Here is a 434,456-nt window from a genome sequence, read left to right on the forward strand (position 1 = left end):
GCAGCTGGTAGCGCACTTCCATGGCATGGAAGGGGTCTGGGGTTCGAATCCCCATAGCTCCACAAACACCTCAAGGGCGGTCGATCGACCGCCCTTTTGTCGTCGGCCGCACACGTTCATAGAGCTGTTCTGATGCGATCGCGCTCGTCCGTCAGGGCACGCCGAGGAGGCGGAGGACCGCCGTGGTGGCGGCGGCCAGGACGACGATCAGGGGGAACGGCGCTTTCCGCAGCGTGAGGATCCCGGCGATGAGCACTCCGGCGGGCCTGGCCCATCCGGCGAAGCCGTGCCCCTCGGTGAGGGCCGAGGTGGCCACCAGGGCGATGAGCAGCACGGTCGCGGCGAGGGACAGCAGGTGGCGCAGGCGGCCGGGCAGCCGGAGCCGGTGACGCAGCACCGGCCCGGCCAGGCGGAACGCGTAGGTGCCGGCGGCGAGCGCGACGACGGCGAGCAGGGGCATCAGGGGACCTCCCGGTCGGGCGGCGGCGCCGGTGCGCGCATGGCGAGCACCAGGCCGGTCAGGGCGAGCAGCACCGGCAGGCCTGCGGGCAGGAACGGCGTGGCCGCCACCGCGACGGCCGCGCCTGACGCGCAGGCCCGGCGCAGTGCGGCGGTCCGGACGTTCCGTTCGGCGAGCGAGGGCAGCACGAGGGCGAGCAGCACCGCGGGGAAGGCCGCATCGAGCCCCAGGGCGGCGGTGTCGCCGATGCCGCGCCCGGCCAGCGCGCCGAGCACGACGCCCGCGTTCCAGCTCGCGAACAGGCCGAGCCCGCAGGCCCAGAACGCGGCGTGCCGTCGGCGGGGATCGCCGTCGCGCAGCACGAAGGCCACCGCCTCGTCCGTCATGAGGTGCGCGCCGGTGAGGCGTGTCCACCACCGGCCGCCGAGGACGTCGCCGATCGCGAAGCCGAACGGCAGCAGGCGCGCGTTCAGCACCAGACCGGCGGCGACGGCGGCGATCGGGGCGCCGCCGGACAGCACCACGCCGACCGCGGCGAACTGCGCTCCTCCGGCGAACACCAGCAGGGACATGACGACCGGCACCCACAGGGGCAGGCCGCCGGACACGGCGATCGCGCCGAACGCTGCGCCCACCATGGCGTCGGCGAGGCACACCAGGGCGATGTCGCGGAGGGTGCCGCGATCGAGTGTTCGCCAAAGCGAATGCATGTCCAGTAGAGTGAACAACGACGATGGTGTTCGTCAAGTCGAACAAACGGACGTGTGGAGCGAACGCGTGGCTGAGAGGCCGTCCTTCGACCTGATCACGCTCATCGCCGCGTCGATCCGCAGGGAGCGCGAGCGTGCCGGCCTGTCGCTGACCGAACTGGCCAAGCGCGCGGGCATCGCCAAGTCCACGCTCTCCCAGCTGGAGTCGGGCGCCGGCAACCCGAGCGTGGAGACGCTGTGGGCGCTCGGGGTCGCGCTCGGCGTGCCGTTCAGCCGCCTCGTGGACCCACCCCGGCCGGCCGTACGGGTGATCCGGGCCGGGGAGGGGCCCGCGACCTACTCCGAGCAGGCCAGTTACGCGGCCACCCTGCTGGCGTCGTGCCCGCCGCACGCGCGGCGCGACCTGTACCGGATCTCGGCCCAGCTGGGCCCGCCGCGCACGTCCGACCCGCACATGGCCGGCACCATCGAGCACCTCCTGATCGGCGCGGGACGCGCGCTGGCCGGGCCCGCGCAGGAGCCGGTCGAGCTCGGGCCGGGCGACTACGTCGCCTACCCCGGCGACGTCCCCCACGTCTTCGAGGCCCTGGAGCCCGACACGACCGCGGTCATCGTCATGGAGCACATTTAGCGCGCCCGCGGCTCCCCGCGGCGGGCGACGGTCGCGTGGGCGGCGACGCCCGCCACGGTCGCGGTGGCGCAGGCCGCGAGCGCCAGGGGCGGCACCAGCGGCGTGAGGGCCCCGAGGGCGGCGAGGACGAGCACCCCCGCCAGATGCGACCTCGGGACGCGCCCCCAGACGGCCCGCTTGAACAGCGCGTGCCCGGTGAGGAAGAGCGCGGGGCCGCCCAGCACGGCGATCGCCGTCCCGGGCGCGGTGTGCCCGCCCGGGTGGTGGATCACGAGTTCGTCGGCCACCGCCGACACGACGACGCCCGCGACCATCGGCAGGTGGAGGAAGGTGTAGGCCGAACGGGCGAGCCGGCCCGGGTCGTCCGCCGCGGCGATCACCCGGCTGCCCGCCTCGGCGCTGCTGCCGAAGTAGGTCCACCACAGGCCGACGCTCGCGCCGAACGCGGTGAGCAGGGCCGCGCCGGCCACGGGCGACGGATGCGCGGCGAAGGTCGCCCCGGTGACCAGGATCGACTCGCCGAAGGCGATGATCAGGAAGAGCTGGCAGCGCTCGGCCAGGTGGGCGCCGTCGATCGACCAGTCCGTCGTCGCCGACCTGCCGAGGCCCGGGGTGACGAACCCGACCCAGGGGACCAGCAGGTCGGCCCCCACCGCCGCCGCCCAGAGCAGTTCCCTGGACAGACCGTGCGCGAGGCCCCCTGCGATCCAGAACACCCCCGACAGCACCGCCCAGGCGAGCACGCGCGTCAGGTTGCGCCGCAGCGGACCCCGAGGCGCGGCGGCCACCGAGCACGCCGTACGGACGACCTGGACGGCCACGTACGCCCCGGCGAACATCAGGCCGTGCTCGCCGAAGGCCCGGGGGAGGGCCGCCGACATGACCAGGCTCGCGAGCATGACGGCGACCAGCACGATCCGCACCGAAGGGCGGTCGGGGTCGAACCAGTTCGTATGCCAGGCGGTGTAGATCCAGGCCCACCAGACGGCGAGCAGCAGCAACAGGGTCTGCGCCGCGCCCCGCCCCGACAGGTGGCCGAGCAGCAGATGGGAGAGCTGAGTGATCGCGAACACGTACACGAGGTCGAAGAACAGCTCGGTGAACGTGACCCGCTGCTCTCCGCCGCGCGGGCGGAGCGTGCCCGTGTGCATCGTCACGGCGGCCCACGCTAGGGATCTTTCCTCCGAAATGGAAGGAGATATTTTGATATACCGGGATCTGCTGGCATGCGTTCGGGCGAATGAGAGCCCGGCGGAGCGGCCGACCCGCCGCCACATCGAGCGCTCGGTCGCCCCCGTGGCCCAAAAAACGGAGCTCAGGCCAGTGCGCAGTGTGTCCGAAACTCTCCGCCGCCGGGGCCGGCTGGTTCTGTTCATCGGCGGGCGTACGGCCTCACGGCCCTCGTCGATCATCTCTGGCATATCGGTGTGCCGGCCATGAGTTGACAACGATCTTTGACACAATTGTTGGCCGAAATGCCTATTTAGCCACGCAATGGCTTGACTTGTCCGGGTGTGGTCCCCTATCTAGAAGGAGGCAAAAGACGGCTGATCACCAACGGCGGCGACCATGACAATCGAATCAGGACCGGACAATCCGCGTCAGGAGTACCGGGCCATCCAGGCCGAGGCGTTCAATCGCATCGGCGGCCGGTACGACGAGGCGTTTCCGCACAAGGAAGGCCAGGTGGCCGCCGGTGAGTGGATGATCAAGCAGCTCAAGCCGGGGGCGCGCGTCCTCGACGTCGGCTGCGGCACGGGCTCGCCCACGGCACAGCAGTTCGCCGAGGCGGGCTGCGAGGTGACCGGCATCGACATCTCCCCGGTCATGCTGGACTTGGCGCGTAAAAACGTGCCGACCGGGACGTTCGTCGAACGCGACGTGCTCGACCTCGACGGCTCGCTCGGCGCGTTCGACGCCGTGACGGCCTTCTTCAGTCTGCTCATGCTGCCGCGGGCCGAGATCGAGCAGGCGCTGCGCGCGATCCACGCCGTGCTCGCCCCCGGCGGCCTGTTCTCACTGAGCATGGTGGAAATCGACCTCGACGACGTGCCCTTCCAGTTTCTCGGCGCTCCGGTGCGGGTGACCGGATATCTGCGTGACGAGTTGCGCGAGGTCATCGAAGCCGCCGGTTTCAGCGTGTTGTCGGAGAACCACCTTTCGTACGCTCCGGCGACCACGCAGGCGCCGCCGGAAATCCAGCTCTTCGTCAACTGCCGGCGTGACCGAGTCTGAGCGGCCGCACCCGTGTCGCGAGACGGGGAACCGTTCTCTGTGCTGAGTCACGTCAGCGGGGTCGTCCGGGCCATGGGCGAGAGCCGTGGCCCGGAGGAGGCGACGAGGGTCCTGTGTGAGGCGGTGGTGCCGAAGCTGGCCGACGCCGCCGCGGTCTATGTGGACGGCGCCGCCTGGCATCGGGTCGATCCCGATGGGCGGCTGCCGCCGCGCTGGGCCGACGACGGGATCGGTGAGGCGACCCTGCTCGACGGGCACCTGCTCGCCGTGCCTCTCAGGGCGTACGGCACGCCCGTCGGCTGCGCGCTGCTGGCGCGCGACGCCCGTCGGCCGCCCTTCGGGAAGGCGCACGTGCTCGCCGCGGAACAGCTCGCCGTGCCCGCCGCGCTCACGATCCATCACGGGCGGCGGGACCGCCGGCACAACGAGACCCTGGAGACCCTTCAGCGCGGGATGCGGCCGGGCGACCCGCCCGACCTGCCGGGGCTGGAGATCGCCTACCGCTACAAGCCCATGGCCGACCGGGTGGGCGGCGACTGGTACGACGTCATCCCGCTGCCGGGCAGCAGGGTGGCCCTGGTCGTCGGCGACGTGATGGGACACGGGCTGGCCGCCGCCGCGGTGATGGGCCAGCTCCGCACGGCCGTGCAGACCCTGGCCTCGCTCGACCTGCCGGCCGAGCAGGTGCTCCACTCGCTCGACGAGATGGCGCAGCGGCTTGCCGCGCAGACGCTTACCACCTGCGTCTACTGCGTGTACGACCCGGTGCTGCGCAGGTGCACGATCGCGAGCGCCGGGCACCTGCCGCCGATCCTGCTCGGAGCGGACGGCAAGGCGGAGGTGCTGTCGCCGCCCCGGTGCCCGCCGATCGGGCTGGGCCGTACGCCGTTCGAGACGATGGAGATCGCGGCGGAGGACGGCAGCATGCTCGTCCTCTACACCGACGGCCTCGTGGAGGAGCGCGGACAGGACATCGGGCTGAGCGTGGAGTCGCTGCGCCGCAAGCTCGCCGACGGCACCTCGATCGAGGCGCTGAGCGACGAGGTGCTGTCCGTCGAGAGGACCGACGACGTCACCGTGCTGGCCATCCGGTTCCGCGGCATCCCCAGCGGACACGTCGCCCAGTGGCTGCTGGAGCCTCAGCCGACGGCGCCGTCGCGCGTACGCGGCCTGGTCCGGCGGACGCTCGGCTCGTGGGGCCTCACGCCCATGATCCCGGCGGCCGAGCTGCTCGCCGGGGAGCTCGTCACCAACGCCGTGCAGCACACCCAGCGGCCTATCACCATCAGGCTGCTGCGCACCGACCACCTGCTGTGCGAGGTCAGCGACGACGACCACCGGCTCCCGGTGGTGCGCGAGCCCGGCCCGCTCGACGAGGACGGCAGGGGGCTGTACCTCGTCAGCCAGCTCGCGGAGCACTGGGGGACCAGCCGGGTGGCCGGAGGCAAGACCGTCTGGTTCTCGCTGGCGATCACCGATCCGCCGGACGCGACCTGACACCGGAACGCCGTGCGGCGCGCCGGCGGCGACGTACGTCGTGGGCTTCGCGGTCGTGGAGCCCTCCGGGGGCGCGCGCCGGGCGGGCCGAACCGCTCGCCGCGCCCGCGGGAGCCGCCTGCGCCTGCCGAGGTCTTCTCGGTTACACCCACACCGCGGAAGTCCTATACACTGGCAAGGCGCCGCGGACGCGGTGTGGCAAGGGGCTATAGCGCAGCTGGTAGCGCACTTCCATGGCATGGAAGGGGTCTGGGGTTCGAATCCCCATAGCTCCACAATGACCGAACCATCCCGAGAGCCGTCCTCCATCCGGAGGGCGGCTCTCGGCGTTCTGATGGACGCTGAAGCGGTCTGCGGCATCTACGACTATCTCGCCGAACGCGGAGTGAGGATCTGGATCGACGGCGGCTGGTGCGTCGACGCCCTCCTCGGTAGGCAGACGAGGCAGCACCCTGACCTCGACGTGGCGGTCGACCACAAGGACGAAGTGGAATTCGCCGCACTCATGCAAGGTCTCGGGGACAAGGATCGCGAGGACGTCCACGCGCTGGGGGAGAAGTTCGGCTTCGAGATCCCGCCGTCCCGCCGCTGATCACCGGCCCACGAGGCGCCGAGTCGCACTGCTCACGCATGACGAGTGCCGGGTGACTGCACGGCGGCTCAGGCGGCTCAGGCCGCTCTCCCGCCGTCGTCCGGCCGGTCGGTGGCCGTGCGTACGAGGGCGACCGCGTCCAGCGGGACGGCGCGCCCCTCGGGGTCGGTGAACGACACGTCCAGCCGCGCCCCGGTCCGCCGATCGCGGCGTTCGACCGTCGGTCCCGCGAGCCGGGGCGCGTGGCGGTCCCCCCACTGCTGCAGCGCTCCGAGGATCACGAGGGCGTCGCGGCCCGAATCGGTCAGGTGGTACTCGTAGCGGGTGCGGGCCCCGGAGTCGCGGTAGGGCCGCTTCTCGACGACGCCCGCACCGACGAGCGTCGCCAGCCGGGTGGTCAGCAGATTCGTGGCGATCCCCAGGCGCTGCTGGATGTCGGCGAAGCGGACGGCTCCGTCGTGCAGCTCCCGCAGTATCAGCGGCGTCCACCGCTCTCCGAGGAAGGTCACCGCCCGCTCGATGGAGCACGTCATCGAGTCGGGGAGTTCGGTGGTCGTCATTCACACGCCTCGCTCGCTCGTCGCCGGTGGGATCCAGGCTAGCTCGAAGAAGCTGGCTTGCAACTTTAAAGTCAGGTCTCTAGTGTGGACGCGAAGCCGTCAAGGGATGGAGAAACAATGAAGATCGAGGGATCGATCGCGCTGGTCACGGGCGCGAACCGCGGGCTGGGACGGTCTTTCGCAGCCGCGCTGCTGGACCGTGGCGCCGCCAAGGTGTACGCGGCGGCGCGCAGGCCGGAGACGGTCGACCTGCCGGGCGTGGTGCCGCTCGCCCTGGACATCACCGACCCCGCGTCCGTCCGGGCCGCCGCCGAGCGGGCCCGCGACGTGGACCTCCTGATCAACAACGCCGGGATCTCCACGGGCGCATCGTTCCTCGCCGGTACGCTCGACGACATCCGCCTGGAGATGGAGACGCACTACTTCGGCACGCTCGCCATGGCTCGTGCGTTCGCCCCGGTCCTGGGCCGCAACGGGGGCGGCGCGATCCTCAACGTGCTGTCGGTGCTGTCGTGGTTCACCGCCCCGCAGGTGGCCGGCTACTCCGCGGCCAAGGCCGCCGCGCTGCAGCTCACCAACAGCCTTCGCCTCGAACTGAAGGAGCAGGGCACGCTCGTCACGGCGCTGCACGTCGGATACATGGACACCGACATGGCCGCCCACGTCGACGGCCCGAAGGCCGCCCCGGCGGAGGTCGCCGCCCAGGCCCTGTGGGGGATCGAGCAGGGGAGTTTCGAGGTGGTCGCCGACGACGTGAGCCGCGGGGTGCGGGCCAGGCTGTCCGGCGACGTGGCAGACCTGTATCCGCAGCTGGCATCCTGACCGGCGGGCACATGACCACGTCCGTGCCGGGTAGGGGCGGATGTCATGAAGAGGATCCTGCAGCTCGTCTTCACCCGCTGGCTGGCGCGCACGCCGCTCGGGATGGTCCTGCTCGGCCTCGGCTGGCTGTTCATGCGCAGGCGGCGGACCCGCAAGCAGCAGCGGCCCGCGGGCTCGCCGCCGCTGCGCGAGCCCGGACGCCGGTCGGGCAACCCGTCCGCCTGGCGGGGACCCGCCGCGGGCAACCGCCGCTGACACCGGCCGCTGACACCTGCCGCTGACACCGGCCGCCCGGCCGACGCTGAGGCAGGCCTGATCAGCCGACGCCGGCGGGAGTGCGGAACGTCTGGCGGTAGACCAGGGGGGACACCCCGACGGCGGCGTGGAGGTGCTGGCGGAGCGAGACCGCGCTGCCGAACCCGGCCTTTCCGGCGATAGCCCCGACCGGCAGGTCAGTGGTCTCCAGCAGGTGCCGGGCGTGCGCGATCCGCTGCCCGGCGAGCCACCTGGCCGGGCTGAGGCCGGTCTCCTCCCGGAACCTGCGGGTGAACGTCCGCACGCTCATGCGGGCGTGCACGGCCAGGGCGGCCAGGTTGACCGGCTCCTCCAGGTGCTCGAGCATCCACGCCCGGGTGGGCGCGGTGGAGGTCGCGGCGGGATCGGGGAGCGGGCGCTCGATGTACTGGGCCTGTCCGCCCTCCCGGAACGGCGGGGTGACGCACCGGCGGGCGGTGCGGTTGGCCACGTCGCTGCCGTGGTCGCGCCGGATGACGTGCAGGCACAGATCGATGCCCGCCGCCACGCCGGCCGAGGTGAGCACGTCGCCGTCGTCGATGAACAGCACGTCGGGATCGAGCCGTACGCGGGGGAACAGCGCACGGAAGTCCGCGGCGTCGCGCCAGTGGGTGGTCGCCGGCCGCCCGTCCAGCAGTCCCGCGGCGGCCAGCACGAAGGCCCCGGTGCAGATCGAGATGAGCCGGGCGCGTCCCGCGACGCCCCGCAGCGCCGCGCGCACCTCCTCGTCGATCGTGCCGTTCTCCAGCGGGGTGCCGCTGTGGATGCCCGGCACCACCACCGTGTCGGCCGTCGCGAGCACGCTGAGGTCGTGGTCGGGGAGGACGCTGTAGCCCGCCTGGCTCCGCACCGGGCGGCCGCCCGGGCTGCAGGTGACGACCTCGTACAGCGGGCCGTGGTCGTGGGCGGCCCAGAACACCTGCCCCGGGACGCCCAGATCGAGTGTGGAGAAGTCGTCCAGGGCCAGTACGGCGACGCGGTGCATGGCCCGATCCTTTCACATGTTGACCTCCCGGCCACTGTCCCTCAAGGCGGGCACAACGGAGGATGCTCGCCATGAAGTCGCTGCATCGTGCGTGGATCGTCGCCGCCGTCGCCTTCGTCGCGATCCTCGGGGCGGCCGGATTCCGCGCCACGCCGGGCGTGCTGATCACGCCGCTGGAGGACGCGTTCGGCTGGTCGAGGGGCACGATCTCGCTCGCGGTCTCGGTGAACCTCATGCTCTACGGGCTGTGCGCGCCGTTCGCGGCCGCGCTCATGGACCGCTTAGGCATGCGGCGCGTCGTCGCCTGCGCCCTGCTGCTGGTGGCGATCGGCAGCGGCCTGACCGTGTTCATGACCGCGAGCTGGCAGCTCATCGCGCTGTGGGGCGTCCTGGTCGGGCTCGGCACCGGCTCGATGGCGCTCGTCTTCGCCGCCACGCTGACCGACCGCTGGTTCGTACGGCACCGCGGCCTGGTCACCGGCGTGCTGACGGCCGGCGGCGCGACCGGGCAGCTGATCTTCCTGCCGGTGCTCGCGCATCTGACGCAGACGCAGGGCTGGAGGTGGGCCTCGGTCACGGTGGCGGCGGCCGCGCTCGCCGTCGTCCCCCTCGTGTGGTTCCTGCTCAGGGACACCCCCGAGGAGATCGGCCTGACCGCGTTGGGCGCGACCGAGCCGGTCGTCCGCACGCCGGCCGAGGGCGCCGCCGCGCGGGCCGTCCGGGTGCTGCGGGACGCCGCCCGCACCCGGCCCTTCTGGTATCTCGCCGTCGGCTTCGCCATCTGCGGGGCGAGCACGAACGGCCTGGTCGGCACCCACTTCATCCCGGCCGCCCACGACCACGGCATGCCCGAGACCACGGCCGCCTCGCTGCTCGCCGTGATCGGGGTCTTCGACATCGCCGGCACCGTCGTGTCGGGCTGGCTGAGCGACCGGGTGGACCCGCGGCTCCTGCTCGTCGTCTACTACGGGCTGCGCGGGCTGTCGCTGCTGGTCCTGCCGCGGCTGTTCGCCGCCACGACCGAGCCGAGCATGCTGGTCTTTATCGTCTTCTACGGCCTCGACTGGGTGGCCACCGTGCCGCCGACCGTCGCGCTGTGCCGCAGGATCTTCGGCGCGGACGGCGCGGTGGTGTTCGGCTGGGTCTTCGCCTCCCACCAGGTCGGCGCGGCCGTCGTCGCCACCGTGGCCGGGGTCACCCGCGACCACCTGGGGAACTACGACCTGGCGTGGTACGGCGCGGGCGTGCTGTGCCTGTTCGCCGCGCTCATGTCGTCCCGTATCGTCACGCGTGTCCGGGATCGCCGCGAAGCTGGGATCCTTGTCGGGTGACCGAACGCGTTCTTCCCCTGGTCGTGCGCATCGAGCGGTCCGCGCCGCCGCAGCGCACCGACGCGCTGGAGGCGGCGGCGACGGCCGTGGTGCGCCTGCTCGACCGTGCTCAGGATCGTGCCCAGGATCATGCCGAGGACGGTGCCCAGGATCATGCCGAGGGCCGTGCCGGGGACCGTGCCGAGGACGACGGAGGCGAGTGGTCCGACGAGGTCGCCGAGTGGCAGGACGGGCGGATCAGGAAGGTGGTCAGGCGGGCACGCGGCGCCGAGTGGCGGCGGGCGCTCGCCCTGCCCGGCATCACCGTCACCGTGCGCACGGCCGAGGTGCGGGTGCATCCTCCCGTGCCGCTCGACGACTGGCCGCGTGACCTCGCCCGGCTCCAGGTCTCGGGCACGGACCTCTCCGACGACGCCACCCCGCCGGAGGCGGGTCCCGGCGACGTGGTGCTCTGGATCAACCCCGGTCTGGAGATGACCGCGGGCAAGGCGATGGCCCAGGCGGGCCACGGCGCCCAGTTCGCCTGGTGGGGCGCGGGCGAGGCGGACAGGGCGGCCTGGCGCGAGCGCGGCTTCGCCGTACGGGTCAGGACGGCCGATCCGGCCGGGTGGGACGCGCTCGCCGCGAGCGGGCTGCCGGTGGTCAGGGACGCCGGGTTCACCGAGATCGCCCCGAACTCCGCGACGGTTGTGGCCGACGCGCCGTGGCTGCGGGTCGGCGTTCCCGAAGTGTGATGGGGAAGGCGCCCGAAATAGCGGGATATGCCGTACGCTCCCGATCGTGTCACCTGGGGACTATGGGACGAAGGCCGTTCCTTCTTATCTAGCGGCCGAGGCCGAGACCACGCCACTACCGAAGATCACGGTCCCTGCGGCGGCGCCACCGGCGAGCTCGTCCAAGGGCCTCGGAGACCTGCCGATGCGCGTGGTCTACCGGATGATCGCGGTCGCCACGGGAGTCGTGGTCCTGGGGGCGGGCGTGACCGTCGTGCTGTTGAACCGGAGCGACTCCGCCACCACGACCGCCGCGCCGCGGAACTCCGCGGACGCCGTAGTCCCCTCGGTCGTGTCGGCCTCGTCCGCGTCGGGCGCCGCCGCACCGGCCGCGGGCGCGGTGGCCACGCCCGGTCTCAGCCCACTGTCCAGCACGCCGCCCAGCCCGCTGTCCAGCCCGCTGTCCAGCACCGGGACGAGCGCCACGCCCAGCGCGGACGCCAGCCCCGCGGACAACGCGGACGCGGTCGATCCCGCGCTGGCGGCGGCCCTCAAGGACCCCCGGGTGCCCGCGCTGCCGAAGGACGTCCGCCGGCTCCGCAGCCTGCCCGGCCGGGCGGCCGCCACCCACAGCCTGATCAAGGACAGGCGCTCCGGCGTCGCCCTGCCCCGCTTCGCCAAGGCATGGGCGCTGGCCAAGCCCGCGCCGTTCGCTTCTCGCCAGTTGCTGCCCATGGCGAAGGGCGCGTCGTACCGCGGGATGCTGGTCTCCTGCCCGGTGCCGATCCCCGAGCAGAAGACGCTGCGCGACACCGCCTTCCTGGCCGCCCGATGGACGCTCAACCACCACCCGTCGGGCGCGACGATCACCTGGACCGCCTCGCAGCCCATCAAGGCGGGCAAGCGGAAGGGCTGGCTGCTCGGTTACACCGTGCACTACTCGCTCAAGGGCAGGAAACGGGTCTCCGCCGCGGCGCTGGCCCTCGTGGACACGCCGGAGACGAAGCCCGCCGTCGTGTTCGTCACGATCCCCGACAGCCAGAAGAAGCGCTGGCACGACATCAACAAGGTGATGTCCTCCGTCAAGGCGCTCTAGCAGGAGCGTGGGCGCCGCCACAGGCGGCGGGCCGGCAGCACGGCATTGCCGGCGCCGGGTCCCACCTGACGTCCGTCTTCGCCGAGCTCCGCGCAACCCGGCTTCACGCGACCGAGTGAGTCGTCGGGGCGACCGGGCTCACCGCTCGGCGAGGACGATCACGCAGTCACCGGGAGTGAGCGTCACGGACCGTGACCGGTCCGGGTTGAGCACGATGCCGTAGTGGGGCGGTTTGCCGGACTTCGCCGCCAGGCGGTAACCGATCGCGGTCTCGCCACGCCGCAGCGCCGACTCCATGATCGTGCGGAAGGCGACGGGCACCCCGGTGGTCACGTAGTCCTCCACGGCCCGGGGGTAGACCTCCGAGCCGGTGGAGTCGAAGAGGTGGCCGAAGACCTCGGCGAGGTGCGGGTTCTCGGCGAGCTGGGCGAGCAGCAGGCCGATGACGGTGTCGCTGATCACGATGTCGTCGGCCTCGGTGACCTCCGCGAGCGCCCGGTTGTTCTCGTCGTGCATCTCGCTCACGATCGAATACTTCTCCCCGAGGGTCGCCTGCATGTCGCGCAGCTGCAGCAGGGTCATCAGCGTCCGGGTGTCGGCGTGGCGCGGATCGCACCGGTCGTCGGAGAGCACGATGACGTGCTGGTAGACGCCGACACCGAGGGACTCCAGGGCGTACCTGTCGGTGCCGTCGCACTCCTTGACGTTCACCGTCAGGTTGCGCAGGTCCGCCAGGCCGGCGCCGGCGCCGGGGTGGTCGCCGGCGACGTCGAGCACCGACCCGGGGGTCACGTAGCCGTCCAGGTAGTGGATGATCCGTGCGGCCCGGCCGTTCCAGCCGAGCATCAGGGTCCGCTCGGGGGCCGGAGGCGGGGCCGTCGCGGGGACGATGTGCCGTTCGTCCGCGGGAGCCGTTCCGCTCTCCCGGCGGATGAGCGAGTCGTCCTGGGCGAGCACGACGATCTCGTCGGACGTCCCGATCACCGTGTCCGGTGGCGGGTTGAGCACCACGCCGCCGGGTGCGCGCAGGCCGAGGACGGTCGCGGTCGCGTAGGCGTCGAGGGCCTCGCCGTACGACCTGCCCGCCAAGGAGGGGTCGCGGCGCAGGTAGATCTCGTCGCCGTCGAAGTTCAGCAGGTCCATGCAGACGACGGACATGCCGGACTGCCGGGACGACTGCACGATCAGCCGGGCGGCGATGTCGTCGCTGTCGACCAGGTGGACGCCGGGCCCTCCGGCCAGCCGGGCGGCCGCCATGTTGCGCGAGGAGGCGATGGCGGCGACCACCGGAGGATGGTCCCCGGCGCGCTTGCCCAGCGCGAGGAGGGTCTTGATGACGTGCGCGTCCGGGTCGTCCTGCTCGGGGGAGAGCACGACGATCGTCCGCGCGCTGCTCAGGCTCAACAGGTCGAGGTCGGCCGGCTCGGTGGGCCGGCCGGTGCGGCACACCAGGCGCGTCTTGCCCGTGTCACCCACCCGGGCCCGGATGGCATCCTCCATGGCCGGCTTGTCCCTTTCGGCCATGATCGCGATGACCGACCCGTGCTGGCTGGCGTGCGCCTTCGCCAGCTCGGAGACGATCGTGAAGAGCTGCTCGGACCAGCCGAGGATGACGGTGTGGCCGCTCTCGATGACGCGCGAGCGGCCCTTGCGCAGCTCCTCCAGCTTGCCGCGCAGGCCGGCGGAGAGCACGCCCACGAGGATGCTGACGATGAAGATGCCGCCGAGGGACGCGCCCAGCATGATGGCGAGGAAGGGTGCCGTTCCGGCGTCCCCGGCGATCTTTCCCGGGCTGAGCGCGTGCATGAGCGACAGCCACAGCACGCCCGGCCAGCCCTGGTGCCGGAGCGCCTCGTCCGGGGTCAGCCACATCGTCAGCGCGCTGACCACCACGATGAGCCCCAGCGACACCAGGGCCAGCCAGCCGATCAGGGCGGCCGTGCCCCTGGCCATCGTGTTGTCGAACCAGTAGCGCGCGCGCTCTTTGACCGTGGCCTTTGACACCGGCATCCCCCACAATGATCAGCAAATGCCACACATAGTAGAAGCGACTAGGCTTCGCCGTGTGACGGAACTGGTGCTCGCTTCGGCCTCGCCCGCCCGCCTCGGTGTGCTGAGGGCTGCCGGGCTCGATCCCAAGGTGATCGTCAGCGGCGTCGACGAGGACGCGATCACGGCTGGCACCCCCGAGGAGCTGTGCCTGAAGCTGGCCGTGGCCAAGGCGGACGCCGTCTCCCGGACGCTCGGCGACGGCATCGTGATCGGCTGCGACTCGGTGCTCGAACTCGACGGCGTCGCGTACGGCAAGCCGGGAACGCCGGAGAACGCGAAGGACCGCTGGCACGCGATGCGGGGCAGGACCGGCAGGCTGCTGACCGGGCACTGCGTGGTCGACGTGCCGGCGGGCCGCAGGGTGTCGGAGGTGGCGGCGACCGTGGTGCGGTTCGGCACGCCGTCGGACGAGGAGATCGAGGCGTACGTCGCGAGCGGGGAGCCGCTGCGCGTGGCGGGCGCGTTCACGCTCGACGGCCTGGGTGGCTGGTTCGTGGAGGGCATCGAGGGCGACCACGGCAACGTGCTCGGCATCTCGCTGCCGCTGCTTCGCCGCCTTTTCGCCGATCTGGGCGTGCCTGTGACGGCCTTGTGGCGCTAGCCTGCCCGCCATGAGTGGCATCGGGCGGCCCGCCGGACGGCGCGGCGTCGGCGGCTTCGCCGAGGGAGTCGGTTTCTGCTTCCGGGGTCTCGGATGGACCTGCCGGCATCCTCGCTGGTGGTTGTTCGGGCTGATCCCGGCCCTGATCGCCCTGGTTCTCTACGCCCTGGCGCTGGTCTGGCTGGGCACGCACGCGACCGACGTGGCGGCCTGGGCGACGCCGTTCGCGGACGACTGGGGCTGGCGCGACGGGTTCCGCACGCTGGTCGGTGTGATGATCTTCGTGGTGGGTCTCGCGCTCGCCGTGCTGACGTTCACCGCCGTCACGCTCGTGATCGGCGACCCGTTCTACGAGAAGCTGTCGGAGCGGGTCGAGGAGGACCTCGGCGGGCTTCCCGGCGGGGGCGACCTGCCCTTCTGGTCGTCCCTGTTCCGGTCGATCCGCGACAGCCTCGTCACGCTCTGGTGGGTCCTGCTGTTCTCCGTGCCGTTGTTCGCGCTCGGCTTCGTGCCGGTCGTCGGGCAGACCGTGGTGCCCGTGGTGGGGGCGTTGGTCTCCGGGTTCTTCCTCACGGTCGAGCTGACCGCCCTGGCGATGGAACGCCGGGGTCTGCGGCGCAAGGAGCGCTTCGCGCTGCTCCGGTCGAACCTGTCGGTCTCGCTCGGGTTCGGGGTGCCGCTCTTCCTCGCGTTCATGGTGCCGCTCGTCAGCGTCGTCGCGATGCCCGGCGCGGTCGCCGGCGCCGCCATGCTCGTCCGCATGCGGCTGGCGCCGGCGGCCGTACCGGGACAGCGGGCACCGGACGGTCAGGCTCCGGGAGATCAGGCCAGGGACACGAGACCGGCGTAACCGGAGTTCCACATGTCCTCGGTCCCGTCCGGCAACAGCAGGACGCGGTCGGGGCGAAGGGCCTCCACGGCCTTCTCGTCGTGCGTGACCATCACCACCGCGCCCTGATAGGAGGAGACCGCGGCCAGCGCCTCGTCCCGTGACGCCGGGTCGAGGTTGTTGGTGGGCTCGTCAAGCAGCAGCACGTTGGCCTGCGAGCCGACGAGGGTGGCCAGTGCCAGACGGGTCTCCTCGCCGCCGGACAGCACGCCCGCGGGCTTGCCCGCGTCGTCCCCCGCGAACAGGAACGAGCCGACAGAGTGCCGACCGGCCGGGTCGTGACCCGGTCGGGCAGGCCGAGCCCGGCGGCGATGCGGGCGGCCTCGGCCTGCGCGGCGTACCCGCCGCGGGCCTCGAACTCCGCCTCGGCCCGGACGTACCGCCGCATCGCCCGCTCCTGCTCGGCGGGGTCGGAGGGCCCGGCCCGGTGCCAACGGGTTTCCGGCCCGCCGGGTTGTCCACAGGGGGACGGCTGTCCCCAGAACGCGCTTCGGCCGTCGTGCGGCTCGGCCGCCCCGGCGAGGCTTGCGGCCATGACGATCCCGAAGCTCGTGCTCTCCTCACCGGCGGACATCCTCGCCGCCGTGCCCTACCTCGTCGGGTTCCACCCCACCGACAGCCTCGTCGTGGCGGGCGTCGCCGGCCCGCAGGTGCGGCTGACGACGCGCTGGGACCTCCCGGTCGCCTCCGAGGACCTCGACCTGCTGGTCGCGCTGCTGCGCCGCGAGGCGGTGACCGAAGTCTTCGTCGTCGGGTACGGCCCCGGCGCCCTGGTGACCCCCGCCGCCGACACGGTGACCCGGCTGCTGCGCGCCGGAGGCATCCGGGTAGCGGAGAGCCTCCGGGCCGAAGGGGGGCGCTACTGGTCCTACTCCTGCGACAGCGCGACCTGCTGTCCCGCGGAGGGCACGCCCTACGACACCGAGCGCAGCCACGTCGCCGCCGAGGCCGTGATGCACGGGCTGGTGGCCCTGCCCGACCGGGGCAGTCTGCGGCGCTCCGTCCAGCGGTGCGGCGGGGCGGCGATGCGGCAGGCGACCTCCCGCGTCATGGCCGATCTGCGGGCGATGCCCGAGCCCGGGGGACCGGGCGCGGACGAACTGGCCGCGCGCTTCGTGGCCGAGGGGCTGGCGCGGGTGCGCAGGGCCGTCGGCCTGTATGACTCGGGAGGCCGGCTGGACGACGAGGGCGCTGCCAGGCTCGGGCTCGACCTCGCCGTGGTGAGGGTGCGCGACGAGGCATGGGCGCTGATCGACGACCGTGACGCGCACGTCGCGCTGTGGCGCGACCTCACCCGCCGGCTGGAGCCGGGCCATGTCGCGCCCGCGGCCTCACTGCTGGCGGCCGCCGCCTGGCATCGGGGGGAGTGCGCGCTGGCCGGGATGGCGCTGGAACGGGCGCTCGCCGCCGACCCCGGCTATTCGATGGCGCTCCTTCTGCGGCAGGCACTGGCGCACATGATGTCCCCCGCCATGCTCCGCGACCGCATGCCGACACCTGCGGAACTCGACGACGAGATGGGGCCCGCCCGGGCGATCTGGCTCGCGCCGCTGCGCGCACTGCTGACCCGGGACGTGCCCGGTCCGGCCTCCGCATCGGCCCCCGGCAGCCGTCAGATCAGGTCGCCGTCCTGAGCCTGACGCCGGCGTTCGTTGTAGGCCCGCATCCGGCCGGGATAACCGGTGAGCTGCACGTCGTACACCGGGAGGGCGAGATCTCTGGCGACCTTGGCGATCACGGCGGGAGCTCCGACACGGCGACGGGTCCACTCCCCGTCGTGGGCCACGGCCACCGCGGTGGTGTCGGTCGCGAAGGTCTCCGGCTCGACGTAGAACTCGACTCCACGGCGGGTCTTGGCGAATTCGATGAGGGCCTCGATGTCGGTGTCGGTCGCCTCGCGGTCGAATTTGGCCACGCGGGCACCCCGGCGCCGCCGGAGCCCGTAGCGATCTCGCCATCTCATAGTGCTTGTATACATCGCCGCGGATCACGATGGCGTTAAGGAAGCGGTCTCGGGGCGATGTCGGGGATGTCCCTGATGCGGGCGGGCGCGTACGCGGCACAAGATGGATGCAGACTCGAAGAGAGCCGAGCAAGTCGATCGACGGAAGGCGATGCTGTGATGCCCGCGGCAGCGACACCATCGTGGCCGGGCCATGCCCCCATGCCACACCCTCAGTTGCGTGTGACCAACCAGGACCGTGAACAGGTGGTCGAGCACGTCAAGGCGGCCTACGCCGAGGGCCGGCTCGACAAGCACGAGATGGACGAGCGCCTGCACCTGGCGATGACCGCGCGCACGCACGCCGATCTCGTGCCCATCATGAACGACCTGTACGGCACCCGCCCGGCGTACGTTCCCCGGCCGCCCGCGTACCGGCCCGCCGCCGTCCCGGCCGGGGGAGACCGGGTCGGGGCGGCGTCCTCGCACCTGTTCGCGTTGCTGGGGTTGTTCGTCATCGGCCCGCTGCTGATGATGGTGACGGCGGGCCGGACGTCCCCATACATCCGGAAGCATGCGGTGGAGGCGCTCAACTTCCACCTCACCGTGCTGGGAGCGACGGTGCTGCTGCCGTTCACCGTCGTCGGCTTCGTCCTGCTGCCGGTCATCTGGGTCGTCGGACTGGTCCTGTGCGTGGTCGGCGGGGTGTCGGCGCTCGCCTGCACCGAATTCCGCTACCCGTTGACCATCCGCCTGGTCAAGTAACCCGTAAGCGGCTCCCGGGTCAGGGCATGAGCGCGCGGACCGCGGCCACGGTGTCGGCCTCCTCCGGCCGCTTGTCGGGCCGGTAGCGCAGGACCCGGGCGAACCGCAGCGCCATGCCGCCGGGATAACGGGTCGACCGCTGCACGCCGTCGAAGGCGATCTCCACGACCATCGCGGGCTTGAGCGTGACGACGTAGTCGTCCGCCGGCCCCTCCGCCAGCCGCAGGAACTGCTCGGTCTGCCAGGTCAGCAGTTCGTCGGTGAGGCCCTTGAACGTCTTGCCGAGCATCACGAAACCGCCGGTCTCCGGGTCGTGGGCGCCGAGGTGCAGGTTGGACAGCCAGCCCCGGCGCCGTCCGCTGCCCCACTCGGCCGCCAGCACGACCAGGTCGAGCGTGTGCCGCGGCTTCACCTTGATCCAGCCCGCCCCCCGCCGCCCGGCGGCGTACGGCGTGCGCAGCGACTTCACCACCACACCCTCATGGCCCCGGCGTACGGCGTCGCCGAAGAACGCCTCGGCCTCCTCGGCGTCCGCCGTGACCAGCCGAGGGGTGATCAGCTCGGCCGGGACCGCGGCCTCCAGAGCGGCGTGCCGCTCCTCGTCCGGCAGGTCGAGCAGGTCGGCGCCGCCCACGCGCAGGGCGTCGAAGAAGAAGACGGTCAGCGGCACGGTCGCCCGCAGCGACGCGACGTCGGTCCTGCTGGCCACCCGGCCCGAGGTGACCTGGAACGGCTCGGGGCGGCCGTCCGGGCGCAGCGCGATGACCTCGCCGTCGAGCACGAGATCGGTCCCGGGCAGGCCGAGCACGGCCTCGACCAGCTCGGGGACCTGCGCGGTGATGTCGTCGAGCGTGCGGGTGAAGACGGCGACACCGTCCCCCGACCGGTGGGCCTGGACCCGCACGCCGTCGAGCTTCCACTCCACGGCGGCGGGGGCGCCGGCCTTCTCCAGGGCGGCGGTCACGCTGGGCGCGCTCTGCGCGAGCATCGGCGCCACCGCCTGCCCGACCTCCAGGCGGAACGCCTTCAGCTCCGCGACGCCGCCGCGCAGCGCGGCCGCGCCGACGGCGGGCAGCGAACCGCGCAGGGTCAGGGCGCGGCGCACCTCGGCCGCGGGCACGTCGGCGGCCATGGCGACCGCCTCGATCATCACCCCGTTGAGCGCCCCCTGGCGCAGCTCGCCCGTCAGCAGCCGGTGCAGGAACGACTGCTCCTGGCGGGTGAGGGCGCCGAACAGCTCGCCGAGCACCTCACGGCGCGCGGTCTGCGATCCGGCGCCGGACTGCGACTTGATGCGTTCGAGCAGCGCGTCGACCTGCGTCAGGGTCGCCGTGGCGATCTGACGCGGCTCGGGGAGGTCGGACAGGCCCCGCCAGCCCACCCCGATCTGGCGCTGCGGCAGCTCGCCCGACAGGTAGGCGATGGCGATCCCGGCCTCGTCCGGTCCCACCCTGCCGAGCAGCTCGGCGAGGTGCCTGATCTTGGCGAGCCGCGCCGAGTCCGCGGCGACGGCCGCGGAGGTCCTGGCAAGGTCGATCAGCAACACACCGTAATCCTGCCTTACCACAGGGGTAGGTGCCCAGGCCGGGGGTGAGACGCGGCCAGGGAGTGCCGGACAGATGCTGCCCGCCGCGAGCGTGACACGACTCAGCTGTAGTGGCGCATGCGCGGCCACAGCTCGCGCCAGGGCTGGACGGGGTCGTGGCAGACCGTGATCGGCACGCCCTGCTCCTCGCCCGGCATCCCGCTCAGCGTGCCCGCCGGGGCGCAGCGGGCGAAGACGGTGGCGAGTCCGGCGGGCGGATAGCCGACGGACACGACCACCCGCGTCCCCTCCGGCGGCGGTCCCCACCACCACAGCTCGTTGTGGCCGCTGTAGACCGCGGGCAGCCCGAACTCGCCCGCCCAGCGGTGCAGCGCGCCGGCCTCGCCGTAGTTCGCCGCGAGTAGCACCGCACCGGCGCGCTCGGCGGCGGGCAGGCCGTTCACGACCCGGGCCGTCTGCGCCGCGACATCGCGCATGCCCACCGACTCGCTGGCCACCTCGTTCATGGCGGCGACCGGCGTTCCCCCGAGCGACGCCGCGGGGATGACCGGCAGCGCCACGACCACCGCCACCACGGCGTTGACCGCCAGCGCCGCGATCAACGCTCGCCTCCACCGCCATCCAGCCGCGCTGACGCAGCCGGCCGCGAACAGGTAGAGCAGGAACCCGCCGGCGTAGTCGGGGCGGCCTCCGGTGTAGAGGATCAGCGCACAGGCCACGGGGTAGGCGATGGCGAGGGAGCGGACGCGCCGGTTCCGCCACAGCCGCAGCCAGCCGGCCACGCAGATCACCGCCTGCACGGGCCCGAGCAGCACGATCTGAAGGGGGAGGAAGGACACGCGGTTGTCCGCACCCTCGTCGATCCTCAGCGCGTCGGCCATCTGGAACTGTGGCCAGTCGTGCGTCACCTGATAGAGCAGGTTGGGTGAGGCGATCACCAGCGCCAGGAGGGCGCCGGCCCACAGCCGCCGGTCACGCAGCACCTCGCGCGGGCCGGCCACGAGGACGCCCAGCCCGACGCAGCCCAGCAGCACCACGATCAGATCGCGGTTGTACGCCGCGATCCCGCACAGCGCTCCCGTCCAGAGCCAGTAACGCCCGTCGCCCCTGAGCAGCACCCGGAGCAGGCACAGCGTGATGGCGCTCCACAACACGAGGTCGGGAGTGAGGGTCAGCAGCGAATGACCGGCCAGCAGGGGCAGCACCGAGGTGGCCGTCCCGGCCGCGGCGAGGATCTGGGCCGCCCGGCCGCCGCTCAGTTCGCGGGCGGCCAGCGCGACGAGCACGACCAGAGCCCCGGCGCACAGGGCGGGCACGATCCGCAACGCGACGACCGTGTCACCGAAGATCGCCGTGGACACCCGGGCGATCATCGGCGTCAGCGGCGGCGTGTCGAAGTATCCGAGCCGCGGCCGCTCGCCCAGCATGCGGAAATACAGCTCGTCGCGGTGGTAGCCGTACCACGGGCTCACCGCGAGCAGCACGGCCACGGTCGCGGCGGCGATCGCGACCACGGCCCGGGGCTGCCTGGTGAGCGGAGCGCCCGTACGGACGTCTCCGCCGGGGGACGCCCCTCCGGCGCCGTCGTGCGCCGCCGGCGCGCCGCCGGTGACCTCGTTGTCCGCGATCACGCCGGCCTCCCGGAAGCCGGCGTTCGCAGTCGGTCGTCCTGCGGGCGGCCGTGAAGGGAAGGACCCCGATCGAGGGGGTTTATGCGGCGGTGGTTCGGGGGGGCGTCGTCCACGCGACCATCATCCTCGAACCGCTCCGGCCTTCCTACCCCAGAAATCGAAACGCCGCCGTCGCGGCACCGATGTCCCGGTCAGCCGACGCCGAGCAGGTCGACGACGAAGATGAGCGTCTCGCCGGGCTTGATGAGGGCGCCCGCACCGCGGTTGCCGTACCCGAGGTGCGCGGGGATCGTCAGACGACGCCGTCCGCCGACCTTCATGCCGGCCACGCCCCGGTCCCATCCGGCGATGACCTGGCCGCCGCCGAGCGGGAACTGGAACGGCTGGCCGCGGTTCCAGGAGGCGTCGAACTCCTCACCCGTGGAGAACGCGACCCCGACATAGTGGACGGTCACGTTCTGCCCGGGCCTGGCCTCCGGCCCGTCACCCTCGACGAGGTCGACGATCTCCAGGTCCGCGGGCGGCGCGCCCTCGGGATAGTCGATCTCCGGCTTCTCCAGTGCCACGTGGGTCTCCTGTTCTTTGTGTGCCCCAAGCGCTTCCCGCGCCCGGAGTTGCGGCAGGCTGACGACTCTACCGGGGACGGCCGACACGAGAACGCCTTCCCCGCGCGGGGCGGGGAAGGCGTCGCGACTCCAGAGCCGGCAGGGGGTTACGGGCGACGGCCTCTCGACAGGCCCGCCCTGTCGTCGGCACGGGCCTCCTCCGCCCGTGCCTCCTCAACCCGTGCCTCCTCAACCTGTGCCTCGTCGGCATGGGTCCTCTCGGCACGGGCCTCCTCCGCCGGGGTCTCCGCCCACGTTTCCGCACGGGTCTCCGCACGCGCCTCCGCAGGGGTTTCCGCACGCGCTTCGGCCCGGTCCTCGGTCAGCGGGTAGCCGGCGGCCTGCGGAGCGGTGTCAACCGCCGCGGCGGACGGCGTCGTGACTGGCCCAGTGGACGGCGTCGTGACCGGCCCGGCCGACGGCGGACGCTGAACCACGACGGTGTCGGCCGGCTGCACGCCGCCCTGCAGCAGCGCCTGGGCCTGGTCGAGCATGGGAGGGGCCACCAGCACGTCGTAGCGCCCGGCGACGATCGAGCTCCTGGAGGAGAAGTCGCGCGTCCCGCCGGTGAAGGCGTGGCTGGTGAAGCCGAAGGCCGCGCCGGCGATGGCGCCCCAGAGGATCGACCACAGCACCAGCCCGAAGAACGACGTCGTGGCCGAGGTGAACAGCCCGAGGAACAGGCCGACGATGAGCCCGAACACCGCACCGGTGATCAGGCCGGACAGCGCGGCCCTGCCGTTGGTGAGCCGCCCGGTGACGGTCTCCTCCAGACGCAGGTCGCTGCCGACGATCGCGGTGTTCTCCACCGGGAACCCTGCGTCCGAGAGGATGTCGACGGCGCGCTGCGCCGCCGTGTAGTTGTCGTAGCTGACCAGCAGCCGTCTGTCGGCCGCCGGACTGACCGGCCCTCCGGCCGGGGAGTACTGCATGATCGCCTCCGCGGGATAGTGCGGTCGGTACACGAACGCACTACCCCCGGAGAGCCCGATATTCCTCTACGGAATCGCGGGAGTCACCAGCTCTGGTGCAGTGGCATGCCCTCGCTGTATCCGGAGGCGCTCTGCACGCCGACCACCGCCCGCTCGTGGAACTCCTCCAGCGTGGTGGCGCCCGCGTACGTGCAGGAGGAACGCAGGCCGGCCACGATGGCGTCGATCTGGTCCTCCACGCCGGGCCGCGCCGGGTCGAGGTACATCCGCGAGGTCGAGATGCCCTCCTCGAACAGCGCCTTGCGGGCCCGCTCGAACGGCGAGTCCTCGGCCGTGCGCAGCCGTACGGCACGGGCCGAGGCCATGCCGAAGTTCTCCTTGTACTTGCGCCCGTCGGGGGCGGTGCGGGTGTCGCCGGGCGACTCGTACGTGCCGGCGAACCACGAGCCGATCATGACGTTGGAGGCTCCCGCGGCGAGCGCCAGCGCGACGTCGCGGGGGTGGCGCACGCCGCCGTCGGCCCACACGTGCCGGCCCAGGCGGCGGGCCTCGGCCGCGCACTCCAGCACGGCGGAGAACTGCGGCCGTCCCACGCCGGTCATCATCCGGGTCGTGCACATCGCGCCCGGGCCCACACCGACCTTCACGATGTCGGCGCCGGCCGCGACGAGGTCGCGCACACCCTCCGCGGTGACGACGTTGCCCGCCGCGACCGGCACGGAGGGCTCCAGCGCCCGCACGGCCCGCAGCGCCGAGATCATCTTCTCCTGGTGGCCGTGTGCCGTGTCGACCACGAGCACGTCGACGCCGGCGTCGAGCAGTTCCTTGGACTTGGCGGCCACGTCGCCGTTCACCCCGACAGCCGCCGCGACGCGCAGGCGGCCGCTCGCGTCCACGGCGGGCTCGTAGAGGGTGGAGCGCAGTGCCCCGGTGCGGGTGAGGACGCCGACCAGGCGGCCGTCCTCGTCCACCACGGGAGCCAGCCGGTGCCGGCCCTCGTACAGCGCCTCGAACGCGGTCTGCGGATCGACACCGCGCGGCAGCGTCTGCGGCGACTCGGTCATGATCTGGGAGAGCTGGGTGAACATGTCGACGCCGTGGCAGTCGGCCTCGGTCACCACGCCGACCGGGCGGTTGTCCCAGTCGACGACGATGACCGCGCCGTGCGCCCGCTTCGGCAGCAGGGTGAGCGCCTCGCCCACGGTGTCGTGGGAGGTGAGTGTGATGGCCGTGTCGTGGACGAGGTCACGGCTCTTCACCCATTCGATGACGTCGGCCACCACGTCGATCGGGATGTCCTGGGGGATGACGGTGATGCCGCCGCGCCGGGCGACGGTCTCGGCCATGCGGCGGCCCGCGACGGCCGTCATGTTGGCGACGACGAGGGGGATCGTGGTGCCGGTTCCGTCGCCGGCGGACAGGTCCACGGCGAGGCGCGACCCGACCGAGGAACGAGACGGCACCATGAAGACATCGCTGTACGTGAGATCGTAGGGCGGCGTCACATCATTGAGGAATCGCACGTTGGTCCAGCCTACGTTGTGAGCGGGTCATATCCGGCATTCCCGGCCGACGCCGGAGCAGACCCGGACACGGGATACATTGACCTCGCCTGAAAGGAGAGCATGTGATCATCGTTGACCGTCCGGAGACGCTCGTCGTCGGCTATGCCGTGCGGACGACCAACGCGGCGGAGGCGGATCCGGCCCGCGCCCGGTTGCCGGTCCTGTGGGGCCGCGCCGGAGCGCCCGGGGCCTTCGCGCACGTGCCCGGCCGGGTCGACGAGAACCTGTACGCCGTGCTGACCGACTACGAGAGCGACCACAACGGCGCCTACACGCAGATCGTCGGCGTGGCCGTCCGCACGGCGGCGCGACTGCCCGAGGGCATGGTCGCCGTACGGGTGCCCGGCGTGCCGGCGCTGCTGTTCGAGGCGCGGGGGCCGATGCCCGGGGTGCTTGCCGACACCTGGCAGCAGGTGTGGAAGCACACCGAGTCGGGCGCCGCCCCGGCCCGTGCCTTCACCACCGACATGGAGGTCCACCACCCCGGAGGCGTCGACCTCTTCGTCGCCACGCTGCCGTCGTTCGGCGAGCCCTCCGGACCTCCGGCGCAGGTTCAGGCGACGCCGGCCTGATCGCCGGCCTGGTGGTCGTCGTCGTCGTCCGGCGGCGGGTCGGGCAGCCGCCACCCGGCGACCAGCAACGGCAGCACGAGATGCGTCAGCCACACCGCGATGAGGCCGAGGGCGATGGCGGCACCCGGCACCCGGGCCGCGGGGCCGTCTCCCCACATCGAGGCGAGGACCAAGGCCACGACGAGCGTGAGGATCAGCCGCATCAGCGTGTTGGCCACCGTGTAGGCGCGCAGCCGTTCCGCGACCTGCCGCTCGTCCAGGCGGCGTTCCGGCAGCGACGCCAGTCCGCGCGTGGCGGCGTTCAGCGTCGTCACGGAGGGCAGATAGCACACGAGCGCGACGGCCAGCAGCACGAAGTTGACCGTCACAGCCGTGTCGCTCGGCGCGATGTACCAGGACACGACCGCGTCGGCCCACATCACCAGCAGGCCGGTCGCGCCCGTGGCGACCAGCAGGCGGCGCCGGGCGCGGGTGCGGTACAGCGGCACGAACATCGCGTGCTCCATGCTGCGGGCGGTGTGCGCGTGCCATCTTTCGCGCCAGCTCACAGTGTGCTCCCCAGCTTGGGGAAAGGCTTGAGGGAGAAGACGACCTCCACCGGCACCTCGAAGAACTCGGCGATCCGCAGGGCCAGGTGGAGGCTGGGGCTGTACTCGCCGCGCTCCAGGTAGCCCACCGTCTGGTAGTGCACCCCGAGCGCGGCGGCCAGATCCCGGCGCGAGACGCCGCGGTCGGCCCTCAGCACCGCGATGCGGTTGAACACCGGCTCCTCGGCCACGTCTCACCTCCGTCGGCTCTTCGCCGGCCGTCACCAGCCCCGCGGGTCCGCTCACCTTCCGCGGACCCGGCGCAGCAACCAGGGGGCTAGCACCATACCGCCGACCGCCCACGCGCCCAGAACGGCCGCCGCCCGGCCGAGCGGCCAGCTGTGCCCGAGCTCGGCGGCGAGGACGGAGTCGGGCAGGAAGACCGCGCGCAGCCCGAGGCCCTGCCAGTAGAGCGGGAAGACCTGGGCGATGCCGCGCACCACCCCGGGCATCGACTCCAGCGGGAACATCACCCCGGAGATGAGCATCAGGAGCATCGCCGGCAGGGCCAGCATCGCCGCGGCCGCCTTGGGGCCGGACACCAGGCTGCCGATCATCGCGCCGATGGGCACGACGGCCAGCGCGCCCAGCACCAGGACCCAGACGAGCGTGAACCACCGCGCGGGCGTCGCCGGCGCGCCCACTCCGGCGAGCGGTACGGCGACCAGCAGGACGAGCGCGGCGTTGAGCACGATCGTCAGCAGCGTCGTGACGGCCCGCCCGGTCAGGTAGACGCGGATGCCCCCGGGCAGCGTGCGGGCTCGCATGAGCGTGCCCTCCTCGCGGTCCGCGGCGATCAACATGGGCAGCGCCGTGAGCCCGGTCGCGAACACCGCGAACGCCAGGAACCCCGGCGTCATGAACGCCGCCATGGACACGGACGTGCCGGGCACGTTGGCGCTCCCGATGAACAGGACGAGTATCACGTAGGTGCCGACGGTCCCGGCGAGGGCGTTCAGCAGCTCCTTGCGGTCGCTCCAGAGGTTGAGCTGCTCGGTCCAGCCCCGCCGCAGTCCCAGGGTCGTCGTGTTCATCGGGTCCCTCCCACGGTCGCCGTCTCGCGCGCCGCACGCGTCTCCTCGATCAGATCCAGGTAGCTCTCCTCCAGAGTCGGCCGCCTGATCTCCAGCCCGGGGACCGGGCCGCCGTACCGCTGGTGCAGGTCCCAGGCCACGCCGGAGGGGTCGGCGGTCTCCACTTCGCCGTCCTCCCAGCGCACCAGCGACGGGACCTGCACGGCCCGCGCCAGCTCGGCCGGGCTGCCGCAGGTGACCATCCGCCCGGCCACGAGCACGGCGATCCGCTCGGACAGCCGCTCCGCCTCGGCCAGGTCGTGCGTGGTGAGCAGCACGGTCAGGCCCTCCTCGCCGGCCAGCCGCTCGATCAGCAGGTGGAACTCGCGCCGGGCCTCGGGGTCGAATCCGGTCGTGGGCTCGTCGAGGAAGAGCACTTCGGGGCGGCCGACGATGCCGAGCGCGACGTCCAGCCGGCGGCGCTGGCCCCCGGACAGCACCCCCGCCCGGTTGCGCGCCGCCTCGGTCAGGCCGAGCGCGGCGAGCAGTTCGTCCACGTCGTGGGGATCGTCGTAGTGCGCCGCGACGTGCGCCACCAGGTCGCGCACCCGCCACCGGGGGTGGTCGCGCCACGACTGCATGACCACGCCGAGTCGTGCCCGCCAGGCGTCCCCGGCGCGTGCCGGGTTCTCGCCGAGCACCTCGACCTCGCCGGACCAGCCGGTGCGGAACCCTTCGAGGATCTCCACCAGCGTGGTCTTGCCGGCGCCGTTGGGCCCCAGCAGTGTGAACACCTCGCCTCTGCGCAGGTCGAGGTCGACGCCGTTCAGAACCTGAACGGGCCCATACGCCATGCGGAGTCCGCGTACGCGGACGGCGGCGTCATGCATGCGCCCTCCAATGAAGTAGCCGTGCTCTCGAATATAGTAGGTGTACTACATTTGGTTCAAGACCTGCTTCATCGAAGGGCGGTCAGCATGATCGACTCAGGGCGTCCAGAGGGGGTCGGGGATCTCGAAACCGACCGGTTCCCCCCACTGGTTGCGGTAGGCGACCTCATGGGCGGGCCGGCGCGGGGCCACCCCCCAGCGGCCGGTCGGGTAGCCGAAGGTGACCATGCACGCCACCTGCCAGCCCTTGTCCTCGGGCACGCCGAGGATCCGCATCGTCTCCGCGCCGTGGAACAGCCCCAGCACGGACGTCAGCGCGCTGCCCACGCCGAAGGCGCGGGCGGCCAGCTGGGCGCTCCACACCGAGGGGTAGATGGAACCGCCGCTCGCGTCGTTGCGGGTGAACGCGAACATCAGCAGGGGGTAGGCCTCGAAGTGGTCGGCGAGGTGCTGGGCCGACCGCAGCACGCTGAGCGTGCGGGTGTCCCCGGTCGCCTCGGCCCGCTCGCGCATGGGCTTGTAGTGCCCCTCGAAAAGCCTGCCGAGCGCCTCCCGGTACAGCGGCCCCAGCTGGGACTTCACCTCGGGGTCGTCCACCAGCAGGAACCGCCAGCCCTGGGTGTTGCCGGCGCTGGGGGCGCGGACGGCGGCGTCCAGGATGCGTTCCTGGACCTCCATCGGGATCGGGTCGGGCTTGACCCGCCGCATGGCGCGGGTCGTGTAGAGGGCCTCGAAAAGGTCCATGAGCGGGGGACTCCTCGATTGTCGGGGAAAGGGGGAGCGGGGTCGGGGGAGCGGGGTCGGGGCAGCGCGATCGGACAGGCACGATCAGCCCGGCACGATCGGCCCCGCGAGCAAACCGGCACGATCAGCCCGGCACGATCAAACGGCCCGCTCGGCCGGAACCGTCAGGCCAGGACGGTCAAACCAGGACGGTCAAACCAGGACGGTCAAACCAGGACGGTCAGGCCAGGAGGGTCAGGCCAGGACGCCGGCGGCGCGCAGGGCCTTCGCCTCGCCGCCGGGCAGGCCCCAGGAGCTCAGGTCGTGCAGCCGGGTGGCGGGGGACAGGTCGCCGCGCGGCACGCCGGCCAGCCGGGGCGCGGGCGCGACCTGCGGCAGCCCGCCGACCTCCACGAAGGTGCCACGGGCCTGGTTGTGCGGATGCCGGACGGCTTCGCGCGGGTCGAGCACGGGGGAGACGCAGGCGTCGGAGCCCTCGAAGACCGCCTCCCACTCGGCCCGCGTGCGCGACCGGAACGCCTCGGTCAGCCGCTCCCTGATGGCCGGCCAGTTCGCCCGGTCGTCGCGGCCGGGCATGTCGTCGATGCCCATCCGGGCGAGCATCTCCGCCCAGAACTGCGGCTCCAGCGCGCCCACGGCCAGGAACCCGCCGTCGGCCGTCTCATACGTGTCGTACATGGGGGCGCCCGTGTCGAGGAGGTTGGTGCCGCGCGGGCCCCAGTGGCCGCCGTGCACCGCGCCGTAGAACATCGACAGCAGCAGCGCCGCGCCGTCCACCATCGCGGCGTCCACCACCCGGCCGCGTCCGGTGCGCTCGCGCTCCAGCAGGGCCAGCAGCACGCCGTACGCCAGCATGAGCCCGCCGCCGGCGAAGTCGCCGAGGATGTTGATCGGCGGGGTGGGCTTACCGCCCTCGCGGCCCAGCATCGACAGCACCCCCGCGATCGCGATGTAGTCGATGTCGTGCCCGGCGGTGGAGGCGAGCGGGCCGTCCTGGCCCCAGCCGGTCATGCGGCCGTAGACCAGCCGTTCGTTCACCGCGTGGAGGTCGGCGGGCCCGATGCCCAGCCGTTCCGCGACCCCGGGCCGGAACACCTCGATCACCACGTCGGCCCGCCCGGCGAGCAGCTTGAAGGCGGCGACGCCCTCGGGCGACTTCAGGTCGAGGCCGATGGTGCGCTTGCCGCGGTCCATCACGTCGCGGCGCGGGGTGTCGCTCACGGCCTTCACCCGGTCGATCCGCAGCACCTCGGCACCGTGATCGGCGAGCATCATCCCGGCGAACGGCCCGGGCGCGAGTCCGGCCAGCTCCAGCACCCGGATCCCCGCCAGCGGTCCTCGCGACTCCTCCACCGAACCCTCCTCGCAGGGGCGTCATCTCACGCGACTAGTAGAACATGTTTCTGTAGGCGTGCGAGACTGCGCCCGTGACGTGGAATGTTCTCGCGCTGCCACCGCTCCCGGAGGACGCGGTGCGCGGCCTGTTCGCCGACCTCGACGGACGCGCCGAGGTGCGCGTCCCCGCCCGGCGCGACCGCGCGGGGCTGCTGGACGCGCTGCCCGAGGCCGAGATCGTCGTCGGCGACTGGAGCGGGGCCCTGGCCCTCGACGCGGAGGCCGTACGGCTGGCGCCGCGCCTGGCGTTCGTGCAGCAGCCGGCGGTCGGCGTGGACGGGCACGACGCGGAGGCGCTGGCCCGCGCCGGGGTGCCCCTCGCCAACACCGCGGGGGTGAACGCCGCCGCGGTGGCCGAATGGTGCCTGGCCGCCGCGCTGGCGCTGCTGCGTCACCTCGCGGACGGCGACAGGGACATGCGGGCGGGGGAGTGGCCGCAGTTCGCCTACCAGCGCCGCGAGCTCGCCGGATGCCGTGTGGGAGTGATCGGCTTCGGGCCGATCGGTGCGGCCTGCGCCCGCCTGTTCGGCGCGCTCGGCTGCCGGGTCTCCTACTGGTCGCGCACGCCCAGGCTCGAGTCGTACGGCGCGGCCTACCAGGACATCGACACACTGGTGACGGGAAGTGACGTGCTCGTCCTGGCCGTGCCGCTCGCGCCGGAGACCCGCGGGCTGATCGGCGCGGAGAGGTTCGCCCGCATGCCCACGGGGTCGGTGCTGGTCAACGCGGCCCGGGGCGGGGTGGTCGACCAGGCGGCGCTGCTGGCCGCGCTGGAGTCCGGCCGTCTCGCCGGCGCGGCGCTGGACGTGTACGACAGCGAGCCCCCGGCGCCGGACGACCCGCTGCGCTCCTGCCCGGGGGTCCTGCTGTCGCCGCACGCGGCCGGGGTCACGCCCGAGGCGACGGCCCGGCTGATCCGGTGCGTGCTGGACAACCTCGCCGCGGCGATGGAGGGCCGCCCCGTGGTCAACGTGGTCAACGGCGCCGACCCGCTCGTCCGCCGGCGTCCGCCCAGGTCCTGACGGTTTCCACAGTTACACCAGGGGCGGCGGAGGCGATGAAAACTCGCAGGGTACGATCTACGCCGGTGGGCCGCCGTGAGAACACCGGATAGTTTTCGCGGGCGTAACGTGTCTACTCTGGTCTGCGCTCCCCTCCGGGGATAGCGTGCCAAGAAAGCGATCTCTACGATCCATGGGGGTGGTGTCATGCCAGAGCGCACGGCCAGTATGACCGCCCATAGCAAGGCCGTCGAGCAGATCAGGGACTCCTACGCGGCCATTCCCGAGGACTCCGCTCCCCGGCTGGCCAAGGCGACGACGAACCTGTTCCGCTTCCGCGCGCCGGTCAAGACGGCGGCGCTGTCCGCCCGCGATCTGGACCAGGTCATCCACGTGGACCCGGTGACCATGACGGCCGAGGTCCAGGGCATGACGACGTACGAGAACCTGGTGGACGCCACGTTGCCGTACGGGCTCATGCCGTATGTCGTGCCGCAGCTCAAGACGATCACCCTGGGCGGAGCGGTCACGGGCCTCGGCATCGAGTCGACGAGCTTCAAGGACGGGCTGCCGCACGAGTCGGTCGAGGAACTGGAGATCCTCACCGGCGACGGGCGGATCGTGGTGGCCCGGCCCGACAACGAGCACGCGGAGCTGTTCCACGCGTTCCCCAACTCCTACGGCACGCTCGGCTACGCCCTGCGGATCCGCATCAAGCTGGCCCGGGTGAAGCCGTACGTCAAGCTGACGCACATCCGCTTCAGCGACGCCGACAAGTGCATGCTCGCCATGCAGGAGATCTGCGAGAGCCGCGAGCACGACGGCGAGAAGGTGGACTTCGTCGACGGCACGTTCTTCGGTCCCGGAGAGCTGTACGTCACGGTCGGCTCGTTCTCCGACCGGGCGCCCTACACGTCCGACTACACCGGCATGCGGATCTACTACCAGTCGATCCGCAGCCGCGTCCGCGACTGGCTGACCGTGCGCGACTACCTGTGGCGCTGGGACACCGACTGGTTCTGGTGTTCGCGCGCCTTCGGCGTGCAGCAGCCGCTGGTCCGTTCGCTCCTCCCGCGGCGCTATCTGCGGTCGGACGTTTATCGCAAGCTCGTCGGCCTCGATCAGAGGTACGGCGTGACCGCCCGGATCGACCGCTGGCGGAACAACCCCGTGCACGAGTCGGTCATCCAGGATGTCGAGGTGCCGATCGAACGCGGCGCCGAGTTCCTGGAGGTCTTCCACGACAAGGTCGGAATGGCCCCGGTGTGGATGTGCCCGCTCAAGGCGACCGGTCAGTGGGCGCTCTACCCGCTGGAGCCCGGCCGCCTGTACGTGAACTTCGGTTTCTGGGGCATGGTTCCGCTGCCGCGCGGCCAGTACGACGGTTACTACAACCGGTTGATCGAGCGGGCAGTGCATTCGCTCGACGGCCACAAGTCGCTGTACTCCACCTCTTTCTATGAGCGGGAGGAGTTCTGGCGGCTCTACAACGGAGACGCCTACTGGCCGGTCAAAAGCGCCTACGACCCGGGCGGCCGGCTGCTGGACCTCTATGACAAGTGCGTCAGAGGCCGGTAGGCGTCGTTACGTCGGGAGAGGTGCAATGACTCTTGCGAAGATCTTCGAGAAGATCGTCGGCCCTGACGCGGGCGTCGAGTTCGTCGCCTACGACGGCAGCAAGGCCGGGTCCTCGGGGGCGGACCTCCGCATTGAGGTGAAGTCGCCGGCCGCGGTGGCCTATCTCGCGCAGGCGCCGGGAGAGCTCGGCCTCGCCCGCGCGTACATTTCCGGGCACCTCGATGTGCACGGGGACATGTACAGCCTGCTGGACCGGATGTGGTCGTTGACGATCAACGACCTGGCGCTCGGTGAGAAGGTCGCGGCGATCCGCGCGCTCGGAATCAAGCCGCTGCTGATGCGCGTCCAGCCGCCGCCGCAGGAGGCGCGGCAGAGCACGCTGGCGAAGCTGGGCAGCCGGCATGCCAAGCAGCGTGACGCCGAAGTGATCCACCATCACTACGACGTGTCCAACCGCTTCTACGAGTGGGTGCTCGGTCCCTCCATGGCGTACACCTGCGCGGTGTTCCCCGCGCCGGACGCGACACTGGAGGAGGCGCAGTACGCGAAGTTCGACCTGGTCGCCAAGAAGCTCGACCTCAAGCCCGGGATGCGGCTGCTCGACGTCGGCTGCGGCTGGGGCGGCATGGTCATGCACGCGGCCAGGGAATACGGCGTGAAGGGCCTCGGCGTCACGCTGTCGCGCCAGCAGGCCGAATGGGCGCAGAAGGCCATCGCGGAGGCCGGGCTGTCGGAGCTCGCCGAGGTCCGTTACATGGATTACCGTGACGTCCCCGAAACCGGTTTCGACCGGGTCAGCTCGATCGGCCTGACCGAGCACATCGGCAAGGACAACCTGCCGTCGTACTTCTCCTTCCTGTACGGCAAGCTCAAGCCGGGCGGGCGCCTGCTCAACCACTGCATCACGCGCCCGACCAGCACCGAGAAGACCATCAACAAGGGCGGCTTCATCAACCGCTACGTCTTCCCGGACGGCGAGCTGGAGTCGGTGGGCCACCTGATCCGCCAGATGGAGGACACCGGTTTCGAGGTCCGCCACGAGGAGAACCTGCGTGAGCACTACGCGCTGACGCTGCGCGAGTGGTGCAAGAACCTCGACGCCCACTGGGAGGAGGCGGTCGAGGAGGTCGGCCAGGGCACCGCCCGGGTCTGGCGGCTCTACATGGCCGGCTGCGTCGTCGGGTTCGAGCGCAACAAGGTGCAGCTGCACCAGGTGCTCGGCGTCCGGCTCGACGAGGGACAGTCGCACGTCGCGCTGCGCCCGTCCCTCGACTGGCCGTAAGGGTCCGCGGTTCCCTACCGCAGCTCGCGCTTGAGGATCTTCCCGGTGGCGGTCATCGGCAGGGACTCGCGGAACTCCACGATCCGCGGGTACTTGTAGGCCGCCATCGTCTCCCGGCACCACGCCACCAGCTCCTCCTCGGTGGTCGTGGCGCCGGGCTTGCGGATGACGTACGCCTTGACCTCCTCGCCGTGGGAGTCGTGGGGCACCCCGACGACCGCGGCGAGCGAGACCGCGGGGTGGGTCATGAGGACCTCCTCGATCTCCCGTGGGTACACGTTGAAGCCGCCCCGGATGATCATGTCCTTGGCCCGGTCGACGATGAAGTAGTAGCCGTCCTCGTCGCGCCGGGCCACGTCACCGGTGCGGAACCAGCCGTCCTTCATGACCTGCGCCGTCGCCTCGGGCCTGTTGTAGTAGCCCTTCATGATGTTGTGGCCGCGGACGGCGATCTCGCCGATGTCGTCGGGCGTGTTCCAGTCGGCGTCGACCAGCTTCATCTCCACGCCCCAGATCGGCGTGCCGATCGAGCCGGCCTTCGCGGGCCTGCCCGGCTGGTTGAACGAGGCCACCGGCGACGTCTCCGACAGGCCGTATCCCTCCAGGACGGCCACGCCGAACGTCGCGCTGAAGTCCTTCAGGACCTCGACCGGCAGTGCCGATCCGCCGGAGGCCGCGGTGATCAGCGAGGGCGGCACCTCGGCCGCGCCGGCGTGCACGGCGGCGAGCATGGCCCAGTACATCGTCGGCACTCCCGCGAACAGCGTGACCTTCTCGCGCTTCATCAGCGTGAGGGCCTCGGCCGGCTCGAAGCGGGGCAGCAGCACGAGCGTGCCGCCGCGCCGGAACCCGGCGTTCATCAGCACCGTCTGGCCGAAGGAGTGGAACAGCGGCAGCGCGACGAGGTAGATGTCCTCCGGCTGCCGGGGGAACATCTCGTCGCTGACGACGGCGTTCATGACCATGTTCTGGTGGGTGAGCTCGGCGCCCTTCGGCTGGCCGGTGGTGCCGCTGGTGTAAAGGATCACCGCCGTGTCGTCGGCGGAGGTCTGCACGGTCTCGAACTCGCCGGACATCCCGTCGAGGGCCGCCCACAGCGTCTCGCCGAGCTCGGACTCGGTGGCGAACGGCGTGGCCGGCAGCACGAAGAAGTGCTCGACGCCCCCGGCGTCGGCGAAGCCGGCCCGGCCCCGCTCGCCCAGCGGCAGCTCCGGTGAGCCCTCGAAGCAGAAGAATGCCTTGGCGTCGGAGTCGTCCAGGTGATAGGCGATCTCCCTGGCCTGCAGCAGCACGTTCAGCGGGACGACGGTCGCGCCCGTCTTGAGGATGCCGTAGTAGACGAACGGGAAGTACGGCAGGTTGGGGCAGGCCAGCGCCACCTTGTCGCCCCTGCCGATGCCGCGCGAGACCAGCAGGTTGGCGACCTGGCCGGCGATGGTGTCCACGAGTGAGTACGGCAGGCGCATGTCGCCGAAGACGACCGCGGTGGCGTCGGGCTTCTCCCGTGCGCTGTCTTCCAGCACGACGGCCAGGTTGAGCATCTGCCGCTCCCTTTTCTGTTGGACTCCGTGGTCCATACCAACCGGTAGGTACCTCAGCGTAACGGCTCTGGGAGCGGATTTAGAGGGTCCGTTTGCACGGGCGTTCCCGGCCCTTGACGATGCCGTGCCCACGCACGAGAGTGGTCGGCATGGACACGGCTGCCGACCTGTCCCACATCCCGTTCTGGGGGCTGCCCCGGGCCGAGCGGCACGAGGCGTTCCGGCGCCTGCGTGCGCTCGACCAGCCCGTCTTCTTCCGCGAGAACAAGATCCCCTTCATCGGCCACGGCCCCGGCTACTACGCGCTCGTACGGCACGCCGACGTGACCGAGGCGAGCCGCGACCCCGCCGTCTTCAGCAGCGAGCCGACGGCAAACAGCATCCCCGACATGCCGCGCTGGCTGGCCGTCTACTTCGGTTCCATGATCAACATGGACGATCCCCGGCACGCCCGGCTGCGGCGGATCGTCTCGCGGGCGTTCACCCCGCGCATCCTGGCCAAGATGGAGGAGGACCTGGGCCGGGCCGCCCGGGAGATCGTCGACGGGGCCGTGCGGGAGGGGCCCGGCGACTTCGTGCCCCAGATCGCCGCCCGATTACCCGTACGGGTGATCTGCGACATGATGGGCATCCCGGCCGAACATCACGACCGGGTGCTCCGCCGTACGAACACGATCCTGGCCAACGCCGACTCCGAATATTCGGGCGTCGTCGTCGACCCGTCCCGGCCGGACGCCTCATTCGGCCGCTGGACGACGGCCCGCGGCCTGGTCGCGCTGCTGCGGGCCGGGCACGACCTGAACGGGCTGGCCCGTCGCCTGGCCGCGGAGCGCCGCCGGCGGCCCACCGGCGACCTGACCAGCATGCTCGTGCACGGCGAGGAACGCCTGACCGCCCAGGAGCTCGGCTCGTTCTTCATCCTGCTGGTCGTCGCGGGCAGCGAGACGACCCGCAACGCCATCGCCCACGGGCTCAAACTGCTCACCGATCACCCCGGCCAGCGCGCGCTGCTGCTGGAGGACTTCGACGGGCGCATCGCGGGCGCCGTGGAGGAGATCGTCCGCTGCTCCAGCCCGGTCATCCAGTTCCGGCGCACCGTGACACGGGCCCACACGATGAACGGCCACGACTACCGCGCGGGCGACAAGGTCCTGCTGTTCTACAACTCGGCGAATCGGGACGAGGCGGTCTTCCGTGATCCCGACGTCTTCGACATCACCCGCAGTCCCAACCCCCATGTCGGCTTCGGCGGCCACGGCCCGCACTACTGCCTGGGCGCCCACCTCGCCCGCCGGGAGATCACCGTGATGTTCCGGGAGCTGTTCGACCGGATGCCCGCCATCCGCTCCGTGGGCGAGCCGTCCTACCTGCTGTCCAACTTCATCAACGGCGTCAAGCACATGAGCTACCGCTTCTGAGCGCCGGCCTTTGGGGGCTGTCCTGGCGATCATGAGCGGAGCCAGATGACGAGTGCCAAGTGCGCGTTTCACGCGTTCGGGTCCCAGTCTGCGAGCCGCTCCATCGGCTCGGTGTCGCCGGTGGTCCCCAGGCTGTCGAGCGGGACGCGCTCGTAGAAGTAGAGGACCAGTTCACTCGCTGCGCCTCGCATCGCCATGTCGCCCGGCTCCGCGTCGGCGGCGAGGTCGTCGCAGCGGACGCCGTCGGCGTTGAGGGTCAGGCGCCAGGAGCGGCCCTCGGTCGTGTGCAGGTCGATGGTCGCCGGCTTGAACGGCCAGGGGACGGTCGTCGCCGAGACGGTCGTCAGGAACTCGTCGACGCCCTCGACCGCGACGTCCGTCGGCAGCGGCCGTGCGGCCCCCTGGGTGAGCTGGGCGTCGTAGGTGTGGACGGCGATCTCCTGGATCTGGTGCCGGGCCACGGCTCCGCTGGTCTGCGGGGCCTGCGAGCGGCCCCACCAGGTCCAGCAGCCGCGGTCCGGGCCGGCCTCGCGCATCGCGTCGAGCATGAGCTCGGTCGACTCGGCGAGCCAGGCGTCCAGGGCTTCGCGGTCGCGGGGCGCGGTCGGGGCGCCCTTCGGGTCCGTCCTCGCCGGGGGCTCAGCGCCCGGGCCCGCCGCGACGATGGCGGCCTGGCGGCGGCGGCCGTCACCGAGGTGCTGCGCCAGTTCGCGCAGCGTCCAGTCCGGGCAGGTCGGGACCTGGACGTCAAGGTCGGGGGCGGATGCGATCGCAGCGCGGAACGCGGCCGAGCGGTCTTCGATCAGCCGCAGGACCTCGGGGAACTCCAAGATGTTTTGCACGGCGGTTGTGTATCACGGCGTTCCGGCCGCCGGGTAGTGATTTGTCGGACGAACGCGTCGACGGCCGGGCGGCGCCGGCGGAGTGAAACGAGAGCTCTAGTGGGCGTACTCGTCGCGGCGCCGCAGCATGGCCGCCAGCATCAGCGGGAACATCGCGACGTTGGCCGCGACCATCAGGGCCATGCCGTCGATCAGGCCCAGCCACAGGAGCGGGAACAACGGCACGACCGGGACGAACATCGCCCCGCACATCTCCAGGATCGGAGCCCAGGCGTGTCCGCGCACGCGCATCCAGACGGCCATGCCGGCCGACATGTCGAACGCCATCAGCAGGTAGGCGAGTTCGGGATCGTGGGCGTACGAGGGCGCCACCCCTGCCGCAAACCACAGCAGGCCGAGTGCGAACATCCCCGCGAACATCGTCTGGCCCGTGTATGCGCCGAGGCCGCCGCCCACCTGCTCGTCTCCACGTCGCTGCCGATGGCCGCGATCGCGGCCCGCTGCGGCTTCGGGACGGCCGAGGCCCTCCGTCAGGCGTTCGTAGACCTGTACGGCATCCCGCCCTCGCGCTACCGCTCGACGCAGGCGACGGCGTTGCCGTCCTCCTTCGGCACCGATACGTGACGAATCCGCGGGTGCCGCCCGCGACAGTGGCGGTGTGGTCCACCTCGTCTACCGCGGCGTCCACCAGGGGCGGCCCGGCCGGCGCAGGCATGCCCGCCTGACCCACTGCGGCTGAACCGGCGGGTGTGGCAGACTGGCAACCGAATGTGGTTCTAGTCACTCGGAAGGGCCGGCCCCCACCATGACGACACAGCCGACGGACCCCGGGAAGCGCACGGCCATCACCTCGGCGGCGGACATCGACCTGAACGACTGGGACTTCTGGGGCCGCCCGGACGAGGAGCGGGAGCACGCCTTCCGGCTGCTGCGCGACCTGGACAAGCCGGCCTTCTTCCCGGAGCCCGAGTTCAGTCTGGGCGGCATCACGGGGCCGGGCTACCACGCGCTGGTCCGGCACGCCGACATCCTGGAGGCCAGCCGCAATCCCGAGGTCTTCTGCTCGGGCGACGGCGGGGCGACCAACATCCCGGACCTGCCGGCGGAGTTCGCCGAATACTTCGGCTCGATGATCAACATGGACGACCCGCGGCACGCGCGCCTGCGGCGGATCGTCTCGCGCGCCTTCACCCCGAAGATGATCAAGCAGTTCGAGTCCGACGTGGACGCCGCGGCCTCGCGCATCGTGGACGAGCTGCTGGAGACCGGCCCCGGCTGCGACTTCGTCACCGAGGTGGCCGCCAGGCTGCCCTTGAAGATCATCTGCGACATGATGGGCATCCCGGAGAAGGACTACCGGTTCGTCTTCGACCGCTCGAACATCGTCCTCGGGGCCACCGACCCCGAATACGTGAGCGAGCGTGCGGACATCGCCCACGCGCTGCTCACCGCGGGGATGGAGCTGCAGCAGCTCGTCCAGGACCTGGCCGCGCTGCGGATGGAGACGCCCACCGACGACCTCACCTCGTCCCTCGTCAACGCCAACATCGACGGGGAGCGGCTGACGGCCCAGGAGCTCGGCTCGTTCTTCATCCTGCTCGTCGTGGCCGGCAACGAGACCACCCGCAACGCCATCTCGCACGGTATGCGGCTGCTCACGGTCAACCCGGAGCAGCGGCGGCTGTGGCTGGAGGACTTCGAGGGCCGGGCGCCGCGCGCGATCGAGGAGATCGTCCGGCTGGCCGCGCCGGTCAACTACATGCGCCGCAAGGTCACCCGGGACCACGAGATGAACGGCAACCTCTACCGCAAGGGCGAGAAGGTCCTGCTGTACTACTGGGCGGCCAACCGCGACGAGCGGGTGTTCGACGACCCGCTGCGCTTCGACATCCGGCGCGACCCCAACCCGCACGTCGGCTTCGGCGGCCCGGGTCCCCACTTCTGCCTCGGCGCCCACCTGGCCCGCCGCGAGATCACCGCGATGTTCCGCGAGCTGCTGCGGCGGGTCCCGCAGATCGAGGCGGGCGAGCCGGAGCGCCTGCTGTCCAGCTTCATCAACGGCATCAAGCACATGACCTGCGAGTTCTGATCAGCTGACCACCGGCCGGCCGGTGGTCAGCCGAGGGGCTTGATCGACCGGAAGACCGTGTTGACGTCGGGGAGCAGGTCGTTCTTGAGCTCGGGCACGGCCATGTAGACGATCGTGGGAAGGTCGGCGCCGGTGTTCACGGCCGCGATCACGACCGTGGTGGCCGCGCCGTCGGCGGTCACCTTGTAGGCCGCCGCCAGCCCGGTGAGGTTGTTGCGCGTCAGGCGCTGCTGGGCGACCTTGGCGATCTTGTTGTCCTTGGGGAACTGCGTCTGCCGCGCCCGGTACATCACCGCGTTCACCACCGGTCCCAGGTTGCCGGGTGTGGTGTACTTCGCGGCCAGCGACTGCGACAGGGGGCCCGACATCACCACGGCGAACTCGCGCTTGCCCTTGGTCGTCATGCCGGCCGGCACGTACTGCCTGCTGGTGAAGCCGTACGTCGCCTTGGTCTGAGCCGGGTCGGCGTCCGCCTGCCAGGGGCCGCCGAGCTTGGGCAGCGTGATGCGGCCGGCGGTGTCGGTGAGCACGCCGTTCACGGGGGAGGCCGTGCCCCTGTAGACGGGCAGCCGTGACGACGTCTGGGTCTGCGGCTTGGTCGTGGCGTGGGAATTGGCGGGGGACGGCTTCGCGGACGTCGCCGCCTCGGCCGCGTCGCCGGAGCTGAGCGGCCCGGCGGCGAACGCCCACACGAGCACCCCGACGAGCGCCGCGACGACCGAGGCCACCAGCGCGTACAGCCAGACCGGACGGCCGGACTCGTCGTCCTCGTACTCGTCGATGGCCTGGTAGTTCTCCCCGAACACCGTGTTCCACAGCTCCTGCTGCCGGTGGGCGGGGGGCGTCTTCGGCCCGCTGATCTGTCCCGCCGTCACGAACGGCCGGTACGGATCCTCCGGCTGGGGCTGGGGCTGGGGCTGGGGCTGGGGCGGTGTGGCGGAGGCGGGCGGGGCGGACTCGGCGAACGAGCGGACCGAAGGGGTGAACGGCGCGGCGGGCCTGGGGCGGTCCGGGCCGCCCGGGAACGGGCCCGCGTGCGGGCCGGCCTGCCCCTGACCCTGCGCTTGGCCCAGGCCCTGTCCCTGGCTCAGGCCCTGCGCTTGGCCCTGGCCCTGGCCCTGACCCGGTCCCTGCCCTTGGTGCCGGCTCTGGTCCTGGTGGCCTTGGTCCTGACCAGGGTGTGCGGGGCCCGGCATGCCGTACGTCGGCGCGGGGCCGCCGAAGCCGTCCGCACCATTGAAGTTCTCCGCACCGCCGACGCCGCCTGCGCCATTGAAGCCGTCCGCGTTCCTGAAGCCGTCCGGCGGCGGGCCGAAGTGAGGAGTGGTCCGGGACCGGTCGGGCGCGCCGAAGGCGGTGAAGGGCTGCTGCGGAGCGGTGCCGGGAACCGGGCCCGCCATGGTCGCGGTCGCGTCCGCGGGCTGCTGCGGCGCCCCCTCGACGAAGGACCGGACGGTCGGGGTGAAGGACGAGGGCGGAGGCACCTCGGGCCAGGCCGGCGGGATCTCCGGCCACGCCGGCTCCCGCTGGTGTTCACTGCGGTCCGTGGGCACGGTACCTCCCGAGATCATGCCCGAATTGGGGGTGCCTGGCATGATCTCATGCGCGCCGGGGGCTGCCGCAGCGAAACCGCGGAATGCCTCGCGGAACTGCTCACCCGTGGGGTCGGTGGGCGGGTCCTGCATCGGCAAATCCTCGGGCGGGAATGAGTTGGCCACGGCAGCACAGTATTGGAAGGGACATAAGACCCCACAACGGATCTATCACCATCGGGTATCACGCTTTGACAGGCGGGGTCAGCCCACAAGATCAATCCGCGTCCCCGTTGCGGTCTGCGCTACGCTTGACACGCGTGCCGCCACCCTGCTGAGCGGGCAGCCGTCTCGGAGCGTGAGAGCGCGGAGACCGTGTGCCTCGGACCGCGAAGCAGGGACCCTGCCCCCGGCGGACGCCTTCATCTGTGTGATTCCAGCCGCCTGGCGAGGAGTGGAAGTGGACGAGCCGGTGTACGACCCGCAGGCGCTGCAGGCCAAGTGGCTGCCGCGGTGGGAGGAACTGAACCCCTTCGAGGCGGTCGAGGACCTCGCGGACACCAGGCCGCGCAAGTACATGCTCGACATGTTCCCCTACCCCTCCGGCGACCTCCACATGGGGCACGGCGAGGTCTTCGCGATCGGCGACGTCGTCGCGCGCTACTGGTTCCAGAAGGGCTACAACGTCCTGCACCCCATCGGGTGGGACTCCTTCGGCCTGCCCGCCGAGAACGCCGCGATCAAGCGCAACGCCCACCCCGCCGAGTGGACGTACAAGAACATCGAGACCCAGGCGAACTCGTTCAAGCGGTACGCCATCTCCTTCGACTGGTCGCGGCGCCTGCACACCAGCGACGCGGAGTACTTCCACTGGAACCAGTGGCTGTTCACCCGCTTCTACGAGCGGGGTCTGGCCTACCGCAAGGGCGGCCTGGTCAACTGGTGCCCGCAGGACCAGACCGTGCTCGCCAACGAGCAGGTGGTGGGCGGCAAGTGCGAGCGCTGTGGCGCCGACGTCGTCCGCCGCGAGCTGACCCAGTGGTACTTCAAGATCACTGACTACGCCGACCGGCTGCTCGACGACATGGCGCAGCTGGAGGGCGGCTGGCCGGATCGCGTGCTGACCATGCAGCGCAACTGGATCGGCCGCTCCACCGGAGCCGACGTCCAGTTCCGCATCGAGGGCCGGGACGAGCCCGTCACCGTCTACACCACGCGTCCCGACACCCTGTACGGCGCGACGTTCTTCGTGGTGGCCGCCGACGCCCCGCTGGCCGAGGAGATCGTCGCCCCCGACCGGCGTGAGGCGCTGGCCGCCTACCGCGCCGAGGTCGCCAAGCTCTCCGACATCGAGCGGCTGTCCACGGAGAAGGAGAAGACCGGCGTCTTCCTCGGCGTGTACGCGATCAACCCGGTCAACGGGGAGCGCGTCCCGGTCTGGGCGGCCGACTACGTGCTGTCCGACTACGGCCACGGCGCGATCATGGCGGTGCCCGCGCACGACCAGCGCGACCTCGACTTCGCGCGGAAGTTCGGCCTGCCGGTCAAGGTCGTCGTGCACACCGGCCTGGCCGACCCCGGCGAGACCGGCGTCGCCACCCCGGGCGAGGGCGCCCTGGTGAACTCCGGCCCGCTGGACGGCCTGACGAAGGCCGAGGCGATCCAGAAGATCATCGAGGTCCTGGAGGAGCGCGGCACCGGCAGGGCCGCGGTGAACTACCGGCTGCGGGACTGGCTGCTGTCGCGGCAGCGGTTCTGGGGCACGCCGATCCCGATCATCCACTGCCTGGACTGCGGCGAGGTCCCGGTCCCCGACGACCAGCTCCCGGTCACGCTGCCCGACCTGCGCGGCGCCGACCTCCAGCCCAAGGGCGTCTCGCCGCTGGCGAGCGCCGCCGACTGGGTCAACGTCGAATGTCCGAAGTGCGGCGGCCCCGCGCAACGGGACACCGACACGATGGACACCTTCGTCGACTCCTCGTGGTACTACCTGCGTTACTGCGACCCGCACTTCGACGGTGGGCCGTTCGACGTCGAGAAGGTCCGCAAGTGGGGGCCGATCGACCAGTACGTGGGCGGCGTGGAGCACGCGGTGCTCCACCTGCTGTACTCGCGGTTCTTCACCAAGGTCCTTTACGACATGGGCATGGTCGGCTTCACCGAGCCGTTCCTGCGCCTGCTCAACCAGGGCCAGGTGATCAACCAGGGCAAAGCGATGTCCAAGACGCTGGGCAACGGCGTGGACCTCGGCCAGCAGATCGACGCGTACGGCGTGGACGCCGTGCGGCTGACCATGGTCTTCGCCGGGCCGCCGGAGGACGACATCGACTGGGCCGACGTCTCACCGGCCGCGTCGCAGAAGTTCCTCGCCCGCGCGTTCCGCGTGATGGCCGAGGCCGGTGCGGCCTCCGCTCCGGGCGCCGACCTCTCCGGTGGCGACGTCGAACTGCGCAAGGTCACCCACCGGGCCATCGACGAGGTGACCAAGCTCGTCGAGAGCCACCGGTTCAACGTCGCGGTGGCCCGCATGATGGAGCTGACCACAGCCACCCGCCGGGCGATCGACACCGGGCCGGGCGCGGCCGACCCCGCCGTCCGCGAGGCCGCGCAGACCCTGGCGGTCATGCTGTCGCTGGTCGCGCCGTACGTCGCGGAGGAGGGCTGGGAGCGGCTTGGGCACGCGCCGTCGGTCGCCACGGCCGGCTGGCCCGAGGCGGATCCGGCGCTGCTGGTCCGGGAGTCTGTCACGGCCGTGGTCCAGGTGGCGGGCAAGGTCCGCGACCGGCTGGAGGTCTCCCCGGACATCTCCGAGACCGACCTGCAGGCCCTGGCCCTGGCGTCGGACAAGGTCCGGCCCTACCTGGACGGCGAGCCGCGCAAGGTGATCGTGCGGGTGCCGAAGCTCGTCAACATCGTTCCGTAGCCGGCTACTCCGGCTCCGCCTACCGTGAACGAACCTGTCCGGTACGGCGGAGCCGCCGCCACCCGGCATAGGGTGCACGTGTGGCGAACGGCGCGTACCTGAGATACCCCCACCTGAACGGTGACCTTCTGGCCTTCGTGGCGGATGACGACGTCTGGCTGGCGCCCACGAGCGGCGGCAGGGCGTGGCGCTTCACGGCCGACCGGGTGCCGGTCTCCCACCCCCGGTTCTCCTCCGACGGCGCGCGCATCGCGTGGACGAGCACCCGCGAGGGTGATCCCGAGGTGTTCGCCGCCGGTCTGGACGGCGCCGAGGGCGAGCGGCTCACGCACTGGGGCAACGGCATGACGGGCGTGCGCGGCTGGACCGAGGACGGGAACGTGCTGGCCGTCACCGCCGCGGGTCACGGCTCACGGTCCCGGCAGTGGGCCCACGCGGTGCCGCTGGACGGCGGCCCGGCGACGGCCCTGCCGTACGGCAGGGTCAGCGAGGTCGCGGTCAGCGGCGCCAAGGTGGCCGGCGTCTCGGCGGTATGGCGCGAGCCGTCGCAGTGGAAGCGATACCGGGGCGGCACCGCGGCCAAGATCTGGGTGGACGCCACGGGGGACGGCGAGTTCACCCGCCTGTTCCCCGGCAACCCCGCGCAGCACTGGTCGGTCATGTGGGTGGGGGAGCGCCTGGCCTTCCTCGCCGACACCGACGGCGACGGCAACCTCTACTCCTGCCTGCCCGACGGCTCCGACCTGCGGCAGCACACCGCGCACCGCGGCTTCTACGCGCGGCATGCCGCCTCGGACGGCTCCCGCGTCGTCTACAGCCTCGGCGGCGACCTGTGGCTGCTGGAGAGCCTGGACGCCGAGCCGTACAAGCTGGACGTCACCCTGAGCGGACCGCGCCCGGCCAGGGCCACGTACCCGGCGCCGAACGACGTCGGCGGCTTCGCGCCGGACCGCGTCGGGCGGGCCAGCGTGGTCGAGATCCGCGGCACCGCCCACTGGCTGACCCACCGCGACGGCCCCGCCGGCGTGCTGCGCGCCGAGCCCGGCGTCCGGGTACGGCTGCCGCGGCCCCTCGACTCCTCCTCGCATCCCGAGGCCGGCCGGGCCGTCTGGGTGTCGGACGCCTCCGGCGAGGACGCGCTGGAGATCGGCACGCCCGGCGGTGAGATCCGCACGCTGGCCGCCGGGCAGCTCGGCCGGGTGCTCGACCTGGCCGCCGCGCCGGACGGCGGACACGCCGCGGTCGCCACCCACGACGGGCGGCTGCTGGTGGTGGACCTCGACTCCGGGAACGTCCGCGAGGTGGACCGCACCACCCACGGCGACGTGCGGCACCTCACGTTCTCGCCGGACTCGGCCTGGCTCGCGTGGGCGCACGCCTACCAGCCCTGGCGCTGCCATCTGAAGCTCGCCCGGGTGGACGGCAGCACCGCGATCGAGGTCACCCCGCCGCGCTTCAACGACTACAGCCCGTCCTTCACGACGGACGGCAAGTACCTGGCCTTCCTGTCCGATCGCACGTTCAACCCGGTCTACGACAGTCACGTCTTCGACCTGTCGTTTCCCGCCAGTTGCCGGCCGTACCTGGTGCCGCTCAAGGCCACGACACCCTCGCCGTTCGATCCCTCACTGGCGGGCCGCGGCTTCGGCGGGGAGGACGACACCGGCCCCGACGCCAAGAACGACGCCAAGAACGACGCCAAGAGCGACGGAAAGAGCGACGGCAGGACCGGCCCGCCGCGTCCGACCGAGGTGGACGCCGACGGGCTGGCGGCGCGGATCGTGCCCGTGCCGGTGCCGGCCGGCATCTACTCCAACCTGCGTGCCGCCAAGGGCGGCCTGTTGTGGCTGCGCCATCCGCTCACCGGCGAGCTCGGCGACGGCACCGAGCCCGGCGAGCCGATCCTCGAACGCTACGACCTGGTCAAGCGCAAGGCCGGCGAGCTGGGCAGGGACTTCGGGGCCTTCGAGGTCAGCGGCGACGGCACGCGCCTGGTGGCCACAGGTGGCAACGGCCTGCAGACCCGCGCCACCGGAGACGACGACGAGGTCGTCACCATCGACCTGGACCGCGTGGCCGTGACCGTCGACCCGGTCGCCGAGTGGCGGCAGGCCTACAACGAGGCCGGGCGGCTCATGCGCGACCACTTCTGGCGGGCGGACATGAACGGCGTGGACTGGCCGGCCACGCTCGACCGCTACGCCCTCCTCGTGGAGCGGATCGGCGCCTACTCCGAGCTGATCGACCTGCTCTGGGAGGTCCAGGGCGAGCTGGCCACCTCCCACGCGTACGCGCGGCCGAGCGGAGGCGGCCACGATCCCCGGCGCCGTCAGGGCCTGCTCGGCGCCGACCTCGCCCGGGACGGGAACGGGGTGTGGCGGATCGGCCGCATCCTGCCGGGGGAGTCCTCCGACCATGAGGCCCGCTCGCCGCTGCTCGCGCCCGGCGTCGCCGTCCGGGAGGGCGATGCGATCGTCGCCGTGAGCGGGCGCCCGGTCGATCCGGTCCGTGGGCCGCTGGCACTGCTGTCCGGCACGGCGGGGCGGCCCGTGGAGCTGACCGTCCAGCCCGGTTCGGGCGGCGAGACCCGCCGGGTCGTCGTCACGCCCGTCGCGGACGAGACGCGGCTGCGGTACCACGACTGGGTGGTGGGACGGCGGGAGTTCGTGCGGGAGGCGTCGGGCGGGCGGCTCGGCTACCTGCACGTGCCGGACATGATGTCCACCGGGTGGGCGCAGTTCCACCGGGACCTGCGTGCCGAGATGGGCTTCGACGGGCTCGTCGTGGACATCCGCGACAACGGCGGCGGGCATGTCTCCGAGCTGGTGCTGGAGAAGCTCCAGCGGCGGGTGACCGGGTGGTCGCTGGCCCGGGGGTACGAGCCGGCGCGATACCCGGACGACGCGCCTCGCGGGCCGATCGTGGCGGTCACCGACGAGTTCGCCGGATCGGACGGGGACATCGTCAGTGCCGGAATCAAGAACCGCGGCATCGGACCGCTCGTGGGCACGCGGACCTGGGGCGGCGTGATCGGCATCGACTCCCGTTACTCGCTCGCGGACGGGACCGTCGTCACGCAGCCGCGGTACTCGTTCTGGCTCGAAGGCGAGGGGTGGGGCGTCGAGAACCACGGCGTCGACCCGGACGTCGAGGTCGTCGTGACGCCGCAGGACCTGGTCGCCGGGCGGGATCCGCAGTTGGCCCGGGCGGTGGAGCTGGCACTGGCGGCGCTGCGGGACAGGCATCCGGCCACCCCGCCGGAGTTGCCGCCGCTGGAGTGATCCCGGCGTCGAAACTCGTCGGCATCGTGCCGTGACGGGACGTTGACGATCGGCTGGCCTTCCGGACAAAATTACGCGCGAGCCACAAACTAGTCATATCGATGCAGGCGTGCGGTCAGGGCATGCCGCGACCACCACCGCTCCGGCGGTGGTCTGGGGTGCGCGCCTGACCGCATGGCTCGCCGTCGGCGTGCGTGCCCCACGTGGGAGGCACGTCTTGTACAGACGAATTCTCGGCGGGCTGGCAACGGCCGCCGCGATGGCGGCGACGGTTCTCGTCGTCACGGGGTCGCCGGCGAACGCCGCCGGCACGGGCACCGGCTACCTGCACACCAGCGGCAACAAGATCGTCGACAGCACCGGCGCCACGGTCCGGCTGACCGGCATCAACTGGTTCGGCATGGAGACCGACAACAAGACCTTCCACGGGCTGTGGGCGAACAACCCGTGGAAGAGCCAGCTCGACCTCATGGCGAACCTGGGCTACAACACCATCCGGGTGCCGTTCTCCGACGACGCGCTGAAGCCGGGCGCGCAGGCGACGAGCGTCAACACCTACTCCAACCCCGACCTGATCGGCCTGTCCCCGCTGCAGATCCTCGACAAGGTCGTGGACTACGCGGGCCAGAAGGGCATGCGGATCATCCTCGACCGGCACCGGCCGACCAGCGCGGGCCAGACGGCGCTGTGGTACACCTCGGGCGTCCCCGAGTCCACCTGGATCAACGACTGGAAGTCGCTGGCCCAGCACTACGCCGGCAACACCACCGTCATCGGGGCCGACCTGCACAACGAGCCGCACGCGGACGGCACCAACCCGAACGCGACCGGCTCCTGCTGGGGCTGTGGCGACGAGTCGCGCGACTGGCGCCTGGCGGCCGAGCGCGCGGGCAACGCCATCCTGTCCGTGCAGTCCAACTGGCTGATCTTCGTGGAGGGCGTGAGCTGCCCCAGCGGCGGCCTGTCCAACGTCTGGGACAACGACACCAGCAACGACGAGGACTGCGGCTGGTGGGGCGGCAACCTCACCAAGGCCGGGCAGTACCCGGTCCGGCTGAACGTGGCCAACCGGCTCGTCTACTCGCCCCACGAGTACGCCACCTCGGTCTTCCACCAGACCTGGTTCGACGACCCGTCGTACCCGGCCAACATGCCGGCCATCTGGGACAAGTACTGGGGCTACCTGTACAAGCAGAACATCGCGCCGATCATGGTGGGCGAGTTCGGCACCACGCTCGCCAGCAACATCGACAAGGTCTGGCTTCAGGAGCTCATGAAGTACATGGGCAGCGGGGTGAACGGCATGTCGTTCACCTACTGGTCGTGGAACCCCAACTCGGGGGACACGGGCGGCATCCTGAAGGACGACTGGGCGACGGTCGACCAGGCCAAGCAGAGCATCATCTCGCCCTACCTGATCCCGCCGACCGGTGGCGTCAACCCGTCGCCGCCGGTGTCGCCGTCGGCCTCGCCCTCGCCGAGGGTCTCCCCGTCGGTTTCACCGTCTCCCTCTCCGTCGGCCTCGCCCTCGCCGAGGGTGTCGCCGTCGCCCTCTCCCTCCGCGTCGCCGTCGGCGTCTCCTTCGTCGCCGGGCGGGAAGACCTGCACCGCCACCTACAAGGTCGCCAACCAGTACCCCGGCGGCTTCCAGGGTGAGGTCACGGTCAACGCGGGTTCCTCGGCCATCTCGGGCTGGACCGTGAAGTGGGCCTTCCCGAACGGCCAGAGCATCAGCCAGCTCTGGAACGGCACGCTCAGCGCGAGCGGGTCGAACGTCACGGTGACGAACATGTCCTACAACGGCACGCTGGCCGCCGGGGCCTCGACCATGTTCGGCTTCAACGGCAGCTGGTCCGGCAGCAACGGCGTTCCGTCCACGGTGACCTGCACGGCGAGCTGAGCGGGCGCGTCACGTCAGTGCGGCGGCGATCCTGGACAGGATCTCCTCCAGGATCGCCGCCGAGGTCGCGAAGTTGAGGCGGGCGAAGGTGTCGCCGCCTCCGTAGTTCGGGCCCGGGTTGAGCTTGACCCGGGCCTCCCGTTCGAGGAAGTGCGCCGCGCCGGGCACGCCGAAGTCGAGCCACGCGAGATAGGTGGCCTCGGGCATGCGGTACCCCACCGACGGGAGCCGCTCGGCGATGCGCCTGCGGTTGCGGTCCAGGATCGCCAGCACCTCCTCCAGCCACGCGTCGCCGTGCCGCCACGCCGCGACTGTGGCCTCCACGCCGAGAACGCTGGGCGCCCCGTAGATGTGGGCGGGCTGGCGGCCGAGCGCGTCCCTGGCGTCCTTCGCGCCGATGTGGGCGACCGAGCAGTGCAGTCCGCCCATGTTGAAGGCCTTGCTGGCGGAGGTCAGCGTGACCGTGCGCTCGGGCAGGATCGTGGCGAACGGGATGTGCCGGGCAGGGGCGTACGTCAGGTCGGCGTGGATCTCGTCGGAGATCACCAGCGTGCCGTGCCGGTCGGCGTACGCCGCGACCGCATCGAGCTCCTCACGGGTGAACGAGCGGCCCGACGGGTTCTGCGGGTTGACCAGCAGGAGCACCCGGACGGGCGCACCGGGCACCTCGAACCTGCCGTCGGCCGTCAGCGGCATGGGCACCAGGCGGCGGTTCATCGCGGTGATCGTGGTGAGGAAGGGGTCGTAGGCCGGAACGTGCAGCGCCACCGCGTCGCCGGGGTCGGTCATGACGTGCAGCAGCACCTGGAGGGCCTGGTTGAGGTCGGTGTAGGACCGCACGTGCGCCGGATCGGCTCGCCAGCCGTACCGCGCCTCCATGCGCTCGGCGAACGCCTCCGCCAGGGGCCCGGCGGTGGGCTCCTCCAGCCAGGCGGGATAGCCGAGGTCCGTGGCGGCACGTCTCGCGATCGCTTCCGTGACCGCCTCGGGCACGGGGAAGTCCATGTCGGCGACCCAGGCGGGGATGACGCCGGATGCGGCGTGGGCCCATTTGATTCCGTCACGCCGGCGGGCCGCGTCCAGGGACAGTGAGTCAAGTTTCACCCGACTCACCCTAATTGCCGATAATTGACCGCCTGAAAGGCGGCCGCCGCGCCCCGCGGTGCGTTGTACCGCGGGGCGCCGGCGCGGCTACAGCTTGCGCAGGACGGCCGTGACCTTGCCGAGCACGGTGGCCTCGTCGCCCGGGATCGGCTCGTAGTTGGGGTTGTGCGGCACCAGCCACACGTGCCCGTCCTTGCGCTTGAACGTCTTCACGGTGGCCTCGCCGTCGATCATCGCGGCCACGATGTCGCCGTTGTCGGCGACCGGCTGCTGCCGCACCACGACCCAGTCGCCGTCGGCGATGGCGGCCTCGATCATCGAGTCGCCGGAGACCTGGAGCAGGAACAGCGTGCCCTCGCCCACGAGCTGCTTGGGCAGCGCGAACACGTCCTCGATGCTCTGCTCGGCGAGGATGGGCCCACCGGCCGCGATGCGGCCGACCAGCGGCACGTAGGCCGCGGTGGGCCGGTTGAACCCGGCCTCCTCCTCGGAGGTGGCGTCCGGGTCCACCCACAGCACCGGCTCGCCCGGCAGCCGGACCTCCAGGGCCCGGGGCCGATGGGGATCACGCCGGAGGTAGCCCTTACGCTGGAGCGCCGTGAGCTGGTGCGACACGCTGGAGGTGCTGGTCAGCTGGACCGCTTCCCCGATCTCCCGCATGGACGGCGGATAGCCGCGCTGCTGGACCGAGTCGCGGATCACCTCAAGGATCTTCCGCTGCCTGGGGGTGAGGCCAAGCGAGTCGCGCCTGCGAACCGCGAGGTCGCTGACGCCATCCGCTTGCTCACTTCGGTCACTCACGATGCCACCTCTCGATCCGTGTTCCTCATGTCGCACAGAGCGACCGTACCGCGATTCAAGATCGCCGTCAAACAATTGTTCGATATCCAGCGAAATCACCGATCTCGCCGTCCACCTCATCGTACGGGAGTTCGATCGATCCCGTGTTCGATTTACCCGATCTTCTCTGGCCGCAGTACGCCCAGGTCAGGGGCCGTGCGGAAATGGGCTGGGGAAAGGCGGGTAAAGGGCGTATTCCGCGCCGGTGGGGCAGGTGGTGCGGCCGTGACTGGAGGCGCGACACGCGCGCCGAACAGGAACTTCCATGGCCAACGCCGGTTCGACTTGCGTTCAAGGTCGGGCGCTCCTACGGTTGGACCACAACATCTAGTAGTCACACCGGTGTAAGTTCACCACACCTTGTGTTCAGGATGGGCGTTCAGGGAGGCGATGACGTGCACTGTCCGTTCTGTCGCCACCCGGACACCCGGGTCGTGGACAGCCGCGCGGCCGAGGACGGGGCGGCGATCCGTCGCCGGCGCACCTGTCCCGAGTGCGGGCGCAGGTTCACCACGCAGGAGACCGTACTGCTGATGGTGAGCAAGCGCAGCGGGGTCACCGAGCCGTTCTCCCGGGAGAAGGTCATCGCCGGCGTGCGGCGGGCCTGCCAGGGACGCCCGGTCGGCGAGGACTCCCTCGCCCAGCTCGGGCAGCGCGTCGAGGAGAGCATCCGGGGCACCGGCGCGGCCGAGATCGCCTCCCACGAGGTGGGCCTGGCCATCCTGGGCCCGCTCCGTGACCTCGACGAGGTGGCCTACCTGCGCTTCGCGTCGGTCTACCGCAGCTTCGAGACGCTTGCGGACTTCGAGGCGGAGATCGAGCGGCTCCGCGTGGCCCACGGCACGGCGGGCGAGGAGTAGGCGCCTTCCGGGGGACCGGGACGAGGCGGGCGGCGGCGCGCGACGGCGCGGCGCGACGATGTGGTTATAACGAGCGTGGTCCGGAGAAGGGGCTCCATCGGGCCCTGGGAGGGGGAAGTCATGACGGAGACCGTGAGCGGCACCGTATCGGGTGCGGGGGGTCGGCCGGGCAAGCGCCCGCGCAAGGGCCTGAAGATGAAGCGCATCTTCACCACCCCGGGTGTTCACCCGTACGACGAGGTCCGCTGGGAGCGGCGCGACGTCGTGATGACGAACTGGCGGGACGGCTCGGTCAACTTCGAGCAGCACGGCGTGGAGTTCCCGGACTCCTGGTCGGTCAACGCGGCCAACATCGTCACCACCAAGTACTTCCGCGGGGCGGTGGGCACCCCCCAGCGCGAGTCGAGCCTCAAGCAGCTCGTCGACCGGGTCGTGGGCGTCTACACCAGGACCGGCGTCGAGAACGGCTACTTCGCCTCCGACGAGGACGCGGAGATCTTCGACCACGAGCTCAAGCACGCGCTGATCCACCAGATCTTCAGCTTCAACTCCCCGGTGTGGTTCAACGTCGGCACCCTCTCCCCCCAGCAGGTGAGCGCGTGCTTCATCCTGGCCGTGGACGACACGATGGAGTCGATCCTCGACTGGTACAAGGAAGAGGGCGTGATCTTCAAGGGCGGTTCGGGCTCGGGGGTCAACCTCTCCCGCATCCGATCGTCCAAGGAGCTGCTGTCCAGTGGGGGCACGGCCAGCGGCCCGGTCTCCTTCATGCGCGGCGCCGACGCCTCCGCCGGCACCATCAAGTCGGGCGGCGCCACCCGCAGGGCGGCCAAGATGGTCGTGCTCGACGTGGACCACCCCGACATCGAGGAGTTCATCGAGACCAAGGCGCGCGAGGAGGACAAGGTCCGCGCGCTGCGCGACGCCGGGTTCGACATGGACCTCGGCGGCAAGGACATCGTGTCCGTCCAGTACCAGAACGCCAACAACTCGGTGCGGGTCTCCGACGAGTTCATGCGCGCCGTCGAGGCCGGCGGGAGCTTCGGCCTGCGGGCCCGGCTCACCGGAGAGGTCATCGAAGAGGTCGAGGCGCGGTCGCTGTTCCGCAAGATGGCCCAGGCCGCCTGGGAGTGCGCCGACCCCGGCCTGCAGTACGACGACACGATCAACGACTGGCACACCTGCCCGGAGACCGGGCGCATCACGGCCAGCAACCCCTGCTCGGAGTACGTCCACCTGGACAACTCCTCGTGCAACCTCGCGTCGATCAACCTGCTGAAGTTCCTGCGTGACGACGACTCCTTCGACGTCGGCGCCTTCGTGAAGATCACCGAGCTGATCATCACCGCGATGGACATCTCGATCACCTTCGCCGACTTCCCGACGGAGAAGATCGCCGAGACCACCCGGGCGTACCGCCAGCTCGGCATCGGCTACGCGAACCTGGGCGCGCTGCTGATGGCGACCGGCCACGCGTACGACTCCGACGGCGGCCGGGCCATCGCGGCCGGGATCACCTCGCTGATGACCGCCGTGTCCTACCGCCGCTCGGCCGAGATCGCCGGGATCGTCGGCCCGTACGACGGCTACCAGCGCAACGCCGAGCCGCACAAGCGGGTCATGCGCAAGCACGCCGCGGCCAACGACGACCTGCGCACGCTCGACGCCATGGACAAGGACCTGCACGCCGAGGCCACCCGGCAGTGGCAGGAGTGCCTCAAGCTCGGCGAGCGGAACGGCTACCGCAACGCCCAGGCGTCGCTGCTGGCCCCGACCGGCACCATCGGCCTGATGATGGACTGCGACACCACCGGCATCGAGCCCGACCTGGCGCTGGTGAAGTTCAAGAAGCTCGTCGGCGGCGGCTCGATGCAGATCGTCAACCAGACGATCCCGCGGGCGCTGCGCCGGCTCGGCTACCTTGAGGAGCAGGTCGAGGCCATCGTCGAGTACATCGCCGAGCACGGTCACGTCGTGGACGCCCCCGGCCTGCGGCCGGAGCACTACGAGGTGTTCGACTGCGCGATGGGCGAGCGGGCCATCGCCTCGATGGGCCACGTCCGGATGATGGCGGCCGTCCAGCCGTTCCTGTCCGGCGCCATCTCCAAGACCGTGAACCTGCCGGAGTCGGCCACGGTGGACGACATCGAGCAGGTCTACCTGGAGGGCTGGAAGCTCGGCCTCAAGGCCCTGGCCGTCTACCGCGACAACTGCAAGGTCGGTCAGCCGCTGTCGATCGCGAAGAAGGCCTCCGGGGAGGCCCCTGCCGAGGCGTCCGCCGAGAAGGAGCCGATCGTCCAGGTCGTGGAGGTCGCGCGGCCGACCAGGCGGCGGATGCCGAACCAGCGGCCGAGCACCACCACCCGCTTCACCGTGGGCGGCGCGAAGGGCTACATGACCGCCTCGTCCTATCCTGACGACGGCCTGGGCGAGGTCTTCCTCAAGATGTCCAAGCAGGGCAGCACGCTCGCGGGCGTGATGGACGCCTTCTCCGTGGCGATCTCGATCGGTCTCCAGTACGGCGTGCCGCTGGACACGTACGTGCAGAAGTTCGTCAACATGCGCTTCGAGCCGGCGGGCATGACCGACGACCCCGACGTCCGGATGGCGCAGTCGGTGATGGACTACATCTTCCGGCGGCTCGCGCTCGACCACCTGCCGTACGAGGACCGGGCGGCCCTGGGCATCTTCTCCGCCTCCGAGCGGGCCGCGCAGCAGCGCGGCGAGGACCCGGCCGCGCTCCAGGATCTGGACACCGCCGCCCTGGCGCAGTCGGCGCCAATCGAGAACGGGAAGGCCGTGCCCGTCGAGAAGGCGCAGCCGGCGCCGGTCGAGGCCAAGCCCGCCGAGGGGCCGTCCGCCGGGCAGGTCGTGCCGGTGGCGGTGCCTGAGCCGCGCCGGGTCGGCGCCTCGCTGGAGAGCCACCAGGGCCGTACGGCGGACGCGCCGCTGTGCATGACCTGCGGCACGAAGATGCGACCGGCCGGCAGCTGCTACGTCTGCGAGGGCTGCGGCAGCACCAGCGGCTGCAGCTGAGCCCGGAAAGACCGGGCAGGGCTCCAGTGATCTGCCCATGACGGATGCCTCCCACCCGGGTGCGGGTGGGAGGCATCCGTCATGGACCGTGGCGGTCACGCGGTCCGGGTGGCCGGTGATGCGAGCGCGGGCCGGTGGGGGAGTTCACCCCGGACCGGCCTGACCAGCGACGGGACCTTCTCGAACGGGCCGTCGTCGTCCTTCACGACACGCCGGCCGGGGGAATGACACCGGCGGCGGCCGTGTTGCCCCAGCCATGGTTATTGGACTCATCGGCAGTGGGAAGATCGGCGGCACCCTCGCGAAGCTGGCGGTCGACGCCGGGCACTCGGTGGTGCTGAGCAACTCCCGCGGGCCGCACACGCTTTCCGAACTCGTCGCCGAGTTGGGCCCGAACGCACGCGCGGCCACCGCGGCCGAGGCCGCGGCGGCGGGGGACATCGTGGTCGTGACGATTCCCTTCGGCAGATACCGGGAGGTGCCGGTAGAGCCGCTGGACGGCAAGATCGTCATTGACACGAACAACTACTACTTCGAGCGGGACGGTCACTTCCCCGAGATCGACGCGGGGGAGACCACGGACAGCGAGGTGCTCGCCGCGCATCTGCCGGGGTCGCGGGTCGTGAAGGCGTTCAACTCCATCAACTTCGCTCACCTCGCCGAGCAGGGTCTGCCCGCGGGCGCGGAGAACCGGCGGGCGCTGCCGATCTCGGGCGACGACGCCGAGGCCAAGAAGGTGGTCACCGAGCTGACCGACTCGTTCGGCTTCGACGTGGTGGACGCGGGCCCGCTCGCGGAGGGACGGCGGTTCCAGCGGGACAAGCCCGCCTACGGCCCCCGGCTCACCGCCGCCGAGCTGCGCGACGCCCTCGCGCGAGGCTGACGGATCAGGCCGGGGCGAACGTCTGGCGGGTGCCGGTCTCCGCGGAGCGGCGGATCGCGTCGAGCAGGCCGTGCAGACGCAGGCCGCGGGCGAAGTCCGGCACCCGCCCCTCGCCCGTCCGCAGGTCGGCGGCGACCGCGCCGTAGAGCCCGGCGACGTTGCGCCCGTCGCCCACCGCGCCGGGCACCTGGACGTACTCCCCGGGAATCGGCAGCTCTTTCCACGCGCCGCCCGACGTCCCGTCCGCGCGGGCGGCGGTGGCCGAGATCGGAGTTGCTGGTCAGGCGGTGCTGGTCGGCCGGTCCTGGTCAGCAGGTCCTGGTCAGCAGGTCCTGGTCAGCAGGACCTGCTCAGCCGGTCCTGGTCAGCCGGTCCTGGTCAGTCGGCTTCAAAGGCGAGCCGGTCGGTCAGCCAGCGATGGAACTTGATCGAGAACCTCACCCAGTGGGCCACCATCGTGGTCAGGTGCTCCCTGGTCACGCCGGCCCCGATGTAGACCTGCGAGTCGCCGACGAGCCGGATCGTGCCGTTGTCCTGGGTGAACGCGTACACCTTCGGCCACATCGTGTCCGCGTTCCACTCGTTGAGCGCCGTGAGCAGCATCGGCTTGTCGTCCACCGAGTAGTTCCTTTCGTAGAAGGTCCGCACGGTGAACAGGTCTCCTTCCTTGCCGAACAGGAAGAAGATCGTGAGGTAGGCGGTGGAGATCGCCAGGTCGCCCTCTGTATCTATCGTGTGCTCGATGTCCAGCTCGTCGAGGATCTCCTCAAGGAGGTCCCGGTCCGGCTGGACGACCGCTGGGGAAGGCGTCACCGCTCCATCCTGCCGCATCGGGCGGTCGGCAATGAGGCGGATGTGACAGACGATCCGGCGGAGGAGTCCAGTGGCCACATCTCCACATCTCCGCCTGTCCACGGCTTCACCGCCCTGAACGGGGCAGGCCAGGCCCCCCTGACCGTGGGTGTGGGCGTGCGTGGTGGGCGGTCGTCGGAGTCGCCGTCTCGTGGAGACGCGTCAGCCCGGGAAGTCTCCGGGGGGCCCCGGGCGTGCGGCGATCCCGGCCACGAGCGCCGTGATGTCCCCCGCCAGGGCGGCGTCGAGCGGGGCGTGCCGGTTGAGCAGCCGATACCACATGACCCCGAAGATCATGTCGATCAACAGGTCAAGGTCGGCGCCGGGGGGTGGCGGCATCCGCTCCAGCACCGCACGCAGGGCGCCGCGCCGCGGGCCGATCAGCCGCTCCCGCAGCCGCTCGCCCAGGGCCGGATCGCTCTGGGCCTCCGCCATGAGGCCGGCCACGACTCTGCCGACCACGCCGTCCGCCAGCGCGAAGGTCTCGCGCAGGAACGTCTCCAGGTCGGTCTCCGAGGGAGCCCGGGCGCTTGTGACGAGGTCGGTCATCGCCTCCAGCAGCACGTCGGCCTTGGTGTCCCACCAACGGTAGAGCGTCTGCCTGCCGGTTCCCGCCTCCTCGGCGATGCCCTTCAGCGTCACGTTCGGATATCCGTCGCGCTCGCACAGCCGCAGCGCGGCCTCGAGTATCGCCCGGCGTGCCTGCTCGCTGCGTGGCCTCCCCACCATGCCGCCACTTTACAGGACACCGTGTCTCGATTTAGGGTTTCGAGGCATGATGTCTCGTATCAAGGAGAGTTCGATGAGTGAACGTGTGGTGATCGTCGGGGGCACGAGCGGCATCGGCCTGGCCACCGCCGTACGGCTGGCAGCGTCGGGCCGCGAGGTCGTCGTCACCGGCCGTACGCCGGAACGGCTGGAGCGGGCGGTCAAGGAGATCGGGGAGCGGGGCTCCGGTGTGGTGGCCGACGCCCGCGACCCGGAGGCGATGCGGGACCTGTTCGCCGAGGTTGGCCCGGTGGACCATGTGGTGCTCAACGTGTCCGGCCGGAAGGGGGCCGGTCCGTTCCGGTCGCTTTCGCCCGACGACCTGCGCGGGGCCCTGGAGGGCAAGCTGATCGCGCAGGTGGTCGCCGCCCAGGCGGCGCTTGCGGCGCTGCGGCGGGACGGGTCGCTGACGTTCGTGGCGGCGGCCAGCGCGAACAACGCGCTGGCCGGAGTGGCCGGGCTCGCGGCGGTGAACGGCGCCATCGAGTCGATGGTCCCGGGACTCGCGGTGGAGCTCGCCCCGGTCAGGGTCAACGCGGTGTCGCCCGGTGTGGTCGACACCGAATGGTGGGACTGGCTGGGGGACGACCGGCAGGGCGTGCTCGACGGGTTCGCCGCCGCCACCACGGTCGGCCGGATCGGCACGCCCGCCGACGTGGCGAACGCGATCGCGTACCTGATCGAGACGGGTTACGCGACGGGCACGGTGCTGACCGTCGACGGCGGCGTCCGCCTCAAGCCGAGCGTCCAGTCGTGACGGCGGCCCGCCGCGACAGGCCGTACGGCGCCGGGGTCAGTGGGGTGTGGTGCGGGCGAGGATGTGCGGCGGGACGGGATGGGCGGCGGCCTGCGGGTCGGTCAGGGGAGCCTGCCACGACCGGGTGAGCGGCAGGATCCCGGCCCACACGTCGTGCGGGTCGTCGGCGTCGTCTGGGTGGCCCTCGCGCACCTTGACCGACGCCTCGGCGAGCGGGACCGCGAGGATCGTCGTGGCGGCCAGTTCCTTGCGGTTCGGCTGCCGGGCGTAGTCCCACTGGCCGGGGGTGGCATGCTCGGTCAGGAGCCGCAGGGCGGCGAGCTTCTCGTCGCCCTCCAGCACGCGCGGGACGCCGTAGATCATCGCACTGCGGTAGTTCACGCCGTGCTCGAAGACCGACCGGGCCAGCACGAGGCCGTCGACGTGGGTGATCGTCACGCAGACCGTCGTGCCGCGGGTGAGGCTGCGGCTGGCCACCGAGCCGTGCACGTACAGATGGTCGTCGTCGTAGCCGTACACCGTCGGCACCACCATGGGATCGCCGTCCACGACGACGCCGAGGTGACAGACGAACCCGGCGCGGAGCACCGAGAGCAACACCTCCCGGTCGGTGCGGCCCTGCTCCCGCAGCCGGCGGTGCCGGGTCCGCTCGGTTGCCGACAGATCACCCATGAGGGGAATTCAACCAGTAAAAGCCTGCGGCCCGTCCGGCGGAACGCCGGACGGGCCGTCTCGTAGACAGCTGCGGACAACCGGCTCAGGCGGCGGACGTCGGCCCGGACGTCCTCGGGAACCGGATGACGTTCCCGCCCGTGTAGGCCTTGAGATCGACGATCTTCCGGTCCGTCCTGTCCCGCTTGGGCCTGCGGCGCAGTGCGGTTGTGATGTCCCTGACCTTGGCGAGCGACGGCACCACCGTGACCATGTTCGTTTCCCCCCGACCGTGATGGTTCCGTGATCTTTCCGGTATAGATATCGCAGAACCGGTAAAACGGGCGTAAAGCCTCCGGCGTCACACGCCTCCGGCCCTGTTCGGCCAGCCGGTCGCATAGGCACGGTTCAGTACGGAAGCGGCCGTCCGGAGGGGGTGCGCAGGTCGAGATCGGCGACGGGACGACGGACGCGGCGGGGCGTGCGGATCGTGCGACGTCTCATGGCGTTCCTCCTTCCATGATGTTAGGCAGACTATTCGCCCCGCGTGCCGCCGTCCTCCCGTTTTCACTCAGCCGGCTCGGCGGGGTCCGGCGCCACCTCGGTGAGGAGGGCCCGTTCTGTCCGGGCCCGGACAGAACGGGCCCGGTCAGAATGGGGGAGGCGAGGACGGGCCCGGTGATGATGGCACCGCGACCACCAGCCAGCCGGTCACGTCCCTGATCTCTTCACCGCCGTCGGCGGCCGTGGCGGAGCGCAGCCGCAGCCAGGCGTCCTGCACAACGTCCGTGGCCTCGTCGAGGCTGCCGAGCAGCCCGTACGCGACACCTCCTCAGGGTGTGACATCCCCTGACGGAGGAGTCAGGCCGACTCCCTCACGATGAGGCGGGTGGGCAGGATCACCGGGTCCACCGGGCCGCCTCCGTCGACGAGCGTGAGCAGCAGCCGTACGGTCTCCTCCGCGACCTCGGCGAGCGGCTGGCGGATCGTGGTGAGCGGCGGGTGTGTGGTGGCGGCGACCGACGAGTCGTCGAAGCCGCCCACGGCCACGTCGCCGGGCACCTGCCGTCCGGCCGCGCGCAGCGTGGACAGCGCGCCGGCCGCCATGAGGTCGGAGGCCACGAAGACCGCGTCGAGGTCGGGCGTGCGCTCGATCAGCCGGGCCATCGCGCTCTCGCCGCTGAGCTGGGTCCAGTCGCCGTGCTCGATCAGTTTTCTGGAGGCCTTCCTGCCGAGCACGTCGGCGAAGCCCTCCAGACGCTGGATGCCGCCCGGCGTGTCCATCGGACCGGTGATCGTGGCGATCTTCCTGCGGCCCTGCTCGACCAGGTAGCGGGTCATCTGCCGGGCGCCCTCGCGGTCGTCGGCCGCGGCGTAGGGGATCACGTTCTCCTTGCCGATCACCGCGCCGCAGGCGACGGCCGGGATGCGCAGCGACTCCAGCTCGTCCACGAGCGGGTCGCCCGCGTGCGTGGACATCAGCAGCACCCCGTCGGCGTGGCCGCCGCGCACGTAGCGCACCACCCGCTCGCGGTCGCCGTCGTCCCCGGCCAGCATGATGACGAGGGAGACGTCCCGCTCGCCGAGCCGCCGGATCGCCGTACGGATCGTGGTGCTGTAGTTGGGGTCCTCGAAGACCTTTTCGTGCGGCTCCGACAGCACCATCACCACCGACCCGGTCCGCTGGGTGACCAGGCTGCGCGCGTTGCGGTTGACGATGTAGCCGGTCTCGGCGATGGCACGGCGCACGGCGGCGTGGGCGGCGGGGCTCACGTACCGGTCGTCGTTGAGCACCCGGGAGACGGTGCCCCGGGAGACGCCCGCCGCCGCGGCCACGTCATGAATGGTCGGACGTTTCGCCATGGTCGTATTTTCCCCCCGCGGATCAGCGTGTTTCCCCGCGCCCATCAGCTTTTCACGGCCCCGCCGGACAGGTCCGTACGCCAATAGCGCTGCATCGTGAGGAACAGCGCGATCAGCGGGATGAGCGACAGCATGGTCCCCGTGATGATCAGGTTGTACAGCGACGGCTGGCCGGCGCCCGCGGCGAGCAGCGTGTAGAGGCCGACCGTCAGCGGGAACCTCTGGTCGTCGCCCAGCATGATGAACGGCAGCAGGAAGTTGTTCCAGATCGCGACGAACTGGAACAGGAAGATCGTCACCATGCCCGGCGTCAGCAGCGGCAGCGCCACCCGCTGGAACAGCCGCCACTCGCCCGCGCCGTCCAGGCGGCCCGCCTCCAGCAGCGAGCCGGGGACCGCCGCCTGCGAGTAGATCCTGGCCAGATAGATGCTGTACGGGTGGAGGATCTGCGGCAGCAGCACCGACCAGTAGGTGCCGGCCAGGCCCGCCTTGGAGAACAGCAGATACTGCGGGATCGCCAGCACGACCGACGGCACCAGGATGCCGCCGATGAGCAGGTTGAAGATCAGGCCGCGGCCGGGGAAGGAGTACTTCGCGAGCGTGTACCCCGAGATCGTGGACACCGCGGTCGACAGCACCGCGCCGCCCCCGGCGTACAGGAGGGTGTTGAGCAGCCAGAGCCAGAAGACGCCGTCGCGGTAGGCGAACAGGTCGGCCAGGTTGGACAGCAGCCCGGTGCCGGGCGCGAAGGTCGAGGTGGAGAACAGCTCGCCCTCGGACTTGGTGGACGCGACCACGACCCAGCTCACCGGAAACAGGGTGTAGATCGCGCCGAGCACGAGCACCCCGGTCGGCGCGAGCCCCAGCGGTCGGCGCGGCGACGGGCGGGCGGGTCCGCGGGACCCCGGCAGCGCGGCGGCCATCAGCTCTCCCCGAACGCGTGGTTCTTCACGACCCGCAGGAAGCCGAACGACAGCACGAGGGAGATCCCGGCGATCACCATGGACGTCGCGGCGGCGGAGTACAGGTCGCCGGTGACGAACGCGTCGCGGTACACCTTCATCAAGGGGCTCCAGGTCGAGCTGATCGTGTTCGTCAGCGGACGCAGGGTGGTCGGTTCCGTGAACACCTGGACGGTCGCGATGACGGAGAACACCGTGGTCAGGGTGATCGACGGCACCAGGATCGGGATCTTGATGCGCAGCGCGATGCCCAGCTCGCTCGCGCCGTCGATCCTGGCCGCCTCGTAGTACTCCCGCGGCACGGCCCGCAGGTTCGTGTAGAGCACCAGCATGTTGAAGCCGGTGCCGCCCCAGACCGCCACGTTCGCCATCGAGAACGTCACCAGGCCGGCGCTCAGGAACGAGTGCTCGCCGAGCGGGCTGAGGCTGGGCAGGTAGAGGAAGCCCCACATCAGCGTCGCCGCCACCCCCGGCACGGCGTACGGCAGGAAGATCGAGATCCGGGTAAGGCGGGCGAGCCGCACGTGCGCCGTGTCGAGCATGAGCGCGAACACGAGGGCGAGCCCCAGCATCAGCGCCAGCACGAGCGCGCCGTATCCGAGGACGCGCAGCCAGCCGGCCCACAGCTCGCCGTCGCCGACGGCGGCGGCGTAGTTGGCGAGCCCGGCGAAGACCTCCGTGCGGGCCCCCTTGCCGAGGCCCAGGCCGGAGACCTTGGTGCGCCGCAGGCTCAGATAGATCGTGTAGCCGATGGGCAGGGCCATGAAAAGCGTGAACAGCGCCATCGCCGGGGCGAGGAACAGGTAGGGCACGGCGCCCGCACGGCCCGCACGGCCGGCGCGGGCGCCTGTCTTCGTGGATCGCATCGTCACTGGGCGAGGGTGAAGCCGGACTTGCGCATGTCGGCGACGGTGGCGTCCTGCATGCCCTGAACGGCGGCGGCGAAGTCGGACTTGTCGGCGACGGCCTTGTCGAAGGCGTCTCTGTAGGCGTTGTACGTCACGTTGACGTTCGGGCCGAAGGTGAAGCCGCGGGCGGTGGCGCCGATGTCGGCCGCCTGCTTCCAGAAGTCGGGCTGGTTGGAGAAGTAGTCGGGAGCCTCGGTCATCAGCGCGGCGCCCTTGGCGGAGGCCGGGTAGACCGCGCCCTCCTTGATCAGCAGTCCGAGCGCCTGCGGATCGGTGTTCAGCCAGGTGGCGAACGTCGCGGCGGCCGCCTTGTTGGGCGACTTGGCGGCGACGGCGGTGGAGGAGCCGCCCCAGAAGCCGCTGTGGTTCTCACCCGCGTTCCACTGCGGCAGCGGGGCGACGGCCCACTTGCCCGCGGCCTTCGGCGCGTTGCTCGACAGCACGCCGGGGCCCCACACCGCCGACGGCCAGGTGAGCAGCCTGCCGTCGTTGAGCGCCTTGTTCCACTCGGGGGTGAAGTAGGGCATGCCGTCGATGACGCCCTCCTTCACCAGGCCGCCCCAGTAGGAGGCGACCTTCGTGGTGGCCTCGTCGTTCACCGCGACCTTCCACGCGTCGCCGCTGATCGACCACCACTGCGCGCCCGCCTGCTGGGAAAGCCCGGCGAACCAGCCTGGGTCCTTGCTGGAGAACGTGCCGAGGAAGACCTTGGGGTCCTTCTTGTGCACGGTGCGGGCGGCCTCGGCGTACTCGTCCCAGGTCTTCGGCACCTCGATGCCGTACTTCTCGAACAGGTCCTTGCGGTAGTAGAGCATCATCGGCCCGCTGTCCTGGGGGACCGCGTAGACGGCGTCGGTGCCGAGGGTCACCAGCCCCCAGACGCCCTCGCCGAACTCGGCCTTCGCCTGCGCGGTCTCCGCCTTCAGATCGGCGACCGCGTCGGCGGCGACGAAGGAGGGGAGCATCTGATACTCGGCCTGGACCAGGTCGGGCGGGTTGCCCGCCTTGGCGGCGGTGAGGAACTTGGCCGCCGCGTCATCGCCCCCCGCCTGCTTGCTGACCGTGACCTGGATGTCGGGGTGGGCCTGGTTCCACACCGCGACGATCGTGTCCATGTTCGGAACCCAGGTCCAGTAGGTCAGCTTCACCGGTCCGGCCGGCGCCGCGCTCTGGCTCGCTGCCTCGGCGGACGGCTCGTCGGAGCCGCCCGAGCAGGCCGTCGAGAGCGCGGCGGTGAGGATCGCGACCGCCGCCAGTGCTAACCGGTTCACGCGCATATGTTCCTCCAGGCAGGTGGGGGAGGGGGGCAAGAGGCGGATCTGTCTGGGAGCGTTCACAGACTGAAAGGTCCCTTCCATGCTGTCAATGGTCGTTACGCGGTTGTTAGCGACCCTCGCTGATCAGCGCTAATCGATCGAACCTTCTCGGTGGAACGGTTGTGCGCTACTGTGCACGTTCACAGAAGGAGAATCGAGGGGGGAGACGTGCCCGGATATCCCGTCCTGCCCGAGGGTCTCGCCTATGGCGGGGACTACAACCCCGAGCAGTGGCCGGAGAAGGTGTGGCGGGAGGACGTCCGCCTGATGCGCGAGGCCGGGGTGAACCTGGTCACCGTCGGCGTCTTCAACTGGGGACTGATCGAGCCACAGGAGGGCGAGTACGACTTCTCCCGGCTCGACCGGATCCTCGACCTGCTCCACTCGGCCGGGGTGTACGCCGACCTCGCCACCCCCACCTCCTCGCCGCCCACGTGGTTCCGCCGCCGCTATCCCGGCAGCCGCCTGGTGGACAGGGAGGGCCACGTGCTCGGCGGCGGCTCCCGGCACAGCTTCTGCCCGAGCTCCCCCGACTACGCCGCGGCGTCCGAGCGGGTCGTCGCCGCCCTCGCCGCGCGGTACGCCGGCCACCCCGCCCTGGCGATGTGGCACGTGCACAACGAGTACGGCTGGGCCAACGCCCACTGCTACTGCCCGGCGTCGGCCGAGGCGTTCCGGGCGTGGCTGCAGGACAGGTACGGGGACGTGGGCGCGCTCAACGCCGCCTGGGGCACCACCTTCTGGGGGCTGACCTACGGCGCGTTCGAGGAGGTCGATCCGCCCGCCGCCGCGCCGGTGGGCCTGCTCACCGGGCTCCAGCTCGACTTCATGCGGTTCTCGGTCGACGCGCACATCGCCTGCTTCCGCAGGGAGCGCGAGACGATCCGGCGGTTCAGCGACCTGCCCGTGACGACCAACTTCATGATCCCCAACTGCAAGCCCATGGACTACTGGCGCTGGGCGGCCGAGGTCGACGTGGTGGCCAACGACCACTACCTCGACTCGGCCAGGGCCGATCCGCACATCGAGCTCGCCATGGCCGCCGACCTGACCCGGTCGGTCGCCGGGGGCCGCCCCTGGATGCTGATGGAACACTCGACGGGCGCGGTCAACTGGCAGCCGCGCAACCTCGCCAAGCGGCCGGGGGAGATGCGCCGCAACACCCTCGCCCACGTGGCGCGCGGTTCGGACTCGGCGATGTTCTTCCAGTGGCGGGCCTCCCGATACGGCGCGGAGAAGTTCCACTCGGCGATGGTGCCGCACGCCGGTTCCGACTCCCGGATCTGGCGCGACGTGGTGGCGCTCGGCGCTGACCTCGGCAGGCTCGCCGGAGTCAGGGGCGCGCGGGTGGCGGCCGAAGTCGCCGTCGTGTGGGACTGGGAGTCCTACTGGGCGCTCGAATTCGAGTGGCGGCCCTCGGCCGACCTGCGCTTCCGGGAACGGATCGAGGCCTACTACGAGGCGCTGTGGCGCGAGCACGTCACCGTCGACTTCGTGCACCCATCGGCCGACCTGTCGCCGTACCGGCTGGTCGTCGCGCCCAGCTCCTACCTGCTCGGCGAGGCGCCGGCGAAGAACCTGCACCGCTACGTGGAGGCGGGCGGGCACCTGCTTGTGTCATATTTCTCCGGCATTGTGGACGAGAACGACACCATCCACCCGGGGCCGTACCCCGGGGCGCTGCGAGAGGTGCTTGGCGTGGCCGTCGAGGAGTTCCATCCGCTTCGCGAGCACGAGACGGTCGCGCTGCGGCCGCCGAAGTCACCCGGGCCCGAGTCACCCGGGCCCGAGTCATCCTGGCCCGGGTCGCCTGGGCCCGAATCGCCTGGGCGCGAGTCGTTCAAGCCGGAGCCATTCAAGCCCAGTGCGACCGGCCGGATATGGTCCGAGCGGGTGCGGCCGGCGGGGGCGCGGACCGTGCGGGAGTTCGCCGACGGGCCCGACGCCGGGCATCCCGCCGTCACCCGGCACGACCTGGGTGCGGGCAGCGGATGGTATGTGTCCACCGCGATGGACGCCGAGTCCGGCCTGCGCGATCTCGTCGCGGAGGTGCTCGACCACGCGGGCGTGTCCCGGCCGCGCGGCCTGCCCGACACGCTGGAACTCGTACGGAGGGGCGACCATCTGTTCCTCATCAACCACGCGGACGCGCCGGTGACGGTGGACGGGGTGAGGGGCGCCGGCGTGCTCGACGGCGCCGCGTACGACGGTTCGGCGACGGTGCCCGCCGGGGGCGTCGTGGTCGTCCGCACATGAGCGCCCGGCGTCGTGCCGCACCTGACGCGGCGGCGTGATGCCGGGGACCCGGGGGATTTCCGCTGACGTCCTCTCCTGACCGGAGGATCCGATGGTTAGACACCTGGCGGCCCTGCTGTGCGCGGCCGCCGCACTCCTCGCTCCACTCACCCCACCCATCGCCGCCGCCGCGCCCGCGCACGCCGCGGTTCCGGACACTGCGGTTCCAGACGCCGCGGTTCCAGACGCCGCGGTTCCAGACACCGCGGTTCCGGACGCCGCGGTTCCAGACACCGGCGGCCCGAGGCCGGGCGGCGGGCCTCCGCTCCCGATCCGGGGCGCCGACGTGTCGAGCCTCGCCAAGTCCGAGGCGCTCGGCGGGGCGTACCGTTACGCGAACGGGCGGCGGGGCGACGCGCTGGCGATCCTGCGGCACGACGGGCTGAACTACATCCGGCTCAAGGTGTGGGTGAACCCCGCCGACGGCTACAACGACAGGAGCCGGGTGCTGGCGGTCGCGAAGCGGGCCAAGGCGCTCGGCATGGGCCTGCTCGTGGACTTCCACTACTCCGACTCCTGGGCCGACCCCGGCAAGCAGAACAAGCCCGCCGCATGGGAGTCGCTGTCGTTCGACGAGCTGAAGCAGGCGCTCTACGACCACACCTACGACGTGCTGAGTGCGCTGAAGGCGCAGGGCACGACCGCCGACATGGTGCAGGTGGGCAACGAGCTCAACGGCGGCCTGCTGTGGCCCGACGGCCGCTGGGACAACTGGCCGCAACTCGCCGCCCTGCTCAACGCGGGATACGACGCGGTCAAGGCGGTCTCCGGCCGCACCAAGGTCGTGCTGCACCTCGCGGACGGCGGCGACAACGGCCTCTACCGGTGGTGGTTCGACAACGCCGCGGCCAACGGCATCCGCTACGACGTGATCGGGCTGTCGTACTACCCGTACTGGCACGGCACGATGGCCGCCTTCCAGGCCAACCTGAACGACGTCGCCGCCCGGTACGGCAAGCCGGTCGTGGTGGCCGAGACGGCCTACCCGTTCACCACGGGCGACGACGACGGCTGGGCGAACACCGTCGCATCCGCCGAGCCTTACCCCGGATATCCGGCGACTCCCGCGGGCCAGGCGGCGTTCGCCCGGGACCTGATGAACATCGTCCGGGCGGTGCCCGGCGGGCGCGGGCTGGGGGCCTTCTGGTGGGAGGCCACCTGGACCGGGGTGAAGGGCAACGGCTGGGATCCCGCCGACCCGGCGTCGGGCAACGCCTGGGAGAACCAGGCTCTGTTCGGCTTCGACGACCGGGCACTGCCCGCGCTGCGGGAGTTCGCCCGCCGCTGAGTCAAGGCTCCCTCGTCGTGACGACCTGACCTTGTCACGGCGGGGGTATCGGGGGCGTCCACCCATCCTCTCCTCAACCGGAGGACCCATGAACAGAGTCCTGGCGGCACTCGTCCTGTGCGCCGCCGCGGTGCTCCCCGCCGCGCAACCGGCGCATGCCGCCACCCCACTGACCATGCTCGGAGCCGACGTCTCCTCCGTGCAGCGCTCCCTCGACCTGGGCGCGAAGTACTACGACGCGAGCGGCGCCCAGAGGGACCCGCTGGACATCCTCAAGGGCGTCGGCGTCAACTACGTCCGGCTGCGGATCTGGAACAACCCCGTCAGCGGCTACAACAACAAGGCCAAGGTCCTGCAGTACGCCAGGACGGTCAAGGCCAAGGGGCTGAAGTTGCTCGTCGACTTCCACTACTCGGACACCTGGGCGGACCCCGGCAAGCAGTACAAGCCCGCCGCCTGGGCGAGCCACGGGATCGGCCAGTTGCAGACCGACGTCTACGACTACACCTACGACGTGTGCTCCAGCCTCAAGGCGCAGGGCACGACACCGGACAGCGTGCAGATCGGCAACGAGATCAACGTCGGCATGCTGTGGAACGACGGCAAGGTCGTCAACAACGACTTCACGAACCTGAGCCTGCTGCTCAAGGCCGGCTACAACGCGACCAAGGCGTGCAACTACGGCACGCAGGTGATCATCCACACCGCGGACGCGGACAGTGACGCCCACGCCCGCTGGTTCTACGACGGCATCAGGGCCAAGGGCGTGCCGTGGGACATCACCGGCCTGTCGTACTACTGCATGTGGCACGGCACGCTGTCCAACCTGTACAACGTGATCTCGGACGTGCGGTCCCGCTACGGCAAGCCGGTCGTCATCGCCGAGACGGCCTACCCGTTCACCTCCGACAACGCGGACTGGGAGGGCAACTCGGTGACGTCGGGATGCTCGGGGTACGGCCTCACCTGGCAGGGGCAGGGGGCGGAGTTCACGGCGGTGCAGAACACCGCCCGCAACGCGGGCGCCATCGGCGTCTTCTACTGGGAGCCGACCTGGTACGCGGTGCCCGGCAACGGCTGGGACCCGGCGAACATCAACGGCACCGGCGACGGCTGGGACAACATGGCCGTCTTCAACTGGACCGGCCACATCAACCCGAACGTCCGGTGGACCCCGTGACGGACTGACCATCGAGCGGGCCGCCCGGGGGATGCATCCCCCGGGCGGCCCGCCCCGGCACACCGGCCGGGCCGCGTTGTCGTGCGCTCACCGGCAGCGCACTATTCGGCGAACAGCTCGTCGACCGAGGTGATGACGGCGGCCCTGCGGACCCAGGCGTCCAGCTGGTCCGGGTCCTCGCACCGGCGGATGCGCTCGCGGGCGTCGTCGGAGATCTCCAGGCCCCGGGCGTCCAGCACGGAGAAGATCGACTTGATCTCGCCTTTCGCCTCACCTCTCACCTCGCCTTTGGCCAGCAGTGGGAGAAGTACTTCTCGCCGAGGTAGTCGAAGTCCTGAATGGTGGTCATCATCGCGCCGGATGCGCCACGGCCGAGAGCACCGCGAGCTCCGGGCTGGCGCGGGCCTGGTCGGGGTCGGTGATCAGCGGTATGCGGCCGGGGTCGATCGCCAGCGGGGTGATGGCGCCGCCCGGGCCCAGGTGGATCGTCCTCTCGCACCATCGGGCCGTCGATCGATCCGGGCAGATGACCAGCAGTGCGGTGTCGCACTTGTGCTGTGACCGCAACGTCGTGACATAGACCGGCCAGCTGAACCGCTTGCCGGCGTCCCGGCCCTGCTGGACCTCCACGATCACGGCCATCACCGCGGTAAAAAGCCCTCAGGGTTCGGGAATGGCTTCCCATTCGTGGCAGGGGCTGAGCGCGTGGTGCTGGTAGATCACGCCGACGGCGGGGTGGGACCAGCCGAGCGCTACGGTCGCGCTCTCCGTGTGCGGGACCGGCTCGCCGAGGTCGGCGGCGGTGACGGGCTGGCCGCCGGGGCCGCAGACACACTCCGGGCTGCCCTCGTGGCCGATCACGTCGTCGAGCGGCATCACGTGTACGAACCTGTCCATGTCACCTACCAAGCCGGGGATTGCCGTCACGTTACCCCAGACAGACACAAATCGGAACAACTCGGACAGTCCGAAGCGACTCCGAGCCATTGACCTTTGTTGGGATGGACGGCAAACTAACTCCAAATCGCCGGATGAGCCGATGGAGTGCCGCAATGCCGTATCGTCCCCCATTGATCGCGCGCGAGTTCTTCGTGGCGGATCCTCCCGAGCTTCCGGTGCGCGAGCCGGGGGAGGAGGGCCTGTCCGCGCTGACCAGCGCCGAGGTGGTGGCCTCCGACGGGAAGGGCGTGACGCTCAAGGGCTCCACCTCGGCGGAGGAGACGCTCGTCGTGCAGATCACGGTCGCTGGTGAGGGGGTGATCCGGGTGCGTCTGTCGGAGGACCCCGACGCGCGCACCCGATCCGCCCGCGCGATCTCGATGGTCACCCCCGGCGAGTACGGCGAGGCCGTCGTGGAGGCGAGCCACAGCCGCGTGATCGTCGACGCCGGGTCGCTGCGGGCCGAGGTGCGGCTGAACCCGTGGAACCTGCGCTTCACCGACCGGGCCGGCCGCACGCTGGTGGAGCAGGACCCCGGCCACCCCGACATCAGCGGCCGGCTGCGCACGCTGCCGTTCGGCCGCTCCACGGTGGACGGCGCCCCCGTCGCCTACCACGACACGTTCGTGGCCCCGGCGGACGAGGCGTTCGGCGGCTTCGGCGAGTCGTTCACTCCGCTCGACAAACGCGGCCAGCGCCCGCTCATGTGGAACTTCGACGCCTTCGGGGCCGAGTCGCAGCGCGCGTACAAGAACGTGCCCTTCTACCTGTCCAGCAGGGGATACGGCATCTGCGTCGACAGCGGCACGCCCGTCGAATTCGACATGTGCCAGTCCACGCACAGCGCCGTGCAGATCATCGTGCCCGACGACCTCGTCGACTACTACGTGATCGCGGGACCGACCCCCGCCGAGATCCTCGACCGGTTCGACGGGCTGACCTCCCGGCCGGAGCTGCCGCCGAAGTGGGCGTTCGGCACCTGGATCTCCTCGGGCTTCTTCCGCGACAGCCAGGAGCGCGTGCTGCAGCGCGCCACGAAGATCAGGGAGCGGGGCATCCCCTGCGACGTGCTCCACCTCGACTGCTACTGGCAGGCGGACGGGCACTGGTCGGACCTCCAGTGGGACCCCGAGACGTTCCCCGACCCGGCGGGCATGCTCGCCACGCTCAAGGACCAGGGCTTCAAGGTCTGCCTTTGGATGAACTCCTACATCTCGCACCTCAGCCCGGCCTTCGCCGAGGCGGCGCGGAAGGGCTACTTCCTCAGGCGGCCCGACGGCGAGACGTACGTCGCCGACACCTGGCACGGCTCCTACCCCGCCTGCGGCATCGTGGACTTCACCAATCCGGAGGCGGTGAAGTGGTTCAAGGGCCTGCTGCGCGACCGCCTGCGCGAGGGCGTGGCGGCGTTCAAGACCGACTTCGCCGAGGGCGTCCCCGCCGACGCCGTGGCATTCAACGGCATGACCGGCACAGAGCTGCACAACGTCTACGCGCTGCTGTTCAACGACATCGTCGCGGACGTGACCCGCGAGGTGAACGGGCACGGCCTGGTCTGGGCCCGCTCGTCCTACCTCGGCGGTCAGCGCCACTCGGCCCAGTGGAGCGGAGACTCCGACACGACCTACCCCGCGATGGGCAGCACGATCAGGGGCGGCCTCTCGCACGGCCTGTCCGGCATCCCGTTCTGGAGCCACGACGCGGGCGGCTTCAGCGGGACGCCCAGCCCGGACCTCTACATCCGCTGGTCGCAGTTCGCCGCGCTGTCCCCGCTCGTACGGTTCCACGGCACGACCACCCGGGAGCCCTGGGAGTTCCCGCCGCACGCCGAGCAGGCCGCCGTCGAGGCCCTGCGGTTGCGCTACCGGCTCATGCCGTACATCTATTCGGCGGCCGTCACTGCAGCCGAGACGGGTGCGCCGATGCTGCGCGCCCTGTGCGTCGACCACCCGGACGACCCGGTGGCCTGGCAGGCGGACCTGGAGTATCTTCTCGGCACCGACCTGCTCGTCGCCCCGATGACCTCCGCCGACGGCACCCGGAAGGTCTACCTGCCCTCGGGGGTGTGGGTGGACTACTGGACGGGGGAGGCCGTCGACGGCGGGCGTTACGTCACGGTGTCGCCGCCGCTCGACCAGATCCCGCTGTTCGTACGGCACGGCTCGCTGATCCCGGTCGCCGAGCCGGGCGTCACGGTGGCCGACGACCCCCGGGTCTCGCTGCTCGCCTTCGGCCCGCCGGAGGGCGAGAGCCGTACGACGATCAGGGACCTGGACGGGGACACGACGGTCACGGCGGTGCGGGACGGCGACAGGCTGGTCGTCACCGCCGAGGGCCCCAAGCAGATCGACGGCGTCGAGTTCGTGGGCCCCGGCGTCCCGGTCGTCATCAACTAGACACACCCCCCTGGAGAAAGACCATGTTCGCAGTAGGCAGGAGCGCGGCGGTGGCGGCACTGGCCGCGGCCGCGCTGGCGCTCAGCGCGTGCGGTGGATCCTCTGACGAATCCGATAGCGGCAGCGGTGGCTCCGCCGAGGGCAAGACCCTCACCCTCTGGCACTACGAGACCGGCAACAGCGCCATGGGCACCGCCTGGGCCCAGGCGATGAAGGAGTTCGAGGCGAGCCACCCCGGCGTCAAGGTGAAGTTCGAGGAGAAGGGCTTCGAGCAGATCCAGAAGACGGCGTCGATGGTCCTCAACTCCGACGAGGCGCCCGACATCATGGAGTACAACAAGGGCAACGCGACGGCCGGTCAGCTGTCCAAGCAGGGCCTGCTCACCGACCTGACCGAGCAGGCGACCAAGCGCGGCTGGGACAAGCTGCTCAGCCCGTCGCTGCAGACCACCGCGAAGTATGACGAGCGGGGCATCATGGGCTCGGGCAAGTGGTTCGGCGTGCCGAACTACGGCGAGTACGTGATGGTCTACTACAACAAGGACATGTTCGATAAGGCGGGCGTCGAGGTGCCCACCACGTTCGACGAGTTCACCGCCGCGCTCGACACGTTCGCGAAGAAGGGCACCACCCCGATCGCGATGGCGGGCGCCGAGTATCCCGCCCAGCAGCTGTTCTACCTGCTCGCCCTGAACAAGGCCGACCGCGCCTGGATCGACTCCTTCGAGCTCTACAAGGGCAAGGTCGACTTCCACGGCCCCCAGTTCACCTACGCCGCCCAGACCTTCTCCGACTGGGTGAAGAAGGGCTACATCGCCAAGAACTCGGCCGGGATGAAGGCCGAGGACATGGGCGTGGCGTTCATCGGCGGCAAGTTCCCGATCATGGTGTCGGGAAGCTGGTGGTTCGGCCGCATGCAGGAGGAGATCAAGGACTTCAAATGGGGCTCCTTCCTGTGGCCGGGCCAGTTCGCCCCGGGCTCCAGCGGCAACATCTGGGTCGTGCCGGAGAAGTCCGAGAACAAGGACCTCGCCTACGACTTCATCGACATCACGATGAAGAAGGAGACCCAGAACCTGCTCGGCAACTCCGGCGGCATCCCCGTCGCGGCCGACCCCGCCGCGATCACCGACGAGCAGAACAAGGAGCTCATCGAGAACTTCAACAAGCTCTCGACGCAGGACGGGCTGGCCTTCTACCCTGACTGGCCGGCTCCCGGCTACTACGACGTGCTCGTCGCCGGCGTCCAGGAGCTGATCAACGGCAACAAGAAGCCCGAAGAGGTCCTGGACGAGATCGCCCAGCCGTACGACGACAACCTGGCCGACATCGGCGGCTAGTCCCGGCGCGGGACCGCCTTTCCCTCCGACCCCGGCGGCGGGGCTACCTGACCGGTCTTCGCCGCCGGACCCCTTCCTTCTGGAAAGGTCTGCACGTGACTCCTCCGTCCCCTGAAGAGGACGGCTTCTCACCGGCCCCGACTGCGGCAACCGGAGCAGGCGACGGGCACGCCCCGGCCGATTCGCCCTACGGGCATGCGGAGACGGTGCCGGGGAAGCGATCCTTGCGCCGGGTGGATCCCGCGCCCGGCGCCGGCCCGGCCCGCCCGCGCGGGAGGGGTGGCTACTGGCTCTACCTGGTTCCGAGCCTGGTGCTGTTCCTCGCGATCATCGTCGTCCCGTTCCTGATGAACGTGGCGACGAGCTTCACCCGCTGGTCCGGCGTCGGCACCCCCACCTGGATCGGGCTCGACAACTACACCAAGCTGTTCAAGGACGAGCGCTTCTGGGCGTCCTTCGAGCACAACGTCGCACTGATCATCGCGATGGCCGTGGTGCCCACGATCATCGGCCTGGTCCTCGCCGCCGCGCTGTTCGACTACATCGCCAAGCGGTTCGGCGGGCGTACGGCCTCGGCGCTGCGCGCGGCGTTCTACCTGCCGCAGGTGCTGCCCGTCGCGGTGGCCGGCGTGGTGTGGGGCTGGATGCTCCACCCGTCGTACGGCGCGGTGAACCAGATCTTCGGTATCGAGGTCAACTGGCTCGGCGACCCCGACATCGCGCTGGCGACGGTCATGGCGATCATGGTGTGGTTCCAGCTCGGCTACCCGGTCGTCATCTTCATGGCCGGGCTCCAGCGGGTCGACCCGTCGCTGTACGAGGCGGCCGAGATCGACGGCGCCTCGTGGTGGCGCAGGTTCTGGCACATCACGATTCCGCAGATCCGGCCGGAGATCTTCGTGGTGCTGCTGACCTGCACGATCGCGGCGCTCAAGGTGTTCGGGCCGATCTTCGTGCTCACCAGGGGAGGACCCGGCTCCGCGACGATGGTGCCGTCGTACTTCTCCTACTTGAACTTCTTCCAGAAGGCCAACGTCGGGTACGGCTCGGCGATCGCGACCGTGCTCGCCCTGATCATCGTCGTGGTGACCTTCCTCTTCCTGCGAGTCCAGGAGGGCGGCCAGGAGCGTGACCAGGAGAGTGACTCGTGAACGCCGATCGCACCTTCCGCCAGCCGGGACGATGGGCTGTGCTCGCGGCACTGGCCGTGCTCGCGGTCGTGATGCTCTTCCCCTTCGTCATCGTCACGCTCAACGCGTTCAAGTCCCCGGCCGAATACTCCGCGGGCGGCCCGCTGAGCCTGCCCCACGGGTTCTACCTCGACGGGATCGTCGCCTTCTGGGATCGCGTCGACTTCGGCCTGAAGCTCTGGAACAGCCTCCTGATCAGCGGCGTCGTCGCGGTCGCCGCGGTGGTGCTGTCGATGCTCAACGCGTACGCGCTGGGCATCGGCAGGGTCCGCGGCCGGCTGTGGATCCTCGTGCTGTTCCTGGTCGCCAACACGCTGCCGCAGGAGGCGCTGGTCTACCCGCTCTACTACCTGTCGAAGGAGGTGGGGCTGTACGACTCGAAGCTCGCCGTCATCCTGATCTTCACGGTGATCCAGGCGGCCTTCGGGACCTACCTGCTCTCGTCGGTGCTCGGGCAGTTCCCCCGGGGAATCCTGGAGGCGGCCGAGATCGACGGCGCGAGCAGGCGGCGGATGCTGTGGGGCATCGTCGTGCCCATCAGCCGCCCGACCCTCTCGGTGCTGCTCATCTTCTTCTTCATCTGGACGTGGAACGAGTTCTTCCTGCCGATGGTCTTCCTCATCTCCAACGACAACCAGACCGTGCCGGTCGCCCTGGGCGTCCTGCAGGGCGAGAAGATGATGGACGCCACCATGTCCAGCGCGTCCGCGCTGCTCGGCATCATCCCCGCCGTGGCCTTCTTCCTGATCTTCCAGCGCACGCTGACCCGTGGCGTCACGGTCGGCGCGATCAAGTAACACCCCCGAACGAGTAACACCCCCCGAATAACGCGTCACTACCTGACCTGGAGGCGCAATGTCCCATCGCCGTTCGGCGATGCTGTCCGCGTCGGCGGCCCTGGCTCTGGCACTGAGCCTGGGCGCCGGCCCCGCGAGGGCGGCCGACGACTATCCGTTCCGCGATCCGTCGCTGCCGCTCGCCCAGCGCGTCGACGACCTGCTCAACCGGCTCACGCCGGACGAGAAGGTCGCGATGCTGCACCAGTACGCCCCCGCGATCGACCGCCTCGGCATCAAGCTGTTCAAGACGGGCACCGAGGCGCTGCACGGCGTCGCCTGGTCGACCGACTACACCAACAACGGCGCCGTGGTCACCGCCAAGGGCACCGTCTTCCCCCAGGCGGTCGGCCTGGCCAGCACCTGGGACACGGCGCTGATCAAGCGGGTCGGCTCCGCCGTCGGCGACGAGGCCCGCGGCTACCACGCCGAGAACCCCACCGTGTGGGGGCTCAACCTCTGGGCGCCCGTGGTCAACCTGCTGCGCGACCCCCGCTGGGGGCGCAACGAGGAGGGCTACTCGGAGGACCCGACGCTGACCGGCGCCATCTCCACGGCGTACGGCTCGGGCCTGGAGGGCGACGATCCCGACCACCTGAAGACGGCGCCCACGCTGAAGCACTACCTGGCCAACAACAACGAGATCACCCGCGACACCTCGTCGTCGGAGCTGCCGCCGCGGGTGAAGCACGAGTACGACGAGGCGGCCTTCAAACCGGCCATCGCGGCCGACGCGGCGACCGGTGTGATGGCGTCGTACAACCTCGTCAACGGCCGGCCGAACACGGTCAACCCCGACCTGGACGACGTGGTCCGCTCGTGGACCGGCCGGGCGCTGTTCAACGTCACCGACGCCGGCGCCCCGAACAACCTGGTCAACTCCGAGAAGTACTACGCCACCCAGGCCGAGGCCGACGCCGCGCTGATCAAGGCGGGGCTCGACAGCTTCACGGTGGACGACGCCAACGGCGCTCCGACGGCCGCGGCCGTCAAGGAGGCGCTGTCGAAGGGGCTGCTCACGCAGGCGGACGTGGACGACGCGGTCCGGCACCAGCTCGGCATCCGCTTCCGGCTCGGCGAGTTCGACCCCGACGGCGGGCCGTACGCGAAGATCACAAAGGATGCGGTCAACAGCCCGGCGAACCAGAAGCTGGCCCGCGAGACCGCGGCCAAGGCGATGGTGCTGCTCAAGAACTCCGGCGGTGCGCTGCCGCTGAAGCCCGGCAAGAAGGTCGCCGTGGTCGGCCCGCTGGCCGATGTGCTCTACACCGACTGGTATTCGGGCAGCCTGCCGTACAAGGTGACCCCGCTTGACGGGATCAAGGAGCGGGCCGCGTCGGTGGCCTCCTCCGAGGGCGTCGACCGCATCGCGCTGAAGGACGTCGCCACCGGGAGGTACATCAGCGCCCCCGCGTCCGGCGGCGACCTCAAGGAGAGCGCGACGGCCCCCGGCGACACCGAGCAGTTCGACGCGTTCGACTGGGGTCAGGGCGTGCTGACGCTGCGCAGCGTGGCCAACGGCAAATACGTCAGCCGGGCCAACTGGTCCACCCTTGCCAACACGGCCGACCAGCCGTCCGGCTGGTTCGTGCAGGAGCAGTTCACGCTGGAGCCGCAGTCCGACGGCACCTCCCTGCTGCGGTACGCCGGTTACGAGACGGCCTTCGACTGGTTCGGGCCGGACACGTACATCAAGACGGCGGCCGACGGCACGCTCAGCCTGACCACGGCCGACCAGGCCACGCACTACGCCAAGGAGGTCGTCTCCCGCGGCGTGGACGACGCCGTCGCCACGGCCAAGGCCGCCGACGTGGCGGTCGTCGTGGTCGGCAGCATGCCGTTCATCAACGGCCGCGAGGACCACGACCGCACCGACATGAACCTCGCCGAGGGCCAGGAGGCGCTGGTCAAGGCCGTGAAGGCGGCCAACCCGAACACGGTGGTGGTGCTGGAGAACAGCTACCCGACCACGATCAACTGGGAGCAGGACAACGTCCCCGCCATCCTGTGGACCACCCACGCGGGCGCCGAGACCGGGCACGCCCTCGCCGACGTGCTGTACGGCGACGTCAACCCGGCCGGGCGGCTCACCCAGACGTGGTACCGGTCGGCCGCCGAGCTGCCGGGCATCCTCGACTACGACATCGTCAAGAAGGACCGGACGTACCTGTACTACCAGGGCAGGCCGCTCTACCCGTTCGGGTACGGCCTGTCGTACACGTCGTTCTCCTACCAGGGCCTCAAGGCGGTGCCGAAGGGCGACGCGTACGAGGTCTCGGTCAAGGTGACCAACACCGGCTCCCGGGCCGGCGACGAGGTCGTGCAGCTCTACACGCATCAGCACAAGTCGCGGGTGAAGCAGCCGGTCAAGCAGCTACGGGCCTTCCAGCGGGTGACGCTGGCGCCGGGTCAGACGAGGACGATCGCCTTCACCGTCAAGAAGAGCGACCTGGCGCTCTGGGACGTCACGCGGAACAAGTGGACCGTCGAGAACGCGACCCACGACGTGCTCGTCGGGTCGTCCTCGGCGAACATCCGCCAGCGGGCGACGATCAACGTCAAGGGCGAGAACATCCCGCACCGCGACCTGTCGAAGACCACCCGGGCGGTCGACTTCGACGACTACTCGGGCATCCACCTGGTCGACGAGACCAAGGTGCGCGGCGACGCGGTGGCGGGCGCGAACGGCGGCTGGATCGCGTTCAAGGACGTCCAGCTCCGCAAGCCCCGCACGGTGACGGCCGGGGTGGCCGCCACGGGCGGCGGGACCATCGAGGTGCGCCTCGGCTCGCCGACCGGCGCGAAGGTGGCCGCGATCCCGGTCGCCGCGACCGGCGGGATCTACAACTGGGCCGCCGCGACCGCTCCCGTGGCCGGCGCGAACGGCGTGAAGGACGTGTACCTGGTCTTCACCGGCGACGTCCGGATCAAGGACTTCGCCCTGAGCTGAGGCTCCCCGCCGAGAACGACGGACGCCCCGCGCGCGTACGTGTGCGGGGCGTTCCGCCTGCGCGGGCGACGCGTGGGGCGGGCGGACTGATCGGCTCCGATCGGGCGGGACGCGTCGGGCGTCATGCGCCGGGGGCGGCCGGGAGCGGCCGGTGGCGCGTTCATCACTCCGTGTTCGTGCCGTGGGGAGTCCACGTGTTCTGGCGGACGTTGCAGGCGCGGGGCCGCCGCCTGCAGAAACTGCCCTGGGAGTTGCTGGCGCCGCTCACGCTGATGGTGGCCTGCTGCAGGCCGGCTGCGTTCTTCAGACTGCCGAACGCCAGGTAGTTCCTGACGTTCCTGCCGTTGCCCACGTTGATGCTGGACCGGTTGGCGTTGATGTCGCCGCCCTGCCCGCCGCCCGATCCCCAGCCGTGGGGGATCGGCGCCGCGATCGCGGATGCCGCGGACCAGGGGAGCACCGAGGCCGCGATCGCGAACACGGCCGCGGCGGTGAGCCCGGCCACCCGGGGGAGCGCGTCGCGCGCTGCATGACACACCATCTCCGCCGGCTCCGCTCCCTCTGACGACGTGGCCCGACGAGCTGGATACCCCGATGTGCCGTGTCTCTCCCGGCTCACGGCGATCCGCGCCGTACCGGTAACCGGTTCTTTGCCGGGCGGTGAGGCGGGTTCCGCACCCGGCGGGCGTATCGATCACGCTTTCGCTATTCTCCCCGATATGGCCGAATCGCTCAGGGGGACGCTGGCCTCGCGATACCACCTGCTGCGCCCGCTGGGCTCCGGCGGCATGGGCACGGTGTGGCTGGCCAGAGACTCCGTGCTCGACCGCGAGGTGGCGATCAAGGAACTCCGCCTCCCGGACGGCCTCGGCGAGCGCGAGCGGGCCGAACTGATCGCCAGGGTCATGCGCGAGGCAGAGGTCACGGCGCGCGTCCGGCATCCCGGGATCGTCGCCCTCCACGACGTGCTCCTCCAGGACGGCAGGCCGTGGATCGTCATGGAACTGCTGCACGGCCACGATCTCGCCCGGCAGATCTCCGCGTACGGGCCGCTGCCGTACCGGCAGGTGGCGGACCTCGGCGCCCGCCTGCTCGACGCGCTGTCGGCCACGCATGCCGGGGGCGTGCAGCACCGGGACGTGAAGCCGGGCAACGTCTTCCTCTCCTCGGACGGCCGGGTGCTCCTCACCGACTTCGGCATCGCCCGCCCCGCCGACCAGGCGTCGATCACCGAGGCGGGCCTGATGGTCGGCTCACCGGGCTTCATCGCGCCGGAACGGCTCGCGGGCGATCCCGGCGGCCCGGCCGCCGACCTGTGGTCGCTCGGCGCCACCCTCTACACGGCCGTCGAGGGCGTCGCCCCCTATCAGGGCTCGCATTCGGAGGTGATCCGGGCGACCCTCACCAGGGCTCCCCGTCCGCCGGTGCTCGCGGGACCGCTCGGCCCGGTGCTGACGTGGATGACGGCGCGCGATCCGGCCGCCCGCCCCGACGCGCCGACCACGCTCACGCTGCTGCGGCAGGTGGCCGACGGCGGCACTCCGGACCTCGATCCCCGGCATGGCCTGCGCATCGAGTCGCCGAAGCGGCGCCACCGGTGGTGGTACGCGGCGGGGGCCGCCGCCGTGGCAGGCGTCGCGGTCGCCGTGGCCGCCGTCGTGCTCTCCGTCAGGGCGGGCGAGCCGCCGCACGATCCCGTACGCCGGGTCTCGCCCACCTTCGACGGCGCCGTGGACCTGTGCCGGGCGCTCCCGGCCGGCGAGGTGCGGCGGATCGTGGGCGCTTCGGCGCAGACCCGGCCGGGGCCGGGGAAGACGAGCTGCCAGTGGACCGTGAAGGGCGGCGGCGTCGAGCTGAGCGCCGAGACCGACTCCGACACCCCCGCGCCGTGGGGGCTCGACACGGCCTCGGCGACCACGCTCATGGAAGGGCTGCGCAGGCAGTACGCGTCGGGGCCGAACGACGTGAGCTGGCTCTGGTACGAGATCGGCCTCGACCAGAGGACCCAGGTCATCGAGACGGCCGGACGGGACACGCCGGACGTGGCCGACGAGGCGTTCGCCGTCGACCTCGCCACGCCGGAGGGCAGGGCACAGGCCACCGACGTGTACTTCAGGCTCGGCGATCTCGTCGTACGGCTCCGGTACGCCGACCTCGACGTGAGCTCACCGGCCGCCCTGCGGGAAGGGGCGATCGCGGCGGCGGCGTCGGCGGCCGAGGGCCTGAGGGGGCTGGCCTAGCCGTGGACCTGCTCGCCGGGCGGTACCGCCTCGCCGAGCCGCTCGGAGAGGGCGGCGGCGGCACGGTCTGGCGCGCCCGCGACGAGCTGCTGCACCGGGAGGTGGCGATCAAGCAGCTGCACGTCCCGCCGGACCTGGACGACCGGCAGCGCGCCGACTTCCTCGGCAGAGCCGTCGACGAGGCCCGGGCCGCCGGACGGCTCACCCACCCGTCCATCGTGACGGTCCACGACGTCGTCGGGCACGCCGGGCAGCCGTGGATCGTCATGGACCTGGTGCCGGGCCGCTCCCTCGACAAGATCATCAGGGAGGACGGACCGCTCGCCTCCGAGCGCGTGGCCGAGATCGGGCTGGCCGTGCTCGACGCGTTGGAGGCGGCCCACGCCCGGGGCATCGTGCACCGCGACGTCAAACCGGCCAACGTCCTCATCGGGCCGGACGGCCGCGCCCTGCTCACCGACTTCGGGATCGCCGCGCCGCTGGGCGGCGCCGGGCACTACTGGCAGAGCTCGGCGGGCTCGCCCAACTACATGGCCCCCGAACGGTTTCGCGACGAGCCGGACGGCCCGCCCTCCGACCTGTGGTCCCTCGGGGCCACGCTCTACACCGCCGTCGAGGGGGAGCCGCCCTTCCACCGGAACATGGCCGCCGCGCTCGTCGCCGCCGTCCTGCTCCACGAGCCCCGGCCGATGACCCGGGCCTCGCGGGTGCTCGCATGGATCGTGCTCGCCCTGCTCGACAAGGAACCGGCGCGGCGTCCGCCCCCCGACGTCGTACGGCAGGCACTGCAGGCCGCTGCCGCGCCGCCCGCTCCCGCCCCCGCGGACCGGTCCGCCGGAATGTGGCGCTTCGTCGCCGTGGCGGCCCTGGTGGTCGTCGTCGGCCTCGCGGCGGGACTGGGCGCCTGGCTGCTCGTGTCCGGGAAACAGGGCGGCTCGGGGCGGTTCGCCGCCGTCCCCGACGCCTGCCGCAGCCTGACCAAGGCGCAGATCCATGACCTCCTCGGGGCCACACCGCGTGGGGAGCCCGCAGCCGAGGGGCGATGCGAGTGGAAGGAGCACACTACCGGCCACGACGGGGCGATCACGGTCGCCTACCGGTTGCCGTCCGAAGGGGAGGGGGAGGCGGCGGCCTCCCGCGACCTCGCGGGGGAGCGTGCCGCGCGGGGCGCCGCCGCGCGCGACCGGGCCGGGATCGCCGACGAGGCCTTCACCTGTGACTCCACCGACTCCGCCGACTCCGCCGACTCCACCGCCGGAACCACCGGGGCCACGGTCTGGTTCCGCCTCAGCAATCTCATCGTCGAGGTCGCCTACCGGCGCGCCGGTGACCCCTCGGTCACCCCGGCCGACCGGCGCACGGCCGAGCGCGCCGCCGAACTCGTCGGCATCGGGCTCGGGTGACCTCCCGCTCTGCATCTGTAGGAGACCCCCATGACCAGCGGTGACGACGCCTCCGTCGAGCCCGGACAGACGCCTCCCCCGGACGACGGCCCCCCGCAGGGCATGCCGCCGTACCCGCCGCAGGGCCATCCCGGCCCGGGAGTTTCGCCCTACCCGCCCGCGTACGGCCAGCCGCCCGGTTCCCCGCCGCCCGGTTCCCCGCCGGGCGGGTACCCCGCCGGTGCGCAGCCGGGTGCGTACCCCGGTCCTCAGCCAGGTCCGCCGCAGCCGGGCGCGTATCCCGCCGACTCCCCGCCCGGTTCCCAGTCGCCCGGCGCGTATCCCGCTGGTTCCCAGCCACAGCCTGGTCCGTATCCCGGCCCGCAGCCGCCGCCCGGCGGGTACCCCGCCGGTTCCCAGCCGCCCGCGTATGGCCAGCCGCCCGGTTCCCAGCCGCAGCCGGGCGGGTACCCCGCCGGTTCCCAGCCCGGTTCGTATCCCGGCTCGCAGCCGCAGCCGGGCGCGTATCCCGCCGGTTCTCAGCCCGGCCCGCAGCCGCCGCCGGGCGGGTATCCCGCCGGGTCTCAGCCGCCGGGCGGGTATTCCGCTGGTTCGCAGTCGCAGCCGCAGTCGCAGCCGGGTGCGTACCCCGGTGGCCAGCCGGGTCCGTATCCCGGTTCGCAGCCCGGTTCGTACTCCGGTCCTCAGCCCGGCCCGCAGCCGGGCGCGTATCCGGGTGCCGCGCCCGGTGGCGTTCCGCAGCCCGGGGGATACCCCGGCGCGCCGGCCGGCCAGGGTCGGCCGCAGCCGGGGCCGCCGGGGCCTCCAGCCGGGCAGCCGCCGCAGTCGCCTCAGTCGAATCCCTATCCCTATCCGTCACAGGGAGGACAGGGCGGCCCGCCGTCCGGGCAGCAGGGGCAGGGCTGGCAGGCGGCGACGCCGCCTCCGCCCGAACTGTGGCAGATGCCGACCCAGCCCTCCGTCCCGGCGCGGCGGGGCTGGGTGCTTCCGGTGGTGGCGGTGGTCGCCGTGCTGGTGGTGGCCGGGGGAACGTTCGCGTTCATGACGGTGCGCCAGACGGGAGCGCCCAGTAAAGCGAGCCCGACGGCGACGGCGGCGACGGCGGCCGAGAAGTCGGCGTCGGCCGCGCCGGTGGCGGCCACCGCCGACGTGTGCTCGATGCTCGACCCGGACGAGGCCGAGCGTCTCGTACCGCGGGCCGAGATCGACTCCTCGACCAACGACAACCGCAGCGACACCCTCGTGAGCTACGTCCGGTGGCAGTGCCGCTGGGCCAACCGGAACATCTCGTACAAGGACGTCACCCGCAGCCGCGAGATCACGGTCAACGTGTCCAAGTACGAGGCGCTCGGGACGACCACGGCCGTGGAGGCGGCGAAGATTCAGTACAAGGGTGAGCTCAGCCAGTACAAGTACGGCGCGGGCCACTCGGACACCGAGCACTACTACTCGGCGGTGCAGGAGTACCAGGGCATCGGAGACACGGCGGCCGCGCAGTACCAATGGACGCGGGAGGGAAAGCAGTACTGGTACTCCTTCGGCCAGGGAGTCGGCCGGGTGGGCGACGTGGTCTTCCAGGTGAAGTACGAGGCGAGCCAGAAGAAGAAGGAGGCCGACCTCCTGTCGACGGAGAGCACGCAGTCGATCACCGAGGAGAACGCCCTGCGGGAGGTGAAGGGCCTGCTCGGGCAGCTCGCGAAGTCCGTGACCGCCTGGCGTGCCGGACAGCCGCTGCCCTACCACGCGCGTCCCAAGCCGAGCCCGTCGCCGTCGCCCTCGCCTACCCGGATCCCCCTGCCCCGGGCCTGCGTGAGTCTCAAGACGCTGGCCGCCACCCTGGTGCCGGACACCGAGGGCGCGGCGGTGCGGAGCAAGGAAGGCCAGTCGAACGTCACCCAGTGCCAGTGGTGGAACGAGAAACTGCCGCTCGGCGGAGGCAAGGTCCGCTGGCGCAACCTGCGCATCGCCGTCCACACCTTCTGGGACGCGGAATCCGCCCGTTACTACCTCATCGACCAGCGCTCGAAGACCAAGTTCACGGCGAGTAGCGAGATCGGCGGCATCCGGTGGGGCAAGGTCGAGAAGCTGACCGGCTTCGGCCAGGACGCGTTCGGCCAGGCGATCCGGCAGCGCACCGACACGGCCCAGGGCAACCGGTACGAGATCTACGCGCTGGACGGCAAGAACGTCATATGGGTGCTGCTGTCCGGCAGCGACCGCCCGGAGAACACCCCGATCAACGCGCCCGACTCCGTGCTCATGGACCCGAAGGAGGCGGTCACCGGGGCCAAGTCCGTCGCCAAGGCCCTGCTCGACGCTCTGTGAGCCGGTGTTCGTGCAGGTTTGCGCGGGTATTTCCCCCCTCGACGTCGAGTCGACGGGGGGAAACCATGGCTACCTGTGAGGTCTGCGGCAACGATTACGACATGGCCTTCGAGGTGCACACCCAGGGGGTAGTGCACGTCTTCGACAGCTTCGAGTGCGCTATCAGCAGGATGGCGCCCGTGTGCGAGCACTGTGGGTGCCGCATCGTGGGCCACGGCTCCGAGCTCAACGGCCGCTGGTTCTGCTGCGCGCACTGCGCCCGGGAATCCGGTGCCACCAGGATTGTCGACAGGGAGGTCACGGGCGCCGCTGCCCGCTAGCGCGGGCCATCTTGACGGTTGTGAGGGCCTCCGAGCGGGATCCACATCCCCGGGAGGCCCTCATGCTGCCCGTCAGGACTCGAACGCGACCAGCCGGATGACGAGGAATCCATCGCCCTCGCGCTTCGGCGGCAGCGTGGTGCCCGGCACGGCATCGAACACCTCGGGGTGCTCGTCCCTGGTCACCACGCCGAACAGGTCGTCCGGCAGGGTCATGCCCAGCGCCGTGGCACGCCTCGTGGCGGCGTGGAAACTGCCGCCCGCCTCCAGATCGGCGGCGATCATCTCGGCCGCCGGCCGGTCGGGCACCCGAATGCGGGCCACTCGGGCTCGCTGCGGCCGGGCCGAGCGGGCGCGGAGATAGTCCTCGATCTCCCACACGAGCAACTCGCCGAGGTAGTGCGACATGTCCCTCTTCACGGTGCTCAGAATCACCTGTGGCGGTTGATTCCTGTTTGCACTCCGGTTGCTCCGGGGCTGTGTTCGCGGCGTTCGGGTCTGCGCCGTGTGGCCCTTCCGCCGCGCGGCGTGCGACCCGTGCGGCCGCGGCGCCTGGCCTTCCCCTCGCCGACTGAGAATCCGCCGGTGCACGCCCATCTCGCCGGGTGCTTGCCGCACTGGATTCGCATGGCGCTGCACGGTAGTGTTTTAGTTAGTTATGTAGCCAAACAAATGTCGGAGGGGCGAGTGCCACCAGGTCAGCCGGGAGGCGCCGGGACCGGTGGTCGTCGCCAAGCCGGGCACGGCGCTGCCCGAGGGTCCGTGCGTGCTACGATCCCGGCCGCCGTTGTCATGTCGAATTGCTGCAGTTGCGGCATGATGAGCCCGAGTGGGGAACGGGGCGGACATTGATCACATCGCACAACGGGCCACAGCCGGCCGACTTCACCGACGTACGGGCGACCAATCTCGCCGTCGTGCTGCGCTTCGTCCGGGAGAACGCGCCCTGCTCACGTGCCGACATCGCCGCCTCGACCGGCCTCAACAAGGCCACCGTGTCCAGCCTGGTCGCCGACCTCATCGACCGGCGCCTGCTGCGTGAGACCGGCCTGACCGAGCACCGCGTCGGCCGGCCCGCCACCATGCTCGTCCTGGACGGCTCGCCGTACGCCGCGATCGGCATCGAGGTCAACGTCGACTACATCACGGCGGTCGCGGTGGACCTCAAGGGCGAGGAGCTCCTGAACTGGCGGCGGTCCTTCCCCGGCGGGACCTCGAGCGCGGGCCAGGCGGTCGTGGCCATGGCGGCCCTCGCCCGGCGGGTCGTCAGCCGTATGGGCAAGGAGGCCAGGCAGGTGCTCGGCCTGACCGTGGCCGTGCCCGGTCTGGTCGACGTCCACGGGATCGTGCGGGTCGCCCCCAACCTGGGCTGGCGCGACGCGGACCTGGCGGGTGACCTCGCCAAGGCGCTGCGCGACCCCGGCTTCCCCGTGCTGGTGGACAACGACGCCAATCTCGCCGCCCTGGCGGAGCACCGGTTCGGGCCCCATCGCAACGCCGCCAACCTCGTCTACGTGACCGGTGAGGTCGGCGTGGGCGCCGGCATCGTCATGGACGGCCGGCTCAGGCGGGGCGGGCAGGGCTACAGCGGTGAGATCGGCCACATCGAGCTCGATCCCGCCGGGCCCACCTGCCGGTGCGGTCGGCGCGGCTGCCTGGAGGCCGTCGCCGGGGTGGGTGCGATCCTCACTCACACGGCGCCCGACGCCTCGCCGTCCGAGCTCGAACTCGAGATCGACGAGGTCGTACGGCGCGCCCGCAACGGCGAGCGGGACATTCTCACGCTCCTGGAGGATGTGGGACGCCACCTGGGCAGGGGGATGGCCGCCGTGGCCAACCTGCTCAACCCGGAGGTCGTGATCCTCGGGGGCTACTACGTGCCGCTCGCGCCCTGGCTCGTCGCGTGCGCGGAGGAGGAGATGTACGGCAGGGTGCTCGCCCCCGGAGGGGGAGGCTGCCGGCTGGAGGTGTCCACGCTCGGGTACGGCGCGGCCGCGCTCGGGGCCGCCGCGCGGGTGCTCGACTCCGTCGACTCGGGCCGCCTGCCCCCACAGCGCTGACCGTCCCATCCCGCCGTCCGAGCGCCTGGGGCCTGGCTTGGGCGCACCGGCACCGGAAGCAGCCAGCCTCGGGCCGGCGGCAGGCGTACCGATATCGAGGGGCCGCGAACCCGGCCGGGGCGCGAGGCGTCGAACAACTGACTGTCGACGAATTGGAACACGATGAACACTCGCCCGCTGTCCGCCGCTGTGCTCTCCACCGCGCTTACTGCCGCGCTTACTGCCGCACTGGCCGCCCCCGCGGCCGCCGCCGCTCCGGCCGGGACCTCCGCCCGGCCGAAGCCTCTCATCGGGGTCGCCGTCTACCTCTCCTACGGCAAGGGCTTCCCGATCAGCCGGTACGAGCCCGGCAAGGGCTTCACGAAGCTCGGCGCGATGCCGATGACGGGCCAGTTCTCCGCGTCCCCGGACGGCAGGAAACTCGCCTGGATCACCGACCGCGGCTACGTCCGGGTCGGGAGCGGCAGCACCGCCGCCACTGTGGCCAGGGGCGCCGCGGCCGGGTTCCCGTGCGCCACCCCGGTCTGGTCGCCCGACTCCCGCCGGGTGGCATACGTGAAGAAGGGCAACTCGGACGCCGGGTCGGTCTCGGTCGTCGGCACGGACGGCCGGGGCGGCAGGAAGGCGGGCACCACTCTCGGGGTCTGCCACCTGGCATGGTCGGCCGACGGCCGCTACCTCGCCGGGTACGCGGGGACGACCGAGGGTGTGTACCGCCTCGATGTGAGGACCGGCAAGGCGGTCAAGGTGAAGGGCGTCGGCCTCGCCAACCACGTGCAGAGCCTGTCGCCCGACGGCACGAAGGTCGTCGTGGCGCCGCTGTCGAGGAACGCGCCGGGCGGCGACGGCTCCTGGCCGGGGGGCTTCCGCCCGGCCGTGGTCGACGTGGCCACAGGAAAGAAGGCCGCCATCCCGGTGAAGGGCTCGCTCATCGGCGCCTTCTACCTGCGCGACGGCCGCCTGGTCGTCCGGGTCGCCGGGCGCGCCGCCAACACCCTGGTCGTGCTCGACAAGAAGGGCAGGCAGGTGCAGCGCCTGACCGAGCCCGCCGCGGCCAGGCGGCAGGCGCTGCTGCAGATCGTCCGCTGACGGGGGACTCCCGAGGCATCCGAGGGCGGGCGCGGACCGGCCGGAACTCCCGGCCCGCGCCCGCCCTCGCGCCGACCTCTCGCGCCCGCTTCCGCGCCGTCCTTCGCGTCCGCTTTCGCCATCCCTCGCGGGCTTTCGCGGGCCTTCACGCCCGCCCTCCGCAGGCCTTCGCGCCCGCTTTCGTGGTCGGCCGGAGTGGGCCTTCACGTGACAACGAGGTGATACCGGCGAGGGTCTTGACCTGAGCCGAGGATGAGGGCACTCTTCCGGATAAGCCCGGATTTACACGCCAGAAACTCGCGGCAACCCTTTCGAAGCGCTTCGATGTGGCGCTTCTCCAACCGAACACGCGGATCCTCGCGACGCCCTCATGGGGCGTCTTTTCGGCAGGTCATCGAAGCGCTTCGACGCGAAGGGTGAGTCTCCAGATGAACGAACCGGCGAGACACGACCAGGACCCGGCATTCCGGAATCCCGCGCTGTCTCCCGCCGAACGGGTGGACGACCTGCTCGGCAGGCTCACGCTCGACGAGAAGATCGGCCTGCTGCACCAGTACCAGGCGCCGGTGGAACGACTCGGCCTGCGGGTCTTCCGCACCGGCACCGAGGCCCTGCACGGCCTGGCCTGGCACGGCCCGGCCACCGTGTTCCCCCAGGCCATCGGGCTGGCGAGCACCTGGAACCCGGACCTGGTGCGTCAGGTGGGGGAGGCGACCGGCGACGAGGTCATGGCCTTCCACCACAAGGATCCGCAGAGCGTGGGCCGCAACGTCTGGGCGCCGGTGGTCAACCCGCTGCGCGACCCGCGCTGGGGCCGCAACGAGGAGGGCTACTCCGAGGACCCCTGGCTGACGGGGGTGATGGGCACGGCCTACGCCCGCGGCCTGCGCGGCGGCCACGCCGTGCTGAAGACGGCGCCCACGCTGAAGCACTTCCTCGGCTACAACAACGAGACCGACCGGTGCGTGACCTCCAGCGTCCTGCCGCCGCGGGCGCTGCACGAGTACGAGCTGAAGGCGTTCCGGCCGGCCGTCGAGTCGGGGGCCGCGGTCGCCGTCATGCCGTCGTACAACCTCGTCAACGGCCGGCCTGCCCACCTGTCACCGCTGATCGGCAGCCACCTGCGCACGTGGGCGCCCGACGACATCCTTGTGGTCAGCGACGCGTACGCGCCGGGCAACCTCGCCGGGCCGCAGGGCTACCACAAGGACCTCCCCGAGGCGTACGCGCACGCGATCAAGGCCGGGCTCGACAGCTTCACCCAGGACGACGCGGACACCGCCGCCACCCTGGGCCACGTCAGGACCGCGCTGGGCCGCGGCCTGCTGACCGAGGCCGACATCGACGCCGCCGCCCGGCACGCGCTGTCGATCCGGGTGCGGCTCGGCGAGTTCGACCCCGCCACACCGTACGACGACATCACCCACGACGTCGTCAACAGCCCCGAGCACCGGCGGCTCGCGCGGGAGGCGGCCCGTCAATCGATCACCCTGCTGAAGAACGACGGCCTGCTTCCGCTGGCCGCCCCGCGTACGGTCGCGGTGATCGGCCCGCTGGCCGACGCGTTGTTCGAGGACTGGTACAGCGGCACGCTGCCCTATCAGGTCACGGCCCTGGCGGGGCTCGCCGAGCGGTGCGAGACCGTCTTCTGCGAGGGCGCCGACCGGGTGGCGCTGCGCACCGAGGGCGGGTACGTCGGCGCGTCCGCCGACCCCGCCGGCGGTCCGCTGTACGTGGGGGGCGAACGCTCCTGCTTCGACGTGTTCGACTGGGGCGGCGGGGCGTTCGCGTTCCGGTCCTGCGCGAACGGGCGGCACGTGTCGGCGGGCGAGGACGGCGTGCTGGCCAACGACCAGCCGGGACCGAACGGCTGGGAGGTGCGCCAGACCTTCCGGATCGAGGAACGGCTGAGGGGCGTGGTGCTCCGCAACATCTCCTCCGGCCGCTACGTCACCGTGGCCGACGGCGTCGTCCGCACGACCGACGACCCCGACGCCGCGTCCGTGCTGTCGGTGGAACCTGTCGAGAGCGGCGCGGCCCGCGCCGCGCAGGTCGCGGCGCGCGCGGACGTCGCGGTCGTCGTGCTGGGCGACCACCCGCTGGTGAACGGCCGCGAGACCGAGGACCGCGCGACGCTGGCGCTGCCCGAGCGGCAGGAGGCCCTGCTGAAGGCCGTTCACGCGGCCAACCCGGCCACCGTGCTCGTGGTCTCCAGCGGCTACCCGTTCGCGGTGACCTGGGCGCAGGAGCACCTGCCCGCCGTCGTCTGGTCGGCCCACGGCGGCCAGGAGTACGGCCACGCGCTCGCCGGCGTGCTGCTCGGCGACGACGACCCGGGCGGCCGCCTCACCCAGACGTGGTACCGCTCGGCCGCGGAGCTGCCCGACCTGCTCGACTACGACATCATCGCCTCCGACGCCACCTACCTCTACTACCGCGGCCGGCCGCTCTATCCGTTCGGGCACGGCCTGAGCTACACCCGCTTCGCCTACTCCGATCTGGAGCTGTCGTCGGCCGACCTCGCCGAGGACGACACGCTGACCCTCCGGGTGACCGTGACGAACGCGGGCGAGCGCGAGGGGGAGGAGGTCGTGCAGTTCTACACCCGCCAGCGGCGCTCCCGGGTGAAGCAGCCGCTTCGCCAGCTGCGCGGTTTCGTGAAGGTGCGGCTCGCGCCGGGCGAGAGCCGTACGGTGTCGGTGGACGTGCCGGTCGCCGACCTGGCCTTCTGGGACGTGACGCGCGGCAGGTTCGTGGTCGAGGAGGCCGCGCACAAGGCGCAGGTGGGCGCCTCGGCGGGGGACATCCGGCTGTGCGCGCCGTTCCGGGTGCGGGGTGAGCGCATCCCGCCGCGCGATCTGACCTCGGGGCCACTGGACGTGGCCGATCACGACGAGTACGACGGTGTGGTGCTGTGCGACGCCGCTCTCGACTCCGGCGACGCGGTCCGCTCCACGTCGCCCGGATCGTGGATCGCCTTCCGCGACTGTGACTTCGGCGACTGTGATTTCGGCGGAGGAAACTTCGGGGGAGGGGACTTCGGCGGGGATCTCGCCGACGGGGGCCCGCCCGCGTGCGTGCTCGCGGTGTCGAGCGAGGAGGGCGGGGTGGTCACGCTGCGGCTCGACGACCCCCTGACCGGCGAGGTCGCGGGCGCGGTCAGCGTCCCGCCCACGGCGACCAGGCACGATTTCGTCGAGGTGAGCACTCCGCTGGCGGGAGCCGCCGGAGTGCGCGATCTTTATGTGGTGTACGAGAGCGAGGGGGTCACGGTGGGCGCGCTGGGCTTCGTCCCGGGGTTCTCCCGGTGAGGACCGTGACGATCGCCGACGTCGCCAAGCACGCGGGGGTCGCCGTGTCCACGGTCTCGTACGTGCTGAGCGGCAAGCGGGCGATATCGGCGACCACCCGGCAGCGGGTCCTGGACAGCGTGCGGGTCCTCGGTTATCACCCCAACGCCGGCGCCCGCGCTCTGGCGAGCAAGCGCGCGAAGGTCATCGCGCTGGTGCTGCCGCTGCGGGCCGGCATGAACCTGCCGGTCCTCATGCAGTTCGCGACCTCGGTCGTCACCACGGCCCGCAAGTACGACCACGACGTGCTCCTCATGACGGCCGACGAGGGGCCGGACGGGCTGCACCGGGTGGCGGCCAGCGCGCTGGTCGACGGGTTGTTGCTGATGGACGTGGAGATCCACGACCCCCGGGTGCCGCTGCTGCGCAAGCTCGCCGAGCCGAGCGTGCTGATCGGTTTCCCCGCCGACCCCGAAGGGCTGACCTGCGTCGACCTCGACTTCGCCCGCGCCGGGGCGCTGTGCGCCGACCACCTGGCCGATCTCGGGCATCGCGAGATCGCGCTGCTGGGCGCGCCGCGCGTGGTCTACGAGCGCGGCACCGGGTTCGCCGAGCGGACGATGGCGGGTTACGTCGAAGCGGCCAGACGGCACGGGATCGAGGCCGACGCGCGGCCCTGCGAGGAGTCCTTCGACGAGATCCACGCCGCCGTGAAGCTGCTGCTCGACGAGCGGCCGGGGCTGTCCGGGCTCGTCGTGCACAATGAAGCGGCCACCGGCCACGTGCTGGGGGCGTTGCGGATTCTCGGCAGGCGGGTGCCCGAGGACGTCTCGGTGGTGGCGATCTGCCCGGACGACATCGCCGAGCGGGCCAGCCCCGCGCTGACCTCCGTACTCATTCCCGCCGAGGACGTCGGCAGGCAGGCGGTCCGGCTGCTCATGGCCAAGCTGGAGGGCCAGGCCGTCCCCGAGTCGACGCTCCTCGAACCTCGATTGACGATTCGCGAAAGTTCACGATGACCTCATTTCCCGAGACATCATTTCCTGACGGCTTCCTGTGGGGGGCCGCGACCGCGTCGTACCAGATCGAGGGAGCGGTCCACGCCGACGGCCGCGTCCCCTCGATCTGGGACACCTTCTCCCACACACCCGGCATGATCGCCGACGGCCACACCGGCGACGTGGCCTGCGACCACTACAACCGCTATCTCGAGGACGTCGAGATCATGGCGTGGCTGGGGCTGAAGGCCTACCGGTTCTCGGTGGCCTGGCCGCGCCTCGCCGACCTGAGCTTCTACGACCGGCTCGTCGACGCCCTGCTCGCCAAGGGCATCACGCCCGTCGCGACGCTCTACCACTGGGACCTCCCGCAGACGCTGCAGGACACGGGCGGCTGGACCAACCGTGAGACGGCCTTCCGGTTCGCCGACTACGCCGCCGCCGTGCACCGGCGCCTGGGTGACCGCGTCAAGGTCTGGACGACGCTCAACGAGCCCTGGGTGTCGGCGTTCGTCGGGCACGGATCCGGCCGCCACGCGCCCGGGGTGACCGACCCGGCCGCCGCGTTCACCGCCGCCCACCACCTGATGCTCGGGCACGGCCTGGCCGTGCAGGCGCTGCGGGCAGGGGGCGCGGAGTCGGTCTCGCTGACACTGAACCTGACGCCGGTCCTCGGCGACCCCGAGCCGGCCCGCCTGATCGACGGGCTGGCGAACCGGCTCTTCCTCGATCCCGTGCTGCGCGGCGAGTATCCCGCGGACGTCCTCGCCCACCTGGAACGTTTCACCAAGGTCAACCTGGACGACCTGCCGACGATCGCGCAGCCGATCGACGTGCTCGGCGTCAACTACTACACGGTCAACCGGGTCGTCGCCGACCCCTCGTCGGAGGGGCATCTGGAGTATCCCGGCAGCGCGGGCATCGCCTGGGAGGACCCGCACGGCGAGGTCACCGAGATGGACTGGGAGATCAACCCGGCCGGGCTGGAGGACCTGCTCCTACGGCTGACGCGCGACTACCCCGGCACCCCTTTGATGATCACGGAGAACGGGGCGGCCGTTCCCGACGGGGTGTCCGACCCCGGCCGGATCTCCTATCTCGACGCCCACTTCCGCGCCGCCCGGTCGGCCATGGACCGGGGCGCCGACCTGCGCGGCTACTTCGTGTGGTCGCTGATGGACAACTTCGAGTGGGCCCGGGGCTACAACAAGCGGTTCGGGCTCGTCCGGGTCGACTACGACACGCTGGAACGCACGCCGCGCGACAGCGCCCGCTGGTATCGCGACGTGATCGCCCGGAACGGCCTGGCGGACTGAGGCGGCCCGCCCCTACAGGGCGGTCTCCACGCAGATCATCACGACCAGCAGGACGACCAGCGCGCCGAGGTGGGCGGCCGACGACCACAGGCCGATCGGGACGGTCGCCGCGGCCAGCAGCGCCGCGGCGACCCGTACGGCGGTCCGTCCCACCCCGAGCACCCGGCGGAACCACAGGTCACCGAGCAGGAACATCGCGGTGCCCCCGGCCAGCGCGACGGCGGGGCCGAGGCCGAGATGGTCGTGGCCGACGGCCTTCTTGATCCCGGCCGCCGTCGCGACGACCCCCAGCAGGATCGGGATGTGGGCATAGAAGTACGCGCCCAGGATGAGCCGCGTCCGCTGGACGACCTCGGCCCGCATCAGCGCGTGCTCGGGCCCGCTCTCGCCGCGTCCGAAGTACACCCACCACAGCGACGCCGTGAGGGCGAGGCCCAGCAGGGCCGCCACGATCAGCGCCGCGCCGGGGTGGCCGTCGGTCGCCCCGATGCCGATCGCCACGATCGACTCGCCCAGCACGATGATCACCAGCAGGCCGTGCCGCTCGACGATGTGCGCGGCGTGCAGGGGAAAGCCCTTCTGCCCGATGAAGATCGGGCTCATCCAGATCAGCACGAGGGCCGCAGTCCACAGCGCGTAGTTCCACGGCGCGTCGGCGAAGGCCGCGGCGAAGACGAGCGCGGTCGCGGCCAGGTTGAACGGCACGACCCGCGCGATCGCGGCCGTCGCCTGCAGGTAGAGCCCGCCGTGGACGAGCACGATGACGAGGTAGCCGACGGCGAACGTCACGCCGCTGCCCGAAAAGGTGCGCGGGACGGCCAGAGCCATGATCAGGAATCCGGCCATGCCGCACAGGATGAGCACCCGCCGGGCCGCGCGCTCCGGCGGCACGGTGTTGGTGAGCCAGGCGTAGCCGGAGTACATCCACCAGAGCAGACCGAAGATCAGGACGGCCTGCACGGTGCCCTGGCCGGCGAACCCCTCCCCGTCCTGCCGGGTGAAATCGCCCACCAGCAACGACGTGAGCTGGGTGATCGTGAAGACGAAGACGAGGTCGAAGAAGAGCTCGATCGTGGAGACGCGCAGTTCGGCGTCCGGAGCGGTCGGTTCGACACGCTCGGCGAACCAGCGGGGGAGATGCATGGCGAATATTGTGCCGGTCCGGCTGCTTTCTTGATTACACGTTTTCACGCGCTCCGCGGGCCGGCGGCAGCACCTGGCCGCCGAGCCCCGGGAACACCTTGGCGACCTTCGCGGTCAGATAGTCGCCGTACGTGCCGGAGAAGGCCCGCAGGTCGAGGCCGTCCCAGCGGGCGCGGCCCCCCTCGCGGGCGGGCAGAGAGGGCAGCGGCGGCACCTCGCAGTCCCAGCCCGGGTCGAAGAAGAAGGGGAAGGACAGCCTGCCGCGGCCCGTGCAGTTGCGCACGCGGTGCGGCGTCGACCGATACAGGCCGCCGGTCAGCTTGTCGAGCATGTCGCCGATGTTGCAGACCAGCGTGCCCGGTATGGGCGGCGCCTCGATCCAGCCGCGGGCGGTGTGCACCTGGAGGCCGGGATTGTCGTCCTGCAGCAGCAGCGTCAGCAGGCCGTAGTCGGTGTGCTCGCCGACCCCCCACTCGTCCGGCTCGGCGTACGGCGGGGGCGGATAGTGGAAGATCCGGAACAGGGTTGTGGGCGTGGCCGTGTAGCCGGCGGCGAAGTAGTCCTCGTCGAGTCCCAGGCTCAGCGCCACGCCCCGCATGACCGCCTGCCCCACGTGGGTGAGGGCGTCCATGTACGTCAGCACGGCCGGGCGCAGTTCGGGCACCTCCTCGGGGAAGAGGTTGCGTCCGTGCAGCGGCCGGGGATCGTCGGCGTCGAGCTCGGCGCCGAAATAGAGGCCCTCCTTGAGGTCGGGCCGGCCGGAGGTGAGCTCGCCGCCCACGGGGAAATATCCGCGCCAGGCGCGCCCGCCCCGCTCCATGGAGATGCGCGACCTGTGCTCCTCGGGCAACCGGAAGAAGCGCGCCGCGGCGTCCCTCAGCTCCGCGATCAACGCCTCGGGCACCCCGTGGCCGCTGATGTAGAAGAAACCGCTGTCCAGGCAGGCGGCCTCGATCCGGCGCGCGACCTCGGCGCGCTCCCGGCCCGCCCCGGGGCCGGTCCCGGAGCCGGTGAGGGCGGCCACGTCGATCACCGGCAGTGGTCCGGCGGCGTTCATACCCACATCCCACCATCCGGGAGGCCGGTCGGGAAGGCTCCTTTACCTGCTTGCCGGTCGTCTTGCGCGGGTCGGCATTTCTGTCCGTCAGTACCATCTCGTCCAGTTTGTCTCGTTACCGGTTAATAACGCCCTGAAGAGTAGATTTCTTACGCACGGTCAGTAGGGGCGCATCGTAAGTGGGCGATCACGTGGGTTTCGGGGATCGTTGGTCGGTCAGGAGTCGCATCGCGCTGTTCACCGGCACGGTGGTCGCCCTGCTGTGCATCGCGTTCTCGGTCGTTCTGCTGTGGTCCCTGCACGTGGCGGCCCGGGAGACCCTGCTGCAGGAGGTGACGGCCGCCGGCGGCCGGGTCGCCTACCTCGTGGACCACGACCAGGTGCGGAGCGTGCTGCCCCCCGAAGGACGGAACCGGCTCATCCAGGTCGTGGACCCGCAGGGCAGGGTGCGCGCGGCGACACCGGCGATCGCCGGAAAGCCGGCCATGGCGACCTTCCGTCCCCCGGCGCCGCTCCGCAAGGCCGCGCGGGAGGTCTGCGGCGGTGTCTTCGGCGCCGGCCGGTGCCACATCGTGGTCGCGCAGCAGGTCTACGACGACGGCGGAGACTGGACCGTCTACAGCGCCGCGCCGGTTCAGGGATTCGACGCGCCGCCGGCCCTGCTGGCCGGTCTGGTCGTGGGATCGGCGCTCGTCACGGGCGCCATCGCGTACGGCACGCGGCGCAGTGTGAACCGGGCGCTCGTGCCGGTGCGGGCCATCAGGGCCGAGCTCGACGAGATCAACGCCTCGGACCTCGGGCGACGGGTGCCGGTCCCCCAGGCCAAGGGGGAGATCCACGACCTCGCGCAGAGCGTCAACTACACGCTGGACCGGCTGGAGGAGACGCTCGAACAACAGCGGCGCTTCACCTCCGACGCGTCCCACGAGCTGCGCAGCCCGATCACCGCGATCCGCGCGCAGGTGGAGGACGCGCTGCTCGCCCCGCAGGAGTCCGACCTGCGGGAGATCGGGCCGGCCGTGCTGAAGAGCCTCGAACGGCTCCAGGCGATCGCCTCCGACCTGCTGACGCTGGCCCGTCTCGACGCGGGCGCGCCCTGCGAGCGCGAATCGCTGGACCTCGGCCGGCTCGTGGCGGCGGAGCTGGACGTCCGCCGCCCGGTCAGGAGGGTCGTCTCGCGGCTGTATCCCGGTGTGATCGTCCGGGGGGACCGCATCCGGCTGGGCCGCCTGATCGCCAACCTGCTCGACAACGCCGAGAGGCACGCCGTCACCACCGTGCATCTGGAGGTGCGGCGCGAGGACCCGCCCGACGGCGACCCCCGGTTCCGTTTCGGCCTGGCCGTGCTCGAAGTGCTCGACGACGGCGCGGGGATCGCGCATGACCAGCGGGAGTTCGTCTTCCAGAGGTTCACCCGGCTCGATGCGGCCCGCAGCAGGAACATCGGGGGCGCGGGCCTGGGCCTGCCCATCGCCCGGCAGATCGCCGAAAGCCACGGCGGCAGCCTGACGATCATCGACAGCTCGCGCGGCGCGCGCTTCCTCGTGTGCCTGCCGCTCTCCCGGGAGCCCTGACCCCTCCTCCGCCACAAGACCCGACCCGGCGCGGCCCGGCCTGGCCTGGCCCGATCCGGTCTGGCCCGGTCCGGCCCGACGGTCCGGTCCGACTCGGTCTGGCCCGGCCCGGTTCCGGTCTGGGTCGGCCCGGTCCGGGTCGGCTTGGTCCGCACGGCATGGTCTCCGCTCAGCGGGCGGGGGGCGCCTCGGCCCGGCTCTCCGTGGTCGTGTCGTCCTCCCGCCGCGTACGCCGCTGCCGGGGTGTGGCCTTGCGCACCGCCGTCGTGGCCGGAGCCTCCTCACCGGGCCGGTCCGCGGCCGTCCCGGTGGCGGTGGGGCCCGCATTTCCGCCGCCTGCCGGGCGCGGCTCCGGCGCTCCGGGCGATTCGGGCGCTCGGGGCGCTCCCGGTGAGCCGGGTGAGCCGGGCGCTCGGGGTGTTCCGGGTGCGCCAGGCGAGCCGGTGGAGGGGGTGGGCCTCGACTGCCGCTCGCCCGAAGCGGGCCCGGGCGGGGCGGGCCGGGCCGGGGATTCGCCCGCGCCCGGTTCGCCGGGCCGTGGGGGGCGCAGCGCCGCGATGACCGCGTCGGCCTCCGCCTCGGCGGCGAACTCCCCGGCCGCCTCGGCCTCGCGCCGTTTTATGACCACCATGTGGTCGACCGAGATCCGGCCCGCGCCGGTGACGGCCAGCAGCACGGAGGCGGCCCCGAGGGCCACGATCAGTTCGATGTCGCCTCCGGTCAGCGGCAGGCCGCTGTCCCCGGCCGTGACCACGAACACCGCGAGGGCCTCGGCGAACAGCAGCAGCCCGATGACCGGCACGGCGAGGCCCGCGATCAGCAGCGCGCCGCCCACCAGCTCGGTCAGCATGGTCACCGGTGCCCATACGTGGGGCAGCGGGGCCTGGAGCGCGGTGAACTGGTCGGCGGTGGCGTTGAGGCCGGCTTCGAGCTTCTGCCAGCCGTTGGCGAAGAAGATCCCGCCGACGCCCATGCGGGCGGCCAGCGAGGCTAAGTCGTGCAGGGTTCTCTTCACGGCTTCTCACTCTGGGTGGGGGGTGACTTGCCCGGACACTTCCCCGCCTGCGCCGCCCTCATGCGCCGGCCGGCTCAGGTCCGTACGCCGCCGGGCTCTTCGGCGTCGGCGCTCGCGGGGGTGGAACCGTGACGGGGAAGCAGCAGGGCCACGGCCAGCGCGGTGAGTGCGAGCAGGGCCACGCTGACGACGATCGTGGAGTGCAGGGCCGTGACGAATGCCATGCGGGCGGCGTCCAGCAGCTCGGCTCCGGACGCGCCGGTCTCGCCGGCCACGTGCGCGGCCGCGGCCAGCGACTCACGCGCCTGTGCCATGAGCCCGGCCGGGACCCCCGGGACGGTCGTGAGAGAGGGGGCGTAGACGATCGTGGTGATCGTCCCGAGGACGGCGATGCCGAGACCCGCCCCCAGCTCGTAGGCCGTCTCCTCGATCGCGGCGGCGCCGCCGGCCCGCGACTCCGGCACGGTGGCCATGATCGTGTCCGACGCCGCCAGCAGGGCGACCTCGACCCCGAAGCCGATCCCCACGAAGCAGACTGCCAGCATCACCGGATGCGGCTCGGTGCCCCAGGCCAGCACCGGGGTGAGGGACAGCGCGGTCAGGGCGAGACCGCCGCCGACCGTCGCGCGCAGCCCGACGTGCCCCAGCACGTGGGCGGCGGCCAGGCCGCCCGCGATGGCCGCGACCATGAGCGGCAGCATCCGCACGGCGGCCTCCAGAGGAGACAGCCCCAGCACGAGCTGGAGATACTGCGCGAGCATCAGCTCCAGCCCGACCAGCGCGAAGATGGCCAGCAACACGCAGCCGACGCCGGTCGCGAAGCCGCGCTGGGCGAACAGCCCGACGTCGAGCAGGGGGAACGGCAGCCGCCGCTGCCGCCGCACGAACCAGACGAGCAGCGCGACGCCGCCCAGGAGCACGGCCAGCGAGAGCCCGCGGCTCAGGCTGTGCCCCGACCCCGCCTCCTTCAGCCCGAACGCGACGGCCAGGATGCCCAGGGTGGACAGCACCGCGCTCAGCGCGTCCCACGGATGGTCGGCACGCCGCGACGCCGGCAGGATCCGTACGGCGAGCGGCAGCGCGACCAGCAGCAGCGGCACGTTGATGAGGAAGACCGCGCCCCACCACAGGTGCTCGACGAGGACTCCGCCGATCAGCGGTCCGACGGCCGCTCCCGCGGCGGCGACGGCGCTCCACACGCCGAGCGCGATCGCCCGCTCCCGCCGGTCGGTGAACACCTGCCGGATGATCGAGAGCGTCGCCGGCATGATCATCGCGCCGCCGACGCCCAGGAAGGCCCGCGAGACGATGAGCGCGAGCGGGGTCGCGGCGAACGCGGCCGACAGCGAGGCCAGGCCGAACACCACGTAGCCGCCCAGCACGAAGGGCCGCCTGCCGTACCTGTCGCCCAGCGTGCCGAACGTCACCAGCAGCGGCGCGACGACCAGCGAGTAGCTGTCGATGATCCACAGGAGCTGCACGGACGACGGCTCCAGGGCCGCGGTGAGCGCCGGGACGGCGATGTGCAGCACGGTCGCGTCGACCGCGATCAGAAGCAGGCTGAAACACAGGAGCACGAGCACCGACCACCGGCTCGCGCGGTGATCCCGCTGGGCGTCTGCGGTGCGGACGGCGGCGGACTCGACCGAAACCATGATCATAGTCCGTTCAGTGCTCCTGCCCCAAGATCCCGGCCCGCTGGAACATGCGTGGCAGCTTAGGCCATGCGAAGCGGATCTCTCAGCCCTTCGGGCGATGTCGGGAACAAATCGCCAGATCCCTATCTCCGCAGGTGATCAAGTGGGGCGATCCGCCTCTCTAGAGAGCCATAGGTATATGTCCCGCGTCTAGGCAAGCGGCCGAACGCAACGGATCATGCGGTCGTGGGGAGCGATATCGACGGAAGTCATATGTCCCCGGTGCCGCCCCCGCTCGACCGCTTCGACCCTCGCGCCTGGTGCGCCGTCGCGGTGGCCCGGCTGTCGCACGACCAGCCGGAGGCGGCGCTGGAGGCGGCGCGCCAGGCGATCGGCCGCGATCCGCAGGACGAATGGGGGCATCGCCTGGCCGGCGCGGCCCTGGAGCGTCTCGGCCGCGACACCGAGGCGGTCGCGGCGGCGCGGGAGGCCGTGCGGCTCGCGCCCGGCTCCTGGGCGGCGCGGCTGCGGCTCGCGAGCGCGCTGCGACGGATCCCCGGACGGTGGCGGGAGGCGTGGGCGGAGGCCCGGCGCGCCGTCCGGTTCGCTCCCGACGAGCCCGACCCGCACGTGCTGTGCGGTGACCTCGCGCTGCTGCGCGGCGACCACGACGGGGCGGCCCGGGCATACGGCGCGGCGCTGCGCAGGCGCCGGGACCACCCGGCGGCGTGGGTGAACCTCGGCCTCACGCTGCTGCGCTGGCGGCGGCCGCGCGACCACCACGACCCCGCCTGGGAGGCCGACCCGCGCGAGACCGGCCGGGCGCGGCGCGCCCTGGAGACCTGGTCGCGACAGGTGCGCGTGATCCTCGCGGTCGCGGCGGCCGCGGTCTGCGCGGCCGTCGTGCTGGCCGGCCTGGGCCTTGTCCCCGGCATGCACGGGGAGGTGCGGATCGGCGGCGCGCTGGCGCTCGCGGCCGTCCTCGTGGTCTGCGTCCGGCAGGCCGCGCGCGTGGGCGCCTGGGCCTACGTTCCCGGCATGCTCCGGCGCGACCTGCGGCTCGCCATGTCGGTCGCGCTCGGGCTGCTCGCCCCGGCGGCGTACGTGGCGGGACTGGCCACGCTGCCGGAGCCGAGGCCGGGGGCGCTGCAGGAGGTGGGCGAGGTCTGGGCGGGGGCGATCGGGTTGGTGCTCCTGAACCCCGCCGCGGCGCTCGCCGTCAGGCTCCTGGCCGAGACGTGGCGGGGACGGCCGCTCGCCGCTCTTCGGCGGTTCGCCGCCGCGCTGCCCGTGCCACCCGCACCATCTGTGCCACCCGCGCCGCCCCCGCCGCTCGGCCCGGGCGCCGCCGACCGGGCGGCGACGCGCGACATCGCCGTCGCGTTCTGGATCGTCGCGGCCCGAGCGTGGCAGGCGACCGCGGCGCTCATGCTGGTGCCCAACGCGGCCGGCGTGCCCCTCGCCGCCGTCGCGTGCCTGGCCGTCCCGGCGGTGCTGCTGCGGGCGCGGGCGACGGGCGCGCCGCGGCCGCGCGACCGGTGGCTGGCCGCGGCGCTCACCGCTCCGGCCGTCGCCGCCCTCTGCGCCGCGGGCGCGGGTGTGGCGACGGCCCTCGCGGGACCGGACCCCGCCGTCGTGGCCCTGTGGCGCTGTGCCTGGGGCGCGCTGGCGCTTGGGGCGGCCGCCTTCGCGGTGCGCGCCACCCGGGCCTGGTGGCGCGGCGGGCCGGGCCCGTGGCGCGCCTCGCTCGTGCCGTCGGAGTCGCGCGGCAGGTGGATCCCCGGTGACCTGACCCCCTCGGCGGGTCTCAGCGAGGAGGTGCGGCACGCCGCGGCCTACTCCAGGAACGTGGTCCTCGCCTGCACCGGGGCGGACGGCCCCCGCGCGCTCGCGGTGAGCGCCGTGACCTCGGTGACCCCGGCGGGCGACTTCCGCCTCATCGCGGGCGATGAGGCGTGGGAGGCGGTGCGGCGCGATCCGCGCGTGGTCCTCTTCGTGGGGGATCCGCGATTCTGGGCAGAGGTACGGGGCGTCGCCGTGCCGGACGACGACGTGCTGCGGGTCACGCCGCGGCAGGTTCTGATGCGCGAATACCCCGGACGCCACCAGGCCCGCACCCGGTAGCCGCGTACCGCGTACCTCGGGCGGGCGGTCCGTTCCGGCGACGTGCGTCGTCACCGCGCCGCATGGGTCCACCCATTCCGTTCGCACGTGCGGTATAACCGGGGTCGAAGCGGGGAGGCGTCGATGCGGGACTCCGACAGGGCACGGGCGGCGAGCCTCTTAAGCCGGACTGCGGCCCGTGATCTGTTCGAACAGGTGCGTTTCCGTTATTTCCATCTTCCGCCATTCGCGCGGCGCGCGCTGTTCGTGGTGCTGCTCGTCGCCACCATGGGAGTGGCGGCCGCGCTCAACTGGTCGCTGGCGCCCACGTTCATCTACACGTTCCTGGCGCTGTGCTTCCTCGCGCTGGCGCTCAGCTACCCGCGCGCCGCCGCGACCGTGCTCGTGCTCGCCGGATGGGGTCTGCTGCTCCCGTTGTTCATGGGGGCGTTCGGCGGGCAGTCGATCATGCCCGGCCTGCTGATGCTGCTGGGCGCGCTGACCGGCGGCGCGGCCCACCTGATCCGGTGGGTCCCGCCATGGCTGACGACGCTGATGTCCCTCGCGCCCGCCGGGGTCGTCGCGCTGTCGCTGTCGCCGCTGTCGCCGTCCGCCGCCCCCTGGAGCGCGTACGGCGTCGCCGCCGCCGTGCTCCTCTACCGCCTGGTGCTGGCCCGCAAGGTGCGCGCGGAGGCGGAGCGGGAGGCGGCGGGCGCGCAGACCCAGGTGCAGGTGCGCGGGAGGGCGGGCGGCCACCAGCCCGCCGCGGCCGAGACCGCCGCTCCGCCGCCCATCACGGTCGAGCAGGCGCTCGCGGAGCTGGAGTCCATGATCGGCCTGGAACCGGTCAAGGAACAGGTGCGCGCCATCGCCGCGTCGATCGAGGCGGCCCGGCTGCGCAGGGAGGCGGGTTACGCCAACGAGCGGCCGATGCGCCACTTCGTGTTCGTCGGCCCTCCGGGCACCGGCAAGACCAGCGTCGCCCGGTCGCTCGCCAAGATCTTCTACGCGTTCGGGCTGCTGGAGACGCCGTTCGTGGTCGAGGCGCAGCGGGCCGACCTCGTGGGGGAGTACCTGGGGGCCACGGCGATCAAGACCAACGAACTGATCGACCGCGCGCTCGGCGGCGTCCTGTTCGTGGACGAGGCGTACAGCCTCATCAACTCGGGCGACGGACAGCCCGACCGGTTCGGCGCGGAGGCCGTGCAGACGCTGCTCAAGCGGGCCGAAGACGACCGTGACCGGCTTATCGTCATCCTGGCCGGATACGAGCGGGAGACGAACGACTTCCTCGCGTCCAACCCGGGGCTGTCGAGCCGATTCGCCACCCGGGTGCGTTTCCCCAGCTACAGCCCTCCGGAACTGCTGGAGATCACCGAGGCGCTGCAGCAGCGCCGGGGAGACCGGCTCGCCGCCGAGGCCCGTCCCGTGCTGCGCCGGCTGTTCGAGGACGTGGAGCGCCGCGGGCTCGTCGACGACCTCGGCAACGCCCGCTTCGCCCGCAGCCTCGCCGAGGCCGCGGCGCAGGCCCGTGACGTCCGCGTGGTGAGCGCGGGCGGGTCGCCGCGCGGCGAGGATCTGGTCACCGTCGCCGCCGACGACGTGACCAAGGCGTTCAACGAGATCACCGCGCGATACCGCGGCTACCAGGTCACCCCGACCCTGGACGAGGCGCTCGCCGACCTTGACAGGATGGCCGGCCTCGAACCGGTCAAGCGGCAGGTCCACGCGATCACCGCCCAGCTCAAGGTGGCCAGGATGCGCCAGGAGCAGGGCCTGCCGGTCCAGTCGCAGATGCGGCACTTCGTGTTCGTCGGCCCTCCGGGCACCGGCAAGACGACCGTCGCGCGCATCCTCGGCCGGATCTTCTCCGCGCTGGGCCTGCTGGCCCGGCCCGACGTGGTCGAGGCGTCGCGGGCCGACCTGGTCGGCCAGCATCTCGGCGCCACCGCGATCAAGACGAACGAGCTGGTCGACCGGGCGCTCGGCGGAGTGCTGTTCATCGACGAGGCCTACAGCCTGGTCAACACCGGCTACTCGGGGGGCGACGCCTTCGGGGCCGAGGCGGTGCAGACCTTGCTGAAGCGCGCCGAGGACGACCGCGACCGCGTGGTCGTCATCCTGGCCGGTTACGAGCGCGAGATGGACGCCTTCCTGTCGACCAACCCGGGCCTGGCCTCCCGGTTCAACCAGCGCGTGTCGTTCCCCTCCTACCGGCCGTCGGAGCTGACCGAGATCGCGCAGTTGCTGGCCGCGAGGAGCGGCGACAGGTTCGACGCCTCCGCCGCCCGCGACCTCGCCGACGTCTTCGACTGGGTCTGCCGCGAGAGGCTCATCGACGGGCTGGGCAACGGCCGTTTCGCGCGGTCGCTGTACGAGCGGGCCGCGCTGCGGCGCGACGTCCGGATCGCCGAGCAGGGGTCGGCGAACGCCGCCGAGCTGACGACGATCATGAGCGAGGACGTCCGCAGCGCGGTAGACGAGTTGTCCTGATGTCGTAGGAAACCCCGGACGCGTGTCCCGATGGCCGCAGGCCGTCACTTCCTGCTACTAATCGACTGCGTATGGTAGCCGGAGGATCGGAGAAGCGCGTGAGAGCACGATGGCCGGTTGCCCTGGCCACACTGGCCGCTCTGTGGGCCGCCGGTGCCTGCGGCGTGCAGCGGGGGCCCGGTGAACCGGACAGCGGGCTCGCCCCCTCCCCGGTCAAGGCGTACGACGTCAACCCGCTGGCCCGCGACAAGGTCAAGGACGGCGGCACGCTCCGGTGGGGGCTCACCGACTTCCCGGCGCAGTGGAACCGCAACCACGTCGACGGCGACAGCACCGCCGTCAAGGTGGTGACGGACGCGCTGATGCCCCGCACGTTCCGATCCGACGAGCGGGGGCGGCTGACCCTCGACACCGACTACGTGACCAACGCCAGGATCACCGCGACCTCCCCCCGGCAGGTCATCACCTACTCCATCAACCCCAAGGCGAAGTGGTCGGACGGCAGGCCGATCACCTGGACGGACTTCGCGGCGCAGTGGAAGGCCATGAGCGGCCGCGACCGGGACTACCGGGTCGACTCGACCATCGCGTACGAGAACATCCAGAGCGTGGCCAGGGGGGCGAGCGACCGCGAGGTGGTGGTCACCTTCGCCCAGCCGTTCAACGAGTGGCAGTCCCTGTTCACGCCGCTGTATCCCAGCACCACCGACGCGACCGCGGCGGCGTTCAACGCCGACTGGATCAACCGCATCCCGGTGACCGCGGGGCCGTTCCGCGTGGAGAACCTCGACGTCAAGGGCAGGACGGTCACGCTCACGCGCAACCCCGCCTGGTGGGGCAACCGGGCCAAGCTGGACACCATCGTGTTCCGGACCGTGCGTCCCGACCAGATGGTCCACGCGTTCACCAAGGGAGATGTGGACGTCTTCGAGGTGGGCCCGTCCCCCGACGACTACGCGAGGGTCAGGGAGGCCTGGGACGCCGTGATCCGGCAGGCGGCCGGCACCCAGTATCGGCAGCTCACGCTCAACGGGGAGAGCCCTGTCCTGGCCGACGCGCGCGTGCGCGAGGCCGTCGCGGCGGCGCTCGACCGCCGGGGTCTCATGCAGGTGGACCTCAAGGGTCTCGGCTGGCCGACCGTGACGCTGGACAACCACTTCCTCATGAACAGCCAGTACGGCTACCACGCCAACGCCGGGGAGATCGGCAGGTACGACCCGAAGCTGGCCGGGCGGCTGCTCGACCAGGCGGGCTGGAAGCTGTCGGGCAAGACCCGCGTGAAGAACGGCAAACCGCTCACGCTGCGCTTCGTCGTCCCCGACGGCATCGTCATGAGCGGCGTCGAGGCCGACGTCGCGCGGCAGATGCTCGACCGGGTGGGCGTCCGGGTCGACGTGCGCAAGGTGTCCTTCGACGACTTCTTCGGCAAGCACCTCATCCCCGGTGACTTCGACATCACCGCCTTCGCCTATCCGAGCACGCCGTTCCCGGTGTCGAGCGCCTTCGACATCTACGCGGACGGCGAGAACGGCGGCCGGGGCGACGACATCGAGTGGTACTCCAACATCGGGCGCAGCGGAAGCAAGCAGATCGACGACGCCATGTACCGCGCCGGCAGCACGCTCGATCCCGACAAGGTGCCCGGCCTGCTGAACGACGCCGACCGGCTGGTGTGGAAGAAGGTCAACGTGCTGCCGCTCTACCAGTGCCCGCAGGGCGTGGCCGTGCGGTCCGCGCTGACCAACATCGGGGCCAACGGCTTCTTCGACCTCAGGTACGAGGACATCGGCTACGCCTCCTGAACGGCGGCCGGCGGGCCGCCGCCGGCGCGCCCGTCCGGGACCGGGGCCGCGCGCTCGCCCGTGGTCCTGCCCGTCCTGCCCGTGGTCCTGACCGGTCATGTGAACGGCTGCACCGTCACACCCGCCTCCACGAGCGCCTTGCGGACCGCGGCGGCGATCCGTACGGCGTCGGGCGTGTCCCCGTGCACGCAGACGGACCGGGCGCCGACGCGCACCTCGCCGCCCTCGATCGTCGTCACCACGCCCTCCGTGGCCATGCGCACGGCGCGGGCCGCGACCTCGTCCGGGTCGTGCAGCACCGCCCCCGGCCGCCGCCGGGGGACAAGCGTCCCCTCCGGCGTGTACGCGCGGTCGGCGAAGCACTCGGCCACCGTCGGAACGCCGTGCCGGGCGGCCACCCGCGAGAGGGCCGACCCGGGCAGCGTGAGGATCGGCAGCGCGGCGGCGGGGGCGAAGGCCGTGACGGCCGCCACCACGGCCCCGGCCTGCTCCTCGTCCCGGCAGGCGCGGTTGTAGAGGGCGCCGTGCGGCTTCACGTACGCCACCCGCCCGCCCATCGATCTGGCCATGCCGTCCAGGGCGGCGAGCTGGTAGAGGACGTCGGAGCACAGCTCCTCCGGGTCCACCTCCATCTCCCGGCGGCCGAAGCCGGCCAGGTCGCGGTAGGAGACCTGCGCGCCGATCGCCACGCCGCGGTCCGCCGCCGCCGCGCAGGTGCGGCGGATGATCAGCGGGTCGCCCGCGTGGAAGCCGCAGGCCACGTTGGCGCTCGTGACCAGGTCGAGCAGGGCCACGTCGTCGCCCAGCCGCCAGATCCCGTATCCCTCTCCGAGATCGGCGTTCAGGTCCATCACGTTGTTCATCTGCCGTGTCTCCCAGCTCTGCGCGGTGTCCATCCTGCCGCAGGGGGAGGAGTTCCGGGCGTCAGGCGGGAGGTTCGTCCGGGATGTCGGCGATGTCGTCCAGCGCGGCGGCTAACTCGTCCGGATGGTCGCCGATCCGCTCGGCGATCTCGATGAGGACGTGGAGCACGTCGTGCCGGTCGTGCCCCAGGTCGATCAGGCGCTGGGCGGCCTCCCACAGCTGCGGCGGGTCGCCCACCCAGAGCCGGCTCGCGATCTCCTCGTGCCAGGCGAGGTGCTCCTCCAGGTCCGTACGGCCGATCTCGTCGGCGTGGTCGATCTCCAGCAGGATGCGCCGGTCGGCCTCGTCCGCCGGGTTCAGCAGGTCGAGGCTGGTCGAGCCGCGCATGCCCTGCAGCAGGGGGAACGCGAACGCGCGCCGGGCCAGCGCCGACAGGTCGCCGTCGGGCAGCAGCCGTTCCACTAGAGAGCGGTCCAGCCCGAAGGCGGTCGGGTCCCGGTAGGCCTCGGTGAAGCGGGCCGTCGCCTCCCAGACCGCGTCGAGCGTCGCCCGCACGGCCTCCTCGGGCAGCCCGATCCGGGGGCCGGCGAAACGCACCCACGCCGACAGCACGTGCGGCATCGCGTCCTGCTCGGCCGGGGTGAGCAGGACCTTGCGCGGCAGCCAGTCGAGCAGGAGCGTCTCGCACTTGGTCGGGCTCACCCGCATCGGCCGGCCGAAGTCCTGGTCGCAGCCGTAGTCGATGATGTGGTCGGCGCACCGGGACGCGGCCGAGGGGTCCGACAGGTTCTCCGCCGCGTCCGAGGCGAGGAACTCGGCGGCCAGCATCGCCCGGCGGTCGCGGCTGTAGGGGGCCTCGGCGTGCGCGGGCGCGGGCCGCATCCGCCCGGGCGGCAGCGCCTTGACGCGTGCCCGCGCGAACGCGTGATAGGCGCTGTAGCTGTCGCTCACGAGCTTCGGGCCGGTGCGGCCGTGCGCGGCGGCCCGGGCCGCCTTCATCGCGAATTCGAGCAGCGCCCGCGCCTGCTGCGGCTCCAGCTCCTCGAACCGCAGGAGCGCGTTGCCCGCGGCCTCCAGTCTGGCCTGCTCCAGCAGCTTGTCGACATGTGACGACACCCAGGCGTCACGGGCCATGCCGCCCATGTTGTAGTCGACGACCACGACCAGCGCGTGCCTGTCCTCGCCGTTGTAGGCGAACGTGCACACCACGGTGTCCTGGTCGCCGTACACGTCCCTGGAGACGTAGCAGCCGGTGGGCTTGACGGCGCCGACGCGGTCGGCCCAGCGGGGCCGGGCGACGTCCGACTCCATCAGCGCGAGCGCCGCGCCCTCCGCCTTGGCCGCCTGGCGGGCGGTGCCGAGGTAGGCGACGGAGATGAGCAGGGTGAGCGCGGCCGGCGTGCCGGCCTTGGCTGCGTAGTCCACCAGGCCCTCGCCGAGGATCTGCTCGACGTCGCCGCCGCGCAGCCGCCTGCCCCACCACGCGCCGAGCATGTCGGAGACCATGAGCTCGGCGTCGAGCGGGCTGCGCACGGCGAGCAGCTCCCTGGCCGCCAGCAGCATCTCCGCGAACACGTCGTCCGGTGGCCGGGTCTCCCGGGGGTCACGTCGGCGCCGGCGACTCACGAGATCTCGCTCCGCTCGCTCACGGTGAACACCTTCTCGCATTCCCGCCGCCAAGGGCATCAGGAACACGGCCCGGTGACTTCCCCGTTATCTGCCGCTCCAGCCTTCCCGCCGTACGGGTGCGGGCCGGAGCGGCCGCCGGACGGCGCCTCACCTCCGGGAAGGCGGCGCCGAGTTCACCATACCCAGGAGGCGCTCCCGGGCGACCCGCTCGACGATCTCCGCAGTGACGTCGAGCCCCAGGTGCTGACCGCAGGCCCAGGCGTCGGCGACGCAGCGGGCGACTGTGGACGGGGGGACGGTCAGGAATTCCGCGGCCAATCGGTGGGTCACGAGTTCCACCGGTTCACGAAGACCCGGCTCCGATGATGGGCCGCCACTGATTCGTGCTGCGAGTACGGGCATGGACTGCATTCCTCGCTGAATGGGGACCTGCCGCCCCTTATTTCACCTCTTTCCTCGGCGGTGTCAACCCTTCGCGGGCCGCCGCGTGGGAAGCTGAATTCATGCGCATCCGGCTCGCCCAGGATTCCGAGGCCGACGAGCTGCTCGGCCGCAGCCCCCTCGCACTGCTCATCGGCATGCTGCTCGACCAGCAGGTGCCGCTCGAGCGGGCATTCGCGGGGCCTCGTGCGATCGCCGACCGGCTCGGCCGCGACCTGGACGCGCGTGAGATCGCCACCTATGATCCTGACCAGTTCGCGGCCCTGCTCGCGGCGGCGCCCGCCGTCCACCGCTATCCGAAGGCGATGGCGGCCCGCGTCCAGGCGCTCGCGACCTATCTCATCGATCATTACGATGGCTCGGCCGAGAAGGTATGGAAGGATGTCCGCGACGGTGCCGAGCTGCTGCGCCGGTTGCTGGCCCTCCCCGGATTCGGCCGGCAGAAGGCCCAGATCTTCCTGGCCCTGCTGGGCAAGCAGTGTGGCGTGCGCCCGGATGGCTGGCGTGAGGCAGCCGGGCCGTACGGCGAGGAGGGGGTGCACCGGTCGGTGGCCGACGTCGTGGACGGCGAGAGCCTGCAACTGGTTCGCGCGACCAAGCAGGAGGCGAAGCGGGCGGCCAAAAAGTAGGCCGGATCCTCCTGCGCGAGACGCCGGTCTTTTGACAGGATGCGTTGACCGCATGGCGGGCGGGGCTTCCGTCCGTGTATGCCGATCGCCCATGATGTAGGGCAGATCTGCGCTACCAATCACAGTTATGGAGATGTGCCTCGTGGGAGACGCTGGCACGCGACGGAGGTGCCGACCATGAGCGCCGAAACCTCCGTGCCCCGGCCCCGGGAGCCCGGTTTGGACATATCAGACTCCGACCTCTTCAGAGGCCTGATGTCGGAGGCGCCGTTTGCCTTCGCGTTTTTTAACCCGGATGGGCGTTTCGTCCGGGTCAACTCCACCTTTACCGAGCTGACCGGCCATCCTGTCGAGCTGCATCTTGACCGCCGACCGGCCGAGCTGCTGCCGGCCGACCTGACCACCCTGATCGAGGCGGCGCTGCGCCGTATCGCCGGCGAGGCACTGCCGGTCACCGACCAGCGGATCAGGACCCGCGCGGACAACGGCGACAGCCGCCACTGGACGGTGTCGTTCTTCCCGATGCGCGACGACGACGGCGTCGTCGGAACCGCGCTGTTCGGGGTGGACGTGACCGAACGGCAGCTGAACGAGGAAGTGCTGGAGCGCAGCGAGGAGCGCTACCGCTCGCTGGTGGAATCGCAGCAGCAGCTCGTGTGGATCAGCTCGCCCAGCGGCTCGGTGGCCGAGGACGCGCCCCAGTGGCGGGCCATCACCGGCCAGGGCCTGGAGGAGTACCTCGCGCACGGCTGGCTGGACGCCGTGCACCCCGACGACCGTCCCGGCACCGAGGAGGCGTGGCGTGAGGCGCTGCGCGGCCGGACGATGTTCGAGTGGAGCTACCGGGTGCGCACCCGGGCCAGCGGCTATCGGCACTTCGAGGTCCGGGCCGTGCCCATCATCAGGCACGGCCGCGTGGTGGAGTGGGTCGGGGCGAACACCGACGTCACGCCGCAGCGTGAGGCCGAGGAGATGCGCGGCCGCCTCACCGACCAGCTCGGCGCCGCCGCGCTGCGCACCGCCCGCCTCCAGGGCGCGACCGCCCAGCTCGCCGAGGCGCTCACCGTCGAGCAGGTGGTGCAGGTCATCATCGACGTCGGCCGTACGGCCCTCGCCGCCGACCACTCGTCCGTGGCCCTGCTCGACCTCGACCGGGCGACGCTGAAGCTGATCAGCAGCGGCGGCACCCCGGACACCCGGGGCGAGGAGATCGATCTCTCGCAGCCCAACGTGATGACGATGGCGGTCAACAGCCGCCGCCCGCTCTTCGCCGAGTCGCCCGACAGTCTGCGGGTCCAGCTCGAGGACGCCGGCGCCGAGGAGGCGCAGATCTCCGGCTTTCTCACGCAGACGGACGAGCGGGCCTGGGTGGGCCTGCCGCTGCTGGCGGCCGGGCGGGCGCTCGGCGCGCTGCGGTTCTCGTTCACGCGGACCCAGAAGATCTCACAGGAGGACGGGGTCTTCCTGGAGGCGCTGGCCGGGCAGTGCGCCCTCGCGGTCGAGCGGGCCACGCTGTTCGAGCGCGAGCACAAGACGGCCGAGACGCTGCAGCGCAGCCTGCTGCCCGAGCGCCTGCCGGTGGTGCGGGGCCTCATGCTGGCCTACCGCTTCCGCTCCGGCTCGCGTCACGTGCAGGTGGGCGGCGACTGGTACGACGCGTTCGTCCTTCAGGACGGCCGGGTGGCGGCCGTGGTGGGCGACGTCATGGGCAAGGGCGTCAAGGCGGCCGCCGGCATGGGCCGGATCCGCAACGCCATGCGCGCGCTCGCGCTGACCAACCCGCCCCCGGCCGCGGTGCTGACGGGGCTCGATCGCGTCTTCGAGGCGACCGAGGAGGAGGAGCAGGTCACCACCCTGGCGTACATGGTCGTCGAGCCCGGGACCGGGGAGGGCACGCTGGCCCTGGCCGGTCACCCGCCGCCGCTGCTGGTCTCGCCGCAGGGCGTCGGTCTGCTGCACGAGACCGAGCCGGGCACTCCGCTCGGCTGGGCCACGAGCCGCAAGCAGTTCCGGTTCTGCGTGCCGCCGGGTCACACCGCCGTTCTGTACTCGGACGGTCTGGTGGAGAACCGCAAGCGCGGGCTGGACGCCGGACTCAGGGAGCTTTCGTCCGTCGTGGCCGAAGCGCCCCCGGAGGTCCTGAGCAGCCCGAATATGCTGCTTGATTTCCTGGTGGACCACATGCTGTCCGGGTATGAACAGGATGATGATGTGACGGTACTCGCGATCCACGTCCCACCGGCCACGAAGAGTGACTGAATGAAACAGTCATAACGGTTGCTTTCGGGTATCGGTGACCTCCTTCCGTACGCACTAGTGTCTCGGTCGGCCTAGGGTGGAGGAGCAACCGGCGGGACGCGGCCGTATCACGTACCGCGGCGTGCCACAATGGCATGTCGCGGTCTGTGCGACCTCACCACCGGAAAAGAAGAAGCACCTGGGTCCATTCTCGCCATGCGTTCGTTCGAGAGGTGTTCGTGTCGCCTGCAAGTTCGACTCGCTCGAAGCCGTCGGAGCTGAACGAGCCAGTGATTCAGCAGCTCCTCGAGCGTGGGCGCTCGCAGGGTTTCCTCGAGTCCGAGGATGTCCGCAAGGCCTTCGAGGAAGCGGACATCCCGATGTCGCAAGCCGCTGGATTCCTGCGCAGCCTCAGCAAGGAGGGTGTGACCGTTGTGGTGACGGCCGCCGACTCCGCGGCTCCCAAGCGTTCTCGAGGTCAAGCCAAGCGCCGCACCACCGCGCCCGTCAAGAAGACCACCAAATCCGCAGCGGCCAAGGAGTCGCAGCCGGAAACCGTAACCGCCGTGGTGACCGACTCCGCGCCGGTCGCCAAACCGGCGCCGAAGAAGCCCGCCCCGGCCAAGCCCGCGGCGCCTGCCGGCAAGCCGGCCGCCGCCAAGGCTCCGGCCAAGCCCGCTCCGCCGAAGAAGGCCGCACCCGCCAAGCCGGAGGCCCCCACCACGGGTCCCGAGGCCAAGGCGGCCAAGGCCGACACCAAGCCGAAGTCCGCCGACCTCGCCGAGGACGACGAGGACATCGAGCTCGAAGGTGACGTCGAGATCGAGGACTTCGACATCGAGGTCGAGGACGTCGAGATCGAGGCCGAGGCGGAGACCGAAGAGACCGAGACCGAGGGAGAGGCCGAAGGCGAAGAGCCCAAGGCCGAGGCGCTCGCCCAGTCCGAGGACGAGGTGCTGATCCTCACCGACGACGATGACGACGCGCCCGTCGCCCAGGTCGCGGCGGCCGGCGCCACCGCCGACCCGGTGAAGGACTACCTCAAGCAGATCGGCAAGGTTCCGCTGCTCAACGCCGAGCAGGAGGTCGAGCTCGCCAAGCGGATCGAGGCCGGCCTGTTCGCCGAGGAGCAGCTCGCCCAGGAGGCCGACGGCCTGCCCGTCGACGTCCGCGCCGAGCTGGAGTGGATCGCCGAGGACGGCCACCGCGCCAAGAACCACCTGCTGGAGGCCAACCTCCGTCTCGTGGTCTCGCTGGCCAAGCGGTACACCGGCCGCGGCATGCTGTTCCTGGACCTGATCCAGGAGGGAAACCTGGGCCTGATCCGTGCGGTCGAGAAGTTCGACTACACCAAGGGCTACAAGTTCTCCACGTACGCCACCTGGTGGATCCGGCAGGCGATCACCCGGGCCATGGCCGACCAGGCGCGGACCATCCGCATCCCGGTCCACATGGTCGAGGTGATCAACAAGCTGGCCCGCGTCCAGCGGCAGATGCTGCAGGACCTCGGCCGCGAGCCCACGCCGGAAGAGCTGGCCCGCGAACTCGACATGACCCCTGAGAAGGTCATCGAGGTGCAGAAGTACGGCCGCGAGCCGATCTCTCTGCACACCCCGCTGGGCGAGGAGGGCGACAGCGAGTTCGGCGACCTCATCGAGGACTCCGAGGCCATCGTCCCGGCCGACGCCGTCAGCTTCACGTTGCTGCAGGAGCAGTTGCACTCCGTTCTCGACACGCTGTCGGAGCGGGAGGCGGGCGTGGTGTCGATGCGGTTCGGCCTCACCGACGGTCAGCCGAAGACCCTCGACGAGATCGGGAAGGTCTACGGCGTGACCCGCGAGCGGATCCGCCAGATCGAGTCCAAGACCATGTCGAAGCTGCGCCACCCCTCCCGTTCGCAGGTGCTGCGCGACTACCTGGACTGACGCACGAGTCGATCGTCCCCCGGCCACGCACCACGGCCGGGGGACGTTGACGTAGGAGCGCCCCGCAGCAGGCGAAAGATCTGAGGGAAACGACTTAACGCCCTCGTAACCTCGTGGAAGCGCCACGGGCACGCTGACGCTCCTAGGCTCGCGCCTCATGGGAGTGATCGAAGTGGATCGGGCGCGTGCTCGGGGGCCACGCGTGATCCCGGACCGCCCGTGGGCGGACACCATGCTTGACGAGGCGGTCGAGGCCGCTTCCCGAGGTGACCTCAGACCGGCGTCGGCCGTCCTCGCGGACAGCAGGGGCGACCCGGAGACGCGGTCGCTGCGGGTGGAGGCGCTGTCGCGGACCGCTGTCGGGGCGAGCCGGTCGATCGAGGCGCTGCTCGCCCACGACCAGGGCAATCCCGACCTCTGGCTGTGGCTCGGCCGTACGCGGCTGGAGGAGGCCTGGGAGCTGAGGCCCGACGTGCGGGCCAGGGCGGTGCAGGCGGACCGGCTGCACGCCTACCGGTCGGCGATGGACCAGGCCAGGCAGCCGCTGCTGGCGGCGGCGGGGCTCGCGCCGGGCGACCCGGTGCCGTGGGAGTGCCTGATGTGGCTGGCCATCGGGCTGGACCGGCCGCGCCCCGACAAGGACGCGGTCTGGTACGAATGCTCCCGCCGGTGGCCGGCGCTGTACTCGGGGGCGCTGGCCCGCCTGATCACCCTGTCGCCCGGCTGGGGCGGCTCCGCCCAGGAGATGCTGGGCTTCGCCCGTTCCGCCGCCGCGCACGCCCCGGAGGGCAGCCCGCTCCCGGCACTCGTGCCGATGGCCCACTTCGAGATCGTCGCCGCCGGGCGCACCCCCATGTCCCGGGGCGGCTGGTTCTCCTTCGAGGCGCAGCGCGACATCGTCTCGGCCGCCGGCCACTGGGCCGAGCGGCGCATCGGCGGGGCGCACCCGCGCTCGGTCGAGGCGCACAACGTCTTCGGCGCCGCCTTCTACCTGTCCGACCTCCGGCGTCCGGCGCGCGGGCATCTCGCCAGGACGGGCGGCCGCTTCAGCAGGCTGCCCTGGTCGCATCTCGGCGATCCGGCGCAGCAGTATCGCCGGGCCTGCGCCCGGCTGAATCTCTGACTCACTCGTCCACGATCACGTCGAGGGTCCGCGGCTTTCCGCGGCCGGTCGGCGCCGCCAGTTCCACCCGATGTCCCCGGCCGGTCAGCAGGTCGGCCAGGTCACCGGCCGTGCGGGGCCGGTCGGAGGTCTCGACGAGCGTGCGGGCCACCACGCCCCGGGTGGCCTTCGCCATGTGGCTGACGACGGTCCGCTTCCCGGCGGCCTCCCGCAGCACCCGCACGGCCACGCCGCGTTCGCCGGGCTGCCAGGCGGCGGCGTACGTCGCGGACCGCATGTCCACCACGAGCCCCTTCGTCGCGTCGAGCACCGCGCCGATCGACGGCCGCCAGAACGCGGCCAGGCCGCCCATCGGCGGCAGCCGTACGCCCATGGACAGCCGGTAGGGCGGCACCCGGTCGGACGGGCGCAGCAGGCCCCACAGCGCCGAGAACACGACGATCCTCCGGTCGGCCCGCCGCCGGGCCTCGGGGGCAAGGGCGGCGAGGCCCAGATTGTCGTACAGCACGCCGGTGTAGAGGGCGGCGACGGGCAGTGTGCGCGCCGTGGGGAGCGCCAGGTTGCGCTCGATCTCGCCGGTCTGCCCCTCCGACAGGCCGAGCACGTCGCGCGCCTCGGGCGTGCGGCAGAGCGAGACGAGGGCGTCGAGGACCTTCTCGCGCGGGGAGGCGAGTTCGGGGAAGCTGAGTCGGCGGACGGCAGAGGTGCCCCGCTCAGCCTTCCCCTCCGAGGGCGGAAGCAGGATGAGCACGGTTCCGCAGCCTACTGCGCCCCGACCGGAGAGTTTCCCCCGATCGGGGCGCAGCCCGAAGGCGATGGCCGGGCTCAGTCCCGGCCGGTCTCCACCGCCTTGAGCACGGCCTCCGTGATCGAGCGCGGATCCACGCCGAAGTGCCTGCGGACCGCCTCGCGGGTGCCCGACAGCCCGAATCCGTCGGTGCCGAGCGAGGTCCACGGCCGGTCGATCCACGGGCTGATCTGGTCCGGCACCGCGCGCATCCAGTCGCTGACCGCGATCACCGGCCCCGAGGTCCCGGCCAGGGCCTGCCGGATGTACGGCACGCCCGTCGCGGTCATGGCGTCGCGGCGCAGCTCGCTCCACGAGGTGACCGACCACACGTCCACGCCCAGGCCGTACTCCTCCCGGAGCAGCCGCTGCGCCTCCAGCGCCCAGTGGATCGCGGTGCCGCTGGCCAGCAGATGGGCCTGGCCGCCTCCGTCGGAGAACCGGTAGATCCCCCGGAGGATGCCCTCCTCGACCCCCTCCGGCATCGCCGGCTGGGGCATCGGCTCGTTGTAGACGGTCAGGTAGTAGAACACGTTCTCGGCGGCCGGGCCGTACATGCGCCGCAGTCCCTCGCGCACGATCGTCCCCACCTCGTAGGCGAAGGCGGGGTCGTAGGCCAGGCACGCGGGATTGGCCGAGGCGAGGAGCTGAGAGTGGCCGTCAGCGTGCTGCAGGCCCTCCCCGGTCATCGTGGTCCGGCCGGCGGTGGCGCCGATGAGGAACCCGCGGCCGAGCTGGTCGGCCAGCGCCCACATCTGGTCGCCGGTGCGCTGCCAGCCGAACATCGAGTAGAAGATGTAGAAGGGGATCATGGGTTCGCCGTGGGTGGCGTAGCTGGAGGCCGCGGCCGTGAACGACGCCATCGACCCGGCCTCGGTGATCCCTTCCAGCAGGATCTGCCCGTCGGTCGCCTCCTTGTACGCCAACAGCAGGTCCCTGTCGACGGACTCGTAGCGCTGGCCCAGCGGCGAGTAGATCTTGGCGGTGGGGAAAAGCGACTCCATGCCGAACGTCCTGGCCTCGTCGGGCACGATCGGCACCCAGCGGCGTCCCGTCTCCGGCTCCTTCATCAGGTCCTTGGCCAGACGGACGAAGGCCATGGTCGTGGCCACCGGCTGCTTCGAGCCCTTCTCCAGGGCCCGGAACGGCGCCTCGTCCGGGGTGGGCAGGGGGCGGGGGGAGACCGAGCGGCGGGGGAGGGGCCCGCCCAGTTCGCGGCGACGCTCGGCGGCGTACCGCGCCTCGGGCGAGTCCGGGCCGGGATGCACGTAGGGCGGCAGGTCGCCGTCGAGCGCCTTGTCCGGCACCGGCAGGCCGAGCCGGTCGCGCAGCGCGCGGAACTCGTCCTTGGTGAGCTTCTTCATCTGGTGGTTGGCGTTGCGCGCCTCGATCCCCGCACCGAGGGTCCAGCCCTTCACGGTCTGCACGAGGATCACCGTGGGCGCGCCGCGGTTGTCCATGGCCTTGCGGTAGGCCGCGTACACCTTCCGCGGTTCGTGGCCCGCCCGGGACCCGCCGACGACGCGCCGCAGGTGCTCGTCGGAGTAGGGCACGTCCAGGCCCTGGAACAACCGCTCCCTGATGTAGGAGCCCGTCGAGGCGGCGAACGTCTGGAACTGCCCGTCCGGCACCTCGCCCAGCCGGGCCACCAGTTCGTCCGAGCCGAGCAGCTCGTCCCACTCCCGGCCCCACAGCGCCTTGACCACGTGCCAGCCCGAGCCCCTGAAGACGCTCTCAAGCTCCTGCACGATGCGGGTGTTGCCGCGCACCGGCCCGTCGAGCCGCTGCAGATTGCAGTTGATCACGAACGTGAGGTTGTCGAGCCCCTCGCGGGCGGCCAGGGTGAGGGCGGCCGTGGACTCCGGCTCGTCCATCTCGCCGTCGCCGAGGAAAGCCCATACGTGGCTCTGCGAGGTGTCCTTGATGCCGCGGTTGTGCAGGTAGCGGTTGAACCTGGCCTGGTAGACCGCGTTGAGCGGGCCGATGCCCATGGAGACGGTGGGGAACTGCCAGAAGTCCGGCATGGACCGCGGATGGGGGTACGACGGCAGCCCGCCCTCGGGCTCGCGCCTGAACAGGTCGAGCTGGGGTTCGCTCAGCCTGCCCTCAAGAAAGGCTCGGGCGTAGATGCCGGGGGAGGCGTGGCCCTGGAAGTAGACCTGGTCGCGACCGGCGTGGAAGAAGTGGTTGAAGCCCACCTCATACAGCCAGGCGGCCGAGGCGTAGGTCGCCAGGTGGCCGCCGAGCCCCAGCCGGCTGCCCCGGGTTATCATCGCTGCGGCGTTCCACCGGTCGTACGCCGCGATGCGTTCCTCCAGCTCCAGGTCACCGGGGTATCCGGGCTCCTCGGAGGTCGGGACGGTGTTGATGTAGCGGGTGGTCGTCGCCAGCCGCTTCAGCAGGTAGTCGGCCCGTTCGGGGCCGGCTGCACGGCGGACCGCCTCGAGGGATTCGAGCCATTCGGCGGTCTCCTGCGGGTCGAGGTCTTCTTCCATGAATCCATTAAACACCCTAATGATCGATCATAGGATGTCTGGTCCGCCCTATCATCGGTCCCGTGGAACCCGTCGTGCGATCACCGCTTCGCGACCAGATCCGGCAAACCGTGCTCGACGACCTGAGCAACGGCCGATGGAAGCCTGGCGATCGTATCGTCGAGCGGCGGATGGCGGCCGAGCTGGGTGTCAGCCAGGCCCCGGTGCGCGAGGCGCTGCGCGAGCTGGAGGCGCTCAGGCTCATCGAATCCGCGCCCAACAAGGGCGCGCGGGTCCGCAGGCTCACCCGGAGCGATCTCCGCGAGGTGTACCAGGTGCGGGCGGGCCTGGAGGAGACGGCCGTCCGGCTGGGCAGGCCCCGCGTGGAGGCGTTGCGTACGCACCTCGGCCGTCTGCACGAGGCGGCGGCGGCCGGTGCCCTGCACGATCAGGTGCGGCACGGCGTCGCCTTCCACCGGGAGATCGTCAAAGCCTCGGGCAACGACGTGCTGCTGTCGGTGTGGGAGTCGCTCGGCATCGAGGTGTGGACGCACCTGTCGATCCGCCTGTTCCGGATGCCGCACGAGAGCGCCGCCGGGCACGAACCTCTTGTGGAGGCGTTCGAGCGGGACGATCCGGGGGTGGGCGTCCTGCTCCGCGAGCACCTGCTCGGCTACGCTCCGGGCGAACCCGAGGGAAGGATCTAGCCCTTCTGGCGATCGTGGCGAGGGGTACGAGGAACCGGTGAACGAGGAAATCGCGCAGTTCGACCTGCTTGTGGATGCGGCATGGCCGGCGCCTGGACGGGCCGAGGACGGCGGATGGACCTACCGGCACGCGGGCGGCGTGACGAAGCGGGCCAACTCGGTGCTGCCGCTGGGAGAGCGGGCGGACCTGCCGGAGGCGGTGGACCGGGCCGAGCGCTTCTACGCGGGCATCGGACAGCCCTGCGTGTTCTCGGTCGGCATGGGCGCCTCGCCGGGGCTCGACGACGAACTCGGCCGTCGCGGCTACGAGCTCGTGGATCCCACTCTGGTGATGACCAGGCCGCTCACCGGCGTTGAGCCCGCCGCCGGTGCGGCGGTGGAGGACAGGCCGTCAGAACGGTGGCTGCGCACCTGGTGGGGCGTGGACGGCGGGCGCCACCGCGAGACCGGGGAGGTTCCGGCGCGGACGTGGGGTGAGCGCATCCTCGGCGGGGTGCCCGCCGGATACGTCCTCCTCGACGAGGGCGCGGTCGGAAGGGGCGTGCCGCAGGGGCGATGGCTCGGGGTCTACTGCATGGCGGTCGAGCCGCACGCCAGGCGGCTCGGGCTGGGCACGGGCGTTCTGCGCACCCTGCTCGCCTGGGGGCGGCGGTGCGGCGCCGACGATGCGTATCTGGTGGTGACGCAGGCCAACACCGGTGCCCTCGCGCTCTACGAGCGCGAGGGGTTCACCGTCGCCGGCCGCTACCACTACCGGGTGCGGTCCTGACCCGCCGGCGCTGCCCGCCGCGTACCCCGGGGGAAACGGGGAACGGCGGTCGCGCCGAGCGGGCGGCCCGGGCCGACACCCGGGTCGACGGCTTGTGCCGGCGGCTTATATGGCGACGGCGCCCGGAGCCGACATCATCGTCTGACGCTCCGGCACGCCGTCTATAGGGTCAGCGCTCGCCTTCAGGGGCGGACGCGGGGGATTCACTGAGTCGGGCCGACTCGTCCTGGATCTCAGCACCTTTGTCGCGCAGCACAGTCACGTGCTGACGCCCATGGTGGGCGCAGAACAGCAACTCCCCACCCACGGGCAGGGTCGCGCGGATGTAGGCCTGAGCACCGCACCGGTCGCACCGGTCCAGGGCCGTCAGCGGCTTGATGGGGGCGAGAGCTCCAGTCACGTATCGCCTTTCGGGTCGCCCCACGCTGTGGGGACGTTGGCGTCAGTCACTTGGCACAACATCTAACCGGATACGGGCCTTCCCAATCATGCTCCGACTACGCCGAGAGCAGAATGATCGGGAAAGTGACGGGGATCACATTGAAAGTGCCGGTCATTGTGCTGCGCCTGGCAAGCTGGTGCGCGTACAAACATTAGGTGGCGTTAAGCTGCGTACGCGTGTTCGATTGATAAGTAGGAGTTGGGTGTGACTGCGGTTCGCGCGGAGACGGGATACACCGCCCGTCATCTCTCTGTGCTGGAAGGCCTGGAGGCCGTCCGCAAGCGCCCGGGGATGTACATCGGCTCCACGGACACGCGCGGGCTCATGCACTGCCTGTGGGAGATCGTGGACAACGCGGTCGACGAGGCGCTCGGAGGCTACTGCACACGGATCGAGGTCGAGCTGCACGCGGACGGCTCGATCGAGGTGCGTGACAACGGGCGCGGCATTCCCGTCGACATCGAGCCCAAGAGCGGCCTGGCCGGCATCGAGCTCGTCTACACGAAGCTCCACGCGGGCGGCAAGTTCGGCGGTGGCTCCTACGGCGCCTCCGGCGGTCTGCACGGTGTCGGCGCCTCGGTGGTCAACGCGCTGTCCTCCCGCGTCGACGTTGAGGTCGACCGCGACGGCAAGGTCCACCAGATCAGCTTCCGCCGGGGCGTGCCCGGCGTGTTCGACGGCGACGGCCCGACCGCCAAGTTCCGCAAGAAGTCCGGCCTGCGCGACGGCGGCCCGGCCCCGCGCAACACCACCGGCACCCGCGTGCGCTTCTGGGCCGACCGGCAGATCTTCCTGCCCGAGGCGGAGGTCTCGCTCGACGAGATCCACGTGCGGCTGCGCCAGACGGCCTTCCTGGTGCCGGGGCTCACGCTCGTGGTGCGCGACGTCCGCGGCGAGGAGCCGGTCGAGGAGACGTTCCGCTTCGACGGCGGCATCAGCGAGTTCACCGAGTTCCTCTCCCGGGACGAGGCCGTGTGCGACGTGCTGCGGCTGCAGGGCGAGGGCCACTTCCACGAGACGGTCCCCGTGCTCGACGAGCAGGGGCACATGACGCCGACCGAAGTCGAGCGGGAGCTCACCGTCGACGTCGCGATCCGCTGGGGGAAGGGCTACGAGACGACCGTACGCTCGTTCGTGAACGTGATCGCCACGCCGAAGGGCGGCACCCACGTCGCGGGCTTCGAGCGGGCGGTGGTCCGCACGGTCAACGAGCAGCTCAGGGAGACCCGGCTGCTGAAGAACGGCGACGAGCCGGTGACCAAGGAGGACATCCTCGAAGGGCTGACCGCGGTCGTCACCGTGCGGGTGCCCGAGCCGCAGTTCGAGGGACAGACCAAGGAGGTGCTCGGCACCTCCGCGGCCAGCCGCATCGTCGCCCACGTGGTCGCCCGTGAGCTCAAGGCGCTGTTCGCCACCCCCAAGCGGGGGCAGAAGCAGCAGCTGCGCGCGGTGCTGGAGAAGGTCGTCGCCGCGGCCAAGGCCCGCATCGCCGCCCGGGAGCACCGTGACAACCAGCGGCGCAAGTCCGCCCTGGAGAACTCGGCGCTGCCCGCCAAGCTGGTCGACTGCCGCAGCGACGACGTCGACCGCAGCGAGCTGTTCATCGTCGAGGGCGACTCCGCCCTGGGCACGGCCAAGCTCGCCCGCGACTCGGAGTTCCAGGCTCTGCTGCCGATCCGGGGCAAGATCCTGAACGTGCAGAAGGCGTCGGTCGCCGACATGCTCAAGAACGCCGAGTGCGCGGCGATCATCCAGGTGGTCGGCGCCGGGTCCGGCCGCTCGTTCGACATCGAGTCGGCCCGCTACGGCAAGATCATCCTGATGGCCGACGCGGATGTGGACGGCGCGCACATCCGCTGCCTGCTGCTCACGCTCTTCCACCGCTACATGAAGCCGATGGTCGAGGCCGGGCGGGTGTTCGCCGCGGTGCCGCCGCTGCACCGCATCGAGGTCACCAATCCCGGGCGTGGCCAGGACAAGTACATCTACACCTACAGCGACGCCGAGCTGCACAAGGTCATGCGTGACCTGGAGCGGCGCGGCAAGCGCTGGAAGGACCCCGTGCAGCGTTACAAGGGCCTCGGTGAGATGGACGCCGACCAGCTCGCCGAGACGACCATGGACCCCCGCCACCGCGTCCTGCGCCGCGTGCGGATCGAGGACGTGGAGGATGCCGAGCACATCTTCAACCTCCTCATGGGCAGCGACGTGGGCCCGCGCCGCGAGTTCATCATCGGCAGCGCCGCCGAGGTGGACCGCGACCACATCGACGCCTGACCGATGCCCGCCGTGCACCGGCTCGGCGGTCTTGAGCTCAGCGGTTTTGAGCTCGGCGTCGCGAGTTCGGCGTCTTGAGCTCAGCGTCGCGGGCCGTTGGTCCTCGCCCCGATCGGGCGGTGGTTTTCCGACTTTTCCGGGCTACGTGGCGTGTGACGGGCGCAGGCCGCGTCAGGGCTTGACCTCGCGCAGCCGCCCGGTCTCGACCTCGTAGACGAACCCCCGCACCGAGTCCTTGTGGGGGATGAACGGGTCGGCCGTGATCCTGTTGATCGACTGGATGACGTCCGCGTCGAGGTCGGAGAACGCCTCGGCGGCCCAGTCGGGCTTGATCCCGACCTCGGTCTCGATGCCCCGGCGGAAGTCGTCGTCGGTGAAGGTCAGCATGCCGCAGTCCGTGTGGTGGATGAGGATGATCTCCCGCGTGCCGAGCAGGCGCTGGCTGATGGCGAGGCTGCGCCGCTCGTCCGCGGTCACCACGCCGCCGGCGTTGCGGATGACGTGAGCGTCGCCCTCGGTCAGCCCGAGCAGGCCGTACACGTTCAGCCGGGCGTCCATGCAGGCGAGGACGGCCACCCCGCGCGCCGGGGGCAGTGGCAGGTGTCCCTTGTCGAAGCCCGCGGCGTACCGCTCGGCATTGGTGAGCAGTTCGTCGGTGACGCTCATGAGGTGTCCCTTCTGGTCGCGTGAGTCGCTGGTCCCACCCTTGCCGCTTATCCCTACCAAGTCAATAGGGATAATGACTACCTGTGATTTGGAGGTGCCGGACGGTCATCTGTGACCAGGGATCGCATGACATCTCTCGACAACGACCGGAAGAGCCATGCGACCGTGCGGCCGCTCACCGCTGAGGACGTCGCCCGGATGCGGGAGCTGTTCACCGAGCGGTGGGGAGGAGTCGTCTCGGTCAGCCGGACTCGATCTCCAGGGTGCTGACCCGGTTGCGGGCCTCAAGCATGCCCTCCCGGTAGCGTTCGTCCCAGTCCGGGTCGTCGTCGCGGATGGACCTGACCGTCTGCCTGGTCAGCTCCAACGGCCCGTTGGGGCCGGGCGCGACCTTGCGTACGACGATCATGGTCCACCCGTTCTCCATGACCGTGCCGGCCTCCCAGCGGGGCGAGCCGGCCGCCTCGCGCCGGGCCGCCGGCTTCCCGGCGCGAGTGAGCGTCACGAGCAGATACACGAGCACAACGATGACGATGAGCGTCACCGGAAGGGCGAGCAGGCGCATCGGGGGTCCCGGCTCCCTACTTGGTGGGCAGAGCGACGCCTCCAGTATTGCCCGGCGCGTACACCGTGATGCCCTGGGGCAGTGCCTTGAGCTTCTCGATCTCCGCGCACGTGGGGCACTTGGTGTAGCCGTCCTGCCGGGCCTTGTTGGCGTCCGCCTCCGCGCGCGCCTGGGCGACCTTCGCCTGCGCCTCTGTGACCTTCGCGAACGCGGCCTGCGCCTGGTTGACCGCCTCCTGGACCTCGCTGGGCAGGGTGACCCGCGAAAGGTTGAAGTGGATGCCGGTGAGATAGTCGGCGCCGAGGGTCGACTTGAGGTCCTCGGCCAGGCTCGTGTTCACCGCTCCCTGGATCTTGGCGATGTTGGCGTTGTTGCCCTGCTGCGGCACGCCCCCGGTCTGCTGGCCGCCGCTGTTGTTCTGCACGAGCGCGCAGGAGGAGACCAGTTGCGCGCACCGGAAGTTGTTGATCTGGGTGCGCAGGTCGTTGTCGATCACCGGCCGGACGATCTGGTCGAGGAAGGCGGACCAGCCCTCGTCGCCCTCCCAGGGGTAATAGGTCCCGCCGTTGGTGCTGCGGAACTTGCGCGTGCCGAACTTGTCGTCGAACGACTCCAGCGTCTGGTGGTCGAGGTTGAGGCCGAAGTAGAGCGTGCCCTCGATGCCCATGTTGACGCCGTCGCCGCTCGGCACGTTGACCACGTCGACACCGGACCTCTCGCCGTGTCCGGCGTCGGAGGTGATCGTGTAGAACCGCTGCTGGGCAGGGTAGCGGTGTATCTGGGACCACCAGCCGATCCAGGTCACGCCGGAACCGGAGTCGATCACCTGCCGGACCTTGTTGTCGTCGAGCGGGCCGCCGTCGCGGACGACCGCCACCTCGCCGCCGCTGGTGCGTTCGAACCCGCTGAACGCGCCTAGCAGGGTGGGCGCCCCGGCGACGATGAGCGCCAGGATCACCAGGATGGCGATGCCGCGGAAGGAGCGGCGTGAGGTGCCGCCGGAGGCGGAGGGGGTGCGGCTGGGCATGCGGGCTCCTTGGGGGGCGCCTCGGGACCGGTTGTGGTGCCGGGGAAAAGATCGCGTTGTCCTCGGCACGACAACGTAGCAGCCGGGTGTCCCGGTTCCGGGATGTCCGGCGGCCGGAGAAGGCGCCCCGCCCGGCCCCGTACGGCAGACCGGGCGGCCTGCCGTACGGGGGTGGGGTCACAGCTCGACGGGCTGGAGCCGTCCCGTGTGCACGTCGTACAGCGCGCCGCCCACGACGAGGTCGTCGGGCAGGTAGGGGCTGGAGGTGATGCGGGTGATGTCGTGCCGCAGTGCGGCGCGTTGGTCGGGCACGGTCTGGAACTCGAGGCTGCGGGTGTCGACGCCGTAATCGGCGGCGATGAGGTTGTGCACGTCCTCGTCGGTCGACTTGGACATCCGGCAGTCGGTGTGCGGCATCACCAGCACGCGGTCGACGCCGAGCAGGTAGACGGCGAGGACGAGGGTCCGCAGGACGTCGTCCGTCACCCGCGCCCCCGCGTTGCGCAGGATCTTCGCGTCGCCCGCCGTCAGGCCGAGCAGCCCGAGCGGGTCGATGCGGGAGTCCATGCACGTCACCACCGCGAGCCCACGCGCCGCCCGGCCACTGAGGCCGGAGTGGGTGAACGTGCTCGCGTACTTCTCGTTGGCGTCCAGCAGATCGTCGAAAGCTCCGGTCATGTCACAGATGTTGCCCGATGCCCTCCGGGAGGTCATCGCGGGGGGCTGGCTTTTGTGCACTCCCGGCGGGTGGCATCACATGAAACACCGGTATAGGGTCTTCACTGGTGTTGAACCTGAACGGAGAGAGGTCACCATGAGCGGTGTCGCGCGCCTGCATTCGGTCGTGCTCGACTGTCCGGAGCCGAAGGCTCTGGCGGACTTCTACGCCGGGCTGCTCGGCTGGAAGGTCGCCGATGAGGAGGAGGACTGGGTCACGCTCGCCGGCGGCGACCGGATCCGCCTCGCCTTCCAGCGGGTCGCCGAATACGTGCCCCCGGTCTGGCCGTCCGCCGAACACCCGCAGCAGTTCCACCTCGACCTGACTGTGGACGACATGGCCGAGGCGGAGAACCAGGTGCTCGCCCTGGGAGCCGTCAGGCACGAGCACCAGCCCGACGAGGGACGCGACTGGACGGTCTTCCTCGACCCGGCCGGGCACCCGTTCTGCCTGGTCACCGAGTGAGCTGACGCCTCAGCTCACGGAGCCGGCGGCGGCCTTCGCCCGCGGCGTGCGCGCGAGGCGTCGCAGGACGAGAGGGCCGCCGATTCCCGGTAGCCAGGCCAGCGCCTTGCCGGTCAGGTCGCACCCGGCGTCGCGGGCGGCGGCCACGACGACGACCAGGTACGCGCAGCCGTGCAGGGGGCCGACGAGCGAGGAGACGGGCGGCAGGTGCACGGTGGCCAGATTGGCCAGGAGGACCGCCAGGGACCCCAGTTCGACGGCGGCGGCGGCGCGCAGGGCGGAATGAGGGCGTGACATGGTCAGACTCCCGTGGTCGAGCCGGGGCGGACGATCATCAGCACCGTGACGGCCGCCCACAGCAGGTTGAAGACGCCGGTCAGCATGGCGAGCCTCGCCACCCCGCCGCCGGCGTCGGCGGGCGTGGAGTCCCCGGCGGTGAGCCGCGCGAGGACGGCGTCCTGGCGCGGCAGGACCGCCAGGGAGAGGATCCCGGCCGCCGCGCCGGTGAGCAGGACGGACACGATCACCCACGCGTCGCGCAGCACGCCGAGGCTGCTCGCCGTGGCGAACCCGAAAACCGGTACGGCCAGGCCCGCGACGGCGTAGACGCGGCAGATGCGATGCAGGACGCGGAGCGCGGCCACGCCGCCGATTTGCGTGCCCTGCTCCGGCGTGACCTGCTCCGGCGTGACCTGCTCCGGCAAGCTTCGATCCGGCAAACGACGTGCGGCGGCGGGAAACATGCTCGCCGCCACGGCGACCGGGCCGACCGCGAGGATCGCGGCGAGGACGTGAACGGCCAGGAGGAATCTCGTCATAGGGCCCGATCCCCGATCACTGGGCGCCGGACGCGTCCCAAGAGTCCGGGGAGGCCGGTCGCGAGAGTGTGGCCGGGGGCCCGCGCGAACATCGCGGCCGCCGCCAGGGCCTCGTACGGCGTGAAAACGCCCAAGGGATCGAACCCGTCGAACGGCACGAACTGGGCCGGCATCGCATCTCTCCTTGTCGTCGGCGGTGCGGTCACCAACCGTAGGAGTGCGGCCCGGGCCGAGCCCAGTGGCGAGAACGACAAAGACCAACGGATTTTCGCCAACCTCGTCACCTGAGACTTCGTAGATCAGCCCTGGATACGCCGCTGGCGGGATCCCGTCTATCGTGGCGACCGTGCACACCGTGGCGATCCTGGCGCTGGACCATGTCGTGCCGTTCGACCTGGCGACCCCCATCGAGGTGTTCGGGCGCACCCGCCTGCCGGACGGCCGGCGCCCCTACCGGGTGCGGGTGTGCGGGCCCGCCCCAGAAGTGGAGACCGAGGCATTCGCCCTGCGCGTGCCGTACGGCGTGGACGCGCTGGCCGAGGCCGACACGGTCGTCGTGCCCGGCTGCTCGGAGCGAGCGGGGCCGCCCCCGGCCGAGGCGCTGGAGGCGCTGCGCGACGCGGCCTCGCGGGGCACCCGCCTCGCCTCGATCTGCGTGGGCGCGTTCACGCTCGCGGCGGCCGGGCTGCTGGACGGCCTGCGGGCGACCACACACTGGGCGGCGGCACCCGCGCTGGCCCGGCGGTTCCCGCTGGTGGACGTGCGGCCGGACGTGCTCTACGTCGATAACGGGCAGGTGCTCACCTCGGCGGGCGCGGCCGCCGGGCTCGACCTGTGCCTGCACATGATCCGGCGCGACCACGGCTCGGCCGTCGCGGCCGACGCCGCCCGCCTGTCGGTGATGCCGCTGGAGCGGGAGGGCGGTCAGGCCCAGTTCATCGTCCACGAGCACCCGCCGGTGCCCAGCGGCTCGCTGCTGGAGCCGGTGCTGGCGTGGATCGAGGACAACCTCGGCCGTGACCTCACCCTGCGGGAGATGGCGGCCCGCGGCGGGATGGGCGAGCGGACGTTCAGCAGGCGCTTCCGTCAGCAGACCGGCACCACGCCGCTGCAGTGGCTGCTGCGGGCCCGGGTCCGGCGGGCGCAGTATCTGCTGGAGAACACCGGCCACGGCATCGAGCGCATCGCCGTACAGGCCGGTTTCGGGTCGCCGACCGCGTTCAGGGAGCGGTTCAAGCGGGTCGTGGGGACCACGCCTCAGGCGTACCGCTCCTCGTTCCATTCCTCATCCCACGAGGGCCCCGCCGCCATCTGAACGCCACGGGCAGGGGCGGCGGCGCGGAGCTGTGAGTCCGGCTCCGCGCCGCCTGTTTCGAAGGAGGTGACTCTTCGACGCCCGCGTGGCTTGGGCGGCTCTCGCCGCCGGGTGTCACATGGGTGGCTCTTCGCCTCCGGTGTCACCCGTGGTGGCCATGCCGCCCTCCGTCGCGGCTGCCTCCTCGTCGCCGTCCGCGCCGAGCGCGCCGCCGATCGCGGCGAGGGCGTGAACGAGGCGCACCCCCGAGCCGTCGCGGCGGCCGAGCTCCTCGGGCAGCGGCACCGGCTTGCCGGTCGAGGAGATCGCCTTGACCGGCGCGGGGCCGGCGTAGGCGTGCAGCAGGACGTCCTCGCCCTTCAGGAAGCGCTGGGCACGCACGCCGCCGGTCGCCCGCCCCTTCGGCGGGAAGTCGGCGTAGTCGGAGACCTTGCCCGCGCCCATCTGGGTGCCGGGCAGGGCGGTGGAGGAGCCGGCGATCGTCACCACACGCGCCTCCCGCGTGGGATCGACCACACCGAAGAAGACCACCTTCGCGTCGCCGTCGAGGCGCACGCCGGCCATGCCGCCCGCCGGACGTCCCTGCGGCCGTACGACGGAGGCGGGGAAACGCAGGAGCTGCGCGTCGCTGGTGATGAAGACGAGGTCGTGGTCGACGGAGGTCAGCTCGACGGCGCCGACCACCACGTCCCCGTCCCGCAGTCCGATCACCTCGAACTCGTCGCGGTTGACGGGATATTCGGGCACGACCCGCTTGACCACGCCCTGGCTGGTGCCGATCGCGAGCCCCGGCCCGTCCGGGTCGAGCGAGCCCAGCCCGGCGACCCTCTCGTCCGGTTCGAGGGCGACGTACTCCGACACCGGATGCCCGCCCGCGAGCGAGGGCGGGTTGGCCGAGGGCGGCAGGGCGGGCAGGTCGATCACCGAGACCCGGATCATCCGGCCCATCGACGTCACCACGCCCACCTCGCCGCGCACGGTCGAGCGGACCACCGAGACCAGCACGTCGTGCGCCGCGCGATCGCCCTCGCCGGAGATCGGCGAGGCGTCGGTCGTACGGGCGAGCAGGCCGGTGGACGACATCAGCACCAGGCAGGGGTCGTCGGGCACCTCCAGCGGCACGACGGCGGCCCTGGCCGCCTCCGACGATTCCAGCAGGACCGTGCGGCGCGGCGTGCCGTACGTCTTGGCCACCTCGGCAAGCTCGGACGACACGACCTTGCGCAGCCGGTCCTCCGAGCCGAGGATCTCGTTCAGCTCGGCGATGTCGGCCTGGAGCTGCTCCTTCTCCCGGTCGAGCTCCAGCTTGTCGTAGCGGGTGAGGCGGCGCAGCGGGGTGTCGAGGATGTAGTTCGCCTGGGTCTCGCTCAGCTCGAAGGTCTCCCTGAGCCGCGCGCGGGCCTGCGCCGAGTCGTCGGAGCCGCGGATCACCTGGATGACCTGGTCGATGTTGAGCAGCGCGATGATGAGGCCGTCGACGAGATGGAGCCGTTCCTCGCGCTTGCGCAGCCGGAAGCGCGACCGCCTGCGCACGACGTCGAGCCGGTGGTTCACGTAGACCGACAGCAGCTCGCGCAGGCCGAGCGTGCGCGGCTGGCCGTCGACGAGTGCGACGTTGTTGATGCCGAAGGTCTCCTCCATCGGCGTCAGCCGGTAGAGCTCCTCCAGCACGGCCTCCGGGTTGAAGCCGTTCTTGACCTCGATGACCAGACGCAGGCCCTTGTGCCGGTCGGTCAGGTCCTTGAGATCGGCGATGCCGGTGAGCCTCTTCGCGTTCACCAGCTCTTTTATCTTGGTGATCACCCGCTCGGGGCCCACGTTGAACGGCAGCTCGGTGACGACGATGCCCTTGCGGCGCGGTGTGACCTGGTCGATCGTCACCTTGGCCCGCATCTTGAAGGTGCCGCGGCCGGTCTCGTACGCGTCCCTGACGCCGCTCAGGCCGATGATCGTGCCGCCCGTCGGCAGGTCGGGGCCCGGGACGAAGCGCATGAGCTCGTCGAGCGTCGCGTCCGGCTTCCTGATCAGGTAGCGGGCCGCCGCGATGACCTCGCCGAGGTTGTGGGGGGCCATGTTGGTGGCCATGCCGACCGCGATGCCGGAGGCGCCGTTGACCAGCAGGTTGGGGAACGCCGACGGTACGACCGACGGCTCGGTCTCCTGGCCGTCGTAGTTGGGCTTGAAGTCGACGGTGTCCTCGTCGATCGACTGCACCATGAGCATGGCGGCGGGGGCGAGGCGGGCCTCGGTGTACCGCATCGCGGCGGGCAGGTCGTCGGGAGAGCCGAAGTTGCCGTGCCCGTCCACCAGCGGGAGGCGCATCGAGAACGGCTGCGCGAGCCGCACGAGCGCGTCATAGATGGCGGAGTCGCCGTGCGGGTGGAGCTTGCCCATCACCTCGCCGACGACGCGGGAGGACTTGACGTGCCCGCGGTCGGGCCGCAGGCCCATCTCGCTCATGGAGTAGAGGATGCGGCGCTGGACGGGCTTGAGTCCGTCGCGCGCGTCGGGCAGCGCGCGCTGGTAGATCACCGAGTAGGCGTACTCAAGGAAGCTCGTCCGCATCTCCGCGGACACGTCGATGTCGACGATCCGCTCCTCGAAGTCCTCGTCCGGCGGGGGTGTCGTCGTGCGTCGGGCCATGTCGTGGTTTCCTGCGTGTCGAGGAGCCGGACCCCGGCCGTCGGGACCGGGGAGGGCGAACGTGGTGGTGAACGTCGGTGGTGAACGTCAGCCGGTGGGCATCAGTGGTGGACATCGGTGGTGGACATCGGTGGTGGACATCGAACATTCTGCCGAGAGTTCACCCCGTTCGCGACTCACTACCATACTGCCGGGCCCGCGCCCGCGGTTCCGGCTTCCCCGGCGGGACAGCCCCTGCGGCGCCGGGACAGCCCCTGCGGTGCCCGGACGGTCAGTCGCGGGGGCCGGCGCCGGGCCAGGGGCCGGGCGTCTCGCCCTCGTCCTCGTCACCGGGCGCGTTCAGCTTCTCGTCGTAGAGCCGGAAGCCCCGGGCCTTGTAGTTGGCGAGCGCGGCCGGCCCGTCGAGGGAGCAGGTGTGCACCCAGACCCGCCGGGTGGCCTCCCGCCCGGGCCAGCGCTCGGCGAGGTCCCAGGCGCGGGCCGCGGCCTCGCCCAGCAGCCACCCGCCGAGGCCCTGCCCGATCGCGTACGGCAGCAGGCCGAAGTTGACGATCTCGACCGTGCCGCCGTCCTGGGCCACCAGTTCGGCATATCCGGCCGGGGTGCCGCGCACCCAGGCCACCCAGGTCTCGACGCCCGGCCGGTCGAGCCAGTCCCTCCACTGCTTCCAGGTCCACGGCAGCCGGTTGGTCCACTGCCAGTCGCCGCCCACCGCGGTGTAGAGGAAACGGCTGAACTCCGGGGTGGGAACCTCGGCGCGGACGACCTGCGCGGAGAGCGCGGGCGGCCGTCCCGGACGCAGGTCGGCGGGGCTGGTCTGTTCGAGATACCAGGTGGTCACGTTCATAGCGGGACTCATCCAACCACGACGCCCGTCTGGGTCGGTCCGGCCGTGGCCGCCGGCGCCTCACCACGCGCGCGCTTCCATCGGCGCCACCGGTGAGGTGAATCGGTATGTATGACCTATTTGTCCGATCAAAGTCGCTCTTCGGTACTCTCCTCCCGGGAAAGGGAGGTGCTTCCGAGGTGTACGACATCGTGAACCGGATGCTCATTGCGATGAACGCGCACGATCTGGACGCGGTGTTGCGGTGCTACGCGCCGGGCGCGGTGGTGATCGGACCGGAGATGGAGGCGGGGGAGCCCGGGGAGATCGCTTCCTACATGCTGCAGATGTGGGACGGCTTTCCCGATCTGCGCTTCACCCTCTGGGAGACGGTCACCCTCGCGGACGCGGTCGCGACGGAGATGACGGCGGCGGGCACGCACACCGGGCCCTACCTGGTCGCCGGGGGCGACATCCTCGCCCCGACCGGCCGGGGCATCAACGTGCGCGTCTCCTGGTTCTGGCATCTGGAGGACGGCCTCATCCAGAGTCAGCGCTTCTACTACGACCAGCTCGAGATCTACGCGCAGCTCGGCCTGCGGTTGCCCCTGTGCTTCGGGGACGAGGGCGCCGGAAGCGGCGCGCCCGTGGACCGCGGCTAGTTTCCCGCCCGCCTCTCCCGGTCGCGGCGGAAACGGTCGGCCGGACCTGGTAGCAATGGGCGGGTGAGTGAAGAAGAGGTGACGCTGCGGGAAGAGGCCGAGGCCCGGCTGAGGGCGCTCGCCGGCGATCACGCCCGGCTGCGCGACGACCAGTGGGCCGCCATCAAAGCCCTGGTCATGGACCGCAGGCGGGCGCTGGTGGTGCAGCGCACCGGCTGGGGGAAGTCGGCCGTCTACTTCATCGCGACCGCGCTGCTGCGCGAGCTCGGTGAGGGGCCCACGGTCATCGTCTCCCCGCTCCTGGCGCTGATGCGCAACCAGATCGCCGCGGCCGAGCGGGCCGGCATCCACGCCGAGACGATCAACTCGGCCAACCCCGAGGTGTGGGAGAAGGTCTACGGCCAGGTCGCCGAGGGCGCGGTCGACGTGCTGCTGGTCAGTCCCGAGCGGCTGAACAATCCCGACTTCCGCGACAACGTGCTGCCCGAGCTGGCCGGCAGCGCGGGTCTTCTCGTGATCGACGAGGCCCACTGCATCTCCGACTGGGGTCATGACTTCCGGCCCGACTACCGCCGGCTCCGCACCTTGCTGGCCGAGCTGCCGCCGGGCATCCCCGTGCTGGCCACGACCGCTACGGCGAACGCCCGGGTCACCCGCGACGTCGCCGAGCAGCTCGCCGTCACGCAGGAGTGGGACGAGCTGCCCGGCGGGGAGGTGTTCGTCCTGCGAGGACCGCTGGAGCGCGACAGCCTTCATCTGAGCGTCGCACGGCTGGGCGGCGCGGACCAGCGGCTCGCCTGGCTGGCCAGGACGCTGCACGAGCTGCCGGGCTCCGGCATCGTCTACACGCTGACCGTCGCGGCGGCGCAGGAGATCGCCGCTTACCTGCGCGAGCAGGGCCACACCGTCGTCGCGTACACCGGGCAGACCGAGCCGGCCGACCGGCTGGCGGCCGAGGAGGACCTGCTGGGCAACCGGGTCAAGGCCCTGGTGGCGACCTCCGCGCTGGGGATGGGCTTCGACAAGCCCGACCTGGGCTTCGTCGTCCACGTGGGCGCGCCCGCCTCGCCCGTGGCGTACTACCAGCAGGTGGGCCGCGCCGGACGTGGCGTGGAGCGGGCCGAGGTCATTCTGCTGCCCGGCTCCGAGGACCGGGAGATCTGGGCCTACTTCGCCTCGCTCGCCTTCCCGCCGGAGGGCGTGGTCAGGACGACGCTGGAGGCGCTGTCCGAGGGGGGAGTGCTGTCCACCGCCGCACTGGAGACGAGAGTCGACCTCAGCCGGAGCCGGCTGGAGATGATGCTCAAGGTGCTCGACGTGGACGGCGCCGTACGCCGGGTCAAGGGCGGCTGGGAGGCCACCGGCGAGCCGTGGAGCTACGACACCGAGCGTTACGCCCGGGTGGCCGCGGAGCGCCGGGCGGAGCAGGAGGCGATGCTCGGCTACATCACGACCACCGAGTGCCGGGAGCAGTACCTGCGCCGCCACCTCGACGACGATTCGGCGACGCCGTGTGGCCGGTGTGACAACTGCACCGGCGCCCACCGTTCCGCCGAGGTGCCGGACGAGGCCGTCCAGGCCGCGCGGCAGCGGCTCGCGCGTCCCGGCGTCGAGATCGAGCCGCGCCGCCAGTGGCCCACCGGCCTGCCGGACCTGAAGGGGCGGATCAGGGCGGAGCTGTCCGCCGAGCCGGGCCGCGCGCTCGGCCGCCTGACCGACATCGGCTGGGGCACCCGGCTGCGCGACCTGTTCGCGGCGGGCGACGGGCCGGTCCCCGACGACGTGTTCGCGGCCGTGGTCGAGGTGCTGAAGACCTGGGGGTGGGAGCGGCGGCCGGTCGCCGTGGTCGCGGTGCCGTCGGGCACGCGGCCGGCGCTGGTCGGCTCGCTCGCCGAACGGCTCGCCCAGGTCGGCCGGCTGGAGTATCTCGGGTCGCTCGGTTACCGCGAAGGATCGCCCGCCGCCAGGCACAACAGCGCCCAGCGGGTGACGGCCATCCGGGGGACGCTCGCGACGCCGCGCGACGTCGCCGAGAGGATCGCGGCGGCGGGCGGGCCGGTGCTGCTGGTGGACGACCGGGTGGACAGCGGGTGGACGATGGCGCTGGCCGCCGCCCAGGTCCGGCACGCCGGGGCGCCCGCCGTGCTGCCCCTGGCCCTGGCCGTCACCAGCTGATCGCCTCCCCCGCCCGGCCCCGCGGCGGACCGGCGCCCCCGGCACACGGCGCCTCCGAAATGCGCGCTTCTGGCACGCGCGCTTCTGACATGCGGCGCCCCTGACACGCGGGCCTCTGATATGGCGCCCCTGACACATGGGGGCGGCGAGCTGAGGCCCGGCTCGGGGACGGGTCAGGGTGAGGCCAGGGTAATCACCCCATCCCGGGACCGCGCGTGATCGGCAGACTCGTCGCCATGAGATCACTTGTTGCGGCTCCGGTCCTGGTCGGCGCGTACGGCGTCGCCCGGATCATGGACGGATTCGACGGCAGCCGGGGGCCCGGTCTGGCCTGGACTGTGGGACACCTGTTTTTTCTGGCCGCGTTGGTCCTCTTCGTGCGGATCTTCGGGCGGCTCCGGACGATGGCCGGCGGCGGCGTGACGGCCACGGCGGGGTACGCCGCCGGCCTTGCCGGGGCGCTGGCGCTGGCCGCGCAGTTCACGATCGACATCGTGGTCGGCTTCCTGTCCGCCGACCATGGCGCGATGGGGCCGCGCTTCGAGGCCGTCAAGGCGATCCCGTGGGTCGAGCCGGTCGTGTACACCGTCGTGCCGTTGCTGTTCTATGTCGGCATGGTCGCGCTGGTGGCCCGGCTCGCCGTGGGGCGGCGGGTGCCGTGGTGGAGCGCGGCGCTGGTGCTTGTGCAGGCCGTGCTTCCGCTCGTGAGCAAGGACCTGATTCCGCTGGGAGCCGCGCTGCTCCTGCTGGCCTTCGTGCCGCTGCTGCGCCTGCGGCCCGCGCAGTCGGTCGCGCACGCGCCGGTCTCGGGCTGAACAGCGCCCACTTGCGCCGTGCTCAACTGAACAGTGCTCAACTGAACAGTGCCCAAGGGAACCGTGCCCGCTGAGCCCGGTCGCGCTGAACAGGGTTGTCGTGAGCCGTGTCCGCTGAGCCGGGTCGTTCTGAGCCGGGTTGTTCTGAGCGGGTCGTTCAGAATGCCCGGCTCAGAGACGCGGGCGGGCGCCGAGGTTGGAGATGCACTTGGCGGCGAGGGCGTTACCCGCCGCCAGCGCCTCGGCGGCCGGCTTGCCGTCCAGCCACACGGGCAGGAAACCGGCGGTGAAGGCGTCACCGGCGCCGGTGCCGTCCACCACCCGGTCGACGACCTCGCCGGGCGACCGGACCGGGTCGGGACGGTTGTTGGAGTACCAGAGCGAGCCCTCGGCGTTGAGCTTGATCACGACCTGCGGGAACCAGGCGGTCAGCACCTTGGCCGCCGCCGCGGCGTCGTCCCTGCCGGTCAGCACCTTGGCCTGGTCGGCGTTGGCGAACAGCAGCTTCGCGCCGTCGGTCCATTCGAGGAACGGCTCGGCGCCGGTCCGCTCCAGCGGGGCGGAGGAGGCGCAGTCCACGGAGATCGACATGCCGGCGCGCCTGGCCATGTCGAGCGCGGCGAGGCCGGCGTCGCGCGATCCATCGTTGATCAGCGTGTAGCCCGACATGTGCACGTGGCCGCCGGAGCTGAACAGGTCGCGCGGCAGGTCCTCGGGCGACAGCGCGGCGTTGGCGCCGGGGTCGGACAGCATGGTCCGCTCGCCCTTGTGGGTGACGAGCACGACGCACGTGCCGGTCGGCCGCTCGGGGTCCATGACGAGCCGGGCGTCCACGCCGTATCCCATGAGCTCCATGTCGCGGTTGCGGCCCGTGATGTCGGCGCCTCGGCGGCCGATGAAGGCGACCTCCGAGCCCTCCACGGCGAGCCAGGAGGCGATGTTGGCGCCGGAGCCGCCACCGTGCATGGTCACGATGGCCGGGGTGTCGCTCGCTCTGGCAAGAGGGAACCTAGCGCGGGCGACCGCGTCCGTCATGAGATCGCCCACCACGACGACCCGCGTCATGCTGTCACCACCTTGCCAACTGCTTGTGGAGGTGAGCCAATCCCAAGGAGGGGCGGCGTCCTCTCCGTGCTGTGAGGCTGACGTCCAGAAACCTAACAGTTTCCAGGGGCGTCGTGGGGTGGAGAGCGGACAGACGGGCACAGTCGATGCACAAGCGTTGCCCAACTTGCCACGTCAGGGCTGGTAGATCCCCTATAAGCGGATCTGGGACGCGGGTCCTCCAGTTATAAGAAATCTCTCAATACGGGCCAAGCCGGACACCGCTAGCCTCGATTGTGTGCACCCTCAGTACCCCGCCCACTGGGAGGCGGACGTCGTGCTGTCCGACGGCGGCACGGCGCACGTCCGCCCGATCAGGCCGGACGACGCCGGCATGCTGCGCTCGTTCTACTCGCGCCTGTCCGCGGAGTCCATCTACTTCCGGTACTTCGGGCCACGGCCGCGCCTGACCGACAAGGACGTGGTCTGGTTCACCAACGTCGACTACGACAACCGGGTCGCTCTCATCGCCACGATCGGCACCGAGATGGTCGCGGTCGTACGGTACGACCGGGTGCAGCCGCGCGACCACGCCGAGGTGGCCTTCCTGGTCGAGGACGCCCACCAGGGCAGGGGTCTGGCCGCGGTGCTGATGGAGCACCTGCGGGCCGCCGCGCGCGAGCGCGGGATCAAGACCTTCATCGCCGACGTGCTGCCGGGCAACCACCGGATGACGGGCCTGTTCCGCCAGGCCGGATACACGGCGCAGAGCCAGTTCGAGGACGGCGTCGTACGCATGACGCTCGACCTGTCCAGCACCGAGACCGCGCTGGAGGTCCGGCTCGCCCGCGAGCACCGCGCCGAGGCGCGCTCGATCGCCCGCCTGCTGACGCCGGAGTCGGTCGCGGTCATCGGCGCGAGCCGCGAGCCGGGCGGCATCGGCCAGACGGTCCTGCGCAACCTGCTCGCCGCCGACTTCACCGGCCCCGTCTACCCCGTCCACCGGCACGTACGGGCCGTGGCCGGCGTGCGGGCCTACCGCAGCGTGTCGGCCATCGACGGCGAGGTGGACCTCGCCGTGCTGGCGGTCCCCGCCGAGGGCGTGCTCGATCTGGTCGTGGAGTGCGCGGAGAAGGGGGTGAAGGGCCTGGTCGTGGTCTCCTCCGGGTTCGGCGAGACCGGGCAGGAGGGCCGGGCCCGCCAGGAGGAGCTGGTCCGCATCGCCCGGGCGTACGGCATGCGGGTGGTGGGGCCCAACTGCCTGGGCATCGCCAACACCGATCCCGCCGCACGGCTCAACGCGACGCTCGCGGCGACCCTGCCGGGGCGGGGGAGGGTCGGCTTCTTCAGCCAGTCGGGCGCGCTCGGCACGGCGCTGCTGCAGCGGGTGGCGCAGCGCGGCATGGGCATCTCGACGTTCGTCTCGGCCGGCAACCGGGCCGACGTGTCCGGCAACGATCTCCTCCAATACTGGGAGGAGGACCCGGCGACCGACGTGATCCTGCTCTACCTGGAGTCCATCGGGAACCCGCGCAAGTTCACCCGGCTGGCCCGGCGGATCTCGCGGTCCAAGCCGATCGTGGTGGTCAAGTCGCGGGGCGTCCCGGGCGGGCACCGCGCGCCCGTGCTCGCGCTGCCCGACACCGCGCTGAGCTCGCTGTTCGCCCAGGCCGGGGTCATCCGGGTGGACGACCTGGTCCAGCTTTTCGACGTCGCCCAGCTCCTGGCGCACCAGCCGCTGCCGGCCGGGCCGCGGGTGGGCGTGGTCGGCAACTCCGACGCGCTCACGCTGCTCGCGGAGGAGGCGTGCGCCGGCGCCGGCCTGCAGCCGAGCCCCCCGGTGAACCTCGGCGCCCCCGCCGGCGCGGCCGAGTTCGCCGAGGCCCTGCGGAGCGTTCTGCCCGAGGTGGACGCCGTCGTCGCGATCTACATGCCGCCGATCCCCGGCGACTGCCGTGAGGTGGCCGAGGCGTTGCTGGAGGTCGCCAGGGAGTCGGGCAAGCCGGTGCTGGCCACCTTCCAGGGCGCGCTGGGCATGCCGGCCGACCTGCGCGTGGGGGGAGGCCCCGGCGACGACTCCCCCCAGCGTGGGTCGATCCCGTCGTACCCCGCACCCGAGGAGGCGGTCCGCGCACTGGCCCACGTCGTGCGGTACGCCCACTGGCGCAGGCAGCCGCCGGGCACGGTCCCGTCCGTCGAGGGGATCGACACCGCCGCGGCGCGGGAGATCGTCGCCGCCGCCCTGCGTGGTGAGGGGACGGCGGCCAGTGCGGTGGCAGGCGAGGGGGCAGTCGGCGAGGAGCGGGAGATCGACGCGACCGCGCTGCTGGCCTGCTACGGCATCGAGGTGTGGCCGGCGAACCTCGCCGCCGGCGCCGAGGAGGCCGTCGCCGCGGCCGAGCGGATCGGCTGGCCCGTGGTGGTCAAGTCGGCCGACCCGGAGGACGCCCGCCGCGCCGGCACCGTCCGCGTCGGCCTCACCGAGCCCGCCGGGGTCCGGCAGGCGTACGCCGACCTCGCCGCGCTTCACGGGCCCGCCACGCCGCTCGCGGTGCAGCGCATGGCGCCGCAACCCTCGGTGCCCACCGTCGTCGGCGTGACCCAGGACCGCTACTTCGGCGGGGTCGTCACGTTCGGCCTCGGCGAGGTGACCGCCCGGCTGCTCGGCGACCAGGCCTACCGCCTCGCACCGCTCACCGCCGAGGACGCGGCGGAGTTGGTGCGGTCGGTCCGCGCCGCGCCGCTGCTTTTCGGCGAGTACGGCTACCAGGCGGTGGCAGTGGAGGCGCTGGAGAAACTGCTGGTGCGGGTGGGGCTGCTGGCAGACGCCCTGCCCGAGGTCGCCAGGATGGAACTCGACCAGGTCCTGGTGAGCGCGTCGGGAGTGGCCGTGCTGGGCGCGCGGGCCGTCCTGCGGCCCGTCACCGCGCTGCGTCCCGACGTCGGGCCCCGCCGCCTGAGCTGACCGGGCCGCTTGAGCTGATGGGCGCCACCGGAGCTGATCGGCCCGGCATCACGCCGTGGGCGGAAAACCCGTCCCGTCGGGGTGTGAAACAGGTGTCCCTTACAGGGCAGGATGGACCCATGAGGGAAACCCGAGTCTCCGCCGCGGGCTTGCGCGAGGCCATAGATCGCAGCGGCTACTACCCGGATCTTGTGGCCGACGCCGTCGACTCCGCGCTCGGCAACGAGCCGGTCACTGCGTACGTCGTGCATCACGAGGCCACGTTCGACCCGGCGATGGAGGTGCGCAGGCACGTCACGGTCCTGGTTCTTTCGCCAACCCGGCTGCTGGTCTGCCACACCGACGAGCACCCGCCCGCCGAGGGCATGCCCGCCTCCCACGCCTCCACGACCACCGAGGCGGTGAGACTCAGCCGCATCCAGTCGGTCGCCGTGACCAGGGTCGTGCCCGACCCCGCGGCGTACGCGCCGGGCGTCCCCCCGACGGAGGTCACACTGACGATCGGGTGGGGCGCGATCTCCCATGTCGATCTCGAACCGGCGACCTGCGGCGACGAGAACTGCGAGGCCGATCACGGCTACACCGGCGCGATCACGGCCGACGACCTGTCCCTGCGGGTCAGCGAGGCGGCCGACGGTCCCGAGGCCGTCACCCACGTGCTGGCGTTCGCGAAGGCGCTGTCGGAGGCCACCGCCAAGGCGGCGACGGCCTGACCGTCCCCATCGAGCCGCCGGGAGGTGACGTGATCGATCCCCAGCCCTCGGAGGCTCTGCCCGGGGAGCCGCCCGGGGCGTCGACGGCCGCCGTGCCCGTGCCGTACGTGCCCGCGTACGGCACGGCCTCGCTGGCCGAGCTGCCGGGCTCGATGCTCGCCTCTCTTGGGTTGCCGGGCGACAACACGCTGGCGCTGGAACCGGCCCCGCGGGTGTGCCTGTTCCTCGTGGACGGCCTCGGGGCCGAGCTCCTGGCCGCGCACCCCGGCGCCGCGCCGTTCCTGTCGGCCCACGTCCGGGGGACGCTCACGGCCGGCTTCCCCTCCTCGACCCCCACCAGCCTGGCCACCCTGGGCACCGGCGCCCCTCCCGGGGAGCACGGCATGGTCGGCATCCAGATGGCCGTCCCGGGGGAGGGGCGGCTGTTCAACTGCCTGCGCTGGACCGCCCCCGGCCTGTCGATCGACCCGGACGTGTGGCAGCCCGCGCCGACCGTCTACGAACGCATGACGGCGGCGGGGGTCGAGCCGGTCTACGTGGCGCCCGCCGCGTTCGACGGCACAGGACTGACCCGCGCCGTCTACCGGGGCATGCGCTATCGGGCGGCGGAGAGCCCCGGCGAGCGGGTCGAGGCCGTGCGGCAGGCGCTGCGCGAGGCCACGTTCGTCACCGTCTACTACGGCGACGTCGACCGCGTGGGGCACTTCAGCGGGTGGGGCAGCGGCGAGTGGCTCGAACAGCTCGCCGTGGTGGACCGCATGGCCGAGCGCATCGCCGGGGCGCTGCCGCCGGGTGCGGTCCTGTACGTCACGGCCGACCACGGCATGATCAACGCCGTCGACAAGGTGGACGTGGACCGCCGTCCCGACCTGCGGGAGGGCGTGCTCATGCTGGGCGGCGAGCCCCGCGCCCGCCACGTCTACACCTCTCCCGGCGCGGCTTCCGCGGTGCTGGAGACCTGGCGGGAGGCCCTGCGCGGGCGGGCCTGGGTGGTCACGCGCGAGGAGGCCGTCTCCGCGGGCTGGTTCGGCCGTAGCGTCCGCCGCGAGTGGCTCGGCCGCGTCGGCGACGTGGTGGCCGTGCCGTACGGCGAGTGCGTGATCGTGGCCTCGGCCGGGGAGCCGGTGGAGTCCTCAATGATCGGCTACCACGGCTCGCTGACCCCCGCCGAGCAGAACGTCCCGCTGGTGGAGATCCGCCGCTGACGCTCGCTCGGATGCGTCGCCGGCACCGCTTGGGTCCGTCGCCGGCACTTTCCTGAGATCGCGTCGCCGACAGGCATGCCCGCCGACCGGCAGCTCGAACTGCTCAGTTCCAGGTGTACAGTCTGAGCTGTCTTTTTTGGGGAGGTGTGCCATGAGCGATGCCGTCTCGGAGGCGGCGGCGCAGGCGGCCGGCGACACCTGGGTGGCGGTCAGCAGGCTCGTCCGCAGGCTGAGAGAGCTGGACGCGGAGGGAGACCTCAGCTCCGGCCAGGCCTCCGTGCTGGTGCGGCTGGCCAAGCACGGCCCGGCGTCGGCCAGTGAGCTGGCCGCGGCCGAGCGGGTCAGGCCGCAGTCCATGGCGGCGATCGTCCAGGCACTGGAACGAGCCGGGCTGGTGGAACGCCACCGCGATCCCGAGGACGGCCGGCGTCAGCTCGTCACGCTGACCGAGCCGGGGCGCGAGCGCCGCCTCGACGACCGGAGGGCGCGCGAGGCATGGCTGGCACGGGCGCTGCAGGAACACTGCACCGAAGCGCAGCTGCGCACGATCACCGAGGCGATGGCGCTGCTGGACGCCGTGGCCCAGTCGTGATCAGGGTCCGGGCGTGACGCGGGTTCCGGCCGCCTCCCGGGCCGGGCGCCGATCGGAGGCCGGCGGCTTCGACCGCCGGCTGATCGCCCCGATGATCCTGGGCTCGATCCTCAACCCGATCAACTCCTCGATGCTGGCGGTGGCACTCGTGCCGATCGGCCGCTGGTTCCACGCCTCGCCCGCGCACACCGCGTGGCTGGTGACGGGGCTGTACCTGGCCACCGCGGTCGGGCAGCCGGTCATCGGGCGGCTGGTCGACACCTTCGGCCCGCGGCCGCTGTACCTGACCGGCACGACGCTGGTCGGCGTCGCCGGGCTGCTGGGCGTGCTGGCGCCCAGCCTGGGCGTCCTGATCGTGTCCCGGGTCCTGCTCGGGATCGGCACCTCCGCCGCCTACCCCGCCTCGATGTTCCTGCTGCGGGCCGAGGCCGACCGCACCGGCATGCGAAGTCCCAGCGGCATCCTGGCGGCGCTGTCGATCTCCAACCAGGTCATCGCGGTCATCGGGCCGACCCTGGGCGGCCTGCTCATCGGAGTGGGCGGCTGGCATCTCATCTTCGCCGTCAACGTGCCGCTCTCGGCCGCCTGCCTCGTCCTCGGTGCGCGGCGACTGCCCCGCCGCGCCGCGACCTCCACTGCGGCCGTCCGGCCCGGCGGGGGGCTGGACGTGATCGGCATGGCGTTGTTCGCCGGCACGCTCACGGCGTTCATGACGTTCCTGATGAACCCGGCCTGGGGGCTCTGGTGGCTGCTGGTGATCACCGCCGTCGCCGGAACCTGCTTCGCCGTACGGGAACTGCGGGTGGCGCAGCCGTTCCTCGACCTGCGGGTGCTGGGCGGCAATCTGCCGTTGCTCGCCACGTACGGCAGGCAGTGGCTGGCCTACACGACCTCCTACGCCTTCATGTACGGGTTCCCGCAGTGGCTGCAGGACAGCCGGTCGCTCACCCCCTCGGCCGCCGGGCTGCTGCTCCTGCCCATGTCGGCGATGGCCATCGCCGTGACCGCCCTCACCGGCCGCCGCGCCGAGGTGCGCGGCAAGCTCGTCGTCGGCGCCGCGGCGCAGATCGCCGGCTGCGCCGTGCTGTCGGCGGCCGGCTCCGGCAGCCCGATGTGGCTGCTGGCGCTGATCGGCGCGTTCGTCGGCGTCGCGCAGGGCCTCAACGGGCTGGCCAACCAGAACGCGCTGTACGCGCAGGCCGACCCGGCCCGCATGGGTTCCTCCGCCGGGCTCCTGCGCACCTTCGGCTATCTCGGCGCGCTGGGCGCCTCGGCCGCCGACGCGGCGTTCTACCGGCACGGCGCCACCACGCTCGGGCTGCACCACCTGAGCCTGCTCCTGCTGGGCGTCTCGGTGCTGCTCCTGGCCGGCGTCCTCATCGACCGGTCGCTTCGCCGCGTCGGCCGGGTCCCCACCACCTGACCACCCCCTGTCCGCACATCAGAAAGGGAGATCTCCATGCCCGTGACCACGCTCGACCCCAGGACCGCACTCGTGGTCGTCGACCTGCAGAAGGGCGTGCTCGCTGCCCCCGGCAGCCCCTACTCCACCGGGGACGTGCTCGCCCGGACGGTGCGGCTGGCCGAGGCCTTCCGCGCGCGCGACCTGCCGGTCGTCCTCGTCCGCGTCACCGCAGCGGCCGACGGCTCCGACGCCGTCCCCGGGCGGACCGAGCTGTCGCGTGCCGGGCACGCCTGGCCCGACGGCTGGGACGAGATCGCCGACGAGCTGGCCGGACGTCCCGGGGACATCGTCGTCACCAAGCGCAACTGGTCGGCCTTCTACGGCACCGACCTCGACCTGCACCTGCGTCGCCGCGGCGTCACCCAGATCGTGGTGACCGGGGTGGCCACGAGCATCGGGGTCGAGTCCACCGCCCGCGCCGCCCACGAGCACGGCTACCACGTCACGCTGGCGACCGACGCCATGACCGACTTCGATCCCGAGGCTCACCGCCACAGCGTCGAGAAGATCTTCCCGCGCCTCGGCGAAACCGGCGCCACCGCCGAGATCCTCGACCTGCTCGCCGCGACCGCGTCCTGAGGCGCGGGGAGCCCCGCCGGGTCCTGAGGCGCGGGGAGCCCCGCCGGCTTGACACAATGGCTGGGCACCGTCCGACAGGGGTCCGAGGCGAGGGGATGGCATGAGCCCGCTGATCACTTCTGAGGAGCTCGCCGCGATCGGCGACGCCGCGATCCTCGACGTCCGCTGGCGACTGGGCGGGCCGCCCGGCGTCGAGGCGTACCGCGAGGGCCACATCCCCGGCGCGGTCTTCTGCGACCTGAACGCCGATCTCGCCGCCCCGGCCGGGCCCGCCGGACGGCACCCGCTGCCCGCGCCGGAGGCGTTCCAGGAGGCGATGCGCCGCCTCGGGGTGTCCGACGACCGGCCGGTGGTCGTCTACGACGAGGCCGACTCGACGGCGGCGGCCAGGGCCTGGTGGACGCTGCGTTACTTCGGCCACGGCGACGTGCGTGTGCTCGACGGCGGGCTGCGGGCCTGGACCCGGGCGGGGTTGCCGCTGGCCAAGGACGAGAGCCCCGTCCCGCCGGGTGACTTCACCGCGCGGCCGGGCGGGATGCCGGTGCTCGACGCCGATCAGGCCGCCGCGCTGGCGTCCGACGGCGTGCTGCTCGACGCCAGGGCGGCCGAGCGCTACCGGGGTGAGGTGGAGCCCATCGACCCGGTCGCCGGGCACATCCCGGGCGCGGTCAGCGCCCCCACCACCGGAAACGTCGAGCCCGGCGGGCGGTTCCACAACAGGGAGTTCCTCCGCGAGCGCTTCAACAGCCTCGGGGCGGTCGAGGGCCTGCCCGTCGGCGCGTACTGCGGATCGGGGGTCACGGCGGCCCACGAGGTGCTCGCGCTGGAGATCGCCGGGCTGCCGGCCGCCCTGTACGCCGGCTCGTGGTCCAACTGGGTCGCCGATCCCGGAAGGCCGGTCGCGACCGGCTGACGGGATAGTGAGTGGCGCGACCGTGGGCGCCCCCCGACCGGGATGCGGAAGGCGGCAGCGGGCTGGGGAGCGCGGCAGCGGGATGCGGAGGGCGGCAGCGGGCTGGGGAGCGCGGCAGCGGGATGCGGAGCGCGGCAGGCAGCGTCGTCGGTGAGGGCGCGGCGCGTCAAACGGCGACGAGGGGCTCGTCGCCGGCGCCGAAGCAGACGAAGCCCGGCACGGCCGTCTTCTCCGACGCGTGGGCCAGCGCCTCGGCGGGGGAGCGCCCCTCGGCGAGCAGCGTATGGAAAACCGTCATGAGCGTCAGCGCCTCGTCGTCGCGCACCGGCACCACGCCGGCCACCACGCACGCGGCGTCCCCGTTGCGGGCGGCGTCGTCGAGGAAGGCCCCGGCGAGGCCCAGCGCCGCGCCGTCCACCGGGGCGTGGGCCATCCCGGCGTCGCAGGCCGACAGCACCACGAGACGGGGGATCCGCCGCGCGGCCAGCAGGTCGTAGGCCATGAGCGGCCCGTCGTCGAGCGTGATCTGCGACAGCATGGGCCCGCGCGGGCTGAACATCCCGTGGGCCGCGATGTGGAGCACGTCGGCCCGCTCCAGCGCGGCGAGAGCCTCCGCCCTGGTGGCCGCGACGCGCTGCGACCGCGCGTGCGCGGCGGCCACCATGTCGGCCTCGGCCGCGGCGTGGTCCAGCCCCGGCCCCGCGAGTGACAGCACCAGAGGGACGCCGGCCGGGCGCGGGCGCGGGGCGAGCCACACGGTGGCGTCGGCCGCCACCGACACGGGCCGGCCGCGCAGCGAGGGAAGCAGCGGCCAGGGCAGCGTGCACAACGCTCCGGTGGGCACGATCGTCACCGGCCCGCCGGGCCGGCCCCCCGCGGACGTGAGGGTGCCGGGACCGGACAGGAGGGCATGGTCGAGCGCGGACATCTCACGGGCGATCCCCTCGTCCGCCGCCCCGGGAAGATCGCCCGCGTCGTGCCGGGCGTCGCGCAGGGCGTCGTGCCGGGCGCCGCGCGGGGCATCGCGCAGGGCGTCTTGCAGAGCGCGGCGGCGCAGGCCGTACCGGATCCGCACGGTCGCCTCCACCGCCGCCTGGTAGGAGCCGAGGGCCCGCAGCGCGCATCCCTTCGAACCGGCGGTGACGGCGAACAGGTCGTCGCCGCGCCGTACGAGCTCCACGAGGAGCCCGGATCCGGCGGGCGGCACACCGTGAAGCGCTGACGTGGGAGCCGCGGCGCCGCGCACGACCGCCCGCCATCGCTCGGCCCACACGAGCACCGTCCGCGCGTCGCCCGTCCGCCGGGCCCGGTCGAGGGCGATCTCCAGGCCGAACGCGGCGAGATCCTCGGCGGGCCGCGCCGCGTGCACCCGCAGTTCCGCGTCCCGAGCCGGGTCCCGAGCCGGGTCCCGAGCCGGGTCCCGAGCCGGGTCCCGAGCCGGGTCCCGAGCCGCGTTCCGAGCCGGGTCCTGGTCGCGCGGACCGGCGCCGTCACTCTGGGCGTCGTCACCGTGGGCGTCGTCACTCTGGGCGCCGTCACTCTGGGTGCCGCCGCCCGGCGCGTGCACGGCGTCGATGCCCCGTGCCGCGGCTGCCAGGGCCCGATCGAGGTCCCCGTCCAACCGGTGCCGCATCGCCACCGCGTGCCACCGCACGAGCGGGCGGGTGGCGGTGGCGGCGACGCGATCGAGTTGCGGGAGGGCGGGCGTGATCGCGCCCAGCCGCACGGCCGCCGCCGCGGCGGTGAGCCGCAGCGCCGCCGAGGCCCCGGGCCAGCCGCACGCCGCGAGGTCGTCGGCGCAGGCGACCAGGTCGGTGACCAGGCGCTCGGCCCCCGCCGCGCTCGGCCTGTCGCCGCCTTGGGCCTGCGGCGTCGCATCCCGTGTGCCGTCGGCCTGGGTCTGCGCCATCCCGTCTCGTGTGCCGCCGGCCTGGGTCTGCGCCGTCGCGTCCCGTGCGTGCGCGGCCGGCGGGGTGGGGGTCTCCGCGAGCCGGGCGCGTAGGACGACCTCCCTGGCCAGCGGCAGCCAGGCCGCCCTGCCCTGCGCGTCCAGCTCCGCGAGCGCCGTGCGCGCCGTCGTCTCGGCCAGCGGGGCGTCCCCGGCGAGGAGCGCGGCCTGGGCCAGCAGCAGCCGCGCGCCGGGGAGCGCCGCCTGCGCCCCGGCCGCGACCAATTCGGGCACGGCCTGTTCGAGCAGCGTGCGCGCCTCACCGGGCAGCCGCGCGGCCACCAGCACCTCGGCGAAGTCCGTACGCATCACGGCGAGCCGTTCGGGGTAGCCGAACAGCGCGGCCTCGGCCGCGCGGTATCGCGCGAAGGCGGCGGCGATGTCGCCGCGCCGGGCGGCCACGAACGGCAGGTTGCCCTCCGCCAGCATCGCGATGTGGTCCAGGCCAGTCGCCCTCGCGACCCGGGCGCACTCGGCCAGGTCGGCCTCGCCCTCGCCGTACTGCTCAAGGTAGGTGTGGGCAAGGCCGCGGTTCAGCAGCCCGCCCGCCCGGAAGAGGGGATCGTTGTCCAGCAGGCCGATCGCCCGGTCGCAGTGCCGAACGGCCTCCTCGTGCCGCCCCAGCAGGATCAGGGCGACCGACCGTTGCACGCCGAGCCTCGCGAGGTCCGCTCCCGTGAGATCCCGCTCGGCGAGGTCGGCGAGGAGCAGCCCGCCCTCGGGGTCGCCGAGTTGGGCCCTGACCGTGACGAGCGACATCCTGGCCTGCGCCACCCGGCGCGGGAGCCCATGGCCCGCCGCCGCTATCGCCTCCTCGAGCCGCTCTCCGGCCAGTTCGAGGTCGCCCAGTTCGCGAGCCGCCAGCGCCGTCGCGCGCAGCGCCACCGACGCCGCCTCGCCATACGCGCCCGCGGCCAGGTCCAGTACGGCTCTCGCCTCCGCGAGGGCCAGCCGAGGGTCGGTCGCGGACAGCCGCACGGCGGCCTCGGCCCTGTCGAGCAGGTCCACGTCCAGCGGGTCCTCGGAAGAAGTCATGGATGCGCGTGGATCCAGCGGGTGAAGACGGGAGGGTGGCCGGGCCGGTGGCAGACGACGCTGACCCATCCGGGCGGCAGACCGGCCACCGCGAAGTGGCCGCTGCCGGAGGGCACGCGGACCTTGGCGATGTGCGGGGTCCGCACCTCGATCCTGGCGTCCTGCCCGGGGGCGGGGGACACCTGACCGGCCACCTCCAGGTGCCCGTCGGCGACGGTCGTCTCGACATCGATGACCAGGCCGTCCGCGCTGAAGCGCCGGAGGCCGGCCGGCGCCGCCCCGGCCTCGGAGGAGGAGCGGGCTCCCGGCGGCACGGAGACGTCGACCGGCCCGGCGGGCACTCCTCCGGGCACCCGCAGGCCGAAGACCGCCCGGGCGGAGGCCGACACGCCTTCCGGCACCGGATCGGCGCCCGCTCCCATCCGCAGGGCCGCCAGCAGGTATTCCTCCCTCACGAGGTCTCCTCCTCCACCAGGGTGCGCAGGCGGGCCATGCAGCGGGCCCGGGTGGGACCGATGCTGCCCACCGGCAGATTGAGACGGACGGCTATCTGGGCGTACCGCGCCTCGGGGTGGAGCACGTAGAGGCGGATGAGCGACCGGCACGGCTCACCGAGCAGGTCGAGCCTGCGCCACACCTGCCTGCCGAATTCGGCGTCCACAACCGCGGCCGTGGGGTCGGGCAGCGCCGTGTCCGGCACGTCCAGGTCGGAGACCACCTCACCGCGTGCCCTGCGGCTGAGCCGGGCCGCCTCGTGGCGGGTCGTGGTGACGAGCCACGCGCCGATCCGTTCGGGGTCGCGGATCGCGCCCGCGTTCTCCACGAGCCGGAGCCATGCGCCCTGCACGGCGTCGGCCGCGTCGGCGGCGCTCAGCCCGAACGCGCGGGCGACCGCCCACATCCTGCCGTCGAATCGGGCGACCAGGTCCTCCCAGGCGGCCTGGTCGATGATGGCGAGGGAGTTGTCTGTCGGCATATGTCACTCTGCGCGATCGGAGGGAAGCCTTTGGTGACTGGAACCCTATCGATCTCCGCTCGTCACGACCACCCCGATATCCGCCACCTGCCGGCCGCCGTCGAGCAGGCGCCGTACGGCCCGGCCCGGCGAAGCCTCCCGGCACAGGCGGGCGAGCGCGCCGGTGACGACGGCGGCGGCGAACGAGGTGCCGCTCCAGGTGGCGTAGCCGTGGAAGTCGCCGTAATCGAGGAAGCTGCTGACCAGGCCGACGCCCGGGGCCCAGACGTCCACCCAGGGCCCGTACGCGGAGAAGCCGGCCCTGGCGTCGCCGTCGAGCGCGCCGACCGCGACCACGCCGGGCAGGGCCGCGGGCCAGAAGGGACGCGACGACGCGGTGTTGCCCGCGCACGCGACGACGGCGGGGAAGCCCGCGAGCGCCTCGGTCAGCCCGAGGGGCGGCGCGTCGTCGAAGGTGTGCCCGCCGAAGGAGAGGTTCAGCACGTCGGCCCGGCCGCCGCGCAGCGCGGGGAGCGCGCGCAGCAGCGCCGCCTCGTCGCTGACGCCGTCGCTGTCGAGAAGGCGGAGGGCGCGCAGCCGTACGCCGGGGGCGTGCCGCAGGATCAGCCCGGCCACGAACGTGCCGTGCCCCGCCTGCGGGTCGCGCGCGCCGTCGCCGTCCGCGTCGGGCGTCTCGGCGATGTCGTCGCTGTACCACCGCGCCAGCCAGGGGTGCGGCGCCAGGCCGGTGTCGAGGACCGCCACGGTGACCTCGCCCGGCTCACCCGGCTCGTACGGCGGCGGCGCCGCGGGCAGGGGCGGCCCGCCGGGCCCGCCGAAGAACAGCGGCTGGCCGGAAAGGACGTGGTTGGGGGAGGCGGCGTGCCCCCGGTCGCGGAGCGTGGCCGTCAGGTCGATCACGTCGGTGCCCGGCGGCAGCCGTACGCGATGGACGCGGCCGGCGCCCGTAAGGGGCTCGGAGGCCAGGGTCCACCGGGCGACGGCGGCGGGGGAGGAGGTCAGGAGTTCGTCCGGCCGGATGAGAACGGGCCGTCCCGGAAGGGGTTCGACGAGCCGGCTGTGCATCGGGGGGCCTTTCCGTGATGGTTACGGAACGCGTCCTTCCCGATTCAGTTGGTCGCCAAGCGCAATCGGTATGACCCCCCTCTGGTGCCAGGCTGCGACGGACGGTAGTCTCTCCTACAGTCATCTAACCGTGATCATTCCAAGTATGAGGCCGTTGGGGAAGGCGCACCTCATGCGAATTGGGAGGTCCGGTGGCTGCTGCTCGTGGCGTCCTGTACGTCCACTCGGCTCAGCCTGCGCTGTGCCCGCACATCGAGTGGGCCGTCGCAGGCGTTATTGGCGTTCCCGTCGACTTGACGTGGACCGCCCAGCCCGCCGCGCCCGGGACCTTGCGGGCCCAGGCGGAGTGGGAGGGGCGTCCCGGCACGGCCGCGGCGATCACGTCCTCACTCATGGGCTGGCAGCGCATCCGGTTCGAGATAACCGAAGACGCCTCGCCGGGTGTGGACGGCTCCCGGCACGCCTACACGCCGACGCTGGGCGCCTTCACGGCGGTCGTCGGCGCGAACGGGGACATCCTGATCCCCGAGGACCGGCTACGCAACGTGATGCTGATGGCCGCCCAGGGCCGGGTCGTCCTTGAGGACGAGCTCGACCGGCTGCTCGGCAAGCAGTGGGACGAGGAGCTGGAGTCGTTCCGGTACGCGGGCGAGGGCGCGCCTGTCCGCTGGCTGCACGCGGCCGTCTGACGCCCGCCTCTATACGCGAAGGCGCCGGTCCCCTGAGTGGGGACCGGCGCCTTTCACGCGTCGTCAGAGCGGGATGTTGCCGTGGGCGCCCCGGGCCGGGGTGGCCTGGGAGAGCACCCGGGCGATCGCGCCACGCGTCTTGGCCGGCTCGATCACCTCGTCGATCACGCCGAGGTCGAGGGCGCGCTGCAGGCCGCCCGCCGTCTTCTCGTGCTCCTCGGCCAGTCGGGCCTCGAGCGCGGAGCGCTCCTCCTCCGGGGCGGCGGCGAGCTCACGCCGCTTGAGGATGCGCACCGCGGCGACCGCGCCCATGACCGCCACCTGGATCCCAGGCCAGGCGAACACGCGGGTCGCGCCGAGCGAGCGGGAGTTCATCGCGATGTAGGCGCCGCCGTACGCCTTGCGGGTGATCAGTGTGATGCGGGGCACGGACGCCTCGGCGAACGCGTGCAGCAGCTTCGCGCCGCGCCGTACGATCCCGTCGTGCTCCTGGCCGACTCCGGGGAGGTAGCCCGGCACGTCCACGAGCACCACCAGCGGCACCCCGAAGGCATCACACATCCGGACGAACCGGGCGGCCTTCTCCGCGGAGGTGGAGTCGAGGCAGCCGCCGAGCCGCATGGGGTTGTTGGCGATGACGCCGACCGTGCGGCCGCCGAGCCGGCCCAGGGTGGTGACGATGTTCGGCGCCCACTTGGGGTGCAGCTCCACGCCGGGCTCGTCGAGCAGCCCCTTGACCAGCGGGTGCACGTCGTAGGCGCGGCGGGGGTTGTCGGGGAGCAGGGTGCCGAAGTCGACCTCGTCGACATCGCCGCGCACGCGGCCCTGGTGGCCGAGCAGGCAGGCGAGCTGACGGGCCCGCAGCATCGCCTCGGGCTCGTCCTTGGTGACGACGTGGACGACGCCGCTGCGCTTGCTGTGCGGCTCCGGCCCGCCGAGCGAGGCCATGTCGGTCTCCTCGCCGGTCACGCTGCGCACGACGTCCGGTCCGGTGACGAAGATGCGGCCGTTGTCGGCGAGGATCACGATGTCGGTCAGGGCGGGGCCGTAGGCGCCGCCACCGGCCACCGGGCCGACCACGACGGAGATCTGGGGGACCACGCCCGACGCCTTGGTCATGGCGGCGAACACCCGGCCGACCGCGTGCAGGGACTCCGCGCCCTCGGCGAGCCGGGCGCCGCCGGAGTGCCAGAGGCCGATGATCGGCACCCGCTCGCGCACGGCCACGTCGTAGGCGTGGACGATGTGCTCACAGCCCTCCGCGCCCATCGCGCCGCCCTGGACCCGGGCATCGCTGCAGAACGCCACGACCGGCACACCTTCGACGCGCCCGGCCACCGCACGCACGCCGCTCTTGTCCTCGGGGGTGATCGGCCGGATCGAGCCCTCGTCCAGCAGGTGGCCGAGGCGCACCAGGGGGTCACGATGGTCGACGGCGGCTGCTCCGGCGGCGTCGGCCACCGTCCTGCTGTCCAGCACTGTCATTCGAGACTCCCTAGTCAGACCGTCGTGAAGGCCACGGCGACGTTGTGTCCGCCGAACCCGAAGGAGTTGTTCACCGCCGCGATCTGCCCCCCGGGGAGGTCGCGCGGCTTGGCACGCACGATGTCCAGCTCGACGCCCTCGTCGAGGTCGTCCAGGTTGATGGTGGGCGGAACGACGCGCTCGGCCAGCGCCTTGATCGTGAACACCGACTCGATGCCGCCGGCGCCGCCGAGCAGGTGCCCGGTCATCGACTTGGTCGACGTGACGAGGGGGTGCGATCCGATCGACTTCTGGATGGCCCGGGCCTCGATGACGTCGCCCGCGGGCGTGGAGGTCGCGTGCGCGTTGACATGGAGGATGTCCCGGCCGGTCAGGTCCGCGTCGGTCATGGCCTGGGTCATCGCCATCATGACGCCGCGGCCCTCGGGCTCCGGCTGGGTGATGTGGTGGGAGTCCGCGGACATGCCCAGGCCCGCCACCTGGGCGTAGATCCGGGCGCCGCGGGCCACCGCGTGCTCGTACGACTCCAGCACGAGCAGGCCGGCGCCCTCGCCGAGGACGAAGCCGTCACGGCCCCGGTCCCAGGGGCGGGAGGCCCGCTCGGGCTCGTCGTTCCTCGTGGACATGGCCCGCGCCGCGGCGAAGGCCGCGATGTTCAGCGGGTGGATCGCCGCCTCGGTGCCACCGGCGACCACGACGTCGGCCCGGCCGCTGCGGATCATCTCCATGGCGTAGCCGATGGCTTCGGCGCCGGACGCGCAGGCGGAGACGGTGGCGTGGACCCCGGCCATCGCGCCGAGCTCCAGGCCCACCCATGCCGCCGGGCCGTTCGGCATGAGCATCGGGACGGTGAACGGCGACAGCCGCTGCCAGCCCTTCTCCTTGAAGGTGTCGTAGGCCGACAGCGTGGTGCCGATTCCGCCGATGCCGCTGGACACGCAGACGCCGAGCCGCTCGGCGGGAACCTCGGGGGCGCCCGCGTCCTGCCATGCCTGGCGAGCGGCGATCAGCGCGAACTGCTCACTGCGGTCGAGCCTGCGGGCCTCGGGCCGCGGCAGGACCTCGGCCGGATCGACGGCCGCCAAGCCGGCGAACTTCACCGGCACGGAGTCGACCCAGTCCTCGGTGAGCGGGCGGATGCCCGACCGCCCCTCGAGGAGCGCCGACCAGGTCGATGCGACGTCTCCACCGAGGGGCGTCGTCGCGCCGAGCCCGGTGACTACGACACGTACCCGGTCCTTACTCACTTGTCTGCACTCCTCTTGCTATCAGGGCGTGAAAGGGGGCCGGACGCGCCCTGTCGCCTCGCCGGAGCGAGGCGGGCACGTCCGCGCGACCGTCGTACGGCAGGTCAGGCCTGGATGAAGGTGACGACGTCCTTGACGGTCTTCAGGTGCTTGAGCTGGTCGTCGGGGATCTCGACGCCGAACTCGTCCTGGGCCGCGACGGCGATCTCGACCATGGAGAGCGAGTCGATGTCCAGGTCGTCCACGAAGCTCTTCTCCGGGGTGACCTCGTCGGCCGAAATGCCGGTGATCTCGTTGATGATCTTGCCGAGGCCCGCGAGGATCTCCTGCTCGGTCAGTGCCATGTCGCGACTACTCCTTGGATTTACTGTCTTCCGGTTTCCTGGGTTGCCCCAGCTCTGTACGGCAGGCCGTACAAGTTCCTCAGGGGATCTCGATCACCTGGGAGGCGTAGGTGAGCCCGGCGCCGAAGCCCAGCAGCAGGGCCAGGCCGCCCGACTGGACCTCGCCGCGCTCGATCATGCGCGAGAGCGCGAGCGGGATCGACGCGGCGGAGGTGTTGCCGGCGAGCACGATATCCCTGGCGACGACGGCGTTGTCGGCGCCCAGCTTGCGCGCGATGGCCTCGACGATGCGCAGGTTCGCCTGGTGGGGGACGAAGGCGGCCAGGTCGGCGGGGTCCACGCCCGCACGCTCGCAGGCGAGCTTGGCCACCGGGTGAAGCGCGGTGGTGGCCCAGCGGAACACCGTCTGGCCTTCCTGGTGGAGGAAGGACCGGCGGTCCTTGACCATGATCGCCTCGGCCTTGTCGCCGGCGCTGCCCCAGGCCACCGGGCCGATGCCCGGCCGGTCGGAGGGGCCCACGACCGCGGCGCCCGCGCCGTCGGCGAAGATCACCACCGTCGACCGGTCTTCGCTGTCGACCCACTGGCTGAGCTTCTCGGTGCCGACGACCAGCACGTTGGTCGCCGAGCCCGACCGCACCGCGTCGGAGGCGGCGGCCAGCGCGTAGCAGAATCCGGCGCACGCGGCGTTGAGGTCGAAGGCGCCGGGGGCGGTGATGCCGAGCCGGTGGGCGACGCGGCCGGCGGCGTTGGGAATCGGGGTCTCGATCGTGCAGGTCGCCACGATCACCAGGTCGATGTCGTCGCTGGACAGGCCGCTGGCCGCCAGGGCCTTGCCGCCCGCCTGCACCGCGAGGTCGATCTCCGACTCCTGCGGGCCCGCCACGCGGCGTTCCTTGATGCCGACGCGGCTCTGGATCCACTCGTCGTTGGTGTCGAGCCGGGCGGCCAGGTCGTGGTTGGTCACGACCTGGGCGGGCTGGTAGCCGCCGAACGCGAGAATCCTCGCCGCGGGGGCGCCTTGGCCGAGCCTCACTTCAGCACCTCCCGGGCGGTGTCGAGGTCGGCAGGGGTCTTGAGCGCCACGGTCTTCACTCCGGGCAGGGCCCGGCGGGCCAGGCCCGTCAGCGTGCCGCCGGGCAGCAGCTCGATCATGACGGTGACGCCGTGATCGGCCATCGTCGCCATGCAGGCGTCCCACCGGACCGGGTTGGCGACCTGATCGACCAGGCGGTCGAGGAACTCGCCTCCGGCGTCGACGGCCGCGCCGTCGGAGTTGGACAGCAGCGTGACCGACGGGTCCGCGGGGCTGAGGGCCGAGGCCTCGGCGCGCAGATGGTCGACGGCGGGGGCCATGTGGACGGTGTGGAAGGCTCCGGCGACCGCCAGGGGGCGCACCCGCGCCTTGTCCGGCGGCTCGGCCGCGAAGGCCTCCAGTTGCGCCCGCGTGCCGCCCGCGACGATCTGGCCCGCGCCGTTCATGTTGGCGGGGGTCAGCCCGTGCTTGGAGATCGCGGCGAGGACGTCCTCCTCCGCGCCGCCGAGCACCGCGCTCATGCCGGTCTCGGTGACGGCGGCGGCCTTGGCCATCGCCCGGCCGCGCTCGCGCACCAGGGCGAGGGCCTGCTCGGGGGTCAGCACCCCGGCCATCGCGGCGGCGGCGAACTCGCCCACGCTGTGCCCCGCCACCATGTCGGGCCGGACACCGAGCGTCTCGAACGACGCCAGGGCGGCCGCCACAAGCAGGGGCTGGGCCACGGCGGTGTCGCGGATCTCGTCGGCGCCGACGGTCGTCCCGTATGCCACGAGATCGAGCTCCACGATCTCCGACCATGCGGAGATCCGCTCGCGGAACTCGGGTATCTCGAGCCACGGACTGAAAAATCCTGGGGTTTGGGCGCCTTGGCCCGGAGCGACGATGACGAGCACGTACTTAACCCTGCCCTGTAGAGGTTCACCACACCGATGGAGATCCGAACGAACTTTGTGGCCGCCGCGTTGTGGGGTCCCTACAGTTTCGGTGTCGAACCGATTAAGGCACCCGGCTCAGGTTACGGACAGGCGCCCGAGTATGAGACCCACTTGGAGGGTGAATGCGGACCGCCCCTCCGTGGGCTGGTACCCGGTCAGTTCCGTGATCTTACGTAGACGGTATCGCACGGTGTTGGGATGGACGAACAGCAGCCGGGCCGTCGCCTCAAGGGAGGTCCCCTGCTCCAGGTACGTCGCGAGCGTGTCGAGCAGCGGGGTCCCCGCGAGCGGCTTGTAGACGTTCTCCACCAGCTGGGCCCTGGCGTCCTCGTCGCCGTCCAGCGCGCGTTCGGCGAGCAGGTCCTCGGCGAGGACCGGGCGCGGGGCGTCGGGCCAGCCGGCGGCGGCGCGCAGGCCGGCGATGGCGGCGCGGGCCGACCTGGCCGCCGCGTGCAGGTCGGGCACCTCCGGCCCGATCACGACGGGCCCCGCGCCGAAGCGCGCCACCACGCCGCGCGCCGCGTCCTTGACGCCGTCCGCGCCGCCCACGATGACGATGAGCCGGTCGCCCTGCACCCCGGCGAGCAGCTCGTGGCCGAGGCGCCGCCCCTTGTCGCGCAGCCCGTCGATGACGCTCTGCGGCTCCTCGCCCGGGGCGTACCCGGCGAAGACGACGACGGGCGTGGAGGTCCAGCCGAGCGCGGCGGCCCACGAGTGCAGCCCGTCGTCCACCTGGCCGCGCACCAGCGCGTCCACGATCAGCGCCTCAAGCCGCGCGTCCCACGAGCCGCGCGCCTCGGCCTCCCTGGCGTACACCTGGGCGGCGGCGAAGGCGACGTCGCGCGTGTAGCGCAGCATCGCGTGCCGCAGCGGCTCCGCGCCGCCGGGCGCGGCCAGCTCCTCGACCTGGGCCTCGACGACCTCGACGACGATGCGGACGAGGTCGACCGTCTGCTGGAGCGACACACTGCGCTTGAGCTCGCGCGGCGCGGTGCCGAAGAACTCGATGCTCGGCGTCGGCCGCCCCTCGCCCGCGTGGCCGAACCACTCGACGAACGCCGCGATGCCGGCCTGCGCGACCAGGCCGACCCACGACCTGTCCTCCGCCGACAGCGCGCGATACCAGGCCAGCCGCTCCTCCATCCGGGCCATCGCGGCCGTCCCGAGGCTGCCCATGGCGCGGTCGAGCCGCCGGGCCGTGTCCTCCCTGATCTTGTTGCTCATCGGCATATCGTCTCCGGCCATCCGGACGAAGTCGTCCCTGTGCTCGTCCGTACGCACCTGTCCGCCGTTCCACCCGCCCCGATCGCTCACGCCCTCTAGCGTGCCAGGTCATCGCGGTGATCGTGCCGTACGGGGGTGTGGACGCCGTCACCGCAGGTCGGAAGGGCGGCCCGCGGCCTCAGGCGCCGATGCGGTGAAGGACGACGATGTCGTCCCGGTCGAGGCGCAGCTCGTAGCCCTCGGTCAGGTAGCTGTCCACCACGCCGCGCAGATCGTTGTTGACCGAGGCCACGATCCAGGGAGTGCCGCGCTTCTGGTAGTCCCACCACAGCACGGTCGTCCGGCCGGAAAGCCGCGCGCCGAAGTCGTCGCTCGCCTCCACCACCACGCCGTCGGGGACCAGGCTCATGGCCTGCTCCCTGGCCTCCGTACGCGGGTCGGAGTGGTAGAAGTCCGGGCTCATCAGGTTGTCGAACGGCCGGTAGGGCACCGTGGTGACCGCGACCGCGAAGACCGCGGCGGCGTAGGCCAGCCGCAGGCCGTGCCCGGGGCGCGGCACCCCGCGCCGCTCCAGCCACCGGATGAGCCGGGCCGCGCCGTCGACCCCGGCCATCAGCAGGATCAACACCACGAACGCGTCGTAGTGCCAGCCGGTCGACCACCAGTTGTCCGAGTCGGCCAGCAGCCGCTCCAGGATCAGCGGCAGCGCCGCCAGGACCAGCGGGGACAGCAGGCACACGAACAGCGCAGGCCACAGCAGCAGACCCCAGGTGTCCCACTTCGAGTGGTCGTCGAAGAGCATGCCCACGAACTCGTGCGGCCGCGTGACGGCGCTCCACAGCATCTGCGGCAGATCCTCGCCGAGCTTGGAGTAGCGCGTGTAGTACGCCGGGTTGCCGCCCGCCAGGGGGATCAGGAACTTGCGCACCACCTCGAACACGGCCACCCCGGTGAACGCCAGCCCGGCGCCGAGTCTGCGCTGCCCCGTGAAGAACAGCCAGATCCCGATGCCGGCCACCATGAGGCCCAGGTCCTCCTTGGTGAGCAGCAGGCCGAGCACCGCGAGCAGGCCGGGCAGCCGCCTTCCGGCGTGCAGCCGTTCGACGGCGATCGCGCTCAGCAGCGGCACGAAGGCCACCTCATGGAACTCCACCGCCGTCGCCTGCGCGATCGGCCAGGAGATGGCGTACGCCATGGAGACGAGGTAGGCGTGCGGGGTGCCCAGCACGCGCCGGGTGAACATCCACACGAACGGGATGGCCAGGGCGAACAGCACGGCCTGCGCCACGAGCAGCGTCACGGGCCCGTCGTGCAGCCAGTAGAGGGGCGCCAGCACGGCCAGGATCGGCGAGAAGTGGTCGGCGAGCTGGATGTAGTCCATGCCGAGGCCGCCCGTGACCCCGCGCAGCGGCACGGTGGGCGCCGAGAAGTGTGAGTATCCGCGCACCGCCTGGTCGAAGATGACCAGGTCGTAGGTGGCCACCTGGAAGTGGGCGAACCTGAGCAGCGAGAGGCTGCAGTTCAGGGCCGACGACAACGCGCAGAGTACGGACACCGCGATCAGGTGCCGGTGGGACCTGAGGAACCGTGCGGCGGGGCGCGGGGCCGCCTCGCCGCCCGGCCGTTCCTCCGGTTCGACGGCGGCCGTGGCACCGCCTGGGGCTCCGGACTCCGCCTCGCCGGCTGCCTGGGCGCCTGCCTGGGCGTCTGCGGTGTCTCCGGGCTCGGCGACGGCCGTTCCGTCCACGGCGGCTGCCTCCAGGGTGTCGTCGGGGTCGCTGCCTTCCCGGGGTGGCTCCTCCGCCGGTCGCCCGGACGTCGCGGTCCCCGTGATCACGAGGAGGAGAGTAGGCCCTTTGGGCGGGAACGGTCTATACAGGCGTATCTCCGGAAATGCCTCGATGGGACATGTGACGCTCCCACCTGGGCCTCCTCCCGGGTGCCGATGAATCTTTCACCGGCACGTCTTCGACCGGCGAGGGACGGCGTCCATACGGGCGGGACGGCGTCCGTACGGGTCAGATGACGGCGACGGCCGTGATGAGGCCGATGAAGAAGTGCGTCACGCCGAGGAGGACGGCGGCGGGCTGCAGCGTGGTCTCCCGGACCAGCTCGCGCACCGAGATGCCGGCGACCTTGTCGAAGGCCACCATGCCGAGCGTCTGCACGGCGATGCCCACCAGGCCGAACACGAGCGTCGCGAGCAGTCCCTCGCGCAGCGCGCCGCCGGACGACCAGATGGAGGCCGCCACGACGAGCCCGACGCCCGCGACGCTGGAGGCGGCCAGCACCGTGGCGTTGGGATTGCGGTCGGTACGGATGACCTTGCTGAGCCGCCCGGGCGTCGCCAGGTCGATGACGTAGAACCCGGCGACGAGCAGCAGCACGCCCAGGATGGCGTACGCGAGGATCGCCAGGGCGCCGTGCGCGAGCACGTCGGCGATGGAAGTTGTGGTGTTCACGGGGGGCCTTCGCTTTCAGCCGTGGATGCGGTGGGGGACGAAACTGGACGTGTCGTCGGTGACGAGGCCGGAGGTCTCCCGGATGCCGAGCCCGGCCGGCTCCTCGTCGACCACCCACGCCCCGAGCACCGGACGCCAGCCGTCGAAGTCCGGTAAGGGCAGAAACTCCTGGTAGACGAAGCCCTCCCTGCCGTAGTCGCCCTCGGTCTCCACCTCGACGCCCGGCGCGGCGATCCGCATCGAGGCGCCCTCGCGGCCGAGTAGCGGCTTGCGTACGTAGCCGGGGCCGCCGGCCAGCTCACGGGGACCGTCGAGGTAGGCGGGCAGCAGGTTCGGGTGGCCCGGGAACAGCTCCCACAGGATCGCCAGCAGAGCCTTGTTGGACAGCAGCATCTTCCACAGCGGCTCGATCCACGTCATCGAGATCTGCTGCGCGAGCGCGTGCGGCGCGAACGGCTCCGCGACGATCCACTCCCAGGGATACAGCTTGCACAACGTGCGGACGACCCGGTGCTCCATGTCGACGAACCGGCGGTTCAGCGCGTCCCAGCCGATGTCCTCCATGGCGATCGCCGCCGTGACCAGCCCGGCCTGCTCCGCGGTCTCCTGGAGGTAGCCGATGGTCATCGCCTCCTCGCCGGTCTCGTCGGCGCTGGTCCACGCGAAGTGGGCCGGGCCCGTCTGGAGCGGCAGGGACTTCCAGCGGCCGACGAGGCGCTCGTGGATCGAGTTCCACTGGTCGTCTCCGGGATACACGTCCTTCAGCCAGAACCACTGCACGACGGAGCTCTCGACCAGGCTGGTCGGCGTGTCGGCGTTGTACTCCAGCAGCTTGGCCGGTCCCGTGCCGTCGTAACGCAGGTCGAACCGGCCGAAGACGTGCGGGTCGCGCCGCCGCCACGACTCCGCGACGGCCGCACGGCAGTGCGGCGGGATGCCGAGGTCGGCGAACCGGCCGGAGGCCACGATGTGGTCGGCCGCGGCCAGGCACATCCCGTGCAACTCCTCGACCTGCTCCTCCAGGGCGAGGATCTCGTCCATGGTGAAGACGTAGTGGACGCTCTCGTCCCAGTAGGGCCGGGTGAGGCCCTCGGGGTGTGCGGAGCGGTGGAACGCGAGCCCCTGCGACTCGATGAGGGCGGCCCAGTCCTCCCTGGGCGCCGAAGTCAGCCTGCGCACGTGCCGGTCCCGCTCAGCCGCCGCCGCCGGAGTGGAAGCCGAAGCCACCCCGCTGCACGACCCGCCCCGACCGGGTCGTGATCTGGGTGTCGGCCGGCCGGACCGTCGTCCCGCGGTAGACCCGGCCGCCGTTGCGGGTGCCGCCGTAGTACCAGCGGTAGGCGCCGTGCGAGCCGTAGTAGTGGCTGCTGCCGCCGTCGTCGTCGCAGTGGTCGTCGTCGACGACCACGTACGACCCGTCCGGGTTGAGCGTCGAGGTGTCCACGCAGTCGGCGCCGATCTCCTCGTAGTCGTCCTGCGCCGCGCAGAAGCCGACGACGAGGACGGACAGCACGCCCAGGGTGCCGAGTTTGATCACCGTGGAGGACTTGACGCCGCTCGACGGCGGCGGCGTCTCCGGTCGCGGCGTGCCCATGGCCATGGGACGGGTGGGCCGGGTGGGCCCGGTGGGCATGGAGGAGCCGTCCGGGGGCGTCGTCTTCGGTGGGGGGCTCTCCCCGGGCTCTGCCAATCGAGCTCCTGCTGTAGAGATCGGCACACATTATCGTCTCGCTGAACGAACGGGACAGGCACGCACGGGGTTCCTGATCGGTCTGTTATGCGGTGCCCGGCTGAGATGCCGTGCGCCGGGTAGCGTCCGGGACGTGGATCCCGTCGAGGCGCTGAAGCGCATCGCCTTCCTGCTGGAGCGGGCCGGCGAGCCGACCTACCGCGTCCGTGCGTTCCGCGGCGCCGCCGCCGCGATCGAGGACCTGCCCCGGGAGGAGCTCGTACGGCTCGCGCGCACCGGTGGCCTGACCGACATGCGGGGCATCGGCAAGGTCACGGCCCTGGCCGTCACCGAGGCGCTGGACGGCGCGGTGCCGACCTACCTGCGGCGGCTTGAGGACACCAAGGACGTCGACCTCGACGAGGCCGCCCAGGCGCTGCGGTCGGCGCTGCGCGGCGACCTCCACAGCCACTCCGACTGGTCGGACGGCGGGTCGTCCATCGAGGAGATGGCCGAGGCCGCCCGCGCGCTCGGTCACGAGTACCTGGCGCTGACCGACCACTCGCCCCGGCTGACCGTCGCACACGGGCTGTCCGCCGACCGGCTGCGGCGCCAGCTCGACGTGGTCGCCGAGCTCAATGAGCGGTACGCGGGGGACGGCGGCCCGCCGTTCCGGATCCTGACCGGCATCGAAGTGGACATCACCGCCGACGGCTCGCTCGACCAGGAGCCGGAGCTGCTCGAACGGCTCGACGTCGTGGTGGCGAGCGTCCACTCGCAGCTGCGGATGGAGGCCGCCGACATGACCCGGCGGATGGTCGCGGCGGTGGCCGACCCGCACGTGGACGTCCTCGGGCACTGCACCGGCCGGGTCGTGCGCGGACGAGGGCGGCCGGAGTCCCGGTTCGACGCCGAGATCGTCTTCGAGGCGTGCCGGAGGTTCGGGGTCGCGGTGGAGATCAACTCAAGGCCCGACCGGCTCGACCCGCCCAAGCGCCTGATGCGGCTGGCGTACGAGATGGGCTGCGATTTCGCCATCGACTCCGACGCGCACGCGCCCGGCCAGCTCGACTGGCAGCGGTTCGGGTGCGAACGCGCGGCCCTGTGCGGGATACCGCCCAAGCGCATCCGCAACACCCGTCCCTGGGGGACTGGCGCGGACTTGGGGTGATAGTGCTGTGGCGTCCGAGTGAGGTGTGTTAGGCGGGTTTCGCCGGACTGATCGACGTAGCGTCGAATCATGAAACGCCGCGACGCGCTGGTGAGGGAGCTGCAGTCCGCCGGATGCCTGCCGGCCCGCGAGCTCGCCTCGCGCCTCGGGGTCAGCAGGAGCACCGTCGTGCGCGACGTCGCGCGGCTCCGGGAGGCCGGTGTCCCGATCCGGCTCGACCAGGGCGGGTACGCGCTCGCGGGCCCCGAGTCCGTGAAGCGCGCCATCGACACGGCGCTGCGCGGGCGGCACGTGCTGCGCCTGGAATACGTGAACAGCAAGGGCGTGCCCACCGTCAGGGACGTCGAGCCCAGCGTCTGCCTGGGTGGCCGGGGCGGGCACTGGTACCTGGTGGCCTGGTGCCGGTTACGCGACGACGTGCGCGTCTTCCGGCTCGACCGGATCTCCTGGGCCGAGGTCCTGGACGAGCGTTTCCCCGAGCCGGGGCGTGACCGCCTGGCCGAGCTCGCCGAGGCCGTCGGCGGCTGAGCCGCCGCCCCGCAGAGCTGTGGGCGGCGTGAGCCGGCGCGGCGCAGTCGAAGTCGTAGTCGTAGTCGTGGCACCCGCGCACCCGCGAGCCGGGTGGCCGGGCGTCGCTTTCCCGTTCCGGTGTGCTCCGGCGTGCTTCGACGCGCTCCAGCGTGTTCCGGCGTGCTCTGACGTGCTTCGATGCGTAGGAGTCGAACGCGTCAGCGAGAAATGTCGGTGGGGTGGCCTACCCTCTGCGGCGTGAACCGTACCGACCGGCTCTATGCGATCGTCGAGGACCTGCGGGCGATCTCCCCGCGTTGCCGGTCCGCGCGTCAGCTCGCCCTCCGCTTCGAAGTGAGCTCGCGGACCATCGAGCGGGACATCTCCGCGCTGCAGCAGGCCGGCGTGCCGATCTACGCGGAGGTCGGGCGCAGGGGAGGGTACGCGCTGGACAAGAGCATGTCCCTGCCCCCGCTCAACTTCACCCCCGCCGAGGCCGTGGCGGTGGCGATCGCCCTCAGCCGCACAGAACAGCAGCCCTTCGCCGACGAGGCGCGCAGCGCGCTGCGCAAGCTCGTCGCCGCCATGCCCGGCCCGGAGGGGGAGCGGGCCCGGCAACTGGCCGCCCGCGTGCAGATCCTCACCGACGACAAGCCGGAGTCCCGATACACCGGCTCGATCGGCCGGGTCATCGAGGAGTCACTGCTCAAGGGGGTCGTCCTGCGCATCCACTACAGCGACGCCCAGGGTGTGCTGACGACAAGGGAGGTGGAGCCCGGGGCGTTCGTCGGCGGGCGGAGCGGGTGGTGGTATCTGGTGGCCTGGTGCCGGATGCGCGACGCCGTCCGCGTCTTCCGGCTCGACCGGATCGCCGAGGCCGTCCTCACCGAGGATCCGGTGCCCGGCCGGCCCCTTGAGGCGTTCGACGCCGGAGTGCCGGACATGATCGCGCGGACGCCGGTGCTCGACTGATCGTCGATTCGAAAAGATGTTCGCGAATTTCTGGAAACGCCGACAGGAGGGTGTCGCCTAGGGGCGGGAGGCTCTACTCACAGGACGGACCGGCCATGGTCCGCCGAGCGCCTTCCCCGCTCGTCACGCCGTCTGCCCGTGCTGTCGCCCAGGAACCAGCGCCGTCACCCAGGAGCCGGTGCCGTCGCCCAGAAGGGCGAGCACCGACACAGAAGGCAAGAGAGAAAGAGACCGACGATGACCACTCCCGCCACCCCGGCCACCCCGGAAGCCCCGGCTGCTCCCGCTGCTCGCGCCGTCAACACGGTCGCCTGGTTCGAGATCGCGAGCGACGATCCCGAGGGGGTCCAGCGCTTCTACGGCGACCTGTTCGGCTGGCGGTTCCGGACCGACGCGGGCTCGGCCGCCGTGGGCATGGACTACCGGCTCATCAGCTACGACGGTGACGAGGGGCCGCGCGGCGGAGTGTTCGGCACCCGTGGCGACATGCCCGGCCACGCCGTCTTCACTGTGCTGGTGCGGGATGTGGCCGAGACCTGCCGACAGGTGGAGGCCCTGGGCGGCAAGGTGCTGAGCCAGGTGGTGGGCAACGCGGGCGGCCCCGACTTCGCCTACCTCCACGACCCGTCCGGCAACCTCTTCGGCATCTTCGCTCCGGCCGGCGCCTGACCGGACGGAGCGTACCCAGGCCGTCCGGACGCCCGCCGGGATCTCCCGTGCTTCCCCTGCGGCGCCTTTCCTCCGGTCCCTTCCCCTCCGGGCCGTCAGGGCGTTCGGACGGCCGTTCCCCGCCCCCGCCGGTCGGGTGGGGTCCGCCGGCCGCCCGTTCGAGGTGCCGACACGGGCGGCCGGCGGCGGCTCTTCGCCACGCCTGCGGAGGCGGTGCCTGCGAGGAAGGCCGGTGGCGGTGTTTCGTGCGCGGTTGCTTCGTCTGTCTGGTGGAGACACGCGGACCGATACCACGGGCGTCGTGGCGGGGCCTCGTCACGCCTCCGGCTGCCGGTGCTGCAACTGGCGGCGCAGCTCGGCGATCTCCCGCTCCAGGTCGGCGACGTCCGGCGCCCCGGAGTCGGCCGGGCCCTGGCCCGCGGTCGCCTGCGACCGCTGCTGCCCGTAGGGCGAGGGAGCGGGTCGCACGTACTGCGTCGCGCCGTCGGGCCGCCGGGGGTCGTAGCCCCCGCCCGGCCGCTGGGGATCGTGGTCGTGCGAGCGCGCAGCCTCGTAGCCTCCGCCCGCCCGCCCGGGCTGGTTGCCATTGGCCGTTGGCAGGCTCTGCGGCCGCCAGCCCTGCGGCAGCCCGCGCAGCTCGTGGAGCACCTGGCCGTTCACCGGCTGCCGGTCGTAGCCGCCGCCCATCTGCGCCGGGTAGCCGCCGCCGTTCACGCCGGGATACGGCCCGCCGTACGCGGGCGAGGGCGACTGGCCCTGCGGAGAGGAGGAGGTCTTCCTGCGCCTGCGCATGAGGAGCAGCAGCAGGACGCCGCCGCCGACCACGATCAGGCCACCGGCGCCGATGGCGACCCACAGCCACACCGGCTGCGGGGTCTCGTCCTTGCCGGACGAGATCGCCTGCTGCGAGTCGGTGATGTACTTCGCGACGTACGGGTGGCTCGGGAACAGCGCCTGCACCTCGCGGAACTTCGGCAGCGCGTCCTTGTAGTGTCGCTGGAAGAAGTCGTCGAGCGCCTCGTTGTACTTCGTCGTCGTCAGCGACGCGGCGGGCTTGACGTTCTTCTCGTTGAGCTTCTCCTTGATGATCGAGACCGGGAGCACGAAGCTCTCGTTCTCCGACGCCTCGCCGTTCTCGCTCACGGTGCCGGCGATCAGCATGCCGACGACCTTGCCCGCACGGCTGAAGACGGGACCCCCGGAGTTGCCATGGTAGGAGGGCGCCTGCGTCTGGATGTACGGCACGCCTTCCTGCGTGGTGCGCTTGGCGTTGTACGGACCCTCGGTCAGCGCGGGGTCGAGCTTCGACTCGAGGCTGAACCACGGTGTGTTGGTCACCAGGCCGGGGAATCCGCTGATGTAGAGCGTGTCGCCGGTCTGCACGTCGGCGTCGTCGCCGAGCGGCACGGTCGGCAGGTTCTCCCGGCCGTTGACCTTGAGCAGCGCGAAGTCCTTGCCCGGGTAGCTCTCGCCGACCGACACCAGCTCGGCCGGGACCTCCTTGGCCGTCTTGTCGACGCCGCCGCCGGGCAGGCTCTGCAGGACCGACAGGCTCTTGCGCAGGCCGCGGATCTCCAGGTGGGTGCTGTTGAAGGTGACGTAGATCTGCTGGACGAGCTCGATCATCTCCTTGTCGGCCTCGAAGTTCCGCAGGGCGTTGATCATGTCCTTCGCGTCCTGCTTGTTGAACTTCTCCAGCGCCTGCTGCGCGAAGGTCTGCGACAGCTCCTCGTTGCTCATCTCGACGCAGTGCGCGCCGGTGACCATGTAGCCGTCGGGGGTCACCCACCAGCCCGTGCACATGCCGCCGACCTGCGCCTTGACCGTGCGCTCCGGGCCGACGGGCTGGAGATACCGGTCGACGTCGGCCGCCACGCGCTGGAAGAGGAACTTGGCGATGCTCCGCTCGTCAGAGGGGATCTTGCCGGCGAGCACGGCCCGGGTGGCGTCGTTGGTCAGCTGGTCCCACGCGGCCTCCTTGGCCCGGCTGCTCGGGACGACGACCTCGCCGGAGTAGGTGATGCTGGTGAGCTGCACGGCCGGGTGGGTGCGAGCGGCCAGCCGGGTGCCGACGGGGACCTCGTCCCCGGCGTCCGCCGAAGCGGGAGCGGCCACGACGAGCAGGGAGAACGCCGCCATCGCGGCCATCCCCCCGGTCAGTCTGCCGAAGTATTTCCTGAGATTTCCATCCACGGCCGCAAGAGTGATGGAACGGTCTTGTCTCTTGCTTGGAGGTGGCTTGGGACCGGCCGGTAGTGCACCGCAAGGCCGCTTCCGCGCCGCTCAGGGGCGGTGCGGACGCCGGAGACGACGGCGGCCCCCGCCGAGACGGGGGCCGCCGGACGATCCGCGGATCAGACGCCCATCGACTGGGTGTCGTTGGTCTCCGGGGTCTGCTGAGCCGACACCTCGGTCACCCCGTTCTTGAGGTGGTAGCGGGCGACGGCCTCCTGCAGCGTCTCGGCCTTGACCTCGCCGCGCCGCACGAGCTGGGTCAGCACCGCCAGCGTGATCGAGGCCGCGTCCACGTGGAAGTGGCGGCGCAGCGCCGAACGCGTGTCGGACAGACCGAAGCCGTCGGTGCCGAGGGAGGTCCAGTCGCCAGGCACCCACTGGGCGATCTGGTCCGGGACGGCGCGCATGTAGTCGCTGACGCCCACGAACGGCCCCGGCACACCCGACAGCTTGGTCGTCACGTACGGCACGCGCTGCTCGGCGTCGGGATTGAGCAGGTTGTGCTCCTCCACGGCCAGGGCGTCCCTGCGCAGCTCGCTCCAGGAGGTCGCCGACCAGACCGAGGCCGACACGCCCCAGTCCTCCGCCAGCATCCGCTGCGCCTCCAGCGCCCACGGGCCGGCGACGCCGGACACCAGGATGTTGGCCTTGAGCCCGTCGCCCGCCGCCGGGGCGTAGAGGTAGAGGCCCTTGAGGATGCCCGCCACGTCCACGTTCTCCGGCTCGGCCGGCTGCGGGTAGGGCTCGTTGTAGACGGTCAGGTAGTAGAAGACGTCCTCGGGGTGCTCCCCGTACATCCTCCGCAGACCGTCCTTGACGATGTGCGCGATCTCGAACGCCCACGCCGGGTCGTACGCGACGGCGGCGGGGTTGGTCGAGGCGATCAGCGGGGTGTGGCCGTCCTCGTGCTGCAGGCCCTCGCCGTTCAGCGTGGTGCGGCCGGCCGTCGCGCCGAGCAGGAAGCCCCGGCCCATCTGGTCGCCGAGCTGCCACATCTGGTCGGCGGTCCGCTGGAACCCGAACATCGAGTAGAAGATGTAGACCGGGATCATGTGCTCGCCGTGGGTGGCGTACGAGGTGCCGGCCGCGAGCACCGAGCCCATCGAGCCGGCCTCGCTGATGCCCTCGTGCAGGATCTGACCCTCGGTCGACTCCTTGTACGACAGCAGCAGCTCGCGGTCGACCGCCTCGTACGTCTGCCCGTGGGGCGAATAGATCTTCGCGGTCGGGAACATCGCGTCCACGCCGAACGTGCGGGCCTCGTCCGGGATGATCGGCACGAACCTGGCGCCGATCTCCTTGTCCCGCATGAGGTCCTTGAGCAGGCGGACGAACGCCATGGTGGTGGCGACGTTCTGCTTGCCCGAGCCCTTGCGCAGGCCGGAGTAGACGGGGTCGCCGGGGAGCTTGAGCGGCTTGGCGCGGATGACCCGCTTGGGCAGGTAGCCGCCGAGCGCCGCCCGGCGCTCCTTCATGTAGGCGATCTCGTCGTTGTCCTCGCCGGGGTGGTAGTACGGCGGGAGGTCGGCCTCGAGGTCCTTGTCCGGGATGGGCAGGTAGAGCCGGTCGCGGAACTCCTTGAGCTCGGCCTTGCTCATCTTCTTCATCTGGTGCGTGGCGTTGCGCGCCTCGAAGTCCTTGCCGAGCGTCCAGCCCTTGATCGTCTGGGCCAGGATGACGGTCGGCTGGCCGACGTGCTCGCGGGCCGCCTTGAACGCGGCGTACACCTTGCGGTAGTCGTGGCCGCCGCGCGACAGCTTCCGGATGTCGTCGTCCGACATGTGCTCGACCATCTTGCGCAGGCGCGGGTCGCCGCCGAAGAAGTTCTCCCGGATGTAGGCGCCCGACTCGACCGAGTAGGTCTGGAACTGACCGTCGGGCGTCGTGTTCATCTGGTTGACCAGCACGCCGTCGACGTCGGCCGCGAGCAGCGGGTCCCAGTCGCGGCCCCAGACGACCTTGATCACGTTCCAGCCGGCGCCGCGGAAGTAGGACTCCAGCTCCTGGATGATCTTGCCGTTGCCGCGTACCGGGCCGTCGAGCCGCTGCAGGTTGCAGTTGATGACGAAGGTGAGGTTGTCGAGCTCCTCGCGGGCGGCGACGCCGATCGCGCCGAGCGACTCGGGCTCGTCCATCTCACCGTCGCCGAGGAAGCACCAGACGTGGCTGCGGCTGGTGTCCTTCATCTTGCGACTGAGCAGGTAGCGGTTGAACCGCGCCTGGTAGATCGCACCGATCGGGCCGAGGCCCATGGAGACCGTGGGGAACTCCCAGAAGTCCGGCATCAGCCGGGGGTGCGGGTAGGAGGGCAGGCCCTTGATCCCGTGGGACAGCTCCTGCCGGAACGCGTCGAGCTGGGTCGCGTCCAGACGGCCCTCAAGGAAGGAACGGGCGTAGATGCCCGGGGCCGCGTGGCCCTGGATGAAGATCTGGTCGCCCGACTCCCCGTGGTCCTTGCCGCGGAAGAAGTGGTTGAAGCCCACCTCGTAGAGCGAGGCCGCGGACGCGTACGTGGCGATGTGGCCGCCGACGTTGGTCCGCGCGTTGGCACGGGTCACCATCACCGCCGCGTTCCAGCGGATGTAGGCCCGGATGCGGCGCTCGACGTACTCGTCCCCCGGGAACCAGGGCTCGCGCTCCGGGGGGATGGTGTTGATGTAGTCCGTGCTGCGCAGGCCGGGCACGCCGACCTGGTGTTCGCGGGCGCGCTCAAGCAGTCGGAGCATCAGGTAGCGGGCCCGGGCGCGGCCCTCGGTCTTGATGACGTTGTCGAGCGATTCGAGCCATTCGTTGGTCTCGCTCGGATCGACATCAGGCAACTGGCTGGGTAGGCCGTCACTGATGATCGAAAAACGCTGGCGTCCGGAAGCCACTGGGTCTCGCCTTCCGAGATGGACTTTGTCTCGTCGGATCTGTCACGTGTGTGTTGCCTGTTGCGATGCGGTCAGCGCTTCATCGCGGCGTTGCGGTCTTCTTCCATCCTGTCTCGTCCCACCGGAAAGTGCATCTCTACTTCCCGGTAACCGAACCGTCCGCGCTGGCCGCGAGGCAGGCTTTGGCCTAGACCACCGATGGTAGGACGATTTTTGCCTACCATCCATCCTTGATCTTCCGCCGGGGCGGCCGCAAGATCGCCGGCGTCGCATCCGGCCTGGTCAGAACCCTCAGTACCCGGCCTGACCTCGCCCTACCCGGAACGCCCGGCGAATCGCCGGGAAGTCGCGGTCGTAACCGTCCCGCCATTTCGGAGAAACCCGCAGCCGCGCGCGTCTTCACGTCTTCGGCGCCGTTCACGGCGCCGCGCGGGCGGGCCGGGGCGGCGTGCCAGCCGTGTAACGTTTTGGTATGAGTTGTCCCTTCCTCTGAGCAGAGGAGGGTTTCTCCTCTTTCCAGGTGGCGATAGCCGTACCAGGCTCTGGAGAGAGGGGGATCGAGATGCACGCAACGGTAGGGGACCGGCTGGTGGTGCACGGTGCCGTCGTGGGCGACCACGAAAAGCACGGGGTGATCGTCGAGGTCCGCGGTCCAGAGGGAGGCCCGCCGTTCCTGGTGAGGTACGAGGACGGGCACGAAGCGCTCGTCTTCCCCGGTCCGGACGCTGTCGTCGTTCCAGCTCAACGCGGATCGTAATATCGCGGATGTGAAATCGACGGTGATCGAGGTGCGGACCGGCGCGCGCGAGCGCGTGCACGACATGACGAAGGAGTGCGCCGATTTCGTGCGTGAGTGTGGGGGAGACGGGCTGCTGCACGTCTTCATCCCGCACGCGACGGCGGGAGTGGCGCTGCTGGAGCTCGGCTCCGGCAGCGACGAGGACCTGCTGGCCGCCCTGGGGGACCTGCTGCCGGCGGACGACCGGTGGCGGCATGCGCATGGATCCCGGGGGCATGGAAGGTCGCATGTCATGCCCGCCTTCATCCCGCCGTACGCGACCGTTCCCGTTCTCGGGGGCAGGCTGGCGCTGGGGACCTGGCAGTCGGTCGCCCTGATCGACCTCAACGTCGACAACCCCGACAGGCGTGTTCGTTTGTCGTTTTTGACCGATTAAGAGATAACGGTGCGGGTCACCCCCCGTGGCGACCGTTGACGACGACGGGTCACAGCGTGTGGACTGTGCCGAAGCATGGCTCTCAACGAGCCGGGACAACCGCAGACATGGGGCGGGGTCACCCAAGCAGGAGGGATAAACGTGAGCGCGACCGCGGGTCAGGCGCAGGACGAGCGCGGCCTGGCTGAACGACTCGGCCTCAAAGCCGGTCAGGTGGTGCAGGAGGTCGGCTGGGACGAGGACTGCGACGAGGCGCTGCGCCAGTCCATCGAGGAGCTGACCGGCAACGAGCTGGTGGACGAGGACTACGACGACGTCGTCGACGTGGTGCTGCTCTGGTGGCGTGACGGCGACGGCGACCTCTTCGACGCGCTGAGCGACGCGATGACGGCGCTCGCCGACGGAGGCCAGATCTGGCTGCTGACCCCCAAGGCGGGGCGCGACGGCCACGTGGAGCCCAGCGACATCGGTGAGGACGCGGCGACCGCCGGGCTGTCGCAGACAAGCAGCGTGAGCGCCGCCAGGGACTGGTCGGGCACGAGGCTCGTCGCCCCGAAGGCCCGCCGCTGAGTATTGCCCTGCCGTACGGCCCGGGGATGCCGTACGGCAGGATGATGGGCGGACACCTGTGGAGGGACTGCTCATGGCGATAGAGGTCGGGCAGCAGGCTCCGGATTTCGCACTCAAGGACCAGCACGGCGTTCCCGTGCGCCTCTCCGACCTGCGTGGCAAAACGGTCATGCTCGTCTTCTATCCCCTGTCCTTCAGCCCCGTCTGTCACGGCGAGCTCACGGCCATCCGCGACGAGCTCGCCGGCTCCCTGCCTCCGCATGTCCAGGTGCTGGCGGTGTCGGTCGACTCGATGTTCAGCCAGCGCGCCTGGGCCGACCAAGAGGGCTTCTCTTTTCCCCTGTTGTCGGATTTCTGGCCCCACGGTGAGGTCGCTCGGGCGTACGGTGTCCTCGACGAGGACAGGGGACTCGCGCTCCGGGGCACGTTCATCATCGACGGCGAAGGCGTCGTGCGCTGGAAGGTCGTCAACCCGATCGGTTCCGCACGCGATCTCGACGAGTACCGGAAGGCGCTCGCGGACATCTGATCGTTTCACTGCCCGCCCGCGGGCACTGACATATTCGACTCCGACTCCGACTCGCCCCATTGGAGGCCACCATGCCCTGCTACAGGTGCGGGGCCCGGCAGACCGACCCCGTCCGCGGCGCCAGTCCATGGAAGCGCGCGGTGCGCCGGGAGGCTCAGGTCCTCGTCTGCCCGGACTGCCAGCGTGTGCACGACCTCGATCTCGACACGTGCGCCTCGTGCGGCTCGATCGCGCTGATCTGCCGCCTGGGCGAGATCGAGTGCCGCTCCTGCGGTGAGGTGCGGCTCGCCCGCGCCGACGAGCCGCTCGTCACGGCCTGCTCGCCGGGTCCCGCCCGCATGCCCGGCCTCGCCGCGGAGGTGGAGGCGGCCCTCGACCGCGTCCTCGGCCGCTCGTGACATACGTCGTCGCGCTCGATGTGGGGGGCACATCCATGAAGGGCGGCCTCGTCACCCGCGGCGGCGAAGTCACCGTCCTCGCCGGGCGCCCCACGGGCCGCGAACACGGTCCGGACGTGGTGGTGCAGGCCGTGCGCGCCTACGTCGGCGAGATCGCCGACCTCGGTCGCTGCCGGTATGGCGTCGAGCCCGCCGGGGTGGGCCTGGCCGTCCCGGGCATCGTCACCGCGTCCACCGCCGTCTACTCGGCCAACATCGGCTGGCGTGACGTGCCCGCCGAGGCGTTCACGCCTCCGGGCGTCCCTGCGCGGCTCGGCCACGACGTCCGCACGGGCGGCCTCGCCGAGAGTGTCTTCGGCGCGGGCCGCGACGTCGCCGACTTCCTCTTCCTGCCCATCGGCACCGGCATCGCGGGAGCGGTGGTGCTCCGCGGCGAGCCGTACGGCGGCGCGCGCGGCTGGGGCGGCGAGATCGGGCACGCGTCCGTCTGGCCGGCCGGAGAGAAGTGCGCCTGCGGGCAGATCGGCTGCCTGGAGACCTACGCCTCCGCCTCGGCCGTGGCCCGCCGCTTCACGGAGCGCTCCGGCGCTACGGTGACCGCGAAAGAGGTCGTCGAGCGCGCGGTCGCGGGAGACCCGGTGGCCGCCGAGGTGTTCGGCGAGGCGATCGAGGCCCTGGCCATCGCCCTCGCGTCGTACGTGCTCGTGCTCGACCCGGCCCTGATCGTCATCGGCGGCGGCCTGGCGGAGGCCGGCGCGGCCCTGTTCGAGCCGCTGCGGGAACGGCTGGCCGGCCGGTTGGCCTTCCGGGAGCCCCCGCCGGTACGCCCGGCCGCCCTGGGCCCCCGGGCGGGCATGCTGGGTGCGGCCCTCCTCGGCTGGCAGGCGGCGGGAGACGACGACGCGGGCGCCGACTGGTCACTCGATGTGCTGAGAGGCGGGTCGGTGTCGTAAGGTGTAGTCCGGTCCGGGCGGTTAGCTCAGCGGTAGAGCACTCGCCTTACAAGCGAGGGGTCACTGGTTCGAACCCAGTACCGCCCACCAGCGAAAAGAGCCCCGTCTCCCATCAGGGAAAACGGGGCTCGTGCCATTAGCGAACGTAATCGATCTTGTTCAGCGACCACTCGCCTCGGTCGGTAGGACCTGTGTGATCTTGCCGTTCATGACGTCGGCGATCTTGTGGTCTGCTTCCGCCGTGCGGTGCTGGTAGATCATCGCGGCGCGCACGCTGTAATGGCCCAGGTCGCGAAGGGCCCCTTGGCGACCGAGTCGACCGCCCGCTCGATAACTCTCGAAGGGGTCATCACCAGGCCGCGTTCGGGGAGTCGCCCTCGCCGGAGTGCTCATCGGTCTTGAGCGGCATCGACGTGGTCGAACCATCGGCGAGATCGACTCGAAAGCCCCGCCATCGGTGCACGTAGAGCAGGTATCGGCCCGTTCCATCAAGGCTGAAACGGAGGGTCAGTGACGCGTCGGCCGGCAACGACACCCGTGTGAGAACCCGCGGTTCCTCTCTACCGTCGACCGGGATGCGCATTACGGCATGACCGGCCGAGTAGATCAGGGCACTGCCGTCGGGGGCGTAGGCCACAGATTCCAGGAATGGCAGGTCGCTGCTCGGTTTGACGAGGCGGGTGGCGGCCAGCAGGTCGGATCCCTGTAAGCCGAGGTCGAGGACGCCGATGCCCCAACCACCGACTACCAGTGCGATCCGCTGACCATCCGGGGCCCAGGCCAGGCCGGTCACCACGGACGCTCGCGTGCTCCAGTCGCGGCGCTGCCCGGTGGAGAGATCGACAACAGAGATCTTCACTCCACCCGGGATGGAGGCGGCGTAGGCCAGCCTGGTGGCGTCCGGGCTCAGGGCGATGATGTGTCCGGCGCCCAGTGCGTCGCTCTCGAGTCCGGGAACGGGTATCGGATCGCTCGGCGACCCGTCCTCGGCGAGGTGGACGCGGAAGAACCGGAGGGGAGAGTCCGGCCCGGTCCATCCGGACAGTACAAAGGTGCGATTGTCGGGTGCTGCGGCTAGCACTTGCCAGGAGGAGCGCACTCCTGGCGGCAGCGGGATTGCGGCCAGGAATTCTCCGTTTATGGCGTCGTGCACGGCGGGCCGTACCGGAGTAAAGATTGCCGTCTTGGACTTATTCGGAAAGCGTGCAAGTGGAGCCCTCGCGGTGACAAAGAATCGCGGTGGGCCGGCGATCGGCAGGGGAGAAGAGGTCGCCATCGGCGATACCAAGGAGGTCGCCATGGGCGGCGGCGTGGGGACGGCTGCGAGGTCTGACGATCGCGCGACTGTGGCGGGCAGAGAGGGCAACGCTGACGGTGGGGACGTCGCGGCAGCCGTAGAGGACGCCCAGTCCTTGAGCGAGACCCGCTTGTAGGCGTGATCCCCGCCGTCGTCGCCGCAGGCGCCCACCAGCGCCAGCACGAGTAAACCTGCCGTGGTGACGCCTGCGCGCGACAACATATGTAGATCATCTTGTGGTGTCGGATACGTTGTCAGGGTCCAGGAATCGCATGCAGAGCGGTATGTATTGCGATCTGAGCGTCCGGCTTTGTATAGTCAAATGAGTTGCCTGACGTTTCTGTCTAGGGATATTTCGATTGCTGATGCGGCCTGTCAACCGGGGCTTCTTCGGCAGAAAGACCGTTCACGGCGACTCGCTCTTGAGTAGCAAGCTCTTCGGGAGTGCCGACGAAAGCAGGGCCACAACCGTACGGAAGACGTTCCACCACCATCGCAATGGCCTGGGGTGGCGTTGTGGCAGGCCGCACCTTCTCGTCACGGCTAGGCCTTCCACCATGTAGCCGCCGTTCGCAATCGAGGCGATATAGGGGATATCCCATGTCCATCGAGGACTTGTGCAGCGGCTGAAGTGGAGTTCTCCCATGCCCGTCCAGGGGAACAACTGCCGTAGACGCGGCTCGGCGTATGCTGCGTTCAACAGCTCGGGGCGTACACGTCCGTCAGCCCGAACTTTCTGCCAAGCGGCTTCCACAATGTCCGTGCTCGATCGGCTGGTGTTCACTATGAGATCATGCATGATGCCGTGCCATCATGCGTAGCTCGGAGACGGTCAGCGGGGAGCAGTGTCCAGGTCGACATACCGCCGGGAGCGATCTCGGCTCCTTATAAGCAAGAAGGTGGGTCGGCCTCGGCGCTTCTGGACACTGCGGATGCGTTCGCTTGTCGTGGCCGCGTTTACGCTGAAGCGGGGTCGCTTGATCGCGGTGTGGTTGCGCTGGGCCGAAGGGGTTAGCGGATGGGAGGAATGCCCACCTTGGCCGCGAACTGGGCGGTGAAGATGACCATTACGTCGTCGGTACCGAGGTAGTAGGCCTCTTCTGGCGGCCATTCCGCCGGTCGGCCCGCGGCGATCCACACTGCCCTCTCTCGTGAGCACAACCGGATCGCGTCCGGCACCCGGATGCCGCGCTCACGATCTTCGGACCAGATAATGTCAACGCAAGTCAGTTCCCTGCCGACCAGGCTCGACCAGCGCGGATGGCCAGTCACTTCCACGGGGACCGGCCCGCATGGCTCTCCGACTCGCCGCAGGTGATCGGCCATCGGCCCAGGGAAGAGCTCAAGCCCATAGTGGTCGAAGCTGCTTCCCCATACAGCCGAGAAGCAAGCGCCATCGTCGGCGAACAGCTCCACACCCATCGTCGGCTGGTGCCAGGGCCCGAAGTCCCAGTCCTCGACATCGCGGCGGTCCTCCCCGCCTGACAGTGGGTAATAGACGACTCTCCGGATGCGTCTGCCTCGCAACAGGGCAGTCGTCCGCTCATATCCCACCGCAGTCAGCAACGACGACACCGGCACAGCATCTCTCGACACCGGCAATTGAGCCATCTGATTTCCCTGGCGGCCCATCATCCAGCGGGACCTGACGATACGCCGCTCTCCTCCCCCTCGTGTTGGCCTCCGCCGCGGTGCCATCGCCGATCTCTGAGGAGCGAGGCCGGTTATCGCCGATGCTCGTGTCCTCGTCAGCCCCCCAACCTAGACTGGGGCCATGAGCGCCATGCGCGAGGAACTGCACTATCTCGTGGACCAGTTGCCGGAGTCGGAGCTACGCCCGGCTCTGGAGTTGATCCGTGGCCGTCTGGACGAGCCTGCCCCGGCGGAGCGTGACCTTCCGTTCTTCGCGTCGTTCGAGGCTGAACCGGATCTCGCGGAACGGCATGAGGAGATCCTGCGCTCCGAGATGGGCCGCTGACGTGCTCCTCTGTGACACCGGCGTTCTTCTCGCTGTCGGCAACGCCAAGGATGAGCACCACCAGGCATGTCTCAAGCTGCTGCGCCAGGCGGAGGGGCCGTTGCTCGTGCCGTCGCCGGTGATGGGAGAGGTCGGCTATCTCCTGGAATCGCGTGTCGGCCCGCAGGCTGAGGTCACGTTCCTGAAGTCTTTCGGCGGCAACGGGTTCCACGTGGCCGAGTTGGAGGACGAGGACCTTCCTCGCATGGCGGAACTCGTCGAGAGGTACGTCGATCTTCCTCTGGGGCTGGTGGACGCCGCCGTCATCGCGATTGCCGAGCGCCTGAGGCTGAGGGAGGTCGCAACAGTCGACCAGCGGCACTTCCGAATCGTGCGCCCACGCCACGTCGAGGCCTTCACGCTGCTGCCCGACTGATCACGGACGCTACCGTTCTGAGTGACTATCTGAGTGACTAAGCCTCGAAGAGGCTGTCCATCTTCTCCGCGCCCTGCATGAGCACCGGGCGGATCTGCTTGCGGTAGACGGTCTCGGTGACCACGGTGTTTCGGTGGCCGACAAGGCGAAAAATGTCTTCGATCGGAACGCCGGAGTCCGACAGCAGCGAGACGAAGCTGTGCCTAGCGCCAGGTCCAGCCTGCTGTCGGTATCGGCGGCTCCGGTGCGGCCCTCGCCGAACTGGTGCGCTAAATTCTCGCCCTGATCGTAGTGCACCATTTCGGTGCCAGAGTCATGCTTTGTCCGGAATGTTCGCCGAAGCGTGTCCGATGGAGACCGGGCGCGCGGCATCCGTTGTCATCAATCAGAGTCGGGGAAGAAAATCGTGTCGCGACGTCGTACGAACCGCTGGACCGTCAACCCTGCCAGGGCGGTTCTGCTGCTCGCCGTACCGGGGGTGATGACCCTGGCCGGTGTCTCGGCCTGCGGGCCCTCATCACCGGCTACCCCCACGACGGCAAGCTCCACATCGGACACGCCGCCGGTCACGTCGGCCCCGACCGACGTCGCGCCGAGCGTGAGCGACGCCCCGGCTGCCGCATCATCCGCCCCGGCTGCCGCTTCGCCGGCCCCGGCTGGCGGCGGCGCATCGGCGGCCGTACCGGCCTGTACGGCCGCCGACGTCAAGGCGACTCTCACCGAACAGCCGCAACGACGCGAGGGCGACAGCCGGATGGCGCTCGTCCAACTGACGAACGCGTCCAGCCGTACCTGCAATGTGGGCGGCTGGCCGGTGATCACGCTGGTGAACGCGGCCGACGAGGCGGTGACCGTGCCGACGAAGGACGTCGCCGAGCCGGGCGAGTCGGTGCCGGCCGACCTGGCCCCGGGGACGGGCGCGTTCGCCGGTATCAAGTGGACGATCTGCGACAAGGCGGATGCTGACTGCCCGACCGGCAACACCATCAAGGTCGGACTCGGGAAGGGCGGTCCGCTCGTGGTGGCGACCCTGGAGGGCTTCCCGAACCCGGAGCAGTCCGCCATCACCCTCAAGTCGCTCCAGGTTGGCACAATCCAGCCGAGCAATCAGGGCGTCGTCGCCTGGTGACCGGCCGCTCGGGTCCGCTGAACCCTGCTGATGCGCGCCACGGTTTGCTTCAGATGAGCCTTAGCTCCCCCGTGCCCGGGCGGAAGGAGATGGAGACACGGAAAGGCCGTGTCCGGGGTGTCGGACACGGCCTTCCGTCTGACTACTTGACCTCGTACGCCCTGATCACGGTCATGCTGACCGTGTTGCCGGACGAGTCGACCGCGTGCCCGCGCAGGGACACGTAACCGGGCCCGGGCGGGTTCTTCACCTTGGTGCGCCACGCGCCGTGGTGTTGGGAAACAGAAGCCTCACGCCAGGTGGCTCCGTCGTCGTACGACACCTCGACCGCGACGGTGCGCACCGGGCCGGCGTCGCCCTGCTGGGTGAACGTGATCGGGATCTGCATGGCCCTATGGGCCTTGGCGGTGTTGCCGAGGTCCAGGCTCGGGGCGAAGCCGATCGCGGTGAGCGGCGGGGTCACGCTCGAGTCGTTGTGCTCGGAGGTGAACTCCAGCACGGTCTCGCGCCGCGTGGACAGCCGCAGCGACGGGGCCGACACGGTGTAGTCGACACGGTACCGGCCGGGCGAGGGGTCGACGTCGATGCCGACCAGCGCGTCGTCACGCTCGTCGACCAGCTTGCCGTCCCGGTGGACGGTCAGGTGCTGGCCGCCGTAGTCCGCCTCCGCGGAGCCGACGTGACCCGCGGCGTCCGCGTAGCCGCCGAGCCGGAGCACCAGCTCGTCGCTTCGCCGTTCCACGGTCGGGTACGGGGCGAGCGCCGGCGTCATCGGCTGGCTGAGCACGGCGCCGTTCCAGCGCTCGGTGGACGAGCCGGGCTTGTAGGCGGTCGCCTGCTTGGTGACCTGGGTCAGCGTCTGGGGCCAGGGGTTACCCGTTTCGAAGCCCTCGGTGAAGGTCGACTGCCAGGAGACGTCACCCGCGAAATACTCCGTCCGCGTTGTGGGCGGGGAGACCGGCGGCAGGTCGTACCCGGTCGGGTACGACACACCAGGGACGACCGGGGTGTTGTTCCGCCATCCCTTGGCGCCGGGCGCGTTGGCCGCGTACTCCGTCGTCACCTTCGCGAGGTCCGTCTTGGTGATGTGGCGGGTGAAGCCGGTGGTGGCCGTCCCGGTGAGGTGCCAGCCGGCCTGGTAGATGTACGGGCTGTCGGTGAAGCCGCCCTTGCCGTCCGGCTTGGCGAACAGGGCGCTCACCACGGTGGACAGCTCGGGTGCCGGACCCGACGCCTGGTCGGAGGTGTATATCGACTCGGGCGCGCCCGAGATGCTGGCCAGCATGCTGCGGAAGGTCCCGGGCTGCTCGGCCTCCACCGAGACCGATACGGGGGCCGCGCTCTCATCCGGCACGGTGATGTCGAGTGGGCGCGCCTTGCGGCCGTCCAGGACGACGTTCTCGTCCTTGTCGACGGTCAGAGCGGCGTCGGTGACCGCCGTTGACGTGCCGTCGTCGCCAATGATCAATGTGGTGACGAAGTACTTGCCCATCGGCAGGCGGAAGGTCGACTCCGGCTCGGTCATGTAGAACGCCTGGTAGCTGGCGTAGTCGGCGACCATGGTGATCGACTGTGCGGCCTTGGCGCCGCTGCGGTCGAGCGTGGTCACGGTGAGGTCCGCGCTCGGCTGCTCACGGAAGACGCTGTACGGCGTCTGCACCTTGATCCCGTCGGCGGTGGCCACGATCCGGCCGGAGAAGACGCCGTACGTGCTGCCGGCGGCGCCGAGCGTGGTGCGCAGGTCGACGGAGGCGCTGCCGCCCGCCGGCACGGTCACGGAGTCGGCACTGATCGCGAACAGCCCGGCCGGCGCGCTGCCGTCCATGGCCAGCTTCAGGGTGACCGGGGCGTCGGAGGCGTTGCGGTACGTCACCGTGCGGACGAGGACGTCGTCGCTCTGCGGGTACTTCTGGAAGCCGACGTTGACCGCGGACGGCGTGGCGCTGATGGGCTGCTTCAGCGCCTGGGCGATGTCGAGCTCACCGGCGCCCTGGTCGAACACGCCGAAGTCGGGGTTCGGCCGGGCGCCGCCCATGAGCGCCGACTTGCGCTGCTGGGCCGCCCAGTCGGGGTGCGCCTGGGTGAGGATGGCCGCGGCGCCAGAGACGTGCGGTGTGGCCATCGACGTGCCGTCGAAGGTGACGTACAGGTCGCCGGGGTTGCCGACGTCGGCGAAGGAGCTGCGGGCGGCGGTGATGGCGGTGCCCGGAGCGGTGATCTCCGGCTTGACGCCGTAGTCGTCAAGGCGCGGGCCGCGGCTGGAGTAGCTGTCCACCACGCCGGTCTTGGTGACGGCGCCGACCGCGAGGGCTTCGTCGGCGGAGGCCGGGGAGTCGACCGACTGCTCGGCGCCCACGTTGCCGGCGGCGACCACGAACAGCGTGCCGTACTGGGCGCTGAGGTCGTTGACCGCCTGCTCCAGCGGGTCCATGCCGGGGGTGTCCTTCGCGCCGAGGCTCATGTTGACCACCTGCGCGCCGGACTGGACCGCCCACTGCATGCCGGCGAGGATCGCCGAGTCGGAGCAGACGCCGTTCCCGAAGTAGCTGTAGCAGACCTTGCCGTCGAGCAGCGTCGCACCCGGCGCGACGCCCTTGTACTTGCCGCCGGAGGCCGCGCCCGTGCCGGCGACCGTCGAGGCGACGTGGGTGCCGTGGCCGATGACGTCGTGGTCGCCTTCTTCGGGCGTCTCTTCGGCCTGGACGAAGTTCTTGCGGGCGACGACCTTGCCGGCGAGGTCGGGGTGGGTGTCGTCGATGCCGCTGTCCAGCACCGCGACCTTCACGCCCTTGCCGTCGAGGCCCTGGGCCCAGGCGACGGGAGCGCCAGTGCGGGGCACGCTGACGTCGAGTGACAGGTCGCGCTGCCCGTCCAGCCAGATCTTTCCGCTGGTGAGGGACTTCTTCAGGGTCGCCCAGCGCTCGGCGAGGTCACCGGTCTTCACCTTGGCGGAGAAGCCGTCGATGGCGGGGAGCTTGCTGGTGGCCGTCAGGCCGCGCGTGCTGGAAGAGTCCGACACGATCAGCGGCAGTTCGGGCATCCGGTCGAAGTCGTCGGCGAAGAGCTCCGCCACGTCGAACAGCCGGCGGTCGAGCCGGTCGGCGCTCAGCAGCGGGACCGCGTCGGTCGGGATGACGTACTGATGCTTGCCGTCGCCGTAGCGGACGAACTGCACGCCTTCGCGGGGCTGGACCGTGATCCGGCCGTTGAACGAGGTGACCCTGTCTCCGGTGATGAGGGTCAGCGTCCTGGCCTGCGCGTCGCCCGTGTCGGGTGCCGCCGGGTCCGCCGGGCTCAGGGCCGGGTCGGATGCTGAAGGCGGTGCGGGGTCGGCGGCGGCGATACCCGGGCTCACGCCGACGAGCGCGGCCATGAACATGAGGACGAGCGCGCCGTGAACAGTACGGCGTTGTCGCATGGAAACTCCGTGGAGGGAACGGGACGGGCGGCACGCCGCCCCGGATGCCCGGGCGACAGCTCCGCCCGTCTGGGGGGTCTGCACACAGAGGAGCACTTCTGGGCTTTTCGCTATGAAGAGGCCATCTGTCGTGTTATGAGGTGAAGTATGTGGACCTTACTGTCGTATGAGACAAATGATGTTTCGGCCCGACCAAAATCGGATAACGGAAAGGCGTACGGCGCCGACCGCTGCGACGACGAGGTGGCGGGCACGCACGGCTGGGAGGTCCCAGGCGGCTGAACGGCCGTGGGGGGCGGGTGCCGGGGACGGGTCCTCTTCCGAAGAAGAATCTGCGTGCCATCCGTAGAGCGTTGGCGTGCCCCAGGACCGAGAGGGGTTCGACGCAGGTCTAGATGTCGTCCTGGCTGAGGTCCGCGCCAGTTTGGACCTCGCTCGGTTGAGCGAGTTCATCCACACCTGGTGGCTGATCGCGTGCGACTCCGTCAAAGATCCGCAGGGCCGCAGAGACCTCTACGAGCGAGCTGCCCATGTCCAGGAACTGGCCGACGCCGGCCAACCGATTCCCCGGGGCGACAAGACGTGGCGCCAGCTGCTGGCGGAGCGCGGGGTCGAGCGGTAGGTGTACTCGATTTTCGAACCCGATCCTGTCGCTCAAGAACAGATCGCGGCCCTGCCGGACGATGCCTTGCGGTATCTGGCCGGGGTACTGGACCTGATCGAGCTTGAGCCCTGGGCCGGTGGACCGCAGTCGCCAAGCAAGCCCGACGGCAATATGAGGGTCATGCCGTTTGGGAGCGCGAGCTGGTGACCTATCTCGTATTGGAGCCCCAGCGCGAGGTGTACATCGTTCGCGTGCAGTGGATCTGATCGTCCGGCTGCTTTCAGGCATGGCAGCACTGGGCGACTTGGGTGACCATCGCGATGGACGTGCCCGGACGGCGGTGGACAACGGTGGACCGTACGCCCAGGTCAGGGCGGGCGCCGGTGCTGGTCCCGCCCCTTCCTGGGTGACTTACAAGCGAGGGGTCACTGGTTCGAACCCAGTACCGCCCACCAGCCAAAACAAGCCCCGTAGCGATCACGCCACGGGGCTTCGTGCCATCGACGTGCCATCAGCTTTGGGTTCTGACCCGGCTGATCTCGCCGCCACGGCTTCCTTCGCCAGGCGGTGGGGCGCTCGTGCCGCAGGAACGCAATAACCTTACTGTTGCCCAGCGAGAACGCTGTGAACGTGTGGCTTTGAACGCTGGCTCTGTCCGCGGCGTGCACGAAGAGCCGTTCGGAAGCCATCAACCCTCGTTGAATATGTCTTCCAGTATCAGGCGAGCTCGATCGGGAACCGGTTCGTCGGGAAAGATTTCCGTACATACGCGGAGGACTTCATCGGGTGAGCTGAGCCCCAAGCGCTTGACGAGGGCACTAATGTCGCCGGTGTCCCGTCGGCGGGAGGCGAGAACTTTCATCGCGAGGAGATGATCGGGGGACGCAGCGGACACGCGCAGCCCCGGATGATCGAAGACCCGTCGAGCAGAACTGTCCTGACCGGGAGCGACGTAGGCACTGGCCTGCTCGTTGAGCCACCACGATGGCAGGCCCAGTTCGGAGGCGACCGCGTGTGCCTCATCAAGGACGATCCCATGCGGTTCGAAGACGGCATCGATATCGCGAGTGGAGCGGCGAGCGTCGTAGGCCAATGCCATGGCGGCGCCCCCGAAAACATACAAGTCGGCGATGACTCCACGGCGAACAAGACGATCACCGAGGCGCTGAAATGCGCCCTCGATGGCTGCTCTGTCAAGAAGAGGTGTGTCGTCGTTCACGCGACTTCTAGTTCCTGCGGGTGGATGAAGACTCCACGGCGACGAAAGGAGGCGGGGGAGTGGACGAAGGCGTCCACGCGAGCTGCGGGGGTGTTGAACGGGAACCAGAACTGCCGGAGTCGTCGTCTATCGGTCCAGGATGGGCCGGCATGTCCGTCCTTGGCGGCAAGGTGCTCGGCGAGGGCCGCCAGGAAGACGTCCCAGCGAGAATCCCCCACGTTGGGAGGCTCGGGGGACAGGAGGCGGAGCCGAGTCTCTCGCGGCTCATGTCGGTATTCCTCTAGAAACTCCGCAATCAAGCGCCAACGCGTCTCCTCGTCGGGATGGCGGCCCAGCCAACCTGCGAGTACGGCGATGGAGGCGGCTTGGTACTGCTGCACGGGCCTCATGGACACGAGGTTAGTCCACTCTCTCTGGGTTCTGGTGGATCGTCGTCCGATCAGGGTCTACAGCCGGCTTCGCCGCTCCGGTCCCAGACCGGCCATCCAGCGCAAGGGCAGCGCGGGCACGTCGATCCGGCCAATGGCGCTGAGGGCGGTTCGTCCGCTGATGCCTGCGTGATCTGTACAAGCGACCGGGGTCGCTGGTTCGAACCCAGCGCCGCTCATGCATGCCACGGGGAGCGGAGGGAAGTGCCGGGACTGGCCGCGATCGTGTTCCCGGTGTGGCGGAGATCGTGGAAGTGGAGCCTGCGGACGCCGAGCTTAGGGCTACAGGCTCCAGGCTGCCTCAGGCTGGATCTGTACCGGCAGGAGCGTCTCCGACAGGATCGTCAGCATGGTCTCCTCCTTGTCGAGAGCACGGCGATGGTTGCTGATAGCAGAGTGAAGATTTGGTACCGCTTCGTACCGCGTGAGGGATGGCTGCAGTTCGACAAGGAAGGTGTGTGGGCGACCCCGCTCGGCGGGGATCTCGCGCGGGTGGACAACGTTCCGTTCTTCGTCGATGGCGCTGCCGAGGGCGACATCGTGCGGTTCACCATGGACGCCGAGGGCGTCCGATGGGTTGAGGAGCGCGTCGAATGGTCCGGTAGGTGCACCATCCTTGTCTTGCCGCTCCGCGGAGGGCCGAAGGCGACCGCCAAGGCGGTGCACGAGGTATTCGCCCCGTTGGGTATCGGAGCGGAGGCGCACAGCGTGGACTTCCCACTCGTTGCTCTCAGCGTGCCTCCTGATGCCGACGTCCGCGCTGCTAAAGCACTGTTGAACCGAGGCGTGGAGGCGGGATGGTGGGATTATCAGGAGGCATGCGTCGGGGATGCGTGGCGGACGGCATAGAGCCGGGCAGGCCCCTTCGTCCCACGACGCTTACTGAGTGAGTATCTGGGTCGATCGCGCCACTCGTTCACTCCCGCCGACCATCGGTTTCATCGTCGACGTCGTGACCACGGCCGGCGTTCTTTGGCAGGGGCAGAAGGGGAGCGTGAGCACCGTTCGTGTGGAATCTGTAGCGCGTTGGTCGTGCCGTCAGGACCGAGATGGGTTCGACGCTGGCCCTGACGTCGCCCTGGCTGAGCCGGCGCTTCGCGTACGGCTGTCCGGGCTTGAACTCGGGATGCTTCCTCAGCCGTACGTGGAGATCTCGATGAGGTTGTGGTCCGGGTCGCGGATGTACAGGCTGGTGATCGGGCCGAGCGCGCCGGTCCTGGGCACCGGACCCTCTTCGATGGGTACGCCCGCGGCGCTCAGATGAGCGGCCACCTGATCCAGCGGCGAGTGGGTGATCAGGCAGAGGTCGGCGCTGCCCGGCACGGGGCGGAGGGCGTGTGGCCGGATCTCGTGCCCGGCCTGGTGCAGGTTGATCTTGCTGGTACCGAAGACGAGCGCGTGGCGGCCACCGCCGAAGGTCACCGGCTCCATTCCGAGGGCGTCCCGATAGAAGGCGATCGTCCGAGGGATGTCGGCCACGGTCAGGACCAGGTGATCGAGGCCCGCGATGCGGACGGCGAAGGTCTCCTTGACGGCCTCCCAGACGACCGGTGGCAGCAGGTCCCGGTTCCGGGCGAAGAACGCGTGGAGCGCGGCCCCGTGTTCGGCGCGGATGTCCGCGTTGTGCCTGGCCACGTCGATCTCGTTCGCGGCCGTGATCAGGATGAACGCCCGGAGTTCGGCGTCGGAGGGGTTGACCGGTCGGCTCGTGAAGCGGTCCGCGAAGCGCAGGGCGGGATAGGTGGCGGTGCGGTCGCAGGAGGCGTAGAGATACACCAGCGCCTCGGCCGGAGCCCCGATCACCTTGACCAGCGCGGCGCGATCGGCGAGGTCGAGGAGTCGGTGGTCGAAGCCGTCCGTGCCGTAGGCCGCGTGACACAGACCGGCGAGCCGCACTTCTTCGGACGCGCCCCAGTCCTTGAGCTGGGCGGCGACGCGGTGCAGGTGCTCCAAAAGCGTGCCGCCGGGGTGAGGGATCTCGGCGGCGCCCTTGGAGGCGAGGAATGCTGTCGAATCCGTGAAGGTGTCCGCTGTCATGTTCGCCTTGTATACACCGGCGATTAAGACCGGTGCGGACAGGGGCAGTGATGCGGAAGGTCCCGGACACCTGCTGTGGCATCGGTACGTCCGGGTGTCCGCTGGGCCTGAGGATTGGGCTCGCGAATCCCGCCGAGGTGACCAGGCCGCCGTCCGGCCGTTTGCAGGACATCGCTGAATGTGCGGCCGCCGATCTGATCCTTTCAGAGACCGCATCGCCGCCGTGGACGAGCTCGCCTGATCAGGCCGCTCTGCCGGACGAAACGGGCCGCAGCAGATACCGGGTTGGATCAGTGCGGCGTACAGTCCGAGGCGGTCCACGGTTTCCGGGAAGGCCCGCCCCTCGGCCTTGGCGCGGACAACCGGAAAGCCGGCGAAAGAATGCCGGCGGACTGGGACGCCCGACAGCGACGACGCTCACTGGAGGCGTGTGATGACGCCCGCTCGCCCGGCCGTTCGCCGCGGTGCTCGCTATGCCGCCGCGCACAGACCTACGACCAGCACGCAGGACTCTTCCCTGCGATGGCAGATTCTGTTCCTGATCGTCGCGGGAGCATTCGCCGTGCATGCCAACGGCCTCGGCAACGGCTTCATCTATTTCGACGACCCCGAGGGCGTGGTCGACAACGTCTCCATCCGGGAGTTCAGCGGGACCAACATCGCCCACTGGTTCACCACGCCGCTGCAGTTCATGTATACGCCGCTGGTGTACGTGTCGTACGCGATCGATTATCTGTTCGGCCACGGCGCGATCGGCATGTATCACTTCACGAACCTGATCCTGCACCTGGCCAATGTGGCGCTGGTGTTCCTGCTGGTCCGCCGGCTCACCGAGCGCGGGTTCCTGGCCTGCTTCGTCGCGGTGGCGTTCGCGATCCATCCCGTGAACGTCGACACGGTCGCCTGGATCTCCGCCCGCAGCAACCTGCTGGCCACGCTCTTCTCACTGGCCGCGCTCCTGGTCTACCTGCGGTACATCACGTCACAGCGCCGGCGGTCGTTGGCCTGGTCCGTGGTCCTGTTCGGGCTGGCGGCGCTGTCCAAGTCGACCGCCGTCGCGCTTCCTCTGGTGTTGTTCCTCGTGGACCACATGCAGGGCCGCAGGCCGAGCCGGCGCCTCTTCCTGGAGAAGATCCCGTTTCTCGTCATCGCGGCGATCACCATTCTCGTCGCGCTGAACGTGCGGCAGGATGTGGTCCCGCAGCACGGGTACTCCGTTGTCGACCGGATTCTTCTGGCCTGCTCGGCGTTGGTGAACCATCTGGTGCAGTCGGTCTATCCGTTTCACCTGTCCCTCGCCTACGAGTACCCCCACACGCCGTTCCCCTGGTACCTCTACCTTTTCCCGTTCGTGCTCGCGGCCGGAACCGCCGCTTTGTGGCTGGTGCGGCCGGCGCGCAGAATCATCGTCTTCGGGCTCGGGTTCTTCGCGGTCACCATCGCGCCGACCCAGGCCGTGCTTCTCATCGACGGCTACCACGCGAACAGATATGCGTACCTGCCGTATCTCGGCCTGTTCCTCATCGCCGGATATTTCACGGACACCGCGCTCCGGCACCGTGGTCGCCGGCTGCGTGTCGGCGCGATCGGGGTGACGGCGGTGTTCGCGATCGTCTTCGCCACGCTGACCGTCATCCGGAACACGGCCTGGCAAAACACGGAAACCATCATGAGCGACGCCATCGCCAAAGAACCCGGCGTCGCGTTCACGTACAACAGCCGGGGCATCGCCAGATTCCGCGACGGAAACTACTCGGACGCCACGGCGGATTTCGAGCGCACCGCCGCACTCGACCCGGACTTCGTCCTGGCGCACCACTATCTCGGCCTGATCAAATATCACGACCGCGACTACACCGGCGCACTCAGCGAGCTCGACTACGAGGTGTCGCGGCTTCCCACCTTCGCGGCCGCCTACAGCGAGCGGGGCAAGGTCAAAGTCGCCCTGCGCGATTACTCCGGTGCGTACTCGGACCTTTCCACGGCCATCTCCTATGACCCGCAGCTGGCGGAGGCCTACTACTCCCGGGGAGCGGCTGGAATCGGGCTGGGCAACCCGCGCGGGGCGATATCCGATCTGAACGCGGCGATCGGACTGATCCCGCAGTACGCCGACGCCTATTACCAACGTGGAGTGGCCGAATCCCGCCTGGGCGACACCGGCGCCGCCTGCGCCGACTGGAAGGCGGCGGTGTCCCTCGGCAACCCCGACGCGAACCGATCCCTCGCCGACAACCACTGCGCCGGTTGACCGGATGACCTCGACGCGACTCCTCGGGACGTCGGCCGGACCGGCATGCCGAGCCGGGGATGAGCCCCTCCCGCCCGTCTGAAGCCACTGTACGAAGCCGCTGTCTCACACCGCTGTCTCAAGCTAAGGGGGCCGCGGCTCCGCTTGACCTTGACACAGTGACAAGGGCTTGACTGTGGGCCGAGGAGGTGATGGTTCCGATGACCACGCCCGAAGTGACCACGCCGGAAGTGTCCATGCCGGAAGTGTCCATGCCGGAAGTGACTACGCCGACGGTGGCCACGCCGGAAATGATGCGGGAAGTGACGATGCCGGGGGACGACACGAACACGTTGCGCGCTCTTCAGGCGCTGGAGAGCAGCAGCTCGTCGGTGCGACTGCAGGCGGTGCTGGCGGCCGGCACGACCCCGGACCCGCGGTTCGTCGACACGCTCATCGAACGATGCGCGGTCGAGCCCGATTTCTACGTGCGCGACATGCTCACGTGGGCGCTCACCCGCCACTCGCCATCGGCGACGGTTCCGAAGCTGATCGGCGAACTTGGCTCGGAGCGCGCACAGGCGCGGAGCCAGGCGTTGCACACGCTGTCCAAGATCGGAGACAGGCAGGCGTGGCCGGCGATCACCCGGGAGCTGCTGACCGACGCCGACGACGAGGTGGCGCGTAGCGCCTGGCGAGCGGCGGTCGTACTCGCGCCGGAAGGTGAAGAATCGGAGCTGGCCGGGGTGTTGGCGACGCAGCTCGGACGCGGTGAGCGTGAGACGCAGCTGAGCCTCAGCCGGGCGCTGATCGCGCTCGGTAAGGTGATCATGGGGCCCTTGGGCGCCGCGATGACGGATCGCGACCCTCGCGTGCGTCAGCACGCGACCGCCACGGAACGGCTGCTGCGCGACCCGGACGCCGGGTTCGAGTTCGCGATCGAGGAGGCGAAGCGCGTCGCGGTCCTCGGCACGGACGGCCAGGAGGGGTGACAGGCGGTGCTGATCGGTGATGTGGCACGACGGTCCGGGGTCAGCGCCCGCATGCTCAGGCATTACGAGTCGCTCGGCCTGGTGCGGCCGACGGGTCGTAGCGAGGCCGGCTATCGGGAGTACTCCAGCGAGGACATCCGGCGGATCTTCCATATCGAGAGCCTGCGGTCATTGGGGCTGTCGCTGCGTGAAGTCGGGCTTGCGCTGGATGATCCCGGCTTCACGCCCTCGGGACTCGTCGACGACCTCATCCGCCAGACGCGAGAACGCATCGCGGCCGAGACGGAACTGCTCACGCGACTGCGCCGGATCAATGCCGCGGAACCCGCCGGCTGGGAGGACGTCCTCCGGACCGTGGCACTCCTTCAGGCCTTGGGGTCGGAGAGCGCCGGGAAGCGCCAGCGCGCGGCCCTGTCCTCGGCCGAAGAGGGTCCGGTGCCGGTGGAAGCCCTGGCCGAGGCGGCGCTGAGCGAGACGGACCCGAACGTCGCCGGAGCCCTTCGCTGGGCTCTGGCGCGATCAGGCGACACCGGACTGCCGCTGCTGGCGGAGGGCCTCGGCTCGCCGGTGGCCGAGGTGCGCAGACGCGCCGTCCAGTCCATCGCCGAGATCCCGGGCGGCGCGGCCACCGCGCTGCTGCGGCAGGCTCTCACGAACTCCGACGTCGTGGTGCGCAGGAGCGCGGCTCTGGCGCTCGGGACCCGTGGAGTGGCCGACGCGGTCCCGACGCTCATCGACATGATCGTCGAGGGGGTGAACGACGTCGATGCGGCCGACGCGCTGAGTGCGCTGGCGAGTGATCCCGCGTCGACGGATCAGATCGCCACCGGGCTCGTGGGTCGCCTCGCCCAGGGCGACGTTGAAGCGTCCGCACGCCGGCGGCTGACACAGGCGCTCGCGGACATCCCAGGGACCACGACGTCGCGTGCCCTCGCCGATCTGTCGAACGACGACGACCGTGCCGTCGCGCTCACCGCGACATACCTACTCACGCTGCGTGGCGCGCAATGACGGATCTCGTCTGGGGACCGGGTGCTCCCTCTCTCGGCACCCTGCGTCAACGCCGGGATCTGCTCCCGCGCACACCAAGGGAGTCGCGGCCGAGGATCAAGGATTCCTGTCCGACCGACTCCCTGTCTGTCCGTAGTTCGTGTGAACCATGGAAGGCATCGGATCGGAGCCGGAACCGGCTCACATCGTCCACGTCGAAAACGCGCAGCCGCCAACACCGGCTCAGGGAGTCCTGTCCAGTGGGTGGGTGGGCGAGAAGCACGACGGCGGAGGAGCCCCTCGGCGTCGTGTAACGGGTGTGTGCGGCTGTGTACTCGGCGAGCCGGAGCTCAGCCTCCAGCGGTGGGCCGAGATCCTGTCCTGTCCCGAGGTGCGGGAGCGCCGCCCCCTGCGCGGTGATTCCTCCGATCCATCCTCTGGTGGCGTCCGGGAGCGGTTCCGAGTCGGCGATCTGACGTAGCTCATCGGTGAACCAGGGTGCCAGAGCGGGGCCGCCGTTCTTGATCCACGTCTCGACCAGGTTGTGGAAGGCTCTTTCGCGGCGGCCGCCTCGGAGGGCGCCTGCGGCCAGGATGTCCGTCCCCGCGCCGGCGAGCGCGCCGGCAAGCAGCCGGACGGGGACTCGATCAGCGAAGTGGGCGTAGCCGACCGTGCGGATCTCGAGCATCGCGATGTGCATGATCCTGGCGGCGACCAGGACCGCGCCCTCCGGTCGTGGCCGCTGTCGCTCAGGTGTGCGGCGGGGTTGTTCCTCACGAGGTGGGGTCCGCTGGTCGGCGGCACGGCCGGCGGTGGAAAGATGCCAGGCCGGGTCATCGATATCCACGGTGCCGCTGGTGACGAGCAGCCTTCCGACCGCGCCGACACCGATGACTGTCTCCTCTGCCCGGCAGCGCAGGGATGCTCCCCGCCGGTCGTCGGAGTCGAATCGTACGTCGATGATGTTCTCCAGCCGCAGGTGCAGCTCGGGCGGATCTCCCGCCTGTGGGCCACCGTCGTAGCGGCGCGGGGCGACCAGGACGAGTGACCCGGTCAGTCGTCCGTCGACACGTTCGATCAGCAGGGTGCGGACCTCGGCGGCGGCGAGGTCGTAGTCGGTTGCGAGTTCGAGCGCGGCACCGGCCGTCAGTGGCATGAACGGGGGAGTCACGTGCCCCCGGTAGTCCCTGCTGCGCCGGGGCTTCGCCATCGGTGGCGGCAGCAGTAGCTCCAGGGAGTGCCCCGCTGCCGCGGCCTGCTCGACCATCCAGCGCCGCCGCTCCGGTCCGAGCTCGGCCATTAATGCAAGGGCTGCGCGGGCACGTCGTTCCCGCCCAACGGAGGTGCGGGCGGTCGCAGCATGGAACAGAGGGACGGTGTTGTTGTCCCACACGTCCGCGACCTCGTTGATCGTTTGCCGGTCGTACGTCCGTGCGTCTGCGGACGCCTCCGCGATCTGTGCGAGCGACCTGTCCAGCAACGCGCCCAGGGCGTCCGGTGCCGTTCCCCTTCTGGTCATGTCCTGCCGGTGTTGCGATGAAGGACCGGTTCAGCGCGGTCGACAGGACGGCGAGGGGTGGGGAAGTCGCGCAGGGAGCGGAACGGGCCGAGCAGCAGGACGGCGACCGAGAGGAGCTGGACGACGGCCATCAGCATCAGGGTCTCGCGTACGCCGATCGACTCGCCCAGCAGGCCGCCGAGCAGCCCGCCGAGGGGGATCGCGCCGTAGTTCAGGGCCGAGGCGCTCGCGGTGATCCGTCCGAACAGTTCGGCCGGGCAGTAGTGCTGGCGGAAGGTGCTGGTCAGGATGTTCGAGGCCACGACGCCCAGGCCGGTGCCGAGGCCGGCGGCGGTGAAGAGCACCAGTCCCGTGCCGCCGCTGCCGATCGGCCCGAGCAGAGCCATCGGTGCGGCGAGCGCCTCGCACAGAAGGAATCCCCGTGCCGCTCCGAATCGTGTGGCCATCCGGCCGGACAGCGCGGCGCCGAACAGGCCGCCCGAGCTCGCCGCCGCCAGCACGACACCCACCTGTCCCGCTCCGGCGCCGAGATCCCGGGTGAGGAACACGACCTGGATCGACGAGTAGCCCACCAGCGCGATGTTGGACATCGCGCCGAAGGCGGTGAGCGTGCGCAGGTAGGGGTCGCGGACGACGAACCGCAGCCCGTCGTGGATCTCCGCGCGCAGCCGCCGCTTCGCGGCACCCTCCCGGCGCGTCTCGCGCGTGCCCACAGAACGCAGGCACAGCACGGCGATCGCGAAGCTGACCGCATCGGCCAGTACGCCGCTGACCGCGCCGAACCATTGCGCGAGCAGCCCCGCCAGCCCGGGACCGGCGATCTGCGCGGCCGATTCGCTGCCCTGGAGCTTGGCGTTGGCTTCCAGCAGCCGCTCACTGTCGACCAGCACGGGCAGGTAGGCCCGGTAGGCGAGGGTGAAGAACACCCTCGCCGCGCCGCCCGTCGTGGCCACCACGAGCAGGTGCGTCGTCGTCAGCGCGCCGAGCCATGTCGCGATCGGCACGCTCGCGAACATCGCCATGGAAACGGTGTTGCACACCAGCATCACCGGCCGTTTCGGCAGCCGGTCCACCCACGCGCCTGCGGGCAGTCCGACCAGAAGCCACGGCAGCCAGGCGGCCGCGGTCAGCAGTCCGACGGTGAGCGGGCTCGCGTGCAGGGTCATCACGGCGACCAGCGGAAGCGCCACGCCGCCGACGGAGCTGCCGAGCGTGCTCGTCGTCTCGCCGATCCACAGCAACCGGAAGTCGCGAGTCCCCAGCAGTCCGCCGCGTACGACCGGCGTCATGGTCACGGTCGGCCCGGTACGGCGCGGACGGTGAGGAAGACGAGCTCGCGCTGCTCTCCGTCGTCGGGAACCTCCCGGTCGGCCAGCGAGGCGAACAGGGCGAAGATCTTCTCTTCCAGCTCGGCGAGCTCGGCGACCGACAGCCTCGCCCAGTGGTCGGTGGTGAACGCCGCTCGCCGCCACGGCTCCGGGTAGCCGTCCCGCTCGGCGAACCACTGCCGTACGAGCGCGGTCTGCCGGTCGAGGACGAGCGATTCCGCCGCCGCGGCAACGGGATCGTCGGGGAAGTCCGACGCCGACCAGCTGAGGACGTCCGGCGACCTGCGCCACCAGCGCTCCCGGCGGTCACGCGCGAGCTCCGGCACCTCCTCGACGAGTTCGCTCGCGGCGAGGACCTTGAGGTGATGGCTGATGTTGCCGACGGCCTGCCCGGTCCTGCCGGCGAGCACCGACGCCGTCGAGGGCCCGTCCACCCGCAGGATGTCGAGCAGCCGCCGGCGCAGCGGGTGGGACATCGCGGCGAGCACCTTCGAGTCGCGTACGTCACGCGTCGGACGATCAGTCACCCGCCCACCCTATTAGACAAGAGTCATTGTGCAACAGCTCTTGTGCCTCGGGTCGTGGCCCGCAGGCGCGGGAGCCGTGTATGTCACTTCCGCGCGACGGCCTGGTTCGAGCTCGGCGACTGTGAGAACCCCGCCGTCACGGAATGGACCTATACCGGCACCCATAAAGGTCCTTTCCTGTTGCCGGACGGGCGCGAGATAGAGGGAACGGGACGGCACATCACTCTGCGCGCCACCTGCTCGACCTTCGTGACGAACGGCAGGATCGTCACACACCGCGAATACTTCGACCAGTTGGAGCTATACAGTCAGCTCGGTTTCGGACTGACGAAGATCGAGCAGGGGTGACCGCGGCCGGGAGGCGTCGGTTACACGGTCAGAGCGCGGAGACGATCTCCTCGACGCGTTGCCTGGCGTCGCCGAAGAGCATCGCGCTGTTGTGCCGGAAGAACAGGGGATTCTGCACCCCGGCGTACCCCGTGGCCATCGACCGCTTGAAGACGACCACGTTCTCGGCCTCCCACACGCGCAGGACGGGCATCCCGGCGATGGGGCTGTCCGGGTCCTCGACGGCCCCGGGATTGACGGTGTCGTTGGCGCCGATGACGAGGACGACCGACGTGGTGGCGAAATCGTCGTTGATCTCGTCCATTTCGAGGACGATGTCGTACGGCACCTTGGCCTCGGCGAGCAGGACGTTCATGTGGCCGGGCAGGCGGCCGGCGACCGGATGGATGCCGAAGCGCACTTCGACGCCGCGTTCCCGCAGTTTGCGGGTGAGTTCGGCGACCGGATACTGCGCCTGCGCGACCGCCATGCCGTACCCGGGGGTGATGACGACGGCCTTGGCCTCCTTGAGCAGGCCGGCGGTCTCGGCGGCGGTGATCTCCCTGTGCTCGCCGTAGTCGTGGTCGCCGGCGGGGCCTGCCTCGATGCCGAAACCCCCGGCGATCACGGAGACGAACGACCGGTTCATCGCCTGGCACATCACATACGACAGGTAGGCGCCGGACGAGCCCACGAGGGCGCCGGTGACGATCAGCAGGTTGTTGTCGAGCAGGAACCCGGACGCCGCGGCGGCCCACCCCGAGTAGCTGTTCAGCATCGAGACGACGACGGGCATGTCCCCGCCGCCGATGGAGGCGACCAGGTGCCAGCCGAGCAGCAGCGCCACGGCGGTCAGCGCGATGAGCAGCCCGAGGTTCGGGGAGATCACGAAGAGCACGGTCAGCACCGCGAACGCCGCGAGCGCGCCCAGATTCAGGTGATTCTTGCCCGGCAGCATCATCGGGCGGGAGTCGATCCGGGCCGACAGCTTGAGGAACGCGACGACCGACCCGGTGAACGTGAGCGCCCCGATGAACACGCCGATGGACACCTCGGCGTGGTGGACGCCCAGCAGCGAGCCGGAAACGGCCTCCTGCGCCCCGCCGCCGTTCTCGACCTCCAGGAAGCCGTTCCAGCCGACCATGACGGCGGCGAGGCCGACGAAGCTGTGCAGGATGGCGATGAGCTCCGGCATGGCGGTCATCTCGACGATCCGGGCCCGCCAGAGCCCGACGGCGGAGCCGATCACCATCGCGGCCAGGAGCAGGACCACCGCGAGGGTCTCGCCGCCGTCGGCGGCGAGGACGACCGTCGCGGCGAGCGCGATGACCATGCCGGAGATGCCCAGCGTGACGCCGGAGCGGGCGGTCTCGTGCTTGGACAGGCCGGCGAGGCTGAGGATGAACAGCAGGGCGGCGACGATGTAGGCGGCCTGTGCGGCCGTGGCGAGGGTCACGGTCAGCTCCTCGTGAACATGCCGAGCATGCGCCGGGTCACGGCGAAGCCGCCGACGATGTTGATGCTCGCCAGCAGGATGGCGACGAACGACAGGACGGCGACGACCGTGCCGCCCTGGCCGATCTGGAGCAGCGCGCCGACCACGATGATCCCGGAGATGGCGTTGGTGATCGACATCAGCGGCGTGTGCAGCGCGTGGTGGACGTTGCCGATGACGTAGTAGCCGATGACGATCGACAGGACGAAGACGGTGACATGCTCGATCAGCGCGTTCGGCGAGAAGGCGGTCAGGAGGAACAGCGCGGCGGCGACGGCGGCGGTGACCAGATGGCGTCGCCGTCCCGGCGACGGGGTTGGCGGGCTCGCGGCGGGCGCCGCCGCCGTTCCCCGCACCGAAGCGGAGGGGGCGGGGGCGGGGGCCGCGCTCACCGGCACGGGCGGCGGCGGCCAGGTCTTCTCGCCGTCGCGGACGACGGTCATCGCGCGCTGCACGATGTCGTCGAAGTCCAGCACGAGCCGGCCGTCCTCGCCGGGGGTGAGCAGCTTCATCAGGTTGACGACGTTGGTGCCGTAGAGCTGCGAGGCCTGCGCCGGCAGCCGCCCCGCGAGGTCGGTGTAGCCGATGATGGTCACGCCGTTCCCGGTCACGACCGCCTCCCCGGGACGGGTGCCCTCGACGTTCCCGCCCTGCGCGGCGGCCATGTCGACGACGACGCTGCCTGGGCGCATGCGCGCCACGTGCCCGGCCGTGAGCAGCCGGGGGGCGGGACGTCCGGGGATCAGGGCGGTGGTGATGACGATGTCCACGTCGGCGGCCTGCTCGGCGTACATCTCGGCGGCGCGGCGGTCGTAGTCCCGCGAGGTCTCCCGGGCGTACCCGTCCGTGCTCGCCACCTGGGCGACCCCGACGTCGAGGAACTCCGCGCCCAGCGAGCGCACCTGCTCGGCGACCTCGGGACGGGGGTCGGTCGCCCGTACGACCGCGCCCAGGCTGCTCGCCGTGGCGATGGCCGCCAGCCCCGCCACGCCCGCGCCCGCCACCAGGACCTTGGCCGGGGGGACCTTCCCCGCCGCGGTCACCTGACCGGTGAACAGCCGCCCGAACGCGTGCGCCGCCTCGATGACGGCGCGATAACCGGCGATGTTCGCCATCGAGCTCAGCACGTCGAGCGACTGCGCACGGGACACGCGCGGCACGGCGTCCATCGCGAGCGCGGTGATCGGCCGTCGCGCGAGCGCGTCCACCAGGTCGGCATTGGCCGCCGGGCCGATCAGGGCGACGAGCGTGGCTCCCTCGCGCAGCGCCGCGATCTCGTCCGCCGACGGCGCGTTCACCTTGAGTACGACGTCGGTGTCCCACGTCTCCTCACGGCCGGCGATCCGCGCCCCGGTCCTGGCGTACGCGTCGTCGGTGAAGCCCGACCGGCTGCCGGCGCCCGATTCGACGATGACCTCGTAGCCGAGCGAGACCAACTGCGGGACGGTGGCCGGGGTGGCCGCCACGCGTGTCTCGCCCGGCGCCGATTCGGCGACCACGCCCAGGCGTTGCGGTGAATGACTCATCACGATCCTTTCTGTCGGCGGGTCGTCGGGTTGGCCGACCCTGCGGTCGCCGCCGTCCTCCGCTGCCTTGTGGGTCGCGGTGGTAGGGAACGCCGGCATGCCACGCGTCGCCGTACGGGCGGCGGTGAAAGGGATGAATGCGATTCGATGTGAATACCGGGGAGATTGTCCCGACTTCTCTGCGTACGGATCAAGGTGTTCCTGCCGGTGGTTGTCCACACGGCATGAGTCCCCGGATCTCCCAGTTCACCGGGCGCCCGGCCCTCCGGCCGCTGCAACTTTCAGCCGAGGCGCCGGCCGTCCCGGCCCGTCACGGAGGAAACCCGAGGTCATCGGTGGCCCGCGCAGGCGACGCCGGAGTCCCTCTGGCGCACACTCCGGGCGATTGACACCATTGGCGATCACGGGCGCGGCCGCCGCTCGCCGCGTACGGCCCAGGGGAGCAGCAGCGGTCCGGGGGACGGGCTCTCGCTTCGAGGCGGAAAGACGTCGTGCTCTGAAGCGGTAGGACGCCGCGCGCGGCGAGGGCCGGCAGGCGCGAGAGGAGACGGCACGTGACGGCTTTCGTCGAGGAAGCTGAGCACGACCCCGAGCGCGGGGAGCGAACCGGGCCGGACGCGGAGGCCGCCGGGCACTCGGGTCTCCCCGCCGGGGAGACCGCCGCCGAACCGCTGCGGCGCAGCGCCACCGTCCGGGACGCGCTACTGATATGGGTGGGCACCAGGGCGGGCATACTCCTCGCGGCGCTCTACGGAGTCCTGATCGTCTCCGGTCAGAGCCACGCCCCGCTGCTGGAGCGGTGGAAACACTGGGACGTCGGCCTGTTCCGGAAGATCGCGGAGTTCGGATACGACGGCGATCCGAAGCTGGAGCCCGACCCCGGGCTGCCGGCCATCTTCCCCGGCATGCCGCTGGCGATGCGCCTGGTGCATCTGGTGGTCGGCGACTGGATCCTGGCCGGCCTGATCATCTCGTTCGTGGCCGGCGCGGTGGCCGTGGTGGCGCTGGCCCGGCTCGCCGACCTCGAAGGGCCCGTCGGTGCGGGCCGCTGGGCCGTCGTGGCGCTGCTGCTGTGCCCGCCCGCCGTCTTCCTGTTCGCCGGCTACTCCGAGGCGCTGTTCCTCGCCTTCGCGCTGCCCGCCTGGCTGGCGGCCCGCCGCCGTGCCTGGCCGCTGGCCTGTGCCCTGGCCGCCGGGGCGTCCTGCGTACGGATCACTGGCCTGTTCCTGGCCGTCGCGCTGATCGTCGAGTTCGTGGTGAGCCGCATCCGGAGGGACGGCTGGGCGGGCTGGCGGCGGGGAGCCTGGCTGGTGCTGCCGTTCGCGCCGCTCTTCGCGTACGCCGCCTATCAGTACTCCCGTACGGGTGACTGGCTGGCCTGGAACAGCGCGCAGCAGACCGGTTGGGGACGGAAACCGGTCTGGCCCTGGGAGGCGTTCCGCGCGACGTGGGACTCGACCGGCGGTGACGAAGGGTTCGGGCCGATGTTCCGGCTCGAGATAGCGGCGGCGATCGTCGGGGTGCTCCTGCTCGTCTGGCTGCTCGTCACCCGCCGCTGGGCGGAGTTCGTCTACGTCGGGTTGCAACTGGGCGCGCTGGTGACCTCCACGTTCTACATGTCGATCCCCAGGTCGGCGTTGCTGTGGTGGCCGCTGTTCGTGCTCGTCGGCCGGGCGGGCGCCCGCCACCGGTCGGTGATCATCCTCTATGCCGCGGTGATCGGGCCGCTCATGGTGCCGATGGTGATGTCCTTCCTCAACAGCTCCTGGACCGGCTGAACCGCCGCCCGCCGCGGCCGATCCGCCTCCGGCCGGTCACTTCGGCGGGACCGGCACCCGCGATAAGCGGATGCGGTCGCTCCGCTCATGCGGGCAGGATGGCGCGGTGGATCGACAACTGCTCAGTGCCATCGCCCATCGTGATCACCCGATCGCCGCGCCGATCTCGGACGCCAACCTCGACCGGCTGCTGCGCCGCGCCGCGCTGCCGGAGGGAGCGCGCATCCTCGACCTGGGATGCGGCGAGGGCGAGTGGTCACTCCGGGCGCTCGAACTCGTCCCGTCCGCCCGCGCCGACGGCGTCGACATCTCGCCGCACGCGGTGGCGTCCGCGAACGAGGCGGCCACGAGGCGGGGAGTGGCCGACCGGCTGACGCTGCACACGTCGGCGGCCGACGCCTTCACGGCCCCCCAGCCGTACGACCTGGGGTTGTGCGTGGGCGCTACGCACGCCTTCGGCGGGCTGACGGAGACGATGGAGGCGCTCACCCGGTTCGTACGGCCCGGCGGCCTCGCACTCCTGGGGGAGGCGTACTGGGAACGCCCTCCCACTCCCGAGGTCGCCGAAGCGATCGGCGAATATCCGGACCTGGCGGGCACGGTGGAGGCCGCCGAGTCCAAGGGCTGGCTGACCGTCTACGCCCACGTGAGCGACCTGGCGGAATGGGACGAGTACGAGTGGTCGTGGACCGGCACGCTGGCGCGCTGGGCCGCGGACAACCCCGGCCCCGACGGCGAGCAGGCCCTCGCCGTGATGAGGGAGCATCGCGACATGTGGCTCGACGGCTATCGGGGTGCCCTCGGTTTCGTCACCCTGCTCCTCCGCCGCATGTGACCTTCGGCGGCGGGGCCGGGCGGCCGCTCGGGCGCGGTGGATCACCGGGGCGGGTGCGTAGAGTGAAGAGGTGCTGATCCATCCCTGGGACGCATCCCCGGACGAGGAGGCGCTGGCCTTCGTCCGCGCGAACGAGTTCGGTCACCTCATCGCGTCCGGACGCGACCGCGACGTGCCGGTGGTCGTGCCGACGCAGTTCCTCCTCGCCGACGCGTCCACGATCCTGCTGCACCTCGCCCGGCCGAACCCCGTCTGGTCGGCGATCGAGGAGAACCCCGCCGTGGTCATGGCCGTGGCCGGTGACTGGGCGTACGTCGAGGGGGCGTGGAAGGCGCTGCCCGGCGCCGGCGAGGATCCCCGGCTCGGCGTCCCCACGACCTACTACGCGGCCGTCCAGCTGGTCTGCCGCGCGGAGATCGTCGACGACCCCGACGGGAAGCTCGGCATCCTGCGTGCGCAGCTCGCCCGCCTGGACCACGGTCTCGCCGACCCCGCCGAGCATCACCGGCGCCTGCCGGGCATCCGCGGCCTCCGGTTGGCCGTGCAGAAGGTCGCCGGCAAGTTCAAGTACGGCGGGAACGTGGACGAGGCCCACCGACGGTATGTCGCGGAACGCCTCGCGGAGCGGGGCGGCCCCGGCGACGCCGCCGCCCGGGAGCACATCCTGCGCCGGCTCGGCTGACACCCGCAGGAGCTACTTGCGCGGCGGCCAAGGAGCGATGACATGCCAAACCCAGCCCTCAACGAGCGGGAACTGGCCTTTCTGCGAACACTTCGCCGGGGTCAGGTCATCACGGGAAGTGTCATCGAGATCGCCGACTTCGGCGTGACCTTCGTGGACATCGGCGGATTCGCCGCCGTGATCAATGTCCCTGAGCTGTCGTGGCGGCGCATAGATCACCCTGCGGATGTCGTCGCGGTCGGCCAAGAGGTCACGGCCGAGGTTCTCGACGTCGATGTCGAACGCGGGCGCGTGCCGCTGTCTCTCAAGGCGCTCCACGCTGACCCGCTGATCGACCTCCAGCAGCAGATCGGCCGCATGGTCACCGGCCCGGTCACCAAGGTCGCTCCCATCGGCGCGTTCGTCCGCGTCGAAGACGGGACGAAGGGGGCCGAGGGCTTCGTGCCCGGCTCCGAACTGGCCGACAGGGACGTGAAGCCCGGTGACGTCCTGACGGTGGAGATTGTCCGAGTCGATGTCACCCGCCGACGAATCGAACTCGCCCTCCGGACGGCGCGAGAATGAGAGGCCGCCGCGGGAGCCGGGACGCCGCTGAGGCCGAGGATCGGGAGCGTGACTACAAGACCGCATGCCGCCCAGAAAGCTGCGGCTACACGCCGGACTCCGACAGCTCGGAGTCGCGCAGTGAGTAGGAGACGGTATGTGGCGAGAGGGGTGCCGGGCGGCTACCGGATCTGGGACAACAGAGCCCGCCGATGGTGGGGAGATCTCTATGAGCTGTGCCCCGACGATCTGCTGGAGGAGCTGAACGGCGGCGCGAACCACGAGAGGATCGCCGCTCTACTCAGACGGCACCGAATCCTCAAGCGCTGAGCGGTCGCCTGCTCGGAAGGCGTACACCTCGATCCCGAGGCGTAGATGACACGACCCGGGCGCAGGTGCTCGCCGGAGGGAGGGGAGTGCGTGTGCTCCGCGCGTTCCTCGGCGCCCACGGCCCCGCCACCCCGGACGTTCGACGCCCGGTTGTTGCGCGGCGTCACGCCGAACCGAGCACCTCCTGGCCGCGGAGTCCTACCGCGTCGCCATGTTCCTCGACGGGCTGTGGCCCGCGGCCGGGGCTGCGGCCGGTCAGGTCACCTCCTTGCGGAGCACGCGGACCAGGCCGGCGGCCATGGGGATGGCGATCCAGAAGGCGACCGACGTGGCCAGCCTGGCTCCCTCGCTCCAGGTCATGTCGCCGCTTGTCAGCGGAGCGGCGGTGGTGCCGAGGTCGAGCCACTCGGCGAGGGTCGCGCCGGCGGAGTCGAGTCTGCCGACGACGGCCCACAGGACCGGAGTCGAGAAGTTGATCACGATCGCCGCGGGCGCGTTGAGAAGCAGCGCGCCGAGGGCGAGGCCCGCCGCGGCCACGAGGACGTTCCCCCCGGTCCAGCCGAGCAGCGCGAGAGGCTGGACCTCCCAGACGGCGGGCACGTGCTGCACTCCGGACACGACGGCCGTGGCCGGCACCGCGACCAGCATGGCGAACAGGGAGAGCGCCACCGCCGCCAGCAGGGGCGGCAGGCATTTGGCGGCGACGACGCGATGGCGGCGCGGTTCGAGCACGAAGGTGGTCAGCGCCGTGCGATGCGCCCACTCACCGGTTACGGTGAGGATGCCGAGCACCGGGAGCAGGGTGCCGAGGGCGATCCCCGCCGTGCCCACCAGGGTTTGCAGCTTCGGCCCGGCGACGGCGCCGCGCGCGATGACGGACGCGGCCACCAGCCCGACCATGACCAAGGCGATGATCATGCCGCTGCGGGTGTCGACGAGCTTGCGGGATTCGACCGCAAGCAGCCTGCGGAACGGGATCGGCCGGTCGGCGTTCATCTTGTCGTCCTTCGTGACGGGGCTCGGTGCCGTGATGTCGGTCGGGCGGCCGCCGGCGCGGGTCATGCGCCGCCCCGGCCGGCGCCGGTTTCCGGGGACGCGCCGATTTCCTGGGACGCGGTGGAGCCCGGGGACGCGGTGGAGTCCGGGCTCCGGTCCGCGTGCGCGGTGAGTTCGAGGAAGGTCTCTTCGAGGCCGCGGCCCCGGCCGAGCTCGCCGGTCGTGCCCTGGGCGAGCACGCGTCCCCTGCCGATCATCACGATGTGGTCCGCCACCTGTTCCACCTCGTGCAGCAGGTGCGAGCTGAGCAGCACGGCGCATCCGGAGTCGGCGAGGTCGCGCAGCAGGCGGCGCATCCAGTGGATGCCCTGGGGATCGAGACCGTTCGCGGGCTCGTCCAGGACGAGAACCTCGGGAGTGCCGAGCAGGGCGTGTGCGATGCCGAGCCGCTGGCGCATCCCGAGGGAGTAGCCGCCGACCGTTTGCCGGCTCTCCCGCTCGGTCAGCCCGACCAGGTCGAGCACCTCGCCGACCCGGGTCCGCGGCAGTCCGAGCGTCATCGCGCCGAGCGTGAGGACCTCTCTGCCGGTGCGGCCCGGATGCCGGGCCCCGGCGTCGAGCAGGGTGCCGACCCGCAGGCCGGGGCAGGCCATCCCGGCGTACGGCAGGCCGAGGACGGTCGCCGAACCGGAGGAGGGGCGGGACAGCCCCACCAGGATGCGCAGAGCCGTCGACTTTCCGGCGCCGTTGGGCCCGAGGAAGCCGGTGACGCTCCCGGCCGCGACGGTGAAGGTCACGTCGTCGAGCGCCTTCGCCTTTCCATAGATCTTGCTGACATGGTTGAACTCGATCACGCCGCCCAGTCCACCGCGAATGCGGACGCCGCCGCATCGGACCGAGGTCCGGCGCGTCTCGACGCCGGGCCCGGCCTTTCGCCCGCGGGCGATACCCACGGTTGTCCACAGGTCGACCCAGGTCGCTACGACCAGTTCGGTGAGGTCCTTAAGCTGTGGGGCTGTGCACGGCCGACCGGACTACCAGCCACCCCTGGACAGGCAGGGGGTCGCGCTGCGTTACCTGTGCGCCGTGGTGCCGATGCTCTTCCACGGCATGGTGCTGGCCTGGCTCGTCGTGCACGACGGCGACCGCCTCCCGCAGGCGCTGATCGACTCGGCGCTCGGTCTGATCGGGCTGGTCCTGATGCGGTGGCGGCGCCGGTGGCCGTGGCAGATCGCCCTGGCGACCGCCCTGCTGACCACGTTCTCGGCCACGGCGACCGGCCCCGCGCAGGTCGCGTACGTGTCCCTGGTGACCCATCGCCGATGGAGCCGGACGGTCCCGGTCGCGGTCGCGTCCGTGGTGTTCCTGCTGGTCGGCGGGTCTTTGGGCGGCGTAGACCAGGCCACGTTCGTCTCCTCGGTGTCGGGGCTGACGATTCTCGGCGGCCTGACCGTGTTCGGCCTCTACCTGCGCGGGCGCCGCGACCTGGAGCTGTCCCTGCGCGAGCGGGCGCGGGCCGCCGAGCGTGAGCAGCGTCAGCGGATCGACCAGGCGCGGCTGGCGGAGCGCGTCAAGATCGCTCAGGAGATGCACGACGTGCTCGCACACCGGATCTCCCTGCTGGCGATGCTGGCCGGCGGCCTGGCCTACCGGACCGACCTCGGCCCGGAGCAGACGCGTGAGGCCGCGCTCGCCATCCAGGAGAACGCGCACCAATCGCTCAACGAGTTGCGCACGGTGCTGCGCACGCTCCGCGACGACGGCGCCGTGGAGGCGCCGCAGCCCGACCTGGCCCATCTGGACGCGTTGTTCGGCGAGGTCCGCGCCGCCGGCCAGCGGGTCGAGGTGGACGACAGCATCGACGGCCGGGAGTCGCTGCCCGCGCAGACGGGCCGGCACGCCTACCGGATCGTGCAGGAGGCACTGACCAACGCGCGCAAGCACGCGCCGGGCGCCAGCGTCACCGCCGAACTCGGCGGACGACCGGGGGAGGACCTGCGGATCCGGGTGACGAACGCCACGCGCTCCGGCTCGGCCCCCGGTCCGGGCGGCAGGCTGGGCCTGGTGGGTCTGGCGGAGCGAACGAGGATGGCCGGCGGCACCCTGAGTCATACGATCCAGGACGGGCGATTCATCCTTGATGTCCGATTGCCATGGGAGGCTGCGGATCGTGACCCGGCTGGTGATAGTGGATGACGACGCCATGGTGCGGACCGGGCTGCGTCTCATCCTCGGCGGCGAACCCGACTTCGACATCGTCGGCGAGGCCGAGGACGGGCTGCGCGCCATGGAGGTGATCCGCGACCTGTGTCCCGATGTGGTGCTGCTGGACATTCGGATGCCCGGCCAGGACGGGCTGACCACCACCGAGCTGTTGCGGGAGCGGCCCGGCCCGCCGCGGATCCTCGTGCTCACCACGTTCGACGCCGACGACATGGTGCTGCGGGCCCTGCGACTCGGCGCCGACGGTTTCCTGCTGAAGGACACCCCGCCGCCGCGGATGATCGAGGCGGTCCGTGCCGTGGCGAAGGGCGAGCCCGTGCTGTCGCCGAGCGTCGCCCGGCAGGTGATCGCCGCGGCGACCGGCGGGTCCGGACCGGCCCTCCCGCGGGTGCGGGAGGAGCTGGACAGGCTCACCGAGCGCGAGCTCGAGGTCGCGGTCGAGGTGGCGCAGGGCAAATCGAACGCCGAGATCGCCGAGCGTCTCTACATGAGCGTCGCCACCGTGAAGGCGAACGTCACCAGGATCTTCGCCAAGCTCGGCACCGACAACCGCGTCCAGGTGGCGATGAAGGTGCGCGACGCCGGTCTCCTCTGAGCGCACCCCTCGACCGCGCCCGTGCTCGCCGCCCGCGCCCGCCCGTCCGGCTGTGACGGCTCGCGTCGGCGTCGGCATCGGCGTCGGGGCGGGGGCGGGGCCGGGTGCGCGGCCCGTCACGGGGACGGCGACCGGGAGGCCGGGCCGGCGATCAGTCCAGCCAGGCGGCGGGAGAGGGCAGGTGCCGGTCGAGCTCGTCCCACAGAGCCGGCGGGATCGGGGTGGCGGCGAGGCTCAACGTCTCCTCGAGTCGTTCGGGTTCCGAGACGCCGACGATGGTGGACGTCACCCGGGGATCGCGCAGCGAGAACTGCAGCGCGGCGGCGGCGAGGGGCACGCCGTGCGCGTCGCAGACCCGTCGCATGGCGCGGACCGCGTTCCGGACGGACTCGCCGGTGTCCCGATAGGCGTAGCGGGGCTGGGCGTCGGGCCCCTTGACCAGCATCCCGCCACCGTACGGCGCGCCGTTGACGAAGGCGACGCCGCGCTCGCGGGCCTCGTCGAGCAGCGGGTCGGCCTCGCGGTTCACCAGCGTCCAGCGGTTGTGGCTGATCACGGCGTCGAAGACGCCGGTGGTGACATACCTGCGCAACAGGCCGACCGGGCCGCCCGCGATGCCGATATGGTCGGCGACGCCGGCCTCCCGCAGCGCGACCAGCGCCTCCACCGCCCCGCCGGGGCCCATGGCCTCCTCGAACGTGATATGGAACTCGGGGTCGTGCAGATACAGCAGCGGCACGTTGCCGACGCCGAGCCGTTCCAGGCTCTCCTCGGCCGAACGGCGCACGCGTTCGCCGGAGAAGTCGCCGGTGTCGGGGTCCGCGTCGACCTTGGTGGCCAGGACGAACCCGGCGGGCACGCCGCCGCGGTCGCGGACCACGGCGCCGATGCGTCGTTCGGCGCTGCCGCCGCCGTAGTTGTTCGACGTGTCCAGGAAGTTGAACGGCCCGTCGAACACGGCCTCCACCGTGGCCCGCGCTCGCTGCTCGCCGACCTCGTACCCGTACAGGCCCGGCATGCTCGCCAGGGGACTGGTGCCGACGCAGATCGGCGTCACCGCCAGGCCGGTGCGCCCGAACGGCCGGCGCAGCGCCGGGTCCGGGACCGTCAGGTCGTCGCGCGAATCGAGGGGCATCGGGGGTGTCCTTCCGTCACGAACCGTCACGAACCGTCACCTTCGCCGATCACCTGCACCGTCACTTTCGCCGGTCACCTGCACGAGTCACCTGCACTGGTCACCTGCACGGGTCATCCCTGCCGGTCACCTGGACCCGTCACCCTTGCCCGTCACCTTTGTCCGGTGCCAGGCGCGCCACGGCCGCCGAGGCGGCCCGGTGCCCTTCGGCGAGCCGGGCCAGCACCGCGTCGGTCGCGGCGTCGGGCCGGGTCTCCTCCTTGTGGGCGGACCGCCAGGCGTGCAGCCGCCTGGCCCCTTCCGGCCAGGTGACGACCGGCCGGAACGACGGGACGAAGCGCCTGATTTTCGTGGTGTCGAACAACGCTGTGTGCTGGAGGTCGCCGACGATCAGGTCGGACCAGAACCAGTCCGGCGCGACGAGCGGCAGGAACTCGGCGGGAAGGTGGAGGAGCCGGGCCGGTGTCGCGGCCGTCCGCCCGATGACCTCGTAGATCTCGTTCCAGCTCAGCGCCTCGTCGGAGGTGATGTGGAAGTCCTCGCCGAGCGCCTGCCAGGCGCCTAGCAGGCCGACGAGGCCGACGGCGAAGTCGTCCGCGTGCGTCAGGGTCCACAGGCTGGTGCCGTCGCCGGGCACCACGATCTCGTCGCCGCGTACGACCCGGTCCCACATCGTCCAGTCGCCGGGCAGCGGCGGGTGCGCGTCGTCGTAGGTGTGCGAGGGGCGCACGATCGTGACGGGGAAGTCGCGCTCCTCGTAGGCGCGGCGCAGGACGTCCTCGGCCGCGATCTTGTCTCGTGCGTACGCGAGGTAGGGGTTGCGCCGGGCGGTCGACTCCGTGAAGGGCGCCCGCCGCACCGGCTTGTGGTAGATGGAGGCGCTGCTGATGTAGACGTACTGGGCGGTGTGGCCGTCCAGCAGGTCCACCGCCGCCGCCGCGTCCTCGGCCGTGTAGCCGAGGAAGTCGACGACGCAGTCGTACGCCCTCCCGGCCAGGGCCCGGCGGAGCGCGTCGCGGTCCCGCACATCCGCGGTGAGCGTCGTGACCCCCTCGGGCAGGGGACGGCGCCGGGCGGTGTGGCCCCGGTTGAGCACGTGGACGTCAAGGCCCCGGCGCACCGACTCGGCCACGCAGGCCGAGCTGATCGTTCCGGTGCCGCCGATGTAGAGGACCTTCACGTGGACTCCGAATCATGTGGCGGCGACGGGCCGTGCCGCGCCCGGTCTGGGGCAGTCGGCCGACCGATTGTTTTCGGGAAAATTGTGAAAATTGTCGGTTTCGGCAGCAACTTAGAGCGGGGCGTCATCCGACGTCAAGAGCGTCGTCACCGAGGCGCCGAGACGGGCGGCGCGGGCGGTCAGGTAGCCGCGCTCGGGCAGGCTGGCCGTGAGGCTCGCCGCCGCGCGGTAGTCCTCGACCGCCGCCGAGAGGTCGCCGGCCATCTCCAGCAGGTGCGCGCGCGTCGTGTGCAGGCGGTGGTGGCCCGCCAGCGGGCCGGCGGCCAGCGGTTCGAGCAGGGCCAGCCCGGTGGCGGGACCGTGCACCATCGCGGCGGCGACGGCGCGGTTGAGGGAGACCATCGGGTTGGGTGACATGCGCTCCAGCAGGCCGTACAACGCGAGGATTTGCGGCCAGTCGGTCTCCTCGGCGGTCGCCGCCTCGTCGTGCACCGCGGCGATCGCCGCCTGGATCTGGTACGGCCCGGCGGTGCCCCGGAGCAGGGCGGCCGTGAGCAGCGCGCCGCCCTCGGCGATCGCCTCGCGGTCCCACAGGCGGCGGTCCTGCTCCGCCAGCGGGACGGGGACGCCGCCCGGACCCGTCCTGGCGGGCCGCCGGGCGTCGGTCAGCAGCATCAGCGCGAGCAGTCCGGCGGCCTCGCAGTCGCCGTGCGGGGAACCTCGCAGCAGGCCGTGCAGCGTCCTGGCCAGCCGGATCGCCTCGCGGGACAGCTCGACGCGGTGCAGGCCGGGGCCGCCGCCGGCCGTGTACCCCTCGTTGAAGATGAGGTAGAGCACGTGCAGCACGGAGGCGAGCCGCGCGGAGCGCTCCTCCGGCTCCGGCATGTCGAACGGCACCCCCGACGCCCTGATGCGCTGCTTCGCCCGGCTGATGCGCTGCGCCATCGTCGCCTCCGGCACCATGAAGGCCCTGCCGATCTCGGCCGTGGTCAGCCCGCCGACGGCCCGCAGGGTCAGGGCGATGGCGGACGCCGGCGTCAGCGCGGGGTGACAGCTCAGGAACAGCATGACGAGCGTGTCGTCCCCGTCCGCCTCGTACGCCAGGTCGGCAGCCGGGGAGGTCCGGTGGCCCGCGGGATCCCTCGCGGCGACCAGCTCCTCGCGGCGGCGGCGCGCCTGCTCGCTCCGCACCTGCTCGATCATCCGCCGGTACGCGACCTGGACCAGCCAGCCCTTGGGGTTGTCCGGCACACCCTCGGCGGGCCACTGGGCGAGGGCGTCGAGCAGCGCCTCCTGGACCGCGTCCTCGGCGGCGTCGAAGTCGCCGAACCTGCGGGTGAGCACGCCGACGACCTGCGGCGCCAGCGGGCGCAGCAGGTCGTCGACGTGCGGGTGGGCCGCGGTCACAGTTCCTGGGACGGAGCCGCCATCACCTGACGCACCTCGATGGGCATGTTGAGCGGCTCGCCGTTCAGTCCGGGCGCCGCCGAGATGTGGGCCGCCAGCTCGTACGCGCGCTCGGGACCCTCGCAGTCGATGATCCAGTAACCGATCAGGAACTCCTTCGTCTCGGGGAACGGGCCGTCGGTGACGACGGGGACGCCGCCCTCACCGGCCCGCACGATCCGCGCCTGGCCGGGCATCGCCAGCCCCTGGGCGTCCACGAGCTCGCCGGCCTCGACGAGCCCGCGGTTCACGTCGTGCATGAACTCGATGTGTGCCTTGACGTCCTCCGGCGACCAGGTGTCCATGGGGGCGATGCCGCTCTCCGAGCCGAACTGCATCAGCAGCATGTACTTCATGTCTCGCTCCTCCTGCCGCCCGCCCCTCGTGGGCGCGCTCACCCCTGGGTAGAAGCCGGCTCCCCGATTCTCGACATCCTGCCGGAGATATCGCGGAAATTTCTTCCGGCCGCTTCAGGAGAGCCGGTTTTCCAGGGGGAGCCGGCTCTCAGGGACAGGCCGTTTTCGGGGGCAGACGGCTCACCGGGGGAGGCGGCTCAGAGGGACACGGCCACCTCGGCGTCTCCGGGCTCGTCCAGAGTGAACGTGACGGACCGGCCGCCGGCCGTGATCTCGTACTCGCCGAGGAAGCCGTCGAACCGGACGCGGCCGTCCGCGTCGGTGACCATCGTCGTCGGAGGCAGCCACCACTCGCCCTTGACCAGCGAGCGCAGCGCGTCGTACGACGGCTTGGGGGTGCCGTCGGCACGCACGAAGCCGCCCGGCGCGCCGAGCCAGCCGCCGTCCGACAGACCCCAGTACGTCATGGCCTCGACGGCGGGGTGGGACAGCAGGGTCTTGTAGTGGCGCACGATCTCGTCGGCCTGGCGGGCCTCACCCTCGGGAGTGGTCGGCCACTCGGGGATCTGGTAGTCGTTCAGGTCGACGATCTCCTCCGGCATGATGTGGCCGGAGACGATCGTCGTCTCGGTGAAGTGGATGGGCAGGCCGTAGCGCGCGAAGCGGTCGATCGTGGCGAGCGTCTTCTCCTCGCCCCAGTAACCCTGGTGCATGTGGCTCTGCAGGCCGAGCACGTCGATCTTTATGCCCGCCTCCAGCACACCCTCGATCAGGCACTCGTACGCCGCGGACATGTCGAAGTCGTTGAGCAGCAGCGTGGCGTGGGGATTGGCCTCGCGGGCCGCGTCGAAGACCATCCGGACCATCGGGATCCGGCCGATCTCGCGGCAGATCCGGGTGATGCCGTTGTCGTACTTGTCGAAGATCGGCATGATCACGGCCTCGTTGATGACGTCCCACATGTCGATCACGCCGGCGAAGTCGGTCATGTCGCGCCGGATGCGGTCCACCTGGGCCTTGGCGATCTCGGCGTTCGACAGGTCCATCAGCCAGCCGGCGGTCTCGGTGTGCCAGGTGAGCGGGTGCCCCTTGACCGGGATGCCCTGGTCGGCGAACCATCGCGCCGTCGTGAGCAGCCGCTCGGTGTCCGGGCGGCCCCGGACCGGCTCGAAATGCCCCCAGTAGAAGGGCAGCGTGGCGAAGTTGAACAGGTCGAACCACAGGTCGGCGACCTGCTGGGACCCGGACGCCGGGGACTCGCCGAGCGACCGCCGCTCGCCGTCGTCCGTCGCGGTCTCGCCGTTGGCCAGCGGGATGAAGTCGAACCCGATGCAGCCGAACAGGAACTTGTGCCGGCGCTGCGCGACGACCACCTCCCGGTCGGCGAGGGGCGTGCCGTTCGCGGTGACGGTGAGCGTGGCGCCGGCGGTGCGGTGCTTCCTGATCAGCGGGTCGGGGTCGACGACCGCGGAGCTGGAAGCAGGGTGGGACGACATCGAGCGGCCTCCAGGGATGCTCAAAGCGGACAAGTCCCCTCCGGGAGCCTCCTCGCCCCCGCCGGAGAGGTCTGTGATCCCGAGCACGTTAACGCTCTTGATGCTCGAAAGCACACAGACCTCTCCATCGGCGCGATCAACGGCCGAAGTAGCGCGTTCAGTGGATGAAATGGGTGAAGCGGGCGGCGGGCTCACCGCGCAGCCGTCCCTCCGGCAGCCGGCGGCCGCACAGGACCAGCACCAAATCCTGCGCGGCGCCGGACAACGGGGTGCCCGTGCCGAGCGACCAGTCGACGTCGTCGGCGCGCAGTTCGACACCGTCCAGGTCGACGCCGAAATACCTGCGGCTGCGTGGGGACAGCGCGTTGCCGAGCAGGACGCGCATCCGGTCGCCGGGAACCCTCCGGTCGATCCCGAGCGCCACGGTGATGTCCATGCCGTGGATCACGTCGTGCGACAGCGCCCCCGCGTAGCCGCCGCCCGGAGGGCGCCAGGGGTGCTCGGCGTTGTCCCGCAGGCACGCGGTCAGCTCTCGCGGGCCGAGCGCCGCCGCGTCCCGGCGGGCGAGCCGGTCGGCCAGCCGGTCGAAGTTGCCCCGGGCCCTGACGAGACCGGCCAGCACGCTCGGCCCGGAGTGCCGGTAGGGCATCGTCATGTGGGCCACCACCTCCCGCACCCGCCACCCCGCGCACAGCGAGGGCGCGTCCCACGCGTGTGGCGGCAGCTCGCTCAGCAGGTCCGCCAGATCGCGGCGTTCCGCCGCGATCTGCTGCCGGATATCGGTGTCCATTCGTTCGTCGCCCTTCCGGTCGTGTCCGTCCGTACGCCCACCCGACGAACGGGCGCGGCCCGGATGGACCGTGTCAGCCGAGATGACGGCGAAGCGGCGGGCGAGGGCGGCGAAGTGTCAGCCGAGGGCGGCGAGGCGGCGGGCGAGGTAGCGGCGCTCGGCGTCGGTGGCGGCCAGCCCGGCCGCCTCCCGGTAGGCGCCGGCGGCCTCGGCCGTACGGCCCAGGCGGCGCAGCAGGTCGGCGCGGGCGGCGGGCAGCAGGTGATAGCCGGCCAGGGCGCCCGTCTCCCGCAGGGCGTCGACCAGCGCCAGGCCCGCGGCGGGGCCGTGTGCCATGCCGACCGCCACCGCGCGGTTCAGCTCCACGACCGGCGAGGGGACCAGCCGCGCGAGCCGCGCGTACAGCACGGCGATCTGCGCCCAGTCGGTGTCCTCCGGGCGGGCCGCGGTGGCGTGGCAGGCGGCGATGGCGGCCTGCACCTGGTAGGGGCCGGGCCGCCCCCGCCGCAGCGTGCCGTCCAGCAGGGCCACGCCGTCGGCGATCAGGCCGGCGTCCCACCGGCCGCGGTCCTGGTCCTCCAGCACCACCAGGTCGCCGGCCTCGTCGAGGCGGGCGGCGCGGCGTGCGTGGTGCAGCAGCATCAGCGCGAGCAGGCCCGCCGCCTCGGGCTCGTCCGGCATCAGCCGCACCAGCACCCGGGCCAGGCGGATCGCTTCGGCCGCGAGGTCGTGCCGTACGAGGTCGGCGCCGGCCGTCGCCGAGTAGCCCTCGTTGAACAGCAGATACAGCACGGCGAGCACCGCCGGAAGGCGCTCGGGCAGCAGGTGGGCGGGCGGCACCCGATAGGGGATGCCCGCGTGCCTGATCTTCTGCTTGGCCCGGGCCAGCCGCTTGGCCATCGCCTGCTCGCCGACCAGGAACGCCCGCGCGATCTCGGTCGTGCCGAGCCCGGCGAGGGTGCGCAGGGTCAGCGCCACCCTGGCCTCCAGCGCGAGCGCCGGATGGCAACAGGTGAAGATCAGCCGCAACCGGTCGTCCGTCACGTCCGGCTCGTCGCCGGCGTCGTCATCCGTCCTGAGCACGCCCGCCACCTCCCGGAGCTTGGCGGCGCCGGTCGCCTCGCGGCGCAGCAGGTCCACGGCCCGGTTGCGCGCGGCGGTGGTCAGCCACGCGCCGGGCCGGCGCGGCACGCCGTCGCGCCGCCAGGTCCGCAGGGCCTGGGCGAAGGCGTCCTGTGCGCACTCCTCGGCCAGGTCCCAGTCGCCGGTCCAGCGGATGAGGGTGGCCACGACCTGCCCCCACTCCTCCCGGAAGGCCCGGTCGACGGCGGCCTCGACCGGCGGCGTCACAGGTCGAGGAGCGGCCGGATCTCGATCGTGCCGTACGCCGCGGCGGGATGGGCGGCGGCGATCTCGATGGCCTCGTCCAGGTCGGCGCACTCGATCAGGCAGAACCCGCCGAGTTGCTCCTTGGTCTCGGCGAACGGCCCGTCCGACAGCAGCACCTCGCCCTCGCGCACCCGCAGCGTCGTGGCGTCGTCCGGCGGGCGCAGCCCGGCGCCTCCCCGGAGCACGCCGCGCTCCGCCATCTTCTCCGACCACCCGCCGCACCCGTCGTCGGCGTGCTCCGCCGCCGACTCGTCGCCGCAGATCAGCAGCACGTACTTCATGCGTCCTCCTCGCACCGGAATCCCATCATGTCCCTACGACGAACGGGGACGGCCATGATGGACGCTCCCAAGGATTTCGCGCGTGTGGGCGTTCTCCATTCGCGGTCGCTCGTCCGGTCCCTTTGCTGTTGGCGGCGAAGTGGCGGACGCATCGGGGCGTGCTGCGGCTCCTCGCCTTCGGCGTCGACCGGACCCGGCCCTTCCACCTCCTGCGCCGGCTCGCCTTCGTCCTGTTCGTCGTCGGCTTCCTCCTCGACCTGCTCGCCTCGTGACGGCGTACGGGGAACCGGGCGGCGGGGACGGCTCGTTGGCAGCGGTGAACGATCCGCGACCGAGGGAGTGACCGGTGTTCCGCAAGCTGATGGCCGCGCTCGGGGCCGGCGTCGAGGTCGACACGGTGCTGCGCGACCCGCACGTGTGCCCGGGGGAGACCCTGCACGGCGAGGTCCGCTTCAGGAGCGGGTCGTCCGACCACAAGGTGGACGGGATCACCGTCGACTTCACCGCCGTCGTGGAGGTCGAGCACGGCGACCAGGAACACCACGCGACCTACAGCTTCCTGCGGGCGCCGGTGTCCGGGCCGTTCGACCTGCGGGCGGGGGAGGCCCGCGCGCTGCCGTTCGCGATCCCGGTGCCGTGGGAGACGCCAGTCAGCGCGGTCGGCGGGCGCCCGCTGCCCGGCATGCGGCTCGGCGTGGCCACCGAGCTGGCGCTCGCGGGCGCGCTCGACAAGGGCGACCTCGACCCGCTGCACGTCAACCCGCTGCCCGCGCAGGACCACCTGCTCGGAGCGCTCGTCCACATGGGCTTCCACTTCAAGCGGGCCGACCTGGAGCGCGGCACCCTCCGGGGCTCGACCATGCCGTTCTACCAGGAGATCGAGTATCACGCCCGACCGGAATGGCGCCGCCACTTCAGCGAGCTGGAGCTGACCTTCATCGCCGGACCGCACTCGATGGACGTGATCCTAGAGGCCGACAAGAGGGGTGGCTTCCTCACCTCCAGCCACGACGTCTACAACCGCTTCCGCGTCGGGTACGGCGATCACCCCGGCCGGGTGGAGCAGGCACTGCGCGACGGCCTCGCCGCGATGGCCCGGCACCGCGGCTGGTTCTGACCCCGGTCAGGAGAAGGGCCCCCGGACGCCGGGCGTCTCGTGCTCCGGTCAGCCGGCGCGATGCCGGACGATGTCGGCCGGAGGGTGGGTGTGCCGGTGGCCGTCGAGGACGGCGTGGTGGTCCACGCCGTCGTGGGAAAGCGGATCGGCGTGCACGATGGCGGCCGTCAGCCGGGGGACGGCGTGGATCAGGTTGTGCTCGGCCTCGGCCGCGACGCGATGGGCCTCCACCACCGTGGCGGCCGGGTCGACGACGACCTCGCACTCGGCCCTGAGCCGGTGGCCGATCCAGCGCAGCCGCACCTGACCCAGGCCGAGCACGCCGGGGGTGCCCCGCAGGGTCGCCTCGGCGCGGTCCACGAGAGCGGGGTCGACGGCGTCCATCAGCCGCCGGTACACCTCCCGCGCCGCCTGCCGCAGCACCATCAGGATCGCGACCGTGATGAGCAGGCCGACGGCGGGATCGGCCCAGGTCCAGCCCAGGGCCGACCCTCCGGCTCCGGCCAGCACGGCCAGTGAGGTGAAGCCGTCGGTGCGGGCGTGCAGCCCGTCGGCGACGAGGGCCGCCGAGCCGATCTCGCGCCCGACGCGGATGCGGTGGCGGGCGACCAGCTCGTTCCCGGCGAAGCCCACGAGGGCCGCCGCCGCGACTGCCCCCAGGTGGGAGACCTCCCGGGGCTCCAGGAGCCGCCCGATCGCCGCGTACGCCGCGGCGATCGAGGAGGCGGCGATCGCCGCGACGATGACCACGCCCGCCAGGTCCTCGGCCCGTCCGTAGCCGTAGGTGTAGCGACGGGTGGGCGGGCGGCGGCCCAGCAGGAACGCGATCCCGAGCGGCACGGCGGTCAGCGCGTCGGCCGCGTTGTGCAGGGTGTCGCCCAACAGCGCCACCGATCCCGACAGGGCCACCACCGCCGCCTGGACCAGCGTGGTCGCGCCGAGACCGGCCAGCGACACCCACATCGCGCGCATCCCCCGTGCGGACGACTCCATCGCCGGGTCGACCTTGTCGGCGGGTTCGTGCGAATGCGGGCGCAGCAGATGCGCCACCCGTGCGCGGAGGGTCGTCACGCCGCGCCCGTGCCCGTGGCCATGCCCGTGGCCATGCTCGTGGCCATGCTCGTGCCCATGCCCGCGTCCGTGCCCGTGGCCGTGCTCGTGTCCGGGGGCGGCCTGTCGCTGGCTCATGGCACCCACGATGCCGCGGAAAATCCGTCGCAGCATCTCGACAAGAGCAGGACCGGCGCAGTTGCGAACGCCCCGCACTGTTCCGCGTCAGAGCGGAACGCGCCCCGGCATCAGGCCGGCGCGTCGCCGATGCGGCCGGCGTCCCTCGCGGCGGCACGGATCTCGCGCAGGAGCGCCTCGCTGCCGCTCACGAGATGAGGCAGGCCGAGCCGCCGGTGGGCATCGCGCCCGGCCTCCGCGTGCGCCAGGGCGGCCTGGACGTCGCCGGCCCGGCGCAGGAGCCGGGCGACCACGTCGTGAAGCGTTCCCCACGACAGGCAGCCCGTGCCCATGGTCATGAGCTCGCCGGCGATCGGCCGCAGCTCGCCGAGCAGGTCGTGCGGGTCGGGCCGGCCGAGCTCCGCGGCGACCAGGGCCCACTGCCAGGCGACGAACTGCCACGTCCAGTCGCGTGGCCGCGCCGCGCCCCAGCGGTCGATCAGGCGATGGGCCAGCTCGTGGTCGCCCGTCCCCAGCGCGGCGAGGACGGCCGTGGGCCGCGCGATCATGTTGGAATCGTCGGCAGCGGCCTCGACCAGCTCCGTCAGCAGTGGGCTGGGCCGTCCCCGGCACCAGTCGGCGAAGAACGCATAGATCAGCTTGAGGATGTCCGTCCCCCACAGACTGGTGCGGCGGTAGCTGCCGGTGCCGATGACCGCCTGCCGGTCCATCTCCTCCCAGTCGCCGGCCAGCATCGCCCGACCGGCCGCGGCGTACGCGACCTGCGTCTCGATCTCCGGCATCCGCACCTCCGCGGTGAGCCGCAGGCAGCGGGCCAGCTCCGCGTCGTAGTCGGCGAGCATGCCCGCCTTCAGGAACTTGGGCATGCGGTGCAGGCGGGCGACGATCTCGGTGGCCCTGGGCAGACCGGGCAGGCCCAGCATCTCCTCGGCCGCGCGGTAACGCTCCTCCTCGTGCTCGGGTGTCCAGGCCGCGATGACGAAGTTGTTCAGCGTGCGGGCCAGCAGTGGGGGGTCGCCGGTGCGGCGGGCCAGTTCCACGGCCTCCAGCGCGTGGCGGCGGCCCTCCTCGCGCCGGTCGCCGTAGTACAGCTCGACGCCGAGCGTGCCGAGCAGCTCCGCGCGGGTGCGCACGGCGTCCGGGCCAAGCCGGGAGAGCTGGTCCTCCAGCACGGTCACCATGCGCTGGTCGACCACGCCGTACGAGCGCCAGTTCCACAGGGTGACGCCGCCGAAGACGGTGGCCGCCTCGATGACGGCGGCGTCGTCGCCGATGCCGGTCGCGAGCGTCACGGCCTCGTCCAGCGCGCCGCGCGCCCCCTCCACGTCGCCGGTCACCCGCCGGGCCTTGCCCAGGCCGATCAGCAGGGCGCAGCGGGTGGCCCCGGGCCCGGCGGCGCAGGCGTCGAGGGCCTGCTCCCAGTAGAGGACGGCCTCGTCGTAGGCGAGCCGGGCCGTCGCCTGCCCGGCCGCCTCCACGGCGTACGAGACGGCCTTGTCCGCGTGGCCGACCCGGGCGGCCAGCCCGAAGTGGTGGGCCAGCGCGGGCAGCCGCGACGCGGCCTCACCCCACCGTAGGGTCTCGATGGCCTCGCCCACCCGGCCGTGGAGCTGGGCCCGCTGCCGGCGGCTGAGCCCGGAGTACAGCGCCTCCTGCACCAGCGCGTGGGAGAAGCGGTAGTCCCAGCCGCCGTCCACCTCGACCAGCAGCCCGGTCGCGACGGCCGGTTCGAGCAGCATCATCACCCGGGCGCCGCCGACCCCGGTCGCGGTCTCCAGCACGTCGGCGTCCACGTCCCTGCCGATCACGGCGGCCGCCCGCAGCAGGGTCTGGGAGTCCTCCGGCAGCCGCGACACCCGCTGGTTGATCACGTCGCGCACGCCGTCGGGCACCGTCAGGGCGAGCACGTCCGCCGCGCCCACCCGGCCGTCGGGATGGGTGCTGGTCAGCAGGCGCAGCAGTTCACCCAGGAAGAACGGGTTGCCGCCGGTCCTGTCGTGCAGCGCGGAGGCGAGCGCCGGCCCGGGGCCGGCCCATCCGGCCTCGCGCAGGTAGTCGGCGATCTGCTCGTGGGTGAGCGGGGCGACGGTCATCCGTTCGGTGCCGCGCTGGCGCGTCAGCTCGCCGAGCGCCTCGGTCAGCGCCTGCCGGTCCACCGCCGGTTCGGGCCGTACGGTGACCAGGACCAGGAGCGGGACGCGGTGCAAATCGGCGCCGAGGAAGGTGAGCAACTTCAGCGAGGCGGCGTCGGCCCAGTGGAGGTCCTCCACCACGACCAGCACCGGGGCGGCGGAGGCCCGCCGCGTGAGCGCCCGGGCCACGCCGTCGTGCAGCAGGAATCGGGCGGTGTCGGGGTCGGCCGTGTCCGTTCGGTCGCCATCTCGGTCGCCATCTCGGTCGCCATCTCGGTCGCCATCTCGGTCGCCGTCTCGGTCGCCGTCCGAGAGACGGTGGGCGAGCCTGGCGAGGTCGCCGCCCGTCTCCCCGGACTCCGCCGTCTGCCCGGCCTTCCCGGTCTTGTGGGCCTCGCCGGTTCCCGCAACCCGGCCGGTCGCCGGAGCCCTGTCCGTCGCGGAAGTCCGGGCCGTTCCCGGAGTCTGTGTTTCCGGAGTCTGTGTTTCCGGAGCCGGTGTTCCCAGAGTCTGCGCTCCCGGGGGGTGGGCCGCGCCGAGGGCGTTGAGCGCCTGGATCCAGGGCCAGAACGCTGGGGCTCCGCTGCCCTCGACGCACCTGCTCCAGGCGACCGCGGCCCCGCGCTCGGCCGCCATGCTCGCGGCGGCCTCCGCCAGGCGGGTCTTGCCGATGCCGGACTCCCCGCTCACCAGGAACACGCCACCCGCGCCCCGGCGCAGGTCGTCGAGCCGCTCGGCGATCCGGCGCAGATGCGGCTCCCGCCCCACCAGTCCCGGCACGGCGGCGTGCCGGGTGTTCTCGTGCCGGGTGTTCTCGTGCCGGGTGTTCTCGTGCCCGGTGTTCTTGTGCCCGGTGTTCTCGCCTCCGGCGTTCCCGTCCCCGGTATGGTCGCCCGCTGCGGCGCCCCGCACGCCCGCGCCCGTGCCAGCCCGCGCGTATCGGGCGGGCTCCGGCGGCACGGCGACCGCGGGGGCCCACACCCCCGCCAGGGACTCGTCCTGGACGAGGATGGCCTGCTCCAGCCGCCGCAGTTCGGGACTCGGGTCGAGGCCCAGTTCGTCGCCGAGCAGCGCGCGGCAACGCTGGTAGGCGGCCAGCGCCTCGGCCTGCCTGCGCTCCCGGTAGAGGGCCCGCATGAGCAGCGCCCACAGACCCTCGCGGTAGGGATCCTGTTCGAGCAGCCGCTCGACCTCGACCGCCACCTCGGCCGCCCGTCCGAGCGCGAGCCACGCCTCGGCGCGTACGGTCAGCGCGTGCAGGCGGGTCTCGCCCAGGCGGGCGACGGTGGACCGGGCGAACGGCTCGTCGGCCAGGTCGGCCAGCGGCTCGCCCCGCCACAGCGCCAGCGCCGGGCCGAGGATCCGCTCGGCCTCTTCGGCCCGGCCCGCGGCCAGCGCGGCGTGCCCGGCCTCGGCCGCCCGGCCGAACCGCTCGGCGTCGACCTGTTCAGGCTTGATGTCCAGCAGGTAGCCGGGCTCGCGCGTACGCAGGACCCGGGCGGGGGAGCGCGGGCTGCGCCGGGGTTCGAGCGTCCTGCGCAGATGGGAGATGTACGCCTGGAGCGTTCCCGTGGCGCTGGAGGGCGGCTCGTCCCGCCACAGCCGGTCGATGAGCTGGTCGAGGGGCACGACATGGGGCGCGTTCAGCAACAGCAGCGCGAGCACGGCCCGCTGCTTGCGGGGCCCGAGATCGAGGATCGTCCCCGTGCCGTCGGCGACCTCCAGCGTGCCGAGGAGGCGGAAGTCCAGAGCGGGGCCCTGGTGGCCGTCCAGACCCGGGCGCGGCGCCGGTGATCGCGCTCCGTCGATGCTCGTGCGCATCACAACTCCCGAAAGAGCCAGGGGCCCCAACGCCAGATTTCGGGCTCATCATACCCATCTGTCCGCTCGTTCTCGCGAGAGAGATCGTGGTTCGTCGCGGACCTGAAACCGGCGCTCTCCAGTAGGGCGCGCAGGTCGTCGTCGCCCGGGCCGGGGAGGAACCACACGGCCCGGACGCCGTCCGCGCGCAACTCCATCAGCAGGTCGTCGAGCAGGCGGCGGTCCAGCCCGCCGCCACAGTCCAGCCCGCCGCGGTGCGGTGCGGCCACGGCGAGCGCGTGCAGCAGCGCCCACTCCGGGATGTGCCGGGGCATCCCGGTCTCCAGCAGCGCGGCGGCGAGCGGAGCGGCGGCGGCCGGCCGGCCGAGGTCGGTCAGCACGTAGAGGCGGCACCGCGCGGCCGGCGCCTTGCGCAGGACGCGTTCCAGCGCCGGGCCGATGATGCCGGCTCCCGGCGCGCCCGTGTGGGCCGGCACCTCGCGCAGCAGCAGTGTTCCCGGTGACGTACCCGGTGAAGTTCCGGGCGACGTACCCGGTGACGTTCCGGGCGACGTTCCCGGCGACGCGGCGTACCGCGTCCGGCGCTTGTTCGACGGCGACGACATCACCCCAGCGTGCGGGGGCCGTCTTGGACATTCCTAGCGCGTCTCTAGGATCCCTTGGGAACGTCCCGCCGCACCCCGGCCCGGCAGGCGCAAGAGAACACCAAGCCCCGGCTGCGACAACTGTCACCGTCACAGCAAACGACATCCGAAGGACGGACATGCACAGCACCATCCAAGACGCGCTGCGGGGACAGGTCACCGGCCGGGTCCTGGTTCCGGGACAGGACGGGTTCGAGGAGGAGGCCGCCGGGTTCAACCTCGCCGTGCGCCACCGGCCAGCCGTGATCGTCGCGGCGCGGGACGCCGGCGACGTCGCCGCGGCCGTACGGCTCGCCGCCGCGCACGGGCTGCCCGTGGCCGTACAGTCGACCGGCCACGGCGCCGTGCAGGCGGCCGACGGCGCGGTCCTGATCAGCACCCGCGCGATGCGGGAGGTCGTGGTGGACCTCTCCGCCCGCACCGCCACGATCGCGGCCGGCTGCACGTGGGGCGAGGTCATCGCCGCCGCGGTGCCGTACGGCCTGGCCCCGCTGTGCGGCTCGGCGACCGGCGTGGGCGTGGCCGGCTTCACGCTCGGCGGCGGCATCGGGCCGATCGCCCGGACCTTCGGGTTCGCGGCCGACCACGTGCGGGAGCTCACCGTCGTCACCGGCGACGGCGTGGTGCGCACCGCCGACGCGGTCCGCGAGCCCGACCTGTTCTGGGCGCTGCGCGGCGGCAAGGCCGGGTTCGGCGTCGTCACCTCGATCACCCTGGACCTGCTGCCGCTCACCGGCCTGTACGGCGGCGGCCTGTTCTACGCGGCCGAGGACGCCGGGCGGGTCCTGCACGCCTACCGCGACTGGGCCGGCACGCTGCCGGAGACCACCACCACCTCGATCGCGCTGCTGCGCCTGCCCCCGCTGCCCGAGCTGCCGCCGCAGCTCAGCGGCAGGTTCGTCGTCCACCTGCGGGTCGCCCACGTGGGGGACGGGCAGGAGGCCGAGGCGCTGCTGGCCCCTATACGGGCCGTGGCCGAGCCGGTGCTCGACGCCGTCGAGCCCCTGCCGTACGCGGCGATCGACTCCATCCACCAGGACCCGACCCAGCCCATGCCGGTCGCGGAGCGGGGCGCGCTGCTGCGCGAGCTGACGGCGGAGACCGTGGAGGCGCTGCTCGCGGTCGCCGGCCCGGCCGCGCAGATTCCGCTGGCCGTGGTCGAGCTCCGTCAGCTCGGCGGCGCGCTCGCCCGTCAGCCCCGGGAGCCCAACGCCGTGGGCGGGCGCGAGGCCGCCTTCACGCTGCTCGCCATCGGCGCGCCGGTGCCCGAGCTGATGGACACGGCCGTCCCCGCGGCCGTGCGGGCCGTGATCGAGGCCCTCGCGCCCTGGTCGACCGGCGGCGCGCTGATCAACTTCCAGGGCGGCGCTCTGGCCCCCGAGCAGATCTCCCGGGCCTGGCCGGAGGAGACACTGCGGCGGCTGGCGAAGCTGCGCGAGGTCTACGACCCGGCGAACCTGTTCCGCTTCGGCCACGTGGTTCCCCGCCAGGGCTGAGCACGGCGGTCTTCTCGGCGCGGCCGCCGCTGCGGCCATGGGCCGTACGCCACGTCCCCGGGGGTGGCGTACGGCCGGGAGTGATTTCAGGCGAGATGCTCGGCGAGCCGGTCGAAGAACTGGAGCCAGCCCGCCTTCGCGGCCTCGGCGTGCGCCGGGTCGGTGTTGTAGCCCTCCTGCGTGAAGCTCATCTCCGTACGGTCCCCGGGGTCGGTGAGCGTGACGGTCGCGACCGAGGCCACGGCGCCCTCCTGGTTGTCCGGGTCGCCGGTGGTGAACACCAGGCGCTCGGGCGCCGAGATCTCCCGGTAGACGCCCCCGAGGGGGGCCTTGGCGCCCTCCGGCGACACGAGGCACGCGCTCCACGCGCCGCCGGGCCGCAGGTCCATGGTGATCAGCGAGACCGGGGTGGTGAAGCCGTGCGGGCCGAACCACTCACTGAAGCGCTCCGGCTCGGTCCACGCCGCGAAGACGGCCTCGCGGGAGGCGTCCAGGACGCGGGTGATCGTGTATTCGAGGTCAGGGGTGTTCGTCATCGTCGTGTCCTTCGTGGTCAGGAGTCCGGAGGTGCGTTCTGGAGGGTCAGGGGAACAGCCGGGAGAGCCAGGACCGCCAGGCGGCCTCGACGTGCTCCTGGTCGGCGTCCTCGGCGAAGACGTGGTGCCCGAGGACCACCACGTTCCCCCGCTTCGGACCGGAGTGGATGAACCGGTAGAGCCCGTCGGCGGTCCGCAGGCCGAGGAAGGCCGGGAATCCGGTGTAGTCGACCACCCCTTCCTCAGGCGGCAGCCCGTCCACGGCGAGCCGTACGGGGTCGCCCAGCCGGACCGTGTCCGGCAGGCCCAGCGCGTCCTTGATCGCCGCCCAGGCCGGCGCGCTCTCGGCCGCCTGGGGGCGTACGGCGGACACGACCGTGGCCGGGCGCCCGCGGAAGTACGTGAGGTACTGCACGAGCTTGTGCAGGTACATGTCCCAGCCGACGCCCATCGCCTCGAACTCGGTCTCCCAGCCGTCGCCGAGGAAGCCGTGCTGGACCAGGCGCAGGACGGTGCTGCCGTGGTCGCGTCCCTCGATGAGGTACTCCATCGCCATGAACGTGCCGTCGGGGTTGCCGTCGCCGCGGAACGCGAACCGCTTGCCGGGCTCGTACCCGGTCACGGTGGTGCCCTCGCTGTTGCCGAACATGGTGAACCGGCCGCGGCCGCCCTCGGCGGGCTCGATCTCGGTGCGTCCCATGAACCAGGAGTCCACCCCCGGGCCGGTGGCGATCGCCTCCCATACCTGCTCGGGGGTCGCGTCCAGCTCGACTTCCTTGCGCAGTTCGAACTCGTGGGGCACGCCTCAGCGCTCCTCGGTGTCGGCCGTCCGGGGGACGGCGGGATGGACGGCGACGACCAGGCGGTGATCGCGCCCGCCTTCGGCCGAATCGTCGTGGTATTTACTCACGAGCGCGGCCACGGCGGCCGACAACTCCTCGGCGAACGCGGCCCGGTCGGCGGCCGTGGCGAAGCGCACCCGGCCGTCGATGGCGAACGTCGCGAGCTTCCTGCGTGCCTGGGACGCTCCGACGATCAGCGTGCCCACGTCGCGTACGAGCTGGGCGGCGAGCGCCAGCAGCCACCGCGCCGACAGCCGGTCGGGTGCGCGTGACGGATCGGGTGCGACCGACGCCAGCGCGGCAGGGGAGATCACGAACGACGCCGCCGTCGCCCGCATGACCCGCTCGTTGACGTTGCCCTTGCGGCGCTCCTCGACCAGCTCCACGAGGCCGTGCCGCTCCAGGGTCTTGAGATGGTAGTTGACCTTCTGCCTCGGCAGCCCCACCTTGGCCGCCAGCATGGTCGCCGAGTTGGGCTCCGTCAGCTCGGCGAGCAACCGCGCCCGCATGGGATCCAGGGAGGCCTCCGCCGCCGCCGGGTCCTCGATCACCGCCACGTCCTTCATGCCTCAAGGATGGCCCCCGACAAACAATTTTGTCAAGGCAAAGAGAGATGTCGGTGGACGTCGGCGCCGGAGTGCCAAGTCGCCCTTATCTACTCATTACGCCTATAACGTTGTGCGACGGATCTGTAACGCGATGTAATCACATCGGCGATGGGCCGGACCTACTGGCTCCGAAGGAGTGAATATGACGTTCACGGCTATGAACCCCACGTCGATGGCGACCACGCTGGGGTACGGCGCTCAGCACCAGATCTCGCCCCTGCAGCAGCTCGGTCAGCAGATCCCGGCGATGCAGCAGCTCGGCCAGCAGATCCCGGCGATGCACCAGCTCCATCAGCAGATTCCCGGGATGCAGCAGCAGCTGTCGCCGCTGGCGATGCTCCAGCAGGAGGAGCAGGTCCTCCCGCAGGAGCACCTGGTGAGCCCGGTGACCTTCTGGACCAAGGTCGCGCGGTACAGCGTGCGTTACGGCGCTCCCGCGGCCCGCCAGATGCTGGAGGGTGTGCTCTACCAGCACCAGGTCCGCGAGCAGATCCAGCAGCAGGTTCAGCAGCAGGTGCTTCCGCCCCAGATTCTGCAGGCCCTGCAGGCCATCCAGGCCCAGGCCCAGCAGATCCCGCAGGTTTACGGCCAGCCGTACGCCGCCCAGGCGTACGCGCAGCACCCCGGCCAGCAGGCCCTTCAGCTCGGCGCCCTGTCCGCCCAGGGGGCGTACGGGCAGCAGGTCCCGATGACCATGCAGCCGCTGTCGCAGGTCTACGGCGGCCAGGGCTACGGCCAGGGCTACGGCCAGGGTTACGGCCAGCCGTACGGCCAGCTGCACCAGCAGGCCGCTCAGCAGGTCCCGGTGCCGGCCGGTGCCGCGTTCTGATCGGAGGAACACCGTGGAGTCGATGGGTCCGGGGATGAGTCCGGTGACGCCCCCGGCCGTGGGAGTCGTGACGGGGCATCCGTCGCCGGTCGCGCCGCTGCAGGCGCACTGCGCCGTGACGCTCCAGCGGCTGTACGGCTGGCTGCAGGCGTCACTCCCGCAGGCGCCCCAGGTCGCGGGCATCATCCCGCTGCTGGTGCAGGCGGTACAGCTGTACCGGGCCGGGCGGTACGACACGTGCCTGGCGCAGATCCAGTTCGCGCTCGGCGCCGTCGCCCCCGGACGGCCCACGGTTCCACTGCTGTGACGTGATCACCTCGGGGGCCCGGACCTGTCGGCGGCCGGTCCGGGCCCCCGCCGTCCCGAGACCGGCGAAATGTGATGACAGAGCCTGAACTGCCCGCCGCGCCGTACGCGGCGCGGCGGGCCACACCAGCCTGAGTTGGGGAGAGTCGGAGACGTTGTGACCAATAACGACAAGCCCAAGGACGGAAGCGAGGAGCCGCGCCCGGCGTCCCCGCGGGGGCGGCAGGCGTCCCGCCAGGCGCCGCAGCCGGTGGAGTCCCGGCCGCGGCGCTACATGGTGGCCGCACTGCCCCAGCCGCATCCGGCGACGCCGGGAGCGGCCGTGCCGGCTCTCGACGGCGACACGGTGCGCAGGCTGCTGGAGGACGACCCCGAGGTGCGCGTGCTGCGCCGCCTGCGGGATGCGGCGGGGAACCCGGGGGCTCAGGCACCCGGGTTTCCCGCTGTGGTCGTGGCGGAGATGACCGTCGAGCACGTCGAGGCACTGCGGCGGCAGTATCCGCAGCTCTACTTCGAGCGCGATCGGCTGCTCACCTACAGCGACGTGCCGCAGCCGCCACGCAGGCGGCGGCCGGCACTGGCGGTGGTGCCGCCGGGCGTGGAGAGCACGTTCGCCTTCCTGATCAGGGACGCGGACGGCACGCCGCTGCCCGGCGCGAGCGTCCTGGTGACCGGGCACGGCTGGCCCGCCCAGGCGTCCACCGGGACCGACGGCCGCGCAGTGGTCACGATGGTGGGGGAGACCCCGGAGTCGATCACCGGGGTGACGGTCCGGCCGCGCTCCGGCTACTGGAGCGTGCACGTCGACCGTCCCGCCCTGTCCACGACCCGGGACAACCTGCTTGAGCCGATGCGCCTGTCGGAGACCTTCGCCGGTTTCCCCGGCAAGCAGGTCTTCGGGTGGGGCCAGCAGGCGATGAACCTCGACCGCCTGCCGCCCACGCTGCGCGGCGCGGGGGTCAAGATCGCCATCATCGACTCCGGGGCCGACGTGCGGCACCCCGACCTGCGTGACCGCGTCCGCGCCGGCGTCGACCTCGTCGACGGCGCGCCGGACGGCTGGTCGATCGACGCCGCCTACCACGGCTCCCACTGCGCGGCCGTCGTCTCGGGCGCCGACGACGGCCGCGGCGTCGTCGGCTTCGCGGTCGAGGCCGAGGTGCACGCCTGCAAGATCTTCCCGGACGGGCGGTTCAGCGACCTCATCCAGGCGCTCGATTACTGCATCGAGCAGCAGATCGACGTCGTCAATCTGAGCCTGGCGAGCAGGCACCAATCTTCGCTCGTCGCCGCGAAGATCGAGCAGGCGCGCGAGGCGGGGGTGGCGTGCGTGGTGGCCGCCGGCAACGACGGGGGGCCGGTCGGCTTCCCCGGAATCCTGCCCGGCGTGCTGACCGTCGCGGCCGTCGGCAAGGCCGACGCGTTCCCGCCCGGCACCACCCACGAGACCGAGATCCGCGGGCCGATGACCGGCGACGGCTACTTCTCGCCGCGCTTCACCTGCCACGGCCCCGAGATCGACGTGTGCGCCCCGGGCGTGGCCGTCCTGTCGGCCGTCCCTTCGGACGGGTACGCCGTTCTGGACGGCACATCCATGGCCGCGCCGCACGTCGCCGGCCTCGCGGCCCTGGTGCTCGCCCACCACGGCGACTTCCAGGGCCCCTTCAGCGGACGGGACTCGCGGCGGGTCGATCACCTCTTCCACATCATCAGATCGAGTTGCGTCCCGCTGAACCTCGGCGACCTCCACCGCACCGGCGCGGGGATGCCGAACGCGCTGCGCGCTCTCGCGCCCGCCCTCGCGCAGATCACGCCCGAGCCGGTCGAGGCCGACACGCTGCTCGGGCAGCTCACCGCCGAGATGACCGGCGCGGGACTGCTCGCGTGCGCGGACTGGGGGCAGGGCGGCGACTCCGGGCACATGGGCCAGGGCGGCCAGGCGGACCCCGGGGCGCAGTCCGGAATGCCGCCGCACCCCGGCATGGCCACGCAGGCGGCCTGCAGCGCGGGCGCGACGGCCAACGGGCCGGTGCCCGGCGGTCTTGTCACCGGCGGCCCGCGCGGGCGCGCCACGGCGACCGGGGGCGGCGTCCCGCCGGCCGACCAGCGCGCAGCGCCCGGCGGCGCGGGGACACGGGGCAAGCGAGGCGGAACGGCCGCGGCCCAGCCGTACGCCAACGGGCCCGGCAGGGGCCGGACACCCGCCGCCGGGGGCCGGACGCCCGGCGGCGCGGCGGGTGACGTCCCGGCGGGTCCCCGGGCGGCGAACGGCACGCCGATGGCCGCGACCGGCCCGGGCGGAGTGGAGCAGGCCGCCATGGCCTGGCTGGCGGAGGAGATGCGGGCCGCGGGGCTCCTCGGCGATGACCCGGCCGACCCCATGGAATGAGGACACCGGTGGAATGAGCGCGCTCCGTGGGATGAGCGCGCCTACGGAATGACGACACCGGTGGGACGAGTACGCCGGTGAGCCGAGGCTGTGATGCGCGGATCCCCGGGGGCTCGGGCGAGCCCCCGGGGTGCCGGTCCAGTTGCCAGGCACGTTCGCCGTGTCGCAGGCGGTCGCCGAGGTCCTCGCAGGCGAGGGCTGCACCGATGCGGCGCCGCCGGCCCGGCTTGGTTGTCAGGCCCGGCTTGGTCGTCAGGCCCGGCTCGGTTGTCGGGCCCGGCTGCGCGGCCGGGCCCGGCTCCGGCGCTCCGGCCTTCGGCGCGCCCACGCTGCCGCCGGCATCGCGGCCATCGCGGCCATTGAACGGGCCGGGGTCTCAGTACGACTCGTAGGTCGGACCCGCGAACTGGGCCACGTCCTCCGCGCCGTCCCCGATGAGTTTGGCCCCCAGGTCGGCGAGGGCCCGTCCGGCCGCCAGTTCGTCGCCGATCTCGGGCACGGGCCGGTCGGACGGGTTGCGGCGGGCTCGGCCGACGCTCTCGTGGCGTTGTCCCCCGGGCGTATAGAGCACGGCGGTCGCGGTGGTGACGTCGTCGTTGTCGTCCTCGTTCACGAAGATCTCGACGGTCCAGCGCTTCGATTCCATGTCGGACCACCTCCAGGACTCCAGCATCCCTCTCGACCGCGCGGGCCCGGCACCGGCCCCGGCTCCCGCTCTGACTCCGACTCCGACTCCGGCCCCGGGCGAGGACCTACGACTCTGGAGGGCCGCGGCCGCCGGTGATGACATGGAGATGGAGGGTCCAGATCGGAAAGGCGAGTGAGGAGGAAGGAGCGCCCATGCCCGGCCCCATCGTCGCCGGCCCCGTCGTTACCGGCCCCATCGTCGTCGGGACCGACGGCTCGCCCGCCGCCACGGCCGCCGTGCGGTGGGCCGCGGACGACGCCGCCCGCCGCGGCTGCCCGCTGCGCTTCGTCTCCGTCGTGGACCACTGGGCGTACGGCATCCCGAAGTTTCCCGTCTCGGGTGGCGACCCGCTCACCGCGCACGCCGAGCGGGCGCTGTCCGCCGCGGAGGCGGTGGCCCGCGAGCGGCAGCCGGACGTGGAGATCAGTACGGAGATCATCGAGGGCATTCCCTCCCGCGTCCTGCGTGACAAGGCCAAGGAGGCCGTCGAGATCGTGCTCGGCAGCAGGGGATTCGGCGGTTTCGCCGGCCTCGTCATCGGATCGGTCAGCACCCACGTCGCGGGGCAGGCCCGCTGCCCGGTCGTCGTCGTACGGCCCGGCTGGACGGGCGAGAGGGGGGAGATCGTCGTGGGCGTGGACGACTCGTCCGAATGCGAGCCCGCCCTGGCGTACGCATTCGAGCAGGCCAGGGCGCACGGCGACCCGCTGCGAGCCGTGCACGCCTGGCACCTGCCCGCCTATCCGCTCGCGCCCGAGATCACCTACGACGTGGAGGAGGTGCGCGAGGCGCGTCAGCGTGTGACGCGGGAGAAGCTGTCGGACCCGTGGCGGCGGTATCCCGAGGTGCCGGTGCGTTCGGAGATCGCCTACGGGCATCCGGTCGACGCGCTCGTCCAGGCGTCACGCGCGTCCGGCCTGCTCGTGGTCGGCTCCCACGGCAGGGGCGCGGTGGGCTCGGCGATGCTCGGTTCGGTCAGCCGGGGAGTGCTGCACCACGCCGAATGCCCGGTCGCCGTCGTGCGGTCCCCGTCGGCGCCCTGAAGCGGCCCTGTTGCTGTGCGGCCGGTTCTGTGCGGTCCTATTCCGCTGAGCGGCCTGCCTTGTGCGGCCTGCCCTGTGCGGCCTGCCTTGTGCGGCCTGCCCCTGTCCTGTGCGGGCGGGCCTGTTGCTGTGCGGCCGGCAGCTCTGTGCCAACGAGCTCGGGCCCGTCCGCGCGGCGTGGACGGGCCCGGCGCAGGCGTGCTTCAGCTCTGCTGCTGCCCGCCTTCCGTCTTCTCGATCGGGATTCGCCTGCGCTCCTCCTGCTCCTCGGCGAGGCGCACGCTCACTTCGAGGAGTCCCTTGGCATAGGTCGCCTTCACGTCGTTCTCGTCCGCGTTCGGCGGCAGTACGACCGACCGGGTGAATGCTCCGTACCGGAACTCGGTGCGGTGCGCCTGCCGCTCCTCGTGGCGCCGCTCGGCGTGGATGGTCAGCACGCCGTTCGACACGCTGATGTCCACGTCCTTGTCCGGGTCGATTCCGGGCAGTTCGGCGCGCAGCACGTACCGGCCGTCCTTCACGTAGTCCTCAAGCCGCATCTGCTGCCCGGCCATCGGCCGGAGCGCGGCCATCGGCGCCTCCAGCAGGTCGAAAAGGTCGGGAACGAGGCCTCTGGACTCCCGTCGCATCGGAAGGCTCATGCCTGTCACCTCCGTCCAGCAAGACTTATCAGGGAAGAAATACCCGACAGGAATCGGACAAATCGCCACGATTGGGCTGTTGTCCGGCCTGTGATGCAGAATGGTGATCATGTCTGCTCACCGCGACGATGGAGGGACCGGCGATCGGCGCACGCGTTCGTCAGCGGCGCGGCGCGGGCGACGGGTTCGAGGAGTGGCCAGGCGAGGCCGGGCGTGCGATGGCGTGCTTCCCCGGCGGGGAACGTGGACGGGTGCGGGCGGTGCGGCATGACGCGACCGGCCCGCGGTGAAAGGAGCGCGTGATGAGGTTCGTACGCGAAGGCGAGATCAAGGCCACCAAGCCGGGACCGGACAGGTTCAGCGACGGCGTGTGGGAGGCGGAGGCACTGGCGGAGGTGGAGCCGGACGGCCTGCGCGCCCACCGTTTCTCCTACGACCCGCAGGCCCGCTCGGGCTGGCACACCCACGACGGGGAGCAGGCGCTGCACGTGCTGTCGGGGCGCGGGGTGGTGACCCGCTGGGGCGAGACCCGGGGCACGCTGATCGGGCCGGGCGACTGGGTCCACGTGCAGCCCGGCGAGAAGCACTGGCACGGCGCCGTCGCCGACGACACGCTGGTGCACATCGCCGTCACGGCGAGCGGCAAGACGCACTGGCACGCGCCGGTGACCGACGAGGAATACCGCGCCGGCCTGGGCTGAGCGGCGGCTCGGAGCGCTCCGTCCCGCCGCGCGTACGCCGGTCCGCCGGCCCGCCGACCTGCTGACGCGTCCCGCCTGACCCGTATCGACTGACGCGTTCCGACCGACATGTCCCGGCGAGGTCAGCCGGTGACGATGACGAGGCCGGCCCGGGAGCGCACGTCATGGCGGGCGTAGTACCGCTCCTCCTGCTCGGCCCAGCGCCGCCAGTGAGGCGCGTACAGCTCGCCGTCGCGCGCGAGCGCCCGCGCACGGCGGACCTCCTCGCCGGCCTCCAGCCACACCAGCCCGCTGAGGTACGGCTCCGCCTCGCGGGCGCCACAGCCCACGCCCTCGACCACGACGGCGTCCGCCCCGGCGATCTCGTGCCATTCGGCGTACCGGCCACGCGTCCAGTCGTAGCGCCGCCAGCGTGCCCGGTCCCCGCGGCCCAGGGGACGCAGCACCCACGCCAGCAGGGCGTCCACCCCGGCCTGCAGGCCGTCCCAGCCGTCGTACAGGTCGTCCATGCGGACGACCGGCGCGGCGATCTCCGCGGCCACGGCGGCGGCCAGCGTCGACTTGCCCGCACCCGAGCGTCCCTCGACGGCCAGGACGCGGATGCCGGCCGCACGGGCGGGCCGGGTGCGCAGCCAGCGCGCGACGGCGGCGGGATCCGGGGTCACGCCCGCCGAGCCTAACGGAGCGGTGGCCGGGTCTGACCGAGCGGTGGCCGGGCCTGACGGAGCGGTGGCCGGGTCTGACGGAGCGGCGGTCGGGTCTGACCGAGCGGCGGGCCAGGAGGTCACGGAGCGGCCCGGGGAACCGGCGGTTCCCCGGGCCGATCGTTGCAGCCCCTGCCCGGCCCGCTACACGCCGGCACGGGTGGGGCGGCGGATGTCGCTGCTCTGCTCCTGCCACTCGGGGGTCTCTCGCCCCTTCTCCTCGGCCATCTCCTCCATGCGCAGGGCGATCCCCGTCGCGAAGAACGTCGGCGCCCACTCGCCGACGAACAGCGCCCAGCGGTCGGCGCGTTCGATGCCGGCCGCCTCGTACTTGTTCGAGATGATCCACGAGACGATCGACATGCCGATCGACGCCACTGCGGCGCTGTACATCACGTTGGAGCGCAGTCCCATCTTGTGGAGTGTGCTGATCATACGTGTCCCCCTTGTGGTGATTTGCCCCGATTTCGGGCGTACCCGGCCTGTCCTTCTGTAACCCGGCCGTGCCTCGACACCGTGCGATACTCGCGACCGCGCATGCGGCGGGGGCGGTGGGGTAGCCGTCCAGTCGGACCAGGAGGAAAGCATGGAAGTTCTGGGCATCGACATCGGCGGTTCCGGGATCAAGGGCGCCACGGTGGACACGGCCTCCGGCGTGCTCACCCGGGAACGCCTGCGCATCCCGACGCCCCGGCCCGCCGTGCCGGGGGCCGTCGCCCAGGCCGTACGCGAGATCGCGGAGCACTTCTCCTGGACCGGTCCGATGGGCGTCACCTTCCCCGGAGTGGTTCTCGACGGGGTCATCAGGACGGCGGCCAACGTGGACAAGTCGTGGATCGGGGTGAAGGGCGCCGACCTGTTCGGCGAGCAGGCGGTCGTGCTCAACGACGCGGACGCGGCCGGCGTCGCCGAGATGACGTTCGGCGCGGGCCGGGGCCGGCGCGGGGTCGTGCTCATGCTGACCTTCGGCACCGGCATCGGCAGTGCGCTCTTCGTGGACGGCAGGCTGGTGCCCAACACCGAGTTCGGCCACATCGAGATCCGCGGCAAGGAGGCCGAGCACCGCGCCTCCGACCGGGTGCGCGAGGTGGAGGACCTGAGCTGGGACAAGTGGGCCCGGCGCGTCGAGGAGTATCTCGGGCACATGCGCGACCTGCTGTCGCCCACCCTGATCGTCGTCGGCGGTGGCGTGAGCAAGAAGGCCGACAGGTTCCTGCCGTACGTCGACCTCCGGGACACACCGGTGGTGCCTGCGGTGCTCAGGAACGAGGCCGGGATCATCGGCGCGGCGATGGCGGCCGCGGGGGCCGCGCACGTCTCCTGAGCGATAGAAGTCCCTTATTCCTACCTGGACAGCGGGGAATTGCGCTGCCATGATGACCTCATGAGTTCCTCGGGGAGGTTGACCCAGCGCCGGCACATCGACCTGCTGCGCGTCTGTGCCGCCGCCTGTTGACGACCGCGGTCACCGCCGTCCGGTACGCCACGAGGCAAGGAGAGGGCATGTCCCGTCAGAACGTGATCGACTTTGTGGAGCGCAGGCGCGAGCAGGGCCATGAGCCCCCCGACCTCGGGCAGGGGTCCGTGCTCGGCGTGATGCCGGTGCCGGAGACCGGCGCCGTGCTGATGATCGTGGGCTATCTGGTGCCCGCCGGGGTCGCGGCGGACGCGCCGGAGCCGCCGCCCGCCGCGGTGCAGAGGCGGGCGGCCCCCGGCGAGGACGAGCTGGTTTTGGACCGGGCCGCGCGGGTGGCCCGGGCCGACGGCGAGGAGATCGAGCTGACCTTCCGCGAGTTCGAGCTGCTCGACTACCTCAGCTCGGCCCCCGGCCGGGTCTACAACCGCCGCCAGCTCATGGCCGCCGTCTGGGACCGGTACGACGACGAGGGCGGCCGCACGGTCGACGTGCACGTCCTGCGGCTGCGCCGCAAGCTGGGCCGGCACGCGGGCCGGATCGTGACCGTGCGCAACGTGGGGTACAAGTATCAGCCGTCGCGACGCCGCTGACACCGCCCGGAAAGGGCCGCCGGAAAACGGCTGGCAGATCGGTGGGGGGTGTTGCCTATCCTTGAGCATGGAATGAACACGCTCGCCGATCTCCAGGCCCGCCTCCCCGACCTGATGCTGCGCGACCAGCGCAGGCTGCGCCGCCGTCTCGACGGCATGCGCCGGGTCCGCGACCGCGCCGCCCGCCAGTCCGTCGTCCAGGAGATCGCGGGGGACGTGGAGGCCGCGGAACGCCGCGTGGCCGCGCGCCGCGCGGCCCTCCCCGTCCTCAGCTACCCTCCCGAGCTGCCGGTCAGCCGGCACAAGGACGACCTGCTCACAGCGATCAGGGACCATCAGGTCGTGATCGTGGCCGGTGAGACCGGCTCGGGGAAGACCACCCAGATCCCCAAGATCTGCCTGGAGCTCGGCCGGGGGGTCCACGGGCTCGTCGGCCACACCCAGCCGCGCCGCATCGCCGCCCGCACGGTCGCCGAGCGCATCGCCGAGGAGCTGTCGATCGAGCTGGGGGAGGCGGTCGGCTACAAGGTCCGCTTCACCGACCACTCCAGCGACGGGACGCTGGTCAAACTGATGACCGACGGCATCCTGCTCGCCGAGATGCAGACCGACCCGCTGCTGCTGCAGTACGACACGCTGATCATCGACGAGGCGCACGAGCGCAGCCTCAACATCGACTTCATCCTCGGCTATCTCAAGCAGCTCCTCCCCAAACGGCCCGATCTCAAGGTGGTCATCACCTCCGCGACCATCGACCCCGAGCGGTTCGCCCGGCACTTCGCCCGACCGGGCGGAGAGCCGGCGCCCGTGGTCGAGGTGTCCGGACGCACCTATCCCGTGGAGGTGCGCTACCGCCCGGTCGACGAGGACGACGACCAGACCCAGGCCATCGTCGACGCCGTGGACGAGCTGTGCGCGCAGGGGCCGGGCGACATCCTGGTCTTCCTCAGCGGCGAGCGGGAGATCCGCGACACCGCCGACGCGCTCAAGGGCCGCCCCGAGGAGGTCCTCCCGCTGTACGCGCGGCTGTCCGCCGCCGAGCAGCACCGGGTCTTCCAGTCCCACCGGGGCCGGCGGATCGTGCTGGCCACCAACGTCGCCGAGACCTCGCTGACCGTTCCCGGCATCAAGTACGTGGTCGATCCGGGCACGGCGCGGATCTCCCGCTACAGCCACCGGCTGAAGGTCCAGCGGCTGCCGATCGAGCCGATCTCCCAGGCGTCGGCCAACCAGCGCAAGGGCCGCTGCGGCCGTACGTCGGACGGCGTGTGCATCCGGCTCTACTCCGAGGAGGACTTCCTCTCCCGGCCGGAGTTCACCGACCCCGAGATCCTCCGTACGAACCTGGCGAGCGTCATCCTGCAGATGACCTCGCTGGGCCTGGGGGACATCGCGGCGTTCCCGTTCGTGGAGCCGCCGGACAGCCGTCAGGTCAGGGACGGGGTCAACCTGCTGCTTGAGCTCGGCGCCCTCGCGGACAAGGCCGCGGGCCGGGAGGCGGGGAAGGGAACGCAGCTCACGCCGTTCGGGCGCAAGCTGGCCCAGCTTCCGGTCGACCCCCGCCTGGCCCGGATGGTGCTGGAGGCGGACAAGAACGGCTGCGCCCGCGAGGTGATGATCATCGCGGCCGCGCTGTCGATCCAGGACCCGCGCGAGCGGCCGGCCGACAAGCAGCAGGCGGCCGACGAGAAGCACCGCCGCTTCGCCGACAAGGAATCGGACTTCCTGACCTACCTCAACCTCTGGAACCACCTCCGCGACAGGCAGAAGGAGCTGTCGTCGAGCGCGTTCCGGCGGCTGTGCAAGGCCGAACACCTCAACTACCTGCGGGTGCGCGAGTGGCAGGACATCGACAGCCAGCTCCGCCAGGTGGCCAAGACGCTGGGCATCGTGCCCAACAGCGTGCCCGCCGACCCCCAGCGGATCCACCAGTCGCTGCTGGCCGGACTGCTGTCGCACATCGGGGTCAAGGACGTCGTCGAGAAGCGCAGGCAGGACGGCCGCAGGCCGATCACGGAGTACATCGGCGCCCGCAACGCCCGCTTCGCGATCTTCCCCGGCTCGGCCCTGGCCAAGGCGCAGCCGCAGTGGGTGATGTCGGCCGAGCTGGTGGAGACCTCCCGGCTCTGGGCCCGGGTCAACGCCAAGATCGAGCCCGGCTGGATCGAGCCCCTCGCGCAGCACGTGGTCAAGCGCACCTACAGCGAGCCGCACTGGGAGAAGGACCAGGCCGCCGTCGTCGCGCTGGAGAAGGTCACGCTGTACGGCGTGCCGATCGTGACCGAGCGGAAGGTCAACTACGGCCGCATCGACCCCGAGCTGAGCCGGGAGCTGTTCATCAGGCACGCGCTGGTCGACGGCGACTGGCGCACCCACCACAGGTTCTTCCACGAGAACCGCAAGCTGCTCGGCGAGGTCGAGCAGTTGGAGGAGAAGGCCCGCCGCCGTGACATCCTCGTGGACGACGAGACGCTGGTCGACTTCTACGAGCAGCGGATCCCGGCCGACGTGGTCTCGGGCAGACACTTCGACAGCTGGTGGAAGAAGGCGTCGCGGGAGACGCCCGACCTGCTGACGTTCTCGCCGGAGATGCTGGTCAACGACAGCGCCGGGGTCAGCGCCGGGGACTACCCCGACGCCTGGCGGCAGAACGGCCAGCGGATGCGGCTGACCTACCGCTTCGAGCCCGGCGCGGTGGAGACCGGCGAGGCCGACGGCGTGACCGTCCACATCCCGCTCGGCGTGCTCAACCAGGTCGACCCGACCGGCTTCGACTGGCAGATCCCCGGCCTGCGCGAGGACCTCGTCACCGCGCTCATCCGGTCGCTGCCGAAGAACCTGCGCCGCAACTTCGTGCCCGCCCCCAACTACGCCAAGGCCGTGCTGGAACGCGTACGGCCCGGCGGCGAGCCGATCCTGGAGGCGCTGGAGCGCGAGCTGCGGGCGCTGACCGGGGTGGAGGTGCCGCGGGACGCGTGGGCCCTCGACCAGCTCCCCGCCCACCTGCGGATCACCTACCGGGTGATCGACGACCGCAAGCGCACGGTGGACGAGGACAAGGACCTGGAGGCGCTCAAGCGGCGGCTCGCGCCGAAGCTGCGCGCCACGCTGTCGAAGGCCGCCGACGACCTCGAACGCGACGACCTGCACAGCTGGACGATCGGCACGCTGCCGAAGGTGTTCGAGCAGGGCAGGATGCGGGCCTACCCGGCCCTGGTGGACGAGGGCGCGAGCGTCGCGGTCCGGATGTTCGAGACCGAGCGCGAGCGCGACAGGGCCATGTGGGCGGGCACCAGGAGGCTGCTGCTGCTCAACGTGGTCAACCCCGCCAAGGCCATCCTGCGGACCCTGACGACCGCGCAGAAGCTAGCGCTCAGCCGCAGCCCGCACGGCGGGGCCGCCGCCCTGTTCGACGACTGCACGGCGTGCGCCGCCGACACACTGATGGCGGCCGCGGGCGGGCCCGTCTGGGACGAGGCCGGGTTCGAGCGGCTACGCGACCATGTGCGCGCCTCGCTGTTCGAGACGACCGAGGAGGTCGTCTCGCGGGTGGAGCGCGTCCTGGCGGCCTGGCACGCCGCGCAGAGCCGGCTCGGCGCGCTGGGCGGCGGCGTGGCCGATCTCAGGGCCGACATCGCCGACCAGCTCGACGGGCTGGTGCACGACGGGTTCGTGACCGAGACGGGCTACGACCGGCTGCCGGACATGCACCGTTACCTGCGGGCGGTCGAGCGCCGGCTCGACAAGCTCCCGGACGACCCCCTCCGCGACCGCGAGTGGATGCACCGTGTGCACGACGTCGAGGACGAGTACCGTGACCTGCTCGACCGGCTCAAGCCCGAAGAGCGGGACGCCCCTGCCGTACGGGACATCCGGTGGATGATCGAGGAGTTGCGGGTGAGCTTCTTCGCCCAGCAGCTCGGCACGCCCACCCCGGTCTCCGAAAAGCGCATCCGCAAAGCCCTCCACAACCTCCCCACCCCCCACCCCTCGTGATCTTGTAGTTTGTCGCAGTCATGCCCTCTGAGCTGCTATTCATTGCTCCGTGATCATGCACCTATGCGCGTCCCACCGCGCCTCCCAGGCGGGATGCGAGTCGTGATCTTGCATTTGCAAGATCACGACTCGCATTCTGCCTGGTCATGTGTGGCGGCCGGTCTCTTCCTGCAAGATCACGATATGTATCGGCGCAGGTCGCGGCACCTGTCTGCAACCTATTCCAAGATCACGCGGAGGGGGTGGGGGTTAGTGGCCGAGGGCGGCGCCGATCAGCGCGCGGGGGTCGGCCGCCCCGGCGAGCACGCCCGACGGGAGCAGATCGATCAGGTGGGCGTGGCCGAAGCCGGAGCCCCACTCCACCGTCTCGGCGGCGTGCCCGCGCTCGCGCAGGCCGTCCGCCCACGGCGCGCCCTCCTCGACCTCGACGACCGGGGCGGACCGCCAGGTGTCGAAGCCGGTGCCACTGCCGAGCACCCAGCGCGGCGCGGCGATCGTCTCGCCGGGCGTCTGGCCGTGCGCGAGCAGACGGGTGACCAGTTGCAGCAGGATCTGCGGCTGCGCGTCGCCGCCCATCGTGCCGATGACCGTGCGCAGCGTCCCGTCCGGACGGGTGACCAGCGCCGGGCACAGCGTGTGGGGCGGACGGCGGCCCGGACCGTACTCCGCGGGGTGGCCGGGTGTGAGTGAGAAGCCGATGCCGCGGTTGTGCAGGTTGATCCCGGTGCTGGGTTCGAAGAGCAGGCTGCCGAAGCCCGACGCGTTCGACTGGATGAGCGAGACGCCCATGCCGTCCCCGTCGACCACGCACAGGTACGTCGTGTCGCCCGGCCCGGCGGGAGCCTCGGGCAGGGGGGAGCGCCGCTCGGGGTCGATCAGCGCGCGGCGGGCGGCGGCCGTGCCGAGCGGCGCGACGGCGGCCTCGTGGAGGACGTCGAGCCGGTCGTGCCCGGCCGCCCTGGCCGACTCCACCAGCAGGTGGGCCCAGCGCGGGTCGGCCGGGTCGGCGGGCGGTCCGAGCTCGGCGAGGATCTCCAGGGCCAGCAGGAGCAGGTAGCCCTGGGAGTTCGGGGGAACGGTCCAGACGCGGTGCCCGAACACCTCGGCGCTCAGCGGCTCCACCCAGTCGGCGTTCGGCCGGGCCAGGTCTTCCTCGGTGTACTCGCCGCCGCCCAGCTCCAGCAGGCCCTTGCCGAACTCGCCCTGGTAGAACGCCGCCCGGCCGCCCTCGCCGAGCGCGGTGAGAGCCCTGGCGACGCCGGGTCTGCGGATCACGTCCCCGGCCCGGCGGACGGTCGCGAAGTCCCCGGCTCCGGGCAGCGAGCCGATGAACTCCCCGCCCGGGGCGAGCAGCGGCGAGGCGGGGAAGCCCTCCGCCGCGAGGCGGATCGCGGGGGCCAGCAGGTCGGCGAGCGGCAGACGGCCGTACCGCTCGTGCAGCGCCAGCCACCCGTCGGCGCAGCCGGGCACCGGGACCGAGCGGATGTCGTACAGGTGGGGCATCCGGTCGAGGCCCTCCGCCCGCAGCCGGCCGGGATCGGCGCCCGAGCCCGCCCGCCCCGAGGCGTTCAGCGCGCTCACGGTTCCGTCGTGGACGAGGGCGAACAAGTCGCCGCCGAGACCGCACATGTGCGGCGCGGTGACCGCCAGCACCGCGTTCGCGGCGATGGCCGCGTCCACCGCGTTGCCGCCTTTGTCGAGCAGGGCGACGCCTGCCGCCGAGGCCAGATGATCGACCGTGCATACCATGCCGTTCAGGGCATACCGAGTCTCGCTCACGTTCGGCGATGTTACGGCACACCATAGAGTGGCTGCCGTAAACAGGATGAAAGGGAGATGCGGTCATGGTCCGGGCGCTCGTGTTCGACGTGGGGGAGACGCTCATCGACGAGACCCGGATCTGGTGCCGGTGGGCCGGCCGGCTGGGCGTGCCGCCTCTGACATTCATGGGGGTGCTCGGCGGCATGGCTGCGCTCGACCGGAGCCATCAGGAGGCGTTCGAGCTGATCAGGCCGGGGATCGACCTCGACGCCGAGATCGCGGCGTGGCGGCGCGAGGATCCGGACGGGCTGCGCGAGAACTTCGACGCCGACGACCTCTACCCGGACGTGCGGCCGAGTCTCGCGGCCCTGCGGGAGGCCGGTTACGACGTGGTCGTGGCGGGTAACCAGCCGCCCCAGGCGTACGACGCGCTGGTCGCGATGGACCTGCCGGTGGACGGGATCCACACATCGGCGGGATGGGGAGTGGAGAAGCCCGATCCCGCGTTCTTCGCCAAGGTCGCGGCGGTCTGCGGCCATGAGCCGGGGGAGATCCTCTACGTCGGCGACCGCCTCGACAACGACGTCCTGCCGGCCGCGCGCGCCGGGATGCGGACGGTCCTGCTGCGCCGGGGGCCCTGGGGCTACCTGCACGCCGAGCGCCCCGACGCCGCACGTGCCGACCTCGTCGCCGACGGCCTGGCCGACCTCGTCCGCCTGGTTCCGGCACTCGGCTGATCAGGGGCGCAGCCGGCGGGCGAGGAGTTCGCGCAGCGCGCCGGAAGGCGAGGCGCGCCGCGTACCTCGCCGCACCCCAGGCCGGGCCGGACGCCCCTCCGTCATCACTGATGAACGCCATGTCCGAGCCCGGCTCGATCACGATGATGGCCTTCTGCAACCCGGCCGAGCAGCTCACGCCCGGTCTGCCCAACACCGCGCGCTGGCGGGCCGCCGAGATCCCCGCCTCCAACGGGCACGCCACCGCCAGGGCCCTCGCCACGCTGTACGGCAGGCTGGTGTCCGGTGCGATCGTCGGCCCTGACGTGCTCGGCCGGGCCGTCGCGCCCCGGAGCGAGGGACGCGACGAGGTTCTGCGGGCGCAGACGAGGTTCGCGCTCGGCTACATGCTGCCCTGCGAGATCCGGCCGTTCGCGCCGAACCCGCGGGCCTTCGGGCACAGCGGCTCGGGTGGGGCGCTCGCCTTCGCCGACCCGGACGCGGGGGTCGCCCTGGCCTACACGCCGAGCCGCCTGATCGTCAGCGCGGCCGGCCCGGACCCGAGGTGGCAGCCCATGGTCGCGGCGCTGTACGCCTGCCTCTGACGGGTCCACCGGGCCCACGGCCGGCCGCTCCGCGCGTGCGCTCAGCCCTGCGCCTGCTTCTTCTGCCTGACGGCGGAGATCAGCTCGTCCTTGCTCATTCCCGACGCGCCCTCGACGCCCAGCTCCCTGGCCTGGTGCAACAGCTCGTCCTTCGTCCGCGAGCGCGGCTTGATCGGGGCGGCGAGCACCTCGGCCTTCCGCTTGCTGAAGGCCTTGCCGAGCTGCACCCGCTCCTCGAAGGGGACGGCCTTCTCCAGGACCGGGAGGATGTCGGTCTCCTCCTCCTCGACGTGGTGCGTCACCGCATCGATCAGCTCGTGCAGCACCGTGTCGAACTCGGGACTCTCCGGGTCGGTCCCCAGGAGCTGGGAGATCATCTCCTCGGCCTCGTGGTGCTCCTCCGTGCCGTGGTGGACCTCCCCCTTCTCCTCGGGCCGCCGCTTGGCGAGCACGGGGTAGACCTCGTCCTCCTCGCCCTCGCTGTGGGCGATGAACTTCGCCGCCAGCTCCGCGAGCAGGGCCGGCCGGTTCTCCGGCATCTTCTGGAGCCGCTCGAACAACGACTCCACGTCGCGGTGATCTTCCTTGATCAGGCTGATGACGTCGGTAGCCATGGGTTCCTCTCCTGTGCGTTGACGCGCTCGCACTACCCGCCGTAACCGCGCTCACACCGGTCCCGGCCCCGGCCCCTTTCTCCGGCCCCGCGGTGACGTCCGCGGGCCCGCCCCCGAGGATCACTCGCCGTGATCTCCCGCCCCGTCGGAGCCCGAGGATCAGGAGTCCTTGGTGAGGGTGCCCTCGTAGGAGAACAGGCCGAGATCGTCGGTGTGCCGGTAGGCGAGGGCGTCGCCCTCGCGGGTGAGCACGACGTCGCCCGGGACGCACTGCGGCACGTCCTCCAGCCGGAACCTGAGCGCCGAGCCGGACGCCGCGGTCAGCCGCAGCGTGCCCTCGCAGGAGTTCGCGGGCTCCTTCCACCTGCCGGACGGCTTGCCGCTCTTCAACTCGATCTCGATGTCGTACTCACTCGTGAGAAGGCCGACGGTGGGGGCGATGTGCCCCCGCCACTTCCCCTCGAACGCCTGCGGAATGCCCGAAGGCGCGGAGGCGCTCGCCGGATCCGTCCCGCCCGTGCCGCCGGGCTCGGCGCCCGTGGTCGCGGGGGCGGTCGGCGTCGGGCCAGGCGCGTACGTGCTCTGGGCGGGAGCGCTCGCCAGGGGCGTGGGGGACGGGCCGCCGGACATCGCGGTCAGGCGCGGGACCAGCAGCGCGGCGGTGATCCCGAGCGCCGCCACGGCAGCGCCGGCCCCGGCCAGGACCCGGGCGCGCGATCCGCTCCGGCGGGCACCGGGAACGGTGTCCGCCGCCCGGTGTCCCCCGCGTCCCGTGGTCATCGTCTCGCTCTCGTCCTGGCGGGCGATGCCGAAATCGACCACCCGGGGACCGTCCGGCCCCAGCAGCACGTTGCCCGGCTTGAAGTCGCGGTGCACGATGCCCGCGCCGTGAATCGCCGCCAGCGCGGTCGCCGTCCCCACCGCGAGCCAGCCGTTCCAGCTCGCCTCCGCGCAGCGGACCCGACGCGGTCACCCGCTGCTGGAGCGAGGGGCCGTCGACGAACTCGCTCACGACGTACGGCTCGCGCCCGTCCACCATCGCCGTGATCACCCTGGCGGTGCAGAAGGGGGCGACGCCGCGCAGGACGTCGAGTTCACGCGTCAGCCGTGCCCGGACGGCGGGGTCGAGCCCGGTCTTGAGCACCTTCACCGCGACCGGAGCGCCGTCGGGCGTGTAGCCCAGGTAGACGACGCCCTGCCGCCCTCGCCGAGACGTCCGCCGAGACGGAACCCGCCGAGCGTGCGCGGGTCGTCGGGCTCAAGGGGGGCGGCCATGGTCACACGGTAGCGACCCGGTGGCCGTTCCGGGATCAGAGCATGCGGGTGTTCACCGCGTCGGCGATCGCGAGCCGTCCGGCGTCGCTCAGGTGCAGGTGATCGCCAGAGTCGTAGGAGACGGTCAGCTGCTCGGGGAACTCGGGATCGCGTACGGCCCGGTCGAAGTCGAGGACGCCGTCGAACACCCCGCTCGTGCGGATCCACGTGTTCAGCCGCTGCCTGATCTCCTCGCGCTCCGGAGTCCAGGTGCCCCAGCCGTAGAAGGGGGTGAGCGTGGCGCCCAGCACCTTGATCTTGCGGGCGTGCGCCTCGCGGATCAACTTCTTGTATCCGTAGGCGAGCGGCTTGATCGAGGTGTAGTCGCCCCGGGCGATGTCGTTGATCCCCTCGTAGACCACTACGGTGCGCACCCCCGGCTGGGACAGCACGTCGCGGTAGAACCGGCTGAGACCGCTCGGGCCGACGTTGGAGTGCAGCAGCCGGTTTCCGGCGATGCCGGCGTTGAGCACCCCCATCCGCCGCGACGTCGACTGGCGGGCCAGCCGCTGCCGCAGGTAGTCGGTCCAGCGGCGGTTGGCGTCGACGGCCTGGCCCGCACCGTCGGTGATCGAGTCGCCGAACGCGACCATCGAGCCGACCGTGGCCCCGCCCGCCTCGACCGCGATTCTGTCGAGGAAGTACCACTGCGTGCTGGTGTAGGTGAAGCCCTCGCCGCTCTCCTCCGCCGAGTGGTTCCCCGGGTCGGACAGGTAGGTGGTGCTGTAGGCGCGTTCGTGTCCGGTCACGCCCCTGACCGTCCCGGGCAGGTGGAGGCTGACGACCAGGGCGGAGCCGCCGGCGATCCGGCCCGGGATCGGGTCGCTCCAGACGGCCTGGCCCGGCGGCACCCGCACCGAGGTGCGCTTGCGGAAGGTCACCGGCCGGTTGGTCCCCGCGAGGATCTCGGCGCCGTACGCCTGGACCCCCACGTACACGTCCGAGAACGTCACCGGCGCCGTTCCGAAGACGTTGGACAGGCGCAGGCGCGTGCCGGCGCCGCCGACGCTGGCACGCACGACCATCCGCACGGTCTGCCCGCCGAGAGCCGCCGTGATCCGGTCGGTCGAGGTGGTCCACGCGCCGACCAGGCGGTGCTGCTGTACGGGCGAGGCGCCACCGGACTTCGGCGTGGCCGCGCGGTGCCCGGGGGCGCTCGAGGCCGCCGCGCGCCCCCGGGCGGCGGAGGACGAAGCGGTGGAGGACGGACCGGCCGCGGCGCTCGCGGCCGCGGAAGACTCCGCGTGGACCGGTGCCGTGGGAAGCGCCGCGGTCGCGCCGCCGACGGCGACGGCGAGAGCGGCCATGGTCAACCGGTGAGCCGGCCGTGCCATCCGGGTCCTCCATGTGGGTGTGGCTGCCTGGTGCGTGTCCGTGGCGGCCCCGCTTCCGATCACTCCGCCGAGAACGTTGATCGAGAAGCGTCCGCGACGCCATACATTACGGCTGTTTGGCGGAGACTGGGGAAAGAACTTGACCGTCAGGCGTAACAGTCGCTCCCCTTGTGGTGGAATGCCGACTGTTCCTTGCCGTTCCGGCCCCTTCTCCGGCCCCTTCTCCGCGCCGTCCTCCGCGCCGTCCTCCGCGCCGTCCTCCGCGCCGTCCGACGTCGCCGCACGTCCTGGAGGGCCCGACGGATGCCCGCCCGCATGTGATCGTGCCGGAGGGGGTTCCGCCCATCGCGCCCCGCGTGCGCAGAGGAAGGGATATAGCGGCAGGTAGCGGGATCGATGCGACGTCGAGTGCAGATCTTCACTCTGCACTCATTCTTCTGTCATAGAGGGACGGATAGGCTCGGCTTGATGAATGCACACGAGCGTTGGATCGTCCTGCAAGGCGCGGCGAACGTACGGGACCTCGGCGGCCTGCCCACCGCGGACGGCGGGACCACGGTGCCCGGCCGGATCCTGCGGTCCGACAACCTGCAGGGCCTGACCGAGGGTGACGTGGCGCTGCTCGTGGGCGACCTCAAGCTGCGGCATGTGGTCGACCTGCGGTCGGAGACCGAGGTACGCCTGGAGGGGCCGGGTCCGCTGATCCTCCTGCCGGAGGTCGGCATCCACCACCACAGCCTGTTCGCGGAGGGCGGGCACCTCACCGACGTCGAGGCCGACACCATCGACGACCGGACCCTGCCGTGGCAGGGTGAGCGGGAGGAGGAGGCCCTGGCTGAACTCCGCGTGACCGGCTACTACTACGGATATCTGCGCGACCGGCCCGACTCGGTGGTGGCCGCCCTGCGGGTGCTCGCCCGTGACGACGGGATGGCCGTGGTGCACTGCGCGGCGGGCAAGGACCGCACCGGAGTGGTCAGCGCCCTGGCGCTCGCCGTCGCGGGCGCCACCCGGGAGGCGATCATCGGAGACTACGTCGCCACCGGCGAACGGCTGGAGGGCATCCTCACCCGGCTGCGCGCCAGCCGCACCTACCGCGACGATCTCGACTCGAAGCCGGTCGACAGCCACCTGCCGCGGCCCGAGTACATGGACAAGTTCCTGACGACGCTGGACGACCGGTTCGGCGGCCCCCTCGGCTGGCTGCGGACCCAGGGCTGGACCGACGCCGACACCGAGGCGCTGCGCGGCCGGCTGCGCGACTGACCTCCGGCCGTCGCCGGAAGCGGGGTCAGGCGAGGGTTTCGCCGCCGTCGACGGTGATGACCTGGCCGGTGACGTAGTTGTTGGCCATGAGGAAGACAGCCGTGGCGGCGGCTTCCTCGGCGGTGCCGAAGCGGCCGAGGGGCGTGGACGTTCCGGCGGCGGCGATCGCGTCGTCGGAGTCCAGCCCCGGCAGTGAGCGCAGGAGCGGGGTGTCGATCCGGCCATAGCGCACGGTGTTCACCCGCACCCGCGCGGGGGCGAGTTCCACGGCGAGGGCCTTGGTGAGGGTCTCCACGGCGCCGGCGGCCGACAGCGGGACGGTCATACCGGGGTAGGGGCGGACCACGAGGATCCCCGAGCTGAACGTGAGCGAGCCTCCCGCGGGAAGCCGGGCCGCCGCCGCGCGGGCGACGGTGAAGGCGGTCTGGAGAGAGCCAGAGCCGAGGGTCGTGCGGATGTCTTCGGCCGACAGCCCGGTCAGGGGGCCGGCGCCGCTGATGCCGCCGGCGGTGACGTACACGTGGTCGACGTGACCCGCCCGGTCGAAGGCCTCGGCGAGGGTCTGCTCGTCTCCGCCGTCTCCGGTAACGCCCAGCACGGCGTCGTCGGGATCCTCGGCCGGGCCCGCACCGCGTAGCCCGGAGACATCGTGCAGCCCGGAGACATCGCGCGGCTCGGAAATATCGCGCGGCCCGGAGACATCGCGCAGCGGGGAGACGGCGCGCAGCCCGGAGACATCGCGCAGCGGGAAGACGGCGCGCACCCGGGAGACGGCGGCCTTAAGCCGGTCGGGGTCGCGGCCGACCAGCACGACGCGGGCGCCGACCGAACGCAGCAGGACGGCCGCCGCCAGCCCGATGCCGGAGCTTCCGCCGATGAGGAGGGCGGTCGTGCCGGACAGAGTGCCCGGCAGCGGCGACCGGACGGGGACGGGTGTGGCAGTGCTCATGACAGGGCCTCTCAATAAACCATCTGGTTGTTTTATTGCTCATCCGATACTGCCGTCTGGGCGGGGAGGAGTCAACTGGATGGTTTAATTCATCCATGCCCTACGACGCGGAGGACACCAGACGGCGGATCTTCGACGCCGCCGCCGCCGAGTTCGCGGAGCACGGCCTGGCCGGGGCCAGGGTGGACCGCATCGCGACGGCCGCCAGGGCCAACAAACAGGCCATCTATCTGTATTACGGGAGCAAGGAGAAGCTGTTCGCCGCCGTCCTGCGGGCGAAGCTGGAGGAGGTCCGCGTCTCCGTCTCCATTAATCCCGACGCGGTGGCCGAGTCGGTCGGGCAGATGTTCGACTGGTACCGGGAACACCCGGAGCTGATCAGGCTGCTGCTGTGGGAGGCGCTGGAGGTGAGCGACGAATCCGGCGACAGCGAGCGGGAGTGGCGTGACGGTTTCCGCGAGAAGGTCGGCCAACTCGTGGACGCGGGCGCGGTCGGTGACCTCCCCGGGGACGCGCGGATCCGCGCCACCCAGGATCTGCTGTTCACCATCATGGGACTGATTTCCTGGAACTTCGCGGTGCCCCGGATGTGCCGCCTTGTTCTGGACGAGGAGACCGACCAGGCCGCCTTGGCCCGCCGCCGCGAGACAGTGGTCGAAGTCGCCCGCAGACTCGCCGCCGCCCCGGACGTCACCACCCCGCCCGCCTCCGCTCCGGACGTCACCGCCCCGCCCGCCGCCGAGGCGCGGGCCCCGCGGTGAGCGGACGCTACTGCTCCAGATCGGAGAGGGTGATCACCTGGCCGCGGGCCGCCGAGAGGGCGGCGGCCTCCAGGACGGCGATGGCTTCGGCGGCGTCGTCCGGCTCGACCGGGGGCGGCGCACCGTCCCGCAGGCAGGCCACGACGCCCTCGTAGAACCGCTGGTACGCTCCCGGCTCCGTCGGGACCGGACGGCCCTGGCCCTCGGCCCCGAGCGTGCCCCACCGGTCGGAGGGCTCCGCGCCCCAGCCGGTGCCCGTGCCGGAACTCGGGCCGGAACTCGGGCCGGAACTCGGGCCGAGGCTGAAGTCGGCGGCGTCCGGGCGCCCGCCCGCCCGCAGGCGCTCCTCCTGCGGGTCCAGCCCCCACTTGACGTACGACGCGCGGGAGCCGAGCACCCGGAACCTCGGACCGAGGTTCGCGGCCACCGCGCTCATCCACAGGTGCGAGCGGGTCCCGCTCCGGTGGGTCAGCGCGACGAACGCGTCGTCGTCGTTGCGCACCCCGGCCCGCCTGACATCGGTCTCCGCGTAGACCTGGAAGACCGGGCCGAACAACCGCAGGGCCTGGTCCACCAGGTGGCTGCCGAGGTCGTAGAGGGTGCCGCCGATCTCCTCCGGGCCGCCCGACTCGCGCCAGCCGCCCTTGGGCACCGGCCTCCACCGCTCGAACCGCGACTCGAACCGGTGGACCTCGCCCAGCTCGGGCAGCAGCCGGCGCAGCGTCAGGAAATCGCCGTCCCAGCGCCGGTTCTGGAAGACCGTCAGCATCAGCCCGCGGTCGCGCGCGAGCCCTGCGAGGTCGCGGGCCTGCGCGGCGGCGCCGGCCAGCGGCTTGTCGACGACCACGGGAAGCCCGGCCTTGAGCGCCTCGGTCGCCAGGGGCACGTGGGTGCGGTTCGGTGTCGCGATCACCACGAGATCGCAGCGGTCCCACAGGTCGTCCACGGCCGGGACGACGTCCGCGCCGGGGTATTCGGCACGGACGCGCTCGGCCCTGGCGGGGTCGCGGGTGACGACGGCGGCGAGGCGCAGTCCCGGCGTGGCGGCGATCAGCGGCGCGTGGAAGAAGGATCCGGCCGGACCGAAACCGGCCAATCCGACGCGAATGTCGGAGAGATCTGAGGGCGGCATGACAGGCGAGGCGTCCTTCGGGCGGGTCGGGGGCGGCGGCTTCGCGGCGGCTCAGGTGTCGCGGTCGTCCCGTTCGGCGAGAAACGCCTCGAACTGGGCGGCGAGCTCCTCACCCGTGGGCATCTGCGCGTCCTCGGCCAGCAGGCTCTCCCGCTCGGCGCCCGACTGGAACGCGTCGTACTGCTGCTCCAGGCCGCGGATGGCGCCGGCGAGCTCCTCGGACGCCGCGATCTGCTCCTCGATCTCGGTGTTGGTCTTGTCGGCCGCCTCCCTGAGCGCGTCCATGGGGAAGACCAGTCCGGTGCCGCGCGTGACGGCCTCCAGCGCCGTCACCGCGGCCTGCGGATACTCCGCTTGGGCGAGGTAGTGAGGCACGTGGACGGCGTGGCCGAGCGCGTCGTGACCCTTCGTCCCGAGCCGGAACTCGATGAGCCCGGCGAGGCTGCCCGGCACCCGGACCTTGCCGAAGGGGCTGGTCTGCCCGTGGACGAGGTCGGAGCGGGTGGCGTGGGCCGTCAGTCCGAGCGGCCGGGTGTGCGGGACGCCCATCGGGATGCCGTGGACGGTTACCAGCCTGCCGATGTTGAGCCGGGTCACCAGCATGCCGACGGCCTCGGTGAACAGCTCCCACTCCCGGTCCGGCTCCGGGCCGTTCAGAATGAGGAACGGTGTGCCCGTGACGTCCTTGGTCAGGTAGACGGCCAGCTCAGGAGTGTCGTAGTCACTCCAGTGATCGGTGTCGAAGGTCATCGCCGGGCGCCGGGACCGGTAGTCGAGCAGCCGGTCCACGTCGAAGGTCGCGATGACCCGGTGCTCCAGTTCGGCGAGGAGGTGCCCCAGGGCCAGCCGCCCGGCGGCACCGGCGTCGACGAACCCCTCGAAGTGGTAGAGCAGCACCGGATCGGTCAGCTCGGGAAGGTCCCCGTCGAGCCGATAGAGATCCGTGGGGTCGGACACGTGTCCCAGCCTTTCTCACGAAGCCTTTACCTACTGAACCTACGGGACCCCCGGTCGATTCCGTGCCTGTTGCGTGACCGATTCCGGAGGGGTAGCGGCGACCTTACCGTTGGACTATGGGGAACATGGAACCGGGCCCTGAGCTGGAGGAGTTCGCCACCAGGCTCTTCGATCTCGCGAGATCGGGGCGGACCGAGGCGCTGTGCGCCTACGTCGACGCGGGCGTGCCCGTCAACCTGCGCAACCAGAAGGGCGACACCCTGCTGATGCTGGCGGCCTACCACGGGCACGCCGCGACGGTGCGCGCCCTGGGCGAGCGGGGCGCGGACCCCGACCTCGCCAACGACCGCGGGCAGACCCCGCTCGCCGGCGCGGTGTTCAAGAAGGAGCCCGCGGTCGTACGGGCGCTGCTGGAGCTGGGAGCGGATCGCTACGCCGGGACACCGTCGGCGGTCGACGCCGCGCGCATGTTCGGGGACGCGGAGATCGTCACCCTCATCGAGGGTCCATCCGGTTGAGCCGAATTTCGGGCCGATATAGCCGAAATATGATATGGCTAGCGTCAATCATCTGGTAGGACCATGCTTGTCTGATGGCTACTGCGAAAGCGGATTCCCTCAGTGGGCGCCCCCTCCGCCTTCCCTCGCTCACCTGCCCCTTCCCGAGTGCGGTGAACCCGCACGTCGACGAGGTGAACCGGGACACCCTGGCCTGGCTCACCGCCTCCGGCATGATCGCCGACGGCGACCAGCTCGAGCGTTTTCGGCTCGCCCGCTATGGATGGCTCGGTGCCCGGACCTACCCGTACGCCTCCCGGGAGCTGTGCCAGCTCGTCACGGACTGGTGCGTGTGGCTGTTCGCGTTCGACGACGCCTACTGCGAGTCGGACCGGCGGGCGGCCGAGATCGCCCGCGCGCTGCCCCAGCTCTACAGCGTGGTCGAGGACAACGAAGGAGACGAACCGGTCGAGAACGTCTTCGCCCGTGCGCTCCTCGACGTCAAGACGCGGATCAGGAAACACGGCACCGCCGACCAGCTCGACCGGTGGCGCGTGACCACCAAGGACTATCTGTCCGCCCAGGTCTGGGAGGCCGCCAACCGCGAGGACGATGTCGTTCCCACGATCGACGACTACATCTTCATGCGCCGCAGGACCGGCGCGATGCTCACCGTGTTCGCGCTGATCGACGTGGCGGCGGAGGTCTGCCTCACGATGGACGAGTGGCGCCATCCGGTGGTGCACGAGATGACCGAGCACGCCAACGATGTGGTCGTCTGGGACAACGACCTCATCTCGTACGCGAAGGAGCGAGGTGAGGCGAACATCCGCAACAACCTCGTCAGCGTGCTCGTCGGGCACACCGGTTGCACGATCCAGGAGGCGATGGACCGGATCGGAGCGATGCGTGACGAGGCGGTCGCCGCGATGGCGGCGCTCGCCCCGGCCACGGAGGCGCTCGGCTCGCCCGCCGTCGACGCGTACGTGCACGGCCTGCAGTACTGGATCAGCGGCAGCGTGGACTACTCGCTGACCAGCTCCCGGTATGTCGGCGCCTGGCAGTGACCGCCGGTGACATCGGTGGCCCGCCCGGCCCGGGTCGAGCCCGTCCGGCAGTCGAGCCCGTCCGGCCCGAGGTCCGGTCCAGAAGTGAACCCGGTCAGTCCAGGTGGAAGTCGTCGAGGTCGTCCAGCGCGTACTCGACGAGGTCGCCCAGGCTGAACCGGGTCCCGGCGGTGTACGCCTCGTCGTAGGCGGCATCGCCGATCAGCTTCTTGCACTCCTTGACGCACTGCTCGTGCTCGGTTGTGAAGAACGGCGACCCGAACTGGGGCAGCCCGAAGGTCCGCCAGTTGGACTGGGCGGCCCCGAGGAGGGTCGCCGTCCGTTCCGGCTCACCGGCCTGGAGGTTCAGGGTCGCGAGGTTGTCCACGCACAGGACGATCCCGAGCACGTCGTGGAAGTGCTGCTTGATGCGCAGCGCCTCCTTGCACGCCACCAGCGCCTCGTCACGCCTGCCGGTCGCCCGGTGGACGAGGGAGGAGACGTACCAGGCGTAGGACCGCAGCCACAGCTCGCCGCGCTCCTGGCAGACCTGAAGGCAGTCGACCAGCAGCGTCTCCGCCTCCTCGAACTCGCCCTGCGCGAGCAGCACCATGGACAGCTCGACGATCGCCGGCAGCAGGCCCGGGTTCAGCTCCCGGCCGCCGCGGTGGAACTCGATCGCGACGCCGAGCAGCGCGGTCGCCTTCTTCGCGTCGCCCTGCAGCATGGCCGCGGTGCCCTGCATCTTGGTCGAGAGCAGCACCGCGCCCGAGTCGCCCACGCGCACCGCGTCGGTGCTGCACTGCTCGGCCGCGGCGAGCGCGCCCGCCATGTCGCCCTGGGCGCTGCGGATGTAGGCCAGCACCCACAGGGCCTTGCAGCGTTCCCTGCTGGGCGCGGAGATGGCCTTGAGCGCTCGCTCCAGATAGATCACGCCCTCACGGGCGAAACCGCAGGCGACCCACAGGAACCACAGCGCCGACAGCAGCTCGAGTCCGACCTGCTCCTCGCCGGGGGTGGACAGGCAGAAGTCGAGGGCGACGCGGATGTTGTCGTGCTCCTGGCGCATCCGCGTGTACCAGTGGACCTGGCGCGGTCCCGACCACGAGTGTTCGCTGCGCTCGGCGAGCTGAAGGTAGTAGTCGCGGTGGCGGCGACGCAGGTCCTGCGTCTCGCCGAGCTTGTCCAGCCACTCGCCGCCGTACTGCCGCAGCGTGTCGATCAGCCGGTAGCGCTGACCGGCGGGCGTGGGGAAGCTCAGCAGGACCGACTTGTCGACCAGGCCGCCGATCACGTCGAGGATCCGGTCGGAGGGCAGGGCGTCGCCGGCGCAGACGTGCCGGGCCGCCTCCAGCTCGAAGTCGCCGGCGAACACCGACAGCCGCGCCCAGAGCAGCCGCTCGGCCGGTTCGCACAGCTCGTGGCTCCAGCCGATCGCCGCCCGCAGCGTCTGGTGGCGCGGCAGCGCCGTACGGCTGGCTCCGGCGAGCAGGCTGAACCGGTCGGCGAGCAGCGCGAGGATCTGCTCGACCGACAGCGTGCGCAGGCGCACGGCGGCCAGTTCGATGGCCAGCGGGATCCCGTCGAGGCGGCGGCACAGCTCGGTGACGGCCGTGATGTTGTCCTCGTCCACCGCGAAGTCGGGCACGACGGCGGAGGCCCGAGCGCCGAACAGCTCGACGGCCTCGTTGGTGAACGGGTTGTCCGAGGGGTTGTCGCCGGGCACGGTCAGCGGCGGCACGGAGGCCGTGTACTCGCCCGGCGCGTTGAGCGACCGCCGGCTCGTCGCGAGGATGCGCAGGTTCGGCGCCGTGTCGAGCAGTTTCTGGGTGAGATGGGCGCACGCGTCGACCAGGTGCTCGCAGGTGTCCAGGATGAGCAGGAGCTCCCGTTCGGCCAGCCATTCGGCGAGGGTGTCCGCCCCTTCGCGCGGAGACTGGTCGGCGATGCCCAGCGCGGCCGTGATCGTGTGATAGAGCATTCCGGGGTCCTGCAGCCGGGCCAGCTCGACGTACCAGACGCCGTGCCTGTACCGCTGTCGCACCTGGTGCGCGAGACGCAGCGCGGTGCGCGACTTGCCGACCCCGCCGATGCCCGTCACGGTGATCAGCCGGTGCTCCTGCAGTCTCTGTCGCAGCGACGCGAGCAGGCGCGTCCGCCCGACGAAGCTGGTCAGCTCCACGGGCAGGTTGCCCTCTTGCCGCCATCCTGCTGGCGTTGCCATGCCGCCTCACGGGGGGTTCGTCCGGCGTGCTCCCTGCTCCCGCATCGTACCTTTGCGTGCGGTTGGCTGTCCGGTGGTACGGGCGTGACGTTTGCCCGGCGTTGGGACGGGGTGATCTCCCCTCGGGGCAAGGAGTCCCAACCCGTCGCACGGCCGTGGCCCCGGTTCCCCGGCCGCCTGGGAACTCCCCGGCTCCGCGGCTTTCCGGAACTCCACGGCTCCCCGGCAGCGTGGTTCCCGCGGCTTCCCGGCAGCGTGCTCGCGGCCCCCCGGCGTTCGCGGCTTCCCGGTGTTCGCGGCTTCCCGGTGTTCGCGGCTCCGGGCGCGTAGCCGGTAGCATTGCGCGCGTGAGTGTGCAGCATCCGGATGACATGCGTCCGGTGGACCTCTTCGACGAGGGGCTGCCGGTGCTGCCTGACCAGACAAGCGACGACACCGACCTCGGATGGGGCGAGTGGCGCTCCGGCTCCGACGACTCCCACCTGCTGGAGGAACGCCCGCCGCACTGGGGCTAGAACCGGCGCCGGACCAGCACGGGCTAGCACCGCACCGCCAGCTCGAACCAGACGGCCTTCCCCCTGCTCGTCGCGCATACGCCCCAGGAGCGGGACAGGGATTCGACGATCAGCAGCCCCCGGCCGCTCTCCTCCTCGTCCGGTGACGTGTCGCGGATCCGCACCGGAACGCGGGCCTCGTCCTCGACCTCGCACCGCAGGACACCGCCCTGCAGCAGGAGCGTGAGGACGGGTTCCCCCCGCCCGTGCCGCAGGACGTTGGCGATCAGCTCGCTGACGAGCAGTTCCGCCACCTCGGGCGTCTCGCCGTCCACACTGCCCGCCCAGTCCCGCAGGGTGGCGCGGACGAGGCGGCGCGCCCGGCTCGTGGAGGACGGGGCGATGGGGAGGACCCAGGAGGCGCGGCGCACGTCCGGCACACCGTCTTCGGCTGTGTCGGCCGTGTCGGCTGTGTCGGCGGCGTCGTCCGGGGACGCCGAGTGCCGTTCTCCCGGCATGGCGCCGTCCGGCCGCCGCCTCAGGGGGATGAGCGCGGCCATGTCCGTCGAGTCACGCGGCCCGCGCACAGCAGGCCCGGTGCGGGAGAAGGCTCCGGCCGTCGGGAAGCAGCTCGCCGGTGTCCTCGAACACCACGACACCGTTGCAGAGCAGCCCCCATCCCTGCTCGGGGTGGAAGGCCACGAGACGGGCGGCCTCGTGGTCGGGGGCGTACGCGGACGGACAGGGCGGGGTGTGCGGGCACATGCGTGTCACCTCGATCCTTCAACAGGCGGTGGGCAGTTCACGAAGAGCCGGTTCGGGCCGGGTGACCACGCGCAGCAGACGGCCGAGTGCGGTGTTGACGACGAGAGGCCGTTCGAGCATGAGGTTGTGGCCGGTCTTCGGCAGCACCACGAGGCGGGCCGAGGACAGGGCGCCCGCGATCGCCTCGCTGTGCCCGACCGGCGTGACGAGATCGTCGCGGCCGACCATGACCAGGATGGGGATCTCCCGCAGCGCCGCGAGCGCGGCGAACCCGTCGTACGCCATCAGGGCCGGGTAGTAGTCCCGGAACACCTGCGCCGGGGCGGAGCAGATGACCCGGACCGCGGCCTCCCGTACGCTCGACGGCACCTGCGAGGCGTAGGAGTAGCGCCGCACCAGCAGCTGCACGAGCTCGTCCACGGCAGGTCGCCCAGAGCGGGCCGGGTCGTCGCCGAGCAGCCTGAGCAGCGCGGGCACCAGCGGCCGCAGCAGCCTCGCGCCGCACGTGGGAAGGCCCAGCGTCACGCCGCCCAGCCCGCCCGCCGAGGTCGCCAGCAGCGCGACACCCGCGATGCGCCGGCCGAACAGCTCAGGGTGGGCCTGCGCCAACGCCATGATCGCCATGCCGCCCATGGAATGCCCCACCAGGATCACCGGTCCCGCCGGGACGACCTCGACGAGGATCCGGCAGAGATCGCGGCCGAGCTGCGCGACGGTGGCCGATCCCGCGGAGCCCCGGCCCGACCGGTTGTGACCACGCTGGTCGTACGTCACCACACGGGCCCGGCCGGCGAAGAACGTCCGCTGGTTCTCCCAGCACTCCAGGCACGACGACAGCCCGTGGCAGAACACCAGGGTCGTCTCGGCGTCGGCGGGACCGTCCACCGTGACGTACAGCTCCACTCCGTCGTCGGCCACGACGATCCGGGACGAGCCGGCGGCCCGGTCCGGGTCCGCGGCGCGCCCGGCCCGCATTGGGGCGGCCGAGCGTCGGCCGGTGGCCTCGCCTGTCCCTGCCTGGCCGGTGCCTGCCTGGCCGGTGCCTGCCTCGCCACTGCGTGCCTGGCCGGTCCCTGCCTCGCCACTCCGTGCCTGGCCGGTCCACACCTGGCCGGTCCACACCTGGCCGGTCCACACCTGGCCGGTCCACGGCTCGTGGCGGTCGGTCAGCATCGCCGCCTCCTTCCCGGCCTCGGGTGATCTCACCCGCGCGCGGTCGTTCGCTGGCACCTCCCACGATGGCCCTTCCGGGAGGCCCCCGTCTGCGCTGGCAGCCCCCATCCGATGGGCGTGCCCGCGGCACCTCGGTGTAGCAGCTAGCTGCAATGACGCGGGTGCGCTCCGATGTCACTCTGAAGACGTGCCCCTGCGGTGTCTGATCGCGGACGACAGCGACCACTTTAAAAAGGCCGCCCGCCTGTTCCTGGAGGCGGAGGGCGTCGCAGTCGTGGGCGTCGCGTCCACGATCGCCGAAGCGCTCGGCCGGGTCGGCGAGCTCCGGCCGGACGTCGTGCTGGTCGACATCGACCTGGGCGCGGAGAGCGGGTTCGACCTGGCCCGGCGACTGTACGACGAGGGCGGGGGGGAACCGCCGCCGATCATCCTGATCTCGACGCACGACGAGCAGGACTTCGCCGAGCTGATCGCGACCAGCCCGGCCGTCGCCTTCCTGCCGAAACCGCGCCTGTCGAAACAGGCCATCGACGAGATCCTGCGGGGCGCGGACGCCTGAACCGGTCGCGCGGGCAACATCGGAACGGTCTCAACAGGCGTCCCTCATAGGCGTCCCTCATAGGCGTCCCTCAGCGGGTGTACTTCCGCGGGGCGTCCCTCAGCGGGTCCTTCAGCGGGCGTCCTTCAGCGGGCGTCGAGGAACGCGAGCACCGCGAGCACGCGGCGATGGTCGTCCTCCGTCTCCGGCAGCCGCAGCCTCGACATGATGCTGCGCACGTGCTTTTCGACCGTGCCCTCCGTGATCCAGAGCTTGTGCGCGATTCCGGCGTTCGAGCGGCCCTCCGCCATGAGGGAGAGCACCTCGCGCTCACGCTGGGTGAGCAGCTCCAGCGGATCCTGCCGTCGGCGGGTGCTGAACAGCTCGGCCACAAGGCTGGGGTCCACGACCGATCCGCCGTGGACGATGCGTTCGAGCGTCTCCACGAAGTCGGACACCGCGGTCACCCGGCTCTTGAGCAGGTAGCCGACCCGGTGCCCGGTGGCGAGCAACTCCATCGCCTGATCGACCTCGACGTGCGCCGACAGCAGCAGGATGCCCACCTCGGGGAGCTCCGTGCGGATGACCTTGGCCGCCTCGACGCCCTCCGTCGCGTGCCCGGGAGGCATCCGGATGTCGACGACAGCCAGGTCGGGACGGTGTTCCCGCACGAGGGCGAGCAGTTCGGCCGCGTTCCCCGCCTGGCCGGCGACCTCGAACCCCGAGCGCTCCAGCAGGCTGGCCAGCCCCTCACGCAGCAGGATGTCGTCGTCCGCCAGCACCACTCGGGTCGGAGTCTCGTTCACCGCTCTTGCCGCCTTCGTAGCATGCCGGTCCGGCGCGGCGGGCGACGGCGTTGACCTGGGCTTTCCCCCGTACCTCTACCGGTCCTGTGAGAGTAGTGTGGCCTTGTGCGCGCGCGGTTGCTGTCGTTGCTGCTACGCGCGGGCCGCCCGCCCCTCCTGTGGGGCATCCTGACGGGCGCCGCATGCGTAGCAGCCGAGACGTTCATAGCCTTTGCACTGGCGCAGGTGGCGCCCCGCAACGCCCTGCACGCAGTCTATCTGGTCGGCGTTCTCGTGGTCGCGTTCCTCTGGGGCATGAGACTCGGCGTGATCACCGCCCTGGCCAGCGCCCTGGTCTACGACTTCTTCCAGGTCCCGCCCGTCCACGTGGTCAGCATCTTCAGCACGTGGACATGGGTGCCGCTGGTGATCTTCCTGGTCGTCGGGCTGCTGGTCAGCGCCGCCGCCGCGCTGATGCGAACGTTGGTCGTCGAGGCGGAGGAACGCCGCCGCGAGGCCGACCTCAGCGCCAGGACGGCCCGCCTCCTCCTGCGTGCCGAACACCTGCGCGCGGCGCTGCCGGTCGTGGCCCGGCGCCTGGCGCAGGGACTCGGCCTGCCGTATTTGGATATCGCCCTCGGGCCGGTCGGCGATGACCCGCGGCACTGCACTCTGCCGCTGACCGACGACGGCGCCCGGATCGGCACGCTCGTCATGCCCGCCGGCCTGCCGGCGGGCATGACGCGCCGCCTGCGGGAGCGCGTGGTGCCCTCGCTGGAAGCGGTGCTGATGGCGGCGCGCGACCGCGAGGCCATCAGCACCGCCCTGGCGGCGAGCAGGGACGAGCTCGCCAGGATCGCCGATGAGCAGGCCGCCCTGCGGCGGGTCGCCACGTCGGTCGCTCGCGGGGTCTCGCCGACGGAGATCTTCGGCGTGGTCGCTCGTGAGATGGGTCTGATCGTGAAGGCGGACCACACGGCGATCGAACGCTACGAGCCAGACCGGACCGTCGTCCTGATGAGCTCCTGGAGTGCGTCGAGCGGCGGATCACCGTCGCCGGTGGGCTCACGCCGGCGCCTCAGAGAGGAAGGCCTGTCCGCCCTCGTCCTGCGGACGGGACAGCCGGGAAGGATCGCGGCGGACGAGAGCACGGCAGGGGAGCTGGGCAGGTGGGCCAGGGATGAGGAGAACGGCATCGCGGTCGGCAGCCCTATCGCCGTCGGGGGGCGCCTGTGGGGCGTGATGATCGCCTTCTTCAGGGGGCTGGAGCGGCAGCCGGAGGGTGTGGAGGAACGCATGCGGGTCTTCACCGAACTCGTCGTAACGGCGATATCCAACGCCCAGGCCCGTGACGAGCTCGCCGCCTCACGCGCCCGCGTGGTCGCCACCTCGGACGAGACCAGGCACCGGATCGAGCGCGACCTGCACGACGGGGCCCAGCAGCGCCTTGTCTCCCTGGGGTTGGAGCTGCGGACGGCGGAGACCGCCGTGCCGCCCGGACTGCCGGAGCTCAAGGAACAGCTGTCCCACACGGCCGAGGGCCTGATGCTGGTGCTGGAGGACCTGCGCGAGCTGTCGCGCGGCATCCACCCGGCGATCCTGTCCAAGGGCGGGCTCGGGCCCGCTCTGAAGATGCTCGCGCGCCGCTCGGCCGTCCCCGTCGAGCTGGACGTACGGGTCGACGGCCGCCTGCCGGAGCGGGTCGAGGTGGCGGTCTACTACATCGTGTCCGAGTCGCTGACGAACGTGGCCAAGCACGCGCGGGCCTCGACGGTGCGCGTCAAGGTCGACGCGGCGGGCGACGCGGCGACAGTCGCGATCCGCGACGACGGGGTGGGAGGCGCGAATCCGGGCAAGGGGTCCGGTCTCATCGGTCTCATCGACCGGGTCCAGGCGCTCGACGGCACGATCGAGGTCGCCAGCCCGCCCGGCCGGGGCACCACCGTGACGGCGGTCATCCCCGTCGGGAACCGCTGACGGCGCGGCCACGATCTTCTGCCGGTACGCCTGCCGGGAACCGCTGACGGCGCGGCCACGATCTTCTGCCGGTACGCCTGCCGGGAACCGGCGCATCAGGACACGATGTCCCGGCGCCGGAAGCGGCGGAAGGCCAGGGCGACGAGGACCGCCGAGTAGGTCACGGAGATCGCCACGCCCTTCACCATGCCGCTGTAGTCGGGCTCCGGCGCGAGCGCGTCGAGCCACGCGGAGTTCCAGAACGTGGGGAGGAACTCGCGAAGCGAGCCCAGCGCCTCGACCGCCTGCAGGATGCTGCTGACGATCACCAGGCCGACCCCGCCGCCGACCGCGCCGAGCGGGGAGTCGGTGCCGACCGACAGCAGGAAGGCGACCGCGGCGACCACGAGCTGGCTGACGAGGGCATAGCCGATGACGACGGCGAATTTGGGCAGTACGTCGGCGGCGGGGATCACCTCGCCGGTCCCTGGCACGGTGATGTCGTTCCATCCGAAGGCCAGCGTGCCGGCGAGCAGGGCCATCAGCGGAAGCACCGTCACCGCGGCGGCCGAATAGGCCAGCGCCACCACCAGCTTCTGGCGCAGCAGCCGGTCGCGGGGAACCGGAGCGGCGAGCAGGTAGCGCAGCGACGACCAGCTCGCCTCGCTGGCCACCGTGTCACCGCAGAACAGCGCCACGGCGACGACCAGCAGGAAGTTGGCCGACACCGACAGGGCGAACGCGGCGAAGTTGAGCCCGCCCGCCGTGGCCAGATCCGACAGCCGCAGACTGCCCTGCCCCCGCCCGGCCGGCCCGAACTGGAACGCCACCACGAGCACCCACGGCAGGGCGAGCAGCACGGCGAACATCGCCATGGTCCGGCGCCGCCGCAGCTGCCGCACGAACTCCACCCGCAGCGGCAGCGTGCGTCCCGGAGCGTAACCGGGCGCCCGGCCCCTGGCGGCGTCACCAGGCGTGCCCGGCTCGTCCTGGCCGACCGGCGTGGCCTGCCCGCCGTCGTGGATGTGCCCGGTCAGGTCCGGGGCCGGTCGCTTCGCCGGGCTCAACGGCTGTCTCCGATCAGGTCGAGGAACACGTCCTCCAGGCGGGGGCCGGCGCCGTTGGCGGCCGGCGCGGTGGCGAGCAGGTCGCCGACCGGCCCGGCCGACACCAGACGCCCGCGGTGCATGACGACCACGTGGGTGCAGGCCTGCTCGACCTCGGCGAGCATGTGGCTGGAGACGATGACGGTGCGCCCCCGCTCGGCGTACGCCTTGAGCACCCGGCGCATCTCGGCGATCTGCGGCGGGTCGAGGCCGTTGGTCGGCTCGTCCAGCACGAGCAGGTCGGGAAGGCCGAGCATGGCCTGCGCGATGGCGAGGCGCTGGCGCATGCCCTGGGAGTAGGTGCGCACCGCGCGCTCCAGGGCCCCGCCGAGCCCGGCGATCTCCAGCGCCTCCTCCATGTGGGCGTCCTGCGGCGGTCGCCCCGTGGCCTGCCAGTACAGCTCCAGGTTGGCCCGGCCGGACAGGTGCGGCAGGAACCCCGGCCCCTCGACGAAGGACCCGAGCCGCGACAACACCGGAGCCCCCGGCCGCACACGGCTGCCGAAGATCCGGATCTCGCCCTCGTCGGGGTGGATGAGACCCATCAGCATGCGCATGGTGGTGGTCTTGCCCGCTCCGTTCGGCCCGAGCAGGCCGAGCACCTGGCCCTTCTCGACCCGGAACGACAGACCGTCGACCGCCTTCTCGCCGTTGCGGTAGCGCTTGCCCAGCCCGCTGATGACCAAGGGCACATCGGCCGACTCGGGGTCCACCGCCGGGTCGCCCGCGTCCCTGCCGCGCCTGGCCCCGCCGGTCAGCAGGAGCACGATCGCGACCACGATCGCGGCGAGCGGCATGGCCCACGTCCACCATGCCGGGCCGGTGGCGGGCGTCCGCAGCGCCGCGTCCCCGGGCAGCTCCAGCGTGGGGGACTCCAGCGCGACCCGGTAGACGGCGGGGGCCGCGGGCGTCGCGTAGCCGAGATCGGTGGTCGACACGACCAGCCGCATCCTGTGCCCGGCGTCGAAGCGCCTGTCGATGGCCGGAAGCGTCACGGTGACCGGCGTGCCCGCCTCGCTCGCGGTGACCCGCAGCGGAGAGACGAGGCTCGACGGGAGCACCGGAAGCGACCCTCCGGAGACGTCGTAGAGCTTGGCGAACAGCGTGGCCTCACCCGTGCCGAACACCCTGATCGTGACGGTCGGGCTGCCGGTGACCTGCGCGGGCCTGGACAGCGGGGCGGACTCGAAGGCGGCCGCCTGGCCCGGCATGTCCAGCGCGATCGACGCGCCGCCGCCGTTTCCGCCGAGCAGTCCGCCGAGGCCGGGAACCGCCGAGATCGACGACGGCGACCCGCCCGCCGGGTTGGCGATCGGCTGCTGGGGGCCGTCGAGCGCGACCGTGGTGCGCTCCCCGCCCGGCAGCCCGGGGTAGCGGTCGGCGGTGGCGTGCAGGAGCACGGGCCGGCGCGTGCCCGGGTCCCGGCCGCCGTCCCTGGTCACGGTGAACGCGGCCGGGTCGTCCTCGCCGGCGGAGGACCCCTTGAGGTAGCGGTCGAACCAGCCGGTCGTACGGTCCGACAGCCAGTCCGCCTCGCCGTCGCCGCCGTCGTGGCCGCCGTTGAACCAGGCGACATCGACCGGAGCGCCGGTGGCGGCGATGGCCCGGGCGTTGGCGTCGGCGTGTGAGAGCGGGAACAGCGAGTCGCGCTGGCCCTGGATCAGCAGCGTGGGCACCTTGATCCGGCCGGGCACCGAGATCGGGCTCGACCGCCGCAGGAGGTCGACCGCGTCCTTGGTGGCCCGGCCGGTTTCGGCCACCTTCTGGTACATCTCGCAGATCTGCGGCAGGAACCGTCCGCACTGGACCTGCTCCGTTCCGGGGATCCGCCCGGTCTGCCCGCCCTTGGAGGCGTCGCCGCCAGAGCCCGCGGCCGCGCCGGTGAGGCCGGCCAGGCCGCCCGCGCCGAGGCCGCCGTCCGGGGCCAGGCGATCGGCGGCGGAGCTGAAGAAGATGCCGGCCCACATCTTCTTGAAGACACCGTTGAGCGGGCCCTTGCCCGAGGCGTCGGGGAAGAGCGCGTCGGCGAGGTCGTACCAGGTGATCTGGGGGACGATCGCGTCGACCCGGCTGTCGTAGGCTGCGGCCATCAGCGCGATCGCCCCGCCGTACGAGCCGCCGGCGATCCCGACGCGCGGGTCGCCCGGCGCGTCGAGCCGCACTTCGGGGCGCTCGGCCAGCCAGTCGATCAGCTCCCGCACGTCCTTGACCTCGTAGTCGGGGGAGTTGAGCGCGATCTGCCCGGTCGAGCGGCCGAACCCGCGGGCCGACCAGGTCAGCACGGCGTAGCCCTGCTCGGCGAGCCGTGTCGCCTGATCGCGCATGCTCTCCTTGCTGCCGCCGAATCCGTGGGCGAGCAGCACGGCCGGAGCCCGGCCGCCGGAGGCCGGGGGATAGAAGGTGGCGTCGAGATCGACGTGCTGGTCGCCGGCCGGTCCGTCCACGACGGGGATGACCAGGTCACGTCCCTTCACCACGGGGCCGGAGGGCCACAGAGCCCACGCCACGCCTCCGGCCATCAGGATGACCAGCGTGACTACGATCGCGAGGGCACGCCGCCCACCCGGAAACGCCATGTCGCGATGCTACTTGTCTCTGCTGAGAGACCGCTGAGGAGCCGCCGCGCCTGTGGATAACCGTCGCGTCGGAGGGCGCCGACCTGGTCCACGCACGAATCGTGATGATGCATCGGGGTAAACCCCGATTGCGCCCCACCATAGGGAACGGCATCATTTCGCGCGTGAATGGAACGCCGCTCAAGCAGATCCCCGCTCGCCTGATCGAGTGGGCTCTTCCGTACTGGACGCGGGGGGAGGCGGGCAGGCAGACGCCGCAGGACCTTTTCCGGGTGCTCTACCTGGGCTGGCTCGCGGCGTTCGTCCTCAAGGTGCTCGGGTCGAGCTGGGACGTCTCGTGGCACTTCAAGTGGCTGCGCGACGACCTGGCCCCGCCGCACCTGCTCAACACGGTCGGCACGGTGATCGCCGTGGCGCTGACCATCGTGCACTGGTACACCGGCTACGGCGTGGACCGCACGTCCTCCCGCCTGATCGTGTGGGGCACCGGGGTCTTCCTCATCGCGATCCCGCTCGACCTGATCAACCACCGGGTCAACGGGATCGACATCACCGCGTGGAGCCCCTCTCACGCGCTGCTGTACATCGGCACCGCACTGATGCTCGTCGGCGTGACCCGCGGCTGGTACCTCGGCTCGGGCCGTTACGCCGAGATCACCCGCGGCCGGCGCGCGCTGGTGCTGGGCGGCCTGTTCGCGTTCCTCCTGGAGAACGTGCACTTCCCCGAGCTGCAGCAGGAGTACGGCGTGCTGGAGCTGGCCTCCTGGGATCGCGGGCAGCCGTACGCCGAGCCGACGCTGCTCGAGTTCGCGGCCAACCAGATGGGCCAGGCCGTCGACCGCGCCATGGTGCTCAAGTTCTCGCTGCCGATCCCCGACGTCGTCTACGCCCTGTACGCGGGCGTCGCGGGCGTCGCGGGCGTCGCGGTCCTGATCTTCGCCCGCGTCATGGTCGGCCGCCGCTACACCGCCACCGCGATCGCCGGGGCGTATGTGGCCTACCGGTGCCTGATCTGGCCGCTGCTCGTCGGCGGCGGCTTCCCGCCGTCGGCCGTCCCGTTCTTCCTCCTGCTCGCCGGACTCGCCGTCGACCTGGCATTCCTGGTGCCGATCAAGCAACTGCGGCCGCTCATGGGCGCGGTGCTCGCCACCGCAGGGGTGTACGGAGGGCTGCTGGCGCAGGACCGGGTGCTCGAAGCCCCGCCGTACGCGCCGCAGGCCTGGCCGGTGGCGCTCGCCGCGCTGGTCGTCGTGTGGTACGCGGTGGAGTGGTTCACCGGCCGCAGGGGGCTGACGGCCGCCGCCGCGGAGGACAGGATCGCCATGGAGACACGGACCGCGGAGACGGAGGGCACGGCCGAGCACGGCACGTCGCGCGACGCCGGCTCGGATGCTGGGTCTGAGGCGGCGTCTGGGGCGGCGTCTGGGGCGGCGTCCGCGCCCACCGCCGTGTCCGAGGCGGCGTCTGGGGCGGGGTCCGAGACGGGGTCCGGGGCGGCGTCCGAGGTGACCCCCGCGCCCGCCGCCGTGTCCAAGCCGAGGCCCTGACGGCCCATACCCGCGCGCACACGCCTGTCCTGAGCCGCCCCCCGCCGGGGGCGGCTCTCGGCGTCTCGGAGGCGGACCGGGCCGGGCTGGGCCGTGGGTCAGGCGACTGGGGTCTTGGTCAGGCGACCGGGGTCTTGGTCAGTGCGACCGCGACGCCGTACGCGAGGCCCATCACGGTGAGTTCCAGGGCCGCCCAGGCGGCGAACGCGGCCGGGGCCTGACGCGTGACCGCCGGCAGCAGCCGCCAGCGGATGTTGCCCCCCAGCAGCGCGATCACTCCGGTGAACACGGCCTTGGCGACCACGAGCCGGCCGTACCCGGTCGTGAACAGCGACGCGGGAAAGCTCTCGCCGGGCGCGAGCAGCAGCTCCACCAGGCCGTTGAAGATTCCGGACAGCCCCACGACGACCAGCGCGTACGTCGCCAGCCGGGAGAACCGGGGCAGCGTGCGCGCGAGCAGGTCGCGATGACGCGGCAGCAGGACGGCGAGCGCGACCAGGCCGCCCACCCAGGCGCAGGCCCCGATGACGTGCAGCTCCATCGAGACCATGCTGAGGTCGTGCCAGTACCAGTTCGAGGCGTGGCCGGTGACCGGGAGCGGCAGCAGTCCGAACCCGGCGACGAGCACCCGCAGCTCGGCCGGCACCTTCTCGCCGAACCGGACCGCCAGCATCCCCACGGCGGCGCTGGCCAGGGCGCACGACGCGCTCACGATCATGCCCTGCCCCGCGCCGATGCCGTCGACGTACGCCGCGACGTCCGGAAACGCGCCCGGGGTGACCTCGGCGGCGCTGAGGACGGCCGACACCAGCGCCGCCGCGCACCAGACCAGTGAGAACATCACGGCCCAGTGCCGGGCTCTGGCGGCGATCGGCTCGGTCCGGTCCGGGTCGTCGAAGCCGAGGAGCTTGGGGAGCAGGCTGAGACCGATGGTCGCGGTGGCGGCCAGGTCGAGCACGAGCCGGACGACCGGCAGTCCGTACTCCACGATCGTGCCCGGCATGGGAAGCCCGGGCACCGTCGCGGGCAGCGTGAGCCAGGTCGCGATCACGACCGCGAGCAGGGCGGCGGCGGTCAGCCCCGCCACCGGGATCCGGGCGCGGGCGTGCTCGGACCCCGAGCCGGAGCGGCCCGCCGAGACGCGTGGTTCCGAGGTCGTGGTCACGCGGCGCCGCCCGAGGCGGTGGAGGTTCCTGCGCCGGTCCCGGCGGTGGTGGAGCGTTCGGTCGCCGTGCCTTCGGCGGGGGAGTCCGCCTCCGGGGGAGCCGGTGGCGGCCCCTCGCGCAGGCGCCGGTCGTGTCGCACGAGCACGCGGGCGCACAGCGCCAGCAGAGCGGCGGTGATGGCCAGCAGCCCCCAGACCCAGCTTCCGCCGCCCTGACCGGCCGTCCCCACGCCGGTCGTCGAAGCGCCGGGGTTCGCCGTGCCGGGGTTCGCTGTGCCGGGGTTCGCTGTGCCGGGGTTCGCCGCGCCGGGCGCGGGGGTGGCCGTCGGGGCGGCGATCGCCCCGGCCGCCGCGCCCCCGCCGGTCACGGTGAATCTCACCGCGCCGGTGACCGGGTGGCCGTCGTTCGACACGATCCGGTAGCCGATCGCGTACGCACCCGCGGGGGTGCCCGTCCGTACGCCGATGGAGACCTTCCCGCCGTCCACCGTGATCTCGCCCTGCTCGTAGTGGGCGCCGTCCGGCCCGGTGACGGCGAGCCGCGCGAAGTCGCGGCGTACGGCCTGGTCGAAGGTGAGCGTCACGGAGGCGGGCATGGCGCTGAGGACCGCGCCGTCCTTGGGGTCGCTGGCGACGAGCACGTCGTGGGCCCGCGCGGGCGTCGCGACCAGCATCACCGAGAGAAGGGCCAGCAGCGGCACGGCGAGCATCCGCAGACGGCCACGTGGCACGGCAAACAACCGTAAACGGCCACGCGGCACGGCAAACAACCGTAAACGGCCACGCGGCACGGCGAGCATCCGCAGACGGCCACGCGGCACGGCGAGCAGCCGTGAACGGTCACGTGCCACGGCGGTGATCCGTTGACGGTCATGTGGCACGGCGGGCATCCGTGGCCGGTTATACGGCGGGACGGTGCGCGCGGCCGCCGAGGACGGGGCGGTCCGTCCGGTTGTTCGCCGGCCTCCCCGCGTGGTCGGGGCGTCGTTGCACATCCGGGCGACCTGCTCCACCTGCCTTGCCTTCCTTTTGCCGGCGCCGACCCAGCCATGGTCCCATTGATCGCGCCCCGCGCATGCCGCGCGGCCGGCCGGCGACGGTTGCGGACGGTGCCGTGGTGATCGGTTCCGGTGATCTGCCGGGCGGCGTACGCATTCTGCTGATTGGGTGGACTGCGGGCCGAATCCGGCATGACGCCACCGCGCGAAGGAGGGCGCATTGACCCCCCAGCCGACCGTAGGCGGATCCGAGTGGAGTGAGGCGCACGCACGGCGCTCGCCGTGGCCGACGATCATCGTCATCTACCTCGCCGGCGTCGTGGCGGCGATGAGCTACGGCAAGTTCGCCGCGGTCGGGCCGTCCATGGCCGACGAGCTCGGGCTGTCGCTGTCGCAACTGGGCTGGGCGATCTCGGCGGTGGTCGGGGTGGGCGCGGTCGCCGGGCTGCCCGCCGGCTATCTGGTCCGCCGGTCCGGTGCGGGCAGGTCGCTCGTCGCCGGCCTGGCGCTGCTGGTGGCGGCGAGCGCGCTGAGCGCGGCAGCGGGGAGCTTCGCCTGGTTGCTGGCCGCCCGCGTCGCCGAGGGCGTCGGCTATCTCGTGGTCACCATCGCCTGTCCGGCGCTGATCCTCCACCTCGCCGAGGAACGGGATCGGGGGGTCGCCCTGTCGGCGTGGGCGACGTTCGTCCCGGTGGGCATCGGCGTGAGCACCCTCGTGGGCGGCGCCGCCGGCGAGGCCCTCGGCTGGCGCGGCTGGGTGCTGACGATCGCGGGGCTGACGCTGCTGATGACGGTGGCCGTCCGGGTGCGGCTGCCGCGGACGTCCGCCTCCGGCGCGGTCGCCGGGCCCGTGCCCGGTGTGCGGGCGCTTGCGTGGCCCGCGCTGCTCACCGTGTGTTTCTGCCTGATGGTGCTGGTGACGATGCCGGTGGTCGTGCTGCTGCCCACGCTCCTGATCGACGAGCACGCGAGCTCCGCCGGCGCCGCGGGGGCCCTGACCTCCGTGATCTCGTTCGCCGGTGTTCTCGGCGGGTTGTCGGTGGGCGTCCTGCTCCGGCGGGCTGTGCCGCTCGCCGTGCTCGCCGTGTCAGGGCTGGTGGTCGTGCCGGCCGCCTGGCTCGTCTACGGCGCCGGCGGTCCGCTGGCCGCCGCGGTGACCGGCGCGGGGATCGTCTCCCTGGAGAACGGGGTTCTGGGCGCCTTCGCCTTCGCCACCCTTCCCTTCGCACTGGAGCGACTCGACCACGCCGACGTGGGCACCGGGATGGTGGCCCAGATGGGCAGCGTGGGCGCGCTCCTCGGCCCCCCGCTGTTCGGCCTCGTCGCCGGGGCCTCCGGATTCGGTGCCGTCGTGCCGGTCATCGCCGCCGGCATGCTGGTCTCGGTCGGCGGGCTGCTGCTGGTGAGCAGGAACGTCGCCCGCCGCTCCCGGGGCCTGAGCGCGGACGGATGAGCCCGCCGGTGCGTCGTGCGGCCGACGCGGCGATCTTTCACCCGGCGGTCAAGGCCGGCTTGATCAAGTAAGCAGCCAGCCGTACAGCCAGGCGAGGAACGCGAGGCCGGTCAGGACGGGGACGATCCGGGCGGCGGCGGCGTTCAGCCGGAACGCCTCGACGATCGACAGCCCGGTGGAGACCAGGGCCAGCAGGCCATACCAGGCCAGGGCGTGCGGCACCCCGATCGCGAGCGTGGTCCAGTCCTGGATCGCCGACAGGCTGAGGGCCGACAGCGCGCACAGCGCGACGCCCGCCAGGCCCGCGATCGCGCTTAGCCCGCCGCGCCTGCGCAGCAGGGAGATCAGCCCCGCGACGAGCTGGACGGCCGAGACGAGCAGGAAGGCCGCGGGGACGGCCAGCGGGATCGGCGACTGGGACAGCCGGTAGGCCGACGAGGTGAGCAGCAGGCCGCCCGGACGCACGATGGGGTACGGCGCGGCGCCGGGGTCGCACGCGCGGGCCGTCGCGGCCGGGTCGTCGAGGAACGCGGCGATCGTCTGGCGGCTGCAGGCGCTCGACAGGAAGACGGCGTGCCCGACCCCGGCGAACTCGGCGAATTTGGCGCCCGGCACGGCCGACACCGCCTGCCGCGCGTCCTCCGGCGGGGTGGTGGGGTCGTACTGGCCGCCGAGGACCAGGATCGGCGGCGTCGCCCCCTCAGACGACTCCTCTTCCGACGTCGCCCCGTCGGACGTCGCCCCGTCGGACGTCGCCCCGTCGGACGTCGCACCATCGGACGTCGCCTCCTTCGACGACGCCCCCTCGATCGACGTGCCGTCCGACGAGGCCGTGGTGACCGACGCGCCCGGGGCCAGCAGGTCGGGCTCGGGCCGCGCGGCGGGCAGATCCCAGGCGTCGCAGACCGCCGCGTCGACGACGCCCGTGAACAGCCTGGGGCTCCGCGAGTCGGGGAAGGAGTTGTACGGCGTCTGGTCCTGGCACTGGACGGCGTAGTACAGACCCCACTCGTGTGAGGTCAGCCCGTCGCCGGCGGCGTCAACCAGGGGTTGCAGCAGTTCGGTGCGCCCGGAGGCCAGCCCGTCCACGAGGGCCGGCACGATCGGGATCACGTCGGTCTCGTGCAGCGCCTCGCCGAGGATCGTCGCCGCGTCGTCCCCGTTGAGCTGCACCGTCAGTCGCTGGCGGGTGAGCGGGTCCCTGGTCTCGTACGCCGCGGGGTGCGCGTTGAGCGCCTTCACCATGGCGTCGAACCGCGCGGCGATCCCCAGCTTGGTCATCGTCGCCGTGAGCGCGGCGGACGACTCGTCGTACCAGCGGGCGCCCGCGGGAAGCAGCGAGTCGAGCACGACCCCGCGGGTGCCCAGCGGGTCGCGCGCCGCCGCCAGCAGCATCGGGCGGGTGGAGTAGCTGACGCCGAACAAATACCACCGCTGGTAGCCGAGCGCGGCCCGCAGGTCCACGATGTCGGACGCGATCTCGGCGGTCCGGTAGCCGCGCAGGTCGACGTGCTCGCCCTCAAGGCGCGACTGGCAGGCCAGCGCCTGCCGGACGAGCGGGGCGGTCTCGGCCGACGCGGGCCCGGGCGTGCGCAAGGTGTCCACGACCCCCCGGACGATCTCGGGGCAGCTCAGTCTGGGCTCGGAGTAGCGCCCGCCGCGCTGTTCGAGGACGACCACGTCGCGGCCGGGGAACATCTGGGAGAGGAACCCGGTGAGCTGGAGCGAGGCCGACCCCGGCCCGCCGCTCATGTAGACGACCGGGTCGGCCGCCTGTGCTGAGGCTTGCGGCGCCCGGTGCACGGCGTAGCCGACCTTGATGGTCCTGCTGTTGGGGACGTCACGCCGCTCGGGAGCCAGGAGGTAACCACAGGTCGTGCCGGACGGCACGGCGACCGGGCAGGGATGCTCCTCGACAGGTGGCCCTTCCGCCACCCCGGCCGCCCGCCTGCCGGGAACCGCCGACGCCGGGGCGGCCATCTCGTGCTCCGCCCCCCGCGCCGTCCCGGCCTGCGCCGTTCCGCCCCGCGCCGTCTCACCAAGCACGGTGCCGGACCAGACAGTGCCGGCCCAGCCGGCCCGCACCGTTTCGGCCCGCACCGTTTCGGCCCCATGGCGGGCCGGCGCCGCGAGGGCCGCCGTCCCGGAACCTCCCAGAAGCATGAGCGCCGCGGCGAATGCCGTGACGGCCGCTCCACGCGAACTCCGCAACCGTCAGCCCCGTCCCGCGAACCCGGCGATATCCGCAGAAACCTTAGCGTGTTCGTCGGTCATCCCGCCCCCATTCGTCCACGCGCTCCCATTTTGGACGATCATGAGGCGGTTCCGGTTTCACCGAGGCCGTGCGGTGCTCTCCCGGACCACCAGGTCGGTGGACAGCTCGACGCGGCGCGCCTCGGTGTTCTCGCCCCGGCCCATGGCCAGCACCATCCGCGCGGCCAGCGCGGCCATCTCCTCCAGGGGCTGGCGCACGGTGGTCAGCGGCGGCCACGCGGACCTGGACAGCGGCAGGTCGTCGAAGCCGACCACGCTGAGGTCCTCGGGCACCCGCAGGCCCCGCTGCCGGGCCGCCTCGAACACGCCGAACGCCTGCATGTCGCTGCCGGCGAAGATGGCGGTCGGGGGCTTGTCCAGCGAGAGCAGCGCGTGGCCGGCGTCGTGGCCCGAGTTGACCAGGAAGTCGCCGTAGCGGATGAGCTCGGGGTCGATGGACACCCCGGCGGTCTCCAGGGCTGCGCGGTAACCGTCGATCCTGGCCCGGCTGCACAGCATGTCCGGCGGACCGCCGATCATGCCGATCCGGGAGTGACCGAGGTCGAGAAGGTGGCGCGTGGCCGCGAGGCCGCCGTGCCAGTTGGTCGCGCCGACCGACGCCACGCCGGGCGGCGGCTCGCCCTCGGGGTCGACGACGACGAACGGGATCGATCGGGCGCTGAGCTGGCCCTGCTGGCGCACCGAGAGCCGGGAGCTGACGATGATCACACCGTCCGTGCGCCGCGCCGCGATGCGCTCCAGCCAGTCACGGCCGGGACCCGCGTGCGTGTGCAGTACGGAGATCACCACGCTGGCGGCGGCCTCGTGCGCCGCCTGCTCGGCCCCGCGCACCAATTCCATGGCCCACGGGCTCTCGATCTCGGCGAACACCAGGTCCAGTAAACCGACCGGGCCGTCGCCCTGCCCCGTCCTGCGCTGGTATCCGTGCTTCTGCAGGAGGCGCTCCACCCGCTGACGGGTCTCCGGCGCGACCTCGGGACGGCCGTTGATCACCTTGGACACGGTCGGAACGGAGACTCCGGCCTCCTCCGCTATCTGGGCGATGGTCACCCGCCTCTTCACTGGCATGATGCAGATCGTAGCCGAAACTTTCGGGAGACCCGAACCGGTTCCCCCTGATGAGACGCGTGACCGCCGTGATCAAGCCTGGAGCGCCCTTGACGCTCAACCTTAGCTTTACTTATTCTCCGGACCACGAAACATTCGGATGCTAGCCGAAACTTTCAGTACGACTGTCAACAGTGGGTAGCGGAGGAGAAGGCGGGGTCGTCGCTCTCCGGTCACGCCGCCGGTTTCGAGGAGTGAGGAGAATCGATGACGCTGCTGCGCGTGTCAGGATCTCGGCTGGTCGACGAGGCGGGCGAGCCGGTGAGGCTGCGGGGGGTCGGTCTGGGCGGCTGGCTCAACATGGAGAACTTCATCACCGGTTACCCCGCCGACGAGTCCTCGATGCGTGCCGCGGTGCGGGAGGTGCTGGGCGAGGAACGCTACGAGATGTTCTTCGACCGCTTCTTGACCTCGTTCTTTACCGAGGCCGACGCCGACCTCCTGCGGGACGTCGGCGTCAACTGCGTGCGGATCCCGGTGAACTACCGCCACTTCGAGGCGGACGATCGGCCGATGGAGATCGGCGAACGCGGCTTCCGCCATCTCGATCGCGTGATCGGGATGCTGGGCGAGCGCGGCGTCTACAGCGTCATCGACCTGCACGCGCTCCCGGGGGCGCAGAACCAGCACTGGCACTCCGACAATCGCACCCACGTCGCCTCCTTCTGGGAGCACCGGCACTTCCAGGACCGCGCGGTTCACCTGTGGGAGGCGCTGGCCGACCACTACAAGGACAACCCGTGGGTGGCGGGCTACAACCCCATCAACGAGCCGGCCGACCCCAGCGGCCGGGTGGTCGGGCCCTTCTACGACCGTCTGGTCAAGGCGCTGCGCGCGGTGGACCCCGCCCACGTGCTGTTCCTCGACGGCAACACCTACTCCACCGACTTCTCGGTCTTCCACGAGGTCTACGAGAACACGGTGTTCGTCTGCCACGACTACGCGCTGGCCGGGTTCGCCCACGGCGGCCCCTACCCGGGCTTCACCAGGGGCGAGTGGTGCGACCGCGACGAGCTGGAGCGCGCCTTCGCCCGCCGCACCGCCTTCCAGCGGGAGACCGGTACGCCGATCTGGGTCGGCGAGTTCGGGCCCGTCTACACCGGCGACCCCTCGGTGGACGAGCAGCGCTACCAGATCCTGCGCGACCAACTGGAAATCTTCGACGGGTGCGACGCCGGCTGGTCCATCTGGACCTACAAGGACGTCGGCCTGCAGGGCCTGGTCTGCGCGGGCGGCTCCTTCATGGAGCGGTTCGGGCCGTTCATCGCGAAGAAGAAGCGGCTCGGCGCCGACCGGTGGGGCTCGACGATGGAGGAGACCGCGAGTGAGCTCGCGCCGCTGCACCGGCTGATCGACACGGAGTTCGCCTCCTGGGACCCGTACCCCTGGGGCGCCCGCTACCAGACCGACGACCTCATCCGGCACATCCTGATCGCCCAGGCGCTGCTGCCGGAGTACGCCGAGCTGTTCCGGGGGCTGGACGACGACGAGCTGCTCGCGCTCGCCGACTCCTTCGCCCTGTCCACCTGCACCCGGCGCGAGCCTCTGATCCGGCTTCTCGCCGACAACCTGACCGCGCGCTAGCGCGGCACGAGGAGACCCCCCGATGCGCAGCCTCCTTTACCGGGCGGCCTCGGCAGCCCTGCGTGTGAACGCAGTACGGCCCGTTGTCGCGGCCCTTCTGCGTTCATTTACCGCGCGGCGTTCATCTACGGCGCGGCGTTCGTTCACCGCGCGGCCCGGCGTCGCGGCCGTGCTGTGCGTGCTCATGGGACTGCCGGCGGTCCTGGCGAGTGCCACTCCCGCCGACGCCGCGGCCGTGCGGATCGCGACGTACGACTTCGAGGACGGCACCGCCCAGGGCTGGGGGCCAAGAGGCGACGGGGTCGAGGTCGGCGCGACCTCCGACGCCGCGCATTCGGGGTCGAGCTCCCTGCTCACCTCCGGCCGCACCGCCACCTGGCACGGGGCGTCCATCAGCCCGCCCTTCCAGAAGGGCGTCACCTACCAGGTCACGGCGTACGCCCGGATGGTGAGCGGGGAGCCGTCGAGCACGATCGCGCTGACGATGCAGCGCACGCCCGACGGCGGCGACACCACCTACGAACGGGTGGCCGCCGCCACCGTGACCGACGGCGGCTGGGCCGAGCTGTCGGGCACCTACTCCTTCGGCGCCGACTCCACCGGCCTGCAGCTCTACGCCGAGAGCTCCGAGGCCACGGCGACGTACTACATCGACGACATCGTCATCACCTCGGACACCGACCCCGCGCGCTCGGGCCTGAGCACCGACTTCGAGACCGGCACCGCCCAGGGCTGGTCGCCGCGCGCCTCGGCGTCCCTGACGGCCACGACCGACGCCGCGCACGGCGGCGCCCGCAGCCTCGCGGTGACCGGCCGCTCGGACTCCTGGGACGGCCCGGCGATCAGCGTGCTCGGCAAGATGGCCAAGGGGTCGAAGTACACCCTGTCGGCCTGGGTGCGCCTCGGCCCGGACACGGCCTCGGGCGCCCTCGGCCTGTCGATCGAGCGCCGGACGGGCGACACCCCCAGCTACGAGCGGGTGGCCGCGCCGAAGACCGTCCCCGAGGGGCAGTGGGTGCAGCTCACCGGCACCTACACGCTCGCCTACGACGTGGACTTCCTCAGCGTCTACGTGGAGTCCGACACCGGCACGTTCCCCTTCTACCTGGACGACTTCACGCTGACGTACGTCGAGCCCAAGCCGATCCAGACGGACATCCCCTCGCTCAGGGACGAGGCGCCGTTCACACTTGGGGCGGCCATCGGCCGCGCCCAGACGCTCGGCGAGCACGGCGACCTGCTGCTCAAGCACTTCAGCGGGGTCACCCCCGGCAACGAGCTGAAGTGGGACGCCACCGAGCCGCGCGAGGGCGAGTTCACCTTCGCCGAGGGCGACTACCTGGTGGACTACGCCGTCCAGCACGGGCTGACCTTCCGCGGGCACACGCTCGCCTGGCACAGCCAGACGCCCGACTGGGTGTTCAAGGACGGCGACCGCGACCTCACCTCCTCGCCGGAGGACAGGGCGCTGCTGCTGAAGCGGCTGGAGAACCACGTGAAGACGCTGGTCGGCCGCTACAAGGGCAAGATCGCGGTCTGGGACGTGGTCAACGAGGTGGTGGACGAGAACCAGCCCGACGGCCTGCGCCGGTCGAAGTGGTTCCAGATCACCGGCCTCGACTTCATCCGCACGGCCTTCCGCGTCGCGCACGAGACCGACCCGGCCGCCAAGCTGTTCATCAACGACTACAACACCGAGTTCCCACGCAAGCGGGAGGCGCTGTACGCCCTGGTGAAGAGGCTGAAGGCCGAGGGAGTGCCGATCGACGGCGTCGGCCACCAGCTCCACCTCAACATCGAGCAGCCGCCCGCCGCCGAGGTCGAGGCCACCATCGAGAAGTTCGCGACGCTCCACGTGGACCAGCAGATCACCGAGCTGGACGTGAGCGTCTACCCCGACTTCGTCTCCACCTACGACGAGGTCCCGGCCGAGGTGCTCGCCGAGCAGGGCTACCGCTACAAGGAGCTGTTCGACGTCTTCCGCAGGCACAGGGCGCAGATCAGCTCGGTCACCGTGTGGGGCCTGGCCGACGACGCCACCTGGCTGTCGACCTTCCCGATCACCCGGCTGAACGCTCCGCTGCTCTTCGACGACGAGCTCCAGGCCAAGCCGGCCTACTGGGGCGTCGTGGACCCGGCGAAGCTGCCGCCGCTGGTGCGCAGGCTTGAGGCCCCCGCCGCGACCCCCAAGGTGGACGGTAAGCGCGACCTCGAATGGGACCTGCTGCCCGACACCCCGATCGCCCGCGTGGGTGACGTGTCCGCCGGGCTCCAGGCCCGCTCGTCCGCCAAATGGCTGTACGTCCTGGCCGAGGTGCGCGACCCGGACGACGACCGGAGCGACACGGTCACGTTCACCGTGGGCGGCAAGACGTACACCGTCCGGCGCGAGGACGGCCACCCGCACGGCCCCGACACGGCCGTGCAGAAGACGACCGGCGGCTACCGGGTGGAGGCGCGGTTCCCGACGGGGCCCGCCGCGGTACCCGGCACCGACGTCGCCGTGGCGGTCGCGGACGCCTCCGGCGGCACGCGGACCTCCTGGACCGGGAAGGTCACGTCGACGCCCGCGGTGAAGCTGACCACCGCCCCCAACCGCCGGCCGGTGGTCGACGGCGCCGTCGACCCGGCCTGGGCGCCGGCGCCGGAGATCCGCACCGCCACCTGGATCCAGGGCACGTCGGGGGCGACCGCGCGGGCCCGGGCGCTGTGGAGCGGCGACACGCTGTACCTGCTCGCGCAGGTCGCCGACCCCACACTCAGCGAGCAGTCGGCCAACCCGTGGGAGCAGGACTCCGTCGAGTTCTTCGTGGACCCCGGCAACGGCAAGACCAGGGGCTACGGCGACGACGACGGCCAGTATCGGATCAGCTTCTCCGGGAAGACGTCGGTCGGAGGCCCGCTCGACCCCGCCTCCATCGCGGGCAACCTGACGGCCGCTGCCAAGGCCGTCCCCGGCGGCTACGTGATCGAGGCCGCCGTGAAGCTGCCCACGATCACGCTGCGGGACGGTGCGCTGCTCGGCTTCGACGTCCAGGTCAACGACGCCACGGGCGCCGCCAGGACCAGCGCGGCGACCTGGAGCGACGCCACAGGGCAGGGATACCGGGACACCAGCCACTGGGGGGTGCTGCAACTGCGGCACTGAGTTCAACACAGTGGGCTCAACACAGTGGGCCCAACACCAGTGGGCTCGACACACTGAGCTCCGGCACCGGATCGGACACCGGAGCCCGCCGGACGGGGCCTGGCGCAGGGAGGCCCCGCGCTGAAAGGCTCCGGCGCACCGTGCCGGTGCCGGACGGCCGGCCCGGTTCCCCACACGGGGGACCGGGCCCGTCACGTTCGAGGAAGGGACGAATGATCGACGAAGTCGACGGGTGGGAGTACCGGAACCCCGTCATCCCCGGGTTCCACCCCGACCCCTCGGTGTGCCGGGTGGGCGAGGACTACTACCTCGTGACCTCCAGCTTCGAGTGGTTTCCAGGAGTGCCGATCTTCCACAGCCGCGATCTGGTCAACTGGCGGCAGCTCGGGCACGTGCTCGACCGCCCGTCCCAGCTCGACCTGGACGGCATGCGGCCCTCGGGCGGCGTCTACGCGGCCACCATCCGCCACCACGACGGCGTCTTCTACGTCGTCACCACCCTGGTGGACGGGCGGGGCAACTTCATCGTCACCGCCACCGACCCCGCCGGCCCCTGGAGCGAGCCCCGATGGCTTCCCGGCACCCGGGGCATGGACCCCTCGCTGCTGTTCGACGACGGCCGCGTCTGGTTCACCGGCACCAGGGAGAAGGAGGCGGCCCGCTACTCCGGCGAGACCGAGGTCTACCTCGTGGAGCTCGATTCGGCCACGCTGCAGCCGCGGGGGGAGGAGCGGGTCGTCTGGGAGGCCGCCCAGCGGGGCGCCGTGTGGGCCGAGGGCCCCCACCTGTACAAGATCGGCGGCAGGTACTACCTGCTGGCGTCGGAGGGCGGCACGTCCTACGACCACGCGGTCGTGGTGGCCAGGGCCGACCACGTGACCGGGCCGTACGAGCCGAACCCGCGCAACCCGATCCTCACCCACAGGCATCTCGGCCTCGGCCACCCCATCGCCTGCACCGGCCACGCCGACCTGGTGGAGACCGGGGACGGCGAGTGGTGGATGGTGCTGCTGGCCACCCGCCCGTACGGCACCTCCGGCGACCTGGGCGCCGGCAACGTGAGGGGCGACAACCTGGGCAGGGAGACGTTCCTCACCCGGGTCTCCTGGGAGGACGGCTGGCCGGTCGCCGCGCAGGTCGCGCCGGTGGCCGCGGGACCGGCGCTGCCCGAGCACCGCTGGCCCGCCGTCCCCGCCTGCGACCACTTCGACGCCGACCGGCTCTCGCCCGTCTGGAACCACCTGCGCACCCCGCGCACGCCCTACTGGAGCCTGGGCGACAGCCGCCTGCGGCTGCGGCTGCGGCCGGAGACGCTGGCCCAGCGGGTCAACCCGAGCCTGATCGCCCGCAGGCAGCAGCACATGGACTTCGCCGTCCACGCCGCGCTCGACTTCACGCCCGTGGCCGGGGAGTGCGCCGGTCTCGCGCTGGTGCACAACGACGACCACCACGTGCTGCTCGTGCGCACCGCGCGTGGCCTCGAACTCGTCCGCAGGAAGGCGGGCGGCGACGACCTGCTCGCCTCCGTACGGGTGCCCGGCCAGCGGCGGCTGTATCTCGGCGTGGAGGCGCGGGGGCAGGCCTACCAGGCCAGGTACGCCGTGGCGGCGGGGGAGTGGACCGACCTCGGCGACCCGGTGGACGGCAGGATCCTCAGCAGCGCCGTGGCCGGCGGCTTCACCGGCGCCTACGTCGGCATGTACGCCAGCTCCAACGGCCGCCCGAGCTCCAACGTCGCCGCGTTCGACTGGTTCGAGTACCTGCCGCTCGGCCCCTGATGCGGTGGGCGGCTCAGCGCGTGATGCGGCGGAGGACGGAGCCGGCCGCCCGCACCGCCAGGGCGGGCGAGAGCCGTACGGCCCGCCAGGTGGCGCGGGCGGACGCGGGCGCGACGATGAGCGCCTGGTTTCCGGCCACGCCGCGCAGCACGTCGCGGGCGAGCGACTCCACGGGATACAGGCGCCCCTGCGCCCGCACGGCCGTCGTGCGGGCGTGCAGGCCGATCTCGGTCTGCGGCAGCCCGGGGTTGGCGTTGTCCAGCAGCGGGGTGTCGATGAACCCGGGGCAGACCACGCTGACCCTCACGCCGTGGGCGGCCGCCTCGGCCCGCAGCGCGAGCGACAGCCCGACGACGGCGTGCTTGGTCGCCGTGTAGGGCAGCATCATGGGCGCGGGGGTCAGCCCGGCCAGCGACGCGGTGTTGACGATGTGCCCGTAGCCCTGCTCGATCATGAGCGGGTACGCCGCGTGCACACCGTGGACCACCCCGCGCAGGTTCACGTCGATCGCCCGGTTCCAGTGGTCGAGCGTGAACTCCTCGGCACGGCCGCCCACCGCGATGCCGGCGTTGTTGAACAGGAAGTCGAGCCGCCCGTGCTCGGCCGCCACGCCGGTGATCAGCTCCCGCACGGCCTGCGCGTCGGAGACGTCGCACGCGACGCCCGCGCAGCCGAGATCCTTGGCGGCGTCCTCGGCCCCCCGGACGTCGGCGATCGTGACGTGGGCGCCGCGCCGGGCGAGCTCGGCGGCGACGGCCCGCCCGATTCCCGACGCCCCGCCCGTGACGACGGCGGTCTTCCTCACGCGCTTCCCCTCGCTTGAAGCTTCGCTTGAGCCTTCGCTTGAACCTTCGCTTGAGCCTGCGGCTCGTTCCCGATGCCCATCGCCCGCCACGAACGGCGGCTGGTCGGTTTCATCATGCCCAGATCGGCGCAAAGCTCTCTCATTTCTGACCGCCGAGCGGCGGCTCCGCGCGGCCGTCTCGGCGGTGTCGAGGCCGGCCTCGCGGACGACGCCGTCCGGGATGCGCTGATCACGGAGCCGGCGGGCCGGCATGATCCACGCCAGCGCCGATGATCAGCGGGGCGAGCGGGATCGGCACGAAGCGGCGGCGGCGCGGCGTGCGCGGCGCCCGTCGGCGCGACTCGGTGGAATTCCCCGCCGGCAAGATTCCCGCGCGGTACAGTTCGGCGAGGTCACCCGTGTGTGACCTTCTTGAACGGCCCTCCCTCGCCTACTGTCGAAGCGAGGGGACGGCGAATTGGAGCCCGCGTGCCTGAGACCTGCGACGTCGTGATCATCGGTGGTGGCGTGATCGGCTGCGCGATCGCGCACAGGCTCGCCGCGCGGGGCACGAGCGTGGTGCTCGTGGACGCGGGGCAGCGTCTCGGGCTCGGCGCCTCCGACGGCGCGATGGGCGGCATCCTGACGCAGACCGAGCCCTCCTGCCTCGGCCCGCTCAGCAGCGTCATCAAGCGCAGCCGCGACGTCTACCCGCGGTGGCTGGAGGAGATCCACGCCGCCTCCGGCGTCGAGGTCCCGGTGCTGGACGGCGGCGACATCCAGGTCGCGCTGGACGAGGCCGAGATGGAGCGCCTGGAGTCCAAGGTGCTGCCGCAGTGGAAGAACTCGCCGTTCGCCGTCGAGCGGCTGACGGCGGCCGACGCCAGGAACCTCGAACCGCTGCTGAGCGAGCGCGTCGTCGGCGGTTTCCTGCTGCCGGAGGAGCTCGCGCTCGACCCGCGGGTGCTCATGGCCGCCCTGACGACGGCCGTGCTGTCGGGGCGCACGCCGATCCGGGTGCTGGGCGCGGTGCGCGCCACCGGCCTGCGGACCGGGCCGCGCGGTGTCGAGGTGGACCTCCACGACGGCCGCCGGGTGTCGGCGGAGCAGGCGGTCGTCGCGGCCGGACACCTGAGCGGGGTCTTCCTGCCCCGCCACCGCGCCCACCTGTTCCCCATCAAGGGCGTGGCCTTCGACGTCCGCCCGCCCGGGGCCGCCACCTACCCGCTGCGTCACCACATCTTCGCGGAGATCAAACAGGACGGCCGGGAGTATTTCCCCTATCTCGTCCCCCGGCACGACGGCAGGGTGGCCGTCGGCGTCACCTACGAGGAGAACGTGGGGGACGTGACGGTGACCCCCGCGGCGATCGAGGAGATCAGGCAGGGCGTCGCCGCCCTCATGCCCAGGGCGGCCACCTGGCCCATCGGCCGCCGCTGGGCCGGACTGCGGCCGGGCAGCGCCGACCACATGCCCATCCTCGGCCACGTGGACGACCACGGCCGGGTCGTGGCGGCGACCGGACACAGCGGCCTCGGTGTCACGCTCGCCCCCGTCACGGCGGAGCTGGTGGCCGCCCTGGTCGGCGGGACCGCCGGCGCCCGGGAGCGCGAGCTGCTCGCCGTCTGCCGGCCCGACCGCCCCTTCCCGCCCGCGCCTTTCCCGCCCGCGCCGGCTCCGTCCGCGCTGGCTCCGTCCGCGCTGGCTCCGTCCGCGCTGGCTCCGTCCGCCCCGGCCGCGCCGCCGGTCTCGTCTACGCCGCCGGTGTCGCCGCCTCCCACAGCTCCGTGAACCGTTCGGTCCGCTCCCGCACCTGCTCCTGATCCTGTACGAGGATCGTGCTGTGGATCACCGGCGCGATGCCGTCGCCGACCTGCGGAGCGGGGTTGGACTCGTAGTAGACGACCCCGTCGAACAGGATGAAGTCGGACAGCGAGCCGCGCAGCAGGGGCGGCGCGTCGGCGAGGAGGAGCGTGCGCACCTCGATCCCGACCGTGGTCTGCCACTTCCACACCCTGCGGAACGCCTCGGAGTCGAGCCGCTCGGAACGATCCACCACGAACACCCGGCGCACCCGTGCCCCGCGCTGGACGAGGTCGCGCTGGAGCTTGACGTAGCGCTGCCCGAGGTCGGTGTGCCAGAAGCCGCCCTCGAACTCGGTGTCGCGGGCGTCCACGCTGGTCAGGCTGATCGCGTCGAGACTGACCCGGGCGTTGCGCGCGAGCGCGAGCAGCCAGTCGCGGTCCTCGCCCTCGTACAACGCGTACCTGCCGTCGGACAGCTCGCCGAGGAACTTCGCCATCCGGGTGACCTCGTGGTGCACCAGGCTCTTGACGAGGCCGGGCATGTCGTCGCGGATCTTGGCGGCGTTCTGCACCAGCTCGGCCACGCCCCTGGTCTCCAGCGCGGACATCTCCACGACGCCGAACAGCTTGCTCGCCTCGTTGATCTTGAAGAAGCTGTCGGCCACCAGATCGTGGGTCTTGGTGTGCTGTCTGCGCTGCTCCTGCAGCACGGTCTCCAGCTGGTCGTCCACGTCCGCGAGGAACTGCACGACGAAGACGACGCCGCTGATGAACGTCGCGAGCAGCAGGCTCCACAGATCCTGGTTCGGTCCGTGGATGAGCGCGTTGCTCACGAGGTAGCTCACGCCGCCCACGAGCATCGTCACGAGGACCTTGCGCACGATCCTCGGGACGAGCGACGGGGAGGGCTCGGGTGCTGCTCCGGTCACGGTCACCTCCGTCCGGCTTCGGCGGTCGCGTTGAGCAGGGCCAGGGTGTTCATCGCGACCTGGTCGCGGACCCGGTCGACCAGGGAACGCCACTGCCGGGAGAACCCCGGCCGCCGCTCCAGGCTCTCCCAGAACGGCGTCAGCCACTCCTCGACCCGGGCTGCCGGCATCCACAAGTGCATGAGGTGGTCGATGGCGGGGGCCAGGCGGGCCACGGCCTGGGCTCCCTGCGTCCCGCCGATTCGCGCCCGCTCGACGATGACCAGCAGCGACGTGAGCAGCCAGTCGTGTGTCGCCAGGTCCTCGCACAGATCGACCACGGCGGGGGTGAACGGGCCGGGATGCGTCAGGCGCAGCGTCCGCTCCTGCTCGGCGTGCAGGGTGAACCGGATCGACGGCTCCCCGGTCTCGGCCACCCACCGCAGGCTCGTACGCGGAATCTTGAAGGGGGCCCGCCGGTCCAGCAGCGGGGACGCCTGGACGAGGTCGAGGAAGCGCCCGCTGACGGCCCCCAAATCGAGGCAGGCGCCGCCGGTGCCACCGGGCGCGGAGTCGCCGGTGAACCCCTCGGCGAGGTCGGCCGCCTTCGCCTTCCCCAGGACCTCCACGACCCCCGGCCGGGCCAGGTAGTGCGACCAGGGCAGCCTGCGGTCGGCCTCCGAGCGCACCACCCGGACGTACGACGATCCCTGGGCCACCCGGCCCCCGGTCACCGCGCAGCGGGACATGACCGTGCCGACGCCCCTGACCCGGGAACGGGACGCGGTGGGCAGCGCGCAGTCCACCCCGGTCAGTCGCTCCGGCGACAGCGCGTGGACGATGGGACGGCGGGAGACGCGCACGGTCTCCCCGGCCATGAGCGCGAGCACCTGACGGCACGTCGACTCGGAGATCTCCCCGGAGTTCTGCAGCAGCCCGGTGTGGACTTCCCCCATCACCAGCATCGGGCCGCCCCCATAATCGAAACCCCTCAGATGAAGACGTAGGAGATGCGGTCGACGAGCTCCTCTTCGAGCCGGACTCCCTCGCTCTCGCTCCGGGTGGCGACCTGCCGCAGGACCTCGTCGTCCACCGCGACCTGGCTCAGGATCGTCCGTACGGCCAGCTCGACGGGCAGGAACCGGGGGGACAGGACGGACAGCGTGGTGTACGCGCTGAACGGCGCGGCCTGGGGGTTGAGCCGGACGACCGCGGGCAGCCCGTCCCAGTCGCGGGGCCAGCCGCCGTCGAGGGCGACCGGCGGGAGCGGCACGTGGCCGTCGCTGCGCAGCAGCCCCAGCCGCAGGAGCTGCCAGACGGCCGCGAGGAAGGGGCACGACCAGGTGCGCCGGGGCCCCCTCTCGTCCCACAGCTCGACGTCCACGAAGATCGAGTGGGCGCGCTTGGCGTTCTGCGCGGGCGGCTCCCACGGCCGGGCCTTGCCCATCGCCTGCATCGGCGTGGTGCGGGGCGACCGGGAGCCGTTGCACAGCCAGCCCGTCTCCTTCACTGGCGGGCGGGACCCGTCGGTCTCCGGCGGCGGGTCGTCCACGAGCCGGTCCTCCACCAGCCGGGCGAGCTCGACGCCGCCCGACCGCGCGTCCTCGAAGTGGGCACAGGCCGACTCCCGGGCCAGGTAGTCGATGGTCAGGTCGTGCTCGGCCGCCGCGTCGAGGACCATCGGCAGCAGCTCGGCGGGGGTGCTGAAACGGCTGAAGTAGTCGTCCACGAGGAAGCAGGTGCTCACCCGGGCCCGGCCCCCGGGCACCCGCTCCCGCCACAGGGCGCGGACCGTGGCGAGCCACGGCGCGACCCTGGCGAACTGCTCGCGCAGCCGGTCGGGGCCCGCCTCGTAGTCCTCCATGTAGAGGTGCCCGAGCTCGACGGACACATGGGAGAGGGGAACGGAGGCGATCCTGCGCTCGGCCGCCACCTCGCCGAACGTCGCGTGCACCGGCGTCACAAGCCCTCCCACGCGCTGTCGTCGACGATCTTCTTGGCGAGATCCTCGAACGCGGCGGCGGTCTCCGCGTTGGCGATCTTGCTGGCCAGCACGTCCTCGTCGGTGATGAGCTGCTCGCGCCACTGGAGGACCGGGTCCAGCGGGATCTTGCCGAGCATGGCCGTACGGCCGACGCCGTGGCGGCCCGCCAGCTCGCGCAGCTCGCTGTCGCACGCGCTCAGCCAGGCCCGCTGCTCGTCTCGCAGCCCGACGAGCTCCGCCGCGTCCGGTTCGAGCACGGCCGTGCGCACGAAGCGGATGCGGTCGCGCAGGTCCTCGGGGTCGTGGCCGAACCTGGTGCCGACGTCGAGCAGCCCGTCGGCGCCGGTGACGAGCCCGTCGGCGGCGATGATGTGCTGACGCGTCCAGCGGTGGAAGACCAGCCAGCGGAACGGGATCGCGGGCATCCGCACGGTCGCCGCCAGGACCAGCTCGGCGGTGAACGACCGGCCGGCGCTGACGTCGACCACGCACAGGTCGAACTCCTCGTCCAGCCGCCCGAGCAACTGGACGCAGCGGCCGACGACCTCGTCGGTGAGGGCCGACAGCTCGCCGCCGCCCTCGCTGCCGGGCAGCAGCACGAGCCGCCCCGCACCGGGTGGACGGGCGCGCAGCCCCTCGCGGTCGGACTCGGTCCACACGTCCACCCGCCGCGGTAGCGGGCACTCGCCCCGCAGGTAGTGGTGCAGACCGTTCTCCCGGGTGCCGCGGGCCACCGCGCTGACGCTGAAGATGGCCCCCGCGGTCGGCGAGCCGAAGTCGAAGTCCAGGTAGCAGACGTCGTTGCCCTGCAGCGCGTGGCGGTAGGCGATGTTGGTGCCGGTGACCGAGCGCCCGGTCCCGCCCTTGTCGGAGATCGCGAAGATGAGCATCAGATCGCCTCCGACGCGCTGTCGCGGGCGGCGGACAGCCGTTCGAGGCCGAGCAGGGCGTCGTTGATCAGCGCCTGGGCGGTGGCCGGCCGATCGCTGACGATCGACCTGGCCCGCTGCAGCGACGCCTGGATCGAGCGCAGCTTGGGCTGGATCGTCTGCCCGCCCACCAACGGCCGGGCGACCAGCTCCTGGTCCAGCAGGTGCTCGGCCTCCCCGAGCATCTGGAGGGCGAGCTCGACGAGCTGGGGGCTGCGCAGCGGCGGCTCCCCGCTGGACGCCGCGGCGGAGACGAGGAACTCGACGACCCGCTCGCTGAAGTACCAGGACGGGTCCTCGTCGCGCACCTCGATGTCGGTGAAGACGTTGCCCGGCTGATCCCACAGCCCGGCCGCCAGGCCGTCCGTCTGGCGGCGCTGCATAATGTGCCGCCAGATCTGGTCGGCGAGTGCGAGCAGCCGCTCGCGCATCCGCGTGTTCTGCGCGATGGAGGCGGCCCAGATGGTCCGTTTCAGCAGCGTGATGGCGAAGTCGGAGACGACCCAGACGAGGTGGGGGCCGAGCGAGTCGCTGCCGTGCAGGTTGATCGGGACACCGGGGGAGTGCATGAGCACGGGCGGGTCGCCCGGCACCGCCCTGCGGATGATCCTGGCGCGGACGGCCAGTTCCTCCAGCACGGCGGCGACCCGGCCGAGGTCGACGTCGGCCGCCCGGTTGTTGACCAGGTTCTGCACGACCATGGCGGTGACGCCGAGACTGTAGTAGTCCGACTCCTTCTCGTCGACCGTCCGCCAGGGGATGTCCTCCAGCGGCCAGGTGCCCCGTCCGTACGTCGCGATGGTGCGCCAGTAGGACTGGGTGAGGTCCCAGCGGCGCTGGATGGCCTGGGCGAGGGTGATCTGGTCGTCGTTGAGCAGACTCAGGACGCGGGTGCGGGCGGAGAACAGGTCGGCGATGCCGACCAGGGCGTTGACGGTGAAGTAGAGGAACGGCGTGTCGGCGGCCACGCCCTTGGGCTGGGGGCCGATGTCGAGAGGCGTGACGATGTCGGGGGCGTCCTTCACGATGCCCCACGTCCAGCCGCACTCGAACAGCAGGTTCTCGTTGTCCAGGTCCAGCTGGCTGCCCGAGCCGATGGTCAGGTCGCGCAGGCCGGCCCGTACGGGCCGCAGCTCGCGCCGCAGGTCGTCGAGCACGCGGCGGGTGGGCGCGCCGGTCTGGTTCACGGTGCGCAGCAGCGCGCGGCCCGCCGTGGACCCGGGGTCGAACGCGTTGACCGTGAAGCTGCGCAGCAGGCCCGCCATCGCGGCCGACAGCCGTTTGCTGGCCAGGTCCTCCAGCTCGCGGATCTCGCGGCGGATCGACTCGCGCCGCACGCTCTGGCGGAAGACCTTCAGGAAGCCGAGTGTGCCGAGCGCGAGCGTGACCGACATCGAGAAGGAGTCGACCACGTCGAGCTGGAGCTGCTCGGGGGTGACCTTCGCCTCGTCGTCCAGCGGCCGGAAGTAGCTGCCGCCGGAGAACAGGGGCCGTCCGTCCTCGGCGGTGTAGGTGCGCAGATACTGGCCCATCACGCGCAGCAGCAGCTTGGGGATCTCCACCGAGTCGCCCAGGACCGTGAGCGCGGCCAGCACGTCGTCGGCCGTCTCGTCCGGCGTGTCCAGGCGGAAGCCCGGCAGTTCCGAGGCCGGGTACATGAAGCACAGCAGCTGCTCCGCGTCGGAGATGGAGTTCGACCCGTCCCGGCCGCCCCAGGTCCAGACGCCGTCGCGGTAGGAGGCGCGCGCGGCTGCCTCCCACAGCTCCAGAAGCTGCTGTCGCGGCTGGAGTTTCATTCGCGGCCCTCTCTGCGACTGCGCCGTCCTGTGCGCTCTCTCCGTGCTGCCGTCAAGGAGAAAGACGCGCTCGTGTGGCCGGGCGGGACCGAGGCCGGGGTCCCCAGACCCTCCCCAGGGGTTTCCTTTTCCGATTCAGGTGGAGACGGAACCACCACAACCCTTATACCATTGGATTCCTGCTCCGTCGCCTGGACCATCAGTGGTATTTCATGCACCGCTTGGTTGTCGTGATTGGAGAGATACCACAGAGAAAAACAGACATATATGTCCTAAGTCTGAGAGATATTTGAAATGTCCCAAACTGCGGCTCCAAGGGATATAACGGACTATCGTCCCGCTCAGCCGCGCCCGGCGACCGAAGCGGTGCGCAGGGATGGGACGGTCCTGGTGACCGGCGCCGGCATCGACACGGCGCTGCTGGAGTCGCTCGCCGGCCAGGGGTTCACGGTGCGCCGGCCCGCGTCGCCGCTGACGGAGGACCTGCTGGCGCGCGAACTGCGGGGGGCGGTCGCCTACCTGCACGGAGGCGAGGAGCGGGCGACCGCGCGAGTGCTGCGCAAGGCCAAGACGCTGAAGGTCGTCGCCTTCCTCGGCGTGGGCTACGAGAACTTCGTCGACGTGGCGGCGGCCGACCGGTTGGGCATCGCGGTCACGAACACGCCGGGGGCGGCCACCGACGCGGTCGCCACGTTCACGGTCACGCAGATCGTCAACGCCAACCTGGGCATCCCGCGGCATCTGGGCGAGCGGGTCCCCGGCTGGCAGGGCTCCGACGAACTGCCGCACGAACTCGCCGCCCGCCGCGTCGGCATCATCGGCATGGGCGCGAACGGCCGGCGGATCGCGGAGATCCTGCGCCGGGGCTTCGGTGTCCGCGTGTCCTACTACAGCCGCACCCGCAGGCCGGACGCCGAGCGGGACCTCGGCATCTCCTACCTGCCCCTGCTCGATCTGGCCGCGGGCAGTGACATCCTCGTGGTCATGGTGCCGGAGACCGGCGAGACCAGATCGATGATCGACTCGTCGGTGATCAGCCGGATGCCGGAGGGCGCCATCCTCGTCAACACCGCCCGCCCGGCGATCGTCAGTCCCGGCGCCCTCTACGCAGGCCTGGAGAAAGGCCGCGTCAGCATGGCGGTCTTCGACGGCTTCTACGGTCAGGAATGCGAGGAGGCCGGCGAATTGCGACGGGATTTCCCCGACCGCCTTCTGGTAACCGGGCACATCGCCTCCCACACCGCCGAGGCGATGCACCGGATGGTGCGCCAGGCCGTGAAGTCCATTGAGAATGTGCTGACGTACGGATCGGACGAGCACGAGGTGGGAACGCGTCCCCGCCCCCGTTTCTGAAAAATCCGGCACGCGGAACGGTAGGGCGGTGCCCGGAAGGGGAAACCATTGTGGGAAACCCAAGGGAAACCCCTCCGCTCTCCCGGGAAGTGATAAGTGGACGGCCATGACCCGATCCCCCATCCGGGGACGATCACGACGCCCACGGGGGCGCGCGCCCTGGTCGAGGCACTGAGGCTGCACGGCGTCGACACGATCTTCGGCATTCCGGGCACTCACAACCTCGCGATCTACGAGGAGCTCGACCGGGCCGGCGTGCACTGCGTGACGCCCCGGCACGAGCAGGGCGCGGGATACGCCGCCGACGGGTACGCCAGGGTGACCGGCAGGCCCGGCGTCGTCGTCACCACCACCGGGCCCGGCGTGGTCAACGCGGCCACGGCCCTCGGGCAGGCGTACTCCGACTCCTCCCCGATCCTGCTCATCTCCCCGGGCGTCCCCACCGGCCATCCCCGTGACGGCCGCGGCTACCTGCACGAGAGCAGGGACCAGTCGCGGGCGATCGACGCGCTGTGCGCCTGGAGCCACCGCGTGACGACCGTGCGGGAGATCCCCGCCGCCGTCGCCCGGGCCTTCGGCCGCTTCGCCGAGGGACGCCCCCGGCCGGTCCACATCGAGATCCCCTTCGACCTGCTCGACCTGAAGGGCCCGGTCAAAATCGTCCCGCCGTACCGGATCACTCGCCGCGAGCCCGATCCGAACGCCCTCGACGTGGCGGCCGGGCTGCTGCGCACGGCGCGCCGCCCGGGTTTCGTGCTGGGCGGCGGCGCCCAATGCCCGGGTGAGCGGCCCCCGGGGGAGGACGAGCCCCCCGTGGGGCGCCTGACGATGCGCCTGGCGGAGCGGCTCGGCGCGCGGGTCGTGACCACGGTCAACGGCAAGGGCGCCGTGCCGGAGAGCCACCCGCTGGCGCTCGGCACCACGCTGCACCTGGCGGCCGTCCGCCGGTGGCTGGCCGCGTGCGACGTCGTGCTGGCCGTCGGCACCGAGCTGGGCCCGGCCGACCTGTGGGACGACGAGTTCGCCCTGTCCGGCCGCCTCGTGCGCATCGACATCGACCCGGGGCAGATGCACGGCGACCACGTGGCCGACGTGGCGATCGTCGCGGACGCGGAGCTCGCCGTGCGCGGGCTGGCCGAACGGCTCGACCGGCAGGGCGTCGTGCCGCGTCCGCGCCGGGAGCGGGATGCCGGCATCGGTCACGGAGCGGAGTTCGACGAGCTCACCCGCAGATGGTCGGGCCAGCTCGCGGCGCTGCGCCGGGCCCTGCCCAAGGAGAGCGTCGTGGTGGGGGACAACTCGATGTGCGTCTACCACGGCGCGCTCGTCGGCATGCCGATGGACCCGCCCGGCCGGTTCCTGTTCCCGACCGGGTTCGGCACACTCGGCTTCGCGCTGCCGGCCGCCATCGGGGCCAAGCTCGGCCGGCCCGGCGTCCCCGTGGTGGCGCTGGCGGGCGACGGGGCGTTCCAGTTCAGCCTGCAGGAGCTGGCCACGGCGGTGGAGCTCCAGCTGAGCCTGCCGGTCGTCGTCTTCGCGAACGGCGGCTTCGGGGAGATCCGCGAGGAGATGCGGGAGCGGGGCATGCGGCCGGTCGCCGTGGACCTGCACGCGCCGGACTTCCCCGCACTCGCCGTCGCGTACGGCGCGCGGGGCCGTGCCGTCAAGACGCCGGGCGAGCTGGAGGACGCGGTCGCCGAGGCCCTGCGCACCCCGGTGCCCACCGTGATCGTCGTACCCGAGGAGGAGTGACCGGTCAGCGCGGGGGCGCGAGCGGGAGCCGCAGCACGAAGCGGGCGCCCTTGTCGCTGTCCTCGATCGTGAGCGTCCCCCCGTGCGCCTGGGCGATCTGACGGGCGATGGACAGTCCGAGCCCGGTGCCGCCGGCGTCCTTCGACCGGCCGTCGTCGAGCCGGGCGAAGCGCTGGAAGACCAGCTCCCGCTTGTCGGGCGGGATTCCCGCGCCGTCGTCGAGCACCTCAAGCACGCCCTTGCCGCCCTCCCGCCGCACGGTCACCGAGAGCATGGACACCGCGTGCCGCTCGCCGTTGTCGAGGAGGTTGTTGAGCAGGCGGGCCAGGGCCAGCCGGTCGACGACGACGACCACTCCCGGCGTCAGGTGCCGCACCACCTCCACCTTGCGCGACCTGCGATCGAGCTCACGGGCGACGAGGCCGCCGAGGTCGGAGGGCTCGCGCCGGGGTGAGGCGCCGGCGTCGAGGCGCGCGAGCTGGAGCAGGTCGGTCACCAGCGCCTGCAGGCGGTCGCAACTGCTCAGCAGGGCGCGCCCGGTGGCCGGCCAGTCGGCGTCCTCACTGTGCAGCAACGCCTCCTCGATCTCCGTACGCATCGCGGTCAGCGGGCTGCGCAGGTCGTGGGAGGCGTCGGAGGCGAAACGCCGCTGCCGCTCGACGGCCGTCTCCGCCCGGTCCAGGGTCTGGTTGGCGGTCTCGGCGAGCCGCTGGATCTCGTCGTGATACTTCGACACCGGCACGCGCTGGCTCAGGTCGGTCGCGGTGATCCTGGCCAGCTTGCTCGTGATCGCCTCCACCGGGCCGAGCGCCTTGCGCACGGTCTGGTAGGTGCCGAGCGCGGTCAGCCCGACCAGCAGGAGCGAGCCGCCGAGGAGCGCCGCCAGCAGCGGGCCGTTGACATACGGCGGCACGGTGTCCTCGGCCGCGTAGATCGTCCACAGACCGCCGGTGTTGTGGAAGCGGAACGCGACGACGACCATGCACCGGTCCGGGAACGCCGGGGACGTGCACAGCACCTTGCTCGTCTCCGGAGTCGTCAGCTCCGGCCGGAACGCGGCCATGCGCGGGCGGCCCAGCAGGGTGTCGCTGACGGAGACGATCCGGCCGTTGTGGTCGATCACCTGCACGCCGGCCACGCGCTGGTCCAGCAGCACCGGAGGCAGCCGGTCGCGCTTGGCCTGGTAGGCGAGGCGTACGGCGGTGGTGGTGATCTCGTCGGTCCTGTACCGCTGGGCGGTGCCGTGCAGGACGCCGAGGACCAGCAGCACGGAGACGGCGCACAGCAGCGCCATCACTGTGCTCGCCAGCACCGTCAAGCGGATCCGCACCGAGGATCCCCGCCACCCGCTCACCTGATTCCCCCCGGTAATCAGATGATCAATAAGGCCTCGTGGCCGCCGTCGCGTGTCCCCACCCGGCTCACTTGGCACGTTACCTCTGCCGGTGATCGCCGCCGTGGCCGGGACGCCGCTGTCCGGTCTCTACCCATTCCGGCCCCGTACCCTGCGCCCCGGGTCACGCCGCAGGTCTCATCCGGCGGAGGGGGAGCTCCGTTCGACGACGTAGCAGCCGCCGGCGAAGCCCGTCACCGGACGGCCCTGCGCCATCAGCCCGCCCAGCACCTCGCGTACGGCGTGCCGCCAGGCCTTGGCCTTCTCCGGGGCGGCGCGGCGCAGGGTCTCCACGTCCGCGGGCACAGCGACGAGCACCGCCGGGCCGTCCGCGGGCAGGAACTCCGGGCACCCGTCCCGCTCGGCGAGCACGGCCACCGCGCCGTCCGCGCCCGCGGGCCGGTGCGGCAGGCCGTCGCACGCCCGCGCCACCCGCGGGTCGTCCAGCCGCCACACCGCGAGGACGCGGTCGGACTCGTCGCCGGCGTTGACCGCGTCGCCCATCGGACCGTAGAAGTCGGGCAGGTACTCCTCCGGCAGGGCGGCCAGTTTGGCCAGGTTGAAGTGGGCGTTGCGCCGTACGAGGGGATCGAAGGTCCAGGTGATCCGGCTCAGCCCGCGCTCCAGGGCCCAGGCCCGCTGGTGCAGCTTGAGCGCGAACCCGGCGCCGGGCCGCACGGCGCCGGTCACGTGCGAGTGCAGCGCCTGCCCCGCGGGCGCCGCGAGGAAGGCGACGGCGGCCCCGACGAGGTCCGCGCCGTCGAACGCCCCGGCGACATATCCGCCCGCGTGGGTCAGCGCCCGCATGAGCTCCGCCGTGATCGGAGGGTTCCACGGCTCGGGGCGCCAGATGACGTCGAACAGCCGGACCACCCGCTCGAACTCGGCGACCGTGCGCAACTCGGCGATCCGCAGGCCGCGCCGCGCGGCGGCCCCGGCCGCCTGGTCCCACGCGACGACGTGGTTCCCCGGGTCCCCGGCGCCCACGCGGCCTTCCGGGTTCACGCGCTCTTCCGGGTTCACGCGGTCTCCCGGGCGGTCCGCCTCGTGTCTCCCGCCATGGGGCCGGCGTCGTCGCCGAGGCCGATCGGCCCGCCCGACAGCACGTACGCGGCCAGGGCCGCGACCAGACGGGCGCGGACCGGCATCTCGGCGACCAGGACGTGCTCCTCGGCGGCGTGCGCGCCGCCGCCCACCGCGCCCAGGCCGTCGAGCGTGGGGCAGCCGACGCCCGCGGTGAAGTTGCCGTCGGAGCCGCCCCCGACGGCCGCCCCGCGCAGCGGCGCCATGCCCAGCTCGGCCGCGAGCCGTACGGCGACGTCGAAGAGCCCGGCGGAGGCGGCGGCATCGAGGGGCGGGCGGTTCGGCCCGCCGCGCAGCTCCAGCCGGACGCCCGGGGTGCGCGGGGCCAGCGCGCGCATCAGCTCGTCCACCCGGCGCTGCGCCGCCCGGTCGGGCACGCGGACGTCGACCGCCACCCGGCCCCGGGCCGGCACCGTGTTGGTGCTCGTCCCCGCGGTCAGCATGGTGGGGGTCACCGACGTCGCCCCCGCCTTGGACGACGACTCGACCCGGGCCGCGATGCCCGCGATGGCCAGCACCTGGTGGGCCAGCTCGATGCCGGCGTTGGCCCCCCGCTCGGGTTCGAGGCCGGCGTGCGCGGCCCGGCCGTGCACGGTCAGCTCATACCGCGAGATGCCCTTGCGCGCCGTCTTCAGCGCGCCGCCGTCCGCGCTGGCCTCCAGCACGAACGCGGCGGCGCACCGCGACGCGATCGACTCGATCAGGGGACGGGAGGTCGGTGAGCCGAGCTCCTCGTCCCCGACGACGAGCACGGTCAGACCCTCGGGCGACGGCAGCGACGCGACCGCGTGGAAGAGCTGAACGAGACCGGCCTTCATGTCGAACACGCCGGGCCCCCGCGCGACCCCGTCCCGCACCGACCAGGGGTGCTCGCGCAGCGTGCCGACCGGCCAGACGGTGTCGTGGTGGCCCAGCAGCAAGGCCCGCGGCGGGCCGAACGACCAGCGCAGATGGGTCACCCCGTCGATCACCAGGGTCTCCGGCTCGGCCCCCAGCAGCCTGCGGCCCAGCGCCCCCACGACGCGGGCGCTGCGCGCCACGGCCTCGTGGTCGGCGGAATACGACTCGCAGAGCACCAGCTCCTCCAGGTCGGCCAGCATGGCCTCCTGATTCACGGCCGGGGCCGTTCCGGCTCGGGCCGCTCCCGGGCCGGGTCGTGAGCGAGGTCATGAGCCGGGCGGCCCAGCTCGGCGCGGAACAGGCGCATCACGTTGGCGCCCAGGATCTTCTGGATCTCCTCGTCGGAGAAGCCCCGCTTGACCAGCGCGTCGGTCACCAGCGGCAGGCCGCGCGGGCCCTCCAGCCCCGGGATGGCGGCGTCGGCGTCGATCCCGGAGTAGCTGAAGCCCTCGCAGCACGGCGGGGTGAGGTCCTCGTTCACCTCGCGCATGAAGTCGGGGCCGAGGCCGACGTGGTCGATGCCGGCGACGCCCGCGACGTGCTCGATGTGGTCCACGAGGTGGTCGATCGTGGCCGAGCGGGCGTCCTCGGTGAGGAAGGCGGCGAGGAAGTTCACGCAGACGACGCCGCCGCCCGCGGCGACGCCCCTGAGCTGCTCGTCGGTGAGGTTCCGGTGGTGGTCGCGCAGGGCCCGCGCGGAGGAGTGGGTCGCGATGACGGGCCGGGTCGCGATCTCCAGCACGTGCCCGACGCCCGTGGCGCCCAGGTGCGAGACGTCGAAGAGCATGCCGAGCCGCTCCATCTCAGCCAGCGCCTCGACCCCGTGACTGGTGAGCCTGGAGCCGGTGCCGTCCTGGCCGCTGCCGTCGGCGAGAGCCGTACGGCCCCAGTGGGCGATCGAGGCGACGCGGACTCCGAGGCGGTGCAGGGTCGGGATCAGCTCGACGCTCTCGTCGATCCCCGGCATGCTCTCCAGGGCCGGCACCAGGGCGATCTTCCCGGCGGCGAGGGCCGCGTCGATCTGCTGCCCGTCCTGACACAGCGCCACCGTGCCGGGGTTGCCCTCGGCCAGCACGTGGGCGCACTCGATCATCCGCAGGGTCTGGCGCAGCGCGCCCTCCGGGCGGAACTGGCTCTCCACGAACACGGGCAGCACCTGCACGTCGACCCCGCCCTCGACGAGCTGGGGGAGCCACCGCTCGCGGAAGAACGAGGCCCATGTCGCGGGCGGCCGGGCGGAGACGGCCATGAGCAGGTCGTTGTGGGTGTCGGCGACCACGGAGCTGACGTGCAGGCTCTGCTGATCAACGGGCACGCTGGGGATCCTTCCTGGCGGTGGGGCGTCAAATGGGACGTTACTCTTCCCAGGTCGTTCCGCCAGCAGGCTGTAGTGTGCGCGGGTGGAATCGATCTCCTGCACCCTCGCCGAGGTGGTCGAGTGCCTGGAGGCGCTGTACGACCCCTCGTGGGCCGAGTCCTGGGACGCGGTGGGCCTCGTCTGCGGCGACCCGGAGCAGGCCGTACGGAAGGTCCTGTTCGCGGTCGACCCGGTCGCCGTGGTCGTGGACGAGGCCCTCGGCTGGGGGGCCGGCCTCGTCGTCACCCACCACCCGCTCTACCTGCGCGGCACCACGAGCGTCGCCGCCACGACCTTCAAGGGCCGGGTCGTGCACCGGCTCATCCGCGGCGGCGCCGCACTCTACGCCGCGCACACCAACGCCGACGTCGCCGACCCGGGGGTCTCCGACGCGCTCGCGCGGGCCGTCGGCCTGCGGGGGGACCTGCGGCCGCTCCAGCCGTCCGCCGGCGACCCGCGCCGCGGGCTCGGCCGCATCGGCGAGCTGCCCGCCCCGATGCCGCTGCGCGAGTTCGCCGCGCTGGCCGCCTCGGGCCTGCCCCGCACGGCGGGGCCGCTGCGGGTCGCGGGCGACCCCGGCCGGCCGGTGAGGACCGTCGCCGTCTGCGGCGGTGCGGGCGACTCCCTGCTGGGCACGGCCAGGGCCGCGGGCGTGGACGTCTTCCTCACGGCCGATCTGCGGCACCATCCGGCGAGTGAGCACATGGAGGCGGACGGGCCGGCGCTGGTCGACGCCTCCCACTGGGCCACCGAATGGCCGTGGCTCGCGGACGCCGCCCGGCGTCTGACGTCAGCATTGGCGGCCAGGGGCATTACTGTTGAGGCGCGCGTCTCAGACGCCGTCACGGACGCCTGGACGGCGACGACCACCGACTTGGACCCCCGAGCATCTTGAGGGATTTGGGATGAAGGCCGCACCGGAAGCACAGAAGCGTCTGCTCGATCTCGCTGAGCTCGACACCGGCCTCGACCGGTTGCGGCATCGTCGCCGCAGCCTGCCGGAGCTCGCCGAGATCGACGAGCTGTCCAAGAGGCTGGCCCAGGTCTCCACGCAGATCATCGCCGCCGAGACCGAGGCCGGCGACCTCGCCCGCGACCAGGCCAAGGCCGAGTCGGACGTGGACGCCGTACGCGTCCGGGTCGAGCGCGACACCAAGCGCCTCGACTCCGGGCAGGTCTCCTCGCCGAAGGACCTGGCGAGCCTCCAGTCCGAGATCGTCTCGCTGCGGCGCAGGCAGTCGGACCTGGAGGAGATCGTGCTGGAGATCATGGAGCGCCGGGAGGCGGCCGACGCCCGGGTCGCCGCGCTCAGGGCGGAGCGCGAAGAGGTGACCGGCACGCTGCGCGCCGCCGAGGACCGCAGGGATGCGGCGTTCGCGGAGATCGACAAGGAGGCCGGCGAGCTGACCTCCGGCCGTTCCGTGATCACCGCCGACGTCCCCGCCGACCTGCTCGGGCTGTACGAGAAGATGCGCGAGCAGAGCGGCATCGGCGCCGCCATGCTGCACGGCGGCCGGTGCCTCGGCTGCCGCACGACCCTGTCGATCGCCGACCTCAACCGGATCCGGGCCGCCGCCCACGACGAGGTGGTCCGCTGCGAGGAGTGCCGCCGCATCCTGGTCCGTACGGGCGAGTCGGGTCTGTGACGGTCGCCGTGGAGTTCACCGTCGAGGCCGACGGGGGGTCGCGGGGCAATCCGGGCCCGGCCGGGTACGGCGCGGTGGTCAAGGACGAGGCCGGGCGGGTGCTCGCCGAGGCCGCCGAGTCGATCGGCACCGCGACCAACAACGTGGCCGAATACCGCGGCCTGATCGCCGGGCTCCGTGCGCTGCTCGCGCTCGGCGCGGAGGGCGCTCAGGTCGAGGTGCGGATGGACTCCAAGCTGGTCATCGAGCAGATGGCCGGCCGGTGGAAGGTCAAGCACGAGGGCCTGCGGCCGCTCGCCCTGGAGGCGGCGGGCCTGGCCCGGCGGTTCCGGGTCACCTGGACGTGGATTCCGCGCGAGCGCAACAGCCACGCCGACCGGCTCGCCAACGAGGCGATGGACGCGGCGGCCCGGGGGGAGACCTGGCGGGCGAGCGCGCTCACCTCCGCGCCGGACTCCGCCCCCGTTGTCGAGGCCGGCGCGGAGCCGCCCAACATCGACGCGCCCTCGCTGTTCGATGACGATCCCGGTGCCCCTGCTCTCGCCGCCCGGGCTCCGGCCGCCGTCGGGGAATCCGCCGGTGGGCGCGCGGGGACCTCCGGCGCGACCGGTGCGGCAACCGCCGGCGGAGGCGCGGACGCGGCGGCCGAAACGGCCACGTCCCACGACAGGCGCGGGCACGGGTGGATGCCCCGGGCCACGCGCGTCGCCACGTCCCTGCTCCTGCTCAGGCACGGGCAGACCCCGCTGTCGGTGGACAAGCGGTTCTCCGGGCTGGGAGACCCGTCGCTCACCCAGACGGGGCTCGCGCAGGCCGAGGCCGCCGCCCTGCGCCTGTCGCGGCAGCCGTACGAGGTCGAGGTGATCGTCGCCTCCCCGCTCGCGCGCGCCCGGCAGACGGCGGAGGCGGTGGCCGCCCGGACGGGTTTGGCGGTGCTGGTCGACCACGACCTCCGCGAGACCGACTTCGGCGAGTGGGAGGGGCACACGTTCGCCGAGATCCAGCAGCGCTGGCCCCGCGAACTGGCGGCCTGGCTGGCCGACCCCGACGTCGCGCCGCCCGGCGGGGAGAGCTTCGCGTCGACCGCTCTCAGGGTCGAGCAGGCGAGGGACCGCATCGTGAAGGCCCACGAAGGCCGCAGCGTGGTCGTGGTCTCCCATGTGACCCCGATCAAGATGCTCGTCCGCCTCGCGCTGGGCGCTCCGCCGGAGGCCCTCTATCGGATGCATCTCGACCTGGCCTGTCTGTCGGCGATCGACTACTACGCCGACGGGCCCGCCGTCGTACGGGCGCTCAACGACACCGCCCACCTTTCCTGACGCCGCTCACAAGGCGCCGCTCTCACAGGGCCCTCTTACAGGGCGCTGCTCCTAGGGCGCTGTTCTCACAGGGTGCCCTCTGACAGGGCGCCGCGCTCTCCACTGAGAGGCCCGCTCTCTGCCGAGGCGACACGCCGCGGGGCCGCACGCTCAGCCGTGCCCCGCGGCGTCGGCGTTTTCCCACCCGGGCAAGCCGCACCCGCCCGCCGGGGCGCTTGAAGTCGCCAGTTGAGGGTTTCGCTCTATCGTTCTGGCAGTTTACCGGTTAAGTCTCCACGAAGTACTTCAACGATACCGTTGAAGGTATGGATACCGGCATCAAAGACACCGTCCATCCCGTCGAGGCCGCCTCCGTCATGAGGCTGCTTCCGGCCCGGCCGCGGCTGCTCGCGCTGGGCGAGCCCACCCACGGTGAGGATCTCCTGCTCGACGTGCGCAACGAGATCTTCCGGCAGCTCGTCGAGCAGGAGGGCTACCGGACGATCGGGATCGAGAGCGACTGCCTGATGGGCCTGGTCGTGGACGACTACGTCACCTCGGGCACGGGCTCCCTCGACGAGGTCATGGAGCGCGGCTTCAGCCACGGCTGGGGCGCGTCCGCGGCCAACCGGGAGCTCGTGCGCTGGATGCGCGCCTACAACGAGGGCCGGCCCGCGGCCGAGCGGCTGCGCTTCGCCGGTCTCGACGGTCCGCTGGAGATGAGCCATGCCGCGAGCCCGCGGCAGGCCCTCACCGCTCTGCACGGCTACCTCGCGGCCCGGGTGGACGCGGACCTGCTCCCCTGTGATGCGGAAACACTCGACCGCCTGCTCGGCCCCGACGGCCGCTGGGCCAATCCCGCCACGATGATGGACCCGTCCCAATCCGTGGGGCAGTCGGCCGAGGCCGGTAAGCTGCGGCTGCTCGCCGACGATCTCGTGGCGCTGCTCGACGCGGAGACGCCGCATCTGGTCGCGGTGTCCTCCGGGGACGACTGGGACCGGGCGCACCTGTACGGGCGTGCCGCCACCGGACTGCTGCGCTACCACCACTGGATGGCCGACACGTCACCGGGCCGCATGCCGCGCCTGCTGGGCCTGCGCAGTTCGATGATCGCCGCCAACCTCCTCGCCGCCGCCGAGCGGGGCCCGGCCCTGGTCCACGCCCACAACGCGCATTTCCAGCGGGACAAGAGCACGATGCGGTTGGGCGGCACGCCGTTCGAATGGTGGAGCTCCGGTGCGATCGCGAGCGCCCACCTGGGTGAGGGATACGCCTTCCTGGCCACGGCGGTGGGCACGATCCGGCACCAGGGAGTGGACGCCCCGCCCCCGGACACGCTCGAAGGGCTCCTTTACGCGATCCCCGAGGACCGCTACGTCGTCGACGCCCGCCGCCTGGCCGCCGCCCTCGGCGACGCGCGGCCCGCCCCCCGCGAGTCTCCCTGGTTCGGCTACTCCGCGCTTGACCCGGCCCACCTCGCCGCCTACGACGGGGTCGTGTTCGTCAGGGACGTCACGCGAAGCTAGGTCGTGTCCGGCCCGGTCTGGCCGTGTGGAGACAGTGGCGTGCAGGGCAGGACGACGCGGAAGGCGGCCCCCTCGCCGGGCCGCGTTCGCAGCTCCACCGTGCCCCCGTGCGCGGCGACGATCGACCGGACGATGGCCAGGCCCAGCCCGGCGCCTCCGGCGCCGGTGCGGCTGCGTGAGCCGTCCACCCGGTAGAAACGGTCGAACACCCGGGTGGCCTCCTCCGCGGGCATCCCGGGCCCCTCGTCGGCGATCACCAGGACCCCGCCCCCGCCGGCCGTGCCGACGCCGATCCGCACCGGCGTGCCCGGCGGGGTGTGGGCGACGGCGTTGCCCACCAGGTTGGAGACCATCTGGCGCAGCCGCGCCTCGTCGCCGTGAACCGGCGCCGCACCCGGTGGCCCGCCGTCCGGCCCGGTCAGCGTGACCTCCCGTCCGGGGTCCAGTGCGCGCAGGTCGTTGTGGGCGTCGGCGGCGAGCGTCCGCAGGTCCATGGGCGCGAAGTCCATGGGCAGGGCGTCCTCGCCCTCGTCCAGGCGGGCCAGCAGGAGCAGGTCCTCCACGAGCCGGACCAGGCGCCCCGCCTCGCTCTCGATGCGGCCGAGGGTGAGATCGGCGTCGGGCAGCCCGCCCATCCGGTGCAGTTCGGCGAACCCCTTGATGCCGAAGAGCGGAGTGCGCAACTCGTGGCTGGCGTCCGCGACGAAGCGGCGCATCCGGGCCTGCGCCCGCTCCCGCTCGGCGAAGGCCGCCTCCAGTTGGCCGAGCATGACGTTCAGGGCGGCCCCCAGCCGGCCGACCTCGGTCCGGGGCGAGGCCAACGCGGGGACGCGCCGCGACAGGTCGCCCCCGGCGATGGCCGCGGCGGTCTCCTCGATACGCCGCAACGGCCGCAACCCCCGCCGTACGGCGAACCATCCGATGACGGCGAGCGACGTCACGAGCGCCGCCGCGGTCGCCGCGCAGACCGTCGTCAGGCGGCCGACGGTGGACCTCACGCCGCCGAGCGACGCCGCCACGACGACGCTGCCGGACCTGGCGGCGGGCGCCGTCGCCGAGGCGGGTCGCGGGACGGCGACGACCCGCCACCTGCCGCCTGGGCCGGTCGCGTCGAACGGCTGCCCGGCACGCCGCTCGACCGCGGCGGTGTCGAGCCGGGGGAGTGACAGGCCCCCACTCCGTTGCCCGTCCTGCTGTCCGTCCCGCGGCCACGGATCGCCCTCCTGCTCGACGGTGCCGTCGGCGCGCAGGTACGCGACGTACACCTGGTCGATCAGGTCCATGCCGGGCAGGGCGCCCAGCAGCTGGCGGCTCTGCGGCGCGGCCGGCACGGCGACCAGCAGGGCGGGGACCCGCGCCAGGACCGTGGCCATCGGGGTGAGCTGCCGGTCCACGCGTTCGATGAGGTGGGCCCGCAGCGTGGCGACCGCGACCGCGCCGCTGATCGCGAGACCGGCCGTGAGCAGGGCCATGGTGGTGAGCAGAAGCCGCCCACGCAGCGACAGGCCGCGCGGGCGCGGCGACGGGCCGCCTGCGCGCGGCCACCGGCCGCGCGGGCGCGGTGACAGGTCGCGTAAGCCCGCTGACAGGCCACGCGGGCGCGGTGCCGGACGGCTCGTGCGCGCCGTCATGGGCGCGGCCCGCGCAGCACGTATCCGATCCCGTGCATGGTGTGGATCAGCTTGGGCCCGGTCTTGTCGACCTTGCGGCGCACATAGCTCACGTACGTGTCCACGATGCTGGAGTCCCCGGCGAAGTCGTACCTCCAGACGTGCTCCAGGATCTGCGCCTTGGACACCACCCTCCCGGCGTTGAGCACCAGGTAGTGGAGCAGGCGGAACTCGGTCGGCGACAGCCGCACGGGAGTGCCCGCCCGAAGCACCTGATGGCCGTCCGGATCGAGTTCGAGGTCGGCCACCCGCAGCGTGCGGTCCTCGGGGGCGGCCCCGGCGCGCCTGAGCACGGCCTCGATCCGGGCGAGCAGCTCCTCCAGGTCGAACGGCTTGGTCACGTAGTCGTCGCCGCCCAGACGCAGCCCGTTGATCTTGTCCTGCGTGGTGTCGCGCGCGGTCAGGAACAGCACAGGCACCTGATCGGGACGGCCGCCGGACAGTCGGCGGGGAAGCTTCCGGAGACGGCGCATGACCTCGAAACCATCCATGTCGGGCAGCATGACGTCGAGGAGCACGAGGCAGGGCGGCGTGTCCCGCGCGATCTCCAGGGCCTGCGACCCGGTGGCGGCCGAGGTCACCTCGTATCCCGCGAAGCGCAGCGTGGCCGCCAGCAGTTCCCGCACCACGGGTTCGTCGTCGACCACCAGCAGATGCCACCCGTCCACCCCGGCCTCCCTTCGCCGATCAGCGGAAGAATAGGTACGCGGTGCTAAGCCCGGCGTACAGGCCGGTGCGCGGCGAGCACCCGCACCCGCCCGGCGAGCGCGGCCCCCGAGGACGCGAGAAGCGCCGCGGGCGGCACCATCAGGAGCACCGCCCGCCAGGCCGCCTCCCAGGGGTCGCTTCCGAGGCGCGCGACGGGCAGGACACGCCCCTGCAGCGTGGCGGTCACATCCAGGGACACCGCGCTGAGCGCCGCCAGGACGGGGACCGCGACGGCGACGACCAGCCCCGTCCACATCGCCGCGTACACCGCCGTGCGCGGCGTACGGCACGCGGAGGCGGGCGTGAGCACGGCGGCGAGCACTCCCGCGAGCACGGCCAGGGCGGCGCCCCCGGCCCATGCTCCCCAGACCCATGCGCCCCCGGTTTGAGGCACGTGTGTGCCGGTCCACGCCGGACCGCCCGCACCCGGGGGCCTCAGGGCGAGTCCGGGCATCAGGGCCGTGAGGCTCGAGATCGTCTCTCCCGGCCCGGACGCGGAGGAGGATCCGGCGGTGGCCGACAGAGCCGCGAAGGCGGCGTTGGGCGCGCCCAGCACGGCGAGGCCCGCCCCCGGCAGGGCCGGGAGCGCCGCCGTGACGCCCAGCAGCGTCGCCACCAGCGCGACTCCCGCGCACACACCCAGCACGGCCCGTACGGCGGCCCGTACGGGCCGTGTCGGAGTGAGGCGCGCGAGCGCCGGGCAGATCAGCAGCACCAGGCCGACGCGGACGAGACCGCCGACCGCCACGCTCTGCGTCCGCGGCTCGAAAGCCGCCCGGAGCCCGCCCGCACCCAGCACGACGGTGCCCCGAGCCGCCGCCGCGGTCAGCGCGAGCAGCGCGAGGCAGGCGACTAGGGACGACACGATCCGGATCGCCTGCGCCGCGGCCGGCGAAGGCCGCCCCACGTCCGCAGTGTCCACCGCCTGCGCAGTGTCCACCTGTGCCGTGTCCACCCCAGATGCCACGGCTGCGGACGCCGGGCGTGGCCGGCCGTGGAGCAGGGCGAGGACCAGGACGAGGGCGCCCGCGCCCGCGACGCCGAGCGGCGTCACCGTCAGCTCGGCACGCAGGCCGAGCGGCAGCCCCTCGGCGCCTGTTCCCGGCGACGCCGCGAGGACGAACGGGCCGCCGGAGACGGCCGCCGTCACGACGGCGGCGACCAGGGCGGGCGAGGCGGCCTCCAACGTCCCGGGAGACAGCGCGGCGAGGCCGAGCGCCGCGACGACGGCCATCGCCGCGAAGCCCAGCAGGGCCGCGCCGATTCCGCACATGGCCTGGTACGCCAGGGCCCGGGCGCCCGCCATCACGCGTCCCGCCGCTGGAAGACGGCGACGGCGGCGCAGAGCAGGACGAGCACGGTGGCGGCGAGCACACCGGCGCCCGCGAGCGGCGCGAGCAGTTCGGTGCCGGGATGGACCACGAAGATCCGTGCGCCCGCCGCGCTCGGCCACCAGGTGACGATCCACCTGGCCACCGGCTTGGGGAACAGGCTCGCCATGCCCGGCAGGATCAGAAGGAACGTCCCGAGCGAGATGGCCCCCGCCGACCTGCGCAGCAGGAACCCGAGCGCCATTCCGTACAGCCCGATCAGGCCGGTGAACAGGCCCGCGCCCAGCAGCGCCGCGGGCACGCCCGGATCACCGGGTCCGGCGCTCGGCAGGCCCTGCGCGGCCAGCGCCGCCTGGCTGAGCGTGAACGACAGGAGCGCCAGCGGCGGCCCGATGAGGAGCGTGGTCAGCGCGACGACGGCCCCCTTGCCGAGGAGGAGGAGCCCGCGTCTCGGCAGGGCGGTGATGCTCACCGGCATCGTGCCCGCGGCGTACTCGGTGGTCACGGCCAGTACGCCGACCGCGCTGACGAGCACCCCTGCCAGCACGAGAGCGCGAAAGGCCGTCTCCGTGGGGTCGAAGGCCGCCTGGTCCGCGGCCGACGCGCCGAGATACTCGCGTGCGGCCGCCATGCCGAACAGATAGCCGTACGATCCCGCCGCCACCACAGCCCCGGCCAGGCAGCCGAGCATGGCCCGGACGCTGCGGAACTTCACCCACTCCGAGCGCAGCACGCCGTACGCGGTCATGACACGACCCCGGCGGCACTCGTGGCGAACTCGACGCTGTCGCCGGTCAGCTCCAGATAGGCCTCCTCCAGAGAGGCTCGCCGAGGCGTGAGCTCGTGCAGGACGATTCTATGGGCGGCGGCGAGAGCGCCGACCTCGGCGCCGGACATCCCGGTCACCATCAGGCCGCCGTCGGCGCCCGGCCGCACGGTGGCGCCGGACTCCCGGAGCAGCGAGGCGAGCCGCCGCGCGTCGGGGGTGCGGACGAGCACCCCCTGCCGCGCGGCCGACTGGACGAACGTCTCCAGCCCGGTGTCGGCGATCAGCCGCCCCCGGCCGATGACGACGAGGTGGTCGGCGGTGAGGGCCATCTCACTCATCAGGTGGCTGGACAGCAGGATGGTTCTGCCCTCGCTGGCCAGGCTCCGCGTCAGCGTGCGGATCCAGCGGATGCCCTCGGGGTCCAGACCGTTGACGGGCTCGTCGAGCAGGACCACCGGGGGATCACCCAGCAGCGCCACCGCGATGCCGAGCCGCTGCTTCATCCCCAGGGAGAACCCGCCAGGACGCCGTCCCGCCACGTCGGCCAGGCCCACGAGCCCGAGCACCTCCTCGACCCGCCGCCGTCCGATGCCGTTGCCGTACGCCAGGGAGAGCAGGTGGTCGAACGCGGTCCTGCGCGGGTGCACGGCGTGCGCGTCGAGCAGCGCCCCCACCTCCCGCAGGGGTACGGGCAGGTCGGCGTAGCGCCGCCCCCCGATCGTCGCGCTCCCGCTCGTCGGCCTGTCGAGCCCGAGGATCATCCGCATCGTGCTCGTCTTGCCCGCGCCGTTCGGCCCGAGGAAGCCGGTGACGACGCCCGGCCGTACGTCGAAGCTGAGGCCGTCCACGACGGCGACCTCGCCGTACCTCTTGGTGAGCTGCCGTAACTCAATCATGGGAGGCAGGCTCGCCCACCGGTCTGCGCGACCTCTGAGAGGATCTGTGCGGTTCCTGTGAGCGGTTCGCCCCCGACCTGCGCCGGTGTCGTCTCACGCTCCCGCCCGGCGGGAGAACTCAGAGAGTTTTCACATGACCTCCGGCCGGGCAGGGGAATGATTCGGAAGCCGCTAGGCTTACCTTCACGGTGGACGAGCCGGCCGGGCGGCCGCGTCAGGGCCTCACGGCCCTGCCGAGGAAGGTCCGGGCTCCACAGGGCAGGGTGGTCGGTAACGCCGACCCGGGGTGACCCGCGGGACAGTGCCACAGAAAACAGACCGCCCCCTTCGCGGGGGGTAAGGGTGAAACGGTGGTGTAAGAGACCACCAGCGCCCACGGTGACGTGGGCGGCTCGGTAAACCCCACCCGGAGCAAGGTCAAGAAGGGACGTTCTCCGGAACGTCCCGCGCGCGACGTTTGAGGGCTGCCCGCCCGAGCCGCGCGGGTAGACCGCTTGAGGCCGCCGGCAACGGCGGTCCTAGATGGATGGCCGCCGGTCAGTCCTTGTGGCTGATCACAGAACCCGGCCTACAGGCCGGCTCGTCCACCTGTTAGCCCTGTGACCTGCATGGATGTGCTTCCCCAGCATGATCCAGCACCCGAGAGGGCATAATTCGGGCACATCGCAGGCACGCCATCGCCGGCAGTTGCAGGAGCAAGGTGAGATGACTCCTCGCCGAGCTCCGGAGCAGACATCCCGTTACTTTTCTACGCTCCGATCCGCTCTGCAAGTTCTCGCAGGTCAGAGGTAGGCGAGTCCTGCATGGTGAGTAGATCGGAGACGAGCTGCCGGGCCATGCGATGGTTCCGAAGCTGCGCGGGCGTGATCCTCTCCGCTTCGAGAAGCGCGTTCGTCGCCTCGGAGACCTGACGGCGCTGGGCGTGCGCACGGGCCACGTCGATGTGCAGCCGGGCGCGACGTTCACTCGACAACGAGGACGTGTCGACCGCCGTACCGACCCGCAAAGCGTGACCGGCGTCGCCCAGCTCGACCGCCACCGCGACCTCATAGAGAGCGACGTTCGCCGGACCAAACTCGGTGTTGTAGTCGTTGCGCCCCTCACCGAGCTTCTCGGCGATGCCCCGGGCACGGGCGAGATGCTCGTAAGCCGCGTCGGCATGGTTGAGCCGCGACGCCGCGACCGCCCGTTGCAGGGTGAGCCCGCCCCACAAAGACATGGCCTCGGGCTTGCCCTGGTCGGCCAGGAACCACAACGCCTCTGCGGCGGTACGCGCGGTCTCCTCCGCCTGGTCGAAGAGGCGCGCACCGAGGAACACGAAGCCGAGCCGGAAAGCGCCGGCGGCCACCATCAACGGGTCACCGCCACGTTCGGCCGCGACCATGGCCCGGTCGGCGGCGATCCACGCGGCCTCGGGTTCGCCGAGCTTGGCCAGCGCCGCCGAACAGGCTTGATAGAGCGCGGCGAGCATCTCGAACAGCTCCGGCCGCCGATCCTCGGGCGCCGACCGGCCCGCCCCCTCCAGCACCGGAATGAGGCTGCGCAGCAGGTCTCCGAGCTCGACGTACTGGCTTTCATGGGTGAGGTGCCAAGCCCGCTCAACCTGTGGCCGGATCTCATCACTCGGCGGCACGGGGGCCGCGTGCAGCATCGCCTGCAACGCGTGCGCCCCGGAGAGCACGAGGCGCAGGTTCGCCGAGCCGGGGATTTCCTCAGTGGTGGCGGCGACGATGGGCGCCTCGGCGGCCAATTCGGACAAGGGCACTTCGAGGGTCTCGGCGACCTTCTCCAGCACCGACATGCGGTCGATCTTGCGAACGCCGCGCTCGACCTGGGAGACCCAGGCGACCGACCGGCCGACGAGGTTGGCCAGCTCCACTTGGGACAGACCACGCCGCTTGCGCTCCTGGGCGATCCGCCGGCCCAAGGCGCGCTGGTACTCCTCGCTCACGGGGTCGTGACCTTGCCCACCTGTAGGTCGAGCCAGTCGATTTCGAAACCCGAAATCAGGTCGTCCCGAGCGCCGAAGAATCGCTTGGTGTGCTCCTGCTCCTCGTGGGCGTCGAACGCGGCGCGGTCACGGTAGAGCTCGTAGAAGATCCGCAGCAGCGGCTCACCGTCGACCTTGTGGACGGTGTAGACGAGCGTGCCCGGCTCGTGCGCCTTGATGCCCTCGATGGTCTCGCCGATGAGCTGGTCGAACGTCTCTGCGGTGGCCTCGTCCTTGCAGGTGAACCGAACTACTAGCCCGAACATGACACCCCTCCCTTTCGCGTGTGGGGCCGTTCGTGGCCCGTTGAGTCGCCGCTTCTCATGTGATCAGTACTCAATGTGCGTGGCAAGTACTGGAAGTGGCTTGTACTTGATACCGCAGCAGTACTTTAAGTACAGATCATGAGCTGACCCTGTCTGACCTGCATGATCGTGAGGGGCCGAATGAACGCCCACCCCCTTGAGTGGCGCCGCACCTTTCCCGGAATCACCAGACAGGTCAGCGAAGCCCGCCGGTTCGTGGCGGAGCATCTGCCCCTACGGGCCGAGATCGAGACCGCCCAACTGATCGTTTCGGAGTTGGCGACGAACGCCCTCCGGCACACGGGCAGTGGTGAACCCGGGGGGCGGTTCGTGGTCACGGTCCGTCTGGAGACGTCGCGAGTGTGGCTTGGCGTTCTCGACGAAAGAGGAGTGGGGCGCCACCGAGGTACACAAGCCTGACGACCGCCAGGAGTGCGGGCGTGGCTCGATCTCGTCGACCATCTAGCGCAGACGTGGGGTGTACACGGGGACGAGCGGAGCCGGACCGTGTGGGCGACGGTGGCGATGGGTTCCCCCCTTCCTTGCGCATGAACTCGTGCCTGAGCCCGCATCCTGCGCCGGCGCAGGAGAAGCACGTGAAGCTGACGTGGTGGCGGACGGGGACCATGGGCCACGTTCGGCCGCTTGCGTGGACGTCTGATTGCCAGCGGACTGGCTATGAGCTGTGCGCTGCCGGAGGGCAGACGTTCATCCGTCGCCGGCGCTGAGGGGTGACGTGCGAGATACCCAGGATGTCGACCGGCGAAGGGCACGAGTTGCGGGTGTTGCTGCTCGCTGGGCTCGTTCGGTAGGACAGGCCGAGGGTATCCTCGCGTCGACTGATCTTGATCTACAGCATTGGTTCATAATGTAGTGACCAATTAGTAGCCGAACTAAGTGTGCGGATTGTGGCAGACGGGTGCGTCATTCTAAGACGACGGCGACATCGAAACTACCCTTGAAGAGCTCCCGTTCTCCCGTTCGTCAGGAGAAGGTCGGTGGCCGAGGTTTTGGCTGTCCAGGGCGCTTCGGGGGCGCATGGCTTCGGAAGATGCTGGCAACCGATGACAACGGACAGAATATCTTTGCAGCTCACCTATGGCGTGGAGCGGTCCGCCGCAGGTAGGAGGCGTGCGAAATTTGAACCCGGCCTACAGGCCGGCTCGTCCACCTTCCGCCCCTCTGAGCTGGGCCGACTCCCGGATCAACTCCTGCTCGGGGCACATCGGGGGCGCTCGCGGACGACGATGGACGCTCCGGAGCAGGTAGACACCACACCGGGCCTGGCTCGAACACCTGTTTCCGTTGCCTGATAAAAAAGCAATACCGAGCACCGCTGGATCGAAGACACGTCCACCGAGCAGCTAACATGCGCTCGGTGATCAAGTTCCGCTCTGCGTTGACACCACTGGGCCAGGTTTCCCCCTGGGGCCATGAGGATCGTCAACTGCACTGGTTCGGACTAACCGATGGCTGGTACTGGATAGAACTGGCCGGTCACGAGTTGCTGCGCTACTCACCGGAAACGCTTCAGCATCATCGAACCGACCATCCTGCCGTGCAGCGCCCATATGTCGACTACTACGTGGCTCGGCTATGGGAAGACATCAACGAGATGACACCCACTGTCCTCCAACCGGTGCCAACCGATCTCCTGGATTTCGTGGCCAGCGACCCCGACTCCTGGCGGCCGATGGACAGCGATGCAGCCATGATTGCCGCGGAGTGGCACGCCGAGCATGCCTTGGATCTCGGCTACATCCGACAACCACCCCGCGTCAGGGCTTGGCGTACCGTCGGCGACGATTTCGACATGGTGACAGTGACCTGGCGGCATGACGACGATGGCGACATCCGGTTCACAGCTGACCCGGCCGGTCAGGTCGAAATCCCGACCGAATCGTTCCTCGCCGCCGTCCGGCAACTCGACCTTGAGCTCATGACCGCCATGAAGCGGAGAATCAGAGCATTGGAGCGGACAGGGCCACCGAGCGGTGTCCGGTTGGACCTGGATGCACTCCGCGCCGAGCACGTAAATCGAGCGACATGGCTGGCTCAACGCTTACAACGCGAACCGGCAACCGACTGGGCAGCCGTCGGCGCCGGCGCGGAAGAGCTGCTCCCGCGCTGAGGGCGCGAAATGGGTCTCGGTGAGATAGGCCACGGGCCCTAAAGGGGATACCGCGCCGTCCAGGTCTACGAGTTGCCTCTGGGGGCCGTCAGCCGGCGTTCTTCATCTTCCATCCGAGACTTTTGGAGTCTCCGGATTCATCCGCTCTGCGAACCTTGATGCTGTGGTTCCTGATGGTTCGATTCTTCTCGGTGGCGCGAATCTTCGGAGTGTCCTCGTCGAGTCCGGCGCGAAGAACGAAGTCACGCCATTGCGTCTCGTCCAAAGCCGAGATCTATTGCCCAACCTCGCGGATGCATTCCGCGATGACCGTTGCTGCCATGTGCGTGAATTGGCCGACTCCGACAATTTCTCCCGTGACTTCTAGGCCGACTACGGTCCACCATGAGACGTGGCTCCAGGGCATCCGGATAAGAGGTTATTCGGGATCGCCCTTGAACAGTTCGATGTCGTCCCCGATCTGAAGCCCCCTTGCCTCGATGTGAAGTTCTGGCATGCGAGGGAGATTAGTCTCCCTTGACCGACAGTGCGAGGGACTCACACTGAGAGTGACAAGATGCGAAACCTTTAGGAAGGTGCGAAATGGTGATTCCGGGCTGCGGCTGTGACCAGGGTTGCTCAGACGAGATGGGGAAGGCTTACGCCGGTCCCCCTCGTTGGGTAGTCATCATGACCAACAAGTGATGTCGCACTAGGAAGGCCGGTACTCCTCCCGGAACGGAGTACCGGCCTTCTCTGCGCCTGGCTCTGTAGTCGGGTCTCGATACCGGCGGCACCCAGGAGACCTGGTAGGGGCGAACCGGGGGAGTCCTGCCAGGCTGGAGACCTGCCCCGGAAGAACCCGGCCTACAGGCCGGCACGTCCACCTTCCGCCCCTCTGAGCCTTCGCTCGGGCTTCCGGCACCCGTGCGAGCCCGCTCGGATGCCGGCCGTCCTTCAAACCCAGCGGCTCGTCATGTCGATGCCGTGGGCGTCGGCCCTGCCGCTCGTGCCTGCGAACCCAGCCGAAATTGGTTCGCGAGACAGGTTCCCGAGCACCTAGCGTTGAACCCCCCTATGGCCGCGGAGGACGTGCCGTGTCCGCGACCGGTATCAGCGAATGGAGGTGCGGAGCGGAATGACGTGTCACCTTGTCGCACTCTGCTTCGACGCGCACGACCCGTCCCGTCTCGCGCGATTCTGGGCCGGTGTCCTGGGCTGGGAGATGGCCGACGACCCCCTGCACGGCATCACGCTTCTGCCGAGCGATGACACCGGCTTCCGGATCAGATTTCTTCCGAGTCGGGAGCAGAAGACCGGCCAGAACCAGATGCACTTCGACCTGACGAGCGCGTCCCTTGAGGACCAGCAGAAGACGGTGGCGAAGGCGCTCGGGCTCGGCGCCCGGCATATCGACATCGGGCAGCGCCCGGACGAGGACCATATCGTGCTCGCCGACCCCGAGGGCAACGAGTTCTGCGTGATCGGGCCGGACAACGAATTCCTCGCCGACTGCGGATTCATCGGAGCGCTGGCGTGCGACGGTTCGCAGGAGGTCGGGTACTTCTGGAGCAAGGCTCTGGGCTGGCCGCTGGTCTGGGATCAGGACCAGGAGACCGCAATCCGCTCGCCGCATGGTGGCCCGAAGATCACCTGGGGTGGTCCGCCGCTGGCGCCGAAGACCGGCAAGGAGCGGCTGCATTTCGATCTCGCTCCACCCGCCGACGGCGATCAGCAAACGGAGGTCGATCGTCTCATCTCCCTCGGGGCGACGCGTATCGACATCGGTCAGGGCGAGGTCGGCTGGGTGGTCATGGCCGATCCCGACGGCCACGAGTTCTGCGTGCAGACCCCGCGATAGCGCGAACGCGAGAGCCGGATCCGGACCGTTCTCCCGCCGACCGCGAGTCCCGTCAACACGGGAAAACGGGTACAAACGTCGCCGCATTGGGTGCAAGCTGGGCGCGTGAACCATCCGCACACGGTGGTCCTTGTCGAGGGGATCAGCGACAGGTCGGCCATTGAGGCGTTGGCCGAGCGCCGGGGCCGAAACCTCGCGGCTGAAGGCATCTCCGTTGTGGCGATGGGCGGTGCCACGAACATCGGGGCGCACATCGGCGAGTTCGGCCCTCTCGGTCGCGACCTCCGGCTGGCCGGTCTGTGCGACGCCGGCGAACAAGGCGCCTTTCTGCGGGGGCTCGAGCGCGCGGGCTTCGGATCCGATCTCGCCAGAAGTGATCTGGAGGCGCTCGGATTCTTCGTGTGCGTGGCCGATCTGGAAGACGAGCTGATCCGCGCGCTCGGCACCGCCACGGTCGAGCGCGTCGTCGATGCCCTGGGCGAGCTCGGCTCCTTCCGCACGCTCCAGAAGCAACCCCCATGGCGCGGACGCAGCACCCACGACCAGCTACGCCGGTTCATGGGAGCAGGCAGCGGCCGCAAGATCCGCTACGCGGGCCCGCTCGTCGCGGCACTGGAGCTCGATCGCGTGCCGCAGCCGCTGGACGGCCTGCTGGCCCACCTCTGAGACTGCATGCTTCGCCGGGGCTTTCATCGGCAGCGTGTGGAAGTCCCTCCACCGCCCCAGCAGCGACTGGCGGGAGTTCCTCGATCTCGTACGCCGCACCGGAGACGACGTGCAGGGTGTGGAGGACCGCTGGCACGGGAAGGGCGCCACGATCGTGCACTGGGTGAATCGGGGGTTCACCAAGCCGTCCCCCGGACGCTGCGACACCTGGACCGCCGCCGGGAAATCGGTCGCCTGACGTACGGGGTCCTGCGGCCGTTGACGGTGTAGTCGACGCGGGAGGCATGGGGGATGGTCACGGTCTGATGCGCCTTGAACCTGTCGAGTTCGGCCGTGAGGTCGAGCGAGGCGAGCCCAGGCGATGCTCCCCCCGAGTCGGCGCGTGCGATCAGGGGCCGGTCCGCGGGGCCCTGGTGATCGATGCCACGGCGTCGGCGATCTGCATCCGCAGCGTGGCGGGGTCGGTGGCCAGCCCCGGGCTCAGCCTCGGGCCGAAGGGGCTCGCCGCCGACCAGGCGGTGGCGAGGGCCAGGATGGCCGTCAGCAGGAATTCGGGCGCGAAGCGCGCCCCCGGCCCGTCCGCCTCCCGCGCCGCCGCCTCCATGGCCGAGACTTTCGCAGTCTGCGCCGCGTTGCGCAGGGCGACCGCGCCGGTCTCCTGCTCCAGGCCCGCCCACGCCATGAGCCGCATCAGGCCGGGCTCGGCCATTGAGAAGTCGAAGACCCGCGCCGCATACCCGGGCAGGTCGTCGGGCGTGAACCGCAACTCGTCGTAGACCCGTCGCAGGTTCTGCTCCAGGACGGTGGCGAACAGGGTCTCCTTGCTCTGGAAGTAGATGTAGAGCAGGTTCTTGTTGCAGCCGGCCGCCTTGGCGATGCGGTCGACACGCGCCCCGGCGATGCCGTGAGCGGAGAACTCATCCCGCGCCGCTTCGAGGATGCGCGCCTTCGTCGCCTCGGCGTTACCTGTTGCCACGGCGCCATCCTAGCGTTGACTAACCGGTTAGATGGCGGCATATGCTAACTAACGAGTTAGGCAGCTTCTGGAAGGAACGAGGATGGACGCACGTACATGGCTGATCACCGGAGTGAGCAGTGGCTTCGGCCGGGAGATGACCGAACAGCTCCTCCGCCGCGGTGACCGGGTCGCGGGGACGGCCCGGCGGATGGAGTCGATGGGCGACCTGAAGGCGGAGTACGGCGACCGGCTGTGGCTCGCCCGCCTCGACCTGACCGATGGCCCCGCGATCCGGGAGGTCGTGGACCGGGCATTCGCCGACTTGGGCAGGATCGATGGGGTGGTCAGCAACGCCGGGTATGGCCTGTTCGGCGCGGCCGAGGAGCTCACGGACGAGCAGATCGTCCACCAGATCGACACGAACCTGCTCGGCTCGATCCGGCTGGTGCGCGCCGCGCTGCCTCACCTGCGCCGACAGGGCGGCGGCCGCATCATCCAGCTCTCCACGTACGGCGGTCAAGCTACGAACGCGGGCGCGTCCGCGTATCACGCGAGCAAGTGGGGCATCGAGGGGTTCATGGAGTCGACGGCCAAGGACGTCGCCCCGTTCGGCATCGGCGTGACCATCGTCGAGCCGGGCAGTGTCCGTACGCGATTCCGCGATGGGAGCTCACGGCTCGCCACGCCGATGAGCGCCTACGACGCCAGCCCGGCCGCGCTGACCCGGGGCATCCGCAATCCAGCGCTGCCGTCTGTCGGCGACCTCGCGAAGACGGCCGCGGCGATTGTCGGCTGTGCGGACCTGGACCCCGCGCCCGTACGGGTCGCCCTGGGCAGCGACTCCTACACCTTCATCCACACGGCACTCGCCGATCGGCTCGCGGAGCTGGAGGCGCGACGGGACCTCGCCTTCTCGACTGATGCCGATGCCGATGCCGATGCCGGCGCCGAGGCCGCTCGCCGCTGAAGACCGACCGGCACATCCCCGGATCCCGGCCCGCTCATCCCAGGAAGCCCGCCGCCCCGGCCCGAACCCGGTCAGCGGGCCTCGGAGCCGGACCGCCTGCTCGCGAAGAGCCGGAGCCGGTCAGGAGAAACGCTCGACGGTCACGGGGACCGCTCCCGCGTGGCGCATGACCGTCGTCAACCGCCGCAGCAGCGGCCCGAGGGGCTCGTCGGACGTGGTCCCCAGATGGGCCGTGAGATCGACGGAGCAGGCGGCTCCGGGCCCGATCCGGCGTACGTCCCAGGTGAAGACGTCCGAAGCCGTGCGCAGCTCACCCGTGGCGACGACCCGGGTCCGCGGGTCGCCGGCTTCCACGGCGAGCGTCACCACGTCCGCGAGGCGGGACAGGTGCGGCTCACCGGCGAACAGGACACGGTAGACCCGCGTGTCGTGGAACCCGTCGGGAACTCGCGGCGGGCTGAGGCGCAGAGGAGGCGAGTCCGGCAGCGGCTGGTGGTCGTGGAAAAGGGCCCGCAGCCGCGTCTCACCGGGCAGTTCGCCCCCGCCGAGATCGTGGTACGCGGCCTCGGCCTCGGGGCGGCTCACCGCGCGGACCCGGGTGCGCAGGCCGGGATCCTCGCGCATCGCGCGTCCGAAGGCCGCCGAACTCCACCAGACGCCGTCGGCCGCGGTCCATCCGGCGGTGTCCAGGCCGACGGTCCTGAAGTCCTCGGTGAGCGTGAACTCCTCGACGACGATTCCCTCGGCCGGGGCTCCGTCCGTGCCTGCCGCCGGCGTGATCAGGTAGTAGTCCAGAGCCGCCTGCGATCCAGACTCGGCGGTGACGCCCGCCTGCCCGCGCCCGCGTATGTCGCTGGTCATGGGCGCACCCTACTGACCTTCGGCCGTCCACACGCCGGGCGGGCGGCTCGCCCAGTGCCTCACCAGGACTGCGCCCGAGGAGGAGCGGGGCGGGCTCAGTGAGGCATGGTGCTCATGTCCGAGCCGGTGCCCGAGCTCATGCCGCCCATGTCGTGGCCGGGAACGTTCCCGTTCTCGTCGGCCACCATGAACACTCCCGCCATCCCCATGTCCGAGTGGCTTTGGACATGGCAGTGGTACATCCAGGCGCCGGGCCCGACCCGCTCCCCGGCGATCACCTGGAAGCCGAACGACTCGGCCGGTCCGGTGATCTTGGTGTCGATGATCCGGGTCTGGTCCTGCGGGTTGTCCAGCAGACCGGTGCGGTTGTCCGCCCAGCGGTGCCCGTGGAGGTGCCACGTGTGGAAGAAGTCTCCATGGGTGACCACGATGAACTCCACACGCTCGCCGATCTTCGCCATGAAGTGGGGAGCTTCGCCGGCCTTGGCGTTGTTGACGGTCATGTCGTTGAAGAAGACGACGAACTGCTTGTCCGGCAGGATGTCGCCCTTGCGGCGCACCACCAGCGCGCCGTATAGGCCTCTCTTGATGCCGCCGGTGCCGTGGTCGGTCCCCACAACGTGGTCGTGGTAGTGCCAGTAGCCGGCGCTGCCGGGCTCGATGGTGCCGCCCGGGCGGCGGCCCGGCGCGTGGGTGCGCCAGACGTAGGTGCGCCGGCCTCCCGGCTCCACCACGCTGTCGCTCATTCTCGTGCCGTCGCTGGTGAACTCGTAGTCCACCCCGTGCACGTGCAGGCTGGCGGTGACATCGGTGTTGTTCACCAGCTCGATCTCGAGGGTCTCGCCTTCGACCATCTCGATGAGCGGGCCGGGGATCGTGGCTTTGCCGGGCTCCAGACCGTAGCCCAGCAGGTTGTTCGGCAACTTCTCCGCGTACAGGGTGATGCGGCGGACGTCGCCTTTGTCGGGCTTGCCGGTGACCTTGTCGGATGGCGCCGCGTCGGCCTGGCTCGTCCCGACCAGCGGCACGAACGCGGCGGCCGTCGCGGCCGTGGTGAAGGCGCGCCGGGAGAACATGCCTCGCGTCGTACCCCTGCCTACCTCGGTCATGGTTCCCCATTCGGGTCGTGACGCCTCACTGCCGTGAGGCGAACGGCAACTGTCGTAGCGCCGGCCCGGGGGACCGGCCTGGACGGCGCGACGTCTCGCTGGGGCTCCCCTGCAGGGGGGCCGGTTCCCGCCGGGACGGGGACCGGTCAACGAGCCTTTCGACACCGTGGATAAAGCTTTCGATGGAAGTAGGCGATACTTCTGCTAAAAAGTCAAGAAGTCATGTTGTAAAGAAGAGAACTTTGTAAAGGGACTGGATGAAGTTCGGTGAGGCTGCTACGTTGAGCCCAAACCGCCCACTTGACGCGACTCGACTACCACAGTCCATGCAGGTCTCGTGGGCATCACTGGCCCTCGTCCCCCCGCCCGCCCACGCAACCATCCGCGACTCCCCGAAAGGCTCAGCGGTGCTTCGGCGACACCCCCCACAGCCGACATCCGCCCCGCACGGTCCGCCCTCTCACGTCCCGGCGGACCTGCGGCTCAGACGCACCGGACCACGCCCCGGCGGCGCCGCCAGGCGTCGCCGGCCTCGCGGCACCCCGGCCTGAGACCGGCAAGACACCCTCATTCCGGTCGCCGTCCCGGCAGGACGGCCGGCGACCGCTGCACGCGATCAGTCCTGGCGCCCGCCACGACGGGCTCCGTGGCGATCGCCCGCCGACAACGCGATGAACGGCGATGCCGCACGTCCGCGACGGCCCAACCGCCCCGACCACGCCATGACGCGACGCGTCACCGCGTCACCGCGACGCGGGGTCAGGGACAGAACGGCAAGTGAGAGGAGGAGACGGCAGCACCCTCGCGCCTTTCGGCATCTGCGTGCCCGGTCACCGCCACGGCTGACCGAACGACCTCCGCAAGGTGCTGATCCAACCCCCCGACCTGAAGGAGCGAACGATGGGTCGCAGAGACCTGCTCGTACACCCCCGGCCACCCGCCTGGCGCCGCGCTCTTGTCGCGGCGTCGAGCGCCGCCCTGACGCTGGGACTGGCGACCGTCCCCGCCATGCAGGCGCAGGCCGCACCGGCCCTTCCCGCCGCGCAACTGCAGGCGCAGGCCAAGCCCAACCCTCCCGAGCCGGATACCGGTAAGCCAGACAAATCCGATGAGTCGGTCAGTGTGCTGGTGTTCCACGGACCCGCCAAGGAACAGAGCGACCCGGTCGAGAAGGCCGCGGACTCGATCAAGAACCTGGGCAAGGACAACGGCTTCTCCGTCGAGGTGTCCGAAGACCCGGCCGTCTTCACCTCCAGCAACCTGGCGCGCTATCGCGGGGTGGTGTTCCTGTCCGCCAAGGGCGTGACGCTGAACGCCGCCCAGGAGGCCGCCTTCCAGGCGTACATCCGGGACGGCGGCGGGTTCGTCGGCGTCCACGACGCCGTACGCGCCCAGCCCGACTCGTCCTGGTTCACCGAACTGGTCGGCACCCGCCCCGCCGGCAGCCTGCCCCCAGCGGAGAAGGTCGTGGAGGTCACGGCGAGCGGGGACAACCCGCCGAACGAGACCAAGGAGAAGCTGGTCGACGGGAACAACAACAGCAAGTGGCTGACGTTCAACCCGACCGGCTGGGTCTCGCTGAAGCCGGAGCAGCCGAAGGCGATCGCCCACTACGCGCTGACCTCGGCCAACGACTTCCCCGGCCGCGACCCGAAGGACTGGACGCTGCAGGGCTCCCAGGACGGGAAGAGCTGGACGGACCTGGACAAGCGGACGGGGGAGACCTTCCCCTCGCGGTTCCAGACCAAGGAATACACGTTCACCAACACCACGGCGTACGCGTACTACCGGCTGAACATCACGGCGAACAGCGGTGAGCCCCTCATCCAGCTGGCCGAGGTGCGGCTGTTCGGTCCCGACGCCGGGCCTCCGCCGGACAGCCAGGTGCAGAAGGCCACGGTGGACTTCACCGACCGTCAGCACCCGGCGAACAAGGGCCTGCCGTTCAACGCGACGCGGTCCGACAAGTGGATGAACTGGAGCCCGAGCCCGCTGGGCAAGGTTCAGACGGTCGCGCAGGTCGAGGAGTGGACCTACAAGGCGGGCCTGAACGGCAACGGCGCGTTCCACCCGATCTCGTGGTGCCGCGACTACGACGGCGGACGGTCGTTCTACACCGGCATGGGCGGCACCGAGGAGAGCTACACCAAGGACGAGCAGTTCAAGAGCCACCTCGGCGGTGCGATCAAGTGGGCGGCCGGCCTGGTCCGCGGCGACTGCCAGGCGACCATCGCGTCGAACTACAAGACCGAGCGACTGACCACGCAGAACCAGTCGGGCCAGCTCGACCAGATCGGCGAACCGCACGGCCTGACCGTCGCCCCCGACGGCAAGGTCTTCTATGTCGGCAAGGCGGCCTGCCCCACCGGCCCGATCGCCGACTGGAACGACCCGAAGGTCGGCCTCGGCTGCGGCACGATCCACCAGTGGGACCCCAAGACCAAGCAGGTCAAGCTCCTCACCACCCTCGCCGTCATGGGCAACCGCGGCAGCGGCGACGAGCTGGTGAAGAACGAGGAGGGTCTCCTCGGCATCGTGCCCGACCCCAAGTTCCAGGAGAACGGCTGGCTGTACGTCTACTGGATGCCGCACGAGTCGATCGACAGGGACAAGCGGATCGGCAAGCGGACGATCTCCCGGTTCACCTACGACTCCGCCACTCAGACGATCGACCAGAAGACCCGCAAGGACCTGCTGCAGTGGGACACCCAGATCCACAGCTGCTGCCACGCGGGCGGTGGCATGGCCTTCGACAAGGAGGGGAACCTCTACGTCGGTTCCGGTGACAGCAACTCCTCCGGCGGCTCGAGCGGTTACTCCGGGAACAACTGGACCCAGGATTACAAGGGCACCTCGTTCCAGGACGCCCGCCGCACCGCGGGCAACACCAACGACCTGAACGGCAAGATCATTCGTATCCACCCGGAGGCCGACGGGACGTACACGATCCCGAAGGGCAACCTGTTCACGGGTAAGGAAGAGGGCGGCGGCAAGACCCGCCCGGAGATCTACGTGATGGGCGTTCGCAACATCGCGCGGCTCCAGTGGGACAACGTGAACGACTGGCTGACCGCCGGATGGGTCGGTCCGGACGCGGGCGGCCCGAGCGAGATCTGGGGTCCGGCGAAGTACGAGACCGCGACGATCCTCACGTCCGCCGGCAACCAGGGCTGGCCCTACTGCATGGGCAACAGACAGCCCTACCGTGACCGCAGCAACGTCGACGCCAGCCAGCCCGCCGACTGGTACAACTGCGGCAACCTGAAGAACACCTCGCCGCGCAACACCGGCCTGGTCGACATCCCGCCGGCCCGCGACAACATGATCTGGTTCTCGCCGCAGGGCGGCGGCCCGGTCTACCCGAAGCGGACCGACGGCAGCGGCCTGCCGACCTACAAGCCGGGCGACGAGACCTTCACCGAGCCCTACCTTTCCGGCGGCGGCCAGGCGATCATGTCCGGGCCGACCTACCACCGCTCCGAGGTCGACACCGACAGCGGTGTCGCGTGGCCCGCGTACTGGGACGACAAGTGGTTCATCGGTGACGAGTCCAACGCGAACAACCGGGTGGCCGTCACCGTCGACCCGAAGGGCGTCAAGGACGCGAAGCCGCCCGTCTTCGCCGAGGACCTGCGCTCCATCATCCAGCCCGGCGGCGGCGCCACCCAGCTGCAGTCGTGGATGGACGCCAAGTTCGGCAAGGATGGCGCCCTCTACATGCTGGACTACGCCGGTGGCTTCTTCAGCCTGCACCCCAACCAGAAGCTGATCCGCGTCACCTACCAGGGTGGTCCGGCGACGCCGAACCCGAGCCTGGCCACGGTGCGGCCGGAGCGGCAGAGCACGCCGAAGACGGTGGTGTTCTCCCACGCCAGGGCCGGCGGCGTGAAGTGGGAGTGGGACTTCGGCGACGGCAGCAAGCCGTCGACCGAGGCCGACCCGACGCACACCTACAAGGACTTCGGCACCTACAAGGCCACGCTGAAGGTCACCTACGCCGACGGCGAGGTGACGACCGGCGAGATCACCGTCGAGATCGGCTGCCCGGCGCCGGACTCCCGGACGACGGTCCGGCTGCTGGACACCGACACCGGCGTGGCCAACCGCGTCGTCGGCGGCGGCTGCACGATCAACGACCTGATCGACGACGAGCGCATATGGCAGAACCACGGCGAGTTCGTCAAGCACCTCAACGACCAGGTGAACGAGTTCCGCAAGGACGGCGTCATCGACAACAAGGAGGCGTCCACGCTCAGCAAGGCGGGGGCGCAGTCCGAGATCGGCAAGACGAACGGCTACGAGACCATCTTCGACGGGACCGCGCAGTCCCTGCAGGGGTGGTCGCAGGCTCCGACCGGCCAGTTCATCCTGCAGCAGGACGGCACTCTCCGCACCTCCGGTGGGATGGGCATGCTGTGGTACTCGGCCAAGGCGTACGCCGACTTCTCGGTGCGGCTGCAGTTCCGTGACGTCGCGCCCGGCACGGCCCGGGCCAACACCGGCGTGTTCGTCCGGTTCCCCGACCCACGGACCCCACTAGACCAGCGTCCGGCCGGGAGTTGCGGCACGGTCGGATCGGCCCGTACGTCGGAGGCGTGGGTCGCGGTCTTCTGCGGCCACGAGATCCAGATCTACGACGGCGACTCGGGCGAGCCGCAGAAGACGGGCTCGATCTACAACTTCCAGCCGAACACGCTGGACAAGGCGGGGGCGACCCCGAAGGGCCAGTGGAACGACTACGAGGTCCGGGTGGTCGGGCAGCACTACACGATCATCCGCAACGGCGTCGTGATCAACGAGTTCGACAACACCCCGGGCAAGTCGTCGTCCCGCGCCGGCGACCCCGTTACGGACCTGCGTCAGTTCGTCAGCGGGTTCATCGGGCTGCAGAACCACAGCAACACCGACCTGGCGGAATTCCGCAACGTCCGCGTGCGGGAGCTCTGACCCGGTAGCCGGGCGGGGGGAGTCCCCCGCCCGGCCCTAACCCCATGACCTCAGGCGGACGGACGCCGTTCGTCCGCTCACATGCACGTTCTGTGAGGTGCGACCTCAGATGCAGTTACTGACAGGAAGGCTACGCAGGGCGCTACGCGCCGTCGTGGCCGTGGCGCTGTTGTGCGTGGCGCTTCCGGCGCTGTGGCCGTCGCCGGCCGAAGCCGCCGCCGCGCCGCAGTTCGAGGCGCGGCAGCAGGTCGCCCAGGCGGCGGCGCAGGTGCTCACCTGGACCGCCGACAACGGCATGACCGCGTACAAGGACGCGCCGGCCACGGCGGTCGCGGGACCCGCGACGATCGTCTTCGAAAACAGCATGGCGACCGGCAGCACGTTCGGGATGACGCACACGCTGACCTTCGACGTCTCGACGCCCGGATACAACCACGACGTCAACGTCAACATCATCGCCAGCCCGTACGACGCGGACGGCGGCCGGCACGAGATCCAGGTGAACCTCACCCCCGGCAAATACCGCTTCTTCTGCGCGATCCCCGGCCACCAGATGGTCGGCGAACTCGTGGTCACTCCCGGCGGCCCCACCGACACGACGGCGCCACTGGCGTCCGCGAACGTGTCGGGCGAGAAGGACGCCGACGGTAACTACGTCGGTTCGGCGACGGTGACGGTCTCGGCGAGCGACACCGAGTCGGGTGTGGACCGGGTGGAGTACGCGCTGGACAACGGGGCGTTCACCACCTACTCGGCTCCGGTTTCGGTCAACACCGCCGGGTCGCACACGGTGCAGTATCGGGCGACCGACAAGGCGGGCAACGTCTCGCCGGTGGCGTCGGTGTCGTTCACGGTGGTCGCTCCGCCGGCGAAGGACACGACCGCGCCGCAGGTGTCGGCGCAGGTGGCCGGTGACAAGGACACCGACGGCAACTACGTCGGTTCGGCCACCGTGACGATCTCGGCGAGCGACAGCGAGTCGGGTGTGGACACGGTGGAGTACTCCCTGGACTCGCAGCCGTTCGCGCTGTATTCCAAGGCGCTGACGGTCGACCAGCCGGGTGCGCACCGGGTGAGCTACCGGGCCACCGACAAGGCGGGCAACGTCTCGGCGGTGGCGTCGGTGACGTTCACGGTCGTGGTCCCGCCGGCCAAGGACACCACGGCCCCGCAGGTGTCGGCGCAGGTGGCCGGTGACAAGGACACCGACGGCGACTACGTCGGTTCGGCCACCGTGACGGTCTCGGCGACCGACACCGAGTCGGGCGTCGACAAGGTGGAATACGCGCTGGACGACGCATCCTTCACGACGTACTCGGCGCCGATCTCGGTGAACAAGACCGGGTCGCACACGGTGCAGTACCGGGCGACCGACAAGGCGGGCAACACCTCGCCGGTGGCGTCGGTGTCGTTCACGGTGGTCGCTCCGCCGGCGAAGGACACGACCGCGCCGCAGGTGTCGGCGCAGGTGGCCGGTGACAAGGACACCGACGGCAACTACGTCGGTTCGGCGACCGTCACGATCTCGGCGAGCGACAGCGAGTCGGGCGTGGCGACGGTCGAGTACTCCCTCGACGGGCAGCCGCTCGGCCTGTACTCGGCGCCGGTGGCGGTCAAGCAGCCGGGCGCGCACACCGTGAGCTACCGGGCCACCGACAAGGCCGGGAACGCCTCCGACGTCGCGTCGGTGTCGTTCACGGTCGTCTCCGCGGAGCAGAAGGACACCACGCCTCCGCTGGCGTCGGCGCAGGTGGCCGGTGACAAGGACACCAACGGCAACTACGTCGGTTCTGCGACGGTGACCGTCTCGGCGACCGACACCGAGTCGGGCGTGGACAGGATCGACTACGCCCTGGACGGCGGGGCCTTCGCGACGTACTCGGCTCCGGTGTCGGTGAACACGGCCGGGTCGCACACGGTGCAGTACCGGGCTACGGACATGGCGGGCAACGTCTCGCCGGTCGGGTCGGTGTCGTTCACGGTGGTCGTTCCGCCGGCCAAGGACACGACCGCGCCGCTGGTGTCGGCGCAGGTGGCCGGTGACAAGGAGACCGACGGCAACTACGTGGGCTCCGCCACTGTCACGATCTCGGCGAGCGATAGCGAGTCGGGTGTGGACACGGTCGAGTACTCCCTCGACTCGCAGCCGTTCGCGGTCTACTCGAAGGCGCTGACGGTCGACCAGTCGGGGGCGCACCGGGTGAGCTACCGGGCCACGGACAAGGCGGGCAACACCTCGGCGGTGGCGTCGGTGACGTTCACCGTGGTGGTCCCGCCGGCCAAGGACACCACGGCCCCGCAGGTGTCGGCCAACGTGTCGGGCACGAAGGACGCCGACGGCAACTACGTCGGCTCGGCCACGGTGACGGTCTCGGCGACCGACACCGAGTCGGGCGTCGACAAGGTCGAGTACGCCCTGGACGGCGCGGCGTTCGCGGCCTACACGGCTCCGGTCTCGGTGAACAGGACCGGGTCGCACACGGTGCAGTATCGGGCGACCGACAAGGCCGGCAACACGTCGCCGGTGGGGTCGGTGACCTTCAAGGTCGTCGCGCCGCAGCAGGACGACACCACGGCTCCGCAGGTGTCGGCGCAGCTCAGCGGCAGCATGGACTGGGCGTGGAACTACGTCGGCTCCGCCACGCTCACCATCTCGGCGACCGACAGCGGGTCGGGCGTGGCCACGGTGGAGTACTCCCTCGACGGGCAGCCGTTCGCGCTGTACTCCAAGCCGGTGGCGGTTAGCCAGCCGGGGGCGCACACCGTGAGCTACCGGGCCACCGACAAGGCCGGCAACACCTCCAACGCGGGCACGGCGACGTTCAGCGTCGTCGGCGCCACGTCGGGCTCCGACTGTTCGAAGCCGGGCAAGGGCAAGGGCTGCACGGACGACTGAGTTCGTGCGGCCGCAAGCGGCCTCGGTCCGGCGACGGCCCGAGGCCGCCTCTTCTCGTCGTGCGGGACTCGCCCTCATTCGGCCCGGAAGGGGTCGTGCTCGGCGAGGAGCTTGTCGAGCCGGGCCTGGTCCACCCGGCTGACGACGGTCGCCTCCTCCTGCCGGTCCCGCACGCACTTGGCCAGCGTGAACGTCGAGGTCACCACGTACATCAGCCCGAGAGCGAGGAAGGAACGCACCCAGGTCGTCACCGGGAGGTAGAGGATGCCGGCCGCCAGGCCCACGAGGGAGATCACGAACGAGATGACGGCCTGGAGATAGAAGGCCGTCGTTGTCGGGGGTTTCACCGATTGCGCCATGACGCCATCGTCCGCGCCGTCCGCCTGCCGGACATGAGCGCCAATACTCAGTTACCGGTGAGTACGAGCACCCGCTCAGTGCTCCAGGTTCAGGGCGTTGCCGATGTACATGGCCGCCAGCATGGTGAACAGGAACGCCTGGAGGAACTGGATGAATATCTCCAGGGCGGTCATCACGACGGCCATGGCCACGCTGAGCAGGCCCACCGGGGCTCCGAGCACCGTGGGCTGCTCGACGAGGAACCAGAATCCCACCGCGCTGAAGAACGCCAGCAGCAGGTGCCCGGCGAACATGTTCGCGAACAGTCGTACGGCATGGGTGAACGGCGCGAAGACGAACGTGTGCAGCAGTTCGAGGGGCGCGTAGAACGCGAGGGCGAGCGGCTTCGGCAGACCGGGCGGGAACATCAGGCTCTTGAGATATCCGCCCACCCCGTGATGCCGGAAGCCGAGATAGAGCTTGATCACGTACACGACCACGGCGAACACCACCGGGAACGCGATGTGGGAGTTCACCGGGAACTGCACGCCCGGGATCACCCCGAAAAGGTTCCACAGCAGGATCACCGAGAACAGACTGAGCAGGAACGGCATCCACCTCTCGGCGTCGGCGCCGAGGAACGGCCGGGCCACCTGGTCGCGGACGAACAGGTAGCCGTATTCGCCGAGGTGCTGCAGGCCGCGCGGGACGAGCTTCGGCCGTGCGAACGCCCCCCATGCGAGCGCGCACAGCAGGATCACGCCGACCACGGCCAGCACCACGGGCTTGTTCAGCCAGTGTGGCGCGCCGGGCCACAGCGGCGGAAAGTCGAACAGTTCGAGACCGGGCACGGTGAACTCGTCCCCGGCGAGGCTGGCGGGCATGGGAACCCCCTCGTCCGGCCGTAAAAACTGAGTACGACGTACTCACTTTGTCGATGTGATCGTACATACCGAGTACCGTGTACGCAATAGTGCGACGACCTGGGACGATCAACGATGACGGGCCACGAGAACCTGTGGATGCGACCCGAGCGGCCTGCCCGCGGGCCGCGGCCGAGCTTCAGTCGCGCCGCACTCGCGCAGGCGGCGATCCGCATCGCCGACGCCGAGGGGCTGGAGGCGATCTCCATGCGGCGGCTCGCCGCCGATCTCGGCGCGGGCACGATGTCTCTGTACCGCTACGTGACGAGCAAGGACGAGGTGTTCGACCTCATGGTCGACACCGCGGTGGGCGGGTATCTGCCGGAGGACCGGCGGCCACCGGATGACTGGGTCGAAGGGCTCCGCCTGCTCGCCTGGCAGGCCCGGCGCACCATGCTGCGCCACCCATGGCTCGCACCGCTCGCGGCCGGCCGCCCGCAGGCGGGCCCGAACAGCGCGCGTCTGATGGAGACCGCCCTCGGCATGCTCGACGGCCTTGGCCTGAGCGTCGACAGGATGCTGACCCTCGTCGGCGCGGTCTTCGCGTACGTGAACGGCTACATCCAGAGCGAGCTGGCCGAGAGCGAGGCGCTCCGGCGGTCGGGGCTCACGCTGGCGCAACGGCTGGCGCAGCACCTGTCCTATATCCAGTCGCTCATCGCGACGGGGAACTATCCCATGCTGGAGCGGATGACGAAGGAGGGCGGGCGGGAGTACATGGGCACCGACGACCGCTTCGCGTACGGTCTCGACCGGCTGCTCGACGGCATCGCCGCGGGTCTGCCGCCGAACGGCGGCTCGGAGGGGGCCGCGTCGTCACGGTGACGCCGACTGCCGGTCCCAAAGACGCGCCCAGTCCCGGAGAGGTGCCGGTTCCCAAGACGCGCCCAGTCCCGGAGAGGTGCCGGTTCCCAAGGACGGGCCCGGTTCCAACGACGCGCCCGGTCCCGGAGCGGTACGGCTCAGTTCGGGGTGATCTCGTGGAGGCGGCAGACCTGCCGCCAGACGCGCGCGTCGAGCTGGCCCGCCCTGTCCTGGAAGTCGGCGACGGGCACGCGGACCGGGCCGGTGAGGTCGAGGAAGCTGTTGTGGTCGGCGTCCGGGTCCCAGGTGCGGGTGGGGATCTCCAAATGATCGGAGCGGTCGCTGCGGTCCTGGCTTGTGATCTTCAGGACCTCGGCGCCGTCCCGGTGTGTCCTGAGCACCACGCAGGGGCGCACCTTGTGGCCCGGCCCGTCCTCGTAGGGCACGTCGGCCCACCAGATCTCACCGGGCTGCGGACCGGACTGGGTGGCCGCACCGCCGCGCGCGCCCGCTTCGCCGCCCGTCGCTCGGCCCGCGGCCCGGCCTCCGCTTCGGGCCCCCGCCCCGGAGGTGGTGCCGCGCCTCGTGCCGGGAGCGGTGCCGCCACCGGACCTGGTGCCCGGCCCCGTGGTCCCGGCCGGGGCACGACCACCGGGCCGCGCGGTCCGGCCGGCGCGGCCCGACGGATGGCCGCCCGACGGGGGGCGCGGCGCGGACCGCCGGCGTGAGACCCCCGGCAGGCGCCCGGTCACCCCGAGTGCTCCGAAAACGACCAGCACGGCGACGATCACAACCACCCAGATCATGGCCGACAGCCTACGGCTCCCCGCGAGCGCGCAGGCCGGTCGCGGTCAGGAGCGGGCATCCCAGGCGGCGAGGATGCGCGCCTCCTTGTCGGAGGCGATGCCGTGGTGCATCCGGCCGCCGAAGCTGCGCCGCTCCTCGGGGATGTCCTTCAGCCACTCCCAGGTGTCCCGGACGGTCTCCCGCACGGGCCGGCAGGTGAGACCCGCGGCGATCGCCTTCGCCGAGGAATGCGTCCACACGCCTTCGCGGTCCGCCGCCGGATACCACAGCGGAAGCTCGGTCCACATCTGCACGCCCTGGCCGACCAGGAACTCGTCGTCGGCCCACACCAGCTCCGCGTCGGAGCCGGTGACCTCCACGCAGTCGTTCAGCCAGCCGCCGTACGTGGCGTTGCCCTGCACCCCGCCCGTCATGTAGCGGCCGGTCGTGCCCCTGGCCGCCTGGCCGAGGGTGAAGGCGGCGATGTCGCGGGCGTCGATGAGCTGGATCGGCAGGGCCGGGTCGCCAGGAGCGAGCACGCGCCCACCTTTGGAGATGCGGGTGAGCCACCAGGGCAGCCGGCCCACGTTCTCGTGCGGGCCGAGGATCAGGCCGGGCTGGATGATCAGGGCGGCGCCGTCGAAGTGCTGCTCGACCGCCCGCTCACAACCGGCCTTCAGCACGCCGTAGTCGCCGAACTCGGCGTCCGCGTCCGGCGGGCACTCGTGCAGGGGGGAGGTCTCGTCGAGGCCGGACGTGCCGGGCCAGTCCGGGTAGGCGGAGATGCTGGAGATGAACGTGTAGTGCGGAGCGTGCCCGGACAGCGTGCGCACCGACTCCAGGACGACGCGGGGGACGAACCCGCACACGTCGATCACCGCGTCCCACTGCCTGCCACCGGCAAGCCGCCGCAGGTCGTCGGTGCTCTCGCGGTCGCCGCGCACCGCCTCCACACCGGGCAGGTCCGCTCCGCTCCTGCCCCGGTTGAACGTCGTGACCTCATGTCCGCGCCGCAGCGCCTCGTCCACTATGGCGCGTCCGAGAAACACCGAACCGCCGATGACAAGAATCTTCATAACGGTCATCCTTGGCCCGCCCGTGCCACACGTCTGCCCCGTTTCACGGTCGGCGGACATGGTCCGCTGTCAGCGGAAGGCAGGCGCCGGTACGGCCCCGGCGCGCCGCCGCACGGTCGTTCTCCCCGGCACGGCCATTCCCTCCGGCACGGCCATTCCCTCTGGCGCGGCCGGACCGCAGCTCAGTAGACCGCAGCCCGGCCGGTGCGCCGCTCAGCCGGTGCGCAGCTCGGGGACCGGCGTGAAGCGTTCCCGATCCAGCAGGTGCACCCGCGCCGCGCCGATGTCGAAGTACAGGCCCATGAGCTCCAGCTCCCCGGCCCGTACGAGGGTGTCCACGAACGGGTGGGTGCGCAGATTGTCGAGCTGCTGGATCACGTTGGTCCGGCAGAGCCGGTCGAGCGGCCCGGCGTCGTCGTCACACGACTCGGCGGCCACGAACCTGGCCAGGCTCTGCCGCCCGTGCCGCAGCCAGCTGCGCAGCGCGGGCAGGTCGGGCACCTCGCCCAGCAGGGCGGCCATGGCGCCGCATCCCGAATGCCCGCAGACGGTGATCATGCGCACATCGAGCACCTTCACCGCGTACTCGATCGTGGCCGCGACCGAGTCGTCGGCGGGCACGGCGCCGGCGCGCGGCACGAGGTTGCCGATGTTGCGCAGCGTGAACAGGTCGCCGGGACCGCTCGCGGTGATGATGTTCGGCACGATGCGGGAGTCAGCGCAGGTGATGAACAGGTGCGACGGCGACTGCTTGCGGGCCATGCGGTGGAGCACCGACCGGACCATCGGCGCGGTCCTGCGCTGGAACTCCCGCGTCCCCTCCATCAGGTCGGGCATGCCCTGCGGCTCGCACAGCACGGGGACGTCGTCGTGGCCTCCGCCGTCCGCGCTGAGCACGGCGTAGGACCCGGCGTCCCCGGCCGCGGCGTCCATGCGACGGGAGTGGCGCCGGTAGGCCCAGGGCAGCCACCAGCGGTCGTGCCGGGGCGGAATCCTGGCCGGGAACAGGCGGACGCCGTTGATCGCGGCGGCGTACCACTCGCCGTGCGGCTCGTCCACGTCGATGACGCCGCCGGTGCGTTCGTGCTCAAGCCGCCAGGCGTGCAGCGCCTCGAAGGCGGCGTTGTCCATGAAGTCGAGGTGCAGGTCGAGCTCGACCACGACCCCCGCGGGGATGCCGCGCAGCGCCTCGGTCAGCCGGGGCACGCCGAGGAACGTCAGCGATCCGGTGACGACCACCCGCCAGCGCCGCTCGCCCGTCTCCCGTGCGTCGACCGACACCCAGGCCAGGCGGCGCAGGGCGAGCAGGGCGGCCAGCCCGAGGCCGATCGCCACGCCCTCGGCCAGACCGATCAGCACGACCGCGGCCATCGTCACGAAGTAGACCGGCATCTCACGGTGGCTGCGCAGGTTGCGTACGTGCCCGAGGTTGACCATCTGCACGCCGATGAACAGCAGCAGCGCCGCGAGCGCCTCCAGGGGGATCAACGTGATCATCCAGGCGAAGGCCGTGGTGAACAGCAGCACCCACACCCCGTGGAGCACCGCGGACCAGCGGCTCCGGGCGCCCGCCCGCGCGTTGGTGGTCGTCCGGACGACCACGCCCGCCACAGGAAGGCCGCCGAGCGCGCCGGACAGCGTGTTCGCCACGCCCTGCGCGGTGAGTTCGCGGTCGAGATCGGCGCGGGGTCCGTCGTGCAGGCGGTTGGACGCGACGCAGGTCAGCAGCGACTCCACTCCGGCGAGGAGGGCGACGAGCAGGACGGCTCCGGCGATCGCGTGCCAGTCGCCCTGTGGCATCACAGGTCCCTGGACGGAGGAGAACCCGCCCTTCAGGTCCACCTTCGTCAGGTCCCAGCCCGTCACCGCGGCCGTCAGCGCGGCGATCATCAGGGCGGCGAGCGGGGCGGGCACGGTGCGCAGCCGGGGGATGCGGCCCCACACGAGCAGGACCCCGATCGTCAGCACGCCGATCATGACGGCGTGCGTGTGGTTGTCGAGGATCTGGGCGGGGAGTTCGAGGACGTTCTCCAGCGCGGAGCGCTGTGGCGCACCGCCGAGCACGATGTGCAACTGGGACAGCGCGATCACCACGCCGACCCCGGCGAGCATGCCGTGGACGACGGCGGGGGAGACCCCGAGCGCCGCCCGCGCCACCTTGAGCCCGCCGAGAACCAACTGGAGGAGGCCGGCCATGACGGTGATGGCGCACGTGGCGCGCCAGCCGTACGTGTGGACGAGTTCGGCGACCACCAGGGACAGCCCCGCGGCCGGACCGCTCACCTGGACGACGGATCCGCCGAGGGCGCCGGCCACCACGCCGCCGACCACGGCGGCGACGAGCCCGGCCGCCACCGGTGCGCCGGACGCGACGGCGATGCCGAGCGACAGCGGCACCGCCACCAGGAAGACCACCAGCGACGCGGGTACGTCACGCCGGAGCACGGACTTCCAGTTACGTAGCGAGACCCCGTCGTCACTGATTGTCATGGGCTGACAATATGCCAGCCGCGGAGGTCGTCACCAGGCAGGGAACGGGAAAATCACCGGTAGTAGTCGGGATAGTCGCTCTCGGGGTTGCGGTGGCTGCCCCGCCGCCGCCCGCTCGCGGAGGTGGAGGCGTCGTCGTGGGCCTCGTCGTAGGAGGGCCAGCTTCCGGCGGCGTCCTGCTGCTCGGGCCACGACGGCTGCTGGACGCCGCCGTATCCCTGCTGCTGCCGGTCGTAGCCGTACTGGCTCTGCCCGGACGGCGCGTCGTAGCCCGCCGACTCGTACGGCGAGGCGGTCCCCGGGGCCGAACCGGTCACCGTGTCCGAGGCGTCGATCGTCGCCCAGCCCGCGCTCACCTCGTATGACGGGGTGGAGGGCGCGGCGGGCGACGGCGCCGAGGCGGCCGGGTAGCCGCCCTCCACCGGGTAGGCGGACGCGTAGCCGTCGTAGGCCGGGGTCTGGTAGGTCTCCGCGTTGGGCCAGGAGGACGCGCCGTGCGCCGGTTCCGGGTCGTCGAGCACGTCGCGGACGCCCGGCCAGGAGGAGTCCGTCGCGGGACCGGAGGCGGCGGGGGCCGGCGGGTAGCTGCCGGTGACCGGCCAGCCGGAGTCGGTGGCACCCGCTCCGTCGGTGCCGGTCACCGCCGGGTTGGGTGGGTAGGACGGCGAGGCGCCGGCCGCGCGGAACGGGCCCGTCGCGACGTGGGACGAGTCGTAGGCGTCGGATCGGGGCGTGTCGTAGCCCGCCGCCCACGCGTCGAAGGAGCCGCCGGTCGAACGGGCCGCGGGGTCGGCGAGAGCGTCGGCCGGCGAGGTGGCGGGCGAGGTGGCCTCGAACGCGCCGCTCGTGCGGGCCGGATCGTACGCGCCGGCGGCGGACCCGGCGGCCGGGATGGGGGAGGACGGCGTCGCGGCGTAGCCGCCCGTCGCGCGGCCGTCGTGGGAGCCCGCGCCGCCCTGCGAGGCGAACGGCCCGGTGGCCGCGGGCGTGTCGTAGGCGGGAGCCCCGAACGGGCCGGTGCTCGCCGCGATCCCCAGGGGGTCGGCGTTCGGCTGCGTCCCGTACGCGCCGGCGCTCGGGGCCGACGGGAACGGGCCCGTGGCCTGGTGGCTGTCGTGGGAGCCGCCGGCCTGCCCGGCATCGCCCGCGGCGGCCGTGGCGCGGCGGGCCGCGCGCGATGAGCGGCCGGACCTGCTCGGCCTGCGGCTGGACGTGCCGGGTGTGCCCGACCGGGTTCCGGCGGGGGCCGCGAAGGGGTCGCCGGCCGGGGACGCGGGGGCGCCGCTCGCCGCGGGGGCGTCGAACGGGCCGGTCGCGCGGCTCGCGTCGAAGGGACCGGTCGAGGAGCCGGCCGGAGCGGCGGGGACGTCGAGCAGGTCGGGCGTCGGAGCGGAGAAGGTGACGGTCTTCTGGTCGGCCATGGCCGAGGCGGGGACGGGGGCGCCGGGAAGCACAGGCTCGCCGGCGCCGGCGCGCCGGGCGCGGTTCGGGCGGGCGGGCAGGGGGGCCTGCACGGTCGCGGCGTCGGGGTCGGCCATCTGGGCCGCGCCCGCGGTCTCGTCGATCGGCCGGGGGGTGGCCATCCTCGCGGCGATCGTCCCCCCGAAGCCGCCGTCGTCGGCGCGTACGCGCGACCAGTAGTCGTCGTCGTAGTCGTCGGCGCCGCCCCACTCGTCCACGCCGCGCTTGCCGCGGGCGGCGGCGGCCTGTTTGCCGCCGCGCTGCGCGGGCCGTGCCGCCTGCCGCCCGCCGGGGCGGGGGGCAGGGCGGGGCGCCGGACGCTCCTTCTCCGGCTCCTCGAAGGCGTCGAACCCCGCGGGGAAGCTCTCGAAGAACGTCTCCTCGGCGGGCCGCCGGGGCTTGGGTCCCTTGTTCTCTGCCATCGCCTTGAGGCGCTCGGCGGAGAGAGCGCTCTCTCTGCGGTTCATCGACCGCATGCCCAGCGCCACGACCAGCAGCACGAGAAGCACGACGGCGACAAGACCCACAATGACCGCAGTCATAGCACCACCCTCAAGGCGATGGCCTTTCTGCGGCGCCGGTGAGGTCGCGCGGCCATCGACGCGACCTGTCCCCTTTGATCACCTGCGCTCAGCAATTGGATCCGATTCTGCTCGACCACAATGACCGTTGTCACACCCTAGGTGAAGATTGGTGTAGCACGACTACCTCCGGTGCCCAGCATGTCACTCGATCGTGTTCGCCGTGAGGCGCCCACGGGCGATGGTGTGACTCGCGATGCCCTCCAGGGTCTTCGCGAGGTCGGCGCCCTGCTTCAGGTCGAGCTTCGTGTTCAGCGCGTAGACAGTGAAACGGTAGCTGCCGCCGGCCTGGCATGGGGGCGCATAGCCCACCTTCCCGTTCGACGTCATGCCCTGGCGGGCCCCCCGGGGGACGTCGTCCATGCCCAGCTCGGTCGTCGCGGGGTCGATGTCGAACACCACCCAGTGCACCTCCGGGCCGCTGCGGGGACTGTTGTCGTCGACCACGAGGGCCACCGACTTGGCGCCCGACGTGCCCGACCAGCGGAGAGGCGGGTTGCCCTGCCCCCCCTTACAGGAGTAGTCGTCCGGCAGGGGGGCGCCGTCGCGGAACTGCGGGCTCGACACGCTGATGACGTCGAGGTTCCTCGGCGATCCCCCGCCCAGGATTCCACAGCCCGACGCGGCCAGCGTGAGCGCCGTCACCGTGACGGCGGCCCGCGCGACCGCTGATTTTCTCGGCGACCCCATGCCCGATGATGCTACGCGGATTGGACACGTGCCCCGACCGGATCGCGGTGATCCGTACCGATGACCGGGGCCGTGCGAGGCGCTGACCTCCGCGTTCTCCCGAATCGATCGGTACGTGCGGAGAACCGGTATGTGGGGGTGTGAGGCTCCGAGTGCCCTTATCCGCCACAATCGAGGCATGCAGGGGGACACGCCGGGAGTGGGCATGAGCTTCGCCGTTCTGGGCCCTCTCGACGTACGGCGCGACGGGCAGCCGGTCGAGGTCGGCGGGCGGCGGCTGCGGGCCCTGCTGACGCTCCTGCTGCTGGACGCCGGGCGCACCGTCTCCACCGAGGCGCTCGTGGCGGGGGTGTGGGACGACCGCCCGCCCAGCGGCGTGGGGAACGCCCTGCAGGCGCTGGTGTCCCGGCTCCGGGCCACGGTCGACCGCGGCCTGGTGGTCGGCGGGCCGTCCGGCTACCGCCTGGCCGTCTCCCCCGACCAGGTGGACCTCCACAGGTTCGCCCGCCTCGCGGGGGAGGGCGCCGCGGCGCTGGCCGCGGGCGATCCGGGCCGCGCCGCCGGCCTGCTGCGTGAGGCGCTCGGCCTGTGGCGCGGCGCTCCGCTGACCGACCTGCCGGACGCCGAGGTCGAGGTGGCCCGGCTGGAGGGGCTCAGGATCGCGGCCGCCGAGGACAGGATCGAGGCGGAGCTGGCCCTGGGCCGGCACGCCGACCTGATCTCGGAGCTGCGGCTGCTCGTCGTCGCCCACCCGCTGCGGGAACGGCCGCACGGGCAGCTCATGCGCGCTCTCTACGGGGCGGGCCGCCGGGTCGAGGCGCTGGCCGCCTACGAGGAGGCCCGGTCCGTGTTCGCCGACCTGCTCGGGGCCGACCCCTCGCCGGCTCTGGCCGGGCTTCACCTCGCGATGCTGAGGGGCGAGGCACCCGAGGAGGGAACCCGCCCGTCACCCGGGGTGACGCCCAGGAGGTTCGCCCGGATGGAGCAGGGGCTCGCCCAGGTGGAGCAGGGGCTCGCTCCGGTGGACGGGCCGTCGCCGCGCGCTGCGCGCCGGGGCAACCTGAGTGCGCGGCTGACCAGCTTCGTCGGCCGGGACGACGACGTCCGCAGGATCGGCGGGCTCCTCGCCGCCGACCGCCTGGTCACACTGCTCGGCCCGGGCGGTGCGGGCAAGACGAGGCTCGCGGTGGAGTCGGCCGAGGCGATCGCCGCGCGCATGCCCGACGGCGTCTGGCTGGTCGAGCTCGCACCCGTCGGGGACGCGGCGGAGGTGCCGCAGGCCGCCCTGACCGCGCTCGGCCTGCGCGACACCGGCCTGGTGCCCGTGCGCGCGGCGCCCGCCATGCCGTCCGCGCCGGGTGGGGAGTCCGACCCGGTGTCCCGGCTCGTCTCCGCTCTGGCGGCGCGCGACACGCTGATCGTGCTGGACAACTGCGAGCACGTGATCGAGCCGGCCGCCGCGCTCGCCGACCGGCTCCTCGCCGAGTGCCCCGGCCTGCGCATCCTCGCCACCAGCAGGGAGCCGCTCGGCATCACCGGAGAGCGGCTGTGGCCGGTCGGGCCGCTCGGCGCCGGTCACGCCGTACGGCTGTTCGCCGAGCGGGCGGCCGCCAAACGGCCCGGCTATCTGGTGGACGGCGAGCGCGACGCCGTCGAGCGCATCTGCCGCGAGCTCGACGGCATGCCGCTTGCCATCGAGCTGGCCGCCGCCCGGCTCCGCATGCTGTCGGCCGGGCAGATCGCTGAGCGGCTCGGCGATCGGTTCCGGCTGTTCACCGGCGGAAGCCGTACGGCCGTGCCCCGCCACCAGACGCTCCGCGCCGTCGTGGAGTGGAGCTGGGACCTGCTCGACGCCGGCGAGCGCGCGCTCGCCGCACGGCTGGCGGTGTTCGCGGGCGGGGCCACGCTGGAGGCCGCCGAGCAGGTCTGCGGGGGCGACATCGACGTGCTCGGCAGGCTGGTGGACAAGTCGCTGGTCGTGTTCGACGGCGGCCGCTACCGCATGCTGGAGACGATCAAGGCGTACGCCGCGGAACGCCTGGCCGAGTCGGGTGAGGAGCGGAAGGTGCGGCTCGCCCACGCAGAGTTCTTCGCCCGCCTCGCCGCGGACACCGAGCCACACCTGCGCGGTGCGGAGCAGCTCGTGTGTCTGGCCCGGCTGTCGGCGGAACACGACAACCTGTCGGCGGCCCTCAGATGGGCCTGCGAGGAGGCCGAGGCGGACCTCGCGCTGCGCCTGGTCGGCGGACTCGGGTGGTATTGGTGGCTGTCCGGCCATCGGCTGGAGGGCGCCCAGCGGTCGGCGGAGGCGCTGGCCCTGGCGGGCGACGACGGCGACCCCGCGCGGCTGGCGCTGGCCCACGCGGTGCACGGCATCACGAGTGCGGGCGGGGAGGGGAACCTGGCGCAGGCCGGGCGGAGCCTGGCGGTCACGGCCCGCCACGCGCGCGACATCCGGGACGCCGCTCCGCATCCCCTCGTGGCGATCGCGGTGCCGATCATGTCGATGTTCTCCGGCCTGCGGCAGGAGGCGGAGGCTCAGCTGGAGCCGCTGCTCGGACATCCGGACGGCTGGGTCGCCGCCTCCGCCCGTATCTTCCGCGCCCACCTGCACTTCAACGCGGGACGTTCCGAGGAGGGCGAGGCCGACCTGGTGCTCGCGCTCGACACGTTCAGGACGGTCGGAGACCGGTGGGGGGTGGGGAACTGCCTGAGCGTCCTCGCGGAGACGAACGCGATGCGCGGCGACCTCCGGAAAGCCGTGCCCCTCATGAAGGAGGCGATCGCGCTCCTGGAGGAGGTCGGGGCCGTCGAGGAGACGCCGTTCCTGCGCACCCGCCTGGCGGTCGCGCTGAGCGCGGCGGGCGACCGGGAGGCCGCCGAGGCGGCTCTGCGGGAGACCGAGCGGCTGTGCGGCGCCACCGGCGACCCCATCGGGCTGGCCGGGGTGCGGCACGTGCGGGGCGACTTCGCCCGGGCCGACGGCGACCTCGAGACGGCGCGGCGTCACTACGACGAGGCCGTCCGGCTGCTCCGGGCCACGCCGGCCATCCCCCAGTTCGAGGCGACGCTGACGACCTCGCTCGGCATGCTGGCCGGGCAGGAGGGAGACGCGGCGGCGGCCCGCGCCCTGCACGACACGGCGCTGGCCCTCGCGGTGAAGTCCGGCGACGCCCCGGTCGTCGGGCACGCGCTCGTCGGGCACGCGGCGCTCGCCGTCCACGAGGGCGACCACGCGCGGGCCGCCGTCATCCTCGGCGGGGCGGAGGCCGTCCGCGGGTTCGTCCACGACCCGAGCGTCGACCACCGGAGGGTGGCCGACGCCGTGCGGGCCGTGCTCGGGTCCGTGGAGTTCTCCCGGTGCGGTGAGCGCGGGCGCGCCCTGCGGCGCGACGAGGTGCTGGCCCTCGCGTCCCGCAGGACGTGAGTCCGCGACCGCGGGCACCCCGCAGCGCTGCTTTCAGATGCGGTTGCGGAAGGCGCGGACGGCGAGCGGGGCGACGACGACGGCGATGCCCGCGGCCCACAGCAGCGAGATCGTGGCGTCCGACGCGACCGGCCCGCCGCCGAGCAGTCCGCGTACGGCGTCAGCCAGGTGGCTGACCGGGTTGACCTCCACCCACTTCTGCAGCCAGGACGGCATGGTGTCGGTGGCGACGAAGGCGTTGCTGGTGAAGGTGATCGGCATCATCAGCGAGAACATCAGGATCTGTACCTTCTCCATGCTCGCGGCCGTGACCCCGACCAGCACCGCCGTCCACGACATCGCGAGTGCGAACGCCAGCAGCAGCGCGAGTGCGCCCAGCACCCCGGCGATCCCCGTGTGCACGCGGAACCCGAGCACCAGGCCCAGCCCGAGGAACAGGGCGAACGCCCACACCTGCTTCAGCGTGTCGGCGACGATGCGCCCGGCCAGCGGGGCGGAGCGGGAGATCGGCAGGCTGCGCAGCCGGTCGAACACGCCTTTGGCGATGTCGACGTTCAATCCGACGGCCGTGGTCATGCTCGCGAACAGCATGTTCTGCGCGACCAGGCCAGGCAGCGCGAACTGCAGGTAGTCGCCCGTGGACCCCGCGATCGCGCCGCCGAACACGTAGGTGAACAGCAGCAGGAACATGATCGGCTGCACGCTGAGGTCGAGCAGCTCCATCGGGTTGTGCTTGATCTGCACCATGCTCCGCCAGGCGAGCGTCATCGTCTGGCGCAGGGCCGCTCCCGCGCCCGGCCGGGAGGACGCCGCGACCGCGGGCGCGGTCTGGGTGATCGTGGTCATCTTCTCTCCTCGTCGCTTGGTGCGTCCTGCGGCTCCCGTCGCGGGCTCACGCCGCGGCCTCGGCGCCCTGCTGTTCGTCCTCGGCGCGGTGCCCGGTCAGTGCGAGGAACACCTCGTTGAGGCTCGCCCGGCGCAGCGACAGCTCCGCCGCGACCACGTCGAGGTCGTCGAGGCGCCGTACGATCGCGGGGACGGCCGCGGGGTCGCGCACCGGAGCCGTGACCTGGCCCTGGGAGACCTCCGGCGTGACGTCGAGCACGTCGGCCACCACGCGGCGGACGAGATCGAGGTGGGCGGTCTCGATGGGCCGCACCTCCAGGACCTGGCCCCGGGTCGCCGCCTTCAGGTCGTCCGGCGTGCCGCTCGCGATGACCTTTCCGTGGTCGAACACCACGATGTCGTCCGCGAGCCGGTCGGCCTCCTCCAGGTACTGCGTGGTGAGCAGGACGGTCACGCCCTCGTCCTGCAGGCCGCGGACGACGCCCCACAGCTCGGTGCGGCTGCGCGGGTCGAGGCCGCTCGTCGGCTCGTCCAGGAACAGCACCCGGGGGCGGCCGACGAGGCTCGCGGCGAGGTCGAGCCGGCGGCGCATTCCGCCCGAATAGGTCTTGGCCGCCCGCCCGCCCGCGTCGGTGAGCGCGAAGCGGTCGAGCAGGCCGTCGGCCCGGCGCCGTGCGTCCGCCCTCGTCAGGCCCAGCAGGCGGCCGATCATCATGAGGTTCTCGACCCCGGTGAGGGCGTCGTCGACGGCCGCGTACTGCCCGGTCAGCCCGATGAGCGAGCGCACCTGGTGCGCCTGCCGGACCACGTCGAACCCCGACACGCGCGCCCCGCCCCCGTCCGGCCGCACGAGCGTCGCCAGGATTCGCACCGCCGTGGTCTTCCCCGCCCCGTTGGGGCCCAGGACGCCCAGGAGGCGGCCCTGCGGCACCTCAAGGTCCACCCCGTCGAGCGCCCTCGTCTCGCCGTACCGTTTCGCCAGGCCATCGGCCTGGATCGCATAGCCCATGTCGTCTCCTCCGGTCGTGTGCGCCTCCACTCTGCGGGGCGACGCTGACACGGCTCTGAGGGCGGCCGTCAGCCGCTGACATATCGCTGACGGTGCGGCTGAGAAGGCGGAGAGGGCTGGGCGAGGACTCAGGGGCGGCGGGCCAGGACTCCGATGTAACCGCTGTTGCCGGGGTCGCCCGGGTACTGGTCGTGGCGGGGACGCCAGAGCTCGACGGGCACGACGCCGGGCTCCAGAATCTCCATACCGTTCAGCATGGCGGCGAGTTCCTCGGGTCCACGGTGCACGAAGCCCCCGGCGGAGGTCTTGCCGTAGACCGACTGTGCCTGCTCCACGTTGTTCTGGTCGGAGCGGCGGACATAGGTGTGGGAGATGGCGAGGTAGCCGCCGGAGGGCAGCCCGTCCCGCAGATTCGAGATGATCCGGCTCACCTCCGCGTCGTCGGTGAAGAAGTGCAGGACCGCCAGCGCGAGGATCGCCACCGGCCGGTCGAAGTCCAGGTGAGCGCGGACCCGCTCGTCGGCGAGGATCTCGCCGGGCCGCTGCAGATCCCCCTCCACGACGACCGTGTCGGGCGTGTCGGCGAGGATGGCGCGTGCGTGCACGAGAACCGTCGGATCGTTGTCCACGTAGACGGTGCGGGAACGCGGACCGAACGTCGCGGCGACCTGGTGCACGTTCTGCTGGGTGGGCAGGCCGGTCCCGATGTCGAGGAACTGGCGCACGCCGGCATCGGTCAGTTCCCTGATCACCCGCACCAGGAAGGCGCGGTTGGCGCGGGCCAGTGCGGGGATGTCGTACCCCTGCTCGCGCCCGAGCCGGATGACCCGGTCGGCGGCCTCGCGATCGGAGGCGAAGTTGTCCTTGCCGCCGAGGAAGTAGTCGTAGATGCGCGCCACGCTCGGGACTCTCGGATCAACACCCTGCGGAACGCGTCCTGTCTCCGTCATTCGTCGCCTTCCGCGCGATCGGTGCTCCGAGTGATGAACCCATGCATTAACGATCATAAGAGGTATGTGCGCGCCGCACCCCCCGTACGGCGATGAACCCGGACCAACGGGTTATACGTGGGCAGGAGCATGCAGGGCGAGGTCACTGTTGCTGTTCTCCGGGCTGGTGGGGAGCTCGGCCGGACAGTGAGCCCGACCAGTGAGCCCGACCAGTGAGCCCGACCAGTGAGCCCGACCAGTGAGCCCGACCAGTGAGCCCGACCAGTGAGCCCGACCAGTGAGTCCGATCGGCGAGTCCGGATCAGCGAGGCGTCCAGGTGGGGGCGGGCGCAGGGCGGAAGAGGAACACCTGGTCACGCCGCCCGGTGCAGGACTCCTGGGCGAGCTCGGCGCCTGGGGTCACGTCGGGCTCGCCGTACAGCGCTCCCAGGCACAGCCCGCTGTGCAGGGGACGCAGGGCGAACCCGGCCCCCGCGGGCTCCAGCAGGAACCGCTGATGGGCCGCCCCGGAGCAGTTCTCGGGAGCGACCAGCGCGCCCGGGTCGCTCAGCCCCTCGTCGACGGTGAGGCAGCCGACGCCCTCCTTGGGATGGTGCCATTGGATCTCGTAGGCGCCGCCGCCGACCGACTGCACGTAGGTGTCGGGGACGATATCCCGGCAGCTCCGCTGGACGGCCAGTGGCCGGTCCGTCCGCCCGTTGCGCTCGCGTCCCTCCCCGATGCACAGGTCGCGGTCGGCGACGTGCGACGGGACGATGTGATACCAGCCGTCGGGCGGGGTGCGGCCGCTTCCGGCCACAGGTGCGGCGGAGGGCGGGGTCAGGCCGCTCCCGGTCGTCGCGGTGGGGAAGACCGAGGGCCGCGCGCCGCCGCCGGCCCAGGAGACACGCAGTTGCGACAGGACCGTGCCCGTGGCGAGGAGCAGGACCAGGACAACGGCCCCGGCTATGACGAACCGTCGCAGCGCCCGGGTATGCGGCCGTGCGGAGTCCGCGCCCGGTCCGGCCGGGTCCGCCGGCTCGGTGGGGTCGCGTGGCACGGTGGGGTCGCGTGGCACGGCGGGGTAGCGCGGTCCGGCGGAGTTTGGGGGACCGGCCTGTTCGCGCTCGTCGAGACGGCCGGGCTCGACGCGATCGGCCTGATCGGGCCGGCCATCCGGGCCGGGCTGCTCCGGCGGGACGGGGGGCCGGTCCGGACCCGCTGCCGCGTCATGGGGATCGGTCGCAGGCGCCATGCCGGCGGCCAGCCGTTTCCTGTGCGCCACCCAGCGCGCCGTCTCGGCCTCGCCGAGCCCGCAGGCTCGCACGAAAGCCGCCACGAACTCCTCCCTGGGGAGGGTCGTACGCCCGAGTGCTCCCGCGATCGTGCTGGGGGGCAGCACGTCTCCCGACGCCTTCGCGGCGGCCGTGAGCTGCCGGTAAGTCAGCCCGGACCACTGGCGGAGACGGCCCAGAGCGGCGACGAATTCGGCCGCGGTGGTCACGCCGTCGGGCTGGGGAGGCACGCTGAACGGCCCTGACACGACGATCCTCCCAAGCCACGCTTCGGCGTCGATCCGGGCGAAACACTAACAAAGATCGATGACGCGAGGCAGCCCCCCGGGTCGGCGGGTCGCGCCGCTCGGAGGGCCTGGAGGTCGGGTGCTCGGTTCCTATCCCTGGTCGCGCTTGGTCACGTAGACGAAGTCACCCAGGTTGAATCCCGCGTCGAGTCCGCGGTCGGCGTCCCAGCGGTAGTGGACGCCGAGCCAGAGCCGGCTGAGGGCGTCCTCCTCGGCGGCCTGCTCGAAACTCGTGAAGGTCCTGGTCTTCGGGTTGGCGTTCGGATCGTCGGTGGGCGCGGTGAAGGTCAGGTTGTGCCCGAACCACCTCTGCATCACGCCCGCCCATGCGCCCGCGAACGTGGCGTGCCCCGATATGTACGAGGGGAAGGGCGGCGAGAAGTGCTGCCCGGCGGCGTTCACCGACAGCGGCTCCCAGGAGGGATCGGGTGTGACGGCGGGATTGAGGCTCGTGTCGGCCAGCTTGATGGCGCTTTCCGGCCGCCACAGGTCGATCGGCGTGTCGAACTTCGCTCCCCAGGCGATGATCGACGCGTCGGCCAGCGCCATGGACACGAGGTTGAACAACTCGGCCGTCTCGTTCTGCCTCAGCCCCCTCTGCCTGGCGACCGTCTGGGTGATGGCGAACAGCTGCCCCACCGGCCTATAGGTGCCCTTGCCGTCGTTGGCCCAGAAGAACGCCGCCTGCGTCTGGTTGGCGGACCGCGAGGTCGGGTTCTTCGCCCCGCCATACGCCTTGACCTCGTTGACCTGCTGGGCGTACTGGGAGCTGCGGACGAGTTGGTCGTAGGAGGTGAAGCCGCCGGGCGGCGGTGGCCGGAACTGCGTGGGGGACGTCATGGCGAACGGTTTGAGCTTCCACCAGTTCGGCGCCACCGCCGGTCCGGAGCCCGTCTGCCGCCACGCGCCGGGGACCGTCCCCTCTGTGTACGAGAGGTCGAACGCCGGCCCGTCCCCCGACCTTTCGGCGATCATCAGGTCGCCGATCCTCTCGCCGTCGGTTCGGCCGCCCTGGACGTAGCGGGACGGCACCGACGAGGGGATCTGCGCGAGCGCGTAGGCCAGGTTCGCGTCGAAGTCGATGTAGGGATAGAGGTGTTCGAGCACGCGGTGCGCCGCCGCGTCCATCGTCGCCTCTATCGAGTCGTTCGGGTTCTGCTGTGTGATCTTCGGCAGGTACGTGACCGGCGCGGCCGGCCAGTTCGCGTCGTGGAGTGCGATGTGCAGCATGGCGCCGGCCCGCGCGAGCATGGTCGGGTCCCCGTCGTGGCTGTACTGCGGGTCGACGCCGTCGCGGGGAAGGGTGCGGACGGTGTCGAGGAAGACGCTGTTCCAGTAGAGCACGTGATCGAAGGCGGACGCCTGCGGCGGTGGCCCCGTGACCGCCGCGTGCGCCGCCTGGGGGAGCGCGACCAGCGTGCCGGCGGCAACAACAGCTGCCGCACCGATCACGCGAACGCGTTTCCACCATGATCGTGGATGCAAGAAGAACCTCCGGGGAAGGCCCCGAGCTCCGGCCGGGTGCCGGGAGAGGGGGTGCACCACGGAAGATCTTCGATCGACGGGCCGCGTGACAAGGCTCATGATCGTGCGGAACTGTTCCGGACGGTCCCGTACGGCCCTGCTCGCGTGGGATGCCGGGACGAGCGCGTCTGGTCACGCCGCGAATCGACAAGCGTCCCGGACGCGTCCTTGGGGCAACGGAGTGTTCGGGACCGAGGGGCACGGCCCGGCAGACGACGAAGGGCCGGCCGGCGAGTTCGCGAACCCGCTGGCCGGCCCTCTCCCGCCGGTGTGACGACGCCGGCTCCCTGGGCGGCTCCGCCCCGGGTGCCGTAAGGCGCGGCGTCCCGCGCGGTCAGTCCTGCTTGCGCGCGCCGAACATGATCTCGTCCCAGGTCGGCACCGACGCCCGGCGTCCGCGCGACTTGCGGGGCCGCGGGGGAGCCGGCTTCGGCACAGGCGGAGCGGGCGTGTCGGGCTTGGCGTCCTTGGGAGCCTCCCTCTGCGCCTCCTTCGCCCCGTCCTTGGGCCCGTCGCCCGCGCGCTGGTTCTTCCCGGCGTCCCCCGTCCGGGGCGCCGGGGCGGCCGCGGGTGCCTGGGCTGCGGGAGCCTGGGCCGCGGGTGCTTGCCGGGCAGGTGCCTGCGGTGCGGGAGCGGCCTCGGCCGCGGGCTGCGCGGCGGGGCCCTGTGGCGTGGCCTGCGGGGCCGGGGCCGCGGCCGGTGCGGCCTCTGCCGCCGGAGCGGCAGGAGTCGCCGGTGCGGCAGGAGCGGCAGGCGCTGGGCCGGGCCTCGGAGCGGGCTTGGGAGCGGGCTTGGGAGCGGGCTTGGGAGTGGGCTTCGGAGCCGTGGGTGCTGAGGTGGGCGTCGCAGTGTCCTCCGAGGGCACGCTCTGCGCGGGCACACTCACCACCGTGGCGTCGGCCGCAGGGCTCGCAGCGGGCTCCTTCGTGGGCTCCACCGGCGGAGCCGGCGCGGGAACGGAGACCGGAACCGCGGCCGCCGGCGACGCTTCGTGCGCCGCGCCGCCCTCGGCCGGGTCGGCTGTCGCCCCCGCGGCTGCGTCCGTGCCCGTGGCTGCGCTCGTATCCGCGGCTGTGCCCGTGGCTGCGTCCGTGTCCGTGGCTGTGCCCTCGCCCGCGTCCGCCGCCGTTTCCGTGACCGTGCTTTGAACCGGCCGCGACGCGGACGCGGCGGTCGAGGGCTCGGCCGGACTCGCGGCCTCCGTGGCTGCGGCAGCTTGTACGGCGGCCTGCACGCTGGCCTGCTTGGGGGGCTCCGCGCTTTCGCGGACGGAGCCCTCGGCGTCCTGGGAGGACGCGGCAGCGGCCACGACGTCCGTCACCCCGGGGCCTGTCGCCCCGGAGTCCGGAGTGGGCTGCGCAGTGGACTGCCCAGTGGAGTGCGCAGTGGGCTGCTCACTGGGCTGCCCAGTGGATTGCTCAGTGGAGTCCGGACGGGAGTCCAGGCCGGAGCCCGCGGCGGATTCCGGAGTCGACGTGGTGCTGGCTGTCGCCGTGGTCACCGTGGTGGCCGCGGGCGTGCTGGTGCCGGCGGGCGTCGAGTCGTCGGCGGCCACGTGGTCTGCGGGCGGCGTCGCCGGGCGCACGGCCTCCTGGGTGCCCGCCGCGCCACTGGACGGCGTCACGCCGGTCGGGATGTGGGGAGCCTCGTCCGGGACGGCGGGCTCCTGCGGAAGGGACGCCGGTTGGGCGACCGCGGTCTCACCGGCGGCGCTGCCCCCACCGGTCACGGGGACCGATACGGCGCTGTCCCCGTCGGTCACGGGGACCGATACGGCGCTGTCCCCGTCGGTCACGGGGACCGAGGTGGCGCTGTTCCCGTCGGTCACGGGGACCGATGCGGCGGTGTCCGCAACCGGCGCGGGTGCGACGGCATCCGCGGGCGGCCGGGACGCGGTCTGCGGTCCCGCGGCGTCTCGACCGTCCACGCGGCCCGCGCCGTCTCCGGCGGCGTTCGAGCCCGGAGCGTCCGGAACGCCGCCGGTGGCCGGGGCGGGGTCGGTGGCCGAGGCGGGGCCGGCGGGCGTATGCGAAGGAGCGGCCTGCGCGGTGGATCCGGCCTGCGGGGTGGATCCGGCCTGCGGGGTGGGCTCCACCCTGGGTTCGGCGGCGGGCGGCGGGAGCACGGCATCGTGCGCGGCGATGAGCGACTGCGGCAGCCGGAAGGGCACCGGGGTCAGTTCGGGCCGGTACGCCGCCGGCTCGTCCGCGTACGGCTCGGGCCGGTACGCCGACGGCTCGTCGGCATACGGCTCAGGCCGCTCGTGCCGTACGGTCTCCGCGCGCAGCGGCGGGCTCAGCCGAGGCGGCGGCAGGGGCTCGGGAAGCGCGGCGGGCTCGGAGCGTATGGCAGGCACGCCGAGACCCGGCTCGTCGCGGCGGGAAGAGGTCACCTCGGGCAGCGGCGGCACCGGGGTGAGCTTGGACGCGAGGCGGGGCATGAAGGGACGCACGGTGGCGTTGTCCCGCTCGGGCTCGACGTACTCGGCGGCCGACAGGCGCATGGCCTCGTCGTCGTTCGGGGTGATGTGGCGGCGGCGCGGGTCGAAGAGCCACTCGGCGTGGCGGGTGTGACCGTTCCAGACGAAGCCGAGCCGCACCCGCCACAGGTTGTCGTCGCGCTTGGCGGAGTCCCAGTCGATCTCGTCGGCGGGCACGCCGCGCCGGGTCAACCGCTCGGCGACCAGCTCGCCGAGCGTGGGCCCGGGGGTCGTCTCGCCCGGCATCCGGACCGCGACCCGCTGGGCCTGCTGGGCCATGTACTCGCGCTCCTGGAGAACCGGTCCCTCGAACCAACGGACTCTCTCCACCGGAATACCGGCGGTGGCCGCGATCTCCTCCGCCGTCTCGCCGGCACGGATGCGCGCCTGGATCTCCTTGGGACGCAACGGGCTCTCCACTTCGATCTCGTACTGGCCGAGACGGGAGAAGTTGCCGCGAACCGCAGCGCGGAGCCGGTCGTCGACGGGCAGCGTGAAGCGCGTGCCCCGCCCGGCTGTCGCCAGGACGAGGTACGTTCCGTCTTCACTTACCGCGACGAGACGGAGCTCCTGCATGCGAGTCCCTTCGTCGTCGTGCTCTGTCTTCCCCCGGACCCTTGAGTCTCTCGCGTGAACCGGTTGCCTTCCAGCACCGTACCCGGCATGTCCGAACATCGCCTCGCCAGGGGGCGAGGCAGGTGTTGTGACCCCGGTCACATTTTTCGTGTTCACCTTTCCGCAACCTGTCGGTCGTCCGGAAGCGGCAGTGCGCAGGCGGCGGCCGCGCCGCCGATCCGGCCCGGAAGGCGAGAGCGAGGGTCGTGTCTCCTCAGGTGGTGCGCGCCCATCGCCCGTCCGTACGGCACGGGCGTGGCGCACGGCGGTGTGACCGTGCCGTACGCCGTCCGGCCGGACCTGCGGGAGGGTCTCATTCCTGCTTGCTCCCTCGGGTTCGAGTGGCGCGCCGGGCTCTGGTGTGCCCGTGCTCCGCAATGTGCCTGCCCGAGGGCCGGCGCGGGCAACGCGACACGCGGAAGACGCCGGACCGTGGAGAGGGACTTTACGCGGCGATGGGGTCAGCCTTCCCGCGACGCGCCGAGCACCCGGTCGAGGTAATCGTTGGAGAACAGCCCGTCCGGGTCCATCTCGCGGCGCAGCGCGAGGAAGTCGCCGAACCTCGGATACACGCCACGCAGGTAGTCCGCGTCGCGGGTGTGCAGTTTTCCCCAGTGGGGCCGGCCCCCCAGCCTGACCATGATCTCCTCCACTCCCTCGAAGTACGCGGGGTTGGGCGCCTGGCGGTAGACGTGGCAGGCGACGTACGCCGAGGGCCTGCCGTACGCGGTGGACAGCCAGGCGTCCGAGGGCGGGGTGACCCGCACCTCGACCGGGAAGGTGATCGGCCAGCCCGACCGCTCCACGAGGTCCCGGGTCTCGCGCAGGGCCTGGGCGAGGTGGTGGCGCGGGACGGCGTACTCCATCTCCAGGAAGCGGACCTCGCGCACGGACGTGAAGATCTTGTAAGAGGTGTCGACGCACTCCGACGAGCCGAGCACGCGCGCGGAGATCCCGTTGATCGCGGGCACCGCGCCGGGGAGGCGGGCCCCGAGGGCGCAGGCCGCGCCGAACAGCGTGTTCTCCAGGAAGACGTTGTCGAGCCAGCGCTTGAAGGCGGCCGGCGGCCGGGCGGGGCCGGGGTGGCGGTTGTTGCGTTTGACCAGGCAGGTGTCGGTGTGCGGGAGCCAGAAGAAGTCGAGGTGGTCGTCGGCCTCCGTCAGGTCGTCCAGTGTGTCGAGGATCCGGCTGAACGCCATCGGCTCGCGGCGGTTGCGCAGGAGGAACGCGGGTTCGACCCGGAACGTGACGGCGGTGAGGATGCCGAGCGCGCCGAGGCCCACCCGCGCCGCGTCGAACAGGTCGCCCTCGCGCACGCTCGTCACGGAGCCGTCGGCGAGCACCATCTCCAGTTCGACGACCTGGTCGGCGAGGCCGCCGACGTGCCTGCCGGTGCCGTGGGTCCCGGTCTGGATCGCCCCGGCGGCGGTCTGGGCCGTGATGTCGCCCATGTTCGCCAGGGCCAGGCCGCGCCGGTGGAGCTCCTCGTTGAGCGCGTGGAGCGGGGTGCCCGCGGCGACCTTGACCCACCCGTCGCCCGCGTCGAGGACGCCGGTCAGCGCGCCGGGGCGCAGCAGGATGCCGTCGGTGAGCGCGACCCCGGTGAAGGAGTGTCCCGTGCCGGTCATGCGCACCCGCCGGCCGGTCTTCGCGGCCTCCCGTACGGCGTCGGCGACCTCGGACGCCGACGCGGGGACGCGGACCTCCGAGGGGGTGGCCGACTGGTTGCGCGCCCAGTTGACGAAGGCGTCCATGCTCCTCCTCGCCCCGGCACCTGCCTCGGGGTGGACATGAACACTACTCATGAGTCGGCCCGCTGCCTACGGGGCCGGCGGTCTCAGTTCGTGTGCTGGTGACGCACCCGGACCAGTGCCGAACCGCCGAGGCCCACGACGGCCGCGAGCAGCGCGCAGGCATAGGAGAAGCCGTACGCGTTGGACGCCCCGAACGCGTCGGTCAGCCGTCCGCCCGCCCAGGAGCCCACGGCCACGCCGAGGTTGATCGAAGTGGTGATCCACGCCATGCCCTCGTTGAGCTGGGCCGCCGGGACCATGCGCTCCACCAGCGAGAACCCGGTGATGATGGTGGGCGAGATGGACAGGCCGGCGATGAAGAGCGCCAGCGCCATGACCCGCACGTCGCGCATGAGCAGCACCGGCGTGAGACCGGCGGCGAACAGCGACAGGCCGCGGACGAACCGGGCACGCATGCTGATCTTCCAGTGCCGCGAGCCGTACCACAGGCCGGAGACCGCGCTGCCGCACGCGATCGACGCGAGGAGCAGACCGGCCGCGCCCTTGCTGCCGTGCTCCTCCGCGAAGGCCACGGTGATGATGTCGACCGAACCGAACACCGCGCCCATGGCCAGGAACACCGCCGACAGCAGCGCCACGCCCGGGATCGCGATCGGGGACCCGGCCGCCCCCCGGTGCCGTACGGCGGGCGGTTCGGTGCCGCGGAGGGAGGCGAACGCCAGCGTGCCCGACACGGTCAGCACGATCGCGGCGATCAGGCCCGCGTACGGGTTGATCGCGATCGTGAGGGCGGTCACGAAGGCGGGGCCGCCGACGAAGATCAGCTCGTCGGCCACGGACTCGAACGAGAACGCGGTGTGCAGCTTGGCGGGGTCGTCGAGCACGTGCGTCCAGCGGGCCCGGACCATCGAGCCGAGCGAGATCCCGGTGGCCCCGGACGCCGCGCCCGCGGCGTACAGCGTCCATTCGGGAGCCCCGGCGTGCGCGCACAACATCAGGGTGGTGAGCGAGCAGGCGTGCAGCAGCACCAGGGGGAGCAGAACCCGCGCCTGGCCGAACCGGTCCACCAGCCGCCCCGCGAGGGGCCCGGCCACGGCGACCGCGATCGAGAAGGTCGCCGCCACGGCGCCCGCCTTCGCGTACGAGCCGGTGATGGCGGTGATCAGCAGGATGACGCCGATGCCGAGCATCGACATGGGCGCCCGCCCGATGAATCCCGTGATGACGAAGCCCTTGACTCCGGGCGTGCCGAACAACCCCCGATACGGCCCGACCATGGTGTGTTCCCCTTCGGCACTGTGTTCGGCACTACGGTGTCCGGCACTGTAGTGCGTGTGCGTCCGGGCCGGCCGTTCGACTGCGGCGGCGGCCCCGGGCGGCCCCGGGACACGCGGACGGCGTTTGTCTCCGGTTTGACCATCGCGTACCCGCCTATCATGAGGCAAGTGATTTTTCCGTGCCGGGGGTGGAGGGGCTGAAGTGAGGTCGTCCACTCATTCCGCCTCCATGCGGCTGCGCCCGATCGTGTCCGGCCTCGCGGTCGTGATCCTGAGCGTCATGACCGCGGGCACCGCCTTCCTGGTCACCTGGCCCGGTGACGGCGCGCTGGCGGCCGGCGGCGGCCGGGCGGAGACGGACCGCACCCGGGCCGACAACCCCCTTCCGGCCGCGCGGGCGACGGCGGGAAGCCTCATGCCCGATCGCACGCTGCCGTCGAGCGCGCCCGTCGTCGGCGGGCCCGGCGTGCAGGTCACGCTGCCGCACCTGCTGGCGATCTCCCCGAAGCGGGTGCCGCAGAGCACCCTGTTGAAGATCGCCAAGCTGCGGCACGTGCAGAAGGTGGCGGTCGCCGACGGCGGCGCCGTGCGCGTGTCCGGCACGACCCTTCGGCTGCTCGCGGTCGACCCGGCCACGTTCCGGTCGTGGACGCCGAAGAACGTGGCCGATCACCCGGAGGTGTGGAGCGCGCTCGCGCGGGGCGAGATGGTCGCCGACGCGGCCACGGTCAAACGTCTCGGCATACGGCTCGGCGCGGAGTACCAGATCGACCGGGGCCCCCGGCTGCGCGTGGCGGCCTCGGCCTCGCTCGGGCTGCCGGGCGTCGACGGCTTGGTCAGCCAGGACCTGGGCCGCAAGCTCGGCTTCCCCGGCGGCGTCGTGGTGCTGGTCCACGGCGACCCGGGCAAGGTGAGCGACAAGTCGGTCGCGCGCCTGCTCGGCAAGGGCGCGCAGGTCGTGAGGGTCGGCGAGGCCGCCGTACGGCCGCGGCCCACGGCCACGCCGGGGCAGGCCCTGGTGGGACGGCCCACGAGCTACCTCGACCTCTACCAGAGGTCCGCCACCGTCTGCCCCGGCCTCTCGTGGACCGTCCTCGCCGCGATCGGCCAGGTCGAGAGCAGCCACGGCCGCAACAACGGCCCCTCGTCGGCGGGGGCGCTCGGGCCGATGCAGTTCATGCCCGCCACCTGGAAGACGTACGGCGTGGACGGCGACGGTGACGGCGCGGCGGACATCTGGAGCCCCTACGACGCGGTGCCGTCGGCGGCCAAATACCTGTGCGCCAACGGGGCCGGGGCGGGCGGCGACAAGCTCAGGAAGGCCGTGTGGTTCTACAACCACTCCTGGGACTACGTGAACAAGGTCCTGTCGCTCGCGGAGGCGTACGCCCGCACGTACGCCTCCTGACAGAACCGGGGGACCCGCGACGGCGGGCCGCTACCGGCCCGGCCGGTGGGCGGGCCGGACGGGCGCCGGGCAGCAGGTCGCCGCGCACGGCACGGGCTCGGGCTCGGCGAGCAGCTCGGCCACCATCGACACGAACCGCGGGTGGGTGCCTGCGGTCGACGCCCTGGTGAGGGCCATGCCGAGCTTCTCGGCCGTGGCGGCGGCCTCCACGTCGAGGTCGTAGGCGACCTCCATGTGATCGGAGACGAACCCGATGGGCACCAGGACCGCCGACCGCACGCCCTCGGCGTGCAGCGCCTCCAGGTGGTCGCAGACGTCGGGCTCCAGCCAGGGCACCTGCGGCGGGCCGCTGCGGCTCTGCCAGACCAGGTCCCAGGCCCGTCCCTCGTCGACCTGCGTGGTCACCAGTTCGGCGGCCCGCCTGAGCTGGGCCTCGTACGCGCCCCCCGCGGGCCCGGCCGTGCGGTTCATGGAGACGGGGATGCTGTGCGCGGTGAACACGAGGCGAGCCTGCTCGCGGACGTCGGCGGGCAGCCGGTCGAGGGCCTCGCGAGTGTGGTCGGCCATCGCCGCGATGAATCCGGGATGGTCGTAGTAGTGGCGGAGCTTGACGATCTCGGGGGCGCCGGGGACGGCGGCGCGGGCACGGGCGATGTCGTCGAGGTACTGCCGGCAGGACGAGTAGGAGCTGTAGGCCGCGGTGACGAAGGCCGCCGCCTTGCGGACGCCGTCGTCCTTCATCCGCCGGACCGTGTCCTCAAGGAACGGGTGCCAGTTGCGGTTGCCCCAGTAGACCGGCAGGTCCACGTCGAGCGCGGCGATCAGGTCGCGGCACTGCTGGTTGATCGGGCTGACCCCGCCGAACCCCTGGTAGTGCGCCTCGACCTCAAGCAGCCGCTCGCGTGGCACGCCCCGGCCGCGCACGACGTTCTCCAGGAACGGCATGACGTCCTCGGGCTTCTCCGGCCCGCCGAAGGAGACGACGAGCAGGGCGTCGTATCCGTTGGTGCTCCCCATGCGCCACACCTTACGCGGGCGGTACGACGGTTCCGCCCGCGCCTGACGGCTTGGGTGGTGCGTGCGTCACGGAGTAGGTTCGAGCGGTGAGCCAATTTCCGGACATCCGCGAATACACGTCCCTGCCACGCGTGAACTCCTTGCGGCTGTCGCCCGACGGGACCCGGCTCGTGTCCGTGGTCCAGTCGCTCAACGCCGACGGCAAGTCGTACGGCGCCGCGCTGTGGGAGATCCCCCAGGACCCCGGAGGTGAGCCCCGCCGGCTGACCCGGTCGGCGAAGGGGGAGGCGGGGGCCGAGTTCGCGCCCGACGGGACCCTGTTGTTCGTCTCCCGCAGGCCCGACGAGACGGCCAAGGAGGCCGGTGGCGACAGCGCCGCCCTGTGGCTGCTGCCCGAGCGCGGCGAGCCGGTGCGCGTCGCCACCCGCCCCGGCGGGATCGGCGGCGTACGGGCGGCGGGCGGCACGGTCGTCTACTCCTCCGAGGTGCTGCCCGGCGACGCCGCCACCGAGGAGGAGCGCCGCAAGGCCCGCGAGGAGGCCGGGGTCAGCGCGATCCTGCACGAGGGCTACCCGGTGCGCTACTGGGACCACGACCTCGGCCCGGCGCAGACCCGGCTGTTCGCCGGCCGCGCCGTACGCGAGGGCCTGGAGGACGTGCGCGATCTCACGCCCGCACCCGGCGGCGCGCTGGACGAGCACATGTCGTTCGACCTCACCCCCGACGGGCGGACCGTGGTCGCGACCTGGCGGGCGCCGCTCCCGAACGGCGACGTCCGCTGGGACCTGGTCGCGATCGACGTCGCGGACGGGTCCCGGCGCACGCTCGCGACGTCCGGCGGGCACGACTTCGGCGGTCCGGTCACGGTGTCGCCCGACGGGCGCCTGGTCGCCTGCGTGCGGGAGCGGCACGGCGCCGAGGAGACGGCGGTCGCGCTCGACCTGTGGGTGGTCGACCTGGACACGGGCGAGGGACGCGCGGTCGCCGCGGAGATCTTCCCCGCGGCGGTCGCGTGGGCGCCCTCCTCCCGGGAGCTCTTCTTCGCCGCCGACCACCAGGGCCGCCGGCCGATCTTCCGCGTTTCCCTCGACGGCGTCCCCCTCGACGGCGAGGTCACCCGGGTGACCCCGGACGACGGTGCGTACGCCGAGCTGTGCCCGGCGCCGGACGGCTCGGTCTACGCTCTGCGCGGCGCGGTCGACTCGCCGCCGCGGCCGGTGCGGATCGCCGCCGACGGCTCGGTGACCACGCTGCCCTCGCCCACGCCGGCGCTCGACCTGCCCGGCACGCTGACCGAGGTGACCGCGACGGCCGAGGACGGGACCGAGATCCGCGGCTGGCTGGTCGTCCCCGCGGAGGCGACCGCCGAGGACCCGGCGCCCTTCCTGCTGTGGATCCACGGCGGTCCGCTGTCGAGCTGGAACGACTGGAGCTGGCGGTGGAACCCCTGGCTCATGGCCCGGCACGGTTACGCCGTGCTGCTGCCCGACCCCTGTCTGTCCACCGGGTACGGCCAGGGCATGGTCGAGCGGGGCTGGGGCGACTGGGGGCCGGCGACCCACGCCGACCTCATGGCGATCACGGACGAGTGCCTCAAGCGGCCGGAGATCGACGAGCAGCGGACGGCGGCGATGGGCGGCTCGTTCGGCGGCTACATGGCCAACTGGGTCGCCGGGCACACCGACCGGTTCCGGGCCGTCGTGACGCACGCCTCGCTGTGGAACCTGGACCAGTTCGCGGGCAGCACCGACGGCGCGCACTACTGGCAGCGGGAGTTCGGCGTCCCCGGGTCGGCCCGGTACGCCCGGCTGTCGCCCCACCGGTCGCTCGGGGAGATCAGAACGCCGATGCTGGTGATCCACGGCGACAAGGACTACCGCGTGCCGATCGGCGAGGGCCTGCGGCTGTGGTGGGACCTCCAGCGGTCGGGAGTCGAGTCGAAGTTCCTCTACTTCCCCGACGAGAACCACTGGGTGCTCAAGCCCGGCAACGCGATCGCCTGGTACGAGACCGTTCTCGCCTTCCTTTCTCAGCACGTCCTGGACGAGGAGTGGACCCGGCCGCCGTCCCTGAGCTGACCGTTGAGTGGCGGTAGATCCCGGTTTGGGAGGATGTCTTCCATGCGGCCGACGCCCGAGCCGGGCGCCGGCCGCTTCGGTGGAGCACGTACGAGGAGGGGGCAGGCGAGGATGGACGAGCGGGAGTACCGGCATGACCGCGCGCGGGCGGAGGAGCTGCTGGAGCTGGCGGCCGGCATAGCGGAGGAGGCCGGCCAGATGCTCCTCGCCAAGCGGCCCGCGCGGCCCGAGGTGCTCGCCACCAAGTCGAGCCCCACCGACGTCGTCACCGCGCTCGACCGGGCCGCGGAGGAACTGATCCGCGGCAGGATCGCCGAGGCCAGGCCGCGCGACGCGGTCCTCGGCGAGGAGGGCGGCGACACTCCCGGCGAGGGCGGCGTCCGGTGGGTCGTCGACCCCATCGACGGCACGGTCAACTTCCTGTACGGCCTGCCGGACTGGGCGGTCAGCATCGGCGTCGAGGTGGACGGCGAGATCGTCGCCGGAGTGGTGCACAACGTGCCGCGCGGTGAGTTGTTCACCGCGTCGAAGGGCGGCGGCGCCTGGCTGAGGGGCGAGCGGCTGCGCTGCAACACCGGCGTCCCGCTGGCCAAGGCCCTCGTCGCCACCGGGTTCGGCTACGAGGCCGGGCGGCGCCGGGTGCAGGCCGAGGTGCTGGCGCAGGTGGTGCCCCAGGTCAGGGACATCCGGCGCGGCGGCTCGTGCGCGATCGATCTCTGCTCGGTCGCCGCGGGCCGGGTCGACGCATACTACGAGCGCGGCACCAACTACTGGGACCACGCGGCGGCCGGCCTCGTCGCCGTGGAGGCCGGAGCCCGCATCGGCGGCCTGAACGGCAGGCCGGTCAGTCCCGACATGGCCCTGTGCGCCGCTCCGGGGCTCTTCGAGGAACTGCACGACCTGCTCGTCCCCCTCGACCCCGAGCACGATTGAGCACACGAGCGCGGCTGTTCACCCGAGCACGATTGAGCACACGAGCGCGGCTGTTCACCCGGAGCGCGGCTGTTCGCGAGCGCGCATGGGGGCCGCCCGGGAGCCGTGAATTCGCGTGAAGTTCGCGCCGGCTTCACCCTGCGCACAGGCGAGGGGGCCCGCCGTACGGCGGGCCCCCTCGTCAGTGTCGGTTCCGGTCAGCGCTGGATGTCGATGCCGTGATCCTCGGCGAGACGGTGCAGGTCCTCGATCTCGGCGGTGAGGGTGTCGGCGAGGAAGTCGTCCCCGCTCGTGGTGGCCTCTTCAAGACCCTTGTAGGCCTGGTCGAGCCTGGTTTCGATCGTGGTCGTGAACTCGCCCATCTCACCTTCTTTCTCAGGGGGCGAAACGTGTCACGGGGGGCTACGGCACAGGTCCTGCGGAGAGGCGCGCCATTCCCCGGCACACGACAATGGAGGGTGTCACGGGCCTTACCCATGTCCGGGTCGAGCGTAAACCTGTGAATTTCTGTGCTCTACGTCACGTAGAGTGCCGGAACCGCTTACCAGCGGCTTACGCCGAATATGACCACAATGAGGGGCGTCGTACCAGCTAGGAGGACTTGATGCGCGTGCTTGTGGTGGAGGACGAGCGGGTGCTCGCGGACGCGATCGCCACCGGCCTCCGCCGGGAGGCGATGGCCGTGGACGTCGCCTACGACGGCGCCGCCGCTTTGGAGAAGACCGGCTACATCGACTACGACGTGATCGTGCTCGACCGCGACCTGCCCAAGGTGCACGGTGACGAGGTGGCCCGCCGCCTGGTCGCCGAGCGGTCGGCCTCGCGGATCATCATGCTGACGGCCGCGGGCGACGTGGACGACAAGGTCGAGGGGCTGGAGCTGGGCGCCGACGACTATCTGGCCAAGCCGTTCGTGTTCATGGAGCTCGTGGCGCGGGTGCGCGCGCTCGGCCGCAGGTCCGCGCCGCCGCTGCCGCCCGTGCTCGAACGCGCCGGCGTCCGGCTCGACCCCGGCAAACGCCAGGTGTCGAGGGACGGGGTCGAGGTCCACCTCACCAAGAAGGAGTTCGCGGTGCTGGAGGAGCTGATGCGGGCCGAGGGCGCCGTCGTCAGCCAGGAGGACCTGCTCGACAAGGCGTGGGACGAGAACATCGACCCGTTCACGAACGTGGTCAGGGTGACCATGATGACGCTGCGCAAGAAGCTGGGCGATCCGCCGGTCATCGAGACCGTGCCCGGTGTCGGGTACCGGCTGTGACGATCCGGGCCGTCGCCGCGTCCCGAGGGAGGGGGCCCTTGTGAGCGAACCGCGTGACGCCTCCGAGAGGAGGGCGCCCCAAATCCTCCCGGTGTCCGCCGAATCCGACGCCGCCACGACCTCGCCGGACGTGGCGGCCGCGGCCGGCGGCCGGGCTCCGGCGGGTCGCACCCCGCGGATGTCGGCCCCGATGGGCACCGGTCCCTACCGCAGCCAGGTGCCGCCGCCGCCCAGCGGCCCGCCCGCCTGGGACGGCCCGCCGCCCCTGGTGGCCCACCCCGTGCAGCGGGGCAACCTGCTCAGCGAGATCAAGTCGCTGCAGAACCGCATCAGCATCCGCTGGCGCCTGACTCTCACGTACGCCGCGCTGGTCTTCGTCGCCGGCGCGCTGCTGGTGATGGTCATGTACGTGCTGCTCGGCCAGGCGATCGACATCGGCTGGCAGAGTGTGCCGCAGATCATCTTCCCGCGCGGGAGCGTGCCGCAGGAGTGGATCGACGAGGCCAACCACCAGTTCGCCCAGTCGCAGGCGGAGGTCACCGCGGTGGCGCGGGCCGAGCTGCTGAAGCGGGCGCTGCTGGCGCTGCTGGGCGTGGGGATCCTGGCGCTGATGCTGGGATACGTCGTGGCGGACCGGGCGCTGCGGCCCGTCATCAAGATGACGGCGACCGCGCGGAAGCTGTCGGAGACCTCGCTCGCCCACGAGCGCATCGACCTCCAGGGCCCCGACGACGAGCTGAAGGAGCTGGCCGACACCTTCGACGCGATGCTCACCCGGCTCAACACCGCCTTCGACGTGCAGCGGAGGTTCGTCGACAACGCCTCGCACGAGCTGCGGACACCGCTGGCGATCAACCGCACGGTGCTGGAGGTGGCCCTGTCCGACCCCGAGGCGTCGGACGATCTGAAGGTGCTCGGGCGCACGCTCCTCGGCACCACCGCACGCAACGAGCGGCTGATCGAGGGCCTGCTGCTGCTCGCCCGCAGCGAGCGCGAGCTGTCGGTGCGAAAGCCCCTGGACGTCCAGGAGGTCGCCAGGACGGCGGTGGAGCAACTGGCCCCCTTCGCCGGGGAGGAGGGCGTGACGGTCGAATACGACCTCCACCCGGCGGCGACGACGGGCGACCCCGTTCTCATAGAACGCTGTGTCTCCAACCTCGTGGAGAACGGAATCAAGCACAATCTCGGCGAGTCCGGAAAAGTATGGGTCCGTACGGGAATTGTGGACGGGGGTGCGGTTGTTCAGGTCGCGAACACGGGACCGCACGTTCCCGCGTACGAGGTGGAGGGCCTGTTCGAGCCGTTCCGGCGTCTGAATGCCGACCGGGTCCAGTCCGCCAAGGGCGCGGGTCTCGGCCTGTCCATCGTGCGGGCGATCGTTCGCGCGCACGGCGGGAAGGTCGCCGCCGTCCCCCGCGACGGGGGCGGTCTCGTGGTGACGGTGCGTCTGTCCGGGGCCGGGGTATCTCCGGGGACACCGCAGTCGGCGCGCTGATGGAGCGAGCACGCCGTACATGTGGTTGGATGTGCCGTCGAACGCGGTGGGGATACCGCCGATACTGTGGTTTTCGCCATATTTGGCTAACCGCAGCCCCCGGTGGGATGGCCCCTCGCGTATCGGGAGGTTCAGTGTTCGTTCAAGCGGGTACCGAATGCACAATTTAGCGGCCCCCGCGGGCACAACACGGGCCTTCCGAGCGTTATCCACGCGCGACACAGGCGCAGGCAGATAGATGAGGGGGATGGAGTAGCAGATGGCTACCGACTACGACAGCCCGCGTAAGACCGATGACGATCTCAGCGAGGACAGCCTCCAGGAACTGCAGGCGCGTAGGAGCGACAAGTCGTCGGGCAGCATCGACATCGACGAGACCGATCTGGCCGAGTCGTTGGAGTTGCCGGGGGCGGATCTGTCGAATGAGGAGCTCTCGCTGCGGGTGATTCCTCGGCAGGCCGACGAATTCACCTGTTCGCGGTGCTTCCTGGTGCACCACCGCAGCCAGCTGGCCTCAGAGAAGAACGGCCAGCAGGTCTGCCGCGAGTGCGCCGCCTAGGAGACCCTTGGGAGGGTCCGTGACTTCAGCAGCGGATGAATCAAACAACGAGGTGGCCGACCTGGTCGGCAAACTCGTCGCCCCTGAGGAGACGGACGGGGCCGAGCGGCGTCGGCTGCTCGGCCGCCTCGGCGGGGCATTGGCGAGATCCGCCGGGAAGGCACGTGCACGGGGGGTCGGCCGGGGGCGATGGCTGGCCGACGTCTTCATGAACATCGCCCCGCGGTTACCGGTCAGGGACCTCGAGACACTGCGGGAACACCACTACGGGCTCACCGGTGAGCAACTCGCCGACGATCTGGTCCGCACCGCCGCGAAGGCGACGACGGCGGTCGGCGCGGTCGGCGGGGCGCTCGCCGCGGCCGAGTTCGCCGCCCCGCCGCTCCTGCTGTCGGCCCCCGCCCAGATCGTGGCCGAGACGCTGGTCGTCGCGGCCATCGAAGTGAAGCTCCTCGCCGAACTGCACGAGGTGTACGGCGTGAAGGTCCCCGGCAACGGCAGCCAGAGGGCGACCGCGTTCGCGCTCGCCTGGTCCAAGCAGCGGGGCGTCACCCCCCTCGCCCCCGGCTCGGCCACGCTCGCGCTCGGGACCGCCGCCAAGACCGCCCTGCGCAACCGCCTGATGCGCACGCTCGGCCGCCACCTGACCACGCTCGGCCCCTTCCTCACCGGCGCGGTGGCCGGCGGCGCGCTGAACCGGGCCGCCACCAGGAAACTCGCCGTCGCCGTACGCGCGGATCTGCGCCGCCAGCAAGCCCTGCCGCCCGGCTGACACCCTGCCGCCCGGCTTGGCCCCTCGCGCCGCCCGATCTCGCTTGTGGCCCCGGTGCCCGACCCAATCGGCATCTCCGGCCGTCCTGATCTTCCGGGTAGAGAAGTGTCACCGATTGGTCTAAACCTCTTGCCGACCCCATATGAGCTGCGTGAGATCATTCTCACAGTGACCAGCGTGGATTGTGCACGTTCTTACGGGTATGGGGGTCCTTGGTGACTTTCCGTATGGTGGTCACAGGCGACCACCTGGAGGAGATTCATGCGTGGCACCAGCTCATTTCTGATCGTCGCGAACCGGCTGCCGGTCGACCGCGTGGGCGAGAACGAGTGGCGGCGCAGCCCGGGAGGGCTCGTGACCGCCATCGCGCCCGTCATGCAACGCCGTGACGGAGCCTGGCTCGGCTGGACCGGCGCGGCGGGGGAGGAGCTGAAGCCCTTCGACCACGACGGGATGCACCTGATTCCCATCCCGCTGTCGCAGCTCGAGGTCGAGCTGTACTACGAAGGGTTCTCCAACGCCACGCTGTGGCCGCTCTACCACGACGTGGTCGCCACGCCCGTCTACTCGCGCGTGCTCTGGGACGCGTACCGGGCGGTCAACGACCGGTTCGCCCGCGCGGCCGCGGACGCCGCCGCGCCCGGCGCGGTCGTGTGGGTGCAGGACTACCAGCTCCAGCTCGTGCCCGCGATGCTGCGGAAGCTGCGGCCCGACCTGAAGATCGGCTTCTTCCTGCACATCCCGTTCCCGCCGGGCGAGCTGTTCTACCAGCTGCCCTGGCGCAACGAGATCCTCGAAGGACTGCTCGGGGCCGATCTCGTGGGCTTCCAGCGGCCGGGCGGCGCCGCCAACTTCCTGCGCCTGTGCCGCCGCCTGCTCGGCGTGCAGCACCTTCGCAACGCGATCCAGCTCGAGGACCGGACGGTCCGTGCCGAGTCGTTCCCGATCTCGGTCGACTTCGGCGAGCTGGACCAGCTCGTCCGGGAGCCGCGCATCCAGCAGCGGGCCAAGGAGATTCGCGCCGAGCTGGGCGATCCCGAGCACGTGCTGCTCGGCGTCGACCGGCTCGACTACACCAAGGGCATCGGCCAGCGGCTCAAGGCGTTCGGCGAGCTGCTCGACGACGGCGCGATCAAACCGGACGAGGCGGTCTTCGTGCAGGTCGCCACGCCCACCCGCGAGCGGGTCGCCGAATACATCCGGCTGCGCAACGACATCGAGCTGAGGGTGGGCCGCATCAACGGCGAGCACGGCGTGCTCGGCCGGATGCCGATCTCCTACCTCCACCAGTCCTACAACAAGGAGGAGCTGGCGGCGCTCTACTGCGCGGCCGACGTCATGGTCGTCACGCCGCTGCGCGACGGCATGAACCTCGTCGCCAAGGAGTACGTCGCCTGCCGCCACGACCTGCGCGGGGCGCTCGTGCTGAGCGAGTTCGCCGGGGCGGCCGACGAACTGCGCCAGGCCTACATGGTCAACCCGTACGACATCGCCGGCATGAAGCGGGTGATGCTGGCCGCGATGCGGGCGACCCCGCACGAGCTGGCGCGCCGGATGCGCTCGCTCAGACGCAGGGTCGCGACCTACGACGTGGACAGGTGGGCCAGCGACTTCCTCGCGGCCCTGGAGTCCGGGGAGCCGGCCGCTCCTAGGGAGTGAGGTCCCGGGCGGCGTCCTTCCAGGAGCGCCACTTCCTCGCCGCCGACCGTGTGACGACGATCCGCGTGATCTCCATGCCCAGACCCATCACGACGGCGTACGCGATCGCCTCGCCGAGTCCGATGTCGGGGGAGTCGACGCTCGCCGGTGGCTTCTTGCCGGTCGCCTTCTCCCACGCGAACGTCAGCACCTTACGAGAGCAGAAGCCCACCGCCAGGCCGAGCAGGCCGCCGACGATCCGCCACTGCATGTCGGGCTTGTCCATCGCGCCGAGTTCGCGCTTGGCCTCCCGAGCCATGTCCGCCATGATTCCTCCTCGATAACGACCCTAGTGTCTCCCCGCGGGGTGACGGTCCACGCCATACCATGTGGTGGCATGACCGAACAGCGACTCCCCGCAGCCATGCCCGAGAAACCAACACTCGACGGCTTGGAAGCGGTATGGGTAGCGCGCTGGGAGGCGCAGGGCACCTACCGGTTCGACCGGTCCCGGGGCAGGGACGAGGTCTACTCCATCGACACCCCCCCGCCTACCGTCTCCGGGTCCCTTCACGTGGGGCACGTCTTCTCCTACACGCACACGGACACGATCGCCCGCTACCAGCGGATGCGGGGGCGCGAGGTCTTCTACCCGATGGGGTGGGACGATAACGGCCTGCCCACCGAGCGCCGCGTGCAGAACCACTTCGGGGTGCGCTGCGACCCCTCCATGCCGTACGACCCGGACTTCACGCCGCCCGGCAAGCCGGACGCCAAGCGGCAGGTGCCGATCTCGCGCCGCAACTTCATCGAGCTGTGCGAGCGGCTGACCGCCGAGGACGAGAAGGCGTTCGAGGAGCTGTGGCGCCGCCTCGGCCTGTCGGTGGACTGGTCGATGACGTACGCGACCATCGACGCCACCTCGCGGGCGGCATCCCAGCGCGCGTTCCTGCGCAACCTCGCCCGCGGCGAGGCGTACGTCGCCGAGGCCCCGACCCTGTGGGACGTGACGTTCCGCACGGCCGTGGCCCAGGCCGAGCTGGAGGACCGGGAGTGGCCCGGCGCCTTCCACCGCATCGGGTTCGAACGGCGGGACGGCGACGGCCCCGGCGCGACGGTATGGATCGAGACGACCCGGCCCGAGCTGATCCCGGCCTGCGTGGCGCTGGTCGCCCACCCCGACGACGAGCGCTACCGGCCGCTGTTCGGCACCACCGTCCGCACCCCGGTCTTCGGGGTCGAGGTGCCGGTCGTGGCCCACCACCTCGCCGAGCCCGACAAGGGCTCGGGCATCGCGATGATCTGCACGTTCGGCGACGTCACCGACGTGACGTGGTGGCGCGAGCTCGACCTGCCCACCCGGCCGGTCATCGGCTGGGACGGCCGCCTGCTGCCCGAGCCGCCCCAGGGCGTGCCGGCCGGGCCGTACGCCGAGCTGGCCGGCAAGACCGTGCACAGCGCGCGCGAGCGCATCGTGGAGATGCTGCGCGAGTCCGGCCACCTGGACGGCGAGCCGCGCAAGATCCAGCGTCCGGTGAAGTTCTACGAGAAGGGCGACCGGCCCCTCGAAATCGTCACCACCCGGCAGTGGTACATCCGCAACGGCGGCAGGGACGCGAAGCTGCGCGCCGAGCTCCTGGAGCGCGGCCGGGAGCTGGAGTGGCACCCGCCGCACATGCGGGTCAGATACGACAACTGGGTGGAGGGCCTGGCGGGCGACTGGCTGATCTCCCGCCAGCGGTTCTTCGGGGTGCCGATCCCGGTCTGGTACCCGCTCGACGCCGGAGGCGAGCCGATCCACGAGGCGCCGATCGTCCCGCCCGAGTCGGCGCTGCCGGTCGACCCGTCCAGCGACGTGCCTCCCGGATACACCGAGGACCAGCGGGGCAAGCCGCTCGGCTTCGCCGCCGATCCCGACGTCATGGACACATGGGCGACCTCGTCGCTGAGCCCGCAGATCGCCGCCGGGTGGGAGCGCGACGACGACCTGTTCCGCCGCGTCTTCCCGATGGACCTGCGGCCCCAGGCCCACGAGATCATCCGTACCTGGCTGTTCTCCACGGTCGTGCGGTCGCACCTGGAGCACGGCGGGCTGCCCTGGCGGCACGCGGGGATCTCCGGGTGGATCCTCGACCCCGACCGCAAGAAGATGTCGAAGTCCAAGGGCAATGTGGTCACGCCCATGGGCCTGCTGGTGGAGTACGGCTCCGACGCGGTCCGCTACTGGGCGGCGAACGGGCGCCCCGGCACCGACACGGCGTTCGACACCGGGCAGATCAAGATCGGCCGCCGGCTGGCCATCAAGATCCTCAACGCGTCGAAGTTCGTGCTCGGCTTCCGGTCCGAGGGCGGCGGCGAGGTGACCGAGCCGGTCGACCTGTCCATGCTGGCCGCGCTGGGGGCGGTCGTCGCCGAGGCCACCGACGCGTTCGAGTCCTACGACTACACCAGGGCGCTGGAGCGGACCGAAGGCTTCTTCTGGTCGTTCTGCGACGACTACGTGGAGCTGGTCAAGGCCCGCGCGTACGACGGGGACGCCTCGGCCGTCGCCGCCCTGCGGCGGGCGCTCGACGTGCTGCTGCGGCTGTTCGCGCCGTTCCTGCCGTTCGTGACCGAGGAGGTCTGGGGGTGGTGGCGGGAGGGCTCGGTGCACCGGGCCGCCTGGCCGTCCGCCGGCGAGCTGCCCGAGGCGCGGCACGGCGATCCCGCGGTGCTGGACGCCGTGGCGGAGGTGCTCCGCCGGGTGCGGCGGGCCAAGTCCGAGGCGCGGCTGTCGATGCGGGCCGAGGTCGCCCGGCTCACCGTGTCGGGGGGCCAGGCGGACCTCGTCCGGATGGCCCAGGACGACCTGTGCGCGGCCGGCAACGTCGAGGAGTTCGTCCTCGACCCCGGTGACGGCCCGCTCGACGCGGTCGCCGAGCTGACCGCGTGAGGCCACCGCCGGCCACCGCCGTGCCTTCGTGGTGACGACGGTGGCCGGCGACGTTTGGGACGTTCCACGGTGTTCCCGGACGTTTCGGTACGGGTGACGGCCCGCGGCCGGGGACCTGCGGCGAGGGCGCGGCGGAGGCGACCTCCACACGCGGGTAAAACGACTGCGCATCCCGCCCGCCGACATGCCAGGCTGGATCCGTGATCCCGTCTAACCGCAGTACCTCGGAGAGGGTTCCGCCGACGCTGGCCACGATGGCCGCGTGGAGCTGGCGGCTGTTGCTGCTCGGTGGGATGATCTACGTTTTCTGGCTGATCATCGAAAGGATCAGCTTCGTCGTCATGCCGGTGGTGGTCGCGCTGCTGCTCGCGGCCCTGCTTCACCCATTGACCCGCCGGCTGCGTGCCGCCGGGCTCCGGCCGATCTACGCGACGTGGATCACGATGCTGCTCGGCCTCGCGCTGATCGTCGGCATCGGGTTCCTCATCGGCGTGCGGGCGAACGAGGAGTTCCCCCGGCTGGTCCTGCAGATCCAGGTGACCGCTCGCAACGTCCAGGACTGGCTGCTGCACGGCCCCCTCCAGCTGAAGGAGGCGCAGATCGCCGACTTCGTGGACCAGCTCAGCAGCCAGGTGACCCAATACCGCAGTCAGATCACCAGCACGGTGCTGAGCGGCGCCACCGCGGTCGTCGAGGTGCTCACCTCCATCGTGCTGATCCTCTTCGTCACCTTCTTCCTGCTGAAGGACGGCGACCGGATCTGGGTCTGGTTCCTGCGCGCCTTCGGCGGCGCCTCCACGCGCGTCGACCGCGCGGGCCGCGCCGCCTGGGCGACGATCTCCCACTACGTGCACGGCACGGTGGCGGTCGCCGCCATCCACGGGCTCGTGATCGGAGTGGTGCTCGCGGGGATGCAGGTGCCGCTGTGGGCGCCCCTCGCGGTGCTGGTCTTCGTCGCCAGCTTCATCCCGATCGTCGGCATCCTGTTCGCGGGCACCATCGCGACGCTGGTGACCTTCGGCTCCCGGGGCTGGTTCCTGGCGCTGATCTTCGTGGGCGTCCTCGTGGTCGAGCAGCAACTGGAGAACCACGTGCTCCAGCCGCTCATCGTGGGCCGGGCCCTGGAGTTCCACCCTCTGGCGATCATCCTCGTCCTCGCGGTGGGCGGCGTGCTCGGCGGCATCGCGGGCGCGGTGGTGGCCGTGCCGCTCACGGCGGTCATCTACCGCGCGCTGCCAGAACTGCGCCGCGGTCGGCCCCCCGCCATCGAGCCGCCCTCAGAAGGCGGCCCGCCGGGCGCGGCCGAGCCCGGAGCGGAGCCCGGTGCCGGGGACGTACCCCCGCAGCCGGAGCCCGGACCCGGGGACCTGCCCCCGCGGCCCGAGGCCGGCGCGGCGGAGCCCGCGCCCTCTCACCCGTCCCAGCCCGCCGACTCAGGACGCGGCGAGCAGGGCGGACAGGGCGGACAGGGGTCGGAGACGGCGCGCCCGCCCTCCGGAGCGGGAGAGGCGGTGTCCCCCCAGCACAACGGGTAGGGTCTTGCCTCGTGAGCGAGCGTAGCGAGCGAACCAAGGAACACAGCGCAATTCGCGAGGTGCTGATCTGCGCGCCTTCGGCACGACGCAACCCCGAGCCGCCAGGCGAGGGTGTGGCATGAGCTGCCCTGTACCGAATCGCGGGATCGAGGCCGCCCGATGAGTGTCGAGATCCTGATCCACCGGCTCGACCCGGACCTTCCGCTCCCGTCGTACGCGCATCCGGGTGATGCCGGGGCCGACCTGTTCGCGGCGGAGGACGTGGAGTTGCTGCCCGGCGAGCGGGCGGTCGTGCGGACCGGCGTCGCCATCGCGCTGCCGGACGGGTACGCCGCCTTCGTCCATCCGCGGTCGGGCCTGGCGGCCCGGCACGGGGTCACGCTGGTCAACGCGCCGGGCACGATCGACGCCGGCTACCGGGGCGAGATCAAAGTGACGATGATCAACACCGACGCCAAGGACCCGGTGCGGTTCCGGCGCGGTGACCGCATCGCCCAGCTCGTCGTCCAGCGGGTGGAACGGGCGGCGTTCTACGAGGTAGACCGGTTGCCCGGCTCCGTACGGGGCACGAACGGGTTCGGCTCGACGGGTAGCTGACACCGCGGAACCCGGGAACCGGGCCACGATGCGAGGAGAGTGAGACAAGTGTTGCGACGCCGGCAACGCGCGGAGGAGGAGACCGCACCAGTCGTCGTGCGGGGGGAGAGCCCCGCCCAGGCGCGGAGGACGGGCCCCTGGGACGCCGCTGACGACTACCCGGAGGCCGAGCGTGTGGACCTGGGGGGCCTGCGCCTGCCCGTCGGTCCCGGATTCGAGATCCAGCTCAGCATGGCGGGCGACCAGGTCGACGGTGTGATCGTCCTGGTCGAGGAGAGCGCCCTTCAGGTGAACGCCTTCGCCGCGCCCAAGCGCAGCGGGATCTGGGACGAGGTGCGCGCCGAACTCGCCCGTGAGGTGGTGGCCGCCGGCGGCTCGGCCGAGGACCGGGACGGCCCGTTCGGCCCGGAGGTCGCGGCCGAGGTGCCCACGCAGGGCCAGGGTCAGGCGCAGGGACGGCAGCCGGTGCGCTACGTCGGTGTCGACGGGCCCCGCTGGTTCCTCCGCGCCGTGATCAGCGGCAGGGCGGCGGTCGACCCGGAGGCGGCGCGGGTCCTGGAGGACGTCGTGCGCGGAATCGTCGTCGTGCGCGGCGACGAGCCGATGCCGCCCAGGGAGGCGATCCAGCTCCGGCTGCCCACCGAGGCCAGGCAGGCCATGGAGGAGCAGCAGGGGGCCCGGCAGGAGGAGCTCCGGCCCTTCGAACGTGGTCCGGAGATCAGCGAGATCCGCTGACGCCGTCCGGGACGCGGCGGTTGACCGAATCGGGGGGTAAGCCCTGCCCTGACCGTCCTTCTGGCCCGAAACCGGCTCACGTATGCTGCGGTGGGAAACGACGGGCCTAGGCTGGAGCCAGGACGACGAATCCCCCGAAGGGGATCGGCAACGAGGAAGCTGGGTGAGTGACCGATGGGCACGCCGGAGCCTGCCAGACGCGGCGGACTGCGGGGCTTCTTCCAGAGGCTGACCACCAGCCAGGCCGAACTGGAGGCCGCCGAGCTCCAGGAGGACCTGGAGCACGAGGGGGCCACTCCCATCGCGCGGTGCGGTGAGCGCCAGCGGACATGTGTGGCGGGCACGCTGCGCACCGTGACCCTCCGCCCGCGCGGCGGCGCTCCCGCCCTCGAGGCCGAGCTGTACGACGGGTCGGACGTGATCGACCTGGTCTGGCTCGGCCGTCGGAAGATCGCCGGCATCGAGCCGGGCCGGGTGGTGCGGGCCGAAGGGCTGGTCAGCCTCCAGGACGGCCGCAAGGTCATGTTCAACCCCCGCTACGAGCTACGCCCGGCCGGTGGCCCTTGATCTCTCAGGAGACCGTATGAGCACAGCGGACATGACGGCCCCCGCGGCGCACGCCACCGTCGAGGCGGCGGTTCGCGCACAGATGAGCAAGGCCTTGGGCGGCAGGCGCGGGATCGTCGAGGCGGCGGTGCCCACGCTCGCCTTCACCGGCACGTGGATGGGCACCAACGAGCTGAAGCCCTCGCTGATCGTCGGCATCGCCTCGGCGGTGGTGCTTCTGCTGGTGCGGCTCGCGCAGCGCACCACGCCGCAGTTCGTGCTCAACAGCCTCGTCGGCATCGGGATCGGCGCGTTCTTCGCGGCCCGCACCGGCGACGCCAAGGACGTGTTCCTGCCCGGGATCCTCTACAACGGGGCCTACGCCGCCGGCATGCTGCTGTCGATCGTGGTCCGCTGGCCGGTCGTGGGCTTCCTGATCGGCTCGGTGACCGGCGACCCGACGGCCTGGCACGGCGACTCCGCGCTGGTCCGGCTGTGCTCGCGGCTCACGTGGCTGCTCATGCTGCCGTGCCTGCTGCGGGTGATGGTCCAGCTGCCGCTCTACTGGGCGGACCAGGTGACCGCCCTCGGCGTGGCCAAGATCGCTCTCGGCTGGCCGCTGCAGGTCGCGGCGCTCGGCGCGATGGTGTGGGTGCTCGCCCGGGGCCGCACTCCGATGCAGCCGCCGGCGCAGCCGTCCATCTGACGATCACGCGGAAACGACCAGGCCCCGGGCAGTGTACCCGGGGCCTGAGTCGTACGCGGGTCAGGGACGCCCGTGGGCCGACAGCAGTTCGGTGAGCTCGTTCTCGACCTCCTGGCTGGCCACGAACAGCAGCTCGTCGCCGGCCTCCAGCGGGTCGTCGGCCGAGGGGACCAGCACCCGGCCCTCGCGCAGGATCGCCACGAGGGCGGAGTCCACCGGCCACGGCACCGAGCCGGCCCGCTGACCCACCACCGGGGCGTCATCGGCCAGCGTGAGCTCCACCAGGTTGGCCTGGCCCTGCCGGAAGGTCATCAGGCGCACCAGGTCGCCGACGCTGACCGCCTCCTCGACCAGGGCCGACAGCAGGCGCGGGGTGGAGACGGCGACGTCCACGCCCCACGACTCGTTGAACAGCCACTCGTTCTTGGGGTGGTTGACCCGGGCGACCACCCGCGGCACGCCGTACTCGGTCTTGGCGAGCAGCGAGACCACGAGGTTGACCTTGTCGTCGCCCGAGGCGGCGATCACGACCTGGCAACTGTTCAGCCCGGCCTCGTCCAGCGAGGAGATCTCGCAGGCGTCGGCGAGCAGCCACTCGGCCCGCGGCACGCTGTCGATCTTGATGGCGCGGGGGTCGATATCGATGAGCAGGACCTCGTGACCGTTCTCCAGGAGCTCCGCCGCGATGGAACGGCCGACGGCTCCCGCGCCGGCGATGGTGACGCGCATCAGTGCTCCTCGTCGGACGGCGGGGCGGACAGCGCCTTGTTGATTCGGTCCATCTCGTTCTCGGCGGCGACCAGGTGGAGGAGGTCACCTTCCTGGAGGACGGTGGCGTCCTTCGGCACGAGCGCCTCGCCCATGCGGTTGACGAAGGCCACGCGCGCGCCGGTGACGTCCTCGATCACCCTGGCCCGGGTGCCGATCCAGCCCTGGTGGAAGGCCACCTCGGCGAGGATGACCGTGCCGGTCGGGTCCCGCCAGAGGGGCTCGGCGCCCTCGGGCAGCACCCGGCGAAGGATCTGGTCGGCGGTCCAGCGGACCGTCGCCACGGTGGGAATGCCGAGCCGCTGGTAGACCTCGGCGCGGCGAGGGTCGTAGATGCGGGCGACCACGGTGTCCACGCCGAACATCTCCCGGGCGACCCGGGCGGAGATGATGTTGGAGTTGTCCCCGCTGCTCACGGCGACGAAGGCGGCGGCCGAGGTGATGCCGGCCTCTTCGAGCACGTCGCGGTCGAAGCCGATGCCGGTGACCCTGCGGCCCCGGAAGCCGGCCCGCAGCCGCCGGAAGGCCTGCGGGTCGCGGTCGATCACGGCGACCGAGTGCCCGTTGTCCTCAAGGATGTGCGCCAGGGTCGAGCCGACCCGGCCACATCCCATGATCACAATATGCATGCTCCCCCGCCGTGGGTTGTGGCGGTCTCCTCTTGCAGACAGTATGTCGCCACTCCGCGCCACCGCATGACCCGGGCGCGGCGCCGGGGGACTAGGCTCAACAGACGTGTCGAAGGTGCCAGATCTTGTCAAGCGGCTCCTCGTGGGGCGAGCTCTGCGGAGCACCGCGCTCCACCATCAGTTGCTGCCCAAGCGCGTGGCACTGCCCGTGTTCGCCAGTGACGCACTGTCGTCGGTCGCGTACGCACCGCAGGAGATTCTGGTCATCCTGTCGATCGGCGGGGTCGGCCTCTACAGCGTCAGCCCGTGGGTCGCGGCGGGCGTCGTCCTCGTCATGCTCACGGTGGTCGCCTCCTACCGGCAGAACGTGCACGCCTATCCCAGCGGCGGCGGCGACTACGAGGTGGCGACGACGAACCTGGGCCCGACCGCGGGGCTGACCGTCGCGAGCGCCCTGCTCGTCGACTACGTGCTGACCGTGGCGGTGTCGGTGGCCAACGGCGCCGACTACGTGGGCGCGACGATCCCCTTCGTCGCCGAACACCGCCCGTTGGTGGCGGTAGCCATCGTCACACTCTTGACGATCATGAACCTGCGCGGCCTCCGGGAATCGGGTGTCGCGTTCGCCGTTCCGACCTACGCCTTCATGATCGCGGTCATCGGCATGGTCGCGTGGGGCCTGTTCCGGCTGGTCGTGCTCGGCGACGACCTGCGCGCACCCACCGCCGATTACCGGATCATCGGGCAGCAGGCCGATCTCGCCGGATTCGCGATGGCGTTCCTGGTGCTGCGCGCCTTCTCGTCCGGATGCGCCGCGCTCACCGGCGTCGAGGCGATCAGCAACGGCGTGCCCGCCTTCCGCAAGCCCAAGAGCAAGAACGCCGCGACCACGCTGCTCATGATGGGCCTCATCGCGGTCACGATGTTCAGCGGGATCATCTTCCTCGGCCTCAAGTCGGGCGTGAAGCTGACCGACCCGGCGTTTGTGGCCAGGGACGTCATCATCGCCGGGCACCCGGCCGGGCCCGGCTACTACCAGCAGCCGATCATCGCCCAGGTCGCCTCCGCCGTCTTCGGTCACGGCTCGTTCCTGTTCGTCGTGATCGCCGCGGTGACCGCACTCATCCTGTTCCTGGCCGCCAACACCGCGTTCAACGGTTTCCCGGTGCTCGGCTCGATCCTCGCCCAGGACCGTTACCTGCCGCGTCAGCTCCACACCCGGGGCGACCGCCTCGCGTTCAGCAACGGCATCGTCATCCTCGCGGCCGGAGCCTGCCTGCTGATCTGGGCGTTCGACGCGGACGTGAGCAAGCTGCTCAACCTCTACATCGTCGGCGTGTTCGTCTCGTTCACCCTCAGCCAGATCGGCATGGTCCGGCACTGGACCCGTCACCTGAGGACCGAGACCGACGCGAGGGCGCGCTTCCACATGATGCGCTCACGGGTGATCAACGGCTTCGGCGCGGTCATGACCGGGCTCGTGCTGGTCGTCGTGCTCGCCACCAAGTTCACGCACGGCGCGTACATCGTCTGCATCGCGATGCCGGTGCTCTTCCTCATGATGAAGGGCATCAGGCGCCACTACGACCGGGTCGCCGAGGAACTCGCCGCGCCGGAGGGGCATGAGAGCGAGGAGTCGCTGCTGCCCGCCCGCAACCACGCGATCGTGCTCGTTTCGAAGATCCACAAGCCGACGCTCCGCGCGCTCGCGTACGCCAGAGCGACTCGTCCGTCGACCCTGGAGGCCGTGTCCGTCAGCGTGGACGCCGACGAGGCGAACAGGCTCAGAGAGGAATGGGATCGGCGCGGCATCGAGGCGCCGCTGAAGATCCTCGACTCGCCGTACCGGGAGATCACCGGCCCGGTGCTCGAATACGTGAAATCGCTGCGGCGGCGCTCGCCGCGCGACGTCGTGACGGTCTACATCCCCGAGTACGTGGTCGGCCGCTGGTGGGAGCACCTGCTGCACAACCAGAGCGCGCTGCGGCTCAAGGGACGACTGCTGTTCAAGCCCGGGGTCATGGTCACGAGCGTGCCGTTCCAGCTCGCCTCCTCCGACCGCCTCAAGGGCCGCAGGGAGCCATCCGCTCCCGGCGCCTCCCGCCGCTCCTATCAGCACCCACCGAAGGACACACAGGTCAAGGCATGACCGATACGAAAGAGGCCGACATGGCCGGCGAACGGCTCGAACTGACGGTGGACACCGTCGCCAACGGCGGCTGGTGTGTGGCCAGGCACGAGGGCCGGGTGGTCTTCGTCCGGCACGCCCTGCCCGGCGAGCGGGTGGTCGCCGAGGTCACCGAGGAGACCACGAGGTTCCTGCGGGCCGACGCGGTCGAGGTCCTGGAGCCCTCACCCGACCGGGTCACGCCGCCCTGCCCGTTCGCCGGCCCCGGCCGCTGCGGCGGCTGCGACTGGCAGCACGCGTCGCTGGAGGCGCAGCGCCGGTTGAAAGCCGATGTGGTCGCCGAGCAGTTCCGGCGCCTGGCGAGCCTCGACCTCAAGGTCGTGGTCGAGGAGGTGCCGGGGGCGGAGAACGGCCTCGGGTGGCGCACCCGCGTGCGGTTCGCCGTGGAGCGGGACGGCACGGCGGGGCTGCGGCGGCACCGGTCGCACGACATCGAGCACGTCACCGAGTGCCTCATCGCGCACCCCGCCGTCGAGGAGGTCGGCGCGGAACGCCTGGCCTGGCCGGGGGCCGCCGCGGTCGAGGTGGTGGCCGCCTCCGGCGGCGACCGCGCCGTGATCGTCGAACCCGTCCCGCGCCGCCGGGCGGACATCCCGGACGTGGACGCCTCGGTCCTGCTCGACGAGGGCAGGCGGGGTACGCGGGCGTTGCGTGGCCGGGCCTCGCTGACCGAGCGGGTGGGCGAGCGGGACTTCCGGGTCACCGCGAGCGGATTCTGGCAGGTCCACCCGGGCGCGGCGGCCACGCTGCTCGGTGCGGTGCTCGACCTCGGCCGGCCCGAGCCGGGGGAGTGGGCGCTCGACCTCTACTGCGGCGCCGGTCTGTTCGCCGCCGGGCTCGCCGAGGCCGTCGGCCCCGAGGGCGCCGTGCTCGGCATCGAGTCCGAGCCGCAGGCGGCGCAGGACGCCCGGTTCAACCTGCGTGACCTGCCGCAGGCGCAGGTAGAGCGGGGCAGGGTCGAGGAGGCGCTCGACCGGCTGCGGATCGAACGGGCCGACCTGGTGGTGGCCGACCCGCCCCGCGCGGGTCTCGGCCGTCCCGTGGTCGAGCGCGTCGCCGGCCTGGAGGCCTCGCGCGTGGTGTACGTGTCGTGCGACCCGGCCACCCTGGCCAGGGACGTCGCCTGGTTCGCCGGGCACGGCTACCGGCTGGAGGACCTCCGGGCCTTCGACCAGTACCCCATGACCCACCACGTGGAGTGCGTCGCGCTGCTCGTCAGGGACTGAGCCCGCGCCGCTCGCCCGACGAGCGCGGCGCCGCCCAGAAGGATCACCGGGGGCGGACGGGAGGGGCCCCGGGCGCGACCTCGGGGCGGGCGACGCCCGCGTCGGGGTGCGACGGCCGGGTCAGGATCCGTACGACGTCGTCGGCCGGACTGGCGCCCCGCAGGGACAGCCAGCCCAGGCCGTTGCGGGCCCGGAACGCGGCCAGCCGCCCGGCCTCGTCCATGCCGAGGTCGCCGGCGCCGGCCAGGACCGGCGCGAGGCCCATCCGCCGCCATGCCCGGTCGGGCGGCACGTCCAGCGCCGTGGCGATCTGGAGGCGCGCCGCCCGCGCGGCGACGGCCAGGTCGTGGAGGTTCGAGACGCCGGAGGCGATCGGCACGAGCAGGCCGACGGACTCGATCTCCACGCCTTCCTCGCGGGTCGCCCGCAGCATCTCCTGGTCGGCGGGCTCCAGGCCGCGCCGGGAGGCGGGAAGGGTGAACGTGACCCGCAGGGAGCGGCCGTGCGACCGCGCGTCGCGCTGCAACCGGGAGACGGCGGCGGCGCGGCGGCGGACGGCGGCGGGGCCGGCCGCCCCACCGGCCTCGAAGTCGACGCCGGGAGGGTCGAGCGCCGACACGACATGGCGGTAGGCGGCGAGCAGCCGGGCCGGATCCTCGCAGGTGACCGCCAGCTCCTGCCCGTACGGCCCGCCGAACGCCGCCCACACCTCGCGGCCGTCGGCCCGCAGCCGGTCGACCCGCGCGGTGACGGAGTATCCGCCCCGCGGTTGCGCCCCCGCCCAGTGGGGAGCACAGCCGCCCGGGCCGGCGACGATGTGCCCGATGGCGAACGAGCGCACCCCCGCCCGCAGCAGTTCCGGGCGCGGCGCACCGGCGGCGTCGAGGAACCCCCGATAACGGGCCGCGGGCTCGTCGGCCGGGGGCGCGGCGGCGGGCGGGGCCGGCGAGGTGACGGTCTGGCGCGCGGCGACCAGCGTCTCCGGCACCGGCGAGGCCGGAGACGTCCCACCGCCGGCCGTGACCCCGGGCTCGCCCCCGGGCGTCGCGGCCCAGCCGCCGGTCGGGGCGGCGGGCAGGGCCCACAGCGCCGCGCCGGTGCCCGCGACGAGCGCGGCCGAGGCCAGGAAGACGAGGGAGCGCGAGGGGCGGCCCGCTTCGCGGGAATGACGTGCGGAGTCCACGCTCACCACCCTGAGTTGTGATGCGACTACGTTACGCACAGGCGGCTCGCACTCTAGCAAGCGGCGGTCGCGGGGGCGGGGATAATGGACGGATGAAATTGAGGATCTTCACCGAGCCCCAGCAGGGGGCGAGCTACGACGATCTGCTCAGGGTGGCGCAGGCGGCCGAGCGGCTCGGGTTCGACGCGTTCTTCCGGTCCGACCATTACCTGCGGATGGGCGACGGCGACCCGGCCCCGGGCCCGACCGACGCGTGGATCACCCTGGCCGGTCTCGCGCGGGAGACCTCGCGCATCCGGCTGGGCACGCTCGTGAGCGCCGCGACGTTCCGGCTGCCCGGTCCGCTGGCGATCAGCGTGGCCCAGGTCGACCAGATGAGCGGCGGCCGCGTGGAGCTGGGTCTCGGCACCGGCTGGTTCGAGGAGGAGCACACGGCGTACGGGATCCCCTTCCCCTCCCTGGGCGAGCGGTTCGAGCGCCTGGAGGAGCAGCTCGAGATCGTCACCGGGTTGTGGGCGGCGGACAAGCCGTTCTCCTTCGAGGGCGCGCACTATCGGCTGGCCGACTCCCCGGGGCTGCCCAAGCCGGCCCAGCGGCCCCGGCCGCCCGTCATCATCGGCGGCGGCGGCGCCAAGCGGACGCCGCGGCTGGTCGCGCGGTTCGCCGACGAGTACAACGTGCCGTTCCACCTTCCCGAGGACACCGCCGCGGCCTTCGACCGGGTCAGGCAGGCGTGCGACGCCGCGGGCCGGGAGACCGTCCTGCTGTCGGCGGCGCAGATCGTCTGCGCCGGGCGGGACGAGGCGGAGATCGCCCGGCGGGCCGCCAGTATCGGCCGCAATGTCGACGAGCTGCGTGTCAACGGGCTGGCGGGCACGCCGCAGGAGATCGTGGACAAGATCGGCCGGTTCACCGAGATGGGCGCCGAGCGTCTCTACCTGCAGGTTCTCGACCTGCACGACCTGGAGCACCTGGAGCTGATCGCGGCCGAGGTGCTTCCGCACGTGTAAGAAGGGTGCTTCCGCACGTGTAAGAAGGGTGCTTCCGCACGTGTGAGCCCACAGGCTTGAAAAGCCATAGCCGGTCGAAAGGGGCATCCGGCACACTTTGTCGGGTGCTCCTCACGATCTCGACGACTCTGCGGCCTGCCACGGACCTCGGCTTCCTCCTGCACAAGCACCCCGACCGGGTGCAGGAGTTCGAGCAGTCGTCCGGCACGGCGCGGGTCTTCTACCCACAGGCGGGCGAGGATCGGTGCACCGCGGCGCTGCTGCTGGAGATCGACCCGGTGCGGCTGGCCCGTTCGAGGGGCTCGTCCTCGCCCGACTTCTCCCTGGGGCAGTACGTCAACGACCGGCCGTACGCCGCGTCCTCCCTGCTGGCGTCGGCGCTCGCCGACGTGTTCCGCACGGCGCGGACCGGCCGGTGCGCCTCGCGGCAGGACCTCGCGGACGGGCCGATTCCCCTGGAGATCGGCCTGCCCGCCCTGCCGTGCCGGGGCGGGGCCGATCTCGCGCACCGGCTGTTCGGGCCGCTGGGCTGGGAGGTCGGAGCCGAGGCCGTGCCGCTGGACCCCGGTTTCCCCGAGTGGGGCGAGTCCCGGTACGTACGGCTCGCGCTGCGCGGCGATGTGCGCCTGGCCGACGCGCTCAACCACCTGTACGTTCTGCTGCCGGTGCTGGACGACGCCAAGCACTACTGGCTGGCGGGCGACGAGGTCGACAAGCTCGTCCGCGCCGGAGAGGGCTGGCTGGCCGGCCATCCGGACAAGGGCCTGATCACCCGTCGGTATCTCGGCCGGCGGTGGGCGCTCACCCGCGCCGCCTTCGCCCGTCTCGCGGAGCTGGGCGACGACGTGGAGGAGAGCCTGGACCCGCCGGTGGAGGAGGAGCCGGGCGCCGAGGCTGTCTCCGATGACAGGCCCGCTGACGAGCCCCGTGACAACCTCAGTGACAAGCCTGAGGACAAGCCCGGAGACCAGCCCGAGGACAAGCCCGGTGACGGGGCGGGTGAGGAGCGGGTGCCGCTGAACACGCTGCGCCGGGAGGCCGTCGTGGCGGTGCTGCGGGAGGTCGGCGCCCGCACCGTGCTCGACCTCGGCTGCGGCTCGGGGCAGCTGCTGTCGGCGCTGCTGGCCGACCCGGCCTTCGCCAAGGTGGCCGGTATGGACGTCTCGGCCCGCGCGCTCGCGATGGCCGACCGCCGCCTGCGCACCGACCGGATGCCGGACGCCAAGCGGGCCAGGCTGGAGCTGTTCCAGGGCTCGCTGACCTACACCGACGCGCGCCTTGCCGGGTACGACGCCGCGGTGCTGATGGAGGTCGTCGAGCATGTGGACCCGCCGCGCCTGCCCGCGCTCGAACGGGTGGTCTTCGGCACGGCGCGGCCCGCACACGTGATCGTCACCACGCCCAACGTGGAGCACAACGTCAGGTACGAGCTGCTCGCGGGGGCGCGCCGCCACCCCGACCACCGGTTCGAGTGGAGCCGGGCGGAGTTCGCCCGATGGGTGGCGGGCGTGTGCGAGACGTACGGCTACGCGGCCGATGTGCGGCCGGTCGGAGAGGACGACCCCGAGGTGGGCCCGCCCACCCAGATGGCGGTCTTCAGCAGGAGGGAGGAGCGGTCGTGACCGAGATCAGCGTGCCGGAGCTGTCGCTGGTGGTGCTCGTCGGCATCTCCGGGAGCGGCAAGTCGACATTCGCGGCCCGGCACTTCGCGCCCACGCAGGTCGTCTCGTCCGACTTCTGCCGCGGCCTGGTCGCCGACGACGAGAACGACCAGACGGCCACGCCCGAGGCGTTCGACCTGCTCCACCACATCGTGGGCATCCGCCTGCGGCGGGGCCTCCTCACGGTGGTGGACGCGACCAACGTGCAGTGGGAGGCCCGCAAGAAGCTCATCGAGCTGGCCAGATCTCACGACGTGCTCGCGGACGCCATCGTGCTCGACGCGCCGGAGGAGGTGGCGCGTGCCCGCAACGCGGCCCGCCCCGACCGGGCCTTCGGCCCCCACGTGATCACCCGGCAGCGCAAGGAGCTGCGCCGGTCGCTCGGCAAGATCGCCAAGGACGGCTTCCGCCGGGTCCATGTGCTGCACGGCGACGAGATCGACGACGTGACCATCACGCACGAGAAGGCGTGGACCGACAAGACCCACCTCACCGGGCCGTTCGACGTCATCGGCGACGTGCACGGCTGCCGGGCCGAGCTGGAGTCCCTGCTGGTGCGGCTCGGCTGGAAGGTCGGGCCGGACGGCGCCGTCCACCCCGAGGGGCGTACGGCGGTCTTCGTCGGCGACCTGGTCGACCGCGGCCCGGACACGCCGGGCGTGCTGCGGCTGGTCATGAGCATGGTCGAGGCGGGGACCGCGCTGTGTGTGTCCGGCAACCACGAGCAGAAGCTGGTGCGGGCCCTCGACGGCCGCAAGGTGCGGGTCGCCCACGGCCTTGAGCGGTCGCTGGAGCAGCTCGCCGCCGAGCCGGAGGAGTTCCGCGCGGCCGCCAGGACGTTCATGGACGGTCTGATCAGCCACTACCGCCTCGACGGCGGCAGGCTGGTGGTCGCGCACGCGGGGCTCAAGGAGGCCTATCACGGACGGGCCTCCGGGCGGGTGCGGGCGTTCGCGCTGTACGGCGACACGACCGGGGAGACCGACGAGTACGGCCTGCCGGTGCGCTACCCCTGGGCGAACGACTACCGGGGGCGCGCCATGGTCGTCTACGGGCACACCCCGGTGCCGGAGCCGGAGTGGGTCAACAACACCATCTGCCTCGACACCGGCGTGGTCTTCGGCGGGCGGCTGACCGCCCTGCGCTACCCCGAGCGCGAGCTCGTCTCGGTCCCGGCGGAGAAGGTCTGGTACGAGCCCACGCGGCCCCTGGCGGCGTCGGCCCCGGCCCGCGACCCCGGTGTGCTGGACATCGGCGACGTGGACGGCACCCGCTTCGTGGAGACGCGGTCCGGCGGCCGGATCAGGATCGCGGAGGAGAACTCCCGCGCCGCGCTGGAGATCATGAGCCGGTTCGCCGTGGACCCCCGCTGGCTTGTCTACCTCCCGCCGACCATGGCTCCGCCGGAGACCTCCGCGCTGGAGGGCTTCCTGGAGCACCCGGCCGAGGCGTTCGACGAGTTCGCGCGGGCGGGGGTGACCCGGGTGGTGTGCGAGGAGAAGCACATGGGTTCGCGGGCGATCGCCGTGCTGGCGCGGACGCCGGAGGCCGCGGCCCGCCGCTTCGGTGTCGCCGACGGCACGACGGGCAGCGTCTACACCCGCACCGGTCGGCCCTTCTTCGACGAGCGCGGGCCGGAACTGGTGGACCGGCTGCGCGAGGCGGCCGCGCCGCTGTGGGAGGCGCTGGAGACCGACTGGGTGGTGCTCGACTGCGAGCTGCTGCCGTGGTCGGCCAAGGCGGAGGGGCTGATCCGCGACCAGTACGCCTCGGTGGGGGCGGCCGCCCGGGTGGCGCTGCCCGAGGCGGTGGCGGCGCTGGAGTCGGCGGCGGGACGTGGCCTGGACGTAGGCGCTCTGCTCGACCGCACCCGCCGCCGTGCCCACAACGCTGCCCGGTTCCGCGACGCCTATGCCCGTTACTGCTGGCCGGTCTCGGGCCTCGACGGCGTACGGCTCGCGCCGTTCCAGATCCTCGCCTGCGAGGGCAGGGCGACGGCGGTGGAGGAGCCGCACGAGTGGCACCTGAAGACGCTCGGCCTGATGGACTCGCCGCTCGTGACGCCGACCCGTCACGTGTTCGTCTCCCTCGACTCGCCGGAGGAGCGGGAGGCGGCCATCGCGTGGTGGACGGCGCTGACCGAGGCCGGGGGAGAGGGCATGGTGGTCAAACCGGCCGCGCATCAGGAGGGACGGGTGCAGCCGGGCGTGAAGGTGCGGGGCCGTGAGTATCTGCGGATCATCTACGGCCCCGACTACACGGAGTCGCTCGACGTGCTGCGGCGCAGGTTCACCGGCAGGAAGCGGTCACTGGCGCTGCGGGAGCACGCCCTCGGCCTGGAGGCGCTGACGCGCCTGGCCGAGGGCGAGCCGCTGTGGCGGATCCACGAGGCGGTCTTCGCCGTCCTCGCGCTGGAGTCCGAGCCGGTCGATCCCCGTCTGTGACACCGGACGGCCCCCGGGTACGGCCTCCCGCTCACGCGACGGGAGCCGTACCCGGGGGCCGGGCTCAGGGGCCGTATCCGGGAAGCCGTACCCGGGGGCAGGGTTCAGGGGCCGTATCCGGGAAGCCGTACCCGGGGGCAGGGTTCAGGGGACAGGGTTCAGCGGACAGGGTTCGGCGGACAGGGCTCAGCGGGGCTCGGCCGCGGCGGGCGCGTCCGATCCGGCGGCGGCCGGCTCGGCCAGGTCGACGCTGTCGCGCAGCCGCACCTGCGGGAGGAACAGCACGGCGAGGACGCCGACGACCGCGATGCAGGCCGAGATGAGGAAGATGTGGCCGGTGGCGTCGCCGTAGGCGGCGCGCACGATGCTGCGGATCGGCTCGGGCATCGCCTTGATGTTGAGGGTGCCGCCATCCTGCAGCCCGGCCGGCTGGATGCCGGCCTTCGCGAGGCCCGCGACGATGTTCTCGGTGACCCGGTTCGCCAGCACCGCGCCGAGGATCGAGACGCCGATCGTGCCGCCCAGCGAGCGGAAGAACGTGACGGCGCCGCTGGCCGCGCCCAGCTCACGCAGCGGGACGGTGTTCTGCACGGCCAGGACGAGATTCTGCATGGACATGCCGACGCCGACCCCGACCACCAGCATCCCCGCGCCGACGAGGACCAGCGAGGTCTCGTGGTCGACTGCGGACAGGGCCGCGAAGCCGAGCGTGAGCACGATCGAGCCGACGAGGATGTACGGCTTGACCCGTCCGCTGCGGGACACCATCCGCCCCGAGATCGTGGACGACACGAGGACGCCGAACATCATCGGGATGGTGAGCAGGCCCGCCTCGGTGGGGCTGTAGCCGCGGCCGATCTGGAAGTACTGCCCCAGGAAGACGGCGCCGCCGAACATCGCCATGCCCACGGCCAGGCTGGCCAGGATCGCGAGGGCGGGCACCCGCCGCCGCACGACGTGCAGAGGGACGACGGGCTCCCGGACCACGGTCTCGACCCACACGGCCAGGACCAGCAGCACGATCGCGGCGCCGACCATGGCGAGGGTCTGCCAGGAGATCCAGTCAAAGGAGTTGCCGACGAACGTCACCCAGACCAGCAGGACGCTCACGCCGATCGCGATCAGGAGGGCGCCCACGTAGTCGACCGAGGTCTCCGGACGGCGGATGGACGCCACGTTGAGCGTGCGGTGCAGGACGACCAGGGCGACGAGTGCGAACGGGATCGGCAGGAAGAAGCACCACCGCCAGCCGAGCCACGAGGTGTCGGTGATCAGACCGCCGAGCAGCGGGCCGCCGACCGTGGCCACGGCGATGACCGCGCCGAGGTACCCGTTGTACTTGCCGCGCTCCTTCGGCGGGATCATCGCGGCGATGACGACCTGGACCAGGATCTGCAGGGCGCCCATGCCCAGGCCCTGGACCGCGCGGAAGGCGATCAGCATCGGGGTGCTCTGGGCGAAACCGCAGGCGAACGAGGCGATAAGGAAGATGCCGATGGCGACCTCGATCAGCAGCTTCTTGCTGAACAGGTCGGCGAGCTTGCCCCAGATGGGGGTCGAGGCGGTCGTGGTGAGCAGCGCCGCGGTGACCACCCAGGTGTACTGCGACTGGGTGCCGTTCAGCGCACCGATGATCTGGGGGAGCGCGACCGACACGATCGTGCTGCTGATCATCGCGATGAACAGGACGAGGAGCAGCCCGCTCAGCGCTTCGAGTACCTGCCGTTGGCTTTTCGGCCCGGCCTCCGGCAGCGTGGGTGCGCTCACGCGCAGCCTCCAATCGGATGGGTGAGGACAACTGATCCAAGATTACATGCCCACTGGGCAAGTTTGCGCAATAGGCAATGTTTAAGCGGCTAAGCTGAAGCCCACCATGGAGACGACGGCGGGGTTGCGCGAGCGTAAGAAGGCCGAGACGCGGCAGGCCATCCACAAGGCCGCGCTGCGGCTCGCCGTGGATCGAGGGCTCGACCACGTCACCGTCGACGACATCGTGGAGGCCGCCAACATCTCGCGCCGGACCTTCTCCAACTACTTCGGCAGCAAGGAGGACGCCCTCCTGTACGGCGAGGAGCAGCGCGTCCGGTCACTGGTGCGGGCGATCCGCGAACGGCCGGCAGGGGAGTCGGGCTGGCAGGCGCTGCGCGCGGCGGTGCGCGACGAGCTGGAGGACGTGGGCGAGCCCGACCGGGAGTGGGCGGTGCGCACCACGCTCACCAAGCGCCACCCGTCCCTGCTCGCCCGGCAGCTCGCCAACCACGCCGCACTCGAACGGGAGCTGGTCCAGGCGATCTCCGACCGCGACGGGGCGGGAGAGCCGGCCGCCGACCTGAAGTGCCGGACCATGGCCGCCGCGTTCCTCGCCGCGTTGCGCATCGCGACGCACATCTGGATCGAGGAGCAGGAGGCCCGCCCGCTCTTCCGGATCATGGAGCAGGCTCTCGACGAGATGGCGCGGCCCTTCCGCTGAGCCGCCGGTTTCGGGCTCAGCCCGTGAAACGGGCCAGGAGCAGCGCGAGCCTGTGGTCGTGGTGCTCGCGCGGGAGCCGCCCGTCGCGCATGAGGGTGACCAGTCCGTGCAGGGCGGCCCAGAAGGTCTCGGTGAGCAGGGGCAGGTCGTCGCCGCCCGCGTGAGGGCGGACGGCCTCGACCAGCTCGCCGAAGGCCGCGTGCAGGGCGGGCGGCGCCTCGGGGGTCGCGAACGGCAGCGCGACGAACTGGCTGAACATCGCGTCGTAGAGGGCCGGGCGCCGCTCGGCGAAAGCCGCGTAGGCCGCGCCGACGTCGGCGAGCGCGCGGCGGGCGTCCGGCGCGGCGGTCCGGGCCGCGCGCAGCTCGTCGGCCAGGTCGGCGCAGCCCTCCACGGCGACCGCCGCCATGATCGCGACCTTGTTCTTGAAATGGCTGTAGAGCACCGGCTGGCTGTATTCGACCCGCTCGGCCAGCCGCCGCGTCGTCACCGCCTCCCAGCCCTCGGCCTCGGCGAGCTCCCTGGCCGCCGTGACGATCAGCTTCTCCCGCTCGGCGCGCTCGCGCTCTCTGCGCGACTGGATCGACATGCTTGGAATTCTAGCAGCGCTAGCGTTCGTTGCGGCGCTCCGCTAGCGTCGTTCTCGTTCCTAGCACCGCTAGATTATGGAGAGAGACGTGCTCACCCCCATCGCTTACGGCCTCGCCGTCGTCCTCAACCTGTTCGTCCTGTTCATCGGAGCCCGCTTCCTGCTCGTGCCCCACGCCGCGGCCGCCGGCTACGGCGTCCCGGCCAAGAAGGACGGCGACGTCGCCTACCTGACGATCAAGGGCCTGCGTGACGGAGGCTACGGTCTGCTGGGCCTGGCCCTGCTGGTCTTCGCCGGCGCCCGCGCCGAGGCCTGGTACATGCTGATCGTCGCCCTGCTCCCCCTGGGCGACACCCTGATCGTGCTGCGCAACGGCGGCACCCGGGCGGTCGCGTTCGGCATCCATTTCGCGACCGCCGTGGTGGTTCTGATCAGTGCCGCCCTGCTCTTCGCCGTCTGACCGCTGTTCCGGCGACCACCTGCGCGCCGCCGCCGTCTGGAACGCGACCGGGAGCGGACGGCCGGTCGCGTGCCGCGAGGACAGGATTCGCCCAGGGCGAGGACCGGCGGGAGGGGGCACTAGCATCGCGGCATGGCCCCCACCAAGGCCGACATCGAGGCGGCCAGAAACGCGACGATCGAGGACGTGCTCGGCCCCGGGCTCGACGTGCTGTTCTGCGGGATCAACCCCGGCCTCTACTCGGCCGCGACCGGTCATCACTTCGCCCGGCCGGGTAACCGGTTCTGGCCCGCCCTGCACCTGTCCGGTCTCGTGCCGCGCAGGCTCGCGCCGTCCGAGCAGCACCTGCTCCCGTCGTATGGGCTGGGCATCACCAACATCGTGGCCCGGGCGACCGCCCGGGCCGGCGAGCTGGACCCGGAGGAGCTCCGCGTGGGCGGCGAGAGGCTCGCGCGGCTGGTGGCGGAGGTCCGCCCCCGCGTCCTGGCGGTAGCGGGGGTGTCGGCCTATCGGGTCGCCTTCGCGCGCCCCGCCGCCCAGATCGGCCCGCAGGAGGAGACGATCGGCGGGGCGGCGCTGTGGGTGCTGCCCAACCCCAGCGGGCTGAACGCGCCGTGGACCGTACCTCGGATCGCCGAGCTGATGCGGCAGCTGCGGCAGCCGAGTCGTCCGGCATTGTGGAAAGGTATTGCCGCCCATCTCACTGGGCTGACCGCCCATGTTGAGCTCGATAAGCTCACTGCCGAGTACGCACGGCTGAGGCGCGCCACGTCGGATCCGCCGGCCGATCGTCCCGAAGGAGGCCGTCCATGACAGCGGCACCGGATCGCCCCGTCCTCTCACTGATGCTCGCCGTGCCCGACGCGAGCGCAGCCGCACGCTGGTACGCACAGGCGCTTGGCGCCACCACGCTGTGGGACCTCGGCGGGGTCGTCGGGTTGACGGTCGGTGGAGCACCCTTCTTTCTTGGCGAGCCGGAGAAGAACGGCTGGGCCACTCCCACCGAGGCGGGCACGAGGACCGTGCGAGTCGAGGTATTCGTCGACGATCCCGACGCCTTCATCGCGCGAGCCGTGGCCGCCGGAGCCGACGGGAGCGTCGATCGGATTCGCGACCACGAGATGCCATGGGGCGTTCACCGCCAGGGCGGCTTCCTCGACCCGTTCGGTCACCTGTGGCTCGTCGGAGACAGGTCCCCGCTCACGGCCCACGAGGTGTGACCGTCGGCCCCTTCGGCGGGCTGCCGCGAGAGGGCGTCGGCGAATCCGGCGCGCTGCTCCGCCGGCGTCGGGTTCGGATGGACAGGGCGTCGCGGTGCAGGGCGTCGACGGCCTCGCGCCGGCGGCGGCTCTGCGGACCTGCAATGTGGTCAGGGTGAGAGGATGTATTCCGTGGAATGCACATGCGATCCTCGATCCGATTCCTCGGAAGACGATTCCCTGGACATCACACGGCTGTTCACCGATCTCGTCCGGGTCGAGATCCGGCTGTACAACGCGGTGGACGACCGATTGCGTGCCGAGCACGGCATCGGCCTGGGTCAGTTCGAGTTCCTGGGGATCATCGACGGCCGCCCCGGGTGCCGGGTGCTCGACATCGCGCGCGAGGTGGGGATCACCGTCGGAGCCGTGAGCAAGGCCGTCGACCGGATCGAGAGCGCGGGCCTGTGCGTGCGCGCCGCGCATCCGGAGGACCGGCGGTCCTCCGTCCTCAGCCTCACGCCGGAGGGGGCCCGGCTCCTGGCCGCGGCCCGCCCGACTTTCAAGGACGAGCTGGCGGCCCGCACCGCCGCCGTCCCGGCCGCCGACCTCACCCGGACCGCCGCGACGCTCGCCTTCCTGCGCGCGGCGCTGGAGGAACACCGGCGGGACGGGGCCTGAGCCCTGCCCCGCCGGCGGGGGTGGGGCCCGTCTCAGGGGTGGCCGGGGCGGGACAGGATCCCCCGGGCGACCGGCGGCGGCAGGTGCGTCACCTCACGGTCGTGGAAGGCCACCATGTCCTCGGCGTCGGCGTACAGCTCGGCGACGGCTCGGACGCAGTCCTCGACGACCCGGGTGTCGGTGATCCGTCGTCCGCCCACATGGGCGCCGATCTCGTCGTAGAGGACCTCGTACATCAGGTCCCGGTCGAGGATCAGCAGCTCGGGCAGCGGCGCGCGGTTCTCCAGGTGGCGTACGGACCGGGTGTGCAGCGCGCGTGCCCGCTCGCCCGCCCGCGTGCGCGCCGCGAGCAGGACGATCTCCCACTGCAGGTACGGCGTCGGCGGCATCTCGACGATCCGCAGGCGACGCAGCTCCGCCCGGGGCGGCAGATCGTCGGCGAAGCGCATCTCGTCCATCAGCGCGAGCGACCGGTCCCAGTCTCCGCTCATCATGGCCACCCAACTCGGGGTGTCGGGTTCGTGGAAGTGCTGGGCGCGTTCCAGCTTCCATACCACGCCCTCGATCCGGCGCAGGTGGTCGTAGAGCTCGGTCCGGTACGACGCCGCGGGAAGCACCTCTCCCGCGGTCTTTCTGACGTGCTCGAACGCTTCTCCGGGCATGAAATCTCCTTCGGCCGAAGCCGAATCGCTGGTCGGAGCGCGCCAGCTCCGGCCCGGATTTGGAGACGTGGCGCGCGTGGGTCTTCCGCGGACGTCGGGTGAATCAGTTCCCCGTCGAGTTGCTGCACACGGCCGTCTCCGTCGCGTCCAGCAGCCTGATCCTGATCTGCCTCGTCCACGCTGTCGCTTCGGTCTCCTGCACCACCTCGGGTTCTGGCTCGGCCGGCTTCATCTCACCCTCCGTTCGTCGGCGTGGCCGCAAACTCTCCCCCGAGGGCGACACGTCGATCGTTGGCCGCTCCCGATCCGTGGTCAAGGCCCAATCCAGGCGGACTTGTCCGACAGGCGTCCAATCTCAGGAATCCGTCGTCGGCTGCCCTGAGAACATCGAACACGTCGCTCGGAACCAACGGCTCCCGCTCGGCGGTCCGGCGGCCCGACAGCCGCCCGACAGCGGTGCGGCGCGTGCCTCCGCTTGAGCCGCGGCAACGGCACGTGTCCCGGTTCCTCCTCGGTGGACGGCTGACGCGGTCCTACCGAGGAGTGATCACCTGGACCTTCGGCACACACGACCCGGAGGTCAGTGCCGGGTGGGGTAGCGGTGGCGACGACGGTGCTGGGTCAGGCCGAGCACCACCTTCACGAGCATGGCGACGAACACGAGTTTGAGCACCAGGAACGGCGGCCACATCGGACCGGCCATCAGGACGACGATCGCGGCCACCGGGATGAGGAACATCGCGGGATGCCGATGGTGGCGGCGGCGCCGCGGGCCCATGCCGTGTCCCCAGGCGCCGCGTCCCGAGACGCCATGTCCCCATGCGCCGTGTCCCCATGCGCCGTGTCCGGAGGTGCCGTCTGCCCAGTACGGCCCGGGGTGCGCGCCCACGGGAGCGCCGGGGAAACCGGGCAGGCCGGCGGAGGGGAAGCCCGGGTGCCACGGGCTCCCCGCCCGTGGATCGCCGGCCCGTGGATCGCCGGCCCGGTGTCCGCGGCCCGAGGCGCCGCCCGGAGCGCCCCCCGTCCGGGCGTCACCCTGCCACGCGCCCGGCAGGTCGGCGGTCACCCGCCGGAGGTCCTCGGCCGTGCGCGCCGAGAGCGTCGCGTCGAGACGCTCGTCGAGCTCCTCGCGGGTGATGCGGCCCTGCGCGAACGCGTCGTGCAGGAGCCGCGTCACCTCGTCGCGCTCCCGGTCGCCGATCCGTAGCCCGCCGTACGCGGACGGGGCATGGCCCGGACCGCTCGACGCGTGGCCCGTGGCCCCGGCACCCGGCGCGTCGCCGCCGCGGGGGGCGTGTGCGCCGCCTGCGGCGGCGGGCTCGTCGGGGGAGACCATCGTCATTCCTCCACAGGGTCGCCGTCGGCGAGGATCTGGTAGAGCTGCCGCCTGGTCTCGGTCAGGACCTGCCTCGCCTGCCTGACCTGCCCCTCGCTGCCCGAGTGGGCGATCTGGAACAGCGCGGACGCCGCCTGCCTGGACAGGTCGAACAGCTCGTGGACGTTGTCCCCGATGTCCGGCGTCATCTCCTCCCAGGGCGCCCGGACCTCGTCTCCGTGCTCCTCGATGTAGGCGCGGCCGGCCTCGGTGAGCTGGAACGTCTTGCGCCCGTCGGTCTCCTCCGCGCGCACCAGGGCCTCGTCGGTGAGCTGCTGCAGCGCCGGGTAGACCGCGCCCGGGCTGGGCTTCCATCCGCCCTGGCTGCGCTCGGCGATCTCCTGGATGATCTGGTAGCCGTTGCGCGGCTCCTCGGCGAGCAGGGCGAGGATCGCCGCCCGTACGTCACCGCGCTTGGCCTTCCTCGGCCGTCCGAGCCCCCGGGCGCCGAACGGGAAGCCGCCGCCCGCCCAGGGCGGCCCGAACGGGCCGCCGGGCCCGAAGCCGCCCCAGGGGCCGCGCCCCCGCATGCCGCCCCTGTGCCGGTGCTCGTGAGGGCCCCCGCCCTCGTGATGTTCCTGCTGCCACATGACTGCCCCCTTCGTCAGCGCCTCGCGCAGCGCGCGCCGCATCTCGTGTCTGAACTCGTGCCTGAACCGGTGTCCGTGCTCCGGGCGGGCCCAGGGCCCGCCGACCGCGTGTGCCGAACTCATCGCAGTGCCCCCTTGTGGTCAACGATTCGCCTGGTTCACGATCCGTTCTCGATGCCTCAACGATATATCGCGATCGTTCTTACGACAATCCCCGAGTGCAAGTGACGTAGCTCACGCGGAAGTTTTTCGCGGAGGGGGAACACGTCCCGAGACCGGAGCGTTACCTCTCACGAAGACGGGATCGTTCTGCTCTGAGAGGGCTGGGGGGTGCTCTTGGAGCGGGACGATCCCGTCTTTGTCATTTCCGGCCGCCCTCGCGCGGCCTGTTCCGCGTCTTCCGTTCGCCCTCGCGGCACGTTCCGCCGTCGCCGTGCCGATGGGGTGCGACACGGCCCCCACGGGTGGGCGCTTCGCGGACTTTGTCGGTGCTTTGCCGTACAGTTTCAAAGCGTGATCTTGTCATGATGGGGCACTCGCATGCCCTCAGCGGGGCAGCGATGTGGCTGGCGGTCTCGCCGGCCCTGGTGGCGCTGCCGGATGCGCTGGGACGCCCGGAGCTGGCGACGTTGACCGGGCCGATCCTCACCCCGCCCGAGCTCGTCGCGGGCGCCGTGATGTGCGCGGGCGCGGCCATGCTGCCCGATCTCGACCACCCCAGTGCCACGATCGCCCAGACGTTCGGACCCGTGACCTGGTTGCTCAGCAAGGGTGTGAACTTCGTGAGCGGCGGGCACCGGCACGCCACCCACTCGCTGCTGTTCGCCGTCCTGATGGGGGTGGGCGCGCACCTTCTCGGTGACCGCTACCCCATCGGCCGCGACATCATGGTCGTGCTGATGATCGGTCTGGCGATCCGCGCCGTGGGCATCGGCGTGCCGGGCAGGACGCTCACCTCCGCGATCGTGAACGTGGGACTCACCGCGGGGCTGTTCCTGACCTTCATGACGCTCGGGGTCACCTACTCCTGGCTGGGACTGGCCATCGGGCTCGGCTGCCTGGTGCACGTGATCGGCGACTGCCTCACCGAGCGCGGCTGCCCCGTCTTATGGCCGATCAAGGGACGCTGGCTCCTGCCGTGGGACATCGGCATCAAGACCGGCAAGGCGTTCGAGAAGCAGTTCCTCGGCCCCGCCCTGTCGATCGTGGTGATCGCGCTGTTCTGCCTGCGGCTCATGCCCGCCTGAGTGGGACGCCTCCGCGCTCGGCGCGGCCGCGGGAGTTTCTCGAAAGCCGAAAAATCCGGCTCTCTGCCGCCATAGCCACAGCCTACCGATTAGTAACTTGATGTCGAGATATCTTGAGGGATATCTTGACATCGAGACATCCGTCGACCCGCACAGGTTAGGGCAACCTGATTGTCAGGAGTGTCCCGGGCGTGCGGGAGGATGCACACGAAACCTGAGACAAGCCCGGAACCCTGGGGAGGCGAACTTCGTGTCCGCGAACAGCTTCGGCAGCCGTGACACGCTGCGCGTCGGTGACGCGTCGTACGAGATCTACCGGCTGGACGCCGTCGAGGGGTCGGCGCGCCTCCCGTACAGCCTGAAGATCCTGCTGGAGAACCTGCTCCGCACCGAGGACGGCGCGAACATCACCGCCGACCACATTCGCGCCATCGCGGGCTGGGACCCGAACGCCCAGCCGGGCGTGGAGATCCAGTTCACCCCCGCCCGCGTGATCATGCAGGACTTCACCGGCGTGCCCTGCGTCGTCGACCTCGCCACGATGCGCGAGGCCGTACGCGACCTGGGCGGCGACCCGGCGAAGATCAACCCGCTCGCGCCGGCCGAGCTGGTCATCGACCACTCGGTCATCGTCGACTTCTTCGGCCACCCCGACTCCTTCGTCCGCAACGTCGAGCGGGAGTACGAGCGCAACCGCGAGCGCTACCAGTTCCTGCGCTGGGGCCAGACCGCGTTCGACGAGTTCAAGGTCGTCCCGCCCGGCACCGGCATCGTCCACCAGGTCAACATCGAGCACCTGGCCCGCGTGGTCATGACCCGCGACGGCAAGGCGTACCCGGACACCTGCGTGGGCACCGACTCCCACACCACGATGGAGAACGGCATCGGCGTGCTCGGCTGGGGCGTCGGCGGCATCGAGGCCGAGGCCGCGATGCTCGGCCAGCCGATCTCGATGCTGATCCCGCGGGTGGTCGGCTTCAAGCTGACCGGCAAGCTGCCGGCCGGCGCCACCGCGACCGACCTCGTGCTCACGATCACCGAAATGCTGCGCAAGCACGGCGTGGTCGGCAAGTTCGTCGAGTTCTACGGTGAGGGCGTCTCCAGCGTGCCGCTGGCCAACCGCGCCACGATCGGCAACATGAGCCCCGAGTTCGGCTCCACCTGCGCCATCTTCCCGATCGACGGCCAGACCGTCGACTACCTCAAGCTCACCGGCCGCTCGCCGGAGCAGGTCGCGCTGGTCGAGGCCTACGCCAAGGAGCAGGGCCTGTGGCTCGACTCCTCGGCGCCCGAGCCCGCTTTCAGCGAGTACATCGAGCTCGACCTGTCGACCGTCGTCCCGTCGATCGCCGGGCCCAAGCGCCCGCAGGACCGCATCCCGCTGGCCGACGCCAAGTCGGCCTGGCGCGCGGCGGTTCGCACGTACGTCACCGACGACAGCATCGAGGGCCCCGCCGACGAGTCGTCGGCCGAGTCGTTCCCGGCGTCGGACTCCCCGGCGATCTCCCACAGCGGGGCGGGCGACGTGCCGCACGCGGTGCGGCGCAACGGCGAGCGGCCGAACCGGCCGACCCCCGTCACGCTGTCGGACGGCACCTCGTTCGAGATCGACCACGGTATCGTCTCGATCGCCGCGATCACCTCCTGCACGAACACCTCCAACCCGTACGTCATGCTCGGCGCGGCCCTGCTGGCGAAGAACGCGGTGGAGAAGGGCCTGTCGCGCAAGCCCTGGGTGAAGACGTCGCTCGCCCCTGGCAGCCAGGTCGTCACCGGCTACTTCGAGCGGTCCGGCCTCCAGCCCTACCTGGACAAGCTGGGCTTCAACCTCGTCGGCTACGGCTGCACCACCTGCATCGGCAACTCCGGCCCGCTGGAGCCGGAGATCTCCGCGGCGGTCCAGGAGAACGACCTCGCGGTCACCGCCGTGCTGTCGGGCAACCGCAACTTCGAGGGCCGGATCAACCCCGACGTCAAGATGAACTACCTGGCCTCGCCGCCCCTCGTGGTGGCGTACGCGCTGGCCGGGACCATGGACATCGACCTGAACAACGAGCCGCTCGGCGTCGGCTCCGACGGGCAGCCGGTCTTCCTCAAGGACGTCTGGCCCGCCCCCGAAGAGGTCGCGGCGGTGGTGTCGGGGTCGATCAGCCAGGACATGTTCCAGCGTGACTACGCGGACGTGTTCAAGGGTGACGAGCACTGGCGGTCGCTGCCGATCCCGACCGGCGACACCTTCGAGTGGGACCCGGAGTCGACGTACGCCCGCAAGGCGCCGTACTTCGACGGCATGCCCGCCAAGCCCGAGCCGGTCACGGACATCCACGGCGCCCGGGTTCTCGCCAAGCTGGGCGACTCGGTCACCACCGACCACATCTCGCCCGCGGGCTCGATCAAGGCCGACACCCCGGCCGGCCGGTACCTGCGCGAGCACGGCGTCGAGGTCAGGGACTTCAACTCCTACGGCTCCCGCCGCGGCAACCACGAGGTGATGATCCGGGGCACGTTCGCCAACATCCGGCTGCGCAACCTGCTGCTGGACGGCGTCGAGGGCGGCTACACCCGCGACTTCACCAAGGGCGGGGAGCAGGCGTTCATCTACGACGCGTCGCAGAACTACCAGGCCGACGGCATCCCGCTGGTCGTCCTGGCCGGCAAGGAGTACGGCTCGGGGTCGTCGCGTGACTGGGCGGCCAAGGGCACCGCGCTGCTCGGCGTGCGCGCCGTCATCGCGGAGTCGTACGAGCGCATCCACCGGTCGAACCTGATCGGCATGGGCGTGCTGCCGCTGCAGTTCCCCGAGGGCGAGAGCGCCGGCTCGCTGGGCCTGACCGGCGAGGAGACCTTCGACATCGTGGGTGTCGAGGAGCTCAACGCCGGCTCGACCCCCGCCACCGTCACCGTGCGGGCCGGGGACGTCGAGTTCCAGGCCGTGGTGCGGATCGACACGCCCGGCGAGGCGGACTACTACCGCCACGGCGGCATCATGCAGTACGTCCTGCGCTCCCTGCTCGCCAAGAGCTGAGTCGGCTCCCTATCGGATATGACGCCGTCCTGGGCGGGATCTCAGTCCCGTCCAGGACGACGCCGCTGTTCTACAGCATGTCGGCGACCCACTCGGTGATCTCCGACAGTACGTCGGACGGAACGACTCCGATTCTTGTGCCGAATCGTTCCGGTGAGAGCGCGCGCAACTGTTCGACCATCGCCCAGCTTGTCTTCGGCAGCCCTGTTTCCTCGGGCGCTATCTCGATGTGCGTGTCCCAGCCGCGCAATCGCGTCGTCAACGGGACGGCGAGCACGGGGTCCCGTACGAGCCTGTTGAAGATGTCGTTGCTGACCACGAGGGCAGGTCGGTCGTACCCTTGCTCGCGGCCGATCGGGTCGCCGAAGCTCGCCCACCAGATGTCGCCTTGCCTAACCCTCATCCCTCTCCTTGGCTGCGTCGGGGAGATCCTCGGGGGGATCGATCAGGCCTTCCCACTCGGGGGCGACGCGGTCAGACGGAGGGCCGAGCCACAGGTCGCGCTCCGCGACGTACTCCGCCCAGCTCTCCGGCTCTTCCCTTCGTGTGCGTTCCATCTGGTCTGCGACACGCTGCCAGCGAAGCTTCTTCCTGTGCTCCCTCACGGCGTCCTCGACCAATGCGGTCATGCTCTTGCCTTCCTGCTCCGAGAGCTGCGCTATCAGGTCTCTGGTCTCGACGCTGACCCGGATCGTCGTGTGGCGTTGCTCGCTCCCCATGCTGCGAGGCTACGATCCTGTCTACAAAAAGCGCTATGGCGATGTCGCCACATGGAGTCTACGAAGGCTCTGATTACTCTCGCAACAACTTTCGATTACTGACGGTGATTGTCAGAGTTCCTGGGTCCGGATAACCGGTTCGCCCGGCGGCCTGGGGCATGGTGGCGCGGGGGCAACGCTAGGGTCCCGCGCATGGATCACGACGTGGCGTTGCTGCTCATCGCGGGCGTGGCCGTCTTCACCGGGGCGGTCGTGCAGGGCGGGGTGGGGTTCGGGCTGGGCCTGGTGGCCGCACCCCTGATCACGCTGCTCGATCCCTCGGTCATGCCCGGGGCGGTCCAGGTCGTCAACATGGCGATGCCGCTGTTCACCCTCGCCAGGGAGTGGCGCAGGGCCGAGTGGCGGGGAGCGGGGTGGGCCCTGCTGGGCCGGCTGCCGGGCAGCGCGATCGGCGCCCTCGTGGTCGTCTACGTGAGCACGGCGACGCTCGGCGTGCTGGTCGGCGTGATGGTGCTGGTCGCGGTCGTGCTGACGGCCCGCGCCGTGTCCGTGCCGCGCAACGGCGCGACGCTGACGGCCGCCGGGTTCCTCTCGGGAATCACCGGCACGGCCACCGGGATCGGCGGCCCGCCGATCGCCCTCGTCTATCAGAGCGCGCGCGGCCCGCAGATCCGGGCGACGCTGGCGCTGTTCTTCTGCGTGAGCGCCGCCCAGTCGCTCGTCATCCTCGCCGTCCTGGACAGGCTTCCGGGGCGCGCCCTGGCCGCGGGAGCGGCGCTGGTGCCCTTCGTCGTGCTCGGCTTCGCGGTCTCGGGCCCGCTGCGCCGCTACCTCGACGGCGGGCGGGTCCGTACGGCGGTGCTGGCGGTGGCCGCCGTCTCCGCCTGCGCGCTGCTCGGGCAGAGCCTCGCCCACTGAGCGCGAGCCGTACGGCGGTGAGCACGCGGGCTGCCCCCGCCGAGGGAGACGCCCGGGGGTCACGAGTGCGTCACGATCCGCCGCCGGGCCGGGGTGGGATGTAACGCCGTCCGATATCAGTCGTGCGTTTCTTCATTGTTACCGCGAACAACAAACGTTACCGTCCTGTGTCTTTCACCACCTGGGCTTTGGGCTTACGTTGTCTCAAACAACATTCCCTGGAGCGGTGAACGCCGTGACCCGGCCCCTGCCGTACCGGGTGGCCAAGGTGCCTACAGCCCACGAGATCTGCCCAGACGGCGGGACGGGGCACCGGCTCGGCCGCACCCCCTCATAGACCCCCAGCCAAAGAAAGGACCCACGCATCATGCGCAAGGGGATCCTCAGCATCGGTGCCGCCGCCGCGGCGCTCACCCTCGGTCTCACCGCCTGCGGGGGCGAGAGCGGTGACACCTCCGCGGAGTCCAGCGGCGCCCCCTCGGCCGCCGCTGGCGACGCCAAGCCCGGCAAGATCGGCGTCATCCTGCCCGACAGCAAGTCCTCCGCCCGGTGGGAGACCGCCGACCGCAAGTACCTCCAGGAGGCCTTCGACGCCGCGGGCGTGCAGTCGGACATCCAGAACGCCCAGGGCGACAAGACCGCGTTCCAGACGATCGCGGACCAGATGATCACCAACGGCGCGACCGTCCTGATGATCGTCAACCTCGACAGCGGCACCGGCAAGGCCGTGCTCGACAAGGCCAAGTCGCAGGGCGTCGCGACGATCGACTACGACCGCCTCACGCTCGGCGGCAGCGCCTCCTACTACGTGTCGTTCGACAACACGGCGGTCGGCAAGCTGCAGGGCGAGGGCCTGGTCAAGTGCCTGACCGACAAGAAGGCCGACAAGCCGATCATCGCCGAGCTGAACGGCTCGCCGACCGACAACAACGCGACGCTGTTCAAGCAGGGCTACGACGGCGTGCTGCAGCCGAAGTACGACTCCGGCGACTACAAGAAGGGCCCGGACCAGTCGGTTCCCGACTGGGACAACACCCAGGCCGGCACGATCTTCGAGCAGATGCTGACCCAGGAGCCGAAGATCGCCGGTGTCCTCGCCGCCAACGACGGCCTCGGCAACGCCGCGATCTCGGTGCTGAAGAAGCAGAAGCTGAACGGCAAGGTCCCGGTCACCGGCCAGGACGCCACCGTGCAGGGCCTGCAGAACATCCTCGCCGGCGACCAGTGCATGACGGTCTACAAGGCCATCAAGAAGGAGGCCGACGCGGCCGCGCAGCTCGCGGTCTCGCTGGCCAAGGGCGAGCAGCCGCAGGCGAGCGGCACGGTCAAGGACACCGAGGGCAACCGCGACGTCCCGTCCGTGCTGCTGGAGCCCCAGGCCATCTTCTTCGACAACGTCAAGGACGTCGTGGCCGACGGTTTCGTGAGCAAGGACGAGCTGTGCACCGGCGACTTCGCCGACAAGTGCACCAAGGCCGGCATCAGCTAAGCACATCCATCCACCGGGTGCGTACGGCGACGCGGACCCCCCTGAGCGGGCGACGTGCTGAGCCGCGACGAGCACCGTGCGGGGCGCCCCGTCCTGTCAGGGCACCGTTCTGACCAGGCACAGGGCGCCCCGCACCGCCCGGAGCGACGAGAGGCGGCCCGGAGAACGGCGCCGTACCGGCCCCATCGATCTACGGAGTAGCCCATCGTGTCCCAGGGACCGATCCTGGAACTGCGCGGCATCAACAAGAGCTTCGGCCCCGTGCAGGTCCTCCACGACGTCGCCTTCTCGGCCTATCCGGGCGAGGTGACAGCACTCGTCGGCGACAACGGCGCCGGCAAGTCGACGCTGGTCAAATGCATCGGCGGCATCTACCCGATCGACTCGGGCGAGTACTTCTACAAGGGCGAGCGGGTCCACGTGAGCGGGCCCAGGGACGCGGCGGCGCTGGGCGTCGAGATCGTTTACCAGGACCTCGCCCTCTGCGACAACCTCGACATCGTGCAGAACATGTTCCTCGGCCGCGAGCGCCGCAGCGGCCTGGTCCTGGACGAGGATTCCATGGAGGAGATGGCGGCCAAGACGCTCGCCGGCCTGTCGGTCCGCACCGTCAAGTCGCTGCGCCAGCACGTCTCCAGCCTGTCCGGCGGTCAGCGGCAGACCGTGGCGATCGCCAAGGCCGTGCTGTGGAACAGCGAGGTCGTCATCCTCGACGAGCCGACCGCCGCCCTCGGCGTCGCGCAGACCGCCCAGGTGCTGGAGCTGGTCCGCCGTCTGGCCGACAACGGTCTCGCGGTGGTGCTCATCTCCCACAACATGAACGACGTCTTCGCCGTGTCCGACCGGATCGCGGCGCTGTACCTGGGCCGGATGGCGGCCGAGGTCAAGGCGTCCGAAGTGACCCACGCGCAGATCGTGGAACTGATCACCGCCGGGCGCAGCGGGGAGCTCGGCCTCAAGAACGGCAACGGAGCGGCATCATGACAACCGAAACGCTCCCCAAGCAGGAGAACGCCGACTCCGCGCTCGGCGGGCACGTCAAGGGCTACCTCGAGCGGGTCAAGGGCGGTGAGCTGGGGGCGCTTCCCGCGGTCTTCGGCCTCGTCATCCTCTGTGTGGTCTTCTCCGTCCTGCGCCCGGCCTTCCTGTCGGCGGTGAACTTCGCCAACCTGTTCACCCAGGGCGCGGCGGTCGCCGTCATCGCCATGGGCCTGATCTTCGTACTCCTCCTCGGCGAGATCGACCTGTCCGCCGGTTTCGCGAGCGGCGTGTGCGCGGCGGTGCTCGCCGTGCTGCTGACCCTGCAGGGCTGGCCCTGGTATCTCGCGGTCCTGGCCGCGATGGTCACCGGCGCGGTCATCGGCCTGGTGCTCGGGTCGCTGGTCGCAAAGCTCGGCATCCCGTCCTTCGTGGTCACGCTGGCGGCGTTCCTGGCCTTCCAGGGCGTCGTGCTGCTGCTGGTCAAGGACGGCACCAACATCTCGATCCGCGACGAGACGATCCTCGCGATCGCGAACAAGAACGTCCCGCCGGTCGCCGGCTGGATAGCGCTGATCGTGGGCGTCGCCGTGTACGCCGCGATCCAGCTCGTGCAGGCGCGCCGCCGCGCGGGCCGCGGCCTGGTCGCCACTCCGGTCGCGGTCATCGCCGCCCGGGTCGCGACGCTCGCCGTGGTCGCCGGGATCGCGGTCTACGTGCTCAACCTGGAGCGCAGCCGCAACGCGGCGCTCGTGTCGCTCAAGGGCGTGCCGATCGTCGTCCCGCTGATCGTGATCCTGCTGATCGTCTGGACCTTCGTGCTGCGGCGCACGGCGTACGGCCGGCACATCTACGCGGTCGGCGGCAACGCCGAGGCCGCCCGCCGGGCCGGCATCAACGTGGACCGCATCCGCATCTCCGCCTTCGTCATCTGCTCCTTCATGGCCTCGCTCGGCGGCATCATCGCGGCGTCGCGGGCCAACTCGGTCGACCCCAACACCGGCGGCAGCAACGTGCTGCTGTTCGCGGTGGGCGCGGCCGTCATCGGCGGCACCAGCCTCTTCGGCGGGAAGGGCCGGGCGCTCGACGCGCTGCTCGGCGGCGCGGTCGTCGCGGTCATCGAGAACGGCATGGGCCTCATGGGCTACAGCGCCGGCGTCAAGTTCGTCGTGACCGGCTTGGTGCTCCTGCTCGCCGCGGGCGTGGACGCGCTGTCGAGGAAGCGAGCGGCGGCGACCGGCAGAAGCTGACGTGATCGTGACCGGTAAGGTCATCTCCGACCCCTGACCTGGTCAGGTTCCCCCCGACCCCACGGAATCCGAGGCTGCCCCGATGATGCGCGCCGGTCCCTCACAGGAGGAGATCCGCAAGCACAATCTCGGGACGCTGCTGCGGCACGTCCACCTCGGAGGGCCGACCTCGCGGGCCGAGCTGACCTCGCTGATGGGGCTGAACCGGAGCACCATCATGGCGCTCACGGCGGACCTGACGGCGGCCGGCCTCGTCAGGGAGGAGCTGCCCAAGGACACCGGCAGGGCGGGCCGGCCGTCGCTGGTCGTCCGCCCGGAGACGGCCCGCGTCTACGTGCTCGCCTTCGAGGTCGGGGTCGACCGGCTGGCGGCCGCGCGCATCGGCCTCGGCGGCGTGATCCTCGACCGCCGTGAGGCCGTGCGGCCGCGCGGGCCGTTCGACATGGCGCAGGTCGTGGGGACGCTGGCGGGCTTCGCCCGGCAGATGCGGCGCAAGACGCGTGAGGACACGGTCTGCGTCGGCGCGGCGGCGGCGGTCTCCGGAGTCGTCCGCGCCTCCGACGGCGTGGTCAGGATCGGGCCGAACATCGGCGCGTTCGAGGTGCCGCTGGGGGAGGAGCTGACCAAGCGGCTCGCGCTCGGGCTGCCCGTGGCGATGGGCAACGAGGCCAACCTCGGCGCGCTCGCCGAGCACACCCGCGGGATCGGCGCCGGCCGCCGCGACATGATCTACCTGCACGGCGACGTGGGCATCGGCGGCGGCATCATCGTGAACGGCCAGCTCCTCGGGGGGTACGGCGGGTACGGCGGAGAGCTGGGTCACATGGTGGTCAACCCCGACGGCCGCCCGTGCGCCTGCGGCTCGCGCGGCTGCCTGGAGGCCGAGGTGGGGGAGCCGGCCCTGATGGAGCATGCCGGCCGGTACGGCGAGATGATCGGCAGGGACGCGGTCCGCGCCGTCGTCGACGCGGCCGACAGGGGCGACGTGATGGCCCAGGAAGCCCTCGCCCACGTGGGCAACTGGCTCGGGCTCGGCGTGGCCAGCCTGGTGAACATCTTCAATCCCGAGATGGTCGTCTTCGGCGGCATCCTGCGGGAGATCTACCTGGGTTCGGCCGCCCAGGTGCGCAGCCGGATCGCCACCGGCACCCTGCGCGCGACGCGGGAGCAGGTGCGGCTGCGCACCTCGGCCCTGGGCGACGACGCGACGCTGATGGGGGCGGCCGAACTGGCCTTCGCGCAGGTGCTCGCCGACCCCCTCGAAGCGCTGTCCCGGGTCGCACCCTGAGGGGTATTCCGCGACGGCGGTCATGCGGAGGCTTATGCGAATCATCAGTGGGCATCCCAAACGGACAGAGAGTCATGAATGCGGCGAATCGTCCGAAGATGCGGTAATGCGAACTTTCCTTCCGATGGAGCGCGAGAGTAGGGCGGAAGGCGGCGAGGGGTAAAGCGGAATCGACGTCGGTTTCGGGAAGGTCGTGTAGAGGTTCGGTGCAACCCCTGATACCCCCGCACGTTCCTAGAACTAGACTCGATCCGTTCGACGGCGAGCGGGAAGGATGAGCGGTGGGGATTCTGGAGACGATCAAGGACCCGCTCGATGTGAAGCGTCTTGAGGCCGGGGAGCTGCCCGTGCTGGCGGAGGAGATCCGCGATCTGCTGGTCTCCTCCGTGGCGAGGGCCGGCGGCCACCTCGGGCCCAACCTCGGCGTCGTCGAGCTGACCATCGCCCTCCACAGGGTCTTCGACTCGCCCCGCGACCCGATCCTGTTCGACACCGGCCACCAGGCGTACGTGCACAAGATGCTGACCGGGAGGGCCGGACACTTCGGCACGCTGCGCCAAGAGGGCGGCCTGTCGGGGTATCCGAGCCGCACCGAGTCGGAGCACGACTTCATCGAGAACTCACACGCCTCCACCGTCCTGTCGTACGCCGACGGGCTGGCAAAGGCGATCACGCTGCGCGGGGAGACCGACCGCACGGTCGTGGCGCTGATCGGTGACGGCGCGCTGACCGGCGGCATGGCCTGGGAGGCGCTGAACAACATCGCCGGGCGCAAGGACCTGCCGCTGATCATCGTGGTCAACGACAACGGCCGCTCCTACTCGCCGACGATCGGCGGTCTCGCCTCCCACCTGTCGTCGCTGCGGATGAGCCAGGGTTACGAGCACGTGCTCGAACTGGTGAAGAACAACCTCGGCCGGGTGCCCTTGGTCGGCGCGCCGCTGTACGACACGCTGCACGGCATCAAGAAGGGCCTGAAGGACATCCTGACCCCGCAGGTCATGTTCGAGGACCTCGGGCTGAAGTACGTCGGCCCGATCGACGGCCACGACGAGGGGGCGGTGGAGGCCGCCCTGCGCCGCGCCAGGAGCTTCCGCGGTCCCGTCATCGTCCACGTGCTCACCCGCAAGGGCAACGGCTACGCGCACGCGGAGAACCACGACGAGGACTGCTTCCACTCGCCGCAGCCCTTCGACATCGAGACCGGCGAGGAGCGGCCCAGGCCCCACAGCTGGACCAACGTGTTCAGCGGCGAGATGGTCGAGATCGGCGCCGAGCGGAAGGACGTCGTCGCGATCACCGCGGCGATGCTCCACCCCACCGGCCTGGCGGCGTTCGCCGAGGCGTACCCGGACCGCATCTACGACGTGGGCATCGCCGAGCAGCACGCCCTGACCAGTGCCGCGGGGCTCGCGATGGGCGGCGCCCACCCCGTCGTGGCGGTATACGCGACCTTCCTCAACCGGGCCTTCGACCAGCTCCTGATGGACGTGGCGCTGCACCGGCAGCCGGTCACCGTCGTGCTCGACCGGGCCGGGGTCACCGGCGACGACGGGCCGAGCCACAACGGCATGTGGGACCTGTCGATCCTCCAGGTGATCCCCGGGCTGTCGGTCGCCGCCCCTCGCGACGGCGCGCGGCTGCGTGAGCTGCTGGCCGAGGCGGTCGCCGTCGAGGACGGCCCGACCGTGGTCCGCTTCCCCAAGGGAGCCCTGCCCAAGGACGTGGAGGCCGTCGGCAAGCTCGGCGAGATGGACGTGCTCCGCACCGGCGACGCCGACGTGCTGCTGGTCGCGGTCGGCCCGATGGCCGAGATCTGCATGGAGGCCGCGACCCTCCTCGACGCGCAGGGCATCTCGGCCACCGTGGTGGACCCCCGCTGGGTGAAGCCCCTGGACGAGGCCCTGGTGCTGGCCGCCGCCGCGCACAAGCTGGTCGTCGTGGTCGAGGACAGCGGCCGGGTCGGCGGCGTGGGCGACGCCGTGGCGCGCCTGCTGCGCGACGCCGACGTGGACGTGCCGGTGCGGACCTACGGCATCCCCCAGCGCTTCCTCGACCACGCCAAGCGGGCCAAGATCCTCTCCGAGATCGGCCTGACCGGGCAGGGCCTCGCCCGGCAGATCACCGAGGCCGTGGCGCGCCGGTCGCAGGTGATGGAGAGCCACCCGGCGCGGCTCGCGCAGCCCACCGACTGACAACGATGAGTAATCCCGGCATGACCGGGAAGTCTGCAGGTCATCGACGTGATGAGGAGCCTGCGGATGAGCCTTTTCCGGACGAAGCCGGTAGAACAGTCGATTGAGGATGCGGAGGGCGGCGAGCATCGGCTCAGGCGCACCCTGAGCGCCCTCGACCTCACCGTCTTCGGCATCGGCGTCATCGTGGGCACCGGTATCTTCGTGCTGACCGGCGTGGCGGCGCGCAACACGGCCGGCCCGGCGGTCGCGATCTCCTTTGTGATCGCCGGGATCGTGTGCGCGCTCGCGGCCCTGTGCTACGCCGAGTTCGCCGCCACCGTCCCGGTCGCCGGCTCCGCCTACACCTACGCGTACGCGACGATCGGCGAGTTCCCGGCCTGGATCATCGGCTGGGACCTGATGCTGGAGCTGGCGCTGGGCGCGGCGGTGGTCGCCTCGGGCTGGTCGGGCTACTTCGCCTCGCTGCTGAAGAACTTCGGGATCTACCTGCCGTCGTCCATCGCCGGCGACGAGGCCGTCTTCAACATCCCGGCGGCGCTGATCGTGATCCTGCTGACCGGGGTGCTGGTGGCCGGGATCAAGATGTCGGCCCGGTTCAACGGCGCCATGGTGGCGGTCAAGCTGGCCGTCGTGCTGCTCGTGATCATCGCCGGGTTGTTCTTCATCAAGGAGGCCAACTACCAGCCGTTCGTCCCGCCGTCCCACGCGATGGCCGCGGGGGAGGGCATGAAGGCCCCGCTCATCCAGGTGCTGTTCGGCGTGCAGCCGGTCGCGTACGGCGTCTTCGGCGTCTTCACCGCCGCCGCCCTGGTGTTCTTCGCCTACATCGGCTTCGACGTCGTGGCGACCGCCGCCGAGGAGACCCGCCGCCCGCAGCGTGACCTGCCGATCGGGATCATCGCCTCGCTGATCGTCTGCACGATCCTCTACGTGGCGGTGTCGCTCGTGGTCGTCGGCATGCAGCACTATTCGGAGCTCAGCGCGTCGGCCCCGCTCGCCGACGCGTTCCGGTCGGTGGGCCAGCCCTGGATGGCGACGCTGATCAGCGTCGGAGCCATCGCCGGGCTCACCACCGTCGTGATGATCCTCATGCTGGGCCAGAGCCGGGTGCTGTTCGCGATGTGCCGCGACAACCTGCTGCCCCGATCCCTCGCCAAGGTCCACCCGACGTTCCGCACGCCGTACCGGATCACGATCGTCATCGGCGCGGCCACCGCGCTGCTCGCGGCGCTGATCCCGCTGAGCGCCATCGCGGAGCTGGTGAACATCGGCACGCTGTTCGCGTTCGTGATCGTCGCGGTGGCGGTGGTGGTGCTCCGCAGGACCCGCCCCGACCTGCCCCGCTCGTTCCGCACGCCGTTCGTGCCGGTGGTGCCGATCCTGTCGGTGCTGGCCTCGGCCTACCTGATGCTCAACCTGCCCGTGGAGACCTGGATCCGGTTCTTCGCCTGGATGGTCGTGGGCGCCGTCGTCTACTTCCTGTACGGCCGCCGCCGCAGCAGGGTGGCCGCTACAACCCCTGGGGAAGCAGTCCTCGAACGGTGAGGACGGCGCCGACCACGGCGAGCAGCGCGCCGCTCGCGCCCAGCAGCAGGCGGTAGCCGCGCGGGGTCAGCCGGTGCCGGCCGGCCCCCACGGCCCCCGCCAGCGCGACCTTGGAACCCACGAGGACGAGGTAGAACCCGCCCACGAAGACCAGCGCGTACGCCGGGGCGTGATCCCACGCCGAGACGAAGATCGGTGAGCCGACCGCGATCCAGAACAGCCAGGGGTGGGGGTTGAGCAGGTTCACCACCACACCGCGCAGCACCTCCCGGGCCGACGAGGGCGCGTCCTCGCCGGGCCGGGGCGGCAGCGCCGTACGGGCCTCGCGCAGCGTCTCCACGCCCAGATACACGACGTAGAGCCCGCCTCCGACCGACAGCACGCGCAGGAGCACCTGGGGCAGCGCCCCGACGGCCATCACGGCGAGCAGCACCACGGGCAGGTCGGACAGCAAGGGCACGCAGGCCAGGCGCACCCCCGAGCGGAACCCGCCGCGCAGGCTGGCCGTGATGACGAGCGTCAGCAGAGCGCCGGGCGTGACGCCCGCCCCCAGACCGAGGCTGAGCCCCATCAGCAGTTCCGTCACGCCGGCAACCTCCCGTTTCGTCCGCACGAGAGGCTATCGCCGCCGCTCGGGCGGGTCGCCGGGTGTGTGCGGTCATGCGGACGGCGCGGCCGGACCGGACGGCGGGTTGACGGCCGTGGCGAATCCCGGAAAACAGCATCCTTCGAATGAGCCGCCGATGCGGGGGTGTCAGAGGGGCCGGTCAAGCGCTGGCGACGCTTGCGCCGTAAACATTGCGCGACACGTTTCCGGACGGGACATGATTCACGGCCGGACGCGTCGCTTGCCGAAAACCGTTGCCCGGCGCCAGACGCTACGGGACGCACGCAGACGCGAGGCCGCCCTTGCGGCCCGCGAACCCGATGCCATATTCGCCGCTGCCCCCTGATGCGGCATATCCCGGAGCCGGCACCGGTGGATCCGCCCTGTCCTGGCCGGCATGGGCGATTCGCGGTGTGCTTTCAGAGGCTTGTGTTTCCAAACGGTATCAAATACCTTGACTCGATGGAATCGCGACTGATAGCGCTTATGGCTTAAAGAGCGTGAATGCGCCCCTGACGAGGGAGGTTCAGGCGCGGTATCCGTAGCGCTTTTCCCGACGAGTCAGGCCGGTCGGTCAGACCGGCCGCTGCCGGCCATCAGGGGAGTTTCAGCATGACGTTATTCCATCACGGCGGCCTGCGCCCCGAGGGCGTGCGCCGGCTCTCGGCGGCGATCGCCGCCGGAGTCATGGCGATCGCGGCGGTTATGGTCGCGCCGCGTCCGGCGGCGGCGGACACGCCCTGGCTGGATGTTTCGGATGACGGCTACGTGGCGATCAGCATCCCGGCGGCCTCCATCGAGGCCAAGGTGGGCCCCGTGTCGGAGGTGATGGTCGAGGGGAACTTCGGCCCCTCCTTCGCCTGGGCGGAGTACGGCCTGACCCGCCGGGGCGACGTCTGGTGGGGGGCCCTCGGCCCGCTCAAGCCGGGGCTGTACTCGTATCAGGTCACGGGTGACGACTCCAAGAGTCTCAAGGATCCGACGAACGCCGCCGGTGTGGCGTCCAAGCCGCTGTGGAGCACCTTCCTCGTCGCGGGCGATTCGGCGCGTCTGCTGGCGGACGCGCCGGAGGGACAGGGCGGCAAGGTCGAGACCCTGAGCTATGAGGTGAAGAAGCAGGAGCGGTCGGCGCTGGTGTGGACGCCGCCGGGCTACCAGGCCAAGTCTCCCGGCCCCAAGGGTCCGGGTCCCGAGGGTCCCAAGGGTCCGGGTCCCCAGGGCCCGGGTTCCGAGCGTCCGGGGCCCAAGGGTTATCCGGTGCTGTTCCTGCAGTCCGGCGATGAGGTGAGCGCCGGTGACTGGCTCGACCTCGGTCGTGCCAAGCAGATCCTCGACAACCTGTCGATCCAGGGTGCCGTGGAGCCGATGGTGGTCGTGATCAGCGATGGTGACGGGCCGGCCGGCGACAAGGATCTGAGGGACCTGCGCAAGGCGGTCGGGGACGCCTACAACGTCCTGCGCGATCCGGCGCACCAGGCGATCGCCGGGGTGTCCGAGGGCGGGTCGCAGGCGCTGCGTGCCGCGCTGACCACGCCGGGGCAGTTCGCCTACGCCGGCTCGTTCTCGGGCCTGCTGACGGACGGCGTGAACCGGGCGAAGGCCGGCGCGATCAATCGCGATCTCAAGCTGGTGCGTCTGTACACCGGGAACGTGACCGACCCGGCGTACAACGCGACCGTGCGCCTGACGAAGGCGCTCAAGCAGGCCGGTATCAGGTACGAGTTCGACGGGGTCAACCCCGACGGCGGGGCGAACTGGGGCGCCTGGCAGGAGAACCTGATCGATTTCGTGCCGCGGCTGTTCCGCAACGTGTCGGAGCACGGTCCGAGCGCTGGTCACGGGCCGCTGAAGGGCGAGTTCACCCCGCCGCCGGCGGGCACGACTCCGACGCCGTTCGTGAAGGATGGCTTCGTCACCTTCGAGACCTCGACGGACTACAAGGACGCCAAGCACGTCACCGTGTGGGCCAACGTGGCTCCCGGCGGAAGCTGGCTGCGTATTCCGATGTCCCGTGACGGCGACCGGTGGCGGACGACCGTGGGTCCGCTGGACCCGTGGTTCTACTACTACCAGTGGATCGTGGACCGGGTCGCGGTCAAGGATGCCTCGAACCCGACGAAGGTGACCTCCGAGCCGACCTGGAGCACCTTCCTCGTCCCCGGTGAGAGGTCGCGTCTGCTGTCGGACGTGCCGGAGGGCAAGGGTGGAAAGGTCGAGAGCCTGACCTACCACAGCGATGTGGCCAACCAGGACCGGACCGCGCTGGTGTGGACCCCGCCCGGCTACGACCCCGACCGCGCGGAGCCGTATCCGGTCTTCTACCTCCAGCACGGTAGCGGTCAGAGCTACACGGACTGGGTGGAGATGGGCCGTGCCAAGCAGATCCTCGACCACCAGTTCCTCGACGGCGACCTGGTGCCGATGGTGGTCGTGATGGGCAACGGCAACGTGCCCGACTTCAACAAGGAGTTGCTGGACAACATCGTTCCGGCGGCTCGCGCTCACTACAACGTCTCCAGCGACCCGTCGCAGCAGGCCCTGGCGGGTCTTTCGATGGGCGGTGTGCAGACGCTCGGGGTGCTCAAGGCATACCCGGGCCGGTTCGCCTACGTCGCGGCGTTCTCGGCCTGGTTCGGCAGCGGCACCGGTGTCGACGCGGCGGCGATCAACAACGGCACCAAGCTGTTGCGCCTGTACGTCGGCGACCAGACCGACTTCGTGCAGCCGTTGTTCCTGGCGTCCCTGCCCACATTGGACGGTCTGGGCATCCGCTACGAGTTCGACGGGGTCACCCCTGGGCCGCACGGCTGGGACGTGTGGCAGAAGAACCTCATCGACCTGGCGCCGCGCCTGTTCAAACGCTGACCCGCGTTCAGTAGCTGCGATGCGCTGCGTTCAGTAGCTGCGCTGGGGCTCCACGGCGCGGTCGCCCTATCGTACGGGCGGCCGCGCCGCACTGTTGCGCCCTGACGCCCTGCCGGAACGGGGAGCGTGCGGCCGGGGCGGTGTTCACGAATGGCGGCGCGCCGTCATGCCCAGGGTCAGCGAGGCGTCAGCTGGGCGCGGTGGGCACGGTTGACGTCGACGACCCGGTCGAGGGCGTCGCGGGCCCGCAGGAGCTCGTCGATGTGCCGGCTGATCCGGTCTCGCTCCTGAACCAGCCGCTCGAACGCCTCGTCGGAGTTCCGCTCGCTCGGCGAGTCGACACACGGGAGCACTTCGGCGATCGTCCGGCTGGAGAGCCCGGCGGCGTACAGGCGCTGGATGAGCTGTACGCGCTCGACCTCGCCGTCGGTGTAGTGGCGCTGGCCGCTCGGGCTGCGCGTGCTGATGAGCAGGCCCTGCTCCTCGTAGTAGCGCAGGGAGCGGACGCTCACCCCGGCCCGCGTCGCCAACTCGCCGATTCGCATCACGCCTCCTGTCGGAAAAGTCTCGGCACAAACGCTTGCCTCTGACGTCAATGTCAGGTCTTAGCGTAGTCGTCGTGTCCAGCCGGCGGACACGACCATCCGCAGGAACCCCAGAAAGGCGTGCAGCAATGACGTCCCTTTTCGACCGCTACCGGCTTGGCGCGCTGACCCTGCCCAACCGCGTGGTGATGGCCCCGATGACGCGGGTCCGTGCGGCCGCGGGCGGCCTGGCGACACCGTCGATGGCGGCCTACTACGCCCAGCGCGCCACCGCCGGGCTCATCGTGACCGAAGGAGTGCAGCCGAGCCTCGTCGGGCAGTCCAACCCGGGCACCCCCGGGCTGCACACCGACGAGCAGGTCGCGTCGTGGCGGCCGATCACCGACGCGGTCCACACCAACGGCGGCCGCATCTTCGCCCAGATCATGCACGGGGGCCGCGTCTCCCACCCGGACACCACGGGGATGCGGCCGGTGGCCCCCTCGGCCGTCGCCGCCCCCGGGGAGGTCTTCACCCCGGCCGGGCCCCGGCCCGCGCCCGTGCCGAGGGCGCTGGAGACCGCCGAGGTGCCCGAGCACGCACTGTCCTACGCGCGAGCCGCGCGCAGGGCCGTCGACGCGGGCTTCGACGGCGTGGAACTGCACGGCGCGAACGGCTACCTCATCGCCCAGTTCCTGTCGAGCAACGCCAACCTGCGTACCGACGCGTACGGCGGGTCGATCGCGGGCCGCATCCGCTTCGCGGTGGAGGCGGTGTCGGCGACCGTGGAGGCGGTGGGAGGCGACCGTACGGGCATCCGGCTCTCGCCCGGCGCGGGCTTCTGGGGCGCGGAGGAGACCGACGTTCCCGAGCTGTACGGCGCGCTGCTCGCGGAGCTGGCCTCCCTGGACCTGGCGTATGTCCACATAGAGGCCACCACCGACGAGGACGTGCTCGTCGAACTGCGCAAGGCCTGGCCCGGCACGCTCGTCGTCAACCCGGTCCTCCCGATGGGTCCCCGGAAGGCGGACAAGTCCGCGGCCGATCACTGGCTGAGCCTCGGCGCCGACCTGATCAGCTTCGGCCGCGCCTTCATCGCCAACCCCGACCTGGTGGAGCGGCTGCGCCAGGGGCTTCCCATCGCGCCGGACGACGAGTCCACCTGGTATCAGGGCGGCGACGCAGGCTACCTCACCTATCCCGCCTACCGACACGCGGCCTGACCGGGTATGGAAGCGCGGCGAGCCGCCGCGCCGGTGTGGCGCGGCGGCTCAGCCCCGGGGTCGGGTGTTCTGGTTCGGAGCTTCTGGAGGTGGGCCACCCCTATCCCCCCGGACGCGGTAGAGCGCGTTCTCCCGTAGCAGTTCGAACGACAGGCGGATCCCGGTGATCCGCTCCATGAGGACGAAGGCATGGACGTGCCAGTCGTCCAGCGTCTGCTCGCCTGGCACTAGGCCTCTTTCGATGTCGGCGTATCTCTCGTGCAGATTGAACAGGCCGCCGAGGTGTTTTTCGATGGGGGCTGCGTCGCCCCAGATGTCGCCGCCGTAGTCGAACATGCACAGCCTGCGGCCTTCGCGGGCGTAGTACAACCTGCCCCGATAGAGCATGCGGCTGCCTGTCAGGCATATGGCTTCGCCGCCGGAGGAGAGCCGCTCAAGCGCCCCGAAAGCCCGATCGCCGGTGTACTCCAGTGCGAGAAACCAGGGCGGTTCCTCGGCCAACATCAGGAACCTCCCCAGCCTGCCCGCCTCAAGATCCTCATAAGACTCATTGATCAAACCTTGCAGACCGCTCACGGTGACATCGACCACCTCGACATCGAGGGCGTCAATCACCTGGTCTGCCGAGGCCGCCCGGCACCATGTCAGGCACATTTCGCCGATGAGAGGGGAGCGCTCGATCAGGTCCGCATAGTGCGCCTCGATGTCGCTGAGCACGTCCCAGCCCCTTTCCGCCGATCTCCTGTTTTGAGCATGATCTCGCGCGGAGGGTCGGAGGCCGTCGTACGATGCCGCTTGACCGCTTTGTGGCTCATTCGGCATATTCGCCGACATGTCTGATGGGACCGAGTCGAGATCCTCCCGGTCACGACTGTTGTGGATCGCGGGTCCGCTCGTCGTCGCCACGCTGATCGCCGCCGCCTGGGGGCTGCCCAATCTGATGGCCGGCTCGGCCGGGCCGACACAGGGGCCCCTCCCGCCGCCACCGGGCCCCTGGCCCACGACCGGCACGTTCCAGGTGGGCTTCGATTCGGCGACCGAGGCCGAGAAGAAGACCGTTCTTGCCGCGCTCGAAGCCCGCTCCGATGTGAGCGAGGTCAGATACCGCTCGGCCGAGCAGGAGTGGAAGGAGTATCAGGAGGCCGGGGAGCTCACGTGGATCAGGGACGGCGGACACGAGTTCGGCCGCGAAGACATGAGCGACTCCATCGTCGGCGTCCTGCTCGACCGGTCGAAGTCCGATGAGATCTCCCGCGTGATCGAAGCGCTGCCCGGCGTGGACGCCGTCTATTCCCAGGGCGACGGATTCTGGTATGGCAAGGCACAGGTGACGCTGCGCCTGTGCCTGCTCAAGCCGATCGAGGGCGCGGGCTGCCGTCAGCCCCTGACCACGGCACAGCAGAAGGCGGTCGTCGAAGCGATCCGCGGCACGCCGGAGGTCGAGGCGTTCTACTTCGAGGATCCCGAGCACGCCACCAAGGACCTGCGGGCCCGCACCGACAGCGACTTCACGGCCGGGGTGTCCTATTACCACCTGAAGCTCGACGACCCTGACGACGTCCCCACCGTCATCGGCCGCTTCCGGGGCATGGAAGGCCTCTGGCAGGCCCGGCCGGTCGAACGCTGTCTGCTGGCCACATGCTGACCGCACCGGGCGCCGCGTCTCCTCAGGCAGCGTGGCGCTTTTGATTTTCCGGCTGTCGGGTCAACCGTGGGCCTGTACGCTCACGCATCGAGCCTGGAAGCGGCGAGAATCTGGCGCCACGGCTTTCCCTCGGAACGGGGTCCGCCGGTGAGGACATGTGCGGCCCGCTCGTGCATCTGCCGGCGGCCTTCGGGATCGCGTACCGAGTCGCGGGTGGAGATCCACCACCGGTGTACGAACGCGTTCAGCGCACCCAGGTCCAGGCTGACCCTGACCTCGTCGAGCACTGCCTTCAGCCCCGCGTCGAACGCCTCACGGTCCTGAGGGATGGTCAACGCGGCGCGTATGGCCCGCAGGTTCTTCTCCGGCAACGGCGTCTCGCCAGGCACGAAGTCGTGCGGCTGCGCTGTCATGGCCTGCTCCCTTCCTGCTCATAGAGACTACAGAGGAGGGGTGACATCCTCGGCATTCCAGGGCTTCAGAGCCCACCCAGGTCGCAGCTTCGGTAATGCGGAGCCGCCGCGCCGGGTCGGGCGCGGCGGCTCGGGGCAGGACAACTCAGGCGGGTACGGAGGCGACGCCGGGCTCCAGGAAGCGGGAGCCGGTGACCTCCTCGGAGATGCCCGTCCGGTCGAGGTACGGCGTGATGCCGCCGGTGTGGAACGGCCAGCCCGCGCCGAGGATCATGCACAGGTCGATGTCCTGCGCGGCGGAGACCACGCCCTCGTCGAGCATGAGCCTGATCTCCTGGGCGAGGGCCCGCAGCGCGCGCAGCCGCACCTCGTCGGCGGTCGAGGGGGACGAGCCGCCCTCGAACAGCGCCCGCACCTCCGGGTCGATCTGGAAGTCCGGGCCGTAGAGGCCGGGCTTGCCCGCGGCGACCAGCTCGGCGAGGTTCCCCGAGACGCCGAAACGGTCCGGGAACGCCGCGTGCATGGTCTCGGCGACGTGTAGCGCGACGGCCGGGCCGACGAGCTGGAGCAGCGCGAACGGCGTCATCGGCAGGCCGAGCGAGTCGAGCGCGTGGTCGGCGACCTCCAGCGGGGTGCCCTCGTCGGCCGCCGCCGTGACCTCGCCCATGAACCGCGTCAGCAGCCGGTTGACGACGAACGCGGGCGCGTCCTTGACCAGCACGCACGACTTCTTCAGCGTCTTGCCGACCGCGAAGGCCGTGGCCAGCGTCGCGTCGTCGGTGGCGGCGCCCCGGACGATCTCCAGCAGCGGCAGCACCGCGACCGGGTTGAAGAAGTGGAAGCCCACGACCCGCTCCGGGTGCCGCAGACCCGCCGCCATGTCGGTGACCGACAGTGAGGAGGTGTTGGTGGCGAGCACGCAGGTCTCGGAGACGACCTCCTCGACCTCGGCGAAGACCTTCTGCTTCACGCCGAGGTCCTCGAACACCGCCTCGATCACGAAGTCGGCGTCGGCGAAGGCGTCCTTGGTCAGCGACCCGGTCACCAGGCCCTTCAGCCGGTTGGCCTGGTCGGCGGAGATCCGGCCCTTGCCCAGCAGCTTGCCGACCTCGGCGTGCACGTAGCCGACGCCCTTGTCGAGCCGGGCCTGGTCGAGGTCGGTCATGACGACCGGGACCTCCAGGCGGCGGGCGAACAGCAGCGCGAGCTGCGAGGCCATCAGCCCGGCGCCCACCACGCCGACCTTGGTGACCGGGCGGGCGAGTGACCTGTCCGGCGCGCCGGCCGGTCGCTTGGCCCGGCGCTGCACCAGGTCGAAGGCGTACAGCCCGGCCCTTAGCTCGTCGCTCATGAGCAGGTCGGCCAGCGCCTCGTCTTCGGCGGCGAAGCCCTCCTCGCGCGACGCCGTACGGGCCAGGGCCATGAGGTCGAGCGCCCGGTAGGGCGCGGGGGAGGCCCCGCGCAGCTTGAGGTCGACGAGGGTCCTGGCCTGGTCGATCACCGGGGCCCAGTCCTCGGCGGTGTGGTCGGCGCGCTCGACGCTCACCTCGCCGCGCAGCACCTGGGCCGCCCACCGCAGCGACTCCTCGATGAAGTCGGCGGGCTCGAACATCGCGTCGGCGATCCCGAGGGCGAACGCGTCGCGACCCTTGATCATGCGGTTCTGCGACAGCGGGTTCTCGATGACGAGTTTGAGCGCCTTCTCCGGGCCGATCAGGCGGGGGAGGAGCTGGGTGCCGCCCCACCCGGGCACCAGGCCGAGGAAGCACTCCGGCAGCGCGATCGCCGGGACGCCGGACGACACGGTGCGGTAGGCGCAGTGCAGGGCGATCTCCAGCCCGCCGCCCATCGCCGCGCCGTTGACGAACGCGAACGACGGCACGTCCAGCTCGCCGAGGCGGCGGAACACGTGGTGGCCGAGCCGCCCGATGGCGAGCGCCTCCTCGCGGGAGGACACCGCCGCCGCGCCCTTGAGGTCGGCCCCGACGGCGAAGATGAACGGCTTGCCGACGACGCCGACGGCCGCGAGATCGGAGCGTGCGGCGATCACGTCCAGCGCGTCGTTCAGCGCGAGCAGGCCGTGCGGGCCGAAGGTGTTGGGCTTGGTGTGGTCGAGGCCGTTGTCGAGCGTGATCAGCGCCATCGTGCCCGCGCCGTACGGCAGCTCGACGTCGCGCACGAGCGCCTTGGTGACGACCTCGTCGGCGTTCTTGCCCTCCAGGAGGGCCCTGCTGGTGTCGAGGGTGCTCATGACAGGTTCTCCCAGATGACCGTGCCGCCCATGCCCATGCCAACGCACATCGTGGTGATCCCGTAGCGGACGTCGGGCCGCTCGGCGAACGCGCGCGACAGCTGGATCATCAGCCGGACGCCCGACGAGGCGAGCGGGTGGCCGAACGCGATCGCGCCGCCGTACGGGTTGACGCGCGGGTCGTCGTCGGCGATGCCGAAGTGCTCCAGGAAGGCCAGCACCTGTACGGCGAACGCCTCGTTGATCTCGAACAGGCCGATGTCGTCGACGGACAGCCCGGCCAGGCGCAGCGCCCGCTCGGTGGAGGGGATCGGGCCGACGCCCATGACCTCGGGGTCCACGCCGGCGAAGGCGTAGGACACCAGCCGCATGCGCGGGGTCAGGCCCAGCTCCCGCGCGACGTCCTCGGCGGCCACGATGCAGCCGGTCGCGCCGTCGTTGATGCCGGACGAGTTGGCCGCGGTGACCCGTCCGTGGGCGCGGAAGGGCGTCTTCAACCCGCGGATGCCCTCCAGCGTCGTGCCGGGGCGCGGCGCCTCGTCCACGGTGGCCAGGCCCCAGCCCTCGGCGGCCTTGCGGGTGGCCATCGGCACCAGGTCGCGCTGGATCCTGCCGTCGGCGTACGCCTTGGCGACCTTCTCCTGCGAGGCCACGGCGTAGGCGTCGGCGCGCTCCTTGGTGATGGACGGGTAGCGGTCGTGCAGGTTCTCCGCGGTCATGCCCATGACCAGTGCCGAGCCGTCCACGAGCTGCTCGGACAGGAACCGGGGGTTGGGGTCCACCCCTTCGCCCATGGGGTGGCGGCCCATGTGCTCGACGCCGCCGGCGATGGCCACGTCGTACGCGCCGAAGGAGATGCCGCCCGCCACGGTGGTGACGGCGGTCATCGCGCCGGCGCACATGCGGTCGATCGCGTAGCCGGGGACCGACTTCGGCAGGCCGGCGAGCACCGCCGCGGACCTGCCGATGGTCAGGCCCTGGTCGCCGATCTGGGTGGTGGCCGCGATGGCCACCTCGTCCACCCGCTCCGGGGGGAGGCCGGGGTTGCGCCGCATCAGCTCGCGGATGACGCGGACTACCAGGTCGTCGGCACGCGTCTCGGCGTACAGGCCCTTCGGGCCCGACCTGCCGAAAGGCGTCCGAACGCCGTCGACGAAGACGACTTCACGGGACGCAGGCACGGGTTCGCTCCTACTTGTCGGTAGCTTCCGGCCTCCTATGCTACTGGTCAGTAACCGGTTCCGGCATCGGCGGGCCCGCCGCGCCTGTGCGTGATCGTTAACTGGTCGGAAACCGGCAGGAATCAGCGCACGTCACCAGTGACGATCTCATTCGGGGTGCAACCCCTCAAACCTCAAGAATCCCTCCTGTAACTCTCGTGGGCGGCTTTCTTGGGGCATTGCAGTCGAAAAAGGAACCAATGCGCTCTCCTGTGCGCGCCTGGACCAAGGCGCTCGCCGCGGCCGTCACGGCCGCGACCCTGTCCACACCCCTCCTCGCAGGACCCGCGTACGCCGCGCCGCCCGGATCGACCAGTGCGGCCGGCGCGGACGGCACCTGGACCGTCGAACCCGTCGGCGGCGGCCACCGGGTCACCCTCCACCTGAACAAGCCGCTGCCGGTCCGCGACGCCGTCCCCGAGCTCGCGGCGGACGGCCGCTCGCTCGGCCCGGCCGAGGAGTCGCCCGACGGCATGACGCTGACCCTCGTCACCCCCGACCCCGCCGTCGCCACGGCGTCGTCCGTCGACGTGGCCTGGAACGGCGAGGCCCCCGAGGCCGCCGCGGCGGCCGCGGCGGCCGCCGGCAGGACCGCGCCCCCGCCCGGCAATCCGCCCGCCGATCCGCCCGGCAAGCCCGGTAAGCCCGGCAATCCGCCCGGCCCGCCCGGCAACCCCCCGGGCCCGCCCGGCAAGCCGGATCCCGCGCCGGTCGACCCCGCCGCGCCCGGTCCGTACGCCGTGACCCACGACGAGTACGACCTCGGCGACACCGCCATCACCCTGGAGGGGCTCGGCGGCCGCCCGGCCGAGATCCGGGCGAAGGTCTACCTGCCGGACGGCGCCCGCGGCAAGCGCCCGCTGGTCGTCTTCCTGCACGGCCGCCACTCGGCCTGCTACAACCCGACTGCCTGGACGTCGTCCAACACGCAGTGGCCCTGCCCGGCGGGGCAGCAGCCGATCGCCAGCTACCAGGGCTACGACGGCCCCGCCGACGTGCTCGCGAGCAACGGGTACGTCGTCGTGTCGGTCAGCGCCAACGGCGTCAACGCCGCCGACAACCCCTACAGCGAGGACCGGGGCGCGCTGGCCCGGGGCGAGGTCGTCATGCGGCACCTCGACCTGCTCGCCGACGCCGACCGGGGCGTGGGCGACGCGAAGCTCGTCAGCCTGTTCAAGGGCCGCCTCGACATGGCCGACGTCGGCCTGATGGGTCACTCGCGTGGAGGCGAGGGCGTCGTCAAGGCCGCGCTGATGAACGCGGGCCGGGCCAAGCCGTACGGGATCAGGGCGGTGCTCCCGCTCGCGCCGACGGACTTCGCGCGGGCGACCCTGCCCGGCACGCCGATGGCCGTCATCCTGCCCTACTGCGACGGGGACGTCTCCAACCAGCAGGGCCAGCACTTTTACGACGACTCCCGGTACGCCGAGGACGACGACCCGGCCTTCCGCTCCTCGCTGATGGTCATGGGCGCCGACCACAACTTCTTCAACACCGAGTGGACCCCGGGCGTCGCGCACGCGCCCGCGTCCGACGACTGGTCCAACCGCAACGACCCGGTCTGCGGCGGCACCGCGTCGTCGCGGCTGACCGCCGCCGAGCAGTACGCCGTCGGCACCGCGTACATCGCGGGGTTCTTCCGCCTCGTCCAGGGCGGCGAGCAGGGCCTGCTGCCGCTGTTCGACGGCAGTGGCGGCACCGCCGCCTCCGCCGGACGGGCCGTTGTGCACGCCGTCGCGCAGGCGCCCGCCGGTAAGCGCTTCGACGTGGCCTCCTTCACGTCGCTCGCGCCGTCCACGCGGGTCACCGGCTCGGCCGCCGCGGCCGTCTGCGCCGGAATGCTCGACCGCTCGCCGCAGAGCGGCCTGCCGTCCTGCGCCTCCACGCTGACCACCGCGCAGGCGCCGTCCTGGACGCCCGCGACGTACGCGAACAACGTCGCCTCGACACCGGTGCTGCGGTTCTCCTGGAGCGACCCCACGGGCACGGTGACGGTGCCGCTCGACAAGCGGGACCAGAACGTCTCCCGTTATGACGCGCTCACCTTCCGCACCGCGAGGGACGAGACGGCGACCGGCGACGTGGACCTCGCGGTCGAGATCGTCGACAAGCACGGCGCGTCCCGCACGGTCAAGGTGTCCGAGGTCAGCGACGCGCTCACGGCGTTCCCGGGCACGGCCTCGCCGCTGCCCAAGACCTGGCTGCGCACGGTGCGCGTCCCGCTGAGCTCGCTCACCGGCGTCAAGCCGCAGCAGATCAGCGAGATCCGGATCTCGGGTGCGACTCAGACGGGCGCGGTCTACCTCGCCGACGTCGCGTTCACCACGGACGCCGCGGGTGAGGCCCGCACCGACAGGCTCCCGCAGGTGTCGGTGGAGGGAGCCACGGTGGACGAGGGCGACGGCCCGGGCACGGCCACGATGACGGTGCGGCTGTCGAAGAAGAGCCCCACGCCGGTGACGGTCCAGATCCAGACGATGGCGACCGGGGACGCCCCGGTGATCGGCTCGGCGGCGCAGGAGGTCGTCATCCCGGCCGGGTCCCCGCAGGCGACCTTCCAGGTGCCCGTCAACGGCGACACCGCGGTGGCGTCCGCGCCGCAGTCCTACCAGGTGGTGGCCTCGGTGCCGGTCAACGCGACGATCGGGAACGGCTTCGCCCGGCTCGTCGTGACCGACGACGACGCGCTCTGATCACAACGGCTCCCGGAGGCGCGCAGGCCGCGCCTCCGGGAGCCTCCGCGTATCTCACAGGGGTTCGCGTGCTCACAGGGGTTCGAGGAACTCCAACCGGTTGCCGACGTTGTCGTGGGCGTAGAAGCGGCGGTGGCCGGGGAAGTGCGGGTCCCAGGAGACCTCGACGCCGGCGGCCGCCAGGCGCGCGGCGAGGTCGTCGAGGCCGGTCACCAGGATGCCCGGGTGCGCCTTGCGCGCGGGGCGGAAGTCCCCCTCCACGCCGAGGTGGATCTCCAGGGCGCCGGCCCGCACCCACAGGCCTCCGCGCGCGGCGAGCACGGGGGGCTTGCCGATCTCGGTCATCCCGAGCATGCCCACGTAGAAGGCACGGCAGTCGTCCTCCGCCCCGGGCGGGATGGCGAGCTGGACGTGGTGCAGGCGATAGCCGAAAGGAGACTCCACGTCCCGGCCGTCGCCCCGCATCTCACACCTCTCCTTTGATCTCCAGCCGTTCGAGCGCCTTGGCCAGCGGGTGAACGGTCAGGCCGATCTGCCACTCCCGCACGCCCAGTGAGCGCAGCCGCTCCGCCACGGTCTCCTCGCTGATCGGCGCGGGCGGCTCCCAGGTCAGCCTGCGTACGGCGTCGGGCTGGAGCAGGTTCTCCGTCGGCATGCGGTGCTCGTCCGCGAGCGCGGCGACGACGGCCCGCGCCGCCGCGAGCCGCTTGGCGGCGGCGGGGTCACGGTCGGCCCACCGGTTGGCCGGGGGAGGGCCGTCCCCGGGGCCCGCGGGCTGCGGGAGCGCCGCCTCCGGCATCGTCCGGGCCCGGTTCACCGCCGCCAGCCAGTCGTTGAGGTGGCGGCGGGCGCTGCGGCCGACGAACGGCGTGATCTCGGTGAGGGCCTTGGTCGTGCGCGGCTGGTCGAGGGCGGCCTGCACGATCGCCGAGTCGGGCAGCACGCGGCCCGGCGCGAGGTCGGCCTCCCGGGCGATCTCGTCGCGCAGCGTCCACAGCTCCCGCACCAGCGCGAGCCCGCGCAGCGTGCGCACCCGGTGGATGCCTGAGGTGCGCCGCCACGGGTCGGTACGCGGGGGATGGGCGGGGGCGGCCAGGATCGATGTGAACTCCTCCAGCGCCCACTCCAGCTTGCCGGTGGTGGCCAGCTCGTCGTGCAGGATGTCGCGGAGCTCGACCAGCACCTCCACGTCGAGCGCCGCGTAGCGCAGCCAGTCCTCCGGCAGCGGGCGGGCCGACCAGTCGGCCGCGGAGTGCCCCTTCTCCAGCCGCAGGCCGAGGACGAGCTCGACCATGGTCCCCAGGCCGACCCGTTCGTAGCCGAGCAGCCGCCCGGCCAGCTCGGTGTCGAACAGCCGCCGCGGGCGGAAGCCCAGCTCGGCCAGGCACGGCAGGTCCTGGTTCGCGGCGTGCAGGACGATCTCGGCGTCGCGTACGGCCTCGTCCAGAGCGGACAGGTCGGGACACTTGATCGGGTCGATCAGGGCGCTGCCCGCGCCCGCCCGGCGCAGCTGCACCAGGTAGGCGCGGCCGCTGTAGCGGTATCCGGAGGCACGCTCGGCGTCGACGGCCACCGGCCCCGTCCCGCGGGCGAAGGCGTCCACGGCGGCCGCGAGCGCGGCGGAGTCCTCGATGACGGGCGGGATTCCCTCGCGCGGCTCCAACAGGGGCTGGATTACGGGTTCTGTCACGGGCTAAGGAACTTTCGGATCATCTCGGCGGGTGGGGCGCGGATGCAGTGTGGCGACATCGGGCGGCAGCGGGGGGATGCCGGCGGCCAGGCACATGAGGTCGCACCAGGCGGCCGCGTGCGACGACAGGTCCTCGTCGAGCGGCGACCACGAGGCCCGCAGCTCGATCTCGGTGGTGACCGGGTCGTCAGCCTTGCCGCCGAACCCCTCCGAGACGGCGCGGGTGACGGTGCCGCCCACCGCGGCGTACCTCGCGCCGTGGGCGTCGAGCGCCTCGGTCAGCCAGCTCCAGGCCACCGGCCCCATCAGCGGGTCTGTGGTCATCTCCGGCTCCACGTCGGCGCGTACGTAGGCGACGAGGCGGAACGGCCCCTCCCAGCCGCGCTGGCCCTCGGGGTCGAACAGCATGATCAGGCGGCCGACGGCGAGTTCGTCGTCGTCACGGTACACGGACGCCCCGACCGCACCGGAGTACGGCGCGAGCCGCTGGGGGGCGGGAATGTCCTCCAGCTCTATCTCCGGCCGCACCTCGGCGGGGCGCAGCGTCTCCAGCGCGCGCCGGAAGGCGGCGGGAGGCGCAGGCGGTTCACCGAGGGTCATGACGGAAGAGTAGGTCGGATTCGGGAGAGCACGAAGCAGGGGGGTGGCTGTGGGGGGCATCGGAAGTCGTCAAACCGTCGCCACCAGTCGGCCCGTCACCCGGTCGGCCGCCCGTGCCGGGGCGCGTCCGCGCGTGCGGGCGGTGCGCGCGGCGTCGCTGCCGGCACAGTGCTCAGTGCGGCGTTCGGGGGAACTCCACATCGAAGTCATCGCTCCGGGGCCTCTCGTCGGATCCACGGTGGTGGCGGTCGCTCGGGACTGATCCGACGTTGGCACGTCCCGGCGACATTTCCCCGCATCGCACTCGGCGTGTCTCGAAAGTGGTATTGGAATCGATGCCGGATGGCCGATTGGCGAACACATTGCCGAGCTGTGAGATGACTCACAGGAGGGGATGGGGTTCACCTTACGCGATCAACGGCCATCCTCGCGTCGTTCGGGAGCCCCAGGTCGTGGGTCCAGGCGCCGGGCGGCACCGGGGCATGGCAGGCTGGTGCCGTGAAACCCCAGCTCGACGATTCCGTTTTCATTCGCGCGTGCCGGCGCGAGCCCGTTCCGCACACGCCGGTCTGGTACATGCGCCAGGCCGGGCGGTCGCTGCCCGAGTACCGCAGGGTGCGCGCGGGCGTCGAGATGCTCACCGCCTGCGCCACACCCGACCTCGTGGTCGAGATCACCATGCAGCCGGTCCGCAGGTACGGCACGGACGCGGCGATCTTCTTCAGCGACATCGTGGTCCCGCTCAAGGCCATCGGCGTCGACCTCGACATCAAGCCGGGCGTCGGGCCGGTCGTCGGGACCCCCATCCGCGACAAGGCGGGCATGGAGGTCCTGCGCCCCCTGGAGCCGGACGACGTCTCCTACGTGACGGAGGCGGTCGGCACGCTGACCGCCGAGCTGGGCGGTATCCCGCTGATCGGCTTCGCCGGAGGGCCGTTCACGCTCGCGTCGTACCTGATCGAGGGCGGGCCCTCCAAGAACCACGACCGCACCAAGGCCATGATGTACGGCGAGCCCGAGTTGTGGCACGAGCTGATGGAGCGGCTCGGCGCGATCACGCTCGCCTTCCTGCGTGTGCAGGTGGCCGCGGGGGCCTCGGCCGTCCAGCTGTTCGACTCGTGGGTGGGCGCGGTCGCGCCGCAGGACTACCGCACCTACGTGCTGCCGCACACCGGCAAGATCTTCGCCGGCCTGGCGGACCTCGGCGTGCCGCGCATCCACTTCGGCGTCGGCACCGGCGAGCTGCTCGGCCTCATGGGCGAGGCCGGCGCCGACGTGGTGGGCGTGGACTGGCGGGTGCCGCTCGACGAGGCCGCGCTGCGCGTGGGCGCGGGCAAGGCGCTGCAGGGCAACCTCGACCCGGCGATCCTGCTCGCGCCCTGGGAGGTCGTCGAGAGGCGGGCCAGGGACGTGCTCGAACGCGGCCGGGTGGCCGAGGGGCACGTGTTCAACCTCGGCCACGGCGTGCTTCCCTCGACCGACCCCGACCAGCTCGCCCGGCTCACCGACTTCGTCCACGCGTCGTCGGCCCGCTGAGCGCTACCGCGGGGTGCGCTCGGATTCCCGGCTCTGATCCTGGTCCTCGTCCCGGCCCTCGCGGGGAGCCTGCTCCGGTGGGCCGAGGCGCGGCTGCCCGGCGGGGCCGCCCGTGGGCGGCGGACCCGCCGGGTAACCGGGCCCGTGCCCGGGAGGGACGGAGCCGGGGGGCACGGGACCGGCCGGCGGGGCGGCGCGGCCGCGCATCCGGCGCATGACGATCCGGACGGCCAGCCACAGCACACCGGCCACGACGATCCAGGGCAGCAGCGCGCCCAGCACGGTCAGCGCCATCACGGTCGACGCGGTCAGGGTGTCCCACCCGGCGCGCAGCCCGGCGAGGAAGCCGGTCGCGTCCTCCTTGTCCTTGGGGCGGGCGGAGGGCTGCAGCGCGGGCACGAGGGTGAGCGTGACCGTGGCCATGCCGGTCTGCGCCTCCAGGGCCTTCTGCCTGGCCTGCAGCGACTCCAGATCGGCCTCGCGGCTGGAGATCTCCCGTTCGATTTCGAGGATCTCGCCGATCTTGTTCGCCTTCGACAGCAGCGTGCGGAACTGCCCGAGCGTGGCCTCGGCCGACTTCACCCGGCTGGCGACGTCGGCGACCTCCTCGGTGACGTCCTGCGCGTTCTGCCGCACCGACGTGCGTTTCCCGAGGTCGCGTCCGAGCTGGGCCAGGACGTCGGCGTAGCGTGCCGGGGGCACCCTGAACGCGATCATCGACTGGACGCCGCCGGGGACGGACTCGCTGCGCTCCTCGGCGACGTACCCGCCCGCGCCCGTCACGATCGCCTTCGCGCGGTCGGCCGCCGCCGTGACGTCCTTGGCCTCGACGGTGAGCTCACCCTGGTAGATGATCGCCCGGTCGGACGGGTCGAGCCTGGTCTTCTCCTGCCCGTCGCCCGCGCCGCCCGTGGCGGGCGCCCGTTCCCTGCTCTGATCCGCGGCCCCGGCCGTGTCGGCCCGTCCGGCCGGAGCCATGGTGGCGGCGACGCTGCCGGCCGCGTCGCTGCTGGACTCGCCCGAGCCGCCGCACCCCGTCAACAGAAAGGCGACGGCCGCCAGGGCCGCCGCGCCGTACCGGATTCGCCTCATGTTCTTTACATCGGCTCACCGATGAGCACAGTTCGGCGCCGGCGATCACGATGGCATCACGATGCCGCCGTGATCGCCGGCGCCTCTGCGGGGGGTGGGGGGTGCGGGCCCGTGGGCCCGGGCGGGGAAGGCGGACCGCCGCGCGCCGGTGGAACAGGTCGGACGCGTGGCGGGGCCGCCATGCTCAGTGAGGTCGTCAGCCGCGCAGAGCGGACATGTTCCGGTAGCTCAGGTCCGCGTACTGCAGGGACTGGCCCTGGTGCGACGCGTCGCCGGGGGCGTTGTCCTGCTCGTACATCGGGTTGTGGTAGCCCTTGGCGCCCGTGCCGCGGAAGAACGCCGCGTAGTCGATGTCACCGGTGCCGAACGGAACCATGTCGTAGCCGTTGGACGTGCCGGTGTTGATCTTGCCGTCCTTGGCGTGGAACAGCGGGAACCGCATGGTCTGCGCCTGCACGACGCCGAGCGGGTTGAAGACCTGCGTCTGGGTGGACCCGTCGGACGCGGTGAAGGTCTTGTACTTGTACTGCGCGACGTGGGCCCAGAAGATGTCCATCTCCAGCCAGACGTGCTTCGGGTCGGTCTTCTGGAGGAAGTACTCCAGGCGGCGGATGCCGGAGGAGCGGGTGGGCCGGCCCTGCGCGTCGAGCGGGCCGCTGTCGAGCAGGAAGCTGTAGGCCACGTCGTGGTTGTGCGTGTACAGCTTGAGGCCCGCGGCGGTGGCGATCTCGCCCAGCGCGTTCCACTTGTCGGCGGCGACGTCCCAGTCGGCCTTGTAGGCGCTGCCGGTCGGGTCGCTGCCGGTGCCCACGTGGCTCATGCCGAGGATGTCGGCGATCTCCAGGTGGAGCTTGAAGCGGTCCAGGTCGGCCTGGCTCAGCGGCCAGGAGCCGGGGATGAAGCCGTGGTTGCCCTGGGCGACCAGGCCGTTGTCGTCCAGCCAGCGGCGCAGCAGGCGGGCGCCCTCGACGGTCTCCAGGTTGGCGCCGCCCTCGGCGTTCCCGTGCTGGCTGTAGCCAGCGAACTCCACCTGGGCGTAGCCGATCCGGCCGAGCTCCTCCAGCACGGCGCGGAAGCCGGACGGGAGGTTGCTGGACAGCGGGTCGCGGGAGATGGCGTCGCGGACGGTGTACAGGATGATGCCGCGCCGCGGCGGCGGGACCAGGATGCCGTTCGGCCCCTTGCCCGCGGTCGCCGCCTGCGCGGCCGACTTCAGCGGACCGGCCGCGGCGACGGCGGCGACCGCCGCCATGCCGGTCGTGGCCGCGAGGAACCGGCGCCGGTTGAGCCCCAGCCTGCGTCCGAGGTGACCGGCCGTGTCCATCTCTTCTTCGTACGCACTCATCGTCTAGCAAGCTCCATCTGCGTGAAGGACCTGATCCCCCGATGACGCGGCCGCGCTCCGCTGGTGACTCCGCCGTTCGCCTCACTCTGGCCACCTGGTGACTGTGCGGAGCACGTGTCGAGCAAGCTACGCGACTTTTTCCAGTCAGGGAAGAAGTCACTTCATGATCTTTTGATCTTTCCTCCTTTGGAGGACAAAGTCCGAGGATGTGCGAGGAGTGGAGAGGGAGGGGTGCGGCCGTGGCCGCCGTACCCCCGGGTCGGCCCCCGTGCAGGTGAGTGAACTTTTAGTAGCCAACGGGAAGCTTTTGCTTGTCAGTGACGAAAGATGCCTCTTACTATCCAAATGTTCCATGTCACCCTGCATACCCCGAGTTGACGGGAGAGTTGCCGTGCCCATCGGTGTCTGGCTGGTCGGCGCCCGGGGGTCCGTCGCGACCACCGCGGTCGTCGGGGCGGCAGCGGTGCGCGCGGGAGCGGCCCCGCCCACCGGCTGTGTCATCGAGGCCGCGGGCTTCCCGGGAGACTTCACCCCCCTGCGCGACCTGGTGTTCGGCGGTCACGACGTGGTCACCACCCCGCTGCGCAAGAGGGCCGAGCTCCTCACGCAGGCGGGCGTGCTCCCTCCCGTCCTGGCGACCCTGCTCGCCGCCGACCTCGACGCCGCGCAGGCCGAGATCCGGCACGGCTACGTTCCCGGCGAGGAGAGCCAGGCGGATGCCGCGCGGCGGCTGGCCGGCGACATCGCGGACTTCCGGGACAGGCACCGCCTGACCCGCGTCGTCGTGGTGGACGTGTCGTCGACCGAGCCCCCCGCCGAGGTGCCGTACGCCACGCTCGCCGACCTGGAGGAGGCGCTCGCGTCCGGCCGGGACGTGCTGCCCGCCAGCTCCCTGTACGCCTACGCGGCCTTCACGGCCGGATGCGGCTACGTCGCGTTCACCCCCTCCGCGGGCCCGACGCCGCCCGCGCTGGACGAGCTGGCCCGGCGCAGCGGCCTGCCGTACGCGGGACGCGACGGCAAGACCGGGGAGACGCTGGTCAAGAGCGCGCTCGCGCCGATGTTCGCCGGCCGCGCGCTGCGCGTCCGCTCGTGGTCGGGGCTCAACCTCCTCGGCGGCGGCGACGGCGCCACGCTGGCCGACCCGGCGGCGAGGGAGAGCAAGTCGGCGAGCAAGGCACGGGCCGTCCCCGCGATCGTGGGCGAGGACGTCGAGGGCCTGACGCACATCGACTACGTGGCCGACCTCGGCGAGTGGAAGACCGCCTGGGACCACGTCACGTTCGAGGGATTCCTCGGCGTCCGGATGACCATGCAGTTCACCTGGCAGGGCTGCGACTCGGCGCTCGCCGCCCCGCTCGTCCTCGATCTCGTCCGGCTCGTCGCGCGGGCCCACGAGACCGGGCACAGCGGCGTGCTCCCCGAGCTGGGCTACTTCTTCAAGGACCCGCTGGGCGGCGCAGGGCACGACCTGCCCACCCAGTACGCCCGGCTTGTGGCGTTCGCGAAGGCCCTGTCGGAGGGACGGCCGTGAGGGCCGGTCGGCGACCGGCGGCGAAGGCGGCCACGTCGTGAGCGTGCCTCTGAACTGGGCCTACTGCACCAACGGTTTCCGCGACCATCCGCTCGACCAGACGCTGGAGGTGCTCGCCGACCTCGGCTACACCGGTGCGGCGGTCACCCTCGACCACGGGCACCTCATGCCCGGGGCCTCCCCCGCGGAGGCCGGGCAGATCGCGGCGCTGGCGGGGCGGCTCGGCCTGGCCCTCGCCGTGGAGACGGGGGGCCGTTACACGCTCGACCCCCGGCGCAAGCACTTCCCGACCCTGCTGCACGACGAGGCCGAGGCGCGGGTGGACTTCCTGCGCCGGGCCATGCGGGTCGCGGCCGACCTCGGCGCCCCCGTCGTGCACCTGTGGAGCGGTATCCGGCCGCCCGGGGTGTCCGAGGACCAGGCGTGGGACCGGCTCGTCCGGCACTGCGAGCGCCTGCTCTCCGAAGCCGACGAGGTGGGCGTAACGCTCGGGTTCGAGCCCGAGCCGGGCATGCTCGTGGCGGACCTCGCCGGATACGAACGGCTGCGCGACCTGCTCGGCGGGCACCCGAGGTTCGGCCTCACCCTCGACATCGGGCACTGCCGCTGCCTGGAGCCGTACGACGTGCCCGAGTGCGTCGAGCGGGCGCTGCCGCACCTGGTGCACGTGCAGATCGAGGACATGCGGCGGGGCGTCCACGAGCATCTCGAGTTCGGCGAGGGCGAGATCGACTTCCCGCCCGTGCTCGCCGCCCTCGACGGCTTCGGCGGGCTGGTCGCCGTCGAGCTGGCCAGGCACAGCCATGCGGCGCCCGAGGTGGCGCGAAGGTCGATCGAATTCCTGAGGAGGGCACATGACCTGGCTGGCGCGGGCCGTAGCCGACGTTGAGCGCGACCCGGAGACCGTCTACGCGCTGTTTCCACGGGCCGTGCGGGAGGGCGGCCCCGGCGCCCGCGCCGAGCTGCTCGGCGCGCTGGCGAAGGCCCTGCCCGACCCCGCGGCGGCCGTCATGAAGCTCTACTGGCAGGGCGACGCGGGGGAGCGGCTGGAGATCCTGGAGTCGCTTCCGCAGCTCGACCTCGGTCCGGCCGCTCTCCCGCTCGTCCACGACGCCCTGCGGGCCAACGACACCCGGCTGGTCGCCGCCGCGCTCGGCCCGTACGGCTCGGCCTGGCTGGACGACCACGCCTTCCGGCAGGGCGTGCTCAAATGCGTCTTCATGTCCGTCCCGCTCGCGTCGGTCGAAGGCCTCGACCGGCGGTTCGACGAGGACCTGCGGCGCATGCTCGCCGACTTCGCCGCCGAGCGCCGCGCTGCCGGGCGCACCGTTCCCCCCGACGTTCTCGAGAGGCTCTGATTCCGATGCGGATCTTCGATCCCCACGTCCACATGACATCCCGCACGACCGACGACTACGAGCGCATGTACGCCGCGGGGGTCCGGGCCGTCGTGGAGCCCGCCTTCTGGCTCGGGCAGCCGCGCACGAACGTCGGGAGCTTCCTCGACTACTTCGACTCGCTGCTGGGCTGGGAGCCCTACCGCGCCGCGCAGTACGGCATCCGGCACCACTGCACGCTCGCGCTCAACCCCAAGGAGGCCGGCGACCCGCGCTGCGTGGGCGTGCTGGACGAGCTGCCCCGCTACCTGCTGAAGGACTCGGTGGTCGCGGTCGGAGAGGTGGGCTACGACTCGATGACGCCGGAGGAGGACCGCGTCTTCGAGGCCCAGCTCGCACTCGCCGAGGAGCACGGCCTGCCGGTGCTCGTGCACACGCCGCACCGCGACAAGGCCGCGGGGACCCGCCGCACGCTCGACGTGGTCAAGGGCATGGACCCCGGCACGGTGCTGGTCGACCACCTCAACGAGCTGACCGTCGGCATGGTCCACGAGGCCGGCTGCTGGATGGGCTTCTCGATCTACCCCGACACCAAGATGGACCCGGACCGCATGGTCGCGATCCTCAAGGAGTACGGCACCGAGCGGATGATCGTGAACTCCGCCGCCGACTGGGGGCGCAGCGACGTGCTGAAGACCCGAGAGGTCGGCGAGGCCATGCTGGCCGCCGGGTTCACCGACGACGACGTGGACCGGGTGCTGTGGCGCAACCCCGTCGCCTTCTACGGCCAGAGCGGGCGCCTGGCCCTGGACGACGTCGAGTCCGGCGGCGACTACGAGGGCAACACGATCCTGCGCGGGACGCGCTGACCATGCGCCTGCTTCACCCCTCCGGGTCCGTCGTCCACCTGGCGTACTGCACCAACGTCCACCCCGCCGAGGACCTGGCGGGAATCCACGAGCAGCTCACCGGGGTCGCCGCCCGCATCCGCGCGCTGAGCGGCGCCGGGCGGCTCGGGCTCGGGTTGTGGCTGTCGCGCCGCGCCGCCCGGGCGCTGCGCGACGACCCCGCCAAGCTCGCCCGGCTGCGTGCCCGGCTGGACGAGCAGGGGCTCGAGGTCGTCACCCTCAACGGCTTCCCGTACGGCGGCTTCCACGACGAGGTCGTGAAACTGCGGGTCTACCGGCCCGACTGGGCGGAACCGGAACGGCTCGCCTACACCCTCGACCTGGCCGAGATCCTCACCGCGCTGCTGCCCGACGACGTGACCGAGGGCTCGATCTCGACGCTGCCCCTCGCCTGGCGCACCGGCTGGACGCCGGCCAAGGCCGCGGCCGTCAACGCCAACCTGACCGTGCTCGCCCGGGGCCTGCGGGCCCTGGCGGAGCGCACCGGCAAGACGATCCGGGTCGGCTTCGAGCCCGAGCCGGGCTGCGTCGTGGAGACCACCCCGCAGGCGGTGGCGCTGCTCGGCGGCGCCGACCCCGTGCACCTCGGCGTCTGCCTGGACGCCTGCCATCTGGCCGTCGGCCTGGAGGAGGCCGCCGACGCGGCGGCCCTGGGGCTGCCGATCGTCAAGCTCCAGGTCTCCTCGGCCGTGGAGGCGCCGGCGGGCGGCCAGCAGGCGCTGGCGGCGTACGTGGAGGAGCGGTATCTCCACCAGACGCGCTGCGCGGCGGGCTACACCGACGACCTGCCGGAGGCGCTGGCGGGCGGGCTCCCGGCGGACCTGCCCTGGCGCACGCACTTCCACATGCCGCTGCACGCCGCGCCCCCGCCCCCGCTCACCACGACGGCTCCCTACCTGGAGGAGCTGCTCGGGCGGCTCATGATCCCGGACGGGGGCCTCGCCGCCCCCCTCACTCGGCACCTCGAGGTCGAGACCTACACATGGAGCGTGCTGCCCGGCCCGGTGGACATCGCCGAGGGCATCGCGGCCGAGCTCGACTGGACCCGGCGGCGGCTCGCCGCCCTCGGACTTAAGGAGATCTGATGGCGCCCGTCGTCGTCGTGAACGTCGTCGGCCTGACCCCGCGCCTGCTGGCGCACATGCCGAACGTGTCCAAGGTCGGTGCCGCCGCGTCGCTGCGGCCCGTGCTGCCCGCCGTGACCTGTTCCGTCCAGGCCACCCTGCTGACCGGATCGATGCCGCGCGACCACGGCATCGTCGGCAACGGCTGGTACTTCCGCGACCTGGGCGAGATCTTCCTGTGGCGGCAGCACAACCGGCTGATCCAGGGCGAGCAGCTGTGGGACGCGGTGCCCGGGATGCGCACCGCCAACGTCTGCTGGTGGTACGCGATGGGCGGCTCCAGCGACTTCATCGTCACCCCGCGCCCGATCTACTACGCCGACGGGCGCAAGGAGCCCGACTGCTACACCAGGCCGCCGTCGCTGCACGACGACCTGGTCGGCGAGCTGGGCGAGTTCCCGCTGTTCACCTACTGGGGGCCGACCGCGAGCATCGCCTCGTCCAAATGGATCATCGCGGCCGCCCGCCGTATCCTCGCGAAGGAACGGCCCGACCTGCTCATGGTCTACATCCCGCACCTCGACTACGACCTGCAGCGCTTCGGGCCCGACGCGCCCCAGGCCATCGCGGCGGCCCGGGAGGTCGACGCCGCGCTCGCGCCGCTGCTGCGGGAGGACGCGACCGTGGTCGTGCTGTCCGAGTACGGCATCACCAACGCCTCCCGCCCGGTGGACGTCAACCGCGCGCTGCGCCGGGCCGGGCTGCTGGAGGTCTACACCCAGGACGGCATGGAGTATCTCGACCCCTGGGCCTCGCGGGCCTTCGCGGTCGCCGACCACCAGGTCGCCCACGTCTACGTGAACGACACGGCCGTCCTGCCCCGCGTACGGGACATCGTGGCCGAGCTGCCGGGCGTGGACGAGGTGCTCGGCCAGGAGGGCAAGGAGAAGTACGGCCTCGACCACGAGCGGGCCGGTGACCTCGTCGCGGTCGCGGAGCCGGACGCGTGGTTCACCTACTACTACTGGCTGTCCGACGACCGGGCGCCCGACTTCGCGAAGCTCGTGGAGATCCACCGCAAGCCCGGTTACGACCCGGCGGAGCTGTTCATGGACCCGAACGATCCGTTCGTGAAACTGCGGGCCGGCACGGCGCTTGCCCGCAAGAAGATGGGCATGCGCTACATGATGTCCGTGGTGCCGCTCGACCCGGAGCCGGTGCGCGGCAGCCACGGCCGCCTGCCCGACGCGGCGGCGGACGGGCCGGTGCTGCTCGGCCCCTTCGACCGGGACGCCTACGCCGCGACCGAGGTCAAGGGCCTGCTGACGCAGCTACTGAAGGGCTGAGATCGTGAAGGCGGCCGCCGTCCCCTCGGGGGATGGCGGCCGTTCCGCGTCCGAAGGCCGCGCGCTCACTCGACGGAGAAGACGTGGTCGCTGATCAGCCGGGTCGCGCCGATGATCCCGGCCGTGTCGCCGAGCTCGGACAAGACGATGGGCAGGTTGCCGGTCGCCAGCGGCAGCGAGCGCTGGTAGACGACGCTGCGGATCTCCGCGAGCAGCGCGTGGCCCAGGCCGGCCAGCCCGCCTCCGACGATCACCAGGCCGGGGTTGAAGAAGCTCACGAGCGACGCCAGCACCATGCCCACGTGCCGGCCTCCCTCGCGGATCATCCGCACGGCGGCGGCGTCGCCCGAGGCCGCCGCCGCGGCGACGTCCTGCGCCGTCACGGTTCCCTCGTGCGCGAGCCGTTCCGCGAGAAAGGGGGAGTCGCCCCTGTCCGCGGCGGCGCGGGCGTCGCGGGCCAGTGCCGCCCCGCCGAAGTACGCCTCCAGGCAGCCCGTGTTGCCGCACGTGCACAGCGGGCCGTCGTCGGAGATCCGGATGTGGCCGATGTCGCCGGCGCTGCCGGTCACCCCGCGGTAGATCTCGCCGGCGACGACGATGCCGCAGCCGACGCCGGTGCCGATCTTCACGAGCAGGAAGTCGCCGACGGCCCTGGCGAGGCCCGCGTGCAGCTCGCCGAGTGCCATGATGTTCACGTCGTTGTCCACGAGCACCGGGCAGCCGAACTCGCGGCTCAGCGTCTCCCGCACGGGGAAGCGGTCCCAGCCGGGCATGATCGGGGGCGAGACCGGGGTCCTGTCGAGGAAGCTCACCGGGCCGGGGACGCCGATCCCGACGCCGTGGATATCGGTCGTCTCGCCGGTCCGCAGCTTGCCGACGAGATCGAGGGCCTGCTCCAGCACGGCCTCGGGGCCGTCCCGCACGTCCGCGGGCTTCGACAGATGGCCGACCACCTCCAGCTCGCCGTTGGTCACCCCGACGTCGATGGACGTGGCGCCGATGTCGATTCCGACGAAACGCAGGTGTGAGGCGATCCGCACGATGCCCGACCGCCGACCGCCCCGCGAGGCCGCGAGTCCACCGGATTCGATGAGGTTCAGCTTGGTCAGCCGGTCGAGTTCGAGTGCGAGCTTCGACGGTGACAGACGGGTCACCTCGCCGAGTTCCGCGCGTGAGCGCGCGCCGTCCTGACGCAGGAGGCGCAGGATCCGCGCCTGGTGCGGGTTCTCGGGGCGAGCCGTCATTCGCTTCACGCCACTCTTCGGTCGGGAATCGGTGCGTGCCAGAAGTGACTCTACTTCTGCTCTGACGGCAACGACTTTATTACAAGGAAGCCAGACTTTTTGCCCTGCATGTTAAAAGTTTCCAGGAATCTTGCGTTCTTGTCGGTTAGGCGGCTGATGTTACGTCTGTGACTGGCTGTTCCCCTCGGTGGCGGCGAGGTTCCCGCGTCGCGCCGGGCATGTCCTGCTTCGTCCTGGACACGCACCGCGCCGGTGCGGGACCCGGGCGTACGGGCCGGTAGCTTTGCCCCATGGAAGGGAACGCGGGTCGTCATGTGGTCGTCGTCGGCGGGGGCATCGCGGGTCTGGCCGCGGCGCTGCACCTGAACCGGGCCGACGCCGGCCTGAGGATCACGGTGCTGGAGGCGGCGCCGAGAGTCGGCGGCAAGCTGCACGCCTCTCAGGTGGCGGGGGTGGAGGTCGACGCGGGCGCGGAGTCGATGCTGGCGCGGCGGCCCGAGGGCAAGGAACTGGCCCGGCTGGCCGGCCTCGGCGACGACCTGGTGGACCCCGGCACCACGCGGGCCTCGGTCCTGTCGCGCGGATCGCTGCGCTCGCTGCCCCGGCAGCAGGTGATGGGCGTCCCCTCGGACGTGGTCGACCTCGCGCGCTCGGGCGTCCTGTCGCCGGCCGGACTCGCCCGGGTGCCCCTCGACCAGTTCCTGCCGCCCACGCTCGTGACCGGAGACGTCTCCGTGGCGGCCTACATCCGGGCCCGGATGGGGAGCGAGGTCGTCGACCGGCTGGTCGAGCCGCTGCTCGGCGGCGTGTACGCGGGCCGGGCCGACATGCTGTCGCTGGACGCGACCATGCCGCGGATCGCCGCCGTCGCCCGCACCGAGCGGTCGCTGCTGCAGGCCACCAGGAGCATCACCGCGGAGGCCCCCGCGGACGCCGGGCCGGTCTTCACCACGCTCAGAAGCGGCCTGGGCGCGCTGCCCGCCGCGGTCGCCAAGGAGTCGTGCGCGCAGATCCGCACCGGCGTCACCGTCCGCGACCTGATCAGGACGCCGGACGGCTGGCGGCTGGTCACCGGTCCCACCAGGGACGAGGAGGTGATCGACGCCGACGCCGTCGTCCTGGCGGTCCCCGCGCGGCCCGCCTCCCGTCTGCTGCGGCGGGAGGTGCCGAAGGCGGCGGCCGAACTGGCCGCGATCGAGTACGCCAGCATGGCCATCGTCACCCTCGCCTATCCCCGCACGGCCTTCCCCGAGCCCCCGGAGGGCAGCGGCTACCTGGTGCCGCCGGTCGAGGGCAGGCCGGTCAAGGCCGCGACGTTCAGCAGCGTCAAATGGCCCCATCTGGCCGAGGCCGACCGCAACGTCATGATCGTGCGGTGCTCGATCGGCCGGCTGGGCGAGGAACTCGTACTCCAGCGTGACGACGCCGAGCTGACCGCCCTGGCGTTGAACGAGATGGCCGAGATCATGGGGGTGCGGGGCCTGCCGCTGGACACCCGGGTGACCCGCTGGGGCGGCGCGCTCCCGCAGTACGACGTGGGCCACCTCGACCGGATCGCCCGCGTGCGCGCGGCGGTCGCCGGGCAGCCCGGCCTCGCCGTCTGCGGCGCGGCGTACGAGGGTGTCGGCATCCCGGCCTGCGTCGCGACCGCCCGCACCGCCGCCAAGCTTGTTTTGGAGCACCTGCGGGAGACACAGCACCCGGCGGCCGGACCGCCACCCCCCACCGGCAGAATGGAGGCATGACGGAGCCTGCCCCGCGGCCGAAGGCGCGCGATCTCAACCTGGTCATCCGCTACACGATGTGGTCGGTCTTCCGGCTGCGCGACCAGCTTCCCGCCGCCCGCGAGGGGGTGGCCGGCGAGGTCGAGGAACTGCTCGCGCAGGCGGCGGGCAAGGACGTGACGACCCGAGGCTGCTACGACGTGGCCGGGTTCCGCGCCGACGCCGACTACATGTTCTGGTGGCACGCCTCCTCGGCCGAGGACCTGCAGGAGACCTACACGCGCTTCCGCCGCACCGCCCTCGGGCGCGCGAGCGAGCCGGTCTGGTCGGCCATGGCCCTGCACCGCCCCGCCGAGTTCAACAAGTCCCACATCCCGGCCTTCCTCGCCGAGGAGGAGCCCAGGGGCTTCGTCTGCGTCTACCCCTTCGTACGGTCCCTGGAGTGGTACCTGCTGGAGGACTCCGAGCGGCGCAGCATGCTCGCCGAGCACGGCAAGATGGCGCGCGAGTACCCCGACGTGCGGTCCAACACGGTCGCCTGCTTCGCGCTCAACGACTACGAGTGGATGCTGGCCTTCGAAGCCGACGAACTGCACCGCATCGTCGACCTGATGCGCCACCTGCGCGGAGCCGAGGCGAGGCGGCACACCAGGATCGAGATCCCCTTCTACACCGGCACCCGCAAGCCGGTCAGCGAGCTCGTCGCCGCGCTGCCCTAGCGATCGGCGGCCCCACGCGGCCGGGCCGGCGCCGCGGCGCCGGCCTCCCGACATGCCGGCCCCGCCGCCTGCCCCGCCCCGCGGCTCCGCCGCCTGCCCCGCTCCACGGCCGGCGGCGGGGCCGGCCGCGGAGCGGTGCCGGGCGGGAAGGGGTCAGACGGCCCAGCGGCCGCCGTCGACGTGGAGGGTCGTCCCGTGGACGAAGCTCGCCCGCGGCGAGGCCAGGAACGTGATCGCCTCGGCGATCTCCTCCGGGGAGGCGGGCCGGCCGGCGGGCAGGGTCCGCGCGAGGGCCTCCAGATCCTCGCCCATGGGCGCGGTGCCCTCCGTGCGGGTCGGGCCGGGGCTCACCGCGTTGACCCGCACGCCCCGGGGGCCGAACTCGGCGGCCCACGACTTGGTGAGGAGCACGATCGCGGCCTTGCTGGAGCCGTACAGGCTGTAGCCGGAGTGGCCGTACTCCGCCACCATCGTGGTGACGTTGACGACCGCGCCCCGGCCGCGCCGGGCCATGGCCGGCGCCAGCTCGGCGACGAGGAAGAACGGTGCCTTCACGTTGACGTCGTAGACCCCGTCGAAGTCCTGCTCGGTCATGTCCGTCGTGGGGGCGAAGGGGTAGACGCCGGCGTTGTTCACCAGCACATCCACGTGGCCCAGCAGCTCGGTCGCGCGCCGTGCGAGCGAGCGCGCGGACGCCTCGTCGCGCAGGTCGGCCGCGGCGAAGTGCGCCCGGCCGCCTCCCGCGAGGATCTCCTCGACCGCCTGCTTGCCCTGCTGCTCGTCGCGGCCCGACAACACCACCTCGGCGCCGAGCCGGGCCAGCATCAGCGCGGTCACCCGTCCGATTCCCTTGGTGGCCCCCGTGACCAGAGCGCCCTGTCCGGCCAGCTCTCCGGTCGTCACTTCCACGGTCATCACGTTCATCCTCGGTTCGTTCGGTTCGTCGCCGGCCGCCGGATGCGGAGGCTCGGCGCTGCGAGTAGTTGAAAGCCCGGACCGGCGGAGAGCTTCCGGTCCGCTCATAGCGGCCACTTATGCGGGCCATCAGCCACTTCTTGAGCCCGTCCGCAGGCGCCCGCGATGATCAGCGCCTTCCTGTCCGGGCCGAAGCCCGTCGCCGGGCGGAGCGCACAAGGGACATTTGGGCCGATCTTGCGCGAAGAGTCGGAAACGGTCTTGGCGGCTTGGCGTCTTTGCCATACTGTGACGAAGGATCGACGTCTAGGTGAGGCAGAGTGGCTAGCGGGCTGGCACGTTCCAGGGGGCGCCGCCGCAAGAGGCGGGCCCGTTCGCACGTCGTCGAGGTGTCCCTCGGGGTGGCCGCCTTCGCCGTCGGAGCCGTCGCGATCGCCTGGCCGCTGTCGCGTTCCGACGCGGCTCCCGGGCACATGGTCGCCGCGCCCACGCCGCAGGCCTCACCGGCCGGCGAGCTGACCGTCGCCAGCGTCGACACCGGCAAGAAGGCGACCCCCAAGCGGGACAAGAAGGCGGCCGAGGAGAAGGCGTCGGGGCCGTCGAAGTACACCGACACCAAGGCGGAGTCCTACTTCCGCGGCAGGTGGAAGGACAAGACCGCCAAGCGGGTCAAGGACATCCGCACCGAGGGCGGCTACCTGCGCATCTACACGAATCTCCCGGAGAACGCCGACAACTCCAAGACCGCGATCACCCTGTGCAAACGCGGCCTGGAGTACCTCGCCGAGCGGGGGGAGCCGAACCCCGTGGTGTTCGTCCAGTCGAGGTTCGGCGAGAACGGCAACCCCGTCCTCGCCAACGTCCTCGGCCCGGACGACGGCGACTGCCGGGTCACCTACCCCAAGCCGAAATAGGCCTCACTCGGCCGGCTGCAGGGTCAGGCAGACGGAGTTGATGCAGTACCGGTCGTCGGTCGGCGTGGGGTAGCCCTCGCCGTGGAACACGTGCCCGAGGTGCGAGTCGCAGCGGGCGCAGCGGACCTCCACCCGGCGCATGCCGAGCGAGTCGTCCTCGCGCAGAGTCACGGTCTCCGACTCGGACGGCTCGTAGAACGACGGCCAGCCGCAGTGCGACTCGAACTTGGCCTCCGACCGGAACAACTCCGCCCCACAGGCGCGGCAGGAGTAGACACCGACGGTCTTGGTGTCGACGTACTCGCCGCTGAACGGGCGCTCGGTCCCCGCCTGCCGGAGGATTCGGTACTCCTCGGGGGAAAGCTCCGCGCGCCACTCGGCGTCGCTCTTGATTATCTTCTCCATGCTCACCACCCTGCCTTCTGCGATCCCTCGCGGGGATTACGAACTAAGGAACTCCAGGAAGGCCCGGGATCTTCCCCGCACGTCTTCGCGGGTCGAGGCATCCTTTTCCGGGTCTTCCGGCGTCTTCACTGACGAGGGGGTTGATCGCCGCCACCCGCGCGGGGGCGGTCACCCACACCGCCGTCAGGGCGGCGAAGCACCCGACCCGTGCTGGACGCCGCCGGACGGTGAGAGGAGGCCGCCCACGGGCGGCCGCCGTGGTCCGTCCCGTCGCGTGCGGCGCCGTCCGAACGCGAGCGCGCCGTACGCGACCACGAGCCTGCGCCGGGAGGGCGCGGCCGTGGGAGCGCCCGGTCCGGCCGCCGTCGGCAGCCCGGGACGGACCCCCTCGTCCGGGTAGGGTCACCTCCATGGCTTCGCCGTACATCGAGATAGAGGTGGGTGGCCGCACAGTCAAGGTCACCAATCCGGACAAGGTCTACTTCCCGGAGATCGGCGCGACCAAGCGCGACCTGGTGGAGTACTACGTGAGTGTGGGGGACGGCGTGCTGCGCGCCCTGCGAGAGCGGCCGACCTACCTCAAGCGGCACCCCGACGGCGTCGGCACCGAGGCGATCTACCAGAAGCGGATGCCCCGGCACCCCGACTGGATCGAGACCGTCACCGTGCGCTTCCCCAGCGGTCGCACGGCCGACGCGTTCTGCCCGACCGAAGTGGCGGCCATCGCCTGGTGCGCCAACCTCGGCACGATCGACTTCCACCCGTGGCACGCCCGCCGCGCCGACCTCGACCACCCCGACGAGCTGCGCATCGACATCGACCCGCAGCCCGGCACCTCGTTCGAGCAGGCCCGTACGGTGGCGTTCACGGTCAAGGAGATCCTCGACGAGCTGGGCATGACGGGCTTCCCGAAGACCTCGGGCAGCCGGGGAATCCACGTGAACGTGCGCATCGAGCCCCGCTGGACCTTCACCGAGGTGCGATACGCCGCGATCGCCCTGGCCCGTGAGGTCGAGCGGCGCTCGGACCTCGCGACGAGCGCCTGGTGGAAGGAGGAGCGGGGGGAGAAGGTCTTCATCGACTACAACCAGAACGCCCGCGACCGGACGGTGGTGGCCGCCTACTCGGTCCGCGCCCGGCCCGACGCCCGGGTCTCCGCCCCCGTGACGTGGGAGGAGCTGGCCGACTGCGACCCGCGCGACTTCGACATCACAACGATGCCGGAGCGGTTCGCCAGGCTGGGCGACGTGCAGCGGGCGATCGACGACCGGGCCCACGACATCGGCACGCTGCTGGAGTGGTACGACGCCGACGAGCGGGGCGACATGCCCTATCCGCCGAACTACCCGAAGATGCCCGGCGAGCCGAGGCGGGTCCAGCCCAGCAAGGCGAGGCCGACCGGCTGATCGTGACTCGCCGGGCGACGATTTTGTCCGCGGGTCTCTGCTCTTGATCGGCTCTTGCATTCCCGCCCGGTGTCCCTGGAGACGCGTGCGGGGATGGTCCTGGCGAGCGCCGGCAGGCGGGGGAGCGGGCGCTCGTCCCCGGGCAAGACCGCACTCGGACGAACCTGGAACACCCGGCCTCGCCCTCGTACCGCTGCCGGGGCCGTCGTGCACAAGACCGAGCGGGGGGAGACATCCGAATGTGCCTGAGCTGCGGCTACGGCGAGCCTGACGACGACCACGGGAGTCCCGACCACGGCACCTGGACGGATCCGCGGAAGACCTCCAGGGTCGCGGACGTCGACCCGGCGCGGGTCGCCGACACCATCAGGCCCGGGATGGAAGCCCTCGGCACGCCACCTTCCTGACGCCGGGCCGTTCTCCCCTGGTTGGACAGTTGGAAGCCGCCGCTAGACCGATATGTATGGAGAGTGACCAAGTGACGACACCGGTCAAGAGGATCACGATGTCCAAGCCGTTCTGCGCCCTCGCGGGCGTCGGCCCGTACGCAATCGCCAAGGCCGGCGAGGTGTACGAGGACATGGCCCTCCGCGGGCGCAGGATCGTGAGCAAGATGAGCCGTGAGGCCGCGCAGGAGTTCGAGGAGACCGCGCACGAGCTGGAGGACATCTCCAGGTCCGCTCGCCAGCAGGAGAGGCAGGAGCGGGAGACGGTCGCCCAGACGGCCGGCAGGGCCCGCGCCACCACGAGGGCCTGACACAAGGGCCTGACGCGAAAGGCCCGTTGGGCCGTGCGGCACGCGCCGACGCACGCCGGCGGCGCGTGCCGGTCGCCGGTGTGGGCGGAGTCACACCGGGATCGGTGAATCAGTGGTGGAAGCTCGTCGCGGCGTCCGGGCCGAACATCGGGGCGGGCTGCTTGTGCAGCCAGGGCAGCAGGCCGTCGAGGTCGTCCGCCAGGCGGTCGGCCAGATCGAGCGAGAAGCCGTTGCGGCACACCACCCTCAGCACGTGCAGGTCGCCGCGGTTGGGCGGGAACGGGTAGGCCGGCACCAGCCAGCCCCACTCCCGCAGCCGCCGGGACACGTCGTAGACGTTGAACCTGGTGACGTCGTCGCCGGTGGTGAAGGCGAACACCGGCAGTTGGTCGCCACGCGTGAGCAGCCGGAAGCAGCCGAGGCCCTCGATCCGCCCGGCGAGATGGGTCGCCACCCGCCGGAGGGCGCCCTGCACCTCGCGGAACCCCTCGTAACCGAGCCGCAGGAAGTTGTAGTACTGCGCGACGACCTGCGATCCGGACCGGGAGAAGTTGAGCGTGAACGTCGCCACGTCTCCGCCGAGGTAGTCGACGTGCTCCACCAGATCGCCGGGGAGCGCGTCCCGGTCCCGCCACAGGATCCACCCGAGCCCCGGGTAGACCATCCCGTACTTGTGCCCGGAGACGTTGATGGAGGCGACCCGCGCAAGGCGGAAATCCCACACCAGGTCCGGTTCGAGGAAGGGGGCGATCATCCCGCCCGACGCGGCGTCCACGTGCACGGGCACGGACCACCCGGTGCGTTCCTCGAGCGCGTCGAGCGCCGCGCAGACGTCGGCGATCGGCTCGTAGCTTCCGTCCATCGTGGAGCCGAGGACGGTGACGACGCCGATCGTGTTCTCGTCGCACTGCCCGGCGGCCTCCTCGGCGCCCAGGTGGAACCGGTCGCCCTCCATGGGGACCATACGGGGCTCCACCTCCCAGTAGTTGCAGAACTTCTGCCAGCACACCTGGGTGTTGACGCCCATGACCAGGTTGGGCCGCGTCCCGGCGGCGTAGCGGTCGGCGTTGCGCCGCATCCAGCGGCGTTTGAGCGCCATCCCGCCGAGCATGCACGCCTCGCTGGACCCGACGGTGGAGGTCCCCACCGAGGCGTCGGGGTCGGGGGCGTGCCACAAGTGGCCGATCATCGGGATGCAGCGCTGCTCCAGCTCGGCGGTGGCGGGATACTCGTCCCTGTCGATCAGATTCCTGTCGGCCATGTCGCCCATGAGCGCGTGCGCCTCAGGCTCCATCCAGGTGCTCACGAACGTGGCGAGGTTCAGCCGTGGGTTTCCGTCGAGCATCAGCTCGTCGCGAATGAGCCGGGACACGCCGGCGGGCGCCATGGGTCCCTCCGGCAGCCGGTGCCGGGGAGGAACCGTCGTGATCCCGGAGGCGGGGTCGGTCGCCCCGAACAACGGGTTGACCCATACCGGCCGCTGCCTGACCTGCCTGCCTTCCCGTGGAGTCACCGTCCGCTCCTCTCCGTATCAGGTCATTCAGGGTGTAGCTGGGCTGAATGCGTGCATGTCGAAAAAGTTCGGTCTGACGACCGTGTACGTCGACTCCGGAACCTCCACCCAGAGGCCGGGCAAATCACGCAGGGGCTCCGACACCACGAGCCGCGCGTCGTCGGAGACGTCCACCGACCCGAACACCTCCGGATGGAGATGCCGGAGAGTCTGGGTGTTCGCGCTGTGGAAGAGCGACCGGGAACGACGGTCGCTGGAGTAGCGGAAGGACCACAGGCACTCCCCGTCCGAAGTGGCCAGCGACATCTGGAGCGGGTTGTCCACGTCGTGCCGGCGCGCCGTCCGCTCCACGAGACCGGCCATCCGCTCCACCGCCCCCGGCGGGTCCTCGCGCAGCCCCAGCGTGAGCGCCAGGAAGAACATGACCTCCGAGTCCGTGGACCCCTCGATCACCGGGAACAGGTCCGGGGCGACGGCCAGGACCAGATCCCGTTTGAGACGGCCGAACTCGGAGATCGCGCCGTTGTGCATCCACAGCCAGGAGCCGTACCTGAACGGATGGCAGTTCGTCTGCTGTATCGCCGTTCCAGAGGACGCGCGCACGTGCGCCATGAACAGCGGCGACCGGACGTGGCGGGCGAGTTCACGGAGATTGCGGTCGCCCCACGCGGGCTTGGTGTCCTTGAACACCGCGGGCGGCACGCCGCCGTCGCCGTAGTAGCCGATGCCGAACCCGTCGCCGTTCACCGTCTCCTCGCCGTACCTGGCGTGGAGACTCTGGTCGATCAGGGAGTTCTCCGGCTCGTAGAGCAGCTTCTCCAGGGCGATGGGCGAGCCGGTGTAGGTCAGCCAGCGGCACATGAGTTCTGTCCCCCCGTCGCAGCGGCTTCGCCGGCTCGATGTCCGTCCTATCGGCCGGCGTCCCGCGCAGGTGGGGCCGCGGCGGTACGACCCGCTTCCGCCCGATCGGCTCCGGGCTCGCCGGACGCCGCCGGCCGGGCCTCACCGCCACTGTCCCCTCCGTCTGCCCTTCCCGTCCGCGCCGGTTGTACGCGCGGTGCGGCCCGCCGCTCGGGCGGAGGGGGCCCTGCGTCAGCGCGTATGCGGCCACACGGCGTCGTAGCGGTATCCCAGCTTCTCGACGTCCAGGACGCCCGCGACCGTGTCGCCGTACCGGGGCAGGCGGCTGTCCTCGGTGACGTCCCCGTACGCCGACCGGATCGGAGCCTCGGGGTGCCGGGAGCGCCACATCTGCCACAGCAGGTCGCCGAAGCAGGCGACGGCCCAGTACAGAGGGTCGTTCGGGGCGGCGGACTGGGCCAGGTCTCCTCCGATGCCCATCTGCACCGCGCCCATGTGGATCTCCAGCTGCATGTTGAACACCTGGAAGTCCGGATTTTTCAGCATGTCGGCGATGAGATCGGGCGAGGCCCACGGGGCGATCTTCCCGCCGTCGGCGTAGGAACGCCGGAGCGGATGGATCCGCGGGACCTTGGCGGCCCACCCGGCGAACGCGCCGTCGACGACGGCCCGATCGTGTTTCGCGCTGCCGTTTCCCCCGAAATACGCCTTCGACAGCGCCACCGAGCGCTCCGGCGCCCGGCTGTCGAGAGGCCAGTCCCAGTACGGCACGCACACGGCCGGATCGATGCGCTGGAGCTCCCGCTCGAACTGCAGGAGATACCTGCGCTGCCACGGCAGGAAGAAGCCGTTGGCGTGGGTGGCCGCGAAGTCGTCCGCGTAGGTCTTGACCAGCGCGTCGTAGGTCCCGCGCGCCTTCAGCACGCGTACCGCCCGGACGAACGCCGCCCACTGCTCCTTGGTCATGTCGCCGACCCGCCGGCGGGCCGCCGGCCGGGCCGGGGCCGCGTGCACCGCCGTCGCGCGCACCCCGAACGCGGTCGCCGCCGCGCCCCACACCGCCGATGCCAGCAGTTCCCGCCTGCTCGGCCCACGCATATATCCGCCCCCCGAATATCACGTTCCGTGTTTGTGCCGATCGGCGGAAAGATTAGAACGGCGAAGTGCCCGGGGCGCGGAATTTGGCGCCGTGTCGGCCCGGAGACGGTCCTGCCGGGACCGTGGCGGGCGTCGCGGGGGCGTCACGGTGGCGTTGTCGGTGCCGTGTTCCCTGACTCGTTCACCGGCTCCTCGTTCGCTTTGCGAGCGGCTCGTTCCTCACCGCTCACTCCGCTCACTGCGTCGGGTTCTCTCGTGTTC

At 71.4% G+C, this 434,456-nt stretch carries 377 protein-coding genes, 3 tRNA genes, 1 other RNA gene and 1 pseudogene (1 of these 382 running past the window's edge); 189 read left to right on the forward strand and 193 right to left on the reverse strand.

Annotation, left to right across the window (positions count from 1 at the left end):
• Nucleotides 1–62: transfer RNA gene (locus tag ACGFIB_RS09670), tRNA-Ala, on the forward strand; it begins 11 nt to the left of the window's first position.
• A gap of 89 nt (nucleotides 63–151) precedes the next feature.
• Here the strand turns inward: ACGFIB_RS09670 and ACGFIB_RS09675 are convergent.
• Both ACGFIB_RS09675 and ACGFIB_RS09680 read right to left on the reverse strand, forming a co-directional pair.
• A complete protein-coding gene (locus ACGFIB_RS09675) occupies nucleotides 152–460 on the reverse strand; it encodes an AzlD domain-containing protein (protein WP_393370135.1) in 309 nt (102 codons plus the stop codon).
• Entirely contained in the window at nucleotides 460–1,170 is a 711-nt protein-coding gene (locus ACGFIB_RS09680) for an AzlC family ABC transporter permease (protein WP_357245717.1), read from the reverse strand. Before ACGFIB_RS09680 ends, ACGFIB_RS09675 begins: the two co-directional genes overlap by 1 nt.
• A 67-nt stretch (nucleotides 1,171–1,237) precedes the next feature.
• Between ACGFIB_RS09680 and ACGFIB_RS09685 the strand changes: the two genes are divergently transcribed.
• Nucleotides 1,238–1,801, forward strand: a complete 564-nt coding sequence (locus ACGFIB_RS09685; protein WP_393370139.1) for a helix-turn-helix domain-containing protein — start codon at nucleotides 1,238–1,240, stop codon at nucleotides 1,799–1,801.
• Here ACGFIB_RS09685 and ACGFIB_RS09690 read toward each other — a convergent pair.
• Complete coding sequence (locus tag ACGFIB_RS09690) at nucleotides 1,798–2,952, reverse strand: low temperature requirement protein A (protein WP_393371440.1); 1,155 nt, start codon at nucleotides 2,950–2,952, stop codon at nucleotides 1,798–1,800. The two genes, ACGFIB_RS09685 and ACGFIB_RS09690, sit on opposite strands and share 4 nt — an antisense overlap.
• A 418-nt stretch (nucleotides 2,953–3,370) precedes the next feature.
• Between ACGFIB_RS09690 and ACGFIB_RS09695 the strand changes: the two genes are divergently transcribed.
• From ACGFIB_RS09695 to ACGFIB_RS09710, 4 genes are all read left to right on the forward strand, one after another.
• A complete protein-coding gene (locus ACGFIB_RS09695) occupies nucleotides 3,371–4,036 on the forward strand; it encodes a class I SAM-dependent methyltransferase (protein WP_142573185.1) in 666 nt (221 codons plus the stop codon).
• 39 nt (nucleotides 4,037–4,075) lie between these two features.
• Entirely contained in the window at nucleotides 4,076–5,533 is a 1,458-nt protein-coding gene (locus ACGFIB_RS09700; RefSeq protein WP_357257392.1) for an ATP-binding SpoIIE family protein phosphatase, read from the forward strand.
• Nucleotides 5,534–5,735: 202 nt separating this feature from the next.
• Nucleotides 5,736–5,808: transfer RNA gene (locus tag ACGFIB_RS09705), tRNA-Ala, on the forward strand.
• A 59-nt stretch (nucleotides 5,809–5,867) separates the two neighbouring features.
• Entirely contained in the window at nucleotides 5,868–6,125 is a 258-nt protein-coding gene (locus ACGFIB_RS09710) for a nucleotidyltransferase domain-containing protein (RefSeq protein WP_393370143.1), read from the forward strand.
• 77 nt (nucleotides 6,126–6,202) lie between these two features.
• Here the strand turns inward: ACGFIB_RS09710 and ACGFIB_RS09715 are convergent, their stop codons facing one another.
• Nucleotides 6,203–6,685, reverse strand: a complete 483-nt coding sequence (locus ACGFIB_RS09715) for a winged helix-turn-helix transcriptional regulator (protein WP_142573181.1) — start codon at nucleotides 6,683–6,685, stop codon at nucleotides 6,203–6,205.
• A 117-nt stretch (nucleotides 6,686–6,802) separates the two neighbouring features.
• Here ACGFIB_RS09715 and ACGFIB_RS09720 point away from each other — a divergent pair, with 117 nt between their 5' ends.
• Together ACGFIB_RS09720 and ACGFIB_RS09725 are read left to right on the forward strand one after the other, a co-directional pair.
• Complete coding sequence (locus ACGFIB_RS09720; protein ID WP_393370147.1) at nucleotides 6,803–7,507, forward strand: SDR family oxidoreductase; 705 nt, start codon at nucleotides 6,803–6,805, stop codon at nucleotides 7,505–7,507.
• Between the two features lie 45 nt (nucleotides 7,508–7,552).
• Nucleotides 7,553–7,762, forward strand: a complete 210-nt coding sequence (locus ACGFIB_RS09725; protein WP_393370150.1) for a DUF6203 family protein — start codon at nucleotides 7,553–7,555, stop codon at nucleotides 7,760–7,762.
• Nucleotides 7,763–7,823: 61 nt separating this feature from the next.
• Here the strand turns inward: ACGFIB_RS09725 and ACGFIB_RS09730 are convergent, their stop codons facing one another.
• Entirely contained in the window at nucleotides 7,824–8,786 is a 963-nt protein-coding gene (locus tag ACGFIB_RS09730) for a GlxA family transcriptional regulator (protein WP_393370153.1), read from the reverse strand.
• 71 nt (nucleotides 8,787–8,857) lie between these two features.
• On the opposite strand from ACGFIB_RS09730, the gene ACGFIB_RS09735 reads away from it, so the two are divergent.
• The 3 genes from ACGFIB_RS09735 to ACGFIB_RS09745 all read left to right on the forward strand — a co-directional run bounded on the left by ACGFIB_RS09735 (nucleotide 8,858) and on the right by ACGFIB_RS09745 (nucleotide 11,926).
• Nucleotides 8,858–10,117 (forward strand): MFS transporter, encoded by a 1,260-nt coding sequence (locus tag ACGFIB_RS09735; RefSeq protein ID WP_393370156.1) that lies wholly within the window; start codon nucleotides 8,858–8,860, stop codon nucleotides 10,115–10,117.
• Nucleotides 10,114–10,851 (forward strand): peptidyl-tRNA hydrolase, encoded by a 738-nt coding sequence (locus tag ACGFIB_RS09740; protein WP_393370159.1) that lies wholly within the window; start codon nucleotides 10,114–10,116, stop codon nucleotides 10,849–10,851. Before ACGFIB_RS09735 ends, ACGFIB_RS09740 begins: the two co-directional genes overlap by 4 nt.
• Before the next feature lie 184 nt (nucleotides 10,852–11,035).
• Nucleotides 11,036–11,926, forward strand: a complete 891-nt coding sequence (locus ACGFIB_RS09745) for a hypothetical protein (protein WP_393370161.1) — start codon at nucleotides 11,036–11,038, stop codon at nucleotides 11,924–11,926.
• Between the two features lie 138 nt (nucleotides 11,927–12,064).
• On the opposite strand, the gene ACGFIB_RS09750 is transcribed toward ACGFIB_RS09745, so the two are convergent.
• Nucleotides 12,065–13,930, reverse strand: coding sequence for a CASTOR/POLLUX-related putative ion channel (locus tag ACGFIB_RS09750; protein WP_409348763.1), 1,866 nt, complete (start codon nucleotides 13,928–13,930; stop codon nucleotides 12,065–12,067).
• A gap of 61 nt (nucleotides 13,931–13,991) precedes the next feature.
• Between ACGFIB_RS09750 and ACGFIB_RS09755 the strand changes: the two genes are divergently transcribed.
• On the forward strand, nucleotides 13,992–14,579 hold the full coding sequence (locus tag ACGFIB_RS09755) for a Maf family protein (RefSeq protein WP_357257377.1): 588 nt from the start codon (nucleotides 13,992–13,994) through the stop codon (nucleotides 14,577–14,579).
• A gap of 10 nt (nucleotides 14,580–14,589) precedes the next feature.
• Nucleotides 14,590–15,429 carry an EI24 domain-containing protein gene (locus ACGFIB_RS09760; protein ID WP_393370166.1) on the forward strand — a complete coding sequence of 280 codons (840 nt, stop codon included), beginning with the start codon at nucleotides 14,590–14,592 and terminating at the stop codon, nucleotides 15,427–15,429.
• Here ACGFIB_RS09760 and ACGFIB_RS09765 read toward each other — a convergent pair.
• A pseudogene (locus ACGFIB_RS09765) lies at nucleotides 15,402–15,734 on the reverse strand (ATP-binding cassette domain-containing protein); the annotation flags it as partial. The gene ACGFIB_RS09760 and the pseudogene ACGFIB_RS09765 overlap by 28 nt on opposite strands.
• A gap of 267 nt (nucleotides 15,735–16,001) precedes the next feature.
• Between ACGFIB_RS09765 and ACGFIB_RS09770 the strand changes: the two are divergent.
• Nucleotides 16,002–17,102: a DUF4192 domain-containing protein gene (locus ACGFIB_RS09770; RefSeq protein ID WP_393370169.1), complete on the forward strand. Its 1,101-nt coding sequence runs from the start codon at nucleotides 16,002–16,004 to the stop codon at nucleotides 17,100–17,102.
• Here the strand turns inward: ACGFIB_RS09770 and ACGFIB_RS09775 are convergent.
• Nucleotides 17,081–17,431 (reverse strand): hypothetical protein, encoded by a 351-nt coding sequence (locus tag ACGFIB_RS09775; protein WP_191051206.1) that lies wholly within the window; start codon nucleotides 17,429–17,431, stop codon nucleotides 17,081–17,083. The genes ACGFIB_RS09770 and ACGFIB_RS09775 overlap by 22 nt on opposite strands.
• A 222-nt stretch (nucleotides 17,432–17,653) precedes the next feature.
• On the opposite strand from ACGFIB_RS09775, the gene ACGFIB_RS09780 reads away from it, so the two are divergent.
• On the forward strand, nucleotides 17,654–18,175 hold the full coding sequence (locus tag ACGFIB_RS09780) for a DUF1707 and DUF4870 domain-containing protein (protein WP_357257373.1): 522 nt from the start codon (nucleotides 17,654–17,656) through the stop codon (nucleotides 18,173–18,175).
• Nucleotides 18,176–18,194: 19 nt separating this feature from the next.
• Here ACGFIB_RS09780 and ACGFIB_RS09785 read toward each other — a convergent pair whose 3' ends face one another.
• From ACGFIB_RS09785 to ACGFIB_RS09805, 5 genes are all read right to left on the reverse strand, one after another.
• Entirely contained in the window at nucleotides 18,195–19,721 is a 1,527-nt protein-coding gene (locus ACGFIB_RS09785) for an ATP-dependent DNA ligase (protein ID WP_393370172.1), read from the reverse strand.
• 101 nt (nucleotides 19,722–19,822) lie between these two features.
• On the reverse strand, nucleotides 19,823–21,352 hold the full coding sequence (locus ACGFIB_RS09790; protein ID WP_393370175.1) for a glycosyltransferase family 39 protein: 1,530 nt from the start codon (nucleotides 21,350–21,352) through the stop codon (nucleotides 19,823–19,825).
• Nucleotides 21,353–21,543: 191 nt separating this feature from the next.
• Complete coding sequence (locus ACGFIB_RS09795; RefSeq protein WP_142573154.1) at nucleotides 21,544–21,918, reverse strand: FKBP-type peptidyl-prolyl cis-trans isomerase; 375 nt, start codon at nucleotides 21,916–21,918, stop codon at nucleotides 21,544–21,546.
• A gap of 146 nt (nucleotides 21,919–22,064) precedes the next feature.
• On the reverse strand, nucleotides 22,065–22,922 hold the full coding sequence (locus tag ACGFIB_RS09800) for a general stress protein (RefSeq protein ID WP_393370178.1): 858 nt from the start codon (nucleotides 22,920–22,922) through the stop codon (nucleotides 22,065–22,067).
• A 50-nt stretch (nucleotides 22,923–22,972) separates the two neighbouring features.
• The gene (locus ACGFIB_RS09805; protein WP_357257365.1) at nucleotides 22,973–24,412 is read right to left on the reverse strand and encodes a GuaB1 family IMP dehydrogenase-related protein; all 1,440 of its coding nucleotides are present in this window, start codon (nucleotides 24,410–24,412) and stop codon (nucleotides 22,973–22,975) included.
• Between the two features lie 104 nt (nucleotides 24,413–24,516).
• Between ACGFIB_RS09805 and ACGFIB_RS09810 the strand changes: the two genes are divergently transcribed.
• Nucleotides 24,517–25,026, forward strand: coding sequence for a GyrI-like domain-containing protein (locus tag ACGFIB_RS09810; RefSeq protein WP_393370182.1), 510 nt, complete (start codon nucleotides 24,517–24,519; stop codon nucleotides 25,024–25,026).
• On the opposite strand, the gene ACGFIB_RS09815 is transcribed toward ACGFIB_RS09810, so the two are convergent.
• The 6 genes from ACGFIB_RS09815 to ACGFIB_RS09840 form a co-directional block, all read right to left on the reverse strand.
• Nucleotides 25,008–25,574 (reverse strand): hypothetical protein, encoded by a 567-nt coding sequence (locus ACGFIB_RS09815; protein ID WP_357257363.1) that lies wholly within the window; start codon nucleotides 25,572–25,574, stop codon nucleotides 25,008–25,010. The two genes, ACGFIB_RS09810 and ACGFIB_RS09815, sit on opposite strands and share 19 nt — an antisense overlap.
• On the reverse strand, nucleotides 25,571–25,804 hold the full coding sequence (locus tag ACGFIB_RS09820; protein WP_030505780.1) for a helix-turn-helix transcriptional regulator: 234 nt from the start codon (nucleotides 25,802–25,804) through the stop codon (nucleotides 25,571–25,573). The genes ACGFIB_RS09815 and ACGFIB_RS09820 overlap by 4 nt, the downstream gene beginning before the upstream one ends.
• A gap of 51 nt (nucleotides 25,805–25,855) precedes the next feature.
• Complete coding sequence (locus ACGFIB_RS09825; protein WP_142573145.1) at nucleotides 25,856–26,647, reverse strand: ABC transporter permease; 792 nt, start codon at nucleotides 26,645–26,647, stop codon at nucleotides 25,856–25,858.
• Complete coding sequence (locus tag ACGFIB_RS09830) at nucleotides 26,644–27,516, reverse strand: ABC transporter ATP-binding protein (protein ID WP_142573143.1); 873 nt, start codon at nucleotides 27,514–27,516, stop codon at nucleotides 26,644–26,646. Before ACGFIB_RS09830 ends, ACGFIB_RS09825 begins: the two co-directional genes overlap by 4 nt.
• Before the next feature lie 96 nt (nucleotides 27,517–27,612).
• Complete coding sequence (locus ACGFIB_RS09835) at nucleotides 27,613–28,260, reverse strand: nitroreductase family protein (protein ID WP_142573141.1); 648 nt, start codon at nucleotides 28,258–28,260, stop codon at nucleotides 27,613–27,615.
• 234 nt (nucleotides 28,261–28,494) lie between these two features.
• Nucleotides 28,495–29,613 carry a CaiB/BaiF CoA transferase family protein gene (locus tag ACGFIB_RS09840; RefSeq protein WP_393370187.1) on the reverse strand — a complete coding sequence of 373 codons (1,119 nt, stop codon included), beginning with the start codon at nucleotides 29,611–29,613 and terminating at the stop codon, nucleotides 28,495–28,497.
• A 74-nt stretch (nucleotides 29,614–29,687) separates the two neighbouring features.
• Between ACGFIB_RS09840 and ACGFIB_RS09845 the strand changes: the two genes are divergently transcribed.
• The 3 genes from ACGFIB_RS09845 (at nucleotide 29,688) to ACGFIB_RS09855 (ending at nucleotide 33,516) form a co-directional block, all read left to right on the forward strand.
• Nucleotides 29,688–30,677, forward strand: coding sequence for a 2-hydroxyacid dehydrogenase (locus ACGFIB_RS09845; protein ID WP_393370190.1), 990 nt, complete (start codon nucleotides 29,688–29,690; stop codon nucleotides 30,675–30,677).
• 186 nt (nucleotides 30,678–30,863) lie between these two features.
• On the forward strand, nucleotides 30,864–32,234 hold the full coding sequence (locus ACGFIB_RS09850) for an FAD-binding oxidoreductase (protein ID WP_167748360.1): 1,371 nt from the start codon (nucleotides 30,864–30,866) through the stop codon (nucleotides 32,232–32,234).
• 25 nt (nucleotides 32,235–32,259) lie between these two features.
• Complete coding sequence (locus ACGFIB_RS09855; RefSeq protein WP_357245783.1) at nucleotides 32,260–33,516, forward strand: class I SAM-dependent methyltransferase; 1,257 nt, start codon at nucleotides 32,260–32,262, stop codon at nucleotides 33,514–33,516.
• 14 nt (nucleotides 33,517–33,530) lie between these two features.
• Here ACGFIB_RS09855 and ACGFIB_RS09860 read toward each other — a convergent pair whose 3' ends face one another.
• Entirely contained in the window at nucleotides 33,531–35,057 is a 1,527-nt protein-coding gene (locus tag ACGFIB_RS09860; protein ID WP_393370195.1) for a long-chain-fatty-acid--CoA ligase, read from the reverse strand.
• Nucleotides 35,058–35,206: 149 nt separating this feature from the next.
• Between ACGFIB_RS09860 and ACGFIB_RS09865 the strand changes: the two genes are divergently transcribed.
• On the forward strand, nucleotides 35,207–36,475 hold the full coding sequence (locus ACGFIB_RS09865; RefSeq protein WP_393370198.1) for a cytochrome P450: 1,269 nt from the start codon (nucleotides 35,207–35,209) through the stop codon (nucleotides 36,473–36,475).
• A gap of 68 nt (nucleotides 36,476–36,543) precedes the next feature.
• Here ACGFIB_RS09865 and ACGFIB_RS09870 read toward each other — a convergent pair whose 3' ends face one another.
• Together ACGFIB_RS09870 and ACGFIB_RS09875 are read right to left on the reverse strand one after the other, a co-directional pair.
• Entirely contained in the window at nucleotides 36,544–37,317 is a 774-nt protein-coding gene (locus tag ACGFIB_RS09870) for a maleylpyruvate isomerase family mycothiol-dependent enzyme (protein ID WP_393370201.1), read from the reverse strand.
• Nucleotides 37,318–37,413: 96 nt separating this feature from the next.
• A complete protein-coding gene (locus tag ACGFIB_RS09875) occupies nucleotides 37,414–37,773 on the reverse strand; it encodes a hypothetical protein (RefSeq protein WP_393370205.1) in 360 nt (119 codons plus the stop codon).
• Here ACGFIB_RS09875 and ACGFIB_RS09880 point away from each other — a divergent pair.
• Complete coding sequence (locus ACGFIB_RS09880) at nucleotides 37,669–37,941, forward strand: helix-turn-helix domain-containing protein (protein ID WP_357257349.1); 273 nt, start codon at nucleotides 37,669–37,671, stop codon at nucleotides 37,939–37,941. The two genes, ACGFIB_RS09875 and ACGFIB_RS09880, sit on opposite strands and share 105 nt — an antisense overlap.
• A 181-nt stretch (nucleotides 37,942–38,122) precedes the next feature.
• Entirely contained in the window at nucleotides 38,123–39,406 is a 1,284-nt protein-coding gene (locus ACGFIB_RS09885) for a cytochrome P450 (RefSeq protein ID WP_191051220.1), read from the forward strand.
• Between the two features lie 26 nt (nucleotides 39,407–39,432).
• Here the strand turns inward: ACGFIB_RS09885 and ACGFIB_RS09890 are convergent, their stop codons facing one another.
• A complete protein-coding gene (locus ACGFIB_RS09890; RefSeq protein ID WP_393370210.1) occupies nucleotides 39,433–40,959 on the reverse strand; it encodes a hypothetical protein in 1,527 nt (508 codons plus the stop codon).
• A gap of 439 nt (nucleotides 40,960–41,398) precedes the next feature.
• Here ACGFIB_RS09890 and leuS point away from each other — a divergent pair, with 439 nt between their 5' ends.
• The 3 genes from leuS (at nucleotide 41,399) to ACGFIB_RS09905 (ending at nucleotide 49,042) form a co-directional block, all read left to right on the forward strand.
• Complete coding sequence (leuS, locus tag ACGFIB_RS09895) at nucleotides 41,399–43,861, forward strand: leucine--tRNA ligase (RefSeq protein WP_393370213.1); 2,463 nt, start codon at nucleotides 41,399–41,401, stop codon at nucleotides 43,859–43,861.
• 80 nt (nucleotides 43,862–43,941) lie between these two features.
• Complete coding sequence (locus ACGFIB_RS09900; RefSeq protein WP_393370216.1) at nucleotides 43,942–47,142, forward strand: S41 family peptidase; 3,201 nt, start codon at nucleotides 43,942–43,944, stop codon at nucleotides 47,140–47,142.
• Between the two features lie 217 nt (nucleotides 47,143–47,359).
• A complete protein-coding gene (locus ACGFIB_RS09905) occupies nucleotides 47,360–49,042 on the forward strand; it encodes a cellulase family glycosylhydrolase (RefSeq protein WP_393370219.1) in 1,683 nt (560 codons plus the stop codon).
• Nucleotides 49,043–49,051: 9 nt separating this feature from the next.
• Here ACGFIB_RS09905 and ACGFIB_RS09910 read toward each other — a convergent pair whose 3' ends face one another.
• A complete protein-coding gene (locus ACGFIB_RS09910; protein ID WP_393370222.1) occupies nucleotides 49,052–50,146 on the reverse strand; it encodes a MalY/PatB family protein in 1,095 nt (364 codons plus the stop codon).
• A gap of 87 nt (nucleotides 50,147–50,233) precedes the next feature.
• Nucleotides 50,234–50,950, reverse strand: a complete 717-nt coding sequence (gene lexA, locus ACGFIB_RS09915) for a transcriptional repressor LexA (RefSeq protein WP_167538760.1) — start codon at nucleotides 50,948–50,950, stop codon at nucleotides 50,234–50,236.
• Nucleotides 50,951–51,381: 431 nt separating this feature from the next.
• Here lexA and nrdR point away from each other — a divergent pair, with 431 nt between their 5' ends.
• The 3 genes from nrdR (at nucleotide 51,382) to ACGFIB_RS09930 (ending at nucleotide 55,765) form a co-directional block, all read left to right on the forward strand.
• A complete protein-coding gene (gene nrdR / locus ACGFIB_RS09920) occupies nucleotides 51,382–51,846 on the forward strand; it encodes a transcriptional regulator NrdR (RefSeq protein WP_142573118.1) in 465 nt (154 codons plus the stop codon).
• A 120-nt stretch (nucleotides 51,847–51,966) separates the two neighbouring features.
• Nucleotides 51,967–54,882, forward strand: coding sequence for a vitamin B12-dependent ribonucleotide reductase (locus ACGFIB_RS09925; RefSeq protein ID WP_393370225.1), 2,916 nt, complete (start codon nucleotides 51,967–51,969; stop codon nucleotides 54,880–54,882).
• A 256-nt stretch (nucleotides 54,883–55,138) separates the two neighbouring features.
• Nucleotides 55,139–55,765, forward strand: coding sequence for an NADPH-dependent F420 reductase (locus ACGFIB_RS09930; RefSeq protein ID WP_142573114.1), 627 nt, complete (start codon nucleotides 55,139–55,141; stop codon nucleotides 55,763–55,765).
• A 4-nt stretch (nucleotides 55,766–55,769) separates the two neighbouring features.
• Here ACGFIB_RS09930 and ACGFIB_RS09935 read toward each other — a convergent pair whose 3' ends face one another.
• The 3 genes from ACGFIB_RS09935 to ACGFIB_RS09945 all read right to left on the reverse strand — a co-directional run bounded on the left by ACGFIB_RS09935 (nucleotide 55,770) and on the right by ACGFIB_RS09945 (nucleotide 57,346).
• A complete protein-coding gene (locus tag ACGFIB_RS09935; protein WP_393370229.1) occupies nucleotides 55,770–55,952 on the reverse strand; it encodes a hypothetical protein in 183 nt (60 codons plus the stop codon).
• Nucleotides 55,953–56,143: 191 nt separating this feature from the next.
• Nucleotides 56,144–56,578: a type III secretion system chaperone family protein gene (locus ACGFIB_RS09940; RefSeq protein ID WP_167748359.1), complete on the reverse strand. Its 435-nt coding sequence runs from the start codon at nucleotides 56,576–56,578 to the stop codon at nucleotides 56,144–56,146.
• A 201-nt stretch (nucleotides 56,579–56,779) separates the two neighbouring features.
• Entirely contained in the window at nucleotides 56,780–57,346 is a 567-nt protein-coding gene (locus tag ACGFIB_RS09945; RefSeq protein ID WP_393370232.1) for a TetR/AcrR family transcriptional regulator, read from the reverse strand.
• Between the two features lie 73 nt (nucleotides 57,347–57,419).
• Between ACGFIB_RS09945 and ACGFIB_RS09950 the strand changes: the two genes are divergently transcribed.
• The gene (locus ACGFIB_RS09950; protein ID WP_142573108.1) at nucleotides 57,420–58,142 is read left to right on the forward strand and encodes an SDR family oxidoreductase; all 723 of its coding nucleotides are present in this window, start codon (nucleotides 57,420–57,422) and stop codon (nucleotides 58,140–58,142) included.
• 36 nt (nucleotides 58,143–58,178) lie between these two features.
• Here the strand turns inward: ACGFIB_RS09950 and ACGFIB_RS09955 are convergent, their stop codons facing one another.
• The 7 genes from ACGFIB_RS09955 to ACGFIB_RS09985 form a co-directional block, all read right to left on the reverse strand.
• Entirely contained in the window at nucleotides 58,179–58,814 is a 636-nt protein-coding gene (locus tag ACGFIB_RS09955) for a pyridoxamine 5'-phosphate oxidase family protein (protein ID WP_357245828.1), read from the reverse strand.
• Nucleotides 58,815–58,899: 85 nt separating this feature from the next.
• A complete protein-coding gene (locus tag ACGFIB_RS09960) occupies nucleotides 58,900–59,067 on the reverse strand; it encodes a hypothetical protein (RefSeq protein WP_167748358.1) in 168 nt (55 codons plus the stop codon).
• A gap of 375 nt (nucleotides 59,068–59,442) precedes the next feature.
• A complete protein-coding gene (locus ACGFIB_RS09965; protein WP_308424429.1) occupies nucleotides 59,443–59,574 on the reverse strand; it encodes a hypothetical protein in 132 nt (43 codons plus the stop codon).
• 80 nt (nucleotides 59,575–59,654) lie between these two features.
• Nucleotides 59,655–60,656, reverse strand: a complete 1,002-nt coding sequence (locus ACGFIB_RS09970; RefSeq protein WP_142573104.1) for a LacI family DNA-binding transcriptional regulator — start codon at nucleotides 60,654–60,656, stop codon at nucleotides 59,655–59,657.
• Between the two features lie 44 nt (nucleotides 60,657–60,700).
• Complete coding sequence (locus tag ACGFIB_RS09975; RefSeq protein WP_142573102.1) at nucleotides 60,701–61,579, reverse strand: carbohydrate ABC transporter permease; 879 nt, start codon at nucleotides 61,577–61,579, stop codon at nucleotides 60,701–60,703.
• Nucleotides 61,579–62,484: a carbohydrate ABC transporter permease gene (locus ACGFIB_RS09980; protein WP_393371443.1), complete on the reverse strand. Its 906-nt coding sequence runs from the start codon at nucleotides 62,482–62,484 to the stop codon at nucleotides 61,579–61,581. The genes ACGFIB_RS09975 and ACGFIB_RS09980 overlap by 1 nt, the downstream gene beginning before the upstream one ends.
• Nucleotides 62,485–62,486: 2 nt before the next feature.
• Complete coding sequence (locus ACGFIB_RS09985) at nucleotides 62,487–63,803, reverse strand: ABC transporter substrate-binding protein (protein WP_393370239.1); 1,317 nt, start codon at nucleotides 63,801–63,803, stop codon at nucleotides 62,487–62,489.
• 207 nt (nucleotides 63,804–64,010) lie between these two features.
• Here ACGFIB_RS09985 and ACGFIB_RS09990 point away from each other — a divergent pair, with 207 nt between their 5' ends.
• The 3 genes from ACGFIB_RS09990 to ACGFIB_RS10000 all read left to right on the forward strand — a co-directional run bounded on the left by ACGFIB_RS09990 (nucleotide 64,011) and on the right by ACGFIB_RS10000 (nucleotide 68,605).
• Nucleotides 64,011–66,098, forward strand: coding sequence for a beta-galactosidase (locus ACGFIB_RS09990; RefSeq protein ID WP_393370243.1), 2,088 nt, complete (start codon nucleotides 64,011–64,013; stop codon nucleotides 66,096–66,098).
• Between the two features lie 91 nt (nucleotides 66,099–66,189).
• Entirely contained in the window at nucleotides 66,190–67,425 is a 1,236-nt protein-coding gene (locus ACGFIB_RS09995) for a glycoside hydrolase family 53 protein (RefSeq protein WP_393370246.1), read from the forward strand.
• An 88-nt stretch (nucleotides 67,426–67,513) separates the two neighbouring features.
• Nucleotides 67,514–68,605 (forward strand): glycoside hydrolase family 53 protein, encoded by a 1,092-nt coding sequence (locus tag ACGFIB_RS10000; RefSeq protein WP_357021718.1) that lies wholly within the window; start codon nucleotides 67,514–67,516, stop codon nucleotides 68,603–68,605.
• Between the two features lie 101 nt (nucleotides 68,606–68,706).
• Here the strand turns inward: ACGFIB_RS10000 and ACGFIB_RS10005 are convergent, their stop codons facing one another.
• The 3 genes from ACGFIB_RS10005 to ACGFIB_RS10015 form a co-directional block, all read right to left on the reverse strand.
• Nucleotides 68,707–68,886, reverse strand: coding sequence for a hypothetical protein (locus ACGFIB_RS10005; RefSeq protein WP_393370249.1), 180 nt, complete (start codon nucleotides 68,884–68,886; stop codon nucleotides 68,707–68,709).
• A gap of 67 nt (nucleotides 68,887–68,953) precedes the next feature.
• Nucleotides 68,954–69,241 (reverse strand): hypothetical protein, encoded by a 288-nt coding sequence (locus ACGFIB_RS10010; RefSeq protein ID WP_393370252.1) that lies wholly within the window; start codon nucleotides 69,239–69,241, stop codon nucleotides 68,954–68,956.
• A 24-nt stretch (nucleotides 69,242–69,265) separates the two neighbouring features.
• On the reverse strand, nucleotides 69,266–69,502 hold the full coding sequence (locus ACGFIB_RS10015) for a hypothetical protein (RefSeq protein WP_142573089.1): 237 nt from the start codon (nucleotides 69,500–69,502) through the stop codon (nucleotides 69,266–69,268).
• 173 nt (nucleotides 69,503–69,675) lie between these two features.
• On the opposite strand from ACGFIB_RS10015, the gene ACGFIB_RS10020 reads away from it, so the two are divergent.
• The 5 genes from ACGFIB_RS10020 to ACGFIB_RS10040 all read left to right on the forward strand — a co-directional run bounded on the left by ACGFIB_RS10020 (nucleotide 69,676) and on the right by ACGFIB_RS10040 (nucleotide 78,256).
• Nucleotides 69,676–71,940, forward strand: coding sequence for a TIM-barrel domain-containing protein (locus tag ACGFIB_RS10020; protein WP_357257320.1), 2,265 nt, complete (start codon nucleotides 69,676–69,678; stop codon nucleotides 71,938–71,940).
• 23 nt (nucleotides 71,941–71,963) lie between these two features.
• The gene (locus ACGFIB_RS10025) at nucleotides 71,964–73,280 is read left to right on the forward strand and encodes an ABC transporter substrate-binding protein (protein ID WP_357257317.1); all 1,317 of its coding nucleotides are present in this window, start codon (nucleotides 71,964–71,966) and stop codon (nucleotides 73,278–73,280) included.
• 233 nt (nucleotides 73,281–73,513) lie between these two features.
• Nucleotides 73,514–74,431: a carbohydrate ABC transporter permease gene (locus ACGFIB_RS10030; protein ID WP_357257314.1), complete on the forward strand. Its 918-nt coding sequence runs from the start codon at nucleotides 73,514–73,516 to the stop codon at nucleotides 74,429–74,431.
• Nucleotides 74,428–75,267: a carbohydrate ABC transporter permease gene (locus ACGFIB_RS10035; protein ID WP_393370256.1), complete on the forward strand. Its 840-nt coding sequence runs from the start codon at nucleotides 74,428–74,430 to the stop codon at nucleotides 75,265–75,267. Before ACGFIB_RS10030 ends, ACGFIB_RS10035 begins: the two co-directional genes overlap by 4 nt.
• 58 nt (nucleotides 75,268–75,325) lie before the next feature.
• The gene (locus ACGFIB_RS10040) at nucleotides 75,326–78,256 is read left to right on the forward strand and encodes a glycoside hydrolase family 3 protein (protein ID WP_393370258.1); all 2,931 of its coding nucleotides are present in this window, start codon (nucleotides 75,326–75,328) and stop codon (nucleotides 78,254–78,256) included.
• 163 nt (nucleotides 78,257–78,419) lie between these two features.
• On the opposite strand, the gene ACGFIB_RS10045 is transcribed toward ACGFIB_RS10040, so the two are convergent.
• The gene (locus tag ACGFIB_RS10045; protein WP_357257308.1) at nucleotides 78,420–78,797 is read right to left on the reverse strand and encodes a hypothetical protein; all 378 of its coding nucleotides are present in this window, start codon (nucleotides 78,795–78,797) and stop codon (nucleotides 78,420–78,422) included.
• A 178-nt stretch (nucleotides 78,798–78,975) separates the two neighbouring features.
• Between ACGFIB_RS10045 and ACGFIB_RS10050 the strand changes: the two genes are divergently transcribed.
• The 4 genes from ACGFIB_RS10050 to ACGFIB_RS10065 all read left to right on the forward strand — a co-directional run bounded on the left by ACGFIB_RS10050 (nucleotide 78,976) and on the right by ACGFIB_RS10065 (nucleotide 84,544).
• On the forward strand, nucleotides 78,976–80,496 hold the full coding sequence (locus ACGFIB_RS10050; RefSeq protein ID WP_393370262.1) for a serine/threonine-protein kinase: 1,521 nt from the start codon (nucleotides 78,976–78,978) through the stop codon (nucleotides 80,494–80,496).
• Nucleotides 80,497–80,498: 2 nt separating this feature from the next.
• A complete protein-coding gene (locus ACGFIB_RS10055; protein ID WP_393370265.1) occupies nucleotides 80,499–81,899 on the forward strand; it encodes a serine/threonine-protein kinase in 1,401 nt (466 codons plus the stop codon).
• A gap of 942 nt (nucleotides 81,900–82,841) precedes the next feature.
• Nucleotides 82,842–84,224 (forward strand): hypothetical protein, encoded by a 1,383-nt coding sequence (locus ACGFIB_RS10060; protein ID WP_142573077.1) that lies wholly within the window; start codon nucleotides 82,842–82,844, stop codon nucleotides 84,222–84,224.
• A 65-nt stretch (nucleotides 84,225–84,289) separates the two neighbouring features.
• On the forward strand, nucleotides 84,290–84,544 hold the full coding sequence (locus ACGFIB_RS10065; protein ID WP_142573075.1) for a hypothetical protein: 255 nt from the start codon (nucleotides 84,290–84,292) through the stop codon (nucleotides 84,542–84,544).
• A 72-nt stretch (nucleotides 84,545–84,616) separates the two neighbouring features.
• Here ACGFIB_RS10065 and ACGFIB_RS10070 read toward each other — a convergent pair whose 3' ends face one another.
• Complete coding sequence (locus tag ACGFIB_RS10070) at nucleotides 84,617–84,964, reverse strand: peptidylprolyl isomerase (RefSeq protein ID WP_393370268.1); 348 nt, start codon at nucleotides 84,962–84,964, stop codon at nucleotides 84,617–84,619.
• A 428-nt stretch (nucleotides 84,965–85,392) separates the two neighbouring features.
• Between ACGFIB_RS10070 and ACGFIB_RS10075 the strand changes: the two genes are divergently transcribed.
• The 5 genes from ACGFIB_RS10075 to ACGFIB_RS10095 all read left to right on the forward strand — a co-directional run bounded on the left by ACGFIB_RS10075 (nucleotide 85,393) and on the right by ACGFIB_RS10095 (nucleotide 93,297).
• Nucleotides 85,393–86,604, forward strand: coding sequence for an ROK family transcriptional regulator (locus ACGFIB_RS10075; protein WP_142573071.1), 1,212 nt, complete (start codon nucleotides 85,393–85,395; stop codon nucleotides 86,602–86,604).
• Nucleotides 86,605–86,766: 162 nt separating this feature from the next.
• Nucleotides 86,767–87,693, forward strand: a complete 927-nt coding sequence (locus tag ACGFIB_RS10080; RefSeq protein ID WP_393370272.1) for a TolB family protein — start codon at nucleotides 86,767–86,769, stop codon at nucleotides 87,691–87,693.
• Nucleotides 87,694–88,121: 428 nt separating this feature from the next.
• A complete protein-coding gene (locus tag ACGFIB_RS10085) occupies nucleotides 88,122–91,004 on the forward strand; it encodes a glycoside hydrolase family 3 C-terminal domain-containing protein (RefSeq protein ID WP_393370276.1) in 2,883 nt (960 codons plus the stop codon).
• Nucleotides 91,001–92,002, forward strand: a complete 1,002-nt coding sequence (locus ACGFIB_RS10090; RefSeq protein WP_142573065.1) for a LacI family DNA-binding transcriptional regulator — start codon at nucleotides 91,001–91,003, stop codon at nucleotides 92,000–92,002. The genes ACGFIB_RS10085 and ACGFIB_RS10090 overlap by 4 nt, the downstream gene beginning before the upstream one ends.
• Entirely contained in the window at nucleotides 91,999–93,297 is a 1,299-nt protein-coding gene (locus tag ACGFIB_RS10095) for a GH1 family beta-glucosidase (RefSeq protein ID WP_393370280.1), read from the forward strand. Before ACGFIB_RS10090 ends, ACGFIB_RS10095 begins: the two co-directional genes overlap by 4 nt.
• A 12-nt stretch (nucleotides 93,298–93,309) precedes the next feature.
• Here the strand turns inward: ACGFIB_RS10095 and ACGFIB_RS10100 are convergent, their stop codons facing one another.
• Nucleotides 93,310–94,440: a low temperature requirement protein A gene (locus ACGFIB_RS10100; protein WP_393370283.1), complete on the reverse strand. Its 1,131-nt coding sequence runs from the start codon at nucleotides 94,438–94,440 to the stop codon at nucleotides 93,310–93,312.
• A 34-nt stretch (nucleotides 94,441–94,474) separates the two neighbouring features.
• Nucleotides 94,475–95,497, reverse strand: a complete 1,023-nt coding sequence (locus ACGFIB_RS10105) for an isopenicillin N synthase family dioxygenase (RefSeq protein ID WP_357257287.1) — start codon at nucleotides 95,495–95,497, stop codon at nucleotides 94,475–94,477.
• Nucleotides 95,498–95,688: 191 nt separating this feature from the next.
• On the opposite strand from ACGFIB_RS10105, the gene ACGFIB_RS10110 reads away from it, so the two are divergent.
• The gene (locus tag ACGFIB_RS10110; protein ID WP_393370287.1) at nucleotides 95,689–97,071 is read left to right on the forward strand and encodes a sensor histidine kinase; all 1,383 of its coding nucleotides are present in this window, start codon (nucleotides 95,689–95,691) and stop codon (nucleotides 97,069–97,071) included.
• Between the two features lie 169 nt (nucleotides 97,072–97,240).
• On the opposite strand, the gene ACGFIB_RS10115 is transcribed toward ACGFIB_RS10110, so the two are convergent.
• A complete protein-coding gene (locus ACGFIB_RS10115; protein ID WP_357257281.1) occupies nucleotides 97,241–98,086 on the reverse strand; it encodes a DoxX family protein in 846 nt (281 codons plus the stop codon).
• A gap of 74 nt (nucleotides 98,087–98,160) precedes the next feature.
• Nucleotides 98,161–99,741, reverse strand: coding sequence for an MFS transporter (locus ACGFIB_RS10120; RefSeq protein ID WP_393370290.1), 1,581 nt, complete (start codon nucleotides 99,739–99,741; stop codon nucleotides 98,161–98,163).
• 255 nt (nucleotides 99,742–99,996) lie between these two features.
• Between ACGFIB_RS10120 and ACGFIB_RS10125 the strand changes: the two genes are divergently transcribed.
• The 3 genes from ACGFIB_RS10125 to ACGFIB_RS10135 all read left to right on the forward strand — a co-directional run bounded on the left by ACGFIB_RS10125 (nucleotide 99,997) and on the right by ACGFIB_RS10135 (nucleotide 106,121).
• Complete coding sequence (locus ACGFIB_RS10125) at nucleotides 99,997–101,847, forward strand: CHAT domain-containing protein (RefSeq protein WP_393370293.1); 1,851 nt, start codon at nucleotides 99,997–99,999, stop codon at nucleotides 101,845–101,847.
• Between the two features lie 123 nt (nucleotides 101,848–101,970).
• Entirely contained in the window at nucleotides 101,971–104,319 is a 2,349-nt protein-coding gene (locus tag ACGFIB_RS10130) for an AAA family ATPase (protein WP_393370296.1), read from the forward strand.
• A gap of 98 nt (nucleotides 104,320–104,417) precedes the next feature.
• Nucleotides 104,418–106,121, forward strand: a complete 1,704-nt coding sequence (locus ACGFIB_RS10135) for an ABC transporter family substrate-binding protein (protein WP_357257276.1) — start codon at nucleotides 104,418–104,420, stop codon at nucleotides 106,119–106,121.
• Between the two features lie 95 nt (nucleotides 106,122–106,216).
• Here the strand turns inward: ACGFIB_RS10135 and ACGFIB_RS10140 are convergent, their stop codons facing one another.
• From ACGFIB_RS10140 to ACGFIB_RS10150, 3 genes are all read right to left on the reverse strand, one after another.
• The gene (locus ACGFIB_RS10140; RefSeq protein ID WP_393370299.1) at nucleotides 106,217–107,017 is read right to left on the reverse strand and encodes a LamB/YcsF family protein; all 801 of its coding nucleotides are present in this window, start codon (nucleotides 107,015–107,017) and stop codon (nucleotides 106,217–106,219) included.
• A gap of 28 nt (nucleotides 107,018–107,045) precedes the next feature.
• A complete protein-coding gene (locus ACGFIB_RS10145) occupies nucleotides 107,046–108,548 on the reverse strand; it encodes a hypothetical protein (RefSeq protein ID WP_393371446.1) in 1,503 nt (500 codons plus the stop codon).
• A 213-nt stretch (nucleotides 108,549–108,761) separates the two neighbouring features.
• Nucleotides 108,762–108,944, reverse strand: a complete 183-nt coding sequence (locus ACGFIB_RS10150; protein ID WP_393370302.1) for a hypothetical protein — start codon at nucleotides 108,942–108,944, stop codon at nucleotides 108,762–108,764.
• Nucleotides 108,945–109,117: 173 nt separating this feature from the next.
• Here ACGFIB_RS10150 and ACGFIB_RS10155 point away from each other — a divergent pair, with 173 nt between their 5' ends.
• From ACGFIB_RS10155 to ACGFIB_RS10170, 4 genes are all read left to right on the forward strand, one after another.
• The gene (locus ACGFIB_RS10155; RefSeq protein WP_142573045.1) at nucleotides 109,118–109,684 is read left to right on the forward strand and encodes an HhH-GPD-type base excision DNA repair protein; all 567 of its coding nucleotides are present in this window, start codon (nucleotides 109,118–109,120) and stop codon (nucleotides 109,682–109,684) included.
• Between the two features lie 177 nt (nucleotides 109,685–109,861).
• A complete protein-coding gene (locus ACGFIB_RS10160) occupies nucleotides 109,862–111,943 on the forward strand; it encodes a SpoIIE family protein phosphatase (protein ID WP_393370305.1) in 2,082 nt (693 codons plus the stop codon).
• Nucleotides 111,944–112,161: 218 nt separating this feature from the next.
• Nucleotides 112,162–113,847 (forward strand): RNA polymerase sigma factor, encoded by a 1,686-nt coding sequence (locus tag ACGFIB_RS10165; protein ID WP_229689884.1) that lies wholly within the window; start codon nucleotides 112,162–112,164, stop codon nucleotides 113,845–113,847.
• Between the two features lie 157 nt (nucleotides 113,848–114,004).
• Nucleotides 114,005–114,970, forward strand: coding sequence for a hypothetical protein (locus ACGFIB_RS10170; RefSeq protein WP_191051260.1), 966 nt, complete (start codon nucleotides 114,005–114,007; stop codon nucleotides 114,968–114,970).
• 1 nt (nucleotide 114,971) lies between these two features.
• Here the strand turns inward: ACGFIB_RS10170 and ACGFIB_RS10175 are convergent, their stop codons facing one another.
• Together ACGFIB_RS10175 and aceE (ACGFIB_RS10180) are read right to left on the reverse strand one after the other, a co-directional pair.
• Nucleotides 114,972–115,721 (reverse strand): YaaA family protein, encoded by a 750-nt coding sequence (locus ACGFIB_RS10175; RefSeq protein ID WP_142573038.1) that lies wholly within the window; start codon nucleotides 115,719–115,721, stop codon nucleotides 114,972–114,974.
• A 74-nt stretch (nucleotides 115,722–115,795) separates the two neighbouring features.
• A complete protein-coding gene (aceE, locus tag ACGFIB_RS10180) occupies nucleotides 115,796–118,252 on the reverse strand; it encodes a pyruvate dehydrogenase (acetyl-transferring), homodimeric type (protein ID WP_393370309.1) in 2,457 nt (818 codons plus the stop codon).
• A gap of 62 nt (nucleotides 118,253–118,314) precedes the next feature.
• Here aceE (ACGFIB_RS10180) and ACGFIB_RS10185 point away from each other — a divergent pair, with 62 nt between their 5' ends.
• Both ACGFIB_RS10185 and ACGFIB_RS10190 read left to right on the forward strand, forming a co-directional pair.
• On the forward strand, nucleotides 118,315–118,938 hold the full coding sequence (locus tag ACGFIB_RS10185; RefSeq protein WP_142573034.1) for a GntR family transcriptional regulator: 624 nt from the start codon (nucleotides 118,315–118,317) through the stop codon (nucleotides 118,936–118,938).
• 37 nt (nucleotides 118,939–118,975) lie between these two features.
• On the forward strand, nucleotides 118,976–119,707 hold the full coding sequence (locus ACGFIB_RS10190; RefSeq protein WP_393370314.1) for a GNAT family N-acetyltransferase: 732 nt from the start codon (nucleotides 118,976–118,978) through the stop codon (nucleotides 119,705–119,707).
• A 169-nt stretch (nucleotides 119,708–119,876) separates the two neighbouring features.
• Here the strand turns inward: ACGFIB_RS10190 and ACGFIB_RS10195 are convergent, their stop codons facing one another.
• Nucleotides 119,877–120,107 (reverse strand): DUF7455 domain-containing protein, encoded by a 231-nt coding sequence (locus tag ACGFIB_RS10195; RefSeq protein ID WP_142573030.1) that lies wholly within the window; start codon nucleotides 120,105–120,107, stop codon nucleotides 119,877–119,879.
• Nucleotides 120,108–120,353: 246 nt separating this feature from the next.
• Between ACGFIB_RS10195 and ACGFIB_RS10200 the strand changes: the two genes are divergently transcribed.
• Entirely contained in the window at nucleotides 120,354–122,426 is a 2,073-nt protein-coding gene (locus ACGFIB_RS10200; RefSeq protein WP_357245908.1) for a DNA gyrase/topoisomerase IV subunit B, read from the forward strand.
• 171 nt (nucleotides 122,427–122,597) lie between these two features.
• Here ACGFIB_RS10200 and ACGFIB_RS10205 read toward each other — a convergent pair whose 3' ends face one another.
• From ACGFIB_RS10205 to ACGFIB_RS10220, 4 genes are all read right to left on the reverse strand, one after another.
• A complete protein-coding gene (locus tag ACGFIB_RS10205; protein WP_393370319.1) occupies nucleotides 122,598–123,092 on the reverse strand; it encodes a beta-class carbonic anhydrase in 495 nt (164 codons plus the stop codon).
• Nucleotides 123,093–123,333: 241 nt separating this feature from the next.
• A complete protein-coding gene (locus ACGFIB_RS10210; RefSeq protein ID WP_393370322.1) occupies nucleotides 123,334–123,657 on the reverse strand; it encodes a hypothetical protein in 324 nt (107 codons plus the stop codon).
• Nucleotides 123,658–123,673: 16 nt separating this feature from the next.
• Nucleotides 123,674–124,684 (reverse strand): SPFH domain-containing protein, encoded by a 1,011-nt coding sequence (locus ACGFIB_RS10215; protein WP_357245916.1) that lies wholly within the window; start codon nucleotides 124,682–124,684, stop codon nucleotides 123,674–123,676.
• 177 nt (nucleotides 124,685–124,861) lie between these two features.
• Entirely contained in the window at nucleotides 124,862–125,362 is a 501-nt protein-coding gene (locus ACGFIB_RS10220) for a beta-class carbonic anhydrase (protein WP_357245919.1), read from the reverse strand.
• A 136-nt stretch (nucleotides 125,363–125,498) separates the two neighbouring features.
• Here ACGFIB_RS10220 and ACGFIB_RS10225 point away from each other — a divergent pair, with 136 nt between their 5' ends.
• Nucleotides 125,499–125,867, forward strand: a complete 369-nt coding sequence (locus tag ACGFIB_RS10225) for a VOC family protein (RefSeq protein WP_393370326.1) — start codon at nucleotides 125,499–125,501, stop codon at nucleotides 125,865–125,867.
• A 9-nt stretch (nucleotides 125,868–125,876) separates the two neighbouring features.
• Here the strand turns inward: ACGFIB_RS10225 and ACGFIB_RS10230 are convergent, their stop codons facing one another.
• The 3 genes from ACGFIB_RS10230 to ACGFIB_RS10240 are packed head-to-tail and all read right to left on the reverse strand — an operon-like array spanning nucleotide 125,877 to nucleotide 126,858.
• Complete coding sequence (locus ACGFIB_RS10230) at nucleotides 125,877–126,164, reverse strand: hypothetical protein (protein ID WP_357245925.1); 288 nt, start codon at nucleotides 126,162–126,164, stop codon at nucleotides 125,877–125,879.
• Between the two features lie 2 nt (nucleotides 126,165–126,166).
• Nucleotides 126,167–126,685, reverse strand: coding sequence for a hypothetical protein (locus tag ACGFIB_RS10235; RefSeq protein WP_393370330.1), 519 nt, complete (start codon nucleotides 126,683–126,685; stop codon nucleotides 126,167–126,169).
• Nucleotides 126,682–126,858, reverse strand: coding sequence for a hypothetical protein (locus ACGFIB_RS10240; RefSeq protein ID WP_393370333.1), 177 nt, complete (start codon nucleotides 126,856–126,858; stop codon nucleotides 126,682–126,684). Before ACGFIB_RS10240 ends, ACGFIB_RS10235 begins: the two co-directional genes overlap by 4 nt.
• Nucleotides 126,859–127,031: 173 nt before the next feature.
• On the opposite strand from ACGFIB_RS10240, the gene ACGFIB_RS10245 reads away from it, so the two are divergent.
• Nucleotides 127,032–128,000, forward strand: coding sequence for a GlxA family transcriptional regulator (locus tag ACGFIB_RS10245; protein WP_393370336.1), 969 nt, complete (start codon nucleotides 127,032–127,034; stop codon nucleotides 127,998–128,000).
• 114 nt (nucleotides 128,001–128,114) lie between these two features.
• Here the strand turns inward: ACGFIB_RS10245 and ACGFIB_RS10250 are convergent, their stop codons facing one another.
• Together ACGFIB_RS10250 and ACGFIB_RS10255 are read right to left on the reverse strand one after the other, a co-directional pair.
• Nucleotides 128,115–130,643, reverse strand: a complete 2,529-nt coding sequence (locus ACGFIB_RS10250) for a DNA gyrase/topoisomerase IV subunit A (protein ID WP_393370339.1) — start codon at nucleotides 130,641–130,643, stop codon at nucleotides 128,115–128,117.
• 271 nt (nucleotides 130,644–130,914) lie between these two features.
• Complete coding sequence (locus ACGFIB_RS10255) at nucleotides 130,915–131,490, reverse strand: GNAT family N-acetyltransferase (protein WP_357257246.1); 576 nt, start codon at nucleotides 131,488–131,490, stop codon at nucleotides 130,915–130,917.
• A 179-nt stretch (nucleotides 131,491–131,669) separates the two neighbouring features.
• Between ACGFIB_RS10255 and ACGFIB_RS10260 the strand changes: the two genes are divergently transcribed.
• The 3 genes from ACGFIB_RS10260 (at nucleotide 131,670) to ACGFIB_RS10270 (ending at nucleotide 135,121) form a co-directional block, all read left to right on the forward strand.
• Entirely contained in the window at nucleotides 131,670–132,131 is a 462-nt protein-coding gene (locus ACGFIB_RS10260; RefSeq protein WP_357245936.1) for an ester cyclase, read from the forward strand.
• 63 nt (nucleotides 132,132–132,194) lie between these two features.
• Nucleotides 132,195–134,306, forward strand: a complete 2,112-nt coding sequence (locus tag ACGFIB_RS10265) for a RecQ family ATP-dependent DNA helicase (RefSeq protein ID WP_393370344.1) — start codon at nucleotides 132,195–132,197, stop codon at nucleotides 134,304–134,306.
• Between the two features lie 236 nt (nucleotides 134,307–134,542).
• A complete protein-coding gene (locus ACGFIB_RS10270; RefSeq protein WP_393370347.1) occupies nucleotides 134,543–135,121 on the forward strand; it encodes a hypothetical protein in 579 nt (192 codons plus the stop codon).
• Between the two features lie 171 nt (nucleotides 135,122–135,292).
• Here ACGFIB_RS10270 and ACGFIB_RS10275 read toward each other — a convergent pair whose 3' ends face one another.
• Complete coding sequence (locus tag ACGFIB_RS10275; RefSeq protein ID WP_142573008.1) at nucleotides 135,293–136,186, reverse strand: carbohydrate kinase family protein; 894 nt, start codon at nucleotides 136,184–136,186, stop codon at nucleotides 135,293–135,295.
• A 277-nt stretch (nucleotides 136,187–136,463) separates the two neighbouring features.
• Here ACGFIB_RS10275 and ACGFIB_RS10280 point away from each other — a divergent pair, with 277 nt between their 5' ends.
• The 7 genes from ACGFIB_RS10280 (at nucleotide 136,464) to ACGFIB_RS10310 (ending at nucleotide 144,597) form a co-directional block, all read left to right on the forward strand.
• Nucleotides 136,464–139,130: a bifunctional acetate--CoA ligase family protein/GNAT family N-acetyltransferase gene (locus ACGFIB_RS10280; RefSeq protein ID WP_393370350.1), complete on the forward strand. Its 2,667-nt coding sequence runs from the start codon at nucleotides 136,464–136,466 to the stop codon at nucleotides 139,128–139,130.
• A gap of 119 nt (nucleotides 139,131–139,249) precedes the next feature.
• Nucleotides 139,250–139,843: a DUF5998 family protein gene (locus ACGFIB_RS10285; protein ID WP_142573004.1), complete on the forward strand. Its 594-nt coding sequence runs from the start codon at nucleotides 139,250–139,252 to the stop codon at nucleotides 139,841–139,843.
• Between the two features lie 152 nt (nucleotides 139,844–139,995).
• Entirely contained in the window at nucleotides 139,996–141,048 is a 1,053-nt protein-coding gene (locus ACGFIB_RS10290) for an alkaline phosphatase family protein (protein WP_393371449.1), read from the forward strand.
• 151 nt (nucleotides 141,049–141,199) lie between these two features.
• On the forward strand, nucleotides 141,200–141,640 hold the full coding sequence (locus ACGFIB_RS10295) for a MarR family winged helix-turn-helix transcriptional regulator (protein ID WP_142573002.1): 441 nt from the start codon (nucleotides 141,200–141,202) through the stop codon (nucleotides 141,638–141,640).
• A gap of 13 nt (nucleotides 141,641–141,653) precedes the next feature.
• Complete coding sequence (locus tag ACGFIB_RS10300) at nucleotides 141,654–143,063, forward strand: MFS transporter (protein ID WP_393370354.1); 1,410 nt, start codon at nucleotides 141,654–141,656, stop codon at nucleotides 143,061–143,063.
• Nucleotides 143,064–143,099: 36 nt separating this feature from the next.
• On the forward strand, nucleotides 143,100–143,684 hold the full coding sequence (locus ACGFIB_RS10305; protein ID WP_357245952.1) for a hydrolase: 585 nt from the start codon (nucleotides 143,100–143,102) through the stop codon (nucleotides 143,682–143,684).
• A gap of 100 nt (nucleotides 143,685–143,784) precedes the next feature.
• Nucleotides 143,785–144,597: a sulfurtransferase gene (locus ACGFIB_RS10310; protein WP_393370358.1), complete on the forward strand. Its 813-nt coding sequence runs from the start codon at nucleotides 143,785–143,787 to the stop codon at nucleotides 144,595–144,597.
• 166 nt (nucleotides 144,598–144,763) lie between these two features.
• Here the strand turns inward: ACGFIB_RS10310 and ACGFIB_RS10315 are convergent, their stop codons facing one another.
• The 4 genes from ACGFIB_RS10315 to ACGFIB_RS10330 are packed head-to-tail and all read right to left on the reverse strand — an operon-like array spanning nucleotide 144,764 to nucleotide 149,621.
• Nucleotides 144,764–147,580 carry a CHAT domain-containing protein gene (locus ACGFIB_RS10315; RefSeq protein ID WP_393370360.1) on the reverse strand — a complete coding sequence of 939 codons (2,817 nt, stop codon included), beginning with the start codon at nucleotides 147,578–147,580 and terminating at the stop codon, nucleotides 144,764–144,766.
• Complete coding sequence (locus tag ACGFIB_RS10320) at nucleotides 147,577–148,035, reverse strand: hypothetical protein (RefSeq protein ID WP_393370363.1); 459 nt, start codon at nucleotides 148,033–148,035, stop codon at nucleotides 147,577–147,579. The genes ACGFIB_RS10315 and ACGFIB_RS10320 overlap by 4 nt, the downstream gene beginning before the upstream one ends.
• Nucleotides 148,032–148,556: an RNA polymerase sigma factor gene (locus ACGFIB_RS10325; RefSeq protein WP_142572992.1), complete on the reverse strand. Its 525-nt coding sequence runs from the start codon at nucleotides 148,554–148,556 to the stop codon at nucleotides 148,032–148,034. The genes ACGFIB_RS10320 and ACGFIB_RS10325 overlap by 4 nt, the downstream gene beginning before the upstream one ends.
• 45 nt (nucleotides 148,557–148,601) lie before the next feature.
• On the reverse strand, nucleotides 148,602–149,621 hold the full coding sequence (locus ACGFIB_RS10330; RefSeq protein ID WP_393370366.1) for a S8 family peptidase: 1,020 nt from the start codon (nucleotides 149,619–149,621) through the stop codon (nucleotides 148,602–148,604).
• Between the two features lie 191 nt (nucleotides 149,622–149,812).
• Between ACGFIB_RS10330 and ACGFIB_RS10335 the strand changes: the two genes are divergently transcribed.
• On the forward strand, nucleotides 149,813–150,310 hold the full coding sequence (locus ACGFIB_RS10335) for a DUF3145 domain-containing protein (protein WP_189105043.1): 498 nt from the start codon (nucleotides 149,813–149,815) through the stop codon (nucleotides 150,308–150,310).
• 63 nt (nucleotides 150,311–150,373) lie between these two features.
• Here the strand turns inward: ACGFIB_RS10335 and ACGFIB_RS10340 are convergent, their stop codons facing one another.
• The 10 genes from ACGFIB_RS10340 to ACGFIB_RS10385 all read right to left on the reverse strand — a co-directional run bounded on the left by ACGFIB_RS10340 (nucleotide 150,374) and on the right by ACGFIB_RS10385 (nucleotide 160,733).
• Nucleotides 150,374–151,795, reverse strand: a complete 1,422-nt coding sequence (locus tag ACGFIB_RS10340; protein WP_142572988.1) for an acyl-CoA carboxylase subunit beta — start codon at nucleotides 151,793–151,795, stop codon at nucleotides 150,374–150,376.
• Nucleotides 151,796–151,809: 14 nt separating this feature from the next.
• Nucleotides 151,810–153,042 (reverse strand): beta-ketoacyl-ACP synthase II, encoded by a 1,233-nt coding sequence (gene fabF / locus ACGFIB_RS10345; RefSeq protein ID WP_191051292.1) that lies wholly within the window; start codon nucleotides 153,040–153,042, stop codon nucleotides 151,810–151,812.
• 104 nt (nucleotides 153,043–153,146) lie between these two features.
• Nucleotides 153,147–153,386: an acyl carrier protein gene (locus ACGFIB_RS10350; RefSeq protein WP_142572985.1), complete on the reverse strand. Its 240-nt coding sequence runs from the start codon at nucleotides 153,384–153,386 to the stop codon at nucleotides 153,147–153,149.
• 79 nt (nucleotides 153,387–153,465) lie between these two features.
• A complete protein-coding gene (locus tag ACGFIB_RS10355) occupies nucleotides 153,466–154,422 on the reverse strand; it encodes a beta-ketoacyl-ACP synthase III (RefSeq protein WP_357245967.1) in 957 nt (318 codons plus the stop codon).
• Nucleotides 154,419–155,315 carry an ACP S-malonyltransferase gene (locus ACGFIB_RS10360; RefSeq protein WP_357245970.1) on the reverse strand — a complete coding sequence of 299 codons (897 nt, stop codon included), beginning with the start codon at nucleotides 155,313–155,315 and terminating at the stop codon, nucleotides 154,419–154,421. The genes ACGFIB_RS10355 and ACGFIB_RS10360 overlap by 4 nt, the downstream gene beginning before the upstream one ends.
• Before the next feature lie 117 nt (nucleotides 155,316–155,432).
• Complete coding sequence (locus ACGFIB_RS10365) at nucleotides 155,433–156,602, reverse strand: PucR family transcriptional regulator (protein WP_393371452.1); 1,170 nt, start codon at nucleotides 156,600–156,602, stop codon at nucleotides 155,433–155,435.
• 157 nt (nucleotides 156,603–156,759) lie between these two features.
• The gene (locus tag ACGFIB_RS10370; protein ID WP_393370370.1) at nucleotides 156,760–158,418 is read right to left on the reverse strand and encodes a DUF2079 domain-containing protein; all 1,659 of its coding nucleotides are present in this window, start codon (nucleotides 158,416–158,418) and stop codon (nucleotides 156,760–156,762) included.
• Nucleotides 158,419–158,599: 181 nt separating this feature from the next.
• The gene (locus ACGFIB_RS10375) at nucleotides 158,600–159,043 is read right to left on the reverse strand and encodes a DUF350 domain-containing protein (protein ID WP_142572977.1); all 444 of its coding nucleotides are present in this window, start codon (nucleotides 159,041–159,043) and stop codon (nucleotides 158,600–158,602) included.
• Between the two features lie 15 nt (nucleotides 159,044–159,058).
• Nucleotides 159,059–160,222 (reverse strand): glutathionylspermidine synthase family protein, encoded by a 1,164-nt coding sequence (locus tag ACGFIB_RS10380; RefSeq protein ID WP_357245978.1) that lies wholly within the window; start codon nucleotides 160,220–160,222, stop codon nucleotides 159,059–159,061.
• A 13-nt stretch (nucleotides 160,223–160,235) separates the two neighbouring features.
• Nucleotides 160,236–160,733 carry a hypothetical protein gene (locus ACGFIB_RS10385; RefSeq protein WP_393370374.1) on the reverse strand — a complete coding sequence of 166 codons (498 nt, stop codon included), beginning with the start codon at nucleotides 160,731–160,733 and terminating at the stop codon, nucleotides 160,236–160,238.
• Nucleotides 160,734–160,866: 133 nt separating this feature from the next.
• On the opposite strand from ACGFIB_RS10385, the gene ACGFIB_RS10390 reads away from it, so the two are divergent.
• From ACGFIB_RS10390 to ACGFIB_RS10405, 4 genes are all read left to right on the forward strand, one after another.
• The gene (locus ACGFIB_RS10390) at nucleotides 160,867–161,883 is read left to right on the forward strand and encodes a PHP domain-containing protein (protein WP_393370377.1); all 1,017 of its coding nucleotides are present in this window, start codon (nucleotides 160,867–160,869) and stop codon (nucleotides 161,881–161,883) included.
• 69 nt (nucleotides 161,884–161,952) lie between these two features.
• Complete coding sequence (locus tag ACGFIB_RS10395) at nucleotides 161,953–162,411, forward strand: helix-turn-helix transcriptional regulator (protein ID WP_191051298.1); 459 nt, start codon at nucleotides 161,953–161,955, stop codon at nucleotides 162,409–162,411.
• Nucleotides 162,412–162,651: 240 nt separating this feature from the next.
• Nucleotides 162,652–163,365, forward strand: coding sequence for a helix-turn-helix transcriptional regulator (locus tag ACGFIB_RS10400; RefSeq protein ID WP_142572969.1), 714 nt, complete (start codon nucleotides 162,652–162,654; stop codon nucleotides 163,363–163,365).
• 237 nt (nucleotides 163,366–163,602) lie between these two features.
• Nucleotides 163,603–164,034, forward strand: a complete 432-nt coding sequence (locus tag ACGFIB_RS10405) for a VOC family protein (RefSeq protein ID WP_357245987.1) — start codon at nucleotides 163,603–163,605, stop codon at nucleotides 164,032–164,034.
• Nucleotides 164,035–164,349: 315 nt separating this feature from the next.
• On the opposite strand, the gene ACGFIB_RS10410 is transcribed toward ACGFIB_RS10405, so the two are convergent.
• Entirely contained in the window at nucleotides 164,350–166,227 is a 1,878-nt protein-coding gene (locus ACGFIB_RS10410) for a S1 family peptidase (RefSeq protein WP_393370382.1), read from the reverse strand.
• A gap of 161 nt (nucleotides 166,228–166,388) precedes the next feature.
• Nucleotides 166,389–169,142 carry a pyruvate dehydrogenase (acetyl-transferring), homodimeric type gene (gene aceE, locus ACGFIB_RS10415; protein WP_357245993.1) on the reverse strand — a complete coding sequence of 918 codons (2,754 nt, stop codon included), beginning with the start codon at nucleotides 169,140–169,142 and terminating at the stop codon, nucleotides 166,389–166,391.
• A 562-nt stretch (nucleotides 169,143–169,704) separates the two neighbouring features.
• Here aceE (ACGFIB_RS10415) and ACGFIB_RS10420 point away from each other — a divergent pair.
• The 7 genes from ACGFIB_RS10420 (at nucleotide 169,705) to ACGFIB_RS10450 (ending at nucleotide 172,857) form a co-directional block, all read left to right on the forward strand.
• Nucleotides 169,705–169,899 carry a DUF1918 domain-containing protein gene (locus ACGFIB_RS10420; protein WP_142572963.1) on the forward strand — a complete coding sequence of 65 codons (195 nt, stop codon included), beginning with the start codon at nucleotides 169,705–169,707 and terminating at the stop codon, nucleotides 169,897–169,899.
• Nucleotides 169,900–169,963: 64 nt separating this feature from the next.
• Nucleotides 169,964–170,317: a YjbQ family protein gene (locus ACGFIB_RS10425; protein WP_393371455.1), complete on the forward strand. Its 354-nt coding sequence runs from the start codon at nucleotides 169,964–169,966 to the stop codon at nucleotides 170,315–170,317.
• Nucleotides 170,318–170,458: 141 nt separating this feature from the next.
• A complete protein-coding gene (locus ACGFIB_RS10430; RefSeq protein WP_084370137.1) occupies nucleotides 170,459–170,887 on the forward strand; it encodes a DUF3052 domain-containing protein in 429 nt (142 codons plus the stop codon).
• Nucleotides 170,888–170,960: 73 nt separating this feature from the next.
• Nucleotides 170,961–171,416 carry a peroxiredoxin gene (locus ACGFIB_RS10435; RefSeq protein ID WP_393370387.1) on the forward strand — a complete coding sequence of 152 codons (456 nt, stop codon included), beginning with the start codon at nucleotides 170,961–170,963 and terminating at the stop codon, nucleotides 171,414–171,416.
• Between the two features lie 71 nt (nucleotides 171,417–171,487).
• A complete protein-coding gene (locus ACGFIB_RS10440; RefSeq protein ID WP_142572957.1) occupies nucleotides 171,488–171,814 on the forward strand; it encodes a hypothetical protein in 327 nt (108 codons plus the stop codon).
• Entirely contained in the window at nucleotides 171,811–172,767 is a 957-nt protein-coding gene (locus ACGFIB_RS10445; protein WP_393370390.1) for an ROK family protein, read from the forward strand. The genes ACGFIB_RS10440 and ACGFIB_RS10445 overlap by 4 nt, the downstream gene beginning before the upstream one ends.
• A gap of 15 nt (nucleotides 172,768–172,782) precedes the next feature.
• Nucleotides 172,783–172,857: transfer RNA gene (locus ACGFIB_RS10450), tRNA-Val, on the forward strand.
• Nucleotides 172,858–173,116: 259 nt separating this feature from the next.
• On the opposite strand, the gene ACGFIB_RS10455 is transcribed toward ACGFIB_RS10450, so the two are convergent.
• From ACGFIB_RS10455 to ACGFIB_RS10465, 3 genes are all read right to left on the reverse strand, one after another.
• Nucleotides 173,117–174,247, reverse strand: a complete 1,131-nt coding sequence (locus ACGFIB_RS10455) for a hypothetical protein (RefSeq protein WP_357257193.1) — start codon at nucleotides 174,245–174,247, stop codon at nucleotides 173,117–173,119.
• A 223-nt stretch (nucleotides 174,248–174,470) separates the two neighbouring features.
• On the reverse strand, nucleotides 174,471–174,863 hold the full coding sequence (locus ACGFIB_RS10460; protein ID WP_393370394.1) for a DUF6193 family natural product biosynthesis protein: 393 nt from the start codon (nucleotides 174,861–174,863) through the stop codon (nucleotides 174,471–174,473).
• 212 nt (nucleotides 174,864–175,075) lie between these two features.
• Nucleotides 175,076–175,675, reverse strand: coding sequence for a hypothetical protein (locus tag ACGFIB_RS10465; protein ID WP_357246007.1), 600 nt, complete (start codon nucleotides 175,673–175,675; stop codon nucleotides 175,076–175,078).
• A gap of 163 nt (nucleotides 175,676–175,838) precedes the next feature.
• Between ACGFIB_RS10465 and ACGFIB_RS10470 the strand changes: the two genes are divergently transcribed.
• On the forward strand, nucleotides 175,839–176,042 hold the full coding sequence (locus ACGFIB_RS10470; protein ID WP_169979876.1) for a hypothetical protein: 204 nt from the start codon (nucleotides 175,839–175,841) through the stop codon (nucleotides 176,040–176,042).
• A gap of 1 nt (nucleotide 176,043) precedes the next feature.
• Nucleotides 176,044–176,457, forward strand: coding sequence for a type II toxin-antitoxin system VapC family toxin (locus tag ACGFIB_RS10475; protein ID WP_357246009.1), 414 nt, complete (start codon nucleotides 176,044–176,046; stop codon nucleotides 176,455–176,457).
• Nucleotides 176,458–176,838: 381 nt separating this feature from the next.
• On the opposite strand, the gene ACGFIB_RS10480 is transcribed toward ACGFIB_RS10475, so the two are convergent.
• A complete protein-coding gene (locus ACGFIB_RS10480; protein WP_393371484.1) occupies nucleotides 176,839–177,165 on the reverse strand; it encodes a hypothetical protein in 327 nt (108 codons plus the stop codon).
• Between ACGFIB_RS10480 and ACGFIB_RS10485 the strand changes: the two genes are divergently transcribed.
• Nucleotides 177,056–177,586: a DUF4232 domain-containing protein gene (locus tag ACGFIB_RS10485; protein WP_393370399.1), complete on the forward strand. Its 531-nt coding sequence runs from the start codon at nucleotides 177,056–177,058 to the stop codon at nucleotides 177,584–177,586. The genes ACGFIB_RS10480 and ACGFIB_RS10485 overlap by 110 nt on opposite strands.
• A gap of 142 nt (nucleotides 177,587–177,728) precedes the next feature.
• On the opposite strand, the gene ACGFIB_RS10490 is transcribed toward ACGFIB_RS10485, so the two are convergent.
• Entirely contained in the window at nucleotides 177,729–181,004 is a 3,276-nt protein-coding gene (locus ACGFIB_RS10490; protein WP_393370402.1) for a S8 family peptidase, read from the reverse strand.
• 358 nt (nucleotides 181,005–181,362) lie between these two features.
• Between ACGFIB_RS10490 and ACGFIB_RS10495 the strand changes: the two genes are divergently transcribed.
• Together ACGFIB_RS10495 and ACGFIB_RS10500 are read left to right on the forward strand one after the other, a co-directional pair.
• Entirely contained in the window at nucleotides 181,363–181,626 is a 264-nt protein-coding gene (locus tag ACGFIB_RS10495; protein WP_393370405.1) for a DUF6247 family protein, read from the forward strand.
• On the forward strand, nucleotides 181,627–181,815 hold the full coding sequence (locus tag ACGFIB_RS10500) for a hypothetical protein (RefSeq protein ID WP_393370410.1): 189 nt from the start codon (nucleotides 181,627–181,629) through the stop codon (nucleotides 181,813–181,815).
• A 481-nt stretch (nucleotides 181,816–182,296) separates the two neighbouring features.
• On the opposite strand, the gene ACGFIB_RS10505 is transcribed toward ACGFIB_RS10500, so the two are convergent.
• Nucleotides 182,297–182,827, reverse strand: coding sequence for a DUF6036 family nucleotidyltransferase (locus tag ACGFIB_RS10505; RefSeq protein ID WP_393370413.1), 531 nt, complete (start codon nucleotides 182,825–182,827; stop codon nucleotides 182,297–182,299).
• Nucleotides 182,828–183,459: 632 nt separating this feature from the next.
• Between ACGFIB_RS10505 and ACGFIB_RS10510 the strand changes: the two genes are divergently transcribed.
• Nucleotides 183,460–184,104 carry a DUF4265 domain-containing protein gene (locus tag ACGFIB_RS10510; RefSeq protein ID WP_393370416.1) on the forward strand — a complete coding sequence of 215 codons (645 nt, stop codon included), beginning with the start codon at nucleotides 183,460–183,462 and terminating at the stop codon, nucleotides 184,102–184,104.
• A 285-nt stretch (nucleotides 184,105–184,389) separates the two neighbouring features.
• Here the strand turns inward: ACGFIB_RS10510 and ACGFIB_RS10515 are convergent, their stop codons facing one another.
• Nucleotides 184,390–185,292, reverse strand: coding sequence for a VOC family protein (locus tag ACGFIB_RS10515; RefSeq protein ID WP_393370419.1), 903 nt, complete (start codon nucleotides 185,290–185,292; stop codon nucleotides 184,390–184,392).
• Nucleotides 185,293–185,854: 562 nt separating this feature from the next.
• Between ACGFIB_RS10515 and ACGFIB_RS10520 the strand changes: the two genes are divergently transcribed.
• The 3 genes from ACGFIB_RS10520 (at nucleotide 185,855) to ACGFIB_RS10530 (ending at nucleotide 189,525) form a co-directional block, all read left to right on the forward strand.
• Nucleotides 185,855–187,543, forward strand: coding sequence for a tetratricopeptide repeat protein (locus ACGFIB_RS10520; RefSeq protein ID WP_393370422.1), 1,689 nt, complete (start codon nucleotides 185,855–185,857; stop codon nucleotides 187,541–187,543).
• Nucleotides 187,544–187,743: 200 nt separating this feature from the next.
• Entirely contained in the window at nucleotides 187,744–188,514 is a 771-nt protein-coding gene (locus tag ACGFIB_RS10525; RefSeq protein WP_393370425.1) for a HEAT repeat domain-containing protein, read from the forward strand.
• A 6-nt stretch (nucleotides 188,515–188,520) separates the two neighbouring features.
• Entirely contained in the window at nucleotides 188,521–189,525 is a 1,005-nt protein-coding gene (locus tag ACGFIB_RS10530) for a HEAT repeat domain-containing protein (RefSeq protein ID WP_393370428.1), read from the forward strand.
• A 46-nt stretch (nucleotides 189,526–189,571) separates the two neighbouring features.
• Here the strand turns inward: ACGFIB_RS10530 and ACGFIB_RS10535 are convergent, their stop codons facing one another.
• From ACGFIB_RS10535 to ACGFIB_RS10545, 3 genes are read right to left on the reverse strand one after another with little or no spacing between them, the layout of a single operon-like run.
• Nucleotides 189,572–191,023, reverse strand: a complete 1,452-nt coding sequence (locus ACGFIB_RS10535) for a hypothetical protein (RefSeq protein ID WP_393370431.1) — start codon at nucleotides 191,021–191,023, stop codon at nucleotides 189,572–189,574.
• A complete protein-coding gene (locus ACGFIB_RS10540; protein ID WP_393371458.1) occupies nucleotides 191,020–192,312 on the reverse strand; it encodes an MFS transporter in 1,293 nt (430 codons plus the stop codon). The genes ACGFIB_RS10535 and ACGFIB_RS10540 overlap by 4 nt, the downstream gene beginning before the upstream one ends.
• A 2-nt stretch (nucleotides 192,313–192,314) precedes the next feature.
• Nucleotides 192,315–192,878, reverse strand: coding sequence for a winged helix-turn-helix domain-containing protein (locus tag ACGFIB_RS10545; protein ID WP_229689816.1), 564 nt, complete (start codon nucleotides 192,876–192,878; stop codon nucleotides 192,315–192,317).
• 54 nt (nucleotides 192,879–192,932) lie between these two features.
• Between ACGFIB_RS10545 and ACGFIB_RS10550 the strand changes: the two genes are divergently transcribed.
• Complete coding sequence (locus ACGFIB_RS10550; RefSeq protein ID WP_393370434.1) at nucleotides 192,933–193,226, forward strand: ester cyclase; 294 nt, start codon at nucleotides 192,933–192,935, stop codon at nucleotides 193,224–193,226.
• A gap of 28 nt (nucleotides 193,227–193,254) precedes the next feature.
• On the opposite strand, the gene pntB is transcribed toward ACGFIB_RS10550, so the two are convergent.
• Both pntB and ACGFIB_RS10560 read right to left on the reverse strand, forming a co-directional pair.
• Nucleotides 193,255–194,661 carry a Re/Si-specific NAD(P)(+) transhydrogenase subunit beta gene (pntB, locus tag ACGFIB_RS10555; RefSeq protein WP_393370438.1) on the reverse strand — a complete coding sequence of 469 codons (1,407 nt, stop codon included), beginning with the start codon at nucleotides 194,659–194,661 and terminating at the stop codon, nucleotides 193,255–193,257.
• A 2-nt stretch (nucleotides 194,662–194,663) separates the two neighbouring features.
• Nucleotides 194,664–196,226 carry a Re/Si-specific NAD(P)(+) transhydrogenase subunit alpha gene (locus tag ACGFIB_RS10560; RefSeq protein ID WP_393370441.1) on the reverse strand — a complete coding sequence of 521 codons (1,563 nt, stop codon included), beginning with the start codon at nucleotides 196,224–196,226 and terminating at the stop codon, nucleotides 194,664–194,666.
• Nucleotides 196,227–196,780: 554 nt separating this feature from the next.
• Here ACGFIB_RS10560 and ACGFIB_RS10565 point away from each other — a divergent pair.
• From ACGFIB_RS10565 to ACGFIB_RS10585, 5 genes are all read left to right on the forward strand, one after another.
• Entirely contained in the window at nucleotides 196,781–198,004 is a 1,224-nt protein-coding gene (locus ACGFIB_RS10565) for a hypothetical protein (RefSeq protein WP_393370444.1), read from the forward strand.
• A 106-nt stretch (nucleotides 198,005–198,110) separates the two neighbouring features.
• Nucleotides 198,111–198,839: an SAM-dependent methyltransferase gene (locus tag ACGFIB_RS10570; protein WP_393370447.1), complete on the forward strand. Its 729-nt coding sequence runs from the start codon at nucleotides 198,111–198,113 to the stop codon at nucleotides 198,837–198,839.
• Nucleotides 198,840–198,909: 70 nt separating this feature from the next.
• Nucleotides 198,910–199,521: an FMN-binding negative transcriptional regulator gene (locus ACGFIB_RS10575; protein WP_393370450.1), complete on the forward strand. Its 612-nt coding sequence runs from the start codon at nucleotides 198,910–198,912 to the stop codon at nucleotides 199,519–199,521.
• A gap of 42 nt (nucleotides 199,522–199,563) precedes the next feature.
• Nucleotides 199,564–200,085, forward strand: a complete 522-nt coding sequence (locus ACGFIB_RS10580) for a S1 RNA-binding domain-containing protein (protein WP_393370453.1) — start codon at nucleotides 199,564–199,566, stop codon at nucleotides 200,083–200,085.
• Between the two features lie 138 nt (nucleotides 200,086–200,223).
• Nucleotides 200,224–200,394 carry a hypothetical protein gene (locus ACGFIB_RS10585; protein ID WP_393370455.1) on the forward strand — a complete coding sequence of 57 codons (171 nt, stop codon included), beginning with the start codon at nucleotides 200,224–200,226 and terminating at the stop codon, nucleotides 200,392–200,394.
• 255 nt (nucleotides 200,395–200,649) lie between these two features.
• On the opposite strand, the gene ACGFIB_RS10590 is transcribed toward ACGFIB_RS10585, so the two are convergent.
• Nucleotides 200,650–201,456 (reverse strand): ABC transporter permease, encoded by an 807-nt coding sequence (locus ACGFIB_RS10590; protein WP_393370457.1) that lies wholly within the window; start codon nucleotides 201,454–201,456, stop codon nucleotides 200,650–200,652.
• On the reverse strand, nucleotides 201,453–202,244 hold the full coding sequence (locus ACGFIB_RS10595; RefSeq protein WP_393370460.1) for an ABC transporter ATP-binding protein: 792 nt from the start codon (nucleotides 202,242–202,244) through the stop codon (nucleotides 201,453–201,455). The genes ACGFIB_RS10590 and ACGFIB_RS10595 overlap by 4 nt, the downstream gene beginning before the upstream one ends.
• A 163-nt stretch (nucleotides 202,245–202,407) precedes the next feature.
• On the opposite strand from ACGFIB_RS10595, the gene ACGFIB_RS10600 reads away from it, so the two are divergent.
• Both ACGFIB_RS10600 and ACGFIB_RS10605 read left to right on the forward strand, forming a co-directional pair.
• Nucleotides 202,408–203,586: a sensor histidine kinase gene (locus tag ACGFIB_RS10600; protein ID WP_393370464.1), complete on the forward strand. Its 1,179-nt coding sequence runs from the start codon at nucleotides 202,408–202,410 to the stop codon at nucleotides 203,584–203,586.
• Nucleotides 203,561–204,208, forward strand: coding sequence for a response regulator transcription factor (locus tag ACGFIB_RS10605; protein WP_357242154.1), 648 nt, complete (start codon nucleotides 203,561–203,563; stop codon nucleotides 204,206–204,208). Before ACGFIB_RS10600 ends, ACGFIB_RS10605 begins: the two co-directional genes overlap by 26 nt.
• Before the next feature lie 151 nt (nucleotides 204,209–204,359).
• Here the strand turns inward: ACGFIB_RS10605 and ACGFIB_RS10610 are convergent, their stop codons facing one another.
• The 8 genes from ACGFIB_RS10610 to ACGFIB_RS10645 all read right to left on the reverse strand — a co-directional run bounded on the left by ACGFIB_RS10610 (nucleotide 204,360) and on the right by ACGFIB_RS10645 (nucleotide 212,281).
• Entirely contained in the window at nucleotides 204,360–205,343 is a 984-nt protein-coding gene (locus ACGFIB_RS10610; protein ID WP_393370468.1) for an aldo/keto reductase, read from the reverse strand.
• A gap of 139 nt (nucleotides 205,344–205,482) precedes the next feature.
• Complete coding sequence (locus ACGFIB_RS10615; protein ID WP_393370472.1) at nucleotides 205,483–206,523, reverse strand: NAD-dependent epimerase/dehydratase family protein; 1,041 nt, start codon at nucleotides 206,521–206,523, stop codon at nucleotides 205,483–205,485.
• Nucleotides 206,524–206,634: 111 nt separating this feature from the next.
• On the reverse strand, nucleotides 206,635–207,930 hold the full coding sequence (locus tag ACGFIB_RS10620) for an RNA polymerase sigma factor (RefSeq protein WP_393370475.1): 1,296 nt from the start codon (nucleotides 207,928–207,930) through the stop codon (nucleotides 206,635–206,637).
• The gene (locus tag ACGFIB_RS10625; RefSeq protein ID WP_357257083.1) at nucleotides 207,927–208,325 is read right to left on the reverse strand and encodes a YciI family protein; all 399 of its coding nucleotides are present in this window, start codon (nucleotides 208,323–208,325) and stop codon (nucleotides 207,927–207,929) included. The genes ACGFIB_RS10620 and ACGFIB_RS10625 overlap by 4 nt, the downstream gene beginning before the upstream one ends.
• Before the next feature lie 197 nt (nucleotides 208,326–208,522).
• Complete coding sequence (locus ACGFIB_RS10630; protein WP_393370477.1) at nucleotides 208,523–209,845, reverse strand: endo-1,4-beta-xylanase; 1,323 nt, start codon at nucleotides 209,843–209,845, stop codon at nucleotides 208,523–208,525.
• A gap of 133 nt (nucleotides 209,846–209,978) precedes the next feature.
• A complete protein-coding gene (locus ACGFIB_RS10635) occupies nucleotides 209,979–210,611 on the reverse strand; it encodes a maleylpyruvate isomerase family mycothiol-dependent enzyme (protein WP_393370479.1) in 633 nt (210 codons plus the stop codon).
• Between the two features lie 117 nt (nucleotides 210,612–210,728).
• On the reverse strand, nucleotides 210,729–211,961 hold the full coding sequence (locus ACGFIB_RS10640; protein ID WP_393370482.1) for an RNA polymerase sigma factor: 1,233 nt from the start codon (nucleotides 211,959–211,961) through the stop codon (nucleotides 210,729–210,731).
• A complete protein-coding gene (locus tag ACGFIB_RS10645; protein ID WP_357242176.1) occupies nucleotides 211,958–212,281 on the reverse strand; it encodes a YciI family protein in 324 nt (107 codons plus the stop codon). Before ACGFIB_RS10645 ends, ACGFIB_RS10640 begins: the two co-directional genes overlap by 4 nt.
• A 346-nt stretch (nucleotides 212,282–212,627) precedes the next feature.
• On the opposite strand from ACGFIB_RS10645, the gene ACGFIB_RS10650 reads away from it, so the two are divergent.
• A complete protein-coding gene (locus ACGFIB_RS10650; protein WP_393370486.1) occupies nucleotides 212,628–213,398 on the forward strand; it encodes a sporulation protein in 771 nt (256 codons plus the stop codon).
• A 48-nt stretch (nucleotides 213,399–213,446) separates the two neighbouring features.
• Here ACGFIB_RS10650 and ACGFIB_RS10655 read toward each other — a convergent pair whose 3' ends face one another.
• The 3 genes from ACGFIB_RS10655 to ACGFIB_RS10665 form a co-directional block, all read right to left on the reverse strand.
• On the reverse strand, nucleotides 213,447–214,586 hold the full coding sequence (locus tag ACGFIB_RS10655) for a cation diffusion facilitator family transporter (protein ID WP_393370488.1): 1,140 nt from the start codon (nucleotides 214,584–214,586) through the stop codon (nucleotides 213,447–213,449).
• Nucleotides 214,587–214,696: 110 nt separating this feature from the next.
• Entirely contained in the window at nucleotides 214,697–218,539 is a 3,843-nt protein-coding gene (locus ACGFIB_RS10660; protein WP_393370491.1) for a BTAD domain-containing putative transcriptional regulator, read from the reverse strand.
• Nucleotides 218,539–219,015, reverse strand: coding sequence for a hypothetical protein (locus tag ACGFIB_RS10665; protein ID WP_393370494.1), 477 nt, complete (start codon nucleotides 219,013–219,015; stop codon nucleotides 218,539–218,541). The genes ACGFIB_RS10660 and ACGFIB_RS10665 overlap by 1 nt, the downstream gene beginning before the upstream one ends.
• A gap of 287 nt (nucleotides 219,016–219,302) precedes the next feature.
• Between ACGFIB_RS10665 and ACGFIB_RS10670 the strand changes: the two genes are divergently transcribed.
• On the forward strand, nucleotides 219,303–220,679 hold the full coding sequence (locus ACGFIB_RS10670) for an FAD-binding oxidoreductase (RefSeq protein ID WP_393370497.1): 1,377 nt from the start codon (nucleotides 219,303–219,305) through the stop codon (nucleotides 220,677–220,679).
• 86 nt (nucleotides 220,680–220,765) lie between these two features.
• Here the strand turns inward: ACGFIB_RS10670 and ACGFIB_RS10675 are convergent, their stop codons facing one another.
• From ACGFIB_RS10675 to ACGFIB_RS10685, 3 genes are read right to left on the reverse strand one after another with little or no spacing between them, the layout of a single operon-like run.
• The gene (locus ACGFIB_RS10675) at nucleotides 220,766–221,215 is read right to left on the reverse strand and encodes an SRPBCC family protein (protein WP_393370500.1); all 450 of its coding nucleotides are present in this window, start codon (nucleotides 221,213–221,215) and stop codon (nucleotides 220,766–220,768) included.
• A 46-nt stretch (nucleotides 221,216–221,261) separates the two neighbouring features.
• Nucleotides 221,262–222,017, reverse strand: a complete 756-nt coding sequence (locus ACGFIB_RS10680; protein WP_357242197.1) for an SRPBCC family protein — start codon at nucleotides 222,015–222,017, stop codon at nucleotides 221,262–221,264.
• Between the two features lie 3 nt (nucleotides 222,018–222,020).
• Nucleotides 222,021–222,623, reverse strand: coding sequence for an ArsR/SmtB family transcription factor (locus ACGFIB_RS10685; RefSeq protein ID WP_189105014.1), 603 nt, complete (start codon nucleotides 222,621–222,623; stop codon nucleotides 222,021–222,023).
• 184 nt (nucleotides 222,624–222,807) lie between these two features.
• Here ACGFIB_RS10685 and ACGFIB_RS10690 point away from each other — a divergent pair, with 184 nt between their 5' ends.
• The 3 genes from ACGFIB_RS10690 to ACGFIB_RS10700 all read left to right on the forward strand — a co-directional run bounded on the left by ACGFIB_RS10690 (nucleotide 222,808) and on the right by ACGFIB_RS10700 (nucleotide 226,189).
• The gene (locus ACGFIB_RS10690; RefSeq protein ID WP_393370504.1) at nucleotides 222,808–223,494 is read left to right on the forward strand and encodes a hypothetical protein; all 687 of its coding nucleotides are present in this window, start codon (nucleotides 222,808–222,810) and stop codon (nucleotides 223,492–223,494) included.
• A gap of 43 nt (nucleotides 223,495–223,537) precedes the next feature.
• Nucleotides 223,538–223,801 (forward strand): hypothetical protein, encoded by a 264-nt coding sequence (locus tag ACGFIB_RS10695; RefSeq protein WP_142571845.1) that lies wholly within the window; start codon nucleotides 223,538–223,540, stop codon nucleotides 223,799–223,801.
• Nucleotides 223,802–223,957: 156 nt separating this feature from the next.
• Entirely contained in the window at nucleotides 223,958–226,189 is a 2,232-nt protein-coding gene (locus ACGFIB_RS10700) for a S8 family serine peptidase (protein ID WP_393370507.1), read from the forward strand.
• Between the two features lie 376 nt (nucleotides 226,190–226,565).
• On the opposite strand, the gene ACGFIB_RS10705 is transcribed toward ACGFIB_RS10700, so the two are convergent.
• Nucleotides 226,566–226,835 carry a DUF1876 domain-containing protein gene (locus ACGFIB_RS10705; protein ID WP_142571843.1) on the reverse strand — a complete coding sequence of 90 codons (270 nt, stop codon included), beginning with the start codon at nucleotides 226,833–226,835 and terminating at the stop codon, nucleotides 226,566–226,568.
• Nucleotides 226,836–227,029: 194 nt separating this feature from the next.
• On the opposite strand from ACGFIB_RS10705, the gene ACGFIB_RS10710 reads away from it, so the two are divergent.
• Complete coding sequence (locus tag ACGFIB_RS10710) at nucleotides 227,030–227,920, forward strand: universal stress protein (RefSeq protein ID WP_393370510.1); 891 nt, start codon at nucleotides 227,030–227,032, stop codon at nucleotides 227,918–227,920.
• Nucleotides 227,921–228,123: 203 nt separating this feature from the next.
• Here ACGFIB_RS10710 and ACGFIB_RS10715 read toward each other — a convergent pair whose 3' ends face one another.
• Nucleotides 228,124–228,561: an Hsp20/alpha crystallin family protein gene (locus ACGFIB_RS10715; RefSeq protein WP_357021362.1), complete on the reverse strand. Its 438-nt coding sequence runs from the start codon at nucleotides 228,559–228,561 to the stop codon at nucleotides 228,124–228,126.
• A 302-nt stretch (nucleotides 228,562–228,863) separates the two neighbouring features.
• On the opposite strand from ACGFIB_RS10715, the gene ACGFIB_RS10720 reads away from it, so the two are divergent.
• Complete coding sequence (locus tag ACGFIB_RS10720; protein WP_142571840.1) at nucleotides 228,864–229,262, forward strand: cupin domain-containing protein; 399 nt, start codon at nucleotides 228,864–228,866, stop codon at nucleotides 229,260–229,262.
• A gap of 122 nt (nucleotides 229,263–229,384) precedes the next feature.
• On the opposite strand, the gene ACGFIB_RS10725 is transcribed toward ACGFIB_RS10720, so the two are convergent.
• Nucleotides 229,385–229,927: a nucleoside/nucleotide kinase family protein gene (locus ACGFIB_RS10725; protein ID WP_393370514.1), complete on the reverse strand. Its 543-nt coding sequence runs from the start codon at nucleotides 229,925–229,927 to the stop codon at nucleotides 229,385–229,387.
• 183 nt (nucleotides 229,928–230,110) lie between these two features.
• Nucleotides 230,111–230,401 (reverse strand): hypothetical protein, encoded by a 291-nt coding sequence (locus ACGFIB_RS10730; protein ID WP_142571838.1) that lies wholly within the window; start codon nucleotides 230,399–230,401, stop codon nucleotides 230,111–230,113.
• 151 nt (nucleotides 230,402–230,552) lie between these two features.
• Here ACGFIB_RS10730 and ppgK point away from each other — a divergent pair, with 151 nt between their 5' ends.
• The 3 genes from ppgK to hrpA all read left to right on the forward strand — a co-directional run bounded on the left by ppgK (nucleotide 230,553) and on the right by hrpA (nucleotide 235,969).
• Nucleotides 230,553–231,290: a polyphosphate--glucose phosphotransferase gene (ppgK, locus tag ACGFIB_RS10735; protein ID WP_393370517.1), complete on the forward strand. Its 738-nt coding sequence runs from the start codon at nucleotides 230,553–230,555 to the stop codon at nucleotides 231,288–231,290.
• A gap of 179 nt (nucleotides 231,291–231,469) precedes the next feature.
• Nucleotides 231,470–231,973, forward strand: a complete 504-nt coding sequence (locus ACGFIB_RS10740) for a winged helix-turn-helix domain-containing protein (protein WP_142571836.1) — start codon at nucleotides 231,470–231,472, stop codon at nucleotides 231,971–231,973.
• A 72-nt stretch (nucleotides 231,974–232,045) separates the two neighbouring features.
• A complete protein-coding gene (gene hrpA, locus ACGFIB_RS10745) occupies nucleotides 232,046–235,969 on the forward strand; it encodes an ATP-dependent RNA helicase HrpA (RefSeq protein ID WP_393370520.1) in 3,924 nt (1,307 codons plus the stop codon).
• Nucleotides 235,970–236,218: 249 nt separating this feature from the next.
• Here the strand turns inward: hrpA and ACGFIB_RS10750 are convergent, their stop codons facing one another.
• The gene (locus tag ACGFIB_RS10750) at nucleotides 236,219–237,748 is read right to left on the reverse strand and encodes a gamma-glutamyltransferase family protein (RefSeq protein WP_357242229.1); all 1,530 of its coding nucleotides are present in this window, start codon (nucleotides 237,746–237,748) and stop codon (nucleotides 236,219–236,221) included.
• Between the two features lie 65 nt (nucleotides 237,749–237,813).
• Here ACGFIB_RS10750 and ACGFIB_RS10755 point away from each other — a divergent pair, with 65 nt between their 5' ends.
• Both ACGFIB_RS10755 and ACGFIB_RS10760 read left to right on the forward strand, forming a co-directional pair.
• Nucleotides 237,814–238,467 (forward strand): HAD family hydrolase, encoded by a 654-nt coding sequence (locus ACGFIB_RS10755; RefSeq protein ID WP_357242232.1) that lies wholly within the window; start codon nucleotides 237,814–237,816, stop codon nucleotides 238,465–238,467.
• On the forward strand, nucleotides 238,368–239,051 hold the full coding sequence (locus ACGFIB_RS10760) for a serine hydrolase domain-containing protein (protein WP_393371460.1): 684 nt from the start codon (nucleotides 238,368–238,370) through the stop codon (nucleotides 239,049–239,051). Before ACGFIB_RS10755 ends, ACGFIB_RS10760 begins: the two co-directional genes overlap by 100 nt.
• A gap of 41 nt (nucleotides 239,052–239,092) precedes the next feature.
• Here ACGFIB_RS10760 and ACGFIB_RS10765 read toward each other — a convergent pair whose 3' ends face one another.
• From ACGFIB_RS10765 to ACGFIB_RS10780, 4 genes are all read right to left on the reverse strand, one after another.
• Nucleotides 239,093–239,665, reverse strand: coding sequence for a hemerythrin domain-containing protein (locus ACGFIB_RS10765; protein WP_142571831.1), 573 nt, complete (start codon nucleotides 239,663–239,665; stop codon nucleotides 239,093–239,095).
• A 159-nt stretch (nucleotides 239,666–239,824) separates the two neighbouring features.
• Nucleotides 239,825–240,586, reverse strand: coding sequence for a protein kinase domain-containing protein (locus ACGFIB_RS10770; protein WP_393370525.1), 762 nt, complete (start codon nucleotides 240,584–240,586; stop codon nucleotides 239,825–239,827).
• Nucleotides 240,587–240,811: 225 nt separating this feature from the next.
• Nucleotides 240,812–240,940, reverse strand: coding sequence for a hypothetical protein (locus tag ACGFIB_RS10775; protein ID WP_357242244.1), 129 nt, complete (start codon nucleotides 240,938–240,940; stop codon nucleotides 240,812–240,814).
• 35 nt (nucleotides 240,941–240,975) lie between these two features.
• The gene (locus tag ACGFIB_RS10780) at nucleotides 240,976–242,313 is read right to left on the reverse strand and encodes an SGNH/GDSL hydrolase family protein (protein ID WP_393370529.1); all 1,338 of its coding nucleotides are present in this window, start codon (nucleotides 242,311–242,313) and stop codon (nucleotides 240,976–240,978) included.
• 468 nt (nucleotides 242,314–242,781) lie between these two features.
• Between ACGFIB_RS10780 and ACGFIB_RS10785 the strand changes: the two genes are divergently transcribed.
• Nucleotides 242,782–243,579, forward strand: coding sequence for a tyrosine-protein phosphatase (locus ACGFIB_RS10785; protein WP_357021324.1), 798 nt, complete (start codon nucleotides 242,782–242,784; stop codon nucleotides 243,577–243,579).
• 25 nt (nucleotides 243,580–243,604) lie between these two features.
• Here ACGFIB_RS10785 and ACGFIB_RS10790 read toward each other — a convergent pair whose 3' ends face one another.
• Complete coding sequence (locus tag ACGFIB_RS10790; RefSeq protein ID WP_393370532.1) at nucleotides 243,605–244,528, reverse strand: SDR family oxidoreductase; 924 nt, start codon at nucleotides 244,526–244,528, stop codon at nucleotides 243,605–243,607.
• A gap of 95 nt (nucleotides 244,529–244,623) precedes the next feature.
• Here ACGFIB_RS10790 and ACGFIB_RS10795 point away from each other — a divergent pair, with 95 nt between their 5' ends.
• Nucleotides 244,624–245,289 carry a TetR family transcriptional regulator gene (locus ACGFIB_RS10795; RefSeq protein ID WP_393370535.1) on the forward strand — a complete coding sequence of 222 codons (666 nt, stop codon included), beginning with the start codon at nucleotides 244,624–244,626 and terminating at the stop codon, nucleotides 245,287–245,289.
• Between the two features lie 7 nt (nucleotides 245,290–245,296).
• Here the strand turns inward: ACGFIB_RS10795 and ACGFIB_RS10800 are convergent, their stop codons facing one another.
• Nucleotides 245,297–246,421 (reverse strand): Gfo/Idh/MocA family oxidoreductase, encoded by a 1,125-nt coding sequence (locus ACGFIB_RS10800; RefSeq protein ID WP_393370538.1) that lies wholly within the window; start codon nucleotides 246,419–246,421, stop codon nucleotides 245,297–245,299.
• Between the two features lie 51 nt (nucleotides 246,422–246,472).
• Nucleotides 246,473–247,378, reverse strand: coding sequence for a proteasome assembly chaperone family protein (locus ACGFIB_RS10805; protein ID WP_357021313.1), 906 nt, complete (start codon nucleotides 247,376–247,378; stop codon nucleotides 246,473–246,475).
• Between the two features lie 116 nt (nucleotides 247,379–247,494).
• On the opposite strand from ACGFIB_RS10805, the gene ACGFIB_RS10810 reads away from it, so the two are divergent.
• Complete coding sequence (locus tag ACGFIB_RS10810; protein ID WP_357242262.1) at nucleotides 247,495–247,896, forward strand: ankyrin repeat domain-containing protein; 402 nt, start codon at nucleotides 247,495–247,497, stop codon at nucleotides 247,894–247,896.
• A gap of 74 nt (nucleotides 247,897–247,970) precedes the next feature.
• A complete protein-coding gene (locus tag ACGFIB_RS10815; protein ID WP_142571822.1) occupies nucleotides 247,971–248,942 on the forward strand; it encodes a 4-epi-cubebol synthase in 972 nt (323 codons plus the stop codon).
• A 94-nt stretch (nucleotides 248,943–249,036) separates the two neighbouring features.
• Here the strand turns inward: ACGFIB_RS10815 and ACGFIB_RS10820 are convergent, their stop codons facing one another.
• On the reverse strand, nucleotides 249,037–251,145 hold the full coding sequence (locus ACGFIB_RS10820) for an ATP-binding protein (RefSeq protein ID WP_393370542.1): 2,109 nt from the start codon (nucleotides 251,143–251,145) through the stop codon (nucleotides 249,037–249,039).
• Nucleotides 251,146–251,492: 347 nt separating this feature from the next.
• Between ACGFIB_RS10820 and ACGFIB_RS10825 the strand changes: the two genes are divergently transcribed.
• Nucleotides 251,493–251,660: a hypothetical protein gene (locus ACGFIB_RS10825; RefSeq protein ID WP_167748270.1), complete on the forward strand. Its 168-nt coding sequence runs from the start codon at nucleotides 251,493–251,495 to the stop codon at nucleotides 251,658–251,660.
• Nucleotides 251,661–251,683: 23 nt separating this feature from the next.
• Here ACGFIB_RS10825 and ACGFIB_RS10830 read toward each other — a convergent pair whose 3' ends face one another.
• Genes ACGFIB_RS10830 through ACGFIB_RS10840 form a run of 3 tightly spaced genes read right to left on the reverse strand, consistent with a single transcriptional unit; the run spans nucleotide 251,684 to nucleotide 253,577 of the window.
• Nucleotides 251,684–252,199 (reverse strand): ATP-binding protein, encoded by a 516-nt coding sequence (locus ACGFIB_RS10830; protein WP_393370545.1) that lies wholly within the window; start codon nucleotides 252,197–252,199, stop codon nucleotides 251,684–251,686.
• Nucleotides 252,200–252,209: 10 nt separating this feature from the next.
• Nucleotides 252,210–252,404: a DUF5999 family protein gene (locus ACGFIB_RS10835; protein WP_191051474.1), complete on the reverse strand. Its 195-nt coding sequence runs from the start codon at nucleotides 252,402–252,404 to the stop codon at nucleotides 252,210–252,212.
• 18 nt (nucleotides 252,405–252,422) lie between these two features.
• Nucleotides 252,423–253,577, reverse strand: coding sequence for an alpha/beta fold hydrolase (locus ACGFIB_RS10840; RefSeq protein WP_393370548.1), 1,155 nt, complete (start codon nucleotides 253,575–253,577; stop codon nucleotides 252,423–252,425).
• A 187-nt stretch (nucleotides 253,578–253,764) separates the two neighbouring features.
• Here ACGFIB_RS10840 and ACGFIB_RS10845 point away from each other — a divergent pair, with 187 nt between their 5' ends.
• Nucleotides 253,765–254,136, forward strand: a complete 372-nt coding sequence (locus ACGFIB_RS10845) for a response regulator (protein WP_357242274.1) — start codon at nucleotides 253,765–253,767, stop codon at nucleotides 254,134–254,136.
• A gap of 125 nt (nucleotides 254,137–254,261) precedes the next feature.
• Here the strand turns inward: ACGFIB_RS10845 and ACGFIB_RS10850 are convergent, their stop codons facing one another.
• The gene (locus ACGFIB_RS10850; RefSeq protein WP_142571817.1) at nucleotides 254,262–254,921 is read right to left on the reverse strand and encodes a response regulator transcription factor; all 660 of its coding nucleotides are present in this window, start codon (nucleotides 254,919–254,921) and stop codon (nucleotides 254,262–254,264) included.
• Nucleotides 254,922–255,026: 105 nt separating this feature from the next.
• On the opposite strand from ACGFIB_RS10850, the gene ACGFIB_RS10855 reads away from it, so the two are divergent.
• Nucleotides 255,027–256,877: a sensor histidine kinase gene (locus tag ACGFIB_RS10855; RefSeq protein ID WP_357257009.1), complete on the forward strand. Its 1,851-nt coding sequence runs from the start codon at nucleotides 255,027–255,029 to the stop codon at nucleotides 256,875–256,877.
• Between the two features lie 95 nt (nucleotides 256,878–256,972).
• Here the strand turns inward: ACGFIB_RS10855 and ACGFIB_RS10860 are convergent, their stop codons facing one another.
• Together ACGFIB_RS10860 and ACGFIB_RS10865 are read right to left on the reverse strand one after the other, a co-directional pair.
• The gene (locus ACGFIB_RS10860; protein ID WP_357257005.1) at nucleotides 256,973–257,923 is read right to left on the reverse strand and encodes an ABC transporter permease; all 951 of its coding nucleotides are present in this window, start codon (nucleotides 257,921–257,923) and stop codon (nucleotides 256,973–256,975) included.
• On the reverse strand, nucleotides 257,920–260,538 hold the full coding sequence (locus tag ACGFIB_RS10865; RefSeq protein ID WP_393370553.1) for a CocE/NonD family hydrolase: 2,619 nt from the start codon (nucleotides 260,536–260,538) through the stop codon (nucleotides 257,920–257,922). The genes ACGFIB_RS10860 and ACGFIB_RS10865 overlap by 4 nt, the downstream gene beginning before the upstream one ends.
• 164 nt (nucleotides 260,539–260,702) lie before the next feature.
• Here ACGFIB_RS10865 and ACGFIB_RS10870 point away from each other — a divergent pair, with 164 nt between their 5' ends.
• Nucleotides 260,703–262,085 (forward strand): hypothetical protein, encoded by a 1,383-nt coding sequence (locus ACGFIB_RS10870; protein ID WP_393370556.1) that lies wholly within the window; start codon nucleotides 260,703–260,705, stop codon nucleotides 262,083–262,085.
• A gap of 118 nt (nucleotides 262,086–262,203) precedes the next feature.
• Here ACGFIB_RS10870 and ACGFIB_RS10875 read toward each other — a convergent pair whose 3' ends face one another.
• Nucleotides 262,204–263,250, reverse strand: a complete 1,047-nt coding sequence (locus ACGFIB_RS10875) for a copper resistance D family protein (protein WP_229689809.1) — start codon at nucleotides 263,248–263,250, stop codon at nucleotides 262,204–262,206.
• Entirely contained in the window at nucleotides 263,247–263,981 is a 735-nt protein-coding gene (locus ACGFIB_RS10880; protein WP_393370558.1) for a copper resistance CopC family protein, read from the reverse strand. The genes ACGFIB_RS10875 and ACGFIB_RS10880 overlap by 4 nt, the downstream gene beginning before the upstream one ends.
• 487 nt (nucleotides 263,982–264,468) lie before the next feature.
• Between ACGFIB_RS10880 and ACGFIB_RS10885 the strand changes: the two genes are divergently transcribed.
• Entirely contained in the window at nucleotides 264,469–265,701 is a 1,233-nt protein-coding gene (locus tag ACGFIB_RS10885) for an MFS transporter (protein WP_357242295.1), read from the forward strand.
• Between the two features lie 63 nt (nucleotides 265,702–265,764).
• On the opposite strand, the gene ACGFIB_RS10890 is transcribed toward ACGFIB_RS10885, so the two are convergent.
• Both ACGFIB_RS10890 and ACGFIB_RS10895 read right to left on the reverse strand, forming a co-directional pair.
• Entirely contained in the window at nucleotides 265,765–267,801 is a 2,037-nt protein-coding gene (locus tag ACGFIB_RS10890) for an alpha/beta fold hydrolase (RefSeq protein ID WP_393370561.1), read from the reverse strand.
• Nucleotides 267,802–268,032: 231 nt separating this feature from the next.
• The gene (locus tag ACGFIB_RS10895; RefSeq protein WP_142571810.1) at nucleotides 268,033–269,043 is read right to left on the reverse strand and encodes a LacI family DNA-binding transcriptional regulator; all 1,011 of its coding nucleotides are present in this window, start codon (nucleotides 269,041–269,043) and stop codon (nucleotides 268,033–268,035) included.
• 246 nt (nucleotides 269,044–269,289) lie between these two features.
• Here ACGFIB_RS10895 and ACGFIB_RS10900 point away from each other — a divergent pair, with 246 nt between their 5' ends.
• The 3 genes from ACGFIB_RS10900 to ACGFIB_RS10910 all read left to right on the forward strand — a co-directional run bounded on the left by ACGFIB_RS10900 (nucleotide 269,290) and on the right by ACGFIB_RS10910 (nucleotide 275,592).
• The gene (locus ACGFIB_RS10900; RefSeq protein WP_393370565.1) at nucleotides 269,290–270,666 is read left to right on the forward strand and encodes a glycoside hydrolase family 5 protein; all 1,377 of its coding nucleotides are present in this window, start codon (nucleotides 269,290–269,292) and stop codon (nucleotides 270,664–270,666) included.
• 22 nt (nucleotides 270,667–270,688) lie between these two features.
• Nucleotides 270,689–273,814, forward strand: a complete 3,126-nt coding sequence (locus tag ACGFIB_RS10905) for an endo-1,4-beta-xylanase (RefSeq protein ID WP_393370568.1) — start codon at nucleotides 270,689–270,691, stop codon at nucleotides 273,812–273,814.
• 212 nt (nucleotides 273,815–274,026) lie between these two features.
• Entirely contained in the window at nucleotides 274,027–275,592 is a 1,566-nt protein-coding gene (locus ACGFIB_RS10910; RefSeq protein WP_393370572.1) for a glycoside hydrolase family 43 protein, read from the forward strand.
• Nucleotides 275,593–275,605: 13 nt separating this feature from the next.
• On the opposite strand, the gene ACGFIB_RS10915 is transcribed toward ACGFIB_RS10910, so the two are convergent.
• Complete coding sequence (locus ACGFIB_RS10915) at nucleotides 275,606–276,397, reverse strand: SDR family NAD(P)-dependent oxidoreductase (protein ID WP_357242308.1); 792 nt, start codon at nucleotides 276,395–276,397, stop codon at nucleotides 275,606–275,608.
• Nucleotides 276,398–276,865: 468 nt separating this feature from the next.
• Between ACGFIB_RS10915 and ACGFIB_RS10920 the strand changes: the two genes are divergently transcribed.
• On the forward strand, nucleotides 276,866–278,167 hold the full coding sequence (locus tag ACGFIB_RS10920; protein WP_393370575.1) for an NAD(P)/FAD-dependent oxidoreductase: 1,302 nt from the start codon (nucleotides 276,866–276,868) through the stop codon (nucleotides 278,165–278,167).
• Here the strand turns inward: ACGFIB_RS10920 and ACGFIB_RS10925 are convergent.
• Genes ACGFIB_RS10925 through ACGFIB_RS10945 form a run of 5 tightly spaced genes read right to left on the reverse strand, consistent with a single transcriptional unit; the run spans nucleotide 278,130 to nucleotide 283,798 of the window.
• Nucleotides 278,130–279,110 carry a phosphatidylserine/phosphatidylglycerophosphate/cardiolipin synthase family protein gene (locus ACGFIB_RS10925; protein ID WP_142571804.1) on the reverse strand — a complete coding sequence of 327 codons (981 nt, stop codon included), beginning with the start codon at nucleotides 279,108–279,110 and terminating at the stop codon, nucleotides 278,130–278,132. The genes ACGFIB_RS10920 and ACGFIB_RS10925 overlap by 38 nt on opposite strands.
• A 2-nt stretch (nucleotides 279,111–279,112) precedes the next feature.
• Nucleotides 279,113–280,054 (reverse strand): SCO2521 family protein, encoded by a 942-nt coding sequence (locus tag ACGFIB_RS10930; protein WP_393370579.1) that lies wholly within the window; start codon nucleotides 280,052–280,054, stop codon nucleotides 279,113–279,115.
• Between the two features lie 26 nt (nucleotides 280,055–280,080).
• Nucleotides 280,081–281,052, reverse strand: a complete 972-nt coding sequence (locus ACGFIB_RS10935; protein ID WP_208762250.1) for an SCO2522 family protein — start codon at nucleotides 281,050–281,052, stop codon at nucleotides 280,081–280,083.
• Entirely contained in the window at nucleotides 281,049–281,963 is a 915-nt protein-coding gene (locus ACGFIB_RS10940; protein WP_142571802.1) for an SCO2523 family variant P-loop protein, read from the reverse strand. The genes ACGFIB_RS10935 and ACGFIB_RS10940 overlap by 4 nt, the downstream gene beginning before the upstream one ends.
• The gene (locus tag ACGFIB_RS10945; protein ID WP_357242320.1) at nucleotides 281,963–283,798 is read right to left on the reverse strand and encodes an SCO2524 family protein; all 1,836 of its coding nucleotides are present in this window, start codon (nucleotides 283,796–283,798) and stop codon (nucleotides 281,963–281,965) included. The genes ACGFIB_RS10940 and ACGFIB_RS10945 overlap by 1 nt, the downstream gene beginning before the upstream one ends.
• Before the next feature lie 366 nt (nucleotides 283,799–284,164).
• On the opposite strand from ACGFIB_RS10945, the gene ACGFIB_RS10950 reads away from it, so the two are divergent.
• Together ACGFIB_RS10950 and ACGFIB_RS10955 are read left to right on the forward strand one after the other, a co-directional pair.
• The gene (locus ACGFIB_RS10950; RefSeq protein WP_357242323.1) at nucleotides 284,165–285,151 is read left to right on the forward strand and encodes a 2-hydroxyacid dehydrogenase; all 987 of its coding nucleotides are present in this window, start codon (nucleotides 284,165–284,167) and stop codon (nucleotides 285,149–285,151) included.
• A 96-nt stretch (nucleotides 285,152–285,247) separates the two neighbouring features.
• Nucleotides 285,248–286,903, forward strand: coding sequence for a thiamine pyrophosphate-binding protein (locus tag ACGFIB_RS10955; RefSeq protein WP_357256981.1), 1,656 nt, complete (start codon nucleotides 285,248–285,250; stop codon nucleotides 286,901–286,903).
• Between the two features lie 4 nt (nucleotides 286,904–286,907).
• On the opposite strand, the gene ACGFIB_RS10960 is transcribed toward ACGFIB_RS10955, so the two are convergent.
• The 4 genes from ACGFIB_RS10960 to ACGFIB_RS10975 all read right to left on the reverse strand — a co-directional run bounded on the left by ACGFIB_RS10960 (nucleotide 286,908) and on the right by ACGFIB_RS10975 (nucleotide 291,594).
• Nucleotides 286,908–288,233: a HAMP domain-containing sensor histidine kinase gene (locus ACGFIB_RS10960; RefSeq protein ID WP_393370586.1), complete on the reverse strand. Its 1,326-nt coding sequence runs from the start codon at nucleotides 288,231–288,233 to the stop codon at nucleotides 286,908–286,910.
• A 201-nt stretch (nucleotides 288,234–288,434) separates the two neighbouring features.
• Nucleotides 288,435–289,319 carry a GNAT family N-acetyltransferase gene (locus tag ACGFIB_RS10965; protein WP_393370589.1) on the reverse strand — a complete coding sequence of 295 codons (885 nt, stop codon included), beginning with the start codon at nucleotides 289,317–289,319 and terminating at the stop codon, nucleotides 288,435–288,437.
• Nucleotides 289,316–290,494, reverse strand: a complete 1,179-nt coding sequence (locus ACGFIB_RS10970; protein ID WP_393370592.1) for a M20/M25/M40 family metallo-hydrolase — start codon at nucleotides 290,492–290,494, stop codon at nucleotides 289,316–289,318. The genes ACGFIB_RS10965 and ACGFIB_RS10970 overlap by 4 nt, the downstream gene beginning before the upstream one ends.
• Nucleotides 290,491–291,594 (reverse strand): dipeptidase, encoded by a 1,104-nt coding sequence (locus ACGFIB_RS10975; protein ID WP_393370595.1) that lies wholly within the window; start codon nucleotides 291,592–291,594, stop codon nucleotides 290,491–290,493. Before ACGFIB_RS10975 ends, ACGFIB_RS10970 begins: the two co-directional genes overlap by 4 nt.
• Nucleotides 291,595–291,679: 85 nt before the next feature.
• Here ACGFIB_RS10975 and ACGFIB_RS10980 point away from each other — a divergent pair, with 85 nt between their 5' ends.
• From ACGFIB_RS10980 to ACGFIB_RS10995, 4 genes are all read left to right on the forward strand, one after another.
• Nucleotides 291,680–292,531 carry a Nif3-like dinuclear metal center hexameric protein gene (locus ACGFIB_RS10980; RefSeq protein WP_357159119.1) on the forward strand — a complete coding sequence of 284 codons (852 nt, stop codon included), beginning with the start codon at nucleotides 291,680–291,682 and terminating at the stop codon, nucleotides 292,529–292,531.
• Between the two features lie 10 nt (nucleotides 292,532–292,541).
• The gene (locus ACGFIB_RS10985) at nucleotides 292,542–293,282 is read left to right on the forward strand and encodes a zinc ribbon domain-containing protein (RefSeq protein ID WP_357242344.1); all 741 of its coding nucleotides are present in this window, start codon (nucleotides 292,542–292,544) and stop codon (nucleotides 293,280–293,282) included.
• Entirely contained in the window at nucleotides 293,279–294,601 is a 1,323-nt protein-coding gene (locus ACGFIB_RS10990; RefSeq protein ID WP_393370599.1) for a bifunctional RNase H/acid phosphatase, read from the forward strand. The genes ACGFIB_RS10985 and ACGFIB_RS10990 overlap by 4 nt, the downstream gene beginning before the upstream one ends.
• A 305-nt stretch (nucleotides 294,602–294,906) precedes the next feature.
• Nucleotides 294,907–296,109 carry an erythromycin esterase family protein gene (locus ACGFIB_RS10995; protein WP_393370602.1) on the forward strand — a complete coding sequence of 401 codons (1,203 nt, stop codon included), beginning with the start codon at nucleotides 294,907–294,909 and terminating at the stop codon, nucleotides 296,107–296,109.
• Here ACGFIB_RS10995 and ACGFIB_RS11000 read toward each other — a convergent pair.
• The 5 genes from ACGFIB_RS11000 to ACGFIB_RS11020 all read right to left on the reverse strand — a co-directional run bounded on the left by ACGFIB_RS11000 (nucleotide 296,106) and on the right by ACGFIB_RS11020 (nucleotide 301,483).
• The gene (locus ACGFIB_RS11000; protein WP_393370605.1) at nucleotides 296,106–297,581 is read right to left on the reverse strand and encodes a sensor histidine kinase; all 1,476 of its coding nucleotides are present in this window, start codon (nucleotides 297,579–297,581) and stop codon (nucleotides 296,106–296,108) included. The genes ACGFIB_RS10995 and ACGFIB_RS11000 overlap by 4 nt on opposite strands.
• Before the next feature lie 155 nt (nucleotides 297,582–297,736).
• On the reverse strand, nucleotides 297,737–298,447 hold the full coding sequence (locus ACGFIB_RS11005; protein WP_357242356.1) for a response regulator transcription factor: 711 nt from the start codon (nucleotides 298,445–298,447) through the stop codon (nucleotides 297,737–297,739).
• Nucleotides 298,448–298,491: 44 nt separating this feature from the next.
• The gene (locus ACGFIB_RS11010) at nucleotides 298,492–299,793 is read right to left on the reverse strand and encodes a hypothetical protein (RefSeq protein WP_393370609.1); all 1,302 of its coding nucleotides are present in this window, start codon (nucleotides 299,791–299,793) and stop codon (nucleotides 298,492–298,494) included.
• The gene (locus ACGFIB_RS11015; RefSeq protein ID WP_393370612.1) at nucleotides 299,793–300,566 is read right to left on the reverse strand and encodes a hypothetical protein; all 774 of its coding nucleotides are present in this window, start codon (nucleotides 300,564–300,566) and stop codon (nucleotides 299,793–299,795) included. Before ACGFIB_RS11015 ends, ACGFIB_RS11010 begins: the two co-directional genes overlap by 1 nt.
• Nucleotides 300,563–301,483 (reverse strand): ABC transporter ATP-binding protein, encoded by a 921-nt coding sequence (locus ACGFIB_RS11020; protein ID WP_393370615.1) that lies wholly within the window; start codon nucleotides 301,481–301,483, stop codon nucleotides 300,563–300,565. The genes ACGFIB_RS11015 and ACGFIB_RS11020 overlap by 4 nt, the downstream gene beginning before the upstream one ends.
• Before the next feature lie 193 nt (nucleotides 301,484–301,676).
• Between ACGFIB_RS11020 and rnpB the strand changes: the two genes are divergently transcribed.
• An RNA gene (gene rnpB, locus ACGFIB_RS11025) (RNase P RNA component class A) lies at nucleotides 301,677–302,070 on the forward strand.
• Nucleotides 302,071–302,231: 161 nt separating this feature from the next.
• Here rnpB and ACGFIB_RS11030 read toward each other — a convergent pair.
• Nucleotides 302,232–303,434 carry a helix-turn-helix domain-containing protein gene (locus ACGFIB_RS11030; RefSeq protein WP_393370618.1) on the reverse strand — a complete coding sequence of 401 codons (1,203 nt, stop codon included), beginning with the start codon at nucleotides 303,432–303,434 and terminating at the stop codon, nucleotides 302,232–302,234.
• Nucleotides 303,431–303,739, reverse strand: a complete 309-nt coding sequence (locus ACGFIB_RS11035; RefSeq protein WP_191051391.1) for a putative quinol monooxygenase — start codon at nucleotides 303,737–303,739, stop codon at nucleotides 303,431–303,433. Before ACGFIB_RS11035 ends, ACGFIB_RS11030 begins: the two co-directional genes overlap by 4 nt.
• 1,417 nt (nucleotides 303,740–305,156) lie before the next feature.
• Here ACGFIB_RS11035 and ACGFIB_RS11040 point away from each other — a divergent pair.
• The 4 genes from ACGFIB_RS11040 to ACGFIB_RS11055 all read left to right on the forward strand — a co-directional run bounded on the left by ACGFIB_RS11040 (nucleotide 305,157) and on the right by ACGFIB_RS11055 (nucleotide 308,653).
• Nucleotides 305,157–305,909, forward strand: a complete 753-nt coding sequence (locus ACGFIB_RS11040) for a DUF5984 family protein (RefSeq protein ID WP_393370621.1) — start codon at nucleotides 305,157–305,159, stop codon at nucleotides 305,907–305,909.
• A 1,117-nt stretch (nucleotides 305,910–307,026) separates the two neighbouring features.
• Complete coding sequence (locus tag ACGFIB_RS11045; protein WP_393370624.1) at nucleotides 307,027–307,749, forward strand: VOC family protein; 723 nt, start codon at nucleotides 307,027–307,029, stop codon at nucleotides 307,747–307,749.
• A gap of 105 nt (nucleotides 307,750–307,854) precedes the next feature.
• Nucleotides 307,855–308,415 (forward strand): TOPRIM nucleotidyl transferase/hydrolase domain-containing protein, encoded by a 561-nt coding sequence (locus tag ACGFIB_RS11050; protein ID WP_357256953.1) that lies wholly within the window; start codon nucleotides 307,855–307,857, stop codon nucleotides 308,413–308,415.
• A gap of 34 nt (nucleotides 308,416–308,449) precedes the next feature.
• Entirely contained in the window at nucleotides 308,450–308,653 is a 204-nt protein-coding gene (locus ACGFIB_RS11055; RefSeq protein WP_393370628.1) for a hypothetical protein, read from the forward strand.
• Between the two features lie 150 nt (nucleotides 308,654–308,803).
• Here the strand turns inward: ACGFIB_RS11055 and ACGFIB_RS11060 are convergent, their stop codons facing one another.
• Nucleotides 308,804–309,391 carry a TetR family transcriptional regulator gene (locus ACGFIB_RS11060; protein WP_393370631.1) on the reverse strand — a complete coding sequence of 196 codons (588 nt, stop codon included), beginning with the start codon at nucleotides 309,389–309,391 and terminating at the stop codon, nucleotides 308,804–308,806.
• 82 nt (nucleotides 309,392–309,473) lie between these two features.
• Between ACGFIB_RS11060 and ACGFIB_RS11065 the strand changes: the two genes are divergently transcribed.
• Nucleotides 309,474–310,340 (forward strand): SDR family oxidoreductase, encoded by an 867-nt coding sequence (locus tag ACGFIB_RS11065; RefSeq protein WP_393370633.1) that lies wholly within the window; start codon nucleotides 309,474–309,476, stop codon nucleotides 310,338–310,340.
• A 120-nt stretch (nucleotides 310,341–310,460) separates the two neighbouring features.
• On the opposite strand, the gene ACGFIB_RS11070 is transcribed toward ACGFIB_RS11065, so the two are convergent.
• Both ACGFIB_RS11070 and ACGFIB_RS11075 read right to left on the reverse strand, forming a co-directional pair.
• Nucleotides 310,461–311,201, reverse strand: coding sequence for a hypothetical protein (locus ACGFIB_RS11070; protein WP_393370636.1), 741 nt, complete (start codon nucleotides 311,199–311,201; stop codon nucleotides 310,461–310,463).
• A gap of 95 nt (nucleotides 311,202–311,296) precedes the next feature.
• Nucleotides 311,297–312,277, reverse strand: a complete 981-nt coding sequence (locus ACGFIB_RS11075) for a multicopper oxidase domain-containing protein (protein ID WP_208762246.1) — start codon at nucleotides 312,275–312,277, stop codon at nucleotides 311,297–311,299.
• Nucleotides 312,278–313,210: 933 nt separating this feature from the next.
• Between ACGFIB_RS11075 and ACGFIB_RS11080 the strand changes: the two genes are divergently transcribed.
• Entirely contained in the window at nucleotides 313,211–317,257 is a 4,047-nt protein-coding gene (locus tag ACGFIB_RS11080; protein WP_357242398.1) for a ThuA domain-containing protein, read from the forward strand.
• Between the two features lie 109 nt (nucleotides 317,258–317,366).
• The gene (locus ACGFIB_RS11085; RefSeq protein WP_393370641.1) at nucleotides 317,367–320,153 is read left to right on the forward strand and encodes an OmpL47-type beta-barrel domain-containing protein; all 2,787 of its coding nucleotides are present in this window, start codon (nucleotides 317,367–317,369) and stop codon (nucleotides 320,151–320,153) included.
• A 74-nt stretch (nucleotides 320,154–320,227) separates the two neighbouring features.
• Here the strand turns inward: ACGFIB_RS11085 and ACGFIB_RS11090 are convergent, their stop codons facing one another.
• Entirely contained in the window at nucleotides 320,228–320,512 is a 285-nt protein-coding gene (locus ACGFIB_RS11090; protein ID WP_393370644.1) for a YiaA/YiaB family inner membrane protein, read from the reverse strand.
• Nucleotides 320,513–320,587: 75 nt separating this feature from the next.
• The gene (atpB, locus tag ACGFIB_RS11095; protein ID WP_357242407.1) at nucleotides 320,588–321,376 is read right to left on the reverse strand and encodes a F0F1 ATP synthase subunit A; all 789 of its coding nucleotides are present in this window, start codon (nucleotides 321,374–321,376) and stop codon (nucleotides 320,588–320,590) included.
• 114 nt (nucleotides 321,377–321,490) lie between these two features.
• Here atpB and ACGFIB_RS11100 point away from each other — a divergent pair, with 114 nt between their 5' ends.
• A complete protein-coding gene (locus ACGFIB_RS11100) occupies nucleotides 321,491–322,240 on the forward strand; it encodes a TetR/AcrR family transcriptional regulator (protein WP_393370648.1) in 750 nt (249 codons plus the stop codon).
• Between the two features lie 137 nt (nucleotides 322,241–322,377).
• On the opposite strand, the gene ACGFIB_RS11105 is transcribed toward ACGFIB_RS11100, so the two are convergent.
• From ACGFIB_RS11105 to ACGFIB_RS11125, 5 genes are all read right to left on the reverse strand, one after another.
• On the reverse strand, nucleotides 322,378–323,025 hold the full coding sequence (locus ACGFIB_RS11105) for a type II toxin-antitoxin system PemK/MazF family toxin (RefSeq protein WP_393370651.1): 648 nt from the start codon (nucleotides 323,023–323,025) through the stop codon (nucleotides 322,378–322,380).
• A 45-nt stretch (nucleotides 323,026–323,070) separates the two neighbouring features.
• A complete protein-coding gene (locus tag ACGFIB_RS11110; RefSeq protein WP_393370654.1) occupies nucleotides 323,071–324,081 on the reverse strand; it encodes an NAD-dependent epimerase/dehydratase family protein in 1,011 nt (336 codons plus the stop codon).
• Nucleotides 324,082–324,294: 213 nt separating this feature from the next.
• Nucleotides 324,295–326,571 (reverse strand): SulP family inorganic anion transporter, encoded by a 2,277-nt coding sequence (locus tag ACGFIB_RS11115; RefSeq protein WP_393370657.1) that lies wholly within the window; start codon nucleotides 326,569–326,571, stop codon nucleotides 324,295–324,297.
• A 53-nt stretch (nucleotides 326,572–326,624) separates the two neighbouring features.
• Nucleotides 326,625–328,574, reverse strand: coding sequence for a hypothetical protein (locus ACGFIB_RS11120; protein ID WP_393370660.1), 1,950 nt, complete (start codon nucleotides 328,572–328,574; stop codon nucleotides 326,625–326,627).
• Nucleotides 328,575–328,757: 183 nt separating this feature from the next.
• On the reverse strand, nucleotides 328,758–329,303 hold the full coding sequence (locus ACGFIB_RS11125) for a YbhB/YbcL family Raf kinase inhibitor-like protein (RefSeq protein ID WP_142571778.1): 546 nt from the start codon (nucleotides 329,301–329,303) through the stop codon (nucleotides 328,758–328,760).
• A 205-nt stretch (nucleotides 329,304–329,508) separates the two neighbouring features.
• Here ACGFIB_RS11125 and ACGFIB_RS11130 point away from each other — a divergent pair, with 205 nt between their 5' ends.
• Nucleotides 329,509–332,730, forward strand: a complete 3,222-nt coding sequence (locus ACGFIB_RS11130; protein ID WP_393370663.1) for an AfsR/SARP family transcriptional regulator — start codon at nucleotides 329,509–329,511, stop codon at nucleotides 332,728–332,730.
• A gap of 33 nt (nucleotides 332,731–332,763) precedes the next feature.
• On the opposite strand, the gene ACGFIB_RS11135 is transcribed toward ACGFIB_RS11130, so the two are convergent.
• The 8 genes from ACGFIB_RS11135 to ACGFIB_RS11170 all read right to left on the reverse strand — a co-directional run bounded on the left by ACGFIB_RS11135 (nucleotide 332,764) and on the right by ACGFIB_RS11170 (nucleotide 344,745).
• Nucleotides 332,764–333,576: an ABC transporter permease gene (locus ACGFIB_RS11135; protein ID WP_142571776.1), complete on the reverse strand. Its 813-nt coding sequence runs from the start codon at nucleotides 333,574–333,576 to the stop codon at nucleotides 332,764–332,766.
• A gap of 46 nt (nucleotides 333,577–333,622) precedes the next feature.
• Nucleotides 333,623–334,585 (reverse strand): ATP-binding cassette domain-containing protein, encoded by a 963-nt coding sequence (locus ACGFIB_RS11140; protein ID WP_393370667.1) that lies wholly within the window; start codon nucleotides 334,583–334,585, stop codon nucleotides 333,623–333,625.
• A gap of 128 nt (nucleotides 334,586–334,713) precedes the next feature.
• Complete coding sequence (locus tag ACGFIB_RS11145) at nucleotides 334,714–335,592, reverse strand: SAM-dependent methyltransferase (protein WP_393370670.1); 879 nt, start codon at nucleotides 335,590–335,592, stop codon at nucleotides 334,714–334,716.
• 244 nt (nucleotides 335,593–335,836) lie between these two features.
• A complete protein-coding gene (locus tag ACGFIB_RS11150) occupies nucleotides 335,837–337,057 on the reverse strand; it encodes a helix-turn-helix domain-containing protein (protein WP_393370673.1) in 1,221 nt (406 codons plus the stop codon).
• Between the two features lie 129 nt (nucleotides 337,058–337,186).
• A complete protein-coding gene (locus tag ACGFIB_RS11155) occupies nucleotides 337,187–338,548 on the reverse strand; it encodes a vanadium-dependent haloperoxidase (protein WP_393370676.1) in 1,362 nt (453 codons plus the stop codon).
• Between the two features lie 406 nt (nucleotides 338,549–338,954).
• On the reverse strand, nucleotides 338,955–341,675 hold the full coding sequence (gene sepH / locus ACGFIB_RS11160; RefSeq protein WP_393370679.1) for a septation protein SepH: 2,721 nt from the start codon (nucleotides 341,673–341,675) through the stop codon (nucleotides 338,955–338,957).
• A 500-nt stretch (nucleotides 341,676–342,175) separates the two neighbouring features.
• The gene (locus ACGFIB_RS11165; protein ID WP_393370682.1) at nucleotides 342,176–343,468 is read right to left on the reverse strand and encodes a D-arabinono-1,4-lactone oxidase; all 1,293 of its coding nucleotides are present in this window, start codon (nucleotides 343,466–343,468) and stop codon (nucleotides 342,176–342,178) included.
• A gap of 83 nt (nucleotides 343,469–343,551) precedes the next feature.
• Nucleotides 343,552–344,745 carry an MFS transporter gene (locus ACGFIB_RS11170; RefSeq protein WP_142571770.1) on the reverse strand — a complete coding sequence of 398 codons (1,194 nt, stop codon included), beginning with the start codon at nucleotides 344,743–344,745 and terminating at the stop codon, nucleotides 343,552–343,554.
• A gap of 202 nt (nucleotides 344,746–344,947) precedes the next feature.
• Here ACGFIB_RS11170 and ACGFIB_RS11175 point away from each other — a divergent pair, with 202 nt between their 5' ends.
• Nucleotides 344,948–346,153 carry a lytic transglycosylase domain-containing protein gene (locus ACGFIB_RS11175; protein ID WP_393370686.1) on the forward strand — a complete coding sequence of 402 codons (1,206 nt, stop codon included), beginning with the start codon at nucleotides 344,948–344,950 and terminating at the stop codon, nucleotides 346,151–346,153.
• Between the two features lie 30 nt (nucleotides 346,154–346,183).
• On the opposite strand, the gene ACGFIB_RS11180 is transcribed toward ACGFIB_RS11175, so the two are convergent.
• Nucleotides 346,184–347,170 (reverse strand): ferrochelatase, encoded by a 987-nt coding sequence (locus ACGFIB_RS11180; protein ID WP_393370689.1) that lies wholly within the window; start codon nucleotides 347,168–347,170, stop codon nucleotides 346,184–346,186.
• Between the two features lie 86 nt (nucleotides 347,171–347,256).
• On the opposite strand from ACGFIB_RS11180, the gene ACGFIB_RS11185 reads away from it, so the two are divergent.
• Nucleotides 347,257–349,248, forward strand: coding sequence for a S9 family peptidase (locus ACGFIB_RS11185; RefSeq protein WP_393370692.1), 1,992 nt, complete (start codon nucleotides 347,257–347,259; stop codon nucleotides 349,246–349,248).
• Between the two features lie 111 nt (nucleotides 349,249–349,359).
• Nucleotides 349,360–350,181, forward strand: a complete 822-nt coding sequence (locus ACGFIB_RS11190; RefSeq protein WP_142571767.1) for an inositol monophosphatase family protein — start codon at nucleotides 349,360–349,362, stop codon at nucleotides 350,179–350,181.
• Nucleotides 350,182–350,378: 197 nt separating this feature from the next.
• On the opposite strand, the gene ACGFIB_RS11195 is transcribed toward ACGFIB_RS11190, so the two are convergent.
• Nucleotides 350,379–350,543: a hypothetical protein gene (locus tag ACGFIB_RS11195; protein WP_167530612.1), complete on the reverse strand. Its 165-nt coding sequence runs from the start codon at nucleotides 350,541–350,543 to the stop codon at nucleotides 350,379–350,381.
• A 242-nt stretch (nucleotides 350,544–350,785) separates the two neighbouring features.
• Between ACGFIB_RS11195 and ACGFIB_RS11200 the strand changes: the two genes are divergently transcribed.
• From ACGFIB_RS11200 to ACGFIB_RS11220, 5 genes are all read left to right on the forward strand, one after another.
• Complete coding sequence (locus tag ACGFIB_RS11200; RefSeq protein ID WP_142571766.1) at nucleotides 350,786–351,439, forward strand: response regulator transcription factor; 654 nt, start codon at nucleotides 350,786–350,788, stop codon at nucleotides 351,437–351,439.
• Between the two features lie 91 nt (nucleotides 351,440–351,530).
• Nucleotides 351,531–352,934: a sensor histidine kinase gene (locus tag ACGFIB_RS11205; RefSeq protein WP_357242452.1), complete on the forward strand. Its 1,404-nt coding sequence runs from the start codon at nucleotides 351,531–351,533 to the stop codon at nucleotides 352,932–352,934.
• Nucleotides 352,935–353,193: 259 nt separating this feature from the next.
• Nucleotides 353,194–353,493, forward strand: a complete 300-nt coding sequence (locus tag ACGFIB_RS11210; RefSeq protein WP_030454398.1) for a DUF4193 domain-containing protein — start codon at nucleotides 353,194–353,196, stop codon at nucleotides 353,491–353,493.
• 19 nt (nucleotides 353,494–353,512) lie between these two features.
• Nucleotides 353,513–354,265, forward strand: coding sequence for a hypothetical protein (locus ACGFIB_RS11215; protein ID WP_229689800.1), 753 nt, complete (start codon nucleotides 353,513–353,515; stop codon nucleotides 354,263–354,265).
• A gap of 261 nt (nucleotides 354,266–354,526) precedes the next feature.
• Nucleotides 354,527–355,924: an alpha,alpha-trehalose-phosphate synthase (UDP-forming) gene (locus ACGFIB_RS11220; protein ID WP_393370696.1), complete on the forward strand. Its 1,398-nt coding sequence runs from the start codon at nucleotides 354,527–354,529 to the stop codon at nucleotides 355,922–355,924.
• Here the strand turns inward: ACGFIB_RS11220 and ACGFIB_RS11225 are convergent.
• A complete protein-coding gene (locus ACGFIB_RS11225) occupies nucleotides 355,914–356,231 on the reverse strand; it encodes a DUF4235 domain-containing protein (RefSeq protein WP_357256915.1) in 318 nt (105 codons plus the stop codon). The genes ACGFIB_RS11220 and ACGFIB_RS11225 overlap by 11 nt on opposite strands.
• A gap of 69 nt (nucleotides 356,232–356,300) precedes the next feature.
• Between ACGFIB_RS11225 and valS the strand changes: the two genes are divergently transcribed.
• The 6 genes from valS (at nucleotide 356,301) to ACGFIB_RS11255 (ending at nucleotide 362,954) form a co-directional block, all read left to right on the forward strand.
• Nucleotides 356,301–358,835, forward strand: a complete 2,535-nt coding sequence (valS, locus tag ACGFIB_RS11230) for a valine--tRNA ligase (RefSeq protein WP_393370700.1) — start codon at nucleotides 356,301–356,303, stop codon at nucleotides 358,833–358,835.
• A 254-nt stretch (nucleotides 358,836–359,089) separates the two neighbouring features.
• Nucleotides 359,090–360,370 carry an AI-2E family transporter gene (locus tag ACGFIB_RS11235; RefSeq protein WP_393370703.1) on the forward strand — a complete coding sequence of 427 codons (1,281 nt, stop codon included), beginning with the start codon at nucleotides 359,090–359,092 and terminating at the stop codon, nucleotides 360,368–360,370.
• 159 nt (nucleotides 360,371–360,529) lie between these two features.
• Entirely contained in the window at nucleotides 360,530–360,967 is a 438-nt protein-coding gene (gene dut / locus ACGFIB_RS11240; protein WP_142571762.1) for a dUTP diphosphatase, read from the forward strand.
• A gap of 48 nt (nucleotides 360,968–361,015) precedes the next feature.
• Nucleotides 361,016–361,702 carry a DUF3710 domain-containing protein gene (locus tag ACGFIB_RS11245; protein WP_142571761.1) on the forward strand — a complete coding sequence of 229 codons (687 nt, stop codon included), beginning with the start codon at nucleotides 361,016–361,018 and terminating at the stop codon, nucleotides 361,700–361,702.
• A gap of 174 nt (nucleotides 361,703–361,876) precedes the next feature.
• A complete protein-coding gene (locus ACGFIB_RS11250) occupies nucleotides 361,877–362,269 on the forward strand; it encodes an OB-fold nucleic acid binding domain-containing protein (protein WP_142571760.1) in 393 nt (130 codons plus the stop codon).
• A 16-nt stretch (nucleotides 362,270–362,285) separates the two neighbouring features.
• Complete coding sequence (locus tag ACGFIB_RS11255; RefSeq protein WP_142571759.1) at nucleotides 362,286–362,954, forward strand: DUF3159 domain-containing protein; 669 nt, start codon at nucleotides 362,286–362,288, stop codon at nucleotides 362,952–362,954.
• Between the two features lie 60 nt (nucleotides 362,955–363,014).
• Here the strand turns inward: ACGFIB_RS11255 and ACGFIB_RS11260 are convergent, their stop codons facing one another.
• Nucleotides 363,015–363,683 (reverse strand): potassium channel family protein, encoded by a 669-nt coding sequence (locus ACGFIB_RS11260; protein ID WP_142571758.1) that lies wholly within the window; start codon nucleotides 363,681–363,683, stop codon nucleotides 363,015–363,017.
• Complete coding sequence (locus tag ACGFIB_RS11265; protein WP_142571757.1) at nucleotides 363,683–364,351, reverse strand: potassium channel family protein; 669 nt, start codon at nucleotides 364,349–364,351, stop codon at nucleotides 363,683–363,685. Before ACGFIB_RS11265 ends, ACGFIB_RS11260 begins: the two co-directional genes overlap by 1 nt.
• A 106-nt stretch (nucleotides 364,352–364,457) precedes the next feature.
• Here ACGFIB_RS11265 and ACGFIB_RS11270 point away from each other — a divergent pair, with 106 nt between their 5' ends.
• Together ACGFIB_RS11270 and ACGFIB_RS11275 are read left to right on the forward strand one after the other, a co-directional pair.
• Nucleotides 364,458–366,500, forward strand: a complete 2,043-nt coding sequence (locus tag ACGFIB_RS11270) for an APC family permease (protein WP_393370708.1) — start codon at nucleotides 364,458–364,460, stop codon at nucleotides 366,498–366,500.
• Complete coding sequence (locus ACGFIB_RS11275) at nucleotides 366,497–367,765, forward strand: class I SAM-dependent RNA methyltransferase (RefSeq protein ID WP_393370711.1); 1,269 nt, start codon at nucleotides 366,497–366,499, stop codon at nucleotides 367,763–367,765. The genes ACGFIB_RS11270 and ACGFIB_RS11275 overlap by 4 nt, the downstream gene beginning before the upstream one ends.
• A gap of 43 nt (nucleotides 367,766–367,808) precedes the next feature.
• Here the strand turns inward: ACGFIB_RS11275 and ACGFIB_RS11280 are convergent, their stop codons facing one another.
• The gene (locus ACGFIB_RS11280) at nucleotides 367,809–368,948 is read right to left on the reverse strand and encodes a glycoside hydrolase family 18 protein (protein WP_393370714.1); all 1,140 of its coding nucleotides are present in this window, start codon (nucleotides 368,946–368,948) and stop codon (nucleotides 367,809–367,811) included.
• A 92-nt stretch (nucleotides 368,949–369,040) separates the two neighbouring features.
• Between ACGFIB_RS11280 and ACGFIB_RS11285 the strand changes: the two genes are divergently transcribed.
• The 3 genes from ACGFIB_RS11285 to ACGFIB_RS11295 all read left to right on the forward strand — a co-directional run bounded on the left by ACGFIB_RS11285 (nucleotide 369,041) and on the right by ACGFIB_RS11295 (nucleotide 374,063).
• Nucleotides 369,041–369,958 (forward strand): LLM class F420-dependent oxidoreductase, encoded by a 918-nt coding sequence (locus ACGFIB_RS11285; protein WP_393370717.1) that lies wholly within the window; start codon nucleotides 369,041–369,043, stop codon nucleotides 369,956–369,958.
• Nucleotides 369,959–370,062: 104 nt separating this feature from the next.
• On the forward strand, nucleotides 370,063–371,580 hold the full coding sequence (locus tag ACGFIB_RS11290) for a 3' terminal RNA ribose 2'-O-methyltransferase Hen1 (protein WP_393370720.1): 1,518 nt from the start codon (nucleotides 370,063–370,065) through the stop codon (nucleotides 371,578–371,580).
• Entirely contained in the window at nucleotides 371,577–374,063 is a 2,487-nt protein-coding gene (locus tag ACGFIB_RS11295; protein ID WP_393370723.1) for a polynucleotide kinase-phosphatase, read from the forward strand. Before ACGFIB_RS11290 ends, ACGFIB_RS11295 begins: the two co-directional genes overlap by 4 nt.
• Before the next feature lie 186 nt (nucleotides 374,064–374,249).
• Here ACGFIB_RS11295 and ACGFIB_RS11300 read toward each other — a convergent pair whose 3' ends face one another.
• Nucleotides 374,250–375,830 (reverse strand): MDR family MFS transporter, encoded by a 1,581-nt coding sequence (locus ACGFIB_RS11300; RefSeq protein WP_457852309.1) that lies wholly within the window; start codon nucleotides 375,828–375,830, stop codon nucleotides 374,250–374,252.
• Between the two features lie 106 nt (nucleotides 375,831–375,936).
• Here ACGFIB_RS11300 and ACGFIB_RS11305 point away from each other — a divergent pair, with 106 nt between their 5' ends.
• A complete protein-coding gene (locus tag ACGFIB_RS11305; RefSeq protein WP_142571750.1) occupies nucleotides 375,937–376,533 on the forward strand; it encodes a TetR/AcrR family transcriptional regulator in 597 nt (198 codons plus the stop codon).
• 16 nt (nucleotides 376,534–376,549) lie between these two features.
• Here the strand turns inward: ACGFIB_RS11305 and ACGFIB_RS11310 are convergent, their stop codons facing one another.
• Complete coding sequence (locus tag ACGFIB_RS11310) at nucleotides 376,550–377,122, reverse strand: TetR/AcrR family transcriptional regulator (protein ID WP_357242503.1); 573 nt, start codon at nucleotides 377,120–377,122, stop codon at nucleotides 376,550–376,552.
• 88 nt (nucleotides 377,123–377,210) lie between these two features.
• Between ACGFIB_RS11310 and ACGFIB_RS11315 the strand changes: the two genes are divergently transcribed.
• The 4 genes from ACGFIB_RS11315 to ACGFIB_RS11330 all read left to right on the forward strand — a co-directional run bounded on the left by ACGFIB_RS11315 (nucleotide 377,211) and on the right by ACGFIB_RS11330 (nucleotide 379,462).
• Nucleotides 377,211–377,582, forward strand: coding sequence for a DUF4267 domain-containing protein (locus ACGFIB_RS11315; RefSeq protein WP_357242506.1), 372 nt, complete (start codon nucleotides 377,211–377,213; stop codon nucleotides 377,580–377,582).
• A gap of 132 nt (nucleotides 377,583–377,714) precedes the next feature.
• A complete protein-coding gene (gene mug / locus ACGFIB_RS11320) occupies nucleotides 377,715–378,395 on the forward strand; it encodes a G/U mismatch-specific DNA glycosylase (protein ID WP_393370728.1) in 681 nt (226 codons plus the stop codon).
• Nucleotides 378,392–378,802 carry a VOC family protein gene (locus ACGFIB_RS11325; protein WP_393370731.1) on the forward strand — a complete coding sequence of 137 codons (411 nt, stop codon included), beginning with the start codon at nucleotides 378,392–378,394 and terminating at the stop codon, nucleotides 378,800–378,802. Before mug ends, ACGFIB_RS11325 begins: the two co-directional genes overlap by 4 nt.
• 171 nt (nucleotides 378,803–378,973) lie before the next feature.
• Nucleotides 378,974–379,462: a MarR family winged helix-turn-helix transcriptional regulator gene (locus ACGFIB_RS11330; RefSeq protein WP_357242513.1), complete on the forward strand. Its 489-nt coding sequence runs from the start codon at nucleotides 378,974–378,976 to the stop codon at nucleotides 379,460–379,462.
• 32 nt (nucleotides 379,463–379,494) lie between these two features.
• Here ACGFIB_RS11330 and ACGFIB_RS11335 read toward each other — a convergent pair whose 3' ends face one another.
• From ACGFIB_RS11335 to ACGFIB_RS11350, 4 genes are all read right to left on the reverse strand, one after another.
• A complete protein-coding gene (locus tag ACGFIB_RS11335; RefSeq protein ID WP_357242516.1) occupies nucleotides 379,495–380,124 on the reverse strand; it encodes a DUF6879 family protein in 630 nt (209 codons plus the stop codon).
• Nucleotides 380,125–380,227: 103 nt separating this feature from the next.
• Nucleotides 380,228–380,356, reverse strand: a complete 129-nt coding sequence (locus tag ACGFIB_RS11340; protein WP_263407641.1) for a hypothetical protein — start codon at nucleotides 380,354–380,356, stop codon at nucleotides 380,228–380,230.
• A gap of 348 nt (nucleotides 380,357–380,704) precedes the next feature.
• Entirely contained in the window at nucleotides 380,705–381,466 is a 762-nt protein-coding gene (locus ACGFIB_RS11345; RefSeq protein WP_393370736.1) for a DUF1707 SHOCT-like domain-containing protein, read from the reverse strand.
• Nucleotides 381,463–382,212, reverse strand: coding sequence for a PadR family transcriptional regulator (locus ACGFIB_RS11350; protein WP_142571743.1), 750 nt, complete (start codon nucleotides 382,210–382,212; stop codon nucleotides 381,463–381,465). Before ACGFIB_RS11350 ends, ACGFIB_RS11345 begins: the two co-directional genes overlap by 4 nt.
• A 404-nt stretch (nucleotides 382,213–382,616) precedes the next feature.
• Between ACGFIB_RS11350 and ACGFIB_RS11355 the strand changes: the two genes are divergently transcribed.
• Complete coding sequence (locus ACGFIB_RS11355) at nucleotides 382,617–383,336, forward strand: metal-dependent hydrolase (protein ID WP_393370740.1); 720 nt, start codon at nucleotides 382,617–382,619, stop codon at nucleotides 383,334–383,336.
• A gap of 250 nt (nucleotides 383,337–383,586) precedes the next feature.
• Entirely contained in the window at nucleotides 383,587–386,361 is a 2,775-nt protein-coding gene (locus tag ACGFIB_RS11360) for an aconitate hydratase (RefSeq protein WP_142571741.1), read from the forward strand.
• Between the two features lie 70 nt (nucleotides 386,362–386,431).
• Here the strand turns inward: ACGFIB_RS11360 and ACGFIB_RS11365 are convergent, their stop codons facing one another.
• The gene (locus ACGFIB_RS11365; protein WP_357242528.1) at nucleotides 386,432–386,764 is read right to left on the reverse strand and encodes a type II toxin-antitoxin system PemK/MazF family toxin; all 333 of its coding nucleotides are present in this window, start codon (nucleotides 386,762–386,764) and stop codon (nucleotides 386,432–386,434) included.
• The gene (locus ACGFIB_RS11370) at nucleotides 386,754–387,080 is read right to left on the reverse strand and encodes a ribbon-helix-helix protein, CopG family (RefSeq protein WP_357242530.1); all 327 of its coding nucleotides are present in this window, start codon (nucleotides 387,078–387,080) and stop codon (nucleotides 386,754–386,756) included. Before ACGFIB_RS11370 ends, ACGFIB_RS11365 begins: the two co-directional genes overlap by 11 nt.
• 192 nt (nucleotides 387,081–387,272) lie before the next feature.
• Between ACGFIB_RS11370 and ACGFIB_RS11375 the strand changes: the two genes are divergently transcribed.
• The 7 genes from ACGFIB_RS11375 to ACGFIB_RS11405 all read left to right on the forward strand — a co-directional run bounded on the left by ACGFIB_RS11375 (nucleotide 387,273) and on the right by ACGFIB_RS11405 (nucleotide 396,746).
• Nucleotides 387,273–387,998 carry a sulfite exporter TauE/SafE family protein gene (locus ACGFIB_RS11375; protein WP_191051435.1) on the forward strand — a complete coding sequence of 242 codons (726 nt, stop codon included), beginning with the start codon at nucleotides 387,273–387,275 and terminating at the stop codon, nucleotides 387,996–387,998.
• Nucleotides 387,999–388,365: 367 nt separating this feature from the next.
• A complete protein-coding gene (locus ACGFIB_RS11380) occupies nucleotides 388,366–389,487 on the forward strand; it encodes a sugar ABC transporter substrate-binding protein (RefSeq protein ID WP_142571738.1) in 1,122 nt (373 codons plus the stop codon).
• Between the two features lie 207 nt (nucleotides 389,488–389,694).
• Complete coding sequence (locus ACGFIB_RS11385; protein ID WP_142571737.1) at nucleotides 389,695–390,471, forward strand: ATP-binding cassette domain-containing protein; 777 nt, start codon at nucleotides 389,695–389,697, stop codon at nucleotides 390,469–390,471.
• On the forward strand, nucleotides 390,468–391,715 hold the full coding sequence (locus ACGFIB_RS11390; RefSeq protein WP_357242535.1) for a sugar ABC transporter permease: 1,248 nt from the start codon (nucleotides 390,468–390,470) through the stop codon (nucleotides 391,713–391,715). Before ACGFIB_RS11385 ends, ACGFIB_RS11390 begins: the two co-directional genes overlap by 4 nt.
• 85 nt (nucleotides 391,716–391,800) lie before the next feature.
• Entirely contained in the window at nucleotides 391,801–393,003 is a 1,203-nt protein-coding gene (locus ACGFIB_RS11395; protein WP_357242853.1) for an ROK family transcriptional regulator, read from the forward strand.
• Nucleotides 393,004–393,284: 281 nt separating this feature from the next.
• On the forward strand, nucleotides 393,285–395,198 hold the full coding sequence (gene dxs, locus ACGFIB_RS11400) for a 1-deoxy-D-xylulose-5-phosphate synthase (RefSeq protein WP_393370748.1): 1,914 nt from the start codon (nucleotides 393,285–393,287) through the stop codon (nucleotides 395,196–395,198).
• Between the two features lie 66 nt (nucleotides 395,199–395,264).
• A complete protein-coding gene (locus ACGFIB_RS11405) occupies nucleotides 395,265–396,746 on the forward strand; it encodes an amino acid permease (protein ID WP_357021031.1) in 1,482 nt (493 codons plus the stop codon).
• Here ACGFIB_RS11405 and ACGFIB_RS11410 read toward each other — a convergent pair.
• On the reverse strand, nucleotides 396,712–397,332 hold the full coding sequence (locus ACGFIB_RS11410; RefSeq protein WP_357256882.1) for a LysE family translocator: 621 nt from the start codon (nucleotides 397,330–397,332) through the stop codon (nucleotides 396,712–396,714). The two genes, ACGFIB_RS11405 and ACGFIB_RS11410, sit on opposite strands and share 35 nt — an antisense overlap.
• 633 nt (nucleotides 397,333–397,965) lie before the next feature.
• Between ACGFIB_RS11410 and ACGFIB_RS11415 the strand changes: the two genes are divergently transcribed.
• Nucleotides 397,966–400,218: an alpha/beta hydrolase gene (locus ACGFIB_RS11415; RefSeq protein WP_393370751.1), complete on the forward strand. Its 2,253-nt coding sequence runs from the start codon at nucleotides 397,966–397,968 to the stop codon at nucleotides 400,216–400,218.
• Between the two features lie 176 nt (nucleotides 400,219–400,394).
• On the opposite strand, the gene ACGFIB_RS11420 is transcribed toward ACGFIB_RS11415, so the two are convergent.
• On the reverse strand, nucleotides 400,395–400,763 hold the full coding sequence (locus ACGFIB_RS11420; protein ID WP_142571730.1) for a MerR family transcriptional regulator: 369 nt from the start codon (nucleotides 400,761–400,763) through the stop codon (nucleotides 400,395–400,397).
• Between the two features lie 128 nt (nucleotides 400,764–400,891).
• Between ACGFIB_RS11420 and ACGFIB_RS11425 the strand changes: the two genes are divergently transcribed.
• A complete protein-coding gene (locus tag ACGFIB_RS11425; RefSeq protein WP_393370755.1) occupies nucleotides 400,892–401,965 on the forward strand; it encodes an alkene reductase in 1,074 nt (357 codons plus the stop codon).
• Nucleotides 401,966–402,013: 48 nt separating this feature from the next.
• On the opposite strand, the gene ACGFIB_RS11430 is transcribed toward ACGFIB_RS11425, so the two are convergent.
• Nucleotides 402,014–402,682, reverse strand: coding sequence for a DUF6461 domain-containing protein (locus ACGFIB_RS11430; protein WP_357242569.1), 669 nt, complete (start codon nucleotides 402,680–402,682; stop codon nucleotides 402,014–402,016).
• A 115-nt stretch (nucleotides 402,683–402,797) separates the two neighbouring features.
• On the opposite strand from ACGFIB_RS11430, the gene ACGFIB_RS11435 reads away from it, so the two are divergent.
• Nucleotides 402,798–403,610 carry a permease-like cell division protein FtsX gene (locus ACGFIB_RS11435; RefSeq protein ID WP_142571728.1) on the forward strand — a complete coding sequence of 271 codons (813 nt, stop codon included), beginning with the start codon at nucleotides 402,798–402,800 and terminating at the stop codon, nucleotides 403,608–403,610.
• A gap of 80 nt (nucleotides 403,611–403,690) precedes the next feature.
• Here the strand turns inward: ACGFIB_RS11435 and ACGFIB_RS11440 are convergent, their stop codons facing one another.
• The 3 genes from ACGFIB_RS11440 to ACGFIB_RS11450 form a co-directional block, all read right to left on the reverse strand.
• Nucleotides 403,691–404,023 carry a DUF6247 family protein gene (locus ACGFIB_RS11440; RefSeq protein WP_393370759.1) on the reverse strand — a complete coding sequence of 111 codons (333 nt, stop codon included), beginning with the start codon at nucleotides 404,021–404,023 and terminating at the stop codon, nucleotides 403,691–403,693.
• 145 nt (nucleotides 404,024–404,168) lie between these two features.
• A complete protein-coding gene (locus ACGFIB_RS11445) occupies nucleotides 404,169–406,274 on the reverse strand; it encodes a 3-hydroxyacyl-CoA dehydrogenase NAD-binding domain-containing protein (protein ID WP_393370762.1) in 2,106 nt (701 codons plus the stop codon).
• Complete coding sequence (locus ACGFIB_RS11450) at nucleotides 406,271–407,455, reverse strand: thiolase family protein (protein WP_357242581.1); 1,185 nt, start codon at nucleotides 407,453–407,455, stop codon at nucleotides 406,271–406,273. The genes ACGFIB_RS11445 and ACGFIB_RS11450 overlap by 4 nt, the downstream gene beginning before the upstream one ends.
• A gap of 239 nt (nucleotides 407,456–407,694) precedes the next feature.
• On the opposite strand from ACGFIB_RS11450, the gene ACGFIB_RS11455 reads away from it, so the two are divergent.
• Entirely contained in the window at nucleotides 407,695–410,187 is a 2,493-nt protein-coding gene (locus ACGFIB_RS11455) for an alpha/beta hydrolase (RefSeq protein WP_393370766.1), read from the forward strand.
• 72 nt (nucleotides 410,188–410,259) lie between these two features.
• Here the strand turns inward: ACGFIB_RS11455 and ACGFIB_RS11460 are convergent, their stop codons facing one another.
• The 3 genes from ACGFIB_RS11460 to ACGFIB_RS11470 are packed head-to-tail and all read right to left on the reverse strand — an operon-like array spanning nucleotide 410,260 to nucleotide 412,477.
• Nucleotides 410,260–410,652 carry a VOC family protein gene (locus ACGFIB_RS11460; protein WP_357242586.1) on the reverse strand — a complete coding sequence of 131 codons (393 nt, stop codon included), beginning with the start codon at nucleotides 410,650–410,652 and terminating at the stop codon, nucleotides 410,260–410,262.
• 1 nt (nucleotide 410,653) lies between these two features.
• On the reverse strand, nucleotides 410,654–411,877 hold the full coding sequence (locus ACGFIB_RS11465) for an HRDC domain-containing protein (RefSeq protein WP_357020993.1): 1,224 nt from the start codon (nucleotides 411,875–411,877) through the stop codon (nucleotides 410,654–410,656).
• Nucleotides 411,878–411,880: 3 nt separating this feature from the next.
• A complete protein-coding gene (locus tag ACGFIB_RS11470; protein WP_142571722.1) occupies nucleotides 411,881–412,477 on the reverse strand; it encodes a DUF3000 domain-containing protein in 597 nt (198 codons plus the stop codon).
• Between the two features lie 498 nt (nucleotides 412,478–412,975).
• On the opposite strand from ACGFIB_RS11470, the gene hemE reads away from it, so the two are divergent.
• Nucleotides 412,976–414,013: a uroporphyrinogen decarboxylase gene (gene hemE, locus ACGFIB_RS11475; protein ID WP_142571721.1), complete on the forward strand. Its 1,038-nt coding sequence runs from the start codon at nucleotides 412,976–412,978 to the stop codon at nucleotides 414,011–414,013.
• Between the two features lie 3 nt (nucleotides 414,014–414,016).
• On the opposite strand, the gene ACGFIB_RS11480 is transcribed toward hemE, so the two are convergent.
• Both ACGFIB_RS11480 and ACGFIB_RS11485 read right to left on the reverse strand, forming a co-directional pair.
• Nucleotides 414,017–415,105 carry a DUF4349 domain-containing protein gene (locus tag ACGFIB_RS11480; RefSeq protein ID WP_393370770.1) on the reverse strand — a complete coding sequence of 363 codons (1,089 nt, stop codon included), beginning with the start codon at nucleotides 415,103–415,105 and terminating at the stop codon, nucleotides 414,017–414,019.
• Nucleotides 415,106–415,301: 196 nt separating this feature from the next.
• On the reverse strand, nucleotides 415,302–416,450 hold the full coding sequence (locus ACGFIB_RS11485) for a sugar phosphate isomerase/epimerase family protein (protein WP_189105011.1): 1,149 nt from the start codon (nucleotides 416,448–416,450) through the stop codon (nucleotides 415,302–415,304).
• Between the two features lie 391 nt (nucleotides 416,451–416,841).
• Here ACGFIB_RS11485 and ACGFIB_RS11490 point away from each other — a divergent pair, with 391 nt between their 5' ends.
• From ACGFIB_RS11490 to ACGFIB_RS11515, 6 genes are read left to right on the forward strand one after another with little or no spacing between them, the layout of a single operon-like run.
• A complete protein-coding gene (locus tag ACGFIB_RS11490) occupies nucleotides 416,842–417,984 on the forward strand; it encodes an inositol-3-phosphate synthase (RefSeq protein ID WP_357242596.1) in 1,143 nt (380 codons plus the stop codon).
• A gap of 37 nt (nucleotides 417,985–418,021) precedes the next feature.
• Nucleotides 418,022–418,873 (forward strand): sugar phosphate isomerase/epimerase family protein, encoded by an 852-nt coding sequence (locus tag ACGFIB_RS11495; protein ID WP_393370774.1) that lies wholly within the window; start codon nucleotides 418,022–418,024, stop codon nucleotides 418,871–418,873.
• The gene (locus ACGFIB_RS11500) at nucleotides 418,839–419,342 is read left to right on the forward strand and encodes an EboA domain-containing protein (protein WP_393326521.1); all 504 of its coding nucleotides are present in this window, start codon (nucleotides 418,839–418,841) and stop codon (nucleotides 419,340–419,342) included. The genes ACGFIB_RS11495 and ACGFIB_RS11500 overlap by 35 nt, the downstream gene beginning before the upstream one ends.
• 5 nt (nucleotides 419,343–419,347) lie before the next feature.
• The gene (locus ACGFIB_RS11505; RefSeq protein WP_142571717.1) at nucleotides 419,348–420,190 is read left to right on the forward strand and encodes a TatD family hydrolase; all 843 of its coding nucleotides are present in this window, start codon (nucleotides 419,348–419,350) and stop codon (nucleotides 420,188–420,190) included.
• A gap of 2 nt (nucleotides 420,191–420,192) precedes the next feature.
• Nucleotides 420,193–421,314 carry a metabolite traffic protein EboE gene (eboE, locus tag ACGFIB_RS11510; protein WP_357256860.1) on the forward strand — a complete coding sequence of 374 codons (1,122 nt, stop codon included), beginning with the start codon at nucleotides 420,193–420,195 and terminating at the stop codon, nucleotides 421,312–421,314.
• Complete coding sequence (locus tag ACGFIB_RS11515) at nucleotides 421,314–422,639, forward strand: alkaline phosphatase family protein (RefSeq protein ID WP_393370778.1); 1,326 nt, start codon at nucleotides 421,314–421,316, stop codon at nucleotides 422,637–422,639. The genes eboE and ACGFIB_RS11515 overlap by 1 nt, the downstream gene beginning before the upstream one ends.
• Before the next feature lie 65 nt (nucleotides 422,640–422,704).
• On the opposite strand, the gene ACGFIB_RS11520 is transcribed toward ACGFIB_RS11515, so the two are convergent.
• Nucleotides 422,705–423,883, reverse strand: coding sequence for an ROK family transcriptional regulator (locus tag ACGFIB_RS11520; RefSeq protein ID WP_357242609.1), 1,179 nt, complete (start codon nucleotides 423,881–423,883; stop codon nucleotides 422,705–422,707).
• A gap of 290 nt (nucleotides 423,884–424,173) precedes the next feature.
• Between ACGFIB_RS11520 and hemG the strand changes: the two genes are divergently transcribed.
• Both hemG and hemQ read left to right on the forward strand, forming a co-directional pair.
• Entirely contained in the window at nucleotides 424,174–425,628 is a 1,455-nt protein-coding gene (gene hemG, locus ACGFIB_RS11525) for a protoporphyrinogen oxidase (RefSeq protein WP_357242612.1), read from the forward strand.
• Nucleotides 425,625–426,326, forward strand: coding sequence for a hydrogen peroxide-dependent heme synthase (gene hemQ / locus ACGFIB_RS11530; protein WP_142571712.1), 702 nt, complete (start codon nucleotides 425,625–425,627; stop codon nucleotides 426,324–426,326). Before hemG ends, hemQ begins: the two co-directional genes overlap by 4 nt.
• Before the next feature lie 153 nt (nucleotides 426,327–426,479).
• On the opposite strand, the gene ACGFIB_RS11535 is transcribed toward hemQ, so the two are convergent.
• Nucleotides 426,480–427,241: an SDR family NAD(P)-dependent oxidoreductase gene (locus ACGFIB_RS11535; protein ID WP_142571711.1), complete on the reverse strand. Its 762-nt coding sequence runs from the start codon at nucleotides 427,239–427,241 to the stop codon at nucleotides 426,480–426,482.
• Between the two features lie 320 nt (nucleotides 427,242–427,561).
• Between ACGFIB_RS11535 and ACGFIB_RS11540 the strand changes: the two genes are divergently transcribed.
• Nucleotides 427,562–428,155 carry a hypothetical protein gene (locus ACGFIB_RS11540; RefSeq protein WP_357242615.1) on the forward strand — a complete coding sequence of 198 codons (594 nt, stop codon included), beginning with the start codon at nucleotides 427,562–427,564 and terminating at the stop codon, nucleotides 428,153–428,155.
• 3 nt (nucleotides 428,156–428,158) lie between these two features.
• Here ACGFIB_RS11540 and msrB read toward each other — a convergent pair whose 3' ends face one another.
• On the reverse strand, nucleotides 428,159–428,560 hold the full coding sequence (gene msrB, locus ACGFIB_RS11545) for a peptide-methionine (R)-S-oxide reductase MsrB (RefSeq protein ID WP_142571709.1): 402 nt from the start codon (nucleotides 428,558–428,560) through the stop codon (nucleotides 428,159–428,161).
• A gap of 410 nt (nucleotides 428,561–428,970) precedes the next feature.
• Here msrB and ligD point away from each other — a divergent pair, with 410 nt between their 5' ends.
• The 3 genes from ligD to ACGFIB_RS11560 all read left to right on the forward strand — a co-directional run bounded on the left by ligD (nucleotide 428,971) and on the right by ACGFIB_RS11560 (nucleotide 430,723).
• Nucleotides 428,971–429,966 carry a non-homologous end-joining DNA ligase gene (gene ligD, locus ACGFIB_RS11550; protein ID WP_142571708.1) on the forward strand — a complete coding sequence of 332 codons (996 nt, stop codon included), beginning with the start codon at nucleotides 428,971–428,973 and terminating at the stop codon, nucleotides 429,964–429,966.
• A gap of 239 nt (nucleotides 429,967–430,205) precedes the next feature.
• Nucleotides 430,206–430,373: a hypothetical protein gene (locus ACGFIB_RS11555; RefSeq protein ID WP_357242618.1), complete on the forward strand. Its 168-nt coding sequence runs from the start codon at nucleotides 430,206–430,208 to the stop codon at nucleotides 430,371–430,373.
• Between the two features lie 71 nt (nucleotides 430,374–430,444).
• A complete protein-coding gene (locus ACGFIB_RS11560) occupies nucleotides 430,445–430,723 on the forward strand; it encodes a hypothetical protein (RefSeq protein WP_357242621.1) in 279 nt (92 codons plus the stop codon).
• 109 nt (nucleotides 430,724–430,832) lie between these two features.
• Here ACGFIB_RS11560 and ACGFIB_RS11565 read toward each other — a convergent pair whose 3' ends face one another.
• The 3 genes from ACGFIB_RS11565 to ACGFIB_RS11575 all read right to left on the reverse strand — a co-directional run bounded on the left by ACGFIB_RS11565 (nucleotide 430,833) and on the right by ACGFIB_RS11575 (nucleotide 434,195).
• A complete protein-coding gene (locus tag ACGFIB_RS11565) occupies nucleotides 430,833–432,236 on the reverse strand; it encodes a glutamate decarboxylase (RefSeq protein WP_393370785.1) in 1,404 nt (467 codons plus the stop codon).
• 27 nt (nucleotides 432,237–432,263) lie between these two features.
• Nucleotides 432,264–433,097: a class II glutamine amidotransferase gene (locus ACGFIB_RS11570; protein WP_142571705.1), complete on the reverse strand. Its 834-nt coding sequence runs from the start codon at nucleotides 433,095–433,097 to the stop codon at nucleotides 432,264–432,266.
• Between the two features lie 231 nt (nucleotides 433,098–433,328).
• On the reverse strand, nucleotides 433,329–434,195 hold the full coding sequence (locus tag ACGFIB_RS11575) for a tyrosinase family protein (RefSeq protein WP_393370789.1): 867 nt from the start codon (nucleotides 434,193–434,195) through the stop codon (nucleotides 433,329–433,331).
• Between the last annotated feature and the right edge of the window lie 261 nt (nucleotides 434,196–434,456).

Source organism: Microbispora bryophytorum, from assembly GCF_043197435.1.
Classification (GTDB): Bacteria; Actinomycetota; Actinomycetes; order Streptosporangiales; family Streptosporangiaceae; genus Microbispora; species Microbispora bryophytorum.

Excerpts from the sequence above, each read along its gene's own strand:
- ACGFIB_RS09995 (WP_393370246.1), top strand. The coding sequence starts at position 66,190 with ATGGTTAGACACCTGGCGGCCCTGCTGTGCGCGGCCGCCGCACTCCTC.
- ACGFIB_RS10160 (WP_393370305.1), top strand. The coding sequence starts at position 109,862 with ATGAGCGCCGAAACCTCCGTGCCCCGGCCCCGGGAGCCCGGTTTGGAC.
- ACGFIB_RS10775 (WP_357242244.1), bottom strand. The coding sequence starts at position 240,940 with ATGGCCGCCCCCCTTGAGCCCGACGACCCGCGCACGCTCGGCGGGTTC.
- ACGFIB_RS10015 (WP_142573089.1), bottom strand. The coding sequence starts at position 69,502 with ATGGACAGGTTCGTACACGTGATGCCGCTCGACGACGTGATCGGCCAC.
- ACGFIB_RS10275 (WP_142573008.1), bottom strand. The coding sequence starts at position 136,186 with ATGACGCGGGTCGTCGTGGTGGGCGATCTCATGACGGACGCGGTCGCC.
- ACGFIB_RS10205 (WP_393370319.1), bottom strand. The coding sequence starts at position 123,092 with ATGAGCGTCACCGACGAACTGCTCACCAATGCCGAGCGGTACGCCGCG.
- sepH (WP_393370679.1), bottom strand. The coding sequence starts at position 341,675 with ATGCAGGAGCTCCGTCTCGTCGCGGTAAGTGAAGACGGAACGTACCTC.
- ACGFIB_RS10270 (WP_393370347.1), top strand. The coding sequence starts at position 134,543 with ATGAGATCACTTGTTGCGGCTCCGGTCCTGGTCGGCGCGTACGGCGTC.
- ACGFIB_RS10995 (WP_393370602.1), top strand. The coding sequence starts at position 294,907 with ATGGATACCGGCATCAAAGACACCGTCCATCCCGTCGAGGCCGCCTCC.
- ACGFIB_RS09775 (WP_191051206.1), bottom strand. The coding sequence starts at position 17,431 with ATGAGATGGCGAGATCGCTACGGGCTCCGGCGGCGCCGGGGTGCCCGC.
- ACGFIB_RS11555 (WP_357242618.1), top strand. The coding sequence starts at position 430,206 with ATGTGCCTGAGCTGCGGCTACGGCGAGCCTGACGACGACCACGGGAGT.
- ppgK (WP_393370517.1), top strand. The coding sequence starts at position 230,553 with ATGGAAGTTCTGGGCATCGACATCGGCGGTTCCGGGATCAAGGGCGCC.
- ACGFIB_RS10060 (WP_142573077.1), top strand. The coding sequence starts at position 82,842 with ATGCCGACCCAGCCCTCCGTCCCGGCGCGGCGGGGCTGGGTGCTTCCG.
- ACGFIB_RS10250 (WP_393370339.1), bottom strand. The coding sequence starts at position 130,643 with ATGGCCCGACGCACGACGACACCCCCGCCGGACGAGGACTTCGAGGAG.
- ACGFIB_RS11200 (WP_142571766.1), top strand. The coding sequence starts at position 350,786 with ATGCGCGTGCTTGTGGTGGAGGACGAGCGGGTGCTCGCGGACGCGATC.
- ACGFIB_RS09695 (WP_142573185.1), top strand. The coding sequence starts at position 3,371 with ATGACAATCGAATCAGGACCGGACAATCCGCGTCAGGAGTACCGGGCC.
- ACGFIB_RS09725 (WP_393370150.1), top strand. The coding sequence starts at position 7,553 with ATGAAGAGGATCCTGCAGCTCGTCTTCACCCGCTGGCTGGCGCGCACG.
- ACGFIB_RS10255 (WP_357257246.1), bottom strand. The coding sequence starts at position 131,490 with ATGAACGTGACCACCTGGTATCTCGAACAGACCAGCCCCGCCGACCTG.
- ACGFIB_RS10710 (WP_393370510.1), top strand. The coding sequence starts at position 227,030 with ATGCCCGGCCCCATCGTCGCCGGCCCCGTCGTTACCGGCCCCATCGTC.
- ACGFIB_RS10085 (WP_393370276.1), top strand. The coding sequence starts at position 88,122 with ATGAACGAACCGGCGAGACACGACCAGGACCCGGCATTCCGGAATCCC.
- ACGFIB_RS09960 (WP_167748358.1), bottom strand. The coding sequence starts at position 59,067 with ATGGTCACGGTGGTGCCGTCGCTCGCCAAGGTCAGGGACATCACAACC.
- ACGFIB_RS11180 (WP_393370689.1), bottom strand. The coding sequence starts at position 347,170 with ATGGGGAGCACCAACGGATACGACGCCCTGCTCGTCGTCTCCTTCGGC.
- ACGFIB_RS10810 (WP_357242262.1), top strand. The coding sequence starts at position 247,495 with ATGGGGAACATGGAACCGGGCCCTGAGCTGGAGGAGTTCGCCACCAGG.
- ACGFIB_RS10945 (WP_357242320.1), bottom strand. The coding sequence starts at position 283,798 with ATGAAACTCCAGCCGCGACAGCAGCTTCTGGAGCTGTGGGAGGCAGCC.
- ACGFIB_RS10290 (WP_393371449.1), top strand. The coding sequence starts at position 139,996 with ATGCTCGCCTCTCTTGGGTTGCCGGGCGACAACACGCTGGCGCTGGAA.
- ACGFIB_RS11070 (WP_393370636.1), bottom strand. The coding sequence starts at position 311,201 with ATGACCAGCGACATACGCGGGCGCGGGCAGGCGGGCGTCACCGCCGAG.
- valS (WP_393370700.1), top strand. The coding sequence starts at position 356,301 with ATGACCGAACAGCGACTCCCCGCAGCCATGCCCGAGAAACCAACACTC.
- ACGFIB_RS10905 (WP_393370568.1), top strand. The coding sequence starts at position 270,689 with ATGCGCAGCCTCCTTTACCGGGCGGCCTCGGCAGCCCTGCGTGTGAAC.
- ACGFIB_RS09830 (WP_142573143.1), bottom strand. The coding sequence starts at position 27,516 with ATGCATGACGCCGCCGTCCGCGTACGCGGACTCCGCATGGCGTATGGG.
- ACGFIB_RS10305 (WP_357245952.1), top strand. The coding sequence starts at position 143,100 with ATGCCCGTGACCACGCTCGACCCCAGGACCGCACTCGTGGTCGTCGAC.
- ACGFIB_RS11145 (WP_393370670.1), bottom strand. The coding sequence starts at position 335,592 with ATGATCGTTAATGCATGGGTTCATCACTCGGAGCACCGATCGCGCGGA.
- ACGFIB_RS10045 (WP_357257308.1), bottom strand. The coding sequence starts at position 78,797 with ATGGTGTGTCATGCAGCGCGCGACGCGCTCCCCCGGGTGGCCGGGCTC.
- ACGFIB_RS10940 (WP_142571802.1), bottom strand. The coding sequence starts at position 281,963 with ATGCTCATCTTCGCGATCTCCGACAAGGGCGGGACCGGGCGCTCGGTC.
- ACGFIB_RS10835 (WP_191051474.1), bottom strand. The coding sequence starts at position 252,404 with ATGTGCCCGCACACCCCGCCCTGTCCGTCCGCGTACGCCCCCGACCAC.
- ACGFIB_RS10830 (WP_393370545.1), bottom strand. The coding sequence starts at position 252,199 with ATGGCCGCGCTCATCCCCCTGAGGCGGCGGCCGGACGGCGCCATGCCG.
- ACGFIB_RS10660 (WP_393370491.1), bottom strand. The coding sequence starts at position 218,539 with ATGCGCACGAGCATCGACGGAGCGCGATCACCGGCGCCGCGCCCGGGT.
- ACGFIB_RS11100 (WP_393370648.1), top strand. The coding sequence starts at position 321,491 with ATGACGGGCCACGAGAACCTGTGGATGCGACCCGAGCGGCCTGCCCGC.
- ACGFIB_RS10240 (WP_393370333.1), bottom strand. The coding sequence starts at position 126,858 with ATGCCGGCCCAGTTCGTGCCGTTCGACGGGTTCGATCCCTTGGGCGTT.
- ACGFIB_RS10145 (WP_393371446.1), bottom strand. The coding sequence starts at position 108,548 with ATGCTGCTGGCGGCCAGGGAGCTGCTCGCCGTGCGCAGCCCGCTCGAC.
- ACGFIB_RS10635 (WP_393370479.1), bottom strand. The coding sequence starts at position 210,611 with ATGGACACCGATATCCGGCAGCAGATCGCGGCGGAACGCCGCGATCTG.
- ACGFIB_RS11195 (WP_167530612.1), bottom strand. The coding sequence starts at position 350,543 with ATGGGCGAGTTCACGACCACGATCGAAACCAGGCTCGACCAGGCCTAC.
- ACGFIB_RS11390 (WP_357242535.1), top strand. The coding sequence starts at position 390,468 with ATGACAACCGAAACGCTCCCCAAGCAGGAGAACGCCGACTCCGCGCTC.
- ACGFIB_RS10080 (WP_393370272.1), top strand. The coding sequence starts at position 86,767 with ATGAACACTCGCCCGCTGTCCGCCGCTGTGCTCTCCACCGCGCTTACT.
- ACGFIB_RS11335 (WP_357242516.1), bottom strand. The coding sequence starts at position 380,124 with ATGCCCGGAGAAGCGTTCGAGCACGTCAGAAAGACCGCGGGAGAGGTG.
- ACGFIB_RS10365 (WP_393371452.1), bottom strand. The coding sequence starts at position 156,602 with ATGGCCGGAGACGATATGCCGATGAGCAACAAGATCAGGGAGGACACG.
- ACGFIB_RS09865 (WP_393370198.1), top strand. The coding sequence starts at position 35,207 with ATGGACACGGCTGCCGACCTGTCCCACATCCCGTTCTGGGGGCTGCCC.
- ACGFIB_RS11115 (WP_393370657.1), bottom strand. The coding sequence starts at position 326,571 with ATGACAATCAGTGACGACGGGGTCTCGCTACGTAACTGGAAGTCCGTG.
- ACGFIB_RS10720 (WP_142571840.1), top strand. The coding sequence starts at position 228,864 with ATGAGGTTCGTACGCGAAGGCGAGATCAAGGCCACCAAGCCGGGACCG.
- ACGFIB_RS10715 (WP_357021362.1), bottom strand. The coding sequence starts at position 228,561 with ATGAGCCTTCCGATGCGACGGGAGTCCAGAGGCCTCGTTCCCGACCTT.
- ACGFIB_RS11345 (WP_393370736.1), bottom strand. The coding sequence starts at position 381,466 with ATGACGATGGTCTCCCCCGACGAGCCCGCCGCCGCAGGCGGCGCACAC.
- ACGFIB_RS10140 (WP_393370299.1), bottom strand. The coding sequence starts at position 107,017 with ATGGACACCGCGCAGAGCTGGGAGACACGGCAGATGAACAACGTGATG.
- ACGFIB_RS09730 (WP_393370153.1), bottom strand. The coding sequence starts at position 8,786 with ATGCACCGCGTCGCCGTACTGGCCCTGGACGACTTCTCCACACTCGAT.
- ACGFIB_RS10215 (WP_357245916.1), bottom strand. The coding sequence starts at position 124,684 with ATGCCCAGCCGCACCCCCTCCGCCTCCGGCGGCACCTCACGCCGCTCC.
- ACGFIB_RS11535 (WP_142571711.1), bottom strand. The coding sequence starts at position 427,241 with ATGACCGTGGAAGTGACGACCGGAGAGCTGGCCGGACAGGGCGCTCTG.
- ACGFIB_RS11255 (WP_142571759.1), top strand. The coding sequence starts at position 362,286 with ATGAGCACAGCGGACATGACGGCCCCCGCGGCGCACGCCACCGTCGAG.
- ACGFIB_RS10560 (WP_393370441.1), bottom strand. The coding sequence starts at position 196,226 with ATGAGTCATTCACCGCAACGCCTGGGCGTGGTCGCCGAATCGGCGCCG.
- ACGFIB_RS10210 (WP_393370322.1), bottom strand. The coding sequence starts at position 123,657 with ATGCGCCTGCTCGCCCTTCCGGTGACGCTCATCGTCATCGTTGTGCTC.
- ACGFIB_RS10785 (WP_357021324.1), top strand. The coding sequence starts at position 242,782 with ATGAATGCACACGAGCGTTGGATCGTCCTGCAAGGCGCGGCGAACGTA.
- ACGFIB_RS11325 (WP_393370731.1), top strand. The coding sequence starts at position 378,392 with ATGACAGCGGCACCGGATCGCCCCGTCCTCTCACTGATGCTCGCCGTG.
- ACGFIB_RS10350 (WP_142572985.1), bottom strand. The coding sequence starts at position 153,386 with ATGGCACTGACCGAGCAGGAGATCCTCGCGGGCCTCGGCAAGATCATC.
- ACGFIB_RS10470 (WP_169979876.1), top strand. The coding sequence starts at position 175,839 with ATGAGCGCCATGCGCGAGGAACTGCACTATCTCGTGGACCAGTTGCCG.
- ACGFIB_RS10820 (WP_393370542.1), bottom strand. The coding sequence starts at position 251,145 with ATGGCAACGCCAGCAGGATGGCGGCAAGAGGGCAACCTGCCCGTGGAG.
- ACGFIB_RS11075 (WP_208762246.1), bottom strand. The coding sequence starts at position 312,277 with ATGTTCTCCCGGCGCGCCTTCACCACGGCCGCGACGGCCGCCGCGTTC.
- ACGFIB_RS10225 (WP_393370326.1), top strand. The coding sequence starts at position 125,499 with ATGAGCGGTGTCGCGCGCCTGCATTCGGTCGTGCTCGACTGTCCGGAG.
- ACGFIB_RS10730 (WP_142571838.1), bottom strand. The coding sequence starts at position 230,401 with ATGATCAGCACACTCCACAAGATGGGACTGCGCTCCAACGTGATGTAC.
- ACGFIB_RS10755 (WP_357242232.1), top strand. The coding sequence starts at position 237,814 with ATGGTCCGGGCGCTCGTGTTCGACGTGGGGGAGACGCTCATCGACGAG.
- ACGFIB_RS10065 (WP_142573075.1), top strand. The coding sequence starts at position 84,290 with ATGGCTACCTGTGAGGTCTGCGGCAACGATTACGACATGGCCTTCGAG.
- ACGFIB_RS10050 (WP_393370262.1), top strand. The coding sequence starts at position 78,976 with ATGGCCGAATCGCTCAGGGGGACGCTGGCCTCGCGATACCACCTGCTG.
- ACGFIB_RS11485 (WP_189105011.1), bottom strand. The coding sequence starts at position 416,450 with ATGAGTGCGTACGAAGAAGAGATGGACACGGCCGGTCACCTCGGACGC.
- ACGFIB_RS11130 (WP_393370663.1), top strand. The coding sequence starts at position 329,509 with ATGAGCTTCGCCGTTCTGGGCCCTCTCGACGTACGGCGCGACGGGCAG.
- ACGFIB_RS10515 (WP_393370419.1), bottom strand. The coding sequence starts at position 185,292 with ATGACAGCGGACACCTTCACGGATTCGACAGCATTCCTCGCCTCCAAG.
- ACGFIB_RS11125 (WP_142571778.1), bottom strand. The coding sequence starts at position 329,303 with ATGGGGTCGCCGAGAAAATCAGCGGTCGCGCGGGCCGCCGTCACGGTG.
- ACGFIB_RS10800 (WP_393370538.1), bottom strand. The coding sequence starts at position 246,421 with ATGCCGCCCTCAGATCTCTCCGACATTCGCGTCGGATTGGCCGGTTTC.
- ACGFIB_RS10815 (WP_142571822.1), top strand. The coding sequence starts at position 247,971 with ATGGCTACTGCGAAAGCGGATTCCCTCAGTGGGCGCCCCCTCCGCCTT.
- ACGFIB_RS11220 (WP_393370696.1), top strand. The coding sequence starts at position 354,527 with ATGCGTGGCACCAGCTCATTTCTGATCGTCGCGAACCGGCTGCCGGTC.
- hemQ (WP_142571712.1), top strand. The coding sequence starts at position 425,625 with ATGACGGAGCCTGCCCCGCGGCCGAAGGCGCGCGATCTCAACCTGGTC.
- ACGFIB_RS11570 (WP_142571705.1), bottom strand. The coding sequence starts at position 433,097 with ATGTGCCGCTGGCTGACCTACACCGGCTCGCCCATCGCCCTGGAGAAG.
- ACGFIB_RS11250 (WP_142571760.1), top strand. The coding sequence starts at position 361,877 with ATGGGCACGCCGGAGCCTGCCAGACGCGGCGGACTGCGGGGCTTCTTC.
- ACGFIB_RS11500 (WP_393326521.1), top strand. The coding sequence starts at position 418,839 with ATGACCTGGCTGGCGCGGGCCGTAGCCGACGTTGAGCGCGACCCGGAG.
- ACGFIB_RS09735 (WP_393370156.1), top strand. The coding sequence starts at position 8,858 with ATGAAGTCGCTGCATCGTGCGTGGATCGTCGCCGCCGTCGCCTTCGTC.
- ACGFIB_RS10580 (WP_393370453.1), top strand. The coding sequence starts at position 199,564 with ATGCCAAACCCAGCCCTCAACGAGCGGGAACTGGCCTTTCTGCGAACA.
- ACGFIB_RS10740 (WP_142571836.1), top strand. The coding sequence starts at position 231,470 with ATGTCCCGTCAGAACGTGATCGACTTTGTGGAGCGCAGGCGCGAGCAG.
- ACGFIB_RS10440 (WP_142572957.1), top strand. The coding sequence starts at position 171,488 with ATGCCCTGCTACAGGTGCGGGGCCCGGCAGACCGACCCCGTCCGCGGC.
- ACGFIB_RS10325 (WP_142572992.1), bottom strand. The coding sequence starts at position 148,556 with ATGCCGACAGACAACTCCCTCGCCATCATCGACCAGGCCGCCTGGGAG.
- ACGFIB_RS10540 (WP_393371458.1), bottom strand. The coding sequence starts at position 192,312 with ATGACGCCGGTCGTACGCGGCGGACTGCTGGGGACTCGCGACTTCCGG.
- ACGFIB_RS11120 (WP_393370660.1), bottom strand. The coding sequence starts at position 328,574 with ATGACTGCGGTCATTGTGGGTCTTGTCGCCGTCGTGCTTCTCGTGCTG.
- ACGFIB_RS10535 (WP_393370431.1), bottom strand. The coding sequence starts at position 191,023 with ATGACCAGAAGGGGAACGGCACCGGACGCCCTGGGCGCGTTGCTGGAC.
- ACGFIB_RS11285 (WP_393370717.1), top strand. The coding sequence starts at position 369,041 with ATGAAATTGAGGATCTTCACCGAGCCCCAGCAGGGGGCGAGCTACGAC.
- ACGFIB_RS10230 (WP_357245925.1), bottom strand. The coding sequence starts at position 126,164 with ATGTCACGCCCTCATTCCGCCCTGCGCGCCGCCGCCGCCGTCGAACTG.
- ACGFIB_RS11260 (WP_142571758.1), bottom strand. The coding sequence starts at position 363,683 with ATGCGCGTCACCATCGCCGGCGCGGGAGCCGTCGGCCGTTCCATCGCG.
- ACGFIB_RS11505 (WP_142571717.1), top strand. The coding sequence starts at position 419,348 with ATGCGGATCTTCGATCCCCACGTCCACATGACATCCCGCACGACCGAC.
- atpB (WP_357242407.1), bottom strand. The coding sequence starts at position 321,376 with ATGCCCGCCAGCCTCGCCGGGGACGAGTTCACCGTGCCCGGTCTCGAA.
- dut (WP_142571762.1), top strand. The coding sequence starts at position 360,530 with ATGAGTGTCGAGATCCTGATCCACCGGCTCGACCCGGACCTTCCGCTC.
- ACGFIB_RS10765 (WP_142571831.1), bottom strand. The coding sequence starts at position 239,665 with ATGGCTACCGACGTCATCAGCCTGATCAAGGAAGATCACCGCGACGTG.
- ACGFIB_RS11480 (WP_393370770.1), bottom strand. The coding sequence starts at position 415,105 with ATGAGGCGAATCCGGTACGGCGCGGCGGCCCTGGCGGCCGTCGCCTTT.
- mug (WP_393370728.1), top strand. The coding sequence starts at position 377,715 with ATGGCCCCCACCAAGGCCGACATCGAGGCGGCCAGAAACGCGACGATC.
- ACGFIB_RS10040 (WP_393370258.1), top strand. The coding sequence starts at position 75,326 with ATGTCCCATCGCCGTTCGGCGATGCTGTCCGCGTCGGCGGCCCTGGCT.
- ACGFIB_RS10900 (WP_393370565.1), top strand. The coding sequence starts at position 269,290 with ATGACGCTGCTGCGCGTGTCAGGATCTCGGCTGGTCGACGAGGCGGGC.
- ACGFIB_RS09955 (WP_357245828.1), bottom strand. The coding sequence starts at position 58,814 with ATGGGTGATCTGTCGGCAACCGAGCGGACCCGGCACCGCCGGCTGCGG.
- ACGFIB_RS09980 (WP_393371443.1), bottom strand. The coding sequence starts at position 62,484 with ATGCGATCCACGAAGACAGGCGCCCGCGCCGGCCGTGCGGGCCGTGCG.
- ACGFIB_RS10645 (WP_357242176.1), bottom strand. The coding sequence starts at position 212,281 with ATGAAGTACGTGCTGCTGATCTGCGGCGACGAGTCGGCGGCGGAGCAC.
- ACGFIB_RS10655 (WP_393370488.1), bottom strand. The coding sequence starts at position 214,586 with ATGAGCCAGCGACAGGCCGCCCCCGGACACGAGCACGGCCACGGGCAC.
- ACGFIB_RS11090 (WP_393370644.1), bottom strand. The coding sequence starts at position 320,512 with ATGGCGCAATCGGTGAAACCCCCGACAACGACGGCCTTCTATCTCCAG.
- ACGFIB_RS10930 (WP_393370579.1), bottom strand. The coding sequence starts at position 280,054 with ATGCTGGTGATGGGGGAAGTCCACACCGGGCTGCTGCAGAACTCCGGG.
- ACGFIB_RS10235 (WP_393370330.1), bottom strand. The coding sequence starts at position 126,685 with ATGACGAGATTCCTCCTGGCCGTTCACGTCCTCGCCGCGATCCTCGCG.
- ACGFIB_RS10100 (WP_393370283.1), bottom strand. The coding sequence starts at position 94,440 with ATGCATCTCCCCCGCTGGTTCGCCGAGCGTGTCGAACCGACCGCTCCG.
- ACGFIB_RS11190 (WP_142571767.1), top strand. The coding sequence starts at position 349,360 with ATGGACGAGCGGGAGTACCGGCATGACCGCGCGCGGGCGGAGGAGCTG.
- msrB (WP_142571709.1), bottom strand. The coding sequence starts at position 428,560 with ATGGAGAAGATAATCAAGAGCGACGCCGAGTGGCGCGCGGAGCTTTCC.
- ACGFIB_RS11080 (WP_357242398.1), top strand. The coding sequence starts at position 313,211 with ATGGGTCGCAGAGACCTGCTCGTACACCCCCGGCCACCCGCCTGGCGC.
- ACGFIB_RS11310 (WP_357242503.1), bottom strand. The coding sequence starts at position 377,122 with ATGTCGATCCAGTCGCGCAGAGAGCGCGAGCGCGCCGAGCGGGAGAAG.
- ACGFIB_RS10330 (WP_393370366.1), bottom strand. The coding sequence starts at position 149,621 with ATGCACAGCCGGCTCGTCGAACCCCTTCCGGGACGGCCCGTTCTCATC.
- ACGFIB_RS10405 (WP_357245987.1), top strand. The coding sequence starts at position 163,603 with ATGACCACTCCCGCCACCCCGGCCACCCCGGAAGCCCCGGCTGCTCCC.
- ACGFIB_RS11010 (WP_393370609.1), bottom strand. The coding sequence starts at position 299,793 with ATGGCGGGCGCCCGGGCCCTGGCGTACCAGGCCATGTGCGGAATCGGC.
- ACGFIB_RS11375 (WP_191051435.1), top strand. The coding sequence starts at position 387,273 with ATGGATCACGACGTGGCGTTGCTGCTCATCGCGGGCGTGGCCGTCTTC.
- ACGFIB_RS09855 (WP_357245783.1), top strand. The coding sequence starts at position 32,260 with ATGACTCTTGCGAAGATCTTCGAGAAGATCGTCGGCCCTGACGCGGGC.
- ACGFIB_RS10460 (WP_393370394.1), bottom strand. The coding sequence starts at position 174,863 with ATGCATGATCTCATAGTGAACACCAGCCGATCGAGCACGGACATTGTG.
- ACGFIB_RS09835 (WP_142573141.1), bottom strand. The coding sequence starts at position 28,260 with ATGGACCTTTTCGAGGCCCTCTACACGACCCGCGCCATGCGGCGGGTC.
- ACGFIB_RS11405 (WP_357021031.1), top strand. The coding sequence starts at position 395,265 with ATGAGCCTTTTCCGGACGAAGCCGGTAGAACAGTCGATTGAGGATGCG.
- ACGFIB_RS10285 (WP_142573004.1), top strand. The coding sequence starts at position 139,250 with ATGAGGGAAACCCGAGTCTCCGCCGCGGGCTTGCGCGAGGCCATAGAT.
- ACGFIB_RS10170 (WP_191051260.1), top strand. The coding sequence starts at position 114,005 with ATGGGAGTGATCGAAGTGGATCGGGCGCGTGCTCGGGGGCCACGCGTG.
- ACGFIB_RS10435 (WP_393370387.1), top strand. The coding sequence starts at position 170,961 with ATGGCGATAGAGGTCGGGCAGCAGGCTCCGGATTTCGCACTCAAGGAC.
- aceE (WP_393370309.1), bottom strand. The coding sequence starts at position 118,252 with ATGGAAGAAGACCTCGACCCGCAGGAGACCGCCGAATGGCTCGAATCC.
- ACGFIB_RS10295 (WP_142573002.1), top strand. The coding sequence starts at position 141,200 with ATGAGCGATGCCGTCTCGGAGGCGGCGGCGCAGGCGGCCGGCGACACC.
- ACGFIB_RS10610 (WP_393370468.1), bottom strand. The coding sequence starts at position 205,343 with ATGCCCCTCGATTCGCGCGACGACCTGACGGTCCCGGACCCGGCGCTG.
- ACGFIB_RS11340 (WP_263407641.1), bottom strand. The coding sequence starts at position 380,356 with ATGAAGCCGGCCGAGCCAGAACCCGAGGTGGTGCAGGAGACCGAAGCG.
- ACGFIB_RS11165 (WP_393370682.1), bottom strand. The coding sequence starts at position 343,468 with ATGGACGCCTTCGTCAACTGGGCGCGCAACCAGTCGGCCACCCCCTCG.
- ACGFIB_RS10780 (WP_393370529.1), bottom strand. The coding sequence starts at position 242,313 with ATGGCACGGCCGGCTCACCGGTTGACCATGGCCGCTCTCGCCGTCGCC.
- ACGFIB_RS11170 (WP_142571770.1), bottom strand. The coding sequence starts at position 344,745 with ATGGTCGGGCCGTATCGGGGGTTGTTCGGCACGCCCGGAGTCAAGGGC.
- ACGFIB_RS09825 (WP_142573145.1), bottom strand. The coding sequence starts at position 26,647 with ATGAACACGACGACCCTGGGACTGCGGCGGGGCTGGACCGAGCAGCTC.
- ACGFIB_RS10025 (WP_357257317.1), top strand. The coding sequence starts at position 71,964 with ATGTTCGCAGTAGGCAGGAGCGCGGCGGTGGCGGCACTGGCCGCGGCC.
- ACGFIB_RS10220 (WP_357245919.1), bottom strand. The coding sequence starts at position 125,362 with ATGACCGGAGCTTTCGACGATCTGCTGGACGCCAACGAGAAGTACGCG.
- ACGFIB_RS10125 (WP_393370293.1), top strand. The coding sequence starts at position 99,997 with ATGTCCCCGGTGCCGCCCCCGCTCGACCGCTTCGACCCTCGCGCCTGG.
- ACGFIB_RS10315 (WP_393370360.1), bottom strand. The coding sequence starts at position 147,580 with ATGACTTCTTCCGAGGACCCGCTGGACGTGGACCTGCTCGACAGGGCC.
- hemG (WP_357242612.1), top strand. The coding sequence starts at position 424,174 with ATGGAAGGGAACGCGGGTCGTCATGTGGTCGTCGTCGGCGGGGGCATC.
- ACGFIB_RS11575 (WP_393370789.1), bottom strand. The coding sequence starts at position 434,195 with ATGCGTGGGCCGAGCAGGCGGGAACTGCTGGCATCGGCGGTGTGGGGC.
- ACGFIB_RS11210 (WP_030454398.1), top strand. The coding sequence starts at position 353,194 with ATGGCTACCGACTACGACAGCCCGCGTAAGACCGATGACGATCTCAGC.
- hrpA (WP_393370520.1), top strand. The coding sequence starts at position 232,046 with ATGAACACGCTCGCCGATCTCCAGGCCCGCCTCCCCGACCTGATGCTG.
- ACGFIB_RS10705 (WP_142571843.1), bottom strand. The coding sequence starts at position 226,835 with ATGGAATCGAAGCGCTGGACCGTCGAGATCTTCGTGAACGAGGACGAC.
- ACGFIB_RS09720 (WP_393370147.1), top strand. The coding sequence starts at position 6,803 with ATGAAGATCGAGGGATCGATCGCGCTGGTCACGGGCGCGAACCGCGGG.
- ACGFIB_RS10670 (WP_393370497.1), top strand. The coding sequence starts at position 219,303 with ATGCACAGCACCATCCAAGACGCGCTGCGGGGACAGGTCACCGGCCGG.
- ACGFIB_RS09690 (WP_393371440.1), bottom strand. The coding sequence starts at position 2,952 with ATGCACACGGGCACGCTCCGCCCGCGCGGCGGAGAGCAGCGGGTCACG.
- ACGFIB_RS10155 (WP_142573045.1), top strand. The coding sequence starts at position 109,118 with ATGCGCATCCGGCTCGCCCAGGATTCCGAGGCCGACGAGCTGCTCGGC.
- ACGFIB_RS11415 (WP_393370751.1), top strand. The coding sequence starts at position 397,966 with ATGACGTTATTCCATCACGGCGGCCTGCGCCCCGAGGGCGTGCGCCGG.
- ACGFIB_RS11420 (WP_142571730.1), bottom strand. The coding sequence starts at position 400,763 with ATGCGAATCGGCGAGTTGGCGACGCGGGCCGGGGTGAGCGTCCGCTCC.
- ACGFIB_RS10310 (WP_393370358.1), top strand. The coding sequence starts at position 143,785 with ATGAGCCCGCTGATCACTTCTGAGGAGCTCGCCGCGATCGGCGACGCC.
- ACGFIB_RS11225 (WP_357256915.1), bottom strand. The coding sequence starts at position 356,231 with ATGGCGGACATGGCTCGGGAGGCCAAGCGCGAACTCGGCGCGATGGAC.
- ACGFIB_RS10420 (WP_142572963.1), top strand. The coding sequence starts at position 169,705 with ATGCACGCAACGGTAGGGGACCGGCTGGTGGTGCACGGTGCCGTCGTG.
- ACGFIB_RS11370 (WP_357242530.1), bottom strand. The coding sequence starts at position 387,080 with ATGGGGAGCGAGCAACGCCACACGACGATCCGGGTCAGCGTCGAGACC.
- eboE (WP_357256860.1), top strand. The coding sequence starts at position 420,193 with ATGCGCCTGCTTCACCCCTCCGGGTCCGTCGTCCACCTGGCGTACTGC.
- ACGFIB_RS09985 (WP_393370239.1), bottom strand. The coding sequence starts at position 63,803 with ATGCGCGTGAACCGGTTAGCACTGGCGGCGGTCGCGATCCTCACCGCC.
- ACGFIB_RS10130 (WP_393370296.1), top strand. The coding sequence starts at position 101,971 with ATGCGGGACTCCGACAGGGCACGGGCGGCGAGCCTCTTAAGCCGGACT.
- ACGFIB_RS09930 (WP_142573114.1), top strand. The coding sequence starts at position 55,139 with ATGGTTATTGGACTCATCGGCAGTGGGAAGATCGGCGGCACCCTCGCG.
- ACGFIB_RS11235 (WP_393370703.1), top strand. The coding sequence starts at position 359,090 with ATGGCCGCGTGGAGCTGGCGGCTGTTGCTGCTCGGTGGGATGATCTAC.
- ACGFIB_RS10690 (WP_393370504.1), top strand. The coding sequence starts at position 222,808 with ATGACGTTCACGGCTATGAACCCCACGTCGATGGCGACCACGCTGGGG.
- ACGFIB_RS11395 (WP_357242853.1), top strand. The coding sequence starts at position 391,801 with ATGCGCGCCGGTCCCTCACAGGAGGAGATCCGCAAGCACAATCTCGGG.
- ACGFIB_RS09745 (WP_393370161.1), top strand. The coding sequence starts at position 11,036 with ATGCGCGTGGTCTACCGGATGATCGCGGTCGCCACGGGAGTCGTGGTC.
- ACGFIB_RS11000 (WP_393370605.1), bottom strand. The coding sequence starts at position 297,581 with ATGGCCCTGCTCACGGCCGGTCTCGCGATCAGCGGCGCGGTCGCGGTC.
- ACGFIB_RS09715 (WP_142573181.1), bottom strand. The coding sequence starts at position 6,685 with ATGACGACCACCGAACTCCCCGACTCGATGACGTGCTCCATCGAGCGG.
- ACGFIB_RS10490 (WP_393370402.1), bottom strand. The coding sequence starts at position 181,004 with ATGCGACAACGCCGTACTGTTCACGGCGCGCTCGTCCTCATGTTCATG.
- ACGFIB_RS09975 (WP_142573102.1), bottom strand. The coding sequence starts at position 61,579 with ATGGCCGCCGCGCTGCCGGGGTCCCGCGGACCCGCCCGCCCGTCGCCG.
- ACGFIB_RS09970 (WP_142573104.1), bottom strand. The coding sequence starts at position 60,656 with ATGGCGAAACGTCCGACCATTCATGACGTGGCCGCGGCGGCGGGCGTC.
- ACGFIB_RS09925 (WP_393370225.1), top strand. The coding sequence starts at position 51,967 with ATGACGGAGACCGTGAGCGGCACCGTATCGGGTGCGGGGGGTCGGCCG.
- ACGFIB_RS11460 (WP_357242586.1), bottom strand. The coding sequence starts at position 410,652 with ATGCGGGGCGACGGCCGGGACGTGGAGTCTCCTTTCGGCTATCGCCTG.
- ACGFIB_RS10840 (WP_393370548.1), bottom strand. The coding sequence starts at position 253,577 with ATGCTGACCGACCGCCACGAGCCGTGGACCGGCCAGGTGTGGACCGGC.
- ACGFIB_RS10795 (WP_393370535.1), top strand. The coding sequence starts at position 244,624 with ATGCCCTACGACGCGGAGGACACCAGACGGCGGATCTTCGACGCCGCC.
- ACGFIB_RS10120 (WP_393370290.1), bottom strand. The coding sequence starts at position 99,741 with ATGGTTTCGGTCGAGTCCGCCGCCGTCCGCACCGCAGACGCCCAGCGG.
- ACGFIB_RS09945 (WP_393370232.1), bottom strand. The coding sequence starts at position 57,346 with ATGGTGGGGAGGCCACGCAGCGAGCAGGCACGCCGGGCGATACTCGAG.
- ACGFIB_RS10425 (WP_393371455.1), top strand. The coding sequence starts at position 169,964 with ATGACGAAGGAGTGCGCCGATTTCGTGCGTGAGTGTGGGGGAGACGGG.
- ACGFIB_RS11365 (WP_357242528.1), bottom strand. The coding sequence starts at position 386,764 with ATGAGGGTTAGGCAAGGCGACATCTGGTGGGCGAGCTTCGGCGACCCG.
- ACGFIB_RS09680 (WP_357245717.1), bottom strand. The coding sequence starts at position 1,170 with ATGCATTCGCTTTGGCGAACACTCGATCGCGGCACCCTCCGCGACATC.
- ACGFIB_RS11520 (WP_357242609.1), bottom strand. The coding sequence starts at position 423,883 with ATGACGGCTCGCCCCGAGAACCCGCACCAGGCGCGGATCCTGCGCCTC.
- ACGFIB_RS10000 (WP_357021718.1), top strand. The coding sequence starts at position 67,514 with ATGAACAGAGTCCTGGCGGCACTCGTCCTGTGCGCCGCCGCGGTGCTC.
- ACGFIB_RS11140 (WP_393370667.1), bottom strand. The coding sequence starts at position 334,585 with ATGGGCTATGCGATCCAGGCCGATGGCCTGGCGAAACGGTACGGCGAG.
- ACGFIB_RS09710 (WP_393370143.1), top strand. The coding sequence starts at position 5,868 with ATGGACGCTGAAGCGGTCTGCGGCATCTACGACTATCTCGCCGAACGC.
- ACGFIB_RS10790 (WP_393370532.1), bottom strand. The coding sequence starts at position 244,528 with ATGAGCACTGCCACACCCGTCCCCGTCCGGTCGCCGCTGCCGGGCACT.
- ACGFIB_RS10395 (WP_191051298.1), top strand. The coding sequence starts at position 161,953 with ATGAAACGCCGCGACGCGCTGGTGAGGGAGCTGCAGTCCGCCGGATGC.
- ACGFIB_RS10340 (WP_142572988.1), bottom strand. The coding sequence starts at position 151,795 with ATGACAGTGCTGGACAGCAGGACGGTGGCCGACGCCGCCGGAGCAGCC.
- ACGFIB_RS11105 (WP_393370651.1), bottom strand. The coding sequence starts at position 323,025 with ATGATCTGGGTGGTTGTGATCGTCGCCGTGCTGGTCGTTTTCGGAGCA.
- ACGFIB_RS11065 (WP_393370633.1), top strand. The coding sequence starts at position 309,474 with ATGGACGCACGTACATGGCTGATCACCGGAGTGAGCAGTGGCTTCGGC.
- ACGFIB_RS10105 (WP_357257287.1), bottom strand. The coding sequence starts at position 95,497 with ATGAACGCCGCCGGACCACTGCCGGTGATCGACGTGGCCGCCCTCACC.
- ligD (WP_142571708.1), top strand. The coding sequence starts at position 428,971 with ATGGCTTCGCCGTACATCGAGATAGAGGTGGGTGGCCGCACAGTCAAG.
- ACGFIB_RS11275 (WP_393370711.1), top strand. The coding sequence starts at position 366,497 with ATGACCGATACGAAAGAGGCCGACATGGCCGGCGAACGGCTCGAACTG.
- ACGFIB_RS10095 (WP_393370280.1), top strand. The coding sequence starts at position 91,999 with ATGACCTCATTTCCCGAGACATCATTTCCTGACGGCTTCCTGTGGGGG.
- ACGFIB_RS10895 (WP_142571810.1), bottom strand. The coding sequence starts at position 269,043 with ATGCCAGTGAAGAGGCGGGTGACCATCGCCCAGATAGCGGAGGAGGCC.
- ACGFIB_RS10910 (WP_393370572.1), top strand. The coding sequence starts at position 274,027 with ATGATCGACGAAGTCGACGGGTGGGAGTACCGGAACCCCGTCATCCCC.
- ACGFIB_RS09850 (WP_167748360.1), top strand. The coding sequence starts at position 30,864 with ATGCCAGAGCGCACGGCCAGTATGACCGCCCATAGCAAGGCCGTCGAG.
- ACGFIB_RS10625 (WP_357257083.1), bottom strand. The coding sequence starts at position 208,325 with ATGAAGTACATGCTGCTGATGCAGTTCGGCTCGGAGAGCGGCATCGCC.
- ACGFIB_RS10685 (WP_189105014.1), bottom strand. The coding sequence starts at position 222,623 with ATGAAGGACGTGGCGGTGATCGAGGACCCGGCGGCGGCGGAGGCCTCC.
- ACGFIB_RS10525 (WP_393370425.1), top strand. The coding sequence starts at position 187,744 with ATGACCACGCCCGAAGTGACCACGCCGGAAGTGTCCATGCCGGAAGTG.
- ACGFIB_RS09770 (WP_393370169.1), top strand. The coding sequence starts at position 16,002 with ATGACGATCCCGAAGCTCGTGCTCTCCTCACCGGCGGACATCCTCGCC.
- ACGFIB_RS11045 (WP_393370624.1), top strand. The coding sequence starts at position 307,027 with ATGACGTGTCACCTTGTCGCACTCTGCTTCGACGCGCACGACCCGTCC.
- ACGFIB_RS11355 (WP_393370740.1), top strand. The coding sequence starts at position 382,617 with ATGGGGCACTCGCATGCCCTCAGCGGGGCAGCGATGTGGCTGGCGGTC.
- ACGFIB_RS11435 (WP_142571728.1), top strand. The coding sequence starts at position 402,798 with ATGTCTGATGGGACCGAGTCGAGATCCTCCCGGTCACGACTGTTGTGG.
- ACGFIB_RS11265 (WP_142571757.1), bottom strand. The coding sequence starts at position 364,351 with ATGCATATTGTGATCATGGGATGTGGCCGGGTCGGCTCGACCCTGGCG.
- ACGFIB_RS10465 (WP_357246007.1), bottom strand. The coding sequence starts at position 175,675 with ATGGCTCAATTGCCGGTGTCGAGAGATGCTGTGCCGGTGTCGTCGTTG.
- ACGFIB_RS11020 (WP_393370615.1), bottom strand. The coding sequence starts at position 301,483 with ATGATTGAGTTACGGCAGCTCACCAAGAGGTACGGCGAGGTCGCCGTC.
- ACGFIB_RS11470 (WP_142571722.1), bottom strand. The coding sequence starts at position 412,477 with ATGACCCTCGGTGAACCGCCTGCGCCTCCCGCCGCCTTCCGGCGCGCG.
- ACGFIB_RS10590 (WP_393370457.1), bottom strand. The coding sequence starts at position 201,456 with ATGACCCGCGCCGGCGGCCGCCCGACCGACATCACGGCACCGAGCCCC.
- ACGFIB_RS11305 (WP_142571750.1), top strand. The coding sequence starts at position 375,937 with ATGGAGACGACGGCGGGGTTGCGCGAGCGTAAGAAGGCCGAGACGCGG.
- ACGFIB_RS11445 (WP_393370762.1), bottom strand. The coding sequence starts at position 406,274 with ATGAGCACCCTCGACACCAGCAGGGCCCTCCTGGAGGGCAAGAACGCC.
- ACGFIB_RS11455 (WP_393370766.1), top strand. The coding sequence starts at position 407,695 with ATGCGCTCTCCTGTGCGCGCCTGGACCAAGGCGCTCGCCGCGGCCGTC.
- ACGFIB_RS09860 (WP_393370195.1), bottom strand. The coding sequence starts at position 35,057 with ATGCTCAACCTGGCCGTCGTGCTGGAAGACAGCGCACGGGAGAAGCCC.
- ACGFIB_RS09675 (WP_393370135.1), bottom strand. The coding sequence starts at position 460 with ATGCCCCTGCTCGCCGTCGTCGCGCTCGCCGCCGGCACCTACGCGTTC.
- ACGFIB_RS10865 (WP_393370553.1), bottom strand. The coding sequence starts at position 260,538 with ATGGCGTTTCCGGGTGGGCGGCGTGCCCTCGCGATCGTAGTCACGCTG.
- ACGFIB_RS11380 (WP_142571738.1), top strand. The coding sequence starts at position 388,366 with ATGCGCAAGGGGATCCTCAGCATCGGTGCCGCCGCCGCGGCGCTCACC.
- ACGFIB_RS11425 (WP_393370755.1), top strand. The coding sequence starts at position 400,892 with ATGACGTCCCTTTTCGACCGCTACCGGCTTGGCGCGCTGACCCTGCCC.
- ACGFIB_RS09885 (WP_191051220.1), top strand. The coding sequence starts at position 38,123 with ATGACGACACAGCCGACGGACCCCGGGAAGCGCACGGCCATCACCTCG.
- ACGFIB_RS10985 (WP_357242344.1), top strand. The coding sequence starts at position 292,542 with ATGAAGGCCGCACCGGAAGCACAGAAGCGTCTGCTCGATCTCGCTGAG.
- ACGFIB_RS11440 (WP_393370759.1), bottom strand. The coding sequence starts at position 404,023 with ATGACAGCGCAGCCGCACGACTTCGTGCCTGGCGAGACGCCGTTGCCG.
- ACGFIB_RS11515 (WP_393370778.1), top strand. The coding sequence starts at position 421,314 with ATGGCGCCCGTCGTCGTCGTGAACGTCGTCGGCCTGACCCCGCGCCTG.
- ACGFIB_RS11135 (WP_142571776.1), bottom strand. The coding sequence starts at position 333,576 with ATGACCACGATCACCCAGACCGCGCCCGCGGTCGCGGCGTCCTCCCGG.
- ACGFIB_RS11015 (WP_393370612.1), bottom strand. The coding sequence starts at position 300,566 with ATGACCGCGTACGGCGTGCTGCGCTCGGAGTGGGTGAAGTTCCGCAGC.
- ACGFIB_RS09950 (WP_142573108.1), top strand. The coding sequence starts at position 57,420 with ATGAGTGAACGTGTGGTGATCGTCGGGGGCACGAGCGGCATCGGCCTG.
- ACGFIB_RS11350 (WP_142571743.1), bottom strand. The coding sequence starts at position 382,212 with ATGAGTTCGGCACACGCGGTCGGCGGGCCCTGGGCCCGCCCGGAGCAC.
- ACGFIB_RS10675 (WP_393370500.1), bottom strand. The coding sequence starts at position 221,215 with ATGACGAACACCCCTGACCTCGAATACACGATCACCCGCGTCCTGGAC.
- ACGFIB_RS11085 (WP_393370641.1), top strand. The coding sequence starts at position 317,367 with ATGCAGTTACTGACAGGAAGGCTACGCAGGGCGCTACGCGCCGTCGTG.
- ACGFIB_RS11110 (WP_393370654.1), bottom strand. The coding sequence starts at position 324,081 with ATGAAGATTCTTGTCATCGGCGGTTCGGTGTTTCTCGGACGCGCCATA.
- ACGFIB_RS09760 (WP_393370166.1), top strand. The coding sequence starts at position 14,590 with ATGAGTGGCATCGGGCGGCCCGCCGGACGGCGCGGCGTCGGCGGCTTC.
- ACGFIB_RS11035 (WP_191051391.1), bottom strand. The coding sequence starts at position 303,739 with ATGTTCGGGCTAGTAGTTCGGTTCACCTGCAAGGACGAGGCCACCGCA.